This is a genomic window from Leptospira meyeri, assembly GCF_004368965.1.
Taxonomy (GTDB): Bacteria; Spirochaetota; Leptospiria; order Leptospirales; family Leptospiraceae; genus Leptospira_A; species Leptospira_A meyeri.
In genome coordinates this window covers 2,419,840-2,881,212 of sequence record NZ_SORO01000001.1, presented here as the reverse complement: position 1 = coordinate 2,881,212, position 461,373 = coordinate 2,419,840, and the positions used below count along the sequence as shown (strand labels likewise).

The following is a 461,373-nucleotide window of genomic DNA, read 5'->3' as shown; positions in this document are numbered from 1 at the left end:
AAGAAGAAGTTGAAATTCAACTTCCTGATAAGTACAAAAAATTTCATAAAACCGACGAACAAGAAGACTTCGAGATAGACCAAGAAGGGAATATCATCGAACAATACCAAGGTCCATCGATCGAAGAAATCGAAGCGGAACTCCAAAGGTATCGCCAAGAAACCGAAGAACAAGTTCGCCAATTATTAGAGGACGCAAAAAAACAAGCCAAGGCCATTGAAGAAGAAGGTAGAACCAAAGCCTTCCAAATGGTTCAGGACTCCAAAGAAAAAATCAAATTAGAAGAAGACTCCGGTCGTGCCAAGGCAGAACAAATCTTAGATCGTGCGAAGATGGAAGTCGAACGTATGATCAAAGAAGCCGAAATGAAGCAGGCGGAGATCGAACACGAAGCTTACCAAAAAGGTTATGATGCTGGACGAGAAGTTGGATTCAAAAAAGGCCAAGGAGAAGTTAGGCGACTCATTGACCGACTAGGAACTATCATTGGTAAGGCGATTGATATTCGTGAAGAAATGATTGCTGCGTCAGAAAAACAAATGGTGGAAATGATTCTTGTCATTGCACGAAAAGTAATCAAAGACGAAATCATTGAACGTAAAGAAATCGTACTCAACAATATCCGCGAAGCAATGAAACGAATCAAAGACCGCGACAGGATTGATATTCGTGTTAACTTTGCTGACTTGGAACTTACAACAGCACACAAAGACGAACTCATCAAACTTATGGAATCTCTTCGCAAAGTTAATATCTACGAGGATTCTCGAGTGGATCGTGGTGGTGTTATCATCGAAACAGATGTGGTAGCGATCGACGCAAGGATTTCTACTCAGCTCAAAGAAATCGAAGAGGCAATTCGAAACGTCGAACCGATATGATTTCGAAAACCCGTATCTACCAACTCGTATTCGGGTTCTCATTTGTTCTTTTTCCAACTATTTTTAGTTTGGCGGCAGAACCATGTGGAACCATGATCACTTCCTTCGAAAGACCAGTAGTTTTAAAAACTGACTGGTTATTTCGCAAAGGAGACAACCTAGATTGGCGAGATGAAACAGTTGAGGAATCTTTTTGGGTCAAACGATCTGTTCCCGATTATGGTATTTCAAAAACGGAAAACCTAACAGGATATCACTGGTATCGTTGTTCCTTTTACTTACCTGAGAATTATACAACACCCGTTGAACCCATCGCTATCCAACTTGGTCGCATTCGAGACATTGATGAGTTTTATTTGAACGGTACTCTGATCGATAAAACAGGAACTGTACTTCCTAAACTAGAAGTTGACTTCCAAAAAATTAGAATTTATTCCCTACCAACACATCTACTCAAACCGGGTCTCAACATTATGGCGATCCGGATCTATGCAGCAACAAACCTAAATGGACTCAAAGAGGCTCCGACAATTGCAAAAGAACGTCTGTTACGCGAAACAGTCTTTTCGAAAGAAGCATTTGCAATGGTTTGCGGTTATGTATTTATATTTATGGGAATTTACTTTTTAGTAGGTTCCATAGTTCGCGGACGAGCTGGCGAAAACTTTTTCTTTGCCCTATTTTCCATTTTCATGGGGATTTATGTTTTGATTCGAACTCAACATAGAGACATTTTATTTGAAAGTTTTACTTGGTCTTATGTGGCAGAATTATTAGTCCTCATTTGTTTGCCTGTATTTTTTATCAACTTCATGCACCAGTATTTAAAAATGAAACGTAACATAGTTTTATTGGTATACGAAGTATTCCTATTTGCCTTATTCGTAATTACGCTTTTTTTTAGAACACCAAAAACATGGATTTTGGTCATTGCACTCTTCAACTATGCATTGCCAGTGGCAATGGGTCTTGTAATTTATTTATTTGTAAAGAATGGAAAAGCAAACATTGCAAAAGTAAAATACATCCTCATTGGAATTGCTTGTATATTACCTACTATTCTGATCGATAGCCTCTCTGCATTAGAAATCATTTCGATGCCTGGAACTTTGTATTTAGGATTTTTAATCTTTTTAGTAATGATATCCATCCAACTTTCCAATGATATTGTTTTAGGTTTAGAGAACTTTATCGAACAAGAAAAAGAACTCATCCAAATGGAAAGAGTCAAAACTGGTTTTTTAATAAATTTATCTTCTGAATTCAAATCAGGAATGGAAAAAATTAAAAGAGCCATAGAAAATATCTCTGCAAGTCATGGCAAAATTACCACAAAAGAACCGAAAAAAGTATCGCAAAAACAAGCCGCAAAAAAGAAAACAAAGAACAAAACTGGACCAAAACAAGAACTAGATCCAATTAAACAAGCAGAAGATCATATTTCTTACATGAGTTATATGGTAGAAGAGGCAATGCTTCTACGAAAATTAGAGGAAAAAACATACATTCCTTTTTATGAAACTTTCTCAGTCGCAGAGTTAATTCGAAGCTGTGTCTCTAGTGTTGAGAACCATTTAGAACAATCCAGAAAAACAACTTCGATTGAAGTAAAACCCAATGATTTAGAAATATATTTTCCGAAGGAATTGTTATTCTGTATATTGAGAAATCTAGTAGAAAACGCATATCAATATACAGATCACAAAACGGACATTAGTATTGAATTTTTTAATCGCGATGGTTACCATCAACTAATCGTTATGGATGAAGGGATGGGCCTTAGCCAATTAGAAATGGAAACCATATTTCAAAAATTTGTTCGCGGTTACCGTGATAAAAAAAATGAAATCCCCGGCGCTGGGATTGGTTTAACTCTTGTAGAAGCCACAACAAAATTTCTAGGTGGAACCGTAAGTCTAAAGTCAAGCGAAGGAATGGGAGCCAAATTTACAATTCGGATTCCGGAGAAACCTAAAAAATGAAATCTTTAATTTTATATAGAATTCTAATTCTAAGTTTCTTATTATTTGTTTCGAACTGTGCACGTCCCACTGAAGAAAACACAGTTGTATTAAGATTGGACGGTGATGACTGGGGAATTTATTTTAACGAAAACCCAGATATTCTTAACAGTGAATTTAACGCCAACAATTTAGATATCACAACCGTTCCAAGCAATTTCCGTAACATAAACAAAAGTTACCGGGGTTCCATTTGGGTTAGAAAAAACTTTGAAATCACTACAGAACAACACCAAAAATCTTTAGCTTTACAACTTGGGAAGATTTATCAATCGGATGAAGTATTTATTAATGGAGTCCTTATTGGTAAAAATAATTCTGCATTCGGGAAGGATCCAGATGAGTTTGCTTTTGGCAGACCACGAATCTATCCGATTCCCCATGATTTATTGTTAGAAGGTGAAAATGTTCTCATTGTAAAAATTGATTCTTCTCTTTCAACATCAGCCGGTATCATCACAGGCCCAATTCGAATCGTAACTTATGAGGAAGCCTTAAATGGTAATCTTTATGATTCGCTAGTGGAATTGATCTTTGTTGGATTTTATCTTTTTATAGCATTATTTTTCTTTATTAACTTCTTTAATCTTCGAGACAAAAAAGAATACCTTAGTTTTAGTATTTTAGCGCTCATTTTTTCTGGTTATGAATTATCGAAAAACGAAGTTCGATTTTTCCTAATCAATCAGTTTGCTATTTTAAAATTTATTGAGTATTCTTTTCTTCTCATCCTTCCATATGGATTTATTAAATTCATTCAAGATTTCTTTGAACTTAAACCTTTTAAATACCAAAGATTATACCTCTTAGCGCAGTTTTTCTTTATCGCTGTTTTTGCAGTAATCCATAATCCAGTATTTTGGTATAACTTCATAGGATATTGGGATATTCACTTACTTGCTGTTATTGGGTATGCAATTTATGTAACTTTTTTAAAGTTTCGCGATCAAGCACGGGGATCAACTATTCACCTACTTGCCCTCATTTATTTATTATATTCAATTCTAAAAGAAATTCTAATTGAGAGAGGTTATCTAAATTCTCCTTCCTCACTTGAAACTAGTTTTTTAGTTTATCTTGTTCTGATGACGCTAGCTCTGCGATTTCAATTTTTAATGATGAAACGCAAATTACAGAACAGATATGAAAGATTAAAAGAAGCAGACTCTTTACGAGAAAAGATATTTTATTATATGGATGCTATGATTTCAGGTCCGCTGAAATCGATGAAAGAAAAACTTATTTCTTTTCGTGAATCTACTCAGAAAGCCAAGGATAAAAATCTAGTAAAAGAAGTAATAGATGTCCAAGCTTCTATAGATAATGTAATGGATGATATTATTGAACTTTCGCGTTTGGAAGTTTTAAAGGAAGTTCCTTTTAAGGAACAGGTCAATTTTATTTCCTTTATCAACGAAGTGATTCCAGAAGATGACATCACCTATTCAATTAAGGTAAACCCGGAAACAGAAATACATAACAGTTTGGATTTAATCAATTCCGTTGTAGTCAGATTGGTTGATTTTCCTCCTTTTAAAGAATTTAATCATAACGATTTAATCATCACTCAGGATTTAAAAGGAAATGTTCACTTTCGCTTTTTATTGTTTCATAGCAATCCGAAGGTTTCTCAGAGACTATTTAGTGATCTAGTAGAAAACTATAACACCCTCACTCCTGTAAAAGTCAAATGGGCCATTATTCTAGAGATTGTTCGTTTATTAGGTGCTAAGATTGATTTCAAAATCATCAAAAAGAAATATTTAAAAATCGATTTAGGTATTGCTGCGATTGTTCCTATCTCAGAACTACAACCAATCAAAGAATCAAAAACCTCTACTCCATCAGCTTCAACCAAAACAGAAAAAGAAGATTGGAAAGTGACTTTAAAAAGATTTTGGAAATTTTTAAAAGAAACCGAAATAAAGATTCCAAACTTTAAAAAGAAGAAGTAGAAGATACATTTCATGATAATAAAGTATCTAACACAACCAAATCCGGATTCATTAAGGAAAGCCTTTGAAGGTTGTCAGGAACTCACATTCTCAAAAGACGAATTTTTATTTCATGGTGGTGATCCAGTTGCTTACATGGATCTACTCGTTTCAGGTGATCTCCAAGTATTCAAATACGATGGAAACATGAATGAAGTAACCTTAACATTCTTTCGGCCAGTCAGTATCATTGCCGAGTGGGCAGTCATCCAAGGTATTCCTTATCCTGCATCTGGCAGATTCACGAAAAGTAGCACAATCTTGAGAATGCCGCTTTCGGAAGTACAAACACGCATTCACAAGAATATCGAATTAAATCATATTCTAATGCACTCATTGATGAATAAAATTGATACATTAAATTTAGCAATCAATCGTGGACTAACGATGGATGCAATGCAAAGGGTGGCGCATTTTTTATTTTATGGAACGCCAGATTCTCTGGCATTAAAACAAACACAAATGGCATCTCTTCTCTACTTAAGACCAGAAACATTTTCCAGAATTCTAAAACAATTAAAAGAACAAGGCCTTATCGATAACCAAAAAGGCGAAATTTCCATTTTGGACAAAGAAGGTTTACTTAAAATTTTGGCTTAGTTCTTGATTTGAATCAATGAAATGATTCTAATTTCCATTAGGATCGAATCATGAAGATTTCTTTTTTTCAGTGGAGTTTATGGAATACTGCCTTCCGACCTTTTTTTTGGTTCGGTTCGGTTTATGGTATTGTAGTGATCGCACTTTGGTTATTAATACTTTCAAATACGATAAACAATCCGATTCAAATTAACTCCATTCATTGGCATTCTTATGAAATGGTCTTTGGATTTTCCAAAGCAATTGTCCTTGGATTCCTTTTTACTGCAGTTCAAAATTGGACAAACTCTAGCATCTTAAAAGGAAAAAACCTATTTTACTTCCTTCTTTTTTGGACTTTAGGTAGATTTTCGATGTATCCTCTGGGTTTTGTATCCTATTTATCATTCGGTTTAGACATCAGTTCCGATTTGATGGTCATTCTTTTGCTCTATCCCAAATTAATCGTTCCAACCCAGAAACACAACCGTCCTATTTTATATCATTATGGACTATTCACCGTATTTCATTTGTTAGCAGGGTTTTCGGCAAGATCGGTGCTGGATTCAGAAAAAACTTTATTATACATTCATTTAAGTATTTTTGTGATCCTATTCCTAATCTTCATCATTGGAGGACGCGTAGTCCCCTTTTTCTCCGGAGTAGTCATTCCTGGATATTCGTTCAAAAGAATGCCTAAATTAGAAACGATTATCTTATACTTGCCATTTGTATTTTATGTTTCTCAAATGGCACAAGGTTATTTAGTAAATTTTGAATCATTTAACATTGATATTACGAAAATCAATTATGGTAGTGCGATACTTTTCTTCACTTTTTTAGTAAGTTTTTCTTTGTTTGTTACCAATCTGATCCGTTACCTTTCATGGAAACCTTGGAAATCCTATAAAAAACCCATCCTTTGGATTTTGTATACTGGTTACTTCTGGGTTTGTTTAGGATTTTTATTGTATAGCCTTGTTTCTTTGGGATACTTTCCTGTTTCTTCCGCAGTCCACAGTTTGACAGTTGGTGGGATAGGAGTTTTTATCTATGGAATGATCACACGTGTGAGTTTAGGCCATACAGGAAGAAGTATTGTGGCATCTCCACTCACCGTATTTGCATATCTCATCCTAAATTTTGCAGTAGTTGTTAGAGTATTTCTCCCTCTCATTGGAAAATACAATTTGGCTTACCACCTTTCCGGTATCGCTTGGATTTTTTCTTTTGTATTGTTTATCATCCAATACACAAAAATACTGTTTTGTCCAAGACCAGACGGAAAACCATCTTAAAGGTTTTGGTTATACTTTTATGGCTCTTCGAAAAAACTCTTGGAGAGAATCGAGGAGCCTTTCCGGGTGGAATAACATTTGGTAGCTGGCATTTCTCATCATCGCAGGAATCGTTGGCTTTTCTTCAGTTCCGATTGCTAATGTGTAGACCTGAACTCCATTTAACAAACATTCACCGACTGCTTTATTGACATCCTCAATGCCATATTTTCCTTCATATTGATCATAATCATTAGGCCGTGCGTCTGTGATGAGGATGATCCACTTCTGTTTATAAGAAGTATCCTTTAGAATAGAATTAACATGACGAAGAGAAGGACCTACTCGAGTGTACCCAATGGGAGAAAGAGGACCTAAACGATCGCGTGCACTTAGCCAAGGTTCGGAAAGTTGTTTCAAATGAATCAATTGATTAAAATTGCGAGTCCTAGAATAAAAACCAGCAATTCCAAATGGAATTTTTAAATCCTCTAAACATTCAGAAAACAGAAGTAAACTTTCTCTTTCTACATCTAATACACGTTTTTCTTGGATCCAAGAATCAGTGGATAAACTCAAATCAACTAAAAAATACAAAGCCAAATCAGATACATCCCGAATGGGATTCATATAAATAGATTCCGATGGGCTAATCTTAGCCTTGATATCCGCATAACGATCCACAAGTGCATCCAAATCAATATCTTCTCCCGAAACCAATCGTTTTTTGATTCTTGTTTGGTTTAGAAGTGCCATCATTTTCTTTTTAAGATGAATCAAAGTAGAATTTTGTTTTTCTAATACATGTTTTGTGTAGGAAACGTCTTTTTCATTTGGAAATTCTTCAATGACATTACAATAATTTGGTTTATAGTTTTTTAATTTATAATCCCATTCAGGATAGGAAAAACGGTTTCCCAGGTAAGTTTCATCTAAGATTTCAAGTGTCGTTCCGGCCCCAGATTCACTTCTTCGAGTGGTATGCACGGGGTCTTCTGTGCGAATGATATGTTTTAAGTTTAGCTCTTGTAAGGCTTCTTCTTCCTCCATATCTTCTTCCCCATCTATATCACGCCACTGCCCATCAAACTCTTCGACCGTTTCTATTTTTTCAAAATTATGACCTAATGTATATTCCTCGATTTTTTTCTCATCCACTTCCAAAACTTCGGCATCACTCGGATCCAATTTTTGTTTTGATTCTTTCGACTTAATTTTTTGTTTATCAGTTTGTGATATAAAATCTTTTCCTATTGGAAACTCATGTTTCAGATCGGAAACAGAGGAAGACGATTGAATTAAAAGTGAAGTGATTTTTTTGTATTGGATTGGATCTTTTTTTCGAATCTCAATTCTTTCCTTTTTAATTTCTTTCCAATCAGTTTGAATACCAGGAAATACTTTTAAGAACCTTCGAAACTGATAGAAAAAATTTTCTTCTGTTAGCGATATTTCCTCATTTATTTTTTGATGATTCTCTTTCTTTCTTTTTTTTACTTCTTTATCATTCGAAAGAAAAGAAAGATACGCTAAGTAGATACGAACAAATTTTTTAGAACTGGTTTCAGATAAGAACCAATATACTTCTTCAGGAAATTTTAAATAATTTTGGCCAAGAGAAATTGTTTCACCACCAAGAATCAAAGTGGTAGGTTCTTTTTTTAAGGTTTGCAAATAACGAAGGATTCGAATTTCCTCCAAACCCATTTGATACGCATAATACGGATTTGGTGGAGTTAGCTTATTACGAATTTTTTTCCAAAGTTTATGGCCTTGGTAGAATACAAATTGGTCCCATTCCAATGAATTGTCCTAAAAAATTAGATCAAAACTATCTTGTAAAGCTGCGACAGTATCCGAATCGTCCGAGAGTGGCAAAATAATTGCAGTTCTTCCTGCCAAACGCGCTGGCAGACCTTTTGCCATCAACTTAGCACAAGAAACAAGTAATCTTGTCGATACCGTTTCTGCCAAACCTAACTCCGATTTGTTTCTAACCAAACCTGCAAATTGGACTAGTTTTTTCGATATAGAATCACTAATTCCAGTTTCTCCCACGATGATTTTTTCTTCTACAGAAGCTTTCGGATAAGGAAAGTCCATTCCAAGAAACCGTTGTTTGGTGGAAGGTTTTAATTCTTTAAATCCTCTTTGGTATCCTGGATTATAGGAAGCTACAAGTAAAAAGTCAGGATGCGCTTGGATCTCTTCATTTTTCCTTTCTAAAAATAAAGTACGACGATGGTCTGTTAAGGAGTGAATGGTTACAAGAGTGTCTGGTCTTGCCTCTGCAACCTCATCTAAATAGACAATGGCTCCTTCTTTGACTCCTGTTGTCAAAGGCCCATCCACCCAAATGGTATCTGCCCCTTTCACTAAAAATCTTCCCACTAAATCAACAGAAGATGTTTCGTCGTTACAAAGAATGGTGATGAGTCTTCGGCCTAACGTATGAGCCATATACTCTAAAAATCGTGACTTACCAGATCCAGTAGGACCTTTCAATAAAAGCGGCAGAGAATTCTCTGCCGCCATTTGAAAGATTTCTATTTCCTTACCGATTGGTTCGTAATAGGGTGCTTTCTTCGTTAACATAAATTAATCGAGATCACCGACGTTTTTCCCAACAGCTTCGTCTGACGGAAGGCCATGTCGAATGAAATCCACGATAAAGTAAGTGATCCCAACTGTAAATAATGTGGCAGCAAGTAACATTCCAATAAAATGGAAAACAATTTCTTTCTGAACCACAAGAAAATCCATACCCAATTTACGCTCAAGATACACTTGTGTGATTCCGGCAACAGCGAGAGCTCCAGTCATTCCCAACATTCCTATGTTCGAAGCCCAAAATGCTAGATATCCAGACATTCCTGTAAACAATTTTCTTCCTGTCAGATTTGGCATTGCGTAGGATATTACGGCTAACACTAACATAGCGTAGGCTCCCCAGAAGGCAAGGTGTCCATGCATTGCAGTGATGAGTGTTCCGTGAGTCCATTGGTTGACGGCAGGCCATGTATGAGCAAAACCAAGGAATCCCGCACCGATAAAAGACATCATTGCACTCCCCAAAGTCCAATAGAGAGCAATTTTGTTAGGATGGTTTTTTCCTTTTTTACGATACATATTGAGGGCCCAAATCGCCATTCCAAGAAAAGCAAGTGGTTCCAAAGCAGAAAAAATTCCACCAACCATAAGCCAGTATTTAGGAGTTCCGATCCAGTAGTAGTGGTGTCCAGTCCCAAGAATTCCCGAAAGGAATGTTAAACCGACAACCACGTAGAGCCATTTTTCAATGACTTCCCTGTCCACTCCGGTAAGTTTGATGAGTAAAAAAGCAAGGATACCACCCATAATGAGTTCCCAAACTCCTTCCACCCAAAGATGCACTACCCACCAACGAAAGTAGGAATCGAGTGTTTGGTTGTCGAAGTAGATCATTCCTGGCAAATAAAGCAGAGCCGCACATAACAGACCAAAGAAAAGAACAAGTTGCGTTGTGCTTCTTTTTTTAGCCTCCCAGATGGTCATGGCGATGTTGAACAAAAATGTTAAAACATTCACAACAACCAAGTAATCAAGTGGCCTTGGAATTTCTAAGAACTTACGACCTTCCCACCAATTGAAGTGAAATCCAATGATGGCAATCACTCCAACAACAACCCAAGAAAGAAGTTGGATGTAAGCAAGTTTAACACTGTACAACTCTCTATCAGATTCTTCTGGAATGATATAGTAAGCAGCTCCCATAAAGCCAGTTAACAACCATACTACGAGCAAATTTGTATGTGTGGCACGAGCGGTATTAAATGGAATATAATCATGTAATCCATCAAAGCCAATACGAGCAAAACCCATAATAAAGCCATAAACGATTTGTAAAGATAAGAGTAACATACAAGTTGCAAAGAACCAATATGCGACCTTTTGTGATTGGAATCTCATTGTTTCTCCTTATTTCAACGCCGAAAGATAAGTAACGATGTCTTTTCTTTCTGGATCAGTTAACGGTAACTTCGGCATATTTGTTCCCGGTTTGATGGCTTGTGGATCTGATAACCAACGATTGAGATAATCAGAATCGAACTTAGAACCTACATGATCAAGTGCAGGTCCAACGTTTCCACCCTTCCCACCTACAGCGTGACAAGCGACACAAAGTTGAGAAAACTTTTCGGGTTGAGGCATAGCAACTGCATTCGATTTTGTCTGAGGGACTTGCGGCGTGGCAATGGAATCGATGGGAATATTTGGTTTTGGAGGCCATCCATTGGCATCAATTTTACCTACCCAATCAAGAAAGGCAATGACTTGCCCCTTTTCTTCCTTAGTGAAGTTGTATTTCACCATCTTACGTTCTCCAGGAAACATTGCTTGTGGATCGTCTAAAAACACATCGATCCAAGTGGCCCCTCTTCTTTCGACAACCTTTGTCAAATCAGGAGCGTAATAAGCACCTTCACCTAACAAAGTATGGCAACCCATACAATTGTTTTTTTCCCAAATTTCCTTCCCCTTCAAAACATCCGATGTCATGTTTTGTACATTGGTTCGGGAATCGTTTTGTCGCAAGGTATCCACAGTGAGAAACACAAAGATAGCACTGAACAAAAAGGTGCCTCCCAAAAAGAACGCCCTGGCTTGCGATTTAGATAGCATCCTTGCCTCCTAATTTCAATTTTTTGAATTGTAGGTGCAGATTTTAGTTTCCGCATTGATTTATATCAAGTACGAATTTGAATTTTTCTAATAACATAATGAATGTATATAAGAACAGCGGTTAATTGAAACCTGAAATCAATTGAAGCAATCAGGAACTATGTTCAAATACAATCGGCAGGTACAAATTGTTCACTTCCAAGGGAAAACCCTAAGATACTCTTAAAGCTAGAATAGAATACATAAAATTAAAGAAATTGAATATTCAATTATTTACAAATACAATTTAAAAAAGGAGATTTTGATGCACGAAAACAACATAAAAACAAACCAATCGTTATGGTATCCACCTGGTGGAATTTTAATTTGGATGATTGTCCTTGTTGAAGTTTTGACATTCTGTTTAGGAATCGGCTCTCTTGTATATGATAAGTCAAAGGATCTCACTGCTTTTACTTATATGCAGTCACATTTAAACAAATCTTTTGCTTTCTGGAATACTGTATTTTTACTCACCAGCGGGTTTTGTATCGCAACCGCAGTGTATTACAGAGAAAGGAACAATTTTAAGTTTTTTACACTTTTGTTATTTGTTTCTATCTTTTTTGGATTTGCCTTTCTTTTTCTTAAATTCTATGAGTTTCGTGAAAAGTGGTTACTCGGATTTGGTCTCGAATCAAGCCAGTTTTTTAGTTATTATTGGTTACTCACTGGATTTCATTATCTACATGTGGTAGTCGGGGTCATCATTCTATTTATAATCTATATTAGCCGAAAAACAATTTCATTCGAAAATTTAGAAGCCGGAGCCGTATTTTGGCATATGTGTGATTTGATTTGGTTATTATTATATCCGGCTTTGTATTTAATTCTTTAGGAGTTTGTTGATGAAATCAATTCTACTTACTTACGTTATTCTTTTGGGTATTGTTTATTATTCTTTTTATGGAATGGGTTCCCTGTTACCAACCACTTGGAATTTGATTCTAATGAGTGCGATCAAGTTTCTATTAATTTGTTTTGTATTTATGAATTTGAGAACGGCTCACCCGTTTTGGAAGGTGGCCTTTCCGGTTCTTATTGGAATTTATTCCATTAGTATTTGGTTTTTGACTTAAAGATGGTCCCAGATAGGAAAGGAATGTGGTTTTTGCGGTATATTTCCTGGCCGATTTAAAATCACCACATCCATTCCGATCGCATGCGCTGCTTCTGCTTCTTCTACAATATCAGTAAAAAAACGAATTTGGTTGGGAGAAGCCTTTAGTTCACGAGCGATATTTTCGTAACTTGTTTTTTCTCTTTTTCCACCAACAGCTGTATCAAAATAAGATACAAAATAGTTTCGAAGATCACCTAACTCCGAATATTGATAAATCAAAATTTGTGCTTCCACAGATCCCGATGAATAAACATGATTTTGGATTCCTGACTCTTGGGCTTTTTTTAAGAATTCAGGTACATCTGGATAAACCGTACTTTTGATTTCTCCTGATTCATATCCCTCTTTCCAAATTTTACCTTGGATTTCTTTCAATGGACCAAACTTCCGATCCTTCTCAATTAAATATTCGAAGTAAGAAGGAATAAGATCTGAGGAAAAAACAATCGGTTCCATTTTTGTCAGAGAATTTGGTTTGCAAAAACGAGATAAAAAACCTTCCTCTCGGAGATTCCTATCTTTTTCAAATTCCGATTGGATTTCCTTCCACCGGACTTCCGAAAATTGGAAGTCCTTTAGAAAACGTGTTATATGTTTTTTAGCATAAGGAAAAAGGATCTGATGGACAAAAGCAATTGGTGCTGTTGTCCCTTCAATATCGAGTAAGTTGTGTTTGATATTCATCTAAACTAAAAATGATAAAAATTTACGCATTTGAAACATTTTGTTTCATCAACTGGACCATTCTATCTTCATCTTTTTCATAATTAAATAAAATTAGTAACCATGCCAATGCACAAGGAATCCAAAAAAGAATCGAAATGGACAATGCAAGCCCGCGGTCAGGAGTTAATCCTAAAATCACTGCTGACATCACAGGACCAAGTCCTTTCCCTAAATCATCAGTTAAGTTGTAAATTGAGAAAATAGCACTTCGAGATTTTGGTTCGTTCACATTGAGTAACACCGCACGTACGTTAGGTCCTGTGATCGAAATCATAATACCTGTAAAAATATTCAATGCAATGAAAAGACCCATATAAGGAACGATATCGAATGAATAAAGAAGTAATATCGCAGGAAATACTCCAAAGAAAGTGGTTCCAATACAAAGTAATGGTTGGTATGTTTTTTTGATATTATACAAAATTTGTCCAAGCACTCCACCAAAAAAGGTACCAATAAAAATTCCTACGGCTGCAAAAGTAATCATACCTGCTGAAATTTCTTTGGAAAGATGGTATGTGTGTTCGTAATAATCTGCTAAATAAACAAAGAACACTCCCCAAGGAATACAACCTGGTAGGCCTTGTAAAAAGGCTCCTAAGTTGGTTTTACTTTCAAAAAGTAATTTAAAATCTTTTAAACTGATTTTATGTGATAACTCATCACCAACAATTCCTTCCGCACCACCACGTTTTGGTTCCTTACAAAAGAATAAATAAACTGCAGCGAATAGAAAAGAAGGAGCAGACATATAAATAAAGGAAGCACGCCATCCGTTGATGGGATCTGCACCACCTAAAATTCCACCGAGAAGTTGCCCAACCCCTACCCCAAGTCCCATCGCCAAAGACACGTAACCCGTTGCTATGGCTCTCGATTGGCTTGAAAAATAATCTCCGATCAAACTAAAGAGGAGTGGAAAAATTCCACCCAGACCAAAGCCACAAAGTGTTCTAAGAATCAAAAACTGATCATAAGTCTCTACATACGCCGTCAAAAAACATGGAATTTCACCAAGAAGGACAGTGGCGAGGAGTAAGTTCTTTCGAGAGAAAGTTTGTGAGAGGTATCCCATAGACAAGGACACAACCCCACCCAAAATAAAAAACAAAACGGGAATGATACCACCTAACTTCCAATCAACTTCATTTGGATCTGTGATCCCCAAAGAAGCACCGATATTTTTCATATTGGGAGCAATTAGGTTCTGGTCGCCAAACAAAAAGAAGGCCATTCCTAGGATGACCCAAAATGCTAAAATTCCTCTGGCGCCATGATCTGCAAGTTCGGCGAGGCCAAAAAATCGCAGATAGGTTGTTTCTCGTTTTGTTTGTTTTTGGTTCATGGATTGTTTTTCCTTTCTCTTTGTTTTCGATAGACAAAAATAAATGAGAGCGTAAATAAAAATCCAAGAAACCCAATCACTGCAAAAAGGGATAGGTCCCAACTGGTAAGGATCGAACCATTCCAGATTTCGGGATTTGAATTGTTAGAAATTGTGGGAAGTGGTTTTCCACCAGAGAAAGTAAACTCAACAGTGGTTCCAAAGTCCAAAGAACTCAAAACATAAGCACTAAGCCCTGGTGGAACATCTTTGTCTAGTTTGGTGACAGGAGTTTTTTCTCCCGTTTTAATTTCCATATCTTGTGGTTTAACAAAGATAGGAAATTTTCCATTCTCTGACTCAATTAACATACGTTCGCTGAAAGTTTCTTGGTTGTTTGGAATAAAATAAGAAATTTGCATTTCCGAAACACCCGGAAGAATGGCACGGTCTAGTAACCTTCCTCCATTTGGCCCTTCTGGGATTCCCAAAGGGATGGCCATCTTACTTCCTGGTTGCTGGATTTGAGCCAAAATTTCTGTCGCTCCCGTTGCTACAGAGTATTCCAAAGGAGATGACTTTGAATCATAAGATTTCGGAGGTTTACTTGAATTATCGATCAAAAATAATTTAAAAACACGGAGACCTTTTTTCTCTCGCATAACTTGCATTAAGCTTTTCACTGCAAGTTGATTCCGATTTGCCCCTGTGTCATAAACCAAAACATCTTGCGGAGATGTACGAAACTTGGTTGTTGGCGGAATCATTTTATTATAATTTACGCCTTGGTATTGGATTTGTAAAAGTATGGGTGCTCCTTCCGGTAAATCCGTTTCCGGAAAACGAAATTTACCAGACTGTGGACCAATGTCTGCCAAAGGAACCATAGCTCCTTGTAAAGCCAGCATTCGAATGGAATCAGCTTTGCCTGGTCCACCAGTGGTTCCATTTTGTATCGTTCCAAAAATGGAAAGTTTTTCCGCATAACTTGCGCTTGAGAGAAAAAAGAGAATCAGTACTAGAAAAAGATGGCTACGAAACATTTTGATACTTTTTCTCTTTCTTTCGATTCCAATCCAAGTGAAAAAACGGAAGTTTTTAAAAATTTAGAGGCGACAATAGAGGGTACTGGACATAATGTTTTAGATAGGAAAGGAAAGCCCGGCTACATGAAGCAATTGAGCGAAATCGTTCACAATTCCTCAAAAGATGAGAGGGATATACTACTAGAATACCAAAATATCGATGTTTCCAAGTTAGAAACTCTAAATGTTTTGGGAATTCCCATCGACAACGTCACGACCGACGAAGCCATTGCCAAACTCTTTCGCGTGCTTGAGAAAAAAGAAGGCATGCACCATGTTTTATTTTTAGATCCCATTAAACTCATGAGGATGCGCCCGAAAAAGTCCCTCCACCGCATTGCAGAAAAAGCAGGAACCATTCTCGTGGAAGGGGCAGGAATTGGTTGGATGACCTCGGGAAGACTTAAAGAGAGAGTCACTCCAATTGCAGTGATGATGGATCTCATTCGTTTGGCCGAACTCAAAGAATTCACAGCATTTATCTTTGGGGCCAAAGACGAAATTGTAGAACGAATTTATTTTAATCTCACTAGACATTTTCCAAAAGTTAGAATTGTCGGAAGGCATGCGGGACATCTCGATAGACAAAGAGAAATGCGAGTCAAAGAAGCCATTCGTAAAACAGGCCCGGATATCATTTTTCTTGCGATGGATTTTCCAGACCAAGAAATTTGGATCGAAAACAACACAGGTTATTTTGGCAAAGCAGTTGTGATAGGTGTAGGTGGCGCCTTAGATATGTTATCTGGTGCTGACAAAAAAGCACCTGAATGGTTTAAGGAAAGAGGACTCATTTGGCTTTGGAGGATCATCGCAAGACCATACCGAATCCAAAGGATGTGGGAAACATTTTACTTCTTTCTATTAGGAATCCGCGAACGTTTCCGAAAACATTAATTTAAGACGGGATCTGTAATAAAACAATTTTGGAGGATAGAAATCATCTGCCCTCCACGCCCGACTTTCTTTCCTAAACCTAAAGTCAACTTTACAAAATCTATTTTTTAATCTGATCCAATCGGTCAAGCGTTGGCGCCAACCAATCTTCAAGAAGTGGCTCTCGATCCAGTTTTGCTCTGGCAAACACCAAATCTTTGTTGGAGTTTGCAATTTCGCTCACAGACCCAATCTTTCTAGCGGTTTCCATTGCTTTCCAATAGTATTTGAGTGCATTGATGGTATCTTGTTTTTTCTCATACACAGCACCAATATTATTATAAAGGGCAGTGAGAGTTTCATACACTTCTCTATGATCTGAATTTTCTGTATCGATTCGACCCAAACTTTGTTCTTTCAGTTCAAAATCATCCTTTAACTTCAGATAGTTGCCAAGGGCTGCATTGTATTGTCTTGTATAATAGAACGCATTTCCTTTTCCAAAAAGTAAGGTTGCATTGTTATAGATATCTTCTTCTGGAAGTTCTGCCCAAAAATCCAAACTTTGTGCAAAGTCTCCATGGTTATAATCAATCCAACCCAAATAATAATAACATTCTCTGACGATTTTTGGATCTTTCGAAATATCACGATCGAGGGCCGCAAGAAAAGATTCACGAGCCATAAAGAGTCCGTTTCTTCTTTCTTTTTCTTCATAAGACAAAGTACCAATACTACGTTCTGGATAGATTTTTTTACCAGGAAATTCTCGTGTATTGTCTGTTACATTAATCCCGGCAGCTTCCAAAAATTGGATTTTACCTAAGTTAAACGAAATCCTTCCAGGGCTTCCTTCGAGTAAGGTTTCATCCTCATCTCTTTCCCCGAGTCGGTCTCTATAATTTTGGTAACGATCATCGGCTTCTCTAAGTAACTTTACGGCTTCATCATAATTTTCTGTTTGGATATAATATTCTGCCATCAAAAGAACTGCTAAGTAATGGCGAATGTCATACGTAGATGCAAGTTCCAATTGTTTGAGGCCCCGAGCTGCCTCTTCTTTTTTGAAATAGAACCTAGCACGTTGGTAATATCCTTCTGCAAATTTAGATCCACCTTCTTTGCCATAGGCAATGTTCAGAAGGTATTCCACATTATCATCAATTTCCATCCCTGTGACTTGGTCTTCTGGGTTGATATTGTATTTGATCCTAACTTCTTCAGAATCCAAATCGATATAGAAGGATGCAAGTTTCGCTAATACAAATAGAGATAATTCATCTTCAATGTTAAGAGCATTACGAACTTGTCTGTGGTGGTTGAGAACATATTGTGGATTTTTATCTCGTTTCCACATTTCGATATATGTTGATAGAATTCCACCATGCCCAATGGCATTTTTGGGATACTTTTCAATGATATCGTTATAATATTTAACAGCTGTTCCAAACTCTTGTTTGTTATAAAAAATCTTAGCAATCCCGGCAATGGCATCAACATTATCAGGATCTCCTCCATCAGTAAACACTCGTTTGAAGTATTCAATGGCAAGATGGTCGTTTTTATATTTTTTACGATTACTACCAGGTGGAACTTCGATAAAATCCTTTCTATGGAATGAGTGAAAAGTCCCGAGTGCAATGTAAGTATCAATATCATGAATATTGTATTTGAGACGAGAGGCAATGTATGCGCCCGCTTTTAAAACCTTTCTTGGAACTTTGTCTTGTGAAGTTAAGTAAAAAGCAAGTTCCGGTAATGGTCTACGTCCCGCCGTTTCAACACCTGCATCGTTCCATTCTGTTTTTTTCGCAAAACTAATGTTTGGTACTTCTTTTCTGTTTTCCCATGCTCTTTTATGTTCCTTATCTTCTGGTTCATAACCGAAATCAGGTTCTACTTTGCCAAAACATTTTTCAAAAGCCCTTTCATACTGCCCTGCTTTGGTGTAGGCAATACAGTATTTATTCAAAAACTCTAAGTTATGCGGGAAAATTTCTTCCCCTTTGATAAAATAATTTTCTGCATCAGCCAGAAGTTTTTTCTTTTCCAATGCATCCGTTTCATAACTGAATTCTTCAATTTTCTCGAGGCCGAGAGCGTACTGTGCTTTGGCACGATAAGGAACTATGACATATTTCCAAAGAGTGACAATCCCAAATACAAGGAAAACTGCGGCTGCAGAAGACAAAATGGTTCTACGAACTAACTCTCGTTTGCGGGCAGCACCTTCTTTGGTGTAAGCATCCCGACTGGCAATGATTGGAACACCATCGGCAGCAAACTTTCCAGTAGAGTCGCTAAGTTCAACTCGTTCTCCCAGAAGACCACTTAAATAACTGGCGATGTCTTCTGGTTTTTGTTGGGCCTTAATGAGTTCAATGATTTCTTTTTGATTACGAACCGGTATTCTTTGGTTCACAATCGTATCAATGATAGTTCGTCTGAGTTTCGGCGGATACCTGAGTAATTCGGCTTGGATGACTGCTAGTTCTTCATCGGTTAGGTTTGCCTCGAGCGACTCTTCTGGTTCTTCTTCTTTACCGAGAGACATGAGGTCTTCCTCAAATCCACCTGGCCCATCGGAACCAAAGTCATCCATCGTAGAGACAGGCATATCATCAATGGATGGTGCCAAATCATCAAAAGAAGGAGCCCCTAAGTCATCATCTAAACTTGGTGGTTCCATACCCACACCCAAGTCTCCAAATGGATCATCAAACCCACCACCCATGTCGGCCAGTTCGTTGTCTCTCGATGGAGTAGAAGGACTGTCTTCTCCACCTAAACTAGCAAAAGGATCATCTCCAAAACTTTCTGTGGCTTGGGGTGTGGAGCCCATATCCGCAAAGGGATCATCGCCGAAAGAAGTATCTCCACCACTTGGAGTAGAAAGATCACCAAACGGATCATCGGCGGAACCAACATCGGAAGCAGGAGTATCATCCCCACCTAAACTAGCAAAAGGATCATCTCCAAAACTTTCTGTGGCTTGGGGTGTGGAACCCATATCCGCAAATGGATCATCGCCGCCAGCGGATGGAGTGTCCGCTTCTGCCCCAAAATCAAAATCATCCCTCGAAGGAGTGGTTTCTTCTGATCCACTTTCAAATCCAGCAAACAGGTCTTCGTCGGTCGTTTGTGGACTGTCTTCTTCACCTAAATTGGCAAAAGGGTCATCACCGATGACAGGGGCTGGTTTGTCCTCAATGGGAGCTTCATCGATCGCATCTAAATTAGCAAAAGGGTCATCACCAAAACTTTCCGATTGGGCAGGGGTCGATCCCATATCGGCAAACGGATCTGCTTCTTCCGCTTGGCCCGCATCGGAAGCAAAAGGATCCGTATCGTCGGGAGATGACAAAGGGGCATCAAAGTCAAAATCGTCCGTAGCAGTTGGTGTTTCGGCAGGGGTGGGTTTTGGACCGTCCTCACCTAAAAGTTCATCTAAATCAATTCCATCGTCTTCTTCAGCTTCACGGTTTGGGAGTTTCGGAGGACCAAAGTCATCGTCCTCATCGAGACCAGAAAAAGGGTCTCCTGCTTCGGAATCGCTTGCCCCTTCATTATCAAAATCATCAAAGGCAGAACCTGATTCTTCTTCTGTATCGGTTTCTGGTTCTTGGGGCGCGATGGGATTTGTGTATCCTAGTTTCTCACGCAAAACCTTCGCCATCGGATTCAATTCTTCCGATGAAAGCGGATTTTTATTGAGAGCCGAAAACATCGTCTCGATTTGTTTGATTTCTTCCGGACTCAATTTGTCTATCGGCTCAGCCATTTGAAGGTCTATTCCTAATGAATTATCGGCCCCTTCTGAAAATGACAGAATATTTTTTTTATTATGTCAGATGGTTCCTTTGGAAAAAAACCTTTCACTCTCTTTTTTCATTTCTGCCGAAAATTATCTAAAAGGATCCCTTACGAACACGACCATGATGAAATTCAAATCCATCCGTATCGCCATCATTTTACTCTTTTTTACCGGAATCGGAATCTTCGCTGAGGATGGAATGGATTGGATTGGAAGTTTTTCCGCAGGGGAACTCGAGATGTCAGATGAAACAGAGGACCAAAATACAGTCTATTATCTCTGGCAACTGGAAAGTCTCAAAAAGAATATTGCTCCACGTTACATTCGTTATCTCGATGTGGAATCTTACGTATCCTCCGGAAAACTAATACACCGAGGGATTCTTTTTACATACAACGGTTTACGTGATGAATCTGTGGAAATCTGCGGAAGTTTTAACAATTGGGAATGTTCCGATATGAAGCGGAACCAATATGGAATTTATTATACGGTGATCGAACCCACACAAATCACTGATACCTATGAAGAAGACCCAGTTTACGAGTATAAGTTCCGCGTGAATGGTCTTCTCACTTACGATCCTGAAAATTTTGATAAATTGGAAGACGGGTCCGGTTCTTATTACTCACGATTTGTTTTAGAAGGAAAGGATACAGACCGCCAAACGAAAACGATCGTTTTAGAAGATTCCGCAAACGAAGAACGCGACTTACGAACCGTCAAGTTTCAAATTTACTTACCCGATGCGGAAGTAGTGAGAGTGGTTGGAAATTTTAATGATTGGAACCCCGAACATGATTTTTTGAAGAAAGACAGGAAAGGTGTATTTACTCTCGAAAAGAAATTGTTACCGGGAGAATACCACTACCAATTCATTGTGGACGGGGAGTATATGTTGGATACTTACAATCCCACAACGAACATCAAAGTGGATACCAATGAATCCGTTTCATCGTTGTTAGTTCCAGAACGAAATTATGCCTTAGAACGTAAGATGTAAATTATTTCTCAAGGGTCGCCGTCATAGAACCTTTGGATGTACCCATCCTAGGGTCGGGGCCATAATTCAAAATCCGTTCGTGAACAAACTCTGCATGTTCCAATTCACCAAAAAAGACAATGGTTTTTTTTCGGGTGTCCACTTCCACAGCATGTTGAAAGGCTTTTTCCCAAGGCATTTGGCAAACATCCATTAACATCTCAATGACATACTCATAAGTATGAAAGTCATCATCCCAAAGTACAACCTTCCAAGGCCCATCGCTAAGACGGGGCTTTCGTTCGGTTTCTTCTAAAATGGAAGGTTGGGATGCTCCAGAGCTGGTCATAACCCAACCATAACCTTATTTTTTCTTTTTGGAAATTGCGATTTCTGCGTGAGAAACTACGTCTTTTGCGCGGAGGCCGAAATAGTCGAGTAAACCACTCCAAGTTCCTGATTTTCCGAAAGTATCTTTCATTCCTACTTTGATCACAGGAACAGGATATTCTTCAGAAAGAAGTTCCGAAACAGCAGATCCGAGTCCACCCACCACATTGTGTTCTTCACAAGTGACAATGGCACCGCATTCTTTTGCTTTGGCGATGATGGCCTCTTTGTCCAAAGGTTTGATAGTAGCCATATTGAGAAGGCTTGCATGAATTCCTTTTTCTTTGAGTAGTCCCACAGCCGTCATGGCTTCGTTCACCATCACACCGTTTGCAATGATACAAACATCTTTTCCTTCAGAAATGAGTTCTGCTTTTCCAATTTGGAATTTATAGTTTTCTCTTTCGATGACAGGAATGGCTGGTCGTCCAACCCTAACGTAAACCGGGCCTTTATAATCAGCGATAGCATGGATGACTTGTTTTGTTTCGTTAAAATCAGAAGGACAAATCACAGTCATTTCAGGAATGACACGCATGATGGCAAAATCTTCGATACACTGATGAGAAGCTCCATCTTCCCCCACAGTGATTCCACCATGAGAAGCAACGAGTTTTACGTTTAACTTTGGGTAAACGACACTGTTCCGAACCACTTCCCAAGCTCTACCAGATAAAAACATAGCAAAACTAGAAGCAAAAGGCACAAACCCAGAAAGTGCAAGACCTGCAGCATGACCAACTAAGTTTTGTTCAGCGACTCCTACGTTAAAAAACCGTTCAGGAAATTTTTTCTTAAAATCTGCAGTTTTAGTGGAACCGGAAAGGTCCGCATCTAAAACTACAACATCTTGTCTAGATGCACCTAACTCAACTAAGGCTTCGCCGTAGGCATCTCTTGTTGCTTTTTTATCTGCTGTGGATTGGCTAGGTGCTCCCATACTTATCCCTTTTTTAAAGCTTCTGCTTTATCAGTTTTTTCCCAAGTAAATGTGTTACCTGTTCTACCAAAGTGACCATAAGCCGCAGTTTCTTGGTATTTTCTTCCTTTTCCAAGAAGATCAAGACCATCTACGATTCCTTTTGGAGTGAGTTTGAAATTTGCTAAAACTCGTTTTGCAATTTCTTCATCAGAGATAGTTCCTGTTCCAAAGGTATCCACAAGTACCGATACTGGTTCCGCAACACCAATTGCATAAGCAAGTTGTACTTCGCATTTATGAGCAAGACCAGCAGCCACTACGTTTTTCGCAATATAACGGCCGATATATGCTGCAGAACGATCTACTTTTGAAGGATCTTTTCCAGAGAACGCTCCACCACCATGACGACCCATTCCACCGTAAGTATCTACGATGATCTTACGTCCAGTAAGACCTGTATCACCATGTGGCCCACCAATTTCAAATTTACCAGTTGGATTAATGAAGTAGCGTGTATTCGTTAAAAGTTCTTTTGGAATGATTTTTTTGATACATTCTTCAATCACAGCTTCTTCGATTTGTTTATGAGTGACACCTGGTTTGTGTTGCGTGGAGATCACAACAGTATCCACTTTCTTTGGTTTTCCATCTTCATATTGAATGGTGACTTGTGATTTTGCATCAGGACGCAACCAGTCAATTTTTCCAGTGTGACGAAGATCAGACAAATGTTCTAAAAGTTTGTGTGAGTAGTATAGAGGAGCAGGCATAAGCTCTGGTGTTTCAGCAATCGCAAAACCAAACATAAGACCTTGGTCACCAGCACCTTGTTCCGTATGAAGTCCCTCTCCTTCGTTTACCCCTTGGGCAATGTCTGGAGACTGAGCATGTACATGGGAAGCAACAACTGCAAAGTCAGCATCAAAGTACATATTGATATCGTTATAACCGATTTTACGGATCACATCACGGGCCACTTCTTGAGTGTCCACTTTTCCTTTACTGGTGATCTCGCCGGCGATGACTACGAGATTTGTCGTCACAAGAGTTTCACAAGCAACACGGGATTTTGGATCTTGGGCTAAATACGCATCGAGAATGGCATCGGAAATTTGGTCGCAGACTTTGTCTGGGTGTCCTTCAGATACGGACTCGGAAGTGAAGATATAGTTTTTGAGAGATGACATTTTTTTACCTTACTTGGTTAAAATTTAGAGTTTAGGCGGTACGTCAATAGAATTGTATGGGAAGAGCCCTCGCACATAAGATTCCAGAGATTCCGCATTTTTTCCCATGGCAATTTCCAATTTTTTGGCATATTCATCCATTTGGCTCTCCGAAAGACCTTTGGGAACAAAGAAAGGTTCCCCGTATTGGATGAATAACCTCGCTCCGAATTTTGGAAAAAAATGCCTATCCCAACTTTTAAAAGTATAGGCTCTATCATAACAAGAATGCAAATACAAGATGGGAAACCCAGTCAGAGATGCCGTCACGATGACTCCAGGTTTTACCTCACGTCTTGGGCCTTTGGGACCATCGACAGTAAAAATGGGAACTGCACCTTGTTTCATCTCTTTTAAAATATTACGAAAGGCACCCGTTCCTCCTCTTGTGGATGATCCCCGAACTGAACGGAGTCCTGACCGAGCAAAGGTTTGGTGGATGATTTCTCCATCTTTGGATTGAGAAACAAGGGCGACCATATCTGCTTTTTTTTTGCGTTTCAAATATTGAGTCGCATGCCGGTAAAGAGACAATGTAGTTTCATGAAAAACTGCAATGATATAACCAGAGCCTTTTTCAATCACCTTGGCACTCTCATCTGGAATGATAAACTTTTGGTTTCGAACAAATAGATACCAAACTCTCACGATCAAGTGAACCACCCAACTAAGGATGATGTATTTGGTTTTAGAATAGGGTTTTTGTTTGTTATCTGGAATCAAAAAGAATGGTCCTTACCGATCTCCCAAAGGACATCGTTTTCATAAACTTTTACTTGTGGAGTTGATCCTTCTTCCGGTTTGTCATGTAACAAGGAATAAATCATAGATTTAGCAACATATTCGCCAGGAATTGGTTTGAATTTTTTGAGTCCGAGAAGACCAAAAGGAATGAGGTTTCCAAGAAACTCTCCGATTTTTTCCCCCACTCGGATTTCTTCTCTTTCTCCGATGAGAAGCGATGGTCTAAAAATCCCAAGGAAGGGAAATTGTAACTTACGGAGTTCTGTTTCTATCTCCCCCTTCACGCGGTTATAAAAAATAGTTGAGTTAGCATCTGATCCCATGGCGGTGATGATATAAAATCCGGGAACATGTTTTTCTTTGGCCTGTTTAGCCGCAAGGAGTGGGTATTCGTAATCAACTTCTTTGAACTTTTCTTGGCTACCTGCTTTCCCGATGGTTGTACCCAAACAACAAAATACTGCATCCAAACCATCTGGAAGCGAAACTTTTCCAGATCGAAAATCATCCCAACTAACTTTGACTACTTCGATAGGAACGTTGGGGTTTGATGCGGATTGCGAGTTTCTCGCCCAAACAATCACCTTTTTGATTTGTGGATAAAAGACAAGAGATATTAACACTTGTTTGCCGATTAGGCCAGTTCCACCAAGAAGTAAAATTTTCATTTGATCTCCAAACTACGTGCAAGCATGGAATCAGTAAGATTGAGCCTTTCCTGAAACTGGATTCCCGCAATATAATAAACGACATTTTTAATTTTGGAAGTTTGGGTCCACATCACTGTACCTTCAAAGAACATCCGTTTGGTGCCTTTTGCCCAAACTATACTTCCCAAAACTTGGGATTCGATTTCGTCACTGAGTAAGTCATCCTCACCCAAAAAACAAAGGCCCTCTTCCGAAATATTCCCTAACTTTCCGAAAAGTGTGATTCCTTCCAAATCCAATTGGACCTGAAACTCGGAAAAGTCTCCTGGAGATATTCTTGGAAGCCTTCGTTCACTTTCCATAGCAACAAGGTACAAGGATTCCCATTATTGGAAACGAAAAAAGCAAATTAGAACTGAAAGTAAATGAACGGAACGGAATTTTCTGGTGTAGCTAAATTTAAGACAAGGAAAAGAATTGGATACAGGGCAAACTCCAAACTGGCCGGGATTTGTTTGCCTTTTCCCCTTTCAAAGATAAAATACCCAATGATATGGCCCAAATACAAAAAGCCCATGATCCAAAGGAAATCCTTCCACATATAAGGACGAATTTGTCCGGCCTGGAATGTAAATATTCCCCGAATGTGAATCCAAGCATTTTCCCAAGTAAGAGAACGAAAGAAAACTGCCCCCAAAAAGAAAATGGAGCTATTGAGAATATTCTGAAAGAGCCAAATAGGAACATCATACCAATGTTTGGTCTCTGGATCGTTCTTTTTGTCCGGGAACCATTCCTTCCAAACCTCTTCCAAAACATAAAAAACACCGTTTAGTGAACCCCAAAATACAAAAGTCCATTGGGCTCCGTGCCAAACGCCACTCACAAACATTGTAAACCAAAGGTTGAATTTTCGTCTTACGGACGTTACTCTGCTACCGCCCATTGGAATATATATATAATCACGTAACCAGGAATTTAAGGTCATATGCCAACGGCGCCAAAATCCAGAGACAGATGTAGCGAGAAAAGGTAAATTGAAGTTTGTGGGAAGTTTGTAACCGAGTAACATGGCACTCCCAATCGCCATATCAGAATAACCACTAAAATCTAAATATACTTGGATTCCACCAAGAGCAGCGGCAATTAACAATGCATAGGCGTGGTGTCCGGCTGGGTCTGCATAAATGGCATCAATGGTTGGAGCTACCATATCGGAAAGAACAGCCTTTTTAAAATAACCCAACATAAAAAAACGAATCGCAACACGAAACTCGATATCTTCCAGTTTTTTGGGACTATATAATTGGGGCATAAAGGTTCTTGCTGTCACAATCGGGCCTGCGACCAACTGAGGGAAAAAACTCACAAACAAGGCAAAACGAATGAAATCCTTTTCGGCAGGAATTTCTTTTCTGTAAACATCAATGGTGTAAGACAAAGATTGGAACGTAAAAAAAGAAATCCCTGCAGGAAGGATAATTTTTAATACAGGCAGAACATCAGCACCAAACATGGGATTGGTGACAGAGTTAATAGAATTCACAACAAAATTATAGTATTTAAAAAATCCTAAAATAAAAACTAAGTTTGTAATCAAACTGAAAAGCAAAAGATAGTATCTTATTTTTTCTCTCGATTCGGATGCAAGCTTCAGACCTACATAATAATCAATAGCTGTGGAAAGCAAAATGAGAGCACCAAAACGATAGTCCCAAGACATGTAAAAGAAATAACTACTAATGAGTAGGAAAACATGTAAGATTCTTGTTTCTCTAGATTGATTCGAAAAAATAGCGGGGAATACGTACCAAACCGTAAAAAAAACGAAGAGAAAGAAGACAAAGTATTCAAAATCAGAAAAGATCAATGGGGTTTGCCTTCTATTCCGACCAGGCTCTTTGAAAAAATATGCCTGTCAATCATTTCGGCTTGCAGAGGATAAGAGAATCCCCTATGATATATCTCTAGTTTTTTCACAAAAACGAAGAGGTAAAAAATGAAAAAAATATTAAAAACGACTCTCGTTGGACTTTTGTCTTTCGGTTTGTTGTCGAATTGTTTTGGAAAATTTGGAGCAGTAAAAGCAGTTTATTCTTTTAATGGAAACATCCAAATTGGAACGGGGAAACTTGCTGGTTTCTTTCGATCCCTTTTAATGATTTTCCCACTTTATTTCGCTTATGGAATCGGAAGTTTTTTAGACATCGTAATCTTCAACTTGATTGAGTTTTGGACAGACAGAAATCCAATTGCAATGGCTGAATATGACTTCGACGGAAAACTTGTAAAAGAATACTCTCAAGATGGACAAACCATCACTCTTACATATACTGAATGGGGTAAAGTTTTGAAAATGGAAGCTCCTACTCAAAAAGGAACTGAAGCTGTGTATTTCCTAAAAGAAAAACCAGAAAAAGCATTCCGTTTGATCAATGGAAAGTATGTAGAAATCCTACAAACTAGCGGACCGATCCTCCCTCCTGCTGGCGTAAAACTCATCTAACTTCCGCATTGCCCCTAATTTTAGGGGCAATCTTTGTCCGATACTAACAGTATATGAACCGCTTGTTTTTCTTATCCTTTCTTCTACTCCTATTATTGGGATGCGAAACTCCGCAACAGGTCATTACCCCTACATTCCCCACACATTCGGAACAAATCAATTTAAACCGAATTAAGATGATTACCAAATCCGAAGCGGTACATTCAGAATCCAAAGAAGAAAAAAAACCTTTGGTCAAGGAACCCGGGGTCAGCGTGGAATATTCGGAAAACAAAATCCCCTTCATTCAATTGGATTTATTTTTTGAAGATGCTGGGATTAGCATCATAGAAGAAATCATTGCCGGTACCATCTTAGATCACCATATCATCGTATTGAACCAAAAAGGTGAAATCATCGCCAAACAACCAGTCAACTTTCAAGCCTACGAAATTCTTGAAACTAAAACTGAGGTGATGCGAAACAAGGTCATCGTTGGAGAATCAAAAAAACCCGTTAAAGTAAATAGCACAACTCCTGAAACAAAAATCTCACGTGAGGCAATCGAAAGACAGTACACTGATCGAGATACTGTTCCACAGGTTTTAGAAATTTTAGATGGTAAAGTACCGAACCCAGGCGAATACATTAGCATCTATTTAGAATTAACCTTTGTCAATCCTCACTTAGAACCGAACTGTGAATCCTATTTTGGAAATTGTTATGGTGCCAAACAAAAATTTTTTGAAGATGTAACTTTGCGAAATCGTAGAGAATTAGATATTCTACGAAATCGTTATGTCGAAGGAGAAGTGGCTCAATTTCCTAATCTTACCCCTGCAGAACAATCAGAGTTTAAAACAAACATCAAATCCAAAATCGAATCCACCAACGGAGTATTTGGTCCGAAACATGGATTTACGAAATTCTATTTTAGAGAATGGAATTTAGTTTCTTCGCCTAGATATTTTCGAATTTTATCCATAAATAAAAATGGGAAACAATTATCCTTAGAAGAACGAAATGAAGAAAAAAGACAAATAGATGAATCCAATGAAAATTCAAAATCAGAAAACGATTCTCATTCTATTTTTGATTCGCCAACCCATTCAAAACATAAAAAAAGATCCATCCCAACCCCCTAACAAGAAATAACGGGTGAAGGCAATCCTTTCACCCGCCATATCTTCCTTAAGCGACCTTCTCTTCTTTTTTTCTCATACTGTCAAAGCGGACAGTAGAAGCAATGACTCGAAACTTAGATTTGTTTTCTCCATCAGAAGTTTTCCAACGGTTTTGTTTCAAATTTCCCATCACAGTGACCTTACTTCCTTTCCTTAGGTATTCAACGCAGTTTTCCCCAAGTTTTTCCCAGGCTTCTACCTCAAAGAAAGAAACATCTTCCTTATCTTTTCCTTCTTGGTTATTAGAAGTGTGATTGACAGCAACTGTGAAATTGGCCAAAGACTTACCTCCTGCAATAGTTTTCTCCTCTGGATCAGCGGTGAGATTTCCGTCCAGAATGATGTACGATAGATTTTTCATTTGATTATCCTTAATTCAATTTTGATGGCCATCGGTAGGATGGGTTCTTTTTTGGTGAGATTGGTTTAAAAAAAAGGATCAAACGAAATTAATAAAATCCATTTGTCCGCCTACATTTCGGATGGACAATCAAAAGGAACCAGAAAAGAATTTGTTTGTGGGACTGCCCGATTCCGAAATACTCCACCTTTTAACGGCAATTAGCCGTGAATTGGTGTGTTTGCATGAGCCCGACGGAACATATATTTATGTAAGTCCCAATTCAGAAAAAATTATTGGATACAAATCAGAAGAACTTATCGGCAAAAATCCTTATGATTTTTTTCACCCCGATGAAAAAAGATTCATCCAAGAAAGGTTTCATCAACCCCTGCTCCGAGGCGAAGAAAACATCCACTCTACGTTTCGTTTTTTGCACAAAGATGGACGTTTTATTTGGCTACAATCTGACAATCGTTTAACGATCCATCCAACTACGGGAAACAAATACCTACATACATCCTCCAGAGATATTTCGGAAAAAATAGATACCGAAGCAAACCTAGCGCTTGCAGAAAGAAGATTCAAAACACTTTTTCATGATTCACCCATAGGTTTGGTCCTCACGGGTGGACATGGTTATATTGATGAAACAAACGAAGCCTTTGCGCGTTTTTTAGGTTACCAAAGTTATGAAGTGGTTGGGAAACATTTTACCGAAATTAGTTCGGATGACGGACTAGAAGAAAATTTAAAGTACAGAGATGAAGTCCAAAAAGGAATCATCGATAACTATTCCATCGAAAAACAATACATTCATAAATCGGGAAAAAAAGTTTGGGCCTATCTCACTGTCACAGTGCTACGTGACGATTCGGGACACCCGATTCATTTCCTGGCACAGATCATTGATATCAATGAAAGAAAAAAAAATGAAACTCTGCTCCGAGAAAACAATGATCGGTTACGAGCCATAACCAATTCCCTTCTAACACAAAATAAACAACTACAAGCATATAACCAAATCATTTCACATCATTTGCGTGCACCCGTCAGTAACTTAAGAAGCCTTCTTGATTTGATGAAAGAAACAGACCAACTAAAAGATGTTAAAGAAATCGAATCCCATTTAGAAAATGTAACTGGGACTTTAGAAACAGTCCTTTCCGAACTCATTACTACTTTAAAAATCCAAAATTCAGACCAGTTCAAACCAGAACCTGTTAACATTGACCAATCATTTACTAATGTGATCCGATTGATGAATGGGGAAATCAGTAGCAAACAAGCGGAAATTCAATCCAATTTTTCAGGTGGGAACACTGTATACTTTTCCAAAGAATTTTTAGAAACCATTTTCCTCCACCTCCTCAGTAACTCCCTCCGTTACGCCGACCCGAACCGAAGGCTGCGGATTTCAGTCGAATCCTTTCAAATTGGCTCCCAAACCACAATTTCTTTTTCGGACAATGGGATTGGGATCGATTTAGAGCGGTATGGAGATCAAATTTTTCAGCTTAGGAAGACTTTTCATCGTCATATCAGTGGGAAAGGGCTGGGGTTGTTTTTGATCAAATACAAAATGGAATCGGTCGGGGGAAGGATTGAGGTGCTTTCCAAACCTGGAGAAGGTGCTACCTTTCTTATGTACTTTCCAGAAAGGAGTGATGCAGAATGACTCCTAAAATTTGCGTGATTGATGATGATACGATTTATCAGTTCACAACAAAAAAGATCATTTCCAACGCCGGAATCAAAGAAGATGTTTTATTATTTTCAGATGCGGAAAACGCACTGGAGTTTTTCCATAAGGAATCGCAAAACAAGGACAAACTCCCTGACATCATTTTTCTCGATATCAATATGCCCTTTATGGATGGTTGGCAATTTTTAGATGCCTTTGGAAAGATTTCACCAACATTTCCCAAACCTATCACCATCTTTCTAGTTAGTTCCTCCGTTGATGAAGCCGACACAGATCGGGCTGCCAAAATTCCCATGATTTCTGGATATATCTTCAAACCATTTACAAAAGAAAAACTTTTAGATTCTTTGACCCACCTCCAATCTTAGCTTGTCATCTTTTTATTTTTGATATAGAAATGGACGCACCCCTTATGGATCAGATACTTACTTGGATTGAAACCCATCCCCTCTCCTCCACTCTGATTGGATTGTTCGTATTTCTAGTACTTGTCTTCCTCCGAGACATCACTCAAAAAACGCACACGATTCAGCGGAACTTTCCCATTGTTGGTCGTCTCCGATATTTTTTAGAAATGATCGGTCCAGAACTCAGACAGTACTGGGTGGCTCACGATAAAGAAGAAAGGCCCTTCGATCGTACAGAAAGAAGTTGGATATATGCCACAGCCAAAGGACAAAACAATAATTTCGGATTTGGAACAACAGAAATCCAATACGAACCGGGATACCCCATTATCAAACACAAAGCCTTCCCTTTTCCAGAAGCCAAGGCATATATCCACAACCAAGACCCAAGTTGTATTCCTTGTTTAAAGATCATTGGTCCTAAACGTAAATTTCCTTATAGACCATATTCGATTGTTAATATATCAGCAATGTCTTTTGGTTCTCTTGGTAAAAACGCAGTGATGGCACTGAACAGAGGAGCAAGAGATTCCGGCGCCTATCAGAACACAGGCGAAGGTGGTCTAAGCCAATACCATATGCAAGGTGCTGATATGGTTTGGCAAATTGGAACGGGATACTTTGGCGCAAGAGACCATTCTGGAAAATTTAGTTTGGATGTTTTGAAAGAAAAGGTCGGCAAAAATCCTTGTATTAAAATGATCGAAATCAAATTATCTCAAGGCGCCAAACCAGGGAAAGGTGGAATTCTACCAGCAAAAAAAGTAAACGCTGAAATTGCTGCGATTCGTCATGTGGAAGAAGGAAAAGATTGTATATCACCTAACTCACATAATGAATTTACAAATGTAAAAGAACTAGTCCAGTTTATCGAAAAAATCGCATCCGGTACGGGACTTCCTGTTGGAATCAAAAGTGCTGTCGGAGAAATTGAATTCTGGGAGGAACTTGCAAATGAAATGAAACAAAGTTCCCAAGGGCCCGACTTTATCACCATTGATGGCGGGGAAGGCGGAACAGGAGCCGCCCCCCTTACTTATGCCGATCACGTATCTCTACCTTTTAAAATTGGGTTCCAAAGAGTGTATACCCTCTTCCAAAAAGAGGGATTGTCCGAACAAATTGTTTGGATTGGATCGGGAAAACTCGGTTTCCCTGACCGAGCTGTGGTTGCGATTGCCATGGGTTGTGATCTCATCAATGTGGCAAGAGAAGCCATGTTATCCATTGGTTGCATCCAAGCACAAAAATGCCATACGGACCATTGTCCTGCCGGTGTCGCTACCCAAAACTGGTGGTTACAACGCGGAGTGGACCCAGAGATCAAAGGAAAACGTGCGGCCAAATACATCCAAGGATTTCGAAAAGAACTTCTAAGTTTGGCTCATTCTTGTGGGTACGAACACCCTGGACAATTTACAGGCCAAGACATAGAAATCAGTATGGGTATGAATCGATACCAAACCCTAGAAGGACTACTCGGTTACAAACGCGATGAAGTGAAGTTTACAAAACTTCAGGACTATACTGTATTTCCGAAACGACAAGCTTAAATGAAGAAACTCTTTCTTTTTCTTATTTTATTCCAACTCGGTTGTCTTTCAGAGGAAAGGAACGTAAAAGCAGAAGCAGAGAAAGGGTATTTAGACCTAAGCCAACATTCCTTTGTGAACGAACCCTTTGTTGTTTTAAATGGGGAATGGAAATTTTTTTGGAATACGGCCCCTTCACAAATAATAGAAACTGATTCCGATTTATTCCTGAGCCTTCCAAAACATTGGAACGGATACAAAATGAATTATGGTTCCCTTGGCGGATTTGGACATGCAAGTTTTAGGATCAAATTAAAACTCGCAGACAACCAACAAGAAACTATGGCCTTGACTGTCCCTGAACAGGACACTTCTTACGCTATTTATGCCAATGGAAAGTACCTAGGTGGATCTGGAAAACCTGGACCCAATCCGAACGAGTACATTCCACAAGTTAAATCGACTGTGGTTGTATTACCACAAAGTTCAGAAATCATCATCGATCTCTATATTGCAAATTATGTACATAGAAAAGGAGGGATTTGGAACGATATTGTCATTTCCACCTACAATAAAGCAGAAAGTCGTCTCACCAAACGAAAGATCAACGAAACCATGTTGTCATCAATTCTTGCATTTGTTGGTTTTTTCTTTTTAATCATGTATTTCTACAATCGTGATGGGAAACACACAATAGGTATCTTTTTGTTTTCCTTGGCAGTTTTACTAAGGACCATTTCGACTGGAGAACGAATTCTGTTAGAATTTATCGATGTTCCCTATTGGTTTTTATTGCGATTAGAATATCTTTCATGGTATTGGTCTGCGCCTCTTTTATTTCATTATTTTTATACAATTTTCCCGGAAGACTTTTCGAAACGAATGGGAGTTTTCTTTTATACCCTGTCCTCCATTTTAACCATTGGTCTTTTGTTACCGCCAGTGTATTTTACTGAAACTGCATCCATCTATCCCATAGCATTTGTTGCAAATGGAATTATTATATTTATTTATCTGTATCAAGCTTATATAAAAAAACGAATGGAATCCAAACCATTGTTATTCGGAATGCTTTTGGTTCTTGCTGCAGCTACAAATGATGTGCTACATGCCGAATCATATATCCATACGATGTATGTTGCCCCAGCAAGTGTTGTGATATTTGTCTTTTTGCAAGTCATTACGTTTGGACGGATTGTTCGACAAACCATGACAAAAACATTAGAATTTGCGCAAGAGCAGAAACAACTTAGCAATTCCTTCAGTCGTTTTGTCCCAACAGAATTTTTATATCATCTAGGCAAATCAGATATCCGGTATGTGGACTTAGGTGACCAGGTACAAAAACGAATGACCATTCTGTTTGCCGATATTAGGTCTTTTACAGAATTTTCAGAAACACTTACACCCAAAGAAAACTTTGACTTTTTAAATAGTTACCTACAAAGAGTTGGACCTATCATTCGACACAACAACGGTTTTATTGATAAATTTATTGGTGATGCAGTGATGGCACTTTTTCCGTATGACATAAATGATGCGGTAAAAGCGGCTGTCGAAATGCAAGATGCCATTCGTATTTATAACGGACATAGAGCCAATTGTGGATACATTCCCATCGAAGTAGGAATTGGAATCCACACAGGAAATCTCACCTTGGGAATATTAGGTGAACACAAAAGAATGGAAGGAACCGTTATCTCTGATGCTGTAAACCTTGCGTCACGGATTGAAGGAATTACAAAACTCTTTTCTTCTCGTATCGTGATCAGTGCTGATACATTTATCGAAGCATCGGAAAGACTTGGATACCATTACCGATTACTTGACAGAGTGGCAATCAAAGGAAAAACAGAATCCGTTTTCGTAGTAGAAGTTTTAGATGGATATGAACCAGAAAAAGCATCAAGACTCATGGCAATCAAAGATGAATACACCTTAGCCTTGGATGCTTTCCGCAGAGATGATTTTGAAGAAGCCATCGAAGGGTTTTCAAAACTATTAGATAAAAACCCCGATGATTCGGTATCGAGACTATTTTTAGAACGTTGTCACGATGCCAAAGAAAGAACAAAGATGGAATTTGGATCTTAGTTCCTTTTTTGTTTCCAGAAATACCCAAACCCTAACAAAAAGCCGAAAAAAATAACTCCGATCGCCAAATAAGGTTCTGCGAATGAAACAGATCCACAAGCCACAATTCCCAATATGAGTGCAACCCCAGGCAATACAGGATAAAACGGAGCTTTGTAAGGCCGTGGCATCAAAGGTTCTTTTTTTCTTAACACAAAATAGGAGATTAGGCTAAAAAGATACATCCCACAAGCACCTAATGCAGAAATGGTGATGAGTTCTGCCGTGTCTAAAAAACTCATACAAAAAATCCCAAGTACCCCGCCACTTAAAACAGCATTTTGTGGAACATGGGAACCTTTACTCAATTTTGAAAGATAATTGGGTAAATATCCTTCTTTGGCCATCGCATAAATCAATCGAGAGTTTCCAAGGATGATTCCAAATAAAGAAGCTACCAAACCAAACAATCCAATAAAGGTAAACACAAAAGGCCAAATTTGATTTTTTCCATATAACTTTTGTAATACATAAGACAAGGGATAATCTAATTCAGAGATTTCTTTTGTATCAACAACTGCCGCTGTAAATACGAAAATAAACCCCGCCAAACATAGTAGAGTGAAGATTCCAGCAGTATATCCAATGGGTATATCTCTAGCGGGATTTCGCACCTCTTCGGCCGCCAAAGCCACTCCTTCCACAGCCAGAAAAAACCAAATGGCAAATGGAATAGAAAGAAAAACCGAACTCCAAACAATAGAATGAACGTTTGGTAGATTGGGTAGTTTTTCAAATGATACATGTGGCGTTAAAAATACCAAATACAACAAAAGTCCGAATACTGCGACAAGAGTCACTAGAAGTTCAAATCGAGCTGTTTGTTTGATTCCAGTTAAATTGATTAATAACAACAAACAGAACATGACAATACCTGCACCAAACGCAGGTATAATGGGAAATAGAAAATGAATGTATCCCCCGAGAGCCGAAGCAATGGCAGGTGGTGCTAACAAAAATTCGACAAGAACTAAATAACCAGTGACCAGTCCAAATAAATCCCCTAATGCCCGTTTTGCATAAGCAGATGGGCCACCTGATTGTGGAATGCTTGCTGCAAGTTCGGTAAAACATAGTGCAAAGAGTACGTAAAAAGTAGCCACAAGTATAACAGCAAAACCGAATTCCCAGAAACTCGCTTTGGACCATCCAAAGTTCCAACCAAAATAATCACCAGATATGACAAGTCCTACAGCAATGCCCCATAAATGAACAGAATGTAGAACTTTATGCATTTTTTGATCTTCTTTCATCTCACCTGCTTGCTCCCAAGTCCTTCTTTAGTAAAAGGAAACATGATAGAGCCTAATTCACAATTAAACAAAGCAAGATACTATTTGATGAGCCGAACCTGAGGCAAGTTCTTTCAATCTCCGAATGGGGAATGTTTGGTGGCTTTTCAAATCCTGTCAAATCGCTCTGGATTTCTCGAAGTATTTCTGCTAAACGGGAAAATTCTGTATTGCAAATGATTCTAAATCCTAATAATATAGGGAAAATACTAGAACGGACCATCTCTATGCGAAACAAACATTTAGCTCTCATTGTACTTATTTTTTGTATCATTTCCCCATTGGCCGCTGTACAAACCATTCTGTTAAAACAAGGAAAGTCCATCAAAGGTGTGATCACCAATCAAAATGTGGATAGTGTGGAAGTAGATGCACAAAACGGAAAACACATGGTGATTTCCAAAAAAACCGTTTTAAAAATTATCTACAAAGACATTGCTGAATCTGAAGAAGAAATCATCCGTAGAGAAGAAGAAGAAAAAAGAAAATCCGAAAAAGAAAAGGCCATCGCTGCCAAACAAGAAGAGATTCGTAAACGCAGAGAAGAATTGATGCGACAAGAATCAGAAAGAAAAACCAACCAAGAAGGTGGTGAAGTGATCACTCATAGCCTACGTGATTCCTTTGTGCTTGGTTCTGTGGCCGATGGAAATATGATCACACTTGCACCCGATTCAGCAAAATGCCAAATTTTTCAATCTTATCCAGAATACTTTTGGTTGTTTGGTGCACTTCGTTTCAAAGAACCAAATTGGGATGTATTACTTCCAAAAGACAATCGTCCCGTTCGCATCAAACAAACATCCACTTGGGGGGATATGGCAATTACACTCCTTGGCGGATTTCTGATCACGATCACACGTAAAACCATTGTCGTTGATGTGTGCGAAGGGAACGGCTATCGTATGGTTTCTGATTCGGAAATCAAACGTATCAAAGATGAAGCTGTAGAACAAATCAGGACAGAACAAGAACTCAAAGAAGCAGAAGAAAAATATGAGCTGGAACAACTAGAAAAAGATTTAGAAACTCTGAAGAAGAGAAAATAATCGAATCGGTCGACTAAAAATGAAATCTATTTACCTTCGAGGAATACCGACGATGCAATTTAAAATGTCGATTGGATTATTACTTCTAATGTTTTCGTTCTTTCAGAATTGTTATTTCAATCCGGTTGTGAACGGAATATTAAATCCTGTAGAAAAGAAAGAGGATAGTTCATTTCTTAGTCTTCTTGGAATCGGGGCCGAAACATCAAACCTACTCATCACTGGCCAAATTAGGGATCAAAATGGTTCGGGATTGACAGGCCTTGTTTTTGTTCCTTCTCCACCATCGTTTCAATCTAAAGCGTCTTTGCCAACTTACACAACGGATTCAAGCGGAAGATTTTATTTACCGTTTCAAACTGGTTCAACGAGTTATGAAGTATTACAAAACGGCACTCCATTTTTTACTTTGATCTTAATTGTAGTAAGCCCAACAGAAATCGGTGTGGGAACAAACGGTGCTCCTTCAGGACTTGAAATTTCCGATTTGACTTCAATTAGTGCCAGTGAACCACCTAACTTTTTTGACTTGGTGCGAGTGTTCTATTTAGAAGGTGGTGTTACTGAAATTAACATACATAATGCGAACCTGGGAAAAACTCCAAACCCTTTGGTTTTAGAATTTAGCGAACCTCCTGCATCCGTTGACCCAGAAGATGTTAGTTGGATGCCAAATTCGATGATGATTATCCCTGCCCCAAGCGTAGGGTATCTGTCTCCCAGTGTTTCCGGCAATCAGCTCATATTTTCGGGAGCAGAAGGATTGATGCCTGACACTGAATATTTTATTGCATTTACATCTAATATCAAATCTGCAACGGGAAAATTGTTATCTCCACGTTTTGTTAGATTTTGTTATTCACCATCAGTTGCTTGTGTATTTTATTAAAAGTTTTAGAGTTGAGTCATAGGGAGTTTCGAACCATATCGGGACTAAACTTTATTAAGAAATATCTTGCCAAACATTCAGCATTTCTATAGAATCAATCTCTTGGGTTCTAAGGCCTAAAAGAAATTTCTTTTTCCGAAACAATCCTTTATTTTCTGGAGAAATGATATGAAACCACATCCTAGGTTATTAACTTTTTCGGTGATTTTAGGTCTATGGATGGTCATTGGAAATTGTTATTTCAATCCGGCCGTACAGATGGTTGTAAATCCAGAAATCTCGGAAGAGACCAACCCTGCAGCTATTCTAGGGGTAGCTTCCTTACTTGCTACACCGAGAACCGTTCAAATCACGGGCCAAATCGTTGATGCCAATGGTGTTGCCGTTGTCGGTGGAACTTTGACTGTCCTCAGCCGTACTAACCAATTAGAAGGTCTTACAAATTCAATTTTATTAAATGAAGGTGGAAGGTTCTATTTGATTGCAAGTACAGGAGAAACAACGATTCGAGTAGACCAATCAGGAAGTGAGTTGTTTACTTTTACCATTTCGATTCCATTTCCTGGAGCTTCGATGATCACAAATAAATCGTTAAGTGGCCCAGATGTATTAAATGTAGAATTTTATGAAACTGGGATCACACCAGCCTATTTGGATATGATCTATTCAACCCCATACGATAAAGCAATCTTTACCTCCTGGCCAACATTGGTAATTATCACTTTCTCTGAAAATTTGGAAATACCTTCTGATATGCAAACCTTTTTAAATTCGAATGTCATAACATACCCACCGATTTCTCTAGATGGATCTAGTTCCTTTGTATCGAATAATGTTCTCCAAATCTATAACTCTTCCAGTTTTTCCTTGGGAACCAATACATACACATTTGGACCTGGTATCAAATCTGCGACAGGGAAAAGCCTTTCTCCTAAAACGATTACATATATTTGTAACTTTCCTTGTACTGGTTCTTGAGCGAAAAAAATAATTGCGTTGCATACAATTCTATTCTAACACTCCTAACTCATACTTGACAACTCTTCAGGCTTCGTTTAATTTCTTTAGATCGTGAATTTTCCACTTCGATCAAAAACCAATTTCATTCCTAATTTCATTCTATCGTTACTCATTACTTTTCTTTTGCCAGTTCTTTGGCAATGTTCGCCAACAAATGAAGAACCCATCGACACTCTTGTTGCCAAGGTCCCAAACCCCAAGACACTAAGAAACAGCTGGGTGGAAGACAGTGCCGGAGTTTTGACAGACACGGCATCCATTGACCAAATGATCAATGCCGCAGAGGCAGAGTCAGGATTAGAAATTGTCGTAGTGACGTTGCCAACGATCGGAAGTTATGTCCCAAAAGACTTTGCCGTTGCTCTCTTCAACCATTGGAAGATTGGGAAAAAAGGCAAAGACAATGGAATTCTCATTTTACATGTGATCGATCAAAGAAGAGTGGAAATTGAAACTGGATACGGACTAGAAGGTGACCTTCCGGATGTCACTGTCAAACGAATCATTGATACATATACCATTCCTTCATTCAAAGAAGATAACTTTCAAAAGGGACATTCGGACACTGTGTCCGCCATCATTAATAAATTAAACCATCCTGAGATGGCTGTAGAAGATTTGGTTTCGAATACCACCGGCACCAACGATGCGACAGATGCAAGTGCCTATCCTTCAAATGGCGAAACATCAAATGAATCCAAAAGAACGGATGAATATGATTACCAAGGGAAATCTTATTCACAACTAACAGAGGAAGAAAAACGAATTTTAGAAGAAACCGTTGATCGATACAATACCACTGGAAATTATTTTCTAAATGATGAAGAATCTAGACTTTTAAATGAAAAATTTACGGAACTAGAAAGAATCGAAAAAGAAGAGTCTCTACGTAATAAAAAGTATTTTATATTTGGATATCTTGCTCTTTTTGTATTTTTAAATTTACTCCAAAGGATCGTTGTTTGGCTCACACCTTCCCCTACTGCCAAATACCATATTGTCCACAAAACCGATTTCATTTTGTTTTATGGTCTTTTCATTAGTCCTGTTGTGATCGCAATCACTCTCCTTTCTTTGGTTTTGGACGATGCATTGTTTCCTGTGTCAATATTTCTTATTATCGCAAGTATCATTATATTTTTTATTTTTTGGGGAGACTTACGAATGCGTAAGTTAATGGAACGTTTGCAAGCCATTCGGAATATTCCAAGAAAATGTAAAAAATGTGGGACTATGATGACGAAACTCTCCGAAGAGGGAGATAACAAACATTTGTCGGAAGGACAGGTATCAGAAGAAATCGTCAATTCAATTGATTATGATGTTTGGGTATGCCCAAGCTGCCATTCCAATTCAATTTTAAAATTTCCGAACATCAATCCGGAATACATATACAAAGGTACCTCTTTTCCAAAAATTAAATCTTGTCCAGAATGTAAGTTTGAAACTTTTGTTTGTAAATCCAGTCGTATCCTTTCGGAAGCAACCTATAGCAGCTCTGGAAAAGTTGAAGTTAGACGAACCTGTGCCCATTGCAAACACAGTGCCACAGAATACGAAACCATTCCCAAAAAACAAAAGAGTAGCTCCGGCGGCTCCTCTGGAGGGGGTGGTGGAGGCGGTGGAGGAAGTTTTGGTGGAGGTTCCTCTGGCGGAGGTGGTAGCGGGGGTAGCTACTAAAAAAACTGCCCTTTTCCGAAACCAAACATACATTCGCCTATTCTATTTTGATACCAATTTAGAAAATGGCGTTATGTATAATTTGTATGCCCGTAGAATCAAACAACCGTTTGCTTCTATAACACATAAATCTTTAGCTTTATTCTTATTTCTTTTGTTTTCTCCCTTCATCTGGGCCAATGAAAATGAGGTTACGTCCACCATTCACGATAAAAAAGGACGTTGGAATATCCAATGGGGTTATAACCGAGATTATTATACTCAAAGTGATATCAATTTTCGTGGCCCTGGTTACAACTATACATTGAAAGCAGTAGATGCCAGGGACAAACCGGAATCCTTTCGAGCAGATGTTTATCTAAATCCATCAAAATTTGAAATCCCCCAGTACAATCTAAAATTCAGTTATTTTTTTACGGACCGATTTTTCTTATCCTTTGGTGAGGACCATATGAAGTATGTAGTAACACCAGGACAACCAGTCAAATATTCCGGTTACATTGACCCAGGTGTGATTGCAAAAAACCAGATGGCCTTATCCACCGAAGCGGCTCTCTTTATCTACCTCTTTCCTGGGCACGTGCAGGAAATGGCCGGGTATCATGGTGGAGAACAAACCATTGCGTTAACACCCGATATTTTAAAGTACGAACATACCGATGGATTAAATTATCTATTTTTAGATTTTGGATGGATCACCCCCCTTTATACTTCTTCAGATGGACTCAGTGGACTTAGTTTGGTGTCCTCCATTGGTGGTGGCCCAGTGGTTTGTCGAAGCGACGTACGCGTGTTAGGTAAAGGACAAAACAATAACTTCCATGTTTCTGGGTATGGAGTTTCGGGCTACGTTGCCACTCGGTATGAATTTTCACGCACTTACTTTCTAGAATTTGGTGGCAAAGGCGGATACATTGACCTCACTGATGTATTGACTAGTGGTGGTTCCAACCGTGCTTCCCAAAATTTTGGATTTTTAGAACTCATTGTTTCAGGTGGAATTGCTATTTAGATCTGTGATTTAATGGATTGATTTTGTTTGTCCCTCAATTCGAGTAGAACTATGAATGAATCCATTTTTTATGAAATCTCCGTCCAATCTTTTAAAAAAGGACTAGGGAATTTAATCAAAATTTTAGAAAAGGCAGAAATCCATTCTGAAACCAAGAAGTTCCCTTTTGAGAATTTGTTGAACTCACGACTCTTTCCTGATCAATTCCAGTTAACCAAACAAATCCAAATCGCTTGCGACACTGCCAAACTTTGTGTCGCTCGTATCACAGGGAAAGAAGCTCCTGTTCATGAAGATTCAGAAAAAAACCTAAATGAACTCAAACTAAGAATCCAATCTGTGATCCAATACTTGGAAACTTATAGAGAAGAAGATTTTAAATCAGTAAAAGAAATAAAAGTTTCGCAACCAAGGTGGGAGGGAAAATATTTAACAGGGTTTGAATACCTCACGCAACATGCGATTCCTAATTTTTACTTTCATATAACAACTGCTTATGCAATTCTACGACACAACGGAATTGAAATTGGCAAAAAAGATTATTTGGGTGAAATGCCGTTTAAAAAGTAAATAATCCTCGTAGGACTAATTGATTCAATTGGAACCGGTTGTTTTATACTGACCGGATCCAAATACTTTTTCCAAGATTGGAAATTCGAACAGAAGCAGATCATAAAACAAAAAATTCAGATATTTCACTTTGAATCTGAATTATAACTTCATTTCTATAGCTTTTTTATAAACAAAATCGTATTCTAATTTTCTTTTTTCCCAACTCCAATCTAAGTTCATCATGTTTTTCACTAAGATTTCTCTATCGGAAGAAAGATAAAGGTCACTGGCTCTTTCTAAAGCATATCCCAACGAACTAGCGTCATTCGGTTCAAAGACAATCCCTGTTTTGTAAGGCAAAAAATTGGATTCGTCCACAGTATCCCGTAATCCACCGACTCTGGAAACAATCGGAATGGTTCCATAAACATGGCTGTACATTTGATTCAGACCACATGGTTCAAAAAGGGACGGCATTAGAAAAAAGTCACTAGCAGCCTCAATTTTGTGAGCCAAACTTTCATTATAACCTTTGTAAAAATAAAAAAAATCGGGCAATGTATCAGATAAATGAAAAAAAGCTTTTTCTGTATCTGGATCTCCCGAGCCAAGAACCACATAACGATGTGGAAGGTGACGCCTTTCTAAGAATGCTTGTAAAAAGCTAGGAAATCCTTTTTGATATGTAAGTCTTCCTATCAGTCCAATCAAAGGTACATCTGTTGGAAGAAAAGGCCTTCCTATTTCTTTATATAACCCTTCTTTGTTTTTTAATTTCCCGACTTTCCAATCTTTTAATGAATATGTTTTGAAAATTCTTTTGTCTTTATCTGGATTCCATTCATCCGAATCAATTCCATTCAAAATTCCTGTATAGTCGCTTGCTCTTTGTCTCAAACAATAACTGAGGCCAAATCCATTTGGTTCCGCCATTGTTTCTTCTCTATATCCAGGACTCACTGTAGTGATTTTTCCTGCGGATAAAATTCCGGCCTTCATATAATTACATTTATCATTGTGTTCAAAAGGACTTGTGATCAGACAAAATGGTTCCTCTTTTAAAAAACCCGTCATCCAATAGGGATGATCTCCTTGGTAAGCCAAGTTATGGATGGTAAAAACACTTGGAACTTGTTTTACGGAATCCTTTTGTAAGGCAAGTGAGAGTGCTGTATGCCAATCGTGGGCATGGAAAACATCCACATTTAGAATTTGACTTAAGGCATAACAAGCGTAAGAGAACATAGCAAATCGAAAGTGTTCTTCAGCATGACCATAAATGGAGTCTAACGGTTGGAATAATTCTGATTCAAAAAAATATAACTTCACTCCTCTTTCTTCTGCTTCTAAAAACCGAGAGGCTTTTAGAACCGAAACTACCAAGGAGTCTGTATGCCCATCCTTTGGAAGAAGGGCTGGGAACTCTTTTCCGGTAAATTGGGGTGGCTTTCCCAATTTGCCAATGAGAGGTAATGCGACATAAACTTCTTCCGACTTCGCCTGTTCTTTGGTGAGGGAAGCAAGCATGTCGGCAAGCCCACCCATCTTGATGTAAGGAAAATATTCTGCAGATGCGTGGAGAATCTTCATTTTCTGTTATTGACACCGACTCGCAAAATAAGAAGCTAGAAAAACACAAAGTGAAATCGAGGAGAAATCCATGTCAGTATCTACTAATCTGCGCGGCCTTGCTGAATTAGGCCTTAAACCATCCGAAGTCTTCCATAACTTATCTTACGAAGAAATTTACCAGCACGAATTGAACAACAAAGAAGGCGTAACTTCCGATAACGGAACAATGATGGTAGATACCGGAATTCTTACGGGTCGCTCTCCAAAGGACAAGTACTTTGTCGATGAACCTTCTTCTACCAACAACATTTGGTGGGGTCCGGTCAACACAAAGGTTTCTGAAGCCATTTTCAATGAACTTTACGCAGAAGTAACCAAATTCCTCGATAACAAAAAACTTTATGTTTTTGATGGCCATGCAGGAACCAACAACGACACACGTATCTCTCTCCGTGTGGTTACGGAAAGAGCTTGGCAACACCATTTTTGCACAAACATGTTCCTTCGCCCAACGAAAGAAGAACTCGAAAAACTAAATCCAGAATTTACCATCATCAACGCATCTGGTTACAAAAACACAAAATACAAAGAACACGGCCTTAACTCCGATGTATTTGTAATCTTCCACTTAGCAAAAAAAATCTGTATCATTGGTGGAACCGAATACGGTGGGGAAATGAAAAAAGGGATTTTCTCTGTCATGAACTACTACTTACCGCTTAAAAACGTGCTTACTATGCATTGTTCTGCTAACGTTGGTAAGGATGGAGACAGTGCTCTTTTCTTTGGTCTTTCTGGAACAGGAAAAACAACTCTTTCCACAGACCCACACCGCAAACTCATCGGTGATGACGAACACGGTTGGGATGACAATGGAATCTTCAACATTGAAGGTGGATGTTACGCAAAAACCATCAATCTAGATCCAAAAACAGAACCAGAAATTTATGCAGCCATTCGTCGTGATGCTCTCCTTGAAAACGTAGTTTTTGATGCGGGAACTAAAAAAGTAGATTACTCTTCTGCTGCGAAAACAGAAAACACACGAGTCTCTTACCCAATCTTCCACATCGATAACATCCAACCAGGATCCAAAGCAGGTCACCCAAACACTGTGATCTTCCTTACTTACGATGCTTACGGTGTTCTTCCTGCGGTTTCTAAACTTTCTATCGAACAAGCGATGTATCACTTCCTTTCTGGTTACACAGCTAAGGTTGCGGGAACTGAGCGCGGTGTGAAAGAACCACAAGCAACTTTCTCTGCTTGTTTTGGTCAGGCGTTTATGACTCTCCACCCAACATACTATGCAAAGTTACTTGGTGAAAAAATGAAAAAACACAAAGTAAATGCATACCTAATCAATACAGGTCTTGTTGGTGGAAAGTATGGAGTGGGAAAACGTATGAACCTTCCTGCAACTCGCCAAATCATCAATGAAATCCTTAACGGAAACATTGAAAAATCCGAGTTCGAAAAACACCCAGTATTCCAAGTATCTTTCCCAAAAACAATCGAAGGTGTGGATGCACATATCCTCAACCCACGTAACGCTTGGGAAAACAAAGAAGAATACGACAAAACAGCTACTGACCTTGCAAAACAATTCATTGAGAACTACAAGAAATACCTTACTGGTTCCAAAGAATTTGACTACAGCCAGTATGGCCCTGTAGCGTAAATTGTAGTTTAGTTTTCGTTCCGGTATTTGCTTTACCAACTTACAATAGTAAGCTGGTAAAGTTCAGAGGATCAAACAAAAAAAACCACTCTAACGAAAACGAAGAGTGGTTTTTTTATATTCTGAAGGTTTTCTCAGAAATTTTGAACCAAAATCATAGCAGCAACATTGATTCCCACAAGGTGATAAACACTCGAAATGACACCATATAGAATGGGCCTCGGAATGTTTGGATTGATCGCAATATTAAAGGTATTGGCAGATAGATATCCTATCCCAACAAAAGTTCCCCAAAGGAGCGCATCGGCCGTTTGGTTGATTTGCAAAACAGAAAACAAAATGGCTGTCGTGACTAAATTGAATAGAGTACAAATTGCTGGTCCAATGATAAATATTGGCGCAGGTGGGCCTTGTGTTTCGTTTTCTTTTCCGAGAGAAATTCTATATGGTTTTGTAAACAGTATTGTAAACCAAATATAACCTAGAAAAAAATAAATAAGGAATGCAAATCCTATCCCGATCCAATTCAAATTTAATAAAATTTGTAACATAAACAATCTTCCTGTGTTAAATTAGTAATGAATGTTTATAACGAATTTTTGTAAGGAAGGATTGTAAAAAATCAGGATGAAATTTTTTTTTAAGCCAAAAATTCTGTAGGTGTTTTGCCCGTGAAAGATTTGAATTCTCTTATGAAATGCGATTGGTCAAAATATCCAAAATCATAAGCAAGTCTTGTGAAAGAACGATACTTTGGAATTTCTCGAATTACCGAATTCATTCTTATGATCGATGAAACTTGTTTGGGAGTGCCTCCTGTAATTTCTCGAAATTTTTTTTCAAAGGTATCCATACTTAAATTTACAATAGAGGCAATCTCATTGATTTTGATTTTTCCCTGCGACAGGTTCATTTGCGAAATCGCTTCTAAAATACGTTTATCAATGGTTTGTTTTTGAATCGTTTTTAATAAAAATTTCTCAACATGATCTATCTTAGAATGATTGTCCTTTGTTTCCAACAATTGTGCATACATCTCATTCAATTCAGATTGATTCCATAAGTCATATCCAGAAATCCCAACCTCATTCAATTCCTTCATAGACATATTGAAAAATGAAAATGCTCCCCATGGTTGGAACTTAACAATCAAAATTTCCGTTCCTTTCGAAAGTGTATTTTGTTTCACCGTTTTGCGAAGTCCAGACAAAGAAATTGTAGGTAAACTCTTAGAATCCGAATGGATTTGGTAGCGATGATTTCCTTTGATTTTGATGGTCAAAACAAACGAATGGTGCGGAATGACAGACTTACTAAAACTTTCATCACATTGGATGAGGAGATAACTTTCCACAAAACGACTGAGTTCTAGTCTAGGTTTGTATTCAATTACAGTTGGCACCATAAGACGTGATTCCAATGAAATCTCATTTTAATTCATTGTAAAGGATTTTCCTGCTATTACTTGGGACAATGCTTAGGCTTTAAGAACTTTGAGCGCCTCGCATTGGTTAGATGATCTTTAAATAACCAATCAACGACCGGGCTCACTCCGGGGTGCGCTTTCGCTCCCGTCTCACCTATACTAGGTGAGACCAAGCCCTTCGGATCCCTGGCGCGGGAGACTTCACCAGATAAAAAGGGAGGGTTTACGCGAATTTGCACCATTTTGTGTAACCACAAATAATTTGCCGGTATATTGGTTGATCAAAACAACAGGAAAGGTTCCCGAATACATGCCTTGCCCTGCCGAAATATCTTTATAAGAACAATTTGTTCCTGCTAAATCACATCGAATCAATTTTGGCTTATACGAATTTTGTAAATCGTTTATCGCAACTAAGACTTTACCGTTATTCATATCTAAGGTAGAGCCAATATATCGGTAACTTTGGTTTAAATTCGGTGTGGCTGCAATGTCCGTGTTTGAGCAATTTGTACCGTCCAAATTGCAGCGAATCAAAGAAGGAGCGCCTCCAGTTGTAGATCCCCGCTGAGTCGCAACAATCAACTTCATATTCGTATAATCAATATTGGGACTTGGAAAATAACCTACATAGCCAGAAGAAATATCTATATGTATACAATTACTTCCATCAAGATTACACCTGTAAAGACTCGTTTTACCACCATTCGCTTCATTGGTAGTAAAGCTCAAAAGTTTTCTATTGGTTTGATCAATTAATAAATTTAGAAATTTTCCTGAATTTGCACCTTGACCGGCAGAAATATCTGTGTGAGAACAATTTGACCCATCAAATTCACATCTAAATAAACTTAGCTTTCCACTATTGGCATCATTTGCACTTACTACTAACAATTTTTGATTAAAATTATCGATTACAATTTTTGGACCAGTTGTATGTTGTATTGCCTCACCGGCTGAGTATGTACCTTGTCCTGCAGAAATATCCGAATGCGTACAGCTTGTCCCATCCAAGTTGCAACGAAATAAACTTGGTTTACTATTATTTGAAACATTTCTAGTTACCACTAGTAATTTTTGATTTGAGTAATCAATTACAGCATTTGGATATCTGCCTGAATTACTTCCCTGTCCAGCTGATAAATCAGTATGAGAACAATTCGAACCATCAAAATCACATCGAAACAATCCAGGTTTACCGTCGTTTGCATCATTCGTAGTAACTACCAAAATTTTCTGATTAATTGAATCAATATTGAATGATTGCACTGCACCTGAAATAGAACTATTTCCTGCTGCACTTAATCCTTGTCCCGCCGATATATCTACATGTGTCCCCGAGACATTTGTTCCAGGCGCAGTAACTGTTGTCAAAGCCATCGCTTCAAACAAAGAAACCGCACTACTGCCTAACGCATTGTTCACTACCACTCTAAAGTAATACAATGTCCCACTAGTAAGTCCCGTAATCGTAACATAAGGATCGGTCACTGGCCCAAAACTACTGGATGCTGTTGTTACCCCAGGACTTGTGCTATAGTACACTGTGTACGATGTGGCTCCAGTGACTGGCCACCATTGAACAATCGCACTTGATTCCCCAGCTTGCGCTTCCACAAAAGCAGGAGCATTCGGTGGACCTACATGGAAACTTTGGTTCCCAGCAGTGCTTAAGTTTCCTGCCAAATCTCGAGCCAAGTATTTGACTTGGTTGCTACCATTAGCAAGAGCTACCGGGGATGAATAAACAGTTCCATTGGTGACGGCACCACTTCCATCAAACGTAGGTTCTGTGCCATTCAAAGTATAAATCATTTTATCACAACCAGATCCGCCCGTATCGGAACAACTGAGTTGGAGTTGGGTTCCTGATACAAACGGGCCAGAGCCAGAAGGAGAGGCCATCGTTACCACAGGAGCCGTTGTGTCTTTATTCGAATTTCGGGTTGTAGATCCAAAACCACCAATTAAATTTGCGACACAAATGCGGATGGTATTATCTCCTTCAGTAAAATAGGAGTTGGCGATCGTGGAAGTGATGTCTGTTGTTGTAGCAGCATTTCCCGAAACATTGGCATTGTTGCCTGTATTGGTAAGAGCGGTTCCATTGGCACAACTAGATCCACCCAAACGGATTTGGTAGGAACCAGCCTTGCTACTTTGCCAACTAATGGATACGTTTGATGAACCATTTATTGCAGCTGTATGAGAATTCACCGTGATGGTGGCCACTTGAGTGTCCACAGTATAATTTGCCGTATTCACACCAGAAACATTGCCCGCTTTGTCACGAGCCACAAACTTCGTATAGGTGACGGCGCCATCAGTCATAGAAATGGCACTTGTGTATAAAGTCCCACTACTAACGGTTCCTGTCGTTCCCTGGATAGCAGGGTTTGAAGGTGCAGAACCAGCTTGTACCGCATAGGCGATCTGATCACAACCAGCACCACCGGTATCAGAACAAGAAAGAGAAACAGAGGTTGCTACACCATAGTTTCCTGCTCCAGGATCAGCGGTCACAACCGGTGCAGTATCATCTCTTTGCAAACTCACAGAAACAAATCCAATCAATCCATTGGATCCAGTTACGCAAATACGATATGTCTTTGTACCTTCCCCTGTAAAATGTGTATGAGAACGAACAAACCCTTGGTCTACGTTTGCCGTGACAGAACCTGTTGTGGCAATGGTACCTGAATCACAGGAACTACCTTCTCTCACTGTAAAAGATCCAGAGCGATCTGATCTCCAAGTGGCTGTGGAACTGCTAATGGCTCCTGCGGATGCACTGATGGCTGTTGCCGATTGACTGACAAGGGTCAGTGCCGGAATTTTAGTATCGATCGTATAAACGATGCTAATGGGTGTAGAAACATTTCCTGCTAAGTCACGACAGATAGCTTGAAGGGTATGGGTTCCTTCTGAAGATAAAGAAATAGCTTTTGAAGAAGAAACAATGATAGTCCCATGTTTTGGTGAAAAACTAGGAGTCGATGCATCTAAGGTATAAACAATCGACCCTGGTGCTTTGTTATCTGAACAAGTGAGAGTTGTCGTTTGTGTTGTGGAGAACGTTCCAGTTAACAAGGAACTGGTGATAGTCGGAGATGTTGTATCACCGAGGATAGTAACGATAGCGGTATCATTAGGAGTTCCATCCCCATCGGTATCAAAACCAATCGGATTTCCACTTCCATCCACAATGATGACAACAGGATTTCCTGTTCCTCCAGGGCCAGTGGTAAGAAAACCGGGAGGGTTTGGGCTAATATAATAATCTGGTAATCCATCCCCGTTGCTATCGACAGCATCGGGAATCCCATCTCCATTGGTATCGATGAGGATTAGGTTCGGAGTGGTTCCACCGGTTAGATTGATTCCATCGGATACACCATCTCCATCAGAATCCACTAAGGTTCCGTCTTTTTTTCCATCACCTGACAGATCAATTGTTGCACCTGGTGTTAAATTTTGGGAAGAAGTGGGAGATCCACCGACCAAGCCAAATAGAAAGGCAAATAAACTAAAGTCTGTTTGGTTATTTCCGTTGGGAAAAAAAAGAAGACAATTGTTAGTGAATAGAAAGAGAAAAGAAAGATGGTAAATTTGTTTTGGAATTCGCATTAAAAAATTAACCTAGAAGTTTAGAGATACATTAACAGATTTTAATGTATTAATTTTTTTATGTTCGCAGACAGCTAATTTTCATTAGCTTGTTCAAAAAGTTTAAAATTTACGTTAAAAACGGTCGAAAAAAGAGGTTTGCACCAGTTTTAGCGGTTTGGTAGGTTTCAATATTCAAGATACTGGTAACGGGAGAACAGTATCTGTAAAAAACTTCTGTCATTTTCCGGCAACAAATGGTGGTTTAGAATTCTCGACCAAACTTCCAACGAAAACAACCTGGATCCATGCGGCATTTCGCTACAGACAACAAGGACTAATACCAAAAGCTTTTCTCGAAAAAACTTCATATTCAATATATAAAAACAATAGAATATTCTAATTTTTGCAAATACATCCAATACCAAAAGAACAATTCAGGAAAACGTTTCCGAAAAGGATAGGTTTTTTTAGGGATTTCGACAAAGGGCTTGAGAAATTTGCGACTTCCTGTGAAATGACCAAAAAAACAGAAAACGTTCCCGACTGATGGGAAATTTAGTTTGGCAATGAAACAACTTAGAAATTTAAAATGGAAGTTCTTTATACTTCTGTCTTTTACCACTACCGTATTGCAGCTTAACAACTGCAAGTTGGACTTAAACAATCCCAAAGACCCAATGTCCAAAAGTTTTACGGAAACTTGGCTTTGGGAAGAATACCTACGCAGTTTATGTAATCCCAACGCAAAAGCGACTCTCCGATTAGGAACTGGAACTTACAAAACCTATCCTTACAAATTACTCAAACTCAAAAATGGAAACTTTTTAGTCACTGCAGGAGTTTTTGAAGAAGTAGTTTGGAATGGAAAAACCACTGGGAAAAATTTTTCTTTTACAGGTACACCTGGAACCGATCTGAATGTGATTGTATTTTTAGTCAATGGAAGGACATTCCAAATTGAATGGTTGGATTATATGGGCCAACTCGTTTCTTCTTCGGATAAAAAAGAATCAGCACCGATCACCGAATTATCTAATGGGGATGTGGTAGCCACTGCATATATCAAAAGTGCAGAACAAGGAAATCCTCTTTCCCCCAAATCTAATGCCAATTCATTGTTTCTTGTTCGTTACAATGCAAGTGGAAGTCGTGTATGGAGTACTTACTTAGATAAAACGGATAATTCGATCGTTGAAAATCGATTTGCACTGGTAACAGATGCAATGGACAACATACATTTATTTTTCAATGGACGTGGAATTTCTGCGACTCCCGATACTTTTGGATTTGGCGAGTTCCCAACGATGGAAGTAGCTTCCTATGCAAGTAATACTGGTGTAGAGGAAATCGGATGGGGAATGATTTCTTCTCAAGGACAACCCATCAGACAAAGATATTTACCATCTTATGGAAGGGTTTTTGTCTTAAATGCCGCCTACGGTCCAGACCACTCTATCCTTCTTTTTGGAGCTGCTGATGACAATTATGTTGGATCCACCGGGCATCCATTGCCTTCTTACTATTACCAAAGGCCAATGGTGACAAAACTTTCAATTGCAGATTTTTCTATAACGAATAAAACTTATCTCGGATCCATCGGTGCAAGTTTTACGATTGGTGTCATCTATGGAATTGCACCAGCACAAGATGGAGTATACACCACAGGGATCAATGCTGGAGACTTCGGAACCTCTTTTCATTCTTACCAACTATATCCTACATCAACTAATTTTCGAAATAATATTTTTTCTAAATTTGATTGGAACGGAAATTTGATTTGGAACCAATTTCTTGGTTCAACTACAATCGATACTTTAGAAATTCCAACTATCATTGGTTATGTTTCAGAAACAAATACAATAAAATCATTTGGTTTTTCGTTAGAAGATGGAAGCCATTATACTGGGTTTACTATTCCAACAACGGGAAATGGATCTAATCCGTACCAGCGAACAACTTTAAATATAGCTGGGGATACCGGACGATACCAATCCATTCATTATGAAACTAGCTTTTACAATTATCCCGCAACAACAGAACCCCTGCAATATACAATTGCAGCAACGGAAGCCTGTGGGGGAAGGATGGTTCGATTGAAAAATGTTTTAGACCTAAGTACCGAATTGGGAGTATTGGAATTGACGACAAGGCCCATGAATGAAGAACCATAAGTTTATCCCTTTTCCACTCCTTAGAATCTTAAGAACGATCTGAATTTCAATGGAAAAGGCAGACGGAGTCCCTTTATTGGATCACGTTTTTTTTATTTTTTTCTTCCCAATCTGTCACAAAAGGTAAGATCAATTGTCCCAATAGAAAAACTGTTCTTTAGGAGAATTCGATGAAACTCACTTCCTTCATTCTAACTGCATTTGTTGCAGTAGAACACGTGTTCATTTTGGTATTGGAAATGTTCCTTTGGAAAACCGATCTAGGGATGAAAATTTTTCAGTTAACACCGGAAACAGCAGAAATTACGGCAAAACTTGCAAAAAACCAAGGCCTCTATAATGGCTTTTTGGCGGCTGGACTTTTTTGGGCTTTATTCTTTATCAAAGACCAAAGCCAAAAATTCCAAACCATCTTGTTTTTTCTCATTTGTGTGGTTGTGGCTGGAATTTACGGTTCAGCAACTGCCAAATTTTCAATTTTGTTTTCGCAAGGGTTGCCTGCATTCCTCGCTCTCGTACTACATTACCTAACAAACAAAAATCAATGATAGACGATCCGCATCTTTTATTATTAGAAAGTTCACTTGCTGGAAAAACAAAAGCATTGGAAGAATTAATTCAAATCTTCCAACCAAAATTATTTTCCTTGGCGTTGAAGTTTTTATGGAATCCAGAAGATGCGGAAGACGCCACTCAAGAAATTTTGGTGAAAGTGATTACGAACTTAAGTAGTTTCCGGAAAGAAAGCAAACTTTCTACCTGGATCTATCAAATCGCTAGTAACCATTTGATCAATGTACAAAAATCAAAAATGGAACGAAGGAAAATTCACCTACGTGCCATCCGTGAAGAATTACACCGAACGCAAAAGTCTTACTACTCTCCATCAGAATTTCCAACCATTACACTAGAAGAAGAATCATCTCCCAATGTTTCTGAACTTGTTTTACATGTTCAGGTGGCTTGCACCTATTCTATGTTACAAGGTCTATCAAGGCCATATCGAATGGCTTATCTTTTAGGAGAAGTATTTCAAACTTCCAGTGAAGAAGGTGCTTCCGTTATGGGAATTCGTCCAGAAGCGTTCCGCCAAAAGTTATCCAGATCCAGAAAACAAATGGAAACATTTCTTGGGAAAGAATGTGGACTCACAAAAGCTGAGAACCCTTGCCATTGTCCCAATCGAATTGGGTATGCGACAAGAGCCGGAAGAATAAAATCCTATCTCAAACTATCGGAACAAATGAAACTAGATGGTAGATGGAAAGAAACAAAACCAATGATGGTAAATACTTCAAAAATCCGAAAAGCAGCAGAAGTGTTTCGCAATCATCCAGAATTTTTACCCAAAAAAAACCAATTAGAAAATATTAAATCGTTATTAAACAACTCGTTTCCACTCACGGCTCGGTGAATTTCCATAAATTCGTTTATAAGCTTTCGAAAAAGAAAAAGCGGATGCGTAACCAACATTTTGTGCAACTTCTTCCAATCCAATATTTCCTTTTTGGAATAATTCTTTTGCCTTTTCCATTCTAAGTTTTGTCAGATATTCCATTGGAGGAATACCTAAAACATCTCGAAATCGGTTTGCAAGATTTGCTCGAGAAACTCCAGTTTCCTTAGCTAAGGATTCAATCGTCCACTCTTTGCTATATCCATTATGCAATTTTTCCAATGCATACAAAACCAATGTGTCATGGAATGCCTTAATCCATCCGACCTGTGAATTAACATGATTGTTTAACCACATCCTTAACAAATAATATAATAAAATGTCTGTTAATCTTTGGACGATCAAATCAGTTCCTAAATTCAATTCTAATTCTCTGGAAAGGATTTGAATAATGTCTCCGAGTGCATGATGAGCTTGAATCGTTTCATAAGGAATATGTATATATTCAGGTAATTCCAAAAACAATGGGTGGACAGGTCCTGGTGGAACTTCGTATCTCACAGAAACAAAAGTCGTAACTGGTTTTTCATTTTTTATCTGTGTTTTCTTTTCACCTAAAAAACGTTCAATGGTGACTACTTTTGCTTTTGGATCGGACAATAATTCATGATTGGTTCCCCTGGTAATGAATATCAAATCCCCTTTATGCAAGGGAATCATCGTATTTCCCATTCTCGCATAACAACTACCTTGTGTTACAACATGGAACCCCCCACTCTTTTCACAGGGGAAATGAAATCCAAAACTTTGGTATATTTGGCCTTTGGAGAGCAGGTCATTTGTCCAACCGGCAGAGGAGAGAATATCCGATAGTAGATCCATACCCCCATTTTTCCAAATCCACCCAAAGGTCTACTATTTTATACGATTGGATATATTTTTAATATTTTATGACATAGACAGTATAGAAAATCTTCGGTATCATAGAGGAACAATAAAGGATTTAAATCCAAAATCAAGGATATCGTATGAAAGTATTTGTTTATGGTGGTTCAGGACTTGTTGGGGGCCATCTCGTTGCCGAATTACAAAAACAGGGGCATGAAGTCTGGGCAGGATCCAGAAAACCAGAAGCCCAAAAAAACAGCGCCAATTTGCATTGGGTATTTGCTGATTCATCCAACCTTACAAAAGGATTAGAAGTTTTGGAACAAGTGGACGCAGCTTATTTTTTAAGTCCTCCGGGCCAAACCAACCAATTTGAAATCCTTTCTCCATGGATTGAAAAAGCAAAACAAGTCCGTTTAAAAAAATTAGTTCTTATGACGGCAATGGGTGTGGACCATGCGCCACCAGAAGCGCCCTTTCGCAAAACAGAGATTTTGTTAGAAGGAGCAGGGATTCCATGGAATATCATTCGTCCTAACTGGTTTATGCAAAACTTCCATACCTTCTGGATTGCCGGTATCAAACAAGACCAAAAAATTTACTTTCCTGGTGGAAATGCAAAAACAAGTTTTATCGATGCAAGAGACATTGCCTCTGTTGCTGCAGTACTTCTTACAACGACAAAATACGACAACCAAGCCTTCACCTTGACTGGCCCAGAGTCCATCGATCATAATGAAGTTGCAAAACACTTAACAAGTGTAAGTGGAAAAAATATTGAATATGTTGATGTTGATCCAAAAGTCTTTGAATCCTCACTTGTTTCAGCAGGGCTATCGAAAGATTATGCTGCTTTTCTTGTGATGATTGCTGGTGCACTGAAAGAAGGATTTTCTGCTCCAATTCTTGACACTGTCAAAACCCTAACAGGAAAAAACCCGATTTCTTTCGCAGAATACGCAAAAGATTTTGCAAGTTCTTGGAAATAGATCCGAATCAGATTTTTGGAGAAACTTAGATGTGGTTGGCGGCACCGTCAGCCACATCTTCAAAATTATTGAACCCAAAATTTCTTACCATGATTGCAGCTAAGAGTTTTCTATTTTGTATGGCAGAATACACTACAAGATTGATTTTTTTTTACAGCCCTTGTTTACAATTTTTTTCCAAAAACCAAAACTATTTAAGAAATAATTGAAAAAGTAAATTCAATTACAAAAACAAATCGTCACCTAACCCCTAAAAAGATGATATGGTTATATCCTTTTCTGGATTATCTATATGTTGCGTATCATTTCTACTTTTGCCCTTTTAATCTTAGTATTCTCCTGTAAATTAAACCTGAACAACCCTAATGATCCTGCTACGAATGATTTTTGGTTACGAAACCTAATCCAATCATCCCTTTTGAACAACGGTTGTGCCAACTTTTCGCAGTGGAACAGACGTTATGGTTCCGGTACTTATTCTACTTATGGTACAGATTTTCAATTTTTGCCAAATGGAGATATCATTGTAGTCGGAATTACTGAAGATCCGATCGTATCTGGAATGCCGATGGGAGTGACTGGATCTTTTGAGGGAACACCCGGAGTGACTAAGAATTTTTTTATATTGCGCCTTTCAAGAAACAACGGTGACATACAATGGGTTGATTATTTAGGAGAGTCATATAGCTCCCTTACATTTAACCCAAAACTGCATTTATACTCTAATGGCGATTTAGCGGTCAGTTTTCTTGCAATGGGTATAGGACAATCCGTTCCATCCAATCTTTCACCAAAAGCAGATGAAGGAATGTCTGTTTACCTGGGAAGGCACAGAGGTGATGGAAGTCGTGTTTGGTATACTTATTTGGATACAGTGGCTTTAGGACTTTACTTGGTCACAACTGTCGACAATTTTGACAGATTCCATTTTTTTGCATCTAACGAAGGTTCTTCTGGACACACACCATTTTCGGAACTTCCGCCAGTTCAAAATGTATCTTTGGGTGGTGAAAGTGATACAGACATATTATATGGAAGTGTCGATCCTTACGGAAATGGACTGTTTCAAAAATACATTACAAGTTCAGGGAATGACTTTGGATTTAATGTATCTTACTCAAATGGATACATATATTTAGCAGGAACGACCGACGGAAGTGTGGAAGGAACCACTCACCCTAATCCTGGCACACAGCTACCGTATATAACGAAGTTTAACATCTTGAGTGGTACCCGAGATATGTTTGTATATAATGGTTACACAAGTGCAACTTACGGAGATAGTAGACAAATCGTAATCTCAGGAACATCAATTTTACAACTTTTAACAACGAATTTATCATGGAGTTCAGTGATAAAAGAACCAATCCAAAGTGACACCCAACATTATGCTTTTGCTCAGTACAATTTGAACGGTAGTTTAGAATGGATATCCTTTTTAGGCTCTTCTAGTGGTGACGTCCCTAACTTTGAGGAACCACCAACCTTACTAGATTCTACCGGGTTTTGGCGAAACAGATCTCGAGTCCCGAATACTATTGATCGTTATAGTTCTGGTGGCAGCGTCGCAACGGGAACAGGATCCGGTAATTATCAAATTGCCGATGTTTGGATACGTCCCGATGGCATCTTTGATAGAATTCGTTATTCTTCTAACTTAGGTGGAACAGAATCCAAACGTACAGACCAGATGAAAGAACTATGCACTGGGAAAATAGGATTTATGGACAAAGTGTTCACAACAGAAAGCGACTCACCGTCACAGTTAGGATTTCAAACTTCAGAAGAATAAACTGTGTAGTTTTATTCAAAATGGAAGAGATAAAAATCTCCATTTTATTATAAACAGGACTCAATTTTCTTTAATTCTGCAGATAACCAGTCTGCTGATTTGATTTCTTTTCCATCTGCAAATTTAATTTGGTAAGGAGTCCCCGAAAGAAACGATTTAGAAGCAATTTTTTCGATGAATAATTTGGCAGTCCATTCCTTTGGGTCAGGTGCAAAGAAAGAATTTTTCGCTTCTTTCAATTTGTATCTAAGGTGTTTCTCTGCTTCTTCTGCTGTATGTGATTCTCCATTTCGAATGAAACTCCCTTGGAGCACTCCGACTTTTTTTAATAGTTTTTCTATTTTTTCTTCCTCTGTAAGAGGTAAACAAACATTGGATTTTCCTGAAACATTCGAAACCTCGATCACAAATAACAAAACAAATGCAATAAAATAGCATATGAAACCACGAAGCGTCATAAACTCTCCCTCATCTCTATCACTTCAATCTTCTCGCTGACTTTAAGTCAAATATAAATGACTGATGGTTGTTTTGAATTGACCTCTAGTCAATAAGCCGTTTTTTTCTAGCATATTTTTTCGGATTCTTCTACTCTGGAGGTATGAGTCGCCTGTCGGTTGCGGAACGTTCGCCCAAAAAAAGAGCAGTATTGGAAAAAGATAAACTTTCCAAACGAACATCTATTCTTCAATCAGCAGCCTTCCTTTTGCAAAAAAAAGACTGGTCCGAACTTTCAATGGATGAAGTTGCGAAACGAGCCAAAATAGCAAAAGGAACATTGTATTTATACTTCCCTACCAAAGAAGATCTCTGTCTTCGCGTACACATAGCAGATTATGAAGCATGGTTCTTAGATATGGAATTGTTTCTTACTGAAACAAAGAACATAGACGCCGAAGGATTTTCAAAATGGTTTGTTGAATCTATGGATCGACATATTCGTTTTTTAAAACTCCTTCCCATTGTTCCAACGATATTAGAAAAAAATGCAAGTGTTGAAACCATTCGAGAATTCAAACTTAGTTTAAAAGTACAAATCTTTAAAATTCTTCCACTCCTTATCCAAACTTTTCCATTTCTAAATGAAAAATCAGGTTTTATATTTTTGATGCAATGTCATGCCTTGGCCGTTGGATCTTGGTCTCACGGTTTTCCCTCCAATCAATTTCGAGAAGCAGTAAAGGACGATGGATTAGATATGTTTGTCCTAGACTTCAAAAGTTTTATTAGCACCTCTATTTTGACACTTCTTAATGGAATTAAATCCTCTTAATACATGCCCGAATGGATTTGATTTTTTATTTTTTGTTTCAATCTTAAATCAGTGATAGGAACTCTCTGTTTTTCTGACCAGTCCATTTGAATTAATCGATCTCGATCACTATGATAAATATATTTTTTATCTTTAATGATCCAAGATTTTTGAATTTCCGAATTCCAAGTTTTCAAAAATAAATTCGGTTGGTAATTGGGATCAAAAAAATCTGTTTCTAAATTGTTTTTTGTTTTCCCATCATTTGTATTTAATAAGTGTAAAATGGTATCTTTAAAATTGACTGAAGTTCCAAGTTTTGGAAGGTAAATTTGGCCAGACTTTATAAAATACAACAAAAAAGGAACATCCGTTTCCTGATTGTACAACGAATAATTGTGGGCATGTGCTCCCTCTTCTCCAAAAGATTCACCATGGTCTGCCGATATGATCAAAACAGTGTCTCTAGGTGAATTATCCTTCCAATAGGAAATAATTGAATCAATTACAGTAAGCTCTTCTCTTAAAGAAGCTTCATAACGAATCAACGGCGAGTGCCATTGAGTCTGAGAATCTTCATTTGCAACAAAATAAGGACTATGCGTTTGACTGAGACCTATCAAAACAAATAAAGGTTTTTTATCTGATCCAAACACCTGTTTCATTGCAGAAAGAACCACTCGGTCATCCATTCCCCAACTAAACGAGGGATAGAGTTTTCCATACTTTTCTTCCAAATAAGATTTATCCCAAACAGTCTGAAAAATTTTTGGGAAAAAACGATCCATTCCTTCAAAGTAAATGGACTGAGTATAAATCAAGAAGGTTTGATAGCCGTATAAATTCTCTAATTGTTTGGGAAGATTCAAATGCAAAAGAGAATCATTAAATGACAAACGAGTAGAATTCAATTGTGAATCTCCCGTTAACCAAGTAAAAATACTTTTAGAAGTATGTGGCATAGGAATCCAAAAATGAGAATCTTTAAGAACTGAAAAATCAATATAATTTGATTTAGTCTTTACTAGGTGTTTTCTTCCGACTCCTTCTAACATAACCAAAACAAGATTTGGTCGCCCAGGGATTGACTCTAAAAAGTTTTTTCCTTTCAAATTTTTATGACTAGTATTTGGGTTGGAATGATTCAATATTTTTCTTCGTTCAGAATCAAAACGAAGGACTAATACAAAAAAAACACCAAATAACAATACATAGGTGATTATTTTTCGATTTCGGAATAGTAAAACATAAAATCCCATTCCGAATGTTATCCATTGCGCAACTTGCCATTGGTAGAAAAAGTAAATGACATCTGAATACAAATAATGGATATGATTCAAAAAATAGAAAACAATTTCAAATGTTAACGCAGTTTGGTAAACTTCTTGGTATCCGAGAACAACCAAAAATAGAAACCACAAAAACAACCTAGTCACAATTTTTAAACGGAACTTATCTTTTGGATGATGATTTAGATAAAAATCCAAACACAAAGTTACCCCTGCTAATAAAGTCACACATAGCCCATGAAAATAAATCCAAACACCAAAAGAAAATATAATAGGACCTTGAAAAAAATATAAGAGTAGGTATAAAAGGGTCATCGGTGAATTTTTACTTTGAAAGAACAATTTCCAATTTATTAATTTATAATTATCTAACTTCAAAATCAACAGATGCCTTTTTCTCTTCTCCATCATATAACACCAAAGATTGTTTTCCCCTTATGATAGGTAATCTTAAATCTCCATTTAAAGAAGGTTTAAATTCGGTTTTCCCATTCCAAATTAATTTTGGCTCTTTTAAAGTATTAATTTCGCGAACTTTTACTGGAATACTCTGTGTTTCTTTTTCATAAGATGGATGATATAAATATATCTGCCCCATAGAAGGATAAACAAATCCAACTCCGAGTACAGACACATTCGTTTCTTCCTTGTGTTTATCGCAAAATTCCGATGAACCTTTTTTATTCCTTACTTTTAACGCAATAGATGGACACTGAGCCAAAGCCAATTTACCTGTTAGGCGACAAAAGTTTTTTGTTTCCGTGAACTTTGCCGTATAATCCGTTTTTGGACGATCTTTCATTAAATTCCTAAATATATTTTGTACAATTCTTCCTGCACCGAAAGAACCTGATACGTCCATCGTTCGTTCTCCAGAAAAATTTCCAACCCAAGCACCGACCACATAATAGTCATTAAATGCGACAGTCCAAGAGTTTCTATAATCCTTTGAAGTTCCCGTTTTGACTGAGACGGGAAAAGGAAAATCTAAATAACTCCTACGACCAAAGGCCCTTTGTCTAAGTTTTGGATCTTTTAAAACAAACTTAATTTCTTCAGCAGTTTCTTCAGAAAATAAACGGGTCGACGAACCAAAGTAAAAAGGATTTTTATCAATTTTCCCTAATCGAATTTTAGGCAATCTACCTCCCAAAAGGAAAGTTCCATATACACGTGTTAGCTGGAGAAGACTAGTTCCTCCAGATCCGAGCGCAAGTCCTGGCCCATAAAACTGAGGAGATTGTTTTAGGTGGGTATAACCTGCTGATTGTAGAAACCGATAAAAAGTGGTTACACCCATTTGATTGATTGTAGTCACAGCAGGTATATTTCTTGAATTTCCAAGTGCTTCTGCCAGTGTTATATCCCCCCAATACCGAAGGTCAGCATTTCTAGGTAGATAATTTCCACCTTGTCCCAAAGAATATGAATATTTTTCATCGGAAAAAATAGAATTAACACTATAAAAACCTTTTTCGATAGCAATCGCATATAACAGCGGTTTTAATGTACTTCCAGCATCTCTGTATGCCAAAGTACCGTTTACCATACCATTCCCGTCTTCAAAGAAATTTTTAGAACCAATCATTGCTTTAAGTTCTAGTTCATCCTCCTTACCAGGAACTCTTTCCAAAACGATTGCTGATGCGTTTGATACATTCCATCTCTCTAATCCTTTTAATTCGGAATTAACGATAGAGTTTAATTCAAAATTCAACTCAGAGGATATGGAAGAAACAAACTCCTCCGAAGGAATCAAAATCAACATTCGAATCCAATTGAGAAAGTGTTGATTTTCCCCTTTCCATTGGTCTGCATAATCCAATTTAACCTTAGAATGATGGTGAATCGTAAGTTCATTTGGGTCTTTGAGTATCGGAATTTCATAGGGAATTTTTTTTCTCAAATTGAGATACCGTAATGATAATTCCTCAAATTTTGTTTGGTTTTTTCGGATTAAAACAGTTAAATACAATGTTTCTTCAATCGACAAAAAACGAACATGCTTTCCAAATAACTCTAGTGATGCGGAAGGAAATCCAACAATATTTGAGTGAATGGAAACTGAATTTAAATAAGCTTCTAAAATCTCTGATTTAGTAAGCCATAACTCATATCGAAATGCCTCGATCACTTCCAAGCCCTTTCGCAGTAAAAAAGAATAATTCCGAATTTCAGGATTTTGAATTCGTACCAGTTGCATCGTAAGAGTAGAAGCTCCTCCCCTTTTTCCCTTGGAAAAAAAATAGGAGTAAAGAGAATTGAATCCCGCCAAAATATCAACACCATGGTGGACATCAAAACGTTTATCTTCAGCAATCTTTAAAATCTCAGGTACGAAACTAGGATACTCTTCAACATTTTCCCAATCTTGTTTTGTTTGATTTTGATTCTTTCCTCTCCCAATCAAGGTACCTTCTTTAGATAGGATACGAATTGTTATTTGATTTCGTAATGAATCAAAAGATATAGGTCGTAGCAAAAAACCTGCTAGCAGAAATGTAGTTCCTCCTACTAACAGGGTATAAATAATGAACTTTTTTTTAGAGATCAATCCACTTTCACTCGAATCGTATTGGTATTTCCATAAAACTGTGGATGATACATCAAAAATGTTTTTGATGCAGGCATGATTGAATTCCCTTTGGCAACAGGTCTCAAAATATAATTAAACTCCGTTTCTCCTCTTTCAATTCGGTCTTCTGAAAAAATCACTCGGTCATCACGATATTCTTTATAACTACCATAATAATTATCTGTAACTTCGGTGTCTTCGGCATCGGAATTTTTTTCAGTCAGAAAGGAAGTATTTACAATTTCTGTGTTACTAGGGATTGGATCGATGATCATTCCAAAGGCTTGATCCGAGTTACTTAACACTTTTAATTTCACAAGATAGGTAGATCCTCTTTGCAAGTTTGTTACCTCTTTCAATATGGGATCACCATTCGAGTCTCTTCCATCAATTCGGAATATTGTTTTTCTAATTTCCAGACCATTAAACTTTTGTGTGGTGGTGTCTTTTACAGGAATGTACATCAATCTAGATTGAAAGTAGAGTCTTCCTTCTGTACTTGTACGTTTAAAAAGTAAAGGACGGCTGGTGGGATCTTTTCCTTCAAAGAGACGGTCGAAGGTGATTTCTTCCTTATAAATAGAATCTGATGAAGGAGAAAAGGATTCATCAATCAAAGTTTTTTCACCAAAGATAGCCTGTCCTTCTGTTTCAGACGATGTCGACTCAAATCGATTTCTATATTCAGAAAGTGCTAAAGCAATGGTTCCTACGCTATGACTGTCCCCCCAGAAATGATTTTGTCGATCCATCATAATCGATTTTACTAAATCGACAATTCTAGGATTTTTTGAATCAACTCTGAGCAACAATCTTAAATAGTTTCCGAGGACAGTTGGAGAACTATAGTAAGAATAATAATAATATTCATCATTTTTTTGTTTAATCGGTTTTAGAGTGAATAATTCTTTTTCATATGAAATGTACTTAGTATATTCTAGAAATAACTTTTTAAAAACAGGATCTGATTCATAAGATTCAAGTTTGTGGGTTTCTGCATAAGCTGTTAAAAAAATACCACGTGATTTTAAATTTAGTTCTTCGAAATTATCTACCAATGTTTTCTCTAAGGAGTGGACATCCTTCTTGTCTTTCGAAAGAACCGAGTAAATTAAACTAAGAGTTTGATAGGAATTTGTCGAAGTTTCTGTTGGATTTTTGAAATAGTTTTGTAAGTATTGAATCGCAGTTTGGTACGCTTGCTGATTAGATCTTTTTCCTTTTTCTTTTGCTATCTGCATTACCGAAACAATGTAAGCAGTTAAGTATGGGTAACCTGTTCTTCCATGTCCTTTCCATACTTTAAAACTTCCATCGGCAGCTTGAAATTCAGACATCTCATCCAAAAACAACTTTTCGATTTGGGTAAAATCATAAGAATCTTTTGACGGTGCTTTGTACTGAAATTCTTTTAGCAACTCACCAGCACTCAAAGAAAGTAAATAAGCGGACGTTCTTTGTTCCATACAAAAATAAGGGTTTGATTCATAAAAATCAAAGGCTGATTTTAAGGCAGTAAGAGCAGTTCCCGACAAACGGATGTCTAACGATCCCTTATTGAGTAAAATAGAATCTTTTTTTGGAAAAGCGATTAAAGTTTTATGTTCCGAATCAGTATAACCCGAAAATTGCACGGAAGTTACTGGATCAAATTCTTTGATAGGAATCGTAACTGCCAAAACATCAGAAAGATCCGATTTTTTCATATCAGCAAACTCGGTGCCATTTTCCGGTTCCACTGAAATTTGATAAGCTAATTGAATCTCATCTTTTGGATGGTCCAGTTTTAATTTGATATACTGTGCTTCCGAGATTTGAAATGTTTTTAGCACTTCTTTCGTTTGGCCGGCAGCGAGTTCGATGGAAGACCAACCTTTGTCCTGTGAAAGAAATTTTGAATCGATTTTATATTTAAATTTTCCTTTTTTCTTCGTATTGTTTGTGATACTTCCACCTAACTCTAAACTATCGCCTACGCGAATGAATCGCGCAACAGTCTTCTGTAAAACTAAATTCTTTTTGACAATGAATTCAGAATTGGATGCTCCATATTTTCCATTAGAAGAAGAAACAACCATAACTCGAAATGTTGTTAAATTATCTGGTAACGTAAAACTTAAATCGGCATTGCCACTACTATCGGCTGTGACAACCGGGTTCCAATAAGCAGTGTAACGAAAATCCTTTCTTGCACCTGATTCTGATTCAGCAGAAAATCCTCCTCCTGAATCTTCACCATAGTCCCCTCCAGGGCTATCTCCTTTATTTTCGTATATATAATGTTTGATGATCATGCTACGAAGTTCAAAGGTTTTTACGATACTATACCAATATTGATAGAACATTTGCACTGGACTTTGAAAAGAGTACCCAACCAAATCCAATACCCCTCGATCTGCTACCGATACAGTGAGTTCGGCCCCAGGATTGGTTTGGATCGAAAGTTTAACTTGTTCTCTCGGTTGGTATTCGGCTTTATCCGTTTTGATAACTACCGGTGCAGTTCGAGAAGCTAAATTGACTTTTAAGGTGACGGAGCCTGTTTTGGCTTTTGGAGCACCTAAATCTTGTTCATTGAACTCTTTAATATCATCTGCAGAAAGTCCGTCAGGAACAGGCAATCTCCCGGACAACATAACAACATTTACATCTACGTTAGGAAGATAAGATTCTTCAATTGGAATTTCAAGAGGAGAACTGTTTCCTTTCATTAAGAAAGATTTTTTAAAATAAACAGAATCCCTTTCCACTGTGACAATCACCCGAGCATTCTGCAGAGGAGATTTGATTAAGATTTTTGCCTTATCGCCAATTTTGTATTCATTTTTATCCGAACGTAACTCGATGGAATCGTCACCACGAAAGTCCCAAGTGTAGTAAGATTCTTTTTCATAAGCGTAAAAATCCACTCGAGAAAATACTTTGTCCCGGTTTAAAACGAGAACAGTATAACTTCCGGAATCCTTCGCCCTGTATTCAAAAGAATTTCCATCTGCTTTCGAAGTGAGGTTTTTCACCTCTACAATTTTTTTTGTTAGTTGGTTGCTACGAAAAAAGAACTTTCCTAGACCTTTGGAAAGAACTGAAGTCCAATCATTATAGATGATATACGCTTTTAAATCAGCACCTGCTACTGCTTTACCTTGTACATTGACAGCCATTGCGCTAAATTGGAACGGTTTATCCATTGATTGGTATCGATCATTACATTTTAAGCCAACATAGGTTTCAGATGGATTGTAAGGTAAACTGGAAGACTTAGTGACAGATTTTCCATCTACATCAAAAACAGAAGATTCCACAATCAAGTTATATGAATCTGCAATTTCGATATTTTCTCCATCAGTGACAAACTTACTTGTTAAATCGCTAATCGGAATGTCCAAATTAAAAATACCTTTATTATCCAATACACCTTCAGATCCAGTTACATAATCAGAATTACCACTCGAATATTCGTCCTCGTAATCATTCCAAGTATCTGAAAAATCATAATTAGGAAAAGTATCAAAAGATATATACCTTTTCCTTTTTAGAACCGAATAACTAATCTTAGCTCCTGCCATCGGAGCCCCAAACATATATTTTCCCTCTACCGATCCTTTTAAATTTTGATTTTTATTTACATTATTTGCCAAATTTACGTTCACCATAAAATTAACAGGGCGGAATTCTTCTACTTGGAAGGTATCGTAAGTAACCGAGTATTCTTTTCCTGAAACATAAACTGATACAGAATAATGCCCAAGAGGAGCATCAGAAGGAATCAAGTAACTTGTGAAAACACCACCTTGTGATGTAGAAGTTAAATTTACATTTGATATATCCTTTCCTCTCGAATCTCGAATTTGTATATTTACTACTTTCGAAGAATAAGGAACCAAAACACCGTTTTTTCTATCAGCAAGGACAGTTTTCACCTCAACTCGATCTCCAGGTCGATATAGTTTCCGATCAAAGTAAATTTTTCCTTTTACATGGTTTTCTGTGTAATAGTCACTATAACCTTCAATATGTGTTTCATTAAAATGTAAAAATGCTTTATCACCAGAAGGATCTTCCGCAATTAACACAGATTTGCCGAATGCTTTAGTATCACTTATAGAAGGCGTCGTACAATAACCATCTTTATCCGTTTTACAAGTTCCACGCAGACTACCTTTTTCATACAAACTAATATCCGTATTCGCAACTGGTTCTGCTTTAGATAAACTATGAACCCAAACATGGATTGTATTTGGGTCTAATTTTGTCGTGATTCCTAAATTGGTAGATTGTAAAAAAATAGATTCTTTTTTGTACTCTTCTTTATTATTATCACCAATGACATTGGCACCTAACTGAAATGCTATCCAGGACTTTGTGTTTGGTTTGGGTCCAAAATATTGGTCAATATCCATTCCTTGATTTCCAAAAGAATTCACCTTGATGCCAGATTTCCAAACCGTCTTTTTCCAATTTAGTTGGTTTTCAAATTCATAATATTTATCGCCCAATGTTGCCACTGCATTTACAAGAACAGGAACTGACAATTCAGCAGAACGAATTTGGAATTCAGGCACATTTGAAATTGAAATAGGAAGTACTTTGTTTAAATTGGATTCAAATATATTTTCCCTGGATAAATAGAAAGATGGTTTTCTTTGCATTACCGGGAGTTTAAAGCTAACAGGTGTTTCTAAAAAACAATCATTCTCTGCATAAAACTTTTCGATTATGATTTCATAAGCAACACCTGGATCAAAATTCCAAGTATCGAGAGAAAACTCTCGACTTACATAATCAGAAAATTCGAATTTAGGATTGGATGGTTTTGGAGAAATTTGAACAGCGGATGTGAACTCTAACAAATTGGTATCTTCTGTAACGGTAAATCGATAATCCCAAAGATCCTCTAAATATTTTAAATCTGTAGTGTCGAGCTTCACCTCGATACGACAACTACTTGGAAAAATAGTGCGTTTAATGGAACGAAAAAAACCCGAAATGGAATGGCAAGAACTAAGAAAAAACAACAAACCAAAAGTAAGGACTAACTTACGCATATGGACTCCGAAATTCGAATGTCCCCTGTTCTACGATTGGCATTTCCCGTTGCCAACTCTTTCCTGAATGAAATGGAATTTCTTTCTATATTTTTTTATTCAGATCGGATTTTTCGCTATGCTTTTGTCATTTTGGAATTTGTTTAATGACGATGTCCCTATCTCAATTCAAAAAACAGTTTTTGGAATTAAAAGCGCCGAACTCCTTTCCTATTGGAAATTACCAAGCCGATTGGCTAGGTCCCCGATGGTTCCAATCTGGTGCCCGTCTCAGTTTGAATTTTATGTCTTTTCGTCATTGGTGGGGCAAATCGTTCGATGGATCGGAGATTGCTTATAATCTCTTTTTACCACCCAAAGCAACAGAGTTTCAAATGCGCCATCCCATGAAGCTGTCAATTGGAAAGTCAAGGCTTGATGGAAACCCAAGTTTGATCCTTGAGTACACAAAAGAAGCACCTTTTCCTTGGCCCTATTTCGTAGATGAATTTCGGATTTTGAACGATCAGGAACTTTTGGGAATGAATTACAGTCGATTCACCCCTCAACTAGCCCTACCCTTTCTTATTAGAAAATCCTAATTTAGCATGTTAAAAATTTCGGAAAAATACGTCCAATCACTGGTATGGACTTGCCTCCGCCATCTCTGGAAAAACAAATTCTCTCCGCAATGGAGGAGGTTGTTTTTTCGGCAAATTTTCCAGAATTAGAAATTCTGTATATTAGCCCATCGGCAGAAACTCTCACCGAATACCCTAGAGAATATTTTACAGACGCGCACGATAATTGGAAAAATTTAATCCTCGAGGAAGATCGTGCTATTGTCGAGGCTGCGTTAACATCACTTAATGCTGGTGATAAAATTCAAGTTCGTTATCGAATTCAAACCAAAAGTAAAAAAATCAAGTTTGTACAATGCCAAGGAAGGCTGATTCGAAATGAAAATGGAGAAATCTTACGATTCGATGGAATTCTTGCCGATATCTCAGAATTACTTTCCCTCCAAGATATCATCAAAAACGAACCCAGCGAAATAAAACAGTTGTTACTCGAAAACAATATTTTGTTTAATGGAAGCCAAGATTCAATGTTTCTTGTGGAGGTAATGGATGATGGTAACTTTATCATCCGTCGCATCAATTTAGCTTATGAAAGATCAACAGGTATCACTCAATCTTTCATCCAAGGCAAAACACCGGTCGAGTTACTTGGTGAAGAGTTGGGACAACCAGTCATTAAAAATTACAAAAATGTTTTAAATGCAAAAACAACCATTTCATATGAAGAAAGTATTCCAATGCCTGCGGGAACAAAAATTTGGACAACTGCTCTCACTCCCATTGAAGTAGAAGGAAAATTTAAATTCATTGTCGGGGCAAGCAAAGATATTACAGAGCAAAAACGTGCAGAAACAGCATTAAGAGAATCTAACGAACGCTATGCTTTAATTTTGGAAGTTAGTTCGGATGGTTGGTTTGATTGGGATTTAGTAAACGACACAGTTATCTACTCTCGCAGGTGGTGGTTAGAATTTGGGAATGATGATAAGGCAGACAATGTCCCAATCGGTTATTGGAAAAGTTTGATTCATCCAGATGATTTAGATTGGGTTTCAGAATTTTTAGAAAACATCATGCTCTCACAGAGAGAAACTTTTGAATTCAGTTTTCAGATGAAAAAAAGAAAAGGTAATTATGCCCATGTTTTATCAAGATGTTATATCCAAAGAGATTCTTATGGAAACAAAATCAGAATGGTTGGTTCCAATACCGATCTAACAGAAACTAAAAAAATAGAATATACACTTCGAAAAGCTAAAGAAATGGCTGAAGCGGCAAATATGGCAAAAGGAAATTTTTTGGCCAATATGAGCCATGAAATTAGAACTCCACTCAATGGAATCATCGGATTCACAGAACTCTTGTTACACTCCTCACTTTCGGACGAACAAAAAGAGTATTTGAGAAGTATTTTCCTTTCTGGAAAGAGTTTATTATCTTTAGTAAACCAAATTCTTGATTTTTCAAAAATTGATTCAGGGAAGATGGATCTAGAATTTATTAGTACAGATTTAATAGATTTAGTTCAGTCAACTGTTGACCTTTTCCAAATTTCAGCTGCATCCAAAGCGATTCCTCTAAACCTACATTTGGATTCCCACTTACCAAAATTTGTTTCTTTAGATCCTTTACGACTCAGACAAGTGCTTTCCAATCTTATTGGAAATGCAATTAAATTCACTCACGAAGGAAAGGTTGATGTATCCGTTAAACCACTTAAACAAGTCGGAGATATCATTGATATCGAGTTTGCTGTTTCTGATACAGGAATAGGTATTGATCCAAATTCAAAACTAAAATTGTTTGATTCCTTTTCGCAAGCTGATACATCCATCACCCGTAAGTACGGTGGGACAGGACTTGGTCTTTCTATCACAAACCAACTCATACAAAAAATGAACTCACAACTAAAAATTGATAGTGAACTTGGAAATGGAAGTAGGTTTAGTTTTATTTTGTCCTTAGAGGTCAATGCAACAGGATCTGTCTCTTCTAATTTATTTGAAGAAAAACTAACGGCGCCTGAAGAAACCGTTATTGTTGAAAACAAACAAATTCGAAATGATATTTTGATAGTAGAAGACAATGATTTAAACAAAAAACTTTTATCAAAAATGTTACTAAAAAGATACCCTCATATACAACTAAGATTTGCAACCGACGGAGCCGACGCCGTTAAACAGTTCCAACAAAAAGCACCTGATTTAATTTTTATGGATCTACAGATGCCGGTGATGGATGGTTATACGGCTACAATCGAAATTAGAAAACTGGAAAAAGGATCAATCAATAGAACTCCCATCATTGCTTTAACTGCAGGAGCGTTTTTTTCTGTTAAAGATACGGCGATAGAGTCTGGGATGAATGATTTTCTCACCAAACCAATCTCCTCCGCCGATCTTTATTCTGCTCTTGAAAGATGGTTATTATCAAGCAGCGTGTAGAAGATACTCAAACGCACTAATTGCAGCTTTTGCTCCCTCCCCCATTGCAATGATGATCTGTTTGTAAGGTGTGTTCGTCACATCACCACAAGCAAAAATTCCTTCCACGCTTGTTTTACATTTCTCATCAACCAAAATTTCCCCAAATCGATTAGTTGCCACTAAATCCTTCACAAAACTGCTATTTGGTACAAGTCCTATCTGTACAAATACTCCATCCAAGGGAATGGTTTCCGACTCTTCTGAAGTTCTGTTCTTATAAGTAAGTCCAGTAACTTTTTCCGAATTAGTTTGGATTTCCATGGTTTGGGCTTTTACGAGGGTTTTAATATTGGGAGATAAAGCGACCTTATCTAACAACACTTTGTCTGCATTGAGTTTGTCACCAAACTCGATCAATGTGACTGATTTTACAATTCCACTTAAATCCAAAGCTGCTTCGACTCCAGAATTTCCTCCACCGACAACAGCAACATCTTTGTCTTTAAAAAATGGACCATCACAGTGAGGGCAATAAGCAACACCTTTTCCAACAAATTCTCTTTCACCAGGAACGTTGAGTTCACGCCATTTTGCGCCCGTTGAGAGTATCACAGTTTTAGTGAGAATTTGTTCACCCGTATTCAAATGAATGGTTTTTAAATTTCCAGATTCAATCTTTAACACACGGACATTTTCTTTCTTTTTAATTTGGTTTTTATCAAGTTGTTCAGATAATACATGAGTCAACTCAGGACCAGTTGTATAGGGTAAAGATATGATGTTCTCGATGCCTAAAGTATCTTTTACTTGTCCACCTAACCGATCTGCAATGACTAGGGTTTTTAATCCTTTTCTAGCAGAATACACCGCCGCTGTCACACCAGAAGGTCCTCCACCAATGACAGTGACATCATAAATTTCAGATGAATTAGAAAGTTCCGTAGATACTTCGTTCGACTCGGGAACCGAATATAATTCTAATAATTTATCAAAGATTACGGATGCTTCTGCCTTTCCAGAAAGAAAACGTTTGCCATTTAAAAAAACAGCAGGAACACCCTGGATATTTTTTTCCTTCACAAGATCTGGATACATAGCTCCATCAATCATATTATGAGATATGGATGGGTTGATTAGTGCAAAACTATTTAGAGTTTGTACCACTTCCGGACAGTTATGACAATCAAGTGAGATAAACGTTTCAAAATTCAAATTTTCTTTTAATTTTGAAACTGCAGAAAGAATTCCCTCTTCTAATTTGATTGGATTCCCACCGGATTGTAAAATCGCCAAAATAAAAGAAGTAAATTCATGACCCATTGGGATTCCAGAAAATTCAATTCCCGTATGTTTATTTTCTGAAAAAATCGCAAAACGAAGACCATCATTTTTTTCTTTAGAATGTTCCAATGAAATTTGAAAAGAAAGAGAAACAATATCATCTAAAAATGCAACTAACTCTTCTCTTTTTTCATGAACTCCTGAATACAATCTTATCTTTACAGGATTTTTGATTCTTCCAAAGTATTGTTTTACTTGTTCTTTTGTTGATTCATCTAACATAATAACCTCCCGATTTAGGCGGGCTTTGCCCGCCTAATTAAGTTTAAATTTTTCCGACCAAGTCAAGGCCTGGTTTCAATGTTGTGTTACCTGGTTTCCATTTTGCTGGACATACTTCGCCATCGTTGTTTGCAACATATTGCGCAGCTTGCACTTTGCGAACGAGTTCATCTGCAGAGCGACCAATTCCAAGATCATGGATCTCAGCAGTTTTAATCACACCTTCCGGATTCACTACAAATGTTCCTCTAAGTGCTTGACCATCATCTTCAATCATAATTCCAAATCCTCTAGTGATCTTTCCCGAAGCATCACCTAACATTGGGAATTTGATTTTTTTAATGGTATCACTTGCTTCATGCCAAGCTTTGTGAACAAAGTGAGTGTCAGTAGAAACAGAATAAACTTCGACTCCCATTTTTTGGAGTTCTTCATAATGATCTGCTACATCGCCTAGTTCGGTTGGACAAACAAATGTAAAATCCGCAGGATAAAAAACAAAAACGGACCATTTTCCAAGTACGTCTTTTTTGCTAATTTTTTTAAAAGCCCCATTATGGAAAGCTTCCGTAGTAAAGTCTGGAATTTGAGTGTTGATATTGGACATTGAATATCCTCCTTTGTAGTTAAGAAGAATATACCCGGAAATAGGTCATTTGTAAAATAAATACTATAAATGACAAGATTTATGAAAACTATTTCGCTGGTTTAGTCCTGGTTCAGAGACACCCCGATGATTTTAAATTTTTCTTTTGAATGGTATTCCTTTGGAATCACATCGAGAATCAAACTGGTAAGTTTTTTTAATATTTTAGTTTTATAAAAACCTTTTTTATAAACCAAACTAATTTCACGAGCAGGTTCGGGCGATTGAAACGGTACCACTCGTTCCGATGATTTTCCGACAGCTAATTTGGGCAATAAGGTCACTCCTATACCCATATCCACCATTCTTTTCAAAGTTTCCACACTTCCACTTTCAATTTTTGCAAGCGCATTTCGGTTGCATATTTTCAAAGACTGGTGCCTGAAGCAATGCTCTTCTCCAAGTACAAGCAAAGGATATTTCTCGATATGTTTCATTGAAACAGATGTAGATTTTTCTTTTGCATCTTTGGGATAATAAACAACGAACGGTTCATAATAAAGTGGATGTTCTACGATATTTGGAATCTTAAGCGGAGTGGCAAGAATCCCCAAATCGATTTCCTCTGATTCTAATTTTTCTAAAATAGTTAGGGTAGGAAGTTCTGAAATTCGGAAATTGACCTTGGAAAATTCTTTTTGCAAACTTAAATATATAGAAGGAATCAAATAATTACTTACAGTAGGAATGATTCCAATCGATATACTCCCGGCTGGTTCGTCCTTCCATTGACCCGCAATTTCAAAGAGTTTGTCCGCCTCTTTTAATGTATTTTTAGCTTGGTCAACCACAGCTTTGCCCAATTTGGTGGTAATGACTGGATTTTTTTTCCGATCAAATAATTCAAACCCAAGCTCTTGCTCAACTTTTTGGATTTGTAAACTCAAAGTTGGCTGAGCAACTAAACAATGTTCGGCGGCTTTTGCAAAACTCTTTAATTGATCCAAAGCAACGATATATCGAAGTTGAGTGATTGTCATTTAGATTTTCTCCAAAAAATAAACTAAACCAAACAAGAGATTGAAAATCAACTTGCTTTCTTGTTGTACACAACTAACTTTATCCGATAGTGATGAGAATCCTCTCATTTATTTTCCCCATTGTCCTTACTGCGGTCATTTCGCTTTCCTCGGAACCACTTAAAGTAAGTTCAAAGTACCTTACGAAGATTCCGGAAGGTTGGACCTTTACGTCCCAAGGAAAAACAATCCCCATCCAAGTGGGGAAAGGGCTTTCTTTACAAGGGTTGAACCCGCCTGTCCATGGAAGTTATAAAACTAGCTTCTACTACGAACCAGACAACAAACCCCTTGGTATCTATTTAGACAGGGTTCAAGAGGTGGACAAACTTTTTATCAACGGTGTATTGTTAGGAGAGACTGGCCAAATTTCAAAGGAAGGTTTGTATTTGCCAAACTGGTATTACAAACGTTTATATTTTATTCCAAGCTCAGTTCTCAAAGAAAATCAAATAAACCAATTAGAAATCGAAATCCATTTTCGTAACAAAACCTTTCAAGGAGGATTATTTAGAAAAATTCCAGTAATGGGAAATTACGAACAACTCCAAGAATTTATCATCAGAGAAGATGGACGTGATTTTTGTTTTATCATGTTGTTTTTTGGAATTGGTGCTTACCAAATTTTTTCAATAATCCTCAAAAGACAGGCAAAATCGAATTTTTACCTTCTCTTGTCTACGCTAATTTTTGTTATGTGGAGACTCCCTCTGCTAAACATTAGTTACACATATACAAACCTTTCTTTTTTCTTTTGGTTAAAAGTATTTTTTACAGCTCAAACTTTACTTCCAGTTTCTATCTTTTTATTTAGTTATTCTTTATTTCAAACCAAACTTAAACTCAATGAGCGATTGTTAATTTTTTTCCTTCTTTGCCTTGCTTTTTTGCAAACTTGGGAACTTGAAATTCCGACAAGAATTTTGTTACTACGGATCTGGGAGTTCTCATTAATCATAGTTGTGTTTTTCATTATAAGAGGAGTTATTCGAGCTGCCAAAGCAAAAAAAGCAGAAGCATATTTCCTTACCATCGGTTTCATCTGTATCTGCATTGGCACAACAATAGATATTATAATAGATGTGACTTCAGGAAAAAATATATACTTAACACAATACGGTTTTTTAATTCTTATGATTTTATCAGGTGTCGCAATATCTTATCGACATGCAAAAAATGAAAAGGAACTATCCATTCTCACAAAAGATTTAGAAATTCGTGTCCGTGAAAGAACCATCGAACTAAGAGAAAAAAACCAAGACCTCGAACAGGATTTATTTTTTGCATCCCAACTCCAAAGTTATCTTTTGCCAAAGGAACATCCAAACACTATCGGGATTAGAATTCATACAACTTACTTACCGATGAAACAAGTAGGTGGTGATTTATATGACTGGGTGGAATTAGATGAAAATCGTTTGCTTTTGTTAATTGCAGATGTTGCTGGACACGGTGTTCCTGCAGCTTTTGTATCTTCAATGGTAAAAGTTCAATTTAGAGAATCTACCAAAAACATCAACTCACCGAAAGATGTTTTAGAGCATATGAACCAAGCATTGACCTCACTTGTTAGCAGATATTTTATCACTGCTTGTTGCGCATTAATTGATTCAGACAAAAAAACCATTACCTTTTCTACAGCAGGTCATCCCAATCCACTCATATACAATCGATCCAATGGTAAATTCGAATTTATGAATATCAAAGGTCCCATCATTGGCTGGAGAGAGTCATTTACTTACGGAGAATGGACCCATCAAATGAAAACTGGTGATCGTTACTTTTTTTTCACCGATGGTGTCACGGAAGCGCGTGCTGAAAATAAATTATTTGGTGAAAGCAAAATACTTGATCTACTGGAAAGAGGAAAAGACAAGGATATAAAAACATTATCTCAAGAAATTATAGTGCAAATTTCCAAGTTTTCGGAAGAAGAACTAAAAGATGATGTTACCTTTTTCTTTATTGATGTAACTTAAAATCATGGAATCATCCACCTATTCAGTATTAATCATAGAAGATGAATATCCTGCCAGGATGCTCATGATGGATTATATTATGAACTGCTCGGAGTTAAAACTTTCCGGGATTGCAGAAAGTGGAGATAAGGCATTAAATCTACTACAAGAAAAACAGTTTGATTTGGTTTTTATGGATATCAACCTTCCAGCCGTCAATGGGATGGATATTTTACGAAAGGAACATAACAAAAGTACATTTTTCATCATTACCACTGCCTACAGTGAGCATGCAGTTGAGGCTTTTGATTTGGATGCTACAGATTATTTGTTAAAACCATTTTCATTCGAAAGATTTCGCAAATCAGTAGATAAAGCCTTACGTTTTTTACAAGAATCAAAACAAACTAAAATCCAACCTACAAACAATAACACAAATCTAAAAATCCAATCCGATTCTGCCGTATTTCTTTTACCGTTTCAAGACATTCAGTTTATTTCTGCAAATAACAAAAGTTGCGTGATACATACCTCGCAAAAGGATTACGAAACGGCAAAATTACTCAAAGAAATTGAGGAAAAATTGCCTTCAAAACACTTCATTCGCATACACAAAGGTTTTTTGGTTAATTTGGATTATGTGGCAAGCCTACGATATGACAAGGGTGGATCTTATACAATTCAACTAAAAAATGAGGATGAAACAACCTTGCCAGTCGGCCGTTCCTTTGCTCAAAATCTAAAAGAAGCACTCAAATTATAACAATTTTTTATTTCACTCCGAAATATGTAGCGTTCATTCCGAGTTAAGTAGTTAATCATCGTTAGTGTAAATATTCCGTTGACCAATCTCATAAAAATGGGATTTGGACAGAGACGGAGTCTTTTATGAAACATTTTATCACTATAACTAGTGTCTTATTTTTATCCCTTATTATCAATAATTGTGCGTCCTCATCAGTTGGAATAGCGACTAGCAACAAACCAATCCCTAACACTCCTTACGAAACTGTTAAAACTGTAGAGAAAACCTTTACGTGGTATGCATTGGATTTCATCATCTTCGGTTTACCGTTCACTGAACCTCCTGTCACCGATTTGTATGAAAAAGTTATGGAGGAAGATTCAGGTGATGCCCTCGTTAACATTCGTTACTGGAATGACAAATCAATTTTCGGACCTTTAACTCGTTACCGTTTTACCATCAAAGGTGATTTAGTGCGTTTTCCATCACAAACAACTACTAAAAACAAAAAATAATACCACAAATGAAAACTTCCATTTTCAATTTTTTTATCAGTTTCCTATCTGCGTCAATCATGGCTATGGGTTGCATTGGATCTCATGTTTCAAAAGATATTTATTTATTTGACTCAGCGACCGTTGTTCGTTCCACAGATTACAAGATCCTTGGCAAAGGAAAGGGACAAGATTCAGCTTTTTATCTATTAGGAATGTTTCCAGTAACAAAAGCACCTAATGTAGAGCTTGCGATGAGTCAAATTCTGGAGAAATATCCGACAGGAAAAACTCTTATCAATATCAAAATCCAAAGAGAAGATAAAGCATACTTTCCATTAGGTCTTGTAACAGTAGTCAACGTAACGGCAGATGTAGTTGGTCAACAAGAAGAAACTGAAAACCCAAATGCAAAAGGTAACAAATGAAAACGCTGATTGGTTTCTCAATTGTTATCGCAGCAATCATTGTAAACTGTGGACCTGGTGTCGATCGTGTAGATACCAATGATGCACAAAGCCAAGTATATGCCGCAGCAAAATTTGCTTCCGAAAAATGCGGGAATCCAATTCCCAATCCGCCACTGGTGATTGTAAATAAACCAATCCAAAGAAATTTGGATTTGTGTACAATTGCCATTACTCGTACGGAATGTCCGTTTCTTGGATATCCCCTACCCTGCACTCTCATTTACCTCGAAAAAGAAACGGGAGATATCCCTTGGTATTTAAACTTCAATGAACTCAGCAAAATTCAAATTAAATAAACCTTTTATATTTGGGATTTTCCTTTTTTGTTTCGGATCCCCGCTATTTGCGGTAAGCATTCGTGCGAAACTAATAAATCCTAAAAAGGAAATTGCAGAAAAGAATTTATCTGTTTTGATTTTCGAAACAAAAAAATTTGCACAAACAGATGCAGAAGGAAATGTCACTCTTGAATTTCCATCTCCCGGTGAATACACATTACGATTATTACGTGACACAGGAATCCAAGAAATTAAAATTTCAATTGGATCTGAAGATGAGTCGAGAACCATTTACACGGAAAAAAAAGCAAGTGCCCCAAAAACGGGTATCGTCGTGGAAGGAGAAAGAGAAAAAACTGTAGCTTCTCGAACTAAAGTTCGATACGAAGAGATCAAACGAATGCCTGGAACTTTTGGAGAAGCTCTTCGTGCTTTGGAAACCCTTCCCGGAGTCATTCCCAATATTGGATTTGGTGGTGGAGCCAACGGAATTATCGTACGCGGTGCCAACCCAAATGCGAATACCTATCTGTACGATGACCTTCCAATATTATATCCGTTCCACTTAGATGGATTAACATCTGTCATTCACAATGACTTAATTAAATCTATTGATTTATATTCAGGTGCTTATCCAGCAAACTTTAACAATGCGACTGGTGGTATAATTGAAATTGAAACTGTTGACTCTGTGCAAAAGACAAAAGGTGCTTTTCAAGTTTCCTTATGGAACACAACTGCTTATGCGGCAACACCCACTTCAGGTGGTAAAGGATATCTGGCGATTGCTGGTAAACTTGGATATTTGGATAAATCGTTAGGTGCCACTGGGTTATTGCCAGAAGGGATTCGTCTTCCGAGATATAACGACTCTCAAATCAAGTACGTCCATAATTTCACACCCGAACACCAAATATCTTTTTATAATTTAACGGCACAGGACAATTTTGCCATTAACGTTCCAAACAAACCCGCAAATGATCCAACAACTTCTGCATTTGCACTTCTTAGTGGTGCCAAAGCAAGTTTTGGACAAAGTTTTCGAACAACTGCACTTAGATATACCTGGATTCCTGGTGATAAATTTCAAAACCGAATAACTTTGATTAACTTTGACCCAATTGGAGAGTACAACGTTGGATTTGGAACCATCCAAGGAAAACAATACCAAAGAGGAAGTTATGTCGGTGTTCGTCAAGATGCTTACTGGACTGCAACCAAGTTTCTAAAAATTGATTTTGGAACAGAGGTCAGAAAGTTTTCTTTTAGAGATTATGGAACAGAAGTGGCTCTCCGTGATCCAACCAATCCATCACCTAACCCATACAATTCGGCAAATCCAGACTTTGTGGGTCGACCGATTAGCATTCAAGGAAATTCACCATATTATAATGCATACACGACTCTTCATTTTAAATTTGGAAATTTTCTATTTGAGCCAGGCGCACGTTACGACTATGTCCAAGTCACTGGTAATGGTGCATTAACGCCAAGGGCCACAGCTTCTTACACATTCCCGGATGTTGGGAAAGGAATGACTATTTATGGAAGTGGAGGTGATGTCTCTAGATTTCCATTAACCACAAACTTCAACTCTGAAACAGGAAACCCTGATTTACGTTTTGAAAGAGCACGTAAAGTAAGTGCAGGGATTGATCAAAAAATCGATCAAGTTTGGCAAGTAAAGATGGAAGTCTTTAAAAATCAATTTACTGATACGATCATCGACGATCCGTATGTATCCACTCCAGTCGGTTTAAATCCAGACAAAGGTCAATGGCTAACACAACCTATCGTCGCCAATCGCCCGTTAAATTATTCCAACAGAGCCTCTGGATGGTCCCATGGATACGAACTTTTAATCCGTAAAAATGCACGTCCTGGTACAAGAGATTGGTTTGGTTGGATTTCCTATACTTGGTCTCAATCATTCCAAAACACAAACTTATACCAAGTTTACGAAGGAGACAACACGCAAGTAGGTGGTATTGAAAGGAAAATTCTTGCTGCATACTTTCCAAACTCTGTCGAACAATTAGCACCTTGGGATAGAACGCATGTTGCTAATTTTATTTATGGTTGGAGAATGAATGAAAAATTCCAGATTGGGGGAAGATGGAGTTACTTAACTGCTATTCCGACTCGACCCGTTGTGGGAGATGATGGTGGTAAATTTTCGAATCCACTCAATGGACTAACCTATTGGAATCCGCAATATTCAAATAATCCATATTCATCGCAATATGGTTATGTTAAACGTGGAACCGACTTTCATAGATTCGATATTCGATTTGATATCTTTGAAAATTATTCATGGGGATATCTAAACTGGTATTTAGAAATCGTAAACGTTTATATGAGAAAGAATAAAAATGGATATGATTTCGACAACTCCCGACCATTTTCTGCAACAAACCCAAAAGAAAATGACACCTTTGGAACCTTAGAACTTCCAGGTGGAACAGTGATTCCATTCTTTAACGTTGGTATGGAGGTACATTTCTAATGAAATATTCTATTCTATTTTTTGGAATTGTGATGGTGTTCTCTTGTACTGAATCAAAAAAATTTGAAGATTCCTATAAAGAAACAGTTTTATTACAATACCTAGCTACACCAAACGCTCCGCAAGAAACATGTGAATCCATGATTACCAATAAAGATTTATGTTTCAAAGCGTATGCTACAGCGGTCGGTGGAAGTTTCACAGATACTCCATCCGCTACCAAAACAACAACATGCCAAGGACTGATTAGCTCAACATATAAAAATATGTCAGGGATAGCACAAACTTGTTCTTTCAATTGCCAAGTGACTGATTGGAAATCAAAAACATCCTCTGGATTTTGTGCACAGTCAACAATCCCAGCTTTGATTGAATCAAGTCTAACTTCAGGTTCAGTAATATCTTGTTTACGATCTTGTTTTGCATCAACAAACAATCAAATTAGTAACGATCAAATACCATTATATTTATTATTTAATAACATTCAAAACGGAGGATAATATGCAAGAGTATGTAGAATTAGGGGAAGAATTAGTCTTTATAGCAATGGCGGTGGCGAGTGTAATCGCTTTGGCAGTATTTGCTGAAAGGTTGATTTATTATAAAAAATCTCTGGGCAAAAAAAACGAAGACTACTTAACAGAAGTTAGAACTTCATTACAAGAAGAACCAGAAATTCATTGGAAAACTGATGCTGGTGAAGAGTCAATTTACACCCGATTCATTCAATTTGCTTTAAATCAATTGAAATTGGGCCGCAAAGGACTGGATGAAAGTTTAGATGGTCAAATATTATCTGAAAAATTAGAATTGGAGAAACGTTTACCAATCTTAAATACTTTGGGAAATAATGCTCCGTTTATTGGATTACTCGGAACCGTTCTTGGTGTTATCAAAGCATTTTATGGTTTGGGAACCTTGGGAAGTTCTGGTGCGGAAGTTGTGATGCGGTCTATTTCGACAGCCCTACTCGCAACGGCCGCCGGTCTTGCAGTAGCAATTCCTGTGGTAATGGCTAACAATTATTTTTCTAGAAAATCTAAAGTCATTTTACAGAATTTGGAAATTTTGAAAAAAGAACTACTCTCTTATCAAATGAATAAGACAAAGGTATAATTATGGCTGGTGCATCAGGTTCTCAAGACGAAGAAATCGGAAGTATTAACATCACACCCATGGTGGATGTGATTTTAGTACTTCTTGTTATTTTTATGGTAACAGCAAACTTTCTAAAAAAAGAAAGTTTGAATATCAATTTACCGAAAGTACAAGCGGCTGATCCAAACGTTGCGGAATCGGTCCAAGTAGCGCTAACGAAAACGGGCGCAATTCTTTTGGAAGGAAAAGACACAGACATTTCTGGTTTAGTAAGAAATCTTGAAAGAGAAGCAAAAATTAGACCTAATATGCGTTTAACTCTATCTGCAGATGAAAGCCTTCCTTATGGAAAAATTACGGAGCTGATGGGAATCATCCGAAAAGCGGGTGTGACTAAAATTGCCCTCAGTGTAAAAAAATGAATCGTTACGCGGAATTATTGGATTCATTCAAACAATCCATCAAACAAAATAAAGAACGTATATTCCACCTTTGTCTGATTGGAAGTTTGTTTCTCCATACCGCAACTTATGCTGGTTATAAGATTAGTCAATTACGTGGCGATGAAGTGGTTGAAGAGTCTAACTTTGAAGATGTTGATGTAAGTTTCGAAGAAATTCCACCTGAACTCATTGGTGGCACTTCCTCTCCAGCACCAATCGAAAAACAAGAATGGGTAGAAGGTAGTAACAAAGACAAAGCCGATGAACCAGATAATTCTGACATCAACCCAAACCAACTTTCTGGCAATGGAACAGATAAAGATGGATACTTGTTCTCCTTTAATGGAGACAAAATGCCGACTGCTATCATTGACTTTGATCTAAAGGAATACTTTCCACCACAAGCCAAAGCCGCAAATATTGTAGAGAAACAAGTTGTACTTCTTGTACAAGTAAATGAGGATGGCAGTCTTCAGTCAGCAAAAATTGTATCGGGTAGAGCTGGATACGGATTTGAAGAAGCCGCTATGAAACTCATCAAACGTGTGCGCTTTAGCCCTGGTTATGTGCAAGGGCAACCTAAAAAAATGGCACATAGACTTCCAATTTTGTTTTCATTAGAAGATTAACGCTAGTTATATGGAGAATTTTTGGGGCAGATTTTTAGAAAAACCAACTCTATCAATCTGCCTCCTAACTCTCGTCATCACCGTTAGCTTAACTTCTTTTGCTTATTCTTTATTAAAACCAACCGATAGTTCTTTAGCCGAATATTACCTAGCGGAAAATACGGAATACTTTGTCGGTGATATACCAGCTGATGACAATGGCACTATTGATTTTCAAAAAATGCACAAAGTGTATTGGGAATCGATCTTCGGTTGGATCAATGATTCTGAACTCCAACGAATTACAGACTCAGAATTTATTTGGTTACGCTCCAAAGCATTTCCAAATCACAGAGAGAAAGAAGAACTTTTTTTATTATTAGAACATGGTGGATTAAATATAGAGATTTTTAATGAATACGGAGATTCCATATTTAGATATGGAAATTTCTCTGAACAAGAAAGACTCCCCAATATTTTCCAATCAAAATTTGATTGGGTCAAGGTCCCAAATGATGATTCAAAATATTACTATTTAAGATTGTATCATAAAAAAGGGATTCTCTTTCTCATCTCTATCGTTGAAAACTTAGTAGGCAAACAAACTGCTCTCTACAGAGAAATTGCTTTAAAGAACTTAACACCGATTTTCTTTCATTCCTTTTTTTTGATGATTGGAATTATCTGCGCACTCGTCTATTTCATTGAATACAAAAAACAATACAACATACTCCTTGATTTTTCTGCATTTTCATTATGTTTTGGATTACTTGGACTCACATCCAATGTACTCATTCGATATCTCTTTACAAATTCAGAAACGTTATTCATTCTCACAACTATATCTTCCAATTTTGTTTTTATTCCAATGTTATCAGGAGTACGTCGTCTTTTCGGTAGCGGAAGTTTTCGCATTCTTGATATTTTAATTTATATAGATGTATTCATTTGTTCCTTAACCACTATATTAGTTTTCTCTCTCCCTTTCTTTGATTTATCACATACATTGCTTATTAGCAGCAGAACTTTTTTTATTTTATTCAATCTTTTGAATATTCTAGGACCAATTTTCATTACTTTTGAATCTTGGAAAAAAGGAAATCCAGAAGCCTTTGGACATTTTATCGGATTTAGCGTTACGCTTCTCCTTGTTATCTTAGAAATTTTCTTAGCTATCAAAGCGAATGATAACTCTACGAACAAAGTTGTTCTTTGGGGTGTTCTCTTTGGTGTAATCTCTCAAGGTTTTGCCTTAGAACGAACCATTTTTGCAAACAGACAAAAAGCTCAAACTTATAAAGAAGATCTGTTAAAAGCAGAAAAGTCACTAAAAGAAAGTCAACTGAAAACTCTACAAACAAAAATGAGTCCACATTATTTGTTCAATTCTTTGAATACAATCCATGCCCTTCATAAAATAAAACCAGAGTTAATTGGAGATGCAATTTTAAGTTTAGCAAATAATTATCGATTCATATCCGATCGAACGGATCGGGATTGGATTCCTTTTGAAGAAGAATGGAATTTTTTAGAAGACTACTTACACCTTCAAAAATTAAGATTTTATGATACCGTACAAATTGATTTCAAAAAATCCGGAGATTTTTCTGCTGTTGTCCTTCCCCCATTGTTACTCCAACCAATCATTGAAAATTCTTTCAAACATGGTTTCCGTGGATCAGCTGATGAACAATTTCAATTATTCATTCATGCAAAAATGATAAGAGATTCAGTTTTTAGTTTTGTGGTATATGACAATGGAATAGGAATTCGTGAGGACCTACTGACCGATAAAACAAAACTTTTAGCCAGGTCTCTTGGAAATATCAAGGAACGATTAAGAAATATTTATTCAGAATTTAATTTCGAAGTTACTAGAAATTTCCCGGAAGGTGCTCGAACAGAAATTGAAATTATCCTTAATTCTCGGGTCCAGCAAGTTCTCTAAGTTTTGTAGCAAGTGCATTTGCTGAAACTCCACCTGGAAAATTGGCAAGTGTGTTCAAATCCTCATCTAACACATAAATAAAATTGGAATGATCGATTCGGTAATTCTTTCCATCTCCGACTTTTTCACGAACAATTCCAAATAAATCTGTCAGTTTTGTTAACGATTCCGCATTAGGAGAAAGAGCTGTTAAATTTTTTCCAGGGAAATTTTGAATGTAATTTTTAAGAGTCGCAGGAGAATCTCTCTCGGGATCAAGAGTTACAAAAATAAAACGAAACCGATTGGATTTTTCACCTAATATGAGTGAAGCCCTTCCAAAGTTTGTCAGAGCGAGTGGACACATATCGGGGCAATGTGAAAACCCAAAATACAAAACCGATTTTTTTTCAGACCAAAATTTTGGCTCCAATAAACTTCCATCCGGTTTAACAAAAGATAGGTGTTTCCATTCTTCTTTGATGTGATCTTCTTTGGATTTGCAAAAAAAACTGAAGGTAAGAACTAATAAAATAAATACTGTTTTTATACGGCAACGATCCAACCCATTCCTCCATTCTCCGCCATATGTGTTTGGTGTGGATGAAACATATATCTACCTTTTTTATTAAGGACAAATTCGATTACCACTCTTTCTGTTTGACCAAGGGACACAACATCAGAATGACCATCTGGAACAGTTGAACCTAAACTACGAATGATATCAAAAGTTTGCGCATGTAAATGAAAGGTGATGATTGGTTCTCTCTCCATCATATTTTGAATGTAGAAGCGAACTCGTTCACCCACAGGAACTTTCATAGGATATCTATCATAAATACCTGAAATTCCATTCCATGTATAATAATCGTTCCGACCCTTACCTTTGGTATCCCAACCAGAAAATGTTAAAACAAATTCATGAGCTGGTTTCCGTTTGACCGGAGGATCCACAAGCAATGCACCATACAAACCTTTGGCGGTATGTAACATAAGTGGAGGTACATGACAATGATAAGGATGAAGGCCAACGGGTCCAGCTTCAATTTGATAAGTCCTTTCCCCGAAAGGAGCAATGGGTTCCCATCCATCTTCTAAGGGATCATGAGTTCCATGAAAATGTAAGGAATGAGGATCTGGACTTGAATTTTTGACGTGGATACGAAGGGTATCACCTAAATTTGCTCTAAGGACTGGACCTGGAACAAGTCCATCAAAAGTCCAAGCTGGATAATTAATATTATGAGCAATATTCATACTCAAAGGAAAAAGATTCAAACTAAAATCTTTTACCTTACTTTTCGTATTCGAATAGTTAGGTGGATAGTAGAAGCGCTCTGTATACTCTTCTTTGATAAAAAAAGGAGGATGAGCCATACTTCCATATGTATTCGTGGCTCTTAAACTTCCGCCTACCCCGATTGAGTTTTGGTAGTTATCACTTACGGTTGGTGTTGTGACAATTCCAAAGTTTGCGGCAGTGGAAGAACTATTTGGATCAGAAGGTCCACAGATTTCTTCAGAATTTCGAGCGTTATTTCTCATGGAACCAAACAAAGATCCCACAAAGCCCATCACCCCAAATCCCAGTGTCGTTAAAAAACTCTTCCGATCCATAAATAAACTCTCTTTTTCTTTTGTCTTAAATGTGAGAAATTAAACTCAAAACCCAAACAAGAACAAATACTCCAAACCCACCACCAACAGCGATTTGTTTGAATTTTTTTTCATATTCCTTGTCGACTAACAAAAGATATAGTGCAGGGCCAAGAACTGGTACAACCAAAATCACAAGTGACCAAATGATCTGTTTTGTTGTGTCCATATCTTTTTGTTTAGATAAACCAAACAATGCTAAAGGTGCCCATACCATCGTTAAAACGAAAGGAAGGTAATACGCATAGGATCCGATAAAATAAGTCCAAAAACCTGGGTTTGCAAAAGTAGTTTCCATAAATAATCTCCTAAATTATTATACAGACGGTTCCGTTACCGCTGTCATCGCATAACCGGCATAAGCCAGAATTGTAAAGAAAAGTAAAATACCACCGAAAACAACGGTATTTCGAACAACTCGTGAAACCTTAGATTCTTTTGAATACAAATAAACTAAAGAACCGATAAAAGGAACGAGTAAAATCAACCAGAAATAAAAATCTAGTTTTGCACCTTTCACAGAGAATCGATCCAAGATGGAGAGTCCAGTCCACGCCGCAAAAATGGCAAATGGCAATAAATAACCCATCAAATGGAAATACCAAGTTTTTAAAGTGCCAGGAAAATGAACTCTCCATCCGGAAGTATACATTTTGTTTGTGGCAACATCAAATTCCGCTTGGCTAAGTTTTGGTAACTCCGCTGTTTCAATCAAACCTTTGTTTGTTTCAAAAACGTCGTGCGCAGGAATCACATTCGCCAAACTTTCTTTAGGCATGTTCATTTGAGCCTCAGGGATTGGTTGGTTTTTATAAGAACCTAACACAAATTCACGTAGGTTTGCTTGAACAAATAAAGCAAGTAATCCTATACTCGAAGACATATCTCCCGTATGCGGGTATCGAAGTCCTGAACATGATTGAAGGGATTCTAAAAATGGTGGACTTGATACACCGTATGAGTTTCCTTCAAAACAATTTCCAACGTTGACCGGACCACTCAGAGCAATGTCCCCTCGACCGGAATGATACACTTTGTTGTTGCGAATGACGTTATTATTGGAGATCCAAATATTTTCGTCAATATTCATAGTCACTAAAATTCCATAGTTGTTATGGTTGAAAACTAAATTGTCTTCTACTAAGTTTTCGAGTGCACCAAGGAGTGCGATCCCATTTCCAATGGATGGATATTCCAACTTTTTGGAAGGAGCATTGGTATTGTTATTGTCATACACAATATTTTTTTTCACCACAATTTGTTTTTGTGGAGGAAGTAACTCACGATCCAATGTATTAGGCCCAATGCCCAATTGATTTTTTCTCCAAATGGAAGACAAAAGATATAAGTTACCACTCGAATTCGTTCCAGAATAACCAAGTGCATTATTTTCTGAAATTACGTCATTGATTATCGCATTACATGGATTACACTGTCCAATATAGAACCCAGAATCAGGAGATCCAGATGCATAGGAATGCTCCATAAGACCGTCTACCGAATCAAATGCATAAATTCCATAATCGCCGTTATTATATGCAGTTAAATAAGACCCGCGGTATCCTTTAACACCTGTCCAATACACACCATTAAGAGTTGCATTTCTCGTTGTTAGGTTTTCGACAGCCACACCATCAGCACCAACAACCATAATTCCGTTTCCACGTAAAAATTCTCCATCAATGATGGTTTCATTACGATCTTCACCGCGAATCACAATGGAAGGAGTGGTCACTGTCACTTCTTCTTTATAGATACCTTTTGCAACAAGAACTAAGTCTCCAGGTGAAGCAGCATCGACAGCGTTCTGAATAGTTTTATATTGGGAAGGGACTTTGCGAGTCACACCTGTCCATTTTTTCGAAATCTTCGACTTTGCAATGTTCGTCTGTGGATTGTAAGCGGCATCACCAATCACTGCAACTCCAGTCATTCCAATTTTACCATCAGGGGAAGCATGGAAGGAACAGAAATAAGGGAACACACCTTCTTCTGGGAAGAACACATCGGTATGCGCACCACGAAACATTGCCAAATTCCCAAATGTCTTCTCTGTGGACCAATCTTTGGTAATCGAGATGGCATTGTGAGGGTTGTTTCCTTCATTCACAAATCGAATTTTACCGCCTTTGAATGTCCGAATGACTGGCGGGTGGAAGGCATTGTCCATCATCGTAACATGGACGAAGGCCGAATTGGCGGGGTCTTCCGAACTACAATGATTCATACCGAACGTTATGAATACTGCAATGAAGATTCCCAATAAATATTTTTTGGTCTGTTTCATAGTTCTTTCCCAGAACATGAGGATTTCCTCACATTTTGAGAATTTTACAACTGTGTTAAAACTTTGTCAATGTTAAATCAAAGGAAGGAGGAAAAATATACAAATAAGAGATTTTGTAGTTCAGAGAGGACTGCCTTTTTTTCAGCCGGTTTTCCCTTTCTTTGCGCAATTTTAACTACAGAATCGACAGTTTCCACGATCATTAGAGAACTATAGTAAGCCCTTTTTTTATCCACCTTGGGAAACAAATAAAGAATTACTTTTTCCGCTAAGGATTTTGCAAAGCGTTCATTACTTTCAATGTCTAGTTTTAACAACGCTTGGTTTGTATAAAGAATTGAATTGATCAAACGATAACCTTTTACCTCATTTAACGTCCGTTCAAAGGAGTGTAGGGTAAAATCAATGAATTCAGGTGTGAATTTTTTTCTTTTTTTAAGTTCTTCATCAAGAAGTTTGAAAAAAAAGTCATGAAGCACCAAATAGCAAGATTCCGCATGGGAATAAATAATGGATTCTTTGTTTGGAAAAAATTGGTAAATAGAACCGACAGGTATCCCACTTCTTTCTGCAATTAAATCCGTTGTTAAATCATCATACCCAACCTCACCTAACAACTCTATCGTTGTATCAACAATTTTTTGGTACCTTTCCTTCGATCGTTTTTGTTGGGGAATTTTCCTTGGATTTAGTTTTATATTCATTCTGATCTTAGGGCCACAATCGGACTCAATTTTGCTGCGTATTCAGAAGGCCACCAGCCGAAAAGAATTCCAATCGATATAGAAAATATGAAAGCAAATCCAATAGAAGGAAAGGATAAAACAATACTCCAACCAAAGTATTCTTGCAAAAACAAAACAGAAAAAATTCCAAAAACAAGTCCAACAATTCCCCCTGTCAAACTTGTCAAAGTGGATTCAATTAAAAACTGCATACGAATATCAGACTCTCTTGCACCAAGAGCCTTCCGGAGACCAATTTCTTTTGTTCGTTCCTTCACAGAAACCAACATAATGTTCATAATTCCAATCCCACCGACAACAAGAGAAACGGTTGCCAATGCAATGAGTAAGGTTGTCATCGTTTGGTTTGTTTCTGAGACTGCTGTTTGGATATCGGCCATGTTCATCACTTGGTATATATTACCCATTGATTCGCTCGTTCCATGTCTTTCATGTAAAAAACGTTTTAAGGAAGATGTGAATTCTTCTGAAGATTCCGTTTTTTCTAATTCCATTTCTAAACTGTCGACAGCATCTTTGTTTAACAATCTTCGCATTGCTGTATTCAAGGGCATAAGAATTACATCGTCTTGGTCACGAAATCCAGCACTTCCTTTTTCAGGTAAAAGGCCAATCACACGAAATAGAATTCGATTTACTTTTAAATAAGTTCCTACAGGATTTTTTCCTTCATACAATTCTTTAACTACTGTATTTCCTACAAGACAAACTAAAGCTCTTTTTTGGTTTTCTTCTTCTGTGAAAAACCTTCCTTCCAATGGTTCTAAATTTCGAAGAGATTCATAATTGGGACTGGCACCAGTGATGTAACTATTCCAATTTCGATTACCAAAAACAAGTTGTCCTCTTCCGTTTACAACAGCGGAGATTTGTTTTACTTCAGGAAATTTTTTTGACACAGCTCCTACATCAAATACATCCAATCGATTGACAGTACCGGCTTCTAGAGAAACTCCTCCGCTACGCATTCCACCAGTTCTTACGATGACTAAATTAGCACCTAACGAAGAAAACTGTTCCTCTACTGATTTTTTTGCCCCTTCCCCAAGTGCCATCACCGAGATAACACAGACAACACCAAAAAGAATTCCAAGAGCCGACAAAAATGTCCGCAAACGATTCGAGGATAAGGAAAACAAAGATTGTAAAAAAATTCCTTGGAAAAGAGGCCACCCCGTTTTCCGTTTCAAATTTGTTTTGGGAAATGAAACTAAATCTTTTTTTCTCTTTTTCCCTTCATCCGATACAATCTTACCGTCACTGACATGAATGATACGATCGCAAAACTCCGCCATTTCTGGTTCATGTGTTACCATCACAATGGTTTTCCCTTCTTTATGAAGGCGTTGTAATTCCAACATGATTTCGATTTTGCTTTTTGAATCTAAGTTTCCAGTGGGTTCGTCGGCAAATATAATTGGTGGATCGACAAGAAGAGCTCGAGCGATGGCTACCCTTTGTTGTTGGCCACCAGAAAGTTCATTAGGAGTATGAAACATTCTACTTTCCAAACCTACTTTTCTCAGTTGTTCTTCGGCTTTTTTTTCTGTATGATCCACATTTGTATACAAAGAAGGGAGACTTACGTTTTGGGATGCATTTGATTTTGCTAACAAATGAAATTGTTGGAATACAAACCCAATCATACTTCCTCGAACATCGGACAATACATCAGAAGATTCTCCACTGACTTCTCGACCAAACAAACGATAGGTGCCCGAATCAACATGATCGAGTAATCCCATCACTTGTAAAAGTGTTGATTTTCCAGAACCCGAAGGACCCATGATCGCAACAAATTCACCTTGGGTAATTTCTAAATGAATACCGGAAAGTACCGGGAACTTTGAATTCCCAATCGTATATGATTTATTTAAATTCTGAATTTCAATTGCTAACAAAAGTTATCTCTTCGGCATTTTGGGTGAAGAAAATGGTCCGTTGCTGCCTGACTTTTTTTCTTCCTGAATTTTTTTCTTTCGATACACCACTTCGTTTTCTTCTAACCCTGAGAGAATAACAGTATTCTGATCATCACTCTTTCCGATGCTAACAGAAGTTTCGACTAACTCTCCCTCTAGTTTTTTTAAAACGATTCCTTTTTTAGAATTTCCTTTTACAAATTCATTTGCAAGAAGCAAAACATCTCTTTCTTCGGAAACTATAAAATCGATCGTTATTGACATTCCACTCCTTAGATATTCAGGAATGGTTTTTAATTCTAAATCAACGTTGTACATAGTCACATTATTCTCAGTGATGGCTTCATATCCAATATGAGTCACTTTCGCTTGGATGGCGGCATCCGAATAAGAATCCACAGTAATATTTGCAATTTGGCCTATCTTTATTTTTGAAAGATCTGTTTCGTCCACTTTTGCCTGGATCATCAAATTATCTGAAAGAACATAGAGAATATCTTGTTGGGTCACTGTTTGCCCAGGACTAATGTTGGATGCAATCACCAAACCTCGCAAAGGTGAAATCACAGGTGTTGGTTTGTAAAAATCTTCCCATTTTTTAAGTTCTTCTTCCCCTTTTGCCCTGGCAGCATCTAACAAAGCTGCCCTTTCTGTCGAACTCATCCAAGCAATGATTTTGCCTCGTGCTACTTGATTTCCTTCATTTACTAAAATGGATTCCACACGTCCTGCAATTGGAGGTTTGATCTCCAAACGGTTTTTAGGTATGGCTGTACCAGTGGCTCTTACGGTAACAACCAAATCCCCCCGAAACACTTTGGAAGATTCTAGTTTCGTATTTGGTTTTGATTTCCCAAATCCAAAAAAATATAGGGAGAGTGAAATGATCACTAATGTGGCCGCTACCAAAACAAATTTAATCTTCATCAAAACACTTTCCTAAATTTCTCAAATATGTAGCTTCCGCCAAACCCAAATCCCGTTTGCCTATTAATAGATTTTTTTCTCGATTGATCAAATCGTTTTCAATGATATCCCAATTTTCAAAACTAATCAGTCCATTCGAATATTGGGACCTGGCAATCATAGCACGAATCTCCGAAGCTTTATAAAATTCTGTCAATACTACCAATTGTTCTGAAGCATTTTTGAAATTAAGATGTGATTGTTCTAAAGAAAATGCTAGGGTATTTTTTTTTGAGTCTCTTGTATGAATTGATTTTTCATATTCGGTTTTCGCAATTTTTACATTATAATAATCTCTTCCACCATTGAACAATGGATAGGTTAAGTTCAAACCAAAACTATAATTTCTGGGTTTTGGTAACCATACATCATCTTGTCTGGTGACTGTTGCACTTAAATTCAAATCAGGATAAAATCCTGCCTCTGCCACACCAATATTTGCTTGAGCAGCACGTACTTTGGATTGTTCAGCCATAACAGAAGGATGTGACTCAAGCAAAGTCTCCTTTTCTTTTTCCGAAAACTTTTTTTCCAAAACAGGCTCATAAACAAATTCTGAATTGATATTTATATCCAAACGATTGGAAATCACTCGTTCCACTTCATTCACATTACTTTCAAATAATCGAAAAGCAGAAGATACTTCAAATTCGGATTGTTTTACAAAAGATTCACTGAGTAAAAAACTTCCTTTATGTTCCCGACCGACTTCATAACGTAGTTTTACCAAATCACGATTTTTTGTACGTCGTTCTTTAATTTTTTCTGAGAGTTGGTGTAATTCTTTGGCATACAACATTTGTGAATAACCAGACTTTAATTCAAAACAAACTTTTAATCTTGAATCATGTAATGTCTGTTTTGCTGCCTGCAACAAAGCTTCTGTTTTATCTATTCCACTTTTATCTTTAAACCCGGCAAAAAGATTTTGATTTGTGCTAAGTCCTACCGAGTAGCGATTGATTGCCGTTGGTCTTGATTCTCCAGAACTCGTTTGTTGGTTTGTATTAGATCCCGCTGTAGATCCGTTAATCAAAGGGTCATTCACAGTACCTGATCCACTAAAATTGGCAGAGGATTGCCTTGCGGAAGCCAAAACATTTACGGTGGGTAAATAGGATGCATAACTTTTTTCATTTTCAAAAAAGGCTTTGTCATAATCAGCCTTTGCCGATAAAAAATCGGGATTGGATTGTAAGGCTGTTTGCCAAAGTTCTTTTATAAGAATCGGTTTTGCCGAAAGGGTAACAACCGGCCCTGTTGTTACCAAAACAAACAATAGAATATTACAAAACTTCACTATATACGAAACCTAAGTTTTATTAAAAAAGTTCCCAAAAGTTTGAATTAAAAAAAATTACCAACTCCCTGAACTAACTCTACCAGTCAAAGTAGGAAAGTCTTTTGCTTGGATGAAAATAGGGAAGAGAAAAAGAAGAGATAAAACCAATACTCTCGGCATACAGGAATATTGGTTTTTAAACTAGAAGTTACAAGAATTTTTTGTTACTTACTTGTGGATTCGTGTGGCTCCATAATAAGCAGAGATTGGTTTTAAATCCTCAAAGCCGATTAGGTTTACTTGCCCACCTCTTAATTCATAATCTCGTTTGAAACTTTGCAAAAACTCAATGGCTGAAAATCCTATCATCTTTACGTTTTGATCAAACTTCAAATCCACTCTTTCACCGGGAGTCACTTTTCGAAGTAATAATTTCAATGAGATCATATTTGAAAATAATAATGCATGTTTTACATACAATTCATGAACTTTGTTTTCAGATTTTACAGTAATATCAGCGACAAATATATAACGAAGAGGAACTCCAAAATATACTTGGATTAGAATCGCAGTAACAATTCCACAAAAAACACCAACTAACAGATCTTCAACAATTGTTAGAACCACAGTGACTGTGAAAATAACGATTTGGTCCCATCCTTTCTCATAAGTTTCCTTAAAAACATGAGGAGAGGCCAATCGCACCCCCACCATAATCAAAATACCAGCTAAAGAAGCGAGAGGGATCCGGTGGATTAGCCCTGGCAAAAGTAAAATAAAAAACAACAAAAACAAACCATGGAAAAAATTGGACCAACGAGTTTTGGCACCATTTTCCATATTGGCCGAAGACCTGACCACTTCTGCGATGATCGGCAATCCACCAATCCAACCTAAAAAAAAGTTTCCTGCACCTTTTGCAACCAATTCACGATCCATATTCGATTTACGTCGATAAGGATCCGTATTGTCAACAGCAGTGGCAGTTAACAGGGATTCAATGCTTGCAATGAGTGCAATGGTAATCACCATTACCCAAAAAATTCCATCTTTCCATCTAGAAAAATCAGGAAAGGTAATTCCATCATAAATATGGTCTGGAAGATTTACTAATTTTTCCGGACCAATCTTATAAGTTTGGTCTAGTAATGTATATGAATGTTCATCTGCTAAATCAAAAACAATACCCAAAACAATTCCAACTAACACAGCCACTAGTGGTGCTGGTAATTTTTTAAATAAAGGATTTTTGATTTTTGCAAGGATAGCAATGATCAAAATAGCAGAGATCCCAATGATGGCCACTTCAGGATTTACAAATGAAAAACTAGAAGGTATTTCTAAAAGTAATCCACCGATTGTTTTTGCTTTTGGGGTAATCCCAAGGGCTACATAAAACTGTTTAGATATAATGATAATTCCAATGGCAGCCATCATTCCGTGAACTACGGAAATGGGAAAATAAACTGTTAAATTCCCTGCCTTCACAAGGCCAAGTATCACTTGAATGGCACCTGCAATTACAATGGCCGCAAGGGTCAGTTCAAATCCAAGTTTAGGATCCCCACCTCCAAGAACCATAATCGAATTCAAAACAACTGCAATGAGTCCAGCGGCAGGACCGTTGATTGTTAGGTGAGAACCACTCAACAAAGAAGCAATAAGTCCACCTACAATGCCTGAAAAAATTCCTGCCATTGGCGGTGCTCCCGATGCAAGTGAAATGCCCAAACACAGGGGCAGTGCAATCAGAAACACAATAAAGCCGGAGACAATATCTGATCTCCAGTTTTCCTTCAACCCGGGTAACCAATCTTTTGGTTTGTTTTCGTTGTTCATAGGGAACATCCTCTCTATTTAACTATCTTTATTTATATGGCCTTTTGTTTTTCGAAATTGATTTGGATTCACACCGGATTGTTTTTTAAATTCTAGATAAAAGGCAGACCTAGACCCAAACCCAGACAATCTGCCAACTTCAGCAATATTAAGTTCTGGTTTTTCATTCAGTAAAACCATAGCTTCTTTGATTCGATATTGATTTAATAAAGATGGAAAGTTGAAGTTGTATTCTGAATTGATGAGTTCACTAAGTTGGTGGTAAGAAAGGCCCATCTTGGATGCGATGAGTTCTTCATTACATGCTGGATCTAAATAAATTTTTTCTGCACCTAACAACGTCTCTAATTTATTACGAAACTCCGTTTTATCTAATTTTATAGTTAACGATCTGTATCTTGTTTTTGATTTATCCTTTTTTTCGTAATTCCGCAAAAACAAAAAGGATCCCGCAGTTAAGAACGGAAGATAAAACACAGATGCATAAATAAAAAACGGCTGGTATGGATAAAAATCGAAATGGAACAACGTCTTTAAGAAGACGGAAAAAAGAAAGAAGAACCAACCAAGAACATAAGATCTATTTTCGCTTTCTTGTTTTACTAACAAAGCTTCATGTGTTTTGTATAAATGATAAGCAGCAGTTCCAAAGATAGATAGAACTAGAAAAATTCTAAATTCATAAACACGAGAAAAGAGAGGAACAAGGATATATAAAAATCCTGCAAACCCTGAGACCCAAAACAAAATTGTTTTAGAAACTCGATTGCCGACAAACTGGTCAAAAGAAGCCAAATAAACAAAGAAGATGAAATGATTAATCGATAAAAAGATATAGTAGGAATGCCTAACTAAATTATTGGTATTCCCAAAAATTGATGCAAACTCCTTCCCATGCACTGAATACACAAGAAGAAAGAACATAAGAAAATGTATTAAAATGGATAGATAGACCTTTTCTTTTGATTTAAAATACTCTGATAAGGCCCAACCAAAAGAAACAATCCCCATCATTGAAAAAAACAAAAAGGTCAGAAACCGAAACAACACAACAGAACGGTAACCTGCCTGAGAAACGGTTCTAATCGGGAAGTTCAAATCTTCGTTGGAAACGAGATAGACATAAAAATAACGACTCTCTTTCGGCCGGAGTGTGACATTGAAATGGGGAAATGGGGAAAGCAAACCCATCCAATCTTCCCAAACATAACCACTATAGGAATCAATGACGGTGCCTTCTGGACCCTCCGAACAAAGTTCCACAAAGGGAATGTTAATCCATTGGATGAGCACACTGAATTGAGAGTTCATCTCCAGTTCGTTCAGTAACTGAAACCGAACCCATTGGCCACCCTCTTCCCGTTTGCCCCTCATGGCATCAGCACTTCGGTTCTCGATCCAAACCAAATTCCGCAAAGATTGGATGGATTCGTGACTACAGTTCTTCGGAATTTCTGTCTTTTGGGGTACCAAAAATTGGACATCACGGCTGATGTTCCGCCCGTAGAAACTTTCAGGCTTCCACAAACACCCAGCCAATCCGGCAAAGATTGCCAATAGGAGGGTCATTCGGGCCATTTGTTTCATCTGAATCACCAGTCTTCGTGTTACCAACGCGTGAGAAAGCGATTTCGATGTTTAATGATTTTTGAAATGAATTATTTTTTGTCCAATTTTATGATTTTGGACAAAATACATGTCTAAAATGATGACAAATAGAGGGAAGAAATTATGGATTTCCACGCAGCACTCAACAACATTTTAAACCCACCGGTACTCTTTTTCTTTTTAGGAATGGGTGTCGTATTTTTCAAATCAGATCTAAGGATTACGGAAGGAGTCTCCAAATTCCTATCTTTGTATCTTTTGTTTTCCATTGGCTTCAAAGGTGGTCATGAACTTTTCAAATCCCCTTTTGCTGAAGAACATTTGTTAACACTCATTGCCTGTATGTTCATGGCATGTTTTGTTCCCATTTATTCTTACTTTATCTTCAAAGCAAAATTGGATCACGCAAACTCTGCGGCCCTTGCCGGAAGTTTTGGTTCGATCAGTGCCGTTACCTTTGTGACAGCTGGTGCCTTCTTACACAGTTATGGATATGAATACCAAGGTTTTATCGTAGCTGGAATGGCCCTTATGGAATCCCCTGCGATTGTTCTTGCCGTGATTTTGGATCGCTTGGGTAAAAAGAAAAACCATGAAAATATAAATGAAAAAATTCATTGGAAACAATTACTCCATGAAGCTTTCTTTAGTTCTTCTGTTTATATTTTGATCGGAGCACTCATCGTAGGTTATTTGTCTGGTGAATCTGGCTGGAATACGACAAAACCATTCACTGAAGATATTTTTAAGGGACTTCTCACTTTCTTTCTTTTGGACAAAGGAATTGATGCAGCAAAACAAATGCGTGAACTAAAGAAAGTTGGATTCTTTTTGATTGGTTCTGCATTAGTCATTATGGTGATCAACGTAGTCATTGCAATTCTTCTCACAAAGATCATCCAAATGCCTATTGGTGATGCTCTGATGTTTGTAGTACTTTGTGCTTCTGCATCTTATATTGCAGTACCAGCAGCAATGAAAGAATCGATTCCTGAGGCAAACCCAAGCATTTACTTAACGGTAGCATTATCAATTGTGTTCCCGATTAATATTATAATTGGAATTCCCTTATACTTTTATATATTAAAAGTGATAAGCGGAGCCGCCTAATCCCGGAGAACATATCACTGAAGGAAAAGGAGATATCAAATGCATATACCAAAAGGTTATTTCTATTTTCTATTGTTAGCGGTTTTATTACCGCTAACAATGCCAAAAGCAGAGCCGACAGAAACACAAAATTCCGAAGGAACTGTTCAAACACCCAAACCTTATGTTTCGACAATGAAAGAAAAAGGGATCGATCCTGAATACAATCGGCATATGTTTGTTGAACCAGAATTGTCCAAACATTCTGCCAACTCGCAACAATTTTGGCTAAACGATGTATTACGATTTGGATTGTATTTAAGACCAAGACAAGAATCCAGATACAATTTGGATTTTAATGCCTCAGACAAAGGATATATTGACAGAACGCTACAGACATCCTCCCTCTACTTTATTTTTGATCCAAGTCCTTATGTGCAAGCAAAGGTAACACTCCAAGATGCTCGTGTTTGGGGAGGAGAATCTCCTGCTTCGACAGGCGATATCCGAGCTAATTTTTTTAACAACACAGCAGATCTCTATTCAAAAAATCAAACAAATGCAGTTTCCTTAAACCAAACGGGCGTTAGAGAAGCATTTGTTACACTTAACCAGCTCCCCTTACATTCCAAGTTACAAGTGGGAAGACAAATTTGGGCTTATGGCGACCAACGGATGATTGGCGGAGGAAACTGGACAGTAAACGGTCTCTCCTTCGATGGTGCGAGGCTCATGTTCAATTATGAAAATTTTAAAATCCACTTTTTAATGGCAAGGCCGTACTGGACACAAAGTGGAACAAACGGAGTTGTATCTGCAAACGATCCCAAACTAAACTCTGCTGCAACGGGAACTGATACAACACTTCTTGGAACTTATAATAGTTTTACCATACCTGATTGGGTGACTTTAGATCTTTATAGTTTGGGAGTGGTCCGCAAATGGAAAAAAAATCCAATCAATCCGGCGACTGGTCTTCCAGTTTCTTCGAGTGATGATCCTCTCGCCACAGACAGAAGCAGACAAAACCAAAACCTAATCACAACTGGATTTCGTCTGACCAATCGAACCAAAGGAAATTTTCTTCCAGAAGGAAAATCATGGGACTTCACTTGGGAATCTGCTTTCCAAACAGGAACCAGTGGCCGAAGAATCCAAGACCCATATTTAAAAGAATACTTACCCAATGAATATGACAATGTAAGAACCGAAAGAGAAAAATATACCGGGCAGATGCACGTATTTCAAACTGGGTATACTTTTTTCAAAAAACTACGGTTAGGTGGACAAGTTTTATACGCTTCTGGTGACAAAAATAGAGCCGATGCTTCTGTATCAACTTTCCAAACACTTGCCAACCCAAGATTTGGAGTGATTCCATATTTTAATAGTGTGGCAGGGATTTCTGAAAATATCAACGCACAAAATCTTTATTCAAAGTCAGTTAGTATCAGTTATAAAACCGATTCCTTCGGAGAATTCCAAGTTACCTACTTCCAGAATGATAAGGCAGAAAAACAAGATGCTTGGTATGCCATTAGTGGTGCGGCCAATTCCACAAGTTCACTGGGTGAAAAAAATCCTTATCCCGTTTCATCCGACAAAGGAAGTACGGAGAATTATTCTAATAATTCTTATTCTTCTCCTTATGCCCTGGGGAAACGAATTTATACGGAAGTGGATTTGACTTGGCACGGACAAATTAATGATTTTGTTTCCTTATGGATGGGATTTGGGTATTTGAATGCAGGTGATTCAGTTCGCAATTACCGAAATAGCAAAATTCAATACAATACAACCACACAATCCTTTGAATGGAACCAAAACTACTTACAAGGCAAAAACCAACTGGCACGCGACGCCTATATGGCTTACGCCCAAATCAACGCTGCTTTTTAAGAAAAACGTTCGATTTTTAGATGGATTTGAATATGATGGAGGTCAGATTGATTCAAGTCCATGTTGGAAGCTTCAAACAAACAAAGACGGATTCGCAATAGCCTCTCTCGCGAGGAAATTAGAAACGTTTCTCTCCTAATTTTAAAAGAAGAAGGATTGGAAGGTCTTTCTATGCGAAAGATCGCCAACCGATTGGGTTGTAGCGTAGCCAGTCCTTATTCCTATTATGAAAGCCAAATTGACCTTGTCCAAGACTTAATCAAATCAGGTGAGGATGAGCTCCTCTCAATGTTAAAAAAAGCCAGTGCAGAAGTAGAGATAAACTCAGCCTTCCAACAATTAGCTGCCATTGCCCGTGCATATTTTAATTTCGCAAGTAACAACCGAGAATTACACAAGGTAATGTTTGTTACCGACTACGGCGGAGTACATAGAAAAGCATTTCCTCAATTGCCAAAAAGTTATCGTTTCTTTTTAGAAACTGTTCGCATCGGATTTGAATCCGGCGAAATTCCTTACCCAAAAAATGAATACCCTGCCATTGCACGAATGATGTGGAGTTGGATGTATGGAGTAATTGTTTTGGATATGACTGGAATGCTTCGGAAAAGAAAAGGTTCAGGAAATCCCATTGAAGAAGGGATTTCCTATTTTCAAAAACTTTTGAGTAAAAAAGAAATCTAACCCACTGGAGATATTTCCAACCCATCGTTTTCATCATCTAACATTTCTTCGGTTGTTTCTGAAACTGAAACGGATGTTCCTTTATCTTTCAAACGAATGAGTTCACTTCGGATGTAGCTGATGGTTTCGGGTGCATCATTTACTTCCCAAATTGGATTTCCAACGGACAATCGAATGGGTTTATTTAAATTGTAAGCATCAAGATACAACGGAATGATTGGTAAATTGTATCGTTTACTTAAAACGACCATACCTGGATATAATTTTCGACTTTTTCGAAATCCACGGTACCAAGTGCCTTCGGGAAAAATACCAATCCCTAAATTGCCACGCCCTATCCTACGTTTAAAGTCTTTGATCGTTGTTGGATCAGACTCACTTCGGTTGAGTGGAATCAGATCAATTGACTTTACAATTCCTTTTACCATTTGTTCTTTTCTGTGTAACCATTTTCTTTTTTTTCCCTTGTTGGAAACTCCAGAATCATAACTAGTGAGTGCGGTAGTATAAATTCCATACCGTTTGAGAACCCCTCGAATCACAAAGGCATCATAAGGCATAGTAATCGCTTTTAAAAACTTATTTCTTGGTTTGATATGATTTGAAATCAAAATGGCAGATTTTCCATTTAACTTGCGTAAGATATGGTCGTTTTGAATTTCAACTTTTTTGTGTCCGTACTTCAAACGCATTGGTTTCACCACAATCTACATCAGCACAAATCCAATTGATCTTCCTACATAATAGAACATAACTTTTCCTCTTATATAGTCAGTGCCTAAAAATCCAAATTGGTTGCAAAAGTTTACTCAAGATTTTAGCTACAATTTCAAGTCATTTCTGTTTCAAATTAACCTTTCCCGCAGTATAATGTGGGCTTTAAAAATTTGACAATTCCCCCTTTCACAAAATTCTGGGAAATACCTTCAGGGAGGAAACAGGTGAGATTCCTGTGCTGACCCGCAACTGTAATCCAAATCAAAGTTTGGTGAGCCAGATCTTCCCCGTAAAGTTTACCTCGTGGCCAGGGGACTTTACACACTGATTCCAAATGTCTCCCATTTGGATAAGGGGCCCCGAAGGCATCGGGGCACCCGAAACAATCACAAACAATATTTGTATTTTAAGTTCCTATACTTAAAAGTTAACTACAGTTTGTTTATTTTTGGCCGGAGTTCCCCAAATTTTAAATCATTAGGAGACTTCTATGAAAAGAACTTTCAAAACCACAGCCCTATCCTTGATCCTTCTCGCACAACTAGTCGCATGCCAAACAGAAAAACAAGTTTCTGAATCAGATGCAAATAACAAACTTTTAGTTGGACTACTTGCAGGTAGCGCCGTCTCTACGTCTTTTTTATTGGAATACAACGGACAGTGGAACGCTGGTTATACGTATAATGCCAGCGGACAAATGACAGGAACTCCGAACGGACGACTCATCATCGCCACAAATCCGGATGGATCAGGAAGTATCATTTCTGGATTCAATTCCAATGCAAACTACTTTGGTGGTGGAGATACAACCTACCGAATCATTTCCTTTGATAAGGCAACTCGTAGACTTTATTACCAAAACACACCTGGTGGAAATAATTTTGCAAACTCAACTTTTGGAAGAATCGATTATACTCCAGTCACAACATCAGGTTGCGAACTTGGTGCCTCAAAATGTTTTTATTTTTGTGAAGCCGTTTCTGGAAAAGCAACACTTGCAGAAGTACAGGCAAGTACTGTCACAAGCAATTCTACCAATTATGCAACCAACGGATGTGGTGGATTTACTTTCAGTAGAGCTCTTTCACGAACTGAAAACTCAACTTGGACTGGACTTTAAAAAATAGTTTCTAAAACTGGGAGATGTGATGCAAAAAAATTTAAACACAAAAACGTTATGTCTAATGTTCTTTGTGATTTTTGTATCCATCTCCTTTTGCAAACCATCACCTTCGGCAACAGCGGAAGAGAACCTAGTAGCCTTATTGCCTTTGCTTAACGCAGCAAGCAGCGCGAGTTCTTGTCCAAAATCCCCTCTTCCCTCGGATATATATCTTGCTACAACGGTTGTCAGTGCAAGTGCCAATGTCTCTGGGTTTTCCGACTCAAACAAAGCAATCAATGGAGTCTGTGGTGCCGGCGAACTTGTGGGATCTCTGGATGTTTATGCATTAGACATCACAGGACCAGGTGCCTCCATCGTTCTTAGTTGGGGAGGAAAAACGGTAAAGAATGTATTTGGTGACGACTTTATTGTTTATGACAATAGCTTTCGTATTTCCGATGAAACCAATACCTATGCAATGGACCCATCTGTGATTCAGGTTTCGATTGATGGAGCGAATTACTGTGGATTTAACCCTAGTTATTCGGGAGCAAATGTCAACTTAATGGACAGTTGGACAAAATTCGGTGGACTCCGACCTGTTTACTTCAATATGACAACTAAACCATATTCCAATGAAGATTTATTCATTAATACAGGTGGATTGTTTTTGTTAGGTGGTGGAGACGGTTTCGATTTAGACCAACTTGACCCAGCAGATCCTAATGATATCAATTGTAATGCCGCACTCGTCACCAATATCCAAACGAATGGATTTAAATTTATTAAAATTACATCTGCAAGTTATGTGGATAATCCAGGAAATCCTGGAAACAAATTCCCTTGGCCTCCAGGTAGTTATAATGGAAGCGATATTGATGGTGTGGTGGCCCGAGATATTCAGTAATTCTATGGTCACTTGATTAGATCCATAACACCTTCGAAGTTCTCCTAAAAAAAACAGAAAAAAACGATACGTATTTCAGTTGACCGATCTTTAAAAAAAGGTTCTTTTTTTAAAACCACTTCGGGCGCGTATCTATTTTTAGCAAAAACCTATACGCACATGAGATGTCTCCATACGGCAAACGGACTCATCTCAAACGGGGCTAGAGGGTCTTGTACAATCGTGTGAAATTCGTGGCCAATTTAGAGACACATATCTACCAAAAATAAAGGGAGGCAAATTTGAATCAAAAGACACCCACCATTATCGGAGATTATCACACCATTCCAGAAAATTTGCCTGCCGATGGCCAACTTCGATTGATTTTCCAACCAATTGATATGACAACTTATTGGAGAAGGTGCGGACTCACCGCAAACTTTGTAGCAGGATTTTATTCCTATTGTTACGAAGCAAGTGAAACCAAGGCAAACTCTCTTTCTACGATCATAAACGAACTTTTGGAGAATGCCTCTAAATTCTCAAAAGCGAGGGATGGTGAAATCAATGTCGAATTGAAACAATATGGAAATCTTTTAAGGATTGATGTTTTAAATGTAGCGTCAAAAACCTTACGAGATAGTTTTGAGCTTTTTGTGACCAAACTCTTGTCAGAAAACGTGGAGGAGATGTATTTTTCTACACTCGAAACCAAAGAAGATGGTGATACCAATTCAGGCCTAGGACTTCTCATGATGTTAAAAGACTACAGCGTCCGATTTGGTTATAGTTTCACTGAGATCGATGCCGATACTCATGAAATCATAGTAAGAGCAATTATAAACGTAGAAGAGATATAATAGGCGAAGCTTCATGGAAATCAAAGACTTAGATTACAATATACAATACGACGAAGCCACTAAGACTGTCAAATTCAGAGGTTCCATCCGCTTGCAGAACTTACCGGCTTATGAGCCCTTAAAAAATTTTTTAAGAGACGCAGCCAAACTTTGCCAAGGATCATTGTTAACCTTAGACTTTCGAGATTTACAATTTGTTAATAGCTCGGGGATCACGACTTTATCCATGTTCATTATCGATTCAAGAAAAAGTGCAGCCTGCCAAATCAAAATCCAAGGTTCTCTTAACGTTTCTTGGCAGTCAAAATCGCTATCCAATTTCAAAAAACTTTGGGACCAAGTGGTTTTGGAAATTTCCTAAACCACAAATTCTAACCCATCACTACTCCCCATTTCTCTCGGACTATTTTCTTAATTCGAGATTATGGCGAGACATTTCATACAATCTCATAGGTAAGCTCACTCATTATTAGTATCACTTTAATTGGATTGTAAAACAAACCCCATCTTTATCATCAATTTCATTAATAGCAAAGGTTACTTCTTGGTACCTTCTCTTTAAAATATAAAAAATCATTTGCAATTTTGACAAAATATATAAAGTTAATAATGATTCTCTTCATTCTCCCAAACGAAATATAAAGAAAGAAACTTTTACTCTATGCAGCAATCTCCTTCCAACGAAAATCGATTCGTCCTTTCTAACTTTTACAAAAAACAACTAAATGAGATTGCTTACCAAGGCGAATTTCGCGCAGAAATTTTCGCAACGAAGTTCCGGTTCTTCTTCCTCGGAATGATCTTTATTTTTTCCACTTTAGGACTAATTTCTGGCCGCCCTGTCGTTGAATTCTATTACCAAATTTCCTCCATCTTAATTCTTCTTTGTTATAACTTTATTGTTCTTTATTCGTTAAATAAATCCGGTAAATATCTTAATATCTTCAAATTTTTATCTTCTTTTTTAGAAATATCCCTACTAACTTTCGTTATAGGTTATACCGCACAGGCCCAAAAGAACCCAAGCCTTGTTTATGCGGCCCCAATGGTCTATGTATTCTTTATTCTTATAGCTCTCGCTTCGATACGCAATAATACGAAGGCGATCATCTCAGCAGTGATTGTCCTGATTGTAGAGTATGCATTCTTAACCATTTACTTCTATCCAGATATGTCTGATTTGAATTCAAAACTCATCGAGTTGTCTTCTTATCTCAAACCAAACTTCTTGGAAGAGAATAGCACATTCTTTTTAGTCAGTGGCGTACCAATGGGAATCTTTCTCATCCTTCTTTATATGATCGTTACTGGTGGATTGATACTATATGCAATCCAAAATACTTCTCGTACTACTCATGAACAAGCAGACTTAATTTTTAATGCGGAAAGACAAGCCATCCTAGAAGAGAATATGCATCTAGGTATGGAATTGGAAGTAGCAAGGCAGATCCAAGCAATGGTACTCCCGCGCAATGAGGAATTAAAAGAGATTCAAGAATTAGAAATCTCTGCAAGAATGGATGCCGCAAAGGAAGTAGGGGGAGACTATTATGATGTAGTCCACCATGAAGATGGGACAGTGTATATCGGGATCGGAGATGTTACAGGCCATGGTCTTGCTTCTGGCGTTGTGATGCTCATGACTCAATCTGCATTCATTACCACGTTACGTTCTAAAATCATCTCTTTAAGAGAATCTCTTCGTTCAATTAATTCCATTTTGTTTTCTAATATCCATGTAAGGATGAAAGATGTTCGTAACCTAACACTCTCTCTCTTTTCTTATAAAAATGGAGTGTTTACAACGGCAGGACAACACGAAACCATTTTGGTCTATCGTTATGCTTCGAAAAAAACAGAAATCATCGATACTGCAGACAATGGTATGTTAGTTGGTCTTACAGAATCTATTGATGAATTTGTTCACGAAAAACAAATCCCACTCCACCCAAAAGATATCATTCTTTTGTATACTGACGGTGCAACAGAAGCAGAAAATCCCCAAAGGGAACAATTTGGCTCCAATCGATTGATCCAGTCTCTAGAAAAACATGCAGAACTTGGAACAACTGATGGAATTTTAGATGCTATATTTAATGACATTTATGTCTTCATTGATGGAATGGATGTTTACGATGACATTACCATCATGGTCATGCGTAAACGAGGATAAGAACGGACAATACGACCGGTGGTATATTTTACTCCTCAGCGGAAAGTTCCCACTGGCGCTTGAGGAAAACCTCATTTCTGACGCAACCAAATCCCTGATAGACGAGCTCATTGAAACCTTGGTAATTTGACAAATTAAGCACAAACCCCGAAGAACGGCGATTAATGCAACAACGTTCAGAAAAAGCGCTTGCGGCTTTTAAATAAATAGGCTAAATTCCATAGTTGAACTAAGACTATGCGAAAATACGGCAATTTTAAGTTTGCAAATCAAATCAACAGCCAAGAGCACAATTCCAAATTTCAAATCCATTTAAAACCTTTGGATTTAATGCGCTATTGGCGACGTATTGGAATCCTTTCTGATTTTATTGGATATTTTTACGGATTCTCCTTTTTACCCAATGTTCCTAGCGAATCCATAGATATGAAAAATTCAGAGGTCGTTAATTCTATCTCTACAGTATTCAATGAACTATTAGAAAATGCTGCAAAATATTCTTACGACAAAAAAGCCGATATTGAAATTTCCCTTTTCCATAGAGGTAAAACTTTTGAAATGTATGTTCGTAACAAAACCAACGAATCAAATGTTTTAGCTTATGAAGCAAGTTTAGAAGAAATTTTTTCTGCAAAAGACTTAGAACGTTTGTATATTGAAAAATTAGAAACAAATGAAAAAGATCGCCAACGTTCTGGTATTGGTCTAATTTTGGTCTTAAAAGATTATCCAGTTGAGATGGAAGTTAGTTTCGAATCAGAAGGTAAAGAAGCAATCATCACAAGTCGGGTCATCTACTTTACAGACGGGTTCCCTCAATCATAATCTCTAAAATTTGATTCACTTCTTTGCGAAAAGATTCCTCTTCCTCTTTGGATTTGATTTGTTTCCACTTACGTTCATTCAACACGGCAAATCCATGAACCCCACTCCAAAAACTCATCATCAAAGTATCCGTAGGTACAGAATTTTTTAATTTCAAAGACTTTTGGCCATACTCCACAATTTTGAACATTCCCAAATAAGCAAGTTTCCCATATTCTCTCAAATCATCCGAAAGGGGATCTCCTGAAACATAAATCTCACCACCAAACATAAGTTCTGTCCTTCTTGGATTTTTAAGCAGAAGAGAAATATATTCCACTCCGGCCATTTTGACTTTTTCCAACGGATCTTCTGAATGGTTCCAAGCTCTTTCCATTGCTTCGGTTAATTCCCGAAAACCTTCTGTGACAAGTGCCTGAAGGAGATCCATTTTTTTGGGAAAATGGCGGTAGGGGGCTGTATGACTGACTCCTAGATCATTCGCAATATCTCTCAAACTCAAAGAAGAGACTCCAGTGTTCTCTAATACCTTTTTGGAATGTTCCAATACCATTTCTCTGAGATTTCCATGGTGGTACCCACTCGATTTGGCGGAACTGGAGGGATTTTGCTTCTGGAGGATTTGTTTTTTTTTGGCACGTTTCATATAAAAATGTTTACAGTGTATACTTTTAATGTTGACAGAGTCTACATGGATATATACACTGTAAACATTATGAAATTCGATGACTACAGAAAACAACCACTTTTTTGGAATGGAATCGCTATGGCAGTACTCACTGTTGCCATCCTTCCCCTCTTATTTTTGGACACAAGAACCCTTTTGGGTGCGAATGTCTGGATCAAACCACTAAAATTTTCTCTCTCGCTGGGATTGTATTCTTTTACCACGATTTGGGTTTTAGTTAGATTTCTAAAAGATTGGAAATACAACGGCAAGATTCAAATTGTTTTAACCATCACAGCTCTGATCGAAATTGTTCTAATCACCTTACAAGCATCACGTGGAGAGATGAGTCATTTCAATGTTACAAATACCTGGAACCAAGTTGTTTATTCTGTTATGGGTACTAGTATATCCATCTTTTGGGTTTTTCATCTTTGGATTTGTTACCAAATTTTTCGAAAACAATCTATACCTAAGGCTGTGAAAGAAAGTTTAGTTTGGGGACTAACCATTGCCGGGTTTGGAATGATCATTGGATTTTTTATGACTTCACCTCGCCCCGATCAACTTGAAGCGATGAAACAAGGAATTTTTCAAACAAGTGGTTCTCATAACTTCGGCACAGGTATTACAGGTGGTTCATTATTTTTCCTTGGTTGGGATAAAAAACTGGGGGATATGAGAGTTCCACATTTTTTTGGATTGCACGTGATGCAAATCTTCGTATTTCTCTCTGCGTATTTACTTGGAAAAACAAATTCTAATCAAGACCAAGTATTCGTCCGGCTCACAGGCGTTTCATTCTTAGTCATGAATGTAGTAATGGTCATCCAAACATTAAACGGAGAATCAGTCTTTTATTTAAATCCTTTGTATACGAGTATTTACGGATTTTGTATTTTGATGATTTCCGTTTGTTGTTTCAAATTGTGTTCCCAGTCCAATGAATTTCACAAGGAAGTAATTGTATGAACCCTTCCATCATTTTTAAAATTGCAAATGGAATCACACTTCTTTCATGGCTTGTATTAATCCTTTCACCAAATCAAACAAAGGTGATTCGCCCTTTACGAGTTTTTGTTTCTGGACTTGTTTTGGGTGGGGTTTATATATTTTCAATCCTAATTGGTAGTGGAGAAGCGGAAGGGAATTTTTCTAATTTGGAATCGGTCCGATCCTTATTTGCCAATGACTACTTTTTACTGGCAGGTTGGATCCACTACCTTGCCTTTGATCTGTTTTTAGGAACCTGGGAAGTGGAGGACGGATTACAAGTTGGAATCAACCGATGGATTCTTGTTCCCATTTTGGCTCTAACTTTTTACTTCGGGCCGGCTGGATTTGTTTCGTATTTGATTCTACGCGCAGTCAATAGTTTGTTCATTAGAAACAAAAAGACAACCTAACCACCGTAAACATCTAAGAGAGAAAGAACTCTTTGGCATCTGTTCTTTTTCTCTTCATCACCTTCCAATTCAGCAATTTCCAAATTTTCAAAAGCAAGATCCCTTCCTGTTTTTTCATCCAAAGTTTTTGCATTGGATTTGGCTCCAGATTCCAATAACAATGCAAGAACAGCAGAATTCCCAAATTTGCAAGCTTCGTGAAGGGCCGTACTACCGCTGTTATCTGCAGTATGAATATCTATACCGGCATTGATTAATCTTTTAGCCAAACTTGGTTCTCCAAAAACAGAACACCAATGCAAAGGAGTCATCCCATTGACAGATTGAAGATTTACTTTTGCTCCCCTTCGAATCAGTTCATCCATTAGAGCAGTTTTTTCTTGCAATCGGAGTGTACTATCTTGGCACAATTTAAAAATTGCAGTTTCTCCATTGGCATCCAATTGATTTGGGTCTGCACCTCTCTCCAAAAGTCGCATACAGGATTTGTATTTAGCTCGGACAAAAGACTCTTGTAAAAGAGAAAAACCCAAAGGATTTCGAATCGGATCATTTATGACATAGTCAAGAGAACCTACTGTCCGAACAAATGAATCCAAAAGATAAATATCATCTGAATCTAACCAATCCAAAGTTTTATCATCATTTTTTGATTCTAAACTAGAACCCAAATTAATTTCATAACCGTCCGGAAACTTATGTTTGAGAAGCGGTATAAATAATGGTTCTCCTTCAGAATGACAGACAACATCATGAATGAGCCGCCAATGTTTTGGCGTTGGTACAACTTGGTTGGAAAGAAGAAAAATCAATGTTTCATTTAGTTTTTTCTGTGTTAGCTGAAATACAACCTGTAAGTTCCCTTCTTTAAAATGAACTTCCGAAATTGTAGATTGGCTTTCTGGCCAATGGTACATAACCAAAGTTAAAAGTTCATCCTTATCTTGTTGTTCCAAAAGAAAAAAAGATTCTTGAAGTAACAAAATATTGCCTGACAATGCATAGATTTTTGTAGCAAGTTCATTAGAAATAAAATCTGGGAGTTTTTTATCCGAATCTCCGTGTTCATCAAATTGAATTTTGTAGATATGAGTTGCGGTAAAACTTCCATGTAACAAGGTATTCCACTCATCTGCAATGGCTAAATACAATTTTCCAGAGACAGAATGGTCATTTAAAATATCCACTGTGATTGAAAGTCTTACTGGTGAAACATTAACATTCTGATTGATAATTACGTTTAATGCTTTAGATGGAGAATCTGTTGTTATATCGAAAATAAAATTCTTTAATCGGATGATTTCAGGTAATCCCGAAATAGAAATACGCAAATCGTTTTCATTTCCATCCTCATCTTTTAGAAAAACAAGTTCTTCGTTTGACCAGTCCGAAATAAAATCAGTGGTGTATCTACCAAAAATTTGGCCTTGGAGTTTATGATCCGGGATAAAATCCTTAAAATTCAAATCATATAACACGAGTGAGTCGGAAGATTGCAAAGGAACGTCCTTGCGGTAATCAAAATGATTCCAGGCAGAACATTTTTTACAGCGATATTTTCCTTTTTTACCTTCCAATTTGGAAGTTGAAACAGAATGACCGCTAAAACAATTAGAACAGGATAAAATCGTTTTCATATTTCGCTTGTTCCGATTAATAAAACAGGAGAGTTTTGACGGATCAATCGAAAATTCAAATCTTCTAACCATTCAGGCAGGAATTCATGAGGCAAAATCAATATTTAGTCATTGGAGGTTCCGGAGAGGCGGGCCAAAGTGCCATCACTTGCCTAAAAGAAAAGGATCCATCTTCCTATATCGTAACATCGACTACAACAAATGAACCTGTGTCGAATGCCGATCTTACTTTATTCGGTAAATCAGCTACGCCAGGACTTTCCAAAAAAATCCAAGAGGATCTTCAAAATCATAACATTCCGCCCAATTTTAAAGCCATCATTTATACACCAGCTCTCGGTGAGGTAGGGTTTCCCATCATTGAAAGTACACCCAATCAAATAGAAGATACTTTAGGAATCAGCTTTTATCCCCTTGTGGAGTTGGAACAAACTTTCAATCCAGACCTTACAGTTGCTTATTCCGCATTTTATTGGTTGAGTCATACGTTGTCTTTTTATGGTTCAATGGGAATTGCCAAATACAAGGGAGACCTTTGGGCATTAGAAAATCCCCAAAAAAGAAAAATAGTAAGAGCAGGAACCTTTTTCTCAAAAAGTGTTCGAGGGATCTCGATTGTCCTCCAACGTACAATGAAAAAAACCAATAATCCCGACCTTCTAACATTAAAAAGTCGATATGAAAACTCAGATCAAAAGTTTATGGACTTTTTTCTTTCTTATGCTTGGGAACATGAAAAGGAAGCCTTTCAAAAACAATTCGAAACACCATATCGCCCAACAGAACGGGAAGATTTGGGGCGCGGTTTAGCCTTGGCCTTGGATTCTACAGAACCAATTGTTACTGTTCTCGGAGATTGGACTTGGAAAGAAACTGAACTGCCCCAGGTTCCCAGTTGGCTCAAACAATTCTAGTTGTAACTTTTGATCCATGTTCTTTAAGTAGACCAATTGGTATACGAGGGGTGTTTTATGCGTCGATTGATGTTTCGTAAAAAAGGTATCTTAGAATGGGAAGAGACCCAACCACCCGTAATCACAAGTGAAAACCAAGTCATTTTGGAACCCATTGCCATTGCCCGTTGTGATTTGGATTTACCCATCCTTCGGGGAGAAACTTTATTTCGTGCACCGTTTCCTGTGGGACATGAGTTTATTGGCAAAATCAAATCGGTCTCAGAAGACCTAACCAATTTATATTCAGAGGGTATGATTGTAGCAAGTACCTTTCAAATTTCTTGTGGAACCTGCCCCGCTTGTCTGATTCATCATTCCAATTCCTGCGAATCTGTACCTTACACTTCTGGGTATGGAATGCCACCGGGTGCTCATTCCTTTGGTGGAGCCATTGCAGATGAAATCAAAATTCCTTTCGCCAAACAAATGCTACTTGAGATTGATAAAAAAATCAATCCCGTAGGAATTGCAAGCCTTAGTGATAATATTGCCGAAGTTTGGAAACTTGCAGGAAGGTTTTTAAACCAAAAAAAAAATCCAAAAGTTTTGGTAGTAGGAGGTCACGCAGGAAGTATTGGACTTTACACAGCCTTATTTCTCCACCAAACAAAGAAAGCTGAAGTGATCTATGTTGATACAAATCCAACACGAGTTCAATTAGCGGAATCTTTAGGAATTCCTGTAGAACATTTTGTCCAATTTCCAAAACCAACTAAAAAGTATGATTTGGTCTGTGACGCATCAGCAAATAAACTTGGTTGGGATTTTGCCGTTCGTTCCCTAGGACGAAATGCCATCTTTAGCTCTGCTTCTATCTTTTGGACCAACCAATGGGAAATTCCTTATTTAGAAATGTACAACCAAGGTGTAGAAATTCATTTGGGAAGAGTCGAATCTAAAGATTCCATGGAGGCGTTGTATCCGTTCATACTTTCTGGTGAATTTACTCCAGAAAAAATTGTTACAAACCAAGTTTCCTTTCATGATGCCAAGGATGCTTGGTTAGAAGAGTCTATCAAACTTGTGATTACAAAATGAAATAAGCCTAATCAATATGAAAACATACATTTCTTTTTTTATCAAAAATCAAATTCCAAATCGTAGATTTTCGGTTTGGGTTGTTTTTATCATTATCTTTGTTGTGGTCCCAAATTTATTTGCTGATTCCATTCAAGAACGTTTTCCGGCTCCAAAGGAATTCCAAAGAGTCAATTATCCTAAAGATAGTTTTGCACATTTTTTACAAAGTTATCCTTTAAAACCGAAAGGAAGTCCAGTTCATCTCTTTGATGGAAGAACTAAGACTAACGAGGTCCATGTTGCAGTTTTAGATTTTCCACTTCTCAAAGTCGACTTAATCCAATGTGCAGATGCAGTGATGAAATTACGAGCCGAGTATTTTTATGCCTTCAAACAGTATGAAAAAATCCATTTTAAAATCAGCAATGGGATGAATGTTGATTTTTTAAAATTTGCCAAAGGAGAAAGAGTGCAAGTCAATGGGAACAAAACCCAATGGAAAAAAGGAAAATTCAAAAGAGGCACAGGTCGTGATGTTTTTGAAGAGTATTTACGATTTATTTATACTTATGCCGGAACCATTTCCTTAAAATCAGAATTAAAGAAAAAACAAATTGCTGATTTAAAACCAGGAGACGTTTGGATTGAAGCCGGTTCCCCTGGTCATGTGATTTTAATCGTTGACCAAGTAACAGGAAAAGGTGGACAAACTTTATTTCTTCTGGCACAAAGTTATATGCCTTCCCAAGAGATGCATATTCTAAAGTCAGAAGGTAAATTTTCACCTTGGTTTGAAATTCCTCAAAACCAAACCTTCCCTACTCCAGAATGGGAATTCCCAACAAAAGAAATTTATGGATTTGTAAAATGAAAAATTGGTTTATTAGTCTTATATTTTTAACAAGCACAAGCCTCTTTCCTGAGAGTTATGAGGAAGACGTTATTCATTCTATTGAGTCAATTCGTACAATCAGAACATCCGAAGACAAAACTGAAATTGAAAATTTTAATTCGCTAATGGATTCCAACTGGAAAAAATTTTCTGAAAAAAAATCCACCTCACTACCGATTATCCGAACAAAACTAAAAAATGAATTATCTTCTAAATCACCAAACCAAATGATCTTGCTCGATTTAAGTTGGTATTTAGCACTATCAAATCCAGAAAAGGAAGAAATTGATCTCATAGAAAAGGCATATGAAACAATAGATTTTCAAAGTCCAATTATCATACAAAACACACAACAGTACTTTCGTTTGGCATTATTCTTAAGCGAAAAAAAAATTCCAAATTTTTTATACTCAATTGATAAAAGATTTTTACAAAATGAAACTAAATCTTTTTTTATTCCGCAACATGTGACCATGGTGGATGCACACGCACAAAGAACGCATCTTTATGGAGTTTATGGTGACCAGAGTGTTCCGCATTTACTGAAAATGCTCAAAACGGAGACGGACGCAAAACTTAGACAATCGATAACAAGCATCTTAAGAAGGATTTGTACACCAGATTGCGCTAACGATATCTATACAATGTTAGAAACGGAGAATGACCATCTCACCTTTGTGAACGAAACTTACATTTTGCTTGATAATGTTGGTCCCATTGGAAAAGAACTGTATCTAAAGCTAAAGCCGAAGTCTCTTTCCAAAGAAACTGAGAATTATTTTTTTAGTGAACAAAATTATGTAAAAAACCAAAGTTATGATTTTTTTATTGGAAAATTAAAAAAGAAATATGGTGAAAGTTCCAATGATTTTTCTGATTCCAAACTGATGACTGAAATAGAAAAAATGATACAAAATAAAGGTGAGTCTCACACAATTCATCCGTTGGATTTTTTTTCAAATTCGATTGATAAACAAATTTTGATTAATAAACTTATCGAAGCTCGTCGAAAGTGTTTTTTAAGAATCAACCATCACGGAATGCAAGACATTGATATTAACAATTTTATCCTAAATACACTTTACTATAAAGAACAAATACCCAATGAATCAAATTAAAAACATTGCCGTATACTGCGGTTCTGCACCCGGGTTTGATCCAAACTTTATGACCGCCGCATATGAATTAGGTGAATACCTAGCAAATCAACAAATTGGTCTGGTCTATGGCGGAGCCAGTGTCGGTCTGATGGGGGCTGTGGCCAATGGCTGTTTATCAAAAAACGGATCGGTTACCGGAATACTTCCCAAATTTTTAAAAAAGAAAGAAATTGAGCATAGTGGATTAGGCAATCTAATTCTTGTAGACAGTATGCACGAAAGAAAACGCAAAATGTTTGATTTGTCGGACGCCTTTGTTGTGTTACCGGGCGGATTCGGAACCATGGAGGAGTTTTTTGAAGTGATCACATGGTCTCAATTAGGTTTACATTACAAACCCGTTGTTTTATTGAATTGGAATGGGTTTTATAACCCTCTGGTCCAAATGTTCCAATCCATGGTGGAAGCCGGTTTTTTAAAAAAAGAAAACATGAATCTCGTGCTCATCCTAAGTGAAACGAAAGACATACTCTCTCACTTACAAAACTATTCCCCGTCTACTACAGAGAAATGGTTGTCGGAAGATGCCATCTAATAGAGATTCACTGGCAAGGGTCACAGAAGTCAATGCTCTCTAGGTTGCATACAAATCAGTTTCTAAAATTACTTTCAGTCATTATCATTTTTTCCTTCTCTATTGGATTATCCCCATCCCTTGTCGCCAATCCCGACCAATTTGACGGAGATATCTATTATATCGACACACTCAGTCAAAACCGAAATAGACTACCGCAAAGACCAAATCCAGACCTCCACGTTCCTTCCGTTCCCGCCAAACAAGATATAACGGTATTCTCCAATGCACCCACAGACAAAACTGCTTATCCATATATCCAAACAACGATAAACTTTGTCGAAGGCCATTTGTCCTTAAAGGCTTTTTTATCTGATGGCACGGAAGTCGCATATTCCACAAGAGGTGAACATGTTCGTTACTCAAAATGTTTTGGTGATTTATGTATAATTGTCTCCCAAAAAAATCTGTTAGGTGTGAGTAATACAAGCACAGAATGGGAAAAAGGTCATATCTTTGGGGAAGAACGATACGAAGTGGCAATGGGTCACAAAGCCGCTCTTGTGGCAAGCGATCGCAAACTCTATTTATACAACAGTTATACGAACCGTTGGGAGACCATTAGCCTCGAACAGGAAACCCTTCGGGCATTTGCCAACCTCTATGACAAAGTAACCATCATCACCTCACGCCGTATCCTTGTGATTGATCTTCCCACAGAAATGCAATTCGAACAAAACTTGTTGCTACGACGTATCTCCCAATTCGAATTACGAGATGGATTCATCAATTTTTATGCTGGTGATAAACTTTGGATGTTTCGCCACCAAACGGAAATTTTCGAGGAAGTTGATTTGACAGATTAAGTGACGAGCATAGTTGCCTTAATTCGATACAATCGTAAACTTATAAAATAACACATGAGACTCACCCTACCAATAATAATTGTTGCACAATTTTTATGTACGTCGCTTTGGTTTGCTGGAAACTCGATTATATCCGACTTGGCAAAAGATTTACATCTTGAACAAAACTTTTTAGCTAACCTAACAAGTTCAATACAATTTGGATTCATCATAGGTACTTTAGTATTCGCAATTTTCAATATTTCAGATCGTATTTCTCCATCATTAGTATTTTTTATTTGTTCACTTTTGGCTGGACTTTTTAATCTCGGAATCACAATAAAAACAATCCAACCAATAGAAATTTTTTCCTTCAGGCTGTTGACCGGTTTCTTTCTTGCTGGAATTTATCCTGTAGGAATGAAAATAGCATCCGACTATTTTCAAGCAGACCTTGGAAAATCATTAGGTTTATTAGTTGGTGCATTAGTATTCGGAACTGCCTTTCCTCATTTATTAAAAGCACTATCAATAGGATTTCCCTGGAAGTATGTTTTATATACTACTTCAACTTTATCGTTAGGTGGAGGTCTTATAATTTTGTTTTTCGTTCCTGATGGTCCATATCGTAAAATTGGTCAAAAACTAAAATTTGGAGCTTTTATAAAGAGCTTTAAGAATAAAAATTTCCGCACTGCCTCTTTTGGATATTTCGGGCATATGTGGGAGTTATATGCTTTATGGACATCCATTCCAGTAATCCTCCTATCTTACACAAAACAGTATCAAAATATAAATTTAAACATTCCCTTATTATCGTTTCTTATCATTGGATCGGGTACAATCTCCTGTGTCATTAGCGGAATCATTTCCCACCGTTATGGTGCAAAAAAAATTGCAACCATTTCACTTTTTCTTTCTTGTTTATGTTGTTTGTTATCGCCATTTTTTTTATTATCTGATTCTTTTCTTTTATTTATCTTATTTTTATTCTTTTGGGGACTGGTAGTGATTGCCGATTCTCCTTTGTTTTCCACATTAGTTGCACAAAGTGCACCCGAAGATTCAAAAGGTTCTGCATTGACAATAGTAAATTGTATTGGTTTTTCGATCACAATTGTTAGCATTCAACTCATAAGTTCCTTTTCAGACAAAATAAACTTTCAATATCTTTACTTGCTACTTGCAATAGGCCCAATTCTTGGCCTTTTCGCTTTATTAGGTCGGAACAATGAGGGCGCCTCACTTTGATTTGGCGTTTAAAAAATCCATCGACGCCATGACCGCGCTTTCCGCTCCAATCTTTCCGATTCGATTTGATTACAAAAGTCTTTTCGTTCAGGAAAGGATTTCCGCTCCAATCGCTGGCGCGGGGATTTTAAACAGTAAAGAACACTAGTTACCTAAACAAAGATATTGATTTTTAATCCAAATTCTATACCTATTTAAATCCATTAATGTCATTTAGAACTTCTAAAATATCGACCTTACCTTCTTTGGATTCAATTACAAAAGAGGAAATAAAATTTCTAGATTCTGTTTTTTGAATTTTGACTTTAATTTGATTGGAATCTGAGACGTTAGTATCCTCCTCCTCATTGAAACCTAATTTCAAAAAACCATTCTGCGTTTCCACAGGCTTGACTGTTTCTAAAATAAATGCATCGATTTCCCACGGAGAAATTATAGATTGTTCTTCAAATTTTTTACTTAAAAAATCGCTTTTATATTCAATAAAGAATGTTTGAAAATCGCCCAAAAAATGATCCAACATTAGAATTTCCGATATGACCACTTCTTTATTTTTTGCGTCGAAAATCTTTTGTTCTATTATTTCAGAAGAAACTAATTTTAATTTTTCCAACTCTCTTTTGGTATTTCTTATATTCAAATCAGACGATAGAGCAAATCCAACAAATTCATTTTTAGAAAGGCTATTTTGTTCTTCCTTCGTTTTGTTTTCGTACCAAAGGATTTCCAAGATACCGTTTTTAAAGGCAAACATCCCACTCTGAAAGTATCCATAATTCGTTAGAGGTGTAAGTGTTATTAGTGAAAAATTGTTTTTTAGAAATTGGAATGTCTTTTCGATTTCATTAGAATAGAGAAGGAAATGGTCAAAACTTGATATCATTTTAGGTCTTTTTTAATTTTATCTCAAAGATTGTATCAGATCTAATTTTGATTCCATGCAACCACTTTTACCCCTGGAGAATAATGAAATAAGGAAGGTTGATTGAAATCTATATAGTGATTAAACTTGTTATAGCCTATCTCTATTTTTTTTAAATCGATAACAAACAATTCCCAAGGTTTATGATGAATCTCTAATGGGTTTTGATTTTTTGGGTCATCTTTAAAAAGACAATACCTTTCTGTTAACCATAAATCTATACTTTTAGGACTTTCATTTTTCTTTGTTATTCGAAAGTCAATCTCTAACTTGCTTCGATCTCCAGACAATAAATATAAATTAGGAGTTCTTTTTATCTTGGAATGTTCATAAGGCAAACCAGATAAAATTTTTGCCATAACAGTCGGAATCAACTTTTCCGCTTCAATACTTAAGAAGTATACACCTGGTTTATCTTTATTTCTTACATAGGTCCTTAAATTCACTTCATGAAAATTGGAAAAGTATTGCAAAGGAATTGAGTTTCTCATTTGAACTTGATTCATTGTAAAAGCCACAACTGAAACCCAATAAGTTCCTTCAAAAGAATCCAATTCTAAAAAATCGGGAACAAATCTCCTAAGTATTTCCTCTTCAATCTTATAATGTAAAAAAATAACATCATTCCATTCCTGGTACCAAAACCATTTTTTGTTTGGCATCGCCCAAGGCCTGTGGTCATTGTATGATAGTATATCTTCTATTTCTTTTTTCATTTGATTTATCCGAGAAGTTCGATTGAGACTTCGAATTCAAAAGTTTATTAAACTATAACTTACATATTGTGATTTCCGGTACATATATTATTTCTTTGGATATAACAGCTTCCTTTTAATGAGCTACAAGAAATAATTTTTTCGTTAACATTTTGACATTGAGATTCACATATAAAGAAAGTTAATACAGGATCACAATCCCTTTCTTTTTTTTTAGTTTCTTTTGATTTTCCGAATATCAGTTCCTTTTCATTCTGGCAATTAGAGAATAGAAAGAAAATAATCGCTAGCATCGTTATCAGACTTTCATATTTCATTGTAGTTCCTTAAGTTATTTAATTCGTTTTTCTGTTCTTGCATGAAAATTGATTTTGAAAACAATGTTGAACTTTGATCTCTTGTAAACTTATGAAATAAGTGAGTTCAAAAGAAAACAGGTCGAAAATAATCCTTCAGTGTTTTCAGCTTCCTCCATCTAACATTAAGTTACCTTATCACTTTCCAAAAGATAAAGCACAAAAACGCGCTCCCTTCCGTCTAATCTCTAATGTTTCCAGAAAGACCTGTTTGGATTTGGAAGGGTGATCCGGAATTTGCCATATTACAACTTGTCCTTCTCGTTCTTTTCTTTTATCTTTCCTTTCGTACCAGTGCCTACCTCACACATAGAATGGAACTGATCCGAATGCATGGCAGACGCTTGGACCGGTTGGCATTTCGGGCAGGCTGCAATCGAGAAGAACGAAATCTCCTCCAAGCCTTCTACTCCCAACTGGACAGACGCCACCGCATGTTACTTGCGCACAACCACGCAAAAGAATACCTCCGTCAACATTTGCTTCAGTATGTATCTTCTTTGGATGCAAAAGATTTTCCCGGTTTCCTTTCTTTGGTCGCAAAATTCCTAGGAACGGCAAATGACCCAAGGCCACTATTTGGTCTGCGCGAATTTGCCATTGTCCAATTGGGGACAAAAACTTATTTCGCACAAGTGGTTGATCCAGGCCCCGGAGAAGTCCGACTGAAACTGGGAGTCCAAGGGGTAGCTATACCAAAGATGCCAAACCTGAAGGTCACCGTTTTTCGAAACCCAAAAGGACTCCAAACCATTTGGGGAGAAGCCAGATGGGAGGCCCCGGCCTCACTTTATTTCTTTCCGACCCTCTTGCATTGAAAAATTGACCAAATTCGATTCGCGCTTGAAAGATTCTTTCGAATAAAATTAATGTGACATAAGTCCATGAAGTGGAATCGTATCAATCAAAATGACGAATTGTTTTCCCTACTCTTCGTATTCCTGTTTTCCTTTACTTCCCTAATTTGGAACGGCAACTTCATGGTAAGAGGGATTGCCAGCTTTCAGGGTGTAGGCGACTTTTTTTCTGGGTCTTTTGATTCCTTTGGATCATTGATCAAAAGCAGTTATAACAAACTAGAGTCTTTTGAAAGGGTCAGAGAAGAGCGCGATTCTTGTTTGAACGTCATGGAAGAATACCGTCAACTTTCCAAAGATGTAGAAAGATTGAAGGCTGAAAATGCCATCCTCAGACAAGAGTTAAACTTTCCTCTTCATTTAGATTATCCTACCGTAAGAGCAGAAGTACTGAGTGTTCGTTTGAATGCTATTTACAGAACAATCATCATCAACAAAGGTTCTGAAGAAGGAATCAAACCATATATGCCGGTTGTGGCAAGATCCCTCGATGAAAAAGGCAAATTCACAGAAGCTCTTGTTGGTAAAATCATCGCTGTTTCAAAAGGATCTGCCGTTATCCAACCCATCATCAATTCCAATTTTTCTATGGGAGTTTCCATTCCAGGAACAAACCTATGGGCATCGCTTAACGGAAACAGTGGTCGCGGAACCGATGTTTTGTTAGACTATATTGATTCAGGAATTGTAATCGATCCAAAAGCTATCGGAAATTTTCCGATGGGTCCCAATCCTCCTCCTAATTCAGCAGGCACAATGTTTACCGAAGGATTTAGTAAAATTGGTAAGGCTGTGTTTAGTTCTGGAGGATCAGGAGTTTTTCCACCTGGGATTCCGGTAGGTACCATCATTGAAGAAGGTCCAAGAAACGGGTCATTTAAAACTGCCATCTTACGTCCGTTTGTTGAATTTGATAAACTCTTACATGTTATCGTGTTAAAGAAACAACCAGAAAAATGGCGAGAAGAATGGCCGGCTGAAAAAACAATCCAAATTGACGGCCCATATTTTGGTGAGATTGATTTTCCAAAAGAAAAAGACTATAATAAAAAAGGAAAAGAACCTGAAAAAAGACAGGGAAACTTCCCTTCTACTTTCGGAACGCCTCAATACACAAAACCATCTGTGAATACAAATGTACCTGATTCCACACCAACTGTTCCATCTTCTCCTTCTACACAAGAAGGCCCTAAGGAGGTAACACCATGATTTTAGATAAACTGTTTATCATTATAGGGCTGTTACTTTCCCACTTCTTAAATGGATCCAATTTATTCGAATTAGGAAATGCCATTCGACCAGACTTTATGGTCATCTTTGTTGTCTTTTTTGCTTTAAGGAAAGGTCCGCTCTATGGACTATGGCTTGGATTTTTTGGCGGGCTCCTCACTGACACTTCGTTAGGTGGCGAGATAGGCGGAGACAATATTGTTTATTACAAAATTGGACTCCATTCCTTTTCTTATGCCATCATCGGATACATTGTTGGAAAAGTAATGAGAAGTTCTTATACAGAGAACTATATTTCGATTACGATTTATATTCTAGGATTTACCTTTCTTTCGAGACTCATTACATATCTTTTATTTTTGATGTTCTTTCACTCGAACCAAAGTTATTCCTTTTTGTATGTTTCATTGTACAATGCATTCATTGGACCAGCGTTATTCTTTTTATTCTCTTGGGCATTTCGATTGGATGCAGATGAGGTTAGGCAATGAGCCAGTCGGCGTCTGAGTTTCGATTAGAAGCAAGTTTCCGTAAACGGCTGTATTTTTTTACGGGGATGGTTGTGTTCACTCTCACGGCTTACATCCTTCAATTGTTTAATTTACAAATAGTCCAAGGAAGTGAGAACTCATTAAAGGCAGAGCGTTTTGTCCGAAGGAGTGAATCCATTCCCGCAGACCGAGGGAATATTTTTGATCGTAACTTTCTTACTCCCGAAACAAGCCAACCATTAGTTTCCAACTCCGCTTCTCTAGATGTTATCCTTAACACAAGTTTACTCAAAAACGATCCAAGAAAGGTAAAGGATTTTATATATAAATTCTGTGAAGCCCTTTCGATCCCCATTGTTTATTACGAAAAAGAACTCCAAGACTCACGGATGATCAAAAAAATTCGTTCACGCGAACCCTTTGTTTTATTGGAAGGAATCTCTCGCGAACAACAAGAGAGAATCCTTGTCTTGGATAATATCAATAAATATGTGTATTTGGTTTCTTCACCAGCAAGAGTCTATCATATGGGCCCGGCACTTTCGCATGTCACAGGTTATGTGGGAAAGCCAACAACCAGCGATTTACAAGAAAAAGAAATCAAAACCTACCAACTCATTGGAAAAGGTGGGATCGAATCTCTTTATGACACAACCTTACGTGGCCAAGATGGATTTCGAATCCAAAAAAGAAACACGGAAGGGAATATCGAAGAAGAACGTGTCATCGAACATTCTGTTCCTGGTAACAATTTAATTTTAACCATTGATCGTGATATGCAGATTGCCGCTTATCGTGCATTAAAAGGTGTTCGAGGAACAGTTCTAGCCATCAAAGCAACAACGGGCGAAGTTTTGGCAATGGCATCCAATCCATCTTATGATCCGAATATTCTTTCTGGAAAAAATAAATTAGATCGTTCCAACCACTTCACTCGTGTGACAAACAACGGCGGTTTTTTAAATTTGGCCATACAGTCCAGGTTCCCACCTGCATCCACTTTCAAAACACTAGTGGGTCTTGCCGCGATGGAAAGTGAACATAAAATCAATTATGATCCAAAACAAACATTTTCCTGCCCTGCAAGTTTCACTCTCAAGTCAACTTTCAAAGGTGTTCCTGACCAAGTTTTTTATAACTGGGACAAAAAGAATCACGGAGAACTAAATTTAGCACAAGCATTAGAAAAATCCAACTCTGTATACTTTTATCAGTTGGGTTACAAATTAGGTGCAGAGCCGATTCTCGCCTACTCAAGGTTATTTGGTTTGGATAAAAAAACAGGAATTGACCTTCCTGGAGAGGCAACCGGGTTCATTCCAAGTTCTGATTGGAAAAAAAGAACTTATGGAAACAAGTGGTTTGATGGGGATACGGTCAACCTGTCTATCGGACAGGGATTTATTTCTGTGACTCCGATTGAGATGGCACTTTTTTATATGGCTGTCGTTAATAATGGAAAAATTTATAAACCTTATGTTGTTTCTGAGATCAGAAGCCCTCTCGATAATTCTCTTATCCAAAAGACAGAACCAACAATACTCCGAGATATCCCTCTAAAGAAGTCCACAGTCGAAGCACTGAAAGAAGGATTGTATTTGGTGGGTTACTCTGGAACTGCATCAGGTGTTCTCAACTCACCGACACTTCCAGAAATTGCAGGGAAAACGGGAACTGCCCAAACTAGACGAAGGGGGGCTTCCTCATCTAACCATGCTTGGTTCATCGGATATGCTCCAGTGAATGCTCCTCCCGAAAAACAAATATTAGTTGCTGCGTTCGTAGAATATGGCGTGGGTGGTGCTGCTTCTGCGGCTCCGGCGGCTCGCGAAGTATTCAAGGCAGCTTTCCCACCAGGTTCTTTCCCCAGAACAGATAGGTCCCGGGCCAAAACAATGGAAGAAGAAGCGCCGGTAGAACAAGAGGCATTTTAATGGCAGATCGTAATACAGAAAAACTAGATTTTTTTCTTATCTTCTCTGTTGTCCTTGTGGCAATGGCAGGAGTTCTTACCTTATACACACAAGAAGCAAACACTGCGGATGGACTCGGACGTTGGTACAAACAGTTTACTTTTGTGTTTGTAGGACTTATCTCCATGTGGTTTATGTCAAGGATCAACTACCAATTGATTGGTTCTTATGCTCTCTTTATCTATATCTTCTCAATTGTTTTGCTTGTACTGACTTTAATTCCGGGAATTGGATATCTTCCTTCCGGTCGTGGAGCGCGTTCTTGGCTGAAATTAGGACCCATCACTCTGCAAGCATCCGAGTTTTCTAAATTAGCAACTGTAATCCTTCTCGGTCAATATTTGGTTTTGAAAGAAAAAGAAATGCACAAAATCACTGTGCTTATCATACCATTTATCATTTGTTTGGTGCCAATGCTTTTTATCATTTTACAACCGGACTTTGGAACAGCAGTATCTTTTTTACCAATGTTATTCACCATGTTGTACCTGGGTGGCGCAGATATTTTACATGTTGGATCTTTACTTACCTTCGGTGGAATTTCACTGATGGTTCCCATGTATCTTGCATATTCACAACTAACACTCATCCAACCACTTATTGATTTACTTCGTAAAGATAACAAAGTGGAACTAGTCTCCATCGTAAACCAACTCCAAGGTAAAATTTGGTTAATTTTAGATGGGAAAAAAGTATCTGGACTCACCTTACCTGGAATTGAGAACCCGAAAAACTTACAGATGATCCGAGAAGCCGCCGAAATCGTCAAAGATGAATATGCGAGTGTCGGATATAAAATTTTATCAAACGAAGCTTTTATGTTTGGTCTTGGTGGAACCCTTGCTCTTATCAGTTTGGTGATGATTTTTATTCGCATTGCCCGTGGTTCTAAAAATTTAAGAAATTATTACATCACCATTGGAATTTTAGGACTCTCGATTCTATCTGCGATAGCGGTTCACAAATCCATTCCGTTTCGCGAAAACCAAGTCATTCGTCTCACTGCTTTTTTAAATCCTGACCAATTCAAACAAGGTGCAGGTTACCAACTCCGGGCATCCAAACCCGCTGTAGGTTCAGGAAAGGTTTTTGGGAAAGGGTTATTTCATGGAGAGATGACGGAAGGACGTGTTCCCCATGTTCCAGAATCGGGAACAGATTTTATTTTTGCTTCTTGGGCAGAACAAACAGGATTTTTCGGAAGTGTTCTTCTTTTATTTTTCCTCATGTCGATCCCACTCAGAGGATTACAAATTAGTTTTGAAAGTAAGGACAGGTTTGGATCACTTCTTGCTGCCGGGATTGTGGCCATGATCTTTTTTCATATTGCCATCAACGTGGGGATTGTGATTGGTCTTCTTCCTGTAACAGGTGTTCCGCTCACATTTATGAGTTATGGTGGGTCACATTTGGTGATGGCAATGACGGCCGTTGGAATCATATTATCCATTAAAAAACGTAAGTTTGCAAACTAAGATCCATTATGAAACCAACCAGAAAGGTACTAGGGGCAGAAGAGTTCTTTCGAACCAAAATCAAATTAGAAAATGAATTGATTCGTTTGGAAGAACTTGACAGAGAATCAAAAACTCACATTACTTCCATGATTGAGTTGTCGGAACAACTGATCCAACTTTCAGAATCCAACGAATCCCCTTATTTTTTACAAAGAAGCAAACGTCTAAACACTGAAATTCATAAGTTCAAAATTAAAAATGAATACAAACAAAAGGAATTTGATTCACTTTTTCATATTTTAGACAAAATCAAATCGGAAGATAAAATTGAATTTTTGGATTCTGCATTAAAAAATCGAATCAATCGAATTGCAACAAACCTTACGGAAAAAAAACAGAATCCACCTTCAGAACAAAAACTCAGCGGGAAATTAGTTTTTATTTGTTATGTGTTAGAAGGTGTAAATTTTTTAATTCCTAAAAAAACTTACCGAATCCTTCGTGATATTCCTGCATTCAAAAAACAATTACGCATCAGAGAAAAATTGATTCCGCTGTTTCCTGGACCTGGATTTGTTCTGATGGAAGAAGGTGAAAAAAAACAAAAGAATGTACTTTTGATTAAGGACTCATCAAAAAAAGAACACGGGTTTTATTTTGACGAACTAAAAGAAGATTGGGCTGTATCAAAAATTTCTTTGGAAGGATTGTTGGAGAAAGACTCTACCAACGGGCAAATTTTAGGAAAAATCAAACGAAAAGGAAAGTTATACCACTTAGTTAAAATCTAAGATCCGAATGCTCTCTTCTTTATCTTTTGTTAGTTGGCTTTTTAATTCTTCCAGACCACTAAATTTTTTTTCATCTCTAATTTTGTGAACAATTTCTAATTCAACTTCCTTTCCGTATAAATCACCATCAAAATCGAAAACATTCACTTCAACATGAAGGCCTAACCCGTCAAAGGTAGGATTGTGGCCAATATTGACCATACCTTTGTGGTCCTGACCTCCAAACTTTGCAAAACAAGCATACACGCCGATGGTGGGTAACAACTTATCTTCTGGAACCTTGATATTGGCCGTGGGAAATCCAATCGTCCTTCCGCGTTTGGCGCCTTGGAACACGACACCTTTTATATGATAATTTCTTCCCAAAAGAATTTTTGCCTCTTCCATTTCCCCTTTTTCCAAAAACCCTCGGATCAGTGAAGATGAAATTTTGCTTTCCTTTTTTAGAACCGCTTCTTTTAATTCGACCGCATAACCATATTTAGTTTTGTTTGAGTCGAGTAGTGTAAAATCTCCACGGCGTTCAGCTCCGAAAAAATGATTATAACCAATCACAATGTGTTTTGCATTCAATGTTTGGATCATAATCTTTTCCAAAAAAACCTCAGCAGACATTTTTGAAAGTTCCAAAGTGAAATCTAAAACAACCAAATAGTCGATGCCAAACCCTCGAATGAGTTCTTCTTTTTCTGATTCAGAAGAGAGGTATTTGAAATTTGGTTTTTTCCCAAGAACTACAGAAGGATTGGGAAAGTAAGTAACAACCACAGAAGGCAGACCTAAATCCTTAGCTTTCTCCACAGTCCGAAAGAGTAAAGTCTGATGGCCAACATGGATTCCGTCAAAGTTGCCGAGTGTCAAGGAAGAGCCATTTTGAAACTCGTTTTGGATCGATTCTAAAGAGCGAATAATTTTCAAGGGGGGACTTGTCTCGTAATCCGATACTTGTACTAGGTGCTTCCATTGAAACTACGAATCCTTCTCTTTACGGCAATCTTTTTATCAACCTTAGTTTCGTTGTTCGCAAAAGACTTCCAAATTCCCAAACAGGAATTCGGATTGGAAGAGGGTCTACTCCCTGAAGATATTTCCACCTACCCCGAACTAAAAACATGGGCCATTTACCAATCCTATGAATTGGAACCAGATGCACCCCACTTAGGACTCCAAGATTATATCTGCAGGATGGTGCCAGAAACAGGCCTTCAGTTCCTACTCGAAAAAACGATTCTATCCAAATCAACAGTCTATCTCTATCTGGACATAACTCGCTACAAACCCTTAAAAGGTTCCAAATTCAAACCGAAAAAACTGAACATTTTTGTGAATGGAAGGCCCAAACTTTCTATCTATGCCGACAAAAACCAAAGTTTTTCGAACCCAGTCGAAATCCCCCTCGAACCTTCTGAATACCCTGAGGGAAAAATTTACGTCGGTCTAGTGCCCAGTAACAATTCTCTGGGACGGTTTTGGGGAGTTTGGGATGCGTTTGTTTTAGAAAATCGTTTAGATGCGAAAGACTAAAGTGACTGCCTAAACGGCGTATTTTTCGCGGTATTCGTCTTCACCAATGGTTTGGAAGTAACTGGTAAGGCCAGCCACTTTAAAAACCTTCTCAATGGCCGGTTTCATATTGGCAATGGAGAACTTTCCCTTGAGTTCTTGGACATAATTCAGCTGTTTGATGAGCATTCCAATTCCAGAAGAATCAATGTAATTGAGTTTTTCTAAATTGATGATTACGTGCAGATTTTCAGTGGGTTGGCTAGGAACATTGGTTTCCAGGAAGTTTTTAAAATCCAGGGAAGTGTAAATGTCCAAACTTCCAGAAATGCTGATCACATAAGCGTCGGCATTTTTTTTTAGATTTATTTCCATGGGAGACCTACCGCAAGACTCGGGTTTTTGCGTTTTTTATCAACCTTATTTTTAACAAATTAATGATTTCATTTCAAAAGTCGAAAATATATATAGAGTCTACTATCTGGGAGTTCGTATGCGTATCTCGTTTGTCCTAATTTTATCCTTCCTACTCACCGTTGGCCTTTTAGCTGCGGATGAAAAAAATGAACCTGCTAGCCAAGCAGATTCCCAAAAGTTAAATCCGGATGGTAGTATTGCTCTCATTCCTTATAATGCGAAGCAACAACAGAAGATTGAACGAATTGGTAAAGAAGTGGATGATTACCATGCCATAATCAATGAAAAGGTAAAGTTCCTCAGTTTCGAAAAGAAAATCAAAGACAGTCGTTATGGTCAAGTGACGAATGCAAGGGAAATCCACCTTCCATTTGAACCTCGTTATGTTATGCATAGCCGTTTTGTCATGAAATTGAAAGGTGGTGGTGGAGCCGAAGGCGGTGGGTTCTCTTTAGATGAATTGTCCTTTTGGTCAAGAAAATCACTCACTGAAAAAGGGAAAGACCCAGTCACAACCTATCGTGAATTAAAAAACAGCACCGCAGGTGGAGTGAAAGGATTAACACTTTCTGTTCGTACCGTAACAAACGCAGATGACAATACTCTTAACTTTGAGTTAGAAAAAATCCAAAGCCCTTGGGAAAGATTGCGTTTAGCAACAGCTTATCGTGATAGACTCCGCGAAGTTGCAAGAACCATTGACAGATACATCCAAGCCAAAGGAAAACTGGAAACCCGAATGGTTTCTGAATCTGTAATGGAAGTTTCTGTCAGCGGGGATTTCCAAGAGCCATAGTCCAATGAGGGTGGAATGAGTTTTTCCATACCACCACAAACTTCAAACCTTTACGAAGTCCTAGAGATTCCTTTTGGAGCCACGACGGAAGAGATTAAAACCTCTTTCCGTCATCTAGTAAAACAATTTCATCCAGACAATCCCTTCACAGGCTCCTATTCTAAATTCCAAAGTATCTATTTTGCATACCAAACACTAACAGGTGATGGGCGAAAACGTTATGACGAAGAGTTTAAAAAAAACTACGCTCGCGAATTCTTAAAACGCAAGTTAGAAGAACATCCCGTTGTACTTCCAGTCTCTCGTGTTCGGTTCACAACAGGAATCCTAGAACTCGCCAAACGCGGGCTTATGAGAAAAGGATTTCGGAACAAAGACCGACGTAAGGTTACTGGAATTGATTATGATTTGATTATTGATTTAAAAGAATCGGAAATCATTCGTCCTGTGATCGCAGTGATCCCACTTACTGTCAGAATTGTTTGTAGAGATTGTATGGGCGGTGACCCGCATTGCCCTGCATGTAATGGACGAGGAAGTTATAAAGGTTACAGAAATCTAAAGGTAGAATTTCCCAAGTCAGCTCTTGTGAATGGAAAAGTTTTTGAATTTGACCTTTCCAAATTCCGACCAGATTCCTTTACCCATTTTAAGAAAAAATTCCTACGCGTGAAACTCTTAGTACATAAAAATATCCCTTTACGAGCAAAGAGTACTGTCTAAAAAGGAAATCGATGGAAAAGATTCCCAAAGTTCTATTTGTAACCCCCCTATATAAAGAAAAAATCTGGGGAGGGCGAAAACTCGAAACATCTCTCGGCCGTAAAATTCCAGAAGGGTCCATTGGGGAATCATGGGAAGTTTCTGTTTACGGATCAGATGTTTCCCCTATCAAAAATTTAGAATTTCAAAATCTTCCACTAACAGACCTTATTCGAAAAGCACCCGAATCTGTCCTTGGAAAACCATTTACAAAATTAGGATTACCTCTACTTGTAAAAGTCATTGATGCCAAAGAAAAACTTTCTGTCCAAGTACATCCCGATGACGATTACGCACTCAAATACGATCCAAAATCCAATGGGAAAAAAGAATGTTGGTATGTTTTATCTGCTGAACCTGGAGCTGAACTTGTTGTCGGTTTTGATACCAACACAAACCGAGAAGAGTATGAAACTCTAGTCAAAAAGAATTTAGGTGAAAACGTTCTCAGAAAATGGAAAGTAAAACCAGGTGATGTCTTTCTTTTAAACCCAGGAACTATCCATGCTATTGGTGGCGGAGTTTTACTATTAGAAGTGCAACAATCTTCTGATTCCACATACAGAGTCTACGATTATGGACGATTGGGTGATGATGGAAATCCAAGAGAACTTCATTTAGAAAAAGCACTCGCTGTCCTTAATTTTCAAAAATCAGATGGTTCTGAAAAACAAACAAAACAACTCATCAAATACCATCCTTTCCCAAGATATCTTTTTACTTCAAATGACAAATTTAGACTAGAATCTTGGGAGTTCAATCAAGCGCAAAATTTCACCTTTTCGAAATTAGGTGACCCAGTAACATTCGGAATTTTTTATACTGTCTCTGGATCTATTTATTTTCCTGAATTCCAAAAACTAGTTGGACCGAACGAAACGTTCATTGTCACGGCCTTTGGGTTTTCAGAAACCATCTCTGCCTTTGCAGAAACTGGTACGAAGGTAGCCTTTATGTCTGCTGGTTCTGATTCTGTAAAATATCAATAGTCTGCCCTATTGACATTTTAATAGAATCGGTATAATGGATGTCAGAGAGGTATCTATGAAAAAAATTATTTCCCTATTACTAGTATTAGCATCTACATCCGTGTTTGCTTTGTCTGACTTGGAAAACTTGATGATTAAAGAGGCAAATTCTCCAGAAAGTAAACAGGCTGCACGTTCTTATCTCAGTGCGATGGCAAAAGAGAAGGAAGCAAGTGCCAAAAGACACGAAAAAATGGCGGGCAACAAAGGTGGAAAGGCAATCAGTGAAGCAAAGTTTAAAGAACATTGCCTAAGTCTTGCAAAAGAATTTCGTGCAGAAGCAGAAGAATATAAAAAAGCTGCGGATGATTTGAAATAAATTTCTAACTTTTACTTTAAGTGGGCAAAGGAATTCGATCTGTTTCTTTAGGAACTTTCGGAAATTCATCTTTTGCCCATCTTTCCTTTGCTCTTTCAATCGTTTCTTGATTAGTGGAAACAAAATTCCAAAATAGATGTCTTTTTTCCGTAAGTGGTTCCCCACCAAGCAATATCAAACGGCTATTTTGTTTTGCCTTAAATGAAACAGAAGTTCCCTTTTCAAACAAAACCATAGATCCTACTGCATAAGACTCCCCATTGGATTCGATAGCACCACGAGACACGTAAAGTCCCGCTTCTTCTTTATCAGAAAGAACCCAATGGACTGCATCTGCACTTTGTTTGATTTCAATATCAGCATAAATCAAAGGCGAATGGACAGTGGCAGGTGACTGTAATCCTAAAAAACTACCACCTAACAATCTGAAAACTAATCCTTCTTTGGTAAGAACAGGAATTTCTTCCTCGGAAAAATGTTCAAAACTAGGATCGATTTCTTCTTTATCTTTCGGTAAAGCAATCCATGTTTGGATGCCTTCTAAAATTTCATATTTAGGATCAAATTTAGAGCGTTCACTGTGAACGATTCCAGATCCTGCTAACATCCAATTGGTTTCATGCGGACGAATGTCCATTTCCACTTTTAAACTATCACGATGAGTGATGACCCCATCATATAAAAAAGTAATGGTAGCAAGACCAATGTGTGGATGTGCTCGAACCACAAGCTCTTCTCCGGTAACCACCGGTACAGGACCAAAGTGATCAAAAAAAACAAAGGGACCTACCGAACGTTTTTCCATCGCAGGAAGAACACGACGAATCACAAAGTTGTCCCCTAAATCTTTTGAATGTCCAACTAGAGATTTTGTCATTTGCGTTTAGACTTCTTAACCTTCGGTTTTGGTTGGGATATTTTCTTTTTTATAGTTTGTTTTGGTTTTTTGATTTGTTTGGTGGATTTAGTTCCAGAAGTTTTAGATTCTTCAACCTTACCCACAAAAAGACCAATGGCTTCCTTACCTTGGCTCCAATGTGCTTTGTTCCTGGCATTAAAATAGAGGATAAAGATTTTTTCTTTTTCCGAATATTTCACATCACAAGCATATACATGGCTCGCCTTCCAACCTCTTCCCGTGGGGCCAAGGATGGGAGTATGGTTGATGCGTTCAAAATTAATTCCATCTTCACTTTGTAAAAAGAGAATGGCCGAACAAGATTCCTTCCTTACAGGATTCCAAAAAATCCCATTTTGAAATCCTAAGTAACGACCTTTCCATTCAATCACTTTGATCGAACCCGCACCCAAGTTACAAAACGGATCCATTTCATTTGGGGAAAGAATAGGATCAGAAAAATAGGAAAACGGTCCCAGTGGGGAGCTTGCTTCGGCAACGGTAATATGTTTTGGTTCGCAAAATCCACAGTCAGGGATAAAAACGAGAGAAGAAGAAAAGTACATTCTGTATTTCTCCCCAAACTTCACCAAACAGGGATTACTAACTGATTCTCCATATTTAGAATCTTTATGAAAAGGGAATTTAGGTGTAATGACAGTTTTTGGTGAAGACCAAGATTTTAAATCTTTGCTTGTACGAACTTCAATATGAGACTTCCACTTACGATAAGGAAACCATGACATAAGGACATGAAGGAATTTGTACTTTTCGTAGTATAAATAATAAGTTCCTTCTTCCAAAAAAATAAAAGGACGCATGGCATTCCAAACCACGGTTTTTCTTTTTTTCCAATGGATTCCGTCTTCAGAAAGGAATTCCTGGACTCCAAAAATATTGTGAGCAAAGAGATGCCAATGTCCATCAGGGCAATTTTCGGGGAATAAAAAACTCGGATCCGCCAAAACGGGGGATGGGAATCCGGGCTTTAGAATCGGATCATCTTGGTAAAGTTGCCAATAGATATTTTGTTTGTTCAATCGAAATGATTTTCCTTACTTTTCTAAAACAACTTTCAAGTTAGATAGTCCCTCTTCAAAGTCTTTTCCGATCAATTCTTCAAAATTCATAAAAAGGCAAATCAAATTAGAAGGGTAAGGCATCGAACCATCAAACCCCCAAATGACTTTGGATTTTTTTTGATCCAAAGAAGAAACCTTCATATAACTACGCTCTGTTCCTTCAAAAGGTTCAATAAATCTCAATTCAGTTTGCATCTCCAATGCATCCGCATTGATCATTTTAATTTCTTGTTCTCCATTACCGACTTCTTTGTCTAAACTTTCCCAACGAGAAATAAAACCAACGGCCCCATCTTGACCCGTATAAATTTTCTTCATACTGGGATCTTTTTTCGCCCATACACTGTAATTGTCTTGGTTTTTCAACATTCGTATGTATGCAAATACATCTGATGCTGGTTTGTTAATGTCAATGGAACGTTCTACCTGGTAACCAGTAGGTAAGAAAAGAGCCACAATTAACGGGATCGCTATGATACCAATGATTCCTATGGAAATTTTTCTGCCGAGTGTCATAAGTTAAGTATCCTATCTGTTTGATTCATTTAGTCAATTTATTTACCCACGCGGACGTAAATTCCAACTGAAAACAAGGAGGAAGATGGCAATCAAAGTAGAAACAAGGATCGCATATAGGGCCACATCCCAAGAGTAGTTTGTGGCAAGGATAGCCAGACCTTTGCCTTGTGCCGTCCTTCCTAAAGAACCAAAAAGCCCGATAAAACCAGCGGCTGTACCCACTGCCTTTTTCGATGTAAAATCCATACCTGCCACACCTAACAACATCACAGGTGGATAAATAAAGAGTCCAATCAATCCAAAAAGTAAATAATCAATCCAGATAGACCCGGGAGGATTAAACAAAATGCCTAAAAAGGCAAAGAAAATAGGGATAATACAAAGTAAACTGACCATTCCCCTTCTACCATCAAACCGATCCGATACCCAACCCATGAGAATGGTCGAACCTATCCCGCCAAATTCCAAAATAAGTGTGGAGTATCCTCCTCCCAGTAGATCTGCTCCCTTAGTTTCTTTTAAATATGTAGGGCCCCAATCAATCAAACTGTAACGAATGATATAGACAAAAAAATTAATGATTGCAAACAACCAAATGTATTTGTTCATTAAAACTTGTTCAACAATCAATTGTTTGGTGGTAAGTTCCTTTTCGTGGTCTTCTTTTTCTTCGGGTGGATAGTCATTTCGATAGACTTCAATAGGCGGAAGCCCTTCGGACTGAGGAGTGTCTACAAGTCGTAGATATAAATATATAGATCCAACAATTGCGATGACTCCTGGTACAAAGAAGGCATATTGCCAACCAAACTTGGCCGCCGAATGGGAAGCAACCACCCCAACAATGCCGCCTCCAATATTATGTGCAATATTCCAAAATGCAAACGTAGTACCTCGTTCTCCAACCGAATACCAATGTCCCAAAGAACGCCCGCATGGTGGCCAACCCATTCCTTGCACAAGACCGTTAGCACCCCATAAAAAAAGATGAATCCAATAATGATTCGCAAATCCAAATGAAAAATTCAAAATGGCAGTAAGAAACAAACCAACAGCCATAAACTTTCTTGGATTGGAACGATCGGAGAGTGCTCCCATTAAAAATTTTCCAATCCCATAAGTGATGGCAGTGACTGCGAGGATGTCACCTATATCAGCTTTCGAATAAGACAAAGCTTCCCCAATTTCTTTGGAAACTGGTGAGAAGTTATTTCGAGTTAAGTAATAGGTCGTATAACCAAGAAAAGTCGATTCCAAAACGCGAAACCGAAATTTCGGATAAAGGGTTTGGATTTCTTTTTCAGATTTTTTTGGTATGGACGGAGCGGGAGCGAACCATAGGCGAATGGTTTGTAACATAGACTAGGAAGATGAAAGCCTAAAGAGAAGGAGTCAAGTCGATTCTCATGAAAACAAATATTCGCAACGGTTTTATTGATACTGTGGGAAACACCCCGCTCATCCGCATTCATTCTTTAAGCGAAGAAACAGGATGTGAAATTTTAGGCAAGGCTGAGTTTTTAAATCCTGGTGGGTCTGTCAAAGATAGAGCCGCCTTATACATCATCGAAGATGCTGAAAAAAAAGGACTCTTAAAACCCGGTGGAACTGTCGTGGAAGGGACTGCGGGAAATACAGGAATCGGCCTCACCCACATTTGTAATGCAAAAGGTTACAAATCAGTGATTGTCATTCCGGAAACACAATCCAAAGAAAAAATAGAAATGCTACGCACGTTAGGTGCAGAAGTGACACTCGTCCCTGCTGTTCCTTATTCTGATCCAGGAAATTATGTACGAGTATCGGAACGAATGGCTCGTGAGACTCCCAATTCCGTTTGGGCAAACCAGTTTGATAATTTAGCAAACAGGAATGCCCATTTCGAAACCACTGGCCCCGAAATTTGGGAACAGACAAAAGGGAAAATTGATGTTTGGACCACATCTTTAGGAACTGGTGGGACCTATGCAGGGACAGGGCTATTTTTTAAATCAAAAAATCCAAATATCAAATGCATTGTGGCCGACCCTTACGGATCTGGAATTTATTCTTTTGTCAAAACAGGACAAATCACGATCGAAGGATCTTCCATTACCGAAGGGATTGGCCAAGGCAGGATTACCAAAAATATGGAAGGAATGCCAGCTGATGATGCCATCCGAATCCATGACAAAGAAGCCCTACGAATTTTGAATTTAGTTTTGAAAAAAGATGGTTTGTTTATGGGGGGAAGTGTGGGGATCAACCTAGCTGCAGCCTATCAAATTGCCAAAGACCTAGGTCCGGGACACACCATAGTCACCGTGTTATGTGACAGTGGAGCCAAATACCAATCAAAAATTTATAATCCAGAGTTTTTAACTTCCAAAGGACTCAATTAAACCAAACAGAAGTTCGCTTTTAGAACCGATTTAAATGAAACTCCTTCTCAAGGGGTTTCGGTCCGGAGGATTTTTGTAAGATTTATTCTAACGATATCTCCTAGGAAAGAAATTATCTGGACTTTATAGATTCCAACATTTAACTTTTCGATAATAGAAAGAGTCGTTAAGGAAATGCGGAACCTATTTCAGATCGGTGTTATTTTATGAATTTTCTCCAAAAAATCTTTGTCTACACAGTCGCATTGCCTCTGTTTGCTTGTCAATTCCCAAGCATCAACCGATCATTTTTAGAGACATTTACTACATTTCGTTTTTTACAGGCGAACACTTTGACCTACTCCGTTTCTATTCGAGTCACTGGACTTTTGGGCTCAGGACTACAGGTTGAAAACAACGGAGATATACTGAATGTATCCGCAAACGACACTTATACCTTCTCAAAAAAGATTTCGTCTGGTTCCCTCTACAACGTAACTGTTAAAACCCAACCTACTTCCCCGATCCAGAAATGCATCGTATCTTCCGGTTCGGGAACTGTCCTTAATGGCAATATCGAAGGCATTCAAATTGTTTGCGGAGATGCACTCTATCTGATCAACGGAACAGTAACAGGACTTTTAGGAAATGGATTACAACTCCAAAATATAACAGGCGCAGGAACTGATACAATCAATGTCAATTCTGCAAACTTTTCTTTTCCGCCACTTCCTGCTGGAGAGACTTACGATTTTAGCATTGTCAGCCAACCCACTAGTCCAAGCCAAACTTGTTCGATCACAACACCGGCAATGACCACAGGTACCATGACAGCCGCACATATTGCATCCACCATCAACTGTACAACCAATTCCTTTGCAGTGAATGCACAAGTCACGGGAATCTTGGGCAGTCTCGGTGTAGGGAGCGAACTCAAACTAACATTAGATGGCACAAATACAATTAACGTAACTTCAGATGGAACCTTTTCTTTTCCTGGCACCTATCTGAGTGGCGGAACCTTCTCTATCACCATTGATAATCCTGGAGGAATCATCCCTACAGGAGTCTGTTCATTGAGCTCTGGAACCATCACGGTTGCCAACGGGATTTATACCATTCCAGTCAATTGTAGTAATGCATTTCTCATCAGTGGAACCGTCTCTAGCCCTGGGGGAACTACAACAAGTATCCTCAGCGGTTCAGTTACATTGGATTTGGTCAATACGGGAGGTACAGCATTTGTAACCCAACAAGTCACGGTTGCTTCTGGAGTGACAAATTTTACTTTTCCATCAACCATTCCTGGTGGTTCCGATTATCAAATCGTTGTCTCCTTACCATCACCTAACCAAGTTTGCACGATGATAGCGGGGGCAACTCATACAGGAACCAATTCTGACCAAGGAACCGCTGTAGTAAATTGTAGTTTACCTACACCTACTTTTTCTCCTGTGAGTGGATCTATTTTTAACGATGATGGAACTGTCACACTATCCACTCTGATTCCTGGATCAGAATACCGTTATACGTTAGGAAATGGAGGCCAAGTTGACCCAACTTGTTCCACAGGTACAATGACAACAACTAACGTATCCATCACTGATACAAACCAAGCTGTTATCAAAGCCATCCATTGCAAAACAGGATGGGTAGAGTCTACTGTCCTAACCTCAACTTACACTTTGAAGGTAGCCACACCAACACCAAGTTTGGCGACTGGTTCATTACTGAATTCCGGAGATACGATTAGTTTTTCTACTGCTACAACGGGAAGTACCTGGGTTTGTAAAGATAGTGCTGCGGGAACCCCTACCGATCCAGTTTGCGGTGCGACAGCAAACACTTGTTCTTCGGGAACAGCTGGCAATTATACCTTCCCCACACCCGGTTCTTCACAAAATGTAAAAGTTCGGATGTGTAAAGTAAACTATGTAGGAAGTGACATTCTTAGTTTAAATTACCAACCAAATGTATACACCGTGGGAGGGACAATTAGTTCACTCACCACGCCATTTGGAGTAAATACCTTTGTTTTACAAAACAACGCAGGGGATGATTTGATCGTTTCAGGAAATGGAACTTTTACCTTCAATACTGCCATTCCAACTGGTTCCAATTATGCGGTCACAGTTTTTTCCAGCCCACAAAATCCTTGGCAAACTTGCAGTATCAGCAATGGAACAGGCACTGTCGCTGCGTCAGCAATTACAAATATAACAATTAGTTGTTCGGTAAATACCTATTCCATGAGTGGAAACATCACAAGTACAGTGCCCTTACCTTCTGGGCTCACCGTAACGAATGGAATTGACACCATTAATGTTCCAGGTGGTGCAACAACCACTCCCATTTCCTTTACAACACCCATTGCAAGTGGCACTGGCTATGATATCTCCATCACGGCAGAACCACCAGGATATGTCTGTGCCATCCAATCAAATTATTCCGGAACAGTTCTTGGAACAAACATTACGAATGTGACTGTGAACTGTGTTGTTGGCTATCGGTATGGGAATACCATTACTGCTAAAAAACCTGCTCCTTTACAAATTCATTATTACCGGGGCCAGGTGAGTACCGCAGCAGGTCAAGTTGCCAGTGGATCTACGGATGCAATAGGAACCTCGGCGACGTTTGCAACGATCGGTGGCGTTACTTTTGATGGGACCAACGGATTTATCGTTGATTCAGGTAATCATAAAATTCGTGTGTTTCATCCAGCAACCGGTGCAGTCACTTCACTTGTCGGAAATGGAATCCCTGGGAATGCAGCTGGATCAGGTGCAATCAGTGCATTGAACGATCCAAGAGCAATCACAACAGATGGAACTTATCTCTATGTAACAGAGTTTGCAGGAAATCGAATCAAACGTATCCTCATTAGCTCAGGTTATGCGGAAACATTTGCAGGTGACGATTCAACTTTATCACCTAGCAATGCAAATGTGGATTCGACAGATCCCTTACTAGCAAGATTTGCCACACCAGCAGGGATTGTGTTCGATGATGATAAATTATACATTGCCGATAGAAACAATTCTGCAATCCGAGTCATCAAACTTAGAACAAGGGAAGTTTCAACACTAACAAGCGGAGGGGATATCAATCAACCAGAAGGGATCACTCTTTCTGGTGATTATATTTATACTACAAACTTAGGTACTTATAATATTTGCAAAACTCATAAAGTCACAGGAGTTACAACAGTTCTGGCAGGAAGTTCTACTGGTGGATTTGTTGAAGGAGTTGGCACGAGTGCTAGTTTCTTCATGCCACATGGAATTACTCATGATGGTATTTTTTTATATGTCGCCGATTACGGAAATCATAGAATCCGACGAGTCCATATGACAAGCGGTGAAGTCATTACCATTGCAGGCTCTGGTGGTACTGGTCTTATCAATGGGGAAGGAGTGAACGCTTCCCTCAATGCACCAATGTACATTTCCAATATTGGAAATGTTTTGGTATTCGGAACGGCACATGCGCTTCGTTCCCTCAATCCTTCGGGACTTCTAGCATACTATCCTCTAAACGGATCCGTTCAAAACTATTTGAATAACCAAACAATTACGGCAGTGGGAAGTCCAGGGTTTGGACTCGGCCGATGGGGAGAAACTTCCGGGGCCGCGGTTACATCTGCAGGCAATGCAGGAATTGCACCTTCACCTTCGGGATCAACAAACAACATCACTATGTCCGCTTGGTTTAACTGGGATGGAACCATTCCTCTCACTGCCAAAGTCATCGTCTACAATGGAACAGCAAGTTCTGATGGACACGGAATTTTTATTTCCTCTCAAAGCCAACTTGGAATTTTGCGAGGAGGATTCCCACCAGACGCAATACCGATAAATGTAATTCCTGGTCAATGGACACATGTAACAATGTCAGTCGATACCAATAATGTGTATCGAATTTATTTGAATGGAAGTTTTGTTTTCCAGAAACAATTCACAACAAACCCACCTACAGGAGATTTTTCAGTTGGAGTTGCTTCTATGGCCAATTACTTCCCAGGAAGGATCGCCGATGTTCGGTATTATGCAAAAGTGCTGAATGAAGCGGAAATCAATGACCTCGCTCGTAATGCGGACCCAGGCCTTGTTGGAAATTCTTATTCCTCCCGTCCAATAGAACTCCTCATGCAATATGAAATGAATGGGAATTTAAACCCAACTGGTCCAGTTGGTAATTCTTTGTCACAATATGGAAGTCTGACAAATTTTGCGCCGGGAAGAGATAGAAGCACAAATTCTAGTATAAGATTTTTTGCAGATAATTCAGGTTATGCGAATGGTTCAGAAACAGGTTTACCAATGGGACAGCACCCACGTAGCGTTTGTGTCTGGGTACATCCGGAAAGATATCCCGTTAATGGAAATGAAAACTCACCTATTTTTTCCTATGGTTCTGCCGGCGGAAGTACAGAATTTATTCTTTCTCTGTATAAAAATGCTGGTGGATCCAATCTCATTCGATTTGGAGGATTGGGAGGTGGTGAAGTATTCACAACGTATTCAATCCCTCTCAACCAATGGTCGCATATCTGCGGCACCTTTGATGGATCAGTGGGAATCATTTATAACAATGGAACAGTGATCGCTGGCCCATCCGTTATCGGAGGTTCCGTTACGACAACTCCAGGAACTGGGATCTATTTGGGAAAAATCATGACTTTCCCTACGCAGCATTTTGCCGGTAAAATGGCAGATTTACGAATTTATTCCAAAGCTTTAGACCCCAAAGAGGTTAGGTTAATTTCTGCACAAATCCCAGTAGGCCTTGTCGCTCGTTTTGATTTTAATAATAGCATCCAAGATGTAAGTGGGATGGGAAACCAAACAAGTAATATGGGCGTTGGTTTTTCAACAGATCGATTTGGAAATGCCGCAGGTGCAATTAGTACCAACGGTACAAATTATCTCTCTGTGTCTACAGCCAATACACAACTTCCCAAAGCAAACCAACCGCGAACCATTTGTGCACATTACAAGTCCCAACTGACCGATCCAGGAACAATTGTTAGTTATGGAATGGCCAGTGTTGATCGATTGATTTCTCTTGGGTCTGGGACTTCTGGAAGTAAGTATTTGTTTTCTGGATTTGGAAACGATGTAGAAGGTTTATACTACAACCATGAAAACGTCTGGCACCAACTTTGTGGAGTTTTCCATGGACCACCTAATGGAAATCTTGCAATGTTATATGATAACGGAGTCTTACTCCAAACAAGTGTCAAAAATACCTGGGACACTCTTCCACTTGCTTTCACCATAGGGACAAGAACCGATCTTGCTACCAGTTTCACAGGTTCGATTGACGAGGTCATCATTTATAATAGAGCATTGAGTACAAATGAAATCCAAGCACTTTCTGGATATGATCCTAGACAGGTTGTTTCTTGGTCTCCTACATTAGGAATTAGTAGCTTGGTTCTTCACCTAAGTGCCGATAGTTTATCAAACCAAGGAAATGGGACAAATGTTACGACTTGGCATGATCAAAGTGGGAACGCTGCCTCTTTTTTTAATGGTGCCGCTGCACCGACTTATAACAACGTTGGATTCAATGGAAAACCTTCTGTCAATTTTAATGCAGCTAGTTCACAATACCTTTTTAGAGGTTCTGCATCGGACATTCCATCCAACAACTCTACCTTCTTTTTGGCCTTTAGTCGTACCAATACTTCCGACGGCACATTATTAGAATCAGCGACAGGGGGAGTTTCTTACAATATTCAAAGCAATAGAATCCATATGACAAAACCAAGCAATGGAGATGTAGGATATACAAATCCCGTTTTTAGTGGAATTCTAACACCTTACTTGGTTAGTTTCGAACATGTAGGTGCAACATTCTTCGGATTTTACTCTAACATTCTCACGGGTGGAATCACAATCAATACCGCACAAATTTTTTCACAAAATAATATTTATATGGGAACTAACGAATCTACTTCTAATTTTTTCTCTGGCCATATCAGTGAAGTTCTTTATTACAAAGCAAGTTTGGCTGCGACGGGAAGAGCCACTGTGTTTTGTTACTTATCACAAAAATATAATATTGATTTGGTGAACATGGGCACTTATTGTGATTGATTTAAGTAACTCTCTCTTCTTTTTAGTTTTAAAACAAATAAAAATAAAGAGAAATACGTCATTTATACTTTTAATCTTGGTATCATTTCTTCAAAATTGTTCTAAGGAAAATGAGATTCCAGAAAAAGAACCTCCTCTTCCCAAAGCAGTAACTGTTCCTTTTCCTGAATCCATGTATGTTCAAAATGGATGTGCGTCTTGTCATGGCATCGAAGGGAATGGACGAGGAACAAGAACGAACCTGATGTCAAACTCTCGAATTCCAAATTTTCAAGATAAATCTACTTATGTATATGGATCAAACAAAGAAGCGATTGCAAAAACAATCAAAAATGGAATCCCTGGAACTTATATGAAATCTTATTCCCATATGCAAAAAATGGAAATTGAGGCTGTGGCCGAATACATTCAAAAAATGCAAAAGTAACCTTATCCTTGTTATCTTCCTAAATTCATAAACAAGGTAAACATTTCGCAAGCAGACGCTGAACCTAACTCACAAGAATCATCCAATTCTTCTAAAGCCGTTGCAATTTCTTCAGATTTTTTAGTTTTTAATCGATCGAGAGCACTAAGCTCCAATTCTTTTGCCTTAGAAATTTGTTCTTCAGGTAGTTGCAACTTCCAAGGTATAGATCTTGTGTTCCAAGACAAACTGTCCAAGAATTGATTGATATCCCTTTCTATTTGCGGATAAACGGACTCATAACAAGTAATTAAAATAGTAAATCCGAATTTATCTTCGGTTGCTGTAATATAGTGTTGCACTACAGTATCTTCTTTATCTTTAAAACTACCGTAGATACCTAAAAATTTATAACCATTTTCAGTATTCGGAATTTTCTGTAAGGTGAAGTTTTTACGAATATTAGTAATCATACTAAACCGTCTAGACTCTGCATGAAAGAGAATCGGATGAAGTGGTATTTTATTCTCTGATTCTTTAAAAAGTATCACAAGTGCTGGAATGATTTCTCGGCCAGAATCTTCTTTTAATGGCAAAGTTTTGAAATGATCAAACTTTGTTGTGATTCCATTGGATCTACGTTCCGTAAGAAACCACTTCGAAGGAAGATCAAAAGAAATACAATTGGTTTGAAAACAGGTTCGCCAACGAGTCGAATTGGATTCTGCAAAAAGATTAGTTGTCATTAAAAAACCAATCACAGCTAATCCAAAAATCTCAAGACTTGAATTCATACGCTCAACTCCTTTCTGTCTTTAAAAAAGTCCAATGAATTTGGATTAGCAAGGGCGTTTTTGTTTTTCACCTCAAGTCCAGCTACAGTTTGTTTTACGGCAATTTCTACTTTTTTCCCATTCACAGTATAAGGAATTTCCGGAACAGAAAGAACCATCGAGGGAACATGCCTTGGTGAAGTTTCCAGTTTGATACGATCTTTAATTTTTTTGATCAAATTTTCATCCAAAAGAATACCATCAGCCATAACGACAAAAAGTATCACACGTACATCATCTTTATAATCCTGTCCAATGATAACGCTATCTTTTACTTCAGGAATAGCAGAAACTACAGAGTAAATATCAGCAGTCCCAATCCGCACACCACCTGGGTTCAAAGTTGCATCTGACCTACCATAAATCACCAAACCATTCGAAGGTGTAATAGATGCAAAGTCTCCATGACACCAAATATTATCATATGTTTCAAAATAAGCCGATTTATACTTTGTTCCTGATTCATCATTCCAAAAGAAAAGAGGCATAGAGGGAAATGGAGTAGGACATACTAATTCGCCTTTTTGATTCGAAACGGATTTACCCATGTCATCAAACACCTGTACATCCATCCCCAAACCTTTACACTGAATTTCTCCATCAAACACAGGTAAGCTGGGATTCCCCAATGCAAAACAGCCATTTAGGTCTGTCCCACCAGAAATAGAAGACAATTGTACATCTGTTTTGATATTCTGATACACATAACGAAATCCAGAACTTGGAAGCGGTGAACCAGTCGATAAAATTACTTTTAATTCAGGCAAATGATATTTGGATTTTACATTTATATTTTCTTCTTCCAATACAGAGAGATACTTGGCACTTGTTCCAAATACTTTAATTGATTCTTTTTCAGCCATTGACCATAAAGATTCCCAGGAAGGATAAAATGGATTTCCATCAAACTGATACAAAGTAGCACCTAACGCCAATACCGACTGAGACCAATTCCACATCATCCAACCACAAGTTGTATAATAAAAAAAACGATCATGTTTGGATACATTACAATGTAGCGAAAGTTCTTTAGTATGGTTGAGTAAAACACCTCCACCTTGAACAATACATTTAGTAAGACCAGTTGTCCCAGAGGAAAACATAATGTATACGGGATCTGAAAATGAAATCGATGTATAAGACAATTGATCAGAAGGATTTGGTGGAATGATTTCATTGTATCGAAATGGATTTTGTATTTTACCGAAATCTTTGATTGGCTCTACAAAATCATAAACTAAAGTTTGTTTGAATTCAGAGTTTTTTGAATTTGCCAATTGGATGGATACTTCTTCAAGTTTATCCGCAATTGAAATCTTTTTCCCCTTAAATAAATAGGATTCCACAGAAATCAGAACCTTAGGATTGATTTGTTCGAAGCGGTCAAGAATTCCTCGCACACCAAAATCTGGAGAAGCACTAGACCATATAGCACCTAACGAAGTGGTTGCCAACATTCCAATGGTTGCAATGGGTGCATTTGGTACAAGACCAACAACTCTGTCGCCTTTTTTAACTCCAAGGCCAATCAAATGTTTTTGCAGTTTTAGAACTTCTTGTTTCAGTTCCGAATATTTTAATTTTTGGATTTGCCCATCTTCCGAATAAAAAACTACTGCAAAGGATTCAGGATCCCCCACTTCAAGTAAATTTTCCGCAAAATTATAGAGTGCGCCTGGAAACCAAACTGAGTTTGCAAAATGTATACCTCTTTCGATCGTTTTTTGGGGTTCTTTATGTAACTTAAATCCAGAATAAGACAACCACTCCTTCCAAAATAACTCAAATTCATTCACCGAAAATTTATGAAAGGAAACATAATTTGAAAATGAATTTGCAAACTTGGTTTCTAAATGCCCTTGGAAACGGGATAAATTGGTTTCTTTTGAACTAGGTGTCCAAAGTATATTTTGAGTCGCCATGAAGACTGATCTTCTTGGATTTGATTTTTGACGCAAGTATGATTGTGTAAAATGACTGGCAGAAAAAAATATCGCGGAAATTCTAGGGAAAATGCTGTTCAATTCCATTGATTATTTTTTCTTTTTTATCGCCTGTTATATTATCTATTGGATTTTACCTACTCGTTTTCGAAAATACGTCCTTATCATTTTTTCACTTATATTTTACGGATATTGGAGTGGTTCATTTTTAATACATTTCGTAGCTTTCATCATTCTCACTCATCTCTGTGTTCTTGGTATCCTTAAAACCAAAAGCAGGATTTTTCTAATTTTGGGTGTAGGAATCAATTTAATCAACTTATGTTTTTTCAAATATTTCCTAACTTATATCAAATATTTAATGTTAGAAGGTGAGTTAACCATCCCCTTTTTTCAATCTTTATCAGAAATTATCTTACCTTTAGCGATAAGTTTTTATACCTTTCAGATGATAGCATACTTAGTGGATGCTTGGAGAGGAAAATTTACAGATTCTCCATTCGTTAACTTTTTATTATTCATTTTATTTTTCCCACAACTCATTGCTGGCCCCATCATGAGACATGATGATTTTTATGATCAAATCGATCATTCTAAACTTACTTTGGATTTTGTACAAAGAGGAATTCTACATATCATTTCTGGTCTTGTAAAAAAAGTACTCATCGCCGACCAACTCGCCAAAATTATCAATCCCGTTTATTTGAGTCCGGGCGAGTATGATGGAATTTCGATATTACTAACTACCATTGCATTCTCTTTTCAAGTCTACGGAGACTTTTCTGGATATACAGATCTAGCAAGAGGTTCTGCATTTTTACTTGGATATGAAATACCTGAAAACTTTCGTTCCCCATTTTTATCTGTTAGTTTCACTGAACTTTGGAGCCGATGGCACTACACACTTTCTACTTGGATCCGAGATTATTTGTACATTCCATTAGGTGGGAACCGAGTGTCGGAGCTGAGGTATAATATCAATACCATCATCGTCATGTCTTTATCTGGACTTTGGCACGGAAACACTTATACATTTTTTCTTTGGGGATTTTTCCATGGAATATTTCTTTCCATCGAACGATTTGCATTTGGAAAACCAGATCGAAAATCAATGTCAATCACAAAACAGGTATTTGCTTCTATATGGATATTTGCAATTTTTTGTATTTTGGCTACTTTCTTTCGAATTGATACAATAAAGAAAATTGGAACATTTTGGTCTGCAAGTATCAACCTCACAGGAAAAATCATTTATCGTCCAGACTTTTGGGGACTCATTCTTGCAAGTTACGCAATTCAAATTCTAGAATTTAAAAATTATTTTTCTGATCGTCTCAAACCATATACCAATTGGATTATTTTTTTTCTGAGCTTTTTTGTATATTTGGCACTTATCAGAATCGAATCGCCCGTAGAAACATTTATATACTTTCAATTTTAATGGAAACTTATGAAATTTAACCGAATCTATTTTTTACCTTTTTTTATTCTATTTAGCATCATAATAGTGGATAAACTCATTTGTATCTCTGATGTTCGAGAAAGTGGCCGAAGGAATTACAAAGCTGGTCAAAATATTTTACTCGGGATGCCTGTAATTTGGGAAGAAAATAAAAAAATCCAAAGCAGCGGGAAAAAGGTAGTAGTTGTTACAGGAACTTCGCGTTCAGAACCTTTTCACGAATGGGCAGAAATTCCGGTAAATAAATCCACATCAAACGAACCAGTTTATTTCGAGACACGCACTGCAGTAAAAGCTTCTGAGTTTTTATTATACTACTTATTGATCAAATCGATGACTGATGCAGGTTTTAAACCGGATGTATTGTTTTTAGAATTTTCTGATGAAATGTTAAACGAAAACAATATATATACATACAAAACAAAATGGGCCGAGTTGATGTTACACGAAAATGAATTAATGGATATTTATGATTCAATGAATTCGGAAATGCAAAGAGATATCATCGCCCGACTTTTATTTTTAGGTTACAATTATCACTTCAAACCAATAGTCGCCGCTAAAAATCTTATTACTGGCAATCGAATTACAAACGATACATACTTTATCGGGATTTCGTCTTATATGAATGTGAAAAGACCATTCACCCCAGATAAAGCAGGTTATGAGATCAATCAATTTCCACCTAAAGAATTCCAAGAAAGAATCATTGATTATGCGCAGTCGCGGAAGGAACATTTTTTAAGCCGGTTCCAAATTTCGGAAACAGAAACAAAGTTTTTCAAAAAAATCGTCGATCACGCAGAAAAACACAATATCCCAATGGTCATCTGGGAGCCACAAATTCACCCATATTACCAAGAGATTCGTCACCAAATCACTCAGGGCGGCATTTTTCGGCAGTACATCCGTCAATTTGTCGATCCGAATTCAAAAAATATTCGTTATGTCAGTTTAAATGAAGGAAATACAAATTGTAAAACGTATGTAGATTGTAGTCATGTTTCTCCTGTCTGTGTTCCCGAAATTGCAGATAAGTTATTGCAAACAGCAAAGGAGATTCCAAACTTTAAGTAACCGTATGAAGTCAAATTTGAAAAATCTCAGTTTCTGGAGAAAATTTTTCCTATTTAGCTTTTTATTGTTATTTTCAACCAATTTTATGTACCAACGCATCGTTGATAATGAGGTCAACTGTGGTCTGATTGGATCCCCCGAAAGTGGTTGTCCATATGCTTTTTTGGACCATGCGTTAGGTGTTAATCCGGGACATGATTTAAACGAAGAAGGTGAACATACAGACCATGTTTGTTTTTCTTGTCCATGTAACTTCATTGTCTCTTGTTCTTGGGATTTGTATTTATCTCATATACTCATTCAACTACATAAAGTTTATATCCACCAACCCGAACTTCAGATTCCTAACCTCGTAACAGTAAACAGTTTCTTTCGCCCGCCCAAACAAAACCTAACTTAGTTAATTCGCAATTTTTTTGCGTGAACACTTGGGAGGTTCCATGATTTTTTATTTTTTTCCCAAACTTCTTAGAATCCATCTTCGTTGTTTGGTTTTTATCTGTTTATTCAATTTACCAATAAATCCAGAATCAAATGATTCCAATGGATATAATTGTGATAAATACAATTCTATATATGAACTAAGTCAATGCATCGTAAAAAAACATCCTGATTATCGCATTGAAGAAATTAAACTAAAGGAAATTTCAGGAAGAAAAAAAATAGCGTCCTATTACTTTCCATCGAATCCCGTTTTTACTAGTTATTTGGCTACAAGAAAAGGTGAATCTACTGGCCCTACACTTTTGTCAGGACCAAATTCAGCAAATAACTTTCAGGTCATGGTAAACCAAGAGATCTTTACAAACGGCAAACGAGAAATAGCGGTTCAAATTGCTGATGAAGAATTTAAGGCTCAGGTCTTTCGCTTAGAATCTGTAAAAAGAATTCTAGAATTTGATGCTCTAAAAAAAATGACTCGATTCCGATACCTACATTTAGAGGAAGAAAATAGTTTAAATAATCTAAATCTTGTTAAAGAATTAAAAAAAATATCGAAAGCAAGAATAAATGAAGGATTATCTCCTGGGATTGACGAATCATTATCAGAGTCAGAAGAGATTCGAATATTCAAAATTTGGAACCAAACACATAGACTTTCAGAAAACTCCAAATCCGAATTAGAAGTTTTACTTGGAATGCCAGTCGAATTTGATTCGATCAAAATGCAATACTGGACAATGCCGAGTGATTTGCCAAAAGAAAAAGCAGATTTAATTCAAATGGCTATGCAGATGCGCCCCGAACTTTCTCTTTCCGAAAAAGAAATTGAACTTTCTGTTCTTAGACAAAATGAAGTTAGACGGCAGAAAATTCCGAATGTATCACTTGGTGCTTTTGCCCAAAATGATGGATTTAACGAAAGAGTGGTTGGAGGAATGTTAACGTTTCCTTTAATCATTTGGAGAGATTATGAAGGTGAAAAAATCATAGCTTCTTCGAAAATTGATAACTCCAAAGAACTAAAAGAATCAGTTTCTCGAAATATAAAACAAGAAGTTATGTTTGCATTAACAAACTACATAAACCTTTCAGAGGAAATCAAACTTTACGATGAATCAAAAATGGAACGCGCCGATTCAGATTTAAAAAATCTTCAAGAAGCCATCCGATTTGGAAAAATTAAAATCATCGATGCTATCAACCAACAACGTATTCTCTTACAAACAAAACTAAACTACCTAAATACAAAATCAGAATTTGAATTATCTCAAATTGAACTGGTTCGTGTTTTAGGTTTGCCTATCCATTCATTAGGGATGAATCCATGAAAAAACAAAAAATACTACTCCTTATTTCATTTCTCTTCATTGCAATTTCTATAACAATTTGGAAGTTAAGAGATTCAAAAACTACTTCGGAAACAGAAGATAATCCCAAAAACATTGTTAAGTTATTGGAAGAAAATCGAAAAAATCTTTCCATTGAAACAGAAGTTCTAAGTAACCAACCAATTCAAACTAAAATTGAACTGATTGGTGAAACAGAAGCTGTTCCTGATGCCATCATTGACGTTCCCGCACGGATTTCAGGACGAATTACTTCTGTTTACTTTGTAGAAGGAGATTCTATCAAAAAAGGACAAAAGTTAGCAACTATCGATTCACCGGAACTTGCAAAACTTAGGTCCGCTTATTTGGTAGCAAAATCAAAATTTACCGCAGCAGAACAAAACCTAAACAGAATCAACTCATTGGTAAAAATGAATTTAGCCGCAAAACAAGAGTTTATTGATGCAGAGGCTAGCTTAAAGGTCATTGAATCAGAAAAAATTGCAGCAGAAGAAAATCTACGTGCCAATGGACTAGCTATTGATAATGCAGCTTCCGGAGTTTATACTGTGTTTGCACCAAGGTCAGGCCTTGCTCTTTCAAGAAATGCTATACCAGGTTCTATCGTACTGGGAAATCAAATTTTGACTACAATTGCAGAACTTTCTCAATTATGGTTTCAAGCAAAGATATTTGAAAACGATTTAAAATACCTTTCGGAAGGGATTGCAGGTAAAATTATCTTAAATGCATATCCTGATTTCGAATTTGATGGAGTTTTAGAACATATCGGAGAAAAAGTAGATCCAGAATCAAGGACTGTCCATGCCCGACTAGTTTTTAAAAATAAAAATCGAAAAGCTAAGATAGGATTGTTTGGAAAAGCAGTTTTAAATGTAAACGGTAGATCTGGAATTCAGGTTGTGGATGAGGCAATCCAGTCCTACCAAAATCGAAAATTTGTATTCATAGAGTCACAAACGAATCTCTTCCAGTGGGTGGAAATAGAAACAGGAAGTACAAATGATGGAAAAACAGAAATTCTTTCTGGAGTTGCTGAAGGAGATAGCATTGTAATCAAAGGTGCTTTTGAGTTAAAAGCAATCCTCTTCAAATCAACGTTTGGCGGGGAATAAATATGGAATTTTTAACTAAAATTGTACAAGTTTCTTTACAAAACAGATTATTAGTCATTATTCTGACAGCTTTACTTGTGTTTGGTGGAGTTTATTCACTAAAACATTTAAAAGTGGATGCGGTTCCCGACATTACCAATGTTCAAGTGCAAGTGATCACCACATCACCGGCTCTCTCTACCCTAGAAATTGAACAGTACATCACTTTGCCAGTTGAACGAGCCATCACTGGGATACCGAACCTAATTGAAGTAAGGTCTGTTTCTCGATATGGATTTTCATTAGTAACAGCTGTTTTTGCAGATGGTACTGATCTATGGAAAAGTAGACAATTGGTCAGCGAAAAATTAACAGAAGCATCTGAAAACATTCCAGCGATTTTCGGAAAACCAGTCATCGGGCCAATCACCACAGGACTCGGCGAAGTATTCCAGTTTACGTTAGAAAGTGAATTTCATAGCCAAATGGAACTCACCACCTATTTGAATTGGTATATTAATCCCACACTCAAAACAGTCCCTGGAATTGTAGAAGTTAATAGTTTTGGAGGGAAAACCAAACAATACCAAGTCATTGTAGATCCTTTCAAAGCAGCCTCTCTTGGTGTATCACTAAACCAAATTGTTAATGCAGTACAAAGTAATAATCTCTCCACAGGTAGCGGATATATTGAAAGGTCCGGCGAACAGTTAATTGTCGGTAGCGATGGTTTATTAAAAACTACCACTGATTTTGAAAAAATTCAAGTGGGGAAAATGGGGGATGGATTTCCAATTTATTTGGATAGCATTGCGAAGATAGTTGAAGGTCCCAGACTTCGAAAAGGTGCTGCCACAGCTACCGGGAAATCAGAAGTAGTTGGTGCAGTGACTCTCATGTTACTTGGAGAAAACTCGCTAGAGGTCACAACTGCAGTAAAAGATAAAATCACTCAAATCGAAAAAACATTACCAACTGGTATGCAGATCAAACCATATTACGACCGTTCTATTATGGTAAAAAATACTTTAAATACTATCGTTTGGAATTTAACAGAAGGTGCGATCTTAGTCATCATCATTCTATTTTTGATGATTGGTGATTTCAGATCAGGACTAGTCATAGCATCGATGATTCCACTTGCGATGTTATTTGCCATCTGCCTCATGTTCTTACGTGATTTACCTGCAAACTTAATGTCGATGGGTGCCATCGACTTTGGTTTGATCGTGGATGGAGCTGTAATCCTTATTGAAAATTCTCATCGGCGATTGGGTTTAAAACGAAAAGAACTCAAAAGAGATCTGACCGACACGGAACAAAAAGAAACTATTTTAAATGCAACCATCGAAGTTAGAAAAGCCACCATTTATGGCGAAATTATCATTGGAGTTGTTTATATTCCCATCCTTACACTCAGTGGAACAGAAGGAAAAATGTTTATCCCCATGGCAACAACCGTCTTATTTGCGTTACTTGGTGCATTTTTTTTGACACTTACCATCATTCCTGTTTTAGCTTCTTATTTTTTGAAGGGGGGGCATATAGCAGAAGAAGAAACTCCTTTTTTCCAAAAAATTCATCAATGGTATACACCTAAGTTAGATTATTGTTTAAAAGAATCCAAAAAAGTCACTTATTCGACAATTGGAATCTTAATTCTTTCTATCTTTTTGTTTTTTCAATTGGGTGGAGAATTTTTACCAAAACTGGATGAGGGTAATTTGCTAATTGAAGTGAGCCGATATCCTTCAACCACTTTAACAGAATCTTTACAATCTTCAATGAAGATCGAAAAAACGATTTTAAAGGAAATTCCTGAAATCACAGAAATAGTTTCAAGATCCGGCTCGCCTGAACTTGCCATTGAACCTATGGGTGTGGAAAAAACAGACATGTATTTGGATATGAAACCAAGGTCAGAATGGAATATTACCAAAAATGAAATCGAATTAAAGTTACAAGAAATCATTGAGAGGGTCGCACCGCAAGTGGCTTATGGGTTGTCTCAACCGATTGAAATGCGTAACAATGAAATTATGGCGGGAATCCGGGCTGATGTCGGAATCAAAGTATTTGGTGATGATCTAATCCAACTAAAAACAATCGCAGAAGAAATCTCTGCTAAAATCAAACACATCCCTGGCGTTGTAGACCTTAGAATCGAACAATTGTATGGACTCGAATATTTAAGAATCAAACCTAACAGAGAAAAATTAGCAAGATATGACCAATCAATATTAGATGTGAATCGTGTTACAGAATCTATTTCTTCTGGAGTTCCTGCGGGGATCGTTTATGAAGGAATGAAACGATTTGAAATTGTAGTCAAAACAGATGTTGGTCAGAATCCAGAACAAATAAAAAACATTCCCGTTAAGGTTGGAAAAAATACCTTCGCTCCCTTACACGAACTATCGGAGATTCAGATTGAAGATGGTCCCGTTCAGATTTACCATCAAAATCAAAATCGTTATGCGCTAGTTCAGTTTAACATTCGTGGAAGTGATATGGTAAGCACTGTCAATGCCGTTCAAACTGTGTTGCAAAAAGAAATAAAGTTTCCCCCTGGTTATCATTATACAACAGGAGGTGAATTCGAAAAGTTTGAATCTGCGACAAAAACACTATTTGTCGTTGTTCCAATTACATTGATTATTATTTTTTTGATTCTCTATTTTGCATTTAACGAAGTATCGGCGGCAACGATCATTTTTTTAAATGTACCTTTTGCTATCACAGGCGGGATTTTTGCTCTTTATCTCAGAAATTTACCATTTAGTATTTCTGCAGGAGTGGGATTTATTGCTTTATTTGGAATTGCAGTTCTCAATGGACTGGTATTGATTAGTTTCATTCGTAGTTTAGAACAATCAGGTAAAAAGAAAGAAGAGGCAGTCAAAGAAGCTGCTATTTCAAGACTTCGACCGGTCCTTACCACTGCCCTACTTGCGTCCATTGGATTTATACCAATGGCAATCAGCACATCACCAGGTGCTGAAGTCCAAAGACCTCTGGCAACCGTAGTGATTGGAGGGTTAGTCACAGCAAGTATACTGACCCTCTTTGTACTTCCTTTAGTTTATTTGAAGTTTGTTGCAAAAAAAGATTTCATACTATCAAAAGACGCATAATCAGCTTTTTGGTTGTATGCAAGACCAGGTAACCCTTGTTTTTCGGATCCTGGTCGAGTAAATCCATGAACGGCTCCCGGATGCGATATAAAAGTAACAGGGGCCTTTGCCTCAGTTACGGTTTTCACAAAGGTTTCCACGGAAGATTTAGGTACAAATGGATCGTCTGCGCCATGATGTACTAAAACTTTACTCTTTATCTTTTTGGCACCTGTTGCCAAATTTTTGCTACCAAAAAAACCATGAAAGGAAACAACGCCTCCTTTTAAATCTGCACCATCTAATGCTAGTTCTATGACTCCTCCGCCACCGAAACAATATCCGATGGCACCGATTTTACTAACATCAACATTGGGATTTGATTTTAGAATATCGAGCGCTTTGTAGATTTTTTTTAGGATCACTTTCGGATCCCCATTAGCACCTGAAAGTTTTCCTGCTTCCACATGGTCTTTAGCAATGATACCTTTTCCATAAACATCCATTACAAAAGCAACATATCCCAAATCGGCCAGCTGTTTGGCACGTTGTTTTGGATAATCGTTTAATCCCCACCATTCATGGATCACAAGAATTCCAGGTCGTTTGCCTGTAAGGGAAGAATCAACGGCGAGGTAACCCTCATATGTTTTCCCGTCCAATTTATATTCCACCGGACTGCCTGTGACTGTTTCTTTAACGGGTAGTTGTGAAGTTGGCACGCTTGCACATTGAATGGCAAAAACGAGTGTAAGAATGGAAATGAGTTTTTTCATACTTCTCCTGGTCCGCCAAAAGGAAGGACAATCCAGTCCTAAGGCAGAGATAGATTTAGAATTCTAATTTGAAACCGTAAAAAAGAAACCTTAATTTCGGCTTAATTCTCTCAGATTTTCGAATTTAAGGGAATCAAATTACTATGTTCTTTTTTGTATCCAGAATTAAGAAACTCAAACAATGAACCGATCGGTTCACAAAATACAACCATTCAATTTTTTTTGTTATACGGATATTTTTTAATCGCCTCACATTCATAAATTTTATCTTCTAATCCAAAAGGAATTTATATGATCCAAAGTAACTATTTTCAAACCAACGAAGACTTAAAGGAACATTTTGAAGATTTAATTGATTGGAGTGAAATTGTACCAATCTACGAAAATCAATTTTCAGATTCCAAGTTATATTTAGAAAACAATAACCCTAAACTAGAATATGCACCATCTAATGTTGATGAGGCGATATCTTTTTATGAAGAAATCCTTAAATCCTGCGGAGAGATTAGTGGAATGTATGTTTCACAAGTTGCTTCTATTGTAGATTCTAAAGGGCTTAAATTTGAGAATGGAAACGTAATCCACCCTCAAGAAATGGTGGATGTAGTTCAAATGTATCACGATGCAGGACTTGGTCCGGCAGCATTCAAAAGAAAATATGGCGGACTTGGAACACCGAGTATCATCAAAGCGATGATTGCAGAGTTAATGTATAGATCAGATAGTTCCATCACAATTGCAGTGGGGAGTATGGGTCTTGCTGCTATCTTAGAAGTTTGTGCAACTGAAGAAATGAAAGATGAATGGATCCCTAAATTGATTTCAGGAAACTATACAGTCACCATGGGACTTTCAGAACCCGACTTCGGATCTGACTTACCAAATATTACAACAAAGGCAATAAAAAAAGATGACAAGTGGTTTCTAAATGGAACCAAAAGATTCCAAACAGTTGCTTGTGGTATCAATGGAAGCCCCGGCATCACACTTACCCTTGCTAGAACAGGAACGCAAGAAAGCGGAGCACGAGGACTATCTTTCTTCATCGTTGAAAACAAAAACTACGCCGTTCAAGGAATTGAAAAAAAATTAGGAATCAAAGCATCAGCTACATGCGAAACAGTATTTGAAAACAGTGAAGGCCATTTGGTTGGGAAAGAAGGATTTGGGCTTGTGAAGTATGTTATGGGAATGCTCAACGGTGCTCGTCTCAGTGTATCATCCCAAGGTACGGGAATCGTCACAGCAGCTTACGAAGAAGCACTTAAATATGCGAAAGAGAGAGTTCAATTCGGAAAACCTATTTATGAAATTCCAGCAGTACGTCGCATGTTAGACCGAATGGAAAGGGAACTGGCAGGAATGCGTTGCCTCATGGTAGAGGCAGCATATTCCGTTGATAAATACTATTGGTATGAAGATGGAAGAACACCTACCCCAGAAGAATTAAAAACAGGAAAATTTTGGGAAAAAGTAGCGAATACACTCACACCTATTTCCAAATACTATAACTCGGAAATGTGCAATGATTTAGTATATGACGGATTACAAGTATTAGGTGGTGCAGGTTATACAGAAGATTATGATCTTTCTAGACTATATAGAGATGCTAGGATTACCAATATCTACGATGGAACCACACAAATCCAAGTCAACGCAGCCATTGGAGGAATCACTTCAGGGATGAGTGCAACAGGTACTTTTCGTACCTACTTAGATCATCTCGCAAAAGGTTCAGAATCAAATCCAAAACTCAAAGAAATACGAACTCTTTTTGAATCAATCGTAGAAACATTCAAATCAATTGAAAACCAAGAAACCAAGGAAACTTTTAGTTTTGAAGTCGTCGAATCAGCTGCAAGAGTGGTGGTTGGATACTTAATGGAAAGAGCGAAAAACAAATCTTTGAAACGAAAAGATTTACGCACAACCTGGTGCAAAGCGTTCCATGTTGATAGTTTGGCAATTCTTTCAGCAAACAAAATCAAACTTACTGAAAGATAAAAAAAAGGGTCCTCGATTTTGAGGACCCGAAAGAAAGGAAAGGGATGGACTCCCCACAATGCGCCAGTGGGAAATCCAAAATTGTTCAGGTTAAGTGAGAGTAACGGATTTCTCTTCTGTAGGAAGGGATATCTGGAAACTGGGTTGTGACACCATACCTTTTGGTTCCAAATATACTTTTCGATTTCCCATTAATTTTCCGGCAATGGAATCTGGAAAAGAGTAAGCAATGATCCGTTTCCAAACAGAAGCAAACTGCTTTAGAAAACTTCCCGTATTGTAGTGTTGACCATACTTAGCACAAATTTCTTTCAAACGAGGTGCTACTTCACGATACCGTATCGCAGGCATACCAGGAAACATATGGTGTTCTATTTGATGACTTAAGTGACCAGTCATTGTATAAAACAACTTACTTCCATCCAGGTTTGACGAACCTTTGAGTTGTCTTAAATACCATTGTGCTTTTGTTTCACCGGCAATTTCATCAGTTGAAAAGGATTCTGCATTTTCAGTAAAGTGACCACAAAAGATCACAGCATATGTCCAGAGATTTCTGATCAGATTTGCAATCATATTCCCTAAAATGATTTTTGGGAAATTTAAACCAGCGAGCAACGGAAACAAAATATAATCTTTTACGACCTGTAGTTCAATTTTTTTGAAGAATACTGCCTTAAAATCTTTTAAAGATCTTTTATTTCTCTGTTTTTTTGGAATTTCCAAATGTTCTACACGATAACCATGTGCGCCAATGCCCCATTGAAAGTTCATGGCAAGAAACAGATTAGTAAAAGGTTGTGTTAAGTGGACAGGTTTCCATTTTTGTGCTTCAGTCAAACGTGTAAAATTATAACCATAATCATGGTCTTTGTTCAAAACATTCGTAAAGGTGTGGTGCATATAATTATGATAAAACTTCCACTGGTGAGCATCGCACACAATATCCCACTCGAAAGTCCTTGAGTTAAAACGAGGATCGTTCATCCAATCATATTGTCCATGAAGCACATTATGACCAAGTTCCATATTGTTGATAATTTTGGATGTAGCGAGTAACAAAGTTCCAGCAACAAAAGATATAGGTTCAAAACTAAAATGGATGAGTCCCCTGCCTAAAACTTCTGTATAACGATATACCTTATAAATGAATCTGATATGATCTGCATCTTCCTTTCCAACTTTTGACATTACTTCTTCTCGGAGTGAATCTACTTCTTTACCAAACGCTTCGACTTCATCTTTGTTTAATTTTTTACTAATCGTTCTCATGTTTTTTTCCTATGATTATTTCGTTTATTTCAATCTTTATTTTACTGAGTTCTCAGTTCTAAAGTTCTAATTCCAAATTTGATTCAGCACGAGAGATACAAATCTGAATATTCTCTTCACCTAACGCAGAAACTTCGTTTTTTGCTAAATCGGTAACAGAACCAGCTGCTTTTTTACAAACGCAGGTATGGCAAATCCCCATTCGGCATCCACTTTGAGGATATATTCCTTGGTCTTCTAATTCTTCTAAAAGAGAACGTTCTCCTTTTACTTGAATGGTTTTGTGGCTTAACGATAAAAAGACATCGACTGTTCCCGTTTTTTTAACTTTCAACTGCGATTGACCTGGCAACAGAAAAAGTTCAGATTTTACTTCATTCCCTTCCAAAAGAGAAAGTGCTTTGGTTTGCATAGGAGCAGGACCACAAACATAAACAGAATAAGATTTTAAATCATCAGTATACTTCTGTAAAATTTCTTTTGTTAAAAATCCCGAATCATATCCTTCCTTAGAAACATCTGAAAAAATATAACGGATTTCTAACCAACCAGCTGCTTTACTAATTTCTTCTAAGGAAGAACGCAAAATTATATCTTCATAAGATCTAACAAAATATAATAGAGTTGCTTTTCCTTTGAATTGGTTTGCTTGTAATTGTTTGAGAATGGAATGGATTGGAGTGATTCCACTACCGCCTGCTAAAAATAAAAATTTAGAAGGCAGAACTTTTGGAAGAACAAATTCACCGGAAGGTTCTCCCAACTCCAACAAATCACCTTTTTTGATATTCTGATTGATAAAGTTAGAAACAAGTCCACCTGATTGACGTTTGACGGTGATGCTTAAATACTTTTCTCCAGGAAATGACGACAAAGAATAAAACCGAGTGACTCGTCTTCCGGCAATTTCAACTGTCACTGGAACATGTTGTCCTGATACAAATCCCTTCCAAAGCCAATTTGGTTTTAATACCAAAGTCTTAGCATCTGCCGTTTCTTCTCGGATGGCAACGACTTTCGCTTTGACCGCAGTTACCGAAAACCTGGGGTTAATCTCCCCCAATAGAAAATCAGCCCAATCTTGGGGTTGGAGGAATTTTAAAAATTCCTTGGGTTGGTTGTAGATAAAAGGAAAGGTTTTCATTTTCGCCTCGTATTTCGCATTTAAGTGAACACTTGTTCACAGAGATATCTAATAGTGTTAATTTACGTCGTTAGCTATGTCAATCCCTAATTCTGCATTTTGTCCTTGCTTTTTAAAAAAAAGTGAACGATCGTTTACTGAATTCATCCAATGAAACTCAATAAACGCTACGCCCAAAAGCTTCGCACCCATGATAATTTGCTCGAAGGTGCCTTGCGGCTGATGGGAGAGGAAAAAGGTTTGGGAGATCTCAGCCTTCGCGAAGTGGCAGGAGAGGCAGGGATCGTCCCTGCAGCCTTCTATCGGCATTTCAAAAACATGGAAGAACTGGGCTTATCTCTTGTGGATGACTGCGGTGGCCGAATCCAAACCATTGTGGGGGATGCTCGTACCAAGGGAGCTTACAAGTCCGCTTTGCAACTGACGATTGGATTTTTCTTTGACTACGTTGCCAATAATCGCTCACTCTTTCGATTCATTGCAAGGGAAAGAACCGGCGGGAACCAAAAAATTCGAGAAAAAATTCGCGAGTCGATGAAAACAATCGCCAGGGAACTAGCAAAAGATATGCGAATGCCCAAAATGATTCCTGTAGAAGACATACAGTTTGCCTCTGAGTTGATTGTGAGTATTTGTTTTCTAATGGCTTCTGATTTTTTAGATCTTGCAACGGATGCACACACTGAAATGAGAAAATTAAAATTACAAACGATCAAACAAGTTCGTTTGGTGTTTATTGGAACCATCCGAGGAAGAAAACGAAAGGATAATTCAAATTGAATTTAAATCGGTTGATTTAGTTTTTATCTGATTGTTGCAAAGGGAAAGAGATCATGATGTTAAGGCCTTCCCCTTTTTTGGATACAGAAGAAAGCACACCTTTTAATTGTGAAGTAAGACTCCGAATTAATTCATAACCAAAATGATTTCCTTTTTCAATGTTCACCGAATCAGGTAAACCCTCTCCATCATCACCAACAGACAAAATAATATTTTCATTAGAACGTGATAAGTGGATACGAACATCTCCACCTTTTTCATTTGGATATGCATACTTTAATGCATTAGTCAAAAGTTCGTTTAGGATCAAACCAAGTGGCAAAGTTCGTTTTAAGTCTAAACGAATTTCTTCTAACTTAACATCAAATCGAATTTTTGTAGGATTCAGAACAAAAATATCATGAAGGCTAAACACTAAATCTTCAATGTACTTTCGCAAATCAACTGATTCCAAATCTTCCGATTGGTATAAATTTTCGTACACCTTAGACATGGACATGATTCTTGATTGTGCATTTAAAAACGATTGTTTGGCGATATCGTTTTCAACTTTGAAAGACTCTAAATTCAAAAGTCCGGAAATAATGGCGAGGGTATTTTTAACCCTATGTTGTAGTTCCTTTAATAAAACATCTTTTTCTTCCAAAGATTTTGCGAGTCGGTCTTCGATATCCAAAATTTTTGTGACATCCAAATTGATCCAGAGAATGAACCTTTCACCAGCAATTTCAAAGGCTTGACTGAATACCATAACATCAAATTTATTGCCGCCCGAATGAGTGACTGACATTCTTTCACCATTCATCCTTCCTTTTTCTTGGTAAATTTGGTTGAGGCGTGCAAGTTGTTCAGGATTACTCCAAGCTTTAAACTCTGTTGTTTTTTTGCCAATGACCTTTGATTTTTCTAATTGGAAGATTGTTTCCATAGAGGAATTTATATCCAAATAAGTTCCATCTTTGACTGTAGAAATTGCCATGGCAATAGGACTGAGTTGAAATACTTTTGCGTAGAGGCTTTCCCCGTCTTTTGGAGGAACCATAACAGGTGCATTTGGTGTCTCTCTAAATACAATCACCACTCCGCTTAAATTCTTTTCAGAATCTAAAATAGGTGAAATTGTCTCTGTAACATGTGTTTCGCGACCGCTACGAGAAACAATAATAAGATCATTTCTCCTTTCCGTTTTTTCGAGTCCACTGAAAGCATTTAGAAAGGGATAGGAAACCCGAGTTCGAGCTTCTGCTTGAATTAAATATAAAAATGAAGAAAGGTCTTTTTCTAAAACTTCTGATTTGCGATGTCCCAACATATCCAGAGCTTTATGATTGATTTCACGAATCAACCCTTCAGGTGTAAGAACGATTACACCATCTCCCATAGCTTCAAAGGTAATTCGTAGTTCTTTTTCTCGAAATGCTAAGGACTGTTCGGCTTGGTAAAGTTTCAGTGCAGATCGAATCATACATTCGATGATATCGGGACTGGAAATTTTTGGAATGAAACCGTAGTGTTTTATTTTGCAAACACGATCTAGAATTTTATTATCTGAATAACCGCTAACAAATAGAATGGGAATCTCACGATAAGAAAGAATTTTTTCAGCAAGTTGGATTCCATCCATTCCATCGGAAAGATTTATATCCATAAGAATCAAATCTACTTTTTCACCTGAAGTGATGAAGTTGTATGCATCGTTTGTATTTGATACATACTGCACGGAATACCCTTTGTTTTTAAGGAATTCTGATTGTGAAATAGCCAATATGGCTTCATCTTCCACAAGCAAAATATGACCTAAACTATGTTTGATTTCCGTAAATGGCATAGAGTGTTCTATCGATTTTCATAATGAGCCTGTAGAAAAGCAATCGATTAAGATGATAAATTTTTATGAAAAAAAATGAAAACGTCTGCAATAAAAACTAACGACGAATGTTGAACGTTAGAGCATTCCAATTGCATGTAAACCAAATGATGGAAGGATTATGTCGAATCTGAATCACAAACGAATGTTTGTTGACATAAATTTTACGTAGGAAACCGAGCTACGGAGTTTTTTTCTATCAAACGTTCTTTTTTCATATTTGTTTTATGGAAACGAAAAGTAGGTAGAGAAAAACTAAGGAATAGTACCTAACTATTGTTAAAAATTAGGTCATACTTGCGTTTTCATCTGGTTCAAAGAATGCAAGATTTTCAGGTCCTTCATGGATCACAATCCGGCGGATTTTGCCATCTGAAGATTTGACATCGGACTTGAGACCTGCATAAAACCAACGAGCTACATTCTCCGAAGTGGGATTAACCCCCTTAAAATCGGGATGGTCGTTGATCAAGATATGATCAATGGAATGGACTAACTCGGAAAGTCGGGTTCTTGCTGTTAAAAAATCGTAAGAAATGCCATCTGGACGAATGTTTGTATTTCCCTCCAGAAACACCTCCACCTTCCAGGAATGCCCATGGATAGGCTCATCCGAGCCATCGGCAAAGTACTGGTAGAGGAAATGGGCGGATTCAAACCTTCCCTCGATTCTGACATAAAATTTCCCGTTTTCTTGGGTAAACATTCCATTGACGAATAGAGCATAGTCCAATATTTGTATAGTAATTTCCTTCCTGAGGGTTCTTAAGATGACTGAAACAACAAAACCGCGCTTTTTTAAAGAAATGACTGTGGGCGAAGCAATTGCGATCCATCCAGAAGCAGGTCTAGTTTTCTCCAGCTACCATTTAGGTGGATGTTCACACTGCTCCATTAACGAAGTTGAGACGATAGAACAAGTTTGTATGGGTTATGGTGTAGAAGTAGACACTCTCATCGATTCACTCAACAATCTTTTCTCTGAAGAATAGACCAAATTCTCACTACCACATTGTAAGGGCCTTCGTTTGGCCCAGGTGTTTTTTATCCCTCCCCAAAACATAGTTTCATAGGTCAACGATGGCAAAATATTTTGTACGTTTTCAATATAAAAATAAAATTGATTGGGGAATGGTTGCCGACGAAAAAGTCCTTCCTTTACGAATTGGTGATCTCTCCACCAAGGACTTGCTAGTTGGTATTGAAAAAAAAAGAATCAAAACTCCTACAAACATTCAATCAGAGAAAACGATTCCCAAAAACAAAATTACTATTTTGTCACCAATCACAGCACCATGCCAAGTGATTTGTCAAGGGGCAAATTATAAAAAACATTCGTTGGAAGCTGGACTCAATCCTAAATCAAAAAAGTATAATTTATTTTTTACTAAGTCCGATGTGTCGATCACAACTGCAGTCGGCGATGTGATCCGACCAAAACATGTAGAACTTTTAGATTATGAAATCGAATTGGGAATTGTATTTGGAAAAGAAATCAACGAAGATCTTGATTTTCATTCTTACAATCCAAGTGAGTATATAGCTGCTCTTTTCATTGCCAATGATATTTCGGCAAGGGACATCCAACTTCCCCAATTGCAATGGTATAAAGGGAAATCTTATAGAACTTTTTTTCCTGCGGGACCCTTTCTTGCTGTATTAGACCCAAATGATTTTGATCAAATTGATCTGCTAAAACTAAACCTAACAGTCAATGGACAATTAAGACAATCCGCAGAAGCAAACCAAATGGTATATTCGCCAAAAGAATCGATTGCCGAACTTTCTAGGTTCGCCCATATTCAAGTAGGAGATGTTTTGTTAACGGGAACACCGTCTGGTTGTGCACTCCAAGCTCCGGGAAAACTAAAACAAATATTTGCTAGTTTTCTACCTGAACACAAAAAATGGGATGTTTTTATAAAGACACAAAAAAAACGAAAAGAGTATTTACAACCTGGAGATGTGATCAAAGCCACCATTCGTACTCCTGATGGAAAAATCAATTTGGGAGAACAAATCCTACAAGTAAAACAAGGCTCAATAGATTGGACAACCTAATCTATAGTATACCGGGACTCCTATTCCCGGCAATCTCTTTGTTGATGCTCGCCTATACCAATCGTTTCTTTGGATTGGCTAAACTTTCGAGGCAACTTTTATCAGAATACGAATCCTCAAAATCAGAGATTTTAGAAAAACAAATTCATAACTTACGTTTTCGCATTTCTCTGATTTTATATGCTCAAAGTGCGGGGATCTTTAGTTTGATCTTATGCGCCTGCTCAATGGGTATGATTCCTTTTTATAATATTGTGGCTTGGGTTTTATTCGCTTTATCTCTTTTGTTTATGATAATTTCGCTTGTCCTAGCTCTAATAGAAATCCATTTATCTGTGATTGCCTTAGACATTGAAAGAAATTCTGTATTGAAGTCGGTAACCAAATGAGAAAGTTTATATACCTCTTTCTATTTTTTTTTCTTTTATGTAAAGAAACGAACCAAAATACAAAACCTGATCTTCAAACAACCAATCAAAGCACATTCATTGATAAAATTTGTATTGTTGCTAAAGAAGGATTGAATATTTATTCTCAACCTTCATCTCAATCTGAAATCATTAGCACTGTACCTTATTTTACTAAATTAGGTGTCTTAGAGTATTTTGATTACGAAACGATAGGAATTAATTCCGGTAAATGGGCAAAAGTATCTTTTCAGAATAAAATTGGATACTTATTTGAACAGTTTACTATTTGAGATTGTTCCTTATATGATCCAGAACTAATAGAACCTGATCAAATCAACGACCAGTCCATCTTAGGTTATTGGGGTAAAGAAAATTATAGTCCTTATTACATTCACTTCACGAAAGATTATACCTTCGATGCTCATATTTGGAATGGCTGCGATGAGGATGGTTGTATATCTTATAATGTGGAAGGTGAATGGAAAATCGTTGGTGATGTTATTTATATGAGGACGAAACGAAATTCAAACAATGAAAATCGGTTTTATCTTTATGTGGTTAGAGAAAAGGAACTATCATATGAGGATCCTAAATATTCATTTTTACAAAACTACGACAACGAACCGGTTTCTCGACTTAAAAAAATCAAAAAATAAGGTTTACCTTATATGCGGATCACAATTTTTCCAAAATGAGATCCCGATCGTAAGTACCGTATTGCCTCTGCGGATTCTTCTAAAGAAAACACTTTATCTACTACAGGGCACAACCCGGAAACTTCAATGGCCCCGTTCATTTCGATAAAAGCTTTTCTTCCTCCGACAACCAATCCTTGGATTTTTAAATTATTCATCACTGCTGGAAGTAAATTGAGTTCTCCAGATTTACCAGCAAGTATCCCAATCAAATGGATCACACCAAATGGACGACAAGCGGCAATGGATTGTTCTAGAGTTCCGGCCCCACCCACTTCAATGATATGATCGGCACCTACTTTTTCTGTGATCCTACGAACTTCTTTACCCCACTCGGGAGTTTCTTTGTAATTGATGAGATAATCAGCACCTAACTCTTTTCCCCGTTCTAACTTTTCACCACTGGATGAAGTGAGAATGACTTTGGCACCGACTAGTTTAGCAAACTGCAATGCGAAGATAGATACGCCACCTGTTCCTTGTACAACGACAAATTCTCCAGGTTTTAATTGGCTAAACTGAAACAATCCAGACCAAGCAGTTAGAGCCGCACAAGGCAGGGTGGCTGCTTCTTCATACGACAAATGGGAAGGAATTCGAACAAGTCCCGTTTCAGGAACTAAAGCAAACTCGCGTAAGGTGCCAGGGAGTGGACCTCCAATGGTATGACGCATTTCGGCATGGGTTGCTTCTTTTGATATCCACTTAGGTGCAAAAGTGAGAAGAACACGATCCCCTACTTCCCAATCGGTTACAGTAGAACCGATTGCCACCACTTCACCGGCACCATCGCTACAAGGAACCAAAGGCAGTGGAAATTTAGGATTGTATTTACCTTCAACTACCAAAGAATCACGGTAATTTAAAGAAGCAGCACGCATTCGAACCAAAACTTCTGTTGGTCCTGGATTTGTTGGTTCCGAGACCTCGACAATTTTTAAATAATCCAAACCAAATTGACTCACCTGCGCTTGTTTCATAGTTTTCCTTAAAAACCCTTCAAATTAAAAATATAACAAAGAAAATACGAATTATTTACTTAGAACAATTTCGCCTTTTTCATTTAATGGGAAAAATGGATTGTATGCTACTTCAAAAATATGACCATCAAAGTCCCTAAAATATCCGCTATAACCTCCCCAAAAAACTTTTTGTGGTTCTTTAAGAATCGTAGCACCTAACGAGCGCACTTTGTTCATGACTGCATCAACTTCAGCTTCGCTAGTTTGATTTTGAGCAAGGGTGATTCCCGAAAAGTCTTGGCGTTTTTGAAAAGGAATCCCAATATCCTCTGCTAAATCTTTTTCGCCAAATAATGCAAATACGACTGCTCCTATTTGAAAAAAAGCAACACTGTCATTGCTTTCTTCTGAGCGTTTCCACCCGAGTCCCTTTTCATAAAAATCGATTGAACGTTGTAAATCGGAAACACCTAGGGTGATTAAATTGATTCGCGGATGCATAAACGAACTCCTTTTGTAAAAATACGAACTTTTGAGAAATAAAAATAATGATTGTGGAAATTGGATTCACAAAACGAAAGTTTCATGGTAAATGGAGCCATTGGGTGGCGGGTGGATAACCCCACCCAGTCTCGATAGGGCGGGGACATGTACTCTAAATACACACCTGGAAAGAATTACTTCTTTCCAAGTCCTGTAGTTTTTGCACCAACGAGGATTGACATGTTTCCTGATGGGTGCTTGTTCTCGCGCATCAATTGGTGACACTCACCAGTTTGTTCAAAACTATAAGTTTCAGCCAAAACTGGATCTACTTTTTTATCAATCACCAATTGGTTGAGGTCACGACAGTTGTCGTCGTTTGCGAAGTGAGAACCTTGCAGACGTTTTTGTCTCATCCACAAATAACGAAGGTCAGCTGTTGCATTAAAGCCAGTCGTTCCAGCACAGATGACAACCATACCGCCTGTTTCACAAACAAATACGGAAGTAGGAAGTGTAGTTTCACCTGGATGTTCAAATACGATTTGTGGGTTTTTACCTTTACCAGCAATGTCCCAAATCGCTTTTCCAAATTCACGTGCTTGTTTAGTCCACTCAACAAAAGCTTCTGGTTTGTTGATATCAGAAGTGAGTCCACCCCAGTGTTTAAACTTGTTACGGTTGATCACACCAGCAGCGCCTAAATTTTTGCAAAAATCAATTTTGTCATCGGAGGAAACAACAGCAATTGGAATTCCACCAGCAGCTTTTACAATTTGAATCGCCATAGCACCAAGTCCACCGGCTCCACCCCAAATGAGCACAACATCACCAGGTTTTACGTCGTTTGGTTTCCAGTGGTGTAACATTCTATAAGCGGTTGCTGCAACTAACATATAGGCTGCGGAAGCTTCCCATGTTAGGTGTTGCGGACGAGGAAGGCACTGATGGTCTTGCACTTTGCAAAACTGCGCAAAGGAACCCCAGTTAGATTCATATCCCCAGATGATTTGAGAAGGTGCATACATTGGGTCTTTTCCAGAAAGAACCCATGGATCTTTTGGATCCCACATGGCACAATGGACAACTACTTCATCACCCACTTTTACATTTTTAACTTCAGAACCAACTTTATAGACAATCCCAGAAGCATCAGATCCACCAATATGGAATTTTTCTGGTTCGCCTTTTTTATTACGAGCTGCGATCACATCGACGGGATACCCTAAAGCTGCCCAAACATTATTATAGTTTACACCGGCAGCCATGGTGGCTACGAGAACTTCGTTCGGACCGATCTCCGGAACATCAATGACTTCTGATTGAAAAGAAGTTTTCGGTTCGCCGTAACGTTCCGGGCGAATGACCTGCGCGTGCATTTTTTTGGGCACAACTCCAATAGGAGGGAGTTCCCCTACTGGTACGATTTCTACGTTGCTCATAGATTACCTTTTACGAATAAAATTTATAGAGTTTCTTAGAACGTTTTAAAAAAGGCATCTGATGTCAATCGCTTCCCCACTCCATGGAGAAGGCAAAAGTCCATGCAGATTGATAGAGTCTGTACTCACGATCCCTTTGCAACGGGTACCGATAGGCTAAACTCATGTTGTATTTCTCTGAAAAATTCCAAGAAAACCCAGCGCTCGCCTCTGTAAAATACGCCGGGTTTGCTTTATCTTTTTCTTTGGAATAGTCCACGCCATTATAGGGATTACGATACAAGAGACCAGTAAAGAGAGAAATCTCAGGCATCAAATAATACGTCACATATCCAGAAATGAGAGCGGTTTTTTTGAACTCATACTCGGGTTCAGGAGGAGAGGCAGATGGTTTTCTATAATAATAGGGAACACCATCATTATCTTGCAGGTTATTTGGTTGGGGACGAGAGAGAGGATTTAATCCCCCGATCTTTGTTACAAAGGACCACTTCTCATACAGATATCCCAGTTTGATAAATCCAGAACCTGTATAATAATTTCCACCGGTAAACCGGTCTGTGTCAGGACCACTCGGAAAACCAACCGAACCTTCGATCACAAAAAAGTAAGGTTTATCCAAATCAAAGAAAGGTTGGTATTTAAAACCAAGATAAGTTTTTCCAATTCGTGCCGCATCTTCTCTTCCTCTTTGTTGGTAGTAGTTCCATGGAACAGAAGCATTGAGTGCAAACCTTCCATCAAAAAAATTCATCTCTGCAAATGCTGTGGTTGTGAATAGATGGCTATTTTCACGTGTGGATTGGTAATAATCTTGAGTCATTACCAAATAGTTGGTTGGCTTTTCTCGTTTTCCTGTAAATGGATCCACAAATCTCGCTGTTGCATTGGGACTATCCGACGAACCAGTGTGATGCGAATTAATCGAATGAAAGGAAATTAAAAAAAGAATGAAGACTAATAAATTTTGTTTCATCGTTCCACTCCAGGGAAACAACCAGGAAAACTAAAAACGATATCTTCTGCTTGGAGATTTTGTTGAAGGATATTGTATAAAGGCACATTCGAAACTTTTGAAATAACAATAGGTCCAGGAAACAATAATGCAAGTTGCTGTAAAAAACGAACGGGTGTTCCCGAAACAGAGCGATCTTGAAACATTGACGCAAGAGACATTAGAATTTCGATATTGTTTGTCCGCCCTTGTTTGATTGGGATTTTACATTTAGGGGTAATTGATTTATTCCCTTGCGGAAGAAGAATGGTGATGTCGTTTCCATTCACTGTCATCCGAATGTAAATTTCTTCCCAACTCACATTTGCAATCGCAACCACTCCCAGTGGCATATTCGAAATTCTCGTATTTGGATAAAGAAAACTTGCTCCTGTTTCCATTGTATTATTGTACTGTGTGATGTTGGATACAGTAGAGGCAGATAAAAACGGATAGAGTTTTCCATACAAATCATCCGCTGGCAAATCGAGAGGTACTGTATACGGGGTATGTGTTTTGGCAGTTGCATTAGAACTTTTTTCCGAACTCGTAGTTGACACACCTAATACCTGGTTTGGTGGATTAATTCGATAACTACCCGTTTCCCAATTGATATAGGTGGTACTTTGAATCGAAATATTGTAAACTACAGCATTGCTTGTTAAACTAAACAAATTTAGAGTATCATCTGCTTGGTCATCATAACTGCGTAGATTCGTACCGACTGTCACAGTTTGATTGTTGTTAAAAAAAATTAAGTTCTGGAGGATTTCCATTTTTTCTTTATTACTGTCACCCACCGAACCAAAGGTACAGTGAGTGATGAATAGGAAAATAATGGGAAAGAAACTTAGCCGATAGATTCCCTCTTTCATCAAAAGGGACTCGCAAACTTAGGGTTGGTTAAAAACTCATCATCGGTAAGTGCTAATAGAAAGTTTACCATATCATCCCTTTGTGAATTGGTAATAGTAAATGCCCGAATGAGCGTAACATCTTTGGCAGAATGGTTTTGACCACCTGAACGGTAATGATCCACTACTTGCGTCAATGCATCCCTAGCACAATCTACCTTTGTTTTTCCAGCACCCGCTGGTTTGTCAGGGTTATTCGAATCAGCACACATAAAAATCCCATCATGCATATAGGGATAAGTGACCCCAATGTTACGTAAAGATGGAGCACGAAATTTTCCAGTATCAGAGGCGACACCTGTCAAATCAAATAACCCTCGTTTGTTGCTTGGAACACCTGCATAGTAGGTATCATCATGGATCCCATTGCTATGGTAAAAAAATTCCTCTTTCGCCCCTCCATGAAAGGAAGTATCCGTAAAATTAAATCCCCCATGACAATGAAAGCATTCCGCAACTTCACCGTTAAATAAATTAAGTCCTCTTATCTCAGAGGCAGTTAATGCCGATTTGTTATTTCTAAATGTGTATTGGTCGTATCTAGAATTTCCAGAAATCATTGACCTTTGGAAACTGGCGAGTGCATATCGTACATTTTGTTCGTTAATACCGGAACCACCAAAAGCACGTTCGAACATTGGTGGGTAAATTGCATTGGACGATAGTTCATTCAAAAAATTATTATTCTGTAAACCCAATTCAATGGGAGTTTCTCCAAACATAGGAGCACGAGCTTGGATCTCCAAACTTGTCATTTTTGGATTACTCCAAGTGAGTCTTGGCATGTAAGCAACATTGGAAAGATGTTGTGCATTTCTTGGATGGGATTGGTTCGTGATCCCGCTCGGAAAATCTTTTCCGTCTGCAAATGCCAAAGATTGAAAATGACAACTGCTACAAGCCATGGTTCCATTTCCAGACAGTTTCTTTTCATAAAACAAATGCCTGCCGAGTTCTACTTTCGCCTTCGACATAGGATTGTCAGAAGGAACAAGTGGCTGTGGGAAACCAGGTGGTAAATCCCAAACCCAGTCGGAAGCAGTTGCCAAAATTCCAAGAGCGGCAAGTAACATATCATTGTTGGTTTCTTTTTTCTGAAACGGAAGTACGTTACAACTAAAAAGAAAACTAAAAAAAAGAAACATGGATGAAAGGTGAATTTTCATAATCTATATCCTTAACGGTGGAACGGGTTAATATCTATCGATACTAACCCAAACTATTTTACTTTAAACTAAAGATCCTTTGAGAGTATGTCCCATCGGCAGCACCATTCGATTCATTTAATCCAAATGCCCGAATCAAAGGTAAACAAGCTGCGGATCCATCACCAGGCATACACATACCCATTGCACCGAAAGTATGGCCGTTTATTAACTTATCTACATCGAGAGAAATCTTTTGGTTCGCAGAATTAAATTGACCAGTTAGCTGAATAGATGCTCGAAATTTTTTAGAACAGTTACCGTAGTTTGGTGCTCCACTACAAGTAGTTGATCCAATATGTAAACTTGTCCAATCAGTTCCGTTGTTATATGAGAACTCAATTTTTGAATGTTTGTATCCACCGGTCCAAGACCAATACATTGCTCCATTATTTAATGGTGCAGCTTGATTCGTCCTATCCAAATGATTCAATGCTTCTGGTACTCCTACAGTAAACTGTACACCAGTATAACTGCCTGCAGGAGCAGTTCCTGAGACCTTTGTATTTGTATCAACTGTCTGAGTTGTTTCTAAATCCACAAGGGCAACTCCATTGGATTGCCAAACATTATCAGTAGACAAGGTGACATCAACTGTTGATCCATCAGCTTTTACAAGTTTCACTTCTGAAATATACATTCGAAAGTCACGAAATTGAACGGTTCGGATATCAGCGGTGATATTTGAACCCGTTACCAAAGGTTGGCCATTGGCAAGAGCTTCAAAATTCAAATTCACAGTTTGTGGCATAGCCAAAGCCAAAAGTGCTAATGTTTCGTTGTCATCTGATTTTGAATTCGGATTGCAGGATATAATTCCCATTACCGAGACAAAAATAAAAAAAGTTTTAAATATGTTCATAAATACCTAATATTCTAAAATACTACATTTGTTTTTAATTAAAAGAATGATAAATCATCCTTCGATCAATTTGCTCTAATTGTAATTTGTAAGAATCTTAGATACGAGGTGGTCTTAGTAAATTGGGGAGATCTCCGTCCGCCAATGTGAATGGGGACTCGTTAATTGTATAAATGATCACCGAAGATTTAACCAATCCAAATGTTAAACTTGGTCTATCCATGGTTTGGTGGTGGGTCCGCAAAGAGAGTGCATCTTTTTTCTGTTTTTTACAAGAACAAAGATGGGCCTCACCAGATTTAGCATCATGACAACTTGGTTTGAGAGCCACTTCTGAGGTGTTTTCTGATTCGTGTGAATGAGTTAAAGTAACAGAAGTTTCCCGATCTTCGGAAAAAAGTTGGTCTTCTGCATTCCCATGTTTTTCCTTTTTGGATCCATGGTTGCATTGGCAAATTTTGGAATTAGACTCCAGACAATACCCAAGCAACCCACTTCCTAAAAAAAGAAATTGGGTACAGAGGAATATGGCCAAACTTCCAGCAATCCACCGTTTCAGGAGCATCCTCCCCATCTTTGACCACCCAACCCAAAAATCGAGCCAATTTTTGGACAAATTTGGTGTCGCCTCTCCTGCCTTTTGAAAACATGGTCTTGGAACCAACGCAAACGAGCTAGAGGCCATCAGATGAAACGCACGGAACTAGAACGCAGGGAAAGAGAACTGCGAAAGGCTGAAAAGAAAAAGATCCTACCTGGTCAAAAAGAGGCCATGAGCGTAGGTGATTACATTGACGCCCTTTTTGGAATGTTTCGTTACGATTCGGATGAGATTTTTAATGCATCCGATGACGAAAACATTTTAGAACTTCTGGAAAACATGAAAATGGAACACCCGGAAAAACAATGGGATGTGATCATCCGCAAGGCTGTGAACAAAACAAAAGTAGAACAAAAAGAAAAGGCTTACGACTCCCTTCGCATCCTAGCAGGAATTCCTGCGGTCACTGCTTAATTCTTTTTTTCGAAAACAAACAGATTTACAAAGGAAGGTCTTCGTCTTATACTTGTGACCTTCCTGTATGAAACAGACATTCACCTTCATTCTGTTATGTCTCTTTTATACAAACCTCTCTGCTGACCCAAAGTCCTGTCCCAACACAACCCCCGTTACGCTCTCTTCTTTCCTTGGTGAAACGTTTGATCTTTCCGGCCACCTTGTATATTTTTCTAAAAACCCATCCATCCACTCCATTGCAGAAGTCTCAAATCACTTTCAAACTTTCCCCACGGAAAAATCGGAAGGGGTCATTCCAAATTTTGGAAACACTGATAAACAGTATTGGTTTTGTTTTGTCATTCATAATGATGAACCAAATAACAGAAGGCTCATTACCTATATCAAATATCCACTATTAGATGACGTTAAATTCTTCACCTTGCGCGAGTCAGGTGAAATTTTAGAAAACCAGCAGGGTAGACTTTTCCCTTTTGAAAATAGAGAGAGGGAGTATAGAGGATTTAGTTACGCCTCTGATCTTTTGCCTAACGAAACTGTTATTTATTATGTAGGTGTCAAAACGGATAGTTCCATGTCCGTTCCGCTCATGGTTGCAGAGGAAAAAAACTTTGATAGTTTTGCTTCTTTGGATACCTTACTTCAAGGATTTTATTTTGGGATTGTTGGAGTCATGACTCTTTATAATCTTTTTGTATACGTCATGGTTCGAGACAAAGCATATATTTTTTACGTTTTGTATTTATTCGTATCAGCCATTTTGTTTCAACTTTCATTACAAGGATTGTTACCAGTCTATTTTTTCCAAAACTCTCCTGAACTTGTCTATAATACCCACAACCTACTTTACTTTCTTTTTTTGCTCACATGTTTTCCAATGAGTATTACCTTTATGAACTTAAAGGAAAATGCGCCCCACATATACAAATGGTTTTTGGGATTAATGATTATTCCTATCGTTAGCCTTTGTTTGCTTCCATTTTTACCTTATCGATTAATGAACAGAGCGGGTGATATATTTTCGTTTTTACTAGCTTTTTTTGCTTTGTTTGTTTCTTATTATATTGCCTATATCAAAAAATTTCCACCTGCAAGATTTTACTTTTACGGTTATTTTATGGTGATCATTGGAGGACTTGCTACAGTCCTTAAATACATGGGTTTTTTTCCAGTGAATGCCTTCACCGAAAATTCATTTCAAGTGGGTATGGCGATTGAAGTATTACTAATGGCCTTTGGACTTGGCGATCGCATTTCTGTAGTTCGCAAAGAAAAGGACAAAATACAACTCAAAGCAGAAATCGACAAACAAAAGTTAATTGCCTATGGAAAAGAACTTAAGTTAGCTCAAAAACTCCAAGAATCCACACTCCCCCAAGTCCTGCCCAAATTTCCTGGACTTATCATCAAAACAGGATATTTCCCAGCTTCACTTGTGGGCGGGGATTTTTATGATTTGACCGTTTATGGAAAACATCAAATTTGCGGAATCATTGCAGATGTAACAGGACATGGTGTACCGGCTGCGATAGAAGCGGCTATGTTAAAAATTGCATATATGCAAACCTTAGCCTTTGCCAATAAACCGGGAAAAGTATTGGAGAGTATTAATGTTTCACTAGTTGGAAACTATAAAAACCAATTATTAACTGCTAGTGCAATCTTTATCGATTTGGAACAAAAACAATTAAAAGTAGCAAATGCAGGTCACCCCGCCTTATACAAGTTTAATGAAGAATCCACATCCATCGAAGTCATTCGGCCCAAAGGTAAACTCATTGGATATTCCAAGGATGTCCATTACATGGAAGAAGTTTACCAACTCTCGGCAGGAGATAAGATTTTACTTTTTACCGATGGAATTTGGGATTTATGGGAGAATGGTGATTCGGGAGAAGAAGAACTACTCCAGTGGTTACTCACTAGAAAAAGTGAATCAGCGGAATCTTTGTACGGAGGGATCGATGAACACATTCGCCTACGGAACAAAGAAGGTCCCGCAGACGATGATATAACATTTATTCTTTTTGAAATAACTTAAACAAAATAGGCGGACTAAACGTCCGCATAAATTGCCGCATTCAATAGTCTGGAAATATTGTCCAAATTACGGGAAATATCACGATAAAGAAGAGCTGGCATCAAATTATCTTTTTTCTGATACTTTTTCTTCTTCACTTTAGAATCGTTCTTTTTAATGGAACGAATCATTTGAAAACGATATTCGCGACTTTGGTTACGAATCTGCGGATTACCAAGGATATCAAATGTTTCACTTTGGTCCAAGTTCACAAGCAAAATGTCGTAGTGGTGTTTGAGTAAATCCATTTGGTCTTTTACAGAATTACCGAACGTTTTGTCCAATGACACTTTTTGGCGGTGAGATTTTCTTATTTTCCTTGCAATGGATGCAAAGTTATCGCCCATCTCTTCCACAGCCTTCACTCTTTCCATAATACCTAAAACATCTTTCGCATAGTTACCAGTGACACCGGTTTCTTGGATTTGATTTAGGTAGGTCAAAACTTCTGTGCGAACTTGGTCTAGTTCTTCTTCTTTTTTCAATACTTGGCCAATTCTTGTGGCATCGTATGGCTGAAGTAAAATTTGTTCTGTCAAACGAAGGAAATCATACGTATCTCGAATGATTTTTTTAGTGAACTCAACCAGCTCCACCATTGCAAGTTCAGTTGTTTTTACGCTACCTGCTTGTAATAATCGAATGGAATCTTTATCTTTTCCAGTTTTAGAAGCAAGACCGTCAACAATGGCACTTACCACTTTGGAAATTGTATTCACAAACCAAATGAGGATCAGGGTGTTTGTTATGTTAAACATTGTGTGAAACAATGAAATATGGAATCTTGTTGATTCTTTATCAGTGAGTGGATCTCCAGGAATCAAATCATCCACAATACCAGTGAACATTTTGAAAAAGAGAAGTGCCCATAGCACACCGAACACATTGAACAAGGTGTGAGCCAGAGCTGCCTTTTTGGCATTTCGATTTCCCGGAATTGCCGCAAGGTTTGCAGTGATGGTGGTTCCAATGTTCTCACCTAGGATCATACCATAAGCGGCATCAATTGGGATATAACCAGAGAACGCCAAAGTGATGGTAATGGTTGTGGATGCAGAGGAAGATTGAATCACGATTGTGAGCAAAGCTCCAATGAGAACAAACAACAGTATGGAGTTGAATCCCATATTTGTGTATTGTTGTAAAAAAAGAAAACTCTCTGGATCCTTTGCACTATCAGGAACGGATGTTTTTAAATAATCCAATCCTAAAAACAAAAATCCAAACCCAATGAGGAAACTTCCCCAACCGGATCTACTTTCTTTTCGTGAAAAATTTAAGATCACCCCTGCGGCTACTGCTGGCAATGCGAATGATGCAATATTAAACTTAAATCCTAAAAAGGAGACAATCCACGCAGTGATGGTGGTTCCAATATTGGCCCCCATGATGACACCGATGGCTTGAGCGAGAGAAATTAAACCGGCATTCACAAATCCAACCACAAGAACGGTGGTTGCCGAGCTGGATTGTATTGTAGATGTAATAAATAATCCGCTGAACACAGCAGAAACTCTGTTTCTCGTCATAGACGAAAGAAAGGTGCGAAGCCGATCTCCCGCCACACGTTGTAAGGACTCACTTAGTAATTTCATCCCGTAGATGAAAATCCCGAGTCCACCTAAAACTTGAATAAGTAGTGACCAATTCATAGATGTAATATTTCCAAGGTTCAATTTCTTTGATTACAATTTGGTACCAACCTTTTATTCGGTTGCAGTATTTTTTTCCATTGGTAGAATGTAATGAATATGTCAAAAACCATCAGCAAAGGAATGGTTGTAGGATTTTCCTATCACCTAAAGAACGCCCAGGGAGAAACTCTGGACCAATCAGACGAACCACTATTATACCTCCACGGCTGGCAAAACATCATTCCCGGTTTGGAAAAAGAATTAGAAGGATTAGTAAACGGAGATTCTAAAAATGTAACTGTACCACCTGAAGATGGTTATGGGACATATAACGAAGCTCTCATCTTTCAAGTTCCTAAAACAGAACTCCCACCGGAAGCAGAGTTGGAAGTGGGAATGGAATTTCAAACAGACACTCCTGAAGGTAGAATGGTTCTATACTTACAAGAAGTTCGTGACGCAGATGTCATTCTGAACGGCAATCACCCGTTAGCTGGAGAAACCCTCCACTTTGCAGTCACAATTAAATCCATTCGCGAGGCAACGGAAGAAGAATTGCAACACGGTCACGTGCACGGTCCAGGCGGACACCACCACCACTAGAATTCTCTTTTTTCGTAATTTTCTCCCTGAGTCTTCTTTCAGATTGCTTTTTTTAGAAAGGGTAATTACACTGACAGAAGATTCAGAGTATTGTTGATTTTCACCGCCGAAGTAGTCCTTTCAAGCTTGCACGCTGGTAGCTTTCCCAAGTTTTTCCCTGCATTTTTCTGGAGTTCTTACCCAAAATCCCGCATAGGGTCCCGACGATTGTAAATCTAGAATTCCCGAGTCAACTTTAACAAACAGGACAAAAACTATGTCAGTAAACATTTACGTTGGCAACCTCTCTTACGATATGACTGAAGGTAAACTCAGTGAGCTTTTCGGAGCACACGGAGCAGTAACTTCTGCAAAAATCATCACTGACCAGTATTCTGGCCGCTCTAAAGGTTTCGGATTCATCGAAATGAAAGATGGAAAAGAAGCTGATAACGCAATTAAAGAACTTAACGGAAAGAACATTCTTAACCGTGAGATGAAAGTAAACATCGCAAAACCTAAAACTAACAACTGGAGATAATCTAGTTTGTTAAAAATCCGTCGCTTAACTTAAGGTTAGCGGCGGTTTTTTTTGAAAAGGGAATTCATTTCTCACCCATCCTTCAATCAACTCACCATAATCGATTTTTTTCATTTTCCCGAAAGTCTAAAGCCAACGAAAAATTTCTTTTAAATATAAAAAGAAGTCTTTCTACAATAAACCACCCTATAAAACCACTCGATACTTCGCCTTCATCTTCTCTATTTGTTCTTCGGGAATTTGATGTACATTTTTTCCCCCGTGTCTGTTCTCCACAGTCACAACATGAAGTTTATATTCAAATTCATTCGCTAAACGTATATAAGGTTCCAATTCCCACTCCAAAGTAAATGTATTGTCTACGATGATAAAAGGGAGATTCCGTTCGAGAGCATGTTTAGTTTTGGCTTCACAGTCTTTATAAGCTAAATGGTTTTTTTGATAATCAAAATGATATTCACCAACTTCGTTTTCAAAATAGGAATCAATCGAATAGATCGGTGCTCCATTGGTTAGGGAAATGGCATTTGCTAAACTCGTTTTCCCAGAACCTGGAATTCCTCGTAATACAAGTAGAGTTTTGTTTGTCTCACTTGAGGTGGGATTTGTTTCAGAGTTAGACAAATTTTTTGGTTCCATTCACCAAAACCTAGTTCTTTTTCCTATAAAGAAAAGAGAAAAATCTAGCAAGGAATGGTTCTGTTTGAAAGAATAGAGCAGAAACAAGGAGACTTTTGTGTCATACGAAGCGTATAAACTTATCCATATTTTCGGAATGTTCCTTTTATTTTTATCCCTCGGAGGAATCACTCTTTACACCATCAATGGGGGAAAAAAATCGGAAAACAAATTCAAAGCTGTTGCAGCCATCTTTCACGGTGTAGGACTTTTACTCTTACTCGTTGCTGGATTTGGACTCATGAAGTTTCGTGGAATTTCCCATTCGGCACTTCCAGTTTGGGTGATTTTAAAAATTGTCATCTGGCTTGCGTTTGGTGGTCTTTTAGCAATGGCTTCCAAAAAAGAGAAATTTGCTAAAATCCTATGGTTTGTTTTTCCAGTTCTGGGTCTGTTTGCTGCTTATCTTGCCTTCTACCAACCATTTTAATTTTTGATGATAAATCCCTCCCGTAATCTCTAACACGGGAGAGTTTCAATTTTTCATTCCCAGTTTTTTCTTTTTCGATTCTCAAATCTAACTCTGTCTACATAAAGAGAACAATTTATTTAAATTAAATCTAGAGGGAATATGAAAACAAGAATTGAATCCGACTCTATGGGCGAAATTGAAGTGGAAAACTCTCGTTATTGGGGTGCCCAAACCGAACGTTCCCTCCACCACTTCCACATAGGTAATGACAGATTTCCCAGAGAAATGATTCGAGCTCTTGGGATTTTAAAAAAATCCGCAGCACTGACAAACAGAGATTTGGGAATATTATCCTTAGAAAAAACAGATCTCATCGTGAAGGCGGCTGAAGAAGTCATCAATGGAACTTTAGATGAACATTTCCCTCTTGTGATTTGGCAAACAGGATCGGGAACCCAAACCAATATGAATGTGAATGAAGTCATCTCCAACAGAGCCATTGAAATGGCCGGCGGAGTTATGGGTTCCAAAAAACCAATCCATCCCAATGATGATGTCAACAATGCCCAAAGTTCAAACGATACCTTTCCGACAGCCATGCACATTGCCTGTGCAGAACAATTGGTTCACAAATTAATTCCCGCCTTACAAACGCTTCATGATACTTTGGAAAATAAAACAAAAGAGTTTGCGGATATCATTAAAATTGGCAGAACCCATTTACAAGATGCTACCCCTCTCACTCTCGGTCAGGAATTTTCAGGTTATGTACAACAGTTATCCTATTCCATTGATAGAACCAAACGGGTATTACCATCTGTTTATCGATTGGCACTTGGAGGTACTGCCGTGGGAACAGGGCTCAATACACATCCGGATTTCGCAATGAAAGCCGCTGCTGCCATTGCGAAAGAAACAGGACTTCCCTTTGTCACTGCAGAAAACAAATTTGAGGCTTTGGCTACCCATGATTCCCTTGTGGAAGTGAGTGGAGTTTTGAAAACGATTGCCTGTTCCCTGATGAAGATAGCAAACGATATACGCTGGTTAGCCTCTGGCCCACGATCGGGAATCGGTGAAATTTCCATTCCTGAAAATGAGCCAGGTTCATCCATTATGCCAGGCAAAGTCAATCCCACTCAATCCGAAGCCATGACCATGGTGGCCGCACAAGTCATCGGAAATGATGTAGCAGTAAATGTCGGTGGGGCTTCGGGAAATTTTGAATTGAATGTATATAAACCGCTGATCATTTTTAATGTACTCAATTCCATACGATTGTTAGCTGATGCGACCCTGTCTTTCGAAGAACATTGTGCAAGGGGAATTGTGGCCAATAAAGAAACCATAAACCAAAACTTAAATAGGTCCCTTATGCTTGTTACGGCTCTCAATCCCCACATTGGATATGACAATGCAGCCAAAATTGCCAAAACAGCTCATAAAGATAATTCTACTTTAAAAGAAGCGGGAGTTAAGTTAGGATTACTAACAGCAGAAGAATTTGATCTTTGGGTGGATCCTAAAAAAATGATCGGAAAATAGAATCACGGCAATTTTAGTTAACTAATGTTAACAATACTATCCAGTTTTGATTGATAGTTTAATCTTTTCCCAAAAGTTTTGCCGCCAATTTTCTTCAACGTCATCGATGAGTTCTTTTGGTACACCTCTATGAGTTAAAACCAAGTTGGTTCCTCCATCTGCAGTTTCCTTTAATGTAACTGTCACCATAGAAAATATTCCTTCTGGAAAATCTTCTCTTCTCCATGCCTGCACAATGCGTTCTGATGGTTTTAAATCGACGATAATCCCGGAAACCTTTCCAGACATTAACGAAAAATTACCGCCAATGTTTTTACTAATGTTTGCAGGTTTGCCAGTCAGTGCCGAAATTTTTTTGGTATCAGCCAGCAATTGGTAAATGGCAAATGGATTTGCTTTGAATTTCACTTTCTGTTTGATCGTTTTACACATGAAAATTCACTCTCCCCCAAATAATCATTTTACTTATGTTAGCTGAATACCTTAAATCATCAAAAAATAGAAATTCAAACACCTTGAACATTAAATCAAAGTGTTTGAACATTTTTTTACCCATTTTTTCTTTCTATGATCAAATGCATAGCTTTAGGCGATGTTTTGTAGGTTGTCAATTCGTATCCTAGAGAAATAAGATCGATTCCCGATAACAAAGACTCACCCCTACCCAACAGAACGGGAGAAACCACAAGGTGTAATTCATCAATTAGTTTTTCTTGTAAATATTGACGGATTGTAGAAACTCCTCCACCCAATCGCACATCTTTGTTTCCAGCAGATTTTTGAGCTAATTCGAGCGCTTTGTGAATTCCTTCTGTAACAAAATGAAACGTTGTGCCACCTTCCATTGAAATGGGTTCCCGCGGATGATTTGTCAAAACATAAACTGGACAATGATACGGTGGATTTGTTCCCCACCATCCCTTCCATTCTTCATTCGGCCACTCTCCGCGAATCGGACCAAACATATTGCGGCCTAAAATCCAAGCTCCGATGTTTAAAAATCCTGCTTCTGCAAAATCATTGTCGATTCCCAATTCTCCGCCACTCCCACTTCCATGCATTTTCTGGAAGGATTTTGTAGAAAATACCCATTCATGAACTTTCATTGCACCTTCACCCAGAGGATTTTCTAAACTTTGATTCGGACCCGCGCCAAAACCATCCATCGATATCGAAAAACTTTTCACCTTCAATTGACCCATCAATTTTCTCCTTGGATTTAACATGACAATCGTTCCTGGCTAGTTTGCCCCTGCCTAAGGATAGGGTCAATTTACACTAGCATGAAGTGAGCCATTACTTAACCATTCGGTTAAATAATGTATATCGTTTTCTGTCTACTAAGAAATCCATTCGATTTCTTTGTAACTCACCTTATAAAGATTTTAATTCGCTTTTAAAAATGTGGATTTTTTTTTTACTGTGAACTCAATTTACAAGACAAACTTATGATACTCATTCCAATTCCTGAAAATGATTTTGATCCAAGTGAAGTTAGTATTCCTTGGAGAATCCTTACCGCAAAAAGACATAAAGTTGTGTTTGCAACTCCTTCGGGGAAAAAAGGCAACGCTGATAAACGTATGTTGTTAGGTGATGGTTTAGGTATCTTAAAAACAATTTTAAGAGCGAGTGGAGATGCCCGTGCTGATTACGATCTCCTAGAAAAAGATCAAAATTTTCTAAAACCCATTTCATATGAACAAATTGAACCCAATGCATACAATGGAATTCTATTGCCCGGTGGACATGCAAAAGGAATGATTCCTTATTTGGAATCAAAAATACTGCAATCAATCATTGTAAACTTTTTCGATCAAAAAAAACCAGTTGGTGCTATTTGCCATGGGGTATTACTTGTTGCAAGAAGCATCGATCCAAATACGAATAAATCAGTTTTATATAATCTGAACACAACGTCTCTTCTCAAAAAACAAGAATTACTAGCTTATAACTTAACAAAACTCTGGCTTGGTGATTATTATCTCACATACAATATAACTGTCGAAGACGAAGTGAAGTCTTTTTTGAAACATTCTTCCCAATTCCAAAGTGGTAACAGCGGTATTTTTCGAGACAAAACGAACAATACATCTGCCGGCTTTACAGTGAGAGATCAAAATTTTATCTCTGCACGATGGCCAGGAGATGCTCATAAGTTTGGGTATGAATTCGCCCAAATGGTTGAAAAGATTCCACTTAACGACTAACTTAGGTTTTTAAACTAATCAATTCAGCATTTGGAAAAAATCATTTCCTTTATCATCTACTACGATAAATGCAGGAAAGTTTTCCACATCAATCGACCAAACGGCTTCCATACCTAATTCTGGAAAATCGAGGACTTCTACCTTTTTGATATTTTCTTTTGCAAGAAGAGCGGCCGGACCACCGATGGATCCGAGATAAAACCCACCATTTTTTTTGCAACTATCGGTGACTACTTTGGAACGATTTCCTTTCGCAAGAGAAATCATAGAATAACCTTTCTCTTGAAAAAGAGGAACGTAACTATCCATACGACCAGCAGTGGTTGGACCAAATGAACCAGATGGCATTCCTTCTGGAGTTTTGGCAGGACCCGCATAATACACCGGATGGTTTTTGAAATAATCCGGGAGAGGTTCCCCCTTATCTAATTTCTCCTTTAACTTTGCATGAGCGATATCACGAGCTACGACGAGTCGACCAGACAACATAACACGTGTTTTTACCGGATACTTAGTGAGGACTTTTAAAATTTCAGGCATTGGTTGGTTGAGATTGATATGAACCGATTCAGTATTGGAATCCACTTCATCAATCGTTGGTAAAAACTTAGAAGGGTCATACTCTAGTTTTTCTAAATAGATTCCGTCTTTTGTAATTTTTGCTTTGATGTTACGATCCGCACTACAACTCACACCAAGTCCCACGGGGCAAGATGCACCATGGCGCGGAAGTCGAATGACTTTAAAATCATGAGCCAAATACTTCCCACCAAACTGAGCACCGATCCCTGATTTTTGAGCGGCAACTAACATCTTTTCTTCCAGTTCCACATCACGGAAAGCAGAACCAAATTTGTCTCCTTTGGTTGGCAAATGATCCAGATACCCAGCTGACGCAAGTTTTACTGTTTTCAGATTTGCTTCTGCAGAGGTTCCCCCAATCACAACAGCAATGTGGTAAGGAGGACAAGCCGCTGTTCCTAAGTTGGATACTTTGTCGGTTATGAATTTTTCAAGAGAAGCAGGATTGAGTAAGGCTTTTGTTTCTTGAAACAGATATGTTTTGTTAGCGGACCCGCCTCCTTTTGCCATAAAAAGAAAACTATACTTGTCACCAGGGGTGGAGTAAATATCAATCTGTGCTGGCAAATTGGAACCGGAATTGACTTCGTCATACATAGTGAGAGGAACCACTTGTGAATAACGTAAGTTTCTGTTTACATAGGTATTATAAATTCCTTTGGAAAGCGCTTCCGCATCATCGCCACCGGTGATGACATATTCCCCTTTTTTTGCCATCACAATTCCCGTTCCAGTATCTTGGCAGGAAGGCAGTTGTTTGTCTGCGGCAATTACGGCATTTTTGAGGAGAGCCATTGCAACAAAACGATCGTTTGGTGTTGCTTCTGGATCATCTAAAATTTTACGGACTTTTTCTAAATGGGCTGTCCGAAGATAAAAGGAAACATCCTCCATTGCTTTTTCAGCAAGAAAGGTAAGGCCTTCCGGTTCTACTTTCAGAATTTCTTTATCACCAAATGGAACGGTACTCACAAAATCTTTTGTTAATAATTTGTATTCGGTAGTGTCCCCGTTTAAAGGAAAAGGATCGGCGTAAAAAAACTCTGGCATGGTAACCTCTATTTATAACTTCTAATTTCGAGAGATTCCTCCTTTCGTAAATGAATTTTTGCGGGGACTGTTGGAAACACTTAGAAGATTATAATAATCCAAAGGGGAAAAAATCGTTTCCATTTTCCAAAATCAGTCTATAACAAGGGAAAATGAAACAGAACCTAATCTATATATTCCTTGTTTCTGTCTCTTCTATGATTTTTGCTGAGGGTGATGGTCGGGAAACAGAAAGGCCCGTACCAGAAGGAAACAGTAAAAATTCAGAATGGAGTTTGCTCTTAAAAAGACAAACCTACCACTACCTTCCTTATGAATACAGTTCTCTCACTGATAAAAACGAATCCATTCTCCCCACTCGTTCCAGTTCTGCTTTAAAAGAAAATGGCAAGGTTCTCATTCCCTTTGTGTTCAGTTACGAAAACTTAGAGAAAGGATTCAAAGTCGATCTCTCTTATTTTGAAATTGAAATCGTAAACGCAAACACCTTACTCTACCAACAATCGACACAAGGAGGAAACCTTTCTCGATTTTATCTGTCTCCGACGGCTCGTTCTGAGTTTGAACTCAATTTTTATAAAACCTTCACACCTACGAAGGATTGGAAACTGAATCTGGGAGGTGGGGTTCGTAATATCAATCGTTATCTCTATGGAAATTATTTAGGCCAAGGAACCTTCAAAGAATACTTTTTTACTTACGGCCCACAAGTCTCTGTCCAAACCATTTACCAACTGAACCAATATTTCGCATTCCACCTAACGATGGATTTATTCTATACACAAGGCACTCGGTTTTTCAAACAACCAAACCTAATGGAAGACAGATTCCAATACTCATTGTCCACAGCTGGTACAGAAGGAATCTTTCGTGGTTATGAATTGGATGGTTCCCTCTCCTATTCCTTTCATCCCAATATGAAATTCTTTGTTGGTTACAATCTGGTCGTTTCTAAGTTCTCTTATTTACACTACAACGATATCCAACTAAAGCAGGGTACAGAAAATTTAGGATCTCAAAATCCGTCTCTTGCTGGTGTCTGGGAAATGAATCTCCCACAAAAATCAGAAAACTTTGATGTCCTGCGAGGAATTTATTTGGGTATGAGAGTGAGTTTTTAAGTATAGAATCGGGATTCAAGATAGGTTTCCATTTTACCTATAGTAGAGCGGAATTTTGATTCCCTACTTGACAAATTAACAAATAACAAGCGATATGTGATTAAAATCAAACAAAAAAGACGGATAAAGAGTTATACGTTATTTTATTGAATCAAATTCAATTTATGAAAAAAATAATCATTGTCATTTTAATCACCGTCATTTCAACAAGCTGTAATATTGATATTAGACAATTGCCTAGCCCTCAAAAATCAAACGAAAACCCAGACATAGTTAATAAGAAAACAATAAACATCCGAAAATTTGAAATCATCAATGATGATCTAGTTGAAATTGAAAGCGCTTGGAAATACATCTTTATATCATTCTTAAAGAATGATATTCCTTTACAAAATAAATATATTGTGAACGAAACGAGTCTTCAAAACAAAGATGATTTTATTTTAGATATCAAAATTCAACCTTACCTTGCTGAAAAAAGAAACTATTGGTGGAGTTTACCTATCATATATCCTGTTTCATTTATTTGGCCAATACATTTCAGAGAAATTGATTATACAGTTAATGTTGAATACACAATTTATCAAAATGAAAACATTATAGTTCATGACAAATTTATGTTAAATGACAAACTAAAAATATACTTCTATGGATTAACAAGGACTTCCATTTTCGAAGAATTTATTGAAATTAAAAATTTAAAGGTCTTAGAAAAATGTATTTCAGAAATTTCATTACATCTTTATCAATTTTAATTTTATATTCCTGTGTTACGATTCCCGAATTGCCTAAAAATGAATCTCCAGAATGTTTAGCTTATTTTTTCGAAACTAGATCTAAAATGAAAAATTATCGCCAAAGCCAATGGGGATTTTCAGCAGGAATCTCTTACGTTTCCCTTTCACTCGCATGGGCAGCCGGAATTGACGGATTATTTCCGTTAATCATATTACCCTATTTTCTATATATAGAGAATCGAGAGGCAAATACAATTTACGAAACCTACCAACAAACACATTGTAACAAAAAAAATAATACATAACAGCGTTCCTCGTTCGCTTGGTGGCTTCGTCCTTCGAAAGTAAATATTTATGTTCTCCATCCTAGTCTAACACACACACCCATATGGAACCAAATGTTTTTGACCAACTAGCAAGCCAATACGACACAACGGAACGAAAAGAATTAGCAAAGGACATAGCAAGTGCAGTCCAGGTAGAATGTAAAGAAAGCCAATCAAAAACTTTATTTGATTATGGATGTGGGACAGGACTTGTAGGCCTCACCTTAACTTCCTTAGTGGAACGAGTACTGTTTATTGATTCATCGGAACCAATGCTCGGTATTGTCAGAGAAAAAATCAAAAGGTTGAATGTGCACAATGCAGAAGTAATCCATTCGAATTTTCTTCAATATTCCAAAACAAAAAAAGCGGATATCTTGCTAGTTTCTTTGGTTCTATTGCATATTCCTGATACAAAAAAGATTCTTGAATTTTTTTACGAAATTTTGAATCCCCAAGGAAAACTCATCATTGTAGATTTTGATCAGAATGAAAAAGTTTCCCATCCCAAAGTCCATAGTGGATTCGATCAAAATGCATTGATGGTTTTATTAAAAAAAACTGGATTTCAGTCAGTATCATCTTCTATCATTTTAGAAAAGAAAAAAGTATTTTTGAATGAAGATGCCTCAATTTTTCTTATGGTTGCGAAAAAATAAAATCAATGTTATGCGAATTTATTTACTCTTAAACCCAGACAATCCTTTGGCATCAACGTCAGCATTCCATAGTAGAGGTTTTAAATCATCCGGGATGGGCATGGGTGCAAAAATGGGAACAGAAGCACTTCCTGTATTTCCCACGGGGATTCGATTGAACATACTTCCAATCCATCCAAAACTCATTCGAACAAATTGTCCAAGAATTTCATTTAAGTCAAATTTTCGTATTCCAAAAACAAACATTCGAAAATGAACCCCTGTATGAGACATAGGATGGTATTGACCAATAATATGAGCTCTTTCCAAATGATGCCAAGCAAGTGAATCATTGTTTTGTGCCAAACTATCTTTGTATTTTTGTAACTCAATTTTATAAGCAACTTTGAAATCATTGGGCATTTTTAAATTAATTGTCATAAAATGGTCCTTTCCCGATAGAGAGTTATAAAATTCGAATGTTAGACCTATCTTTCTCCAATAAAAAAGAAGTTCTATCAAAATTAAATAAATTTAAAAACTACCTTATATCAATCAAATAAATGAATTCCAAATCGACTTAAGATGAGTTGGAAAAAATAAAACATAAAAAATGTTAAAATCATACTAACAATAAGAGCCATCCAAAATCCAAACATTTGGTAAAGTTTCGGAAATGCTAAAAACATCGGTAAGGTGGGTAAAACAAACCAAAACGTATAATATGCATGATTAGATATTTTCTCCGTGGATACTTTTTCTATTTTTAACCAAACTAGTGTTAGGATCGTGACCAAGGGAAGAGAGGCAATGAAACTTCCAAGCCTGTCATTTCGTTTTGCCACTTCGGAGATAAAGACAACGAGGGCCGCTGTCAGTAAATATTTGAGAAATATATAGAACACGTATCAGTACTCCCTATAGGTGATCATACTCTTTCATTCTTTTTTTTCAAACTTCCTTTTTTTAGGAGCTGCCTTTCTTTGTATCTTCGTTGGTTTTGTCTTCATATTTTTTTGGATCCTTCTTGAACTGGTTAAGTTGATTTCATAAAGATTGATCCAATCCTTAGGCCCCATCTTAGAAACAAGTTCTCCAATGAGTTTCCAAGGTATATCATCTAAGTTTTTAAAACGAATACAACTTTTCCCCATATCCAATTTGGTTTTAGAATGTTTAGGATATTCCGTTTGGAACCAATTGAGTAATTTGAGATCGGCATAAATTCCCATATGATAGAGGGCAAGTCCATTCTTTTGAGATGCAATATGGATAAAGGGAAGTGCCAGTTCCGGTGTTACATGATAGCCAGCTGGATATGTTTTTTTGGGAACCACATAACCAATCATTTTGTATTGGATGGTTTCTTCAAAACCTTTTGGGAGATTTTTTTTAACGATGTCTCGCAGTTTGGAAAATGGTATCCTTCGGTCTTCTGGTAAGGATTGGATGTATTCTAGGACAGAGTTTGGCATGGTAGATCCTTAAATTCCGTTACAGAGTTTTTTAAGGTCAAGAATTTGTTTCATTCAAAATATTTTGAACATAAATCATTTTAGATTTCAGCTCCCAATCCTGCGCCAGCGATTGCAGTGGAAATCTTTCGTAAATTTATATGGATCCATTTTCAGTTAGAAACTAACGAAAGATTGGAACGAAAAGCGCGGTCGTTATAGAAAAAACTTTGATTCGCATAACGAATCCGAGGCGCCCAAACGCAAACACCAACAATCGACCGTATTTACAAAATAATGAGTGGGCATAAAAAAAACCCACCAAATGGTGGGTTTGATTTAGAGAAAGATCGCTAAATAAGAATGGTTACTTTCTTATTTAGAAACGACTTGGAAAGTCACACGACGATTGATCGCGTCTTTTTCATCAAAACCAGAAATTGGCTTAGAAGAACCGGAAGCTTTTGTTACGATTCTGTCAGCAGGGATTCCTTGTTTTACCAGAGCGTCTTTCACTGCATCAGAACGAATTTGTGAATAGTATCCGTTTCCTTTTTTTGCACCTTCTGCTTCTTCTGGACCAGAAGCATCTGCGTGACCAGTTACTTCAAGAGCGTATCCTTCTGGAAGTTTAGCAAGAGCATCTTTGATGTAAGAAACGTTGTCTTTTGCCCAAGTTTTAAAATCTTCTGCTTGGATGTCCGCTTGTTTGTAGCTAAAACCTCTGCGACGAACACCATCTGGATAGCGGTAGTCTTTGAGTGCTACATTGATTTCGTCCAAAAGAGCTGCATTGAGATCTCTGGAAGATACAGTGGATGTTGTTCCCGTAGTGGAAGTTGTGTCTTTCGGAGTTTCTTTTTCTTCAGAAGACGAACAATTCGTTAATGAAAGCGAAAGACCTGCGAGGAGGATGAGGCTTAAAAAAAATCCTTTTTTCATCAGTTGACCTACCTTAATGTTTCCATAGTTTAGTTCTTTTCATTAGATAACAACCGAAAATGCAAATATTTGTAACCGTTTCCGAAGATTATGACCAAAGTCGCCTGGATGTCTTTCTAAAAGACAACGCTGGAGACGATCTCAGCCGTTCTACTGTTCAAAAGTGGATCGATTCTGGATTTGTGACAAACAAAACCAAAGAACAATTGGCCACTAAAAACGGCTATAAGGTAACTCTTGGAGAAGAGTATATCGTCGATGTGATTGCAAGACCACCATCTAGGCTCGAACCCATCCCGATGGACATTCCTGTTCTTTATGATGAGGACGAATTTATGGTTATCCATAAGAAAGCAGGGATTGCCTGCCACAGTGGACCGGGCGATGACCAACCTTCTCTCGTCAATGGACTGTTACACCAGTTCAAAAACCTATCAGCCACAGGTGGTGAACGTCGTCCAGGAATTGTGCACCGGCTGGACAAACCAACAGAAGGGGTTCTCATCATTGCCAAAACAGATCGGGCCCATGCTGCTCTTTCCAAAATGTTCCAAGACCGGCTTGTGGATAAAACCTATTACGCTTGGGTGTTACAAGCACCAGTGGAATCAGAAGGTACAGTGAACTTACCGATTGGTCGCCATCCCGTAGAACGAGTGAAGATGTGTGTGCGTGAAGATGGGCGAATGGCCATCACCCATTATAAAACGGAAAAAATTGTCCAAACACAAACAGGTCGTAAATTTAGTTTGATGAAACTGGGTTTGGAAACAGGTCGTACCCACCAAATTCGTGTTCATATGGCAAAGATGGGTTGTCCTGTTGTGGGAGATACTTTGTATTCTCGTTCGGCAAAAGACTATACTCAGTATGGACTTTTACTTTTTGCAAAACGATTGGAATTTCCTCATCCCTTCATTCCCGACAAACGTATCTTAGTGGAGTTAGATTTTCCAGAAAGGTTCAAAACGTTTGAAAGGAAATGTCCAAGTTACTAATTGAATTTTCCGTATCTATGTTTGTTTGTTTTGAACATAAAGATTACGATTAGTATTTGGATTTGGATTTGGATTTTTTGATGAAGATACGAAATTTAAAACCAGTAATAGTTCTTCTTCTTTTATTTGGCACCTTTCATTTGTTTTACGATGCTATTTATGAAAACCATTTAGGAGAAGTTACAGATAGTGATATTTTATATCCCTATCTTTTTGCTCGTGATTTTTGGATAGGGGGATGGGACGGGGTTCGCGGATGGAATCTCCCACCTTGTTCCAGTTTATTTCCAGAAATTCTCCTTTCTATTTTTATCTATCCGTTCGTAAATTCAGTGTATTGGTTTCATTGGGTTTTTGGATTTTTTTATTTTGTGATGCCCTATTTTTTAGCCAAAACCTTAGGAGTTTCTAACAAAATCTCCTATTTGTTTTCTTTAGGATTTTTAACGATCGCCGGTGTTTTGCCAAATAACCTCGGACAGTTTTATTTTCCAGGGTTCCATGCCGTAATATTTATTTTTGCAGCCTACACAATCTATGAAATCCAAAATTGGGATTCTAAAAATCGAATCCAAAGTATTCGATTTCTATTGGTTTTGTCTCTCATTTGGATTTCGGAGTATTGGTTTTTTATCCACATTGCCCCATTTTTATTGGTGTATACAATCGTTCGTTTACAAAAAAAATCTATTTTTCCCATAGGACTGACTCTTCTTGGATTTGGATTTGGGAAAGTTTGGCAACAAGGGTTACGTTTCAGTGGGATTGGAATTGTTACCTCCAAGGAACTTCCGACAATGAACAGAATCCAATCAGCCAAGGATTTAATTTTAAAAGATCCTAGTTCTTGGGTTTCGTCTTTGATGGAAACTATCACCAAACATCCGCTATTTTCTGATTGGTTTAAGTGGTATACATTCTTATGTTTGGCCTACATTATCTTTTCTTTATTTCGTTCCAAAGGAAAAGATTTTTATTTGGAATTGGTTTTATTACTTTCTCCATATTTAACAATCGTTGCCTTATATATTTTTCGAATCGAACCCAACTTTCGTTATCTTTACTTTTTAGTATTTTGTATTTTTTTCCTTTTGTACCGACTTATTAGTTTTTTGCCAATCCTTCGAACCGTAGCGGGGTTTGTTGTATTTTTAGGAATTGTTTTCTTTTACAATGATCGGTATCCAAGATTAACTCAAAATGTGAAAGAAGGAGAAGCCAAACGTTTGCACAGAATGGACTGCCTTTCCCAGTTTGACCATTTAGTTCCTGGAGCTTCCACCTACTGGCCCATAAAGTATTCTTATGCTTTTTCAAACAAAAATTGGACTTTAGTTCCATTCACAAAAGAAGGGATCTACTATCCTTGGGTTTCCAATCGGACTTGGGACAAGGGACTAGAACAAAAGTCTTTCGCTGAATTTTTTTGGGGAGTCACAGAAACCAAAGACAATTTAGATTTATGGAAAGGCGTTCGTTTGGTAAAAGAATGTGAAGGTTGGTATTTTTATCGTCGTTAGTCCCGCTTTGTGAACCAAAGTTTAGGATTTGGATTGATTCCATTTTTCTTTTTATCACTTTTGGACAGGTTATGATAGAAATTCTCTCTGATCCCTCGGTATGGCTTGCGCTCTTAACACTAACTGCTTTGGAAATTGTCCTAGGCATTGACAATATTATCTTTATCTCCATCCTTTCCTCACGACTGCCAAAAACCAAACAAAAGTCAGCAAGACAAATTGGTTTGTTACTTGCTATGTTCACTCGTATTCTTTTGTTATTTTCTCTTTCACTCATAATGCAACTCAAAGCTCCTCTTTTTACGGTTCTGAACCATTCTATTAGTGGCCGGGATCTCATTTTAATTTTGGGAGGACTCTTTCTCATTGCCAAGTCTACCACTGAAATTCATCATAAATTAGAAGGTGAATCAGAGTTAAATGAAGAATCGACCAAACGAGTATCCTTTACAAAAGTCATCATTCAAATTATGATCCTTGACATCGTGTTTTCTTTGGATTCGGTAATTACCGCAGTAGGAATGACAGACCAACTTGGAGTGATGATAACTGCTGTTATATTATCGGTCGGATTTATGTTATTATCGAGTGGAAGTATTTCCGATTTCGTCGATAGACACCCAACCATCAAAATTTTAGCTTTGAGTTTTTTGATTTTGATTGGGGTGGCCCTACTTGGAGAAGGATTTGAATTACACATTCCGAAAGGATACATTTACTTTGCGATGTGTTTTTCAGTGATTGTTGAATTCTTAAATATGAAACTCCGTTCCAAACCGGAAAAACCAGTCGTATTAAAAGGAAAATTCTAATGAAACGAAAAGAGTTTATCAAACGATCTGCCTTATTGTATACGGCTCTCCAATTCCCTATACAAAGTGAATCCAAACAGGATGAAGACAAATCCACACCAACAAAAGAATCTCCTTGGTTAGAAGCGGATGACCTTGCAGACCTTCGAGTTTTACTTGTCGGATTACAATCTGATCCGAAAGGGATTCAAATTGTTGGTAACTGGAGTCCTGGAAAAGTGTTTGCCCATTGTGCCCAAAGCATTGAGTTTTCGCTCAATGGTTATCCTGAAATGAAATCTTCCCTCTTCCGCGGTTCTATCGGAAAAATTGCATTTTCTGTATTTGCTTTTAAAAATAAAATGAGCCATGGATTAGAAGAACCCATTCCCGGTGCGGAGGAAATTTCCAATGCCACTGAACTAAAAGCAGGGATTACAAGGCTCATCAAAGCTATTGATGATTTTTTCAAAACGAAAGAGTCTTCTTTAAGACCTCATTTTGCTTATGGTGAACTCACAAAAGAAGAATACGATGTAGCACACTGCCTCCATATCAAAAATCACATGGAACGAGTGTTACTCTAAAATCGACTCAATCTGTTGGCAGAGGTCCTCTGCCTTATACATTTTGGAATAATAAGCAGAAACAATCGTTTCTAGTCCCTCTTCTTCCAAAAACTTATCACCTCCAGAAAGAGGAGCATCCGAACTGACTAAGATAATGGGGATTTTTTGGTTTTGGTGACGACGCCCTTCCCACTCATGAATTAATGAAATTCCATTCATCCCCGGCATATGTAGATCGGTAATGATGAGGCTTGGAGTGATCCTTGATAAATGAGACAAAGCCTCTTCCCCATTTCCTGCTTCAATCACGATCCACTGATTTCTTCGCATAACCTCCGCTAGATCTGATCTAAAATTACCGGAATCATCCACAAGTAACACGGATTTTGTGCTTTTGGATAAAGAAATCTCAAAGGCCGAACCAACACCCAAAACTGATTTGATTCGAAGTTTTCCAAAATGTGCTTCCAAAATATTTGTGCATAATTGCAGACCAAGCCCTGTACCACGTTCTCCCGCAGTTCCCGGCATACTTTTGATCGTTTCTTCGCCGGTAAGTCTGTGAATTTGTTCTTCACTCATACCTAAACCCCGGTCCCTAATTTCCGCAGAAAGCCATTTCCCTTTGTAAGAAAGACCAACCCAAACTTCCGAATTCAGATAAGAATATTTAATAGAATTGGTAAGGATATTTTTAAATACTTCGCCAATCAAAGTGCGGTCTGCGATGATTTCTGCTTGGATGGGAGTGTCTTTTTGAATTCGAATCCCTTTGAGTGTGGCCAATGGTTCTACCGATTCAATAATTTCGTTTAGTAGTTCGTTCACACAAAAACGAGTTTGGATGAGTTTCGTTCCAAAAGCATCAAATCGGCTTACATCCAATAATTGTTCCAACATACGAAGAGATTGAGTGACACCAGTTTTACAAATTTCTAAAAATTTCTTTTTTTCTTCTGCTGTTGTTTCGCTAAAACTAAAATCGATTACATCCAAAATTTGATTCACACTATTTAGAGGCGAACGTAAGTCATGCGAAATGAGTGACACGAAGTTTGCTTTCCAACGATTTGCCTTTTCTAATTCTAAAGTACGCGCTTTTACTTTTTTTTCGAGGGCTTCTTTTCGTTTGTATAATTCTTTTGATAAAGTTTCTGATCTTTTATAAACACGAACAAGCCCTAAAGTCACTCCCAATGTTTGGGGAAAAATAAACAAATATAAAGAGACAAGTCCCAATGGCCTATATCCAAAATTTGGATTTGTTATTAAAAATATATCGATAAGGCCACCTATGATGGCCAATAACAAACTAAAGAAATATAATCTGCTTTCCTTTCTTTGGAAATAAAGAGCAAGAGAGACAGAAAACAAACCCAAAAATACAAACACAACAGAGGTAAACTCAAAATAAAAGGAAAGTTTCGAAAGGTAAGAAACCGGAGTCAATAGGACTACAGCTAAAAAACTCAATGCATATAGTTTTAGCAAAAACAAGATTCGTTTAAAAAAACGCATCTGTGCCAAATTAAGAACGACATAACCACCGAAGTATAAAACCAAAACAAATCCAATTCGGGAAAAACGAAACAATGCCATACAATAATCATCAGAAAGAAGATTAAACAATACTCTTGTTTCTATCAATGTTGAAGACAGTATCAGAATCCCTAAATAAACAAATGCCATTCGAAGTGCATTTCTTTCTGATCGATTGATAAAATAAACTAATGCATGATATATGGAAAGAAATAACATAAAAATCATGATGATCCAAGAAACGGTAAAATTTACATTCCATATGTTTATGATGTTTTGAAGTTTTCCTAATCGAATGGTTCCATGAATTCCAGCATACTTATGTGAGAAGTTAGAAATATGAATGACCAAATTAATTTTTTTGGTGACTCCACTAAGAGGGATAATTTTGGAATGAAAGGAAGGTCTGTGTTGTTCTGCGGATTTTCCTACGGTTCCGTTTTCACCAACCAACTTCCCGTTCACATAAATCTGATAAGCACTATGCAATACGGGAACTGAAATGGCAAAAGGTTCATTTTCGGAAGTATCGTTTGGCAAAAGTACCGTTAGGCGATAGGTGGCATAGCCAAAACTTGGATACAATTCTCCATCTTCATTCTCTTGGGAAAACCAAGGAACACCCGCTTTTAGAAAGGATTTGTGAATCGGGATCTCCGTTGCAGGGTCCAAAAACTCATTCCAATAAAATTCCCAATTCCCGGTCAGGTTTATCGTTTCCCCTGAAAAGTCTACAGACTGTGCATCCAAAACACCATCTTTTGCAAGTAAGGTTGGGTAGGCGTCAAACCGGCAGGAGGCGGTGCCTATCAAGACAAAGGAGAAAATTAAGGGATATCTACAAAAAATAAGTAAGTCCCAGAAAGATTTTTGGATGGATGCGAAGAATACTCTGAGAATCATAAGGCTGTGGAATCCATAAAAATTGCCATCTTAGAAGACCATTCCGTTGTCACTGAAGGAATCATATCTATCCTGAAATCCAATCCTTTCTTTTCTCTTGCCGGAGAATTTCGAACGGCAGCAGATTTGTTTCATTTTTTAGAATCGAATCCCATTGATATTTTGGTTTTAGACATCGATTTGCCTGACCGAAATGGTATCGACGTATTGCGTGAGATTAAAGAAAAACACCAACCAACAAAAGTCATTATCTTTTCTTTACATGGAAGCCGTGTCTATGTAGAAGATGCCATCAAAGCCAAGGCCGATGGATATATGTTAAAGTCTGACCCTATCTCCAAACTGCCCGAAGTCATTGAACTTGTGATGAAAGGTGGTTCCTTTATCTCCGAGGGAGTGAGCAAAGTACAACTTCCCTTCTCTGCTTTCCAAATGGAAATTTTGAACTTACTTGTACAAGGTTTATCTCAAAATGAAGTGGCAGATCGAATCCAAAAGTCCAGAAAAACTGTGGAATACCATCTCAACCAAATGCGGACAAAATTTTCTTGTAAAAATAATAACGAGCTCATTTCCAAATACGAAAAAGAAATACAAAAATAGTCATTTCGTGATTTCTCAGTCATTTGTTTCGATTAGTATATTGGTATGAAACAAATCTATTTACTTCGCCATGCCAAATCAGAATGGGATGAACCTTATGATTCTGATTTGGATCGCAGCCTTTCCCGGCGAGGGAAAGAACAAACCAAAGCTCTAAGAGAATATTTAAAAGAAAGTCGATTTGAATTTGATCAATGTTTTGTCTCACCGGCAGAACGAACCCAAAAAACCTATACTTCCCTTCGTAAAGAAATACTACGATTCCCCAAACCGGAACTACGCGAATCCATCTACGATGCGGAGAAAGAAGATTTACTTTTTTTGCTGCAAGGACTTACCCCGGCCGTACGTTCTGTCTGCCTGGTTGGACACAATCCTGGGTTAGAAGAGTTAGGAAGTTCCCTCCTGTTTGGGGATTCAGAGGTTTCTCACTTTCAGAAATTTCCGACAGCCGCATTTCTCGGCTTGAGTTTTTCCAAAGATTCATGGAAAGATCTTAGCTGGGGCAGTTGCCAATTGTCGGTATTCTGGATCCCTGGGCAAATAGGTAAAGAATGAAACCTTTATATTCAGAAGAGAGAATCCACCATCGTGTTGAGGAATTGGCTCGAGAGATTTCACGAGATTTCTTAAGCAAAGAATTAGTTGTTGTTGGAATCTTAAATGGTGGTTTCATCTTCACTGCAGATCTATGCCGGAGTATTGCCATTCCACACGAGGTAGACTTTATGGCTGCCTCTTCTTATGGAGATGGAACCACATCTGGAAATTTAAAAATCACCAAAGAGTTAAAAAAGTCAGTTCAAAATAAATCGGTCCTTCTTGTGGAAGATATTGTAGATACGGGCCAAACCTTAGAGTACCTTTTGGAAGAAGTGGGAAAACAAAGTCCCAAAGACTTACGAGTGGCCGCTTTGTTTTGGAAAAAATCGAAAGCCAATCCTCATATTCCTGTTCATTATCCAGGTTTTATCATCGAAGATGAGTTTCTTGTTGGTTATGGTTTGGACTACAAAGGTCGGTATCGTAACCTGCCTTATGTGGCGAAGTTAGAAGGGACGGATTCTACTCTTTAGGAGATTTTATTTTTTTCTAAAACGGCTTAAGATAATAAGGGAATACTGTGAATTTCACTAAAAAGACTTTGGGATTCAATGATTTTTGTAGTGAAATTTATTTCCAACGACACATTAATAAAAAATAAATTGCCAGGAACCTTCCTCTTCTATCCATTTCTCATATAGATGAAGTATATTCGGCTAAATTTCCTTTCTTTGATTTTATTTTTTTACGGAAACTGCCAAATGGCTTCTTTATCCAATCCCTGCGATAGCGAATCCAAAGACTTCTTCCCACAACTTCTGATTTCAGCCAGCATCGAAGGTGGATTTTGCCAGTTACAAGTTGTTAACACTGGAGATCTATACCGATTCACTGATTTTACTTTTTATAAATCGATTCCCATCTCCGTATTACCAAGATTAGGTTCTAAAACGAATGTGAGTGTTCGCCCCAATCTTCCTGAAGGATTGTATGTGGATCCAAATACGGGTGCGCTGTCAGGCAATCCTACCACTCCTGTAGAAAGACAAACTTATACTGTCTATCGTAAAGGTGTGGTGCAAAGCCAAGTTACAATAGAAGTGCGGGATTTAGTAGCCACCAAAGTGTATGGACAGCTAGGGAATTTGAACTGCGCTGATCCTTATGTAAATGGAAGTTGCGGTAGTGGAGGGCCTGCCACTGCTTATAACTTATCGGGACCAAATGCTGTGATCACCGACAATTCTGGCGGTGTTTATATTGCAAGTGGCAATCGAGTTTTGTATTATCCTCCTGACCAAACAACCGCTACACGAGTATATGGACAACATGGGCAATTCACTTGCGATGTCGCAAATGCAAATCCAAATCTAAGTTGTATGGCATTTATCATTGCTGCAACTACATTGGTTGACCCACGAGCACTCTTTTTAGATGCATCGAACAATCTTTTTGTGACCGACACAGGAACCAACCATCGAATATTAGCTTATCAAAATGGGAATACCATTCCCTTTCGTGCCATTGGCGTACCGAATTTTATTACATCTGGAGGTGCAGCAGTGTCTGCTACCTCATTAAATATCCCCACCCATATGAGTCAAGATTCCAGTGGTGGATTCTATGTTTCAGACACTGGTTACAACCGAGTTCTTTACTTTCCTAAGGACGCAAGTATTCCTTCTGAAGTTTATGGACAAACGAATTTTGCAAGTTCAGTTAACACACCAATTTCTGCGAGTAGTCTTTCTAACAACCAAGGAGTAGTTGTCGACTCTGCGGGAGGGATCTACATTGCAGACACAATCAATAACCGGGTTGTGTATTATCCTAAAGGATCTACAACTGCGATAAGAGTTTATGGCCAATCTAACTTTACCACAGGCGTAAGTAGCACATCGAGCAATGGTTTAAACCAACCTTTTGGAATTGCTTTAGACCAAAGTGAAAATTTATTTGTGGCAGATCTAAATAACAATCGTGTTCTTGTCTACCCACAAACCAGTCTTGCGACTGGAATGACGGCAATTGCAGTCGTTGGTCAATTTGGAAGCTTCGGCTGCGGTAATGAAAATAATAATGGAAGTTGCGGTCTTGGCTCAGTTAATGCTCAAAACTTAAATAGTCCCGTTGCCGTTCATTTTGACAAACAAGGAAGGATGTACATAGCAGATTCTGGAAACAATCGGGTTTTGGTGTATTAGTTTGTAAAGAAAAATCGGAGCCGATTCATGTTTGGTTACGATTCTTGCCTCATCGCTAGAAAGGAACACAATTGCAAATTCGCATAACTAACGATTGGCGTTAAAATAAATAGATAGTTCTGTTGTGTTATCTTGTGAGAAAGAATCAAAATCCCAATGTTATAATATTCTTTTCATACTTTTCGGGCGCCTAGAATTGGTTAGGTGATTGTAGTTTGATCCAAACCCAACCGGGCTCCGACAGGATGCGCTAACGCTCACGTCTCACCCAAAGTGGGTGAGACCGTGGCCCTTCGGATCCCTGGCGTGGGATTGGTTACCAGATGAAAAGGGAAGGTTTTGCGGAGTTGGCGTCATTTCGTGTTACTACAATGACTTTTCCATTGATGGAATCCAAGACTGCCCTGGGAAAAAGACCCGTCCATTGCCCTTGTCCAGCCCAAATGTCAGCATACGTACAACTTGTTCCATCTAAATTGCATCGAAATAAAGCGAGCCTTTCGCCAGTAGTATTATTTTTTGTGATTACCAACAACTTCCCATTGACTTGATCTAAACGAACATTGGGATATAATCCAATAGAACCGGTTTTTCCGGCGGAAATATCCGTATGAGTGCAACCGGTTCCATCTAGATTACACTTAAAAAGAGAAGGGGAACCATTATTGGCACCATTTGCTGTTACAACCAACAGCTTACCGTTCACGTAATCTATAACTGCGCTGGGCTGACCACCTGAACCAATGCCCTGCCCAACTGAAATATCTATATGCGTACAATTTGTTCCATCTAGATTACATCTGAATAGACTGGGTTTAGAGCTATTAGCTACATTATAAGTAACTACTAGCATCCTTCCGTTGACTTGATCTATAACTAAACTGGGATTACGACCAGAATTAATTCCTTGTTCTACAGATATATCAGTATGCGTACAATTTGTTCCATCCAGGTTGCATCTAAAAAGACTTGGCTTGCCGGCATTAGCCTCGTTGTTAGTGACAACCAACAACTTCCCATTGACTTGATCGACTGCTAAACTTGGAAATTGACCTGAACCAAATCCTTGTCCCGCCGATATATCAGTATGCGTACAGCTTGTTCCATCCAGATTGCATCTAAAAAGACTTGGTTTGCCAATGGTTCCGTTACCGGCGTTAAGAGAGCCATTATTAGTTACAACCAACAGCTTACCGTTCACGTAATCTATAACTGCGCTGGGTTGACCACCTGAACTAATGCCCTGCCCAACTGAAATATCAGTATGCGTACAATTTGTTCCATCTAGATTACATCTGAATAGACTGGGTTTAGAGCTATTAGCGAAATTAAAAGTGACAACTAGCAACTTTCCGTTAACTTGGTCTATTACTAAACCGGAATAATTATAATTGGAATTATTCCCTTGCCCCGCAGATATATCAATATGTATACCTGGCGAACTTGTTCCCGGTGCTGTTGCCGTAGTTAAAGCCCTTGCTTCCAATATAGAAACCACACTACTTCCTCCACTATTGTTTGCCACCACCCTAAAATAATATAATGTCCCGCTTATTAACCCAGTAATGGTCGCATAAGTGTTGGACACTGGCCCAAAACTGGTCGAAGCCGTTGTCACTCCAGGACTTGTGCTATAGTAAACTGTGTACGAAGTGGCACCTGTCACTGGCGACCACTGCACATACGCACTGGTTCCGCCCGCCTGGGCTTCTACATAAGCGGGAGGATCAATCAGAACTAAATTGGCTTGCAGAGTGACCAAAGAAACGGAAGTTCGATTCCCTCCCGCACAACTACCTGCGTTGTCTTTAAATGAAAATTCAAAGACATACTCGCCATTCTTATCAGGTAAAACTTTTGCAAGCTTAGTCGTTCTGTTTTGGATATCTCCAGTGGCTAAATTGGAGAGCGGAGGTTTAGAAACCACTCGCCAGTTATACTCGTATTGATTTGTTTGAGCCCCGCAAAATGAAGCATCAGGATCAGATGATTGTGATGCATCTAGTGTGGCTTCAGTGCCTAAATCAATGATAAGATTAGAAGTAAACTGAATCACAGGGAATTGGTTGGCGAAAGGTGTGGTTGCTTGGAGAACTCCACTCCATAGACTTCGATTCCCTCCATGGTCAAAAGCACGAATACAAAAATAATGCACGGTTCCCGAAGATAGTCCACTAACTGTGAATTCTAAAGGAGTGCCCGCAGTGGATGCGACTACACTATTTGGAACAAAAATTCCCGCAGAACAGTCGTCATCTGTGACGATAGGAGTGGAACGTCTTCTGATCTCATAGGAGGATGCCGATCCTGTGTTTCCATTGTCACCAACCGCAACCCAGCCGAGTTTGATTTGATGGTAGGACTCGACAGTGGCGGAAGCTGTGGTGATGTCTGCCGGAGGAACTAAATCTGTAGGAGCATAGGTAGTGGCCGATACAGTTCCGCTCCAAGAATTGCGAAGCCCAGAAGAATCAATGGCACGAACACAGAAGTAGTAAGTTGATTGCGGAAGATGTCCATCAATCTCTTTGATTTCTAATAAACCAGAACTTTTGGGGATCATAGTGTGAGCAACCCCAGTTGCCGCATCACACTGAAGGTTATTGGTGATGGGTGAACTGGATTTTCTTATTTCGTAGGCAGACGCTTGTCCGAATACTCCGACACTTCCGGGTGCTGTCCATCTCAGTTGAATTCTAGATGCGGAGAGAGGTGTTGCGACTAAATCAGTTATATTCGAAGGAGCAATGGTATCGGCAACATGAACAGATGCTGATGCTTCTAAGCTTTGATAGGTGGCAAAGACTCCTGCCACACCAGGCGTTGTCGCTGTAAACGTAGATGAGTTTAAATTGCCAATGGGAGAACCATTAAGTCCTACGCCTGTTGCGTGGAAATTAACTGTGACAAATTTTTGAACTCCTGCGAGAAACCCACGAGCTGAAAAGGTAATGGGTTCATTAATTTGGACCCAAGATTGTGTAGGTAAGATTTCTAAGTTATCCACCACAACAGGATTACCCGGTGGGTAAGCTGTTCCGCCTGGTGGACTGCTCGCATTGTTTGGATTGAATCCGTTATCAAGCTCCCAAACATCATTGTATCCATCCTCATCACGATCCGGATTGTATTGGCTTATGTATGTAGGATTCCCAGAATCACTGGGATATAAGAAAGTTCCGGTTGATGGTCTTGAAGTTTTCTGTCCATGGATATCCACTGCAATGATTTGAATTAAAATTCCACCTGGTTTCATCGCTTCGTATGGGATTTTGGATTGGTACCAATCAGAAGTTCCCTCTCTTGCCATAGAATAAAAATTAGTAGGGCCATCAGCAGGTCCAACGACCAAATAGACATTCATTTGGTCACCATCTGGCTCCACCACATCGGCTCTGAGTTGATAAGGCATATGTAATGTTCCCGGTTTTAAATAATAATAAGCACCATTGATGACAGGTGGTAAATTCCCAGGGGGAGGCGTTCCTCCACCAAACATAGAAAAACTCTTTGTATGAAAGACGATGCTTTCAGATTCAAGAGTTGTATTCACCCCTGCCCAACCAGGCATTCTGAGTCCATCTGGTTCTGTATTCATGTTCGATGCATGAAACCCACGACTTTTCCCAAAGTTTAAATTCATCGATTGTGCTTTGGCACGATCGAGAGTGATGGTCACAACCACTTCCTTTTTGAATTGAAATGATGGTGTGACTTCATAAATTGAACTTGTAGGCACAAAACCTGAAGGAAGTGGCACCTGAGTAGAATTATATTTTGTAATTTTAAAATCGACTGTTTCGTCCATCGCTCCTTCTGGAATTAAGATGGTAAAAAGTTCATCACTGGATTGGATACGAGTTCCCGATGGATCTGCGGTTCCCCCACCAGCAGGAACACCTGCATAATTGGAACCTAAAAGTACAATTAAAGAATCATTAGAAAATTCATTTTTGCTTCGATTGAAATCTAAAAAAGCAATACAGTTCCAAAAGTAGAATGTTGTAAATAAAATCCATATAATCTTTTTCATATAAAATTTTCCTATTTTAACTTAACTGAATGCTCTAAATTGATATTTTTTGAGGCAATGATATCCTCGAATATTTTAATCTGTACGGGTTGTAAATTTCGAAAGGCAACACCAAGTCCCTTTGGGTCAATGCGTACAATTCCTGCCTCAATTGTAGTTCCAGAAATGTCTACTTGAATTGTGTCGCCAGGCTCGCCAAGAAATTCAGACCAAACTACATAGAATCCCTTTCTACTAAAATCAATCGTTGTACACTCGATTCCGTTAAGAAGAATTGGTATCTGGATGGGATTTCTTTTCTCATATCGCCAGCCTCTTGGATAAAGCTTGAGATAAGGCGTAGAAATATTCTCCCGAGTTAAATAAAACACTGCTCCGAACCCTAGTATGGTTTGACCAAAAGCAAACAAGTTGAAAGCGATCGGTTTTTGAACAAGAGCGACAATATCAAACAGTATGAATAGAGATGCATAAACCAAAAACAAATACCACCCCCATTTTTTTACGAGTAACAAACCGATGCCAACGGGAATTGCAAGGATTAGGAGTATTAACTCTAAAGGATGTAACCAATCGAAGATTAGCCTTGGATAGGTCCAACGAATATTATGTGCATAGGCGAAAGAAAAATAATTAAAAATAGGAAGAAGTAGAAAATAAAGTCCAAATACCAAAATTGGTAGAGGCCTTTGCAAACGTTTTCGTCTGTCGTTCATCATGAACGCCTAATTCCAATCAGATTGTGATTTTAAGCAAGGAAATTTCATTGATTTTTGACTGAGAAAGAAATTCCTTAAATCCGCCTGTTTCTCTGAAAACCCATCAGATTCCAAAAAAGTCTCAACTATTGTCTGTTACCTTTCTAAATTACCAAGAACCCTCGTTTTAACCAAATCTTACCCATTTTCAGTTGATAAATTATTTTTAAATTTCTATATAGCCAGACACTCGTGATCCAATAAACTCTAGTTATTCGATCCAAGGGGTGTTCCCGGTTGGTGTATCGTTCCATCACACAACCGGGGATATCAATGGAACAGCGACTGCAATCACCAAACTTTGCAACTGGAACTATCTGCGCCACTAGTGCCTCAAAACTATCAGAGCCGAGCCAATCCTTTAGAAATTTCCTTTAACCAACTGGGCCAACTTCATATTGCTTTTCAACAAAGAATCTGATTTTAGTTTTTTTGAAATAAGTTGCAAAACATTCTATAAAAACCAATGATTCAATTCCCATTTTATTTTTCATTAGGTCACTGTTGAATTGAATATTAATAGAGAATCTAAAATTTTATTTGCTAGAGAAAAAAGCGTAACATAATATTTTTTATTAGGGTGGTAGTAAAGTAAAACGGTACCACTGCGAAACAATTTTATTTTAATGAGATTTAATAAGATATGCTGCCTTATGACTTTAAATAAAGGCAAACCACTACCGGCAATCAGGGGATTAACACATAATTGATATTCTTCGATTAAATTAACTTTCGTCAAAGAAACAAATAGACTCGGGCTACAAACAAAAATATCCTTCCCTGGTTGGTTTTTTAACACTAATACTTCTTTTTCAAGATCTTGATTTGCTAATAACTTAGCAGATTTCAAATCCAGGGCTTTCAATGTTCGAGAAAAAACAATCTTCTGAACTTTATCAATGGCAACGGCAAAATTATCTTTCGTTTGATCATCTTAAGAAATAGCCCAAACGGTCTACATATCCATAAAACGATTCACCTGTTTTATTAGAGTAGTCATCGAACAGGTTAGACTAACCTAACTTTATATTTTTTAAGGATTACCCGAATCAAAAGCTTATTGAGTAGTTATCTATTTTGTATCAGATCACAAATATCATTACAATTTAGATTTTTTTTAGTATAAAGTCAGTCGAAAATTTATTTCGTAAAATTTATATGAAAAATTGTTTTTTAATTTAGCGTTAGTTAAACTTTATATTATAAAATATCATTACGATCTGTATCAACTTTGTATGAAACGAATTTCATCGAAATCCCTAAACAAATTTAGCTATATTATTTTGCTCTTAAACTTTTCAATTTCAATGTTTTGCCAATCAAACTCACTCAACCACCCTTGTGATCCAAAGTCTGATTCATTTCTAACTTCACTATTTTTCCAATCGGTTAGTTCGGATAATTCCAATTATTGTGGGCTTGAATTAGTCAACGTGCCTCCTCTAGAATATAATTCATCGAATTATAGAGTGTTTATCAATTTTCCAGTTTCCATCACCCCTAAATATAAAACAAAATCGAATTATTCATTACTAGGAGTTTTGCCAGATGGTTTAACTTTTGATCCGAACCTAGGTGAAATCAAAGGTACTAGTAAAACTGTAACTAGTCCGACTTCCATTTCGATCATTCGAAATAGCCCAGGTTTTGCGATTAAGACTATATCTCTCCAAGTTGTTGACACAAGTCCAATTTTCGTTTATGGCCAATACGGATCATACACCTGTAGTGCCGCATATAACTTTGGGTCTTGTGGAACAGGTACTCCAAATAACCAAAATTTCAGTTCTCCTTATGGTGTTATTACTGATACTTTAGGTGGAGTTTATATTTCAGGAATCCATCGCATACAATATTTCCCACCTAACTCAATGATAGCGACAAGAGTGTATGGACAATCTGGGTTTTTTACTTGTGACATTGTAAATGCGGTTACAAATGGATCCTGTTTAGGCAATTCGATCAGTGCCAATTCATTAAACAATATTCGTGGAATTGGAATCAGTCAATCCGGGGAATTGTATGCGGTCGATATGGGAAATAATCGTGTATTATTTTTTCCAAACCAATCGATCGTTCCGACTTTAGTTTATGGACAATCAGGATTTTCCACTTCAGCAGCAGGAGCCGCGAGTGCGACTTCTTTAAATACACCGCTTGCAGTAGCAATCGATCCAGACGGTGGAGTCTATATTTCCGAATCTGCTTATCACCGTATCTTATACTTCCCACCAGGTTCTACATCGGCGAGTCGGGTGTATGGGCAAACCAGTTTTTCTGGAAGTACCAGTGGAATCTCCAATGAAAAATTAAGTAGCCCCAACCAAATGTTATTGGATCAAGAAGGTGGATTGTATGTTGCAGATAATGGCAATAGTCGAGTCGTATATTTTCCAAAAGGATCTACAACAGCAATTCGCGTATATGGACAACCTGATTTAAATACTTCGGGAGGAGGAAGTGGTCCACTTGGACTTTCTGGGCCAACCGGGATAGCACTTGACCAAAATGAAAATCTTTTTGTATCCGATACAGGAAACAACCGTGTGGTGATGTATCCAAAAACTTCTCAACCTAATGGAATTGCTGCTGTAGCTGTCATTGGTCAGTTTGATGATCTAAACTGTTCTTTGAATAATAATAATGGAAGTTGTTCAGGATCGGCTCTTGGACCGAAAAGTCTCTATTCGCCTACAGGAATTTTTTTCAATCAAACCGGCCAACTTTATATTGCTGACCGAACTAATAATAGAGTGTTAGTTTATTAACTTTATTTACTTCACCGGCTCTGCCGAAACTTCTACTTCTGGAAGAGAGGCTCTTAAATACCCTGATTGTAAAACAGCCACTTGGCCTTGTTCACTAGTTAGGAAAGTAACAAAGGCATCAATTTTATCACCTTGATCTGTTTTATAAATTATAAATAACTCACGAGCTAATTTATATTTTCTGTCATATACGTTTCTCACTGAAGGAGAAACATAAGGATCTTTTTTAGTTCTCGCATAATCCAATGCTTTTAACTTGTCTTTGTTCTCGACAATTGCTGTTCCCATTCCCATATAACCAATGCTATTTGAATTTTCTTGAATGAATTTTGACATTTCAGAATTGTCTTTTACGATTTTTGCATCTTTTGAAAAAACATTAGCTTTGTATTCGTTAAACTCATTTAAACCCAAATCCTTTCTCCTGAGGATATGATTTTGGAAATAATCTTGGGTTCCCGATTTATCATTACGAATCACAATCGAAATGGGAGCATCGGCACCACCTACTTCTTTCCAATTTTTAATTTTTCCAGAAAAGATATCGGAAGTTTGGATCAAGTCAAGTTTTGAAACTGAATTTTTTGGATTCACAACGAGAGCAACACCATCGTAAGCCAATCTTACTTTTTCTAAGTTTCCAGTTTTGCGAAGGTCATCAAATTCGGCTTGGTTTAAATCGCGAGAAGAAACAGCCATATCAATTTCACCTTTTCGTAATCTGTCAATTCCTGATTCGGAACCACCACCTTCGACTGTTACACGAACATTAGAATTCACCTTTTCATATTCAGCTCCTAAATAACGCATCATACTATTCATGGTTTCGGAACCCGCAACTTTTAAGGTTTGTTTGTCCTTACAAGCGACAAAGTTGATTGTAATCAAAATGTAAAAAAGCAGAGAAAGGTTTTTCATGGTAATTCAGGTAAAGCCCAAAATCCATCCTTCGTCAATCGCAAAAACCGCTAGTTTTTTCCATTTCCCCTATTAGTTTTTCCAAAAATTCCCCGATCTTTGTTTCGTGATGACCTTCCACCGATTGGTTTTTTATAGTTTTGTAACAATTCTTCCGTGGGCTACGGCCTCAGCCGACCCAATAGCCAAAACCTCTTTTCAGTGGAAATGGAAGGAAAACCAGGTATTGGAACTAAACGAATACCATGACGTATTTTTCCGCGTCGGCACAAAAACTGTGGAAAGAGAAGATAAAAACAGAGTGGTTTTGAAACCTAAAAAATGTTCAACTGACTCTTGTTTGGTGAATGCATGGTTTGATACCTATCTTCGTTATGGAAAAACATCAGGACCTTTCTGGAAGGACAAAGAATTTTTATCCGATTTCACTCTCTTTCGTAATGGCAGATACGAAGTTCCAAATGAATTTACAATGCCAAACCTCCGCAGTTTTCCGAGTTTCCCCGATGCACCAGTTTCCGTTTCCGATGTCTGGAAATTACCAGCAGAAGAATCGTTTGATTTTAATTCCGAACGCATCCGAGTCAAAGTGATTCCGGAATATACGTTCCAAGGAATCTTTCCTTGGTCAGAAGGAAATTATAAGGGAAATTGTGAGAAGATCACTTATACCTATCCGATTTTTTATAACAAACCAGATGGGGAAAAGATGGTACCAAATGTTCCGTATAAAATTTTTGGATTTGCATCAGGAACTATTTTTTTCAATGCAACACGTGGTGTTCCCGAGTTTAAAGAAGTAAAATTATCATATACCTTCATTTATCCGAATGGAACCGTACAGGAAGCAAACTTCCATATCAAAGGGGTATATTTTCTTCGTAATCAAATTAATGCCAAAGATAAAGAATCCATCCGAGAGGATATCCTGGAAGATTTAATTGTGGGGTATACGGGAAATCCAAATACAAATCAAAATGGTGAATGGGCAAACGGAAAACCAAAAGATCCAAAATCCACTGGAACAATCGCTGATCAAAACAAAAATCTTGTTGGCGAAAACTTAGGACGAATCACAGACACAGGAGAAATTCCCGCTCCAGAAAAAAATTCAGATCCAGAAAAACTTCCCATCACGGTACGAACTTCCGATGACGGAATTGTTTTCTCTTTGGATTCCATTCTTTTTGATTTTAACGATAGCAAACTAAAACCCGAAGCCGAAACTGCTGTTGCAAAAATCGCAGAAATTCTAAAAAAATATCCTGACAGAGAAATTCGAGTTTCCGGTCATACAGACAATATCGGAAAAAAAGAATACAACCAAAAACTATCTGAAAACAGAGCAAAGTCCGTACTTCATTCGTTAGTTGATCAGCACAAAATGGACGAAAAACATATTTCCTTCAAAGGATATGCTGACGAAGTGCCTATTGTTCCCAATGATTCCGAAGAAAACCGACATAAAAATCGCAGAGTAGAAATTACTTTAGTTTTGGACTAACCAATTTCCAAATCAAGTCCAACCGAATACGGGGGAACCATGGGTTCACTCTCTTTTTTTCCTCGTTCCATTAGTATTTCCATTTGTTTGCGAATTTCTGCGAGTAAACTTTGAATGGCGTCTTTTTTTTGGGACTTATACGTTTGAAAGTATGGTGCAAGAGAAAATGCAGGACCAACTACCACATGAGCCTTTCGTGGTCTCATTTCTGTTTTTCCAAAAATATGTTTTTCAAAACTGCAGATCCATTCCATCAAACGCTCTGCAGATGGCCATTGGATTAAATTTTTTGGTTTGGTAATGATAAATGCATAGGCAGTATCCACCAATTGTTTGGCACGACGGATGTTTTGGTCTGTCAGGTGTTTTGGTGTTGTAGAAAGAGGAACACCTGCTTCTAAACGATCCAAAGCAGTGAATAACAATCGAATTTTTTGAATGGCATTGTCTGACTCTTGAAACTTCACATTTAAAATGGAAGCAGCCAAATTCAAAGCCGTGTGTCTTGCCCTTCCCAAACGATAATCAAAATCTTTCCCTTCTGTTTCGGCTCTTGGAATTCCCAGTTCAAATTCAGTTTCTTCCAACATCACTCGGCCCACTGTTAAAAATCTGCGAAGTAATGTCCTTCCACCAGGGTAAAGTTTTAGTTTGCGTTCGATTCTTGAAAGAGAAGTTTCAATGTCAGCAAGGATCGAATCCCTTGAGCCAGAAATTTTATATTTAACAAAGGTTGGTTGTATCCATAATTCGGCATTTGGATCTTTTTCTAAAGCAGCTTCTAATCCCCAAAAAGAAACCTGAGCTACACCAGGCAAAAATGATACCAAATTATCATTTTCACCAGACACCATTCCTTCAGGGTACATAACAAGTTTTCCATCTTTTTCGGATAATATCCGTTTGGTGGTTTTAATTGCATCACGATTGAATGATCCTGAAATTACAGAAAATGCCCCAACACGTTTGATGAGTTCCCCCACCAAACCAAAACCCCAATTAAAAATGCTACGTGATGCCATAAAATGAAACCGTGTTCCAATTTTACTGGCAACATAATAAGCAATGATGGGTTCCAAATCACTTGGTTGATTGGAAAGATACATAACCCTTTTGTTTTTGATTTCTTTTAGGCGAAGTTCATCTTCTTTTTCTATTACAACCCCATCAATGTTGAAGAGAAGTTTAGAAAGAATGGGAAAACCTAAATCCAATCCCAATGCAATTGGGATTTCAAAATGCGGAGGAATAAACAGGTCTTTCATACAATTGTCTTGATAAGTAAGCCAAACCCCTTTGCCAATACGAGCAATTATTCGTGGATGTATCCCCAGGTTTCTAATATTTTTTTCACCTCTTTGCCCATCTCTCGTTGTACTTCCGATTCTCTCGTTCCACTAAAAGCACCGTCGTTATAGACCCAAGGCAAAGAAGAAGTAGGAAACCCTTCTGGTTGCCTTTCTGATACAATTAAGTCTTCTATGTTAGTGATGGATCTTTGGTATTCCAATCCATACCTACCAAAACGAACAGGAATCGTTTTTCCATTCCGTGAAAAACTAAAAAAAGCACCGAGTTCTGGATTCACTGTTTTGAAGACCACCTCTTCACCTTGCGTCACCTTAGAAGGTTTTGATTCTTTTTGTAAGGAAATTGTTTTTGCGGAACCGGAACCCAGTTGGATCGCAGGAGAAATCTCCCAATCATAAATGGATCCTTGGACATTCAAAGATAGGAAGTCACGACAAAGTGCTTCCGAACAAGGGGGAATTATAATTCGTAAATTGTTTCTTTTTAAAAAATTTTCCCGACGAAAATCGGACCTTGCCGTTTGCAAAAGAGTTTCTCCTTCCGGCAAAGGACTAAGATTGTATTTTTCCTCTGGATCTTTTTTTAAATCGTACAACTCTTCGGCCATCGTATGAGGTTCACCTGCCGATGTTCGCCTAACTGTCGTAAACCCGGGATACCTACGAATGTATTTATAATTTTCTGTTCGAACTGATTCCGACATTCTTCCTTCAGTATAAATAAAATTCTCTTTTGGACAAACGCTTGTCATGCGAATGCAAGTGGAATAATCGCTACCTTGGTAAGTTGAATTTTTTGGTATCAAATCAAGAAAACCCAAAATAGTAGGTGCCAAAGACAACAAAGAGGATTGGCCTGAAATTCGAATTTGTCCTCCGTTTGCCTTTTTAGCAAGATCAGACTCTAAATTTTCTTTTAAGGACTTAGGAAGTTTGATAAAATATGGAACGTTTATTTCCTCATCATAATGTGTTTCCCCATGACCAAACCGAGTTTGCATAATGAAATGATAACTATAATCGTGATGAGGACTAAAAAGTTCGCCGTGATCACCGGTCACAATGATCATAGTTTCTTCATATACCCCTTCTTTCTTTAACGCATCCACCAACCGACCAATTTCTCGATCCGTGTAATGCATTTCGCCTAAATAACGTTGCACGGGAGATTCATATTTATAAAATACATTTGGTGGAACGATAGAACGAACTGTGGCCATATCCTGAAGTGGCGGTGAATAAGAGGCGTGAGGAGTATTTAAATTAAAATGTAAAAAATACGGTTTGTCTTTGTATTCTGAAACAAACTCGATTGCTTTGTTTGTGAGAACTTCCGTATCCACGATATCCATTCCCACTTGAAAGGAGTTATGAAATCCTAAATCCAAACCAACCGTTGTGTAATCTAAAAAGAAAACATTATTCATGATTGTTTGAGTAAAGTATCCTGCTTCTCGAAATGTTTTTGCTAAGTTATCTCTTCTTTTCCCATAATAAACTTTTCTTTGATAAGGTTTGGTCGAAAACCAAGAATTCCCCAAACCAAGGTTAGACGAATATTCCGAATGAAAAAATGACATCATCGAAGGTTTAGTCCAATTGCCATTGGCAAAAGGATTCTCAAAAAAAACAGACTCCTTTGCCATCTGATCCATCACTGGAGTGACAGAATGACGGTACCCGTATGATCCAAAAAAATCTTTCCTTGCTGAATCAATCACAATGAGAATCACCGATTTAGGTTTTCCCGGTCCGTGATTTCCGGAAAACTCTTCTCCTTTTGGATATAACAAAGGTTCACCGATAAAAAGAAAACTATCCCGACTCTCCCAAACCAATCGTAATAATTTTTGTTCCCTAATTTCCAAAATTTCTTTTTTAGAAAACCAACGTTCCTTAGATAATCCAGTAAGATCCCATTCTTTTAAAAGAGATTCCCCTGAATAAATTTTGAACTTTCCAGAAACTTGGGTTTGAAATTCTGTTCCACCTAACAAACCTACGAAGGAAGAAAATTCATATTCTCCTTTAGCAACGTTAAATTCATATTCTTGACCGGGTGGAAAAAAAAGAGAATCTAAGGAATGGTTTAAAAAAATCCCTTTGTCTGTATTGAATGTAACTTGTGTATTTTCCCATTTGCGTGAGAGAGGAAGTCCACTTTGACGACCTGGATTTTTTTTCCAATGGTAGGGTAATAAATCATGCGAGACGGCGATTTTTGCTTTTGCATTTCGCAACTCCAAAACCAAATCCACAGGGAAACGTCTTTCCGATTTGTTCAAACAGCTGAAGAGACAAAAACAGATTGTCAGGGCGAAGGGAAGAGTCGCTCGCATATGGAACCAGTTTGGAAAACAGGTTTCCCAAGAATAGGAAAAGTTCTTTCTTTTTAGGTTTCCATCATCCATTCTTGACATCTATGAGTAATTGGGAACAAGCCTACTCCCGTGAGGAGTCTACCTTTCAAAACAAAGACGGCGGAAAAATTTACTATCAAATTTACCGACCTAAATCGGGAGTCAAACGTGTCCTTGTGGTCCACCATGGGATTGGGGAACACGGTGGCCGTTACAATTTTTTATTAGAGGCAATGGCAGAACGCAATTACGCAATTTACCTCATCGATGCCAGAGGTCATGGTAAATCTGATGGCCGTCGTGGTGTCATCACACATTTTTCTGATTTTTTTGCTGACCTCAAAGAGCTAATCGATATCGCCAAACGAAATGAAGGTGTTAGTAAAGTTACCTTACTTGGTCATTCTATGGGTGCAGCTATAACCTTTCTTTACACTGCAACAGACAACTACCAAAATGATTTAGACGCTTACATCTGTAGTGCCCTCCCCATCAAAGTCAAAACTGACCTAGTGATGGATATCAAAAAAGGAGCTGGTGGATTTTTAGCAAAACTTGCACCCACTCTTACAGTTCCCACAGGTCTCGATGTAAATATGATTTCGCATGACAAATCAGTTGTGGAAGCTTATGTAAAAGATCCTTTGGTTCACGGAAATGTCGGAGCGTATTTGGGTGACTATTTACTTAACTGCTACACTCTTGCATTAGAATCGGCTACAAAAATCAATGTACCAATTTATATGTTCCATGGAAAAGAAGATCAAATCGCTCTTGTCCAAGGAACTTTGGATGCCTTTGAAAAGGTAAACTCCAAAGACAAAACAATGAAAATTTTTGACGGATTGTACCACGAAACCATGAACGAACTTCCCAAAGACAGAACCATCGTCTTTAAAGAGTTAGTTTCTTGGATCGATAAACACTAAGGAGATAAATGCCAATGGCAATAACCAAAGATATAGTTGGAAAAAAACTAGATCGTTTTGATTTCACAGTGGAACGAGGAAAGATCAAAGAATTCTGCCTCGCCATCAACGAAAAAAACCCAATCTATTTTGACGTAGAAGAAGCTAAAAAAGCCGGATACTCTGATGTTCCTGCCCCACCAACTTTCCCTACAGTCATTATGTTTTGGGGATACCCAAAGATTTGGAACGATATGGCAGAACTCGGTATCGACCTTTCCAAAATCCTTCACTTAAAAGAAGAGTATACGTATCACAAAATTCTGTATCCGGGCAAAGTGTACGCACAGTCCGAAATTTCTGACGTAAAAGTCGGAAGAGCAGAAATCGTAACTTTCAAAACAACTATCTATGATGAAAAAAATGATCCCATCCTTTCTGCAGAGATGGCTATTTTCATTCGTAAGGATTAATACAGGAGGCTAACAATGGCAAAAATCGAATTTGATAAAGTAGAAGTTGGTCAGACTCTTCCTCCACTCGACATCCCAGTCATCGAACATGCAAATTTAGTTCGTTATGCGGGAGCATCTGGAGATTTTAACCCCATCCACAACGATCCAGACTTCGCAAGAAAAGCAGGCCTTGACGGAACCATTTCTCATGGTATGTATGTTATGGCACAAGTAGGAAGACTTTGCACTTCTTGGGCAGAACAAAAAGACATCGCTTACTTTGGTGTGACTTTCAAAGCCATGACCAAACTAGGTGAAAAACTCACAATCGTCGGAACCATCAAAAAGAAATTTGAAAAAGATGGTAAAAAAACGGTAACTGTACTTGTAGAAGCTAAAAACGAAGCAGGCGAAGTCAAAGCCGGCGGAGATTTAGTCGTCAACGCAGTATAAAAACAAAGTTTAAGTTCTTTTTTGAGATTCTAAAGTCTCTAATTAAAAGAGCAAAATTTGGAAAAGGCATCTTTCGAAAGTTAGGTGCCTTTTCTATTTGGGCGCACGAGCGTGCTCTTCGGGGTGCGCGTTCGCTCCCGTCCTCGTTGGCATACGCCATCTCGGACCAAGCCCTTCGATCCCTTGCGCAATGATTTCCACACCAATCGCTGGTGGAGGAAATTCAAGACTAGCGACGTAGGGATTTGTAAAGTTCAATTCAAACTTGCTATAGAAATTCAAAATCCAACAAACAACATAGAGTAAGAAAAGAGAAACTAAGAAATTATTTATTTACAATCAACAATATATCCATTCTCATTTTTCCTACGAGTAAAAATAGTATGCAAACAATGAACCAAATCAAAACGCAACTTCAAGGCCTACTGACTAATCAACCAAATATCAACATAGATGTACTGCTTGCTTACAATCAAGGGCTTACTTGTCTTCCTGAAATTTTAGAAGATGAAGAATTGATTCAAGGTTATTGTATGGGACTTTTGGAATACAAATCTAAAAAACTCGGTGGAGGCAAATGGCATGTTGTATTAACAAACAAACGGTTTTACTTCATCCGAAAATTGATGTTTCGATCAAATTTTGAGTCCATTCCTATAGAGCTGAAGGATATTTTAAAATTAACAACAAAGATGGGTTGGTTTTTCGGACAAATCCAATGGGAAACAAAAGATGATACGATCAAAATGTTACAGATTGGAAAAAAGGATTTTGAATTTTTTCTGCCTTGTTTGGAAAAAATTTTATAAAACGAAAAGAATATTATGTTTTCACATAACAATGATTATTTGAAGAAATTTACTCACTAAAGTTATATATATTTTTGAAACAAATCGTTTTGTTTGATAGATTTTGAATGAAATTGCAGCACTAAGTCCTAAAACCGACGTTATCTGGGTGATTTAACCCCTACTCCAATTCTTCAAAAGGGATGTCCAACACTTCAAAGCCAGTGCATTCCAAAAAGTCATAATGCCACCATTCGGTTTTGTTCACACGAAACCTATACTTACCGAGTGTGCTGATCAAAAGCATACGGTTTTTCAAAATTTCAGGATCAGAAACTGGTGCTTCTGCCCAAGCCTCCTTTCGGAAGGAATCATATTCTGTTGGCATAGGAAGTTCTTTTTTGGATTTTACATCCACTAAGCTCAAATCAATCGCGCAACCTTTGTTATGCCTGGAACCGGTTTTGGGTGAAGCTACATACCTTGTGTCCCCAATGATTTCAAAAAATTTGACGGTGGCGGCATAAGGTCTGTAAGCATCAAAAATCTTAATTGAATAACCAAGTTTCAAAAACTCTGTTTGCGCCTCTCCTAATGCTTCCGCTACCGGTTTTCTTGCAAAAGCCTTGGCTTCTTTATAGATGGTTTGTTTGGTAAAGTTATTCGGTGTTGCATATTTAATATCCAAAAAGATTCCAGGAATTTTCTTTTCTAAGTTGATAAGTTCTTTGTTTGGAGTTTTTTGAATCGAAAGTTCATAAGCCTTGCGATCCAAAACATTGAGTTTATTTTCGCTTGATTGGGAAACCAAAGATAAAAAAGGAAATCCTAAACAAAAAGCTATTATGATTAATTTCATTTATTTTCCCTCATTTCAGTTTCTAACTTTTGTATAACGAATCAGAATTTTAAAAATTACATTGGCAATCTTGCATTATTTAATTAAAAATATGTTATTCCAGAACATTTAGCGCCCCTTTCAAAAACACAGTTGTTCCGTTGTGTGTCACAATTCATATAAGTTATATTATTGTTAATGCAGGACTGATAAACTAAAACGTCGCAAACCATTATAGTGATACCAGGGTTACAAAAATTTTCTCTCTCTTTCGTTTCTTTGGATTTTCCAAAAATTTCCTCTTTTTCACTTTGGCAATTTAGAAAAGGAAAAATCGTTATTAATATTAAATGCCTTAGGTTTCTTTTCATTTAGAACTTGTTCTCTCTCGATTCCAGAAGTGGCTCGTACATCATCCAAGCGATATTTTCGGTTACCAACTCATCTTCTAAAATTTCTTTTGTATATTTAAAAATTTTTTTCCTGCGAATGGTATTCCTTCTTGTATAACCTCCCCAAGGTTCTGCATGAAAACCATGATAGGATTCATAAACTTGGTAAACAAATGGAATTTCCACATCGGAAAGCCATTCCCCCTTTAATAAATCATCCTCAATCCAGAGATGTAATACAAACGGCTGTTTGGTTGTATTTTTAATTTGTAAGTCGATATAATTGTAAGATAGAGTGGCACCCGATCCAAAAGGAAGAGTTCTTTCAGAATCAGGAAAAATATCAAAACTATGCCGCCACCGTTCCCTCACAACTAATGGACTATGCAAAGTCATCCAATAGATAAGATTGGCCATTTGGCAGAGGCCACCGCCAGTTCGTTCGATAAAACTACCATTGCGTAATTGCATTCCAGGCAAATAACCTTTCTTCTTTGTTGGCTTGCCCACTAAATACCAAAACGAAAATACTTGGTTTGGTTGGAGAACAACTCCATCTAACCTAGAAATGGCGATATTTAGATTTACCCTTTTATTCTCTTGGAGATACATAGGTACATCCTTGAGTTTGCGATAGATGGGAGAACTATGTTTAAAAATAGATACGGGATAACGTTGCAGCTTTTCCTGAAGTGAAATTCTTGTCGTAGCAAAGGACTTTCGTTCCCAAATCCAAACCCAATAGCGTTTCCACTGGAAGTAAACTTTTCCAAAAAACAAACGTAAGTTTCCGCGATGTACTTTCTTGTTCATCCCAAAGATCTTTTTTTTTCTGATTCTAAAGGTCATTGGAATGTTTTCTCTTAATAAAATTGGGACGTTCTTTGTAAGGATTTTTCCAAGACTTGGCAATAAGAACAAGTTTCGAATTTCTTTTTTCCAACCATGAACGATAACGTTTCCAGTCCTTTTCTAAAACGAGTTGATATTCGCCTAAAGGTTGGATGGATGAAAAAAAAGGATTTTTGTTTTCGTCTTTACTAGCTAGTAAATTTTCATATCGAATCCCATAGACGGCACGATAAATTTCTGTATCTTTTGGCAATTCAGAAATTGCTTTTGTATCCGGCTCGAAAGAAAGGCAATCTTTACGAAATTGAAAATGATAGTATTCACAAAAACCGTGGTGTGCGACAAGTAAACCATTGTTTGGTACAGAAGCTATTGATTCTCCAGGAATCCACATCTTTTCATAGGAATAACGAAATAAATATGGATTAGTAAACATAGTAAAAATCCAAAGCCCGGTACTGATCAGCCAAACCAAAATCTGGAATGAATTCCACTTACTAAAAATTTGAACCAAAAGAATCAAACTCAAAAGAATTCGGTACTGTATATCAGCAAAGTGAAAAACAGGTAATAATAGTAAAAACCCAAAGAAGGCAAAGGTTTTTCGCATTTTTTTAAATTTGGGTTCCGATGTTCCAAATACTAAAAATGTCCAGTCCCAAAGAATTCCAAGACCAGCTAACGAAAAAGCTGCGGACAGAGGAAATATTTCTTTATCACTATAAAACCTTCCACTTGGGTCTTCTGGAAGGAAAAATGGAAGTAGGAAAACAAAAGAGAAACACACTGGATAGAATTTTTCCGGAATCTGATGCAGAATAAGAATACCCAAACCAAGTAGAGCGACCATAGGGTGAAACCAAAGAGCAAATAAAAAGAAGACTCCAGAGGCAATCCATCGCAATCGGATTCGTAACAAAAAGGTAGAAGATAATGATAGTGATGATGGTGATGATGCTGAGAATAAAAATGATTTTGTTGGGATTGGAGAATAAAATCCAAGACTAAGGATCAAAAATCCTAAAGCCCAACTTTGTTTGGGATATAAAAATGCCAAAACAAAGACCAATACACTCGGTAGAAAAAAGAGATGGGGTAACTTTTTCTTTTGTAGATCTTGGGAAAAATTTATATCGGCCTTTGAATCTGGATCGGTCGCATTGATTGCACTTAATGGAAATCGGAAAAAAGAACTCCGAGCAAGGAAGAGGGAAACTGTTAGCCAAACGGATGTTAGAATTTGGAATAAGAATAGAGTCTCATCACTGACCCCAAAAATCCGAAACAAAAAGGCTACGATATGAAATACAGGAGAATTGTCTGGTGAATGCAATTTCCCCGATTCTAAAAGGGAAATTGCTTGGACTCCATACCAATAAATATCCTTGCCGAACAATGGGATTTAATCTGTGATCTGAACTTTTTTGCCAATCATTTGTAATCCTTTGGCTGACTTTTTTACCATGAGTGTATCACCAAAGATAACGGTTGATTTTTCTTCCGTCGTTTCTGCATAAGGACTATTGGAATCTAAACTTTGTGTGACTACTTTATGGTCTCTTCCAAAAATTTTGATTTTAGCTTCAGTAGGAGATGCATCAAGTATTACCCAATTTCCATCTAATACTCGTTTTTCGGACACATCATCTTTCCAAATGACAAAGGAACCATTTGAACGAAATACATAATCCAAACGACCCTCCGATACATCCGCAAATACTGCTTTATTTACAAGTCCCGAGAGGATGGTATTTTTTGCTTTTGAAAGAACGGACTTTTTAAATTCATCAGCATTTTTATCAACTACTGTGAATCGTTTTCCTTTTTCACCGAGTAAGATAATTTCGGCAATGACAGTGTCTTTCCAAGTTTTTCCAGGACGAACTTTTTGGATTTCAAACTTAAACTTTTTCCCTGAAAGTGGCTTTGGAAAAAATATCCTTTGGCCCCCTTGTTTGTCTGCTACTTTGATCACAAACGAATCATTGTCATTTGAAACTAATAATTCAGTCACGGAACCATTTTTGTAAAATAGGGCATCCAATCGTTGGTAACCGTTAAAAATTTCAATCCCTGATAAATCGACTTCATCCTCTAATTCAATTTGAAAAGACTCGCCTGCACCATCACTAGGAACTCCTTCTACCCAAGCAAAATCTATACTACCATCAAACAAACTATAGGCGGGATAATTTGGAAGTGTGCTACTTGCAGTAACTTGACCCGTGATCGGTTCAGGATACAATACATCTAGTTTTTTTCCATTTTGGAAAAAGGAAACAGTTTTGATTCCATTTCCAGAGTCTGGCAATAAGTAAATGACATGTACACCGTTAGATCTTATTTTTTGCGGAGTTTCTTTGGCACAGTCAAAATTTGTTGCATAACTGCCGTCCTTATAAAATGCAACATATCCTTTTTTTTCTTGGCATTCAATAGAAATTTCATTAAAGAAAGCACGACCATCTGTTTTTCCAGATTGGTTCCATTTTGCACCATTGGAGAAAAAAATTGTGATTCCATCGAGACTGGATTCTGGTTTCCAGTGTTTGCCAGAGATAAATACATTTATGGGGCTTGTGCCATCAGCAGAGGATGCAGCTTGAATTCGTTCGATGACAATAGAATTTTCAATTGGACTATTTTTACAAAATAGAACAAGGAAAACCAAAAGTGTTAGGATTATTTTTTTCAAAGGTTGTACCTCGGCAGATACAAATAATCCAAAACTCTTTCGGCTTAGACAAGTAAAAAATTGAGCTGATCTTAGATCATTCCACCAAATACTTTTTTGATTTCTTCGCTTCGCATAGCACCCGAAATACGATGAATTTCCTTACCTTCCTTAAACAAAATCATTGTAGGGATTCCTGTGATACCATATCTTCCCGCAATATCTTGTTTTGCATCCGTGTTGATTTTGATCACCGAAACTTTCCCCTTCCAGTCTTTTGCCAATTTTTCCAATTCTGGAGCCACCATTTGACAAGGACCACACCAAGGAGCCCAGAAATCCACAAGGATCGGTTTATCATGCGTTTGGACCAACTCTTCAAAACTTTTTGGTAAATTTTCCGACATAAACTTCACTCCTATGATTTAGACCTGTATACCCGTATGGGTATATAGGAATTATCGATTTTTTTATCGAACCCTTACTATTTTTACGATTGGATCAAACGAATTTTGCGCACTATTTTTGTATTCTCACAAAAACCCCAAACGTGAAGAATCAGTAGACGTATCCGCAAAAACTAAGATTCTTGAGACTTAGATCAAATGAAAGTTTTGTTACCAAAAGTTTTTGGTTCTGAAGAAATCCATCAGTTTTTTAAAACTTACGGCAAAACCATCAAATTAAAGAAAAAGGAATATTTTGCCAAAAAGGGAATTCCTTTGTTTAGCGTTGGTTTGGTTGTCGGCGGTGGATTCAAACTCATTTATAAACATGGGAAAAAGGAATGGATCAAATCCTTTATCTTCGAAAATGGACTTCTGGGAAGTTTGCCAAGTATTTTTGAAAACCAACCCATTCCCTATTCTATCATTGCGATTGAACCTAGCGAAGTGATTGTGTTAACCGCAAACGAATTCAAATCCAAAATGGAAAAAGAAAACGGTTATCAAAATTTTCTCGTTCATTTTCTTTCGAAATTGTATCTAAAAAAAGAAGAACGAGTCGCAGATTTTTTACTCCTGGAACCAGAAAAAAGATACAAAAAGTTCATTCAGGAATATTCTCATGTTCTAGATCGAATTTCTCAAATAGACCAAGCTGCCTATTTGGGAATCACAAACGTGGCACTCAGCCGAATCAAAAAGAGGATTTTTTTAAAGAATCCTTAAGTGCACCTAAATATAGTTTGGTGAAATCTTCCCCTGAGAATGGATTTTGTGAAGTGACTAAGTTCCTATCCCTTGTTGCAAATCCACTTGCTGGGAAAAAAGAAGATTCATACAACATTCCACGTTCTTTTAATAACTCAGAAATTTTTCTAACTTTGGGTTTACCTTTCATCACAAATGTTTCGATAAACCATTCTTCCATTTTGGTAACAGAGTTCACACGATAACCCTGAAACAAAAATCCATCCCCATCAGGGCCTTCGGTAAGTGTGATTAGCAAAGCCGGGGCATGGCAGACCAAACCGATTGTTTTTTCCTGTTTTTGAAATGTTCTAAGTAAAATGGGAAGATTTGTATCATACAACAAGTCACTCATGAGTCCCTGTCCACCAGGAATGAGTAAACCTATATAACTTTGATTCTTTTGGATGGCAAGTTCGAGTGAGATTGGTTTTTGAAAGGAATTGAGTGAATTTAAAAAACGAATGGCTTCTGCTTTTTCTTCTTTCGAATTCCAGTATTTATCTTTTAAACTTTCTGGATCGAGTGTAACCTTTTTGCCATTGGGTGTAGCAAACTCTAAATCAAAACCTGATTGGTTCAAACGAATGGCAGGGAGGGCAAGTTCATTTAGGAAAACTCCTGTTGGATGATAAAAACTTTCATCTAACAATAGATGACTCGCAGCACTCATCACAATTAAAACTTTTGGTTTTGGTTCTTGTTTTGCAAAGAGAGACGATTGGGATACTACCATAGAAATGACCCATACCATTGGTAGTCGGATCATTTTAAAAAAGGTAAAACGATCGGGTAGGTATTGTTTTAGAATGTTGTAAGGGAAAAGAAAAAAATGGTTTTTGTTCCAAATTGGATTTTGCATGGCAATGACTCTCAAAGATTAGATTAAATGAGTCCTCTACCAAATAGGGACTCTTCTAATAGAGGTCATGGATGGTTCACTTATTTTTAACTTAAGTTAAAAAATTCGCCAAAGAAGAACCTCTCTTCCAGCTACTAAAAAAGCGCGATTCAGGAGATTCAAACTAGTTTCCAATATTTTTTCTAAAACAAATCGATAGTTTCAAAACCTTGTAGTAACTTTACCTCTATTTTTTCTTTTTCCGTTCTGTTCAAAATATATTTCATATTTCCATCAAAATCGTCTCCGAGTTTTAGATTGGGTTCCAATGGTTCCGAGAGTGGTTTGAAAAAATTATCCCAATGAATGGGAATGAGTAGCTTGGGTTTTAAAGTCTGCACTGTTTGTTTGTAATACTCATCTTGAAAGGACACGGGTTGTAGGGAAAGTTGAGCTACTCCCAAAAACAAAACATCGGCCTGTAGTTTGTCCAGTGCTCCTTCAACAAAGTTTGTACTACTTTTAATCAAAATTTTATTTTTTCCATGTTGGATGAAAAAATCAAAAGTACCTCCTTCGATAAAATCCAAAGCCTTTACGGGTTGGACGAGAGGAGTTTCAATGGTTGGGTGGTTGGGATCCGTTGCATTTGTTTTGCCTAGGATACGAAAAGGAGGAGTGTGTTTGGATTCCAAAACTGTGATGATAAACTTTCCGATGGCGATCGGTTTTCCTGGTACAAACTTTTGCATTTGATCACTGGTAAGCCCTGCTCCCGTTCCTACATTGAGAGTGGAGGAAGAACCGAACAACTTCGCCTTTGTTTGTTTGGCGACAAGTGGTGCATCCATTACATGGTCATAATGAGAATGGCAAACAAAAATAGCTTCTAGTCGGTTGATGTTTGCTCTTTCGATGACAGACGAAACGATGATAGGATTAGATTCTACTTTGGAAAATGCAGTTTTCCAAATTGATGGCCTTGAAAAAAAACCATCTGTTAAAATTTGTGTTACGCCATCATCTAACAATATAGATGAGGTTCCAAGGAAAGTAACTCGAACTTTCCCTTTTGGTATGAGATTTGATTTACTTTCATGCGGAAAATAAGTATCGTAATGGTTTAGGTTTCCAGAAGAACGAAGGGCACAATGGGAAAAAAAGAAAATGAAGGAAACATAGAGAAGGACTAATGAAAGATTTTGTTTTTTAAGAAATTTGATTTTCTCTGCCATAACCACCAAAACTAATCCAAAGAAACACTGAAGGCAAACCATTTATAGTTTTATAAAAGATTGGATTTGAGCGAAAGGGATTTGTAGGACTTGGTCTCTGGGTGTGCACATGTGCGCCCCCAGAGACGGGAGCGAACGCGGACTCCGGAAAAGCCCGGGCCCGTAGGGCTTCGCCCAAAAAAGAACAGAAATAGAACAATAGATTCAGGAGGATTTAATTTTTGTTTTTGTAGGAATGGTTGGAGATTTGATTTCTGTTTTGAGAGATTCTTTGGGAATTGTTTGCAACATAGGTTGGAACTTAGTCTAAAACTCAATATGAAATCTATCAATTCAGAATTACCCGTTGTTGTTACTGGAGGTTCAGGATACATTGCTTCTTGGATCGTTAAATATTTGTTAGAAGATGGAAAGAAAGTGAGAGCGACGGTTCGCAGTCTCAAAGATATTTCCAAAATTGGCCATTTGTTAGAGTTAAAAGAAAAGTATAAGGATCATTTAACTTTGTTCGAAGCAGACCTTTTGTTGGATAGAAGTTTTGACAAAACCATTGAAGGTGTCGAACTTGTGATCCACACGGCTTCCCCATTTTTTGTTGCAGGTGTCAAAGATGCACAAAAACAATTGATTGATCCTGCTTTAAAAGGAACCAGGAATGTTCTTGAATCCTGCAATCGCATATCTTCAGTTAAGCGAGTTGTTTTAACTTCGAGTGTGGCAGCGATTCATGGGGACAATATTGATTCATTACAAGTTCCTAGCCAAACGTTTACGGAAGATCATTGGAACATTACAAGTAATCTAAACCACCAACCATATGCTTATTCCAAAACTTTAGCTGAAAAAGAAGCTTGGGATATTCAACAAAAGCAAACACGTTGGGATTTAGTTGTGATCAACCCATCTTTTGTGATGGGACCGTCTCTTTCCAAACGTATGGATGGAACGAGTGTTGAATTTATGAAAAATATATTGAAGGGAGTTTTCCGCACTGGTGTCCCTGATACGAAAATGGGATTTGTAGATGTTAGAGATGTTGCAAAGGCACATATCTTAGCAGGATTTACTCCAAGTGCAAAGGGAAGGCATATCACTTCTGCAGAAGTAATGCCGATGTTAGGTGTTGCGAAGATCATTAAAGAAAATTTTGGAAATAAGTATTCTGTTCCTATAGGGACTCTTCCAAAGGCACTTGTATACGTGATTGGTCCTTTTTTTGGATTATCTTGGGGTTATACAAAAAATAATATTGGCCAACCATTAAACTTAAATAATGAGTATAGCAAAAAAGATCTAGGACTCACTTATCGCCCGTTAAATGATACATTTGTGGATCATGTAAAACAAATGGAAAGTTCGGGATTGTTATAAGTTTTTTATATAACGTTTTTAGAATTTGTTGAAACTACGAAGTTTTCTTAAAATTTTTTGGTGAGATTGAATTCCCAAGAGACTAGAGTTCGATTTTATGGTAGGAGTTGGGCCGTGAATGAACTCCCACAAGCCCACCTCCACCACCCATTCAGGGTGGGGGCCGAGACCAAGCGCACGAGACATAATATGCAATCTCTCCAAACCAATTTGTTTCTTAGTACAGACTACCTACAGTTCGGTACTCCCAAACAGCAGGAATTGGCAATTGATTTAGAAAATTGGAAAATTCTAAAATCTTTACATGGTTTCAAGCCAACTTTGGCAGGTACCATTCCCTTGGATATCGATACAGATTCGAGCGATGTGGATATCTTAGTAAAATTCAATATCCCTGCTCATTTACAAAAGATTTGTTATGCTAAGTTTCGCAATTTGCCAAATTATAGTTTTTCTGAAAAAACAATTGCACTTCGAGTCACATTGATTTGTCGCTTTGAAACTAAAAAATTTCAATATGAAATCTTTGGTCAATCAGTGGAGCCAACAGAACAGTATGCTTGGATCCATATGATGGTGGAAAATCGATTTTTAATTTTGGCCGATTCTTCCTTTCGAGATGAAATTCGGAATCTAAAAAAACAAGGAATCAAAACAGAAGCGGCGTTTTGTAAAGTATTGGATTTAAAAGGAGATCCCTATAAAACATTAGTCCAATGGAATCAAAAATCAAATGAACAGTTTCGTGAATTACTTTTGCAAAGAGGGTATCAAATCAATCCGAATTGACGAAAGGTTAAATTGATTCTTGGTCGTTTGACTTTCATCGCTTTTGGGAGGGAATGTAACCAGTGCCTTTGGATGACATCTTTCATTAAAAGCAAACTTCCGTGTTCTAACTGCAACTCTACTTTCTCTTCTGTTTTTTTATGTTTGTAACGAAAGATCCGTTCGGCACCAAAACTTACGGATGCAATGGTTGAATTGGGAAGTAAAGATGTTTCATCATCGCTATGCCAAGCCATCCCTTCACTTCCGTCATGGTATAAATTCAGTAAACAAGAATTGAATTTTTCTTTAGAGGCCAACTCCACTTTGGTTTTTAATTCTAATAGGAGTGGAGACCAAGGAAGTGCCGTTTTTGTGGTTCCCGAATATCGGTAAGAAAAACCTTTTTCAGCATACCAAGCCACGCTTCGTTTGGTGGTAATGTGTTTTCCATACAAGATGGCCTCATCTTTTTTCCATTCGATCCCGTCCAGAAGAGAGAGAAACAACTGATCTGCTTCCACCCTGGGAATAAAATCTGGGATGTACAACAAAACCCCATCGTAAGGTAAAAGATTTTCGGATTCAGTTCTATGGAATAAGTGCATGGATTTCGAAATCGATCGCCTGAAAAAAGTAAGTCACTGTAATTTTTCACCCACTTACTAAAGAAATCCAATGAAATTTGACACCGAGTGTCGAGACAGTCTAAAATTTTAGTTGGTTTCCCTTGGAGACCAAAGAATCTATACTCGTATGACCCCAACTCGCACGATTCAATCTTTCATCGACGCTAAAAAGGAAAACCAATCTCCTTCGGAAGAAGTCTGGAACTCACTGAAAGGATACCGAAAGTGGAATGAACCCGAACTCATCGGTCTAAGAAATGCATCTGGTTATTATCCAGATATTTATTTTGAAGAAGGAATGGATGAAACCATTTCTAAACTATTAGCAAAATTCAAAGAGAGAGTTGTTCCGCATAAATTTTAATGAATCCCAGTACCCCGAAAGTTTTATACCAAGAAGCAAATCCTTACGGTTCTTTTACCGCTTTTTTAGAAGATGATGGAAGAACCATTTACCTTTACTTACAATCACATAACAACCCGGAGTGGCCGATGAAAACTCTTTGGGTTCGGAATTTAATTCATGCCCCGGATGCTCGTGTGGATGAAGATTTTGATGCGGGTCTTGCACCCGTACTGACCAAATCTGAAATCACAGATCCAAAAGCGCAAAGTTCACTCACAGAAGACCAAATTCATTTCATTTGGTCAGAAGAAGGTGATGGAGTTGCTTTGTTTGTGGAAGAAGAACTACAAGCTTACCTTCCTTCTTGGTCAGGGATCAAAGGAATTCATGGATACGCAAAGTTTGCAAAAGAAGAAGCACCTACTGCTTCTCCCCTTGGTGATCCAGAGAATGGAGTGATTGCCGAACGAGTGAAGGCCAATCGAAAATTTTGGGAATCGGTTGCGGAAAAAGATCATTGGAAGAAAGCACAAAAACTTCGATTGGATTTTTTAGAATCAAAACTTGGGAAACATGAAAAATATTGGTCTGCTGATGGCGGGAAGTATCCTTCTCTTGGAATCGCATCTTTTTTACCAAAAGAATTTCCTGGGATTAAAATCTTCTCTACCATTGGGATGAGTGTTCAAAACCAACCTTCGATCGAACTCTATCACAAAGAATATGAAAACTTTTCTCGGATCGAACTTGTATTTGCGATTCAACTTTTAAAAGATACAGAAGATAAATCAGAAACATGGATCCAACATGTACTCGGAGAGATGGTAAAGTTTCCTTGGAACACAGGAATTTGGTTTGGACATTCTCATACAATTCAAAATCCAAGAAAAGATCCCGATCAACTCTACCTAGACTTCAATTGGTTCGTTCTACGTAACGTCACAGAGGAAATAGAGCAAGGTTCCAAGGAATTACTGCCAAATCTTCATGGACTACTCACAGAGAATGGCAAACGCGCGAATTTTCTCTTATTAACTCCTATCGCAACCGAAGAACGAATTTGTTTTATGCGAGAAGGTTCTGCCAAATTTTGGGAAACATGGAAGAAGGAAGGGTATAGTTTCTTTCACGACAGCGAACGCAGGATGTTAGAATTCTAATTTTGTAGATTTTAATTGTAAAAAAATCCGATTCAAACTCTAAAATCTGTCCGTTACTCTAAGTGATATGGCAGAGACGTATACAAAGTACTTCAATTTAGAGTTTGAACCCTTTTCTTTAGAACGAATCCTCGAAGAAAAACAAGATTCTTCCGGATTTTTCCTCTCTACCGTATTTCAAAAACGGTTTTCGGAAGAAGTGAACCTCAAACGCCACGAAGATCAGAAACTATGGATCCAAACCAAGAATCTTCGATATGTTGTTTTGGATGGAATTCAGAAAATTTCTGATGAAAACGGAAGATTGGAACCAACCAACATCCTCTACTTACTGGTATTTTTTGATTTTAATTCCATCACTGAGTATGGTTTCGAAGATGTCTGCAATGTGCTGATGAAACGATATGATCTCCCTTCTCTCATCCTCAAAATGCCTGACACAGACCATTTAGAGATCTGGGGGAAGGACCATTCACGTAAAAGTTATAAAAACGTAGTGCATCCTAACATCGAATCGCTGATGAAAGCTCTCTTTGATTCGATCAATAAGAAGGATCATTTTCAATTCATAGGTATGGAAAGATCCAATTCGGATAAAAAATCGGGATTTTTGATGAGCAGAAGGGGTTTTACAAGAGCAATTGCCTAATTTTTCTCTGAACTTACCTCTATAAATGAAAAAACCCGCAGGTTTTGCGGGTTCACACAATCTTACTTCGAAAGTTTCGAAGGAAGAATCGAATCTAAGTTATTTCTTAGATTTTTTCTTTGCAGCTTTTTTCTTCGCTGCTTTCTTTTTTGCGGCTTTCTTTTTAGCAACCATTGTGATCGTCCTTATCTTTTGATTTCAAAACACGGCTGTCCTTGGCAAACAGAGAGTGAATTGATACGACATAATTAAATCATATCATTTTAAATGTAAAGAAATTTTATTTTTTGCATGAATTTTTATTCAAAATAAAAAAACAGACTAATACACATTCTACGGAACTTTGATAACGATCTTACCGATTGTTTGTCCTGATTGAAATGTACGGAGTGCATCATGTATCGAATCAAAGGTAAACTCATGCCCAATGGTTTGTTTTGGTAGTGATAAGATCATTAAATCGGAAAAATGTTTTCGAAGTTCATCAATTTCATTCCACAACCATATTAAATTGAATCCCATCACCGATTTATTGTCTGAAATCATGGATAATGGATCAATTTTTGGTCTTCTGAGGTAAGAATAGACGATTGATAACCAATTTCGGTATGAATGTGATGGTGTGAAGTTCGCACTCCCATAGGTAACAAGCCTTCCCATTGGAGCTAAGAGATCATAACTGTCCTGAAAATATCTACCACCTAAACATTCTAAAACAATTTTTAACGGATGATCTGATAAAATTTTCTGCATCTCTTGTTTAAAACTAGGAGACCTAATGAGAAAATAATCATAACCAACCTCTTTTAAGATCGAAAACTTAACGGAATCACCTACAAGACCAATGGTGATTGCTTTTTTTTTCTTCGCAATGTGACCTGCCATGATCCCAACTCCACCGGCAGCACTATGAATGAGAACATGATCACCTTCTTTCACTTGTCCTAGTGGAATCAGTGCGTAGTATGCAGTGAGTGCTTGTACTGCAAAGGCTGCACCATCTTGCATTGACCAATCTTTTGGAAGTGCAAAAACAGTTTTTTCAGAGATGTTAAGATGAGTTGTGTATGCACCAAACCGAGTCACACCAAACACGGAGTCACCGACTTCAAAATTCTTAACTTTTTCGCCTATTTTCACGATTTTTCCAGAAAATTCTAAGCCAGGGATGAAACTTCCTTTGGGTGTTGCTGAATACAAACCATAAATCGAAAATACATCAGCGAAGTTAAGTCCAATGGCTTTCACTTCAATTGTCACTTCATCACCTTCGGGTGGCCTTAATGGTTCATTTTTACGATGAAGGTTGTCGATAGATCCGGTTTTTTCGATGCGATAGACTTCTCTTAACATAATATCTTAAAAAAAATTCAATTCCATAACTATGAAACCATTTTTCAATGGTTTTAGAGTCTGATCGAGAGAAAGCCGTGGAACTAAAACAAACACCTTTACATACAATTCATAAAGAAATGGGAGCCAAGATGGTTCCTTTTGGCGGATGGGACATGCCTGTCCAATATACAGGAATCATCCAAGAACATTTGGCCACAAGATCAGCTGCAGGACTCTTTGACGTATCCCATATGGGTGAAATTTTTGTCACCGGAAATGAAACAGATGTTCTTTCTTTTTTAGAATCAGTTACTTGCAACACCATCACTGGGATGAAAGTAGGCCAAGTGCAATATAATGCAGTGGTAAATGAATCTGGTGGTCTTGTGGATGATATCACTGTTTATAAATTCAGTGATTCAAAGTATATGATTTGTTCTAATGCTTCTAATTATCCTGCTGTAACAAAACACTTAGAAACATATAAAAAAGGGGACGTAACTGTTGTTGATGATAGTAAAAACTGGCATCAAATTGCATTACAAGGCCCAAAAGCAGATGAAATTTTTTCCAAGTATCTTGGTAAAGACTTAAGTTCTATCCTTTATTATCATTTTGAAGAAATGAATTGGAAAGGAGAAACCATCATCGTATCTCGCACTGGTTATACGGGAGAAGATGGATTTGAAATTTACACATCGAATGCACTCGGTGTCACTCTCTGGAAAGAATTATTAGAAATGGGAAAAAACTACGGTCTTGTACCCGTTGGACTGGGTGCACGTGATACACTAAGACTTGAAGCCAAATACCCACTCTATGGTCATGAATTGAATTCTGAATGGACACCTGTGGAATCGGGAATCAACTTTATAGTCAAAGAAAAACCATCCCCATACTTGGGATACACACGGATCATTGCAGACAAAAAGAACGGCCCGAAACGAAAAGTTGTGGGAATTCGCCTGATGGAACCTGGGGTTTTGCGCGAAAATTTCCCAATTTTCTCAGGTGATGGGAAAGAAATCGGCAAATCTACCTCTGGAACTCATTCTCCTAGCCGGAAAGAGTCCCTCGGACTTGCGATTCTCGACACCGAATTCGCCAAAAACCAAATGGAAGTATTTGTGGAGATTCGTGGGCAGAAGAAATTGGCTAAAGTAGAGACTGGCGCCTTTATCCAAGGCAGTGTTCGAAACAATCGTTAAACGAGGGCGTAGATAAGAAGAGGAAAATCATGGCAGATACACAAGCAAGAGACGGATATTATTATACAGAAAAACATGAATGGGTCAAAGTAGAGGGTGATGTGGCACTCATCGGAATCACTGACTTTGCACAAAATGCGCTAGGTGATATCGTGTTTATTGACCTTCCAAAACCTGGAAAACAAATCAAAGCTAAAGACAGCCTTGGAACCATTGAATCAGTAAAAGCTGCAGAAGATTTGTATTCACCAATTTCTGGAGAAGTGGTAGAAACCAACGCAAACCTAGGTTCTAATCCAGCGGCAGTGAATGCAGAGCCATTTGATACTTGGATGGTAAAATTAAAAAATATCCAAACATCCGAACTTGGCAGTCTTTTAACATCTGCGCAGTACAAAGAATACGTATCTAAATTAGATTAATAGGAGTTTTTCTAAAGTGAGTTCCACAAAACCTACATCACCTCTCCAATCCCCTTACGAAGAAACATTAGAACCAAGTGATACCTTCCTCCGTCGCCATGTCGGTGTGACAGAAGAAACAGTTTCTTCAATGCTGAATACAATTGGTTATAAGGCTTTGGACGATCTGATTAATGATGCGGTTCCGGAAAACATTCGTTTACGAAAGGAACTCAACTTACCAAATCCGATTGGTGAATATGCTCTCCAAAGAGAACTAAAGAAAATTGTTTCTAAAAACAAAATCTATCGGTCTTATTTGGGTCTTGGTTACTATTCTTGTATTACACCTGCCGTGATCCAAAGGAATATTTTAGAAAATCCAGGTTGGTATACGGCGTATACTCCGTACCAAGCAGAAATCGCTCAAGGGCGTATGGAAGCTCTCATCAATTTCCAAACGATGATCACCGACTTAACAGGAATGGAAATTGCAAACGCATCACTTCTGGATGAAGGGACAGCAGCGGCAGAAGCCATGAATATGCTTTTCTCTTTAAAAGATGATACACAAGGAAAATCATTCTTTGTTTCACAATCGGTTCATCCACAAACGTTAGATGTAATCCGCACCCGTGCGATTCCACTTGGAATCAATATTGTTGTTGGATCTTTTAAGAAGATGGTTCCTTCCAGTGATTTTTTTGGAGCAATCGTCCAATACCCATCTACTGATGGAACCATTTATGATTTTAGTGAATTTATAGAAAGCCTTCACAAGGTGGGTGCAAAAACAGTAGTAGCTGCTGATCTTTTAGCACTTACTATTTTAAAAGCACCGGGTGAAATGAATGCGGATGTTGTTGTGGGAACTACACAACGATTTGGATTGCCACTAGGATTTGGTGGGCCACATGCAGGATACTTTGCCACCAAAGAAGAATACAAACGAAACATGCCGGGTCGTCTCATTGGAGTTTCTAAAGACTCTCAAGGAAAACCTGGTTACCGCCTAAGCCTCCAAACACGAGAACAACACATTCGTCGCGACAAAGCAACATCTAACATTTGTACAGCGCAAGTTTTACTCGCAGTATTATCTTCTATGTATGCCGTTTACCACGGGCCTAAAGGTTTAAAACAAATTGCATCACGAGTTCATCGTATGACAACGATCCTTGCCACTGGTCTTGAAAAACTTGGATACAAAATCATTTCCAATCCGTACTTTGATACCATCCGAGTAGAATTATCAAAAATTTCTTCCGCAGAGATCATCCACTATGCAGAAGAAAGAGAAATCAATATCAGACAGGTTTCTGGTCATGTGATCAGCATCTCTTTAGATGAAACTACGAATCTAAAAGATATCAAAGACCTTTTGGAGATATTTAACGAAAACAAATCCCTCCATTTTGCTCTAGAAGATCTAACGACCAAAGAAGAATGGAAAATCCCAGAACTTTTGGAACGTAAGTCATCGTATCTAACACATCCTGTGTTTAACAGTTTTCATACAGAAACAGAGATGCTTCGTTACATCCGTAGATTGGAATCCAAAGATTTGTCACTGACCACATCTATGATTGCGCTTGGTTCCTGTACTATGAAACTCAATGCGTCTACAGAAATGTATCCTATAACTTGGCCAGAACTTTCCAATGTCCATCCTTTTGTTCCTGAAAACCAAACCGAAGGGTATAGGACTCTTTTTAGCCAATTAGAAAAATGGCTTTGTGAAATCACTGGGTTTGCGGAAGTATCTCTCCAGCCTAACGCTGGTTCGCAAGGAGAGTATGCAGGTTTACTTGCGATTCGTAATTACCACCAAAGTCGTAACGATATGCATAGAGACATTTGTCTTATTCCTATTTCTGCACACGGAACCAATCCTGCATCCGCAGTGATGGCTGGATTCAAAGTGGTTCCTGTGAATTGTGATACGAACGGTAACATTGATGTAGAGGATCTTAAGAAAAAAGCAATCGAATACAAAAGTAGTTTAGGTGCTCTTATGGTAACCTATCCTTCCACCCATGGTGTGTTCGAAGCATCCATCAAAGAAATTTGTCAAACCATTCATGATAATGGTGGGCAAGTGTATATGGATGGAGCCAATATGAATGCACAGGTCGGACTCACAAGGCCTGGTGATATTGGTGCTGATGTTTGCCATTTAAATCTTCATAAAACTTTTTGTATCCCTCATGGTGGTGGTGGACCTGGTGTTGGGCCAATCGGAGTTGCCGAACACTTAGCACCTTTCCTACCAGGACATAGCCTTGTGGAAAATGGATCGAATAACAGCCAATGGGCGGTATCTGCTGCTCCTTGGGGATCTGCATCTATCATTGTGATTTCTTGGGCTTACATTGCCATGCTTGGATTTGAAGGATTACAATTTGCAACAAAAATCGCGATCCTCAATGCAAACTATATCGCTAAAAAATTGGAATCTTCTTTTCCGGTTTTATATCGCGGGAACAAAGGTCTTGTGGCTCACGAGTGTATTTTAGATATGCGTGGATTCAAAAAAACAAGCGCTGTCGAAGTAGAAGATATCGCCAAACGCCTCATCGACTATGGATTCCATTCACCCACTATGTCTTTTCCTGTTCCTGGAACTCTTATGGTCGAACCAACAGAATCGGAATCAAAGGAAGAACTCGACAGATTCATTGATTCTATGTTAGCCATTGCAGCCGAAATCAAAGATATCGAGTCGGGAGTTTTATCGAAAGAAGACAACCCACTTAAAAATTCTCCTCACACAGCAGACATGGTCATCAGTGATTCTTGGAACCATTCGTATCCAAGAGAACGAGCGGCTTACCCTCTTCCATGGTTACGCACACGTAAGTTCTGGCCGAGTGTAGGCCGTGTGGACAATGTGTACGGAGATCGAAACTTAGTTTGTTCTTGTATTCCTATGGAAGACTACGCCGTTTAGGAAAAATAAGGATAAGAAAACCAATGTTTTACGAAAAACATGTTTTTGTCTGTGAAAATCAAAGGGCACCTGGCGAACGGGTGTCTTGCGGAAACCAAGGTTCCATCGAACTCCTAAAACTCCTCAAACAAAAAGCAGCCAAAGCTGGTATCGAATACAAATTTCGAGTCCAAAAATCTGGTTGTTTGGACCGTTGTGAACTTGGTCCCATCCAAGTATCTTACCCCGAAGGGAAATGGTTTGCGATGAAAACTGAAGCAGATGTGGAAACCATTTTAGAATTTTATCTGAAAACCAATCAACCGGAAAAATACAATCACCTAATCGTCGCAGATGATGCAGTGGCAGAATCAGAATAAAGAAATAGATACCGTTTCAAATCAAAGGAATCACTATCATTCCGCAAAATTCCTTTTGTTTAGGAAATTTAAAATACCTCCATTTAATACTGTCCAATTAAACATTCCAATACCGATAAATATTTCCTTTGACTGACATATTGATATTCCAACTATTCCTTTTAATCATTTAGAAAGGATAGTCAGTTAAGAACTTAAGTAAACTACCTAATACTGATTGCCAAGCATTGAAGTTTCATCATTTGCAAAACCATGAACTTCCCTCGAAATTTTTTTATCAAAAAGAAGATACGCTCGCTGGAATTAAAGCTTTGTGATAAAAGGAATGCATTGGGTGGCGGGTCTAGTTCCCCACCCTAAATCGGGCGGGGATACACATATCCAATCTGTACCCACCCCCTAAAACCCTCCTATTTCCCCTTGACCAAAAACATCTCGCCTAGTCTCTTTGCTCCACCTATGAAAAAAATATCCCGTATCCTCACGATCACCTTTCTATCCTTAGTGGGCATTCTTGTAGCGTTAGCCATGACTATTTATGTATTGAGTTCGATACGTATGAACAAAACGTACGCAGTGAATTCTATTCCCATTCCTAAATTTTCTAAAACTGCGGACATTCTGGAAGGAAAACGTCTCTACCAATCCAGAGGTTGCAGCGATTGCCATGACGTTGATGGAAGCGGTAAAACTTTTATTGAGGATCCTGCGATAGGGACACTATCTGGATCAAACCTAACAGCAGGTAAAGGAGGAATTTTATCTGAAAGAACTGATGAAGAACTAGCTATTGCAATTCGCCACGGTGTTGGAAAAAATGGCAGGGCTTTGATATTTATGCCGTCTACAGACTTTCAAGGTATGACCAATGAAGATGTTGGAAAGCTAATCTCCTACTTAAGATCCACTCCCGCTGTTGACAAGCCACAAGGTGAAGTCAAACCAGGACCGTTGGGCAGATTTCTATTCTTAATTGGAGAAATTCCTGTTTTCGTATCTGCTGAAATCATCAATCACAATTCAGTTCACTTAACCAATATTACACCTTCTATTTCTATAGAATATGGAAAATATGTTGCATCAACTTGTACAGGCTGCCATGGATTCGATTTAAAAGGTGGGCCTATTCAAGGTGCGCCACCAGAATGGCCCCCTGCGCAAAATATTAGTAAAACTGGACTCAACCATTATACTGAAGCAAACTTTATTCAAACCATCAGAACCGGGAAACGTCCCGATGGTTCAGAAATGAAATTCCCAATGCCTTGGAAAAGTTTAGGCCAACTAACAGACACGGAACTAAAAGCTCTCTGGAGGTATTTACAAACGATTGATTAATTTATCAAACTAATTAATCGTATCACTTCTCTTTAGCAAAACTCAGTTCCACTCCGTTCTCAAATTCTTTAACCGAATGGAACTGAGCCAAAGAATTTCCTTCCAAAGATTTTGAAATTTCAAACAAAAATCCATTTGCCTTTAGAGTTTGACTTCCTGGAATCCAGGTTCCATTGAATTGACGAATCTCATTATCATTTAATTTTAATTTTGCGGAAAAGTCTTGTCCATTCCCAGTAATTTCGATTCCAACCACTTGGGGACCAGATTTTGGATTCCAATACATTGAAGACCATTTACCAACGAATGATGAGGGTAATTCTTCTAAAGAAATAACTCTTTTTTTCACTTGGGCTTTCGGCTCATTCCAAAACACTGAAACAAAATTAGTATCTTTTGATTCAGATCCAAATTCCGATTTTGAGCGTACTGAGTATAAAAATAAATCACCAGAGTTTCCTGGAAAAGTTTCGCTATAAGAATTCTTTTTACCTTCTACTGAAGATATAAACTCAAGTTTTCCAGTTTTTCCTGTTCCCTTTAAATGTTTACGATAAATATAATATTCAAAACTATCTTTTACAGAATCCCACTTTAATGTTACAAGTTTGTCTTTACCAATCAAATTAGATGTTAATTGTTTTGGAGGATTGAGAGTCGCTCCACCTGCTCTTTTCGTTAGGCTTGGATCTGCTTTTCCAATGACAACTTCACTTGGCTCTGCATAACCAAAATCATTTGCAGAAATGATAGTATATAAATATTGGTCTCCATTTTGAATGGATTGGTCAGTATCAGTATATGTTGTTCCAGAGATTTCAAACTGCCCAGAAGGTTCCGCTCTTTCATCAAATCGATATAAATAATAAATTTTGGCTCCTGGGGCAGCATTCCAAGTCAAAATAATTTTATTTGAAAAATCACCATTAGTTGCTGTTAAATGAATCACTTGATTTGGCAATGAATTTTGATCTGCAACATCAACCAGTGCTGTCTCACTCCATTCACCTGATGTTTTCGATTGAGTTAGCGCACTCACACGATAAAAATTTGATTCACCGATTTTGGGTGAAGAATCGATAAAATTGGAAGTTTTGCTTGTCCCAATATTTTTCCATTTTAATGATGAGTCTGCACGTGCAATTGTATAACCACTTGCCCCATCCAATTCAGACCAAGTTAATTCTACATTCGGCAATGTTCCACTTACATAAACCAGGCCGGAAAGGCCAACAACTTGCCCTAAACTCCCATTGGAATTTGTTTCTGCTGCAGTAAAACCTTCCACTACCGAGGAAACTTCAGAAACTTCTTCCGCACCAATTGAAACGATTCTATACAAATAACTAGAATTAGGTGAAACGGATAAATCAGTAAAACTCGGTTTATCAGAATAAGCAAGATCGTAGAATTCAGATTCATCTTTCCTTTGAATCAAATAAGTTACTGCTAAATCTTGATTTTTCCAAGTTAAAATGATTTTCGAATCAAATTCCCCTTTTGAAACTTTGATTTCGTTTGGTGGAAGAATGGGTTTCTTTACCGGAATTGTATTTAGGTTCGGCGTACTTTGCGTTGCCTGTTCATCAATGATCGCATAAGTTTCTTGTCCTACTTTTGCAAGCATTGAATAAGAAACCCAACCAAATCCTTTATCACCCCAATTGGTCCCCCAAGAATTTTGTAATTTAAAAGCTCCTTTTTTACCTGACTTAGATTTTTTATTATCATCATACCCAACTATCGTCATGGCATGACCGCCATAACTTTGCCCGCCATTTTCGTCATAAATAGTGGAGCCTTTTAATTTATAAAAAGCATCATCGATGATCATTCCGACCATAACTACGTTCTTTCCTGCTAACACCCGCTTAATTTCATCTGGGTTTTTAAAGTTAAGTCTAGAGAAGGATTTAATTTTGTATTTAAGTGCTTCTTTTTTAGAACTTTGGGAAGGTTGTGTAAGATAATCTTTATCTGAATAAGGCATACTGCTCCATGGAGCGGCACCATTCGACTTTAAAAATTCCATTGTTTTATAATAATATAAACCTTTGTCTTCTCCACCATTCTGTTGGTTGTAAATAAAAGCAGGTGAAAAAACAAAGTTTCCCTTTCCGCCAGCAAAAGGAGGATCATATTCCGAAATCTGTCCTTTGTTTTTTAATAAATAAGATTTGATTGCATAACCGGTCGCCCATGCAACACAACTGTTTTGTCTCCCTTGATTTCCAACAGGAGGCATTAGTGAAGACAAGTCGATGGATTTTGGTAATTCTTCAAACGAATTAAAATCTCTTTTGAGAGGAATACTATCTTGTATTTCCTTAGAACTAGGAATATATCCGCAAGAAAAAGTTCCCGGTTTGCATCCAGGAGAACGAACACTACTCGGATCAAACTCCTCAGCAAAGATTGCCGTTGTGATTACAAAGCAAATCCCTATCGTTTTCCAATTTTTTTTACGGCTCATGGTTTCATCCCCTCTATGATTTGTATGATATTATTTTTTTGTTTCCATTCTGGATTGTTACGATCTTCCAATTGATAATAAAACTTTGAATTGATGGAGTTAAAAATAAATGAAACATAGTTATAGCTGACACCTGTCATTTGTTCCTTGGGAATGTTTTCTATTGGGAGTTGGAAAATTTTGTATTGAAAAAGTGATTCCATCCATTTCTGATAATTTTGCGGGGAAATTTCTTTTGATTCATTTAAAATCAATTTCCCTTTCTCTATCACCCGACGTGTTAAAATGATTTTTTTTTCTTTTGCTACTAATTGAAATTGTTTTGCAAATCGATACTCCGGTGAGACAGCACCAGAACTTTCTTCCCAAATTAGTTCCATAGGTTTCCAAAATCCCTTTTGGTTTTTTAGATGCAACGATCCAGTTTGGTTTTTTTTTGAATTTAACTTAGATTTAATTTTATCGTTACGGTGCGAATCAGGAACTGAGGATTGATTTCTAACTGGCTTTGGATTTGGTTCCGCAATCATTTTGCCTCCCACCAAAACAAGTGAAACTATCATAAGCAATATATTTACAAATGAAATCAAAGTGGATTGATCACATCTTGTTTTCGCAGGAAAACAAGACTTTTTTCACTACAAAACAGTGTTCGAAAGTTTCAAAGAAACGATTCTTTAGAAGAATCAATGATTAACTACTTCCAATTTCTGCTTTCAGCCATTTTTTCTCACCAATCGATTTCTTCATATTTTCGATGAGTGCGACAGTAATATTGGTATTGAGTTTCACCATATCTGGATCTTGTGCGATAACAATCATTTCATCAATTAGGTAATCAATTAAATTCTCAATCGACTTCCTTCCTGAAGGATCTGTTGCCATTGCAACTGTTGCTTGAGAAATCGCAGAATAAATTGTTAAACTAATTTGTTTCGTGAGATTGGCCTGCATCTCTTTTGGAAGTAAAGATATAGGTTTCATATTTGCAGAAACACGTTCTGAAACTTCTGTTACCAAATTTTGAATTAATGATTGTAAGTTTGGGTTTTGTGCTGACTTTGCTATATTTTTGATAGCAACTTTTTTTAATTCATCTCGATTTTGGTCAATGGCATTCACGAGTTGATCAAGTGAATTTCCAGATTTTACTTCATTCTGAGTTTCTGTAAGAATCTGAATGGTGACAATATCAGAGATTTCTTCTTTGATGATATTAGAATAATACCGCAAAGTTTTACTAATCAAATCATTCCCTAAAATACGAGTGAACTGATTGGTTTGTAACATCAGATAAATTTTATAGACCCGAACCAAACGGAAAAAACGGAATGTAGCAATTGGAATGAGACCTAATACATCATACCAATGATAAATAGGATATAAAAACCAAGCAATATAAGTTTTGTTTCGAATGGCAATCAACCAACTGATGATAAATTCTGCCAAAAAGAAAAACAAAAAAGGAGCGTCTAACAACAAGTAGTTGTTAACTGGGCTACCATCAGAAGAAATTGCCCGGTAATAATTCAGAGCAAAATATTCTCTAAATTGTTGGTTAAAAAATTCAATTTTTTGTTCTAATGACCTGTTTTGGTCCCGCCAAAACCAAGCAAACGCAACAACGGTAGATGGAATTCGATCTCGATTCAAAACTGGATCCAGTTCTTGTCTTAATTTAATATCCCTTGCTTTTGTTTTATGTTTTTGGTATTCATTTTTGATTGCTGTTTGGATCTCCGATAAAAATTTTGTTTGTCCAGACATAGCGAAAGGATTTGTTTCCACTATCTCCAACATCCGTTTGTCCATCTTTTGAAAAATAGATATGATTTCTTTGGATTCGTTTGCCTCAATACTCAAACGGTTGATAAAAGCATATTTTTCAGAAAGTTCCCCGAGGGTTGTAATTTCATCAGTTTCTTCCATAACACTGAAAAAATCATTGAGTTGGACCAACGTTTCTTCGACTTTTTTTCTACGAAGTTGGACATCTCCTATTTGTATCGCCGATTCAAAGTTAGCGTATAAAAATTCAAACCTTTCATTGGAAACTTGTGATTTTAAAGAAGTGAGAGTCTTATAAATTTCTTCGCTCGTGATTTTTCTTTGGTTCTCTCGAAAACTATCATCTCGTAATTGCGTTAAATATTTTAAATCATCCACCAAATCAGTATAAGCAGATGTAGTTCGATGGGTTTCAATTCCTAAAATTGGTTTGTCGTATAGTTTAAGTAATTCTGGAAACTTATGAAAATAAAACGGCCGCAAACTCAAATAACTCAAATCAAAAATGATAAGCGCTAAGTTCCCAAGGACAACAAAGACCATGGTAATGTCCCAAAGTAGAGGAATTCCAAGTTTGTGTTTTTTGATCAAATCCCAAGAAATCATAAAGTCACCAAGGGCAGAATCTCTACCCTTTCCTTTGTTTACATGTTACGGCGGTATTGACCTCCCACTTCGTACAAAGCATGGGAGATTTGCCCTAAGGACGCCACTTTCACTGTTTCGAGTAACTCTTGAAAGATATTTTCTTTCGCACGAGCCACTTGTTTTAATTTTGTAATGGCAATGTCTGTTTTGCCTTCATTTCGTTTTTGAAACGCCTTCAAATTTCCAATTTGTTGCTGTTTCTCCTCATCCGTCGAACGAATGACTTCCCCTGGAATCACCGTTGGCGATCCGTTTCGATTGAGAAATGTATTCACACCAATGATCGGGTATTCACCAGTATGTTTTAAGGTTTCATAATGTAGGGATTCTTCTTGGATTTTATTCCTTTGGTACATCCGCTCCATCGCACCAAGCACCCCACCCCTTTCGGTCAGTCGGTTGAATTCAGCTAAGATGGCTTCCTCCACTAAATTGGTAAGTTCTTCAATGATAAAGGCACCTTGTAATGGATTTTCATTTTTGGCAAGACCAAGCTCCCTGTTGATGATGAGTTGGATGGCAACAGCCCGGCGAACCGATTCTTCTGTAGGTGTTGTGATGGCTTCATCATAAGCATTTGTATGAAGGGAATTACAATTGTCATAAATTGCATATAACGCTTGCAATGTGGTTCTAATATCATTGAAATCAATTTCTTGTGAATGTAAAGACCGACCCGATGTTTGGATATGGTACTTTAACATTTGTGAACGTTCATTGGCTCGATACTTGAACTTCATCGCTTTGGCCCAAATCCTACGAGCCACACGTCCAATCACAGAATACTCTGGATCAATCCCATTCGAAAAAAAGAAAGATAGGTTTGGAGCAAACTCATTGATGTCCATCCCACGACTTAAATAATATTCTACATAAGTAAATCCATTGGCTAAGGTAAACGCAACTTGGGTAATAGGATTGGCACCTGCTTCTGCTATATGATATCCACTGATTGAAACAGAATAAAAATTCCGAACAGCATTTTGGATGAAGTGGTGTTGGATGTCTCCCATCATTTTTAAGGCAAATTCAGTAGAGAAAATACAAGTGTTTTGCGCTTGGTCTTCTTTTAGAATGTCCGCCTGCACAGTGCCACGCACTTGCGAAAGGGCTTCTTTTTTTAGTTTTGTATACACTTCGATTGGTAATACTTCATCACCCGTCACACCAAGAAGCATCAGTCCTAAACCATCGTTAGTTTCAGGAAGTACCCCATCAAAACTTGGAACCTCTTGTCCTTTGGCTGCATAGATTTTCTGAATTTGGGAATTCACTTCTTCTGTTTTCCCTTCTGCACGAATGTATTTTTCACAGGCTTGGTCAATGGCAGCATTTAGGAAAAAAGCCAGCACCATTGGCGCAGGGCCATTGATGGTCATGGAAACGGATGTGGAAGGATCACAAAGATCAAAACCAGAATAAAGTTTTTTGGCATCATCGAGTGTGGCAACATTCACACCGGAGTTTCCGATTTTTCCATAAATATCAGGACGGATATCTGGATCTTCCCCATACAAAGTCACAGAGTCAAAAGCAGTTGACAGTCGTTTGGCGGGCATTCCCGAACTCAAATAATGGAAACGACGATTGGTTCGTTCTGGCCCACCTTCTCCGGCAAACATACGTGTTGGATCTTCTCCACTTCGTTTGTATGGATACACTCCTGCTGTATAAGGAAAAAAACCTGGGAAGTTTTCTTGATAAGACCAATGTAAAATATCACCCCAATCCACAAAACGCGGAGTGGCAATTTTTGGAATTTTCAAATGGCTGAGAGAAATCGTATAATTATCGACTTTGATTTCTTTGCCACGAACAAAGTAGGAATACTGTTCCTTTCGAAAGGATTCAATTTTTTCAGACCAAGTTTCCAAAATGTTTTTGGATTCAACAGATAAAGAACCCCATAACAATTGGTACTCGGATTCCAAGTCTTTAGTTGGTTTTCCTTTTTTGGCTAATACGGAAATGGCACCTTTCAGTTGGTAGGCTGATCTTGCGATTTCTGCTTCTTTGGAAATCCACTCGGCATTTCGATCAATTTCTTCTTTGATTTCTGTTAAATACCGAACACGATCAGGAGGGAGGACAACAGATGCTTCTCTTCCTTCTTGGTTTTTAGAGGAACTGGTTTTCCAATCTAATTTATTTTTTTCGATCACAACTCCAATCAGATGAGCATAGAGTTCATCCGTTCCCGCATCCTGGAACTGCGAAGCAATCGTTCCATATACCGGCATTACATCAATTGGATCATTGAATAAATTACGAGCTCTTTGGTATTGTTTTTTCACATCCCTAAGAGCATCAAGGGCTCCTCGTTTATCAAACTTATTGATGGAAATCACATCCGCATAATCGATCATATCAATTTTTTCTAACTGAGTGGCCGCACCATATTCTGGTGTCATCACGTATAACGAAACATCGGCGACTTCCGTAATTTCGGAATCACTTTGTCCAATCCCAGCAGTTTCAACAATGATCAGATCATAACCTGCAGATTTTAAAATCTGAATGGCACCTTTCACACTTCTGTTGAGAGCAATGTTTGCTTCCCTTGTCGCAAACGACCTCATATACACTCTCTCATTTAAAATGGAATTCATACGAATCCTATCTCCCAGAAGTGCCCCACCTGTTTTTCGTTTTGATGGATCCACAGACAAAATGGCAATGGTTTGGTTTGGAAAATCGTGTAAGTACCGACGAACCAGTTCATCCGTTAAGGAAGACTTACCAGCACCACCTGTTCCGGTAATTCCAAGAACGGGAATATTTTTCTTTGGAGGTGGAAATTCTAAATTGATAGAGTAGTTTGTTTTTTCCTGCAAAAGGGAAAACTCCATCTGTGTGATGGCTTGCCCAAGTGCTAAAAAATTTTTCTTTTGGATTTGTGACGCCAAATCTCCGTTAAACGAAAGTGGAGTAGGAAAATCAGATTGTTTGACAACATCGTTGATCATCCCTTGCAAACCAAGGGTCCTTCCTTCATCAGGGGAATAAATATGAGCCACACCGTATTTATGTAGAACTTCAATCTCAGAAGGGAGAATGGTTCCACCACCACCACCAAACACCCGTATATGACCTGCCCCTTCTTTTTTTAATAGATCAATCATGTATTGAAAATATTCCACATGACCACCTTGGTAGCTGGTGATGGCAATCCCTTGTACATCTTCTTGGATCGCACATTGGACAATCTCTTGCACACTCCTGTTGTGTCCCAAGTGGATCACTTCTACCCCACTCTGTTGCAAAATCCTCCGCATGATATTGATGGAGGCATCGTGGCCATCAAAGAGGGAGGCCGCCGTCACAAAGCGAATTTTGTTTTTGGGGGTGTAAGTTAAGATTTCGGTGGTCATAGAGAACAACGTTCTAAAAAGATTGCTACGGATTCAATAGCAAAATGCGACAGGAATGACATAGCTTTGGAAACTATGTCATAATTTTCCCGAAAGGTCGAGACTAAAGTATGGACTGGGCTTGCTTCATGAGCTCCCGCACTCGATTTTCCAGAATTTCTGTCAGTTCTTTGGCAGCTTTTTTCTCCGGACCAGTTGGGAACTCAGAAGGAAGGATGGGTTTTCCAATTTGGTAACGAATTTTCGTTTTGAAAGCATCTCCTGTTAAGAAAGCCTTGGGTTTTGACATATTTGTCGCACCAACGATTCCAGACGGAATGATGGGAACCCCCGCACGAATGGCAAGTTTTGCCGCCATGGCACGAAAGGACTGCAATTCCCCCGTTTCCGAACGAGAACCCTCTGGATAAATCGAAAGTAGTTCCCCTTCTTTCATGAGATCCACCATATAAGTCTCTAGTTTTTCGTAGTAATCCATGGCAGCTCGTTTGTCCATTTCCGAATCTTTGGCAGCATTGCGGATGATGGGCATACTCCCCCAATTGATTAGGTTTTTTTTCACTACACTGCCTAGAGAATTCAACAAAACTTCAATGACCGGCTTAGTTAAACTTAACGGTGGGTATTGAAAAGGAGAGTTTTTATGATTGAGGATGGCCATGATCTCTTCTTGGGGATGGAAAAGTTCATATTTGCCCAAATATACGATCTTTCGGTCAGCAAAAGCCCCCTGTACCGGAATGTCCAAATAATCGGTATGATTGGAGATGATAAGTGCCCCACCAGATTCGGGAATGTTTTCAGATCCGGCCACTTTGACGTCATAAATGAGCTCAAGGAGATTACGGAGGATGGTTTTGGGAACTTCCCTGGGAATGACAAAGAGACTTTCTAAAATATCAGCGGGGTTTTGGTTAGAATCCATAGAAACATCACATATTTCAAAATAAAACTTTATGAAATCAAGTTGGATTTTCATCTTAGATGGAAATTCCTATGAAAGAACTCATCCTAACACAGAGCTCCCTTTGGTTTTCCTCCGTTCCCCTGGATTCTCTCCATGTTTGGGACCAAAACCTCGGCGGAATCTTCCTTCTGATTTCTACCATCTGCCATTTTTTGGGAGGGAGTAGTTTTTTCCTCGGCCTTATCTCCTTTGTTTACATCTACTACCGACCAAAACTAGCTTTCGAACTTTCTCTGGGGCTCCTTACATCTGCAGTGATGGTTTCAATTTTAAAATTTTACCTAGAAAGTCCAAGGCCCTTTCCCTATCCAGAAGCATTTGATGAAAAAGCATTTGGTTTGCCATCTGGCCATGCCTATTCCGCAGTTGTCGTCTGGGGTCTGTTAGCTTACCGTATTCCCAAACTTTGGTTTCGAGTTCTTTCTGTTCTCATCATTCTGTTTATGCCATTTTCTAGAATGTATCTCAAAGTACATTATCTAGGAGATGTGAGTTTAGGTTTCGGATTAGGTGTTATCCATTTACTCATCATTTTATTTTTACTCGATCGATTTTATAAAAAAAATTCAGTTCCGGCCTTCCTACATACAAAGAATTATCGTACACTCAGTCTATTAGGGATCGTCATCACTTTATCACCAATCTCTTTGGACTCTCCGTTTCTTTCTGTAGAACATCACCATAGTTTGTCGGGAGTGTTAACGGCCAGCGGTGCCCTTGCGGGTTTTTGGCTTGGAATTCTGTTTTATCCAAGATTGAGCAAACCAGAGTTTTTGGATTGGTCCCTTCCCAAATGGAATTTCTCATTTGGAACAAATCAATTTAACAATTTCTGGATTACGGTTTTTGTTCGATTGTTAGTTTTAGCCATTGTGATCTTATTGCTCTACGTAATCCCAGGGATTTTAATCAAAAAAACCATTTGGAAGGATGATTTGTTTTTAAGATACATCCGTTATTTAGTTGTTGGATTTGCTTTGGTGTTTCTTGTTCCCTTGGTTCTGCAAAAAATCCAAAAAGGAAAGTTTTTGCAAAACTAGTACATGCAAAAATTAAAAAAAATATTTCAACTTTTAAAAGTAGAGTTATTAAAAGAAGGAGTTCTCAAAAACTCTTTCTTTGTTAGTAGTTCAAAAGCGTTATCTGCCATCACCAACTTGGTGTTTATGATTTATTCCGTAAATTTGTTAAGCAAAGCAGAAAACGGAAAACTTCAATACTTTTTAGGTTTTTTACCAGTGGTTCTGGCAGTTGCTGAATTTGGACTTCCCAATGCACTAATTAAATACATCTCGCCAATGGCGGAAAAAAAAGAAAATCCAGGTGCCATACTCAATGCATCATTAAGAATCAAATTCTATTCTTTTTTATTTTTATCTATCGTTTGTTTGGTGGCTTACTTAACAAGTGACGAAAATTTCTTTGTCTTATTACTTCTGTTATTTGGTGGGATCATAATTTCTTTTATCTCTTACTTCGAAAGTTTATTTGTATCCTATAGGAAGTACAAATCACTTTCTCTTTGGAATCCTCTTCCAAACGTAGTTCGACTTCTATTACTAATCTATTTATCTGAATCTAGTATCCATCCTCTCACATATATGGATATTCTTGCTATTTTTTGTATTGCTCCTATTTTTGTTTTATTTATGTTCTTCTTCTTTTTTGGCAAAGAAGAGATCTCTTTTACTGCAGAAGCCTCTGAAGTCAGAACCAATGAAAAAAAACTTTTACTATTTAATCTTTGGGCTTTTGCTGCCTCAATTTTTGCTATCCTATCGGATCGCCTGGAAATTTTCTTTTTAAACCAATTTCACCCACCAGAGATTGTGGCGGACTACGGAACCGCCTTACAATTATTTAGCGGATTTATCATCATCCTCGCTACTTTCAATTCAATCATTTATCCAAAGTTAGCAAGATTAGCAGAAACAGAAGAATTTCCCAATGTTCTAAAAAAATCAGTTTTTTTGGGTGGGATGATCGCAATCGCCTTATCGCCAGGAATTTTACTTGCAGAACCCATCTTAACATTGTTATTCGGCACAAAATACACAAACTCAATTTCTGTATTTAAAATTTTATACCCAAACTTTTTACTACAATTGGTGTTTGCTCCTTTGGGAACGGCACTATTTGCATTGGGATTGCCAAGACTTCTTGCTGGACTTGCATTACTCCGATTGTTATTCGGAGCTATTTTTGATTATTGGATCATTCCTGACTGGGGTGCCAATGGTGCTGCCATATCACTTTTTCTTGGTCAAATTGTATCTTGGTTATTATTAACCGGTTATTTTATGGCTTATTTTCGGAAGTAACAAACTCATACATTTTTTTATAATTAGTTTCTAACAATTCCCATTCATTTGGAGAAGTATTTCCATCATATATTTTTAAATATGCTTCTTTAACTGATTTTCCTGCAGCCAAAGACTCTTTTAATTTTAAAATTACCATCTTCAATTGGATCGAATCGTTTTGGATGTCGAAATCTCGATTAATTTTCGTTCCAGAAGACATTTCAAATTCTCGAACAAACATTTCAGATAAACTCAAAATCCCATATCCATGCAAAGGATTTGTTCGAAACTCCGATCTCGTTTTAGCCCACGCCAATAAAAACAAAGAAGAATTTGGTTGGTATCCACCTAACAATGTTCCATCGGGGAATTGTAATTTTTGTGAAAATCGAACGATTGCCCGTGAAAGTTCTTTTCTTCTGCGAACTGAAAAATTGGTTTTTTCAGCTTCTGTCAAATAAACATAAATGACTGCTTCTTCTTTGCTATGGTCTGTCTTCTCGAAAAACCGGCTCAAATCATGAGAAAAACGAGTGTCAGCTTCTCTATAAGAAAAAATAACCAACAGAAGAGGGAAAATGAGAAGAAATCCATGTCTGTATTTCAAAAGTATTTTCTTCATCCCTACAAGTATCGGGATAGTTTCCCTTCTCTTTCTTTCTTTTTTTTCCAGTCTTTCTGCCGAGTCTTACTCTGATTCCGTAATGGATGACGACCGTGCCAATCGTAATTTCGGGCGAGTGGTTGTCAAAGAAAGATCCAAAACGATTCCACTGAGAGATACGAAGGGATTCGGTTTCCAAACAGAACTCATTACTGGTGGTAAATTCCAATCTCAAAAAGGGGGACTTGATTCAGAAAAAGCAAATCGTTATTACTCGCAAGGAATCCTCACTACTCCCAGTTTGTTTTATTTTGTTAACCAGGGTTGGAATTTGGCGGTCCTGATTGCACCCAGGGTCGGCTTTTCTGAGGGAAGGATTGTCGATAAAGAAGTAAGAACGATTTATGACTCCGAATTCACAGCCCTCGTCTCCAAAGAAATTTCAGGAATTCAGTTGGGTCTGGAAGTTGGCCGTGGGTTCAATCGATTGGACCGGTTTGGATTCTTTTTTGTGGGAATGGCAAATTATGGTTCTGTTTCCCTCTCTCATTCCTCTGGTCTTCGCATAACAGGAATTCGCCTAAACGCTAAACCTGAATGGGAAAACTGGTTTGGGCCTCCTTGGACTGGGTACCGAAGGGAGATTTATGGTGGCCTTCTCAGTTCTGAGAAAACTTTGTTTTGGGAAGAGTTTCGTTTTTTTCATTATGTTCATTCCGATCCCAACCATAATACCAATGGACAAATTCTATCTGGACAAAGAGTTTCTGGTCGTTACTCCTATAGTGGAATGGAGTTCCAATCCAAAAAATTTTTCGAAAATTGGGCTTTGGATTTGGTGGGCATTCGGCTTCTTGGTGAGTCAAAATCTTCCTCTGCTCCCTGGTCTGAAAAACAAATCGCAACGAATTCTTATTTAGGATATTTATCCCTTCACTCCCAAGGTGAAAAATTTAGTTTTGCTTTAGCTGGCCTTGTGACTAAAAAAGATAATAAGGAACGATTAGATTCAAATAGCGATGGTTATGCGTCAAATTTTGCCGAACCAAGGGTACTCGGAGGATACTCTTCATTTTTATTATACCAATCTTTGGACTTAAGTGTCCCACCACAGTTTCGAGATACTCCTACAAGAGAGAACTCCAACTATGAAAACAAAGGAAATCGAATTTATGGAATCCAAATGGGTATGGATTGGAATTCTTTTTTCCGCACCGATTTATTTTTGAATCGATCAGACTCTTCCTTAGGCAAAGGAAATGAAGTCATAGGGAAAATTAGTTTTTTATCAAATGAACATGGAAAATTATTTGCTCAAGTCAGTGCTTCTTATACGATGATGGATCCTCGGCAAACTCGTATCCTCATTACTGAACCATTCACTGAAGAAATGCCTAAAAAAGAATACCTACGGTTTTATGTTTCTTTGGGAGTCCAATTTTAATTAGATTGTGTCAGTTTATACCAAGTTTTGAAAAATCGAACTTCGTTTCCCTTTTCATTATAAACAATAGAGTCAATATTCATCTTCGCTAAGAAAATTCCCCTTCCACTGACTAAGTTTGCAGCCGGGTTAACAACTGGATTAGGAATTTGACTAACAGCAAATCCATTTCCTTCGTCTCGAATGACAATGGTGATTCCAACATCATCCATAGATATTTCAACGAAGACAAACGAATTGTTCTCTGCACAACGAGAATCCACTAACTTAAAGTAATCCTCATTGGCCTCTAAACATTCTTGTTTTTCTGCATAAGTTACGCCAGCCACGCCATGTTCAATGGCATTTGCCAAGAGTTCATACAAAACAATTTTAATGGATATCAAATCTTCTTGAGTGGCTAAAGGTGAATTCAAAATCTGTTTAACGATGAAAGCAATATAAGAATTTAGTTTTTTAATTTGTGGGCGAAGTTTGATTTTACAGTCATCACTAAACTGAATGATTTCACCACTATTAAAGAGAAGGTTTAAATCAATGTCAGCATTTTCAAATTTTTTGATTCGAGAACGGAGTGCTTCCATTCGGAAAGGTTTCAGAAAAAAATCAACCGCTCCCATTCTAAATACATCAATGGCAATCTGAATGTCACTATCGCCAGTAATCACCAAAAATGGAGTTTGGTTTCCGTCTGCCCTCAGTTTTTGAATGAATTGGATTCCATTTAATTTCGGTAAGCTGATATCAGAAATAATTAGATCAAATGTATTCTGATTAGAGATCGCAAGAGCTTCCTGTCCATCGGCAGCAAGAGTGACATTAAATTCATCTTTGAAGTATTCCCAGAACAATTCGCGGATTGTCTCTTCGTCATCAACAAAAAGGATTTTCATAGAATGGAGTCTTAGGGTAAAGAGAACTCCAATCTATAACAATTGTAAATCTATTTTTAAGTTTTAATCTTCTAAGTTGTAGGCACGGCCCAATTTATAAGTCAGTTGTAACTCTTGTTGGAGATCCAAAATTTCCCTACGTGTAAAAAATGCGATTTTTCCACCGGAAAGCTCAAACGCATAGTAGGTGGTCTCTTCCGATTGGAGAAGCGTTTTTAATTGACTGAGAGACGTGACCCGTGTTCCGTTTACCTTCTCTAATACCAAATCCTGAAATTCTTGGTATCCTAGGTTCCCTTCTAGGGGAAAAACACGACTTAAAATCACGATCTTTTCACGAACAGGGTGCACTTTTTTTTGGTAATAGTCAGAAAGATAAACTAGTTTTTTTTCTGACTTAACTCGGTATTCAGAGCCAAACTCCTTCAAATATGCATTCGTAAGTTCCGTAAAGAAAAATCCGCCTACAATCAAATACAGGGGTTTTCGTTTTTTGGCTTCTTCCGGAATTAAAAAATCATTTGAGTCGTATGCTCGCAAATCATAACTTACATTCTGATTTTGAAAATTTCTATGAAGTTTTAATTGTATCGATTCACCTAATTCTCGCAATGTGCCATTTGGTTTTCGCAATATCAAATCATAAACTTTGTCCGTACGATCCCAATCATCAATTTTAGCAAGAGGACTTGCGTTGATTTCTGTAATTAAATCACCAGGAAACAGGTTATATGCAGGCCCGACACCTGGGATCACTTCCGTTACTAAAAGTGGATTGGTATTATTTTTAGAATAATACTCACGTTCCGACGGAGTCAAATTGACATCAAATACCAAACCTGGATGAGGAAATGGTTTTCCTTCAGTCCTATAAAAAGTTTCTACATATTCGGTGGGTATCAAATATTCTGCTACGGTTACACCACATAACACTTGATTCTTGAAGAAAAAATCAGAATCTTCCGATGTTTTTTTCTCAAGCAATAATACTTTGATCGGTGTTTTTGAGAACGGAAGAAATACATAACGAGACTTACCTGTTGGGCAATGTTTGTTTGCCGACTTGGAATCCAAAACCACAGATTTAGGGAGTTTGGGAATCTCTTTTGTTTCCAAAAGAATAAAACCTGTTTCTTCATCATAAGACTTGATCCCTAATTTTGGAACTGAATAATCAAAAGACTCAAATTCAGCAAATACCGGATTTTGTTTGGGTAAAGTGACTCCAAAAAAAAGTCCTTTTCCGATATAAATCAAATTTAACTTTCTAGAATAAGGTTCTCCTACAAGCCAAGGATTTTGGTGGCTTGTTTTTTGGAATGTGATCTTTGATTCGATTACACGTTTATCTTCAAACTCTTCGGCACCAATAGGAAGTAAGGTGGCAAAAATAGAAATAATTAGAAAAATATATTTAAAACTCTTCATAATTGGCACCATATCTTTTTTTCACACGTTGGTTCATTTGGTAAATAGACTCTGGCCTAAGCACAATGGGCAAATCCATCCCTCGAAACCGAAGGACAATAAAACCTTTTTTTTCATTTTTCCAGATAGTTTTAAATTCATTTAAATCTTTCGGTATTCTTCCGTTAATCGACTCAACCACTTTATATTTATACTTTTTATACTTTGAAGTTTCAGGATCATTGAATGTATAACTCAAAACAATATCTCGAGTTGTATACCTGTATAATAAATCTTGAATGAAATAACTATAATGATATTTTAAAGAACTATCCAAGTCTCCATCTTCTGAATGGAAAAAGGACCTAGTGATGGGCTGGAAAACAAATCCTGCCTGTAAAAAATAATCTTCCGTAGAATCACGATACAAATCTAATGCATAGTTTTTTTGAAGATTCACTTCTGCATCATATCGTTTTCCTGCTCTATAATAGCTGACTGCCACTTTGGAATTTAGCTGTTTGTTTTCGACCCAATCAATGATGAATTCTTTTTTATTGGACTCGGAAATTTCCCCATCATTGGAAAGAGGCAAATTATCCACTGCGAATACAAAATCCTTTTCTTTTAAGACTTTCGAAAACGTTGAAGAAGGATATATTCGGTTCACAAAAATGCCTGATTGATTGGCCGGAACCTTCATTGCTTGTTTTAAACTTTTTGGATTTCCATTTTGAAAAGTGAATCCAATGTTAGGAAACCCATCATACTTCCCATCTGCGATATCTTCTAAAAAATGACGAATGATATCATTTGATATTAAATAAGCAATCCCTTGTTCCAATGTGCTAATTTGAAAAACCAAACCCACTACCTTTCCATTTTGAACAGCTGGCCCACCTGAATTTCCTGGTTGGATATTCGCATTGATTTTTAATACGTTACGATAGTCTAACCCGGAGTAAGTGTATCGATTTTTTTCAAATCGAAGAATCGATCCTTTTTCCACTGACAAACTATCATTTCCATTCGGGAAACCTAAAAGTAATACATCTGATCCTAAGTTTGGGATACCTTCTAAAAAAGAGAGAGTTGTGGTTTGTTCTGAAAAATCAGGATCATTGACCTGTAATAAAGCCAAATCACAATCATAACCGATATATTTAACATCTGCTAAATATTCTTTTTTAGTAAAACTACTTTTTACAAGAATTCGTTTGGCATCACGAACCACATGAGCATTTGTCAAAATGGTTTGATTTGGCAAAACGAGGCCTGATCCAAATCCAGTGTACAAATTCTTTTTCATCCATGGTTGTGTTTTGTTTTCTGTATTAAACCCCTCATTGCGAATGAGAACCACAGATCGGAATATAGAATCTACTGCTGGCTCTGGATCTGCTTGAGCAAACAACGAGTGGTTCAAAAGAAAAAATAGAATAGAGAGTTTAAAAAATTTATTCATAATACAAAACAATTTTCTCCCAAAAGGTTTGAGTTTCTGTGATCTTTTTTAAGACGGCAGTTCCTAACACACGGTCACCAGGTTTCGGATCTTTCCAAATTGTATTTGAGGCAACTAAATCACCAGATGCAGTCGATGGTACACGGATCAAACTATAGGCTGAATCGCGAATGCATGTGATACGAAAAACAAAGGAAACTGTTTGGTCCCAGTAGAAACTTTGATCCTTTTCGATAAACTCCAATGGACAAGAAGTATCAAAAAACACTTCAATATCTGAGGGGACTTCCTTTCTTCTTTTTGGATTTTGGGATACGGACTTAAAATAAAATAAATTAGGATTTTGAATGGGTTTATTTGAGTTGATGGTTGGTTTATTTTCCAAGACACTGGAAACTTGTTTTTTCGAAGGATAATCCAATTCAGTATCATCAACATTCAATCTAGATTGTGTTTTTGTTTCGCTCAAAACAAGTCCGGTTTCAATTTCTAAATATTGTTTTTTTCCTATATGATGGATTGCTCTCAATTGAAACTTACCCTTACCAACTTCAATTTTCCTTTTTTGATTGGAACGGAATTGGATGAGAAGAGGTTCCGATCCAGTTTGACAACTAAATCGAAAGTAAGTGACGGATGAAATGTGCGATGCAGGTTCTATATGGCAAGTTTCATCCTCCATCAGAAAATTTTGATGAGTACGAATCTGTTTTTTGATTTGTGCGGATGGTTTTTTTTCCTTCCATGATTCCACTTCATTCTTTAGCGAATGCAACGATGGGTAAATCTTTGTGCGGTCCGCAAAAACAACGCCCGTTGCCAAAAGAAACAAAATCAATCCAAAGTATATGTGCATCTGCCTAATCATGAAATACCGATTGTACAAATTATCGGCTGGTTCCCCTAGCAGAATCAACTGGCATCCAATTGATTTCTTTTCTCATTATGTCTCAAACCAGAGATGAACTTTTTTTTTGGTTTTCAGACTTTCAAAAATTCGAGGGGTGGAAAAGTAATGTAAGAAATAGGAGAATACTTTTTTGAACTGGAACTTTCTAAAAACCGAAATAGAACCTGGTGACTTCCTCATCGATTGTCGTTCCCAATCAGCATATGAAGAAGAAACTTTGGAAGGTGCTTACTACTATCCATTTATCAAAAAAGCATTCGGATCTGATCCAGAATCCCAAAAGAAATTGTACGGACCGATGGTGGCAGTCGTACAAGAATTTCAAAAATCAAAAAAAAACCGAATCATTGTTTTCGATGAAGGAATGGGAATGTTTTCCACTCGGATGGTGTATTTACTCCGTGGAATGGGAATTAAGGATGCTTATGTTCTTGGCCAAAAATGGCCTGTAACAGGCAATAAAGCAAAAGGCGATCTCAAAATTGAGCCTCCAATCGCTGACAAAGTAAAACCAATTGAAGGTGTCGTGGACAAAGCCTTTATGGAACGAAATCTTACCAAACTCCAAATCTTTGATGCAAGGACAATGGAAGAATACGAAGGGCGATTGCCAAGGCTTACGGCTCCAGAAGAAGGAACTCTTTGTGGACGTTTGCCTGGTGCTTTTTTATGGGATTGGAGAAATTTATATGATGGGGAAGCAAACCTCATCGAACGTTCTCTTTTCAAAAAACGCCTGAATGGATTTCCTTTTATGCCAGAACGACCCACTGTGATTTATGATTACAATGGTGCTCGCTCATGTTTACTCGCACTCATGCTTCGCGAAGCGGGTTATATTGATGTCACTACCTACCAAGGTTCTTGGTTTGAATGGAGAAAATCAAGTCTACCGAAACAAGCGGTGGCAGTGTTTGGTGTCAAACAAGGGGCAGCCGCAGCACCTCGTGTGGGCGGATTGGATCGCAAGAAAGTTTAAAAAAGAATTTACGAAACGATAAACCATCGATCCACTAATCTCTGCTCCTGGAGGGGTCGATGGTATTTCGTTTTATATCCTTATCTCTATCACTGTTCTTTTTGGAATGCGCTTCCCGCATCGTTTCAAATCTTCCGGTTTCGGAAGAATCATACTCCCTCACTCAAAAAGTACAATGGATTCAATCCAAAAATGAATTCACGTTAAGAAACCATTCCCTGGGAAAAGACTTTATCAAACTTTCTCTCGAAGAGCCATTTCTTTTGTCCTTCACCAAAGAAACAATATCCAAATACAGAATGGCTTCGTTTCAATTCAAAGAGAACCTACAAAAATCTTGCAACAATCAATCCATAGACGAAGTCATAAAGGAACCAGGAAAGATTTCCATCAAAGGGAAGTTAACCGGAAAAGATTGTTTCACCGATTATCAACTTCATTTCCAAACCAAATCAGATATGGAGGTTGAATTCAAAATCGCTATTTCTGATCCTTCCTTAAATAGAATCCACCTGCATTATGTTTCTTCTCCAGAAGAAAAGATTTTTGGGTTAGGGGAACAGTTTACCTATGATGAACTCAAAGGAAAAACTCCCTTTTTATTTACGGAGGAACAAGGGGTGGGACGTGGTGACCAACCCATCACTACAGGAGCAAATCTTTTGGCAGGGGCTGGTGGAAACGCATATACAACATACGCACCCATCCCCCATTACATCACTTCCGAAAACCGTTCTGTTTTTTTCGAAAACAGCGGTTATGCAAATTTTGATTTTAGTGATTCCAAAAAAACCAAAGTAGAATTTTGGGATTTTCAATCAGAGAAATCTCTCTCCGGAACCATTTGGATTGGATCGTCTTCCAAATCACTCATCGAAGCTTATACCAAAAAAACAGGCAGATTCCCAAAACTTCCGGATTGGGCTTACGGCACATGGCTTGGCGTCCAAGGCGGATCAGAAAAAGTTTCTGCCATCGTTAAACAAGCAAAAGATGCTGGAAATCCTGTGACAGCCCTTTGGATCCAAGATTGGTGTGGGCGACGTGTCACTAATTTTGGAGACCAACTCAAATGGCGTTGGTATGCGGATGATACTTTGTATCCTGAATTTAAAAAATTTGTGAAATCAATGAATGATCAAAATGTACATGTGTTAGGTTACATTAACTCCTTCCTTGCAGATACAGATCCTAAAAAACCAAATGATGATTTTACAAACCCACTCTTAACGGAAGCGAAAGCAAAAGGATATCTAGTAAAAAATCAAAGCGGAGAAGACTATCTTATCCAAACCGTTGGGTTCCCTGCCTACCTGATTGACCTAACAAACCCGGCAGCGGTTCGTTGGACCAAAGAACTAATCAAAAAAAATATGATTGGAATGGGTCTTTCTGGTTGGATGGCTGATTTTGGAGAATGGTTGCCTTATGATGCAAAATTATATTCGGGAATCGATGCCAAAATCTATCACAACCGGTATCCCGTCGATTGGGCAAGAATCAATCGGGAAGCCATTAAAGAAGCTGGGATGGAAGGAAAAATCGTTTTTTTCACCCGTGCGGGATACAGTTATTCCAATGCATATTCTACTCTCTTTTGGGAAGGAGACCAGATGGTAAGTTTCGGAACCAATGACGGACTTCCATCTTCCATCATTGGACTCACAAGCTCAGGTATCAGTGGTTATGCGCTCAACCATAGTGATATCGGTGGATACACAACCATTACAAACCCACTCCGTAATTATCATAGATCCAAAGAACTTCTTTTGCGATGGGCCGAAGCTTCAGCCTTTACACCGGTTTTTAGAACCCACGAAGGAAATAAACCGCTCAAAAACTGGCAGGTATATACCTATACCAAACCAGATGGAACCAAGTCCCTCGGAGATGAAGATACCGTGACTCTTTTTGCAAAAATTGCAAGAATTCATTTTGCTCTTAAACCATATATTCAAAGTTTGGTGGAAGAAGCATCGGTAACGGGAATCCCTGTTGTCCGACACAATTACTTGGTAGAGCCTGAAGATAAAAATTTATTAAAATACAAATACCAGTTTTTTTTAGGAGATGACCTTCTTGTGGCCCCTGTTGTGAAAAGTGATGAGATCGTACAGGATGTTTATCTTCCGCGTGGTAGATGGCAACATATTTGGACAGGAACCACTTACGATGGATATAGAAAAATCCAAGTCCCAGCCCCCATCGGTAAACCTCCTGCATTCATTCGAGTGGGCGGCAAATCGGAAGGACTCATTCGTTCTTCCATAAGTTCTATTCGCAATAAAGATTAATTAATAAAAGAGATACCAAAATGAAATTTGCATTGATCGGTGACATCCACGGATATTGGAACCAGAAAGATATCGAATACTTCAATGCTTCGGATTATGATTGTTTGTTCTTTACAGGGGATCTACGTGGGAACCCAAAACTAGGAAAACTATCGTTCCAAGGTCTCACCAAACGTGCGTATATGATTCCTGGGAATTGGGATGGGATGAGTTTAACGTCCATCATTGGAGAAGTGATCCAATCAAAAGTCCTCATTCACTCTGGTCAAATTGGCCAAAACAGGAGGATGCGAAATCTTTCGGAACTTGTAAAACCCATCTCACTACTGGGTTATAGTTCTTTAGTTTTATCACAAGAAAATGATTTAAGCCTCATCGTGGGTCGTCCTCATGCGATGGGCGGAGGTCTTAGTTTTAAACCCTATCTAACAAAATCTTATATGGTTTCAAATATGGAAACTTCGATCGAAAAATACAAACGACTGATCGACGGAACCAAAGAAAAAAATTTATTCTTTCTTTCGCATAACGGACCTTTTGGGTTAGGTGCTGCCAAAAATTCGATCTATGGAGCCGAGTTTAAAAAAGAAGGTGGAGACTGGGGAGATTTGGACCTTACGGAAGCCATTCGTTATGCCAAATCCATTGGGAAAAAAGTCCCTCTGGTTCTTTCCGGTCATATGCACCATTCGATTAGCAAAAAGAAAGAAAGAGAAACGCACGAATACACAGGCGGAACCTTCTATGTGAACGGTGCCAAAGTCCCAAGGATTCGTGAAGGAAAACATTTCCACACAAAAATCGAATGGGATGGTGGTTCCGCTACGGTGATTCCTTTGTGGGTTTAGTGGTCATTCACTAACCCAAGTTCGTTTCGATTTCAATTTTTCCAGACAAAAGTTTGTGAACTGGACAAGCATTGGCAACGGAAAGTAATCTTTCCCGTTGTTCTTTACTTAGGTTTCCAGAAAGAACAACAACTCTTGTAAATTTATGATCCTCTGGAGATCGTTTATCAATTGTTACATGAACTTCTACGGAATCTAAGGGATATTCTTTTCGGTCGGCATACATCCTGATTGTAATGGAAGTGCAGGCACCCAAAGAGGAGGCAAGTAATTCCATAGGCATAGGCCCAAGATCCGTTCCTTCTTTATCTTTTGGTTCATCAGCTACCCATGTATGTTTTCCTGCAGAGATTTTTGTTTCATACTTTGTTTTGGCAGTAGAAACCACCACCTTGTCTTCAAACACTGCTGTCATTGGGATTCTCCTTTATGAATTCGTTCTGCTTCTCTTATAGCAAGATTTCGATTATTCAACATTGCTTCTTCTACTTTTAGACGGATCGCTTCAAACTCTTCTTCATTTAAATCACGAGGAACTGAAATAGGTTCTCCATAAGAAACAACAAAAGTTGTAAAAGGTTTTGGAACTCTATGTTTGTCCCAGGCTCTTTCTAAAATCCATTGCCTACTGCATTCATAATGAAAGGGAACGATAGGAACTTGTGTGACTTGTGCTGCGGCAATGATTCCTGGTTGGACAATGAAGGCTGGACCACGTGGGCCATCGGGTGTAAAAGCAGCCGGCAATCCTTTCTTTAAATGTTGGATCACAGCCTTTAATGCTTTCGACCCACCTTTCGAACTACTACCCCGAACACTTGTATTTCCAAACCGATGAACGACTTGGTTAATATAATCCCCATCTTTCGATTCGGAAATTAACACTGCTACGTTTTTTCCCCTGTGCAAAAAAGGAGAGTACAAAACGTTCGTATGCCAAATTGAATAGATAAAAGGTTTTTTATTTTTGAATAATTCTTCGTAATGTTCGTTTGTCAAAAAACGAAATCTGGAAGTAAAGCCAATCAAACGTTGGAACCAGACTACGATCAGTGGTAAAAACCAGACTAAAAATCTACGTTTCAATTCTAAAATATCTCCCTGGAGTTTGGCTCCAGAGAAACGCTAATCGAAGGAAAGATCAAGTTAAGTTTTCTTTTTGAACAAATCACCGAGTTTGCCCAAATCTTCTGGTTTGATATTGGTCCCGGCAGCTTTTTTGTTTTCTTCCTGAATTTCTTTATATACTTCTGCACGATGTACAGAAACATTTTTTGGAGCTTTGACACCAATCTTTACTTGGTCACCTTTGATATCGACAATGACTATTTCGATATCATCACCGATCATAATGGATTGGTTGCTCCTCCTTGCAAGAACTAACACGGATTATACCTTTTCGGAAGACATCTCTTCCATAGATTCAATGATATTTTTACGAATGGGATGATTTTCATCTCGAGAAATACATTGTTTTCCCTTTCCCTCTTTTCCGTTTAGAATGATGGGGCCTTGTAAGTTTGCAGTCATTCCTTTTGGATTGTCATGAGGAATAGTGACAATCAGAAAGATCAATCCTTCCTTCCAACTAGTAAGCCCGATATCATGAAGTTCTTCATCAGAAATAGCAGGTTTATAATCATTCATAAACAGTTCTGGTTGGATGACAATAAATGCAAGCCCCGATTCTTTTGTGGATTGCAACCATTTGAATGGACTCTCAGGACTTTCTTCGATGAGGGCATATTCATCAAATTCTTCAAACCCGAGTAACCCTTGTGGGAATTTCAGGATTTGTTTTGAGTCCACTTGGATGGTTCCGAAAGGTTTTGTATGAATCGTTACCGACATTCTAGTTCCTGTACTTTCTTTTCTTTCTAATATAACCGTCATTTAGTTTCCGTTACCGAAGGAAATCCATAAGAGTTGGTTTGATAATTTTAGAACCGACATTGAGCGCATAACTATGAATTGTTTCTAACCACTTCATATTCATAATTGTTTCCGGAAAATCGATCCCTTCATTTTTCGCTAGTAGTTCGGTCATATACATTTTGTCGTAAGAGACTCGTTCTTCATGTTGTTCCAAACGATTCATACGGGCACCAATGGTCGACCGGTGGCGAAGAATGTTTTCCAAAGCCAAATCCAAATCGCCCAAATCCCTACCACCAATTCGTTCTTGGTCTTTTTGGATGAGGTCATTTCGAAGTTGAATCAAAACATCAAATACAGAAAGTCCAGTGACAGTTGCCGACTTAGAAAAGTTATTCGGTGGTTCACTTGCACTTGGTTCAATGAGTCCAATATCGCGAAGGACTGTTCCTCCATCCACATCCTCTAACCAAATTTGGTGAGGAGCCGTAGAAGAAATAGAAATGTTATCTTGGGCAAGTTTACTTGCTTTCACTTCCAGTGGTGAGTTGTTGATTTTATCAATCACATCATCAATGGTATCACCCACAGAGATATGAATTTCAACTCCATCAATTTTAAACTTTTGGTCAGACGTGGCTTGGTAAGCAGAGTTATCCACTTTGGAAGTGACACTCACGTTCGTTCCCCAAAACACTTTATTACCAGGAATGGTAATGGGAATATATTCACCTTTTTCGATTTCACGGAGTTGTTCTCCGATATCGCCACGATACTCGACACCTACATATTGGTTTTTGAGTTCAAGACCTTGCAAACCTTTAATTTTTGATTCAATTGGTTCAAAAGGTGGTCTTTCAATCACATGACCACCAAACAAAGGTTGTCCGGTAGCATCTCGTGCATTGGCAAGATCCACAATCGCACGTAAATGTTGGTCGATCTCTTTACCAATCGCCACTTCCAATTCAAATCCCTTGTCCCCTTGGTAAATTCCGTTTCCGGCTTGCACCGTAAGTACACGTGCTCTTTGGAAAATTTCTCCCATCTTGTCTAGGACACCATCAATCTGTTGTAACCTTTGGTATCCGTCCCCAATGTTTTCTTCGTATTGGGAGAGTTCGTTCAGACGGGATCGAAAATACATTTGGTTTGTGGCCGCACCTGGATCATCAGATGGTTTACGGATTTTTAATCCCGTACCCAATTGCGTTTGAGTTTCGTCCATTGCCACTTGGTGACGGTTTAAGTTCCGGACCAAGGAATTGTTTTGCATCATGTTAGTGATTCTGATCATGATTATACACCTAACCTATTGATGATGGTATCTAACATTTCATTGAGTGTAGAGATCATTCTTGCGGATGCATTATAGGACTGTTGGAACTGAACCATATTGGCCATTTCCTCATCTAAATTCACACCCATCACAGACTGACGCATGTTCTCAAGTTCCACCATAAGTTCATTCTGAGTGGTATACTCTTGTTTTGCTTCTCTTGCTTCTGTTCCTAATCTAGAAATCAGTGAGTTATAAAAATCATCCGTTGTTTTGGAATAATCAAACATCACCGGTTTTTCACGGAGGGCTGCTGCGATGAGAAGTGCATTTGATCCATCTTTTTGACCGTTCGGTGAGTTATAATCACCGGATCCATTCACATCTTTTCCACGAGCTGCTGCAATGTTTGCAGGATTGTTTCTGACATCTTCTGACATTTTAAAGAAAGAAGAAGGATGATACATCGGTGTGAGTGTGATGTCCTGGGCATTGGCTTGGAATTTATTGATCTCACCTATTTTTCGATAATCAAAAGATCCAGCAACACCTGTTGCTGTTAAGATTCCAGTAAGACCCACAAGAAGTTCCCCAGAATCTTCTAAGTGGCGGATCATAAAATTTTCTTTTTTATCCAAAGGGTTTGTCGTGGCTTTTAGCGCCAACTGGTTGTCATGCGACATGTAAGCCACAACACCAGTTTCCGAACGATTGATTCGTTTGATAACAGCATTCAAAGTATCATCTTTGGAATAAGGAACTAAAATTTCAGTTTCCCCACCAGGACTTGCTTTCAAAAAACGCATGGTTCCTGAAATTCCAATCGGACGATCGGCATCAATGGATGTACGACCTGTCACACGGAACACGGCAGTTTTATCGTTGAGTCCATCTCCATCGGTATCAATTTCACCGAAGGTATTTGTGGCAAGAGCCCTGCTTTCAAAAAAGTTTAAATTGGTTTTTCCATTCAAACCAAATCCATCTTTATGAATTTCATTGATGACATCCATCGCATTGATGGCGAGAGCATCGACAGCATTGATTTTTTCGACGAGAATTCGGTCTCTGATTTCATAAAGAGCTTGGATGCTCCCCTTTCGAAGTAAAACTGTATCTCCAGTCTCTGACCATTTTAAATCCAAAAGTCCATCGTTATTGGGATTTCCTACCAAATCGATTTTATGAACTTTTTGTCCTTGGACAAGGATCTGTTGGCCAATAAAAACCATCAGTTCGTCTTCGTCACTGCGACCGATGGTAATGTCCGCCATCCCCGCAAGTTCTTGTAAAAGTTCGTCCCTTCTATCTAAAAGGTCATTCGGATTATCACCTAATGCTTGTGATTTTGTGATTTTTTCATTCAGAGATTTGATATTCTCTGCAACAGTATTTAAATGGTTTACTTTTGATTCGATTTCGCGATTGGATTGGTCTCTGAGTAAAGAAAGTTTTCTGTATACATCTTCCATTCGAGAACCAAGAGCTTCTGCTTTTTCTTGGACTACTGCTCTATGTGCGGTTTCTTCTGGGTAGTTAGAAAGATCTTCCCAAGAAGACCAAAACTGATCCATCATGGAACGAAGTGTGGTTCCTGTTGGTTCGTTAAAAACAGTTTCTACTTGGTATAGGTAGTCGTTTTTTTTCCCCCAATATTCTTTGAGAGAAGAAGAATCGATGATACGATCATCGATGAAATTATCACGAACTCTTTCGATTTCGGAAATTTTCACCCCTTGTCCAATTTGTCCCGGCACTTCTGCACGGTTGAATGCTGGCTCATAAAGAGGATCCATACTATTCATGACCACTCTTTGACGAGCATAATGTTTGTTATCCGCATTGGATATGTTATGACCTGTGGTTTGGATCGCTTGTTGGTGGACCGAAAGTCCTCGTTTTCCTATTTCAATTCCTTGGAATGTTGATCCCATACGATACTCCTAGGCAGTCGCGTTCAAAATGATCGCGCCTTTTTGGCCCTGCCCACGCCTTGTCGGTTGTTTGTGTGAGGTATAAACTTTTTCTCTGGATAACTCTTGCAAAGAGTCAACAGTTGTTTGCAAAAACTCTTTTCTTGTTTTTAAGAGTTTGTCGTTTGTGATGATGGCATCTTTTAAATCCGCCACGACCTTCTTTAATTCTAATGCAAAGGTTTTTAACTTAAAATTGGAGTCGCGATCCATTTGATTTAGAAAATTGGTGAGTGTGATAGAAGATTCATCTTTTGTGAATTTTTCTTTTTCGTAGACGTCTTCGATGGCCTTCATTCGAATTCGCTCCAATTCAGAGGCTTCTACCATAATATGATAACTTTCTTTGACATGGGATTCCAAAGACTTTCCGTCCGCAGAATGGATGGCCGCTCTTTTTTTGCCTTCCAATTCCAGAAGGCGCTTGTAACAGTCTATTTCATTAGTAAATAAACTTCTAAGTGATTCTACCCAATCCAACATGCGAATTCCTTTTCCCTTATGGGAAGGATCGACGGATTCCCAAACTAGCTTAGGAAAATTTATAAAAATTTACTATTTTAAGGCCTATGTCACTAAAATCACCTTGTACCAAAGTCTGTATGATTGACCCAGATTCAGGGCTCTGTGCAGGCTGTTTTCGAACCATTGAGGAAATTGGGAGTTGGTCAGTGATGACCGAGGAAGAGAGAGAAAAAGTTTGGAGTGAGCTCCCGCAAAGAAAAGCGGGAAACTCTCTCAAATGAATTGGTTATTTAGAACCTTTATCAATCTTATTACGGTGTTCTTCACACAATCTATAGAGCTGGTCTGTAGATGGATTTTTCTTTGTGACTTTTTTTCCGCATACAATACACATTCCTTGGGCTCTTCTTCGTTTGTATAACAACTGAACTCGTTCGGCACCGGAAAGATTGTATTTACTAATTTGAAGGCGAACCCCTTTTACCAAATAACTACCGATGGCAGATTCATCACCTTTTTTCAGTTCGGCAAAAATCTTACTCAGCTCATCCGGTTTAATCGATTTTGGTTTCATACATTCTCCTGCTTTCTTTGTAAAATTAACTCTCTGTTAGATTCTAATTGTTAATGCACATTAGGCAGTACCCACTAACGTGCAACACAATTTTAAAATCATATCCGAATTATCGAATATAACCGAAAAAACTAGGGATAAACTCTAAGATTAGAATCATTTTTGTCTTGGCAAAGATCAATTCTTGATTATGATCAAGTGCAAGGAGTCATGTATGGAAAAGAAATACAAAACACTCAAAGATTTTTTCCCTTTTTATTTAGAGGAACATAGCCATCCCTTCAATCGAGCACTTCATTTTGTTGGATCAAGTCTAGCATTAGGATGTATCCTTGGATTTTTATCTACTGGTAAATTCTATATCTTAGCCTTTGCTCTTGTTAGTGGGTATTTCTTTGCATGGATAGGGCATTTTTTTGTGGAAAAGAACCGACCAGCAACTTTTACCTATCCATTTTATTCTTTTATCTCTGATTGGATCATGTATTTCAAAATGCTAACGGGTCGCATCGATGCGGAATTTGCCAAAATTAAGTCAAATAAAGGCTAAGATGAAACTTGTTCTCAACTTGCTTGTAACTGTTGTTTTGTTTATTGGTTGCCAACCGAAAGATATTTCCAAACAGGAGATCACTTCTCTTCGGGATGGGAACCATGAGAGCCTTTCTGTTTTTTCAAATTTAGTTTTACCAAAAATTTTAGGACAAGAATTCAAACGATTCGAGACAGAAACAGGCAAAGACCAGAAACATGAAGTACAAATCGTCTATGGAAGTAATTCAGCACTCACTTTCAATGATACATCTGATTACCGAAAGACAAATACAGAATACCATAGTTTGGTTCTCCTTCGCATTGGTTATGCCCTGGCCCTCCATCAGTTCCATAGACTCTCTTTAAGTCTTTCCAAACCATTTTTTATTCAGGGAGAAAACAATCCTGATGCCGAAATCCAAGAAGCGGAAATTTTTAGAACAACCATTTCCAAGGCCGATTTGGATCTTTTTTGGGAAAACCATCCAAATTTTGATCCCTATCGTGCGCCCAAGTTAGGTGAAAAAGAATGGGAAAGTGTAACTGGAGAAATTCAAAAACTTTGGAAAGTTGAATTGGATGAATTTAACCGGGTGAAGTTGGAATGATCCAAGGATGAGCGTCACCTAATGCACGCTCCAAACGATCTAAATATGATAGTTTGGGGATTTCATAGGCACCCAATTGCCAAGTCACGTGATTGAGTTGTTGGGTGTCAAAAAGTTCAAATTGGGACTGGTTTAATTTTTCGAACAAATGAAAGAGTCCCACCTTTCCTGCATCGGACTCAAAAGAAAACATACTTTCACCGGCAAAAAACTTTCCGATCGCAACTCCATAAACCCCACCGACCAATACATTTTCTGCATTCCAAACTTCTACCGAATGAGCCCAACCTAACCTATGTAATTCCGCATAACCTTCAATAAATCCTGGAGTGATCCAGGTATTATCTTTTTCTCTGTAAGAACATCCTTGCATTACAATCGAAAAGGCTTCGTTAAAACTGATACGAAACTTTTTTTGTTTTACCTTTCTCTGAACGGTTTTAGAAAAATGAACTCGTTTTAAATCAAAAATGGCACGAGGGTCTAAACAATACCAACGAACTGGATCTTCAGACCATGGAAATATTCCATGTTGATAGGCGTATAACAAACGTTCTACCGAAAAATCTCCACCTACGGCGACAAGGTCTTCTTTCCATGTCCTGGGGTTTTTAAAGAATTGGTCAAAACTCCTTTGTGTCAAGGCGTAAGTACTTCCTTGGGATAATCATAAACGATTTTTACTTTCAAACTTTTCCCGTTTTCATCATTGATATTGGAAAGTCCTTCAAATTGTAAAATCCTTCTAGTTTGAACATCATAAACCAAAAGAAATGGTTTCACAACCTGTTTCAAAATAAAATTATCAATTTCCAAACGAAGGTAGAGAGCAGGTCTACCTTTCCACTCCCCATCTCGAATTTTTTCAACGGCAAATTTATAATCATCCAACTGGATGGGTGCAAGGAAATGAAAGGACATCCTTTCCCCTTTTGATAGGGGTTCCCAATTGTTTCTGACAAAATAATCAAAACCGCCATCCATCACGGCAGGGGACTTGGGTGTATAGGTTCTTTCGGAAAGCGGATCTTCCTTTTTTCGTTTGGAAAATAAACGAACAGACTTTCCTTTTACATCTGCTCCTTCAATATAACCATCGCGAAAGTCTTCTGTTTTAAACGTAGGAACTTCTGAATTTTTATCAAATTCAATGTGTTTGGTGCCAAAAACTTTTCCTTCAGCATCTTTATATTGGATGTCTGAATAGAAGTGCTTTCCATTATTATAATATTCTTTATGATTGTCTGAGTAAATATACTTCCCAGTACCCAGATCGTATGCTTTCCCGTAGTATTGGTATTTTGGTTTTTCCGCCCATAAAGGTAAAAAAGATGGAAAAACTATGGCAAAAATTAGGATTTTACGTATCATACAGTTTAGACCATGAAAAAATACAGACTGACTGACCAAAGGACAGTTTTGGGAATCGTTTCCAAACTAACGACAACGGTTCTCCAAGACAAGGATACCAAACAAAAGTTCACTCTTCAAAATCCAATGGCTGTCAATGATATTCTAAAATCGGTTCATATAACTATATCTACCACGGAACCAATCCTTGTGAAACCAAAGTCGTTAGTATGTGTTCTCAAAGAAAATCGAGTCGAACTCCGGGTCAAACCAGTCAATCCCTACCAAGATGATTTGGTCCAAGTCTATGAAATCCTCATTGAACCTCTAGAACGATCTGCCAAACGAGCGGCCATCGAAGACATTTCAGCCTATGAATTGAAAATGGCACAAACTGCTGATTTGGGAACAGTGATTTCTATATATGGAAAAACTTCGATCATTAACCAAACATTGAATCAATGGCAAATTCATTTGGAACAAATCCTAACAAACAATGGTTACTTTATTAAAAAAATTCAAATTGGTTTTTATTATGCAGCGGACACCCAACTGATGGAAGCTCTTGCCAATTCAAAAGCACCATATTACGTACGTGATGCGAATAGAAGAATCTTTTATACGGAAAGAGGTTTTTTTAGCCCTAAAAAACTCAGTGAAATTTATATACGATCCTATTTGGATTCTCTTTTATTAAACAATATCAAATCCACTTTGATTTTTCCGTTTTTTTCTAATGGAAAAGTACTATTGGGATATTTTGAAATCATCAGCAACCTACCAGACTTGGGAAATGCCGCACTCCAATCAAATCTGGAAGGCCCAGAGGGCATCGGTCCTTTGCTTAGTTTTTTAGACCAAAAAGCAGAAGAATTTGTTTTTCAATTGGAATTCGCATATGCAAAAGATTGGGAAACCATTATTCGCACAACACCCGTTAGAGATATTAGCCAAGACGGCCGCGGAATCGGTTTGACCTTACCGACAGGAACCAACCTCGAAAACAGAACATTAGGCTCACCCGTGTCGTTTCAGATGGTCATCAATTCTTCACCGTATACTTTTTTTGGAAGCCTTAGAAGTCTAAAAAAGGGAGAGTCTGATACAACAAATATTGGGTTACAGATTTTCCAATGTGACAAACCAGAAGGGATGTCTTTACTCAGTACTTACGCATCGAATTTAATTGGAAAAGCTGTGTATGACACCAGATCAATATGAAACAATTGTAAGTTTATTAACAGAAATCCAGAGAACGGGAGGATCTGATCCTTACCGGTTGGTTTTGTATTTAGTACCCAATGTAGGAATCATCTTTGGGACCACACTTTTGTTTTTTTTGTTTCAGTGGTGGCATAAACAAAAGATGGCACTCATCCAATCTGGTCAGTACAAACCTTGGAGTTTTGACATCAGATTGTATTCCTTTTTCCTTGGTCTTTTGTTGACATTCACCGGATTTGCCTTATCGTTTGTATTTATACTCGTCTTAGGTCGTTCTATGGCGATGTTAGGAGGGTTAATCCCATTCGCAATTGGACTCGGTCTCTTGACCTTCTACAAAATGTACCGATAGAGTCAGTACAAAGAATCTGCAACGAGGAAGATTGGAATTCAATCCAATCGGTTCTAAGAGGAGATGTGTCTCAATTCGAAGTGCTTATGAAGCGCTACCAAGGAATGGTGTATTCCCAAGCTAAAAAAGCCTTCTTCACCGACGAAGAAGCCGAAGATTTTACCCAAGAAGTTTTTTTACAAACTTATGAGTCACTTAGTAAATTCCGCGGTGAATCACAATTTTCCACATGGTTATTTCAAATCGCTAGATTTCGCCTAACAAAAGTTTATAAAAAGAAAAAACTACCTCTTGCAGACTGGCAAGAAGACATCACTTTCGTTGCTGATAAAAAGGGAACATCGGTTGTTGACATCTTAGATAAAGAAGAAACAAGTCATACACTTCGATCGCTAATTTCCAAATTGCCAAAATCATATCAAATGCCGATTCTATTACATTACTTTGAAAACAAACCTCTCAAAGAAATTGCTTCTGATCTCAATATAAAACTTGGTACGATCAAAAGCCATATCTCAAGGGGAAAGGACCTTTTAAGGAAATGGTGGTCACATGAAAACAAAGGTTAACACACAATCGAAAAACACGGTCAAAGTATTTCGGCACCCTGACCCACTCTTAAAACATTCGGAAGCGCCACCTGCGATCCGATTGCGAGTGTTAGGGCAAATATTACCTCTCAAGTTTTTATTTTCTTCTGTAGGACTTTCCTTCTTGTTATTTATGATTCCAATTGGTACCATGTTTCTTTCTGTTTTTCACCAGGAAGACTCTGGTTTGCTTTTACCCATTTTGATTAGTTCCAGTTTGTTTTTCTGCTTTTACTCTCTTGTTCTTGGCTTTTTACTCCTCAACACAAGAATTCCTTTTCTGAATGAATGGAAAGAGAAACTTGGATTTGAAGAGGTCTAGAATATTCGTGAAAGGTCTATTTGTTCTCCCAATTTTCTGTTTTGCCATGTCCCTTTCTGCCGAGGTTTTGCCTTCTGCGGAAGAATTTTTGAAAATGGATTTAGATAAGGCACTCCCTCTCATCGAATCCCTTTCGAAAGAAGATTCCAAAGTCCTTGTATCGGACCTCCGAACAGAAATCAAAAAGTCCTATCCTAAGGCTGACCATTTTTATTTTCTTATCTCTCACTTGGAAGAAATCCAAGCCATCGAAAAAGAACAGGCTCGTCTTCGTTCCCTCCTTTGGGTCTATGGGCTTGCCTTCTTTTTATTTTTTGGGTTCCTCGGGTTTTTGTTACTCAGACAACGCCAGGCCATCAGAGACATCAACCAGATGCTCGGCAAATAGCTAGATATCGTTTCTTTGTAATCATTTTGTATTCTTTTTGTAATGAATCCCTGTTACTTTTGGATTAATTCATGAAAATACTAATTGTAGATGACGAAGAAGACATTGCAGGGCTCATCCAATTCCATTTAGAGGAAGAAGGATTCCAGACCGAAGTTTGTCACAATGGGATGGAAGTCCTCCCACGTTTAGAAAAAAACCTCCCGGATGGAATCATCTTAGATTTGATGTTACCGGGAATCGGTGGGATGGATCTTTGCAAACGCATCAAAGAAAAGTACCCTCATATTCCTATTTTAATGGTAACAGCAAAAACAGGGGAAACAGATGTAGTTCTTGGTCTTGAATTGGGTGCTGACGATTACATTCGTAAACCATTTAACATCCGGGAACTTGTTGCTCGAGTAAGAACCGTTACACGAAGAACTACTGACCCAAACCAAGAAGTCCAAGGAACTATTTCCACTGGAAAAATCCAAATCAATCCAACCGCACACAAAGTGTTTGTAGAAGGTACTGAGATAGATCTTACTTTAATCGAATTCAAACTATTACAACTGTTTGCTGGAAATCCTGGTGTTGCTTTTTCTCGGGACAAACTACTGGATCGAATTTGGGGAAAAGATGTTTTTGTTACTGATAGAACTGTTGATGTAAACATCAAACGCCTCCGTGACAAATTACTTTCCGAAAAAGAAAGACTAGAAACCATTCGCGGGGTCGGTTACCGATTCCGAGATGCGTAGTTTTTTTTCTACATTACTTTTACTCAACTGGGGTCTTTTACTTGTTTTACTGACCCTGGCCCTGGGTGTATTTTATATTTACGATCTAGTTGTACCCGCAGTACGACCACTGATTCTCTTTGGTTTTGTTTTAATTTCTATTTTCGGTACGTTTTATATTTCCACGAACATTGCGATGCGAATTACAGATCCGCTAGCAACGGTAGAGAAAAAAACCAAAGAAATCAATGCTGGAGATTTTGGTGTTGAACTATCTTCACCTGACATCAGAGAACTCGCAACACTGACTTCTTCCATCAATGAAATGGCAAAACGACTCAAAGTCCAATTTTTGGATCTGACAGTTGAAAAAGAAAAGTTTAATTATTTATTACAAAATTTAAAGGAAGGTGTGTTCGCAATTGATCGAAATGAAAAATTTTTATTTTTAAATCGTAATATTTCTGATACTTTAATTCAGAAAAATTCTCAATTTAAAGATTACGTTCCTTCCATTAAAAATAAGGAACTTCTTAGTTTCATTAAAGATAAAATTCATCATGGTGTAGAAGGAAAAACCGAGTTCCAGGATGGTTTGCATTTTTACACGGCGCGCATTTATCCAATCAAATCTGATTCCATGATTCAACTTTATATTGGTGTGCTTTCAGACATCACGGAAGATAGACAAAACCAACTCATCCGAGAACAGTTTTTTCAAAATGCTTCCCATGAATTAAAAACTCCCATAACATCGATTAAAGGTTATGCAGAAACTCTGGAATATAAATTAAAACTTCCACAGGATTCAAATGAAAGAAAATTTTTAGATGCCATTCTCCGAAATACAGATCGACTCATTCGGATTGTGGAAGATATGTTAACTGTTTCCAGGTTGGAAAATCATAAAACAGTTTTGAACCTAACTGAGTTTTCTCTGTATGATTTGGTAAAAAATGTATCCGAATCCTTAGGAGTGATCTACTCTCAGAAAAAACAGAATTTAGTTTTAAACATCCCCCCTGATTTTCGTGTGAAAGCGGACAGGCTCCTTCTCGAAGACTTATTGGTGAATCTAATTTCCAATGCTTCTGCTTATAGCCCAGAAGGTTCCAGTGTCATTGTCAGGACATCCTCTACAGTTGATAAAAACCAAATCCAAGTGGTGGACCAGGGAATCGGCATTTCCGCAGAAGATGCAGAACGAATCTTTGAGCGTTTTTTCCGTGTGGATACCAACCGCTCCAGAAAAGAAGGTGGGACAGGACTTGGACTGTCCATAGTCAAACATATTGCAAGGCTCCATTCGGGCGAAGTTTCCGTATCTCCCAACCCCCAAGGTGGCTCCATTTTCACCTTTGAATTCCCCAAAAAATAGATTCTCGTAAGAGAAATCACCGGATAAAATATTGGTATCCGGTAGGTTATTTATGAAGTTTCCATTGGGATTTTATTCCTTCGGCAAAAACATAGGGATCAAAGACACAAGTTTAGATTTTGCAGTTATTTATTCAGAAAATCGATGTAAGGCGGCAGCCGTTTTCACAAGGAATAATTTTCCTGGAGCACCCATTTATGTGGGCCGTGACCATATCAAAGATGGGTATTTACAAGCCATCGTCATCAACTCAAAAAACTCCAATGTCGCAACCGGAGAACAGGGAATCCAAAATTCTTACCAAATTTGTACAGAACTTGGTAAAGCTTTAGGAATACCTGCAAAAGACATCCTCCCTTCGTCCACAGGTGTGATCGGGGTTCCACTCCCAATTGAAAAAATTCTTAACGCCTGTTCTACGGCAAAGGCATATCTGAAACCAGGAAATTTAGATGAAGTGGCAGAAGCAATCATGACAACTGACACTCGTAAAAAAATCTCTTATCGTACGATCACAAACCAAGCAGGTGAAGGAGTTATGTTTGGAATTGCCAAAGGGGCAGGAATGATTGAGCCAAACATGGCGACCATGTTGTCTTATATTCTTTGTGATTACCTTCCCGAATCTGGAGATCTTCAAACAATCTTAAAAAGAGTGGTAGATGTTACTTATAATTGTGTCACAATTGATTCTGATACTTCCACGAGTGATACAGTAGTACTTATGTGTTCAGGACTTCTTGGATCCATTCCTGATGATGTTTTCGAATCTCATTTAAAAGAAATTGCCACCGACCTTTCCAAAATGATTGCCCGCGATGGAGAAGGAGCCTCCAAACTCATTGAACTCACTGTTTCCCATGGTAGAGACGATTCTCAAGTGACAAAAATTGGAAAATCCATTCTCAATTCTCCGCTTGTGAAAACAGCCATTTACGGCGGAGATCCCAATTGGGGAAGGTTCATAATGGCAATTGGAAAAGTTTTTGATGAACCAATTCCTTACGATTCTTTAGAAATTCAATTAGGAGGAATCGCAGTTAAGGGTGCAGACAATGACACCAAAACAAAGTTAGCCGAATATCTAAAATCAAATGAAGAAATTCATATTTCCGTTGTATTAAATACAGGATCTTTCCAAAAAACTTTTTGGAGTTGTGATTTTACAGAAGGATATATCCAGGAAAACGCATACTACACAACATGAACTCCAATAAATTCAAAAGTGCTTTAAAATATTTTTTACCTTCGAGTTATCAATTAAAACTATCTGTAACCAATATCTTTACCCGTACTTTATTTATTTTTTTAGTTTATGTTTCTTATTTCCTAATTTTATCACAAATTCCAGAACAGATGTCCTATCATTTGGAACTTGCGCTTTTATTAACAAGTGCCTTTGCCCTGATTTTATATTTGCCCATCATCGAAAGGCTCACACGTTACATTCGGACTCGTTTTTTATCAGAGTATCTGACAGAAGATGCAGAATCATATAGGCAGGCCATCAAACGATTCAACTTTGATGCCCTCATCAAAAACGTTTTTCCCGATATGGTAAAAATCACAGGAAGTCATTCTGGAACGATGGCAGTTCTCACACAAAATGGAACTTTTGCTTTTCACTCTTACTTCCGAGGACGCCAAAAAAAATTAAGTCCGACAAAAGACATCACAGTCAAAACAAGTTTTCAATCTTTTTTACTAAGCAAACGAAATGGAGCTTCTGTAGCAGAAACCTATTCGCATGAAAACATAAACAATGACTTTATGGAACTTCATGCAAACTACATTTATCCATTTATTTTCCGCGAAAAATTATTTGGATTTATTGCGGTTTCTAACATCCCAAATACGGATGCAGCCCATAGTTTGTCACTTCTCGCTGGACAATCTGCTTTAACCATTCACAACCATATCCTTTCTTATCATATTTCGGAAAACAAAAAATACCAAAAGGAAGCAGCTTATGCTGTACGTGTACAGAACCTTTTGGAAACGGGAACAATTCCCCAACTACTCGGTTGGAAAATTACAGCTTTTAAAAGAACAAATAGAAACTTAATCGAGTTTTTCCAAGTAGAAGACGGAAGTTGGTTTTTTGTCATTCTAAACGCAGGGAAATCTTACCAACATATAGGCATCATACTTTCTTATATCTTAGGTGTAGTTTATTCCCAATCAAGACTTCGTATCTTAAAAGGATTTTCTGATATAAAATCTTTAATTCAATCCACCTTTCAAAAGTTAGACTGGAAAGAAAACTACGAAATGATTATTGGTAAGATTGGATATTCTGAACTTTATATAGTTCAAGAAGGGAAACAATTCCGCATTACAAGAAATTCCGAAGAAGTTGTAGCGAGTATGGGTTGGAAAAATATGATCAATATGGATAAAGGACCTATCGTCATCCAACAACGAGGTGAACCTGTACTGAAATTTAGTTTTGAAGAGCCAGAAATCAAATGAGAGAACTTGCCATTACCATACTGTCTTCTCTTTTGTTTTTTTTGATTCTCCTTTTTTCATTTATTGGGTTTCAAAACAATTCAAAACGATTGCCTTTTTACCATTATCCATCTGGCCTAATCGTAAATATTGGGGATGGGAACCGTGCCCACTGGGGAAACTCTGTGGTACAGGATGATTTAGAAAAATTTGAATCGATTACCGATTTTTCAAATATTAACTCTTTTCCATTGCATATCAAAGACCACAACGGAGAAATTTATGAAGAGAATTTCAAACTAACCACGATTCGCAAAACAGACGTTCTTGGAGTATTTTTTTCTGATCTATTTTTAGCCTTTTTTAGTTTAGCCATCGCAGTTTATTTTTATTATTCCACAAGAGATGCTTTGATCTTTGGTTTTTTCTTTAATTTTGGACTCATCATTCTTTCCAATGTCTTTGTATTAACCTTTAATAATTCGATTTTCCTATTTGTGTTAACTTTATACTTAGGAAGTTTTTTGCAGTACCATTTGATTTATAGACTTCGTGGAAAAGAAATTAATTCAAAATGGCTTTTACCTCAAGTGCTAATCTCTTTTATTATGGCAATGATCGCATCACAAGAAAAATACGATATGTTGCTTATCGAAAGAGTAGTTTTAGTTGCACATGCTATCACCGTTTTATTCGGTTCAATCAATATTTTTGCTAATGTGTACGATATTATTAAATCAAAACCACAAGAAGAAGCGCTGATCAAAAGAATTGTTTTGGTTTTTTCTATTTTTCTTTATGTAGCTCTTCCAATTAGTATTCTCTTTTTTGATGGATACCCTTGGTTTTTTGTACATAGAACTCTTTTTATCTTAACATATCTTTTATTTATTCTTTCTTTTTTTTACGGGACATATCGCTATACGTTTGTCCCTTCTTTGGTTATTTTTACTCCCAGCATTGTCACTTTAATCCTTGTTTCTATCATTTTAGGAACGTATATCGGCTCTATATTTATTTTGGATTATATTCTTCCGATTCGATATCTAAAAGATCGTTGGGTATTTAATCTCATTTACCTTTTTTTAGTTACTGCCTATTTGATTCCACTGAAACTCAAAGTGAAAGAATTATTTGATTATTGGTTTTTTGAACAAAATCCAAAACTTAGTGAAGGGATAAATAAAATCACCGCACTTTTATCTTCTCCACTTTCCATGAGAAAAACAATTCTCACCATCAATCGAACGGTAAAAGAAACTGTAAATGTTTCTAATATCATCATCTTGATTCCAGGAGATCAATTTGCAAGTACCGATTTGAAGAATATAAATTTTGTACGAATCTCTCCTCAATCGGAAATATGGAATTATTTCAAAAGTACAGATCGAGTGACTGTTACTTCACATCTCGAATATGGGATTGGATTACGTGAAACCTTATATAATTTTTTAAAAGGGCTCAATGTCCAATTAGCATTCCCTGCTTACGATTCTTCCTCTAACAAAAAGAATATCCAAGCAATGATTCTGATTGGAGAAAAGTTAGATAAAAAATATTTTTCTATCGGAGAATTAAAATTTATCAATGAAGTTGTTAAAATTTCTGGAATGTTACTCGAAAACTACAGTTTATTAGAAGATGAAATTCAAAAGCGAAAAATTGTAAGGGACATTCAAACTGCATCCATCGTTGACAATACACTTAGGCTCATTTTACCGAGCGAAGTCAAAGGGATTGATTATGGTTATATTTCCAAACCAGCCGTGGGAATTTCAGGAGATTATTTAGACATCATTCCAGTATCTCAAACAAAAATGATCGTTTTGTTAGGTGACGTAGCTGGACACGGACTTGGAACTGGTTTTTTAGTTAGTGCCATCAAAGGAATTGTAAGGGAACAACTCAGAAATGGAACTTCCCTAGAAGGATTGTTTCGAGAAATCAATTCGTTTTTCCGTGCGCGATACAAAGGAAATGAATTTATGACTCTCCTCGGTGGAATTTTTGATTCTAAGGAAAATATTTTTAAGTATGTAAACGCTGGCCATTTATCTCTCATCGAAATGCGGGCCGATGGACAAATCAAATTACACTCCAAAACGCAAAGAGTTTTAGGAATTTTAGAAACTGATTACCATGCCCAAGAATTAAAATTACTTCCGGGAACAAAACTTTTCCTTTATTCGGATGGGATCACCGAAGCCTTTAGTGAACGAGATGAAATTTTTGGTGAAGAAACTCTCATTGAATTTTTACACTTTAATGCACAAAAAACTGTAAAAGAAATTCCAACATTATTGGACGCCAAGATGACAAATTTTCGCGGGAACCGCGAACAATCGGATGATATTACATTTATTGGTCTCTCTTTTACACCCAACTAGCCGATATTTAAATCGATGATGGCAGAAAAACCGGTTAAGTTTGTCATTTTTCTCTCTTTGATTTTGAGTTTAGTCGCGTTTTGGGATCACCAATTCACATCTTACCTCAAAGAATTTGTCGTACTCATTCATGAAATTTGTCATGCCACGGCAGCTTTATTTAGTGGTGGCGTTGTCAAAGGAATCGCCCTCCACGGTAATGAAGGTGGAGAGACGATTGCAGTGCCTGCTTCCTTTCGCGGTTCTTTTATCCTCGTTGTTTCTGCCGGATATATTGGTTCCTCACTAGTCGGTGCCTTTTTGCTACGCTTAGGTTTTCAAGGACGTCATGCTCGCCAAACAATGATTTTGTTGGGTTTGTTTTTGATTTCTGTAAGCGTATTATATTCAAAATTAGGGGAACTCGCTTACCTAACCGGAATCTTTTGGGGAGTGGGAATTCTTGTCACCGGGATGTTAGGTGAAACAATTTCGATCCTTTCCTTAGTTTTTTTAGGCACCAGTATCTCCCTCTATTCATTGTATGATCTCTCTGACTTTGCAGAAAGACTGACAGAAACAGATGCAGGGATCCTTGCCTTCTGGATGGCCGGTCTTGGTCCAGAAGATCTACAAAATCAGGAAGTGCCAACGGTTGTTGTAGTGCTCGGATATATGATTGCCACCCTTTGGTCACTCCTTAGTATCGGGATTATATTTATGTCCCTCAGAAGTTCTCTCAGCCATGAAGAATTACATGATTTTCCACCGATGGAAGAAAGATTTGAGAGGTTCCCAGGAGAACTTTCCCCAGAAGCAAAGCTCTGGTTGGAAAAACGAGGTGTTGATCCCGAAAGTGGAATCGTTTTGCCCCCCAATATGTTCCAAGACATCCCTCCCAAAGACAACAGTCCCTAGGCCTTCACGCAAATTTTCATTTGCCGAGGACACAGACTTCATAAATATAGAATCTCAATGGCAAAAAGAATCCTTATCACAGGTGGAGCCGGATTCATCGGTTCCCACCTTGCAGAAACGCTTCTGAATGAGGGAAACCAAATCATCGTGTTGGACAATTTCCATACCGGACGAAAGGAAAATCTAACACACCTTTTGGCTAATCCGAATTTTGAGCTGATCCGCCATGATATCACGGACCCCATCAAGTTGGAAGTAGACGAGATCTACAATATGGCTTGTCCTGCTTCTCCCGTGCATTACCAAAGTAATCCCATCAAAACCATCAAAACAAATGTTTTAGGAATGATGAATATGCTTGGTCTAGCCAAACGAGTGAAAGCTAGGATTTTACAGGCTAGTACGTCCGAAGTATATGGAAATCCACTCGAACACCCTCAAACAGAATCCTATTGGGGAAATGTAAATACCATTGGAATCCGAAGTTGTTATGATGAAGGAAAACGTGTGGCCGAAACTTTATGCTTCGATTACCACCGCCAACATGGAGTAGACATTCGGGTGATCCGGATTTTTAATACCTATGGCCCAAGAATGATCCCTGATGATGGTCGTGTTGTAAGCAATTTCATTGTACAAGCGTTACGTGGCGAAAATATCACCATTTACGGTGATGGAAGCCAAACTCGTTCGTTTTGTTACGTAGATGATTTAGTTCGCGGAATCATAAGAATGATGAACACGGAAAATTTCATTGGACCAGTTAACTTAGGAAACGAAGGTGAATTCACTGTAAAGGAACTAGCAGAGCTAGTCATCAAAGAGACAGGAAGTAAATCAAAAATCATTTATCTTCCACTCCCACAAGATGATCCGACCAGAAGAAAACCAAACTTAAGTTTAGCGAAAGAAAAATTGAATTATTCAACAACCGTCCCGCTCGCGGAAGGCGTAAAAAAAACCATCGAATATTTTAGCAAAAGAGTATAAAATGAAAATAGGCGTAATCAAAGAACCATCTTATGAAAACAGAGTGGCAATCACTCCGGATGTAGTTGACCCACTTAAAAAATTAGGTTTCAGCGTTTCAATTGAAACAACTGCAGGAGACAATGCGTTTTTCTCCGACCAAGATTATAAAGATGTTGGAGCGACAGTTGAATCAAGAGATGCAATCCTATCTGGATCAGACATTGTTGTTTCTATCCATACATTGGATGAGGCCAGTGCAAAAAAGATTGGCAAAGATAAAATCTATATTGCAACACTCTCTCCACTTGCTTTCCCGAAAAAAGTTAAAGAAATCGCAAACGCTTCTTTCAAAATTTTCTCTATGGACACAATCCCACGAATCACTCGTGCGCAGTCTATGGATGTTCTCAGTAGCCAAGCAACTGTTTCAGGATACAAAGCAGTTTTACTTGCAGCTTCTAACTATAGCCGTTTTTTCCCAATGTTAACTACGGCTGCAGGAACCATCACTCCAGCAAGAGTGCTGATTCTTGGAGCAGGTGTTGCAGGTCTCCAAGCCATTGCAACTTCTCGCCGACTAGGAGCAGTGGTAGATGTGTTTGATACAAGACCAGAAGTGAAAGAACAATGTATGTCACTTGGGGCAAAATTTGTAGAAGTAGAGGGTGCAGCAGATGCATCAAATACTGGTGGTTATGCGGTAGAACAATCAGAGGATTACCAACGTCGCCAAAAAGAAGCAATTGCAAAGTATGCTGAAAAAGCAGATATTATTATCACAACAGCTCTCATTCCAGGAAGAAAAGCTCCGCTGCTCATCACAAAAGAGATGGTCGATAAAATGAGACAAGGTTCTGTGATTGTGGATCTCGCTGCAATCAACGGTGGTAACTGTGAGGTGACTGAAAACGACAAAACCATTGTTTACAAAGGTATTACGGTCATTGGAAATTCTAATCTTCAAAGTACCCAACCAATGGATGCAAGTAAAATGTATGCGAAGAACATTGTGAACTTCTTAAAACTTTTTGTGAATAAAGAAAAACAATTCAACATCAACTTAGAAGATGAAATCATCAATGCATGTATGATTGCTGAAAACGGAGTCATTCGTCACAAACCGACACTCGCACTTCTTGGAGAATAACTCCAAGGATTGAAATTGGCATAAAAGATTAGACTTTTACTTTTAGATTTCTAATCTTTCTACCTCTAATTGTTTCCGGTGACTTGCGGTTGAGTTCTCCAACGACGGTGGACCCAAAAGTACTGCTCCGGAAACAACTTCACTTCCTCTTCCAAAGTTTTTGTCCAAAGTTCTGTATAATGCCGAATCACATCGTCCTTGGAAGGGTAAAGTTTTTTATCAACAAAACCTAAATCCTTAACGCGAACAATCACCTTCCCATCTGGGCCAGCTAACACAGAATAATATAACATTTTAGCACCAGTTAAGTATGCCATAAGGGCCGGGCCGACAAAAGTTGATGCTAACCTATTCATAAAAGGAACAAAGATCCCCGCCTTACCAGCATTTTGGTCAGCACCAAATCCAATCCAATATCCTTGTTTGAGAAGTTTGATAACTTGTGTAGACTCTTGTACGGGAACAAGGACAACACCATTTTTGGATCGCATCCTACGGAGTAACTGATCTACAAAAGGATTTCTTACTTTTTTGTAGATTCCCCCACCCTTCATGCGAATTCCTAAAAATTGAACTAAAATTTCCCAAGTACCAAAGTGACCAGAAATCAAAATCACTCCGACTCCTTGTTTTTTAGTTTCTTCTTCAATTTGTAAACTTTCAGAATCAACAACTAAGTTTTTGTCTAACCACTCCCTTGTCATTCGTGGTGCCCAAAGTGTATGAGCGAGCAGGATTCCCAAATGACGATAGTGAGCCTTCACCAAGTTAAAAATTTGTTCTTCAGTATAACTCGGAAATGCAAAACGAATGTTATCAGCAGCAACCTTTCTATGTTTTTTATCAAAAGGGTAAATTAGTTTAGTTAAAAAGATCCCATAGGACAAACACCATTGATAAGGAAGAATCTTAAATGGAAAATAAAACAAGTATACGATTAAAAACGAAATAAAGTATCCTATCTGTTTCATAATGTTACACAATAAGGCCAAAAGTAATAATGAACTAGAACCGCTATGAGTCCAATTCCAAAACCAATGATCCATCCTCCCAGAATATCACTCACAAAATGATGTAAGGTTAAAAGTCTACCCACACCTGCAAACAAACTGAAGAAAAAGAAATATGGAGTTTCATGAAAGGCAAAAACTAAAATTGTCGATACAACAATCGAATTTGCGCTGTGCGCCGAAGGAAAGGAGTGTTTCATATCCGGATTGGAATCAACTTTTCCCATAACACTGACTAGGGGACGTTTTCTAGCGAAGTATTTTTTTAGAACCAAAACCAAACGATCAGTTAAATAAGTAAATACCAAAACAAAGGGCAAACTAATATAAACAGGTTTGTAAAGTTCACTTAAAAACATAAGTGGTAACAAAACAAGAGCAAACATTTCCCCTCGATTGATGCGAGACAATACCCAACTCATACGTGGATGGTGGAGATTTTTTTGGATCCAAGTTGAAAACTTTAAATCAATCGTAGAGATTAAATTCATTTAGAAAGCTCTTCTTTTATCTTTTGAAGCGCTTCAGAAAAAGAGGAAGTCCATTGGTTCCTTGTTGCCATATCTTTTAAAGTTACAGTATCTGCTTTGATTTCGTCTTCGCCTCGAAGTAAAATCCAACGGTATCCTTTTTTTTCTGCATAGGAAAGTTGTTTTCCCATTTTTTGAGAAAGTAAAGAAACTTCGACAGCAATCTTTTCTTTTCGAAGTTCACGTGCAAAGTTATGATTTTCTGCAAAAGAAGATTCGTCCAAAAGAGGAATGTAAACAGTAGAATCATTCGCAAAAATTGGTAACAAATCATGAGCAGTTAAAAAATTCTGTAGAGTTACATCACCCAAACCAAAACCAATTCCCGACAGTTCTTCATTAGAGAATAAACCAATCAAATTATCATACCTTCCCCCACCATATAGTGAACGTTTGTTTTGTGGAGAGGTATCAAAAATTTCAAAAATAAAACCTGTGTAATAATCAAATCCTCGCACCACCGAAGGATCGAAATATACAATATCATCTAATCCAATAGTTTTTAAATCTACAAATAAAGTTTGAATCGTGTTTCTTGTTTCTTCCTTGATTCCGGGAATTTGGCCCAGCGTTTCGGTAGTGGCAGCAAGAAACAGGTTTATCTTTGAAACAGCTGTTGGATCATTCGGAATGGTTTTCGAAACAAGAGCAATGTATTCTGCTTCTGTAATTTTATTTTTTTTATCTAAAATTTTCGAAACTTCATGAGCTTGGTTTGGACTTACCTTCAAACCATCTAACAAAAATTCGTCGAGGAGCGATCTATGAGAAATTGTAACCTTAAAACTATTTCTTTTGGCACCAAACGCAAAAAGTATATCACATGCTAGGGATAAAATTTCCAATTCGGCTCTTTGACTTGTCACACCAAACATATCAACATTCAATTGCCAATGTTCTCGGAGACGACCGTGGCCTGGTTGTTCGTATCGCCAAAGGTTAGGAATGGAAAACCAACGAATAGGACGAGGGAGGTCCCTGAGCTTTTTTGCCACCATCCTGGCGACAGTTGGTGTCATTTCAGGACGGATCGCAACCTCACGATCTCCTTTATCGATAAAATTATAAATTTGTTTTCCGACGATTTCTTCCCCGGTTTTGGCTCTATACAAATCCAAGGATTCCACCATGGGGCCATCATATTCTTCATAACCGTAGGATCTGGCGACATCTTTCATCACCGAAAATAGATAGTTTCGAAGGCGCATATCTTCTGGATAAAAATCCCGAGTGCCTTTATAGTTTTCTGTTGTTAGTTTTTGTTCTTTCAATTTTGGCCCCTATTGAACCTGCGAAGTTTAGCCAAAAAAATCAATGAGACTATGGTAAATCTCTTTGGCTTTTTTATCTCCGCTGACACCTGTGATCCTTCCACCCAATCGATAAAAATCATTCACCTCTTCTAAATGGCGTAACTCTAATGCCATTCGAATGGGTGCCTGCAATTTGAAATTGATATCCAGGGTAAATGTTGGTTTCACTTTCAGTGCTTTGATAATTTCCATATCATTAACTTCCAGGGCAACTCCACCTCTGGAAACGTTGAGTACGTTTTGTTTGACATCAAGAATATGGGTATTTGAGTCCATGATTCTTTCTTGAAACGTACGTTCAACCTCTTTAAACAAATCCAAAACTTCACCAGGAATTCCTGGTCTTTCTGTTTCAAGGGAAAGATATGCGAAAAAATGCATATCTTTCATTTGTATAAATAGAGGATAATAGATAAAAGATCCAATTTTTTTCTTTTTGTATTCTTGGACTTTGTCATCCAACAAAAACTCATCTTCAAATGTTTTTTTAGGATCAAATACATCTGGAGATGGATATGATTCGAACGTTTCCGTATCCAAAATAAAAATTGGCTTTTTATGTTCCTTCATCAAATCAATTTCATCACTGTGAATTGATACAGAAAGAAAGACAACTTTTGACTGTGGATAATTCTTTAGAACCGTTCGTTGGATATCCGAAAGAATCACCTGAGAACTAACTCCAGTTAGTTTCGAAAAATCGATATTTGTTTTTGCAACTAAAAAGTTTGATGCAACAACATTTCCTCGAACCTTTTCATTTCTAGGATCTTGTCTTGTTGCATAAGTTTGTCTACGATCGATTATTTTTCCAAGAAGGAGATTATCCTTTTGGTTGATCAGTTCGTAATCTACTTCAACATGAAAACTCGGTGTTGCTTGTACGGTAAAAATCGTTTCAATTAGTTCTGGGATTGTCTCCAATTCCCAAATATGCGCCCCATCAGGACGTTCTCCTTTGAACCGGACTCGGATGGGAGTATCGTATCCTTTTAGAAACAATCCATTTCCACCCATCATTTGTTTGAAAAATTCAGGTAAAGTTTGCACCGCCTCTAACGGGAGGTATTCTCTATCTTGGTCGAAATGAATTTTTATACGGTTGATCATAACTAGTCTATTTTTTTGAAATTCACACGCCTATTTCGTGAACGTCCTTCTTCCGTTTCGTTTTCTGAGATTGGCTGTGAATAATGGTATGCTTGGACCTTCATTCGCTCCTTCGGAACACCTTTCAATCTCAAATACTGATATACAGAAAGAGCTCTATCTTCACTCAAACTGATATTGTATTCCTTATTCCCAATATTATCAGTATGTCCACCAATTTCAACTTTTTCATTCTTATGTTGGATGAGGAAGTCAGCAAAAAGATCCAATTTTTTCTTATCTTCATCACTCAATGTTCGTTCGTTGAACGGGAAATAAATAATTGTATTGTACAAACTGTCAAAGTCATTTAAATTTCTAAGGTAAAGGACCGTTTCTTTCCCTTCCATAGATAGAATTTTATCTTTCGCAAATAAAAAAGTTTCTTCTTTAAATCCTTTTGCTCTCACCAAAATCTCAAAATCCATAGTAGGAGATTTCTCTAATTCAAAACGGCTATCTTTTGATTCTAAAGATTTTCCTTTTCGAGTGAGGTCATCGAAGTAATAACAAATCGAATTGGGAATGACCAAGTCAGTTCTTTTGTCTTTTACCACAAATCGAATTCCTTGGATGGTTTTATCTGGTCGTTCGTCTTTCGTAGGGCGTATGGGTTGTAAAATGATCTGAGAATATTGTTCTTTGTCCTTTCCTACATTTCCCCTTAAATCCAACAGCAGTTCTGTCGGATGGAATCCAGGAGAAGAAACTTCCACTCGATAGAGTTTCCCAGTTTTGATTGTCGTTCTAAAATTTTCTGCATCAGCAAGTGAAAGATCTCCCCCAATTCGTTTGGAAGTAATCACTTGAATGGGTCTTGTATCATCATAGATTTTCAATGTGGAATCTAGTCCGATCATAATCGCTTCAGAACCATCCAAAACAAGACCACGAAATAAAAATTCATAAGTGCGACGTAGGTCTTCAGGAACCATTGTTCGATAGATGTCAAATTGGCCTTCTCCGCCTGGACGGTTCGAAGAAAAATAAAACCATAAATCATCAAAAGTAACTGAAATTCCTTCGTTATCACTTTCTTCCCAAAGACTGTAGGTGGAATAATCAGCAGGTGTATCAAATGGAAATCCTGTGGATTCACCTGACAACTGTCCTTTGGTGTTAAACGGAGATCCTAATAAAATCGGAGATTCAAAACTATTTTGAGATTCATTGTATTCACTATAATAAAAACTAAACTTACGATTTTTATCATCTCGATTAGAACTAAAATACAACCTCAAGCCATCCCAATGAAAGTTGGGACTAATTTCATCATCCTTTGTATTGATCGACCTACCGATAGAAATTGGTTTTTGCCAAACTCCATCTCTACATTTGATTTTTGGTTTATCTGGATTAATATCCTTTGTTTGAGTGGTGGCTTCTCGTTTGGAAATCCAAAGGTCAAAACCTCCTATCCCTCCAGGTCGATTGGAAGAAAAGACCATAGAACAACCATCAGGTGAAATAGCAGGCATCTTATCTTCAAAATGAGAATTGATTTCGCTGACATGAATCGGAATCGACCAGAGACCAGTCCTTGGATTAATTTTAGTATAATAAATATTTAAACCATCATACCCTTCCCGATTTTTTTTTGGATCTACCTGAGTTTTATCCCGAACAGAGGTAAAATAAAGTTCGTAAGGTTTTTCTTCTTCATCGAAAAGGATCGAAAACATCCCTTCAAAATTCGTTGTGTTGAGTTCGCGAAAATTTTTGGGAGGAGACCAAACCGGTAATTTCATCCGATCCGGAAAACTTAAATTCTCCGAAATCCAAATGTCCATCCCTCCCTCACCACCGGGGCGGTTGGATTGGAAAACAAGGTACCTTCCGGTAGGAGAAATGATCGGGTTGTACTCTACATTCTGGGTATTGAGTGGCTGATAAAACCTTACGTCCTTCACTTTCGGTAAAGGTTGGGCCAGGATTGGGAGTGCCGAAATGATTAAAGAAATAAGGAATTTTTTCATCTGCCGTCTCTCCTATGTATCGACCAAATGGAAATTTCTGCCAAGGGAAAAATAAGGCTTTTAGGGGTGAGTTTACCGATAATCCTTTTCATTCATGGCCGAAATCTTCGGAATCTTAAACATTACAACAGACTCATTCAGCGACGGGGGTAAATTTCTAAACCCTGATGATGCAATCAACCAAGGAACTAAACTCCTACAAGAAGGGGCAGATTGGCTGGATGTATCAGGTCAATCATCTAACATCAATGCGAATTTAGTCTCTGAAGATGAAGAGTGGAAACGAGTGGAACCTGTCATCCGACATTTTGTTCCTAAAGGTGTTCGAATCAGTCTAGACAGTTTTCGTCCAGAAGTGCAAAGGAAGGGAATTGAAGCCGGAGTACGTTGTCTTAATGATATCACTGGATTTACCTACGACGGTGATCGTAGTTTTCTCAATTCATATATCCAAAAATACCCAAAACTCATATTCATCATCATGCATTCGCATAACAAAAATATTGCGAAATTTAAATCAGATTTAAACCCAGAAATTGTAATTAAGAAGATCCAAGTTTTTTTTAGGGATCGTCGTTCTGAACTTCTCGCAATGGGAATTCCAGATTCAGCTCTACTTTACGATCCTGGGATGGGGTTTTTTCTTAGTGAAGATCCATTGGTTTCTTTTCGAGTTTTACAAGAATTGGAAATTCTAAAATTGGAATTCCCCCAACTCATGTTAGGTGTATCAAGAAAATCATTTTTAGGTAACGTACTTGGAAATTTACCGACAACAGAAAGAGAATTTGCAACTTTAGCCTGCGAACTTCACTTGTTAAAAAATAAAATCCCTTTCATTCGAACGCATAACGTACTCAAGTTGAGACAAGCAGAAAAAATTTGGAATTTATGCCAAGGAAAGGAGTAAATTCTCTACGATCCAAGATTGGTATGATTTTTAACTTCTACCTGAACGAACGGCCTTTCTGATATCTTTCCCCTCTTTAGAAAGAGTTGGGAAAAAAACTGGTTCAGGAACGGAATATCCCTTTTCAACTGCCTTACGATAGTAAGGTAAGAGGTTGTCCCATTTGGGATTGTCTTTTAATACGGACAAGGTATCACGCCAAACTTCTAAAAAACTTATTTGAGTTTTTTCACTAGTTGATGCTGATTCCGCCCATTTCAGTGCCTCATCATATCGCCCTAATTCGTAATTGGCCTTTACAAAATAAAAATGAAATTCTTTGTTTTTTTTGGCAGCAACTTCCAATGACTTTGCATAATCGAGCAGACTATACCAGTTATTTTTCTGTACTTGAATGTCAGCCATTCCATACAAGGCGTTCTCATGAAATGGAACTACTTCCAAAATTTGATTAAAATACCCTTCCGCATAAGAATAGTTACCCGTTTGCAAATAGTAATTTGCTAACTCTTCATAGGAATACAATTCCCAACCTTTCACTCGAGAAAGTGCATCCAATAAAACCACTCGTTCATCTGTTCGTAAACGAAGGTCCAATTCTTTTAAAATATTAGTATACGTTACTGACGAGCGTGATGGGGCTTCTTTAGCAATTTTTTGTTTCAGAGTTTCATATTCATCCAACAAAAAATAAAAGCGAAGTCGATTCAAATGTACAACAACTTCATTCGGGTTGGTTTGGATGCATTTGTCCCAGACAACTTCCGCTTGGTCCAACTGAATGGTTTTTGACAATTGGATTCCTTCTGCATTGCAATCCGTGGCAAGAGAACCTGGAACCTCCAAAAACAAAGTATCAGATTCTAATTCATCTTGTTTTGCTATGGGATAACGACAACTCAATAAAATCAAAGTAAGGCAAAGGAGTAGAATGTTAAAAATGCGGAATCTCAATCTAAGGTAACCTATCTGGTTCTGTCTTTTCCTTCATCTTTTGTGCAAATACTAAATATTGCATCGCTTTTTCAGGGTTTCCATTGAAAAGATACAATAAACTCAAATCCAATGCTTCCTGTGCATCAGGAGGAGAGAACTCTTCTGGGTTCTCTTTAGAAAGTTCCAGTTTTGTTTGAAATTCCTTTAACTTCAGCTTTGCTTTGGATTGGATTCGAACCAAACTTTCGTGGACCACTTCATCTTCTTCTTTCCAGGCAGCTTGTAAACTTTCATTAAAATTTGTAAATCCCACATCCTCTTTCACCATTGCGGAAAGCAAAGTGGCAGATGCTTTATAATTTCCCTGTTTCGCGAGAATTTCTGATTGGATGATTTTTAATTGAGCATTTCCCGGATACAAAATCAAATAACGTTCGATCATCTTTAAACTTTCCGGAAAACGATTCCTTTCGTAATAAAACATCGCAAGCCCTCCTAAAGCTGATTTATGGTTTGGTTCGATTTTAATTACATTATTTAGATATACTTCGGTTTTCTCATCATTACCTAATTTCTGATAGGCCTGAGCGAGTAATAGATGCGCAGAAATAAATTTTTTTTCAAAGGTTAAAGTTTGTTTGAGAAAACTTATCGCCTTTTCTGTTTCTTCATGTTTATAAAGTGAAACTGCCAAGTTATAACAGTTTTTAACATTTGCATGGAGTTTATAAGCTCTAGAAAACAAAGGGATGGCATCTGCATGTTTTCCTTGTTTTGCATAAACCACTCCCAAATTCTGCAATGCCAAATGATAATTAGGATCTTTTTCGAGAAGAAGTTTGTATTGTGATTCGGCACGGTCCCATTCCCCGTTTCGTTCCAAACGGACCGCCTCATTGAATAAAGCTTGGATTTCTTGTGCCATACAGACCGATTATCGTTTCAGAAACGAATCTCCCCTGAGAAATTTTATCATGGGAATGGAAAAACCTTCCGAAAGGTACACACAAGAGTCCAGAGGAAGGGGAAAGTTATGCAAAGACTCATACTTTTATCCATAGTATTGTGGCTAGTATCCTGCAGTTCAGCAGATGCCACCCGTAGAGATTATAGTGCTTCCGGCGATCCGGAGGATATTTTTTTTGAACGTTCTGGGAAGTCAAAACCAGCAAGTAACACCAAGTCAGATGACCCAGTGGCTCGTTCTATCATTGACGATTTAGATTCCAATGCAAAAACTACAACACCAACTGTTGTAGCGGCCATCCCAACAAAAAAACCAACAACACAATTTGATGAAGTGGGTTTATCTTCTTGGTATGGACAAAAATTCCAAGGTCGCCCTACTGCAAGCGGTGAACCTTTTGACCGCATGAAAATGACAGGCGCGCATAGAACACTTCCCATTGGGAGTGTGGTCAAAATCCAAAACTTAGAAAACAACAAAGAAGCTGTCGTACGGATCAATGACCGCGGTCCATTTGTTGATGAACGAATTGTGGATGTATCGGAAAAAACAGCAGAGATCCTCGAATTTAAGGACAAAGGGGTTACCAAAGTTGGGATCAAAGTTCTTAAAAAAGGGGAAGATGATCTCGCCGATGATTTAGATGATGCTGACCTTCTTGACGATGCTCCTGCAAAACCAGAAAAACTGACTCCGGTAAAACCTGGTGCAGTGAAACCAGTTGCGGCTGGCAAAGGATTTACTGTGCAAGTAGGGGTGTTTCAAGAAAAAGAAAGAGCCCTGAAATACCAAGAAAACATGAAATCTGAATACAACCAATCTGTGTTCGTCACTCCCCGAGATGGAAAGTTTGTCGTTCAAGTTGGTGATTTTGCTGACCGCGCGAAAGCAGAATCTCTCAAATCAAAATTAAAATACGATGGGATTGATTGTTTTATCGCCAATCGTTAGTTTTGACCCTTCCCTCCGAGCAAATGGCTGGATGGCTGATTTGCTCGGGACGGTAGGAAAATGAATTGATTTCGCATTTCTGCCTGTTACGATTTCGTATTAAATTAGCAACTAGAAGACCCTATGAGTGAAAGCATATTATCCGTTGACCACATACTAACAAATTATTACACATTCGGTAGTTTAATTGTCACTGTCCTCCTTGCGGTCTTGACTACATTCTTTTTCTCCTTAAAAGACAGAACGGTTGCGACCAAACATATGGGGCTCGCTTGTTTGTTTTTATGCCTGTTCCAATTCGGATACTTATTAGGGGCTTTTTACTACCATCCTATTGCTTCCTACCACCGTTGGATCACCGGAGGATTCATTATCTTTGGAATCATTCATTTTGGTCAGTTCTTCTTCCGTTTTCCAGACAATGAAGATAAAAAAGTAGCTACCATCATTCAGTTCGTTCTGTATGCGATTGCTATCGTTGTCGTTTTGTGGTTTCTTGTTACCGTTTCTCAAGGAGAAAGAAAATACCACTTCACTGCTCACCACTGGGATTTTAACTCCGAAGGGCCAAGTAGGATTTTAAGTTTATTCATCGCTGCTTATTCATTTATCAACTTCTTAATTTTACCGGGATATCGATTGTTCCATGTGAAAAAGGAAAAACGGGGAACCCTTTTCATTATGTTGATTGCCGCACTCATAGCAGCAGTCGTACCAAACATAACAAATGTTATGAGCCGGGATGGTGCAATGGAACGATCCACTTATCTCACAGCTCTCGTATTACTTTTTACTTTCACATTTTTTATCATTACAATTTCCTTTATCAACAACAGTAGCGAAAGAACAACCTTTATGGTTAAAATTGTAGGAATTTCATTTGTGACAATCCTACTCATCATGCAGGCTTTCAGTTACTTAGTTGACCAGGAAAAAGAAACCTCTTTTGATAATACAGCAATCCAAAAGGCCCTCCGTGTAGCGGAAGGAGGAGAACGTTCCAAAGATATATTATTTGTCATTGAATCTGATTCTTCAGGCCAAAGTTTAAAAAAAGCTTACTTACCTTCATCTGTTAATTTAGATTTGCCATTAGTACAGGCAGATCTTTACAATACGGCGTTGTATGATGAAGTAGTCAATATCAGTGAAGTTGATTACAGAAAAACTCTCAAAGCCAGTTTAACAAAAACTCCTTATTACTTTGAGGGTTATAAAAATGCAATTGTCCAATTTTTAGAAGAGAATCCTGATACTGAAGGCGCCGAATTAAAAGCTGAAGTTTCCAAATTAATTGAAAAACTCAATCGTAGAACCTTCATCAACACGAATAAACTCGCAGACATTTTACCTGATCAGTTTTGTGAAGAAGGCGTCAAATACGTTGAAAAAGTAAAAAACGTAGACACTTTCCGTGATGCCATTCTCAAACATGTAAGCGATTGTAAATGGGACGGTAAAGAAATATCAGGGGCGGACCTCCGAGTGGAAATGTTGAAGTTCTTCCGATATTTCAAACCGGATTTAACCAGACACTATAGAAAAGATTTGGACGGTGTTTCGCATTACATCGCTTACATGACTTATGATGCGAAAAATAAAATCAACAGAGAAGTTGGTTTTAACTACCGTGACTATCGTGCCTACATGCACAAATCAGCAAAACTCGAACTAGTGATCCTTGCAATTGTGATGTTCGTTTTATTAGTCGTATTCCCGTTATTCTTTCGATCAGCACTTGTCAACCCCCTTTATGCCCTACTCGCTGGGGTTGAAAAAGTAAACCAAGGAAATTTAGAAGTAGAAGTTCCGATCAAGGTAAATGATGAGATTGGTTATTTAGCTGAATCATTCAATGGGATGGTGTCTTCCATTCGAGATGCAAGACGGGAACTGCAAGACTACGCAGAGAATCTAGAAGAAAAAGTAAAAGAAAGAACAAAAGAACTTCAAGAAAAAATGGATGAGATCCATCGATTGAAAGTGCAACAAGATGGTGACTACTTCCTTACTTCTCTACTGGCAAAACCATTATTTTTTAATGCAAATAAATCAGACAACATCCGTTGTGACTTCTTTGTTCACCAAAAGAAAACTTTCGAATTCCGCAATAAAACCGGCGATCTCGGTGGCGATATTTGTATCACAGGAAACTTAAAATTAGGAAAACCTGATGATTTCCATCGTTATACGATGGTGATGAACGGTGATGCAATGGGAAAATCGATGCAAGGTGCCGGTGGTTCCTTGGTAATGGGTGTGGTTATGAATTCCATCATGGCTCGGTCCGCAGGTAACAAACGAATCCTCAATCGAACACCCGAAGAATGGCTTACCGACGTATATGAAGAGGTAAATGCTGTATTCAAATCCTTTAGTGGAACGATGGTAATCTCTGCAACTGTCATGTTGATTGATGATGAATCAGGAAAAATCTGGTATTTTAACGCAGAACACCCTTACAGCATTCTTTATCGAGATGGAAAAGCAAGTTTCATAGAGGAAGAATTGAAACTTCGTAAACTTGGATTGGATTCTGAATATCCGTTCGAAGTACAAACATTCCAACTTTTACCTGGTGACCAATTAATCCTTGGTTCAGATGGACGTGATGATATTGACTTAACTCCGGATGAAGACGTAAGGACAATCAACGAAGATGAAACGATGGTTCTGCGATTTGTGGAACAGGCAGATGGTGATATCTATGAAGTTGAAAAATTAGTCAAAAAAGCAGGGGATGTAACAGATGATATCTCCATGCTCAGCGTTGTTTTCAAAAGTGAAAAGACTCCTGTTCTTCATACTCCAGAAAAAGATGATCTTTCCCACCAGCCGGTTGATGACTTTTTTGACACGCCAGGTGATGATTGGGACGAGGCACTCACAACTTCGGGTGCATTTGAAGAAGGAAAAATTCTCTACCAAAACGGTGAGATTGAAAGAGCCATTACCGTTATGAAAAAAGCCTTCCTTGGTGATCCAAGCAACCAAAAACTAAATAAATTTTTAGGTCTCGTAAGTTACAAAGGAAAGGAATACGATATTGCAGCAAAAGTTCTTACAGAATTCCTAAAAGAAAATGAAGGTTCTGGTGAGTATTGGTACTACTTAGCAATGTCCGAGAAAAAACTCGGAAATTACGAAAGTGCACTAAAAGCTGCACAAGAAGCATTAAAATACGATCCGGAAAATTTCCAAAACCTTATTAACCTTGCTGACGTTAGTCGATTGCTTGGGAATGTTGATCGAGCCGTTACTTATGTCACTCGGGCTCAATCTATTGACCCAACAAATAAAAACGTCCTCAAACTTTCAAAGTTGTTGGAAAAAGCGACTAGCCTCAATTAATTGAGGTTAGTCCCTGATCCTCCATCGTTTTGATTTCTAAATACTGAATATAGGAATCGAATATTTTGCTGAGTTCTATAAAGTTTTCTTGTAATTTGGATCTCTCTTGTTTAACCTTCGCCGCATCGTTTTGAACAATAGCTTCTTTGATATGGATAGCACAAGAATGCAACTCACGATGGGGTATTTCCAACTGATCATGTATTGCTTTTTGTTTTGCATCCAATACTGAGCTTTGGTAGTACCACAAACCCATTTTACAGAGGGTATGGTTTAACTGCGGGAATAAATTTACATTTCCAGTTGCAATTGCTTGGTCAACTGCTTGCACCCAATGGATATGATCTAATCTTCTTTGAAAAATGAATTCCAATAACCAAACCGAATTTTGATTCGTAATCAGTTTTACAGTATTTTCAATTTTAGTAAAAATTGCGTCAAAGTCCGTTTTTGTTCGAACACTATGATCTGAAAGTACGTGAACCTGGTTGGATATACTTGTAGAATCATTGGCAATGTTCAGAGAAGCAACCCCTACTTCGCGAAGTTTGAATTCCAAATCATGGAATTGAGTAATCAAAATCTGAATTTCACTTAAATTTGTTTTTGATTCTTTTCTATTAGAGAGAACGGAAGATTCAATGGCTTGGATTTTTTCGATGATTTCGATGAGAACAGAAGTTCTAGTTTTTGAATTTTCTTGAAATTCCAAAAATCGAGACCGAATATGTTGAGCAGATTCTTGGATTGTTTTGACTGCTACTTTTGTATTTTCGGCCAACTTCGAAACCCCATCCGCTACCACAGAAAAACCTCTCCCTTCTTCACCAGCCCGAGCCGCTTCAATGGATGCATTGAGTGCCAGAAGATTTGTACGATCCGAAATATCTTTAACCAATTGGATATTTTCGTTAATCTTCTGAAGATCGTTATATAAAAGTTGAATTTCTACTTCATTTTTTTGGTTTTCAACTTTTACCCATAATGATTGTTTAGCGATCGTTTCAATCTCTTTTGTTGTCTTTTCTAAACTGTTAACTAACTCAATATTTCTTTGTCCCGTGGCATCAAAAGTTTTTAACGTTTCTGAAATTTGAAATGAAACAGAATGAATCACCGCATCTAATTCTTCCGCACTACTTGCTAGATTGGCAGAAATATCACTAAAATGCGAAAGCCCTGTTACAAATTGTGACTGTAGGTGCTCAATATTCTTAAGGTTGGTTGAGGTTCCGAGGATAGAAACAGCAATTTCATCAGCAGAGGAAGTAATTAAACCTCGTAATTTTCGTTGTAATTCTAAAAGATCTACAATCTCAGAATCATTCGATTCCTCTATGGAAGTGTTACGAATGATATGTTCACGGATCGATTTACGATTCCGTATTAAAAACTCTCTTGTAGAGTCGTTTGATCTAAAATGAAACATAATACTTTTATCTTTTTATCGGTATCGTTTCCATATACTATTTTCCTGAATTGTCATAGAGTTTTTATAAAAACCAGCTTGCCAGAGATAAAATTTCTGTCAGAATAAGCGAATCCAATTTTATAGAATAAGGATCTTTATGAATCAAAAACTTGTTTTAAGTGTATGGACGGCAATTCTCTTCGCCGGAAGTTCTCTACTAGCCCAAGAAGCAGACGTAGCCGTAGGCCGGTATTTACCCCCTGAAAAAGACTCAGTCATTGAAATTTTCAAATGTGGTGATAAATACTGTGGTAAAACGGTTTGTATCAAAGACAACGCCTACCCTGAAAAAGAAAAAGATAAAGGTGTTCCAGGTACTCCCTACCTCGATCACAATAATGAAGATCCAAAACTTAGAAACCGTCCCAACTTAGGTATGGTATTTATTACTGGATTTGACTACGTCGGTGAAGGTGTTTATAAAAACGGAAAGATTTATAACCCTCGTGACGGAAAAACCTACTGTGGAAAATTCACTTCTCTCGAAGGTGGAAATCGACTGGATCTAAAGGGAACACTTTGTTCCATTACCTTTATCGGAAAAACAAACAACTGGGTAAAACTTGGTGGTGTGAATCTCGACGACCCTAAATGGGACTGTACGTTTAAAGCTAAAAAATAATTGTAATCATGAAGCACCTGCCCTCCGTTTTGGAGGCAGGTTCTCATTATAATATTTCTAAAAATATTAAATCTTATTTCTTTTCAAAGTCTTTATACAATAAGGAAGGTTGGATGCCTTGGTTGGCTTGGTATTTTCCTGATTTGTATTCGCTGATTTCCCCTTCCACAGTATGATAAAAGATCTGACAGATTTGAACACCTGCATACACACGCAGTGGATGAGTCACTTGGATTTCTAAAGTCCAAAATCCCTTAAACCCAACATCCCCAAATCCAGCAGTGATATGGACAAACATTCCAAGTCTCCCAATGGAAGAACGACCTTCTAACATCGGCACGAGATTGTGTGTCTCAGTAAATTCGATGGTCCTACCTAAATACAACTTTCCAGGTTCTAATAGTAATCCATCATCTGGTATTTTTAAATTTTGAACTGGATTTGGTTTTTTCATATCCAAAGGAAATTCAGAATATACCAAAAGATCTTCATGCAATCGTAAATTATATGAATTTGGATTCAATAGGTTAGAATCATAAGGTTCGATTTTTATATCGTTACCTAGTCGTTTTAAAATTTCTTTTCCGGTTAAAATCACGGATCATTCTCCCTTAAAATTAGGTTTTCTTTTTTCAGCAAACGCCTGTAAGGCTTCTAATCGATCTTTTGTTCCAATCGTTTCAAAATAACATAATCTTTCCCACTCTAGAGCAGATTTCATCGGTAAATCCACCCCACCGCGTAGGGCTTTTTTGGCAGCAGAAACGGCGATAGGTGCAGATTCCGATATCTCCCTTGCTAGAGCAAGAGAAGATTCCCGTAAATGATCAGGTTCAAAAATTTGAGAAACCAAACCTCGTTCCTTAGCCTCTTTTCCAGATAGTTTTTTACCGGAAAAAATCCACTCCATCGCAATTGATTCTCCGACAATCCGAGAAAGTCTTTGTGTTCCCCCTGCCCCGGGAATGATTCCTAGTTTTGTTTCTGTAAGTCCCATTTGCGCCGACTCGCTCGCATAACGAATATCACATGATAATGCCAATTCTAATCCGCCACCAAAAGCAAATCCATTGATTGCTGCAATGGTTGGTATGGAAAGGTTTGATAATTCAGAAAAACATAGATTGATGTCCGTCAAAAATTGTTTTACCTGCAATTCTGACATGGACTTACGTTCTTTCAAATCTGCACCAGAACAGAACGAATCTCCATTTCCGATGATGACGAGAGCACGTGCCCGACCCAACTTAACCTCTTGGATTTTTTCTCTCAGTTCTGCAAGAAGCTGTAAGGAAATGGCATTTTTTGCCTCTGGGCGGCTGAGTTCTATCAATGCTACATAAGTATGGTGGGTTTGGAGTGTGACAGTGTTCATAGAATTTCCTCCGAATGAAAAAATAGAAATGAAATCGGTTTTGTTTTTCCGATAATGGAAGCAACAGTCATGAGAAGGATTTTATACACAATCGGATTCTCACTAGTACTTGGAAACAGTTTTTCATGTAAAACCTCTTCCAATGAAGATCCTCTTGCATCCCTTTTAACCTCTCCACCAGTTGTATCTTCTGTAACTCCACAAATTGGGACGCCAGCCCAAAACAATCTCAATGCCACCTATGCTGCCACTGAAGTTGTGATCAAAGGCGAAAACTTTGGAATCGATCCAGTGATCCGATTTAACGATGTTGTTGCTACGATTAGTCTCAATACAGGAACAGAATTATACACCCGAGTACCAGATGGAGCTTTTTCTGGTTTTATCACTGTATCTAAATCAGGTGGATCTTGTTTACCTAATTCAAAAACGGGTGTTAATTGTGCGGGAATGGAATACTTTATCGACTGTTATACGGTCGCAAATAAACAATATGGTTCCGAAATAGAACTAAAACAAGGTAATAGTTTGTCTATTGAATTTGATGGGCAAGAGACCAAAGCCTTTCATACCGACACCCTGTTATCTTCTAGAAATCTAACCATTGGATGCGAAAGTACAGTCACCGTTAGAGTTTTTGATCGGTCCTGCCGTGCAACAGATTACGTTTTACAAAACGATCCGGTCATCCCATTTCCAGCAGGTGTAGCTACCCAATTCTATCTTACTGCTCAATCAGCAACCTGTAGTTTGGCCCTTTAAACAAAGGGACAAGTCGGTTGAAGTATTAAAAACCGACGAGAAACAAACATAGATTTTTTGAAATTGGTGTGTAGATTTTATTGGATTCCCACCCTCTTGGTTCGTTATCGACCAAGAGAATTACAGGTAGGAATGTGATCAAATTTGGAATTAGTTGGAGTAAAAGATTTCGATTAAATTTTGGCTTGGATCTGCAAAAGTTAAACTCTCTCCAGAGTCCGTACCTTCTGGCCCTTTAATGATCTTAACATTCTTTTCCTCAAGTTCGCTGATGGCTTCTGTGAAATCGTCCACATCCATCACAAAACTGAGGAGAGGAAGAGACCTGTCGGAAACTTCGGCCTTCACCAAACGAATCCGAAACGAATCCAGAGAAAGAATTGCCTCAGTAGCCTTCTTTGTCTCCACTTCGAAGTCAAAAATGTCCCTGTAAAAATCGATAGAGGTGTCGAGCTGGGAGACGGGGATACTGACGTGGCCAATGCCTTCTACAATGATCATAATGGAATTACACCTTCGTGAACTTTTCTGTCATCATGCTTGAAAAACCGGCTTTGTCGAGAAAAAAGCACTCTCTTCAAACAAACTCGAAACTAAAATTTGAATTCCAATTCCAACTTAGGAAAAAAGAATCAAAATATGAATGTATTTCGGATTTCAATCATCGTTTTAGCCATTTTTGCCCTTTCTTGCAAGGAAGAGGTCACTCCTTTTACATCTGCCCACCAAAACCTAGCAGCAAAACTCCTTGCAGAGAACCAAATCCTTCTTGAAGAGTATCTAAAAGACAATCCCAAGCCAGATTGGAAAATATTTTCTGAAGCCCTGGATGCAATGGTTGCCAGTGGACATCCAAAATTAAAGTCTTGGGGAGAAAATCTACGCCCACACCTACCAGCACCAGGTGCAGATTTAGATTCTAGTTACGAAAAAATTTCTAAAATTCAAGAAATATTGATCCAAATCAAAACAGAAGTTCCAAATCAATCTCAGTACAATCGATTTTACTGTCCTATGGTGGATAAATCTTGGTTAATGACGGGAAGAGAAGTTAAAAATCCCTATGCTCCCGAAATGAGAGACTGTGGAGAATTATTGCAGTAGATTATGCCAAAATGTTTTCTAGGTACATCTTTATATGAAGCCTGCCCACCGAGTTGCAGGCATTCATTCGCTAAACAAGACATAGATGAAGATTGTATTGCCAAAAACAAGTTAGAAGCATTTTTACAAGATAGAGTCACTTTTAAAATTGGATTTTCTGCTTTTTCACAAATTCCTGCCAAAACCTTAGAAAAATTCATTTGGACTTCAAAAGACAATCTAGAATTAATTTCATATTTTCTCTATATAGGTGAGCCAACACTTGTCCGTGAAATCATCGAATCTTTTTCTAATCACACATTAAGTTATCTTTTTAAATGTGATTTTGAAAATTACATGAACATTCGAGAATCCATTAAAAGAGAAAAATCCGTTAAACATATGTTTGATATTCGAAGTTTCAAATATTGGACATTTGTTAGTTACTTAAGAATCTGTGATTTAATTCAATATTTTGTTCGTTATCTAAAGGAACCAGAGTATGCTTGTCAATTCATCGTTATTTTACCTTCTGAAATAGTTTCCAATCTAAACAAATACACTGGTTTGGATTTTGAAGAAGAAAAAACATTATACAATGCATTGGGAGATTCCATTTACGAATTGCCATTACAATCGCCTAAAATCTATAACCACATGATGCAATTGTTTGCAGATGATCCAGAAGTTTCGATTATTCTTTCCACCATGGAGGGGCTCATTGAAAGACAACAATTGATTTTGGAAACTACTGAAAAGCTAATCAATTTTATCGGGGAACATCGAATTGATAAAAATTTTCAGTTTATATTTTCTGAAATGGCTGGAATGGAAATTGGTACCGCTTCCGAAATTTTAAATCAATTGTTAGAACGAAAAATGATTACTCCATCCCAAAAACAAATGATTATAGACTTTCTTAACACTGGAAAATTAGAATTATAGAATAAACTAACCTTCGCTAGTTTATTCTATTTATAAAAGTAATCAACCTGCAATTTTTATCTTTTTTGCTAAATAAACGCTAAATAACAAACTGAATACAGAAATCATTCCCACCAGCTCATAATTCACAAGTTGGTTGTCTGCTGATTGCACTAAAATGAGTCCAGCAATATAGGAAGCCGCTCCTGAAGAAATCTGTTGGATGGCAGAGTTCACAGACATAAAACTTCCACGAATTCTTGGTTCGACCGCAGAAGTGATCATTGCAAATGCAGGAACCATCCTTCCAGAAACCAAAATCATAAATAAAGTTGTCAAGGTGAGTACGATAGGCAAAGAAGTTTTTGTCAAAGTGACAACTGCCACAATCGGAATGACTGCGATGATGGAGATAATTTGGTAAACCTTCAGTTTTCCATATCGGTCAGATAATTTCCCGATTAACCGGCTGGTAAAAAAGGTAAAGAGTCCACCAAAAAAGTAAATGTAAGGAAGATCACTCACCGCTAAACCAACGTTAGACACAAGAAAAGGACTGAGGAAGGGAATGACCGTAAATCCGCCAAACATCAAAAAGATCATAAAAATAAATGGAGCCAAGTGATCTTTTTTCGTGATGACTTGTTTTAAAGACTTGAGTTGCGATTGTTTGGGATGGACATCTGAATCCAAATGGTAACGAATCGAAGGTAACACTTTGTAACAAACAGGTAAAATTAAAAAGCCAGCAATTGCTAAGGAAAGGAAAGGGAAATGCCATCCATACTTATTGGCCAAAGACAAACCAATCGGAATTCCAATCACAGAAGCAACAGAAAACGAACTCATCACAACACCAGTGGCAGTACCTCTTCTGAATACAGGAATGATATCTCCAATGATGGAAAGAACAGTGGCTCCAATCATCCCCCCAAATCCACCGGCTACGACTCTGGCAAAAAGTAAAAAACCATAATTAGGAGCAAACGCACAAAGTAAGGTTCCAAAGGAAAACCCAAAAAACAAAACAAGAAGGCTCAATTTACGATCATAAGAATCTAAAAATAAGGCACCTATTAGTCCAAACACTCCTGCGCTGATGGAATAAGAAGAAACAAGCAAACCGAAGGCAGCCGAATCAATTTTGAAACTCTCCATAAAAACGGGTCCGAGTGGCATCATGATGACAAAATCCAGGATGTGTAAAAATTGGAGAGCAGCTAAGATAAAGATGATGGCTCTTTCTTTTTGGATGGTATGAAGCGGATGGGTAAGAGGTTGGCTCATAAAACTAATATTGACCACCCGTTCAAAATTTCCAAAACTATTTAGTTTCGAATTGCCAACTTTTGCATTCAGTCATAAAATTCCCTCTATGAAATACGCGTTAATTACAGGTGCTTCCACTGGACTGGGAAAAGATTTTGCTTTGGCTTTAGCGGAAAAGGGTTACACTCCCGTTTTAGTTGCGAGGAGTGCTGATCGATTGAAGGCATTAGCTGCAGAAATCAAAACAAAATTCGGATTACAAAGTGTCGTCATAACCCAAGATTTGGCCAAACCCAAATCAGCAGAGGTTTTATACAAAGCTGTTAAAAAACTAAAGTTGTCGATTCATTGTTTGGTGAACAACGCAGGCTTTGGTCTCAACGGAGAATTCCATAAAAATTCTTTTGAAAATGAATCCCAATTGATCCAATTAAATGTCACAACTCTCGCAGAACTTTGCCATTTGTTTTTGCAAGATATGGTAGCAGCAAAAGACGGATACATTTTGAATGTTGCCTCCACTGCGGCTTACCAACCAGGTCCATTAATGTCAAATTACTATGCATCAAAAGCGTATGTTCTTTCACTTAGCGAAGGTCTTGCCGAAGAAGTAAGGGATTATGGTGTTACAGTCACTTGTTTTTGTCCAGGACCAACACAAACCGAGTTTTTTGAAAGAGCGAATATGACCAAAATCAATTTAGTAAAGTCTTCCTTTCTCATTATGAAATCTAGAGAAGTGGTTGATATTGGACTTGATGCTTTATTCAGTAAAAAAGTGATCAAAATTCCAGGTTTCGCTAATTTTCTATTGGCGCAGTCGGTTAGGTTCTCGCCAAGATTTCTCGTTCGTAAAATTGCAAAATTTTTGCACCAAGCAGGGTAAATTTGACCGAATTTTCATTTTCAAACAGATTTCATTTGTTAGGCGACTTGGATACAGAAAACCAAATCTATCAAATTAAACAAATTCTCGAAAGTTCTGGAAATGAAATCGTGGATCTAACCAATTCCAATCCTACCAAACTAGGATTGGAATTTCCTCCTTCCGCTTTATCTCATATATTCTCTAATTTGGATATCAGCCAATATGAACCCATAGCGGAGGGAATGGAATCAACAAGACAAACGATTGTTTCCGAATATGAAAAACGTGGAATCCCAATTCGACCCTCGGATCTAATTCTGACAGCAAGCACTTCGGAAGCGTATTCGTATTGTTTCAAACTTTTCACAAATCCAGGAGATGAAATCCTCACACCAAACCCTGGTTACCCACTATTTAGTTTTTTAATTGGTCTTGAAAATCTAAAGGAAGTACACTATCCTCTCAAAGAAGAAAAGGAAACAGGAACCTGGACTTATTCTGCAGAAAGTATTGCCAATTGCATCAGCACAAAAACAAAACTCATTGTCCTGGTGAGTCCAGCAAACCCCACAGGATCTCGAACGACTGCAAAATTCTGGAAAGAATGGGAAGAATTAGGAATTCAAATTCCAATCTTAGTTGATGAAGTTTTTGTCGGTTATGAATTTTCCGGGGAACCACACCAAATTCCTTTGGTCCCAAAATTTCCACTTTTGGTATGCAACGGCCTATCCAAAATGTTAGCCCTCCCAGGGCTCAAACTCGGATGGATCTTAATCAAAAGCCCAGAACCCTTTCGTTCTCAATTTTATAAAAATTTAGGATTTATCGCTGATACTTATCTTTCCGTTAATGCCCCTGTCCAACTAGCAACACCAGAACTCATTCCTTGGAAAACAATGGTACAAAATCGTATCCGAACAAGAATTATGCGAAATTTGAATAGCTGTATCTCTTTTGCCGAAGGATGCCCAAAAATAATAAATACACCGAGTTTTGAAGCTGGTTGGTATTTTTTATTTGAATTTGATATAGAAAAAAAAGATGAAGATTTTGTTTCAGAAATTTTGTCCCAAACAAAAGTTTTTTTCCACCCCGGATCTTGGTATGGACTTTCGCATAACCGCTGCTTTCTTATATTAAGTTTAATTTCTGATGAAATTTCTTTACAACGTGGGTTAGAAGCTCTTCAGGTTTATCTCAAATAATCAATGATGGCAGCTTTTTGAGCCAGGGCATCTGCCTTCCCCAATTCGAAAGTTTCTCTAACACCTTTTGGGTTGGTATAATCAAAAGAAGTAATTGGTAAAGGTTTTGATGGGGTAATCAAATAAGATTTTGCCAATAAGTCTGGGTCTTTTCCTACAATCGTATTCTGTTCATAGTGAATGCCTATGATTTTTGCGTTAGGCGAAAAAGTTTCAATGACCATATTATTTGTTAGTCCTCCATCCAAATAATATTCATCATCTACCGATTGAAAGTCGACGATCGGAGGAATGGAAGAAGAGTTCATAATGAATTGTTCTATCGTTTCGGGATTTACAAAGTCTTTTTCAGTGAAATCAACATCTTCCATATTCCATTTTTTTATCATCTCGGCCGTTCGATTTGCGGGGATACCTTCTGACCGGTCTCGATCATCTAAAATAAAGGCTCGGCCGGTTTCCGAAATCAGACGAGCCAACCGAAACTTATTTTTTAAAGAATCTTCTTTTGGATGTGCTTTTACCGAATGGATCCAAACTTTTGCACCTGATTCTAAAACTTTATCAAACTTCATTCCAAACCGAATGGTTCGACGATACATATCCTCATGAGGGAAAGTGGATTCTCCTCGTAAAAGATTTGAAAAGTGAAAATTCCTTGAGTTTCGTTTTGTGATTTCCTCAAAGTATTCAACCGATTCTTCTTCTGTTTGGGAAAGAATACACAATGCCATTGCAGCACCGGCAGATACACCGGATACTTCGGTGAATCGCACTCCCCATTCACGAAGTGTTTTCCCAACCCCCAATGCGTAGAATGCCTTACAACCACCACCTGCGATGGCGAGTGAGGCATCATAAGATGGAAAAATTTTAACTAGTGTTTGTAATACTTGTTCTCTGACGCCCATACGATCGACAAATTCTAATCCCCTTCCCAACGAAAGCATAGAGTATTATTCTCTCCTAAAAATCTGTCAAAGTATAAACTTGCACGACAATCATCTTCTGTTGCAAGAAAGAAATCGTAACCACCGGCAGGGTATTTGATTTTACAACATCCCTTTTTGTCTTTTCGATCAGGTGGCTGACGAACAGATTTATCTTGGCCTTTCAAATCTCCAAAAGTTGGCGGTAATTCCTGTCTTGATTCAGCAAAACTTTCTGATACGATCAGAAGACCGAAAAGGATAAAAATCAGAAAAATTCGCATTCCGTAAAAATAGACTTGGTTAATGATACACAAGTTCGGCGATTCCTAAAAAAGTCATGAATTAGGTTCAATCGTACGAATTGTATTTCTTATGGATAGGAAATATTTTTCTTTACCCATTTGTTTACTCTTTTTATACTCTCCCCACTAAACATCCTTTGGGGACACCAATGAATAACACAAGACTACAATACCACGCTACGGGAGGGCAACTCTTCGTAATTTTACTGAAGAATATGTTTCTGACCGTTGTAACTTTGGGGATCTATAGCTTTTGGGCAAGAACCAATATACAAAAATTCATGGCAGAAAATTTAGAATGGGCAGGAGAACGTTTTTCCTTCCATGGAACAGGAAAGGAAAGGTTCATCGGTTTTCTCAAGGCATTAGGAATTTTCATCGTCCTGTACATTGGGATTTATATCATTCAGACTATCCTTAATTACATTCCCATCCCTTACTTCGGAATGATTGTAGGTTTTCTTCTGACACTTGGAGTTTTTCTTGCCCTTGTTCCGATCATTGTAGTGGGTGGAAGAAGATATTTAACTTCTCGTACAGGTTACCGTAATCTTCGATTTGGTTTCGATGGGAAAATTTTGGAAGTTGCAAAAATCTACGGAAAAGGGATTCTTTTAACAATTGTTACGTTAGGGATTTACTACCCATGGTTCTTTGCAGAAAAAGAAGCTTACGTCCAAAGCAAAACAAGGTACGGAAATACAAACTTCGGATTTTCAGCTGAAGGTAAGGAAATCTTTTTCCTATATTTAAAGGGTTTCCTTTTGAGCATTGTGACTTTCGGAATTTACTACTCATGGTTTTTAGCCGACATCCAAAACTATATTTGGAACAGAACCAGTTTTCAGGGAAAAAAATTCCAATCGGACATCACTGGTGGAAAAATTTTCGTAAATTTTATCATCGCCTATTTAATCATCCTATTTACCTTAGGGATTGGATTTGCATGGGCTGTGGTTCGTTTGACCAAACTCTTCCTTGAGTCGATTAGTTTGGAAGCAGAGGTTGATTTCTCTACAATCTCCGCTAAAACGGATACAACAGCCAATGCTACAGCGGAGGGATTGGAAGCACTGGCAGAAGCTCTTGAAGGCTTCCTTTCATAAATATTGTTTCAAAATCAAACCTTTACATCCCGATTTTTTAACGGAGTATCAGCAGTCCCTGAGGAAGGGACTGTTCTGATTCACGGTCAAACCATTGATTTTTCTTCTGCAGATACAGCTCATAAACTTAACGTATCTCAATTTACTGAATTTGCACTGACACATAAAGGCTGTAAGTTGGTGTTACGTCCGGATGAAATCCGAGAAAGTCCTGTTTTAGAAATCATTTGCCCAAAAGAAGATGCAAAAAAACTAGAATCACTTTGGATCCAATCAAAAAAAAATCAAAGTCATGCTCATGCTTTTTTTTATTCCATTAGAGAAATGAACCCTCTCGTACTTGGGATTCTCTCGATTTCTATCGTTGCCTTGATTGGTTTTTTTTATTTTAAAGGTCTGGAACTGGTGATCAACCTGATTCCGATTTCTATGGACAAGTCACTGGGGGAATCGGTTCAATTAAAGATGGATGCCCAGTTTCAAGAATGTAATACAAAAGCAACTGACAAATTTTTTGCAGAAGCATTAAAAAGAATCGTTCCCAAAAATAGTCCGCACCAATTCAAGGTCTCAGTGATTGGATCAACCATTCCTAATGCCTTTGCACTTTCCAATGGAAGAATTTATTTTTTTTCTGGATTGTTAAACGAAGCTAAATCACAAGAAGAAGTCATTGGAGTCCTCGCACATGAAGTGGCCCATGTGGAAAAGAGACACCATATGCGAAATCTTGTAAAGGCGGGGGGAACTTCTCTCGCAATCTCATTAGTTGTTGGACCTGGTTTAGGAAATATGGAATTTCTTGAAACATTTACAGAACTTGGCTCAACAATTCTTGTCCTAAAGTTTTCAAGAGATTTTGAAACAGAAGCAGACATTACATCAATTGAATACCTAAAAAACCAGAATCTTTCCCCATCCGGTCTCCTAACATTCTTTAAGCGAATGTCCGAACTTGAAAAAGAAATCACAAAGTCAGATAAAAATCCACCCGAAACAAATGCCAAGGATGACCAAGTAGTTACATCTTCCATTACGGATTTTTTAAGTACCCATCCGGCGACAGATGAAAGGATGAAAACATTGGAGAGATTAATTCAATCAGGAAAAAAAGGTTCGGTCAAAAAAATAGTTTCAGACCAAACCTGGAAAGAAGTTCAATCGGTTTGTTTGGATTTTAAAAATTCCGATTCTAAATAATTGTAGATCTGGCGAAGAGTTTCGCTTAAGCTATGTTTGTTTTTCCAGCCAAGCGATTTTAATTTAGAATTATCTCCATAAACTTTGGATGTTTCGGATGCTCTCACACGTCCGGCATCCACTTCAAACTTGATATCATGACCTGAAATTTTTACTAACTCTTCTACCATATAACGTATACTTCGTTCTTCGCCAGAGCATATATTGTAAATTTCACCTGATTCTCCTTTTTCTATTAAAGTCAGGTAGCCACTGATGATATCTTCGACATGAGAAAAGTCACGAGTTGGAGCTAAATCGCCAACAGAGATCGATGTTTTTCCTAGATGTTTGGCTTCAATGATTTGGGAACAAAAATTAGGTATTACAAACTCCTTACGTTGACCGATTCCAATGTGATTAAAAGGACGAGCGATGACAATGGAAACAAAGGGGCTATAGGCAGAATACTGACGACAATAGGATTCGGCTGCTAATTTACTTCCTGCATAAGGATTCACCGGATTAGGCAATAGAGATTCTTTTAACGGAAGAAGAGAGAGATTTTGTTTTCCGTAAACATCTGCTGAAGAAACATACAACATTTTGCATGGTCTTTGCATCCGATGTAAAAATTCGATTAAATTCAGAGTACCGCCCACGTTAATTTCTTCGGTCTCCCAAGGATTTTCGATGGCAATCGGAACAAAGGCTTGGGCTGCCAAATGGATGAGGATATCTGGTTGAACCTCTTTTAAATTTTTTGCAACAACCTCTCGGTCGCGAATGTCACCTTGAAAACAATGAATTTGGTATTCACCATGCGATTCCAGAGCAGGAAGGAGATAACTGCCGACAAATCCACTGGCTCCGGTGACTAAAGTTTGTTTTTTTTTCATAGAAAAGGGAAATTTCCGATTCGGCTCTAAGATTTAGTTGCCATTCTTCCAATTTTTCAAATCCTCTCAACAAAAGAAAGAAAACTGTGGAAGACAAAAAGAAATTCAATCCATCCCCTTTTCTCGAAGTCCGAGACCCACAGTTGAATGTATCGGAGTTGGTCCAGAAGATCGAATCCAAAATCCCATTGGATCCAGGACAAACTCCCAATTGGAAAGAACTCACGAAGATCAGTTACAAACCGGAATCCCCACAAGGGTTTCGCAAATTTGATCCGGCGGGAACAGCCCATTTATTCGAAAAAGGGATCTCCAGCCCCAAATTTTCCAATCCCAAATTTTGGTTCATCAAAGGACCTATCAAATACATTGTAAATCGCCTAATCTCTGTTTACGGACTCATCGACAAAAAACTATCTGAAAATAGAATTCGTGCCTTTTTTTCAGTTCTCCATGAATTGGTTCGATTAGGAAGACGAATCGAACAAATTGAAAATCGATTTGATGGATTTTACCGCGATCATCTTTTACGTGATTCTTCAGATGAGTTGCCTAACTTTGGTTGGGCGGTCAATTCTTACTTTATAGATGCCGGTTCCAACCCAACATGGAAAGTTGCTTTGGAAGACATTACAAAAACAAAGGGAATTGTCGTTTTGTTTCCCGAATGGGGCGATATTTTAAAACAACTTTCCATTTTGAAAGTACCTTTTCAATGTTTTACATCTAATGAAAGTGAATTTCAATTCATCCAAAGTAAAGTTACTGCAACAGTCCAGTTAGAAAAAAAACTATTTCCCCTTAACCAAATTCTGAGAAAACCAACGGATGTTTTAGTTTACTTACCTCTCAATCGATTTCCGTCCTTTTGGATTGAAAAGATCTTTGCAGAAATTTCGAATTCTTTATCCAGCGGAAGCCATTTGTATTTTTCCGTTTCAACAAAACCAAGTGAAACCAATCGCCCATTCCGAGATCTTCAAGTTTCAGAAATTGACTTTGAGCGTTTGCCGAGTTATTTAGAAACACTCGGTTTTAATCAAGTTCGAGATCTTTCTACAACGGAAGATACAAAAGTATACAAGTATACAAAATTTGATAAATGAATGTTTTTCAACATTTAGATGAGCTGAAGGATTCAGATGGAGTTGGAAATGACGCAATTGGGCTTGCAGAAGTGTTTGTCTCACTTGGATACAAATCGCATTTCATTACAAGATTACCAAGAAAAGGAAAATCATTAAATAGCCAATTTCATCTTGTAAACTCTTTTGATTTTCCAACTAGCAACGATGATATTCATATTTTACATTATGGCGGGGCAGGGTATCCATATTTTCTTTTTCAAAATTTACCGGGTCGGAAAATATTAAGATTTCACAACATAACGCCAGCTAGTTTTTACAAAAGCACAACAACTCCTGAGATTTATTCCTCAATGGAAAAATTTGAATCACTTTCATATTTAGAGATCGCAAGTTTGTCGATATTTTGTGATTCTATTTGGTGTGATTCCGAATTTAATTTCCAAACAATTTCTGGTTACCAATTCAAAAATCCTTATGTCATCCCTATTTGCAAATTATATGAAACAAATTCTAATTTTGATAAAGAGATAAAAAATCACTCTTTGGTTTTTGTAGGACGTTATTCACCGCAAAAAAAATGGGAAGACCTGATCGAATTTTTTTCATACTGGGTCAGGGACTTTCCGGATGCTCAGTGTTTGTGTTTGGGTTCGGTGATTGGTGCTTTTGATGGATATTTTGATAAGTTAACAGATATTGTGCGAAGGAAAAAATTAGAGGGGAAAGTTCTTTTTTTAACTGGCAAAACTGACTTAGAAGTAATTTCAATTCTCCAGGAATCATCTGCCTTTGTTTCAATGAGTGAACATGAAGGTTTTTGTTTGCCGATCTTAGAGGCTTTTGGTTGCGGAATTCCTGTTTTTGCTTATTCTGCTGGTGCTATCCCAGGGACAATGAAAGGTGCTGGTTTTCTCTTTCAAACTAAAGACCACCCTTCTCTTGTGGAAAAACTAAAAGAGTACTTGGCGCAAAGAGATAAATTAAATTCTTTGATTGAAAACCAATACCAAACATTAAAATTTTATAATCAATTTCCATTCCAAGAAGTTATTGCGAACATTCTTAAATTAGGTATCCAATGAATATACATCAATTTTCCGCAGGATTCCAGTTAGGTGATGCGATTTCTCAGGAAATGCTGGAGATAAAACGATTACTTTCTAAGGAAGGATACAATGGTAAAATATTTGCCGAAAATGTATTTTCACATGATCGTAAATATGCAGAAAAACTAACCAAAGCAAATATCAAGCAGGAAGATGTTCTCGTGTACCACCATTCCATTCATAGTGAAGCTTTAGATTTTATTTTAAAATTCCCAAACCGAAAAATTTTAATTTATCACAATGTAACTCCCGAAGATTTTTTTACAGGTTATGATCTCAAATTTTCTTATTTGCTACGCAAAGGTAGAGAAGATTTGGAAATGATTCGTGATATCTTCCATCATTCATTTGCCGTATCAAATTTTAACTTGTTAGAACTCCAAGAACTTGGATTTAAAAATGCAAGATTACTTCCTTTACACTTGAATTTTCAAAAATGGAAAGATGTTCCGCGAGATCTCAAATTAAAAACATTTGTTAATCCTTCCTTTTTATTTGTAGGTCGCATTGCTCCTAACAAACGCCAAGATGATTTGATTCGATTTGCTAGAACGTGGAAATCAAAAATGGGGAATCAATTTTCTATGCGAATGTTAGGATTTTGTAACCCAAACCAACAATCTTATTTAGATGAATTGAATTTTATGATTCATCACTTGGATCTTTCTGAAGAAGTAAAAATTATTTCTTATGTTGATGAAACAATGTTAAAGCAGATCTATTCGGAAAGTAACATGTTTTTGTCGATGAGCGAACACGAAGGTTTTTGTGTCCCGTTAATGGAAGCAATGTATTTCCATTTGCCAGTTGTTGCGTTTGCAGCGGGAGCAATTCCGGAAACATTAAATCATTCAGGAATTCTTTTCGATTCTAAAGATTTTGATTCCCTTGTTCCTTTAGTAGATTCAGTTTTCAAAAATTCGGAATTCCGGACCTCAATCATTGGTGCACAAAATATTAGATTGGATGATTATTTGCTATCTACAAGTATTCTACCTATTCTCGAAGTTGTGAGAATCTAATAGTGGCAAAAATATTAATCATTACTGCAAGATTTTTGGAACATGCTTCGGGGGGAGCTGAAAAATTAGCTTACGATTATGCATCAATTCTATCTGAACTTAACGAAGTAACGGTTTGTACATCTGCAGCTAAAGATTACGTAAGCTGGAAAAACGAATTTCACAAGGATCGAATTGAAAATTCGATCCTTGTGAAACGTTTTCCTGTCACGCAGACAAGAAACATAAAAAAAATGAACCAACTATTGAACCAATGTTTGGAAAAAGGTGATACTGTTTCGGAAAAAGAACAATGGGAATTTCTAAAAGAACAAGGACCTTATTGCCCTGACTTAGTTAAATTTGTGACGAAAGAGCAAAAATCATATGACTTAGCTATTTTGATAGGATACCTTTATTATCCGGTTGTAGCAAGTATTCCTAATTTAGAAATACCTTTTGTCATCGTGCCAACCTTCCATGACGAGCCTCCATTTCGCCTTCCTATCTATCGAAAAACATATTCGAATCATTATTTGTATAGTTTCAATGCACCAGAAGAATTGTCTGTTTATGAAAGTTATACAAAACAAAAAGTTAGTTCTTATTTTTTGATCGGAACGTACCTTGCTGATCGTTTTGTAAGACAAGAATCAAAAAATTCTAATTCTAATCAATTGATCACTATAGGTCGTATTGAACCAGCAAAAGGATACCCTGACCTTTTTCATTATTTTGAAAATTGGAAACTTTATTCTAACAGAACAGATATTAGTATCAAATGTTTAGGTTCTATTTCCTCTTTGGAAATTCCAAAAGACCCTTTAATCACTTTTACAGGATTCGTAAGTGAAGAGGAAAAAATTTCAGAAATTCAAAAATCTTTTCTTTTATTAAACCCATCTGCTTTTGAAAGTTTTTCAATTTCCATTATGGAAGCTTGGATTCAGGAAAAACCAGTTTTAGTCAATGCCAATTCATCTGTAATGCGAGGACATTGCTTAAGAAGTCAAGGTGGGTTGTATTATTCTGATTCTCTTTCATTCCAAAGAACTTTGGATTTCCTTTTGGAAAACCGCAGTTTAGCCATCCGGTTAGGCAAGAATGGAAGAGAATATGTTTTGAAGAATTTTACCAAAGAAGTGATTCGTAAAAAACTAAACCAGATGATTAGTATACTACTCGGTTGATCTGTCCTTCAAATTCAGCTAACAAATAATCATGAACGAGACCATTCGAAGCAAGTAAACTTGGAATTAAAATTGAAAAATCATTTCCATCCATTGAAGTAATTTTTCCTTTTGCTTCTAAGACAATTAATCCCGCAGCTGCCATGTCCCAAGGTTTTAATCCAAGTTCATAATATCCTTCGAATTTCCCTTCAGCTAACCAGCATAAATCGAGAGTTGCTGCTCCTGTTCTACGAATTCCACGAGATTTTTGCAAAATGGATTTATAATATTGCATGAGTGTATCTAAAGACAAGTTTCTATCGTAAGGAAATCCTGTTACAAAAAGAGAATCTTTTAAGGAACTTGTTCTGGAAACTTGGATTGGAGTTTTTTCTCTGAAAGCTCCTTGTCCTTTGATTGCATGGTAATACGTATTTAGTTCGGGAAAAAAGACCATTCCTATGACAGGAGTCATTGATTCTGTTTCCACAACTCCAACAGAAATTCCGTACAATGGCAAACCATGAGTGTAATTTGTGGTCCCATCCAACGGATCTACAACCCATGTATAATTTGATTTACCATCAATCTTTCCACGTTCTTCCGATAAAATTCCATCCAGAGGAAAGTTTTTTTGTATTTCATCCAGAATCATAGATTCGGCTTTTAAATCTGCCTCTGTGACGAGATTGTACAGTCCCTTTTCATCGACCTTAAGTCCTGACTCTTTGTGTTTTTGAACCAAAAAATCGGCAACTTCTGGAAGGAAATTTAAAAAATGGTAAGACCTATCAAGTAATTCAGAATGCATCAATATCCACCAAATTCGATGTTTTTCTTCATTGCGGTGATCTCAACATCTAAATTTAGGGTTTCATCAGCCATGAGTTTATTTCTTACTTGCTCAGTTGTTTTAATGACTTCGCTCAGTAGTGAGCTTAATTCGGTTTTTCGTTTCTCAGATTCTGGTGAATTAACTTCTGAACTCAACTGATTGTATTGATTTAAAATTTTGGAAACGGTTTCTGGAAAGTAATTCAAAAATTGTTTGGCTTTTCGATAAGAGAGTGGATCTTCCGCAAGTTTTACGCGCAAATCAGAAAGAGAATGTAAGTATTCATTACATAGTCCTTGTAGATTGAGATCTTTAAGTGATTTGGACTCGTTTTCCGTTGTGATTCGAAATCCATCCAACTTTTCCATTTGCGATTTGTAATCACTAAACTCTACTTTATCTTCAAATTTTTTCTTAAGTTCATTCCAATTTTCCTTTGTCTGGTTAGATGAAAAAAGAAATGGAAAAAAACTAAATGGATAATGATGCGCTTTCCCAATAGTGGTTCGATAAATGGCGATACCTAAAAAGACAACATGAAGAAAAGCCATCAAAACGTATGAAAACACAAGCAAAACTCGGTCATTACCAAACTTAGTTCCAAAACCGAAAAAACCAAGAGACAACAATGCTTGCAAATAAATTGCTTCTAATGATTGTTTAGCGGAATAAGAAGACTTATTTCTAGAAAGCCACAGAACAAAAGGATAAATCATTGCACCAAGAGATGAGATAAAAAAAGGAAAAGGCAATAACGCCATAGGATAAGTTAAAATTGTTGAAAGGTGGGCGCGTCTGGCCCATTTCCTTTCTTCTTGATTTTGTTCCACTTGCACTTCTGACATTCTATTTTGATTCCAACAGTTTTTGTTTGATTTCGGACTCAATTTTAATCATTTCTTGTTCTACAGATTTTCGCTTTTGGCGTCCATCTTCTTGAATTTTTAAAGTTTCCGTAATGGTTTCGATTAACTTTTGATTCACAGATTTTAATGTATCAATTTCAATGATTCCTTTTTCTGATTCTCTTGCAATTTCTACCGTTCCCGACTTCAACATTTCAGCATTTTTTTGAATTAAATCGTTTGTTGTTTTGGAAACTTCTTTTTGTGCTTCCAAAGCTTTTCTTTGGCGTAACAAACCTAATGCGATTATGATTTGATTTTTCCAAAGAGGGATAGTATTTAAAATTGAACTTTGAATTTTTTCAACAAGGACTTGATTCCCGTTCTGGATGAGTCGAATTTGAGGTCCAGTTTGTAAAGAAAGGATTCGAGTGAGTTTCAAATCATGGATTTTTTTCTCAAATCGGTCCACCATTTGCACCATATCTTGGTACTGTTGTGAAGCCAACGTGTCCCCTTGGGCTTTTGCTTTTTCCAACATTTCGGGTAAGATTTTGTCTCTTAATTCTTTTACCTTTTGGTCACCGGCAGCAATATACACTTGGATTTCTTTAAAATATTCCAAATTTTTCTCGTATAAAGCCTGCAATAATGTTATGTCCTTTGTTAGGTTCGTGCGTGCAGTATGTAACTCATCCACTATTTTTTCAATTTGGGACTGTAGATCTTCAAATTTAGCCAGAAACTTTCTGGAAGCGTCAAAAAGACCACCGATGAGTGGGATCTTCGATAAAGTTCCACCCTCTCCCGCAAAACTATCCAAATTCAAATCTTTGATTTTGAACAATAGGTTATTTAATAGTTCACCAGCATAACCCGAATCCTTGGTCTTAATTTCAGATAAAACTTTATCGGCAAATTCAGAAACCTTGGACTGTGCAGAGGCCCCATAGGAGACTACATCGTTCGGACTATTAAGTTTGATTTGTCCGGTCAGTTCCTCCACCTTCTGTAAATCTTCCTTTGTCAGTTGGAGTTCAGGGTCATTCGTTTTTAGTTCCAAAGAGTCCATTGAGTTTCTGTCCTTTATCGTTCTCCTAGAGATGGGATCGTTTTTTGAATATGAATCAAGCAGAAAACACTGAGGTGCGAAAACATGAACTAGTAAATTTATTTCTCTGAAAATTTGATCCAAAACTGAGGTTTGGTGACAATTTGATTGCATGGATTGTTATAACTGTTACATTCCTGCGAGAAAAAAACATGCTAAATAAAGATTTGAAATTACCTGCCCTCCTCCCACAAGTTCTGACTGTTGATGTGACAACACTTGACAACCGTTTGATTGACCAATCAGAAATACGGACTCTGCTGTTACGCCTTCGTTATCGAAATTACCACCATTACTTAATCATTAAGTTTTTGGTATGTACTGGCCTTTCACTCCCCGAACTCATCCATCTCAAAATATCTGACTTCAACGCCGAACGAACTATCTTTAAATTAAAGAACGGTGGTCGTTTGCAAAGAAGGAAGATCTTCCTTGAGCCTAACCTGGCTTTGGAGCTTTATCGTTACTCATCAGAATTTTCTCCGACAGATTATCTATTTCCTGGTCGTTATGGAAAGTTACGTACGAGAACAGTTCAGAAAATTCTTAAGAATGCAAGTAACCTCATTTCACGAGAAATTCACATTCCCTTCCTTCGCGATGTGATCGCATTAGATCTTTTCAAAAAAGGTTTTCCTGTTTGGGAAATCCAAGAGTTTTTGGGACATAGAACCACTCGTTCCACCAAGCAAAGAATATTATTGCACATTCCGGTCGAAGAACGAACAGATCCGCGACTTTTTAACCGAAACAAAAACCAAGCAGCGTAAAAATTTCTTGAACCTTTGGTGTTTTCAGAGATTCTAGTCACCAAGTAGGCTCGCCTTGGAAATAAAGACCAAAAAAATCGGAAAGCACACACTCGTTCACCTTAACGGTCGTTTGGACATTACCCATTCGGATGAAGTGGAGGCCAAATTAGCCGACGACGTGCAAAACGGTGAGGGAGATATCATCATCAACCTAGAGCTTATCTCCTATATCTCTTCTTCTGGAATTCGTATCTTCGTTGGAATGGTTCGGGAATTGGACAAACAAGGTAGAAAGTTAAAACTCTGTTGCATCACACCTCCTGTCAAAAAGGTATTCGATGTAGTAGAGCTTCTGGACTTGTTCGAAGTATTTGAAACGGAACAAGAAGCCGTTAATTCCCTTTCTAAATAAAACCCACGTGGCTTATGCCTCGTTTTTCATTATCTCTGCACTTTTTTTCTTCCAGGTTTGGATCAACCTGGATATTTTCCCCGTTGTTTGGCCTGACGAGGTTTTGTTTTTTTCTCCTTCCCTCTCATTCGCAACCGAAGGTCATCTCAAAACCAATGTTTTAAATGGGCTTATCCCAGGTATGGAATCCAAAACCTTATGGATGCCTCCCGTATATTTTCTTTTCTCTGGATTCACTCTCTCCGTTTTTCCTGACTCACTAACAACAATTCGCATTGCTAATGCCTTTATTGTATATCTTACTGGTTTAGGTTTTTATATACTTTTACGAAGACAATCCATCTCGAAGTTTGCAAGCCATATTGCTTTGGCAAGTTTATTATGGGAACCGTTGCTTTTCCGTTTTGGAACAGCAGCAAGAATGGAAGGTCTTACTGCATTTTTCTTTATCCTAAGTCTACTTTTTGCAACTAACAAAAAAACTACGAATTTCTGGTCTCCTCTGTTAGCTGGAGTTTCTCTCTCCTTATCTTCTTTATCTCATCCAATCGGTGCATCCTTTGGCTTGGTAACTTTATTTCTGGTTTGGAGAAACTTTGGAATTAAATCTTTTCCTTGGTTCATTCTTGGTGGAATATTACCTATCTTATGTTGGTTGTATTACATTCATCCAAATTGGGATTGGTTTGAAATCCAATTTGGAGCGCAACTCACTCGCAAAAGAAACTTACTTCAAACGTTCACTCTGATGGATAAACTAAAAGTTTTTTCTTTTGGATTTGGGTTTTCCAAATTACGTTTGGTGGTGATTGCAATTGAAATTGCCACTTTAATCTTTTTGACCTTACAATCGTTCAAAAAATTTAAGACACTGAATCAAAAGTGGATTGTATTTTGGGTTTGGATTCTTTCCGTTATGCTTTCTTTATATACTTCATCCGAAGGGTGGTATGTTTTTCACATTTTATTTCCTTTGGCATTCGGGATGGCATTGTTATACGAAACGAAGAACTATTATACAAAGTTAGCATATTTCGGAATTTTGTTATCTCTTTCCAGTTTACTTTATACCAATCAAATCCACTGGTTTCAAACTGATTCCGAAAAGATTCTTGAATCCCATTTCCAACATTTGGAGATGAGTTTAAAAAATTCAAAATTTCTTTATTTGCAAGCACTTCCAGATCCGTATTTTGACCTACGAAAAAAAAGACCTGATTTGAATATTTTAGAATTCATCCCCGGGGAATTAGATATTCCTTCTGATGCTTACGTCAAAACGATTCAATCTCGAGATAGTTTTGTATTTTATGATGACCAACTCATCAATCATGTGATCAAAGATATTATAAAAAATTCCTCTTGGAATCGTGAGGAATGGGAAATTCCCGTTCCAGGCAATCACTGGTTGCATTATAAAACAATTGTATACACAAAAAAATGAATGATTGGTATTCTTACAGAACTGTTTTGGTTCCAATCTTGTGTTTTCTTTTTTGTATAGGTTGCTATCATTCAAATAATCCAACCAATCATTATTTATCTCTTTTGGGAGGACTATCTATGGAACAACACATCACAATTGTTGGGGACTCTCTAGGGCAATGGTCTGAAGGTTTTGGATTAAAAACAAAACTTCCACAAGAGTTCAAAGTTACAGATATTTCAGTTGCCGGTTATACGACGGAGGACTGGTTACAGAATCGAAGCCGAATGGATGAAATCCCAACTGATCTTTGGATCATAGAATTAGGAACCAACGATGCCATGGTCTACGGAACTATTGGTTTTGAATCCAGAACCTTAGAATTGATTTCCATTTTGCAATCCTCACCGATTACGAAGATTCTACTCACAACCATTCCATTGACTAATATGTCTTCCATTCGAGAAATCATTCGTTCAAACAACCAAATCCTTAGACAACTGAAAGGAAAAAAAAACAATGTCGATTTTGTAGATATCGAACTGTTATTTGAATCAAATCCAGGAACAATCCCCTTGTATCCAATTTCAGATCCCATTCACCCCAATCAATTGGGGTATGAACTTATGGGAGAGGCTTATCGTAAAAAAATATTAGGAATTTAAATCTGCGAGGATTTTGAGTCCCTTCAAAGTCATCATAGGATCAATTTCATCAAACACTTGGTTATGCGAAGCATGAATCGTAGTGACAAGACCACCCGTTCCCACTACCACATAATCACCAGGATGTTCTTCTTTAATTGCTCTTACAATTTCTTTCAATAACCCAATCCAACCAAAGAAAAACCCAGCCTGGATCGATTCTACCGTAGATTCACCTAACACGCGCTTTGGAGATCCAAAAACAATGGGAGGAAGTTGGGCCGTGTTGCGAGTTAATGCATCCATAGAAATCTTTAAACCTGGAGCTATGACACCACCCACATATTCCGGTTTTTCGCTAATTACACAGAAGGTAGTAGCAGTTCCCAAATCAACAAGGATTGCTTTTTTTCCTGGATAGGTTTTTGCACAATAGGCTGCGTTCACCAATCGGTCAGCTCCAATCTCAAATGGTCGTGGGTAACTGATACCAAAATTTAGTTTCATCTGGTAATGAACTCGTAATGGATTTACATTAAACCAATCCTCTAACATTCGCTCTACGATTGGATTCAAAGAGGGAACTACACTAGAATAAATTGCCATTTTCACTCGATCTGCTTTTACATTCTCTTGTGTTAAAAATCCCTTCAGAAAAAGACCAAGTTCATCCGAAGTTCGATCCCTTCTTGTTACTGTTCTTTTATGAAAATCAGGCGTGTCCTCACCTTCACGGAAAACACCAAATACAGTGTTTGTATTTCCTACATCGATTACTAATAATAATGGTGATTCTGACATTTATATAATCCGAAATTTTGGTGATGTGTCCATAAGTTCAATCTTTTCACCAGTTTCCGTCATAATGAGAAGGAATCCTAATTCATCAATTCCCAAAACACGGCCCCGTACCATTCTGGATTGCCATTCTGTTTCAATCACTTTGTGTTTGAGTAAGGAATGATCTTCGATCCAAACTAAATCCTTCAAAATTTGTCCTTGGTCGAGTAACGAAATCACCGCTTGGTTGATGTCTACAATCAAGTGATTGACAAATCTTTCTAAAATACCCTCTCCCAATGGTTCATCACATAAAAAAGTAGCCTTCTCTTTCAAAGTTTCAGGAATACTCTTTCCAAAAAAATTGAGTCCTATCCCAATCACCACTTCAAAAATTCCATTTGTGAATTCGGATTGAACCAAAATTCCTGCTACTTTTTTATCTTCACGGTATATATCGTTTGGCCACTTGACGGTGGTATCTTTTTCTCGTTCTGGAAAGAATTGAAAGGTGGTTTTTAAAACAGCAGATGATACAAATATGGATAATAAAGGAAGAGAAATTTCGGCAGCAGAAATTCTAATTTTTCCGGAAAATATCAAAGGGTCTTCACCTAACGATTGCCAAACATTCTGTCCACGACCTTTCCCGGCAGTTTGTTCCTCAGCTATTACCCAGGAACCAAAAGGAATTTTTTCATCACGAATCCATTCGTTGGTTGAAGCGACAGTAGAAAGCCTATGACCCAATTCTGATTTTAACAATCTATATTCCATGCGTCTATTTCCTTTGCGATTCGGATTGACGAAAGTAAAAAATCGATTAGATTGAAAGTATGAAACTATCTGGAAATACAGTACTTGTCACTGGTTGTGGTATGGGAATCGGAACCTTAACAGCAGAACGATTGGCAAAAGAAGGAAATGATATTATTGGTGTAGATATTAAAATGCCAATCCTAAAAGAAATCCAAACCAAAGTGGAGTCACTTGGTAGAAAATTTTATGGTTTTGCATGTGATCTTTCTAAAGAATCAGAGATAGAATCTCTAATCAAACAAATCCAAAAGAAAAAACTGACCTTCCAAATCCTAGTCAATAATGCCGGAATTGCTCCCAGCGGATATTACGAAGGAAAGGATTTTTCCGTTTGGAGCAAAGCCATCCAAATCAATGTGGCAGGACCCATGAAGTTGGTTTATCTTTCACTTCCTATCTTGCGGGAACAAAAGGAAGCGGCAATCATCAATTTAGCAAGTATAGCAGGAAAATTTGGTACAGAAGGAACTGTAACTTATTCAGCAACGAAACATGCTATGGTTGGGTTTTCCCAAGCTTTAAAAATGGAACTTTATGATACTCAAATCGGCGTTAGTTGGATTTGTCCAACGATGGTAAATACCAGAATGATAGATGGTGTCAAACCTTCTCTTTTCACCCCTGTGATCGAACCTTCTCAGGTAGCAGATGCCATTGTCAAAGCGATCCAAAAGAATCCAGGAGAAGTTTTGGTCCCGTCATATTTGAGAGCCTCCATTGTAATCCTTCCTGCCTTGTTCCCCAAATTTTCGCTCTGGTTGGCGGTCAAAACAAAAGCATCAAAAGGTTGGCTATTGGCTAACAAGGGACTTGAGAAAAATATTCCTGTTTAGAGGATAGGTCTTATGCATATTTCTCAGATCCTCGGTAAAAAACAAACAACCATCAGCTTCGAATTTTTTCCCCCAAAGAATGCAGAAGCTTCCGAGGATTTGTTCCGAAACATCCAAGAATTGTCTCAAATGAACCCCGCTTATGTAAGTGTCACTTATGGAGCGGGCGGATCCACAAGAGATCTCACTCATGACCTAGTAGTCAAACTACAAGAAGGAACCGGGTTAACGATCGTTAGCCATCTCACTTGTGTCGGTTCAACAAAAGATGAAATTCGAGAAATTTTGAAACGATACCAAAAAAGTGGAATCCATAATATTATGGCATTGCGGGGGGATCCACCCAAAGGCCAGGCGGAATTTCACAAAACAGAAAATGGATTTGAATTTGCTGGCGAATTAGTTGGGTTTATCAAAAAAGAATTTCCAGAGATGGGAATTGGAGTTGCCGGTTTTCCAGAAGGCCATCCTTCGACACCAAATCGTTTAAAAGAAATTGAATATTTGAAATGGAAAGTTGACCAAGGTGTAGATTATATTTGTACCCAACTATTTTTTAATAATAACGTTTTTTATGATTTTGTAGAACGCTGCGAAATTGCAGGGATCAAAGTTCCTATCATCGCAGGGATTATGCCTATCACTTCTCGAAAAGGTATGGCCAGAATGGCTGAATTGTCGCTTGGAACCAACTTTCCTGCTAAACTATTAAAATCTCTATCCCGTGCAGAAGACGATGTTTATGCAGAAAACGTTGGTATTCATTGGGCGACAGAACAAGTAAGAGATTTATTGGATCACAAAGTTGCTGGCATCCATATGTACACGCTTAACAAATCTAAAGCGACAAGAAGAATTTACGAATCACTCGGGATTAGAAATTTCGACAGCATTGGTTGAAGATGTAGGAGTCGGTGCGATACTTATCCACCGACTATCTTTCCAAATCCCTTCCAGTACCAAACTCCCTTTTGCATTGATGATCCTTGATTGACCTTGTAGTTCGTTGTTCTCCCAATTTCCTTCTAGTAACAATCCATCAGAAAAAATATATTTCCCCATTCCATGTCGTTTGCCTTTTTTATAGGCACCGATAAATTTGTCACCATTCGCATAACGATAAATACCTTTTCCTTCTTTATAGCCAAATTGGTATTCACCTTCAAAAATATCTCCATTAGAATATTGATAAATTCCAGAACCATGTTTGACATCTTCTAAAAATTCACCTTCAAAACGATCACCGTTTTCATATTGAACCAGAAATTTTCCATTCCTGCAATTTTCCCCTTCGCAGATTTTTTGGTTCGACTTGCAGAGGCAGAAAAGGGATAAAAAAAATAATATTAAATATTTGGGACGCATGAATGGCAGGGAGATGGATTTTTTTTCCGTCAATTAGTAAGTATAAGTCTCAAATAAAAACTAGTTCGGAATTAAGGCAATACATATGTCACAAAAAAAAGCACTGATCGTAGACGATAGTACAGTTACCCGTTTAATGATCCGAAAAATTATTTTAGACAAATACCCAGAATGGGAGATTTTGGAGGCAAGTTCCGCAGACGACGCCAATATTCTGTTGTCCGAAAATCAAGATGTCGATTTCTTCACGTTGGATCAAAATATGCCAGGAACTTTGTCCGGTTTGGACTTAGCAGAAGAACTCAAAAAGAATTATAAAGATACAAAAATCATTCTAATCACCGCAAACATTCAAGATGCGATCAGGAATAGAGCAAAAACAATTGGAATTGAATTTGTAGAAAAGCCTGTCACTGCTGAAAAAATTATCCCACATCTGGATTAAATATGAATTTTCTAACAGAAATAGAACGAGATTCCTTATGTGAATTATTTAACATAAGTTTGGGTGGTGCCGCAAAATTAATGAGTGAAATGATTTCGGACGAAATTTTACTAACCGTCCCAAGTTTAAAACTCGTGAGCACTGAAGAAGCAAAAAATATTGAATACCTAGCAGACCAAGAAGTTTGTACCATAGAACAAAAGTTTGTTGGTGGAATAGGAGACGGATCGGCATTTCTTTTATTTCATAAAAGTGCAAGTTTGGAAATTGTCAAAATGATGATGAAAGACTATGTTGCACTCAATGAAGTTTCTCAGTTTGAAAAAGATGCACTAAGTGAAATAGGTAATATTATCTTAAATGCTATCTTATCAAATTTGGCAAAAATGTCCGATTATAAAATTGAAACTCATATACCTGAATTCTTTTCCGGGAAGTATGAAGATCTTCTTTTAAGAAGAAATCCAAAAAAAGACAACTCAATCCTTTTAGTTTTTATCGATTATAAACTAAGTGGTAAGGATATTAAAGGATATATATTTTTTATTCTTAATTTCGAAAGTATCAAAAACCTTTCTAGAGTGCTCATAGAAAAATTGAAACAGTGAATACTCTAAGTGAAAAACATTTATTAACAATTATTAAAAAGTCCGGAATTGGAATCCTCATTCTGGATCAAAACCTCAATATCGTTTTAGTCAACAGTTGGTTCCTTAAAAACTCTGGATTCAAAGAAGCAGATTTAGAAAACTCTCCTTTTTTAAAAATTTTTCCTGAACTCAAAAATACACGAACATATAAATCTATTGAACTTTGTTTGGAATATTCCCAATACTCCATATTAACACATACGCTAAATCCATTTCCGTTTCCTCTTTATGATAATGAAAAAAAGAGAGAATCGGAAGAACGAATATATCAATATTTGCACATCATTCCTATTTCTATTGAAGATGAAATGGATCATTTTTGTATGATCCAAATTTCAGACGTTTCTCAACAAGTAGTCCGTGAAAAACTTTTACGAGAACAAATGAACTTGGCAAACCTCAGGGAAATAGAAGCGCAAAAAGCATCACAAGCAAAAACAGATTTTTTAGCCTCAATGAGTCATGAAATTCGAACTCCACTCAATGCCATCCTTGGTATGACAGATACCTTAAACGAAACAGAGCTAACGGAGGAACAGCAAGAATATCTGACAGTACTTCGAAACTCAGGAAAGGCTCTTTTTAATATTATCAATGACATTTTAGATTTATCGCGAATCGAATCGGGAAAATTGGAGATGGAACATATCCATTTTTCAATACGAGACCTAATGAGTGAAACAGTCTCATTATTCTATATGAAAGCAAAAGCAAAGGGTATCGAAATTTCATTTCATGTAGAAGATGAAATTTCAGAGAGCATTGCAGGAGATTCAACGCGATTACAACAGGTGCTAATCAATTTGTTAGGCAATGCAATGAAATTTACGGAAAAAGGAAAGATTACCGTAGAATGTTTGTTAAGTGAAAATAAGAAGAATTTAAAAATTTCCGTAGAAGATACAGGAATTGGCATTCCCACTGAAAAATTGACATCCATTTTCGAAAGTTTCACTCAAGTAGACAGTTCAACGACTAGGAAATATGGGGGAACCGGTCTTGGCTTAACAATAACAAAAAAGTTAATTCAGCTCATGGGTGGGGATATTTATGTTATCAGTAAAGTTTCTGTAGGATCAAAATTCGTTTTCGAGATACCGTATGAAGGATTTATCAAACGTATCTCGGGAATCCACCAACATTGGCTCAATTTAGAACTTCCTGAACCTGAAAACTTTCCTATATGTAAAATTCTTTTAGCAGAAGATTCAGAAGAAAATGTTTTTATCATCAAAACTTTTTTCCGCAAATATCCGATCGAAATTATTACTGCGTACAATGGGAAAGTAGCACTAGAAAAATTTAAATCAGAAAAGTTTGATATCGTTTTAATGGACATGCAGATGCCGGAAATGGATGGATTGGAAGCTACAAGGGAAATTAGAAAAATAGAACTCGCCAATCAAGTTAAAGCAAGTGATTCAGTACCAATTATTGCTATTTCTGCAAATGTTCAAAAAGATGATATTAGCAAAAGTTTTTTAGCAGGAGTCACTTCCTACTTATCCAAACCTGTGAGAAAACAAGAGATATTGAAACTAATGTATTTTTACCTAGCAATGTAACCAATTCACATTTGTTATGTGAACGTTACTTTAAACTTTTCTCAACCGCGGTATCAGGATAAGCTTCCAATACATTTGGCTCCGAAAGAATCCCATTTGCCTTTTCTAAAGACACAAATCCTGGTTCCGTTTGAAAACTAACCAAACGAAGAGAAAACTTATTTTGAATTTGAACTCCATGTTTTTTCGCAATTCTTTCCAAAGTTTCATGTGATTGGTCACTTGAAAATGTTACAATTAAAATTCCAGGCAACACAATATGTGGTCCCATACCTACTGCTGTTGAATACACTTCTGTAACTTTTGTTGCTGTTGTTGACTTAGATGATTTAGCAAATAACTCTTTTCCAGTTGGTCTCACATTCCAACCTGTTTTGATCCCTTTTTTTCCCTGTAGGTTTTGTTGGTTGTCTTGTGCTTGTTTTTGGTCAACGAACTCAGCTACAACATTTGGATTTCTATAAAATGTTTTTGTAACTCCACCTTCCACAAAGGTAATCGAATTGGGAGGATCTTTTGGATCAGCTTCCAATGGAACCGAAAAGACTCCTGAACCTAAGATTGATAAATAAATAAGGACAATACTTTTGAATTTCTGACTCATCGGTTACCTGCCATAAATGCGTAGTTGCACGGAATTGATAGATCCAGTATCTGTAGCACTTGCATCAAAAACTCTAATGGTCCAAGTTCCATTTGGATTTTCGCCTAAAGTGCGTGCCAATCCAAATCGATAAGTTGAAGAACCTGTCATAGAAGCAATGGAAGTATTACCAGTTGAGCACAAACTACCACTATAAGGGTTTGCACATGCGTGGGCTTCTGTTAAGAAACTTGATGTTCCACCTGGCGATGTAATGCGAATATATAATTCAGGAAAATAAGTGTGGTTAGACGTAAATTCTACATCTACATATTCAATATAAGTAATACCCGAAGTTACGTTATAATTAACTGTAGCACCTGTTACTAAATCATTATCAGGAATTGGAGTATTAGGGGATAACAACGGCAAGGTATCAATCATTTGTGGTGTAGTAATGGGAATCCATGTCCCTGCACTAGTGAGTAAGTTAGCTGCGTCCACTGCACCAAACCCATATTTATGATTGATATTCAAGCCAGCAGCATTCATTGTCCAATCTGTATCCCCAGGATCATTGGTTCGAGCAGAATAAGCAACTAACTCTCTTACATCACGCCAGGACAAGTCTGGGCGTTGACTTAACAATAAGGAAATCACACCTGCCGCTAAAGGTGTGGCCGAAGAGGTTCCGTTGAACTTTTTTGTATAATTTGCAAATGAATAATCTCCTGATGTTCCACCAGAATTGATCCCAGAAGTTCCAGTTGCATCTGTTGTGGAAATAGCCGTTGTATATGCAGTTGCACTATTTCCCTGTGTGTGCGCAACAACCCAAAGATTCGCACCTGATTCGGAATAGTTTGCTTTTACTCCGTTTTGTCCGATTCCACCGATCGCCATCACTCCATAAAAATTTGCCTGTCCATCATAGTTGGCATTATCGACAAGGATTGGCGCTGTAATGCTACCACCATTGGCTCCATTCCCCGCTGCCCAAACGTAAACAGTACCCTTTCCAGATTTTCCAGTTCTGATACCTTCATTGATTCCTTGTTGCCATAGAGAACTAGAAGGCCAAAGCCATCCATACCCATCGGGAGACCCCCAACTATTGTTTGAAATGGAAACACGAGAGGCTTCATTTACCATGGCTCGGTATTCATCAGAAGTATAAATTGTAGATTTTTCTAGGATATTTACCCCAACTAACTTAGAACAGGGGGCTGCGCCACGAACGCCTATGCCATTCCCACCGCGAGCTGCAATCACACCACCAACGGCGGTGCCATGGAAGCTATTGGAATAAGTATGGTTTGGAAAAATGGTACTGTTTAAAAGATTTAGTCCTCTGGCTGTGACCGATATATTTGCGGAAAGATCCTCATGTCTTGTGTCAAGGCCATCATCCACAACACTTACAATCACTTTGTTTCCAGAAATGTCCTGGTTCCAAACCGGATTTACATTTGCGTCTTCACCTACCGTTCCTCCCGATTGGCCAATATTGCGTAAATGCCATTGGTCATTAAAAAGTGAATCCGCATTGACGGGAGAAAAACTACAGTTTTCTTCTTGGGCATTACCGATCGCTTGAAATAGGAAAGCATAAAACAGAGCATCACTGAAAGGATCATTTTTATTAACTGGATTACAATTCCCTAAAAAAGCACTTACCAAAGTTAGAACGGAAACTGTAGTTTTCAATTGATTCATCTGAAGAAAATTCCTGACCTACTTTTTATAACAGTCGAACAGCCAGAATCAATCGAATTCCAAAGATATTTGGATTCTTTTTTATGCCTTCGCTTCTGCCAAACGCTTCGACCGGTCCTCTTGAACCAAAGCATCTATCAATTCATCCAAATCGCCTTCCATAATTGCCGGCAAATTATGACTCGTAAAACCAATTCTATGGTCTGTACATCGACCTTGAGGGAAATTATAGGTTCGAATTCGTTCCGATCTATCTCCAGAACCCACTTGCGCTTTTTTGAGAGCATCAGCACTTTGTTTTGCGGCGTCAGCCATCTGATCGATAATCCGTGCTCGTAATACGCGCATTGCTTTATCACGGTTTTTGATTTGCGAACGTTCTTCCTGGGAAGCGACAACGATCCCCGTGGGAATGTGGGTTATCCTTACTGCGGAGTCTGTTGTATTGACGTGCTGACCACCAGCACCTGACGAACGATAGACGTCTATCCGAAGATCACTTTCCCGAATTTCTACTTCTTTTTCTTCTGCTTCTGGAAGTATAGCAACAGTTACAGCAGAGGTGTGAATCCTACCGCCAGATTCTGTTTCTGGAATTCGCTGTACACGGTGAGTACCTGATTCAAATTTAAACAAGTCATAAGCCCTGTCATCATCGAGTGAAAAAACAATCTCTTTAAATCCACCGATACCCGTTGGACTTGCATCAATGACTTCTGCTCGAATGCCCTGTTTGTCCGCATACTTGTTGTACATACGAAATAAATCCGCACAAAACAATCCTGATTCTTCCCCACCCGTTCCAGCACGTATCTCAACTAAAATGCTTTTACCGGAATTTGGATCCGGAGGTAATAACATAATTTCGAGTTCTTTCGCCAACTCTTCTAATTTTTTTTCGCCTTCTTCCACTTCAGATTTTAACATGGCATGCATGTCTGGATCACTTTCAGATTCGAGAAGTAGTTTTGCGTCTTGGCAGTCTTTTGTAATTTTTAAATATTCATCTGCCTTTGTATATACGGGAGTTAGGCGAGATCTTTCTTTCGATAGATTCTTCAAAGTATCTGATGCGGTGGCTTTGGCGAGCTCGTCCTCGATACGCAGGTATTTTTCTTGAATTTTTTTCAATCTATCTATCATGTCTATGGAAAGGATATAGAATGCCTGTTTTTGATAAACTAAAATCTAAAGAGGAATTCAGAAACCCGTGAACGAAACGCCATCTCAGGCCCAATCGGAAGGATTTTTAGACGGTCTAATCGAGTTATTTGCTGGCTTAGAGGATTACCGAAGTCCTTATGCGCCGACAATCCAACCTCCAGACGATCTCATACGGGAATTGGTCCAAAATGCTTCTTTTAAATCAGGTCTAATTAGTGCAACCTGCTCTCTTCCACCGGGTCCTCTGGGGATTCTCAGCATCCTACCTGAATTACTTTTTGTGTATCGAATCCAAGGCCATCTGATTTTGGACATTGCAGCTCTTTACGGAAAAGAAGTCCAAGTCACAAAAGAACTACTACTATATTGTCTCTTCAAACATGGCGGTGCTCATGTATTTCGTAAAATTATAGAAGAATCTTCTTTAAAAATTTTAATTCGCCCAACGACCGTTAGAGTATTCCAGACTTTGTTGGAAAAGTTAGGATTACTTATTTCAAAATCCATTATCCGCAAACAGTTTGCGCGTTGGATTCCTATCGGTGGTGCTGTAGTCACAGGAACCTTTGCCTATTATGATACAAAACGTGTTGGCCAAACTGCAATGGATCTTTTTTCCAAAGAAATCCATGCAGAGGAAATCAGAGAGTTATTGGAGTCTCAGTGAAATTATTTTCTATTTTAATCCCAATCGTCCTTATTCTTTTCTCTTGCCAATCAAAACATGAATCCCTAGTTTCAGAAATAGAAGATTTAATCTCAAAAGAAAAATACGAAAAAGCGCTGGCCTTATTACAAGATAGGCTTTCTGCCAATCGATCAACATCAGAAATCCTTTCCAAAAATAAACCAAACCAACCTAGACTATTTGCTCTTTCAGAAGATAGAACCAAAATCGTTTGGACAGAAAACAAAACTTTATTCTTCAAAGATTTAGTTAATGATAACAGAAATTCAATTGAACTGAAACTTAGGCCAGATTCTATCCAAGTATCAGCTAATGGAAATTATGTGGCAGTCCAGTATCCACTGAAACAGTATGGCGGTTGTGCGCTGTTTGGATATTCCACCTCAGATTCTTCACTCGAACATGAATCCATCGTACATATTCCTTGTAAAACAGGAATGACAATAACCAATTCCGGTGATTTGTTGTTATATTTTTTTGAGAATCAACTCTTCGTTGAAAAAACTGGAAATGACTCCAAACCAGAAAAATTCATTTCAGGAGAACTGTTTCCCACTCCATACCCAAAATTAAAAACACACTACCATATCACATCTATTGGAAATGAATTTCTTATTTGGTCAGGAATCGGAGGTTCATATAATTTATTTTTCCTAAATATGGAATCGAAAAGAGTTACTCTCCTTTCGAAAGACATCGTATTACCAAGGTTTTATTATAATAATGGCAATTCAGGATATGTTGTTGGTGGAAAAATTGGTGATCTTTATCTCAAAGAAGTTGTATACCACCAAGGGAAAACGCCTTCTATCAATCGAGGGATTCCCATCGTTACTCGCGAAGCGTTTTCCTGGCGTCTTACCGGGAAAGATGAATTTATTGCAACCAATCAAAATGATCCCAATCAACCAATGAAATGGAAGGTTTCTGGCAAAAAGGAACATTTTCCATTTTTTATCGAGAGATTGTGGGGTGTGGCGGGGGACAAAATTATCTACGAAAGCAAACGAGGGGAACTTGTGTTGGATGATCTTAATTTTTCAGCAGAAGATTGGATGATTTATGATTATTTTAAAAAAGTGAGAAAAATGAATGATGGCTAAGCCGCCTGTTCTTTTTCCTTTTTAGCAGAAAAAATATCACAAGTTTTGTAAGTATCTGTGATGCAATGGGCAGTGAGTCTTTCCAAATCCTCTGTTTGTAAACGATCTTTGGCACTAGGACAAATCGAGAGTCCTTTCGTATACAAAGGGCATTTTACATAAAACTCATTTTTAGGAAGGGACTTCTGTGCCATAACTCTGAAAATTTTTTGGGGAAAGGAATCCCCTGTCAAATCGATTTTATAGCCGATCCCAAAATTAAAGGTTCAAAAAGTGAGTGTATCACCCAAAAATTAAAAGTACAAATTTAAGATCGTTGGCGTTTCTACCGACCCTACCTGATCTTCATTGGAAAAGTCACGAAGGTTAAACGTTTTCCCTTTCCAATTTTTACCATATAACTGCCCAGCAAGAAACACCTGTACAAGGTCTTGTGCCTTAGTTGATTTTATATATTTTGCTAAACCTTCCTGTCTCCAAACATTAGAATCTTCTAAATTATAGGATTGCCACTTCATATCGGGATAAGAGGCGGAAGGTGAAATCAACCCATCAATGGGTTTTCCAACTAGACGGTTATAAATGTTTGCATCAAACACTTCTTGTCCAATGAATATTGCGACCTTCCAACCAGGAACAACCCAAATACGATCCTGTGTGATCTCCCCAGGAGAAAGAATTTTTAATTCTTCTTCAGTTAATAATGTTTTTTTAACAAGAGGATCCATTAATTTTCCATCAGCAGAAAAAGGAATGGCTACATTATAAAGTGGCCCTTTGGAATCGAGAACAAGACTACCCTTTACAATTTTTGGGTTTGGTAAAATAATTGTACCGGCTAAGATAGGAACATTATATTGTTTCGCTAATTCAGAAAAAGTTCGAACATAAACTTCTGCCATTTTTTCGGCCTTCAGATAAAAAAAATCAGAACTTGTAAAATTTTCCCCTTTTGTTTTTAAAGCTAAATCAAAAGAGTCTGCATTTAAAAATTTGGATTTTTCATCTAAAAACACTAATCCTGTGCCAGTATGTTCAGGAAGTATGACGATAGTTTTACGGTCAAAGATCCCAGAAGATTTACCTTTGTTCAATGTTTCGTCAATCCGCTCCCGCCACCATTCTTCTTTTACAAAGTCTTCTGGTTTTAGAACGAGTTGAATTCCAACTAAGTTTCCATATTTTCTATCAACCCCATTGGTCTGAAGATTAATATCAGTCCAGGATTTGGCAGGTTTTAAAATCTCTTCATCTACCTCAGGTTTACTAAAATTAAAATCGAATTTAAAATCAAAACTTATGTCTGGAGTTGGTATATCAAATTTCGGTAAGGCGGTTTGATCATCTTTTAGAATTGATGCAGAAAAAAAACCAAAGCCAAATAAAACTACGAAAGTTAGAATTTTGTATGGAGGAACATATAAATTATGCATATTTTTTTAAATAGAGTTGGACAGCATCCAACATATACTCCGAAAAAAGATTGGATGGATTAAACTTTGTTATATCAACCCAGTCCATATAGTCATGTTCATCAGATAACTGAATTTTTCCGTCCAATAATATGGCAGAATAGGCAATGATGACACAAGGAAAATTCCCTTCATTTACCCTATGTTTATGTATAAAAATTGGTTCAGGATTTACATCAATTTTAATTTGATCGCCTAATTCTTCATTAATTTCCCGAAAAATACTATCGGTCCAATCCGAAAAAAATTCGCCTTCGTTCATACGGCCACCAGGAAGATCTCCATGGCCAGACTTTCTATCTCGCAGAACTAATAATTGGTTCCCATTCCGAAGGAATAACTTTTGAGTAATTTGAAAAAAACCATGGTTGCTCACAAAAACATTCCCCAAACATTAATTTGGTGATCAACTGCATATAAATCTGGATTTGGAAGATTTTTAGATTTATAATAATTAACCATCCCTAAAGAAACACTAGCAAGTTGCGAAATGATAGGATCCATTGATTCTGTCGGGACACCAAAAAACAAAAAATTCACAGGACTCCCATCACTGATAAGAAAAACTTCTTTCTCAATTTGTTTCTTATCAATTCTAAAAATAATTTTAGATCCTAAATCCATCTGTGTTTGTGGATCCAATATTCTATCAAAAGAAATAACAAGATCTTCCCCACCTAACTTTGGAGTATCTGCTAAATTCAACTCATTGATCCATTTAATAAAATCTGCAAACTCTACTGTTTTTGTGGAACCTGAGGCAATGAACAATTGTTTGTGTTTGCTTTTTAAAATCCAAGATTCCCAAGTTTTTGGCAAAATAATGGATTCACCCGTGACACCAATGATCAAGTCAATTTCAGCAAATTCAGAATCAGATACATTAGCAAAATTTGTTTTACTGAATCTGGATTCAGAGTCAAACTTTCGATCCACCTCTAAAATGTCCAAATTGGTTTCATGTAAAAATCCACCGATTAAGTACTGTTTTAAAAATCCGCCAATGTTTCCTTTGGATCCAAGTAAAAGAACCTTCCTTTTGGAAAGGACCTTACCTATTCCATGTAAAGTATTATCCAATGCGTTTAAAATGGAACGAGCAACTTCTTTGGATTCTTCTTTAGTTTTTTCATTAGAAATTGCAATGGAAAAAGAAGGTAAAAACAAGTTTGTTTTCTCTGCCTTCACTTTTACCAAACGATCATAACCGTTCCGTGTATGTTCAACAGTTCCGATAACTGAAGTTTTTAAAATTTCAGCAAATGACTTTTCTCTAATTGATCGGTCTTTGGTTTCCACCCAAAATTCATCAAGTACATCTCCAAGTGAGAGCCCATCTAATGCACGCTCATTCAACACCGGTGCAACATACCCACCATCTTCAATTAAAATTATCTTTTCATTTTTCTCAATTAGGGCCAAAAGTTTGTTTAAAAAAAGAAAAACTGCTAACTGCCTCATCGCATCAAAAAAACCAAGTTTTGCTTCTTCTAGTTTATGACGAAATGTTGAATGTGTTTCAAAGTCACTATATAATGGAGAGACACCATAATATGGAGTATTGTTTTTTGTGAGTTTGAATTCTAAACCTGCCATAAAGAACATTTCAGTTGGAATATCCAATAGAATATCTAAATATACAGGAGGAATATTTCCACCATACTTTACAAAGGCGACATCTAGCGAACTAACTTTTAATCTTCTGAAAGTCTCAATCAATGAAATAATTTCTGATGTTATGTGATGAATTAAAAAAACATGAACACCTTCAAAATTAAATGAATGTCCATTAGAATTTGCAATTTGTTCCAACATGGGCATCCGTTTCAAATAGAACGAAGAGTCGAGTAAGGTTCGTTTTTGATTAATGCTAAAATTTAAAACTCGATCCAACCGGGAAAGATCAACATAAACGGAAACCTTTCCGATGATGGCTCGAATAGTATTGCCTTCTTTAATTTTTTTAGATGCAGAAGAATCTTCTAATAAAAGAAAAAGTTTTTTAAGAATTGTTAAAGAAAAACTGGGGTCAGAACTTAAAATCAAATTTCGATACTGCTCTTCCCAATAAAAATTAATATTTGTTAGTTTCCCAAGAGGAGTCTTTTCTATTTGAGAAAATACCTTACTAAAATGACTATTTTCTTCTTCGTAAAAAGTTTCCCCTTTTTGCGCAGCGTTGATCATTCCATTGCTTAATGATTCACTGATTTTCGAAGCTCCTGCAATATAAGTTCTTGTATGTGCATCACTAATAATTTCATGTTTGATATTTGAAAGATTTAAACATCCATCCTCTTGTGTATCAATTGTTATGCGAAGAAAAAAATCGCCAATCCGATATTGACTGGATACTCTTTCCATTAGTATATAATAACCAGAGGGGTGAACAAATTCAGCTTCAAAAGGAAATAAGAGTGCGACCGAGGAATTTCGATTCGGATCTTCTCCGTAAAACTCTGGATGGATTTTTTTAGCTACTGATTGTTGTTGAAAAGAACCAAAAACAAAACGTAAATTCTCTTCAAATTGTTCGCGAAATAATACCCAATCTTTTAAAATTCCAGCTCTGGCAAAAACTTGCACATGTTGGATATGCATATCCACCAATTCATGATTGATGTTTGGATTTATTTTATACGTAAAAGACAAATCGCCTGGTAAAGAATGTAATTGGTTACCGATCTCTTCTCCAATGGTACGAGAAAGGATCGAAAGTCCAAAAAAAATCCGTAGGTGAGTAAGATCTATCTCCCAAAGGCCATCTTCTACAGGAACAAGAACAGGACCTAGGGAAGTATGTATCTGTTTATTTTCTGTCATAAAGCTATTTAAAATCTACAACTACCTTAACACTTGATGGATCTTTGGCGGTTGCATATGCTTCTTCCAATTGGTCTGATGAAAAACGGTGGGAGATTAAATTTGTTTCTAATGCATGAGTGATCTCTGGATTATCACGAAGAAGTGAAATCGCCATATGAAAATCTCCACAACGAGAACTATGAATTTCCTTTTGATTTGCAAAAAACTTAGCCACCAAACGAGCATCATCTGACCACTTGCCTGTATTTGTCGTGTCGACAAGAATCGCTCCACGTGGACGAACCAAAGAATTTTCATGTTTAGGATTAGGACGGATTGCTAAACTTAATTCCTCTGGATTAGAAACCACTACCAAATCGAATCGAGGCAATCGATTCGAAAAGGAATCTGAATTTAAAATACTCTCTGCTTCTGAAGAAGTTCCCTCAAAAACTGTAAATTGTTTTTTTAAATTATCTTTTATCGTTTTGGAAACTCCAGCAAAAACAAAGATGTTTTGGTTTTTACGATTTTCTTTTTTCCAATGAAACAAAACATTCTCCTCCGAATATGGAAGAATCGAAAGTTCATCGACTACAAGTTCGGTTAAATGAGCAATTCCAGCCATCACTTGACCATTAGTCGTTTTGAGATGAACTTCTCGTTTAGCAATTTCTAAAGCAGATTCAAATCCTGAAGTTGTGGAAGTTGTATCATAAACAATATCGAATTGATTTTTAATTTTACTAACATCTGTTTTGCGAAGATCAATCACCTCATCTGCGCCCATAACTTTAGATAAAGTAACCAAATGATCATGACGAGTGATTGCTGTTATGCGAAAATTTAAATGATTCGATTTTCGGTAAGAGGCCAGTGCTGCCAAAATCAAACTTCCTAAACGACGAGGTCCAAGGACAGCCACATGGTCTCCCGATTTGGGAGGAGAAGCAAGGATGGCCTGAAGTGCAGCCGCAAAAGGTTCCATAAGAACTGCGGCTTTTGGAGAAACTCCTTCCAAAGAAATAGCAGCATGAACCGGAGCTAAAATATAAGGACCAAATCCACCTGGAAGACGGTCGATCCCGAGGACTCGCCTTTCGGGTGAGTGAGTTGGAATTCCTTCTTTACAAAAAAGATCCAAGTCCTTGTCTCCTCGAGCTTCATAGGTATCATTAATTTCTACGACAAATTGTTTCCCTTGGTTGTCACCAAGTCCTTCGGCTAGAACTTCATGCCCAATGACTTGGGGGAGCGGAAAAGGTAAAAATCGTCTGTCTATGTCCGTGGAACAAACTCCACAAGAGATCGTTTTAAGAGGAATATAACCAGGTCCTAAATGAAGGTAAGGTTGACCATTCCGTTTGATTTCCCAACCTTCCGCTTCATTGCCAAAATACTCGTATTCTGCTGATTCAAACGAGTCATCGGATGTGTAATCCTTCGCTCGAAATTTTAAGTTCATTACCTATTGTTGATAAAAAAAAGAAGAATGATAGTCAATGTAAAAAAGGTAAAGTTCAAGAGAAAGCCTTGTCTAATTTCTCGTCTTTCTTTGTCGCCCAGTAAGTAACTCGTTACAAAAACTGAAAAAAAACCGCCAAGATGAGCCCAGTGAGCTACTTGATCGCGAGCAAATAAATTGGTTATATCCGAATAAACCATCATCCAACCAAAGAGAAAAACGGGGAATGGTATGGATTTTTTTTTGGATATAGGAAAACGAAAAGGAGATAATAAAGTGGCAGCAGAAGCCAGACCAGAAATCGCTCCACTTGCTCCTACAATGGGAGTCCGGTCTCCTAAAATTAAGCCCCTTACTGTCGCATCACCTAACACAGAAAGTAATCCTGCCATAAAATAAAATAACAGCCATCTTGCTTTTCCTACTCGATTTTCTACAACTCGACCAAGTAATAAAAGAAAAAATAAATTCGAAAGCAAATGTGCACCGGATCCGTGGAAGAATGTAGATAAAACCCAATTAATTGGTTCGAATTCACCAGGTGTTGCGATAAAATAAATAGAAATCAAATCAGGAAAAAAAATAGAAACCGTTGGGTATAACAAAAAAAGAAATAATGAAAATCCTGCTGTGAGGGGAAATTCCCAAATAAATGATCGCATAACTATTTAAACGTTGGTGGTTTGGCTTCTTCAGGGTTTCTAACATAGGCTGGATCAAATCCAGGGATACCTGTAGCCAATTCATGCAGATCCGGTTGTTTCCAGATCAGTTCATAATAATCTAAAGATCCGTAGGAATCAAAGTGACTATCAAACAACAATCGTAAGTATTTTTCGCGATCATTAAAAATGATTCGATTGACTTCATGAACCATATCAGCAAAAGTTCTGGTCTCTTTATCAAATTCATCAATCGAATCATGCAATAAACCAAGAAGGACAATGTACTTTTCTGCTTGTTTAAGAGATTTTAGTGAGTATGCCAATTCTTGGAGTTTCATCAAATACAGGTAAGGTCGAATGTTTTTTCCTACCAGTAATTTTTGTTTCGCAACAGCGATTTCACGATATCCCAACCTTAGGTATAATTTAGTTTCCGTTTTTTCTTTTCCGTTGGCAAGTCTTGCAAGCCTACCTAATTCAACTTCTAATTCTTCGATTTCATCTTCTAAAACATAAATATACAATTGGATGAGTAAACCTTGTGTTCTCCGGAGTTCAGAATAAGAACGACCCAAATCCATTTGCAGATGCAGAATTTCCGATTCAATATGGTGTTGTACGCAACGTTTGAAGTATTTTTTTTGGTCTTCCGTTCCGCGGTTGCTGATTGTGGAATTTAGAATGCGTAGAAACTCGTAGTTATCCTTAAGTCCGTAGCTAACACGAATTAACTGAGTAGCCTTAGAACTGGACTGATCCGGTGTCATCTCTCCAATCACTGTCAGAAAGAGCATTACTATGACCGAAAAACGTTTCATCTATGCAAATAGTTTCGGTCGTACGCAGAAAACATTAGCATGATAAAAAAGAAAAGACATATACGTCTCATATTCTAGAATTATGTCGGAGAAGAATCTGTGCAAAAGTTAGGATCACTACCAACTTCCCCTCTGGAAGCCATCGACCTCCTGAAATCTGAAATGGACCAACCGGTCTGGGAATCACGTCTTTTGGATTTGATGAAATTGGCCGCAGACGGAGATAAAAACATCTGGGCACTGATCTACCAAATCATTCGAGAAGCCGACTCTGGTCGACTGAGCTGGGGTTACCATAAGTCCTTACTCTCTGGTATGGTTTATCTTCTCTCTTATGTGGGTGATTCAAAAAGTTATCGAGTACTCCTGAATTATGTCAAATCACTCGATCGTGCCATTCCCATTGGTGCGATGGAACTTATCTCTGATTTACTTCCCACTTTTGCCGAACTTGATGTTCGAGAGTTATTTACCATTGCTTCCAACTCTGATGAATTAAAATCAGCTTTTGGCGTTCTTGCTCTATGCAAACTCAATTTGGAAAACAGACTTTCCGATGATGAAAAAGAAAAACTAAAAGAGTTTTTATCTACATACAAAAATTATAAATACTACCTCACTGATACAATCGAACTAACGTTAGAACAATTAAATGAAACGGATGCGAGCGACATGTTGACGGAGTTAGATGGAATCTTTCAATGAAAGCAGCAGTACTCCCACAAGGTTCAAGAACACTTGAAATCCAAGATTTGGATCTCCCTTCCCTTCTCCCTAACCAAGTAAAAATCAAAGTCAAAGCCTGCGGAATTTGTGGCTCGGATATTCATTTGGTCCTCCACGGAAAAATGAAGGCTACTTATACACCTTGTGTTCCTGGACATGAAACGTCCGGTGTTGTAGAAGAGGTAGGAGAACAAGTCACCCGATTCAAAAAAGGTGATCGGGTTGTTGTCAGCGCTGGCACTTCTTGCGGAAAATGTAAACACTGTTTGGCGGGTAGAGAGAATCTTTGCGAAGAAATTGGAGTTCTTGGTTTTAACCAACGCGGTGGATTTGCTGAGTATTTACAAATTGAAGAACGTTATCTCCACAACTTACCAGACGAAATTCCATTTACGGAAGGTGCCATCCTTGCCGATGCTGTTTCCACTCCGTATCATGCAGTCAAATACCAGGGTGAAATCAAACCAGGTGATACAGTTGCCATCATTGGATGTGGAGGACTGGGAATTCACGCTGTGGCCATTGCTAAAGCATTGGGTGCTGGCCGAATTTTTGCTGTTGATATCGATAGTGGTTCTCTGGAAAATGCAAAAGCATACGGGGCCGATGAACTTATATTAGTTGAAAAGAATATGCAAGTTGGCAAAGTTTTAAAAGAAAAATCAGGTGGCATAGATTTGTTATGCGACTTCTCTGGTTTCATGCCAAACATTGAAAATTCGGTTCGAGCCATGAACCGAGGAGGAAGAATCGTTCTTGTCGGAATTGGTAGAAATAAATTAGAAATACCGATGCCTTTTTTCCTGATTGAAAGGCAAATCCGTATTACGGGCTCTTATGGTTCCGATAGAAGGGCCATTCCCGAACTCATCCAACTTTATAAAGATAAAAAACTTAGTCTGACAAAATCGATTAGTGGAGTTCATAAGTTAGAAGAAACAAATGAATTTTTACATGCACTTGAAGAAAAAAAAGGAAATCCAATTCGGTTTATCATCAACCCAGAATTATAATATTGGGATCAAAGTTAAAGTAACGATAGTTTTCATTTTTTAGTTTTAAGTCTGAATATTTTTTATTTAATTTCGACTAATAAAAAACTTAAATCGTCCATTTGGTATTTCCAACCTGATGAAAACCGAAAGAGCGAATCCTGAACAATCGTTGCCAATTCCTGAAATTTTTGGTAACGATTGTCCCATAACAGCGATTTGAGTCTGTCTTCGCCGAAGCTGTCACCAACTTCATTCAACAGGTCAAAAATTCCGTCGGTGTATAAAAAAATTTTATCTCCGGGTAATAATTTCACTGTATCTTCTGCATAAGGGATGTGAGAAAACAAACCCAGAGGTTTTCCTTTCACGTTTAAATGAATAACTTCTGGTTCAGAATTTCGAATGAGGAAAAATCCAGGATGGCCTGCATTGCTGAATGTAGCCGTATACGATTCGGTATCAATAAATACATAGGAGGCAGTAATAAATAGATTTTTTGTTTTCCCAACCAAATGCCTGTTCATTGAATGAAAAACCCTGGATGGAAATTGTAAATATGCACCTGCCCCTACAAAAGCCATTTTAGACATGGCGGCTACCATCGCAGAAGAGATCCCATGCCCCGACACATCTGCCATAAGAATTGCCCAATTTCCCATACTATCTTTTGTATGATCAAAGTAATCTCCTCCTACAGATTCTAAATTCTGCGAAAAACCGATGATTCTAATCCGATCATCTTCATTGTATTTAGATGATAATAAAGATTTTTGGAGAGCATGAGCCAAAGCCAAATCCTTATCAATTTGAATTAACCTCTGTAGTTCTTTGTTTTTGCTACGTAACTCCGCATTCATCCTGTTAATCGAATGTAAAAGTTGCCAATAATGTTTGAATACATAAAAACCAAACAAAACCAACATCATAAAAAATCCAAAATGTATGATCCTCTGATTATGTGAGAGTAGTTCTAGATCAACTAAAATATCATGTAGACCTGCAAATACGATAAAGAGTAAACCCAAGGTAATCGTTTGCAAATTTTTATTGCCCTTAACCAAAACATAGACTGAAGAAAAAATTGTGATCACAGCTTCCAATACAATTACCCAATTGTAATCGTCTTCACTGTTTAGAAACGAAACTCCATTTTCATAATTACTTACAATCGATATGATAAAAACTATGATATGAATACCTGCGAGAATCTTAAATAAATTGCGAAAGAAAGGAGGAAAGATTCCAATCAAAAAAAGCAAAAGTGCAAATGGGAAAAATCCAAAATTAATATATGTTAAGGGAGTGACTATATAAGAGAACTGACTTAGTGAAAAACCAACGAATCCATTTAAACCTTCTATAAGTGAGGCGGAAAATAGAAGAATTGAAAAATTCAGGAATATCATCTCTCTTTTTCTGAGAAAATAGAATCCAAGAAAAATAATGGAAAGGACAAGTAAAATCGGCGCAAAAAAGGTTTCAGCAAAATTGTCTAAAAACAAATCCACTAGTGCCATGGAATGATCTTTGAAAAATACCTTTCTATCCATTCCAATAAAACCACGATATCTCGATTGAAACTGAATGATAATCGATCCAGATGGGTTTTGATTTAACGGAATGATATAAGGAAAAAAATGATCTTGGAATCTGGATTCAAAAACAAATTCTTTTCCTTGAAAAAGTTTAAATTGTTCCAAAGCTATTTCAACGTAAAGCACAGGGCTTTTGAGTTGTCTAACAAACTGATCGCTAAATTTAACATAAAGATATTGGCCTTTCAAAGTTTCAAATCCAAGGCGGTCAGGATCCATTTTTTGCCAAACATTGTTTGGAATGACGCTTGGGTCTTTTACTTCCTCGGAAGACCAATAATAATACCTGTCCAAAAGATAAATCGACTGTTGAAACTGTCGATCAGGGGTGACTTCCGATTGCAAATCCAAACATCCGAATAGCTGGATCGAAAACCCGAAATAAAGAACAAACTGTAAGAAAGTGTGAATCGATTTATATGATTTGACTTCTTTCAAAATTTAATTCCTATAGGATCAAGCAGGATACGTTCAATGAATCGCAATCGATTCCTATCATTTTTTTATCTACTCTCCTTCCTCTTATTGTCTCTTTCCACTCTGGTGGCCCAAGAAGAGAAAACTGCCCAAGAACTATTCGTGGAAGACAAAATGGAATGTTATTCCATAGCAATGGAAATCGACGGACAAGAGTATCAAAAATCCCTAAAGTGTATTTCGAAGGATTCCCTCTGTTACATTATCCAAGGTTTTGCCATGAGTTGTATTCCTCGTACAGGAAGATATCCTGTCGAATTACCCAATCTAATTCCAAAACCTACCCAACCATAATCGTATAACAGGAGATTTATGAAAATCAAAACAAAAATCAGTGAAATGTTAAAAATTGATCTACCGATCATTGCAGCTCCAATGTTCCTTGTCTCTTATCCGGAGTTAGTAGTAGCAGTTTCAGAGGCTGGTGGGATCGGATGTTTTCCCTCATTAAACTATAGAACCCCTGAACAGCTCCGCGAAGGTATATTAGAAATTCGGTCCAAAACTAAAAAACCAATCGGTGTCAATTTGATCCTTCACAAAGAACATAATCCAAATTGGGCAAAACAATTTGAAGTCGTTATGGATTTAAAAGTGGAACTTATCATTACAAGTTTAGGAACTCCTCGAACCATTGCAAAAGAGATTAAAGCGAATGGATCTACATTGTTTTGCGACGTGACCACACTCAAACACGCAAATATTGTTGCAAAGTCAGGAGCTGATGCTCTCATTGCCGTCTCCCAAGGAGCTGGCGGGCATGCAGGCGCCATCACTCCTTTTGCATTAATTCCTTACTTAAAAAAAGAAGTTGGACTTCCAGTCATTGCAGCAGGAGCCATTTCCACTGGATCACAAATGGCGGCGGCCTTGTCTTTAGGAGCAGATGCTGTGTACATTGGAACTCGTTTTATTGCAACTCCAGAGTCCAGGGCACAAAATGAATACAAACAAATGTTAATTGATTCAAGCCCTGATGAAATTATTTATACTGAAAAAATTTCAGGAATACCTGCCAATTGGTTATCAAAATCGGTAGAACGTTCTCCTGATATTTTAGAGGATGGTCCGAAAAAAATTGCGGCCGGTCATGCTGGTGGAGAAAAAGCAATTGAACAAGAATACAAACGTTGGAGAGATATTTGGTCTGCCGGACAAGGAGTAGCTCAAATCCACGAAGTGAAACCTGCTGGCGAAATTGTAAAAGAAATTGCAAGCGAATACTTGTCGACGTTAAACAGCCTTCCTCGCTAAACAGTAGATATGCGAATCGGTCAGATAGACCGGTTCGTTTTAAAAATTAAAATTTTCGAACTGCTTCGATCATACCTTTGGTATCTAAATAATCATTCGATTTGTAGATCATCTTTCCGTCCGCATCTAAGATGAGAAAAAATGGTAAACCAATTTTTAGTTCTGGATAATTAGGATTGTTTGCAAACTCTTCGAAAATGGAATCGGTATCATAGACTTTCCAAAGGATGGCCTTATTTTTAAAAGTTTCATTCCATTCCTTATGCGAAAGCGTAAGTTTTTGGAACTCTTTGCAGTTTGTACACCAATCAGCAAAAAAGTCGATAAATATTGGCTTTTTTGTTTCCTTAGCGATCCGATACACTGCTTCCGCCGAACGTTGCCATTCCAAATTTCCATGAACTTCTGTTGGACTTGAGTTTGTTTTTAGATAAGATGATTCGGTTTGAAATCTTCCTGCCCCGGATTGCAAAAGCATAAGGAGAACGACAAGGGAAGTAAAAGCGCACATTTGTAAAAGTGCCTGTTTCATTTTTTCGTGAGGCAGACCTTCTTTCTTTTGCAAATAGAAAAAGACCAAAGCCAAGGACCAAAGGAAAAATACTTTTAAAGAAAGAATTGGATCAAAACCCCAAAGTACGAAAGCTTTTTCTAAGTAAGTAAAAGAAAAATACAAAATCATCAAGGCAAGAATCCACTGAACGGACTTCATCCACTTTCCCGATTTCGGAAGGGCGAAACCAAAAACTCCAATCAGTAAAAAAGGAATCCCAAGACCTAAACCAAACACAAACATTTTTAATGAAGTAAAAAGAATGGGAACTAAACTAATCCCTTCTGTTTGGTAAGCAATGAGTTGGACAAGAATCGATACCACAACAGGACCCACACAAGGAGAGGAAAGAAGGCCCGCACCGGCTCCCAAAAAGAAAGTATTCGCATAACTTACATTTGCTGAATTTCTTAAGTCACCTGAAAAAAAAGGAAAATATAAAAATTCAGCAACACTGAGGCCCAAAACAAATAACAAAATAGAAAGGAAAACTTGTGTTTCAGGATATCGTAGGAATGAATTGAATGCTCCTCCACTGAAGCCCGCAATAAGGCCAAAAAGTGCGTACATACTAGCCAGACCCACATAATAAACGAAAGGATGTGACCATTTATGATTCGTAACTCGGGATTTTAGAATTCCTGCCGTGATGGGATATAAAGGATACACACAGGGCAGGAGACCAGCTAGTAATCCACCTAAGGCCAAAAAGAAAAAACTATAAATGGAAAAGGAACCAGAAGACAATTGGGATTCTATAAAGGTTTGGATTTCAGATACCATACTCGCTTTCTTAGAACGTGGCTGTGGCTTTCAAAACAATACTTCGATCCAATCTTCCGTATTCAGAAATCGGATGTGTCGCTGGTTTTGAAAACTGTTCTATATATTCGACACGATTTGATGCTTCCCCGGTACTGTCTACATACCATTTATTTGGTTCACCTTTAGAATCATACGAATGCACCTCCGTATATCCTATTGCCAACCTGGCCGAAGGAGTCATAAACCATTCTCCAAAGATTTGCCTTGTAATGTAATAAGACTGATCGGAGTAAAGAGGCTCCGTGGTTCCCGGTTTGAATCTCAACCAAGGCTCTCGTTCCACTGTCTCAGTGGCACGTAAACCTGGTGATGGTCCGCCTGTTGCAATTTCTCCTCGCATGACAAGCCGGAGGGTTCCATTGCCGAGCCCTGCCCAAAGGTATGCGCCCCTTCCCGTAGATTCTGCGACTTTGGTCGCTGGCTGGTATGGAGCCAACTTATCGATGATTTCCCCACCCAATTGTTTTTTGGCCATTCCCCCCAATCCTAAATTGAGAGTGTCTTTCCATACCAAATGAGATTCAACAGCAATCACTTGCTCTTGGTTTAGTGAAACACTTCCCTGCTTTCTAGTTGCAGGATTGCCATCATTAACGAGGCAGCGCGTTTTTCCTTCTCGACATTCATCACTCGCATAACCAAAAGCATTCGATGCTCTTCCTAAGATATGAAGACCTGTTTTAAAATTTTCTGTCCAGGATGGTTCCCATCCTAACTTTCCAATTACATCATAACCGGTATTCGTCGTATTTTGAGTATTACGATATCCTTCTCCATTCACGACTGCAGTTTGCACAGAAAATGTTTTCCAGCGAAGGATGTAATTGACTCCAAGATCTACTGGGTCTTTTGCAAAACCCATAGATTCTAATGGTGATTTATCAAAATAACGCCAATCATAGTTCCCTGACCAAACAGAAAACATATGCGGAAGTTCAAACATTCCAAATTGAATTTGGTGTTTTGTATTTCCTAATTCGAAAGTTTTTGCCAGATTTGCTCGCCTAACCAAAAATACGTAAGGGTTAGATTTATTTCCGGTATCAGCTAACGTATCGTTCGTTAATGCATCGTTACGGAGGATTTCTCCCCAAAATTCGGCCTTGATTCCTGTATCTTCCCATTCTTTCGATATGGTCACCATAGTCCAAGGAAGAGAAAATCCGGCTTTGTCAGAGGGGGATAAGTCTGTAGTTCCCGAAGCTTTGTCTCTAATGCGATAAGAAAGTGTAGGAGTTAAGATGGCTCCAAGTTTTAATCCATAGTAGCCATCCGGTTCGTCTTTTTTAGTTGTGACTACTTCCTCACCAAAAACTGGATAGGTGAAGAAGTAGATAAATACAAAAAATTTTAAATAAAATTTCACTTTTTACCGTAAGTTTCGTCCGGTGTAAAACTATTGTCTTCCCAACCTACTGGTTTATGGCAAGGCAGGCATCTGGACAACATAGGGTTGTCTTTTCGTTTTTCTTTGAACTTAATGGTAGCACCGTCTTTTGTGATTAGTTCTTTGTAATCATTTTTTTCCAACTCAGTGGCACCTAATTTGACAGCACCGCCTGTTCCTTTAGAAAATTCAGATCCATTGATGTTTACAAGTCCTTCACAAACACAAGTGTATCCTTTTTTTTCTTTTTCTTCGTAAAACACACCAAATGCGGTTCCACGAACACCAGCAGTGGTAGTAGGTGTTGAAACTTCAAAATTTCCTTTTTTAAAATTACTAACTCGAAACCAAGCTGCGCCTTTTTCTACATAGGCTTTTGCAATTTTATTTTCCGTATTCCATTCTTTCAGCGTAAAATCAGTGTTTGGCTGGATTCGAATTTCAGTTTCCTTAAATAAAAAATCGACTTTGGATCCATTGCCTGTTTTGATTCGGTCCCCTGGCTTGAGGATGTCATTGACTTTGAGAGTTTTCCAAAGTTTCGAGGAGTCAGAGGAAGAGAGAAAACTCACCTTACCACGGGTAAACGTTGCAACTGCAAATTCTTCCGCAGAAAGGGAAATGCTGGTTAGGAGGATGGAAAAAAGGGTTAGAAGGATTCTGAGGCTCATAATCCTTCTAACAACCATATTGATAGAATTTATCAATCAATTTTATCAATAAATTTACAACGATAAAGTTTTACCAAGGAATAGCAAAACCCATATCTTTTAATTTGTACTCCAATTCCTCACGTTCACGGCTCTTTTTAGCGGTGGAACCTTGTTCATCTAACAACCCTAGTTCGATTGCCTTTTGTTTGGCCCCTTCTTTACCAGAGGCATTCAACGCTTGGATGATTTGTGTATCGTATTTGGTTAGGTTCAACGCACTTAGACGGTAGTCGACAAATGCTTCCCAAGCATTTGGAACCCATTTTTTCACAATCTGTTCACCAATGGTTTTTGCAAAGAGACGAATTTCTAGCTGCGCATGATCGTCCATCCGGAGAGCCAAAAAATGAAGTAAATTGTGAAGGTCTATTTTCCAATATGCCTCTGTATAAGTTGCAAGAGGAAGATCCTTTCTTGCCTGTTCACGAGCAACTCCCATTTCTAATCTTTCATTATATATATCAGTAGCGAACTTTTGGAATTCCGTTTCTCTTTTTGTTAGGTGGTCGCCCTTGGATGATTCTAAATATCCATCACTACCTTGTTTGTTTCCAATGGATTGGACTCTCCATTCTCCAGGCAAAGTTGTTTGAGCCGAGTCAATGGCTACGGAGTAACGCGTAGAGTATTCATTGACATTTGCCATACGGTGGCGAATCCATTGCCGCCAAGTGTCCATTGGAACTCGAACATGTAGCTTTAGTTCGCACATTTCGAATGGAGTGCTGTGACGATGGCGCATCAAATACCGAATGAGTCCACGGTCTTCATTTACTTTTTTTGTTCCTTTTCCGTACGAAACGCGTGCTGCCTGAACGATCGATTCATCTGAGCCCATGTAATCAACAAGCCGAACAAAGCCATCGTCCAGAATCGGGAATGGTTTACCTAGAATGGTGTCTAATTCGGGAACGGAAACTCTTGAAATGGATTCGAAATCAGATTGTTGCATATTAGCTTTATTTTTTAGTTCACAGGCATATGAAAAGTCGAAAATAGAGTTATAGCGCACCCGTATTGCCTGATAAATAGAAAGGATGCTAAATGGCACTTGAAGAAAATTCGTTGGAAGATCGTTTGATCAAAATTTCCACCAGAGACAGCAATAAAAGTCTTATGGTAAACCCGGACAAAATTTACATTTTTCCGGTGCCCAAAACTACTTTCCAATTTTTGGAAAATATTTGGCAATCCTTCGCAAATAAAATGGTTTCCTTAGTTGACTTCAACGATGATCCCATTTTTAACTTTTCCATTTTTGAAGTCATTGACCAAGATGAAATGAAAATTGTGGCCACCGCCACACACTTCAAACTCAAAGAAATTGCTGAGCGCAGAAAAATTCCCGGAATTGAAGAATACATCAAAAAATCCAGACCCATCCATTTGGCTGACCCTCGCAATGAATCTGCAGGCTTTATACGAAAGTCCATTATTGATTTTAACAAGGGTTTAAGGCCTGAAGTTACTTTTATCAATCTCAAAGAAGAAGAAATTCACCCTGAGAAAAAAGTATTACTTTCTGAAACGATGAACCATGCCATCGGAATTCCTCTCTTTGTGAACGAAAATCCGATCGGTATCCTCTGGGGGATAACGAAAGATCCTATTCCTGAAGATAAAATTCGTCCACTCACACTCCAACTTTATTCCTTGTTTGATGTAATTGAGTTTGTTGTCGCAAAGGAAATGGAATCAGGAAATGACCATTACATTGCCCAAAAAAATATTGAAAAAGCTGATACAGTTTCAAACTCAAGAAACTTGTTTTACACAACGACAAAAGACCAAAAAGAGCCGGTCACTTCAATTATTTTCAAATCGCATCAGTATAACATTGAATATAGGATGGACGCATCCTTTATCATTCCGACTACTGATGGTTATGCGGTATCTTTAAAAAGTTTTACACCAGAAAAACTAAACAATACGGGAAAAAATATTTTGCTCATTCCTGGTTTTTTTTGCAGACGTTCCGTTATGGATAAACTGGCAAAAGAACTTGCCCTCAAATATGGATATCGTGTTTTTCTAATGGATATGAGGGGTAGATCCAGACAAACCATGCCTAAACATGGAAAAAAAGAAGGCTGGACTGTTGATAATTATATCCAGGATGACTTTCCGGAAATCTTACGTTGGATTCGTTGGCATTACCCAAGTGAAAGGACAGTGGTTCTTGGTCACAGTATGGGGGGAATGATTCCTCGGTTTTATGTATCTTCTTACGAAAAAATTAAAGAACTGAAAGAAGAATTCAATTTGCCAAAACCGGAAGAATACATTGCTGGGATTGTGTCCATCACTTCGCCGAACTATATTAGTTTAAAATCCAATTTCATTGGACTTGATACATTGAAACGTGGCTTTAGTATGCTCCCGCATAAAATGATTTCCGATATGATTTTGAGTATGGCTAGTTTTTCAATGCAAGCCACAATCCAGACCATTGACTTAAAAAAATTCTTTAAACTCATTTTGAACCTACATTCCAGTTTAAGAAGTTTTAGTTATAACATTGGAACCAAAGTTTTGACGATCAAAGACTTTGTGGGCTATAAAGAAATCACTCCACCAGAATGGTATTTCCTCATGGAAGATGTGTTTTGCGAAGAATCCGTTTCTGTGATTATGCAGTTTTTCCAAAGCCAAATCTCCAACGAAAGAAGTTTCTGGTCAAACGATGGCCGTATCAATTATACAGAGAACTTTCTAAATAATTTTAATATGCCAATTTACAGTGTGGTAGGTACGGTTGATAAAATTGTTCCTGAAGAAACATTAACTGAATTAAAAGATCTCAAATCAGAAAACAAGGTGATCACTTATTATGAACAAGGTCACCTTGGAATTATCTTTCATGGAGAAACGGTTAGAAAAATTTGTAAAGGGATCGATGAATGGATTCAGGGATTAAAATAATCCCGTATATCCCCTAACGCCCGCTAAACCGGTTGCGAATGAGTTCCATCTCTTTTTGGAGAGTAGCATCCCTTCCGGCAAGGAAATATGCCCCTCTCACAGGAACACTTGTGATTTCAGAGTCTTCAGAAATTGTCACAACTGTTCCTGGGATTTTTCTTTCTAAAGAGTAAGTCCAAGACCCACGCATTTTAAAACTAGCGTCCGTCAGTTCAATTTTCCAAAGTTTATTGGGAATGGATTCGCGAAGTTCAAAAATCATATATCCACCCATATCCGGTGTTTCTTCCCATTTTTGGATCATACCATTGGGCCTGGTTTCTAAAATTTTGATTGCGACCACTTCCTTTCTGCGATTGGGAAGATCATTTACATCCGTAATGTAAGCCCAAATGTCTTCTGGCTCAGCTTTCAACCATTCGCTTGTTTCTGCATGGAATTTAGGATCTTGGAAGTAACCGACTGCTAAAAAAAGAACTACGAGTCCAATGAGTAAAAAACTGGTTCCGAAAGCAAAGAGAACAATTCGTTTCATAACTTTTTTTCTTGCTAAGTCTTGGATTGATCAATCATAATCTTTTCCACAATGCATGCAAATGAAGAGTTAATTCAAAAGTTTTACACAGCTTTCCAAAACAAAGACGGCCAAACTATGGTTTCCCTTTACCATCCCGAAATTGAATTCCAAGATCCTGCCTTTGGTCATTTAAAAGGGAAAGAAGCAGGTGCCATGTGGCTGATGTTACTGGAAAGAAGTCAAAACTTAACGATTCGATTTTCGAATATTAAAGCGGACGAGGCCAAAGGTTCTGCAAACTGGGAAGCTGACTATAGTTTTAGCAAAACAGGTAGATTGGTTCAAAACAAAATCCATGCAAACTTTACGTTTAAAGATGGAAAGATATTCACTCACAAGGATCATTTTTCGATGTGGAAATGGCTCGGGATGGCAATGGGTCCTGTTGGATATTTCCTCGGTTGGTGGCCTGCACTTGGAAACAAGGTACGCAAAGAAGCAGTCACTGGATTACAATTGTATATGAAACGAAAACGTATGTAGTTTGTTAGTTGCCAATAGGGAATACAATTTTGTTTTTTTATAAATCCAAATTGTTTCCCTATATTTTTTGCTCTTACGGATTGGGCATATTAGAAAGTCCACCAGCGTTCGTTACGTCAGAGTATCCGATTGATTCCAAAAAGGATTTGGCACTCCCGCTCCTACCACCTGATGCGCAATATACAATGATGGATCTCTTTTTATCACCGAATTCATCCAATCGTTTCGAGACCTGGTCTACAGGAATATTGATCGCACCAGGAAAATGACCAGATTGAAACTCAGCAACTGTTCTCACATCAACAACCAAAGCTCCAGCATCAATTTTTTCTTTCAACTGAGACTGATCCACTCCTAATGTGGATCTTAATTTATAAACGATAAAAACAAGACAAACAAGAACTAATACAATTAAGGCAATACGATTCAAAATCATTCTCCGACTTTATTAGAATAGACGAACGAAACAGAATCATTCGGGCCAAGCTCTCGAAAAAAACAAGAATAATATCCTGTATGACATGCAGCACCAATTTGGCTAGTTACGTACTGTACAAAAAAAGGGTTAGAATGTACATAAATTGAGAAAAGGTTCTGAAGATGTCCCGACTCTTCCCCTTTCACCCACTTTCCTTTTCTAGAGCGACTATAATAAGTTCCAAGTCCTGTTGTTACGGCAGACAAAAGGCTTTCTTTTTTTCCCCAAGCCAACATCAAATCCTTACCTGATTTGTCTTGTGCAAGAAATGGAGATATAGCAGGAATCGTATTTTGAAACGTAGCCCACTCTTCTTCCGTTAATTTTAAACTTCCCGATTCCCATAATAGACGTTTGCTGAAATTTTGAAGACTAGAATCAATCTCTAATAATGCATCTTCATCACAATCGATAAACAATTGTTTACTATCAAAATCAAAATGATTCACAAAATCTTGTGCAAGATCGGAGTTCATCACTTGTAAACTCACCTCATTGGAATCAAAGGAAGGTTTCGATATGATGGTAATCTCTTTTTCTTTTGGAAGTTGGATCATCAATTTGCCTCCACAGATAAAATTTCCGTCGTTTTTGTTTTTCCACGAAGAGATAATGCACCCATCGATTTGATTTTTAAATTTTGTCGAAATTCTAAAGAAACTTGATCATACAATTCTTTCGAGATTAGAAAGTTTCGTTTTAACTCTTTTCCTAGGGATTCCAATCGGCTGGCAGCATTAACCGTATCCCCAATGACAGTGTATTCTAGGCGTTTCTCCACACCTACATTTCCAACAATGACTGGACCATAATGAATCCCAATACGAATGGCTATCGGCTTTTCTCCTTTTGATTCTCTTTTTTGATTCCAAAGGGAAAGAGCATGTAACATAGTTACACCGGCTCGGACAGCATGAGTGGCATCGTCCTTCCCTGGAAGAGGAGTTCCAAAAGTCACCATCATGCCATCTCCGATAAATTTATCGAGAGTACCATTATGTTCAAAAACGATATCTAACATAAAACTATGGTATTCAGACAGGAGTGACATGGTTTTTTCAGGTCCCAGGGATTCTGAGATTTGAGTGAAATTGGCAATATCACAAAATAAAACAGCAACCGTTGACTCCTTTCCGCCTGGCTTAAAGAATTCATCACCTGCCTCTCCCATTTCGTTGACAACATTTGGAGAGAAATAACGAGAAAGCTGGGACATCTTGATTTCGTTTGTAACTGCTGCCAACACTGTTCGCCTAACACGGTAGGTAAGATATGCCAAAAAAAATCCAAGGACTCCGATGATTCCCATAGACATGATATAATTATTTACATGAGCCGCTGGACCAAGAAAGGCTTCTTTGAAACTTTCAGTACTAACAAATCGCGGATCTTGTTGCGCATAGATCAAAATACCAGCTTGGCTAACCACAACACCCAAAGCATAAATCATTGGATATATGGGTTGGATGCTAAATGCGTTCATGACTAATGTTGCTGCAATAATAAAGTGTAAATAAGTTTTGATTAAGTAAGTTCTTGGGACTTGCGACTCACCGCCAACCGCATTGTACCAAATAAATGGAAGAATGGTGATGATGAATAAATCTATTAAAACACAAAATAATCCAACAAAGGAAACAAACTTTCCCTTTTTCAAAAACTTAGACAAAATATATAAAACTAAATTTAAACCTAACGAAATAGAGGCTATCGTTAGTAATTCAAATAAAGTTTGAGCAACAAAGAAAGTAGCTATTGTCAAAAGGGAAAAGATTAAGATTTTTCCGTAGAGACTAAACTTAATCCCTTCAATCTCCTTTTCCCTTAAGATTTGTTCTGACTTTGTTGCCATAAACCTATTTTAAAAGATCTCCTGGATTTGCGTCACGATCAGGCACAAATAAAGATAAAGTTTTTTCTTTTCCTGATGCCAGTAACATTGCTTCCGATAATCCAAATTTCATTTGTCTTGGCTTTAGATTAGCGACCACAACGACTTTTTTCCCAACTAATTCCTCTGCCGTATAACTTGCTTTGATGCCAGCAAAAACATTTTTGATTCCTTTTTCTCCAAGGTTAACTTTAACAAACAAAAGTTTGTCGGCGCCTTCGACAGGGTTTGCTTCCATAATTTGCCCAACCCGAAGTTCCACCTTTGAAAGTTCTTCTATGGTGATGAACCCTTCTGCTGAAACCGTAGAAACACTCGCCTCCGGAGTTGTGGATTTAGTTGGTTCCGATTTAGATTTCTCTGGATTTGCTTTTTGAAATGCTTCTTTGGTTTCCTCTATCATAAGTGAAATATTTTTTTCCTCTACACGTTTTGATAACATTTGGTATGGCCCAAGAACTTGGTTCTCAAGTGTTTCTTTCAAATTTAAAAAACTTAAACTCTCTACTTGGAAAAGCTGGGCAACCGAATTAACAATTTTGGGAGTAACCGGCCCCAAATAAGTAAATAGAATCTTTGCACAATTGAGCGAAGTTGTCACAACCTCTCTTGCTTTTTCTATGTCTGTTTTAATTAAGTTCCAAGGAGCATAATCATTTACGTATTTGTTAACTTTATCACCAAGACCAGTAATTTCTCTCATCACCTTAGAATAGTTACGCGATTCATAAGCTTCTCGAATTTCTGATTCTTTGGATAGAAGTTCCGAAACCAGTGAATTTCCCTCTATAGAAAGACTTCCTAACTTGCGGTCCATTTTATCTAAGATGGAGGTAGACACCCGGGATACTAAGTTCACAAGATTTCCAATGAGATCGGAATTAACTCGTGAGACAAAATCATCAAATGAAATATCCACATCTTCCATTCCCGAACCCAAACGGCAGGCCAAATAAAATCTAAAGTGTTCGACATCTAAATATTTTGCGAATGTAGAAGCGTTGATAAATGTCCCTCTGGATTTGGACATCTTCTCACCGTTGACAGTTAAAAATCCATGAACATTGAGTTGAGAGGGAGTTTGGTAATCGGCTCCCATTAACATTGCTGGCCAAAAGAGTCCATGAAAGTATAAAATGTCTTTCCCGATAAAATGAACAATTTCACCTTTACCTTCTTTCCAAATTTCGTTGAACTTCTTTTCATCCTTTAGAAAGTTCATGGCTGAAGCCATATATCCGATTGGTGCATCTAACCAAACATAAAAGTATTTATTCTCTTCTTCAGGAATTGCAAAACCAAAGTAAGGGCCGTCACGACTGATATCCCATTCTTGCAATCCAGAGGTAAACCATTCCTTTAATTTTTTCTGTGCTCCTTCGTTCAATCGACTTTCGCCTTCGATCCAGGTTTGCAGTTGGGTTTGAAAGTCTTGGAGTTTAAAAAATAAATGTTTGGATTCTTTGAGAACTGGCTTTGTTCCACAGATAGAACAATAGGAATCTTTTAAATCCTTGGGAGAATAACTCGTTCCGCATACTTCGCAAGAATCGCCATATTGGTCTTTTGCTCCACACTTAGGACAAGTTCCTTTGATGAACCTGTCAGGAAGAAACATTTTGTCGTGTTCGCAATATGATTGTTCAATGTTTCTCGCAACTATATGACCCTTTTTCTTTAAGGTGAGGTAAATGGATTCAGAAAATTTTTTGTTTTCATCCGAATTTGTCGTATAATAGTTGTCATACGAAACTCCAAAAGAAGTTAGATCTTTGTAATGCTCTTTCTGCACTTCTTCGATCATGGTCTCAGGAGTTTTGCCTGCTTTTTTGGCGGCAATCATGATGGGAGTCCCGTGCGTGTCATCCGCACAAAAGAAATAACAATTGTTCCCAACTAACTTTTGGAAACGTACCCAGATATCTGTTTGGACTGCTTCTAATACATGTCCCAAATGGATGGAACCGTTGGCGTAGGGAAGCGCGCTTGTAACGAGAATATTTTTCGACATAGATTAATTCCAGTTTCCTGATTCGAAGTTCCAATTCAGCCCATTTTTGGGAAAAATCAAGAAAAGAGTAAAAAAATGAAGTTGAACGGAGAATCCGAAGCAATAAAATTCCTGATTGTTATGGCAAAGAAAATCGTTCAAAATTTGAAACAAGTCAAAGGGAACAAAAAGAAACATCCGGATTCCATCCAATCGACTCTAGACATCGAAAGTGACCTTCATATTGAATATGCCAAAGTCCTTCTTAGTTTATGGTCCTATGCCTGTCATGCCGATGGGCAATTCAAAAAAAAAGAAGGCGAAATCGTGGGGGAACTTGTGAACGTACTATTTGAACCCGATTGCCTCTTAAGTGGGTTCCAAACCCAAAAAAAACAAGTTTTGGACATCCTATCAAAAACCTTTGAAAATCCACTGCCTATGAAAACCATAACCAAAGTCGTTTCAGACAATGATGAGTATGCTTTGAATTTTTTTGAGGATGCAGTCTGTATTGTTGCTTCCGACGGTTCTCTCAACAAAGATGAAATTCGTTTTTTGGAAGATTTAGCCTCTGAACTAAAGATTAGTCATATGGATAAAGTGAGAGTCGAAAAAAAATATCTAAGCTAATACAATTCTTAGTGCAGACTAAGGAATCGAATCGATATTCCTATCAATACAAATTGATCTTTCACAAACGAGTACCAAGGTATTTTAAAATCATTAAAGCCTTGGTTTAGAATAACAAATCCAGTGCCGGTCTGTGATCGGTTCTAAATTTAATCTTCCATCTAGTCTGACAATCTCCAACATTTCTTTTACTTCTTCGATTCGATAAGCAGCAAGCAAACTATTGTAAAAGTCTGTTTTTAAGACATCAGGTTCATTATTCGCATAACGCTCTATTAGTTGATATGCAGCGTTTAATGAATCTGGTCGCATCAAATCAGATATAAAAATAAAACTATCTGAATGAATGGATCTTTGTACTGCTCCCCAAAATTCAAATGGATCATGTAAATGGTGTAATAAGGAATTAGAAAATACTAAATCATAAGGCGATTCAGGAACAAATTCCTGAATGAGTTCTTTTTTAAATTCCATTTTTTTGTTTCTTTTTTTTGGAACCAGTGACTCCATACGCTTCTTACAATGATCTAACATGAACTCAGAACCATCCAGAAATGTAAAATTCGAATTCGGAAATTGTGAATATAGTCGAGATGACATATCACCTGGGCCACATCCTAAATCCAAAATGGATTCCGGATTAAACCTGGAAGGAAGTCTATCTTGAAATTTACGAATCAAAAAGGAATGGGCTGTTTCGAAGTCAGCTTGTGCATAGGATGCTACTTGTGTAGCATCTTCCATAAGTTCTGGCTCTGGAATTCGAACCATGTGGTGAAAGGAAAAGTTTACAGATCGTTTCATTCTCTATTAAGGATAAAAATTTCATGAGACAAATTATTCTATCCATTCTTTTCTTTGTGTTTCTCACAAATTGTATGCTGACAGAAACAATTGGAATCCCCACCTATGGTGCAGTGAAAGGTTCCGAGGCAAAAAAACGGATTTCTGAAGCAATTTTTGAGGCCGAATCTACTGCCTCTTCCTTTTGGTTGGCACAATCTGGAATGAAAGGAGGACAGGGTCCAATCTCCCCTCTTCTTCTGATCAATGGTTTTCTCGCAAAAATCCTATATTCATACCTAACGAAGATCGAAGATGAAGAATACTTTATGGAATCATCTGTTTTGCAGTGTGAATCAGATATTCGGACAAAAGGTGCATTGGCTCTGGGTGTTATTTACGATGGTTTAACAACTGTTGGGGGAGCATCTCGTGATGCACTTTTACTACCGGAATTTGCATCCTGCGACCTGGATCGCACAGGAAAAATTATCACCTTAGAACCGATTCGCTTTTAAATGAGGGTCATTATGAAATCAATTCAATCTATCATATTCATATCACTTATTTCTTCTTTTATTATGAACTGCCAAAAGCCTGTTGCAACCGATAAGGATACACAATCTTTACTTGTCGCAGGGATATTTGGCTCCTGCTTCAGTCTCGACACTTGTTTTGATCAATATGCAAAAACTACCGATGAAGGAGCCAGTTTCCAAGTTTTTGATGGGTCAGGTAACAGAATTTATGCGAGACAATCCATTTTGGATTATAATACCTACCGACCGATCGCTTCGGGATCCAAATGGGTGACTGCCATCACCGCTATGCGAGCCATTGATTGTAATTCCAATAGTGGAACATATGCAAACTGTGGGACAGTTACTACGGGAACCTGTGCCACAGGTGGTAGCTTATCTTTGAGTAGAACCACTGGAGATATTCTCGGATGGACTGGAACCAAGGGAACCATTACCCTCCGTCAATTATTGTCCTTTACCTCAGGTTTGAACGCCGGAGGAGGAAATGGTTCAGGTCAGGCCACCTGTATCTCCACATTACCAGTCGGTGCATCTGGTGCACAAAAAGATACTTGTGTAAATGATATTAGAGATCAGTCCACCGGAACACCAGGAGCATTATTCCAGTACAATTCCAATCATATGGCCGTCGCACAACGTATGTTAGAGGTATCCTGTGGAAAAACCTGGAATACCATTTTCACCCAGCTCATTGTCACTCCTTTGGGTTGGGATGCAAACCAAGCTGTTTGGAAAGGAAACTACCGAACTGCAGAAGATACAGATGGAAGTTTGTCTGGCGCCTTTGGTCTCTCTATATCTCCAGAACATTATGCAAGAATGATTAACGCACTCCTTATGAATGGAACTGCTAAAAATGCAGCAGGAGGAAATATCGCCAATTTTCTATCCACAACTTCAGTGACAGAAATTTTAGCAGACCAATACCAAGGGGCGAAGATTGGTTACTCCCAATTTTCAGCTTTCGGGTATCGTTGGCAATACGGCCTCGGAAACTGGAGATTTTGCACCACTACGGATATACCCGCAGAATGTGATCGTGACCTCATTTCGCACAGCATTGGTATCAATGGATATTATCCATGGATTGATAAAAACCGAAATTATATGGCAATCCTCGCTGTAAATAATGTGGGAAGAAAAAATGGATTGAGTTTGTTACCAGCATCTTCAACCTCATTATTCTTTGCAGAAACGGTGAGACCACTCATCCATCTACAAATAGGTAAGTAACCATGACAAAAAAACAAATCCTAACTATGACATTGATAGGAATTTCCTTTCTATCAAATGTTTCTTCCCTCCTTGCCCAATCATCTGAATGGTCGGAGTCCAAACGGAAAAAAGGAATCCAAGTATTGACTCGTCCTTTTGTGGGTTCCAACCTAGATGAATTTTTAGGCAGAACTGAAATTGAAGCCTCTATTTCTCAAGTCATTGCTTTATTAACCGACCCGGCTTCTTGTAAAAATCTTTATCACCAGTGTAAAGAACTCACCGTGCTTTCGGGTACCGAAAAAAAATCAGTAGTTTATCTCCGTAACGGTGCACCTTGGCCAGTCAATGATCGTGATTTGATTATGGACAGAAGTTTTGAACAAAATGAAAAAACTTTAGCAACTGTGATGAAAATCAAACGTCTCGATTCCAATGCACGGCCAACTCCTTCTGGAGTTACTCGTATGGAAAACTTTGAGGGTGTTTGGCGTATCATTCCACAAACAAATGGAAAACTAAAAATCGAATACCAAGCTCACTTTGAACCTGGTGGATCAGTTCCCCAATCAGTCATCAACCTAGTTTTAACTGACACTCCTTACGAATCACTTTTAAATTTAAAAACATTAGTAGAAGAAGGAAAACATAAAGATACAAAATTCGATTGGATCAAAGAACCCACAAAAAATTAACTAAAATCGTTGGTTTAAATAATTAACGAAGATCACCAAATTTTGACATCACTCAGGGCTTTATTTAAATTCCCTGTGATGTCAAAATGAAGTTCTAAATCCATAACTGACAAAATTGGAACCGCAATTGGGATCAGGTGGACAATATAAACCAAATACCCCCGACCTATGATGCACTCTGATAAATAATTCTGTTTTTCGTTCAAACGGTAAATAGGAACTAAATTCTACCATCATATAATTCAGTAATGCTCTAGATTCAATGGCATCTTTTTGCAATCCATCCAAAGAGTAGCCCTTTGCTTTATTTTCCAATTTTGGATTTTCTGAAGCAAGGGACAATCCTTCACCTAATGATAAACTAAAAGGAGATCCATACATTCGATCGATTTTGACAATGTAAAATCCGTTTACTTCCCAATGGTGCATTTCTCCAAAATGTTTGGTGACATTCCCTTCCCATAAAAAATCAAACCAACGAATTCGGTAATCGAAAGGTCTAGAAATTCCTAAACTGCTTATATAAGATTCTTTGTAATCGGTTTTTTGGCGAAATACAATGGGGATGAGGTCGGTTGTAGTAAAGATTCCTCCATATAGAACCAAACTCCAATTTTCTTTTGGTATGGAAACGGAATGTAGATCCCGTAAAGGGAATAGCGCAGAAATAAAAATGCAAGATAGAAGTAAAGGGAGTTTATAAAAAAACATTCGAATGAATTTATTTTTTTGAATTTGAATCAAATGAAAAATTACCTTAGTTACGGTTGGAACCAATCCCCGTTTCTTTTTTCCCATTCCTTCAATTGCGAATGGATATTGTCATAATTCTGAAGAAACAACCTTCTTAAAAAAGTTTCATATTCTTTGCAGTTTTCTGTTTGAGATTGTTCCAGTGATTCTCTTAGTTTACTTGGTGTTTCTTGTATGCAATATTTTTGTAATTTCGATGGGTAACGGTTCGAATTAAAAGCAGGTGCAAGGATACTCGAACCAGTACCAATATAAAATGGCATCGGAGCCCAAATCGTTTCATGAGTGGATAAAAAGGAAATTCTGTGCAAATTAGTTTCTTCAGATGTCCAAACAAGTTCAGCTTCTGTTTCCATTGTTCCATAATACAACATTGTTAATGCAAGTAAACTCAGCCCAACACTGTAAAATGGTCTCTGGCTTTCTTTTCGGATAACGACCGTAAGATTATCAATATTAGATAATTCAAATCCACGCTCCCACCTTGGAAGTTCATTTGGATTCACAGGTTTTTCTTGTTTTGGTTTTGGTGCCAATTTTGGATCGGGCTCCGCCATTGGAACTCTTGTCAAATCTGCTATGTTTACATTTTCGTTTAACAAAATGGGAGGTGGTACAGGGAAAATTTCATTAAAAACTTTTGCAAGAATAGGATCTGTTGTAGTCCAACGAATCGAGATCATTTTTCCTTTAGAAAGTTTTGCCTCTGAACTCAACTCAGGCATTGGAGTTTTGCAAGAGAAAGAAAAAGCCAAAAAGATCCACAGAATGGTGAGGAAAAAAAATATTCGAATTATTTTCACTGAATCTTGAAACTCCTTATTTAGTAAAATATCGAAAATTTATCGTAAAACACAAGTCATCTGCTAAAAATAAGTGACAGAAAAACTAAATTAGTTTCTAATGTTTGCTTGGTTTTGCACATGAAATTTATTAAATATTATATTCTTGCATTTCTTATATTATCAAATTGCAAAAGCGAAATTGCAAATTTAACAGGTAAATGTGAAAAAGAAAAGAAAAAATCCAAACAATGTTTACTTTCCACTGTTCTAACTTGCGAAAATAGTCCTGAAGCAGAACGTTATCGAAAATTAGGAATTAATATCTGTACTAATGTAGATGGATACTTTTTTTTTGATTCATACATTTTGTGACAAACCTGTGGAATGCTAAACGGCGACAAATTCGAATCATTGAAATTGTTCAGCTTCTGCTACCATTGATTCACAAAAGATTCTAAGTTTCACTCAATAGTCTTTTGCATTTGGCGGATACATTAACCAATCAGACAGAGAAACATTACGAACATAAAAAAAGCCCGATTTCTCGGGCTTTTCCTTTTTTTGCCGAGTTGGATTACCCATTCGGCAAAAAGTTTGGCTTAGTTTCTTAATTAAGAAGCAAGAGCTTGGTCGAGTAGATCCTTCGCAACTACACGAAGAGCCATTACTTCTTCCGCACCTTCAAAGATAGAGAATACACGAGCATCCACAAAATAACGTGATACTGGGTATTCTTCTGCATAACCCATACCACCGTGAATTTGCATTGCTTCTCTTGTCACCCACTCAGCAATTTTAGATGCATACAATTTTACAAGTGTTGCTTCCATTTGGCCTTTGTGGTTATCGAGTAGAGTTGCTACATAGTTTGTGTATTGGCGAGTTGCTTGCACAATCATTGCCATCTTCGCAATTTTGAACTTAGTTAAAGTATAATCGTAAATTGGTTTTGCGAATACTTTACGTTCTTGCGAGTAACGAAGAGCAGCTTCGAGAGCGGCTTGCATCACACCGTTGGCACGAGCTGCTGTTTGGATACGTCCACCAGCAAATCCTTCCATTTGGAAATAGAATCCTTTTCCGCGTCCTGCATCTCCACCAAGTAGGTTTTCTTTCGGAACAAAATAATCTTCGAAAGATACTTCGTAAGAATGCATTCCTCGGTAACCAATGGTTCCGATTGCTTTTCCTTGTATGGTTCCGCCACCGTCTTGTTTGTAACTGAATTCATGGCCATCAAAGGATGGTTTTTCCGCAAGTAGGATGGAAAGACCTCTATGTTTGAGACTTGGATCGGACTCTGTACGACAAAGGATGAGAAGAAGATTCGCATAACCTGCGAATGTGCACCAAGTTTTTACACCGTTGATGACAAATCCACCATCTACTTCTTTTGCTGTTACGGAAACTCCAGCAACATCCGAACCGTAGTTAGGTTCTGTTACCATAATTCCTGCAAATTTTTCACCAGATGCAAGGAGTGGTAACCATTTGTTTTTTTGTTCTTCGGTTCCCCCTTTGAGGAGGGCCTTCGACATAATTTCAGGTCTTGTGATAAGTGATCCTGCAGCACCGAGTGATCCACGGGAAAGTTCTTCCGTTACCACTAACATGGAAATGTTATCTGGACGATCATCTGGTTGGATTCCACCAAATTGTTCTGGAATACAAAGTCCAAAACAGCCCATGTCTTTTAAACCATTGATGATTTCTTGTGGGATGAGGTCATCATGTCTGTGGACATGTTCTGCATGTGGAACTACTACGTTTTCAGCAAAATCTTTAAAGATTCCACGGAAGTTTTCATGGTCTTCGGAAAGGCCGTAAGCGCCGAAATGCCCTAGATCAACGATCTTATCTACGATGGCTTCGTAGTTTTCCATTTTTGATGCTGCTTCTACATAAGCGTTGATCTCTTCAGAAAAAAGTTTGGAAAATAGTTCTTGGTAAGTCAGTTCATACTCGGCAGGGCGAGCTGCGAGTTCAGAACGAATATTGGATACAGTTTCAGCCACAAAAGTAAGAGCCATCTTCTGTTCCATTTCGCCAGTTCCCTTGGAAGCATCCCAAGCATAAACGATAAAGTTCTCAGCAACACGTTGTTGAGCTGTCATCCAAGCCAATTGGTAAAACACATGTTGCGTTTTGTCCATTTTGCTTACGGATACTTTGCCGTTATCGGAATTTTTCTGAGCGAGTCGTTTGGTTACATCATTGAGGAGGGCGGCTTGAGCACTAAGAGCCTTCTCCGCCTGGGATTTTTCGAGTTTCACTGCCGTTGCGGTCATGTGTTTAACGTTCCTGCGGTGGTTTTCTTCCACTATACGGAAGGAAAGTACCTTGTCATTTTCATTTTTAGACTAGGTTTTGGGTCGGGGCGGGCCAAACTGGGCAAAAGTTGGGGCTAAGGAAAGAAATTATTGAAAATCATCGGCATTGACCCTGGATCCCACCGCGTGGGGTATGCGATTCTTTCCTTTCCTGAAGGATTACGCCGCAACCCCGAACTTTTAACTTACGGAACCATTGAAGTGGCTCCAAAGACTCCTTCTCCCGACAATTTGATCCAGATCCGAAAGGAACTGATGGGCATTCTCACTGAATTCCAACCGGAAGCTGCTGCTGTAGAAGAACTGTTCTTTGTTCAGAACACAACCACCGGTATGAAGGTTTCGGAATCTCGCGGAGTCATTTTACTTTCGCTCGGTGAAAAACAAATTCCTGTTGTCTCCCTCACCGCGACTCAAATCAAAAAAGGAATCTCTGCCAAAGGGAACGCCACCAAAAAAGAAGTTCGGGCAGCGATCCAAATGATTTTGGGATTTAAAGATCTAAAAGGCCATGATGACTCCTGGGACGCCATCGCTTGTGCCTTTGTAGGCCGCTCTTTAGTTTGATGCACTCCTTGCCATGTTCATAGACAAAAAGATTTCATTCTTTTGTTCCCGACTCGCATTGGCAGAGACTGTAGAAAAACCTGTGGTGATTTCTAATTCTCCATTTTTTAGCCCGGCTATGACACCATCAGCATATTCATCTAAATTGAGTCCCGCCGTATGCGTGTTAGGAATTCCTAAATCAGTATCTACCATCGGTGGAGAAACTTCAATTACCTCAATCGGTTGGTTACGAAATTGGAATCGTAATGTCAAAGTGAAAGAATGTAGAGCTGCTTTGGTTGCACTATACACAGGTGCATAAGCCAAAGGGATATGTGACAATCCAGAAGTTGTATTCAAAATTGCTGCATTTTTCTTCGCAAACAGATGTTTAGCGAATAACATAGAAAGATGGATCGGAGCAGCCAAATTTACGTCGATCTCCTTTTCTAAATCAGACCAAGGTTCCACTTCGTCAAGTTTGGGATACCTTTGTATACCTGCGTTGTTGAATAATACATTCAGTTCTGGAAAATCTTTTGTGGTTTTTTCAAACAACTTTTCTCTTTCTTCAGGTCGAGAGATATCAAATAGATAAGTCCCCCAACTAGGATAAGATTTAGAAATTTCTTCCATCTTTTTTACATTCGTTCCGCAAACCAAAATTTGATTTCCGAGATTGGATAGTCGTTTTGCTAGTGCAAGACCAATTCCACTTGTTCCCCCGGTGATGAGGATTGTATTTCCATTCAATATCATAAATTTTTACCTTTCCTTTACTTACATTTACGTTATTTTGTAAGTTACAAAAAGTCAAGTCCGTAAGTTTCAAAACTAACATTTTTTCCATTTTGTAATTCGAGATTGACCCCCCTGCTCCGAATTCAATCCTTTCCTTATGCCAAGAACTGGTCTTACCGCTACGGAAATCCAAGACAAAGCAGTAGAAATCGCCATTGACCAGATGCGAGCCAAGGGTTTTGAAAAGGTTCGGTTGGTGGACGTGGCTAAAGAAATGGGAATTAGCCATGCGGCCCTCTATTCTCACTTTCAAGACAAAACAGCCCTTCTCGATGCAGTTTCCGAACGTTGGCTTGTAAAGTTGGATGAGAAACAAGATTTGCTCGTAAAAGAAAAACGAGACCCCATCCAAAAAATTCTCATCTGGTTTCAAAACCTCCACCGGATGAAATTGGAAAAAGTAAAACTAGATCCAGAATTGTATAAAGCATTCGATATGGCCGCAGAAGAGTCCAAACCCTTCATCCAAACTCATTTATCCAATATGCACAGCCAAATGTCGAGTTTGGTTACTGAGGCTATGAGCCAAAAGAAAATCAAAAAACGCGATGTGAACCAAATCACAGAAATTTTGATCTCAGCGGGAACTGCTTTCACACACCCGAAACTTGTGGCCCAACATTCGGATGAGAATAGAGAACCGTTGTTAGTGGATACGATAGAAGCTGTGTTGAAAGGATTGGCTTAAGATGGTGATTAACTTAAAAACGTAACTTTCTAGTTTTCACTAAACAAGGTATTTTTAATTTTTCCAAACTTTGGATTGTATAACAAAAGAGTTCTTCTTGATTCGTACATACACTGGAAGTAAATGATTTTGATTTGTTTTTACTCTTTTTCTCCAGCCAAAAACCTTGCTGTGTTTACATTTCGTATCGTCATCGCCTTGTACAATTTATGACTGATGAGTTTTGCCAGTTGGCTTTTATTCAAATTTTCTCTTTTGATGTTCCAAATGAGAGCACCTTTTTGATAACGAATCTCTAAAAATTCTTTTTTGAGGGGAAGTTCCTCAATGATTTTTTTGGAATCGGCTTCTGGAAACAAATAGGCAACATCCGTTCTTTGAGTGGCGTCATTTTGCCATTCTGTTGGGATCGCATTTGCAATTTTTTTCATTTCTTTTTCTGTCTTTACAATGGTGGGAATTTCAAATTTGAAAACTTTTTCAAAACTCTTTTCTATTTTGAATCGAACTGTTTTTGTGTCATCTTCTGATTCAAAAATGATATTTCCTGAGTTGATATAAGTAGAAACTTCAGTGTATCCTAAGGATTCCATAAGGCTTCGTAGTTTTTTCATTTCTACCTTTCTATTGCCTCCTACATTGATTCCTCTAAGTAATGCGATGTATTTCATGTTGTTGTAATTGTAAATTTAAGGGACTGCTGACTAATTTAGTGTAATTTTTGTTGATTCTTCATCATTTCCAAAATTACCTTCATTCGTTTTTCTCTTGTTTCAGGAGTCTTCGCTGTTTGTAATCGCCAGGAAATTGCATACAAATTTGTTTTATTCAGTGTTTTAAAGAATTCATGTGCTTTCTGGTCTTTTACTAATTTTGCTAAAAAATCAGAAGGTATTTCCATCTGGCTGGGAGACTCATAAGCCTTGTCCCATCTCCCGTCTTTTTGTGCGGCTTTAATTTCTAAAAGTCCACTTGGTTGCATTCGCTTCTCTTTAATTAGCAAAGTGACTTTCTCCCTATTTCGTTTTGACCAAATACTTTTTGACCTACGCGGAGTAAATTTTTGAAGCCAAGATTTTTCGTCATACTTTTTTTTCTGGCTATCGATCCAGCCAAAACAAAGAGCTTCATCTAATGCTTCTTCATAGGTGATCGTTTTGATTCCGGTGTCTTTTTTGTAAATTTGAAGCCAAATTCCATGCGGGTATGTTGCAAAATTTAACATAAGCCATTCTTTCCATTTCTTAGAGGAAGAAAAAGATTTAATGGTAATATCATTATTTTCACTCATCTGTCAGTTTTCCTTAAATTTAACCCGCATTGAATGTTCTTTATATTTTAATTCTTCAATTAATTTAAACCTTTTCAATCAAATCATAGATTTAATTATTTTTTATGATTCGGTTGTGTCGAGATTATATCACCTAACAAAGCATATCTGAATAAAAATTAATCAATAAATTCCATTTAACCCAAATACGACAGCCTACCCAAGACCATCGTATCAATATCTATAAAATCTTCCTTTATGGCCTTGGACAAACCAAAAGAAAATCTTCAAACACTTGTGAAATCAAAAGTTTGTTTTTGAAAACAAGTCCTGTACTACCTGCAGAAATTTCAGAGCCCTCGTTGGCATACACTTCAGTAACTTCTTTGTTTTCTGGATTGATTTTAAAAATACGAGTGGGTGAAAGATTAGTTCGGTTCATGACATGGCGAATGAACTTATACGTAGAATCATGGGCAGCAAGCCAAAGCATTCCATTTTCATCTTCTAAAATATTGTCAGGGCCTGCACCAATGGCAATGGATTCCAAATACTTTAAGTTCACCTTTCCGGAACTGCGGTCCACTTGGTAGACTCGAATGGCTTTTTCAGCAAATACTGACCGGTACAACAACTCATCATTTCCTGTTTTTCGAATGTAAATTCCGTTCCCTAACATCACGGGAACATTTAATGCCTGGAATGATTTTCCATCATAATAAGATATATCGGCTCGACCACTACGAATGATCATATCCCAATATTTACGAAAGGCATTGCTTGTTCCATTGTCATTGGAAGAAAAAATTTCTCCAGCTTCGTTCATAAAAATATCATTCGGACTTGTGAGAGTGGGATCGCTCAAAGTTTTTGTGTGAGTCCATTTACCTAATTTAGATCTTTCAAAAATTTCAATGGTATGCGGATTTTCATCAACTAAAGTATGAGAAATGACTGCTAAGGTATCCACACCTTTCACTTTCGCATAACTAATCCCATGTGGACGAAAGTTTTCAGGATAATTGGTTTCAATTTTTTTAGCTTCTAATTTTCCATTCGGATTAGCGAATGAAACTTCAAACAGAGCTCCAATATCCTTTAGTCCGTTGCGGCGTTCATGGGAAGAAACAATGACTGTGGATGTATCTCGGATGAGATCCAAATCTTCTGGCCCCGGAGTTCCAGAAATTCGTTCGCAACCCGCAATTGGTTTTTCTTGGATGGGACCACTGCAGTTTGCAGAGAAAAAAACGAGGGTGGAAAAGGAAAAAAAAGTCCAAAGGGTTTTTACGCGCATCCGACCATTTTAGCTGAAGAATTCAGAATCCTCCAGAAAAATCTTTCTGGACATTATTGTGCACTGCAAAATAATGGAAAGAGAAGGAGTAACATCCGATGAGCAATGTGGAAAACAAGCTGCAAGATATCGTAAATGCTGGGATTGGCGCCGTAAAAACTTCCAAAGAAGTCTGGGAGAAACTGGTCGTTGACTTAAACGAGAAAAAAAGCAAATTTGAAACAAACTTTCAAAAGTTGAAGGAACAAGGCGAAAGCGATACCAGTGACAATGCCCTAAAAGTAAAAATGGGTGTGGCTTGGGGGATCGTTCGTTTTGATGAAATCAAAGACAACGTAGTTAAATATTTAGATAAAGTGAAAGAAGGAAATCAAAACAAACCTTCTTAAGATTTAGTTTTTTTGTATCTCACCATCCTGAATTTTCTTCCGGCAGGTTTTGTTCGCAGGGCCTGCTGGGTTTTTTAAATTTGAACTTCGGAGTGACCGGATTTGAACCGGCGACCCCTTGCCCCCCAGACAAGTGCGCTACCGCTGCGCTACACCCCGTGTTCTGGAATCCAAAAACCTTACGATCAACGCTCGGTCAAGTCTTACTGGCAATTTAGATATTCAAAGGCCTAGATTGTCCGGCGAAATTGCCCAAATAATTTGACCGTGTGCAAATTTCTCCCGAGCTACATTGATCGCAATCGTAGAACCAGGTTGGAAAATTAGATTTTCAGCTGCACTGGAATTTCCCAAAAGTTTTGCAGCGAAATACGTGATGTCTGGATTATGACCAACTAACAAAACCGTGTCGGAATTTGTAAAATTGACTAAACAAGAGATAATATCGGTGCAGCCCTTACCTGCTAATAAATCATCTGAAGGTAACATTTCACAACTATACTTTAACTCTTCAGATAAAATCTCAGCAGTGTGTTTGGTTCTTGTATAAGGGCTATAATACACTTGTTTGACCGCTAAAGATGAGTTTTTTATAAACCTTCCGATTTTATGAATATCACTGACACCTTTGTCTGTTAGATCCCGCTGTGAATCGGAAATGGCTGGACTTGCATTTTCAGCCTCACCGTGACGAACCAAAATGATCTTCATAGTACTTCCTAAGTCCAAGATTGGAACCACGGACTGGCGGAGAAACAAAAAATTAAGGAATTTCTTGCGAAATTGGATGATAGAGCCATTCTAAGAAATATGACAGACAAACCCTACCGCAAAAATGTAGGCATGGTGGTTTTTAATTCTTTAGGCAAAGTAATTGTAGGGGAACGAGTACAATTCCCTGGTTCTTGGCAGTTTCCTCAAGGTGGAATTGATGAAGATGAGGATTATTTAGATGCCGCTAAACGAGAATTATATGAAGAGCTTGGCGTCAAAAAAGCAACTTATGTAACGGAATATCCCGATTGGATCCCCTACGACTTTCCAAATTCTTTGGGTCTCAATTCTCACTTACAAAAATTTCGTGGGCAATTACAAAGATGGATTTTATTTTATTGGGATGGAAGAATAGAGGACTGTGATTTGGTCCACCATGAACAAGAATTTTTAACTGTCAAATTTATGGAAATTGAAGATACGATTGGGTCCGTTGTCGAGTTCAAACGAGCCGTCTATGAGAAGTTTGTTCCTCTTTTTAAATCTGCCATTCAAAATTACATTGCAGAGAATTCAAAACCCAAGTAAGTTCTAGAAAGGAGACTATCTTTGGGAAAATCAGAAGAAGCAAGAGCGCGAATTTTAATACGGGGAATTGTACAAGGGGTAGGATTTCGTTACTACGTACTCCAAAAAGCCCAAGAAATGAGACTCAAAGGTTATACTCAAAACTTACCCAATGGTGAGGTGGAAGCAGTAGTAGAAGGTGACAAACTTTTTATCGAAGATTTGTATAGAGCCATGCAACGAGGCCCTACTAAGGCTAAAGTGAAGGATCATGTCATTGAGTGGAGTGATCCAAAAAATCAATTCAGAACTTTTTTAATTAAAAAATAACATGAAAAAACGAAGACTCGGCAAAACAGGGATGGTGGTTTCCGAAATTTGTATGGGAACCATGACTTTTGGCTCTTCATGTAACGAAGATGAGGCGTTTCGAATTCTGGATCGTGCTTACGATGCCGGAATTGATTTTTATGATACCGCTGAAATTTATCCTGTCCCTCCACAAAAATCTTGGGTGCATCGAACTGAAGAAATTTTCGGAAAGTGGCTCAAAACAAAACCTCGTGATGGTATCATTCTCGCAACAAAAGTTGCCGGACCTGGTCACGGTTGGTTTAGTCCCCCACTCCGCGAAGGAAAAACGGCATTAGACAAATACCATATCCGTCGTGCAATCGAAGGTTCCTTACAACGATTAGGCGTAGAAACCATTGATTTATACCAAACACATTGGCCAGACCATGACGTATCTTATGACGAAACTATGGAAGCTTTAACAGAACTGAAAGAAGAAGGAAAAATTCGATATGCAGGTTGTTCCAACGAAACTTCTTTTGGACTGATGAAAAGCCTTTGGACTTCGGACAAACACAATCTAATTCGGTATGATTCCATTCAAAATAACTTTTCTATTTTGAACCGTCGCTTTGAAGATGAATTAGCACAAGTTTGTCGAAAGGAAGGGGTGTCTTTGTTACCTTATTCTCCGCTCGCTGGTGGAGTCCTTACAGGGAAATATAACGGATCTGTTCCTCCTGAAGGGGCTCGATTTGTTCGTTATATGGCTGAGGGCGAGAGACAAAGGCGAATGTCGAATCGTTTCTTAAATGAAAACACTTTGGCTTCCACTGCAGAACTGTTAAAAATTGCCGAAAAATATGGAATGAGTGCCACTGTCCTTTCTGTTGCTTGGAGTAAACAACATGACTATGTTGCTTCTACCATCATTGGAGCCAATACGGTAGCGCAATTGGATGAGTCTTTAAAAGCAACCGATGTCATTTTATCTGATGAAATTCTATCGGAGATTAATCTTGTTTCTAAGAAGATCCAATACCCGATGGGTTAAGGTAAATAACAGCAATGAGTTTAAATTCTTACGATGATCATTTAGGAAAAAAACCCGATGGAGAACCAGTTCCATCGGAGAAAAAAATCTCCAAGTTTGAAAAAATCACTTCGGGAATTTTTCGAAAATTTTTGATTTTATTTTTGATTACCTATTTATTTCCAGAATGTTCCAGTTTTGGACCTAAAAATGCGCAGAGTAGTCTTATCATTGTTCATATGACAATTGTGAAAGATGAAATGATATTGGATGAACTGATTGATCCAAGATTTCAAAAGGTTACACTTAAAAAAGGGGATAAAACTTTTGAATACAATGAAAGTTCGGAGCACTACTATTACTTTCAAAATTTAAAAGAAGGGCAATATGAAATTCATGATGCGGTCCATCTTTTGAATCGTGGTGCTTCCGACTTTGCTTTTGGAAGTACCAAACAACCCACAAAAATTGACATTGATTTTGACCGAACAGATATCGAAAAATCGAGAGTAGATTTGCAACCGGGAACAGTTGTGTTTTTGGGAAGTTTTCATGTCACCGTTGATTTTAAATTCCAAGAAGAACCAAAAATAACGATTCGTTACAGTAAATCCAATGAAGAAGAATTAGCCGCTATGGAACATTTGCACAAAAATTTTCCAAGAACTGGTTGGGGACAAAAAGCAAAAAATAGAGTTAAACTTCTATCTTCGTTTGCACAATAGTTATACCAAGGTAACCAAATCGGGATTTTGTAAGTGAGGGGTGTTATTCCAACTCACTGGCTCCCAATGACCATTTTCTCTTCTAAAAATACTAAGAGAAGAATTAGTGATCGATTTCATAAATACTGGAAATTCAACAGGTTGCATTTTACAGGATAGACCCATCATAATTGCGATGGGAGTACTAGACGAAACGACTAATGTACTCTTTACATCATTTGGAATCTCTTTTGGACCAAAAGATACCTTTTCTACATATTCTTTGAATGTATAGGGTTCCACAGGATCCCAAACTCCATGAACCCAATCATTTAAAACAATCTGAATGAGTTCTTGGAAATAGTCTCTTGTTTCCTCTTTTCCTTCTTCCCAAGCTTTTTTATAAGATTCGTATAATTTGGCAAAGTTATCATTCGCATGACGAATCTTAGCTGCAAGCCCTAACCACATTTTGGAATCAAATTCGTCCCATGCAGAATTTTCAACTGGTTCAGGAATACAAAATATATCTTTTGAAAAACTTTCGATGATTCCTTGGGCCGTTTGTTTTTGGCGATTGAGTGTACCAGTATATACAGAATCAAATTCAATTCTTTGGCTTTTGAAGTATTCACCTAATAATTTTGCTTGTTTCCAACCATGTTCTGTTAGTTGGTCATAATTTTTTCCAAGACGGTCTGCCTGTCCATGGCGAACCAAATACAATAATGACATTTATGTTTGGAACCTCGGATTTGAGATGGCCAAGTTTTCTTTGAGTTGTTTTTTTGCAAAATTCCAAATTTTACCACCTGGTTTTAAATCAGCGTTTACTTTATCTTTTGATAGGTTTCGAATTGTATTGGCAAATTCTTTGTTCCAACCTAGAAGCTGATTGTATTTTTCTTTTCTGGGTAAATTTGCAAATTCTTCAGATTTAAATTTTGTTTCTAAGTCAGAAATTTTTAAATCTAAGTTTTGGATACGGCGAAGGTCCGATTCAAACTCAGAAGATTCCATTTCTCTGGCAATCACTCCCAACATATTCCAAGAAACCAATGTTTTATAGGATAACAAATCATCCCCTTCCAATTTAGGAAGAAGTTCCTTCATTAAAAAATCCTGAATGGAGGAAATGAGTTCCTTTGTTTCTGGTCTATATTGCATTACTTACCTCTTCGATGAGTCGCATAGCTTCCCATTCCATTTCTGCGGTTCGCCGACCAATGGCCGCTAGTTCAATCCCTTTGTCTTTACCCGATAAATGTCTTTCTGTTTGTTGTGCACTGCCAATGGCCCAACGAACATTTCCCATAATTTCCCAAAAAGTTACCTTAAACGGTTCCACAGGGATTCCCGAAGTATTTTGGTATGCTTGGTAAAAATCTTTACGATCACCAAATCCACCCACTTCTTTATTAAGCCTTCCAAATCGCCAGTCGCGCATACACAACCAAGCAATGTCTTCGTGCCGATCACCAAAGTGTGCGAATTCATAATCTAAAATTCCTTGGAGTCCTTCAGAGTTCATCATAAAGTTTCCGGTACGAAAATCCCCATGGACCAGAACAATATCATCAATCGAAGGGGCATTGGATTCTAACCAAATCAAACACAATTCAATGGCCGGGTGTGCTTCAGGAAGTTCGTCTAACGATTGTCTTAGATCTGAGATAGCTATAGAAACATAATTTTCTTTTGTAACAATTTTTAGTTTTTGTTTGAGTTCTTCATCTGAAACGGAACTTGGTTTTACCGTATGGAGTTTTGCTAAATTTGCAGCTAGATCCGATACCATCTGAGATTTACGATAGGCATCTAGTTCCTTGTCCTTTGTGATGTAACGTCCAGTTGCCTTACCTGCAATTTTTTCCATTAGAAAAAAAGGAGAACCTATGACATTGGAAGTTTCTTCCAAAAAAACTGGAGTCGGAGTTTTGACACCTGCTTTGTAAACAAGTTCCGCAACTTTGAACTCATCTCGTTTTGACAAAGAAGAAAGTAAACTCGCTCCTTTATCTGTACGTAAAACTAATGACTGTTTTCCGGATTTGGAAATCAAGTCCAAGGCATAATTGTCTTGGCAAGCTCCTCCGCTTAAATGCTGCATTTGGGAGACTTTAACATTGTCTTTCCAAACGGAAGATAAGTGGAGTTCTACTTTTTCTTGTAATTCCTTAATTTCCATACCCCTAAAAATCCCATTTTTCTGAAATGTAATTTCGACCAATGACCATCTTATGCACTTCGGACGGCCCATCGGCAATCCTTGCAGCTCTTGCATCCCTGTAAAACAATTCTAAAGGCAGGTCTCTCGAATAACCTTTGCCTCCACAGATTTGGATTCCCATATCAATGGTATTACATAAGGACTCGCTTACTTTCCATTTTGCCATAGAAGTTTCTTGGCGTGCATCTTTCCCTTTTTGTAATAACCAAGCCGCTTTCAAAGTCAAAAGGAAGGCCATTTCAATTTCGGTAGCACGTTCGGCAAACATCCATTGTATACCTTGGTGGTCAGCAATTCGGGAATTAAATACTTCTCGTTCTTTCGCATAACTTCGAGCAATTGCTAAGGAACGTCTTGCCATTCCAGTCCATCGCATACAGTGAGTTAAGCGAGCTGGACCTAATCTTTCTTGAGAAAGTCGAAATCCTTCCCCCACCCGACCAAGAATCATATCTTCAGGAACTTCTACATTTTCAAAATTTAATTCGCAGTGTCCACCAGGTCCATGTGAACCCATAAGTTCAATTTCTCGAACCATTGTGTATCCTTTTGCATCTGTTGGTACCAGGAACATGGTCGTTTTTCGGAAACTTCCGTTTACCTTCGCCATCACAATTAGATATTTTGCACCGTTAGCCCCAGTACAATACCACTTACGGCCATTGATAATATATTTGTCCCCTTGTTTTTCCGCATTGGTCTGTAAGGTAGTTGGATCCGAACCTGCACCTGGTCCTGGTTCTGTCATTGCAAAACCGGTTCGTAAATCACCTTTGATCAGTGGGTGTAGGATCAGCTCTTTTTGTTTTTCTGAAGCAGCAATCGAAAGTAAATGCATATTCCCTTCATCGGGTGCATCACAATTAAATATATAAGGAGCAATAGGTGAACGACCCAGTTCACTGAAAATAATACAAGTCCCAACCAAATCTAAACCCAACCCACCTTCTGATTTAGGAAGGTGTGGAGTCCAAAAACCAGCAGCTTTTACTTTAGCGCGCGCTTGTTGGTTGATATCTTCTGGCATTCGACCTTTTTCATAATCATAATGTTTTTCCAGAGGGATGATTTCATTTGTAATGAAGTCGCGAATATTTTTACGAAGTGTTTCCACTTCTTGGGGAATTTCAAAGTCCATTGATTCCCAGAATTACAAGAATCAATGACTAAGGTAAAATCTTTTTTTAATGAGATCGAAAAATAGGTCTTTCTCGTTTTGAATTTCTTCTAATTTCAAAATGCAAATGTGGACCGGTCGCTCTACCTGTTTGTCCAACTTCCCCAATTTTTTGGCCCTTTTTTACTCTCTGACCTATGTTTATATTAAAATCATAAAGATGTCCATAACGAGTTTCATATCCTAAACTATGTTTTAAGATGATTAAATTTCCGTAACCACCTTGTTTGCCTTTGAATATTACTTCTCCATCCATAGATGCAAATACATCTGATCCTTGTTCGGCGGCCAGATCAATCCCACCATGAAATGTATCTTTTTTAGTAAATGGATCTATTCGTTTACCAAAACCAGAGGAGATCCTTGCTTCCGTTAAAGGAAATTGAAATCCAAATCCATAGAAAAAAGATTTTTCGGATTTTCCCATTGTGATTCCCGGTAAAAACCATTTTTCTCGTTCTGAATCATATTGTAATTTGTTGGAATCAAGATTGTATTTTTCGGCTAATGCTAATTTGGTTTTTTCATCACCTGCAGTTTCTTCTGGATGAAAGGTTCCGCGCATATTGGGAATTTCTAAAACCATCCCCGGTGATAAATCATGTGGCGAACTGAGCTCATTCACAGAGGAAAGAGTTTCCAAGTCCATACCTGTTCGTGCCATAATTTTAAAAAAATTATCTTCCTTGCGAACTTTGTATTCATAATATTTAAGAGGAATGAGTTCTTCTCTCCTAGCACCTGACTTAGAGATCCTTAAATTTTCTTTGATTTCAGAACGTAGATTTTTTAAAGAAGGATTGGTATATTCCAAATTTGCCAGAGTGAGCGGGCTGGAAACGAGAGAGGAAAATGCACTGAGAATGACCAGAATTAGGGCGCATTTCGGAAAATTGACTGTTTTAGACATAATCTTCTAATTTGAATATCGACCATTTCCCAAAAAAACGATGACGATTCTTGCTGAAATTGAGGAACTGTAAGGCAGATGCAGAATCGTTTTTTTGAGATCTTCCGGCTCACAGCTTATTCTTTGGGTCTCGTTTATGTATGTTCTTTCTTCTATTCCGTCATATTTTTAGCCTTTGTGAACAATACAGTGCTTGGCGATCGGATTCCAGAAGACCAAATACTCCCTCTTTATGAAGAATATTGGGAAGGGAAAATGGATTTTTCTACAATGCTTTCTGAATATGAAAAGATTGTGACTCCTATCAAAGACAAGTTTCAGAAAGAAATCACTGAGAACCCAAGTTTACTTTTGTCTCAGTTTTATGATAAGGTGTTTTCTGAAAAACCACACTACCTTTTGGGTCATTCGATACCATGGTTTTTATGTTATGTGGGATTAGGATATTTACTCTATAAAAAAGTTTTACAAATTCCTGTTACCAATCTTCAGGATGAATTATCTATTCCTATATTACTTCGAGGGATAGCCAATGGATTTATTTGTTTTATCGTTGTTGTTATCTTTGGATTGATATTAGAAAGATTATCAGTACCTGTTGAATCAGGGGTTTTTGCAAAAAAACTTTATGAAGCAATTCATGGAAACACCTACTTATTAGCTTGGGGAATTTATGTTGTTGGAATCATTACAGGAATCCTCGAAGAAATCTTTTTTAGAGGATTTTTACTAAAAGCCTTTATTGATAAAAATCTAGCACAAGAAGGTTTATTCATAGTTTCTTTGCTTTTTGGTTGGCTTCATTATGGAGAAGGAACGTCAATTGCCATTCCATTTATTATATGCGGAGTGGGCATGTTCTTTGGATACATTTACATTAAAACGGGAAATATTTGGATCGCAATGGCTTGTCATGCCACATATAATTCGTTAGGTTTAATTAATGCTTACCTTCAACTTCCCGGAGTCCAGTCATGAATTTCATTTTTAAAGGATTTGTGTCCTTTGTTATCTATTTTTCTTTTCTCTTATTATTGCCAACTATCGGAATCAGTTCTTTGATCGCTGGAGAAACAGTAGAGATTTTAGGTGGACCAGAAGATGTTAATCTTCGTTTGGTGGCACTCCTTAACAAACTAGATCCGGATTTTTATGCGGATGAAAAAACACAAGGGTTTGTCTACAGATATAGAAACCGTTGGAAAAACCCGTATGATTTTAATATCTATGTGGGAAAAGTTGGAAAAACCTCTCCTGATTCAATCATTCGCATTGAATCTCCCAGACGTGGTCAGGAAAGGATGTGGAAAGAAATTTTAGAACAAGAATTGTTACAAAAAGCTCCGCATGAATCAGCAGTTCCTTTATCAGAAAAATACCATGTTGTTTCCCAAGGTTTAAACTTAATCTCTCCAATGGCTTCCGTTGGATACAATTCGTGGAATTCTCCTCTCTTTTCGAATCGAGATACATTTGTCAGTATGAGTATTTATTTATTATGTGATTTGATTTTGGCAGGTGGTGCTTACCTCTATGCCCAAGAGAATTTACCTAAAAAAAACATTTGGGATAATATGGCCAATGTCAAAGGTGCTGGGAATGTTTGGGATTCGCCGAATGCAGTGGGCGTATTTGCTGCACTTGCTGTCTCAAGAGCGGTTCGAGCCTTTGATGCTTGGGAAGATACATCAGCACACAATAAAACAGCACAATTTGGCTGGTCGTTTAAATTTTAATCAAACAAATCAAACGACCAAACTTTCCATTTTGTTTATGATTTGAATAGGTCCCTTGCTGCGTCTGCCGCACTTGACCTTTCGAAATCCTCTCTCTCAATTAACGTTAAATCTAAACCTTCTTTGTCAATTCGACTTAGAATCTTTCCAACATCTGCCACCTTACTTAATTTAGTTGCTAAATATTTAAATGTTATCCCGCAATCAGGGCATTTTTTATCTTTTAAATAGTTTAGACCCAACTTTTTACAATTTCCACATGTGCCATAGAGATCATCAATATAGAGTAGTTGTTTTTTTACATCCTCTACATTGAGTTGTCGCCAAACTCTAACAAATTTAGTATTCTTTCCAGATGCATCTGAAGTCATAGGCAATAGGAAGTATCGTTAATGAATCTTGTCAAGAAGCAATCCTCTGCGGTTTTAATCCTACTCATATGCCTTTCCGGTTTTTTAGCTGTGGCAATTGGTGCTTTTGGTGCCCACGGACTCAAAAAGATCGTAACCCCCGATTTGATGGTAATTTATGAAACGGGAAACCGATATCATTTTTATCACACTCTGGCATCACTTGTCGCATTTCTTTTGTTACAACATTCATTGGTATCTGAATCTTCGAACAAAAGTAAAACGTATTTGAAATTAGCAACCTGGATGTTTCTTTTGGGGGTTTTGATTTTTTCTTTTAGTTTGTATACCCTCGCCGTCACAGGGATTCGAGTTTTGGGTGCCATCACTCCCATAGGAGGAGTGAGTTTTTTAGTAGCCTGGATTAGTTTAGGAGTTGGGTCTTATTATCTCTTTGTACCAAAAAAATAATTTCCTTGTTTACTGATTAAATTTCTAGAAATTAAGCCGTCTGCAATGAGTAACAAACCTTCGGCGGCGGCTTTTCTTGCGTCTTCTGGACTATCCTTTTGTAAAGACATAAGTTCATGTACATACTTTCTTTTTTGTACATCCAAAACTCCGAGCATAGAACCTGCTATTTTTTCATCCATTTGCATGAATGCTAAAGCAAGTGTTTGTGGTGGAGTTTCAATACATAAATAGTACAATGCAAGGTTGTCGAAATATGATAATTGGCTAAGTTTTTCTAATACTTGTTCTGATCCTGACATATAGTTCCTTTGGTTTTAAATTCCGATTCTAATTATTTCGTTACTTCTTTAATTTTCCCATTCAAATAAGAAATTAAGTATTTTGAATTTGCAGATTCACCTGTTGTCTGTTTCATCAACGTATCAACATCAAATATTTTCCCCTTTGAATGAATATTTTTCCTGAGCCAACTCAGTAGATCAGAAAAATCACCTTTCGTAGAAAATTTGTTATGCGAATTAGGAAATTCTTCTGTAAATTTTTTGAAAAACTGTGAACTAAAAATATTTCCAAGTGTATATGTTGGGAAATACCCAAAAGCACCCATCGACCAATGAATATCCTGCAAAACACCCTCGGCATCATTTTCTATCGATAAACCAAAGCTTTCTTTCATCTTGGTATTCCAAATTTCAGGTAAATCTTTTACTTGGATTTTTCCATTGATCAGATCTCTTTCGATTTCAAAGCGTAAAATGATATGTAGGTTATAAGTTACCTGGTCAGCTTCCACTCTTACTTTCGTTTTTTCTGTGCTATTGATGAATTGGTATAACTCTTTAAAAGGAAGTTCTTTATCTGTGAGGCTAAAATCAGATAACAAAATAGGATAAACAAACTCCCAAAAAGGTAAGGAACGTCCCACTTGGTTTTCCCACAATCGACTTTGTGATTCATGGATACCTAAACTTAGGAATTCTGTAATTGGCGTCGGCCAATCTGGCATTGCTGACAACCCAGATTCATATAATGAATGACCTGTTTCATGTAACACACCAAAGATGGAGGATAATGGATCAGTTTCAGAATACCTAGTTGTGATTCGTTTGTCACCTTTTCCTAAACTTGTAGAAAACGGATGGTTACTAGTATCCAATCTAGATTCTTTTGTTGTTAAACCTAGAAGTGAAGGCAGACGATTACAAAACTTAGTTTGTTTCTCTATAGAGATTGGTCCAGGGAAAGGGTTTTTGAATTTAGGAGCAGTAGCAACAATAGGAACAAGTGAGTCTTTCAAATCAGAAAACAAAATTTGAATTTGTTTTGCTTTGGCACCTTTTTCGTAACTGTCGAGCAATGCATCATAAGGCTCTGTCGTATAACCGAAGTAATCTGCTTGTTTTTTGGATAATTGAACTAATTCCTCTAATCGTTTTGAAAATGATTGGAAGTTCTTTTCTTTTTTTGCCATTGCCCATTCGGCATGTGCTAAATTAGTGACTCGTGCGAATTCGGAAACAAACTCAGAAGGCAGTTTATCTGCCTTATCTTTCTCTTCCATGAGGACTTCCAACTCACGATTCCAAACTGATCGCTCAAATTCAGGAAGCTCATTGATCGATTCTTTTGCGGATTGGATTTGGTTTAAGAAAGATTTGTCTGTCATCCAATCATGAGTGAGTTCTGCGACAGCGGCGATTTGGGAGGACCGGTATTCCCGACCTTCTTCAGGCATCATCACCTCCGAGTCCCAATGCAAAACTGAGGCTACATCTTGGAATAATTTGATTTTACGATATTGTTTTCGGTAATTTTCGAGTGCTTGGGGCAGGGCCATAGTCTCATTTTCTCCCTCCCACACTTTCTGGAACCAAAAATCATTGACCCTTTACCCCCAACCAAAACTATGTATTTACTGTCGCGGGTGTGGTGTAACGGTAGCACAGCAGCCTTCCAAGCTTCTGGCGAGGGTTCGAGCCCCTTCGCCCGCATGACAAACTTTCCAATTACCTAATCCCATTTATCAAATCAATCAACCCAAACAGTGATGAGACCTCCTGCAGGCTCTCTGCATGGGGAACGACCGTTGCAGTAAGAAAGTCTCAAGAAGGGGAATCAAGAGCTGCAACGACGCCGTGCCTCGAAGCGTTGTGCATAGGAGTATGGTTGTTAGGTACAGAATGGATATCTTTATCCCCACCCGATTAGGGAGGGGAACTAGACCCGCCACCCAATGCTTTCCTTTTACCATAACACCGATGAATAAGAAAGTCCGTTCAAAACTCTAAAGATTTTTTTTTCTTTAAAGTTCACATTTTTCCACAACGAGTTCACCTATTCTCTATTGTGAATTAGTCCCTGCGCCACCGATCGCAGTGGAAATCCTTTCCCGAAGGGAAAGATTGGAACGGAGAGCGGGATCGCTTAATCTATATTAGTTGAAATATCTTATTTTTGCGAGGCGCCCAATATTGCCATCTAAAGATTGTTAGGATATGGCATGGTGACAAATCCTCTAAAACCTTCTTGATAGACAGCTAGATATAGTTTAGCTTTTCCTGGGACAACGACTATGATATGAGAAAATAAACTTCCATTATGCATAGAAAAATAGACAGGCTTACTTCCATTAGGTGTTAATGCAAGAATTCCTGTTTTTTTAGAAACAGGCAAAAGACTTTCTGGTATGTATAAAACAAGACGTTTCAAAAATGGATGTTTATGTAACCACGTGATCAATTTAGATCGTTCAACAGGAATTGCGATCCAAATTCTGCCATCTGGATCTCTATCCATTCCGTCTGGAAATCCAGGAAGGCCTTCAATTACGATCTCATCCTTTCCTTTATTGATCCCCGTTAGGTGAAGCCGAATGAGCCTTGATTTCGAAAGTTCATTCAAAAGAATTGATGATTCTGTTTCAGTATTTGAATATTCTAACAAAATTCCATCTAGATATGTATATTGATGTGCGATCAAACTTGCAGTGTTATCTTTTAAATCATATTTCCATAGATGTCCGTTTCTTCCCAATGTTAGGACTTCATGCTTTGATTGCGAACTTACTCCAAGAATGGAATTCGGGTGATCGTATGGTTCAGTAAAATAAATGCGTTCTCCATCTTTGCTAATTGTAAGATCATCTGCTTTTTCTATATTACGGCTATTTGTTTCATTTAAGTTAGAAATTGGAATTTTTCTTTCTTCGTTTAAAGGAAAAAACTTTCCGATTTGTCCTTCGGAAGGCTCTACCGTTTTGTCAACAATCGGCACTCGTGTTCCAATTTTACGTATTTGTTTGGTAGATATTGTTAACTCGTAAATACCAGGTCCATCTACCAATTGATCTTGGTGTTCTTTACCACGTGACAAACACATGTATATGATGTCTTGGTTCTTCGGATGAAAAACCATTCCTCCTGGAAGGAGCGGAGTTTTCACAAAAGGTTCTGAAGTATTTTTTGCTAAATCAACTTTCCAAATCCAACCATCAATGGATGCGACAAAAGCTCGATTCAAATCTTCTTGTAGAAGAATTTCATCTTGAGCTGGTAAAGTATTTCCGTTGATGGTAACATTTTTTTTAATCGGGTCTCCCTCTGAGCGAATGGACTCAACGATAGGATTGTAAGATAGTTCGACAGGACCTTTGATTTGATTTTTAAAATATTCCTCCGGTGTTTTGCAGGAAAAGAAAACAAAACATAAGTTGAATACTAAGAAAGAATAAAAGGCTTTTTGTAGGCTAGATGGCTTTCTTTTAATTCTAAACACAATTACTCACCTAATAAAAGTTTGTTTGTGGAAATTGAATACAACCCAAAGGAAGCGGTATCAAACGAAGGGAAATATACTGAATCTTCATTAGGCACGGCGACAGATATGTCCTTGATTTTTGTGCCATCATGCATTGCATAATAGAGCGCTTTTTTTCCTGTTGGATCCAATACCATAATTCCTGTTTTCTTTGCAATGGGTAAAATTCGTTGGGGTAGAGATAGCAAAAATGATTTTATCCAGGGATTGTTATGGATAAAATTCACAAGACCGGATCTTGGTTTAATGATACCAACCCAAATTCTTCCTTTAGAATCTCGCTCTAATCCATCTGCAAGACCAGGTAAGTTATCAAAAAGTACCTCGAATGTACCTTCTTTTTTACCACCTATGTTGGCTTTTATAATTCGAAATTTTGTAGTTTCTGTTATAATTACAGACTCCTCCTTTGTAACGGAATGCTCTGCAATGATGATTCCATCAACAAACGTAAAACCATTCATCACTAAAGAAATAGTTTTTTGTTTTCTATCATACATCCATAGTTTACCATGAGGAAAAAGGCCGATTGCTTCAGGTACAGCTCCACTTCCCATGGCTGCGTTCACTCTTTCAAATGGCTCTGAAATATAAATTCGATTCCCATCATTTGAAACAGCTAGATCGTTACATAAAGAAAAAGGTCTCGAATTGTATTCGTTTAACGAATGTAACGAAAAAGTCGGGCGTTTCGACTCGGAATAAACAATTTCAAAATCAGAATTTTCTATTTTTGGTAGAGAAAGAAGAATAGAAGTCATTAACTTTGTTTTAATATTTACTTCATACAATCCAACTTTTTGTGAATCGTCGTAGGTAACTCCTCCGAGTTTTGAAGCACAAAACAAAATAGACTCTTTCTTTTTGTCTGAAAATTGTAATCCGGCAGGATTAACAGGCGGTTTTACCCACGCGGTTGCAAGGTTTGATTGAAAGTCTAATTTCCAGATCCAACCATCCATTCCAGATGCATAAGCTACTTGATCTTGATTGTTAAAGATAAGATCATCATGACCAGGTAACAGCGGCATGGTGACATTCAAATTTTGTAAAAATGGATCGGGTTTAGTTACGTCCTGAATAGTATTTGGTACTGGTCCTAATTTGTATGCTTTTCCAATTTTAATATTATCTGTATTACAACCAATAGCGAATATAATTAGAAAAAAATAGTATTTTTGAGTTTTCATTTTAGTTCTTTCCGTTCAATATTTGGTATTTTTTTACATGTGGGACTTCATCGTCTAACCAATAGGCATTGTTTTCTTCTACGACTAAAATCTCTTCAAATTTAAATCCCGTTTTACCTTTCCCTAAATGTGGCTCCACTGCCCATAAACCCACTTTGTTACCCTGATGGTCTGGAGTTAATAATTCTGGTAAAACTTTGTGAGATAAAAATTTAATAGACCCTTGCAAGCTAAACCAACTTGCAAAACTCACTGGCAACAAAGGAAAAGAAACATTAGGAAGATTTACTTTATATACTCTATGTCCAAGAACAGCAAAAGGATATAACGAGTGTACATTATCGAAACCAGATTGTTTTGCATCGGAATCAATTTTCCACCAAATCTCTGATGGAGTCATTGTAGAACTGAAATATTTTGGGATCTCTTCACGAAGTTGCAATAGGTATTTCATCCCGGAGTCAAGTTCAGAATTTTTGATTAAAGAAGAAGAATAACCTATATCGCCGATATATCCATCGACCACCGGTGATACATCCAAAATAAAAGATTCTTCCTCAACCAATCGCTTTTTACCTGGATGAAATTGAGTGAATCGTTTGTATCCGTCAAACCTTGCGTGTTCACCAAACCAAGCAAATGGTCGATGTAAAAATGTTTTTACTCCGTGATCTAGCAGAAACTCATCCATTCTTTTTGCTGTTTGTTTTTCTGTCCAACCTGGTAACATTTCCTTCTCAACGGTAGTAACACAGTCATAAGCAAGTTTTTGAGCTTTTAAAAATCCGTTTTTTTCTTCTAGAGTAGGAATTCGAATCGATTCAGAGCTAAGTTTTGAAAGTTTTGATGATAATTTTGATAATAAGCCTTTTTCTTGCAGTAATGGCATGGGTCTTTTTTTCCTTAGTAGAAAAAAAGAATAACAAAATATAAAAAACTCTGCTTGAACGATTCCGGTATTTTTAAAATTTAATGAAAACTTTCATCGGATTCACAAAATCGAACGTCGGCAGTTTTGAGGTGACCAAAAAAAAGAGAGGGTATAAATCCAAAATTTTCTTTGAAGGTTCTTGAGAAATGGGCCGAATCAGAAAATCCTGCTGCATGGGCTGCATCGGTAAGATTGTTACCTGCCTTTATTTCTTTCACTGCACGCAAGATACGAACCCATAACAGGTACCTTCGCAGAGGGATTCCTAAATTTTCTTTAAACAAGCGAATCAATCTATCTTCTGAAATAGAAAAATCTTTTCCTATTTCCTTCATTCGAATTCGATTTGGAACTTCCAACCGAATTTTTTTAGCAATTTTTAGAATTCTTGGATCGATTGAAGTCTTTAATTCTTCAAATGGATAGACCGTTCGAAGTAAATTAATCTGGAGCTGTGTTGCTTCGTAATTATTTAAATCGCCATAATACAATGACCATAACGATTCGATTAATGGCAAAAATTTTTTAATTTCCAATCGTTTGACTTCACCAGAAGAAATAGATTCAGAAATAGATCCAAATTCATACGTTTCTGGATCTATCAACAATGCGACCATTTCTACTCCAGGCGACACAGTTCGATGATACGTATTTGGGCCAACTAAAGCCACTCGATATTCTTCTTTTCCTAATTCAGTTTCGATTGTTATATTTTTTTCTAAAGAGATAGCTAATGTTGCTGCATAATGTGAATGAAAATCAGTTTGCATATTGTTGGTTGCAAACATAACACGACTATTCCATAAATAAAGTATGCTTTTGTTTTCAAACTCCATTTATGGTCCTCATTCACAAAAACAGATGGATTAACTTTTATGATAAATCTTCTCTTGTAAATCGAAATATATCTTAACGATGCTCTTATGGAAAGATTACTTTTATTAAAATAAAAAGTAATAACATCGAAGAAACAACAAATCAGTATTTACAATGTTTTCGAGATTGGTTTTTTTAAGTTTGTAGTCTTTTTTTTTTGATTTTTTTTCTTATATTTTTCTAAGTTTTCGTTAACTCTAAATTTAACAATTTTTTTGATCAAATCATAGGGAATCGGCTCTTTTAATGGAAATTGAATTGAGCCTTTCCCATTTTTATATTTAGAAATTTCTTTTTGAAAAGCAAGATTTCCAGAAGGAAGCGCATAAAAACCAATATGATTTGCGTAAGCTGCGAAATGCACCAAGTTTCCATTTAGTTCGAATGTTGGCATCGCATAACTAATTTTCTCTGATGCATTCGGCGCTTCTTTTTGGATCGTACTTCGAACCTTTTGAAGAATTTCTTGCACATCTTTTGGAAATCTTCCTATGTATTCATCAATTGATTTTGTTACCTCTGATTTCATAACTTTATTCTCTCTATACTTTTGTTTGTTTCCAATTTCCTTTCGTGAATAACCAAAGAGTAAACACTCCTACAGAAGATTCTGAAATCATAATAGACCAAAATACACCTGTGGAGCCAAAATCGAAATGTTTTCCTAATAGATAGGCTAAAGGTATTTGAATGACCCAAAAGAAAACGATATTAATTTTTGTAGGAGTGATTGTATCTCCCGCACCATTGAAAGCTTGTCCTGCAGCCATCCACCATGCATAAATAAAATATGAGTATGATACAATTTGTAACCATTTACCACCAATTGCGATGACTTCCTCGTCATTTGAGAAAATGGAAATTAAGTTTTCACTCCAAAAAAAGTAAAAAATGGATACAAGAATTAAATACCCCATATTACAAAAACCAGTAAACCAAACGGATTGTTCCGCACGATCCGGTTTACCTGCTCCTAAGTTTTGACCAACTAACGTAGCAACTGCGTTAGACATCCCCCAAGAAGGCATCATGGTAAACATCATCGTCCTTAATGCTATGGTTGCTCCGGCAACCGTTTGACTCCCGAACTCCGATAGTATTCTCATAATAAAGATCCAAGATGTCATCCCAACAATCATTTGTCCAATCCCACCAAGTGAGGTTTTTAAGATTCCCTGTATGGTTTCCCATTCTAATTTTAGATGTGATTTCAAGATTTTGATATGTTTTCCACCTTGAAATAACAGCCATAATTGGAAAAGAACTCCTACCCCACGACCTAGGTTAGTGGCAATTGCAGCACCTGTTATTCCGTAAGCTGGTATTGGTCCCCAACCAAAAATAAAAATAGGATCTAAAACAATATTGAGACCGTTAGATACCCATAACACTCTCATTGAAATAGCGGCATCCCCTGCTCCACGAAAAACCGCATTGATAAGAAAGAGAAGTACGATGACAATATTTCCACCTAACATCCATTGCATATAATGGTATCCTTCTGTCAAAACCCACTCGTCTCCACCCATTAGTTTGAGAAGTTCTTTTGAAAAAAATATTCCAGCAATTGCAAAAGGAACGGAAGCAAGGATGGCTATCCAGATGGATTGAATTGCCGCTATACCTGCTTTGTCTTTTTCTTTTTCTCCAATTCTCCTTGCAATGATAGCAGTAACTGAAAAAGACAAACCCATTGCAACGGAATACAATAGAAATAAATAAGTTTCAGTAAGACCAACAGTTGCGATTGCCGATGCTCCCAAAGCTCCAACAAAATAAATATCAACAACGGCAAACACTGATTCTAATACAAGCTCCAAAACCATTGGAACTGAGAGTAGAAACACAGCTTTTCGAATGCTAACTTCTGTATAATCTTCTTCAGAACCAGCGAGAGCCTTTTTTAGATCTTGCCATAAACTAGCACTTGTCATTTAGATTTTTCCTGTAATACATAAAGTTTACCACCTATATAAGCAATGAGAGGAGTGAGAACCACGAGCGACCATGCATACCACCAAGGTCCAAGATGACCAGCAAATACGACACCTGCAATTCCGAACAATAAACCAATACCACCTAAGATAAATGCATGTTTCATTGGGTTTTGTGGAGCTAATTTAGCAGTCAAATAACATCCAAAAATGCTGAATATGATTCGATACCCTAATACAAACAAAACCAAAGGAGTTGATACAAACATATGATCATAAGGAAGTAAATTTAGTACCTTAAGGATTGTATCACAAAGTACTGAAAGAATTACGTTGGATAATAATCCAACAACTATTGCAATGAAACTCTTTAACATTTATACTTTTCCTATTTTAGATTTAAGAACTGATCAAGTTTTGAAAGTGTCTGTTGTCCACTTTCTATTGCACCAAATGCAACAACCGCATTTCGAACGTTTGTATCAGGAAAAGCCAGTTGCATTTTTACAATTGTTTCGTTCTCACCGAGAGCAATTAGAAATATTTTGGCCAAAAAATCATCCTTTTTATTTACATCACCTGAACCATGTATGTATTCCATGTAGTCGAATTTCCTAATTTCCTTATATTCAATTACATTTGGATAAATTGTCCCATCGGGTCCTACCATGGTAAAAATCCATTTCCCCCCAATTCGAAAATCCATTGATTCAGTTGTTGTTTTGAATCCACTTGGACCCCACCACTGATCTATCGTCAATGGATTAGAAAGTGTATTGAAAATCAATTCTTGAGAGTGATTCAATTTTTTCTCCATACAGATTTCATTGGGTTTTGGTAAGGCATTTATTTCTAATTTTTCAAAACTCTCGGACCATCCTTCCTTCATACCAGATTGAGCAAATCCATCTCGAATTTGGTTATTTGCAAATTCAGTGAGGAGAACAACTTTTGTTTTACCATCAATTTCTTCAAACAACACTCTTAACTTTGAATTGAGTATTTCACGATCTCCTGTAACTCCTGCCATCTTTTGAACTTCGGCTACCCATTCATCAGGATGTTCGTCTACTAAATCGCTAATGACAAAACTTTGGAATGGAGTGATTTCTAAAAATTTTCCAAAAATTGGATAATCGACTCCTTCAGGAGATCGCATAACAATTCGATACGATCCACCTACTTTAAAATCAAATTCCACTGATGGATTTGTAAAACTCTTTGGTCCCCACCATTTTTGGATGTGCAATGGATTTGTCCAAACCTCCCAAACAAGCTTTAATGGAGCATCAAACAATCGTTCAATGCGGACCGTTTTCTCTTCTAGTGTCAAATTTGTTTCTGATTTAAACATTTTAATAATTTCCTTTCGATTTTTGTAATTCGGTTAAATATGCATCCAAACGATCCAATCGCTCTTCCCATAATTTTTTATATTGTTCTAGCCATTGATTGGCTTCCTGAAGCGCTTCCACTTTTAAACGACAAGGTCGAAACTGTGCGGCCTTCCCTTTTTCAATAAGTCCGGCTTTTTCCAAAACCTTTAGATGTTTGGAAATCCCAGGGAGACTCATTTGAAATGGTTCGGCCAATTCGAGAACTGTTGCTTCACCAGATACAAGTTGCATCAGTATCTTTCTACGAGTTGGATCTGCTAATGCTTGGAACGTTGCATTGAGAGTTTCTTCCGAATCTTGCAATTTAACCATTTAGATAATTAACCATTTGGTTAAATTAATAAGACCACAAACTTCTGTCAATTGAGATTTGCTATAAGTTCGGGGAATTTCGCAGGTACAGATTGGATATCGGTATCCCCGCCCGATTAGGGAGGGGAACTAGACCCGCCACCCATTGACGTCCATCTACCACAATAACCCTGAGAAGAAAATACAATTCTCAAGAATCAAAAATATATTCTAGAGAAGTTCATGTTTCGAAATTTTCTTATGTTGTTTTCAAAAATATTTTTGAATATAGGGAGGGTCCCAACGAATCCTTGTTCGCTGGGATTAAAAGGAGATTCTTTTTTGAATCAACGGTTGGTTCGTTTGGATTTACGATGCTCTTCCAATCTTCGAAGCTTCTTTCACTTCGACTAACTTTCCTGTTTTAACATCGTAATAATATCCATAAACCGGAATGTCTTTGGGAATCAAAGGATGGTTTCGAATTCGTTTGACATCATCAATGACACTTTGTTCCAAATTTTCAAATGTCAAAAAAGGAATGAATTTCGCTTCTTCAGAGCCACCAGATTCTTCTAAATTGCGCCATCCATTCGAATCAATGGTCGCTGTTTTCAAACTTTTAGAAAGGAGGTTCCGTATGATGGGATCTGTAAAAAGTTGCATTCCGCAATCTGAGTGGTGGATGACAAAGAATTCTTTGGTCCCTAACAATTTATAGGAAATGACCAGAGATCGAATGGCATCATCACTTGCACGTCCGCCAGCATTTCGGATCACATGGGCATCCCCTTCGGCTAGTCCTGCATATTTAGCTGGATCCAGTCTTGCATCCATACAGGTGAGGATGGTAAAACTTCTTGCAGGAGGAAGGGCCAATTCTCCCTTTTTCCCAAATTCAGATGCGTATTTTTCATTCGCACCGAGGACTTCTTTATGGACTTTGCTTGTTTCTTGTTGGATGAGTATGTTCGACATAATGGAAATAAAATTCACTATAACGAAGTAGACAAGAAAAGGAATCTTGGATTCCGGATTTCCGTTTCAGATTTGTACAGTGGATTTAGCAAACGGCCAAAGGACTGGAGATGAATTCTTTAAGATTAGATTTCTGTGCCAGGGATACGAAGGGCTTGGTCACCTGCCAACGTTAGATGGTAGGTGACGGGAGCGAAAGCGGACCCCGTAGTAGCCCGGTCAGCCACCATAAGAGTCCGCTATTGTTTTCATTTGAGGCACCATAAAAAGAAACACAATCGTTACTGTTTTACGGTGAATGGTAGTTAGCTTGCTATTGGATAGTCGATATAACCTTTTTCATCAGCTGTATACAAAGTGGTTTGATCAAAAGAAACCAAAGGAATGTTTTTTTGGAACCGGGTGACTAAATCAGGATTAGCTAAGAATGGTTTTCCAAACGCAACTAAGTCCGCAAGACCAGAAGATAAATCTTTTTCTGCTCGTTCTGCATCATAACCACCGCTAAGGATGAGTGTTCCTTTGAATGCTTTTCTTATGTTCTGAACTGTTTCTGGCTCTACCTTGGGAGCACCCATAGAAGAATGATCCACTAAATGGATATATACAATTCCAATTTCATTTAACTTTTCAGCTAACAATGAATATTCGTCATGAGTTTCAGGAAATGGGAAAAGATCGTTAAAGGCACCATATGGAGATAAACGAATGGCCGTTTTCTCTTTGCCGATAGTGGTACTAACTGCCTTTGCCACCTCTAAAATAAATCGAATTCGGTTTTCAATGGAACCACCATATTCGTCTGTGCGTTTGTTTGAAGATGGGTGCAAAAATTGTTCTAATAAGTAGCCATTAGCTGCATGTAATTCAACTCCATCAAAGCCGGCTTTGATTGCATTTTGAGATGCAAAAACAAATTCTTCGATAGTTTCTTTTAATTCAGCTTTTGACATTTCTTTCGGCACCGCATTTTCTTTCATTCCTTCTACATCAGTCCACATTTGTCCTTTAGCAGGGATTGCCGATGGCCCCAAAACTTTAGCACCTTTCGGTAAATTCAATTCATGTCCAATACGACCTGTATGCATAAGTTGAACAAAAATTTTACTTCCTTTTGCATGCACTTTGTCTGTGACTTTTTTCCAGGCTTTGGTTTGTTCTTCTGAAAAAATTCCAGGAATTCTCGCATAACCAAGACCATTCGGAGAGGGAGAAGTTCCTTCTGTCACGATGAGTCCAGCTTCAGCTCTTTGTTCATAATAAGTTGCGACGATTTCTCCTGGCACGTTTCCGATGGAACGGGAACGGGTCATGGGGGCCATCACTACTTTATTCTTTAAGGTAAGGTTTCCTAACTTCGCTTCTGAAAATAATGATTTCACAAGGTTCTCCAATATTGATTTACTATTTAGGAAATAGACTATGATATGAAGTGATTTGATATTGTATTTATTTAATATTAAACTAATTTTCCCAAAAAAATTATAAATCCAGTCCGAGGATGGTCAAGTCGTCCTGACGATCCTGACCGTTTAGGAAATTTTGTAGTGTTTTTAGGAGATGGACGACCACCTCATCCAGACTTTGCATACGAGTGGATTGAAAGAGGTGGTAAAGAGATTCTTCGCCAAATTCTTCTTCTTTTGCGTTGAAAGCCTCAAAAACTCCATCGGTAAAGACAAAAAGTCGATCTCCCTTCTCAAAAGTAATTTCGGATTGTTCGTATCTGGTTTGTTTTTTAAGCCCTATCATCCTACCCGTTTTCGAAAGAAGTTCGATTTTTTCTTTCTTTAGCAACACTGCCGAAGGATGTCCTGCAGAGGCGTATTGGATTTTTTTTTCTATTAAATCGATATCGAGGATCATTGCCGTCAAAAGGCTATTCAAAGAAACAAAGTTATCCATAAACTCTTCATTAAAAATCTCCAAAATTTTAGCAGGTGGTAATTCAAAGTTTTTGATAGGGTCATACAATCCTTTGATTGCCATTGTGATCATTGCTGCATGAACCCCATGCCCCGTGGCGTCAGAGATTAATATTCTATACTTTGATTCTTTTAGTAGGCTTAAGTCAAAAAAATCACCACCCACTTCCGATACAGGAAGATAACGATACACTAAATTTAATTGTTTGATAAGATTGGAATCAATAGCCAAAGAATTCTCTTGGATTTTTTTAGCAACGAATAGGTCTCGTTTCATTGCATTGAGAGTACGATTTAAAGTGAAGGTCCTTTCTTTCACCTTTTCTTCTAAGTCAAAATTTGATTTTTCTAAATTAAGTTTAACTTGTTCTTCCGCAGTTTCTTTTTCTCTGATGATGGTATGGTAACGATCCGCCAACGCAAATGCAAGCAACATCATTTCAGCAGCCGATCCAAATTGTGGGCCGTCAATGGTAAAGGAATTGGTAGGAAGATAACCCAACGCACGCAAAGTAGAAAGAATCAAAGCAAAAAACAAAAATGCAAAGGCTAGGAGAAAAAAATAGGCAATTCTCTGTCTTTGGAACGAACATAAAATACCAATGATTAAAATCCAAAAAGATGTAATTGTATGACTAAACACTAGAGTTTTAATCCAGGACTCGAAGGAATAAATGTATAAAATAGGTAATACGATTTGTATCAGAATAAAAACAAAACTCCATCGATCTAGTTTAGGAATGATCTGCTTGGTATTTAACAAATTTCGCATAAAAATTAAAAAAAAGATTAAGACGACGGAAATAAAAAGATTCACCGAATATTGGTCCATCCACGGAGAATATTTCCATAAATATTCAGAAGCAATTCCGTTATGCGAAGCAATCGTTACTGCGGTACTCGTAACCACAAGAACATATAAAAAATAGTTTTTATCATTGAGTATAAAAAACAAAAACAAATTAAACAGAGCCATTGCAAATGCAATTCCAAAATAAATGGCTTGAATAACATGATCATTAATTTCATGCCTCTCATATAGATCTTTATTCCATAATTGAATGGGGAGATTGATAGAGTTTGGTGATTTTACTTTGAAATAAACAGTCGCATGAGAATTTTCAGGAAAAGAAATTGGAAATACAAAAAATCGACTTTGATAAGGACGATTCACCATCGGAACCGAATAACCCGAAGAAATCTTTTTAATTTTTTTTGGGTTACGGAAATAAAAATCCAAAGTTTCTAATCTTGGATACGAAACAACAAAGGTAACCTCTTTAGAAGAGAAACTTTGATTCTCTAACGAAACCTTCAGCCAATAGGTAGAGTTTGAATAAGAAAAATTAAATGCCTCCTTTGAAGACTTTACTTTTAAAAATTGTGATTCATATTTTGGCGATATAATATCTTCGAAATTTAATCGATTTGTTGGATCTTCCAAAACTAATATCGAATTTGCTAAATAGATTGGTGAAACGTCACAATCCTTGATGTCGATGATAGATTCCTCGCTCTCAATTTGAGAAGTTCCTAAAAACAAAACCAATACAAAGAGAAATCTTTTTTTCTGAAAAAAAATCATTTGGATTCTTCTGTCTCAAATAAATCAATGGAGAACAATTGATTGTTTTTTGTAAAAATACAAATGCCATCAAAACTCACCGACAACCCTTTCGGACCAGGTAGAATTTTCTGTTTCAGCTCTTTTCCATTGGGAGAGAGTAAAGTGAGTTCAATTTGTTCTTCTTCGCAATATTCATCAAAGATACTCAAAATCAAAATTGTATGTTTTCCATCAAAGGTAAAAAGGGAAATCACTTCACTTTGGATTTGTTTTTCAAAAACAACATTTCCCAAAAAATCAATCATACGAACTCCAGAATAATCGGCTGTGATGATAATCCGATCTTCCGTTACTATCACTGGTGATTTGGCGCTACCAAAAGAATGTGGTCCAAGAGTATCTGTTGTGCTGAAGGAAAGTTCTTTGATGGTATTTAGCTGAGAATCTAAAAGAAGCGAACCATCTAAAACAAATGGCAAATAAATCCCACCAGGAAATTCTACAGGTGGAGATGCCAACTCGCGAACCAAAGAAATTCCCGAGCTATGGGTTTGTTCAAATAATTTTTTCTCTCCAGTATTGGCCGATTCAACAATCGCATAATAAAAATAAAATTGAAATTGTGAATCGATAAACACTGGATGGAAAGGAGAAAAATATTGAAAAACCTCTTCGCCGGTAGGACTGATTCCAAAAATACCTTTCAAGGTATGAAACAAAAGATTTCCAGACTCTGTTTCAAAAACTCTACCAGAAAAAATTTCAAATTTTGGCAATGCGATTGTTTTCTTTAATTTTCCAGAATTCAAATCGTAAACTAGGATTTGTGATTGATAAGGAAGATACAAAGTATCAGAAAGAATCGTAAAATTAAAGTTATGTACAATTCTATTTTCTGAGACATCACGCTCTTCAGTCGAGAGGATTTCATAACAATGAAAAGCCAGTTTGATTGATAGAATGATTTTTCCAGAAAGATCATAAATACAAAGAGTGTCCGGTCGATTTAGTTTTGAATAATATTCCGAGCCTTTTTGGAATCCTTGGTAAGAACAAAGATAACCGGATTGATAGAAAAGGATTGGAATGTCTATCCCCTCGACAAAAGGTTTTTGGATTTTTTCCTTCCAAAGAATTTCTTTTTTATTGAGGTCAAATGATTGTATAAAATAATCTTTTTCACTAAATGTAATGCATACAAATTGATCCCTTTCGATAAATTCCGAAACTAATACTGTTTCATTTTCTTCCAAACGAAATAGTAAATGCGAAGACTTAGGGAACCCTTTTTTTTGAATCCCTTGGAACTCTAATGGATATTCCCTTTGAAACCATTGGCGTAACCAGCGTTTCACGGTAGAAGGTAAATTAGGATCTCGGTTGAGAAATAAAACTTTTAGTTTTTCGGTTTCAGTTTTAGATAAAATCTCCAAAACTTCATCAAAAAATGAGTAAGGAAACAAAGTTTCCTTTGCAGCGATCAGACGAGAAACAGTAGGATTACGAATTAATTCTGAACGCTGGTCGTCAATTCGTTCTGCTGTTTGCTCATAAAACTCTGGATAGGTGGATCTTGGATCTCCAGTCCCTCTGGTTTTGATCCACCAAAGGCTATGACAATCCTTACATTCATAAATTTCCTTGAATTGATTCAGGGAATTTCCTACGATATCATCCGTTGGAAATTGGAATGTCACCCGTTCATCACGAACTGGTTCCATGCGAGAGAATTGAGTGGATCCTTTCTGACAAAATAAACAAGACATATCGTTTCAGGGAGTATAGATCTATCTAGGAATACTACGTAAGTCAAGCCAGATTCATACCCAACGAAATAAAGAAATCCAACACTTAGTTCTTGGCAATTTTTTTCATAATTTGGATCCTACCAATCATCCATGTCGATTCTCCCTAAGACATATGAAACTTTGTTTGCTGACCTGAAACGTTTGGAATCAGAAAACCAAGTCTTAAAACAATCTTTGGAAAACAAAGATGCCAACCAAACAAACCTAATTCATGCTCTGCAATTCACACAGTTTTCGATTGATACCATTTCAGAATCCATTCTTTGGTTAGATTCTCAAGGTAATATTGTTTTCGTAAATGATGCAGCCTGCCAAAACTATGGTTATACGAAGGAAGAATTACTCTCCATGCAAATGTTTCAAGTTGATCCTTTGTTTAATCACGAAACTTGGAATGCTCATTGGCAGGAAATTTTAGATCGTAAAACATTTTCAATCGAAACAATCAACCAAAGGAAAGATGGCACCTCTTTTCCTATCGAAGTGACAGTGAATTTGGTCGAGTATGCTGGAAAACAATACAATTGTGCTATTGTTCGTAATATCACAGAACGAAAATTAGCGGAAACGAATTTACGGGAATCTGCAATTCGTTTGGCAGAACTCAACTCATCAAAAGATAAATTTTTTTCAATCATAGCTCATGACTTGCGTGGACCACTTGGCACCCAGAGGGAATTTACCAAAATTTTAAGCGAAAAAGATTCTAAATTTTCTGAAATCGAAAGAACAACTTACCTGAAAATGTTGGAAGAATCTTCTGATTTAGTTTATTCATTATTAGAAAATTTATTAGATTGGGCAAGGTCTCAAAGTGGAAATATAAACTACCAACCTATATTTATTCAATTTTTTGATCTAGTCGAAAGGGTGATTGGCCTTTTAACACTATCAGCTAACAAAAAAAATGTGACTATTACAAATCAAATTCCAAAAAACCAAGTAATTTATGCTGATTTATTTATGATTGAAACTGTAATCCGCAATTTAATTTCCAATGCCATCAAATACAGTAATGCTAATACTGAAGTAACGGTAGGAGTTTTACATCAAAACAAAAAAATACATTCTAAATCAAAATTGGAAACTGAAAAACTCACAACAGAATCTCAAACAGATGAAATCATTTTCTTTGTAAAAGATAGGGGAGTGGGAATGAAGCAGGAACAAATTGAAAATCTTTTTCGATTGGACCATAAATCTTCAACAAAAGGTACGGCGCAAGAACCGGGAACAGGACTTGGACTGATTCTCTGCAAAGAATTTTTAGAAAAACAAGGAGGTAAGATTTGGGTAGAAAGTGAACCAGGAGTGGGTTCTACTTTTTTGATACAATTAGTACAACACACAAAAACAAACTAACATCATTCTAAATTTCCAAAGCGAATTATCTTTATACTTTTCTTTTTTTCTCGATTCTATTTTTCAAAAATTTATTTTTTACAAATGATGAATGGAATATGCAAAAAGTTTTTCCTAGTATTTGCTTTACTAGTCACACCTCTCCTGGCTCAAAATCAATCCAATCCCCCAGAACCTAATTCGGATTCAAAACCTAAATCTTCATCCTTACTCGGATCAGGATTAAAAGTGATCGAACTTGCAGGAGAATTTGCACAAACACCATCGGAAGGTGGTCCACAATCGGTATCGAGCATTCTTAATTCTTCTCGTGTTGCATCAAGTTTTGTCAATTCTGGCACGGCGAACAACTTGAACCCTCCTGGGATTATTACGGAAAGTGCAGAATCAAGACCAACTTCTACAGTATCACCTCGAATCAAATATTCTCACCAAATCTCTGAAGATTTTTTTATTGGACTCGTTTATGCAAAAGGAGAACATTACAATGATACAAGAACCAGTTTTAGTACAAACGGATTGTATTTGAACGATCGAGTTCGATCAGGGATCAATGAAGTAGGATTTAAAATTGGAGTTGGTCCGTTAAATTTTCTTACACCAACAAGTTCGCATGAATTTAGTTTTTCTTATTCTGAATTATCTTCCAAAGGACCGTTTCAATCCTTTCAAATAAAATTTCCTTTTTTAAGAACTGGCGAACAATCTGTAACAGAAGGTTATGCTTTATCAACAGGAACTGTTGAATTTCGAACTAAAAATTATGGAATGAACTACGGTTTTGTGACTTCTATTACCGATTGGTTGAATTTTTATATGATGGGTGATCTTATTGTATTTGCAGGACAATTAAAACTGGCATCTTACGGGATTGAAAACTCATCAACTGGAACTCTCAATTCAAGTAATCAAGTTGTATTTAGTACTCCCGTCACCAAAACAGATTTAACCATTTTTCAATCCAAAGAGGGTTTGGCTCGTGGACTTGGAGGGGCTTCGGTTTCATTCGAGATGGGACTTGTTTGGAAATTCTTTGATACCTTTGGTTTAAAATACGGTGGTTTTTATCAAATATCTTCTTTTAGTGTTTCTGAAGTGTCCGGTTATAATTTAGGACCTGGGAAAACTCCAGTGGAACTCAGCACAGTTCCCAATCTCAACTCCTCTCAAAGTGCCAAAGAATATGGCTCTTTTGGAGTGAATGTTTCTATTGTGAAAAACTTTTGATTCTTAACTACTGTCTTATTAATAGCGATACCGTTCGCGAAAATAGGATTCACTCATGAAACACAAATCGATAGAATATGCCCAAAAACTAGACTTCCAATGGCCCACTTCAGATCCATTTTTGTTTTGTGTACACCATGAAGATTTTTATCCGAAAGGCAATGGAAAGTTTGGTCCAGATGCCTCTTTACAAGGAAGACAAATTGGCCAAGACTTTGCTGGCAAAGATGGATGGAGGATGTACCACGGAGAAACCATTCCCGGTTTTCCTGGCCACCCACACCGCGGCTTTGAAACGGTAACGGTTGTCCAAAGAGGTCTTATCGACCATGCCGATTCACAAGGTGCTGCCGGAAGGTATGGAGATGGGGATGTCCAGTGGATGACAGCTGGAGCTGGGATCCAACATTCAGAAATGTTTCCTCTCGTGAATGAATCTGGTGATAATACTTTGGAACTTTTTCAGATTTGGTTGAACCTGCCTGCAAAAAATAAATTTGTAGAACCTCACTTCAAAATGTTTTGGAACGAAGACATTCCCGTCAAAGTGGCTACTGATACTTCCGGCAAAAAAATAAAAATTAAAACGGTCGCAGGATCTTTGTTTGGTGAAAAACCACTTGATCCACCTCCAGATTCCTGGGCAGGTGATCCTAAAAACGAAGTGGGGATTTATATTTTAGATTTAGATCCGGAAGCTAACTTTGTAATTCCAGGAAGTTCTGTTGGAAACAATAGAAACCTTTATTATTTCCGCGGTGAAGGACTCGTTATAGATGATGTTGTGGTTCCAGGAAAACATATGTACAATCTAAAATCTGACATTGATGTGGATCTAAAAAACGGATCCGAATCCGCTCGTATCTTAATTTTAGAAGGAAAACCCATTGCCGAACCAGTAGTTCAGTATGGACCTTTTGTGATGAACAAACAAGAGGAAATCCAACAAGCCTTTGATGATTACCGCAAAACACAGTTTGGAGGTTGGCCGTGGGATTCTTATGATCCCGTTCACGTGGGCAAAGGAAGATTTGCCAAACACGCAAACGGAAAAGAAGAAGCTCCCAGGGAAACCAGCGGTAACTTCAATTGAGAAATTAACGATCGGTTAGGCAACCCGTACTAGCATCCTTTACCATCTGGATGTATTTCCAAAGATATCCAGATGTAATTCGGTACGGGGGTTTTTTCCAACTTGTCCTTCTTTTTTCTAATTCATCTGGAGATACAATTAACTCAAGTTTGTTGGTGCGAGCATCAATTAAAATTTTGTCACCATCTTGGACAAGGGCCAATTCTCCCCCTTCCATTGCCTCTGGTGTGATATGACCCACAACAAATCCATGGCTACCCCCAGAAAATCTTCCGTCTGTAATGAGGGCTACGTTATCCCCAAGACCGGCTCCGATGATGGCAGAAGTTGGTTTTAACATCTCTGGCATTCCCGGTCCGCCTTTTGGTCCTACATAACGAATCACAACCACATGGCCAGGTTTGACTTTTCCGTCGCGAATCCCAAGATTTGCTTCCACTTCAGAATCAAAACAAATGGCCTTCCCTTCAAACATTTCCCCTTCATGGCCTGTGATTTTTGCCACAGCACCTTTTTTGGCAATGTTACCATAAAGAACTTGGATATGGCCTTCTTTTTTGATGGGGTTACTGACGGGTCTAAGTAAGTCTTGGTCACTCGGAAGGTCAGGAAGTCCTTCCAAGTTTTCTGCGATTGTTTTTCCAGTGACAGTCAAACAAGATCCGTCAATCAATCCTTCGCGTAACATGAATTTCATGATAGCAGGGGTTCCCCCGATGGCATGAAGGTCTTCCATAAGATACTTTCCGCTTGGTTTCATATCAGCTAACAGTGGAGTTGTGTCAGTTACTTTTTGAATTTGTTCCAAATCGAGAGGAATGCCCATGGTTCTTGCAATGGCAATCATATGTAAGGCCGCATTTGTAGAACCACCAAGAATGGTAACCACACGAAGTGCATTTAGAATGGATTTGGGAGTGATGATATCGGAGGGTTTGATATCCTTTTCTAAAAGATTGTACATATACTTTCCAATATTCATACATTCTTTCTTTTTTTCTTCACTACGAGCAGGAGAAGAAGAACTATAAGGCAAACTCATTCCCATGACTTCAATTGCTGTTGCCATAGTGTTGGCCGTGTACATTCCACCGCATGCTCCAGGTCCAGGGCAGGAATTTTTAATTACTTCCTTAAAATCATCTTCCGTGATTTTGCCGTTTATTTTTTTCCCATAAGCTTCGAAGGCAGATACAATATTTAATTTTTCACCTTTGTAATGACCACCATTGATAGTTCCACCGTACACCATGATGGATGGTCGATTGAGTCTTGCCATTGCCATAATGGCCCCTGGCATATTTTTATCACATCCAGCAGTGAATAGAATTCCATCATAATAATGAGCACCTGCAATGGTTTCAATGGAATCGGCAATGATCTCTCTAGATGGCAAGGAATAACGCATCCCGTCATTTCCATTGGTAATCCCATCACTCACACCTATCGTATTAAATAATAAACCCACCATTTGTTTTGTATCTAGGATACTTTTCTTTTGTAAGGCCGAAAGAGTGGTTAAGTGCATATTACATGGGTTTCCATCAAACCCAGTGCTTCCAATTCCAATGAAAGGTTTATTTAAATCTTCATAAGGAACCCCAGATCCAATGATCATTGCTTGGGAGGCAGGAAGGGATTCATCTTGGGTAAGAATGCGGCTGTATCGATTCAAAGTCATAAAATTCAATTTCCTTCGGATTAAAGACAAAATGTAAGATGCCAAGGTTAAGGAAAGCGGATTTTGATTTTATGGATGTACGATTTCGACCAGGATTTTATTGTCATTGTTTCCTTGGGCAAGGTCTCTTTCCCAATCTCTAAATTCGAGATTCAAACAACTGTTAGCACGATCGCGATTGGCTTGGGGCAAAAAAGTATTAGCAGAAATGGTTTTTGCAGCTTTTGCAATTTTACCACGAACCGAATCTAACCAAAGAATCTCGGTAAAATTAGCAAACCTTGTCCCAGCACTTACTTGGAATCCTTCTAATTCGCAGGATTCTGCAACACGAAATGTATATTGGGATTTAAAGGTATCAATATTCGTCGTAGTTGTGGCTTTCAAACTCAAAACTCCTGACTGCAAAATTGATTCTTGGCAATCCGTTGTTCTTGACTGAATGATGCGAGCATCATTGATGATGACATTCACTTCGCTTTGAGTAAGAATGAGTTGATTGACATTGCAGACACCAAGAGGCCTTCGGCTACAAAATTGGTTATTCGAAGACAAGGAAGTATTGGTTTTGATACAGTTCCCAGATTCGCGAATTAAGAATAGAGTTGTTAAATTAAAAGTTTGTTGGTTCTCTTCTTCTTTTTGTTTTTCTTCCCCACCTTCAAAACAAGAGGCAAAAAACAAAGTCATACAAAATAAAATAAGTATATTTTTCAAAATCGTACCTCCATACCAATATTGATGAGAGGAATAAAAGCTAATTTTCCATTTGGGGTTTGCGAAATTATGTATGGAGAATTCACAGTATCGTAGGTTGGTGCGGGGTTTTGATTCCTTTGGTAATTTTTTGTATTATCAAATTCAAAACCTGCTTGGTTCCTACGGCCATAAAAATTTACAAATTCAATATAAGTATTAATATAACCCCAAGAATAGTTTTCGATGCGATCGATCCTTAGGTCAAATTGGTGAAATGGTAAAAATCGGTCACTGTTATAGTTTCCAGAATAATTGGGGAAATATAAATTCAATCCAAAAGTCGCAGCTTGATTTGCTCGTGTAGCACTTGTAATGGGAGTATAAGGTGTGCCTGAAAAGTAACGAAACCTTCCACCCACCATCCATTCTGGATTAAATTTATAACCAAATACAATATTTAAAATGTGAGTTCTATCTAAATCATAAAGTTGTTCTTTATCATTATTATAAATGACTTCAAATTGATTATCATCATAATAATTTATATAATTAGTTCCAATTTTGGATTGGGCAAGAAGTGTTCTTGAATTGTTCAGTAAAGTTCTGTTTCTAGTTTCATCACTGTTTAATCTGGCTTGGTTATTGATTCGTTTAGTGATAGAATTTGTGTAGGAAATCCAACCAAATAGCCCCGATTGTTCTCTTGGATCTTTTGTTTTTTTAATAAAAATTTCAACTCCTTCCGAATGTCCATAACCAGCATTCGAATAATTTAAATTTTTAGGTGTAATCGGATTTGCGAGAACTTTGGCGGTTTCATTTACAAAAACACGAGTGTCATTGTTCAAAGCGTACGGATCGACAATATAAGCATCAGGAACGATGATATTCTGAAAGATATTCCGAAACCCTTCAATTTTAATTTGCCAATTGTTGGAAAACTCTTGGCTCACCCCTACCGAATTATGTTCGGAACGTTCCATATAAAGATTAGGATTTCCTGACTTAGCAGACAAGGCCTCAATCGAAACAGGCGCATTGTAATGAATTCCGTGCCCAACCATAAACCCTGTTTTTGTGGATTCAAAAAGATACCCACCTGTAATCCTGGGAGCCAAATTGGTTTCATTGCTACCTGAATAGTTATCTACCCTTGCACCTGGTGTTAGGCGAAAACCACCATATTTAAACGGAAGTTCCGCATAAGCAGACTTTTCACGATATCGGATTCGATCTCCATCAATGACGGAACGAAAAGCCGCATTGGAATTTAATAAATCATTAAATATATTATAAAATAATCGATTATAAGAAGAGATATTCTCACCTTTTAATGTGGTCTCGCGGAACCGACCCTGAACTCCTGCTTCTAATTTGAGATGTTCCTCCCAAATTTCCCATTCAAATGCATTATGAACATAAGTGGTTGTATCAGCAGTTCGATTTTGTAATCCGAAAATATTCTCTGCTGTGAGCGGATTTGTAAATCTCAATTCAAAAAATTCATTAAACGAGGTGCGTGAGTATGATAAAGTATTTCGAAATGTTTTTCCTTTCCAAACATAACGGATGGCATCAGTGCGAAACATTCGATCTAAACCCGTCGGAGGACGTGGGTCTTCCCCTCCTCTTTCTAAATCTGCTTGGGCTTTAGTGTATGCTTGTCTATCTCTTGTTCCAAAGGTTTGGATCGAAAGACGATGTTCAGAACTAATATCCCAAATTAGTTTCCATTGGTAATCTTGATACTCTGCATACTTTGCATCTTCCGGAATTCCTTGTGGATAGGTTTGTAATAAAACTAAGTTAGGGTAGTTTTTTCTTCCTGAACTGATCATCGCCAGTCCTGGCAAAACTTTGGCTTGGTTGTAAATATCTGATAAAAACAAATTGATATTGATGACCGTTTTATTTTCATCAACACGATCTGTTCCTTCAATGGCAATAATTCCGCCAGTCGCATAACCATATTTAGCTGGAAATGCACCAGTAAACACGTCAAAGGATTTAATTAAATTGTTATTTAGTACGGAAGATTGATTTCCTAAATGAAAAGGATAAGAGAGTGGGAATCCATCAAAATAATATTGGTTTTGTCTCGTCCCACCACCACGTAATGATAAATCTCCCCTTTCACTATTGGAATAGGGATTTCCTGTTAACAAATTGGTTCCAATATTAGTGAAGACTGACGGTAAAATTCCTACGGGCGCACCAATCACAACACCCGGAATGGTTTGGAGAGCTTTTAAGGAATCACCGGAAACACCAGGGAGTCGTTTGATTTCATCTTGCACGAGCCCATATCGAGATAGAGGTGTTTTGTCCCTTTCTCCACTGACTAAAATTCCCGATAGATTTGCCTCTGAGATGGAGACAAGAATCACCTGTCCTTTGAATCGAACTTCGCGAAACACAGTTTCGATTCTGTCGGCCGTAGAAATTTTAATTTCATAATATCCGGGTTCGGGAAATCGAAGTTTGGCGATCCCCTCTTCATTGGAAACTCCGCTGGCTTTACCTTTTTTAGAAATAACAACAGCATTTGTGACGGGTTTGCCAGAATTGGATTTAACAATTTGGAACACAACTTCTAGGTTTCCTTCTGCATACAGAGGCAAAAACCATCCCAAACAAAAAATATAAATGATCGATTTAGTGTATTTCATTTAGAAGTTGGGATCAAACTTTCGGCAATTCGGTAAAGTTCATCCAATGACCTTTTGTCATCAAGCAAACGATAACCTTGCAAAACCCCTTCGTAGACAAAAAATAATTGTTTAGCGAGTAACCGACAATCTACTTTAGAAATTATATGACCATTTTCTAGAGACTCCTCTAAATACTCTGCCAAACAATCGATGGTTTTGTGGGCAATTTCTTCAATTTCTTTCAAAATTTCCAATTCGTTTGGTGCAATCTGGGCTCGGAAATTGGCCATCCCACATCCGAAAAGTTGAGATTCTCTCGCTTCCCTAGAAAGAATCCGAACCCAAGCTTTCACAAAATCAAGAGGCTTTGGATTTCGTTTCATTAGAGATTTGAGAAGAGTTAAATTTTCATCCGAATAAATTCGAAGCACTTCCTTACCCAACATCTCTTTTGAGGAAAAATGTTGATACAAACTCGCTTTGACGGTCTCTGCTTCATCGACGATTTGGTTGAGGCCTGTTTCCGAATACCCTTGTTTTAAAAAGAGATCCTTACTTACTTGCAAGAGACGTACACGAGTTGGTTCTTTTTTCATATCCCTTACAAATTTCAAAATTACAAAAACTAAGCAAACATTATACCAACTGGTCTGTATGAAAAGTTCTTGCATATACAGACCGGTCGGTATGTATATTGACCAGGAGCATCCATATGAATTCTGAAATGATATCCATCCATGAGTCTGCCAAAACGACAACAGAGGCCCTAGAAACTAGACATAGCATCCGAGAATATTTACCAGAACCTGTCCCAGAAGAAATCCTACAAAGAATCTTCAGAAAAGCCTTACGTTCCCCTAGTTGGAAAAACTCCCAACCTTGGAAAGCGCATATCCTGAGTGGCAAAAAACGCGAGGAGATGGCCTTGGAACTCACAAAGGCAGCGAGGGAGTCTTCCCCCCAGCCAGAAACTAATTGGCCAGAATCCTATCCAAGTGATGCCAAAAAACGAATGTTTGATTTAGGGATGAAAATTTACGGAGTGGCTGGAATTGATCGTAAAGACAAAGAAGCAAGGGATCAATTTATGCTTCGAAATTTTGAATTCTTTGGAGCTCCCACTGCGGTTTTTATCACCTCCAAATTTGATCTCAATTTGTATGTAGGTATTGATTTGGGTTGTTTTCTCCAATCAATTCTCCTCCTGGCAAGAGAGGAAGGTTTAGGAACTTGTCCACAAGCTGCTTTGGGTGCATTTCCTGATGTAGTTCGTAATTGTTTGGGCTTGCCTAAGGAAGAAAAAGTAATCCTCGGACTGAGCATTGGATATCCAAAACCGGATTCAGAACTCAATCGTTTTCACACACCAAGGGAATCTGCCGAAGATTTACTTCGGTTTTATTGAAAAAGTAGTTCTGATTCAGAAAGTTTAGTATATGATGATGCGACCAAAAGATAAAACAGCAGGGAAACCACCATGTATTCTAAAACTTTCTGGAATGAACGTTATGCGAATGAAGACTATGTTTACGGAAAAGACCCAAACGATTTTTTAAGAACTCGTTTGCCTAATTTGAAAAAAGGAAGAATTCTTTTTCCATGCGAAGGAGAAGGACGAAATGCGGTTTTTGCAGCAGGACTCGGCTGGGATGTGTTTGCCTTTGACCAATCAGAAACCGGAAAACAAAAAGCAACCGCTCTTGCTAACGAAAAAAAAGTTTCCATTCATTATGAGATTTCTGATGTTTTAACTTACCCTTACGCACCAGAACAAATGGATATGGTTGCTTTGATCTATTGTCACTTTCATAAATCGATCCGCACAACGGCACATCGAAATTGTGTTCGAACATTAAAATCCGGTGGGATTTTATTATTAGAAGCATTTTCGCCAGACCAGTTGCAATACACATCAGGTGGTCCAAAAGATCCCGATATGTTGTATCAGTTAAAAGATTTGCGTATGGATTTTTCCGAAATGAGCGTTGAATACGAAGAAGCATTAGAAATTGAACTCAATGAAAGTCCGTTCCATAGAGGAAAGGCAGCCATCGTTCGGTTGGTTTTACGAAAAATATAGGTTAGTTTTTTCTTTTAACTTTTAAAATCCGTGATTTTCTTTTTCCGAAAGAAAGGGAGATTCATTTCTATGAAGTTTTTAGTTTCGGTTTTTATTCTCGCGGTCTTAAATTTGCAATGTTCCTTCGGTCAAAAGGTAAAGTATGCGGAGCTAAAACAGTCTTATCCTAAAGTCAATTGGGAAGCCCGTAGGTCTGAAGCGGTAAAACTTTTATCGGATTTATTAAAAATACCATCTGTTCGTGGAAACGAAATTCAGGTGGCAAAATACATCCAAGCGGTTCTCGCCAAAGAGGGAATCCCTTCTCATTTTGTTTTTGATCCCAAATATCCAACAAGACCCAATTTAATTGCTGAATTACCAGCGACTGTTCCAAATCCAGAGCCAGGTATCATTCTCGCAAACCATTTGGACACAGTTGAATTTGATACCAAAGAATGGAAGGTAGCTCCACTTTCCGGTACGGTAAGTGAGGGTCGTGTTTGGGGGCGTGGCGCCATTGATATGAAAGGAATGGCCGTAATGGAATTACTTGCCTTTCTTGAAATCAAACGATCTGGAATTCCGAGAACGAGAAAAATTATGTATTTGGCTTTGGCCGATGAGGAATCAGGTTCCGAGTTAGGCGGTAAATATATGACTTCCAAACAAAAACAAGTTTTTGAAGGATACGAATACGCACTCAATGAAGGTGGGGTGGCCACAAGAGACATTGTGATCCAAGGTTCCACTATCTTTAACATTCAATATGCGGAAAAAGGAAACATTTGGTTACGAGCCAAAATCAAAGGAACCAGTGGGCACGGATCTTCTCCTCCAAGTCAATACCCTGCCTTGTCCTTAATCCAATTTTTTAATGAAGTCAGAGAACTGGAATCTGAGATTCGTATCACCTCAGAAACAGATGCTTTTTTCTACCAACTCGGAACCATTAGTTCGTTTCCAAATTCATTTTTTTTGAAAAATGCTAGAAACCCTTTGATCAAACCTTTATTACACGGAACCATCCGAAGCAATCGCCACCTTACTGCAATGACCACAAACACCAAATCCATCACTGGATTTAGAACCACAGAAGGCGAAGGGGGAGAAAACGTAATTGCAGGGGAAGCATCAGGAAGACTCGATATCCGAACTTTACCAGGTGTTGATATTATGGAATTTTCCAATAAAGTAAAATCAATTGCCGCTAAATACAATGCTGAAATTACTTTTACCGATATCAATCCAACGGATGTATCTCCCATCAACACTAGGCTTTTCAGCACTTTGGCAGCAGTGTCTGTCAATAAGTTTCCCAATAGTACGGTGACTCCGTTTCTTTCTCCTGGAAAAACGGACAATTCGTATCTCAGACGATTGGGAATTAAATCGTATGGTTTGATTCCAGCAGTTCTGAAATCAGAAGACATTGACGGGATGCACGGAAAGAATGAAAATATGACCATTGATAACTTAGAACTAGGAACAAAAATTCTTTTTGAAACTTTGGTAGAGATGAACCAGTAGAGGAAATGTCATTGTGAATCATCGTATATAGTTCAGAAGAAAGAAAAGGATCCATATCCGATGGAAAAATAAATAAGTGGAAGAAGTAGACGGTATGCCTAGTTCAACGCTCTTCCAAAGAGATTTCATTTAGATTATTTTCTATATCTCTTTCAAATATTTGTAATTTTCCATTTTTTCTTACAAATTTATAGCGATTGCCATAAAGTGTTCCAGTATATAGAGGTACTAAAGATTGACTGTTTGAAATTTGAAGAATAGCTAAAGATTCAGTATCACAACACCCACCATGAAGAAGAATAAATTTTCCCTTCTTATATTTTAATTCTTCAATCGATATTTTTTGTCCTGGGAAAGGAAGACTTTCGCTTTTATGCTCAAACAAAATCCAGCCTTCGTTCTTTTTAATCCATAAATGATCTACTTTCGTAATCTCTCCCTCAGAACCAAAGTCGATAGTTTTGATGATAGCCAAAAATTCATTAAGATTCTTGATTTTTAATCTTTTACTTGTATTTTTAATAAAATCTATCAATAATTCTTTTTCAGATTTTGTATATAAATCTTCCGGTTCTACTACGCCAGCAAGTGTTTCTCTTTGATAATAATATGAAGCTTTCTTGATGAGATTTTTTGAATTATCTTTAAGTAATTCACTTTCCTTTATATATTTTCTAATCCAAGTAGTTCTTTCTTTTAGATCTACTTTCTGAGTATCCTTATCATCGCAACTAAAAGTGAAAAACATGAATGCGATTAGAATAGTCGAAATACTTTTTATCATTTTGAATTCCTTTTGGAGTAAAAATTATTTAATAACGTATAACCAACCAGGCTTACCGAAATTGTCCGACCGTGAATCTCAATATGATTTTTTTAGATTTTACTGTTTCTATTCATTTATTATGTTATCTATTGTCGGTTTATAATAAAGGATGATTGCTCCATTCGAAAAGATTTTAGTTTTTATAAACTTAAGATTTGTCTTGGTATTTAGGTTTTCAAATAGTTGGATACCGTTCTCGGCAATCACCGGATGGATGCAAAGTTGAAGCTCGTCAATTAGATTATGTTTAATTAACTGTATAATTAAACTTCGACTACCGACAAAAATATCCTTGTTCGTTATTTTTTTTAGTTCCAAGATTTTTTCTTCAATAGGCTTATCGGAGAGTATTGCGCTATCCCATCCCGTTTCTTTCAGAGAATGCGAAAAGACGATTTTTTTTATTTTGTCTATAGAGGCAGCAAAATCATTCATTGAATTTTGACTCGAAGGAGTTTCTAGGAACGACTGCCAAAATTGCATAAGCTGATATGTAATTCTTCCATATAATATGTAATCTGCGGTATCAAGAAGATCTGCATAATGAATATGTATTTCTTCATCCGGGATTCCTGCATTGTGGTCACAATTGCCATTCAGGGTCATATTGAAAGCTGCAATAATTTTTGACATTTTTCCTCTTTATGCGAATAGATAAGAAATTCTTTGATTCTATAAATTTACAATGAAGATTTACTTCTATATTATGATAATCTATCACAATTACGCATAATGAGATGTTTCTATACCCTGTGTCCCGAACGGGACGTTAGGGACTGGCATAGAGTTTGCGGAAGCAAACGAGTTACAGAAAGGAATTTGGCAAAACGTAGGCGAAGTCCCGCAAGCAGTAGTTCGTGTTATGCGAAATAAGGCATTTGATTAATTGAATTTATTTTGAATTTTTAGTAGTGCTTTATATTTATTTGAGGTAAAAATTAAAACGTCTTCATTTGAAAAGGATTCAAGAATTTTTTTATCAGAGTATGGGATCGTTTCGAGAAAAGAAAGAAATTTAGTATTACAAATATTAGAATCGACCCAAAATTTACCTTCTGAAGCTAAACAATCTTGTCTCTCTTTGCAAGCTAGATCAAGTGAGTCATCGTCGATAGGACATTTGACATATAAATTTGAATTTATTTCATTTCTACAATAGCATCCATAATTAATATTCTTAAATGTATTTTTCCATTCATCTTCAAATATTTTCCTGCGAACGGCATCCTTTATTTCATCTTGAATTTTTTATTCTTCTCGAAATTCGGGGTTCACCAAGTAAATGAGCCAATAGAAAAATTGGCCAATTGTCTCTATTAGACTCAATGGATTCATAAATTTTAAATAGATTTTGTTTTTTCCCGCATAACAGAACTATATTTGCCGCTAACCTTCTGGTCTTACTATTTAAGAGAACTTAAATACTTTAAGATCCCCTCTTCGCCTCGTTCTTCGGCAAGTTCCGCAATACTAATCCCACCCACAGTTTTGACTTTGGTTTCGGCACCGGCTTTAACCAGAAGTTTGACCATTTCCAAATTTCCTCGGTATACGGCTCGGTAAAGTGCTGTTTCACCGGTGGTATTACGGAGGTTGACATTGGCACCTTTTTCAATTAAGAACTTTGCCATCTCTAGTTCTTCATCATCTGCTGCTTTGATTAAAGAGGAATTTCCTAAGGAGTCCTTTGCATTGACGGACACACCTTCCGCTAAAATTGTTTTTACTAATTCTAAGTTTCCTTTTTCGACTGCCTGGAACAGACGGTGCTCCCGACTCATAGGAGCTTTGACTACAGTTTCATCTTCCATACAGGAAAAGCTGGATCCGATCATTATTAAAAAAATGACACTGGATAACCTTAAGAATAAAAATCGACTAGATAGAAATTCTAACATCGGTTTTAGTCTAATGGTTTAACCATGAAACGTCGATCCATTTTTCCAACCAGCTTCCAGTTCCTTTCCATTTTGGGTGTGAGTCTTTTTTTTACATCGTGCCTCTCCATCATTAGTCCGGGAGAGGTAGGTCTGATGTGGCGACCGTATAGCACGGGACTCAGCCAAAAACCGCTAGAATCTCGAGTGCAAACCTATATGCCTTGGAACAGTGTTTATGTCTACTCTGTTCAATGGAGTAGTTACCAAGAAAAAGTAGAAGTACTCACGAGAGATGATTTAACGATCACTGTGACGGCTGCCATCATCATTCGGCCAGTTCAAAATGAAATTTATGAGTTAGAAATGGAAATTGGTCGAGGTTATTATGAGAAGGTAGTGAAACCTCAATTTCGAACTGCGATTCGAAATATTCTATCTGCTTATAATATGGTTTCCATTTCGAAAGAGACACCTAACGTTTCTGCGCAGATTAAAAAATCCCTGAGCGAAAAGTTGAAGGACAAACATGTTGAAATTGATGATGTGATCATTGATGATGTAGAATACAGTCCATCCATTCTAAAAGCAATCGAAAGCAAACTGACCAAACAACAAGAACAAGAGCAGATGAAGTTCGAAATCAATATCGCTAAACGTGATGCCGAGATCCAACAAATCTCTGCTGATGGTAGAGCAAAGGCCGTACTCATTGAAGCTGAGGCACAAGCAAAAGCCCAACGGATGATTTCTGAATCATTAACTCCGAAATACATTCAATTGAAAGCAATGGAGAATCCAAATAATAAATTGATTTTTGTTCCAAATGGAAAAGATGGATTGCCGATTATAGTGAATCCGGAAGGTAAATAAAATATTCTATCTTAACCATTCTGATTTGTATTGGATTTGGGACATCAATTCATTGGTGTTCCTAAATTCTTTAGATTTTGATTTATATCTACATTAGATGGTTCGATTTCCGACCGTAGGTTTCTCTCTTTTATCATCGATGATATCGGACTTTTTGGATTAGGAGATTTTGATAACGATCTAGAAATTGATTTTGTTAATGGTTGCAGTAAAGTTACAATTTGAGTATGCCCCCTAACTTCGGATAACCGTAGAGCGTTCCATCCATCCACTGAAAAATCTGTATTTACTTGGTGAGATATCAGTGCTTTTACAGATTCGGTACGACCAAAGTAAGCTGCATACAATAAAGCAGACCAACCTTCATAGATCGTATTGGGATCAGCTCCTTGGTTCAAAAGCGAAATTGCTTCTTCTTCTCTTCCTTCATAGATAGCAGCTACCATTGGTTTGCCTAGACTGGGATCAATTTTTACTTTTGTTGGTTGTGGTGTTGGATTCTCATTTGAAGAAACAACAATCGTTTCTTTTGGGAAAGGTGAGACTAAAACAATTTCCAATTGGTCTGCCAAACCAGTTAAATCGTTCACCCAACCAAATCTACCATCTGGCAAATGAAAAAAACGAGCTGCTGCTCGAAAAGATAAACCTTTACCAGAACCAAAACTTTGAGGTTTGGAAATGATGGTTCCATCTTTTTGAATCAAACAAGCTTCCAAATTCATCTTTGTAATTTTAGGAAACCATTTGTCTTTTTCAGTATCTTCATCTGTCATCCACATCAGAAACAAATGTTCATCTCCAAAAGGGACAATTCTCGGAATCCTTTCTCTTTGTTTAATAGAATTTGTTAAATATATTGGTTTGGAAAGGCCATCATTGCTTTTGATGATAAGGCCAATATCATAAGAAGATCGATTTAGATTGGAATCAAATGTGATCCAAGTCGTACCATCTTTTGAGTATAAATCACCAGTAGAAATCGGAACGTATTGGTAGGTTTCATTTGGTCCAGCTTTAGGGACAACAATTGGTAACTCACGTTTTCGAGAAGGAAAACTATCTACAACCAATCCTCTTGGGTAAGCATCACCGACAGTGGCCATCACCAATTGTTTTCCATCATTGATAAACCTGGGTCGAAAACTATGACTCACATTCCACGTAAATCCTTCAGGTGTTTTTCCATCAGATTTTAAAATTCGTTTGCCGGCATTGTCAAAAAATGCCAAATATTCACTCTGGTGTGTGACTCCGTCATCCCATTTGCGATAAGTAGAAAAATAAGTCGCATAATGATTATCAGCTGTTTTGGTGAGTGTTAAAGTTCCAAATGTAGTATCGATCCCTTGATCACCTACATTTTTGTATTCTTTCGTGCCTACAATCTTCGTACTAAAATTTAATTTTCCAGAAGTTGTGTATTGATTGATATAGGCAGTATGAAAATTTTTAGATTCATAGTTTCCTTTTTTTTCAATCTCAAAAGCAGATAATAAAACAGTCAGCCCATTAGAATCGGCGATGGTATCTTCAATACGAAAGTTTTTTATACTTACAAGATCTTTTATCATTTTGAAATTAGAATCTAAACTTACAATTCTGCCATTGGAATTACCATCATTGTATGACAGAAAGTATTCTCCTGATTGGAAATATACCAACTTTGGCGCTGGAGATCCATCAGACATCGCATTTGTATAGGAAACGGATGTAGTCGTTAGATAATAATGATCCGTTGGTATTTTGACTGAAATCCGTTCTATGGATTCGGCAATTCGATTAATAGTAAAAATGAGTTCAGAGTCGGCAGAAAGAAAGGAAAATGGATAAAGCAAAAGATATCCTGAGATGAATAAAATATTTTTTATAACTTTGATGCTTTTAGGAGTGCAACTTGCGTTCATTCTTTTTTTCATTTTAAAATATTGTATGATTGGAATTAGAAAAACAAGAAAGAAATACTTGGAGAGTGGATTTAGCTTTGTTTAGTGAATGTTGTTCAAGGGATATCAAAAAGGGGAAAGAACAATCTAGAACATTCTTTTCTAGATATGTAATTGACCTGATCACAAACCCTGTTTTTGGGAGCGAGGATTTCACAGTTGAAATTTATAAACAGCGTAGATGATATATTGCTTCAAAATATAATCATGTTAAATGATTGCATTTTAATTTTTATTCAAAGATAAATTCCTGAATCCTAGAACGAATGGTAACCAACCATCTACAACAGATGGTTCATTCTACAATAATTCTTTCTGATTAATAGATTTCTTAGATAGAGAACTCATAGTCAATAGTTACGTACAGATGATAACTTCTTTACAATTGCATTTCATTTACCGAATTTTTTTCAAAAAAATGAATCGCAAATGTACCGCCTAGCACCCGAATGTGGTCGTTGCGAATAAATGACTATATAACGTTTGTTCGCAGATCAAAATCAAAGATTTTCGATTACTAAAATAGTAAATTAGTAATTCATTATCTATTTTTTTTGAAAATCCAATTAAAAGGTAAAACATATGACAATTAAGTTAGTCGAAACTAAAATCCGAAGTAGGGTAATAATTACAATTCTACTATTGACAATGGCCTTCCTACAGTTTTGTATAGGAACCGAATCCACAAAGTCCAAAGAGAAGGATAACCTTTCTTTGTTAGGACTTTTTATTGGTAAAAACGATCAAAACTCATCGATACTTGTAAGTGATGGAACCACCGTTACTTCGATGATTAAATCCATTGAAGGCGGAACCATCCAACTTGGAAAAGAACTTAGCTTTGTAATTCCTCCAAATTCCTTAGATAAGGATACGGAAATTACGATAGAAAAAACTGGAAAAGCAGATTCCAATAGCCAATTTAAATTCTTTGGGCAGGGTTATAAATTTTCTCCACCTGGAACTCAGTTTGCTATGGATAAACCAGCTTCCTTAGTCGTAACCTATGATTCATCCAAGATTTCCGAACAAAATTTAAATTTAAGATCACAACAAATGTTCTACTTCGATGAGGCAAGTAAGTCTTATATTGGCGTCCCAACATCGATTGACTATGCAAAAGGTAGCTTAGTAGCGCAAGTGGAACATTTTACAAGTTATGCTCTATTTGCAGTTCCCTCTGCAACTGGAAATAATTCCCCCCTAATTTCTATTCAAAGTCCGGTTCCAACCCAAATACATGCAGATGCACCGATTTATATTCGAGCCGATGTTAGAGACATTGATTTAGATGGATCGATTATAGCGGTCAAACTTTCCTATAAAAAGTCAACTTCTGCGACCTATACGAATGAGGTAGCAATGCAACCAGAAAACAATGTCTCGATATCACCTACGAGTAGATATGTCTATTTGATCCCTTCTACATTTTATACAAATGCAGACAAACTTGCTGGCACCACTCTTGATATTAAGATAGAGGCTTGGGACAATAAATCACTTAAGTCAAGCTCACCAATAGTTACTAACTACACCGTGAATCGTAATTGTTTACCTAACACCTTACGAACCAACTTAACGGGAATACAGAATATCAATGCCGGTTTTCAGAGAAATATGCTTCTCTCTTGCAGAAATGAAGATACTAATTCCTATCTTACTGGACAGTATATTGTTCCAGAAGTGGTTCATGCGATTAATAATGTAGGGAAGTTGGACAAACCAGGTAGTGCAGGAACTCTCTTTACTGCTACTAAAAGTGACTATGTAAGTTCAGGAAAAGTAGAATTAAGGCTGTTATCTTCAGTTACAAATTCGGTCACACAGGACTTTACCATTCTTCCAGGAAATGTTCAGACTCTATCTATTTATGAAACAGATTCTTTTGGAAACAAAACTGCATTACTCTCTAAAACGGACGAACCACAAACCATTTCTATGAAAGAAGGAAATGTGAAATATTTCGCTCTTGAAGGACATGACGGTTATGGAAATATTGTAACCTACTTTCCTTGGTTGAATGCAGATTGGAATGTTCCTACCAATGGCGATCTGGGAACTTTAGATCGAGATACACCAATAAGTCTTGTTGTAAATCTATATACACTCGATGCAAAAGTTGGCTTTTCCAATCTGGTAGCAAGTATTGCGGAAGGAGCCATCCAATTAACTCAGACGATTCAAATCCTTTCTAGGCAACTAATCGATATAAGATCCAATTTCAATGATGCAACTTATCCAGGGGCGGAAACATTTTTTTCATCTGCAGCTAGTATAACATCAGATGGTGATACAGCTTATTTTGTTTTCAATCATTTTCAAAGTGCTGCTAATGCATTTAATAATAAAGAACAATTAAGCACATATAAATTTAACCGATCCTCAGGCCTTTCAACATTGCCTCCAATTGTATCTTTTACTGGTCAATGGCAACTACAAGCTGTATTGAATCTTTCGATGGCTATGGCTGGCCCGATTCCGTATGTTCTGTATAGTACAGCGCCAACATACAGCGGTGATGTTTCATATTCCAATGGAAATATTAAGCTCTATGCCAAAAAATATGATTCGAGTTCTAATACCTGGTTGCCTGTAGGATCGATCATAAATTCTGAATTGAATGGATTAAATTATAGCTATTCGATTGCTACGAATGGAACAGATCCTTGGGTCGCTTATACAGCATTTCAAGCTACCGAGTCGGAACCCTATAGTTCAAATTACGCAGTATTAGTCAAAAGATTTAATGGGGCAAATTGGATACCTGTTGGTTCCACTTTAACAAATAATTTTCCAACGAAGGTAATCATTCAATTTGACGGATCAACACCTTACGTGGCCTATAATGAATTAGATACTTTAGGCAAAACTAAACTTTATGTAAAAAAATGGAATGGAGTTTCATGGAATACAGTTGGCGGAGAATTAAATTTAGCTCCAACAACGCATGCTTCCCTTCATGATTTTAAGATCTTTAGTGGAAAGTTATATTTGTCATTTGATTCCAGTGGTAAATTAAATGTGAAGACTTTTGATGGAACAAATTGGTTATCTGTTGGAAGTTCAAATCTAAATTTTACCTCGAGTGCAAACGTTTACACATCCAATCTTGAAATCAATCCCAAAGGGACAATTTACTTAGGTTGGTCTGAAACTCCAACAGGTTCCAGTTCTCCCATTAAGTATTTAGGTCATTTTGTAGGTCCAAATTTAAAATTAGATTTTTCGGATAACTCATTAAATGGTTATGTATTTGATTTCTCATTCATAGGAGCTAATCCTTATATTGCCCAAACTAATAGTGGAAGAAGTTGGATACGAAAATACGAATAAGGTTAAGTAGATTCATAAAAGTTGATTGTTGCATCTCGATAAACAGATACAATCGATAGGAAAAACTAAAATGGAAGGCTATGATTAAAAACTAGCCATCCATTTTTTGTCTACTGAATCAACATTCCCGCCTTTTCTATAAGGGGTAGTTGGTATCAGTTCTAAAACTTATACCCCATTGACATCGAAAAAGAAACCCCTTCCCTATATGATCGGAAAAGTTTTTCTTCATTGAATAATTCTTCCTTAACATAAATTTAAAATCCAGTTTATCGTCCATTTTATGAGAGAAAACAATGTCAGTTAAACCAACACCGCGTTCATAAGCATCGGGAGTTCCGTTTGCACCAACTACAAAGATTCGATCACCGAAGTAGTTATAATATAAACCAATTGTGGTTGTTTTTAGTTTATTCAAATATACATCAAACTTCAAGTTTGCTACGAAATCAGATTGCCCTTGCAATGGTCTTCGAATGTTTGTGGGATCGTAAGAAAAACTTCTATCAATTGGGTCTAACAATCCAGCCTTAGAAATTGTAACATCGGTTGTAGTCTAATGGTTTAACTATGAAACGTCGATCCATTTTTCCAAACAGTTTCCAGTTCCTTACTATTTTGGGTGTGAGCCTCTCCTCTTTTGTATCTTGCCTCTCCATCATTAGTCCTGGAGAAGAGGGACTTATGTGGCGGCCTCAGCCAAAAACCGCTAGAATCTAGGGTCCAAACCTATAATGCCTTGGAATAGTGTTTATGTTTACTCGGTTCAATGGAGTAGCTACCAAGAGAAGGTTGAGGTCCTGACTCGCGATGATTTAACAATCACTGTGAGTGCGACGATCATTATCCGACCGATCCAAAATGAAATCTATGATCTGGAAATGGAAATAGGACGGGAAGTAGGGATTGGGTGTAATCCCCGCTTACGCGGGGATTGGTGGAAGTTGAATAAATGAATCTCTAATCTCATTTATAAAAGATTAGGGGAAGATACGTTTTAGAAGAATTTATACGTTGCCATAACCGAAAAAGTCACGCCCATTCTATAAGCATAGAATAGTTCATCTTCTCCTGTGACTTGATTTGTTTGATAAACTCTAAACCTCGTATCCATAATATTCTTTGCCGCTGCTTTAAAGTCTAACCTATCATCACTCTTAAAAGTATAAACAATATCGGTTATACCAACGCCTTTTTCGATTGCATCAGGTGTTCCGTTAGCTCCTACCGCATAAATACGATCACCGAAGAAGTTATAATATAATCCAATGATTTGATTTCTGTTTTTAGTAATGAAATAGTCAAACTTTAGATTATAAACGTATTCTGACTGACCTTGGAGTGGACGAGAAATATTCGTTGGATCGTAACTTGCACTTCTATTTAGAGAGTCAACGAGTCCAGACTTTATTAATACCAAATCTGCCCAAGGTATAACTTGAACTTGGGATTTGATAAAAAATAAATTTGTTTCAAATCTAATTTTATCAAAGAACTCTTTTCTAAAATCAAATTCAACACCTCTTATTTGTGCATCTTTTGCATTCGTATAAGTAAAGTTTGCTGAAATACTCCCTGCAACCGGCTGACCAATCATCTCAATTGGATTTGACATTTCTTTAAAGAAACCACCCACTCCAACAAAATCAGTATTATTGATATAATATTCATATCTCACATCATAATTATGAATATAAGTTCTTCTTAAATTTGGATTTCCGAATATCCTATCTGCCCCAAAATATGGAGTAAATCCGAATGGAGATAATTCTCTAAGATCAGGTCGAGTTACAGTTTGTGTATAACCCATTCTTAAATTCATATCTTTATGAAAATCCCAAACAAAGTTCATGGAAGGTAATGTATCCCTCTTTCTGAGTTCTCCAATACCATTGTTAGTTTGAGTACAAATATTTGATCTTACTAATGCAACTCGAACATCTTCATTATCGACAGTACAACCGTAGTCAAGGTTTGACAAAGAACTACTATCACGTGTTCTAAATGTCCTTACTTTCTGATAAGAATCTTCTATTCTTACACCACCAACAAATCGAAATTTATTGAATAGTGGCATATCAAATTGCGTAAATGAAGCTTGTAACTTTTGCATTGCATCAAAAGCATTTGGTTCAATTTGACGTTCTGAAAAAGTTTTATTGGCTAATGGATTGGCAGTTGAAGAAATATAGTCTGTCGGAATGAAAGTGATTTCACCTGGAACCGGCCAAAAATCATTCGGATACCGAATACCCACATTACTTTTACTTCCATACTCTTTAAAGGTAAAATCTTTGTGTCTTTCGAGAGCCATACCACCGAATTTAAAATCTGACTTCAGTCCATTCCACTGCTCAAAAGGAATCGTATACTTCAAGTTAGCTTGTCTCACGATATCGCGAGATTCAGAATAAAATCTAGTTCCATCTGGATTGTTTAGTAATCGAAAATACCCATCTGTTAGGTTAGAGCCTTGTGATCTTCTCCAAACTTGTTGGGTTAAATTCGGTTCCTCTCGATTTGCTTGAGCATAAGCTAAGTTCCATTCGAGTTTATGTGGTCTTGCCATCGATCCAAATTGTAAGGCATGATCACCACCAAGTACCGTGTTGAAAAGTGCTCTCGAAGTAAAGGTATTCGTATTGGAAATAAACTCAAAGTTGTCGATATTGTTAAGACCTTTTGCTTCACGTACGTTTGTATCGGAAACGACTGTATATAATGTCTTAAGGTAAATTTGTTGCCCTTTGGTAAATTCGTAAGCTAAATTTAGATTTGTTCCAAAGTTTGTTTCCTTGTTATAAATTTTTGTTTCTTGTTGCTGAATTGGATTGAGGAAGGTTGTTTCTCGAGTTCTGATTCCACCAGCAAAACTTGGAACATACCGTGTGGACTTTTCTTCTCTGTATCTATATTCTTCGCTCTTAGTAACACCAAAGAAAATTCCTAACCTTTGTCCAGATTCGGTTGTCTGAATTGTATTCCCAACTGAAAAATTGAAGTTTTTATCGTAAGGACCTTTTTTCTCTTCTGGAGTCCATTGCTGATTAAATGATGCAGCAGTGATATTTACTAAATTTTGAGGAAGTCCACCAAATCGGTTACCTGGTTCAAATACAAATTCGTTGGGGAGTTTTTCGACTAAGTCTGGACGTTTTGTAGAACTATTTGGCCGACCAAAAAAATCACCTGCATCAAAAGTTTTGAATTGATAACCTGTGGTATTCATATTCCTAGCTACACCAAGTCCTAACGACATTGTTAGTTTGTCTGGATACTCTTGTGTCTCTATTTTAACCAAACCACCTGAAAACTCTGCTGGATCTTCGGGAGCAAAAGTTTTCATGACGCGTATATTTTTGATCATATTTGCAGGAAATAAATCCAATGGTACGACACGTTTATCTGGCTCAGTTGAAGGAATTAATACTTCGTTTAAAAGTGTATTGGAATATCTTTCACCTAATCCTCGAACGAAAACGTATTTTCCTCCAATTAATGTAATTCCTGTTACACGTTTAACTACGTCACCAGCACTTGCATCTGGACTCTTTTTAATGGCTTCTTGCGAGATTCCGTCTGATACGGTACCTGTTTTTCTTTGTAGTGCTAACAAAGCAGACTCTGTGTTATTTTGAGCCCTATCCTTTACTTCAATCGTTTCAAGTACTTGTGCACCAAATGTAACGTTTACATTTTGAGATTTTCCAGATGCAATGGTAATGGTTCTTTTTTGAGGTCCGTATCCATACATTTGGTATTCGACATCATAAGTGCCAGGTGGCAAATCCAATGAGTATCTACCATCAAAATCGGTTTTTGCGAATTTCTTTTCAGACCTAACAACAATAGTGGCTCCAAAAACCGCCTCACCATTTTCGGAATCAATGATGGTTCCTTTCACAGATCCAACTGCTTGGGCTGTAATGGAGTTTGTAATAAACATTGCAACAATGATGATAAATTGCGCTAATTTCTTCATAAAAGTATCTCTGGTGCCAGCTTTCATATGAACTGGTAGCCGTAAATTACATCGAAATAGATCGCGTTACATTCAATTTAAATTTATGTTACAACTTTGTCATAATTAGGGAGCAACTACTGCGACTTTAAATTTTCCATTTTGCTCAATTAAAGACTTTATTTGATTAATTTCTATCTTAGAACCTTTTTTTATGACTTCAATTCTACCAATTTTGTGGATGAGAAAATTACCATATGGCTTAGAACTTTTCCATACTATATTGATGTTTTTTAGATTTGATGAATCTAGTTTATATTCCTTGATCCTCTGGATTCCGAGTGCTTCCAAACGATCAAAAGTTAATCTGTAATCTTCCAAAGGAGTTACATCTAAAGACGTATTCTCTCCATAGATATTTGGAAAAAATACAAATTCTTTTTCAAAATCATTTAATAAAGAATTATACTTATCTTTACTTTGTTTTGAATTCACCAATTCTTTTAAAAATTCAGACACCGATTCTTCTTTTGATTTAAACCCAGAAATAGAATGGTTTTGAAGTTTCCTTTTCGTTAATTCTTCGTGCGATTTTTTTAATTTTGCCTGAATTTCAGGCGATGATTCGATTTTGGTTGAAGATTTATCCTTACAACTAATGGTGATAAGAGATAGAATGACAATGAGTAAGTTAATATATTTCATAAAAAAAGCCCCAGTATTACTACTGGAGCCTACATTTAGTGACAGATTCAAGCAAAAATTATCTTGCTCGGTATACTGACCAACCATCCCACCATTTTCCTTGAGCAACTGGACCACCACCTAATGTTGCATAGGCTGCAGTCGATGTAAAATCAGGTTTTGTTCCACCAATTCCGCAATCAGCAATATTTCCAGCATCTACGATTGGAATTGAACTTAATTCTGCAGAAGTTGTTAATGATACGCATTGAGTACCTATAGTATCAGTTTTTCCAGTTTGTACTTTTATATTTGCACTCGAACCTGTTGGATTTGTATTTCCGGCAGTTCCTGCATTATTGATACAATTGATATTTTTTGCCAAATATCCGTAAACTAATCCATTTGAAAAAGTCCCTCTCATACCTTCTCTAAATCGCATCCCTTCTCCAGCTGTGATGGATTGACCTAAAGTTGTAAAATTAGAAACATTTGGGTTAGATAAGCCAGTTCCACCAGAGCCGTTTGTGTCACTTCCATCCATTTCAAATCCATGTGGGTCTGTGGAAACTGTTCCACCGCAAGAATTTGGGTATTTTACGCCAATGATGTAGGAAAGGTTTCCACTAAATCCTTCGTCCATATCAAAATCATCATCCATACCACCAGTAACAAGTAAGTATTGACCACCGACGTTTCCTCCCCACCACTCAAATCCATCATCAAGTCCTCTATGGATTTGGACATGGTCATATGAGCTTGTAGATGATTTTACCGCATAACTTGAAACACCGTTAAGTTCATTTCCAGGTGCAACCTCGTTTCCAACAAATTCAACCACCACATAGGATAGATTTATAATTCCATCTAAAGTTCCTGGATAATCTTTAGGAGTTGTTCCTTCTGATTGAGATGATCTAGTCGCTGTTCCATTTCCTACTACGACAATCCCACCCCAATCTCCAGGAGCTCTCAGACCGACAGAATTTGCAGAAGTAAAACAAATTGGTTGTGCAGCTGTTCCTTGCGCATTAAGTCTACCGTTTTCATAGATGAAAAGGGAAGATCCTCTTTCCGCAAAGATTACTGATTTTGGTAAAATTGTAATGGAACCACCGCCAGTCACGTTTACAGTTCCACGAAGGAGTGCAGAACCACTTACCGTTACAGCACCATTAATATTACCTTCTAAAACTTGAGTAGGAGTTGGCACTCCAACGCCATCACATAAATCAGAACCTGCAACACTAGCCGAATTAGCAATAGCAAGTAAACCTAATAAAGTAGATGAGTCATCACTTTTCTTTCCCGGACAGTTAACCATAGTGAATCCCAACATCGCGATGGAAAGAAGCACCAGGCTTTTTTTGAATGAATTTTTCATTTTAAATCCTCTTTCGAAAAAATCGAATTTGTTTGGCTAGCGGGTCTTCCCGAAAGGGATTCGCAAAAATTCTCCCTCTAGCTATAGAAAACTATGTTCTTTATATGTTACAAGGGAATGACAAGCCGGTGAAGGTTTTATGAAGGATTGGTTAAAGAGGCTAATTCTGAATTCGCTGCAGAATTTTTGTAAGATTACTTTTGATGCGACGAATTTGGTCAGCAGTTAGTTGGAGTTCACCTTTTTCTGTCTTTTCTATGACAAGTTCCGCTTTGGCCACAAAAGTGATGGCTTCTTCGTCTATAGCTTCTTTTGATTTTTGTTTATCTCGGTAGGCATCTAAAGCTTTTTGTACATCCAAAAGTTCTTTCGAAATCCCACCGATGGCGATATTTAGTTCAACTATGTTTTCATCCATGGAAGATTGATTTTAGATAAGATATATTATCTAAATTTGGTTTCTCTCTTTGTTATTGGTATAAAACATCGATAAATTTCTTTTTAGCTTCTAAATGTTCTTTGAAAGTTGCTGAAAAATAATGTGAACCATCTGGTTTTAATAAAAAGAACAATTTGTCGGACTTCATTGGTTTGAAAGACGCCTCTAACGCTGGTAATCCGGGATTCGAAATAGGGCCTGGAGGCCAACCACCATTAATGTATGTATTGTAGGGTGAAACAATCTTTAGATCAGATTCAAAAAGTCTTTTTTTAGGTTTATCAAACAAATATTGAATGGTAGCACAAGATTCTAAATTGATATTTTTTTCAATACGAGTGAGGAAAACACCTGCCATCATTGGTCGTTCTTCTTTTCTAACCGCTTCTCTTTCCACAATTGATGCTAACACAACTCGGAAATGAAGGTCCGCTGGTTTGATATCCTTTGCCTCTGGGATCGATTCTAGTTTTTTATAGAATCGTTTGATCATCATTTCCGTAATCCTTTCTAAAGGGTAATTCAAAGGAACAGAATATGTTTCAGGGAATAAATAACCTTCTAAAGTTTTTGCTGGGATATTATACTTTGTAAGAAGTGCCGGACTCTGAGCAACTTTTAGAAACTCTTCGCGAGAAATAGCAAGCTTTTTTGACACTAATAAGTCGCCTATCTGACGATTGTTATATCCTTCCGGAACAGTGAAGTTAACTAGTTTAACTTTTCCAGAAATAATAACATCCAAAATCTTACGGGAACTCATCCCATCATTAATATCATAAACACCTTGTTTGATTTTGTTTCCTGCTCTTGTGAATTTCATCAAATAATTAAAATACACAGAGGATTTGATCATTCCCGCAGCAGCTAACTCTCGAACTACGCTTGAGGATGGTTCTCCTGAATCAATGATGAGTTCATATTTATTTTGACCATCACCGACTGCCCCACCTTTGATTTCATCCACGACAAAAAAACCAATCAAAGCTAAAATTAACAGTAAGGAAACACCAAGCCCTGAAAGAATCAGGTATTTTTTAAATTTCGAATTCATTCCATCCCCACTCTCTTTGTTATATCGACAATTACCAAATCTTTTTTATGGCCTTACAACCGGTTCCATTTCCAATCGAACAAAAAATGTTTCAAATACACGTTGTCTCACCGATTCCGCCATTTCCAAAAGAGCGGTTGTAGTTCCCGCTATATTGATTAGACCTAAACAATGGTTCTCAGAGATACCCACACCTCCGGGATATTTTGACCCTTTTTGGATTCCAGAGTTTTCAATCAGCCAGGCGGCGGAGAGTTTTTTAAAGCCGGCTCTTTCTGGATAGATCGGAGGATTGCCAAACCCGCTTTTTCTGGCATTTTCTAAAAATGAAACAACTTCTTTTTCACTTAAAATTGGATTCATAAAAAAAGATCCCACGGAACGGGTGTTTGGATCATTTTCATCCAACACCATTGATTTTTTTCTTCTTAAGTCAATGACCAAATTTCTAACGGCCTCTAATTGAAAAATTCGTTGGTCCATACTTGTTTTTTTATCATTATTTGAAAAAGACTTTTCCAAATCAATTTTCTCCCATGCTTTTTGAACTTCCGGATAACGAAAACATGGTGGAGACAACTTAGATAATTGAAAGGTAACGGAAACGACAATATGTTCTTTATAAATTCCAGATTTAAACTCACTATTTCGATATCGAAACTTACAATCTTCATTTGAGATCGTAACTAGTTCTCCAAATTGGTTCATACATTCAACATTTACAATTGAATCTTTTACTTCTTGGCCATAGGCTCCAATATTTTGGATCGGAGAAGCACCTACCGATCCCGGGATACCCGAAAGGCACTCAATTCCAGCTAATCCCTGTTTCACTGTATACTCAACGAATTGATCCCATGGAACACCTGCTCCTACTTGATAGAAAGTATAATCATCGTTTGTATCTAAACAACGAATTCCGGGAATTTGCATTTGAAACACAACGCCTGGAAATCCAGAGTCCCGGAATATAGTATTGGAGCCGCCACCTAAAATATAAAAAGTTTGGTTTTGGGTTTTAGAAAACTCCAATGCTTTCAGTAGATCTTCTTTTGTTTTGATCGATATAAAATAATCTGCCTCGCCACCCAAACCCAACGTTGTGAACGGAGCTAAAGGAATATTGTTCTGAACCAACATAGTTCCAATAAAAAGTTTCCGCAAAAATCGTAAGTAATAAAATCAGTCTTATGAGTCGTTCCAATCCCAAAGTTTACGAATATTCTGGATGTAGTACCTGTCGAAATGCTCTGAAATATCTGAAATCAAAAAAAGTGGATTTCCAACAAATCCCAATTCGAGAAACAGCTCCGACTGTGGCTGAATTAAAAAAAGCAAAACAATACTTAGGTGATATCAAAAAACTCTTTAATACCTCTGGAAAAGATTACCGAGAAGGAAATTGGAAGGAGAAATTGGGAAACCTGTCTGAGGAACAAGTTTACAAAGAACTTTCGGCAAATGGAAATTTGGTGAAAAGGCCTTTTGTTGTGGGTGAAGGTTGGTTTTTGGTTGGTTTTAAGGAAGAGGAGTGGAAAGAGAAGTTGGGGTAAGTGTACAGATGGGATTTGGATATCCCCGCCCTGACTAGGGAGGGGAACTAGACCCGCCACCCAATGCCTTCCTTCTATCACATCTTATTGGATATCCCAAGCGCAATTCACACTTTCCGAAAAATACTCCGAGAAAGTTCATATTTGTTCACGAATCACATCCACTTCGACTTTTAATTTATGTTTTCCACCACCAAACAAAATTCCCTTTAGGGGAGAAACGTCCGCATAATCTCTTCCAATCGCTGTAATGATATATTCTTCGGTGATAATTTTTCCATTGGTTGGATCAAAATCCATCCATCCAAACGTCGGACAATACACAGAAACCCATGCATGTGTCGCATCACTTCCTTGTAATTTTTGGGTTCCAGGAGGAGGTAAAGTTTCTAAATAGCCACTCACATAACGAGTTGGAATCTTTAACGAACGTAAAGCGGCAATCATAAGATGCGAAAAATCCTGACACACACCTTTTCTTTCATTTAATATCTGATCAATTGGCGTATTGATACTTGTCGCTTTTGGATCATATTGAAACGTTTGATAGATATAAGTAGTCATCTCCAATGCGGCGGCGTAAACCGGTTTCCCTTCCGTAAAAAACATTCGAGCAAATTCCGAATAATTTTGTTTTGCTGCTATAAATGAAGAAGGTTGAATGTACTCAATGGATAAAATATCAGCATCTAATGTTGATTCATGAATAAGCGAATAAATACTTTCCCAAGGAGTCGATTTGTATAAATCAATTCCAAGTGATTGGTGAGTTCGAACCGTTGACTCTACTACTACCTCTAAAAAACGATGAGGATCTTCTACAGAAAAAAGAAACACCTGGTTTCCATAATAATCTCTACGGAATGATGAAACCACTGGTTTGGGATTCACAGTCACATGAGTTCTAAAACAATCTTGGTGCGGCGAAGTCAAAGGATACATATGTGCCATGTTATGGCAATAAGCAACTGTATCGTCATAACTGTATTTAGTTTTATGAATTACTTTAAAATCAGCCATTACCATCACCGATCCTTGTTTGTTCTTCGGTATAGTTAAAGTATCTTGATGCCAATGCATCAGATAAATTTTTCAAATGGTTGTGTAATTCTTCTAACCAAATCGAAACAGATTCCAATGGGTTTTCCGACTCAAAGAATATGGATATATCTTTCATTTTAAAGTGGGTATAAAGTTGTAAAGCGGCTCGGTCTTCTGAATACACAACCTTTTCATTTTTTCCTGGCAAAAACTTAATGTCTGAATTGATTTGTTCTAGTTGGTAAGCGAATGATCTAGGATTTGTGGTATCAAATAATAAAATATCCAACACGGATTCTTGGTCAATTTTCCCACTATACCGTCTATTATACGTTAAACGAATATCATTAATACGTAAAAAAGTTTCAAAGGAAGCTTTATCTCTAAAACTATCCCAACGAATCATACCTTGTAACATCAATACCATATTGATTGATCTTTCAATTCGACGACCGAGGTTGAGAAAATACCATCCTGCTTCCCGACTCATGTTTTCAAAAGATAAACCTGTTAGAGATGATAAGTTCAGTACAATCTTTTGTAAAAAATCAATAATTTGATCATACGAATCGATTTCATGTTGAGACTGGTCTTCTAAATGAAGCAGAATTTTTTTCATATCATCGGAAAGGCGATCTCGAACCGATTTCGAAGCAATCACCAAACTTCGTAAATGAAATGCTAAACTTCCAACAACTCCGCGATCCGATGTCAATCGTTGTAATTCAGAAAATGGATTTAAAAATAACTCGCTTGCATCATCGCCAAGAAAACCTGGATAACTATTTGTCACATGTGTTACTAGTTTTAATGAATTTTCTAATGATTCTCTTTCGTAACCATCTTCTACTTGTAAAATTTTATAAACAGCTTCCCGTATAACTCTTGTTTGATTTTCGGATCGTTCCAAATATCTTGCTAACCAAAATAAATTATCAGCCACACGACTAGGGACTCCAGAACTTTTTCTGGAAATCATCACTTGGTCCGATTTTGCCACAAGTAAGGATTCTTCTTTTTGTGTTTCGGTTGCAAGAACCCAAAGGTCTTTACTCCAAGCTCCTCTTTGGCTCGTAATGAAAAAATCATCTAAAGAAGGAGAGACTCTCACCAAACCACCAGCCATTGTTTGATAACCGGAGCCGGAAGAAGATACAAAAGTTCTCATGATCGCTCTACCTGGTCGAAAACCATTTTCACCTAATACTGGTACGGTGGCAGATGCGATCATTTCTTGCGCAATGAAACGATTGGGAGAAGATTTTAATTTTTGTAAAAACGAATCCTTTCTATCTCCACTCAACTCGATAAAGGTTACAGGTTTTTCTTCATCAGTGCGTGATACGGTTTTAAAAACAAATTTTTCAGGATTTTGTAATACCAATTGAAAATGTTCTTTTGTTCCCATCCAATAGGTTGGTGCCATATGAAGGATTAAATCCTCTCCTAAATAAAAACGGCATAAATCAGAATAAAACGGTAATAGAGCTCGGTTTTCTAAAAATCCGGTTCCAATGGGATTGGCAATTTTTACATGACCCGAACGAACCGATTCTAAAAGTCCAGGAACCCCTAAAAGAGAATCCCCTCTTAGTTCCAATGGATCCATAAAATCATCATCGACCCTTCTTAGAATCAAATCGATTTGCTGTAAACCTTCCACGGTTTTCATATAAACTTTATTTTTTCTAACAGTTAAATCTTCACCTTGGACAAGCGTATAACCCAAATAACCAGCAAGGTAAGCATGCTCAAAATACGTTTCATTGGATGGGCCCGGTGTTAATAAAACAATCACTGGTTCACGCCCAGTAATACCTGCAAGTTGAGTTAATGATTTACGAAGGGAACGAAAATAAACTGCTACTCGGTGAACCATCGCATCGCGGTACATACTTGGAAAAATTCGAGAAAGTACAATTCGATTTTCTAATGAATAACCAGAACCGGAAGGTGCTTGGACTCGATCATTTAAAACATAGAAGTTACCATCAGCAGCCCGAATCAAATCACAAACGAAAAATAATAGAGCTGGATTTTTAGTAAGGAAGTGATTGGAATCATACATTCCATCACAAGCGCGCAAAAAAGAAGATTCGTTAAATAGAATTTCCGGAGGAATTTTTTTTTCGTATAACAGACGTCTTTTGGAGTAAACATCTCTGACAAGGGCATCGAGTAAATCGGCTCGCTGGTTTAGTCCTCTTTCTAAAACACGCCACTCTTCACTTTCCATAACCAAAGGAAACAAATCAAGATCCCAAGGTCTTTCCTTAGCTTCCGGTGAGTCCGATTGGTATAAATTGTAAGTAACACCATTTTCTCTAAGAATTCGGTCCGTATCACGTCTACGATTGATAAGTTCTGCAGGCCCTAATTCTTGAAAAGATTTGACTAAGAACTTATATTTGTTTCGTATTTGACCTTCAGCATCATAGAGCTCGTCATAAACTCCAGGAATCGTTTTATAATTTCCGATTAAATGATAAGGATCTTGTGTCATCATCTACTTGAATGTTACCATCCTAAGATCCAATGTTGATGGGAAGGCTTTATTTTCCAATCGAATTGGTGGAAGGCTTTTTCCAATCTTATGTCCATGAGTCCAAAAACGAGAAATCCTTCTGGATTCTGCTTCATACCCATTGATAGGAATGGTTTGATATGACAACCCTCCAGGATGGGATACGTGATACGTACATCCTCCAAGTGCTCTATGATTCCAAGTATCATAAACATCAAACACTAAAGATTGTTGTGCAGGGATTTGTGGATGTAAAGTAAAAACAGGAGACCAAGCCTTAAACCTGACACCTGCAACAAATTCATTTTGAATAGATGTAGGTTGTAGTGGAACTTCGTACCCATTACAACTCAAACGATATCTTTCAGGATGAAAGCCTTTAACTTTGACTTGAACTCGTTCTGTAGCAGAGTCCACCCCTCTCGAAGTACCTTGTGCCGTATTTTCTTCACCAAGTACATTCCAAGGTTCCAAAGCCATCCGTAATTCGATTTCCATTCCATCCAAATAACAAATTCCATACTGAGGAAATCGAAATTCAAAAAACGGATCAAAGTCTTTTGATAAAAATCCAAATCCACTATTCTGCAAATCTTGGATCACTTCTTTAAAGTCACGGTATACAAAGTAAGGCAACATAAAACGATCATGTAACTCTGTATTCCAATTGATTGGACTTCCATAGTATGGATCTTCCCAAAACCGACAAATGATTGCCATCATAAATGCTTGTTGGATGACACTCATCTGGTAATGAGGTGGCATTTCAAATGCACGCATTTCAATTAGCCCCAAACGTCCTGTAGGCGAACCTGGATCAAAAAGTTTATCAATGGAAATTTCTGTTCGGTGAGTATTTCCCGTAATATCAATTAAGATATTTCTTAACACTCGATCCAACATCCATGGCGGTGTGTGCCGACTAGAATCAATTTGTTGGAATGCAATTTTTAATTCGTGTAATGAATCATTTCTAGCCTCATCTATCCTTGGCGACTGAGAAGTCGGACCAATAAACATTCCAGAGAACAAATAGGAAAGTCCTGGATGGTTTTGCCAATACGCCACCAAACTTCGTAAAAGCGAAGGTTTTCTTAAAAATGGACTATCACTTACAGTGGCTCCACCAAGAGTGATATGATTTCCACCACCAGTTCCCGAGTGACGACCATCAATCAAAAATTTTTCTGCAGTCAATCTTAGTTGTGTGGCTTCTTCATATAGAACTTGCGTTTTTTCAACAATTTCTCCGAAAGAAGAAGATGGATGAAAATTGACCTCAATCACTCCCGGATCCGGTGTGATTTTAAAACGATTCAATCTTGGATCATTTGGTGCTTCATACCCTTCTAATACAATCGGGATATCTGTTTCTAAAGCTGTTTGTTCGATTGCATAAATGAGCCGGAGCCAACCTTCCAATGATTGGATTGGTGGTAAAAAAACTCGAATGTTTCCATTTCTAGGTTCCACACAAAGAGCTGTCCTTGTATGAATTCCACCAATAGAATAACTAATATTTGTTGATGAAAAAGGAGACTGACCTAGTTCCTTTGCTTTCGGTAAGGAAGGTTTGGGAGTCGAGGGATCTTCTGGATAAGGATAATATGGTTTTCCACCAAGTGAGTGTAAGGGAAGCCTAAGCCCAATGGGCGAATCACCAGGAATTAAAAACATTTTTCCTCGGCGAAAACTCCATTCATCGGATATCCATGATGACTTAAAAACATCATAATCCAGTGGGATTGTATAACCGACTTCTCGATGGATTCCAGAATCAATCACTCTTAAAATACGTTCCCGTTCCATTTTATCGTAAGTATTTAATCCATCTAACATCAATTCGGTTTCTTTTGGTAGATTTGCTTCTTGCCAAAGATAATACAAATTATCTTCATAAGCAGTATGAATTGATTTAGAAGGTATGTTTAAACGGTTCCCAAGAACACTAATGAATCTTCTTGCATCTTCTGTTGTGGCTGAACCTGTATAACGATCATCTGCAAGTAAATAAGGATGGTTCCAAATGGGTTCACCGTCTTTACGCCAATATGAAATCATCGCCCAACGAGGGATAGGTTCACCTGGATACCATTTCCCTTGTCCATATTGCAAAAGTCCACCTGGAGCAAAATGTTTTCCGAGTCTTTTGATGAGTTGTTCTGATTTAGAGTATTTTTCAAAACCTAAAGCATCAAAATTCCATTCTGGTGCTTCCCGATTCTCTGTAGAAACAAAAGTTGGTTCTCCACCAATCGTAAGTCTTATATCATTTTTTCGTATTCGTTTATCAATGGAATCACCCAAACGAATGATTCGTTCCCAATCTTCGCCTTTGTAAGGTAAGGTGACTCTCGGAGTTTCTAAAACACGTTCCACTCCCATATGAAAGGAAAACTCTGCTTTTGCTTTTTCTGCAAAACCATAGATCGGACCAGCTGATTCCGGTTCCGGTGTTGCCGCTAACGGAATATGCCCTTCTCCTGTAAAAAGACCAGAGGTAGGATCAAGTCCCACCCAACCAGCGCCAGGGATATAAACTTCCGCCCAAGCATGTAAGTCAGTGAAATCAGATTCCGCACCGGATGGTCCATCGAGTGACTTTACATCGGCTTTTAATTGGATCAAATAACCAGATACAAATCTAGCAGCAAGACCCATATTTCTCAAAATCTGTACGAGTAAATAAGCAGAATCGCGACAGGATCCCATTCTTGAAGAAAGAGTGAATTCTGGAGTTTGGATACCTGGTTCCATCCGGATCACATAACCAATGTCAGAGTATATTTTTGCATTCAAAGCAACTAAAAATTCAACCGTTCTTCTCGGAGTTTTATCGATTGTTTTTAGGTAAGGAGTCAGTAACTTTCCAGGTTTTTTAACTTTTAAATAAGGAGTTAATTCCTTTTTTAATACCTTATCATATGTAAAAGGAAAGTTCTCTGCATACTCCTCTACAAAAAAATCAAAAGGATTGATTACCTTTAAATCCGTAACTAAATCAACAGCTACTTGTAAGATATTGGTTTTTTCTGGAAATACCAATCGAGCCAAATAATTTCCAAATGGATCTTGTTGCCAGTTGAGAAATTTTTGTTCCGGTAGAATATTTAGAGAATAAGAAACAATATGATTTTTGGTATGTGGAGCTGGCCTAAGCCGGATCACATGCGGTGATAATTTTATCGACTTATCATATTGGTAGGTTGTAATATGGGACAGTGCAACTCGTATACTCATAGTTAGTTTGTAAAAAATCGTTCCACAATTTTGGAACCTATATGATTGAGTTCTATCTGAATATCATCTAAGTATTCATGTAGACCTTTATCAAAAATGGATTTGATATTTTCTGATCGCAACCGATTTAAATAAACTGTAGTTGCATCTTGCGCTAAGTTCCTTGGCAAACCTTCCTTAATTCCAGAAATTTTTTCCAAAGCCTCTTGCATCTCTTGGATACAAAAGAAAATGGACCGAGGAAAGGTTTCATTCAAAATCAAAAATTCAGCAATATCAGTGGGATCAACACGTTTGTACTTTTGGTTGTACATCTCATGCGCAGATGCTGATTTCAATAGGGATAACCACTGTAATAAATCTAAAGTAGAACCCACATCATGAACAGAAGGAAGCAGGATAAAGTACTTCATATCGAGAATTCTTGTGGTTTTGTCTGCTCGTTCTAAAAATCTTCCAAGTAAAGAAAAGTTCCAAACCTCATCATGAGAGATGGTAGCATCGGAACATCCATAAAAACTTTGGCAGCTTTTTCGAACTGTACTGAGAAAGTCTGAGAGCCCCATCGAAAGAGTATCTCCGTGTATTTCAGAACTTTCTAAGTAAACTTTACGATAGTCTTTCACGAAGAGATAAAACTCGTTTAACACTTCCCACATAGAAGTAGAAATGTTTTCACGAATGGTTCGGGCATTCTCACGGGCTCTTGAAAGACATTGAAAAATGGAATTCGGATTCTCTTCATCAAAAGTCATAAACCTTATGACATTGACCGGACTTGGACTAGAATACCTTTTTTCAAATAATTCTACATCACCTGTTGTATGCACAAGAGGCAACCACTGGTTAGGTACCTCATCGTGCAAATCTAAAGATAGCTGGTGATTGACATCAATAAATCTTGAGTAATTTTCTGCTCTCTCGATGTATCGATTCATCCAAAAAACTGATTCGGCAACTCGGCTTAACATATAACACCTTTATCCTAATACCCAGGTGTCTTTTGAACCGCCTCCCTGGGATGAATTGACCACAAGTGATCCTTTACGAAGCGCTACACGAGTTAAACCACCCGGCATTACGTAAATATCTTTACCGTACAATATGAACGGCCTTAAATCAACATGCCTTGACTCGATTTTATCTGCAATGAGTGTAGGAACTGTCGAAAGATTTAAAACCGGTTGAGCAATATAATTTCTTGGATCTGATTTGATCAGTTCCTTAAAATCTTCTTGTTCTTGTTTACTTGCTTTCGGACCAATGATCATTCCGTAACCACCAGCACCATTTGCAGCCTTTACAACTAGGTTATGAATGTTATCCAAAACAAATTTTAAATCGGCTTCTTCGGAACAAAGGTAAGTAGGAACATTCGGAATGATGGGTTCTTCACCTAAGTAGTATTTAATGATCTTAGGAACATAAGAATAAATTACTTTATCATCTGCAACACCAGTTCCCGGAGCATTGGCAAGTGCTACGTTCCCTCTTTTGAATGCTTCAAAAATTCCTTTCACACCAAGTAAAGAGTCCGGTCTAAAACTTGACTGATCCATAAAGGTATCATCGATTCTTCGATAAATCACATCGACTTTACGAAGTCCTTTGGTCGTTTTCATATAAACTTTATGATTTTCAACGATGAGATCGGATCCTTCAACAAGATACACTCCCATCTTTTGCGCCAAAAAACTATGTTCGTAATAAGCAGAGTTAAAAACACCAGGAGTCCAAACAGCAATTACTGGATCAACTACGTCGGTTAGATTCTCCAACATTGATCTTAAGTGATAAGGATAATCATAAACCTGGCGGATGTTTAACTTTTCAAAAAGTTCAGGAAAGGTTCGTTTCATCACTTCACGATTTTCCAATACATAAGATACACCAGATGGACAACGTAAGTTATCTTCCAATACATGGAAGGCACCAGCTCCATCCCGCACCAAATCCGTACCAGTAATATGAATCCAAATATCTTTGGGAGGTTTTAAACCAATACACTGTTTGAGGTATCCAGAGCTCGACTCAATCAATTCGCGAGGAATGATTTTATCTTTTAGAATTTTTCCTTCTCCATAAATATCTGTTAAAAATAAATTGAGTGCTTGGATTCTTTGTTTGAGTCCTTTTTCCATACTGATCCATTCTTCACTTGGAACAATACGAGGAATGACATCAAAAGGCATGATCCTTTCTTGTTCTCCGCCATCACCATACAAAGTAAAGGTGATCCCAAGTGACATGAGGGCCCTTTCTGCCGAAGTACTACGTTTTACGAGTTCGATCCCACCCAAACTCTCCATTTTTGTTTTTACGAAGTCGTAACTTTTGCGAGGAAAACCTTCGCTGGAAAACATCTCATCATATATATTTTTGGCACTATAGTCTGCGATAAACATAGGGGTACCCTCTGCTTACTTAGTTAGCAATATTTGTACCAAATGGAAGAAATGACCAAAACCATGGATTAGAACTCCATCCGACATAAGTAGACAGAGAGGTGGCATTTTTCTGTTTATAAATTAAGCATCAAAAAAAATGGAAGGGTGGGAGTGTTTACAAAGAGTACTGAATGATTAATTTTCAGTAGTCTGTGAGAGATCGTTCGAAGAAATTTTTCTCTTTTTCTCTTGTTTTAAGCGAAAAGCATAGGCCAAGGTTCGGAAAAAACTCAAAAAAGGCAAAAATTTTAACAAAACCCGATTTCCCAATTGGTAAAAATGTTCGTACCGGCGTTTTTTTGGTCTGATTACTGATTTCAAAACTCGCTTTGCCAGTCGGTTTGGCAGAGAAAGTTTCGGTTCCAAAGCAATGACTCGAGAGAATCGAAACTCTCTTCCTATTTGTCCACGAAAGGAATCCCAAAAATAATCCAAAGCAGATTTAGAAGATCCATACAATCCAAATCCTGGAGTTGGAGTTTTACTTAAATCGGAACTAACTACGACTATATGAAGCCCAACAGAAATTAAATTCGTTAATCGTTGTATGGTGTGAATGGGCGCTAAAGTGTTTGCATTGAATAAAACTTTTAATCTGTTCCAATCTTCTTTTTCATCCTCCGCATAAGTGATTTGCTCAGAATTTAAAATAAAGACATCAATTTTATCTAAAGTTTCAATGGCCGATTCAATCAAACGTTCCATCTGTTCTGGTTTGGTCGTATCGATTTTATACTTTTGAAGATTGGGATGATTGGGAATTTCTTCAGGATTTGAGTCACCTACGACAACAAGTGCTCCTTCTGTTAATAGGAGTGGTAAAAGTTCTTTTCCTAAAGGAGAGGAACCCGAACTGAGCACAATCTTTTTGGATGATAGTTTCATATCGGTGACTAATTCAGTGAATCAATTGAGAGATGGATCTTTTGTATGGTCAACAAAGTATTTGTAGATTCCACCTTTGTTACGAAGAGCTTCTCGCCACACAACCTCAGACTCATCTTCGCTAAAAACGATTGATTCATCAACTAAATCTGAAACAACCCAAGACAATCTTTCAAACTCGCTTTCCAATTGGCCAGAAGACCAACCTGCGTATCCCTGTAGAACACGAAACTGAATTTGGTCAGAGGAAAGAACTTCGATCATTGTATCAAAACTTCTCGCCATATAGATACCAGGAACAATTTCAACACCAGGATCTTCTGTTTGTTTTCCATTATGAAGAATGGATACGAACATATTGTCCACTGGACCACCAGAAAACACTTGTTTGCTTGCATATGCAGTATCAGGGAGATTTTTGATTAAGGATTCCATGGTTTGGTCAGTAGGTTTGTTTAAAACCAGACCAAAAGCCCCGTCGTCGTCATGGTCTACCATAAGGACAACGGATTTGTGAAAAAAATCCTGAATCACACTGGAATTGGAAATGAGTAACTTTCCGCGAGTTGAATCAGGAATATTCGTCATTATTTTTTTCCGTGAATTTCTTCCAGGATCTTATAAGCCACTTCTAATGTTTTGATATCAGAATCACCTTTCACCATTGGCTCGGATTCTCCTTTAATACATTTTACAAAGTGTTCATGTTCCTGTTTGAGTGGGTTATCTTTGTGAACAAAGATTTTTTCTACGATGGATTCTTGTCTGTATTTGATTTCTCCAGTACCAAGTTGAGTGGTAGAACTTGCTTGTCTATGTAACTCAATTTCTTGGTTTGTAAAATCTAGAAATACATAAGAATCTTTTTGAGAGATATTGAGTGTTCTAATTTTTGCTTGGGAAGCACGTGAAGCATTGAGTGATGCAACACATCCATTTGCAAAAGTAAGAACCACGCTTGCAACATCTTCATGATTGGATACAATTGATGATCCAACTGCTTTGACATTCGTCACTTCTGATTTCACCAAGTTTAAAACGATGTCAATGTCATGGATCATCATATCCAAAACAACACCAACATCAGTGATTCGGCTATTATAAGGTGCAATCCTTCTGGATTCAATGAGAAGTGGATGTTCGGCAATTTTTCCAAGTTCCAAAACGGCTCCATTAAACCTTTCCACGTGTCCAACTTGCAAAATTAAGTTGTTCTGTTTTGCTAAAGCCACAAGTTCTTTTGCTTCTTCCACTGTTTGTGAAATTGGTTTTTCAACCAAAACATGTTTCTTTTCAGTTAATGCTTGTTTTGCGATTTTATGATGAAGGAAAGTAGGAGCGGCAATTACAATAGCATCCGTTTCCTTTAACAATTCTTCCACAGTAGGAAACGCTTTTGTTTTATGTTTTTCAGCAATTTGATTGGCGCGTTCCAAGTTGGCATCAAATATTCCGATGAGTTCAGCATCAGAAAGCTGTTTAGCAACGTTTACGTGGTATTGGCCCATGTGGCCAGTACCAATGACTCCGAGTCGGACTTTTTTATCCATAGATGCTCTCAATACTCCAAAAGTTCAGCGGAAAAACAACTTAGATTTTCCACCACTGCCGACCTTTTCGCCGGACTCACGGGCAAATTCTTCCATAAGTTCTCTCTGTTTTTTAGAAAGTTTCTTAGGAATTTCCACTTTAATGATCACGTGTTGGTCTCCTTTGCCATAAGAACCAAGGTATGGGATTCCATGTCCTTTTAAGCGGAAGATTTGTCCACTTTCCGTTCCTTCTGGAATTTTTAAGTTGATGGTCTTTCCATCAATCGAAGGCACTTCGATCTCACCACCTAGGCAAGCCATAGACAAAGAAATTGTTTTTTGAACAATTAAATCGTTTCCTTGGCGTTCAAAGGTTGGGTGTTTTTTGATATGTGTTACTACATACAAATCACCACTTGGACCACCGTTCGGGCCAGACTCACCTTCACCAGAAACTTTGAGTCGGCTACCAGATTCAACACCTGCAGGAATTTTAATATGAATTGTTCGTCTTTTCTCTGTTAGTCCCTCACCCTTGCAAGTTTTACAAGGATTGGAAATGACTTTTCCTTTTCCTTTACAACGTGGACAAGTGGTGGTCACACTAAAAAAACCTTGGGTTCTTCGCACTTGGCCTGTTCCCGAACAATCAGGACAAACTGTAGGTGAAGATCCTTTTGCTGCTCCCGATCCAGAACAATCCACACAAGTTTCAAGTCGCGGGATTTCTATTTTATATTCTTTTCCGAGAGCTGCATCTTCTAAACTAACTTCTAAATTATAACGTAAATCCGATCCTCTTTGAGGACCGGACCTTCTTCCACCACCGCGGCTACCGCCACCACCTCCGCCTCCGAAAAACTCACTGAAGATGTCGCCAAAGTCACCGAAGATATCGGAGAAGTCTGTATAAGCACCTGCTCCGTATCCTCCGCCGGCTCCCGCATTCACGCCTGCCTTGCCGTATTGATCGTACGCCGCACGTTTTTGTGCATCACGTAACACTTCATAGGCTTCGGTTGCCTCTTTGAATTTTTCTTCCGCTTCTTTATCACCCTTATTTTTATCAGGGTGATATTTAATGGCTAACTTACGATAGGCGCTCTTGATCTCATCATCAGAGGCACCTTTCGAAACGCCTAATACTTCGTAGTAACCACGGTCGCTCATAGTTTTACTTCTTTTTCTCTATTTATTTTTTATCTTCATCAACTACGGTGTAATCCGCATCAACGACCTTTTCGCCACCGGCAGAAGATTCACTTGCACCTTGACCAGCAGCACCTGCTTGCTCTGCTCCCGGAGCTCCTGCTTCAGGACCTGCTTGTGAATAAATCTTTTGTCCAATTTGCATTGCAACTTGTTGGATAGAATCACGAGAAGCCTTCATTCTTTCTACGTCACCAGATTCCATAGCTTCACGGCCGCGTTTGATTTCGTCCTGTGCTCTTTGTTTTTCTGATTCGTCGAGTTTGTCAGCAGATTCACCGATGGTTTTTTCTAATTGGTAAACAATCGCTTCCAATTCGTTTTTAGTATCAGCAGCTTCGCGAAGTTTTTTATCTTCTTCTGCATGAGCTTCTGCATCTTTTACCATCTTTTTGATTTCTTCTTCAGAGAGTCCCGAAGAAGATTCAATACGAATCTTTTGTTCTTTTCCTGTTCCTAAATCTTTCGCAGATACATGGACAATACCGTTTGCGTCGATATCAAATGTTACTTCGATTTGAGGTACTCCTCTTGGTGCTGATGGAATTCCCACTAAGTCAAATCGACCGAGGGTTCTATTGGCACTAGCCATCTCACGTTCCCCTTGTAATACATGAACCGAAACTGTTGTTTGGCTATCTGCAGCAGTAGAGAACACTTGCGATTTTCTTGTAGGGATGGTTGTGTTTCTTTCGATGAGTTTTGTCATCACACCACCGAGAGTTTCAATCCCAAGTGAAAGTGGAGTTACATCGAGTAACAATACATCTGTTACATCACCAGCAAGAACTCCCCCTTGGATCGCAGCACCAACGGCTACTACTTCATCAGGGTTTACAGATTTGTTAGGTTCTTTTCCAAAAATTTCTTTTACAAGAGCTTGCACCGCAGGGATACGAATCGATCCACCCACAAGGATGACTTCATCGATTTCACTCGCAGAAAGACCTGCATCTTTTAATGCATTTAAACATGGAATTCGAGTTCTTTCTACAAGAGATCTCGTAATCTCATCAAACTTTGCTTTGGTGAGTGTCATATCCAAATGTTTTGGACCAGAAGCATCTGCTGTGATAAATGGAAGGTTGATCTGAGTGGAAGATGTTCCAGACAACTCGATTTTAGCTTTTTCAGCAGCTTCTTTCAAACGTTGTACTGTGTTTTTATCTCCAGAAATATCAATTCCAGTTTGTTTTTTGAATTCATCAATCATCCACTGCATAACAACGTTATCAAAGTCGTCACCACCAAGATGAGTGTCCCCATTTGTGGATTTTACTTCAAAAACTCCATCACCAAGCTCAAGGATAGAAACGTCAAAAGTTCCACCACCTAAGTCATATACGGCGATCTTAGCACTGGTTTTTTTCTTATCAAAACCGTAAGCAAGAGCTGCCGCAGTTGGTTCGTTGATGATACGTTCTACTTCTAAACCAGCAATTCGACCTGCGTCTTTTGTTGCTTGTCTTTGTTCGTCATTGAAGTAAGCAGGAACAGTCACAACTGCTTTTTTTACTTCATGGCCAAGAAAGTCTTCCGCAGTTTTCTTCATTTTTTGAAGAACACGAGCTGCAATTTCTTGTGGAGTGAATTCACCAGAAACGGTTTCAAATTTTACACCGTCATTTCCAGCACGGATCACTTTGTAAGATACCATCTTTGCTTCGTCACCAGCCTCGTTAAATCGACGACCGATAAAACGTTTCGCAGAACGGATTGTATTTACTGCATTCGTAATTGCCTGGTTCTTTGCGAACTGACCTACAATGGTTTCACCCTTTGCAGTAAAGGCAACAATCGAAGGAGTGGTTCTTGCCCCTTCTGAGTTTTGAATGACAACTGGGTCTCCACCTTCCATAACCGCCACACAAGAGTTAGTGGTTCCTAAATCGATACCTATGATTTTTTCCTTAGACATAGTCTTCTCCTTCTTTCTAATATTAACTTTGTGGTTTTCCCACTTTCACGCGTGCAGGTCGAATGGATTGTTTGTTTTCACCTTCTTCATGGTAATAACCAGCTTGGTAAGTTTCCACAACCGTCTCTTCCACAAACTCTGCACTTTCCTCAGAAGCAATTGCTTCCATTAACATTGGATCAAACGGCATACCTTTCGGATCTAAACGTTTGATTCCTTCTTTTTCCAATACGGAATAAAATTCCTTTTGAACCATCTTGATCCCTTCAACAAAGGCGACCACTTCCGGAGTTTGGTTCGGAACATTAGAAACTCGTTCTAAGTTGTCCAAAGCACCAGTCAGTCCTTCCGCAAACTTTTTGATGGATTCTTTTCTTGCATTTAACAAGTCGTTTGCGGTTCTACGTTTGTAGTTTTGAAACTCCGCACGTTCCCTTAACCAAGAATCTTTTAAAGTTTCGATTTCCTTTTTGGCGTTATCGAGTTCTTTCTCAGTACCTTCTACCGCTTGTTCAATGGCTTCATCCGTAATGGTCTGCCCTTCTTCGACTGACACGTTTTGTTCACCCACGGACTGATTTGTTTCTTCTGCCATTTTTCCTCCTACTATCTACTCAATTTCGTAATCATTTCAGAAACCAACTGCGAAGTGAATTCTATCAAAGGTAATGCTTTGTTGTAATTCATCCTCTGAGGACCAATGATTCCCATGGAACCAATCCTCTTTTCTCCCATACGGTAATTTGTGGTAATGATGGTAACACCACCTAACTTCTCATTGCCGTCTTTTCCGATAATGGTATAAACACCATCCATCGGAACATAATCGCTAAAAAACTCTTTGAGGAACTGTTTTTCATCAAATAGATGCAGGATGTTTTCTAATTGTTCCTCTTCATCCTTAAAGTTTTCATATAAGTTTTTTAACCCATCGATATACAAGTTATCAACGGACAAACTGTCTGATCCCATGGCTCTTGCAATGGATGGTGCAAATAAAGAAAATCCTTCTGGACCTTCCTTTTTCATCATCATCTGCGGAATCAGATTACTTTGAATTTCATGAACGTCAAAACCTTTGACGTTATCATTCAAATACCTTGAAATTTGATACAAGGTCTCTTGTGAGATATGGTAATCGAAAAAAATATTTCGATTGAGCACTGTACCTGACCGCATCACAAGAATCATAAGAACTTCTCCACCATTTACATGGATGAGTTCAATATGTTTGAGTGTATCCAGTGACCCTTCAGGTCCGAGAACCACACTGGCCGATTGCGAAAGGGAAGCCAAAACTTTCGATGTCGCGATGAGAACTTGGTCCAATCGAAATTGCATCCGAAGATACTCTTCCTGGATCCTTTGTTTCTCGCGCATGGTTAACTCAAACAAAGTCACCAAGCTGTCCACATACAACCGGTAACCGCGTTCTGTAGGAACCCGTCCACCGGAAGTATGCCTTGCCACGATGAAACCCATCTCTTCCAGTTCCGCCAAACAAGAGCGGATGGTGGCAGGGGAAACACCGATATCGTATTTTTCAGAAAGGGTTTTGGATCCGACCGGTTTGTTGTCCGATACAAATTCCTCAACCAAGGCTTTCAAAATAGATCGATGTCTAGGGGATAGATCCATATCCTTTTGGCACTTCCTTTAGCACTCTGATGATTAGAGTGCTAATCTATGCTTAAAGTTTACGGATTTGGGTTTTTTTCGTCAAGCAGGAAGAAGGTTGGAGTCTGGAATTTTAGCAGAGTTTATCAGAATCTGCTAAAATTATGTCACACGGGGTAAACTTGGATCTGGTTACGTCCGTGGTTCTTCGCTTGGTAGAGAGCAATGTCCGCCAATTTCAAAATCTCCTCTGGCTTTTGGATGGGGTGAACCTTGGTATACCCAATGCTTAAGGTGATATTGAGGTAATAGTTATCGAAGATGAAAAAACGATGGTTTTCGACCGATTCACGTAATCGGTCAAGGACGATGGTTGCGCCTTCTGTGGTTGTGTCGGGGAGGATACAACCAAACTCTTCTCCCCCAATCCTGCCCACTGTGTCTTCTTCTCTGAGGCAATCCACAAAGATATTGGCCATTTTTTTCAAAACCAAATCCCCAATGTCGTGCCCATAGGTATCGTTGATGACTTTGAAATGATCGATGTCGAGAACTGCTAACACGGATTCCCGGTTGCGACGTTTGACCGTGGCGACAGTTTTTTGCAAACTTTCCGAAAAGGAACGACGGTTTGGCAACATTGTCAATTCATCCATATAAGCCAATCGTCTCAAACTATTGATGAGAACATTTTTTTGTTCTTCGAGACGCCTACGTTCCCTGACATCACGAATGATGGCCGCATAAAACATTTCATGATCATTATGAATGGTGAAAGCTCGGATCTCAACAGGGATGGTCCCTTTGGGTTTGGTGACAAGCTCTAGTTCCTTTAAAAATCCAGCAATATAATGCGAATCTTTGGAACTAACAAATGTTTCAATTGAGTTTTGTTCGCCTTTTTCATTCGGAGGAAAGAGGAATGAAAAAGTTTTTTGTTCTAATTCTTCTTTCGAGTAACCAGTTAACGATTGTAATGCTAAATTGCTAAATAGTATTTTGTTATTCGTATCTAAAACGACAATTGCATCAATTGATTGAGAAACAATTTCTCTAACAAACACATCCGTATTAATCTCATTCATTGCCCCAAATTTCCCCATAACCTTTTTCGCTTCGGAATGAATCCCGCCACTTGTGGATATGACGAAAATTAATTTCCGGTTTGTTGGTACGGAATTCTTTTTTCGGCAAAACCTTCAATGGTTTTGGATTCAGACCTTGATACCAATAGGCAACAGCGATCAAATCTAAGGTCAAGGAATTTGCATGTCCATGCTCGAATAAGAATAGGAAATTTTTTTCAAAACGAATGGGGGATTCCACCCAAAAGCGATACAAATGAGTTCTACCAAGCCAACCAACAGAATCAGAGACTCGTGGATATCCGAAATAAGGATGCATAAAGATTTCTTTTGGTGACCAAGCTGTGTTAAAAACATCTTCCGTTCCTGTTCCCTTTAGATTGGCTTCTGTTTGATTCCCATCAATGAAAATCAAATCATCACCTTCGCCATACCAAAGCGGAGTGGGAGAATCTACATACAAATTGAGGCCTACAAACTGGCCTTTACCTTCTGTTTCGAGAACGTTAAAGTAATTTTCTTTTTTGAAAACTGTTTTTTCAGTTTCACCAAGAAGTCCCCATTCGTTTTCTTTCCCATTGGCTGTGTTAGGTTTTGTAGAATTTCGATTCCACTGCGCATGGAAACGTAAATTAGAATTTAACGGTTCTTTCCATTCTTCATAATCAATGTAAAAGTAAAAATTACTGATGTCTTCGTCCGATTCATTTTCAATTTCGATCTTCGCACCTGATTCGAAGGGCATCGGAAAGTAAGAATTCATAGACTTTCCTTTTTTGGGAGCAGCCACAAGTGGGGCAGAATTCATAATGTATTCTTCTCCCCAACCTTGTCCAAAGAATTCACCTAACGGAACTTCTACAGATGGATGAGGATGATTGTCCCAATACATTCGAATCACGACATTTTTTCTGGCCATTGGATCTTTACTGGCAAGGGTCATCCAAATGTGTTTGATCACTCCTCTTGTTTTGATCTCTGCTATAGTAACAGTTTTTTTCTTTGGAATTTTGATAAAATCATCATTACCGTTTGTAGGATCTGCACTGGATACCCTTTGGTTGCGGTATGTTTTATCTTTCCACAGGGAAGACTCCCATCCATCAGCAAACAAAGTACTGGCGGAAAAGTAAATCATTCCAATAAGGAGAATCAAAATTCGTTTATTGTGGAAACAAAGTAATTTCGTACCAAAAGTATTTAAAAATGGAAGTTGGTGAATGTGCATAGAATAAGATCTCAGTTTCATTTATGATTTTTATAATTTAAAGTTTCAAAATATCATTTTATTTTTTATGTTGATGAGACTTTAGCCATTCTATGTGGTTGGTTTCCTGCGGTTCACTAATGTAAGAAAAATCCCAGCGTGCACAATTGATTGCAAAAAGATTTCAAAGACTACATAGAGATGGATGGATATCGATACTTCTGGAATCAAAAATACCATTCCTTCCAAACTACCGACAGCAGGAGAGATTGTAGCTAGACCTCCAAGGATTGTTCTCATCCAAATCAATACAAACATCTGTTTGCCGAAACTTTGAATTCGAAACCAATCCCAAATGACAATCACAAAACTAACCATAAGAATGGCTTGTGAAATGAGTGCCGGAAACAACCAGAACATCGCTCTTGACCAAGCCGCACCATCATTTGCCGTAATGAGGAACAATGGGAATACGGCGTTTTCACCCTCATAATATTCTTTCATAACAAACTGGAAATATGGGACGGATACCAGTAGATAAGCTGAAAGATGGCTGAAAATAAACTGAATTGTGATTTTAATCTTCGGATTCATGTTAAAGTTGTCCAATAAGGTAGGAAACCCATCTTAACATGATGAAATCAGAACTCAAGGCAAAACTGCAACGGACATTTCCAAAAGCCAAAACAGTTGCTTCCGGTCGATTGTTCACGCGCCAGTTGAGTAATCTTGTCGACGAGTCGATTCGAACTCTTTTCAACGAGGTGTCGGCTGGAATCCCAATAAAAGACCATCTTTGTTTAATTGCGGTGGGTGGATATGGTCGCAGGGAACTTGCTCCCTACTCTGACATAGACATCCTATATCTGCATGATGGAAAATTATCAGAAAAAATCCTCGGTGAGATCATTTCAAAAATTAACACATTCTTATACAACAATGAAAAGGAAGTCGGACATTCTTGTCGCACGATCAAAGAATCATTTCAATATTTAGACCAAATCGAAACCTTTCATGCAGTTCTTGATTCACGTTTTCTTGTAGGTTCAGAAATTCTATTTCAAAAATACAAATCAGAATTTTTAGCAAAAATTCCAGAGAAAACCATCAAAGTTTTTAATGAATGGAAACTTTCTTACCTTCGAGAACGAATCATTAATTCTTATAATCCCATTTTACTTTCCGAACCAAATATCAAAACAGATCCCTTGGGCCTTCGTGATATCCAACATATGTATTGGATTGAAAAAACCAATCCTCTGGCTGATTCTGCTGATGGTGGAATTTTTGATTTTTATCTGATTGGGGATAGTTTAACACTTCTATCAGCTTATGATTTTTTACTCTTAACAAGATCCGCACTTCATATCATCAGTGGAAGAAAAAATGATCGATTGGATTTAGGACTCCAACCCGAAGTTGCTGAGTTTTTAGGATTTGGTCCCAAAAACGAAATCAAAACTCTCGAGGCTTTTATGAGCCAATTTTATAAAGCTCAAAAAGACGTGTATTTTTACATCGGAACTTATTTGGATGAAAAAACAAATTTCAACAAAAAACGAATTCAAAAAGAACTTTCAAATCCCGACAGTTTGTACGATGACATCATTCAATTTTTTGCTGAATCGCAAAGTAACCAAGAAGAACCTTCTCGTATCGATTTAAACCAAATTAGATTCGCATCTCACTTTTTAGATGATGATTTTAAAAATCAAAAATCTGTTTTAGATACCTTTCTTGAAATGTTACGCAAAAAAAATCGAATCGGTCATACACTCACACTGATGCATGAATGTAACATACTCGGAAAACTCATTCCTGAATTTGGAGCTTGTACAAACTTTCCTCTTTTTAGTTACCACCACCAATACACAGTTGATGAACACACACTTTTGATTTTAAGAGAATTGGATGTTTTGATTGCTGATTTATGGGAAGATAGACAAGTCCAAGATGTATTCAATGTTTGCGAAAAAATTGAAATTTTAGCACTCGCAATTCTCATTCATGATGCGGGAAAAGTAAAAGAAGGTGACCATAGCCAATACGGTGCAGAGCTTGCCCTCATCATTGCCGAACGTTTCCGATTGTCAGAAGAAGACACAGAACTTTTACGATTTCTTGTCGCCGAACATATTGTGATGTCAGAGTTATCATCCAAACGAGACATATATGATCCCAAACTCATTTCGTCTTTTGCAAAACAATTTTCTAACGAAAACACTCTTAGACTTTTATATGTTCTTACCATCATTGATACAAAATCAGTCGGCCAAGGGATCTTAACTAATTGGAAAAAAGAAATCTTACATTTTCTCTTTAGTTCCACTCTCACCTACTTACAAAAAAAAGGAAATCTTACTGATACTCAAGACCGAATCGAATCTACTTTAGAAACGTACTTAATTGAAAAAGAAGGTCTCACCGCAGAACAATCCGAACACATTGTAGAGTTTGGAATGAAAATCAAACCTTCTTCTTACTTAAACTACAATACACCTAGACGTGTTTTCCAGCACTTCAGTTTACTTTATGAGTGGCAAAGTTCTGGATTACCTTTTCGAATGATTACCGAAAGAGAACCTGCTTTTGTCACCTTATCCATCTTTGCAAAACCAGACAAACAAATGTTACTGTATCTTTCAGGAACCATATCATCGTTAGGACTTAGTTTGGTGGGGTTACGGCTCTTCCGAACAGAAGAAAACCAACTCATTTTACAAGCACAAATCACGGATGAATATGGTAGTGGAGAAATTGCAGAACAACAAATTACCGATATTGAATCGACCTTAACAGAATGTATTGAAGGAAAAACCAATATCGAAGACCTAGCTTCCACAACAAATATTTGGAAAACATTACCACAAATTCCGGATGGAATGGTAGAAGAATTAGTGAAATTCGCTAATGATATTTCTGAGTCTTATTCTGTTTTAGAAGTCAGAGTTCCCGATTCTATTGGACTTGTGTATCGAATTCTAAAAACATTACTTGATTTTGAATTAGAAGTCATTTTTGTCAGGATCTCTACCAGTGCAGATTTTGCTTACGACTCTTTTCATATTCAAACTAAAAATGGTAGAAAAATTGAGGATACAGGGTTACTCTTAGCAATCAAAGAAAGAATCCTCTCGGTTGCAAGAGTAAAAGAAAACCAAGGTATCATGGAGATTAATTTTTAATATGGCATGGTGGAAAGAAGCAGTCATCTATCAAATTTATCCACGTAGTTTCCAAGATTCCAATGGAGATGGAATTGGAGACTTAGAAGGAATCATACAACGTTTGGATTATCTTGCAGGATCCAAGGATTCTCTTGGAATTGATGCCATTTGGTTATCTCCGGTATACCCATCTCCTATGTTTGATTTTGGTTATGATATTTCTGATTATGAAGAAATTGATCCGGTTTATGGAGACATCCAAACCTTCAAACGTTTATTAAAGGAAGCACACAAACGTGGAATTCGAATCATCATGGATCTTGTTGTCAATCATACTTCTCATTTACATCCTTGGTTTATTGAATCTAGATCTTCTGTCAATAGTCCGAAAAGGGATTGGTACATTTGGAAAGAACCAAAACACAACGGTCCACCAAATAATTGGTTAGGTGCATTTGGTGGATCAGGTTGGGAATATGACAAACGAACTGGCGAATACTATTTCCATTCATTTCTCAAAGAACAACCTGATTTAAATTGGCGTAATCCCGATGTAGAAGATGCCATATTTAAAATGATGAAGTATTGGTTGGATATGGGAGTCGATGGATTTCGGTTGGATGTAGTCAACTTATATGTAAAAGATGAATTCCTCCGAAACAATGCCTCTTATTTTATGAAAGGGCCAAGACCATACGACAAACAAGTCCATGCTTATGATCGTGATCGTCCCGAAATGCATGGAATCCTTCGCCGGATGCGTAAACTTTTGGATTCTTATTCCGAAAGACGCATGTTTGTTGGCGAGATTATGCAAGATTTTCCCGGAAATGTTCTCTTACCCGCAACATACTGTGGACGTAACGATGAATTACACCTTGCTTTTAATTTTATGTTCCTCTTCTCTCCTTGGAAAGCGGAACGATTCTTTCAAATTGTAAAAGATTTTGAATCCGCTCTTGGAGAAGACAATTGGCCAAACTACACCCTCTCCAACCATGATTTTCCACGACATATCACAAGATATGAAAAAGGAAGCGACACGATCGCAAGAGCAAAGTTGGCCGCCTGCATGATGTTAACGCTTCGTGGAACACCTTTTCTTTATTATGGTGAAGAAATAGGAATGAAACGTCAAAAGGTTCCTTACAATAAAATCCAAGACCCCGTTGGAAAACGATATTGGCCTTTCCATCCTGGTCGCGATCCAGAACGAATACCAATGCCTTGGGACGGAACCAACACAACTGGTTTTACGACAGGGAAACCATGGTTGCCATTGTATGAGGATGCACAAACACTTAACGTGGAATCTCAGAAAGACGATCCCAATTCTCTATTTTACACTTATAAAAAACTGATCCAACTAAGAAAAGATAGAAAGTCTTTAAGAAAGGGCAAATTAAAAATTCTTTTGAGTCCAGACAAACAAGTGCTATACTATAGGAGAAGAGAAGGAAAAGAAGAGACATATATATTTTTAAACTTTTCTTCAAAACCAGAGAAAGTTTTTTATCCTCGAAAATGGATTCTAGGTGAAATTCTTTTTAGTTCTGCAAATCGATCATCCTCTTTTGAGTTAGAAAAAGAGTTGGACCTTGGAGGTTTGCTTCTTTTCCCAAATGAAGCTGTTATTTTTGCAAAATAAAAAAAATTTCGGTAACAAAACGAACCAATTTACTTCTAATATTTGTATAAGATTTAGAATTGTTTTAAACTGTTGACAATTCTTCTTTCGAGAATTCGCTGGCAGTAGATGGTTATGGTAATGAAAAAGACTATTGTGAGTAGACTCGCTATCGTACTATTCTCACTAATATTCGTCAGTACTAACACTGAAGGATATCCAACTAGTTTTACCTCTCATCTCGAAACAAAATCATATAATCCATTCAGTTTATTCGACTTTAACAATTTTCATGGCAGTATTTCCGAACCAAATGAAGAAGAAGCCAGGTTAGATTCTTTTCATCAAAGTCAAATTTATTCTTCCTTATCTTTTTACATCCCACTACCAATTGAATATTTTTCTGAATCTCTTACTAAGCTTTCTGTAAGTCCCGTTTCCACAGATAGCCTAGAAAAACCGAAAAACCGAGCACCTCCTACCTATTATTCCATCTAACATCTTTTCCTTCGATGGCTGCATATCTTTGCAGTCTGATGATCTTAGATCGAATTCTTTTGTCGCAACATAACGTTTCGCAAAGTGAGGACACCATGAAATTTCTTTTAGAGCGTAAAAGCTCACACTTCCACAGAATTTCTATATTTTTCATTAGTATATTCTTATTAAATTTTATTCTAGTAAACTGTCATTCAGACAACCATGAAGAAAAAAATTCACTTATGGCGGCTTACCCTTGGAAACAAGATGTAACGATTGAAAAAAGTTATGTGGCACAAGTAAAAGCCATTCAACGCATAGAAATAAGAGCATTTGAAAAAGGATACTTAACCAATATCTATATGGATGAAGGAAAAGTTGTAAAAAAAGGCCAAAAACTTTTTCAAGTAATGCCTATGCTTGTGAATGCTCAATACGAAAAAGCAAAAGCCGAATATGAATCCACTTCAATCGAATTTGAAAACACGGAAAAACTTTTTAAAGAGAATGTGGTATCTCAAACTGAGTTGTCATTAATCAAAGCTAGGTTGAAAAAAAATAAAGCAGCAATGGACTTGGCACAAATCCATCTCAACTTAGCAACAGTAACGGCACCGTTTACTGGAATTACCGATCGATTCCAAGTTCGTTTGGGAAGTTTGGTAGAAGAAGGAACACTATTAACAACCATCTCTGATATCTCCAAACTCTGGGTTTACTTTAATGTATCCGAAAAAGATTACTTGAATTTTACAAGTGATAGGAAATCTAGCGACAAACCATTAAAAGTAAAATTCTTAATGGCAAATAATCAATTTTTTAAGTATGAAGGAATCGCTGATACAATCGAAGGTGAATTCGATAGCGAAACCGGAACCATTCCGTTTCGAGCCACATTTTCCAATCCAGAACGACTTTTACGCCATGGAGAAACAGGCAACGTTGTCGTTCATGAAAAACTGAAAGATGCATTGATCATTCCTCAGAAAGCAACTTTCGAAGTTTTAGATAAACATTATGTTTATATAGTCAATCTGAAAGGTAAAATCAAAGCCACTGAGATCAAAATCGCAAATGAAATTCCTCACCTATTTGTTGTAGAGTCTGGGATTTCCGAAAACGATATCATTCTTTTAGAAGGGCTTGGTAAAGTTCACGATGACGATGTAATCAAATACAAAGTGGAATCTCGTGAAAATATACTTAAAAGTTTCAACTTAGCAGCTCATTAGGAGATCAATTTATGTTTACTAAATTTCTCCAAAGACCCGTCCTTGCTATCGTTTTATCCGTGTTAATTGTTTTTGTTGGTTTGATTTCGATCAAAAATATTCCAGTATCACAATTTCCCGAAATTGCACCTCCAAGGGTGACCATTACTTTATCCTTTCCCGGTGCAAGTGCACAAGTATTAGTGCAATCAACTATCACAACTCTCGAACAAGCAATCAATGGAGTTGCTGGAATGCGATATATGATTTCATCATCCACAAGTTCTGGTGATGCGATCATTCAAGTATTATTTGAACCAGGAACCAATCCAAATGATGCCTTAGTACAGGTAAAAACTAGGGTGGATCAGATGATGTATCGAGTTCCAGCACTTGTGCGTTTGGAAGGAATTTTTGTACAGCCTGTACAACCAAGTATGTTGTTGTATGTAAACTTATTCAGCAAAGATCCTAATGCGAGTGAGAAGTTTCTTTATAATTATGCAACAGTCTTCCTACTTCCCGAATTAAAACGAATCCATGGAATCGGACAAGCAAAGATCTTAGGAACAAGACAGTACGCCATGCGTGTTTGGTTGAATCCAGATCGAATGAGAGCCTACAATGTAACGACTTCCGAAGTGATGAAGGCCATTGAAAACCAAAGTATCATTGCAAGACCTGGCCGGCTTGGACAAAGTTCTGGGAAAGAAGCTCAATCATTAGAATATACACTTACCTATGAAGGTTGGTACAACGAACCACAACAGTATGAAAATATCATCATCCGGGCCAAAACCGGCGGAGAAGTTTTATACTTAAAAGATATTTCAAAAGTCGAACTTGATAGTGAGTTTTATAATATTTACTCCGATGTGGATGGGCATCCGGCCGCAGCCATCATGTTCAAACAAACGGAAGGAAGTAATGCAAAAGAAGTCATCGAGGATATCAAATCAAAGTTAGAAGAACTGAAAAAAACATTTCCTCCGCAGATGGATTACAAACTCAGTTATGATGTTTCAAACTTTATCGATGCTGCTATCGAAAAAGTAATTCATACACTGGTAGAAGCCTTTGTCCTCGTTGCCATCGTCGTGTTTATCTTTCTTGGAGATTGGCGCTCCACACTCATTCCCATCATAGCAGTTCCCGTATCCTTAATTGGTGCATTTTCTTTTATGTTGGCTCTCGGCCTTACCATCAACTTGATTACACTATTTGCGATGGTTCTCGCCATTGGAATTGTTGTGGATGATGCGATTGTTGTTGTGGAAGCAGTGCATGCAAAAATGTCAGAAGAACATTTAAGTGTATATGCATCTGTAAAAAGTGTTTTAGGAGAAATCAGCGGTGCCGTCATTGCCATCACACTCCTTATGACAGCGGTTTTTGTTCCTGTGACTTTTTTGCCTGGACCTGTAGGAGTTTTCTACCGGCAGTTTGCGATCACAATGGCAACGTCCATCGTGTTATCAGGATTTGTAGCCTTAACACTCACTCCCGTGTTAACAGCTATGATTCTAAAACCACATTCACACGATAAAAAAACTCACAATCCCATCGATATCTTCTTAACCAAATTCAATTTCTATTTTGATCAAGTAACAGAAAAATATGTAAACTTAATGCATCGTTTTTCTGGATCGAAAGTGTTTATTGTTTCCATCCTTCTTAGTTTTACAGTTGGATTTCTGGTACTAACACAAATTGTTCCCGCTGGATTTGTTCCAGGAGAAGATCAAGGTATGATTTACGCCGTCATACAAACTCCTCCCGGATCAACGATTGAAAAAACAAACGATGTCGCACGCAAACTCCAAGAGATTGCATTAAAAATTGAAGGTGTGGACTCAGTTGCTTCCCTTGCCGGTTATGAAATTTTAACAGAAGGGGAAGGTTCCAACGCAGGAACTTGTCTCATCAGTTTAAAAGATTGGTCGGATAGGAAAAATTCCGTTCACGATGTGATGGAAGAACTCGAACGAAATACAAAAAACTTCGGCGCCATCATTGAATTTTTTGAACCTCCTGCCGTTCCCGGATTTGGTGCGGCCGGTGGTGTTATGTTTCGATTGTTGGACAAAACAAATAGCGGTGATTATACGGCCTTTGATAAAGTCCATGAAGAATTTATGACTGAACTTAGAAAGAGAGAAGAGTTAACAGGGCTATTTTCTTTTTATTCAGCAAAGTTTCCACAACTCGAAGTGAAATTGGATCGAAAACTGGCGATGCAAAAAGGTGTCAACATAGGCGAAGCTATGGACAATTTGGACATCCTCGTTGGTAGTACGTATGAACAAGGGTTCATCCGTTTTAACCAATTCTTTAAAGTTTATGTCCAATCACTTCCTGAATTTCGCAGGTTACCATCTGATATTTTGAAATTATTCACACCAAACGACAAAGGTGAAATGGTTCCATATTCAGCGTTTTTGTCTCTCGAACAAAAACAAGGTGCTAACGAAATCACAAGATACAATGCTTATACTTCATCGGTAATAAACGTTTTACCAAACAAAGGTTATACAACAGGTGATGCCATCCAAGCAATTCGCAAAGCTTCTCAAAATTTACCTGCAGGATTTGAAGTGGGTTGGGAAGGACTTTCCTATGATGAAGCTGCCAGAGGGAATGAAGCCATCTTTATCTTCCTCGCAGTAATTGTATTCGTTTACCTTGTTCTTTCTGCCCAATATGAAAGTTTCATCATTCCTTTTTCGGTGATCCTATCACTCCCACCAGGAATTTTCGGAACCTTCTTTCTTTTGAAATTGTTAGGTCTTGCCAACGATATCTATGCACAAATTGGGATGATCATGTTAATCGGTCTTCTTGGAAAAAACGCTGTGCTAATTGTAGAATTTGCAAGGCAAAGACAAGAAGCAGGTTTAACAGTATTTGAAGCAGCACTCGAAGGGGCAAAAGCAAGATTTCGTCCCATCCTTATGACCTCGTTTGCCTTTGTTGCCGGTTTATTACCACTGGTTTTTGCAACGGGCCCTGGAGCCATCGCCAATCATACAATCGGCGCTTGCGCGTTAGGTGGTATGGTATTCGGAACTATCTTTGGTGTTGTCATCGTTCCAGGATTATATATTATCTTTGCAAACATAGCAAAGGGTAAAACTTTAATCTACAAAGAAGATCTTATGCCACTCACAGAATCTCCTGAAAGTTACATAACTTCAGAAATAGAAAGAAAAAAATTAAAAAGGGGAAAGAAGTAAAATGAAACGAATTATCATTTCCTCAATATTTTTATTCACATTCTCTTGTATTCCCGCTCTTTTAGAAAGAGACAAAGAAGATTTAAAACTTCCTGATGAGTTTTTAAATTGGGAAAGTTCCGAAAAATCGGTGAAGTTAGCAAATCAAATTTGGAAGGAATTTTTCAAAGAATCACAGTTAGTCGAACTCATTGACGTTGCTATTGAAAACAACCAGGAACTTGCAATTTTAGAACAAGAAATTAATATTTCTAACAATGAAGTGTTTGCAAGACAAGGGGAATATCTTCCGAAATTATCCCTTCAAGCTGATGGTGGAAGTGAACAAAAAGAACGGTTTAGTACACCAAATGCAAATTCCCCTACTCTTTTTGCCCATGGTGGGCTAGTGATGAGTTGGGAAATCGATATTTGGAAAAAATTAAGAAACGCAACTAAGTCAGCTTATCTTCGTTATCTGGCTGGAATTGAAGGAAAACGATATGTTGTCACTAATTTGGTAGCCGAAATTACCGATACATATTTTGAACTGATCGCCCTCGACAACCAACTCACTTTGGTGGAGAACTACATTGAAGTACTAACCAAGGTCAAAGAAATTGTTGTTCTACAAAGAGAAGCGGGGAGGACAACCTCACTCGCCGTAAAACGTTTTGAAGCAGAAGTATCTAAAAACTTAGCAAGAAAGTATGATATCGTCCAACGAATCGCCATCACAGAAAACCGTTTGAACTTTTTACTAGGAAGGTTCCCAGAAAAAATCACAAGAAAGTCTGGAGATTTTTTAGACATCACACTTCCTGAAATTCAAAAATCTGTCCCCATTGATCTTTTGGAAAATCGACCAGACATCAAACAAGCAACGTTGATTTTGGAATCGAGAAAACTAGATGTTGAAGTTGCCAGAGCCAAATTTTATCCATCACTTATGATTGATGGAAACATTGGATATGAAGCTTTTAATTCTAAACATTTTAAAGGAACACCTGTATCGTTAGCTTATGGTTTAGGTGGAGGAATCATAGCCCCACTTATTAACAGAAAAGCCATTGAAGCAAACTACTCAACGGCAAACAATCTTCAAATCCAAGCTTTATACAATTATGAAGTTTCTCTACTAAAAGCTTTTACAGAAGTCACCAACCAAATTGTAAAAATAAACAATTTAAAACAAAAGTTTGAAGCAAAAACTAAACAAGTATTAAACTTAAAAGAATCTGTAGAAATTTCTAACATACTTTTCAAAGCCGGCCGTATCGATTACATTGATGTTTTATTTACCCAACGTGACTTCTTAGAAGCTCAGATCGAAGTGTATGAATTAAAATACAGCTTATTAGAATCTAACGTCGGTTTGTATAAAGCACTTGGCGGCGGTTGGCGAGGTCAAAAAGAACCAGAAGGCGAAAGAAAGACAAGTAACTTCTAAATTATGTCGAATCTACACACAAAGTCGATTAAAACAACGAAATTAGATAAGTATTTCTTATAGACAAACATTGATTAATAAAAAATTTAATGTAAATTGTGGTTTCAAAAAATCGAAAGACAAAACTGATATTTCTTTTTTTTATAACACAATTTTTTCTTTGTCAGTGCAATCTGTTCATTTTCCATTCAAATTTGCCAGAAGCAAAAAATGGTTTTTTAGATTTATCAAATTTGATTCATCAAGACATCCAAAAGGACTTCGTAATTCTTAATGGCGAATGGAAGTTTTTTTGGAATGAATCTAAAAATGAGAAACTTCCTCTAACTAATAATCTAGAATCAGAAACAATTATTGTTCCAAGTTCATGGAACCAAAAACTAATTAATGATAAAAAAATTGGAAGTTTCGGCTACGCTACCTATTTCCTTCAAGTCAAGATACCAGAAAACTGGAAAAATAAAATCCTATTATTAAGAGCCGATTACCATGCAGGTGCGTATGAAATATTTGTAAACGCTGCTCTTTCCCAATCAGTAGGAAAGTTTGGAACAACGAAAGAAACTTCAAAAAATGTTCATTCCCCTTCTCTTGGATATATATATGCAAATTCTGACATTCTAAACATTCTAATCCACGAATCAAACTTTGAACATCGAGTAGGTGGAATTGGAAGACCATTATATTTAGGACTGCCTAATGCAATAAATACAATTTCTAATCAAAGAAGAAATTCCGACTTATTTTCAATAAGCGTTTTATTTATAATTGGTCTTTATTATATTTTTTATTTTCTGATAAGGAAATCCGATAAATCGAATTTAATTTTTGCCCTTCTCTGTTTTTTTCTGCTGATTAGAGCTTTTGTTCAAAACGAGCAAATACTGAGAGAGTTTTATCCAAATGGAAATTATAAGCTATTTCTCCTAATTGAATATAGTGCAATGTATTTCTCTCCAAGCATTGCACTTCATTTTTTTTCGCTTCCTATTGAATATCCTTATAAAAATAAATATTTAATCATCAGTTATAGCATTTCTTTTCTATATTTTTTTTATGCTATATTTTTAGATACCTATTCAATTTCTTTAACCGTTTTACAATTTCAATACATAGTATTATTAATCGCAGTATTTACCGTTTTATTAAACATCCTTGCGATTTATAAAAGAGTCAAATACTCATGGATTTCGTTATGCAGCATGTTTGTTGCCTTGATCACAATCATTATTGATATGATGATTATTCAGGAAAAAATTCAATTTCCATTCACTGCTTCATATGGATTAATTTTTATGATTTTCACCCAAGGTATTATTCTAGCAGTCCGACATTCAGAAGCCTATAGGACAAATGAAAAACTAACAAATGAATTAACCCTATTCAATGAAAATTTAGAGAACAAAGTAAAGGAAAGAACCTTAGAATTAAACTTAGCAATTGAAAGAATGGAAAAGTCAGTTAAAGCCAGAAATGAATTTTTGGCAAACATGAGCCATGAAATTAGAACACCAATGAATATCATTTCAGGTATGGCTCAACTATTAGATGAGTCTGATTTGAAGCCAGAGCAAAAAGAATATGTATCCCTTTTCAACATAGCCAACAAAACTTTGTTAAATGTTCTGAATGACGTTTTAGATTTATCGAAACTAGAGCAAGGGTTTTTAACCATTGATAGTCATGATTTTAAAATTGATGAATTATTTAGCGATCTAAATAAGATTTTTCAATTCAAAACTAAGGGAACTTTGGTTACTTTCGAAATACTTATAGACCAAAATGTACCTTTATTTGTTAAAGGTGATTCAAACAGAATTTCACAGATTTTGTTTAATTTACTTAGCAATGCGTTTAAGTTTACCAATGTAGGTAAAGTGGTTCTGTCACTTAGCATTGAAGACAATGGTTTTTTTGTTTTTAAAGTTAGGGATACAGGCATTGGTATGACAGAAGAAAAGATCAGTAAATTATTTATAAGGTTTTACCAAGCTCATGATTCAAATCAAATCTTTCAAAGAGGAACTGGTTTAGGATTGGCGATTTCAAAGAAATTAGTTGAACTGATGAAAGGAACAATCTCTGTTAAAAGTAGTTTAGGTGAAGGGTCAGAATTTAAATTCAAAATTCCTTTAGATATTGCAACGCCCAAGAATTTTGAAAATTCCCAATTCCAACAAACTAATAAACAATTTGAAAATTTGAAAGTTTTCGTAATCGATGATGTTCAAGAAAATTTACTTATTGTTAAGAAATTCTTAGAAAAAAAAGTTTCTGTTATTTATTTATCTACAGGTGGTATAGAGGCTGTTAGCATTTATGAAGAAAATCTATTTGATATAGTATTAATGGATATCCAAATGCCTAATTTAAATGGATTTGATATGCTAAAAATTTTCCGAAAGATAGATTCAGATCGATTTCATTTTTGTCCAATAGTTGCATTTACTGCGAATGTTACTTTGGAAGAACAACGTGAAATATTAGAAGCAGGCTTTAGTGGTTTTCTATCTAAACCAGTGTCAAAAAAAGATGTTTTTGATAAATTTATAGAAATTTTAAAATAATTTACGAAAATATAATTGCTATTATTTCCTGAATCATTTTTTCACTTTTCTTCTGTGATACAACAATGCCTTCTTTAAACAAACAATGAGTTTGGTTTTAGAAAGTTTTTGATTCGTTTTAAAATATAACGCTCTTCTTCCATCACAATTCAATTCAGGAAATTCAATTGCAATTTCTTTGGCAATGGTAGTTTTACAATTGAAATAAAGGGCAAATTCCGAATCGTCTACCTTTCCGATTCGAATGGTAGAACCCGATTTTGTTTTAGGTGTTAAAAAACTTGGCTCCGCCCATTTTACACATTCTTCAATTTCACCAATACGTTCATCTGATTCATACAATTCATAAATCCAAGTTCGGATTTCCATAAACTTATCAAACATTACAGGTGTTAAATTAAAATAATAAGATGATACTTCTTCAGAGGGAATTGGATATTTTTGTTTGGATTTATTTTTTTGTTTTGGAGAAGTCGATTTCATGTTCACTCTATCCATAGTTTTCAAAGCAAACTAGTTTTAAATTTTTAATAATTTATTATAGAAGTTTTAAACTAAAGAAAAAAAGAATTAGAAAACTCTAATATTGAAATATAGGGCCAATCTTTTCGTCCATAGCTTTGAATCGAACTTTGTCTCCAATTTTTACAACGCTAAAATCAGAAACACCCTCAACCACAGTCGTTAGTTTTACATTTTCTTCTGTTTGTACAATCGCCAAAACATAAGGGGCACGAGTTGCCATATGACCAAATCCAACATACACAACCGTAAACGAATGGATGATCCCATTAGGATTCAGATTTACAGGCTCTATAGATTCGCTTCCGCATGAGGGGCAACCGGAAGTTTGTTCCGCCACTTTAAAATCACATTGTTTGCAATGGATTCCCGGAAAGGTTTCAACTACGTTCATAGTACATTACTCAGTTTTTCTTGAAATAAACGCAATACGTTTAAATCCTTATTTGAGTTAAAATTTCTATTTATCGATTCATTCTAAATTACTACTGACAGTCTTAGAGCTGCCCTGGATAACCGTAATGCGATTAAATCCATATCGAAACCGAATTTCAGTTAATCTATCTACTTATCGAATGGAATTTACAAAAAATTCTTAGTCGGAAGCATTTTATACGCAATGCGCATAAATCTCCCCACAGTTCACAGGTTATCCCAACTTACCCCTAACGACAAGCTTGTTATACGCATTGCATATAAATCCCTGCAGGCTATTGGTTATTAATTTCTTAGGCCAGAAGAGGCTAATGGTGAGTTATAAACGAAACACGTTTAAATCCCGTTGTCACTATTACAGCCTCAACAGGATTTAAACGTGTTATGTAAATACTTAAAGTCTTATCCTACTTCAATCTTTCGATGATGGTTGCGATACCCATACCGCCACCGATACAAAGAGTAATCAGTCCGTAACGAAGGTCTCTTCTTTCCAATTCGTCAAGAACAGTTCCAGTAAGAATCGCACCAGTTGCTCCGAGTGGATGTCCAAGAGCAATCGCCCCGCCATTGACATTGATTTTGGATTCATCAATTCCGAGTGTTTTCTTTACATATAACACAACAGAGGCGAAAGCTTCGTTGATTTCCCAAAGGTCAATGTCTTTAACGCTAAGACCGGCTTGTTTCAAAGCTTTTTGAGAAGCAGAAACAGGACCAGTTAACATGATGGTTGGATCTTCACCAGTTGCCACTGTTGCAAGAATTCTTGCACGTGGTTTCAAACCGTATTTTTTCAATCCATCATCATTGGTAACTAAAATCGCAGCAGCACCATCAACAATACCAGAAGAGTTTCCAAGAGTATGGATGTGATTAATTTTTGTTACTTCTGGGTAAGAACGTAACGCAATCGCATCCAATTCTTTTTCACCGATGGTTTTGAATACAGGTCCAAGACTTGAAAGGAATGCGTAATCAGATTCCAATCGTGGGTTTTCTTCTTCCGTCACAACGGTTCCATCATCCAAAGTAATTGGGATCACAGATTTTTTAAAGTATCCGTTTTGAATGGCAGCATGTGCTTTTTGTTGTGAAGATTCTGCAAAACGATCTGCTTCTTCACGAGAAATATCATACTTAGTTGCGATTAAGTCAGCAGAGATCCCTTGTGGAACTAGATTGTAATGTGCAGCAATTTTATCGTTACCAACGTTAAAATCACGACCTATCATATCATCACCCATTTTCACACGGCTCATGGATTCAACTCCACCACCAACTCCAAGTTCCATTGCTCCGGAAGCAACATGGTTTGCTACGTTGTTGAGTGCCTGTAATCCAGATCCACAAAACCGGTTCACAGTATAACCTGGAACATCTTTTGGCCAATGAGCCGCCATAACCGCATAACGAGCGATACATGCAGCTTGGTCAGCAACCTGGGATACACAACCCATTACAACTTCTTCAACCGTTTTTGGATCGATTCCGGTACGTGATTGGATGGCTTTTAATGTGGCAGCAGCTAATTCTTGTGGGTGGACGGATGCAAGTGTCCCGCGTTTTTTGCCCTTTCCTCTCGGAGTTCGGACAGCATCAATAATATAGGAATTCCCCATGGGTTTACCTCTCTCTGGGTGTTTCTAGGAAAAACGTACAGAGTTCGCCTCACAAGAAAAGTAAAAAAATCATCATTTCGTCATAGTTTTCATGAATTTGTGACGGTAGTAGAGTAATTTTGCTCGAATTTGGCAGCCGTAACCCGAAAACATAGCGTCGAGTCGGTCTGCTTTGCTTTCATTTCGTTCTTCGGCAATCCGAACGTAGCGAAAATTGGGTTCAATCGCCTCCGAAAATTCCCTTTTGTTCCAATCCACATAACGCCAAGCGCTGAAACTATGGTTCACGCCGACCTTTTCATCGATGGTTCCAATGAGTTGGAACTTGGATTCACAGGGAGTTCGAAAAAATATGTAACGATTGAAAAAATATAAAATGGTGCGATGAGGGTTGGCATCCAAAACCGATCGAAAATGTTCCCTCATCTCTTCTACAGTATAAAACAAATCAGGACCGGAATTGGTACTGCGAAAGATTACTGGTGAAAATTCATTTGGCGTATATAATTTTGTTAAAATTCGAATGTAGGAAGGGTCATCCAATCGATAAGGAATCTCGTTAAAAGCAAAAGGAAACGGTTCTCTTTCTGTGAGATGAATTTCTATATACCGTGTGTGATCGTATTCCGGATCATTAATATCAGTTGCCACAATTTTTTTTATGTAACGTGAAAGGAACTGATCTTCGTATAAGTCCCGAACCGTGACCGCACCTTCTTCATAAAGAATGGCACTTCCAAAATCGATAAAACTAGCGCCATCTAACAAACGCCCAATGGACCCATACTCATGGTGTAAAATACGATTTCGAAAGATCGAACGTAAAATCAAATTATGATCATACAATCGTTTTCGTCCAGATCGTTGTTCTACAACTGTGTTTTTAGTTTTTTTAACTTTATAATAGTGAATATGATTAGCGAGGCCAAATCGTAACTTTTCAAAAGCATGATTCTCCAAAACTCTCCTTTCATCTTCTTCGTTTTCAATAATGGTAGTTTCAGCAAAAAGTGTAGAATGAAACCCAAATACGAGAATCCAAACAAAAATACTAAAAAGAATTCTCAAACTTTTGATTACCATCAATCTGTTTGCAAACTTTATATAGAAAAAAATGTTTTTCGATTTTTGAATCAAAGAAAGTGAATTCACGAAGGTTATAATAACGTTGGTTTTAAAAATAATACCCGGTAGTTTAAATTAAAAAACAAAAACCGGGCAATTGAATTAAAAAGAAAAAATAAACTTAATTCCTTTGGCCGAGAATTGGACCGCCAGTTTTTTCCATCATTCTTTCTTTGGTTAAAAATAGATCTTCACGATTGTCAGCTGCCATTTCACCAGTTCCATCTAGATAAATTGCGCCTTTAGGACAAGCTTCTTCACATAGACCACAGAAGATACATCGCAGTAAGTTGATTTCAAACTTCTTAGCAAACTTATCCTCCGGATGAAGATGTTGGCGATCTGAAGGAACTTCGGCGGCTTCGATATGAATAGCATTCGCAGGACAAATCCACATACAACAAAAACAAGCAGTGCATCGTTCCCGACCCTTTTCATCTCGTTTCATCGAGTGCATACCGCGGAACCGAGTGGAATACTGGCGTTTTTTATCAGGGTATTCGATGGTCACCTGTTTATTGAACAAAGCTACCTTAACAAAATGTTTCAAAGTGATCCAAAGACCTTTGCCTATGGACCAAAAATAGAACTTTTCATACCAAGAAAACTGATGTTTTTTGGCTACGTTGATGACATTAACGGTTCCCAACAGATGCCTCCACTTTTTCAGTTAGTTTTTGGAAGATCAAATCCACAACACCAGCTACAGTTAACAATCCTTTGATCGGATTCATCGACTGCTCAAAGTTTTGTCTGAGGCCGTTTTTATTGGTAAAACTACCCGCAGATTCTGCAAAAATTTGAATCGGTGCCGCCAAACTAGCGTTCCTTGCTGCATCAGTTAAGTTAGTGTCAAAGGAAATTACCTTTGCTGGATCAATTCCTTCCGGGATTGACTCTTTCAATACAAACACCAAATCAATGGCACCAGACTTAACGGCATTGACGATCCCAGAAATTCCTGAAGTTGTAGTGATTCCCAAATCAACAGCTCCCTTTGTGTTCGGGTGGTTGTCTTTTGTGAGCAAAAAATCCACTTGTTCCGTTTCTTTGTTTTGTGCATCTGTTACACGAGATTCCCATTGGATGGATTTACCACCTAACTCACGCGCAACCAACTCAAATCCTTTTTTAAGTGATTCCAGAGTTTCATTGGATTCATGAGCTCCACCAAGAACAGCAATCGACTTCGCTTCTCTCATACGATCTGCGATTTTTGAAATGACTTCTTTGGATGTTGACGGATTTCCCGCTTCTAAGTAACTGTGAAGACGATTTTGATTCATCCAATCCAAATCAAATCTTCCCTTGTCACAAAGGAAAAACATGCCTTGGTCATAGTTCTCACGAACCATATAACGATACATTTTATTGTCTCGAACATTTGTTGTTACATTACAACCTGTAGAACAACCATGACAAACCGATTTATGTGATTTATACCACCAAACGCGCGACTTAAATAATGTTTTATTATTTAGTAGTGCTCCGACAGGACAAATATCTGCTAAAGCACCTTGGTAGTTGTGATCGATTGGTTCTGATTTAGCAAGTCCAATGATGGAATGATTTCCTCGCTCAAAAAGACCAAGATTGGACTCACCCACCTTTTCTTCTTCAAAACGAACACAACGATAACAAACTATACAACGATTATGATTGATGATGAGATTGGTTCCAATCTCTTCTTGAGGTATATTTCTTTTATCAAATTCAAACCTTGAATGTCCGGAACCAGAACCAAATGCATTGTCTTGCAAACGACATTCTCCAGCTTTATCACAAACAGGACAGTCTAACGGATGATTTGCGAGTAAAAATTCCATTGTACCAGCACGAGCTTCTTTCACTCGGTCTGACTTAGTAATGATACCCATTCCTTCTTTTACAGGAGTATTACAAGCTGCTTGTAAACGAGGAACACCTTCAATTTCAATGAGACACATGCGGCACATACCGACAATGCTGAGTGCTGGGTGGTAACAAAAGTAAGGGATTTCGACTCCTACTTCTTTTGTGGCGTCGATGAGGTTTTTCTTTTCGTCGACTTCGTATTCGACTCCGTCTATCTTTATCTTAACCAAAGAACAGGCCCCCTAGGTTTGATTAGACCTAGG

424 protein-coding genes, 2 tRNA genes and 1 riboswitch (1 of these 427 only partly in view) are annotated in these 461,373 nt (G+C 37.7%); of the genes, 208 read left to right on the top strand and 218 right to left on the bottom strand.

What is annotated here, in order from left to right:
• The 5 genes in view from fliH to CLV96_RS13520 are tightly spaced (at most 50 nt apart) and all read left to right on the top strand, a layout consistent with a single transcriptional unit that may run on beyond the window.
• Positions 1-881, top strand: the 3' portion of a protein-coding gene (gene fliH / locus CLV96_RS13540) for a flagellar assembly protein FliH (RefSeq protein ID WP_134151983.1). The gene continues 43 nt to the left of window position 1, outside the view; 881 of the gene's 924 nt are visible here — the last part of the coding sequence; its start codon lies off the left edge, out of view; its stop codon occupies positions 879-881.
• Positions 878-2,863 (top strand): sensor histidine kinase, encoded by a 1,986-nt coding sequence (locus CLV96_RS13535; protein ID WP_004787561.1) that lies wholly within the window; start codon positions 878-880, stop codon positions 2,861-2,863. Before fliH ends, CLV96_RS13535 begins: the two co-directional genes overlap by 4 nt.
• Positions 2,860-4,857, top strand: coding sequence for a 7TM-DISM domain-containing protein (locus CLV96_RS13530; protein ID WP_004785039.1), 1,998 nt, complete (start codon positions 2,860-2,862; stop codon positions 4,855-4,857). Before CLV96_RS13535 ends, CLV96_RS13530 begins: the two co-directional genes overlap by 4 nt.
• A 12-nt stretch (positions 4,858-4,869) precedes the next feature.
• Entirely contained in the window at positions 4,870-5,496 is a 627-nt protein-coding gene (locus CLV96_RS13525) for a Crp/Fnr family transcriptional regulator (RefSeq protein ID WP_004785578.1), read from the top strand.
• 50 nt (positions 5,497-5,546) lie between these two features.
• A complete protein-coding gene (locus CLV96_RS13520; RefSeq protein WP_004786684.1) occupies positions 5,547-6,773 on the top strand; it encodes an NnrS family protein in 1,227 nt (408 codons plus the stop codon).
• Between the two features lie 9 nt (positions 6,774-6,782).
• Here CLV96_RS13520 and CLV96_RS13515 read toward each other — a convergent pair whose 3' ends face one another.
• The 4 genes from CLV96_RS13515 to CLV96_RS13500 are packed head-to-tail and all read right to left on the bottom strand — an operon-like array spanning position 6,783 to position 11,414.
• Positions 6,783-8,555 (bottom strand): nitric oxide reductase activation protein NorD, encoded by a 1,773-nt coding sequence (locus tag CLV96_RS13515; protein WP_004786463.1) that lies wholly within the window; start codon positions 8,553-8,555, stop codon positions 6,783-6,785.
• 9 nt (positions 8,556-8,564) lie between these two features.
• Complete coding sequence (locus CLV96_RS13510; RefSeq protein ID WP_004787436.1) at positions 8,565-9,347, bottom strand: CbbQ/NirQ/NorQ/GpvN family protein; 783 nt, start codon at positions 9,345-9,347, stop codon at positions 8,565-8,567.
• Positions 9,348-9,350: 3 nt separating this feature from the next.
• Positions 9,351-10,700 carry a cbb3-type cytochrome c oxidase subunit I gene (locus tag CLV96_RS13505; protein WP_004784090.1) on the bottom strand — a complete coding sequence of 450 codons (1,350 nt, stop codon included), beginning with the start codon at positions 10,698-10,700 and terminating at the stop codon, positions 9,351-9,353.
• A 9-nt stretch (positions 10,701-10,709) separates the two neighbouring features.
• Positions 10,710-11,414, bottom strand: a complete 705-nt coding sequence (locus CLV96_RS13500) for a c-type cytochrome (protein ID WP_004785339.1) — start codon at positions 11,412-11,414, stop codon at positions 10,710-10,712.
• 304 nt (positions 11,415-11,718) lie between these two features.
• On the opposite strand from CLV96_RS13500, the gene CLV96_RS13495 reads away from it, so the two are divergent.
• Positions 11,719-12,291 (top strand): cytochrome c oxidase subunit 3, encoded by a 573-nt coding sequence (locus CLV96_RS13495; protein WP_004786566.1) that lies wholly within the window; start codon positions 11,719-11,721, stop codon positions 12,289-12,291.
• 10 nt (positions 12,292-12,301) lie between these two features.
• Positions 12,302-12,532 (top strand): hypothetical protein, encoded by a 231-nt coding sequence (locus tag CLV96_RS13490; RefSeq protein ID WP_004786559.1) that lies wholly within the window; start codon positions 12,302-12,304, stop codon positions 12,530-12,532.
• Here CLV96_RS13490 and mtnC read toward each other — a convergent pair.
• The 3 genes from mtnC to CLV96_RS13475 are packed head-to-tail and all read right to left on the bottom strand — an operon-like array spanning position 12,529 to position 15,669.
• Positions 12,529-13,260: an acireductone synthase gene (gene mtnC, locus CLV96_RS13485; RefSeq protein ID WP_004787550.1), complete on the bottom strand. Its 732-nt coding sequence runs from the start codon at positions 13,258-13,260 to the stop codon at positions 12,529-12,531. The genes CLV96_RS13490 and mtnC overlap by 4 nt on opposite strands.
• Before the next feature lie 22 nt (positions 13,261-13,282).
• Positions 13,283-14,647 (bottom strand): MFS transporter, encoded by a 1,365-nt coding sequence (locus CLV96_RS13480; protein WP_004787417.1) that lies wholly within the window; start codon positions 14,645-14,647, stop codon positions 13,283-13,285.
• Positions 14,644-15,669 (bottom strand): hypothetical protein, encoded by a 1,026-nt coding sequence (locus tag CLV96_RS13475; protein WP_004784176.1) that lies wholly within the window; start codon positions 15,667-15,669, stop codon positions 14,644-14,646. The genes CLV96_RS13480 and CLV96_RS13475 overlap by 4 nt, the downstream gene beginning before the upstream one ends.
• Positions 15,670-15,795: 126 nt before the next feature.
• Between CLV96_RS13475 and CLV96_RS13470 the strand changes: the two genes are divergently transcribed.
• Entirely contained in the window at positions 15,796-16,608 is an 813-nt protein-coding gene (locus CLV96_RS13470) for a WecB/TagA/CpsF family glycosyltransferase (protein ID WP_035983331.1), read from the top strand.
• Positions 16,609-16,708: 100 nt separating this feature from the next.
• On the opposite strand, the gene CLV96_RS13465 is transcribed toward CLV96_RS13470, so the two are convergent.
• Positions 16,709-20,368 (bottom strand): hypothetical protein, encoded by a 3,660-nt coding sequence (locus tag CLV96_RS13465; RefSeq protein ID WP_004786783.1) that lies wholly within the window; start codon positions 20,366-20,368, stop codon positions 16,709-16,711.
• A 157-nt stretch (positions 20,369-20,525) separates the two neighbouring features.
• Here CLV96_RS13465 and CLV96_RS13460 point away from each other — a divergent pair, with 157 nt between their 5' ends.
• Positions 20,526-21,401, top strand: coding sequence for a glycogen-binding domain-containing protein (locus CLV96_RS13460; protein ID WP_081581559.1), 876 nt, complete (start codon positions 20,526-20,528; stop codon positions 21,399-21,401).
• A 1-nt stretch (position 21,402) separates the two neighbouring features.
• Here the strand turns inward: CLV96_RS13460 and CLV96_RS13455 are convergent, their stop codons facing one another.
• The 7 genes from CLV96_RS13455 to CLV96_RS13425 are packed head-to-tail and all read right to left on the bottom strand — an operon-like array spanning position 21,403 to position 27,182.
• Positions 21,403-21,729, bottom strand: a complete 327-nt coding sequence (locus tag CLV96_RS13455; protein WP_004786062.1) for an ATP-dependent Clp protease adaptor ClpS — start codon at positions 21,727-21,729, stop codon at positions 21,403-21,405.
• A gap of 15 nt (positions 21,730-21,744) precedes the next feature.
• Positions 21,745-22,710: a transketolase family protein gene (locus CLV96_RS13450; protein ID WP_004785161.1), complete on the bottom strand. Its 966-nt coding sequence runs from the start codon at positions 22,708-22,710 to the stop codon at positions 21,745-21,747.
• 2 nt (positions 22,711-22,712) lie between these two features.
• Entirely contained in the window at positions 22,713-23,879 is a 1,167-nt protein-coding gene (metK, locus tag CLV96_RS13445; protein ID WP_004787395.1) for a methionine adenosyltransferase, read from the bottom strand.
• Between the two features lie 24 nt (positions 23,880-23,903).
• Positions 23,904-24,641: a lysophospholipid acyltransferase family protein gene (locus tag CLV96_RS13440; RefSeq protein ID WP_004786775.1), complete on the bottom strand. Its 738-nt coding sequence runs from the start codon at positions 24,639-24,641 to the stop codon at positions 23,904-23,906.
• Positions 24,638-25,330, bottom strand: coding sequence for a Rossmann-fold NAD(P)-binding domain-containing protein (locus tag CLV96_RS13435; RefSeq protein WP_004784870.1), 693 nt, complete (start codon positions 25,328-25,330; stop codon positions 24,638-24,640). Before CLV96_RS13435 ends, CLV96_RS13440 begins: the two co-directional genes overlap by 4 nt.
• Positions 25,327-25,674, bottom strand: a complete 348-nt coding sequence (locus CLV96_RS13430) for a PilZ domain-containing protein (protein WP_243836484.1) — start codon at positions 25,672-25,674, stop codon at positions 25,327-25,329. Before CLV96_RS13430 ends, CLV96_RS13435 begins: the two co-directional genes overlap by 4 nt.
• A gap of 47 nt (positions 25,675-25,721) precedes the next feature.
• Positions 25,722-27,182 carry an MBOAT family O-acyltransferase gene (locus CLV96_RS13425; protein ID WP_004786586.1) on the bottom strand — a complete coding sequence of 487 codons (1,461 nt, stop codon included), beginning with the start codon at positions 27,180-27,182 and terminating at the stop codon, positions 25,722-25,724.
• 129 nt (positions 27,183-27,311) lie between these two features.
• On the opposite strand from CLV96_RS13425, the gene CLV96_RS13420 reads away from it, so the two are divergent.
• Positions 27,312-27,818: a DUF3332 family protein gene (locus CLV96_RS13420; RefSeq protein WP_004787683.1), complete on the top strand. Its 507-nt coding sequence runs from the start codon at positions 27,312-27,314 to the stop codon at positions 27,816-27,818.
• Between the two features lie 53 nt (positions 27,819-27,871).
• On the top strand, positions 27,872-28,942 hold the full coding sequence (locus CLV96_RS13415) for a hypothetical protein (RefSeq protein ID WP_004785271.1): 1,071 nt from the start codon (positions 27,872-27,874) through the stop codon (positions 28,940-28,942).
• Positions 28,943-28,988: 46 nt separating this feature from the next.
• On the opposite strand, the gene CLV96_RS13410 is transcribed toward CLV96_RS13415, so the two are convergent.
• On the bottom strand, positions 28,989-29,342 hold the full coding sequence (locus CLV96_RS13410; protein WP_004785713.1) for a single-stranded DNA-binding protein: 354 nt from the start codon (positions 29,340-29,342) through the stop codon (positions 28,989-28,991).
• A gap of 121 nt (positions 29,343-29,463) precedes the next feature.
• Between CLV96_RS13410 and CLV96_RS13405 the strand changes: the two genes are divergently transcribed.
• The 4 genes from CLV96_RS13405 to CLV96_RS13390 are packed head-to-tail and all read left to right on the top strand — an operon-like array spanning position 29,464 to position 35,059.
• The gene (locus CLV96_RS13405; RefSeq protein WP_004786944.1) at positions 29,464-30,999 is read left to right on the top strand and encodes a sensor histidine kinase; all 1,536 of its coding nucleotides are present in this window, start codon (positions 29,464-29,466) and stop codon (positions 30,997-30,999) included.
• On the top strand, positions 30,996-31,394 hold the full coding sequence (locus CLV96_RS13400) for a response regulator (protein ID WP_004787207.1): 399 nt from the start codon (positions 30,996-30,998) through the stop codon (positions 31,392-31,394). The genes CLV96_RS13405 and CLV96_RS13400 overlap by 4 nt, the downstream gene beginning before the upstream one ends.
• 29 nt (positions 31,395-31,423) lie before the next feature.
• The gene (locus CLV96_RS13395) at positions 31,424-32,986 is read left to right on the top strand and encodes an FMN-binding glutamate synthase family protein (protein WP_040917138.1); all 1,563 of its coding nucleotides are present in this window, start codon (positions 31,424-31,426) and stop codon (positions 32,984-32,986) included.
• Entirely contained in the window at positions 32,987-35,059 is a 2,073-nt protein-coding gene (locus tag CLV96_RS13390; protein WP_004784380.1) for an adenylate/guanylate cyclase domain-containing protein, read from the top strand. It begins immediately after the preceding gene.
• On the opposite strand, the gene eat is transcribed toward CLV96_RS13390, so the two are convergent.
• Complete coding sequence (gene eat, locus CLV96_RS13385; RefSeq protein WP_040917139.1) at positions 35,056-36,351, bottom strand: ethanolamine permease; 1,296 nt, start codon at positions 36,349-36,351, stop codon at positions 35,056-35,058. The genes CLV96_RS13390 and eat overlap by 4 nt on opposite strands.
• A gap of 215 nt (positions 36,352-36,566) precedes the next feature.
• Between eat and CLV96_RS13380 the strand changes: the two genes are divergently transcribed.
• The 6 genes from CLV96_RS13380 (at position 36,567) to CLV96_RS13355 (ending at position 42,610) form a co-directional block, all read left to right on the top strand.
• Positions 36,567-37,439: an LA_0442/LA_0875 N-terminal domain-containing protein gene (locus CLV96_RS13380; RefSeq protein WP_243836483.1), complete on the top strand. Its 873-nt coding sequence runs from the start codon at positions 36,567-36,569 to the stop codon at positions 37,437-37,439.
• Between the two features lie 52 nt (positions 37,440-37,491).
• Positions 37,492-38,328, top strand: a complete 837-nt coding sequence (locus CLV96_RS13375; RefSeq protein ID WP_004786279.1) for a hypothetical protein — start codon at positions 37,492-37,494, stop codon at positions 38,326-38,328.
• 168 nt (positions 38,329-38,496) lie between these two features.
• Positions 38,497-39,306, top strand: coding sequence for a carboxypeptidase-like regulatory domain-containing protein (locus CLV96_RS13370; protein WP_004784402.1), 810 nt, complete (start codon positions 38,497-38,499; stop codon positions 39,304-39,306).
• Between the two features lie 126 nt (positions 39,307-39,432).
• Positions 39,433-41,028: a TPM domain-containing protein gene (locus CLV96_RS13365; RefSeq protein WP_420813700.1), complete on the top strand. Its 1,596-nt coding sequence runs from the start codon at positions 39,433-39,435 to the stop codon at positions 41,026-41,028.
• A complete protein-coding gene (locus CLV96_RS13360) occupies positions 40,985-42,040 on the top strand; it encodes a hypothetical protein (protein ID WP_004787445.1) in 1,056 nt (351 codons plus the stop codon). The genes CLV96_RS13365 and CLV96_RS13360 overlap by 44 nt, the downstream gene beginning before the upstream one ends.
• Before the next feature lie 51 nt (positions 42,041-42,091).
• Complete coding sequence (locus tag CLV96_RS13355) at positions 42,092-42,610, top strand: DUF1993 domain-containing protein (protein ID WP_004784485.1); 519 nt, start codon at positions 42,092-42,094, stop codon at positions 42,608-42,610.
• A 141-nt stretch (positions 42,611-42,751) separates the two neighbouring features.
• Here the strand turns inward: CLV96_RS13355 and CLV96_RS13350 are convergent, their stop codons facing one another.
• Complete coding sequence (locus CLV96_RS13350; protein ID WP_004785852.1) at positions 42,752-44,182, bottom strand: glycogen/starch synthase; 1,431 nt, start codon at positions 44,180-44,182, stop codon at positions 42,752-42,754.
• A 70-nt stretch (positions 44,183-44,252) separates the two neighbouring features.
• Between CLV96_RS13350 and pckA the strand changes: the two genes are divergently transcribed.
• Entirely contained in the window at positions 44,253-45,845 is a 1,593-nt protein-coding gene (gene pckA, locus CLV96_RS13345; RefSeq protein WP_004786476.1) for a phosphoenolpyruvate carboxykinase (ATP), read from the top strand.
• A gap of 134 nt (positions 45,846-45,979) precedes the next feature.
• Here the strand turns inward: pckA and CLV96_RS13340 are convergent, their stop codons facing one another.
• The 3 genes from CLV96_RS13340 to CLV96_RS13330 all read right to left on the bottom strand — a co-directional run bounded on the left by CLV96_RS13340 (position 45,980) and on the right by CLV96_RS13330 (position 50,898).
• Positions 45,980-46,396 (bottom strand): DUF1761 domain-containing protein, encoded by a 417-nt coding sequence (locus CLV96_RS13340; RefSeq protein ID WP_004787409.1) that lies wholly within the window; start codon positions 46,394-46,396, stop codon positions 45,980-45,982.
• An 89-nt stretch (positions 46,397-46,485) separates the two neighbouring features.
• Positions 46,486-47,250 (bottom strand): helix-turn-helix transcriptional regulator, encoded by a 765-nt coding sequence (locus tag CLV96_RS13335; RefSeq protein ID WP_004784329.1) that lies wholly within the window; start codon positions 47,248-47,250, stop codon positions 46,486-46,488.
• 222 nt (positions 47,251-47,472) lie between these two features.
• Positions 47,473-50,898, bottom strand: coding sequence for a chitobiase/beta-hexosaminidase C-terminal domain-containing protein (locus CLV96_RS13330; protein ID WP_004785080.1), 3,426 nt, complete (start codon positions 50,896-50,898; stop codon positions 47,473-47,475).
• A 548-nt stretch (positions 50,899-51,446) separates the two neighbouring features.
• Between CLV96_RS13330 and CLV96_RS13325 the strand changes: the two genes are divergently transcribed.
• The 3 genes from CLV96_RS13325 (at position 51,447) to CLV96_RS13315 (ending at position 54,465) form a co-directional block, all read left to right on the top strand.
• Positions 51,447-53,051: a hypothetical protein gene (locus tag CLV96_RS13325; protein WP_243836481.1), complete on the top strand. Its 1,605-nt coding sequence runs from the start codon at positions 51,447-51,449 to the stop codon at positions 53,049-53,051.
• Between the two features lie 170 nt (positions 53,052-53,221).
• Entirely contained in the window at positions 53,222-53,599 is a 378-nt protein-coding gene (locus CLV96_RS13320; protein ID WP_004786378.1) for a DUF1304 domain-containing protein, read from the top strand.
• Positions 53,596-54,465 (top strand): RNA polymerase sigma factor, encoded by an 870-nt coding sequence (locus tag CLV96_RS13315; protein ID WP_004787273.1) that lies wholly within the window; start codon positions 53,596-53,598, stop codon positions 54,463-54,465. The genes CLV96_RS13320 and CLV96_RS13315 overlap by 4 nt, the downstream gene beginning before the upstream one ends.
• On the opposite strand, the gene CLV96_RS13310 is transcribed toward CLV96_RS13315, so the two are convergent.
• The gene (locus CLV96_RS13310; protein WP_004787107.1) at positions 54,433-55,329 is read right to left on the bottom strand and encodes an AraC family transcriptional regulator; all 897 of its coding nucleotides are present in this window, start codon (positions 55,327-55,329) and stop codon (positions 54,433-54,435) included. The two genes, CLV96_RS13315 and CLV96_RS13310, sit on opposite strands and share 33 nt — an antisense overlap.
• A 146-nt stretch (positions 55,330-55,475) precedes the next feature.
• Here CLV96_RS13310 and CLV96_RS13305 point away from each other — a divergent pair, with 146 nt between their 5' ends.
• Together CLV96_RS13305 and CLV96_RS13300 are read left to right on the top strand one after the other, a co-directional pair.
• Positions 55,476-56,324, top strand: coding sequence for an NAD(P)H-binding protein (locus CLV96_RS13305; RefSeq protein ID WP_004784780.1), 849 nt, complete (start codon positions 55,476-55,478; stop codon positions 56,322-56,324).
• Positions 56,325-56,616: 292 nt separating this feature from the next.
• On the top strand, positions 56,617-58,116 hold the full coding sequence (locus CLV96_RS13300; protein ID WP_004786804.1) for a hypothetical protein: 1,500 nt from the start codon (positions 56,617-56,619) through the stop codon (positions 58,114-58,116).
• 47 nt (positions 58,117-58,163) lie between these two features.
• On the opposite strand, the gene CLV96_RS13295 is transcribed toward CLV96_RS13300, so the two are convergent.
• Entirely contained in the window at positions 58,164-58,574 is a 411-nt protein-coding gene (locus CLV96_RS13295) for a DUF5329 family protein (protein WP_004786417.1), read from the bottom strand.
• A 143-nt stretch (positions 58,575-58,717) separates the two neighbouring features.
• On the opposite strand from CLV96_RS13295, the gene CLV96_RS13290 reads away from it, so the two are divergent.
• Entirely contained in the window at positions 58,718-59,389 is a 672-nt protein-coding gene (locus tag CLV96_RS13290; protein ID WP_004784116.1) for a TetR/AcrR family transcriptional regulator, read from the top strand.
• On the opposite strand, the gene CLV96_RS13285 is transcribed toward CLV96_RS13290, so the two are convergent.
• From CLV96_RS13285 to CLV96_RS13275, 3 genes are read right to left on the bottom strand one after another with little or no spacing between them, the layout of a single operon-like run.
• A complete protein-coding gene (locus tag CLV96_RS13285) occupies positions 59,386-60,972 on the bottom strand; it encodes a sulfatase-like hydrolase/transferase (protein WP_004787082.1) in 1,587 nt (528 codons plus the stop codon). The two genes, CLV96_RS13290 and CLV96_RS13285, sit on opposite strands and share 4 nt — an antisense overlap.
• A gap of 49 nt (positions 60,973-61,021) precedes the next feature.
• Positions 61,022-63,211, bottom strand: a complete 2,190-nt coding sequence (locus CLV96_RS13280) for a transglycosylase domain-containing protein (protein WP_208325397.1) — start codon at positions 63,209-63,211, stop codon at positions 61,022-61,024.
• Positions 63,208-68,277 (bottom strand): alpha-2-macroglobulin family protein, encoded by a 5,070-nt coding sequence (locus CLV96_RS13275; RefSeq protein WP_004784061.1) that lies wholly within the window; start codon positions 68,275-68,277, stop codon positions 63,208-63,210. Before CLV96_RS13275 ends, CLV96_RS13280 begins: the two co-directional genes overlap by 4 nt.
• A gap of 146 nt (positions 68,278-68,423) precedes the next feature.
• Here CLV96_RS13275 and CLV96_RS13270 point away from each other — a divergent pair, with 146 nt between their 5' ends.
• Both CLV96_RS13270 and CLV96_RS13265 read left to right on the top strand, forming a co-directional pair.
• Positions 68,424-68,858 (top strand): hypothetical protein, encoded by a 435-nt coding sequence (locus CLV96_RS13270; RefSeq protein WP_004785384.1) that lies wholly within the window; start codon positions 68,424-68,426, stop codon positions 68,856-68,858.
• Between the two features lie 44 nt (positions 68,859-68,902).
• Positions 68,903-71,281, top strand: coding sequence for an ATP-binding protein (locus CLV96_RS13265; protein WP_208325396.1), 2,379 nt, complete (start codon positions 68,903-68,905; stop codon positions 71,279-71,281).
• On the opposite strand, the gene ahpF is transcribed toward CLV96_RS13265, so the two are convergent.
• The 3 genes from ahpF to CLV96_RS13250 form a co-directional block, all read right to left on the bottom strand.
• Positions 71,267-72,826 carry an alkyl hydroperoxide reductase subunit F gene (ahpF, locus tag CLV96_RS13260; protein ID WP_004786508.1) on the bottom strand — a complete coding sequence of 520 codons (1,560 nt, stop codon included), beginning with the start codon at positions 72,824-72,826 and terminating at the stop codon, positions 71,267-71,269. The genes CLV96_RS13265 and ahpF overlap by 15 nt on opposite strands.
• Before the next feature lie 43 nt (positions 72,827-72,869).
• Complete coding sequence (gene ahpC, locus CLV96_RS13255) at positions 72,870-73,433, bottom strand: alkyl hydroperoxide reductase subunit C (RefSeq protein ID WP_004785201.1); 564 nt, start codon at positions 73,431-73,433, stop codon at positions 72,870-72,872.
• 101 nt (positions 73,434-73,534) lie between these two features.
• Positions 73,535-74,452 carry a hydrogen peroxide-inducible genes activator gene (locus CLV96_RS13250; RefSeq protein WP_004784149.1) on the bottom strand — a complete coding sequence of 306 codons (918 nt, stop codon included), beginning with the start codon at positions 74,450-74,452 and terminating at the stop codon, positions 73,535-73,537.
• 92 nt (positions 74,453-74,544) lie between these two features.
• Here CLV96_RS13250 and CLV96_RS13245 point away from each other — a divergent pair, with 92 nt between their 5' ends.
• The 11 genes from CLV96_RS13245 to CLV96_RS13195 all read left to right on the top strand — a co-directional run bounded on the left by CLV96_RS13245 (position 74,545) and on the right by CLV96_RS13195 (position 85,039).
• Positions 74,545-76,470, top strand: coding sequence for a PP2C family protein-serine/threonine phosphatase (locus CLV96_RS13245; RefSeq protein ID WP_004786725.1), 1,926 nt, complete (start codon positions 74,545-74,547; stop codon positions 76,468-76,470).
• Between the two features lie 4 nt (positions 76,471-76,474).
• Positions 76,475-77,212 (top strand): LytR/AlgR family response regulator transcription factor, encoded by a 738-nt coding sequence (locus tag CLV96_RS13240; protein ID WP_081581540.1) that lies wholly within the window; start codon positions 76,475-76,477, stop codon positions 77,210-77,212.
• Positions 77,213-77,337: 125 nt separating this feature from the next.
• Positions 77,338-77,709 (top strand): LIC20211 family lipoprotein, encoded by a 372-nt coding sequence (locus tag CLV96_RS13235; protein WP_040917143.1) that lies wholly within the window; start codon positions 77,338-77,340, stop codon positions 77,707-77,709.
• An 8-nt stretch (positions 77,710-77,717) separates the two neighbouring features.
• The gene (locus CLV96_RS13230) at positions 77,718-78,116 is read left to right on the top strand and encodes a hypothetical protein (protein WP_100735001.1); all 399 of its coding nucleotides are present in this window, start codon (positions 77,718-77,720) and stop codon (positions 78,114-78,116) included.
• Positions 78,113-78,454: a hypothetical protein gene (locus tag CLV96_RS13225; RefSeq protein WP_004786344.1), complete on the top strand. Its 342-nt coding sequence runs from the start codon at positions 78,113-78,115 to the stop codon at positions 78,452-78,454. The genes CLV96_RS13230 and CLV96_RS13225 overlap by 4 nt, the downstream gene beginning before the upstream one ends.
• A complete protein-coding gene (locus CLV96_RS13220; protein ID WP_004787217.1) occupies positions 78,426-80,942 on the top strand; it encodes a TonB-dependent receptor plug domain-containing protein in 2,517 nt (838 codons plus the stop codon). Before CLV96_RS13225 ends, CLV96_RS13220 begins: the two co-directional genes overlap by 29 nt.
• Positions 80,942-81,442: a hypothetical protein gene (locus CLV96_RS13215; protein WP_004785467.1), complete on the top strand. Its 501-nt coding sequence runs from the start codon at positions 80,942-80,944 to the stop codon at positions 81,440-81,442. Before CLV96_RS13220 ends, CLV96_RS13215 begins: the two co-directional genes overlap by 1 nt.
• Position 81,443: 1 nt before the next feature.
• On the top strand, positions 81,444-82,058 hold the full coding sequence (locus CLV96_RS13210; protein ID WP_004784616.1) for a MotA/TolQ/ExbB proton channel family protein: 615 nt from the start codon (positions 81,444-81,446) through the stop codon (positions 82,056-82,058).
• 2 nt (positions 82,059-82,060) lie between these two features.
• Positions 82,061-82,462 (top strand): ExbD/TolR family protein, encoded by a 402-nt coding sequence (locus CLV96_RS13205; protein ID WP_002973390.1) that lies wholly within the window; start codon positions 82,061-82,063, stop codon positions 82,460-82,462.
• Entirely contained in the window at positions 82,459-83,112 is a 654-nt protein-coding gene (locus tag CLV96_RS13200; RefSeq protein ID WP_004787689.1) for an energy transducer TonB, read from the top strand. Before CLV96_RS13205 ends, CLV96_RS13200 begins: the two co-directional genes overlap by 4 nt.
• A gap of 10 nt (positions 83,113-83,122) precedes the next feature.
• A complete protein-coding gene (locus CLV96_RS13195; RefSeq protein WP_004785331.1) occupies positions 83,123-85,039 on the top strand; it encodes a sensor histidine kinase in 1,917 nt (638 codons plus the stop codon).
• On the opposite strand, the gene CLV96_RS13190 is transcribed toward CLV96_RS13195, so the two are convergent.
• The 10 genes from CLV96_RS13190 to CLV96_RS13145 all read right to left on the bottom strand — a co-directional run bounded on the left by CLV96_RS13190 (position 85,011) and on the right by CLV96_RS13145 (position 97,303).
• Positions 85,011-85,583 carry an SCO family protein gene (locus CLV96_RS13190; RefSeq protein WP_004786962.1) on the bottom strand — a complete coding sequence of 191 codons (573 nt, stop codon included), beginning with the start codon at positions 85,581-85,583 and terminating at the stop codon, positions 85,011-85,013. The two genes, CLV96_RS13195 and CLV96_RS13190, sit on opposite strands and share 29 nt — an antisense overlap.
• Positions 85,565-86,635, bottom strand: coding sequence for a multicopper oxidase domain-containing protein (locus CLV96_RS13185; protein WP_004787393.1), 1,071 nt, complete (start codon positions 86,633-86,635; stop codon positions 85,565-85,567). The genes CLV96_RS13190 and CLV96_RS13185 overlap by 19 nt, the downstream gene beginning before the upstream one ends.
• A gap of 25 nt (positions 86,636-86,660) precedes the next feature.
• Positions 86,661-86,972: a PLDc N-terminal domain-containing protein gene (locus CLV96_RS13180; RefSeq protein ID WP_004785744.1), complete on the bottom strand. Its 312-nt coding sequence runs from the start codon at positions 86,970-86,972 to the stop codon at positions 86,661-86,663.
• A gap of 18 nt (positions 86,973-86,990) precedes the next feature.
• Positions 86,991-88,961: a right-handed parallel beta-helix repeat-containing protein gene (locus CLV96_RS13175; protein WP_035983149.1), complete on the bottom strand. Its 1,971-nt coding sequence runs from the start codon at positions 88,959-88,961 to the stop codon at positions 86,991-86,993.
• A 77-nt stretch (positions 88,962-89,038) separates the two neighbouring features.
• A complete protein-coding gene (locus tag CLV96_RS13170; RefSeq protein ID WP_004787507.1) occupies positions 89,039-89,665 on the bottom strand; it encodes a TetR/AcrR family transcriptional regulator in 627 nt (208 codons plus the stop codon).
• Complete coding sequence (locus CLV96_RS13165; protein WP_004784095.1) at positions 89,662-91,608, bottom strand: MacB family efflux pump subunit; 1,947 nt, start codon at positions 91,606-91,608, stop codon at positions 89,662-89,664. Before CLV96_RS13165 ends, CLV96_RS13170 begins: the two co-directional genes overlap by 4 nt.
• 3 nt (positions 91,609-91,611) lie before the next feature.
• The gene (locus CLV96_RS13160; RefSeq protein ID WP_004785351.1) at positions 91,612-92,556 is read right to left on the bottom strand and encodes an efflux RND transporter periplasmic adaptor subunit; all 945 of its coding nucleotides are present in this window, start codon (positions 92,554-92,556) and stop codon (positions 91,612-91,614) included.
• Positions 92,546-93,895: a TolC family protein gene (locus tag CLV96_RS13155; RefSeq protein ID WP_004787202.1), complete on the bottom strand. Its 1,350-nt coding sequence runs from the start codon at positions 93,893-93,895 to the stop codon at positions 92,546-92,548. The genes CLV96_RS13160 and CLV96_RS13155 overlap by 11 nt, the downstream gene beginning before the upstream one ends.
• 210 nt (positions 93,896-94,105) lie before the next feature.
• Positions 94,106-95,716 carry a SulP family inorganic anion transporter gene (locus CLV96_RS13150; RefSeq protein ID WP_004784375.1) on the bottom strand — a complete coding sequence of 537 codons (1,611 nt, stop codon included), beginning with the start codon at positions 95,714-95,716 and terminating at the stop codon, positions 94,106-94,108.
• Positions 95,717-95,734: 18 nt separating this feature from the next.
• Complete coding sequence (locus CLV96_RS13145) at positions 95,735-97,303, bottom strand: AraC family transcriptional regulator (RefSeq protein WP_004785623.1); 1,569 nt, start codon at positions 97,301-97,303, stop codon at positions 95,735-95,737.
• A 144-nt stretch (positions 97,304-97,447) separates the two neighbouring features.
• Here CLV96_RS13145 and CLV96_RS13140 point away from each other — a divergent pair, with 144 nt between their 5' ends.
• Genes CLV96_RS13140 through CLV96_RS13130 form a run of 3 tightly spaced genes read left to right on the top strand, consistent with a single transcriptional unit; the run spans position 97,448 to position 100,996 of the window.
• A complete protein-coding gene (locus CLV96_RS13140) occupies positions 97,448-98,434 on the top strand; it encodes a sodium-dependent bicarbonate transport family permease (protein WP_004785765.1) in 987 nt (328 codons plus the stop codon).
• A 39-nt stretch (positions 98,435-98,473) separates the two neighbouring features.
• A complete protein-coding gene (locus CLV96_RS13135; protein WP_004785616.1) occupies positions 98,474-100,312 on the top strand; it encodes an alginate export family protein in 1,839 nt (612 codons plus the stop codon).
• 60 nt (positions 100,313-100,372) lie between these two features.
• Positions 100,373-100,996 carry a TetR/AcrR family transcriptional regulator gene (locus tag CLV96_RS13130; RefSeq protein ID WP_004786603.1) on the top strand — a complete coding sequence of 208 codons (624 nt, stop codon included), beginning with the start codon at positions 100,373-100,375 and terminating at the stop codon, positions 100,994-100,996.
• On the opposite strand, the gene CLV96_RS13125 is transcribed toward CLV96_RS13130, so the two are convergent.
• On the bottom strand, positions 100,993-101,688 hold the full coding sequence (locus CLV96_RS13125; RefSeq protein WP_004784453.1) for a lysophospholipid acyltransferase family protein: 696 nt from the start codon (positions 101,686-101,688) through the stop codon (positions 100,993-100,995). The two genes, CLV96_RS13130 and CLV96_RS13125, sit on opposite strands and share 4 nt — an antisense overlap.
• A 205-nt stretch (positions 101,689-101,893) precedes the next feature.
• Positions 101,894-102,019, top strand: a riboswitch (cobalamin riboswitch).
• A gap of 184 nt (positions 102,020-102,203) precedes the next feature.
• Between CLV96_RS13125 and CLV96_RS13120 the strand changes: the two genes are divergently transcribed.
• From CLV96_RS13120 to CLV96_RS13095, 6 genes are all read left to right on the top strand, one after another.
• The gene (locus tag CLV96_RS13120) at positions 102,204-102,833 is read left to right on the top strand and encodes a hypothetical protein (protein WP_004786777.1); all 630 of its coding nucleotides are present in this window, start codon (positions 102,204-102,206) and stop codon (positions 102,831-102,833) included.
• Positions 102,834-102,861: 28 nt separating this feature from the next.
• The gene (locus CLV96_RS13115; protein WP_004787736.1) at positions 102,862-103,725 is read left to right on the top strand and encodes an LIC_13355 family lipoprotein; all 864 of its coding nucleotides are present in this window, start codon (positions 102,862-102,864) and stop codon (positions 103,723-103,725) included.
• Between the two features lie 281 nt (positions 103,726-104,006).
• Positions 104,007-104,564: a slr1658 superfamily regulator gene (locus tag CLV96_RS13110; RefSeq protein WP_004784772.1), complete on the top strand. Its 558-nt coding sequence runs from the start codon at positions 104,007-104,009 to the stop codon at positions 104,562-104,564.
• A gap of 13 nt (positions 104,565-104,577) precedes the next feature.
• Positions 104,578-104,925, top strand: coding sequence for a slr1659 superfamily regulator (locus tag CLV96_RS13105; protein WP_004787302.1), 348 nt, complete (start codon positions 104,578-104,580; stop codon positions 104,923-104,925).
• 300 nt (positions 104,926-105,225) lie between these two features.
• A complete protein-coding gene (locus CLV96_RS13100; protein ID WP_004784682.1) occupies positions 105,226-106,737 on the top strand; it encodes a PP2C family protein-serine/threonine phosphatase in 1,512 nt (503 codons plus the stop codon).
• 237 nt (positions 106,738-106,974) lie between these two features.
• A complete protein-coding gene (locus CLV96_RS13095) occupies positions 106,975-107,562 on the top strand; it encodes a DUF6272 family protein (RefSeq protein WP_004786409.1) in 588 nt (195 codons plus the stop codon).
• Here the strand turns inward: CLV96_RS13095 and CLV96_RS13090 are convergent.
• Positions 107,537-108,208 (bottom strand): TetR/AcrR family transcriptional regulator, encoded by a 672-nt coding sequence (locus CLV96_RS13090; RefSeq protein WP_004786057.1) that lies wholly within the window; start codon positions 108,206-108,208, stop codon positions 107,537-107,539. The genes CLV96_RS13095 and CLV96_RS13090 overlap by 26 nt on opposite strands.
• Before the next feature lie 69 nt (positions 108,209-108,277).
• Between CLV96_RS13090 and CLV96_RS13085 the strand changes: the two genes are divergently transcribed.
• Positions 108,278-109,201 (top strand): hypothetical protein, encoded by a 924-nt coding sequence (locus CLV96_RS13085; RefSeq protein ID WP_040917147.1) that lies wholly within the window; start codon positions 108,278-108,280, stop codon positions 109,199-109,201.
• Positions 109,198-109,635: an ABA4-like family protein gene (locus tag CLV96_RS13080; protein WP_004787719.1), complete on the top strand. Its 438-nt coding sequence runs from the start codon at positions 109,198-109,200 to the stop codon at positions 109,633-109,635. Before CLV96_RS13085 ends, CLV96_RS13080 begins: the two co-directional genes overlap by 4 nt.
• Here the strand turns inward: CLV96_RS13080 and CLV96_RS13075 are convergent.
• A complete protein-coding gene (locus CLV96_RS13075; protein WP_004787010.1) occupies positions 109,632-111,272 on the bottom strand; it encodes an ankyrin repeat domain-containing protein in 1,641 nt (546 codons plus the stop codon). The genes CLV96_RS13080 and CLV96_RS13075 overlap by 4 nt on opposite strands.
• Positions 111,273-111,358: 86 nt before the next feature.
• On the opposite strand from CLV96_RS13075, the gene CLV96_RS13070 reads away from it, so the two are divergent.
• The 7 genes from CLV96_RS13070 to CLV96_RS13040 are packed head-to-tail and all read left to right on the top strand — an operon-like array spanning position 111,359 to position 117,910.
• Positions 111,359-112,186, top strand: coding sequence for a hypothetical protein (locus CLV96_RS13070; RefSeq protein WP_004786800.1), 828 nt, complete (start codon positions 111,359-111,361; stop codon positions 112,184-112,186).
• Between the two features lie 57 nt (positions 112,187-112,243).
• Complete coding sequence (locus CLV96_RS13065) at positions 112,244-113,266, top strand: zinc-dependent alcohol dehydrogenase (protein WP_004785934.1); 1,023 nt, start codon at positions 112,244-112,246, stop codon at positions 113,264-113,266.
• A 16-nt stretch (positions 113,267-113,282) separates the two neighbouring features.
• A complete protein-coding gene (locus tag CLV96_RS13060) occupies positions 113,283-114,119 on the top strand; it encodes a DUF4846 domain-containing protein (RefSeq protein WP_004784436.1) in 837 nt (278 codons plus the stop codon).
• Positions 114,116-115,258, top strand: a complete 1,143-nt coding sequence (locus CLV96_RS13055; RefSeq protein ID WP_004787500.1) for a hypothetical protein — start codon at positions 114,116-114,118, stop codon at positions 115,256-115,258. Before CLV96_RS13060 ends, CLV96_RS13055 begins: the two co-directional genes overlap by 4 nt.
• Positions 115,245-115,835 carry an LOG family protein gene (locus CLV96_RS13050; protein ID WP_004786359.1) on the top strand — a complete coding sequence of 197 codons (591 nt, stop codon included), beginning with the start codon at positions 115,245-115,247 and terminating at the stop codon, positions 115,833-115,835. Before CLV96_RS13055 ends, CLV96_RS13050 begins: the two co-directional genes overlap by 14 nt.
• A 32-nt stretch (positions 115,836-115,867) precedes the next feature.
• Positions 115,868-116,680, top strand: coding sequence for a hypothetical protein (locus CLV96_RS13045; RefSeq protein WP_004785335.1), 813 nt, complete (start codon positions 115,868-115,870; stop codon positions 116,678-116,680).
• Positions 116,681-116,734: 54 nt separating this feature from the next.
• A complete protein-coding gene (locus CLV96_RS13040; RefSeq protein WP_040917150.1) occupies positions 116,735-117,910 on the top strand; it encodes an MFS transporter in 1,176 nt (391 codons plus the stop codon).
• A 190-nt stretch (positions 117,911-118,100) separates the two neighbouring features.
• Here the strand turns inward: CLV96_RS13040 and CLV96_RS13035 are convergent, their stop codons facing one another.
• Together CLV96_RS13035 and CLV96_RS13030 are read right to left on the bottom strand one after the other, a co-directional pair.
• The gene (locus CLV96_RS13035; RefSeq protein WP_134151981.1) at positions 118,101-118,793 is read right to left on the bottom strand and encodes a hypothetical protein; all 693 of its coding nucleotides are present in this window, start codon (positions 118,791-118,793) and stop codon (positions 118,101-118,103) included.
• A 41-nt stretch (positions 118,794-118,834) separates the two neighbouring features.
• Entirely contained in the window at positions 118,835-119,548 is a 714-nt protein-coding gene (locus CLV96_RS13030) for a YqjF family protein (RefSeq protein ID WP_004786419.1), read from the bottom strand.
• A gap of 547 nt (positions 119,549-120,095) precedes the next feature.
• Between CLV96_RS13030 and CLV96_RS13025 the strand changes: the two genes are divergently transcribed.
• From CLV96_RS13025 to CLV96_RS13000, 6 genes are all read left to right on the top strand, one after another.
• Positions 120,096-120,722 (top strand): hypothetical protein, encoded by a 627-nt coding sequence (locus tag CLV96_RS13025; RefSeq protein ID WP_004785359.1) that lies wholly within the window; start codon positions 120,096-120,098, stop codon positions 120,720-120,722.
• Between the two features lie 66 nt (positions 120,723-120,788).
• Complete coding sequence (mreC, locus tag CLV96_RS13020) at positions 120,789-121,970, top strand: rod shape-determining protein MreC (protein WP_040917152.1); 1,182 nt, start codon at positions 120,789-120,791, stop codon at positions 121,968-121,970.
• A complete protein-coding gene (gene mreD, locus CLV96_RS13015) occupies positions 121,967-122,482 on the top strand; it encodes a rod shape-determining protein MreD (protein ID WP_004785386.1) in 516 nt (171 codons plus the stop codon). Before mreC ends, mreD begins: the two co-directional genes overlap by 4 nt.
• On the top strand, positions 122,479-124,416 hold the full coding sequence (gene mrdA, locus CLV96_RS13010) for a penicillin-binding protein 2 (RefSeq protein WP_004784163.1): 1,938 nt from the start codon (positions 122,479-122,481) through the stop codon (positions 124,414-124,416). The genes mreD and mrdA overlap by 4 nt, the downstream gene beginning before the upstream one ends.
• A complete protein-coding gene (rodA, locus tag CLV96_RS13005; RefSeq protein ID WP_004787696.1) occupies positions 124,416-125,930 on the top strand; it encodes a rod shape-determining protein RodA in 1,515 nt (504 codons plus the stop codon). The genes mrdA and rodA overlap by 1 nt, the downstream gene beginning before the upstream one ends.
• An 8-nt stretch (positions 125,931-125,938) precedes the next feature.
• Positions 125,939-126,703, top strand: coding sequence for a hypothetical protein (locus CLV96_RS13000; RefSeq protein WP_004785880.1), 765 nt, complete (start codon positions 125,939-125,941; stop codon positions 126,701-126,703).
• Here the strand turns inward: CLV96_RS13000 and CLV96_RS12995 are convergent.
• Positions 126,689-127,621: a bifunctional riboflavin kinase/FAD synthetase gene (locus CLV96_RS12995; protein ID WP_004786743.1), complete on the bottom strand. Its 933-nt coding sequence runs from the start codon at positions 127,619-127,621 to the stop codon at positions 126,689-126,691. The two genes, CLV96_RS13000 and CLV96_RS12995, sit on opposite strands and share 15 nt — an antisense overlap.
• Before the next feature lie 45 nt (positions 127,622-127,666).
• On the opposite strand from CLV96_RS12995, the gene CLV96_RS12990 reads away from it, so the two are divergent.
• A complete protein-coding gene (locus tag CLV96_RS12990; protein WP_004784678.1) occupies positions 127,667-128,227 on the top strand; it encodes an LIC10729 family protein in 561 nt (186 codons plus the stop codon).
• Positions 128,228-128,236: 9 nt separating this feature from the next.
• Here CLV96_RS12990 and CLV96_RS12985 read toward each other — a convergent pair whose 3' ends face one another.
• The gene (locus CLV96_RS12985) at positions 128,237-128,581 is read right to left on the bottom strand and encodes an STAS domain-containing protein (RefSeq protein ID WP_002973307.1); all 345 of its coding nucleotides are present in this window, start codon (positions 128,579-128,581) and stop codon (positions 128,237-128,239) included.
• A 118-nt stretch (positions 128,582-128,699) separates the two neighbouring features.
• Between CLV96_RS12985 and CLV96_RS12980 the strand changes: the two genes are divergently transcribed.
• Genes CLV96_RS12980 through CLV96_RS12965 form a run of 4 tightly spaced genes read left to right on the top strand, consistent with a single transcriptional unit; the run spans position 128,700 to position 131,528 of the window.
• The gene (locus tag CLV96_RS12980) at positions 128,700-129,419 is read left to right on the top strand and encodes an LIC_12936 family protein (RefSeq protein WP_004785674.1); all 720 of its coding nucleotides are present in this window, start codon (positions 128,700-128,702) and stop codon (positions 129,417-129,419) included.
• 15 nt (positions 129,420-129,434) lie between these two features.
• Positions 129,435-130,142 carry a DnaJ domain-containing protein gene (locus tag CLV96_RS12975; RefSeq protein WP_004784926.1) on the top strand — a complete coding sequence of 236 codons (708 nt, stop codon included), beginning with the start codon at positions 129,435-129,437 and terminating at the stop codon, positions 130,140-130,142.
• Between the two features lie 11 nt (positions 130,143-130,153).
• Positions 130,154-131,170, top strand: a complete 1,017-nt coding sequence (locus CLV96_RS12970; RefSeq protein ID WP_004785767.1) for a type I phosphomannose isomerase catalytic subunit — start codon at positions 130,154-130,156, stop codon at positions 131,168-131,170.
• A 55-nt stretch (positions 131,171-131,225) separates the two neighbouring features.
• Positions 131,226-131,528: an LIC_10421 family protein gene (locus tag CLV96_RS12965; protein WP_035983324.1), complete on the top strand. Its 303-nt coding sequence runs from the start codon at positions 131,226-131,228 to the stop codon at positions 131,526-131,528.
• Between the two features lie 16 nt (positions 131,529-131,544).
• Here CLV96_RS12965 and CLV96_RS12960 read toward each other — a convergent pair whose 3' ends face one another.
• The 4 genes from CLV96_RS12960 to CLV96_RS12945 are packed head-to-tail and all read right to left on the bottom strand — an operon-like array spanning position 131,545 to position 135,386.
• Entirely contained in the window at positions 131,545-132,405 is an 861-nt protein-coding gene (locus CLV96_RS12960) for a pirin family protein (protein WP_004787674.1), read from the bottom strand.
• Positions 132,402-133,466, bottom strand: coding sequence for a glycoside hydrolase family protein (locus CLV96_RS12955; RefSeq protein WP_004784288.1), 1,065 nt, complete (start codon positions 133,464-133,466; stop codon positions 132,402-132,404). Before CLV96_RS12955 ends, CLV96_RS12960 begins: the two co-directional genes overlap by 4 nt.
• Positions 133,467-133,481: 15 nt before the next feature.
• Positions 133,482-134,024, bottom strand: coding sequence for an SRPBCC family protein (locus CLV96_RS12950; RefSeq protein WP_004785309.1), 543 nt, complete (start codon positions 134,022-134,024; stop codon positions 133,482-133,484).
• 42 nt (positions 134,025-134,066) lie between these two features.
• Positions 134,067-135,386, bottom strand: a complete 1,320-nt coding sequence (locus CLV96_RS12945) for an MFS transporter (RefSeq protein WP_004786557.1) — start codon at positions 135,384-135,386, stop codon at positions 134,067-134,069.
• 47 nt (positions 135,387-135,433) lie between these two features.
• On the opposite strand from CLV96_RS12945, the gene CLV96_RS12940 reads away from it, so the two are divergent.
• From CLV96_RS12940 to CLV96_RS12930, 3 genes are all read left to right on the top strand, one after another.
• On the top strand, positions 135,434-136,408 hold the full coding sequence (locus CLV96_RS12940; protein WP_004784889.1) for a cysteine synthase A: 975 nt from the start codon (positions 135,434-135,436) through the stop codon (positions 136,406-136,408).
• Between the two features lie 206 nt (positions 136,409-136,614).
• Positions 136,615-142,491, top strand: a complete 5,877-nt coding sequence (locus CLV96_RS12935) for a LamG-like jellyroll fold domain-containing protein (RefSeq protein WP_004787178.1) — start codon at positions 136,615-136,617, stop codon at positions 142,489-142,491.
• 76 nt (positions 142,492-142,567) lie between these two features.
• Positions 142,568-142,918: a c-type cytochrome gene (locus tag CLV96_RS12930; protein ID WP_004786368.1), complete on the top strand. Its 351-nt coding sequence runs from the start codon at positions 142,568-142,570 to the stop codon at positions 142,916-142,918.
• An 11-nt stretch (positions 142,919-142,929) separates the two neighbouring features.
• Here CLV96_RS12930 and CLV96_RS12925 read toward each other — a convergent pair whose 3' ends face one another.
• Positions 142,930-143,691, bottom strand: a complete 762-nt coding sequence (locus CLV96_RS12925; RefSeq protein WP_004785418.1) for a hypothetical protein — start codon at positions 143,689-143,691, stop codon at positions 142,930-142,932.
• The gene (locus CLV96_RS12920) at positions 143,688-145,652 is read right to left on the bottom strand and encodes an acetoacetate--CoA ligase (RefSeq protein WP_004784818.1); all 1,965 of its coding nucleotides are present in this window, start codon (positions 145,650-145,652) and stop codon (positions 143,688-143,690) included. The genes CLV96_RS12925 and CLV96_RS12920 overlap by 4 nt, the downstream gene beginning before the upstream one ends.
• Positions 145,653-145,743: 91 nt before the next feature.
• On the opposite strand from CLV96_RS12920, the gene CLV96_RS12915 reads away from it, so the two are divergent.
• The 6 genes from CLV96_RS12915 to CLV96_RS12890 all read left to right on the top strand — a co-directional run bounded on the left by CLV96_RS12915 (position 145,744) and on the right by CLV96_RS12890 (position 154,233).
• Positions 145,744-147,114, top strand: coding sequence for an MBOAT family O-acyltransferase (locus tag CLV96_RS12915; RefSeq protein WP_004786789.1), 1,371 nt, complete (start codon positions 145,744-145,746; stop codon positions 147,112-147,114).
• Positions 147,115-147,123: 9 nt separating this feature from the next.
• On the top strand, positions 147,124-148,212 hold the full coding sequence (locus CLV96_RS12910; protein WP_004786157.1) for a DUF1574 family protein: 1,089 nt from the start codon (positions 147,124-147,126) through the stop codon (positions 148,210-148,212).
• Positions 148,213-148,297: 85 nt separating this feature from the next.
• Positions 148,298-148,612, top strand: coding sequence for a hypothetical protein (locus tag CLV96_RS12905; protein ID WP_196795749.1), 315 nt, complete (start codon positions 148,298-148,300; stop codon positions 148,610-148,612).
• Positions 148,613-148,652: 40 nt separating this feature from the next.
• The gene (locus tag CLV96_RS12900) at positions 148,653-149,984 is read left to right on the top strand and encodes a TolC family protein (RefSeq protein ID WP_004786384.1); all 1,332 of its coding nucleotides are present in this window, start codon (positions 148,653-148,655) and stop codon (positions 149,982-149,984) included.
• Positions 149,981-151,120, top strand: coding sequence for an efflux RND transporter periplasmic adaptor subunit (locus tag CLV96_RS12895; RefSeq protein WP_004786430.1), 1,140 nt, complete (start codon positions 149,981-149,983; stop codon positions 151,118-151,120). The genes CLV96_RS12900 and CLV96_RS12895 overlap by 4 nt, the downstream gene beginning before the upstream one ends.
• A gap of 2 nt (positions 151,121-151,122) precedes the next feature.
• Positions 151,123-154,233: an efflux RND transporter permease subunit gene (locus CLV96_RS12890; RefSeq protein ID WP_004785472.1), complete on the top strand. Its 3,111-nt coding sequence runs from the start codon at positions 151,123-151,125 to the stop codon at positions 154,231-154,233.
• Here CLV96_RS12890 and CLV96_RS12885 read toward each other — a convergent pair.
• On the bottom strand, positions 154,182-154,988 hold the full coding sequence (locus CLV96_RS12885; protein WP_040917154.1) for a dienelactone hydrolase family protein: 807 nt from the start codon (positions 154,986-154,988) through the stop codon (positions 154,182-154,184). The genes CLV96_RS12890 and CLV96_RS12885 overlap by 52 nt on opposite strands.
• Before the next feature lie 291 nt (positions 154,989-155,279).
• Here CLV96_RS12885 and CLV96_RS12880 point away from each other — a divergent pair, with 291 nt between their 5' ends.
• The gene (locus tag CLV96_RS12880; RefSeq protein WP_004784631.1) at positions 155,280-156,992 is read left to right on the top strand and encodes an acyl-CoA dehydrogenase family protein; all 1,713 of its coding nucleotides are present in this window, start codon (positions 155,280-155,282) and stop codon (positions 156,990-156,992) included.
• 90 nt (positions 156,993-157,082) lie between these two features.
• On the opposite strand, the gene CLV96_RS12875 is transcribed toward CLV96_RS12880, so the two are convergent.
• Together CLV96_RS12875 and CLV96_RS12870 are read right to left on the bottom strand one after the other, a co-directional pair.
• Complete coding sequence (locus tag CLV96_RS12875) at positions 157,083-158,264, bottom strand: fatty acid desaturase family protein (RefSeq protein ID WP_004787516.1); 1,182 nt, start codon at positions 158,262-158,264, stop codon at positions 157,083-157,085.
• 58 nt (positions 158,265-158,322) lie between these two features.
• Positions 158,323-159,408: a ferredoxin reductase gene (locus CLV96_RS12870; RefSeq protein WP_004785659.1), complete on the bottom strand. Its 1,086-nt coding sequence runs from the start codon at positions 159,406-159,408 to the stop codon at positions 158,323-158,325.
• A gap of 150 nt (positions 159,409-159,558) precedes the next feature.
• On the opposite strand from CLV96_RS12870, the gene CLV96_RS12865 reads away from it, so the two are divergent.
• A complete protein-coding gene (locus tag CLV96_RS12865) occupies positions 159,559-160,188 on the top strand; it encodes a TetR family transcriptional regulator (RefSeq protein ID WP_081581541.1) in 630 nt (209 codons plus the stop codon).
• A 16-nt stretch (positions 160,189-160,204) separates the two neighbouring features.
• Here CLV96_RS12865 and CLV96_RS12860 read toward each other — a convergent pair whose 3' ends face one another.
• Positions 160,205-162,016, bottom strand: coding sequence for a histidine kinase dimerization/phosphoacceptor domain -containing protein (locus tag CLV96_RS12860; RefSeq protein ID WP_004787083.1), 1,812 nt, complete (start codon positions 162,014-162,016; stop codon positions 160,205-160,207).
• A 325-nt stretch (positions 162,017-162,341) separates the two neighbouring features.
• A complete protein-coding gene (locus CLV96_RS12855) occupies positions 162,342-162,761 on the bottom strand; it encodes a 6-carboxytetrahydropterin synthase (RefSeq protein ID WP_035983320.1) in 420 nt (139 codons plus the stop codon).
• A gap of 64 nt (positions 162,762-162,825) precedes the next feature.
• Between CLV96_RS12855 and CLV96_RS12850 the strand changes: the two genes are divergently transcribed.
• From CLV96_RS12850 to CLV96_RS12835, 4 genes are all read left to right on the top strand, one after another.
• Positions 162,826-163,047, top strand: coding sequence for a DUF1858 domain-containing protein (locus tag CLV96_RS12850; protein ID WP_002973441.1), 222 nt, complete (start codon positions 162,826-162,828; stop codon positions 163,045-163,047).
• An 88-nt stretch (positions 163,048-163,135) separates the two neighbouring features.
• Positions 163,136-164,116: a fumarylacetoacetate hydrolase family protein gene (locus CLV96_RS12845; protein ID WP_004786655.1), complete on the top strand. Its 981-nt coding sequence runs from the start codon at positions 163,136-163,138 to the stop codon at positions 164,114-164,116.
• On the top strand, positions 164,104-164,505 hold the full coding sequence (locus CLV96_RS12840) for a DUF2721 domain-containing protein (RefSeq protein WP_081581542.1): 402 nt from the start codon (positions 164,104-164,106) through the stop codon (positions 164,503-164,505). Before CLV96_RS12845 ends, CLV96_RS12840 begins: the two co-directional genes overlap by 13 nt.
• Positions 164,502-164,816: an SH3 domain-containing protein gene (locus tag CLV96_RS12835; RefSeq protein ID WP_004785274.1), complete on the top strand. Its 315-nt coding sequence runs from the start codon at positions 164,502-164,504 to the stop codon at positions 164,814-164,816. Before CLV96_RS12840 ends, CLV96_RS12835 begins: the two co-directional genes overlap by 4 nt.
• 374 nt (positions 164,817-165,190) lie before the next feature.
• Here the strand turns inward: CLV96_RS12835 and CLV96_RS12830 are convergent, their stop codons facing one another.
• From CLV96_RS12830 to CLV96_RS12795, 8 genes are all read right to left on the bottom strand, one after another.
• Entirely contained in the window at positions 165,191-166,201 is a 1,011-nt protein-coding gene (locus tag CLV96_RS12830; RefSeq protein ID WP_004787639.1) for a zinc-dependent alcohol dehydrogenase family protein, read from the bottom strand.
• 51 nt (positions 166,202-166,252) lie between these two features.
• On the bottom strand, positions 166,253-166,684 hold the full coding sequence (locus CLV96_RS12825; protein ID WP_004786483.1) for a VOC family protein: 432 nt from the start codon (positions 166,682-166,684) through the stop codon (positions 166,253-166,255).
• Between the two features lie 176 nt (positions 166,685-166,860).
• Entirely contained in the window at positions 166,861-168,108 is a 1,248-nt protein-coding gene (gene ccrA / locus CLV96_RS12820) for a crotonyl-CoA carboxylase/reductase (protein WP_004784265.1), read from the bottom strand.
• A gap of 64 nt (positions 168,109-168,172) precedes the next feature.
• Positions 168,173-169,084, bottom strand: a complete 912-nt coding sequence (locus CLV96_RS12815) for an LIC11086 family outer membrane transporter (protein WP_004785242.1) — start codon at positions 169,082-169,084, stop codon at positions 168,173-168,175.
• Positions 169,081-169,977 (bottom strand): hypothetical protein, encoded by an 897-nt coding sequence (locus CLV96_RS12810; RefSeq protein ID WP_004787709.1) that lies wholly within the window; start codon positions 169,975-169,977, stop codon positions 169,081-169,083. Before CLV96_RS12810 ends, CLV96_RS12815 begins: the two co-directional genes overlap by 4 nt.
• Positions 169,977-171,182: an MbnH family di-heme enzyme gene (locus CLV96_RS12805; RefSeq protein WP_004784993.1), complete on the bottom strand. Its 1,206-nt coding sequence runs from the start codon at positions 171,180-171,182 to the stop codon at positions 169,977-169,979. Before CLV96_RS12805 ends, CLV96_RS12810 begins: the two co-directional genes overlap by 1 nt.
• A gap of 58 nt (positions 171,183-171,240) precedes the next feature.
• Positions 171,241-172,083 (bottom strand): MbnP family copper-binding protein, encoded by an 843-nt coding sequence (locus CLV96_RS12800; RefSeq protein ID WP_004785293.1) that lies wholly within the window; start codon positions 172,081-172,083, stop codon positions 171,241-171,243.
• A gap of 97 nt (positions 172,084-172,180) precedes the next feature.
• Complete coding sequence (locus tag CLV96_RS12795) at positions 172,181-172,648, bottom strand: LIC_11090 family protein (protein ID WP_040917321.1); 468 nt, start codon at positions 172,646-172,648, stop codon at positions 172,181-172,183.
• A 123-nt stretch (positions 172,649-172,771) separates the two neighbouring features.
• Here CLV96_RS12795 and CLV96_RS12785 point away from each other — a divergent pair, with 123 nt between their 5' ends.
• The gene (locus tag CLV96_RS12785; protein ID WP_004784080.1) at positions 172,772-173,098 is read left to right on the top strand and encodes an LB_289 family protein; all 327 of its coding nucleotides are present in this window, start codon (positions 172,772-172,774) and stop codon (positions 173,096-173,098) included.
• A gap of 67 nt (positions 173,099-173,165) precedes the next feature.
• On the top strand, positions 173,166-175,142 hold the full coding sequence (locus CLV96_RS12780) for a 7TM diverse intracellular signaling domain-containing protein (RefSeq protein ID WP_004787535.1): 1,977 nt from the start codon (positions 173,166-173,168) through the stop codon (positions 175,140-175,142).
• 14 nt (positions 175,143-175,156) lie between these two features.
• On the opposite strand, the gene CLV96_RS12775 is transcribed toward CLV96_RS12780, so the two are convergent.
• The gene (locus CLV96_RS12775; RefSeq protein WP_004786793.1) at positions 175,157-176,833 is read right to left on the bottom strand and encodes a Na/Pi cotransporter family protein; all 1,677 of its coding nucleotides are present in this window, start codon (positions 176,831-176,833) and stop codon (positions 175,157-175,159) included.
• Between the two features lie 93 nt (positions 176,834-176,926).
• Between CLV96_RS12775 and CLV96_RS12770 the strand changes: the two genes are divergently transcribed.
• Together CLV96_RS12770 and CLV96_RS12765 are read left to right on the top strand one after the other, a co-directional pair.
• Positions 176,927-177,418, top strand: a complete 492-nt coding sequence (locus CLV96_RS12770) for an FKBP-type peptidyl-prolyl cis-trans isomerase (protein WP_004785810.1) — start codon at positions 176,927-176,929, stop codon at positions 177,416-177,418.
• Positions 177,419-177,674: 256 nt separating this feature from the next.
• A complete protein-coding gene (locus CLV96_RS12765; protein WP_035983131.1) occupies positions 177,675-177,938 on the top strand; it encodes an RNA recognition motif domain-containing protein in 264 nt (87 codons plus the stop codon).
• Positions 177,939-178,124: 186 nt separating this feature from the next.
• On the opposite strand, the gene CLV96_RS12760 is transcribed toward CLV96_RS12765, so the two are convergent.
• Entirely contained in the window at positions 178,125-178,577 is a 453-nt protein-coding gene (locus CLV96_RS12760) for an AAA family ATPase (RefSeq protein ID WP_208325395.1), read from the bottom strand.
• Positions 178,578-178,713: 136 nt separating this feature from the next.
• Between CLV96_RS12760 and CLV96_RS12755 the strand changes: the two genes are divergently transcribed.
• The gene (locus CLV96_RS12755; protein WP_051012774.1) at positions 178,714-179,046 is read left to right on the top strand and encodes a hypothetical protein; all 333 of its coding nucleotides are present in this window, start codon (positions 178,714-178,716) and stop codon (positions 179,044-179,046) included.
• A gap of 141 nt (positions 179,047-179,187) precedes the next feature.
• A complete protein-coding gene (gene fumC, locus CLV96_RS12750; RefSeq protein WP_020776296.1) occupies positions 179,188-180,573 on the top strand; it encodes a class II fumarate hydratase in 1,386 nt (461 codons plus the stop codon).
• A 36-nt stretch (positions 180,574-180,609) separates the two neighbouring features.
• On the opposite strand, the gene CLV96_RS12745 is transcribed toward fumC, so the two are convergent.
• A complete protein-coding gene (locus tag CLV96_RS12745; RefSeq protein ID WP_004784320.1) occupies positions 180,610-181,005 on the bottom strand; it encodes an SRPBCC domain-containing protein in 396 nt (131 codons plus the stop codon).
• Positions 181,006-181,121: 116 nt separating this feature from the next.
• The gene (locus CLV96_RS12740) at positions 181,122-181,775 is read right to left on the bottom strand and encodes a dihydrofolate reductase family protein (protein ID WP_004784199.1); all 654 of its coding nucleotides are present in this window, start codon (positions 181,773-181,775) and stop codon (positions 181,122-181,124) included.
• Positions 181,776-182,021: 246 nt separating this feature from the next.
• On the opposite strand from CLV96_RS12740, the gene CLV96_RS12735 reads away from it, so the two are divergent.
• On the top strand, positions 182,022-182,783 hold the full coding sequence (locus CLV96_RS12735; RefSeq protein ID WP_004785366.1) for a type 1 glutamine amidotransferase domain-containing protein: 762 nt from the start codon (positions 182,022-182,024) through the stop codon (positions 182,781-182,783).
• An 18-nt stretch (positions 182,784-182,801) separates the two neighbouring features.
• Here CLV96_RS12735 and CLV96_RS12730 read toward each other — a convergent pair whose 3' ends face one another.
• Complete coding sequence (locus CLV96_RS12730) at positions 182,802-184,415, bottom strand: fumarate hydratase (protein ID WP_004786492.1); 1,614 nt, start codon at positions 184,413-184,415, stop codon at positions 182,802-182,804.
• Between the two features lie 152 nt (positions 184,416-184,567).
• On the opposite strand from CLV96_RS12730, the gene CLV96_RS12725 reads away from it, so the two are divergent.
• The 4 genes from CLV96_RS12725 to CLV96_RS12710 all read left to right on the top strand — a co-directional run bounded on the left by CLV96_RS12725 (position 184,568) and on the right by CLV96_RS12710 (position 187,258).
• Positions 184,568-185,536 (top strand): LA_2444/LA_4059 family outer membrane protein, encoded by a 969-nt coding sequence (locus tag CLV96_RS12725; protein ID WP_004787434.1) that lies wholly within the window; start codon positions 184,568-184,570, stop codon positions 185,534-185,536.
• A gap of 164 nt (positions 185,537-185,700) precedes the next feature.
• Positions 185,701-186,291 carry an LBF_2127 family putative lipoprotein gene (locus tag CLV96_RS12720; protein ID WP_004784661.1) on the top strand — a complete coding sequence of 197 codons (591 nt, stop codon included), beginning with the start codon at positions 185,701-185,703 and terminating at the stop codon, positions 186,289-186,291.
• Between the two features lie 86 nt (positions 186,292-186,377).
• On the top strand, positions 186,378-186,578 hold the full coding sequence (locus CLV96_RS12715; RefSeq protein ID WP_051012793.1) for a hypothetical protein: 201 nt from the start codon (positions 186,378-186,380) through the stop codon (positions 186,576-186,578).
• An 83-nt stretch (positions 186,579-186,661) separates the two neighbouring features.
• Entirely contained in the window at positions 186,662-187,258 is a 597-nt protein-coding gene (locus CLV96_RS12710) for a class I SAM-dependent DNA methyltransferase (RefSeq protein WP_004786651.1), read from the top strand.
• Between the two features lie 18 nt (positions 187,259-187,276).
• On the opposite strand, the gene CLV96_RS12705 is transcribed toward CLV96_RS12710, so the two are convergent.
• The 4 genes from CLV96_RS12705 to loa22 form a co-directional block, all read right to left on the bottom strand.
• Positions 187,277-187,678 (bottom strand): DUF3703 domain-containing protein, encoded by a 402-nt coding sequence (locus tag CLV96_RS12705; protein ID WP_004787477.1) that lies wholly within the window; start codon positions 187,676-187,678, stop codon positions 187,277-187,279.
• Between the two features lie 110 nt (positions 187,679-187,788).
• Complete coding sequence (locus tag CLV96_RS12700) at positions 187,789-188,142, bottom strand: DUF3147 family protein (RefSeq protein ID WP_004786697.1); 354 nt, start codon at positions 188,140-188,142, stop codon at positions 187,789-187,791.
• 33 nt (positions 188,143-188,175) lie between these two features.
• On the bottom strand, positions 188,176-188,712 hold the full coding sequence (locus CLV96_RS12695; protein WP_004787708.1) for a DUF1801 domain-containing protein: 537 nt from the start codon (positions 188,710-188,712) through the stop codon (positions 188,176-188,178).
• Between the two features lie 354 nt (positions 188,713-189,066).
• The gene (gene loa22, locus CLV96_RS12690; protein ID WP_196795748.1) at positions 189,067-189,636 is read right to left on the bottom strand and encodes an OmpA family outer membrane lipoprotein Loa22; all 570 of its coding nucleotides are present in this window, start codon (positions 189,634-189,636) and stop codon (positions 189,067-189,069) included.
• Between the two features lie 56 nt (positions 189,637-189,692).
• Here loa22 and CLV96_RS12685 point away from each other — a divergent pair, with 56 nt between their 5' ends.
• From CLV96_RS12685 to CLV96_RS12670, 4 genes are all read left to right on the top strand, one after another.
• Positions 189,693-190,631 carry an RluA family pseudouridine synthase gene (locus CLV96_RS12685; RefSeq protein ID WP_004785329.1) on the top strand — a complete coding sequence of 313 codons (939 nt, stop codon included), beginning with the start codon at positions 189,693-189,695 and terminating at the stop codon, positions 190,629-190,631.
• An 80-nt stretch (positions 190,632-190,711) separates the two neighbouring features.
• Positions 190,712-192,151, top strand: a complete 1,440-nt coding sequence (locus tag CLV96_RS12680; protein WP_040917322.1) for a hypothetical protein — start codon at positions 190,712-190,714, stop codon at positions 192,149-192,151.
• 74 nt (positions 192,152-192,225) lie between these two features.
• Positions 192,226-192,963 (top strand): TerC family protein, encoded by a 738-nt coding sequence (locus CLV96_RS12675; RefSeq protein WP_196795747.1) that lies wholly within the window; start codon positions 192,226-192,228, stop codon positions 192,961-192,963.
• Entirely contained in the window at positions 192,963-193,529 is a 567-nt protein-coding gene (locus tag CLV96_RS12670) for a DUF1569 domain-containing protein (RefSeq protein ID WP_004786719.1), read from the top strand. The genes CLV96_RS12675 and CLV96_RS12670 overlap by 1 nt, the downstream gene beginning before the upstream one ends.
• On the opposite strand, the gene CLV96_RS12665 is transcribed toward CLV96_RS12670, so the two are convergent.
• Positions 193,521-195,863, bottom strand: coding sequence for a hybrid sensor histidine kinase/response regulator (locus tag CLV96_RS12665; protein ID WP_004784462.1), 2,343 nt, complete (start codon positions 195,861-195,863; stop codon positions 193,521-193,523). The two genes, CLV96_RS12670 and CLV96_RS12665, sit on opposite strands and share 9 nt — an antisense overlap.
• A gap of 57 nt (positions 195,864-195,920) precedes the next feature.
• On the opposite strand from CLV96_RS12665, the gene CLV96_RS12660 reads away from it, so the two are divergent.
• The 4 genes from CLV96_RS12660 (at position 195,921) to CLV96_RS12645 (ending at position 199,303) form a co-directional block, all read left to right on the top strand.
• The gene (locus tag CLV96_RS12660; protein WP_020776149.1) at positions 195,921-196,556 is read left to right on the top strand and encodes a response regulator transcription factor; all 636 of its coding nucleotides are present in this window, start codon (positions 195,921-195,923) and stop codon (positions 196,554-196,556) included.
• A 45-nt stretch (positions 196,557-196,601) separates the two neighbouring features.
• Positions 196,602-197,114 (top strand): SixA phosphatase family protein, encoded by a 513-nt coding sequence (locus CLV96_RS12655; RefSeq protein WP_004786681.1) that lies wholly within the window; start codon positions 196,602-196,604, stop codon positions 197,112-197,114.
• Positions 197,111-197,632, top strand: a complete 522-nt coding sequence (gene hpt, locus CLV96_RS12650; protein WP_004787481.1) for a hypoxanthine phosphoribosyltransferase — start codon at positions 197,111-197,113, stop codon at positions 197,630-197,632. The genes CLV96_RS12655 and hpt overlap by 4 nt, the downstream gene beginning before the upstream one ends.
• A 228-nt stretch (positions 197,633-197,860) precedes the next feature.
• Positions 197,861-199,303 (top strand): NHL repeat-containing protein, encoded by a 1,443-nt coding sequence (locus CLV96_RS12645; protein WP_004786675.1) that lies wholly within the window; start codon positions 197,861-197,863, stop codon positions 199,301-199,303.
• A gap of 316 nt (positions 199,304-199,619) precedes the next feature.
• On the opposite strand, the gene CLV96_RS12640 is transcribed toward CLV96_RS12645, so the two are convergent.
• From CLV96_RS12640 to CLV96_RS12630, 3 genes are all read right to left on the bottom strand, one after another.
• The gene (locus tag CLV96_RS12640; RefSeq protein WP_134151977.1) at positions 199,620-203,336 is read right to left on the bottom strand and encodes a fibronectin type III domain-containing protein; all 3,717 of its coding nucleotides are present in this window, start codon (positions 203,334-203,336) and stop codon (positions 199,620-199,622) included.
• Positions 203,337-203,347: 11 nt separating this feature from the next.
• Complete coding sequence (locus CLV96_RS12635; protein ID WP_004785556.1) at positions 203,348-204,055, bottom strand: PilZ domain-containing protein; 708 nt, start codon at positions 204,053-204,055, stop codon at positions 203,348-203,350.
• 532 nt (positions 204,056-204,587) lie between these two features.
• Positions 204,588-204,977 (bottom strand): dihydrofolate reductase family protein, encoded by a 390-nt coding sequence (locus tag CLV96_RS12630; protein ID WP_338092318.1) that lies wholly within the window; start codon positions 204,975-204,977, stop codon positions 204,588-204,590.
• 424 nt (positions 204,978-205,401) lie between these two features.
• On the opposite strand from CLV96_RS12630, the gene CLV96_RS12625 reads away from it, so the two are divergent.
• On the top strand, positions 205,402-206,862 hold the full coding sequence (locus CLV96_RS12625; protein ID WP_040917325.1) for an NHL repeat-containing protein: 1,461 nt from the start codon (positions 205,402-205,404) through the stop codon (positions 206,860-206,862).
• A gap of 6 nt (positions 206,863-206,868) precedes the next feature.
• Here the strand turns inward: CLV96_RS12625 and CLV96_RS12620 are convergent, their stop codons facing one another.
• Positions 206,869-207,780 (bottom strand): phosphate ABC transporter substrate-binding protein, encoded by a 912-nt coding sequence (locus tag CLV96_RS12620; protein WP_004785921.1) that lies wholly within the window; start codon positions 207,778-207,780, stop codon positions 206,869-206,871.
• Between the two features lie 109 nt (positions 207,781-207,889).
• Here CLV96_RS12620 and CLV96_RS12615 point away from each other — a divergent pair, with 109 nt between their 5' ends.
• Positions 207,890-209,284, top strand: a complete 1,395-nt coding sequence (locus CLV96_RS12615) for an OmpA family protein (protein WP_004785422.1) — start codon at positions 207,890-207,892, stop codon at positions 209,282-209,284.
• Here CLV96_RS12615 and CLV96_RS12610 read toward each other — a convergent pair.
• Positions 209,281-210,549, bottom strand: a complete 1,269-nt coding sequence (locus tag CLV96_RS12610) for a 1-acyl-sn-glycerol-3-phosphate acyltransferase (RefSeq protein ID WP_004784541.1) — start codon at positions 210,547-210,549, stop codon at positions 209,281-209,283. The genes CLV96_RS12615 and CLV96_RS12610 overlap by 4 nt on opposite strands.
• Positions 210,550-210,596: 47 nt before the next feature.
• On the bottom strand, positions 210,597-213,005 hold the full coding sequence (locus CLV96_RS12605) for a sulfatase (protein WP_004784612.1): 2,409 nt from the start codon (positions 213,003-213,005) through the stop codon (positions 210,597-210,599).
• 11 nt (positions 213,006-213,016) lie between these two features.
• Here CLV96_RS12605 and CLV96_RS12600 point away from each other — a divergent pair, with 11 nt between their 5' ends.
• From CLV96_RS12600 to CLV96_RS12585, 4 genes are all read left to right on the top strand, one after another.
• Positions 213,017-213,883, top strand: coding sequence for an alpha/beta hydrolase (locus tag CLV96_RS12600; protein WP_004787510.1), 867 nt, complete (start codon positions 213,017-213,019; stop codon positions 213,881-213,883).
• Positions 213,884-213,897: 14 nt separating this feature from the next.
• On the top strand, positions 213,898-214,335 hold the full coding sequence (locus tag CLV96_RS12595; protein WP_020776763.1) for an FAS1-like dehydratase domain-containing protein: 438 nt from the start codon (positions 213,898-213,900) through the stop codon (positions 214,333-214,335).
• Between the two features lie 15 nt (positions 214,336-214,350).
• A complete protein-coding gene (locus CLV96_RS12590; RefSeq protein WP_004786111.1) occupies positions 214,351-214,770 on the top strand; it encodes a MaoC/PaaZ C-terminal domain-containing protein in 420 nt (139 codons plus the stop codon).
• A 392-nt stretch (positions 214,771-215,162) separates the two neighbouring features.
• Positions 215,163-215,579 (top strand): PH domain-containing protein, encoded by a 417-nt coding sequence (locus tag CLV96_RS12585; RefSeq protein WP_420813687.1) that lies wholly within the window; start codon positions 215,163-215,165, stop codon positions 215,577-215,579.
• 160 nt (positions 215,580-215,739) lie between these two features.
• Here the strand turns inward: CLV96_RS12585 and CLV96_RS12580 are convergent, their stop codons facing one another.
• From CLV96_RS12580 to trxA, 5 genes are all read right to left on the bottom strand, one after another.
• Positions 215,740-216,417 carry a M15 family metallopeptidase gene (locus CLV96_RS12580; RefSeq protein WP_004787278.1) on the bottom strand — a complete coding sequence of 226 codons (678 nt, stop codon included), beginning with the start codon at positions 216,415-216,417 and terminating at the stop codon, positions 215,740-215,742.
• A gap of 350 nt (positions 216,418-216,767) precedes the next feature.
• Positions 216,768-217,637: a VanW family protein gene (locus tag CLV96_RS12575; protein WP_040917163.1), complete on the bottom strand. Its 870-nt coding sequence runs from the start codon at positions 217,635-217,637 to the stop codon at positions 216,768-216,770.
• Positions 217,627-219,036 carry a hypothetical protein gene (locus CLV96_RS12570; RefSeq protein ID WP_004784226.1) on the bottom strand — a complete coding sequence of 470 codons (1,410 nt, stop codon included), beginning with the start codon at positions 219,034-219,036 and terminating at the stop codon, positions 217,627-217,629. The genes CLV96_RS12575 and CLV96_RS12570 overlap by 11 nt, the downstream gene beginning before the upstream one ends.
• Before the next feature lie 6 nt (positions 219,037-219,042).
• Positions 219,043-220,335: a discoidin domain-containing protein gene (locus CLV96_RS12565; RefSeq protein WP_004784959.1), complete on the bottom strand. Its 1,293-nt coding sequence runs from the start codon at positions 220,333-220,335 to the stop codon at positions 219,043-219,045.
• Positions 220,336-220,406: 71 nt separating this feature from the next.
• Positions 220,407-220,721, bottom strand: coding sequence for a thioredoxin (gene trxA, locus CLV96_RS12560; protein WP_004785626.1), 315 nt, complete (start codon positions 220,719-220,721; stop codon positions 220,407-220,409).
• Between the two features lie 198 nt (positions 220,722-220,919).
• Here trxA and CLV96_RS12555 point away from each other — a divergent pair, with 198 nt between their 5' ends.
• Positions 220,920-221,486, top strand: coding sequence for a Crp/Fnr family transcriptional regulator (locus CLV96_RS12555; RefSeq protein ID WP_004787574.1), 567 nt, complete (start codon positions 220,920-220,922; stop codon positions 221,484-221,486).
• On the opposite strand, the gene CLV96_RS12550 is transcribed toward CLV96_RS12555, so the two are convergent.
• Positions 221,455-222,369 (bottom strand): DJ-1/PfpI family protein, encoded by a 915-nt coding sequence (locus CLV96_RS12550; RefSeq protein WP_004784179.1) that lies wholly within the window; start codon positions 222,367-222,369, stop codon positions 221,455-221,457. The genes CLV96_RS12555 and CLV96_RS12550 overlap by 32 nt on opposite strands.
• A 182-nt stretch (positions 222,370-222,551) precedes the next feature.
• Positions 222,552-223,583, bottom strand: coding sequence for an MBL fold metallo-hydrolase (locus tag CLV96_RS12545; protein WP_051012775.1), 1,032 nt, complete (start codon positions 223,581-223,583; stop codon positions 222,552-222,554).
• A 318-nt stretch (positions 223,584-223,901) separates the two neighbouring features.
• Here CLV96_RS12545 and CLV96_RS12540 point away from each other — a divergent pair, with 318 nt between their 5' ends.
• Together CLV96_RS12540 and CLV96_RS12535 are read left to right on the top strand one after the other, a co-directional pair.
• Positions 223,902-224,954, top strand: a complete 1,053-nt coding sequence (locus CLV96_RS12540; RefSeq protein ID WP_040917166.1) for an SDR family oxidoreductase — start codon at positions 223,902-223,904, stop codon at positions 224,952-224,954.
• Positions 224,955-225,143: 189 nt separating this feature from the next.
• The gene (locus tag CLV96_RS12535; RefSeq protein ID WP_004786509.1) at positions 225,144-225,743 is read left to right on the top strand and encodes a DUF4269 domain-containing protein; all 600 of its coding nucleotides are present in this window, start codon (positions 225,144-225,146) and stop codon (positions 225,741-225,743) included.
• On the opposite strand, the gene CLV96_RS12530 is transcribed toward CLV96_RS12535, so the two are convergent.
• Entirely contained in the window at positions 225,725-226,330 is a 606-nt protein-coding gene (locus CLV96_RS12530; RefSeq protein WP_004787028.1) for an alpha-ketoglutarate-dependent dioxygenase AlkB family protein, read from the bottom strand. The two genes, CLV96_RS12535 and CLV96_RS12530, sit on opposite strands and share 19 nt — an antisense overlap.
• 148 nt (positions 226,331-226,478) lie before the next feature.
• On the opposite strand from CLV96_RS12530, the gene CLV96_RS12525 reads away from it, so the two are divergent.
• From CLV96_RS12525 to CLV96_RS19830, 4 genes are all read left to right on the top strand, one after another.
• Entirely contained in the window at positions 226,479-226,715 is a 237-nt protein-coding gene (locus CLV96_RS12525; protein ID WP_004787298.1) for a hypothetical protein, read from the top strand.
• Positions 226,715-227,857, top strand: a complete 1,143-nt coding sequence (locus tag CLV96_RS12520; RefSeq protein WP_004786470.1) for a suppressor of fused domain protein — start codon at positions 226,715-226,717, stop codon at positions 227,855-227,857. The genes CLV96_RS12525 and CLV96_RS12520 overlap by 1 nt, the downstream gene beginning before the upstream one ends.
• A gap of 67 nt (positions 227,858-227,924) precedes the next feature.
• The gene (locus tag CLV96_RS12515) at positions 227,925-228,506 is read left to right on the top strand and encodes a hypothetical protein (protein WP_004786087.1); all 582 of its coding nucleotides are present in this window, start codon (positions 227,925-227,927) and stop codon (positions 228,504-228,506) included.
• A 25-nt stretch (positions 228,507-228,531) separates the two neighbouring features.
• Complete coding sequence (locus tag CLV96_RS19830) at positions 228,532-228,702, top strand: hypothetical protein (RefSeq protein ID WP_004784339.1); 171 nt, start codon at positions 228,532-228,534, stop codon at positions 228,700-228,702.
• A 137-nt stretch (positions 228,703-228,839) separates the two neighbouring features.
• Here CLV96_RS19830 and CLV96_RS12510 read toward each other — a convergent pair whose 3' ends face one another.
• On the bottom strand, positions 228,840-229,859 hold the full coding sequence (locus CLV96_RS12510; protein ID WP_004787568.1) for a synaptic vesicle VAT-1 family membrane protein: 1,020 nt from the start codon (positions 229,857-229,859) through the stop codon (positions 228,840-228,842).
• Positions 229,860-229,906: 47 nt separating this feature from the next.
• Here CLV96_RS12510 and gcvT point away from each other — a divergent pair, with 47 nt between their 5' ends.
• The 5 genes from gcvT (at position 229,907) to CLV96_RS12485 (ending at position 236,097) form a co-directional block, all read left to right on the top strand.
• A complete protein-coding gene (gene gcvT / locus CLV96_RS12505) occupies positions 229,907-231,049 on the top strand; it encodes a glycine cleavage system aminomethyltransferase GcvT (protein WP_004786770.1) in 1,143 nt (380 codons plus the stop codon).
• Between the two features lie 29 nt (positions 231,050-231,078).
• The gene (gcvH, locus tag CLV96_RS12500; RefSeq protein WP_004786569.1) at positions 231,079-231,471 is read left to right on the top strand and encodes a glycine cleavage system protein GcvH; all 393 of its coding nucleotides are present in this window, start codon (positions 231,079-231,081) and stop codon (positions 231,469-231,471) included.
• 16 nt (positions 231,472-231,487) lie between these two features.
• Entirely contained in the window at positions 231,488-234,400 is a 2,913-nt protein-coding gene (gcvP, locus tag CLV96_RS12495; protein ID WP_004784745.1) for an aminomethyl-transferring glycine dehydrogenase, read from the top strand.
• 23 nt (positions 234,401-234,423) lie between these two features.
• Positions 234,424-234,759: a (2Fe-2S) ferredoxin domain-containing protein gene (locus CLV96_RS12490; RefSeq protein WP_004786850.1), complete on the top strand. Its 336-nt coding sequence runs from the start codon at positions 234,424-234,426 to the stop codon at positions 234,757-234,759.
• A 558-nt stretch (positions 234,760-235,317) separates the two neighbouring features.
• The gene (locus CLV96_RS12485; RefSeq protein WP_004787716.1) at positions 235,318-236,097 is read left to right on the top strand and encodes a c-type cytochrome; all 780 of its coding nucleotides are present in this window, start codon (positions 235,318-235,320) and stop codon (positions 236,095-236,097) included.
• Between the two features lie 22 nt (positions 236,098-236,119).
• Here the strand turns inward: CLV96_RS12485 and CLV96_RS12480 are convergent, their stop codons facing one another.
• From CLV96_RS12480 to CLV96_RS12460, 5 genes are all read right to left on the bottom strand, one after another.
• Positions 236,120-238,570 (bottom strand): C1 family peptidase, encoded by a 2,451-nt coding sequence (locus tag CLV96_RS12480; RefSeq protein ID WP_004786361.1) that lies wholly within the window; start codon positions 238,568-238,570, stop codon positions 236,120-236,122.
• Positions 238,567-239,133: a permease gene (locus tag CLV96_RS12475; protein WP_243836478.1), complete on the bottom strand. Its 567-nt coding sequence runs from the start codon at positions 239,131-239,133 to the stop codon at positions 238,567-238,569. Before CLV96_RS12475 ends, CLV96_RS12480 begins: the two co-directional genes overlap by 4 nt.
• A gap of 130 nt (positions 239,134-239,263) precedes the next feature.
• Positions 239,264-240,964 (bottom strand): hypothetical protein, encoded by a 1,701-nt coding sequence (locus CLV96_RS12470; protein ID WP_004785262.1) that lies wholly within the window; start codon positions 240,962-240,964, stop codon positions 239,264-239,266.
• 38 nt (positions 240,965-241,002) lie between these two features.
• Positions 241,003-244,377: a methylmalonyl-CoA mutase family protein gene (locus tag CLV96_RS12465; protein WP_004784511.1), complete on the bottom strand. Its 3,375-nt coding sequence runs from the start codon at positions 244,375-244,377 to the stop codon at positions 241,003-241,005.
• Between the two features lie 103 nt (positions 244,378-244,480).
• A complete protein-coding gene (locus tag CLV96_RS12460) occupies positions 244,481-245,302 on the bottom strand; it encodes a lysophospholipid acyltransferase family protein (protein WP_051012794.1) in 822 nt (273 codons plus the stop codon).
• A 71-nt stretch (positions 245,303-245,373) separates the two neighbouring features.
• On the opposite strand from CLV96_RS12460, the gene CLV96_RS12455 reads away from it, so the two are divergent.
• Together CLV96_RS12455 and CLV96_RS12450 are read left to right on the top strand one after the other, a co-directional pair.
• Positions 245,374-246,384 (top strand): phosphatase PAP2 family protein, encoded by a 1,011-nt coding sequence (locus CLV96_RS12455; RefSeq protein WP_231292503.1) that lies wholly within the window; start codon positions 245,374-245,376, stop codon positions 246,382-246,384.
• Positions 246,385-246,387: 3 nt separating this feature from the next.
• Complete coding sequence (locus CLV96_RS12450; protein WP_004784749.1) at positions 246,388-247,665, top strand: oligosaccharide flippase family protein; 1,278 nt, start codon at positions 246,388-246,390, stop codon at positions 247,663-247,665.
• On the opposite strand, the gene CLV96_RS12445 is transcribed toward CLV96_RS12450, so the two are convergent.
• Complete coding sequence (locus CLV96_RS12445; protein ID WP_004785888.1) at positions 247,643-248,269, bottom strand: hypothetical protein; 627 nt, start codon at positions 248,267-248,269, stop codon at positions 247,643-247,645. The genes CLV96_RS12450 and CLV96_RS12445 overlap by 23 nt on opposite strands.
• Positions 248,270-248,351: 82 nt before the next feature.
• Between CLV96_RS12445 and CLV96_RS12440 the strand changes: the two genes are divergently transcribed.
• Positions 248,352-249,695, top strand: coding sequence for a hypothetical protein (locus CLV96_RS12440; RefSeq protein WP_004785129.1), 1,344 nt, complete (start codon positions 248,352-248,354; stop codon positions 249,693-249,695).
• Here the strand turns inward: CLV96_RS12440 and CLV96_RS12435 are convergent.
• From CLV96_RS12435 to CLV96_RS12420, 4 genes are all read right to left on the bottom strand, one after another.
• A complete protein-coding gene (locus CLV96_RS12435) occupies positions 249,692-250,588 on the bottom strand; it encodes an ATP-binding response regulator (RefSeq protein WP_004787662.1) in 897 nt (298 codons plus the stop codon). The two genes, CLV96_RS12440 and CLV96_RS12435, sit on opposite strands and share 4 nt — an antisense overlap.
• Before the next feature lie 63 nt (positions 250,589-250,651).
• On the bottom strand, positions 250,652-252,016 hold the full coding sequence (locus CLV96_RS12430; protein WP_004786397.1) for a PDZ domain-containing protein: 1,365 nt from the start codon (positions 252,014-252,016) through the stop codon (positions 250,652-250,654).
• Positions 252,003-253,460 carry a S1C family serine protease gene (locus tag CLV96_RS12425; protein WP_004785603.1) on the bottom strand — a complete coding sequence of 486 codons (1,458 nt, stop codon included), beginning with the start codon at positions 253,458-253,460 and terminating at the stop codon, positions 252,003-252,005. The genes CLV96_RS12430 and CLV96_RS12425 overlap by 14 nt, the downstream gene beginning before the upstream one ends.
• The gene (locus CLV96_RS12420; RefSeq protein WP_243836476.1) at positions 253,453-254,316 is read right to left on the bottom strand and encodes an LIC11113 family protein; all 864 of its coding nucleotides are present in this window, start codon (positions 254,314-254,316) and stop codon (positions 253,453-253,455) included. The genes CLV96_RS12425 and CLV96_RS12420 overlap by 8 nt, the downstream gene beginning before the upstream one ends.
• A gap of 184 nt (positions 254,317-254,500) precedes the next feature.
• Between CLV96_RS12420 and CLV96_RS12415 the strand changes: the two genes are divergently transcribed.
• The 3 genes from CLV96_RS12415 to CLV96_RS12405 are packed head-to-tail and all read left to right on the top strand — an operon-like array spanning position 254,501 to position 258,491.
• A complete protein-coding gene (locus tag CLV96_RS12415; RefSeq protein ID WP_004786698.1) occupies positions 254,501-255,349 on the top strand; it encodes a sulfurtransferase in 849 nt (282 codons plus the stop codon).
• Positions 255,350-255,408: 59 nt separating this feature from the next.
• Positions 255,409-257,643, top strand: coding sequence for an alpha-glucosidase (locus CLV96_RS12410; protein ID WP_004786693.1), 2,235 nt, complete (start codon positions 255,409-255,411; stop codon positions 257,641-257,643).
• 20 nt (positions 257,644-257,663) lie between these two features.
• Positions 257,664-258,491 (top strand): metallophosphoesterase, encoded by an 828-nt coding sequence (locus CLV96_RS12405; RefSeq protein WP_004785924.1) that lies wholly within the window; start codon positions 257,664-257,666, stop codon positions 258,489-258,491.
• A gap of 10 nt (positions 258,492-258,501) precedes the next feature.
• Here the strand turns inward: CLV96_RS12405 and CLV96_RS12400 are convergent, their stop codons facing one another.
• The 7 genes from CLV96_RS12400 to flgN are packed head-to-tail and all read right to left on the bottom strand — an operon-like array spanning position 258,502 to position 264,101.
• On the bottom strand, positions 258,502-258,906 hold the full coding sequence (locus CLV96_RS12400) for an OsmC family protein (RefSeq protein WP_004785100.1): 405 nt from the start codon (positions 258,904-258,906) through the stop codon (positions 258,502-258,504).
• Positions 258,903-259,577, bottom strand: a complete 675-nt coding sequence (locus CLV96_RS12395) for a lysophospholipid acyltransferase family protein (protein WP_004787261.1) — start codon at positions 259,575-259,577, stop codon at positions 258,903-258,905. The genes CLV96_RS12400 and CLV96_RS12395 overlap by 4 nt, the downstream gene beginning before the upstream one ends.
• A 60-nt stretch (positions 259,578-259,637) precedes the next feature.
• On the bottom strand, positions 259,638-259,877 hold the full coding sequence (gene csrA, locus CLV96_RS12390) for a carbon storage regulator CsrA (protein ID WP_012390131.1): 240 nt from the start codon (positions 259,875-259,877) through the stop codon (positions 259,638-259,640).
• 3 nt (positions 259,878-259,880) lie between these two features.
• The gene (gene fliW / locus CLV96_RS12385; RefSeq protein WP_040917327.1) at positions 259,881-260,342 is read right to left on the bottom strand and encodes a flagellar assembly protein FliW; all 462 of its coding nucleotides are present in this window, start codon (positions 260,340-260,342) and stop codon (positions 259,881-259,883) included.
• Positions 260,343-260,394: 52 nt separating this feature from the next.
• The gene (locus CLV96_RS12380; protein WP_231292547.1) at positions 260,395-261,660 is read right to left on the bottom strand and encodes a flagellar hook-associated protein 3; all 1,266 of its coding nucleotides are present in this window, start codon (positions 261,658-261,660) and stop codon (positions 260,395-260,397) included.
• Between the two features lie 5 nt (positions 261,661-261,665).
• Complete coding sequence (gene flgK, locus CLV96_RS12375; protein WP_004784658.1) at positions 261,666-263,579, bottom strand: flagellar hook-associated protein FlgK; 1,914 nt, start codon at positions 263,577-263,579, stop codon at positions 261,666-261,668.
• A gap of 9 nt (positions 263,580-263,588) precedes the next feature.
• Positions 263,589-264,101, bottom strand: coding sequence for a flagellar export chaperone FlgN (flgN, locus tag CLV96_RS12370; protein WP_004785326.1), 513 nt, complete (start codon positions 264,099-264,101; stop codon positions 263,589-263,591).
• A gap of 86 nt (positions 264,102-264,187) precedes the next feature.
• On the opposite strand from flgN, the gene CLV96_RS12365 reads away from it, so the two are divergent.
• On the top strand, positions 264,188-264,364 hold the full coding sequence (locus CLV96_RS12365) for a DUF1289 domain-containing protein (RefSeq protein ID WP_051012777.1): 177 nt from the start codon (positions 264,188-264,190) through the stop codon (positions 264,362-264,364).
• A gap of 5 nt (positions 264,365-264,369) precedes the next feature.
• On the opposite strand, the gene CLV96_RS12360 is transcribed toward CLV96_RS12365, so the two are convergent.
• Positions 264,370-264,657, bottom strand: a complete 288-nt coding sequence (locus CLV96_RS12360) for an LIC10235 family protein (RefSeq protein WP_004784148.1) — start codon at positions 264,655-264,657, stop codon at positions 264,370-264,372.
• 214 nt (positions 264,658-264,871) lie between these two features.
• Here CLV96_RS12360 and CLV96_RS12355 point away from each other — a divergent pair, with 214 nt between their 5' ends.
• Complete coding sequence (locus CLV96_RS12355; RefSeq protein ID WP_004784726.1) at positions 264,872-265,207, top strand: Mpo1-like protein; 336 nt, start codon at positions 264,872-264,874, stop codon at positions 265,205-265,207.
• Position 265,208: 1 nt separating this feature from the next.
• Positions 265,209-265,799: a hypothetical protein gene (locus CLV96_RS12350; protein WP_004786926.1), complete on the top strand. Its 591-nt coding sequence runs from the start codon at positions 265,209-265,211 to the stop codon at positions 265,797-265,799.
• Here the strand turns inward: CLV96_RS12350 and aat are convergent.
• Positions 265,777-266,442, bottom strand: coding sequence for a leucyl/phenylalanyl-tRNA--protein transferase (gene aat, locus CLV96_RS12345; protein WP_004785821.1), 666 nt, complete (start codon positions 266,440-266,442; stop codon positions 265,777-265,779). The genes CLV96_RS12350 and aat overlap by 23 nt on opposite strands.
• Entirely contained in the window at positions 266,439-267,170 is a 732-nt protein-coding gene (locus CLV96_RS12340; protein WP_004785409.1) for a hypothetical protein, read from the bottom strand. Before CLV96_RS12340 ends, aat begins: the two co-directional genes overlap by 4 nt.
• A gap of 12 nt (positions 267,171-267,182) precedes the next feature.
• Here CLV96_RS12340 and CLV96_RS12335 point away from each other — a divergent pair, with 12 nt between their 5' ends.
• The 13 genes from CLV96_RS12335 to CLV96_RS12275 all read left to right on the top strand — a co-directional run bounded on the left by CLV96_RS12335 (position 267,183) and on the right by CLV96_RS12275 (position 279,982).
• A complete protein-coding gene (locus CLV96_RS12335) occupies positions 267,183-268,370 on the top strand; it encodes a hypothetical protein (protein WP_004785192.1) in 1,188 nt (395 codons plus the stop codon).
• Positions 268,351-268,725: a hypothetical protein gene (locus CLV96_RS12330; RefSeq protein ID WP_004787726.1), complete on the top strand. Its 375-nt coding sequence runs from the start codon at positions 268,351-268,353 to the stop codon at positions 268,723-268,725. The genes CLV96_RS12335 and CLV96_RS12330 overlap by 20 nt, the downstream gene beginning before the upstream one ends.
• A gap of 80 nt (positions 268,726-268,805) precedes the next feature.
• A complete protein-coding gene (locus CLV96_RS12325) occupies positions 268,806-269,294 on the top strand; it encodes an RNA polymerase sigma factor (protein ID WP_420813698.1) in 489 nt (162 codons plus the stop codon).
• Entirely contained in the window at positions 269,278-269,637 is a 360-nt protein-coding gene (locus tag CLV96_RS12320) for a hypothetical protein (RefSeq protein ID WP_004785969.1), read from the top strand. Before CLV96_RS12325 ends, CLV96_RS12320 begins: the two co-directional genes overlap by 17 nt.
• A gap of 7 nt (positions 269,638-269,644) precedes the next feature.
• Positions 269,645-270,025 carry a hypothetical protein gene (locus tag CLV96_RS12315; RefSeq protein ID WP_004786570.1) on the top strand — a complete coding sequence of 127 codons (381 nt, stop codon included), beginning with the start codon at positions 269,645-269,647 and terminating at the stop codon, positions 270,023-270,025.
• A gap of 71 nt (positions 270,026-270,096) precedes the next feature.
• Positions 270,097-270,771, top strand: a complete 675-nt coding sequence (locus tag CLV96_RS12310; RefSeq protein ID WP_004787594.1) for a response regulator — start codon at positions 270,097-270,099, stop codon at positions 270,769-270,771.
• A complete protein-coding gene (locus CLV96_RS12305) occupies positions 270,764-272,128 on the top strand; it encodes a HAMP domain-containing sensor histidine kinase (protein WP_004784377.1) in 1,365 nt (454 codons plus the stop codon). Before CLV96_RS12310 ends, CLV96_RS12305 begins: the two co-directional genes overlap by 8 nt.
• 52 nt (positions 272,129-272,180) lie before the next feature.
• Complete coding sequence (gene argJ / locus CLV96_RS12300) at positions 272,181-273,335, top strand: bifunctional glutamate N-acetyltransferase/amino-acid acetyltransferase ArgJ (protein ID WP_004785508.1); 1,155 nt, start codon at positions 272,181-272,183, stop codon at positions 273,333-273,335.
• A complete protein-coding gene (locus tag CLV96_RS12295) occupies positions 273,332-274,600 on the top strand; it encodes a hypothetical protein (protein WP_004785758.1) in 1,269 nt (422 codons plus the stop codon). The genes argJ and CLV96_RS12295 overlap by 4 nt, the downstream gene beginning before the upstream one ends.
• Positions 274,597-276,966: a PP2C family protein-serine/threonine phosphatase gene (locus CLV96_RS12290; protein WP_004784698.1), complete on the top strand. Its 2,370-nt coding sequence runs from the start codon at positions 274,597-274,599 to the stop codon at positions 276,964-276,966. Before CLV96_RS12295 ends, CLV96_RS12290 begins: the two co-directional genes overlap by 4 nt.
• Before the next feature lie 18 nt (positions 276,967-276,984).
• Entirely contained in the window at positions 276,985-277,863 is an 879-nt protein-coding gene (locus CLV96_RS12285; protein WP_040917168.1) for a M50 family metallopeptidase, read from the top strand.
• A 57-nt stretch (positions 277,864-277,920) separates the two neighbouring features.
• The gene (locus CLV96_RS12280) at positions 277,921-278,853 is read left to right on the top strand and encodes a UDP-glucuronic acid decarboxylase family protein (RefSeq protein ID WP_004786772.1); all 933 of its coding nucleotides are present in this window, start codon (positions 277,921-277,923) and stop codon (positions 278,851-278,853) included.
• Position 278,854: 1 nt separating this feature from the next.
• Positions 278,855-279,982 carry a Re/Si-specific NAD(P)(+) transhydrogenase subunit alpha gene (locus tag CLV96_RS12275; RefSeq protein WP_004787650.1) on the top strand — a complete coding sequence of 376 codons (1,128 nt, stop codon included), beginning with the start codon at positions 278,855-278,857 and terminating at the stop codon, positions 279,980-279,982.
• A gap of 65 nt (positions 279,983-280,047) precedes the next feature.
• On the opposite strand, the gene CLV96_RS12270 is transcribed toward CLV96_RS12275, so the two are convergent.
• From CLV96_RS12270 to CLV96_RS12250, 5 genes are read right to left on the bottom strand one after another with little or no spacing between them, the layout of a single operon-like run.
• Positions 280,048-280,953 carry a lysophospholipid acyltransferase family protein gene (locus CLV96_RS12270; protein ID WP_004784362.1) on the bottom strand — a complete coding sequence of 302 codons (906 nt, stop codon included), beginning with the start codon at positions 280,951-280,953 and terminating at the stop codon, positions 280,048-280,050.
• Positions 280,950-281,483, bottom strand: a complete 534-nt coding sequence (locus CLV96_RS12265; RefSeq protein ID WP_004785601.1) for a phosphatase PAP2 family protein — start codon at positions 281,481-281,483, stop codon at positions 280,950-280,952. The genes CLV96_RS12270 and CLV96_RS12265 overlap by 4 nt, the downstream gene beginning before the upstream one ends.
• Positions 281,480-282,793: a histidine--tRNA ligase gene (gene hisS, locus CLV96_RS12260; protein WP_004786304.1), complete on the bottom strand. Its 1,314-nt coding sequence runs from the start codon at positions 282,791-282,793 to the stop codon at positions 281,480-281,482. Before hisS ends, CLV96_RS12265 begins: the two co-directional genes overlap by 4 nt.
• 27 nt (positions 282,794-282,820) lie before the next feature.
• On the bottom strand, positions 282,821-283,945 hold the full coding sequence (locus CLV96_RS12255; RefSeq protein WP_004786612.1) for a DUF1577 domain-containing protein: 1,125 nt from the start codon (positions 283,943-283,945) through the stop codon (positions 282,821-282,823).
• Positions 283,946-283,947: 2 nt separating this feature from the next.
• Positions 283,948-285,960: an OmpA family protein gene (locus CLV96_RS12250; protein ID WP_004784459.1), complete on the bottom strand. Its 2,013-nt coding sequence runs from the start codon at positions 285,958-285,960 to the stop codon at positions 283,948-283,950.
• Positions 285,961-286,054: 94 nt separating this feature from the next.
• Between CLV96_RS12250 and folP the strand changes: the two genes are divergently transcribed.
• Positions 286,055-286,870: a dihydropteroate synthase gene (folP, locus tag CLV96_RS12245; protein WP_004785204.1), complete on the top strand. Its 816-nt coding sequence runs from the start codon at positions 286,055-286,057 to the stop codon at positions 286,868-286,870.
• Positions 286,871-286,900: 30 nt separating this feature from the next.
• Here folP and CLV96_RS12240 read toward each other — a convergent pair whose 3' ends face one another.
• Positions 286,901-287,824, bottom strand: coding sequence for a tetratricopeptide repeat protein (locus CLV96_RS12240; RefSeq protein WP_004786194.1), 924 nt, complete (start codon positions 287,822-287,824; stop codon positions 286,901-286,903).
• Between the two features lies 1 nt (position 287,825).
• Entirely contained in the window at positions 287,826-288,731 is a 906-nt protein-coding gene (locus tag CLV96_RS12235; RefSeq protein ID WP_004785054.1) for a tetratricopeptide repeat protein, read from the bottom strand.
• A gap of 108 nt (positions 288,732-288,839) precedes the next feature.
• Between CLV96_RS12235 and mpl36 the strand changes: the two genes are divergently transcribed.
• Entirely contained in the window at positions 288,840-289,724 is an 885-nt protein-coding gene (gene mpl36, locus CLV96_RS12230; RefSeq protein WP_004787585.1) for an RlpA family plasminogen-binding lipoprotein MPL36, read from the top strand.
• Positions 289,725-289,847: 123 nt separating this feature from the next.
• Positions 289,848-293,075 (top strand): SpoIIE family protein phosphatase, encoded by a 3,228-nt coding sequence (locus CLV96_RS12225; RefSeq protein WP_134151975.1) that lies wholly within the window; start codon positions 289,848-289,850, stop codon positions 293,073-293,075.
• Here CLV96_RS12225 and CLV96_RS12220 read toward each other — a convergent pair.
• A complete protein-coding gene (locus CLV96_RS12220) occupies positions 293,068-294,504 on the bottom strand; it encodes a methyl-accepting chemotaxis protein (protein ID WP_004787438.1) in 1,437 nt (478 codons plus the stop codon). The genes CLV96_RS12225 and CLV96_RS12220 overlap by 8 nt on opposite strands.
• 139 nt (positions 294,505-294,643) lie before the next feature.
• Here CLV96_RS12220 and CLV96_RS12215 point away from each other — a divergent pair, with 139 nt between their 5' ends.
• A complete protein-coding gene (locus CLV96_RS12215) occupies positions 294,644-295,168 on the top strand; it encodes a DUF2147 domain-containing protein (RefSeq protein WP_004785397.1) in 525 nt (174 codons plus the stop codon).
• A 73-nt stretch (positions 295,169-295,241) separates the two neighbouring features.
• Here the strand turns inward: CLV96_RS12215 and dcd are convergent, their stop codons facing one another.
• Positions 295,242-295,766 (bottom strand): dCTP deaminase, encoded by a 525-nt coding sequence (gene dcd / locus CLV96_RS12210; RefSeq protein WP_004784529.1) that lies wholly within the window; start codon positions 295,764-295,766, stop codon positions 295,242-295,244.
• Positions 295,767-295,769: 3 nt separating this feature from the next.
• Positions 295,770-296,543, bottom strand: a complete 774-nt coding sequence (locus CLV96_RS12205; protein ID WP_004787482.1) for an enoyl-CoA hydratase-related protein — start codon at positions 296,541-296,543, stop codon at positions 295,770-295,772.
• Between the two features lie 69 nt (positions 296,544-296,612).
• Between CLV96_RS12205 and CLV96_RS12200 the strand changes: the two genes are divergently transcribed.
• Positions 296,613-297,305 (top strand): LIC10067 family putative lipoprotein, encoded by a 693-nt coding sequence (locus CLV96_RS12200; RefSeq protein WP_004786656.1) that lies wholly within the window; start codon positions 296,613-296,615, stop codon positions 297,303-297,305.
• A gap of 150 nt (positions 297,306-297,455) precedes the next feature.
• Here the strand turns inward: CLV96_RS12200 and CLV96_RS12195 are convergent, their stop codons facing one another.
• Positions 297,456-297,806, bottom strand: coding sequence for a VOC family protein (locus CLV96_RS12195; protein WP_004784589.1), 351 nt, complete (start codon positions 297,804-297,806; stop codon positions 297,456-297,458).
• Between the two features lie 99 nt (positions 297,807-297,905).
• Between CLV96_RS12195 and CLV96_RS12190 the strand changes: the two genes are divergently transcribed.
• Positions 297,906-298,409 (top strand): DUF3347 domain-containing protein, encoded by a 504-nt coding sequence (locus CLV96_RS12190; protein WP_004786387.1) that lies wholly within the window; start codon positions 297,906-297,908, stop codon positions 298,407-298,409.
• Between the two features lie 3 nt (positions 298,410-298,412).
• Positions 298,413-299,333, top strand: coding sequence for a cyclic nucleotide-binding domain-containing protein (locus tag CLV96_RS12185; RefSeq protein ID WP_004785449.1), 921 nt, complete (start codon positions 298,413-298,415; stop codon positions 299,331-299,333).
• Between the two features lie 42 nt (positions 299,334-299,375).
• Here the strand turns inward: CLV96_RS12185 and CLV96_RS12180 are convergent, their stop codons facing one another.
• Entirely contained in the window at positions 299,376-300,599 is a 1,224-nt protein-coding gene (locus tag CLV96_RS12180) for an MFS transporter (RefSeq protein WP_040917172.1), read from the bottom strand.
• An 88-nt stretch (positions 300,600-300,687) separates the two neighbouring features.
• Here CLV96_RS12180 and CLV96_RS12175 point away from each other — a divergent pair, with 88 nt between their 5' ends.
• Both CLV96_RS12175 and CLV96_RS12170 read left to right on the top strand, forming a co-directional pair.
• Positions 300,688-301,467 (top strand): SDR family NAD(P)-dependent oxidoreductase, encoded by a 780-nt coding sequence (locus tag CLV96_RS12175; RefSeq protein ID WP_004785501.1) that lies wholly within the window; start codon positions 300,688-300,690, stop codon positions 301,465-301,467.
• 2 nt (positions 301,468-301,469) lie between these two features.
• The gene (locus CLV96_RS12170) at positions 301,470-302,657 is read left to right on the top strand and encodes a pyridoxal phosphate-dependent aminotransferase (RefSeq protein ID WP_004787677.1); all 1,188 of its coding nucleotides are present in this window, start codon (positions 301,470-301,472) and stop codon (positions 302,655-302,657) included.
• On the opposite strand, the gene CLV96_RS12165 is transcribed toward CLV96_RS12170, so the two are convergent.
• Together CLV96_RS12165 and CLV96_RS12160 are read right to left on the bottom strand one after the other, a co-directional pair.
• Complete coding sequence (locus CLV96_RS12165; protein WP_004784405.1) at positions 302,645-303,607, bottom strand: patatin-like phospholipase family protein; 963 nt, start codon at positions 303,605-303,607, stop codon at positions 302,645-302,647. The genes CLV96_RS12170 and CLV96_RS12165 overlap by 13 nt on opposite strands.
• Positions 303,583-303,903, bottom strand: a complete 321-nt coding sequence (locus CLV96_RS12160; RefSeq protein ID WP_004786613.1) for an LIC_11321 family protein — start codon at positions 303,901-303,903, stop codon at positions 303,583-303,585. Before CLV96_RS12160 ends, CLV96_RS12165 begins: the two co-directional genes overlap by 25 nt.
• A 137-nt stretch (positions 303,904-304,040) precedes the next feature.
• On the opposite strand from CLV96_RS12160, the gene CLV96_RS12155 reads away from it, so the two are divergent.
• Together CLV96_RS12155 and CLV96_RS12150 are read left to right on the top strand one after the other, a co-directional pair.
• Complete coding sequence (locus CLV96_RS12155) at positions 304,041-304,997, top strand: YjgN family protein (RefSeq protein ID WP_081581560.1); 957 nt, start codon at positions 304,041-304,043, stop codon at positions 304,995-304,997.
• Positions 304,998-305,000: 3 nt separating this feature from the next.
• Positions 305,001-306,197: a M48 family metallopeptidase gene (locus CLV96_RS12150; protein ID WP_004786528.1), complete on the top strand. Its 1,197-nt coding sequence runs from the start codon at positions 305,001-305,003 to the stop codon at positions 306,195-306,197.
• Here the strand turns inward: CLV96_RS12150 and CLV96_RS12145 are convergent.
• A complete protein-coding gene (locus CLV96_RS12145) occupies positions 306,155-307,075 on the bottom strand; it encodes a GDP-mannose 4,6-dehydratase (protein ID WP_004785219.1) in 921 nt (306 codons plus the stop codon). The two genes, CLV96_RS12150 and CLV96_RS12145, sit on opposite strands and share 43 nt — an antisense overlap.
• Positions 307,076-307,161: 86 nt before the next feature.
• Between CLV96_RS12145 and CLV96_RS12140 the strand changes: the two genes are divergently transcribed.
• The 4 genes from CLV96_RS12140 to CLV96_RS12125 are packed head-to-tail and all read left to right on the top strand — an operon-like array spanning position 307,162 to position 311,460.
• Positions 307,162-308,181, top strand: a complete 1,020-nt coding sequence (locus CLV96_RS12140) for an LIC_10202 family protein (protein ID WP_004787448.1) — start codon at positions 307,162-307,164, stop codon at positions 308,179-308,181.
• The gene (locus CLV96_RS12135) at positions 308,178-309,245 is read left to right on the top strand and encodes a glycosyltransferase family 4 protein (protein ID WP_004787742.1); all 1,068 of its coding nucleotides are present in this window, start codon (positions 308,178-308,180) and stop codon (positions 309,243-309,245) included. Before CLV96_RS12140 ends, CLV96_RS12135 begins: the two co-directional genes overlap by 4 nt.
• Positions 309,242-310,291 (top strand): glycosyltransferase, encoded by a 1,050-nt coding sequence (locus CLV96_RS12130; protein WP_004785009.1) that lies wholly within the window; start codon positions 309,242-309,244, stop codon positions 310,289-310,291. Before CLV96_RS12135 ends, CLV96_RS12130 begins: the two co-directional genes overlap by 4 nt.
• A 2-nt stretch (positions 310,292-310,293) precedes the next feature.
• Complete coding sequence (locus CLV96_RS12125; RefSeq protein ID WP_004785847.1) at positions 310,294-311,460, top strand: glycosyltransferase family 4 protein; 1,167 nt, start codon at positions 310,294-310,296, stop codon at positions 311,458-311,460.
• Here the strand turns inward: CLV96_RS12125 and CLV96_RS12120 are convergent.
• The 3 genes from CLV96_RS12120 to CLV96_RS12110 are packed head-to-tail and all read right to left on the bottom strand — an operon-like array spanning position 311,441 to position 314,194.
• Positions 311,441-312,253, bottom strand: coding sequence for an inositol monophosphatase family protein (locus tag CLV96_RS12120; RefSeq protein ID WP_004784549.1), 813 nt, complete (start codon positions 312,251-312,253; stop codon positions 311,441-311,443). The two genes, CLV96_RS12125 and CLV96_RS12120, sit on opposite strands and share 20 nt — an antisense overlap.
• A complete protein-coding gene (locus CLV96_RS12115; RefSeq protein WP_004786432.1) occupies positions 312,253-313,122 on the bottom strand; it encodes a magnetosome magnetite crystal formation protein family in 870 nt (289 codons plus the stop codon). Before CLV96_RS12115 ends, CLV96_RS12120 begins: the two co-directional genes overlap by 1 nt.
• A 1-nt stretch (position 313,123) precedes the next feature.
• Positions 313,124-314,194 (bottom strand): toxic anion resistance protein, encoded by a 1,071-nt coding sequence (locus CLV96_RS12110; RefSeq protein ID WP_004786986.1) that lies wholly within the window; start codon positions 314,192-314,194, stop codon positions 313,124-313,126.
• A 191-nt stretch (positions 314,195-314,385) separates the two neighbouring features.
• Between CLV96_RS12110 and CLV96_RS12105 the strand changes: the two genes are divergently transcribed.
• The 4 genes from CLV96_RS12105 (at position 314,386) to CLV96_RS12090 (ending at position 317,488) form a co-directional block, all read left to right on the top strand.
• Entirely contained in the window at positions 314,386-315,003 is a 618-nt protein-coding gene (locus CLV96_RS12105; RefSeq protein WP_004785027.1) for a site-specific integrase, read from the top strand.
• A gap of 55 nt (positions 315,004-315,058) precedes the next feature.
• Entirely contained in the window at positions 315,059-315,397 is a 339-nt protein-coding gene (locus tag CLV96_RS12100) for an STAS domain-containing protein (RefSeq protein ID WP_002975971.1), read from the top strand.
• Positions 315,398-315,404: 7 nt separating this feature from the next.
• Positions 315,405-316,841 carry a glycosyltransferase family 39 protein gene (locus tag CLV96_RS12095; protein WP_004786658.1) on the top strand — a complete coding sequence of 479 codons (1,437 nt, stop codon included), beginning with the start codon at positions 315,405-315,407 and terminating at the stop codon, positions 316,839-316,841.
• 119 nt (positions 316,842-316,960) lie between these two features.
• Positions 316,961-317,488, top strand: coding sequence for an SGNH/GDSL hydrolase family protein (locus CLV96_RS12090; RefSeq protein WP_004785898.1), 528 nt, complete (start codon positions 316,961-316,963; stop codon positions 317,486-317,488).
• Here CLV96_RS12090 and CLV96_RS12085 read toward each other — a convergent pair.
• On the bottom strand, positions 317,477-318,268 hold the full coding sequence (locus tag CLV96_RS12085; RefSeq protein WP_004784778.1) for a type III pantothenate kinase: 792 nt from the start codon (positions 318,266-318,268) through the stop codon (positions 317,477-317,479). The two genes, CLV96_RS12090 and CLV96_RS12085, sit on opposite strands and share 12 nt — an antisense overlap.
• A complete protein-coding gene (locus CLV96_RS12080; protein ID WP_004786878.1) occupies positions 318,269-319,024 on the bottom strand; it encodes a biotin--[acetyl-CoA-carboxylase] ligase in 756 nt (251 codons plus the stop codon).
• Positions 319,025-319,083: 59 nt separating this feature from the next.
• On the opposite strand from CLV96_RS12080, the gene CLV96_RS12075 reads away from it, so the two are divergent.
• Entirely contained in the window at positions 319,084-319,899 is an 816-nt protein-coding gene (locus tag CLV96_RS12075; RefSeq protein WP_004786791.1) for an SDR family NAD(P)-dependent oxidoreductase, read from the top strand.
• 12 nt (positions 319,900-319,911) lie between these two features.
• Positions 319,912-320,799 (top strand): methylenetetrahydrofolate reductase [NAD(P)H], encoded by an 888-nt coding sequence (metF, locus tag CLV96_RS12070; protein WP_004784069.1) that lies wholly within the window; start codon positions 319,912-319,914, stop codon positions 320,797-320,799.
• On the opposite strand, the gene CLV96_RS12065 is transcribed toward metF, so the two are convergent.
• Positions 320,764-321,264: an MORN repeat-containing protein gene (locus CLV96_RS12065; protein ID WP_004787695.1), complete on the bottom strand. Its 501-nt coding sequence runs from the start codon at positions 321,262-321,264 to the stop codon at positions 320,764-320,766. The genes metF and CLV96_RS12065 overlap by 36 nt on opposite strands.
• Positions 321,265-321,349: 85 nt before the next feature.
• On the opposite strand from CLV96_RS12065, the gene CLV96_RS12060 reads away from it, so the two are divergent.
• From CLV96_RS12060 to CLV96_RS12050, 3 genes are read left to right on the top strand one after another with little or no spacing between them, the layout of a single operon-like run.
• Positions 321,350-321,709 carry a response regulator transcription factor gene (locus tag CLV96_RS12060; protein WP_020776543.1) on the top strand — a complete coding sequence of 120 codons (360 nt, stop codon included), beginning with the start codon at positions 321,350-321,352 and terminating at the stop codon, positions 321,707-321,709.
• Positions 321,710-321,711: 2 nt separating this feature from the next.
• On the top strand, positions 321,712-322,317 hold the full coding sequence (locus tag CLV96_RS12055) for a chemotaxis protein CheX (RefSeq protein WP_004784842.1): 606 nt from the start codon (positions 321,712-321,714) through the stop codon (positions 322,315-322,317).
• Positions 322,314-323,924 (top strand): ATP-binding protein, encoded by a 1,611-nt coding sequence (locus CLV96_RS12050; protein ID WP_004785719.1) that lies wholly within the window; start codon positions 322,314-322,316, stop codon positions 323,922-323,924. The genes CLV96_RS12055 and CLV96_RS12050 overlap by 4 nt, the downstream gene beginning before the upstream one ends.
• A gap of 25 nt (positions 323,925-323,949) precedes the next feature.
• On the opposite strand, the gene CLV96_RS12045 is transcribed toward CLV96_RS12050, so the two are convergent.
• The 3 genes from CLV96_RS12045 to prfA form a co-directional block, all read right to left on the bottom strand.
• Positions 323,950-324,528 (bottom strand): hypothetical protein, encoded by a 579-nt coding sequence (locus tag CLV96_RS12045; protein ID WP_004786956.1) that lies wholly within the window; start codon positions 324,526-324,528, stop codon positions 323,950-323,952.
• Positions 324,529-324,531: 3 nt separating this feature from the next.
• Positions 324,532-326,223 (bottom strand): S8 family serine peptidase, encoded by a 1,692-nt coding sequence (locus CLV96_RS12040; protein ID WP_004786767.1) that lies wholly within the window; start codon positions 326,221-326,223, stop codon positions 324,532-324,534.
• Positions 326,224-326,304: 81 nt separating this feature from the next.
• A complete protein-coding gene (gene prfA, locus CLV96_RS12035) occupies positions 326,305-327,366 on the bottom strand; it encodes a peptide chain release factor 1 (protein WP_040917175.1) in 1,062 nt (353 codons plus the stop codon).
• Between the two features lie 67 nt (positions 327,367-327,433).
• Between prfA and CLV96_RS12030 the strand changes: the two genes are divergently transcribed.
• Together CLV96_RS12030 and CLV96_RS12025 are read left to right on the top strand one after the other, a co-directional pair.
• Entirely contained in the window at positions 327,434-328,054 is a 621-nt protein-coding gene (locus tag CLV96_RS12030) for a hypothetical protein (RefSeq protein ID WP_004784855.1), read from the top strand.
• The gene (locus CLV96_RS12025) at positions 328,051-329,178 is read left to right on the top strand and encodes a hypothetical protein (RefSeq protein ID WP_004785599.1); all 1,128 of its coding nucleotides are present in this window, start codon (positions 328,051-328,053) and stop codon (positions 329,176-329,178) included. The genes CLV96_RS12030 and CLV96_RS12025 overlap by 4 nt, the downstream gene beginning before the upstream one ends.
• On the opposite strand, the gene CLV96_RS12020 is transcribed toward CLV96_RS12025, so the two are convergent.
• From CLV96_RS12020 to CLV96_RS11990, 7 genes are all read right to left on the bottom strand, one after another.
• A complete protein-coding gene (locus CLV96_RS12020) occupies positions 329,175-329,372 on the bottom strand; it encodes a hypothetical protein (RefSeq protein ID WP_004786610.1) in 198 nt (65 codons plus the stop codon). The genes CLV96_RS12025 and CLV96_RS12020 overlap by 4 nt on opposite strands.
• A 99-nt stretch (positions 329,373-329,471) precedes the next feature.
• The gene (locus CLV96_RS12015; RefSeq protein ID WP_004784451.1) at positions 329,472-330,611 is read right to left on the bottom strand and encodes a carbon-nitrogen hydrolase family protein; all 1,140 of its coding nucleotides are present in this window, start codon (positions 330,609-330,611) and stop codon (positions 329,472-329,474) included.
• On the bottom strand, positions 330,604-331,026 hold the full coding sequence (locus CLV96_RS12010) for an NUDIX domain-containing protein (protein WP_004787197.1): 423 nt from the start codon (positions 331,024-331,026) through the stop codon (positions 330,604-330,606). Before CLV96_RS12010 ends, CLV96_RS12015 begins: the two co-directional genes overlap by 8 nt.
• A complete protein-coding gene (locus CLV96_RS12005) occupies positions 331,023-333,473 on the bottom strand; it encodes a hypothetical protein (protein ID WP_004785281.1) in 2,451 nt (816 codons plus the stop codon). Before CLV96_RS12005 ends, CLV96_RS12010 begins: the two co-directional genes overlap by 4 nt.
• 4 nt (positions 333,474-333,477) lie before the next feature.
• Positions 333,478-334,920: an MDR/zinc-dependent alcohol dehydrogenase-like family protein gene (locus tag CLV96_RS12000; RefSeq protein WP_004784207.1), complete on the bottom strand. Its 1,443-nt coding sequence runs from the start codon at positions 334,918-334,920 to the stop codon at positions 333,478-333,480.
• A complete protein-coding gene (locus CLV96_RS11995; RefSeq protein ID WP_004784997.1) occupies positions 334,920-335,582 on the bottom strand; it encodes a rhomboid family intramembrane serine protease in 663 nt (220 codons plus the stop codon). The genes CLV96_RS12000 and CLV96_RS11995 overlap by 1 nt, the downstream gene beginning before the upstream one ends.
• Before the next feature lie 2 nt (positions 335,583-335,584).
• Positions 335,585-336,403: an adhesin OmpL37 family surface protein gene (locus tag CLV96_RS11990; RefSeq protein ID WP_035983108.1), complete on the bottom strand. Its 819-nt coding sequence runs from the start codon at positions 336,401-336,403 to the stop codon at positions 335,585-335,587.
• A 99-nt stretch (positions 336,404-336,502) separates the two neighbouring features.
• Between CLV96_RS11990 and CLV96_RS11985 the strand changes: the two genes are divergently transcribed.
• Together CLV96_RS11985 and CLV96_RS11980 are read left to right on the top strand one after the other, a co-directional pair.
• On the top strand, positions 336,503-337,108 hold the full coding sequence (locus CLV96_RS11985) for a hypothetical protein (protein WP_004786446.1): 606 nt from the start codon (positions 336,503-336,505) through the stop codon (positions 337,106-337,108).
• On the top strand, positions 337,105-338,142 hold the full coding sequence (locus CLV96_RS11980; protein WP_004785804.1) for a zinc-binding dehydrogenase: 1,038 nt from the start codon (positions 337,105-337,107) through the stop codon (positions 338,140-338,142). The genes CLV96_RS11985 and CLV96_RS11980 overlap by 4 nt, the downstream gene beginning before the upstream one ends.
• Before the next feature lie 62 nt (positions 338,143-338,204).
• On the opposite strand, the gene CLV96_RS11975 is transcribed toward CLV96_RS11980, so the two are convergent.
• The gene (locus CLV96_RS11975; protein ID WP_004787043.1) at positions 338,205-340,157 is read right to left on the bottom strand and encodes a PP2C family protein-serine/threonine phosphatase; all 1,953 of its coding nucleotides are present in this window, start codon (positions 340,155-340,157) and stop codon (positions 338,205-338,207) included.
• Between the two features lie 36 nt (positions 340,158-340,193).
• On the opposite strand from CLV96_RS11975, the gene CLV96_RS11970 reads away from it, so the two are divergent.
• Positions 340,194-340,490: a hypothetical protein gene (locus tag CLV96_RS11970; protein WP_004786471.1), complete on the top strand. Its 297-nt coding sequence runs from the start codon at positions 340,194-340,196 to the stop codon at positions 340,488-340,490.
• Positions 340,491-340,508: 18 nt separating this feature from the next.
• Positions 340,509-341,450, top strand: a complete 942-nt coding sequence (locus tag CLV96_RS11965; protein WP_004786765.1) for an NAD(P)H-dependent flavin oxidoreductase — start codon at positions 340,509-340,511, stop codon at positions 341,448-341,450.
• 46 nt (positions 341,451-341,496) lie between these two features.
• Here the strand turns inward: CLV96_RS11965 and CLV96_RS11960 are convergent, their stop codons facing one another.
• From CLV96_RS11960 to thyX, 4 genes are read right to left on the bottom strand one after another with little or no spacing between them, the layout of a single operon-like run.
• The gene (locus CLV96_RS11960; RefSeq protein WP_004784114.1) at positions 341,497-342,786 is read right to left on the bottom strand and encodes a protein-disulfide reductase DsbD family protein; all 1,290 of its coding nucleotides are present in this window, start codon (positions 342,784-342,786) and stop codon (positions 341,497-341,499) included.
• 10 nt (positions 342,787-342,796) lie between these two features.
• On the bottom strand, positions 342,797-344,194 hold the full coding sequence (locus CLV96_RS11955) for a hypothetical protein (RefSeq protein WP_004787744.1): 1,398 nt from the start codon (positions 344,192-344,194) through the stop codon (positions 342,797-342,799).
• On the bottom strand, positions 344,191-344,904 hold the full coding sequence (locus CLV96_RS11950) for a FecR family protein (RefSeq protein WP_004786787.1): 714 nt from the start codon (positions 344,902-344,904) through the stop codon (positions 344,191-344,193). Before CLV96_RS11950 ends, CLV96_RS11955 begins: the two co-directional genes overlap by 4 nt.
• A 52-nt stretch (positions 344,905-344,956) precedes the next feature.
• Positions 344,957-345,880 (bottom strand): FAD-dependent thymidylate synthase, encoded by a 924-nt coding sequence (gene thyX / locus CLV96_RS11945; RefSeq protein WP_004785915.1) that lies wholly within the window; start codon positions 345,878-345,880, stop codon positions 344,957-344,959.
• A 92-nt stretch (positions 345,881-345,972) separates the two neighbouring features.
• Here thyX and CLV96_RS11940 point away from each other — a divergent pair, with 92 nt between their 5' ends.
• Positions 345,973-347,850, top strand: a complete 1,878-nt coding sequence (locus CLV96_RS11940) for an alpha/beta fold hydrolase (RefSeq protein ID WP_004786758.1) — start codon at positions 345,973-345,975, stop codon at positions 347,848-347,850.
• A gap of 13 nt (positions 347,851-347,863) precedes the next feature.
• Here the strand turns inward: CLV96_RS11940 and CLV96_RS11935 are convergent, their stop codons facing one another.
• Positions 347,864-348,385 carry an SRPBCC family protein gene (locus tag CLV96_RS11935; protein ID WP_004786558.1) on the bottom strand — a complete coding sequence of 174 codons (522 nt, stop codon included), beginning with the start codon at positions 348,383-348,385 and terminating at the stop codon, positions 347,864-347,866.
• Between the two features lie 51 nt (positions 348,386-348,436).
• Here CLV96_RS11935 and CLV96_RS11930 point away from each other — a divergent pair, with 51 nt between their 5' ends.
• A complete protein-coding gene (locus CLV96_RS11930; RefSeq protein ID WP_004784696.1) occupies positions 348,437-348,910 on the top strand; it encodes a nuclear transport factor 2 family protein in 474 nt (157 codons plus the stop codon).
• Between the two features lie 73 nt (positions 348,911-348,983).
• Here CLV96_RS11930 and CLV96_RS11925 read toward each other — a convergent pair whose 3' ends face one another.
• The 4 genes from CLV96_RS11925 to metG are packed head-to-tail and all read right to left on the bottom strand — an operon-like array spanning position 348,984 to position 353,290.
• Complete coding sequence (locus CLV96_RS11925) at positions 348,984-349,340, bottom strand: rhodanese-like domain-containing protein (RefSeq protein WP_004784278.1); 357 nt, start codon at positions 349,338-349,340, stop codon at positions 348,984-348,986.
• A gap of 2 nt (positions 349,341-349,342) precedes the next feature.
• Positions 349,343-349,945 (bottom strand): phosphoribosyl-AMP cyclohydrolase, encoded by a 603-nt coding sequence (locus CLV96_RS11920; protein WP_004787320.1) that lies wholly within the window; start codon positions 349,943-349,945, stop codon positions 349,343-349,345.
• Complete coding sequence (locus tag CLV96_RS11915) at positions 349,945-351,240, bottom strand: adenylate/guanylate cyclase domain-containing protein (RefSeq protein ID WP_004786746.1); 1,296 nt, start codon at positions 351,238-351,240, stop codon at positions 349,945-349,947. The genes CLV96_RS11920 and CLV96_RS11915 overlap by 1 nt, the downstream gene beginning before the upstream one ends.
• Positions 351,241-351,244: 4 nt before the next feature.
• The gene (gene metG / locus CLV96_RS11910; protein ID WP_004786131.1) at positions 351,245-353,290 is read right to left on the bottom strand and encodes a methionine--tRNA ligase; all 2,046 of its coding nucleotides are present in this window, start codon (positions 353,288-353,290) and stop codon (positions 351,245-351,247) included.
• Between the two features lie 120 nt (positions 353,291-353,410).
• On the opposite strand from metG, the gene CLV96_RS11905 reads away from it, so the two are divergent.
• On the top strand, positions 353,411-353,902 hold the full coding sequence (locus tag CLV96_RS11905; protein WP_420813697.1) for a tellurite resistance TerB family protein: 492 nt from the start codon (positions 353,411-353,413) through the stop codon (positions 353,900-353,902).
• 93 nt (positions 353,903-353,995) lie between these two features.
• On the opposite strand, the gene CLV96_RS11900 is transcribed toward CLV96_RS11905, so the two are convergent.
• The gene (locus CLV96_RS11900; protein ID WP_051012778.1) at positions 353,996-354,706 is read right to left on the bottom strand and encodes a class I SAM-dependent methyltransferase; all 711 of its coding nucleotides are present in this window, start codon (positions 354,704-354,706) and stop codon (positions 353,996-353,998) included.
• 23 nt (positions 354,707-354,729) lie between these two features.
• Here CLV96_RS11900 and CLV96_RS11895 point away from each other — a divergent pair, with 23 nt between their 5' ends.
• Genes CLV96_RS11895 through CLV96_RS11885 form a run of 3 tightly spaced genes read left to right on the top strand, consistent with a single transcriptional unit; the run spans position 354,730 to position 357,137 of the window.
• On the top strand, positions 354,730-355,203 hold the full coding sequence (locus CLV96_RS11895; protein WP_004786630.1) for a TIGR04452 family lipoprotein: 474 nt from the start codon (positions 354,730-354,732) through the stop codon (positions 355,201-355,203).
• A 12-nt stretch (positions 355,204-355,215) separates the two neighbouring features.
• Complete coding sequence (locus tag CLV96_RS11890; RefSeq protein WP_040917328.1) at positions 355,216-356,460, top strand: serine hydrolase domain-containing protein; 1,245 nt, start codon at positions 355,216-355,218, stop codon at positions 356,458-356,460.
• 2 nt (positions 356,461-356,462) lie between these two features.
• The gene (locus tag CLV96_RS11885) at positions 356,463-357,137 is read left to right on the top strand and encodes an START domain-containing protein (protein ID WP_004784887.1); all 675 of its coding nucleotides are present in this window, start codon (positions 356,463-356,465) and stop codon (positions 357,135-357,137) included.
• 81 nt (positions 357,138-357,218) lie between these two features.
• Here CLV96_RS11885 and CLV96_RS11880 read toward each other — a convergent pair whose 3' ends face one another.
• From CLV96_RS11880 to CLV96_RS11870, 3 genes are all read right to left on the bottom strand, one after another.
• A complete protein-coding gene (locus CLV96_RS11880) occupies positions 357,219-357,881 on the bottom strand; it encodes a hypothetical protein (protein WP_004786120.1) in 663 nt (220 codons plus the stop codon).
• A gap of 17 nt (positions 357,882-357,898) precedes the next feature.
• Positions 357,899-358,693: a hypothetical protein gene (locus tag CLV96_RS11875; protein WP_040917179.1), complete on the bottom strand. Its 795-nt coding sequence runs from the start codon at positions 358,691-358,693 to the stop codon at positions 357,899-357,901.
• Positions 358,694-359,286: 593 nt separating this feature from the next.
• Entirely contained in the window at positions 359,287-360,963 is a 1,677-nt protein-coding gene (locus CLV96_RS11870) for an acyl-CoA dehydrogenase family protein (RefSeq protein WP_004785863.1), read from the bottom strand.
• A gap of 132 nt (positions 360,964-361,095) precedes the next feature.
• Between CLV96_RS11870 and CLV96_RS11865 the strand changes: the two genes are divergently transcribed.
• Positions 361,096-361,572, top strand: coding sequence for a crossover junction endodeoxyribonuclease RuvC (locus CLV96_RS11865; protein WP_004786210.1), 477 nt, complete (start codon positions 361,096-361,098; stop codon positions 361,570-361,572).
• Here CLV96_RS11865 and CLV96_RS11860 read toward each other — a convergent pair.
• Complete coding sequence (locus tag CLV96_RS11860) at positions 361,564-362,313, bottom strand: SDR family oxidoreductase (protein WP_004785517.1); 750 nt, start codon at positions 362,311-362,313, stop codon at positions 361,564-361,566. The two genes, CLV96_RS11865 and CLV96_RS11860, sit on opposite strands and share 9 nt — an antisense overlap.
• Before the next feature lie 139 nt (positions 362,314-362,452).
• Here CLV96_RS11860 and CLV96_RS11855 point away from each other — a divergent pair, with 139 nt between their 5' ends.
• Positions 362,453-363,043, top strand: coding sequence for a TetR/AcrR family transcriptional regulator (locus CLV96_RS11855; RefSeq protein WP_004784694.1), 591 nt, complete (start codon positions 362,453-362,455; stop codon positions 363,041-363,043).
• A 140-nt stretch (positions 363,044-363,183) separates the two neighbouring features.
• Here the strand turns inward: CLV96_RS11855 and CLV96_RS11850 are convergent, their stop codons facing one another.
• The 3 genes from CLV96_RS11850 to CLV96_RS11840 all read right to left on the bottom strand — a co-directional run bounded on the left by CLV96_RS11850 (position 363,184) and on the right by CLV96_RS11840 (position 365,610).
• The gene (locus CLV96_RS11850) at positions 363,184-363,714 is read right to left on the bottom strand and encodes a DUF1697 domain-containing protein (protein ID WP_004786491.1); all 531 of its coding nucleotides are present in this window, start codon (positions 363,712-363,714) and stop codon (positions 363,184-363,186) included.
• Between the two features lie 38 nt (positions 363,715-363,752).
• Positions 363,753-364,334 carry a YdeI/OmpD-associated family protein gene (locus CLV96_RS11845; RefSeq protein WP_004787419.1) on the bottom strand — a complete coding sequence of 194 codons (582 nt, stop codon included), beginning with the start codon at positions 364,332-364,334 and terminating at the stop codon, positions 363,753-363,755.
• Positions 364,335-364,569: 235 nt separating this feature from the next.
• Entirely contained in the window at positions 364,570-365,610 is a 1,041-nt protein-coding gene (locus tag CLV96_RS11840) for a hypothetical protein (protein ID WP_004784203.1), read from the bottom strand.
• A 98-nt stretch (positions 365,611-365,708) separates the two neighbouring features.
• Between CLV96_RS11840 and CLV96_RS11835 the strand changes: the two genes are divergently transcribed.
• Entirely contained in the window at positions 365,709-365,999 is a 291-nt protein-coding gene (locus tag CLV96_RS11835) for an LIMLP_16025 family protein (protein WP_004785337.1), read from the top strand.
• A gap of 87 nt (positions 366,000-366,086) precedes the next feature.
• On the opposite strand, the gene CLV96_RS11830 is transcribed toward CLV96_RS11835, so the two are convergent.
• Positions 366,087-366,158 (bottom strand) — tRNA-Pro (locus CLV96_RS11830).
• Positions 366,159-366,221: 63 nt separating this feature from the next.
• A complete protein-coding gene (gene sixA, locus CLV96_RS11825; protein ID WP_004786761.1) occupies positions 366,222-366,710 on the bottom strand; it encodes a phosphohistidine phosphatase SixA in 489 nt (162 codons plus the stop codon).
• Between the two features lie 99 nt (positions 366,711-366,809).
• On the opposite strand from sixA, the gene CLV96_RS11820 reads away from it, so the two are divergent.
• The 4 genes from CLV96_RS11820 to CLV96_RS11805 are packed head-to-tail and all read left to right on the top strand — an operon-like array spanning position 366,810 to position 369,332.
• Entirely contained in the window at positions 366,810-367,301 is a 492-nt protein-coding gene (locus CLV96_RS11820; RefSeq protein WP_035983100.1) for an RNA pyrophosphohydrolase, read from the top strand.
• 21 nt (positions 367,302-367,322) lie between these two features.
• Positions 367,323-367,610 (top strand): acylphosphatase, encoded by a 288-nt coding sequence (locus tag CLV96_RS11815; RefSeq protein ID WP_004785122.1) that lies wholly within the window; start codon positions 367,323-367,325, stop codon positions 367,608-367,610.
• 1 nt (position 367,611) lies between these two features.
• A complete protein-coding gene (locus CLV96_RS11810; RefSeq protein ID WP_004786452.1) occupies positions 367,612-368,628 on the top strand; it encodes an aldo/keto reductase in 1,017 nt (338 codons plus the stop codon).
• Positions 368,629-368,642: 14 nt separating this feature from the next.
• Positions 368,643-369,332 (top strand): hypothetical protein, encoded by a 690-nt coding sequence (locus tag CLV96_RS11805; RefSeq protein ID WP_004786663.1) that lies wholly within the window; start codon positions 368,643-368,645, stop codon positions 369,330-369,332.
• Here CLV96_RS11805 and CLV96_RS11800 read toward each other — a convergent pair whose 3' ends face one another.
• The 5 genes from CLV96_RS11800 to CLV96_RS11780 are packed head-to-tail and all read right to left on the bottom strand — an operon-like array spanning position 369,333 to position 373,628.
• Entirely contained in the window at positions 369,333-370,046 is a 714-nt protein-coding gene (locus CLV96_RS11800) for a histidine phosphatase family protein (RefSeq protein WP_004785953.1), read from the bottom strand.
• Positions 370,047-370,478: a hypothetical protein gene (locus CLV96_RS11795; protein ID WP_004786688.1), complete on the bottom strand. Its 432-nt coding sequence runs from the start codon at positions 370,476-370,478 to the stop codon at positions 370,047-370,049.
• A complete protein-coding gene (locus tag CLV96_RS11790) occupies positions 370,468-371,499 on the bottom strand; it encodes a phosphotransferase family protein (protein ID WP_004784093.1) in 1,032 nt (343 codons plus the stop codon). The genes CLV96_RS11795 and CLV96_RS11790 overlap by 11 nt, the downstream gene beginning before the upstream one ends.
• 4 nt (positions 371,500-371,503) lie before the next feature.
• The gene (locus CLV96_RS11785) at positions 371,504-372,679 is read right to left on the bottom strand and encodes an acyl-CoA dehydrogenase family protein (RefSeq protein ID WP_004785113.1); all 1,176 of its coding nucleotides are present in this window, start codon (positions 372,677-372,679) and stop codon (positions 371,504-371,506) included.
• Positions 372,680-372,725: 46 nt separating this feature from the next.
• Positions 372,726-373,628, bottom strand: a complete 903-nt coding sequence (locus CLV96_RS11780; protein WP_004786583.1) for a LysM peptidoglycan-binding domain-containing M23 family metallopeptidase — start codon at positions 373,626-373,628, stop codon at positions 372,726-372,728.
• Between the two features lie 78 nt (positions 373,629-373,706).
• Here CLV96_RS11780 and CLV96_RS11775 point away from each other — a divergent pair, with 78 nt between their 5' ends.
• Together CLV96_RS11775 and CLV96_RS11770 are read left to right on the top strand one after the other, a co-directional pair.
• On the top strand, positions 373,707-374,606 hold the full coding sequence (locus tag CLV96_RS11775; protein ID WP_004787385.1) for a CPBP family intramembrane glutamic endopeptidase: 900 nt from the start codon (positions 373,707-373,709) through the stop codon (positions 374,604-374,606).
• Positions 374,603-375,364 (top strand): hypothetical protein, encoded by a 762-nt coding sequence (locus CLV96_RS11770; protein ID WP_004784886.1) that lies wholly within the window; start codon positions 374,603-374,605, stop codon positions 375,362-375,364. Before CLV96_RS11775 ends, CLV96_RS11770 begins: the two co-directional genes overlap by 4 nt.
• A 35-nt stretch (positions 375,365-375,399) precedes the next feature.
• Here the strand turns inward: CLV96_RS11770 and CLV96_RS11765 are convergent, their stop codons facing one another.
• Positions 375,400-375,735 carry a hypothetical protein gene (locus CLV96_RS11765; RefSeq protein WP_004785982.1) on the bottom strand — a complete coding sequence of 112 codons (336 nt, stop codon included), beginning with the start codon at positions 375,733-375,735 and terminating at the stop codon, positions 375,400-375,402.
• A 21-nt stretch (positions 375,736-375,756) separates the two neighbouring features.
• Between CLV96_RS11765 and CLV96_RS11760 the strand changes: the two genes are divergently transcribed.
• Complete coding sequence (locus CLV96_RS11760; protein WP_004787488.1) at positions 375,757-376,185, top strand: DUF423 domain-containing protein; 429 nt, start codon at positions 375,757-375,759, stop codon at positions 376,183-376,185.
• On the opposite strand, the gene CLV96_RS11755 is transcribed toward CLV96_RS11760, so the two are convergent.
• On the bottom strand, positions 376,161-376,487 hold the full coding sequence (locus CLV96_RS11755) for a hypothetical protein (protein WP_004786524.1): 327 nt from the start codon (positions 376,485-376,487) through the stop codon (positions 376,161-376,163). The genes CLV96_RS11760 and CLV96_RS11755 overlap by 25 nt on opposite strands.
• A gap of 32 nt (positions 376,488-376,519) precedes the next feature.
• Positions 376,520-378,025, bottom strand: coding sequence for a carboxypeptidase M32 (locus CLV96_RS11750; RefSeq protein WP_004786410.1), 1,506 nt, complete (start codon positions 378,023-378,025; stop codon positions 376,520-376,522).
• A gap of 83 nt (positions 378,026-378,108) precedes the next feature.
• On the opposite strand from CLV96_RS11750, the gene CLV96_RS11745 reads away from it, so the two are divergent.
• Positions 378,109-378,179, top strand: a tRNA-Gly gene (locus CLV96_RS11745).
• 487 nt (positions 378,180-378,666) lie between these two features.
• Here CLV96_RS11745 and CLV96_RS11740 read toward each other — a convergent pair.
• From CLV96_RS11740 to CLV96_RS11680, 13 genes are all read right to left on the bottom strand, one after another.
• On the bottom strand, positions 378,667-379,962 hold the full coding sequence (locus CLV96_RS11740) for an SMP-30/gluconolactonase/LRE family protein (protein ID WP_004787351.1): 1,296 nt from the start codon (positions 379,960-379,962) through the stop codon (positions 378,667-378,669).
• A 2-nt stretch (positions 379,963-379,964) separates the two neighbouring features.
• Complete coding sequence (locus tag CLV96_RS11735; RefSeq protein ID WP_004787074.1) at positions 379,965-381,194, bottom strand: SMP-30/gluconolactonase/LRE family protein; 1,230 nt, start codon at positions 381,192-381,194, stop codon at positions 379,965-379,967.
• Between the two features lies 1 nt (position 381,195).
• Positions 381,196-382,083, bottom strand: a complete 888-nt coding sequence (locus CLV96_RS11730) for a M24 family metallopeptidase (RefSeq protein ID WP_004784323.1) — start codon at positions 382,081-382,083, stop codon at positions 381,196-381,198.
• 80 nt (positions 382,084-382,163) lie between these two features.
• Positions 382,164-382,913: a helix-turn-helix transcriptional regulator gene (locus tag CLV96_RS11725; protein WP_004786025.1), complete on the bottom strand. Its 750-nt coding sequence runs from the start codon at positions 382,911-382,913 to the stop codon at positions 382,164-382,166.
• Between the two features lie 197 nt (positions 382,914-383,110).
• Positions 383,111-383,530, bottom strand: coding sequence for an iron chaperone (locus CLV96_RS11720; RefSeq protein WP_004786713.1), 420 nt, complete (start codon positions 383,528-383,530; stop codon positions 383,111-383,113).
• A gap of 13 nt (positions 383,531-383,543) precedes the next feature.
• A complete protein-coding gene (locus CLV96_RS11715; protein WP_004786622.1) occupies positions 383,544-384,935 on the bottom strand; it encodes an MATE family efflux transporter in 1,392 nt (463 codons plus the stop codon).
• Positions 384,932-385,312, bottom strand: a complete 381-nt coding sequence (locus tag CLV96_RS11710; protein ID WP_004784598.1) for a hypothetical protein — start codon at positions 385,310-385,312, stop codon at positions 384,932-384,934. Before CLV96_RS11710 ends, CLV96_RS11715 begins: the two co-directional genes overlap by 4 nt.
• Before the next feature lie 11 nt (positions 385,313-385,323).
• Positions 385,324-386,289: an SRPBCC domain-containing protein gene (locus CLV96_RS11705; RefSeq protein ID WP_004785425.1), complete on the bottom strand. Its 966-nt coding sequence runs from the start codon at positions 386,287-386,289 to the stop codon at positions 385,324-385,326.
• 1 nt (position 386,290) lies between these two features.
• On the bottom strand, positions 386,291-386,644 hold the full coding sequence (locus CLV96_RS11700; protein WP_004786391.1) for an ArsR/SmtB family transcription factor: 354 nt from the start codon (positions 386,642-386,644) through the stop codon (positions 386,291-386,293).
• A 348-nt stretch (positions 386,645-386,992) separates the two neighbouring features.
• Positions 386,993-387,601, bottom strand: coding sequence for a beta-class carbonic anhydrase (locus tag CLV96_RS11695; RefSeq protein WP_004786984.1), 609 nt, complete (start codon positions 387,599-387,601; stop codon positions 386,993-386,995).
• Between the two features lie 305 nt (positions 387,602-387,906).
• Positions 387,907-388,983 carry an alkene reductase gene (locus CLV96_RS11690; protein ID WP_004784111.1) on the bottom strand — a complete coding sequence of 359 codons (1,077 nt, stop codon included), beginning with the start codon at positions 388,981-388,983 and terminating at the stop codon, positions 387,907-387,909.
• Between the two features lie 100 nt (positions 388,984-389,083).
• Positions 389,084-391,111, bottom strand: a complete 2,028-nt coding sequence (locus CLV96_RS11685) for a 7TM diverse intracellular signaling domain-containing protein (protein WP_134151972.1) — start codon at positions 391,109-391,111, stop codon at positions 389,084-389,086.
• A complete protein-coding gene (locus tag CLV96_RS11680) occupies positions 391,108-392,814 on the bottom strand; it encodes a hypothetical protein (RefSeq protein WP_004786500.1) in 1,707 nt (568 codons plus the stop codon). Before CLV96_RS11680 ends, CLV96_RS11685 begins: the two co-directional genes overlap by 4 nt.
• Before the next feature lie 177 nt (positions 392,815-392,991).
• On the opposite strand from CLV96_RS11680, the gene CLV96_RS11675 reads away from it, so the two are divergent.
• The 3 genes from CLV96_RS11675 to CLV96_RS11665 all read left to right on the top strand — a co-directional run bounded on the left by CLV96_RS11675 (position 392,992) and on the right by CLV96_RS11665 (position 396,583).
• Complete coding sequence (locus tag CLV96_RS11675; RefSeq protein ID WP_004785819.1) at positions 392,992-394,263, top strand: PAS domain-containing sensor histidine kinase; 1,272 nt, start codon at positions 392,992-392,994, stop codon at positions 394,261-394,263.
• An 84-nt stretch (positions 394,264-394,347) separates the two neighbouring features.
• A complete protein-coding gene (locus CLV96_RS11670; RefSeq protein WP_243836473.1) occupies positions 394,348-395,490 on the top strand; it encodes a hypothetical protein in 1,143 nt (380 codons plus the stop codon).
• Positions 395,491-395,545: 55 nt separating this feature from the next.
• Positions 395,546-396,583 carry a pirin family protein gene (locus tag CLV96_RS11665; protein ID WP_004787667.1) on the top strand — a complete coding sequence of 346 codons (1,038 nt, stop codon included), beginning with the start codon at positions 395,546-395,548 and terminating at the stop codon, positions 396,581-396,583.
• Between the two features lie 4 nt (positions 396,584-396,587).
• Here the strand turns inward: CLV96_RS11665 and ilvD are convergent, their stop codons facing one another.
• From ilvD to CLV96_RS11645, 4 genes are all read right to left on the bottom strand, one after another.
• Positions 396,588-398,264 (bottom strand): dihydroxy-acid dehydratase, encoded by a 1,677-nt coding sequence (gene ilvD / locus CLV96_RS11660; RefSeq protein ID WP_004785330.1) that lies wholly within the window; start codon positions 398,262-398,264, stop codon positions 396,588-396,590.
• Between the two features lie 69 nt (positions 398,265-398,333).
• Positions 398,334-398,981: a hypothetical protein gene (locus tag CLV96_RS11655; RefSeq protein ID WP_004784166.1), complete on the bottom strand. Its 648-nt coding sequence runs from the start codon at positions 398,979-398,981 to the stop codon at positions 398,334-398,336.
• Entirely contained in the window at positions 398,978-401,632 is a 2,655-nt protein-coding gene (locus tag CLV96_RS11650; protein ID WP_004785407.1) for a TonB-dependent receptor plug domain-containing protein, read from the bottom strand. The genes CLV96_RS11655 and CLV96_RS11650 overlap by 4 nt, the downstream gene beginning before the upstream one ends.
• Positions 401,629-402,210, bottom strand: coding sequence for a TetR/AcrR family transcriptional regulator (locus CLV96_RS11645; RefSeq protein WP_004784569.1), 582 nt, complete (start codon positions 402,208-402,210; stop codon positions 401,629-401,631). The genes CLV96_RS11650 and CLV96_RS11645 overlap by 4 nt, the downstream gene beginning before the upstream one ends.
• Positions 402,211-402,326: 116 nt before the next feature.
• Between CLV96_RS11645 and CLV96_RS11640 the strand changes: the two genes are divergently transcribed.
• The 3 genes from CLV96_RS11640 to CLV96_RS11630 all read left to right on the top strand — a co-directional run bounded on the left by CLV96_RS11640 (position 402,327) and on the right by CLV96_RS11630 (position 405,203).
• Positions 402,327-403,019 (top strand): nitroreductase, encoded by a 693-nt coding sequence (locus tag CLV96_RS11640; protein WP_004787270.1) that lies wholly within the window; start codon positions 402,327-402,329, stop codon positions 403,017-403,019.
• A gap of 72 nt (positions 403,020-403,091) precedes the next feature.
• On the top strand, positions 403,092-403,694 hold the full coding sequence (locus tag CLV96_RS11635) for a class I SAM-dependent methyltransferase (RefSeq protein WP_004786449.1): 603 nt from the start codon (positions 403,092-403,094) through the stop codon (positions 403,692-403,694).
• Between the two features lie 69 nt (positions 403,695-403,763).
• Positions 403,764-405,203, top strand: coding sequence for a M20/M25/M40 family metallo-hydrolase (locus CLV96_RS11630; RefSeq protein WP_004785332.1), 1,440 nt, complete (start codon positions 403,764-403,766; stop codon positions 405,201-405,203).
• 103 nt (positions 405,204-405,306) lie between these two features.
• On the opposite strand, the gene CLV96_RS11625 is transcribed toward CLV96_RS11630, so the two are convergent.
• The 3 genes from CLV96_RS11625 to CLV96_RS11610 all read right to left on the bottom strand — a co-directional run bounded on the left by CLV96_RS11625 (position 405,307) and on the right by CLV96_RS11610 (position 407,927).
• Positions 405,307-405,987 carry a hypothetical protein gene (locus CLV96_RS11625; protein ID WP_004785225.1) on the bottom strand — a complete coding sequence of 227 codons (681 nt, stop codon included), beginning with the start codon at positions 405,985-405,987 and terminating at the stop codon, positions 405,307-405,309.
• A gap of 108 nt (positions 405,988-406,095) precedes the next feature.
• Positions 406,096-406,662 carry a dihydrofolate reductase family protein gene (locus tag CLV96_RS11620; protein ID WP_004787148.1) on the bottom strand — a complete coding sequence of 189 codons (567 nt, stop codon included), beginning with the start codon at positions 406,660-406,662 and terminating at the stop codon, positions 406,096-406,098.
• 770 nt (positions 406,663-407,432) lie between these two features.
• Complete coding sequence (locus CLV96_RS11610) at positions 407,433-407,927, bottom strand: ankyrin repeat domain-containing protein (protein WP_243836472.1); 495 nt, start codon at positions 407,925-407,927, stop codon at positions 407,433-407,435.
• 24 nt (positions 407,928-407,951) lie between these two features.
• Here CLV96_RS11610 and CLV96_RS11605 point away from each other — a divergent pair, with 24 nt between their 5' ends.
• Positions 407,952-408,779, top strand: coding sequence for a prohibitin family protein (locus CLV96_RS11605; protein ID WP_035983095.1), 828 nt, complete (start codon positions 407,952-407,954; stop codon positions 408,777-408,779).
• Positions 408,780-408,823: 44 nt separating this feature from the next.
• On the opposite strand, the gene CLV96_RS11600 is transcribed toward CLV96_RS11605, so the two are convergent.
• Positions 408,824-410,686, bottom strand: coding sequence for an ankyrin repeat domain-containing protein (locus CLV96_RS11600; RefSeq protein ID WP_243836471.1), 1,863 nt, complete (start codon positions 410,684-410,686; stop codon positions 408,824-408,826).
• A gap of 621 nt (positions 410,687-411,307) precedes the next feature.
• On the opposite strand from CLV96_RS11600, the gene CLV96_RS11595 reads away from it, so the two are divergent.
• Positions 411,308-414,058 (top strand): hypothetical protein, encoded by a 2,751-nt coding sequence (locus CLV96_RS11595; RefSeq protein WP_134151970.1) that lies wholly within the window; start codon positions 411,308-411,310, stop codon positions 414,056-414,058.
• A 136-nt stretch (positions 414,059-414,194) separates the two neighbouring features.
• On the opposite strand, the gene CLV96_RS11590 is transcribed toward CLV96_RS11595, so the two are convergent.
• Complete coding sequence (locus tag CLV96_RS11590) at positions 414,195-414,581, bottom strand: hypothetical protein (protein WP_004787057.1); 387 nt, start codon at positions 414,579-414,581, stop codon at positions 414,195-414,197.
• Positions 414,582-414,792: 211 nt separating this feature from the next.
• On the opposite strand from CLV96_RS11590, the gene CLV96_RS20150 reads away from it, so the two are divergent.
• The gene (locus CLV96_RS20150; RefSeq protein WP_004786032.1) at positions 414,793-415,014 is read left to right on the top strand and encodes an SPFH domain-containing protein; all 222 of its coding nucleotides are present in this window, start codon (positions 414,793-414,795) and stop codon (positions 415,012-415,014) included.
• 41 nt (positions 415,015-415,055) lie between these two features.
• On the opposite strand, the gene CLV96_RS11580 is transcribed toward CLV96_RS20150, so the two are convergent.
• The 6 genes from CLV96_RS11580 to CLV96_RS11555 form a co-directional block, all read right to left on the bottom strand.
• Positions 415,056-418,040, bottom strand: a complete 2,985-nt coding sequence (locus tag CLV96_RS11580) for a TonB-dependent receptor (RefSeq protein WP_004785178.1) — start codon at positions 418,038-418,040, stop codon at positions 415,056-415,058.
• A gap of 105 nt (positions 418,041-418,145) precedes the next feature.
• Entirely contained in the window at positions 418,146-418,724 is a 579-nt protein-coding gene (locus CLV96_RS11575) for a hypothetical protein (RefSeq protein ID WP_004784478.1), read from the bottom strand.
• Positions 418,725-418,782: 58 nt separating this feature from the next.
• Positions 418,783-420,087 (bottom strand): hypothetical protein, encoded by a 1,305-nt coding sequence (locus CLV96_RS11570; protein ID WP_004787226.1) that lies wholly within the window; start codon positions 420,085-420,087, stop codon positions 418,783-418,785.
• Between the two features lie 160 nt (positions 420,088-420,247).
• Positions 420,248-420,505, bottom strand: coding sequence for a hypothetical protein (locus CLV96_RS11565; protein ID WP_004786714.1), 258 nt, complete (start codon positions 420,503-420,505; stop codon positions 420,248-420,250).
• A 52-nt stretch (positions 420,506-420,557) separates the two neighbouring features.
• On the bottom strand, positions 420,558-421,580 hold the full coding sequence (gene mltG / locus CLV96_RS11560) for an endolytic transglycosylase MltG (RefSeq protein WP_004785428.1): 1,023 nt from the start codon (positions 421,578-421,580) through the stop codon (positions 420,558-420,560).
• Positions 421,581-421,625: 45 nt separating this feature from the next.
• Positions 421,626-422,720 carry a UDP-N-acetylmuramate dehydrogenase gene (locus CLV96_RS11555; protein WP_004786510.1) on the bottom strand — a complete coding sequence of 365 codons (1,095 nt, stop codon included), beginning with the start codon at positions 422,718-422,720 and terminating at the stop codon, positions 421,626-421,628.
• A gap of 50 nt (positions 422,721-422,770) precedes the next feature.
• Between CLV96_RS11555 and CLV96_RS11550 the strand changes: the two genes are divergently transcribed.
• Complete coding sequence (locus tag CLV96_RS11550; protein WP_004786730.1) at positions 422,771-423,133, top strand: Spx/MgsR family RNA polymerase-binding regulatory protein; 363 nt, start codon at positions 422,771-422,773, stop codon at positions 423,131-423,133.
• Between the two features lie 138 nt (positions 423,134-423,271).
• On the opposite strand, the gene CLV96_RS11545 is transcribed toward CLV96_RS11550, so the two are convergent.
• The 15 genes from CLV96_RS11545 to CLV96_RS11475 form a co-directional block, all read right to left on the bottom strand.
• Positions 423,272-424,153: a transglutaminase family protein gene (locus CLV96_RS11545; protein ID WP_020776546.1), complete on the bottom strand. Its 882-nt coding sequence runs from the start codon at positions 424,151-424,153 to the stop codon at positions 423,272-423,274.
• On the bottom strand, positions 424,146-426,680 hold the full coding sequence (locus CLV96_RS11540) for a circularly permuted type 2 ATP-grasp protein (protein WP_004787567.1): 2,535 nt from the start codon (positions 426,678-426,680) through the stop codon (positions 424,146-424,148). Before CLV96_RS11540 ends, CLV96_RS11545 begins: the two co-directional genes overlap by 8 nt.
• The gene (locus CLV96_RS11535) at positions 426,681-429,938 is read right to left on the bottom strand and encodes a transglutaminase family protein (protein WP_040917187.1); all 3,258 of its coding nucleotides are present in this window, start codon (positions 429,936-429,938) and stop codon (positions 426,681-426,683) included.
• A gap of 2 nt (positions 429,939-429,940) precedes the next feature.
• Positions 429,941-430,909 (bottom strand): alpha-E domain-containing protein, encoded by a 969-nt coding sequence (locus tag CLV96_RS11530; RefSeq protein ID WP_004785928.1) that lies wholly within the window; start codon positions 430,907-430,909, stop codon positions 429,941-429,943.
• A gap of 9 nt (positions 430,910-430,918) precedes the next feature.
• The gene (locus CLV96_RS11525) at positions 430,919-432,343 is read right to left on the bottom strand and encodes a circularly permuted type 2 ATP-grasp protein (protein ID WP_004786138.1); all 1,425 of its coding nucleotides are present in this window, start codon (positions 432,341-432,343) and stop codon (positions 430,919-430,921) included.
• A 177-nt stretch (positions 432,344-432,520) separates the two neighbouring features.
• Positions 432,521-433,270, bottom strand: a complete 750-nt coding sequence (locus CLV96_RS11520; protein ID WP_004786321.1) for an SDR family NAD(P)-dependent oxidoreductase — start codon at positions 433,268-433,270, stop codon at positions 432,521-432,523.
• A gap of 21 nt (positions 433,271-433,291) precedes the next feature.
• Positions 433,292-433,849, bottom strand: a complete 558-nt coding sequence (locus CLV96_RS11515; RefSeq protein ID WP_196795744.1) for a YqgE/AlgH family protein — start codon at positions 433,847-433,849, stop codon at positions 433,292-433,294.
• Positions 433,850-433,857: 8 nt separating this feature from the next.
• Entirely contained in the window at positions 433,858-434,820 is a 963-nt protein-coding gene (locus CLV96_RS11510) for a Gfo/Idh/MocA family protein (protein ID WP_004784272.1), read from the bottom strand.
• A gap of 24 nt (positions 434,821-434,844) precedes the next feature.
• Positions 434,845-435,972, bottom strand: a complete 1,128-nt coding sequence (gene dnaJ / locus CLV96_RS11505; protein WP_004786635.1) for a molecular chaperone DnaJ — start codon at positions 435,970-435,972, stop codon at positions 434,845-434,847.
• A 22-nt stretch (positions 435,973-435,994) separates the two neighbouring features.
• A complete protein-coding gene (dnaK, locus tag CLV96_RS11500) occupies positions 435,995-437,929 on the bottom strand; it encodes a molecular chaperone DnaK (protein WP_004786162.1) in 1,935 nt (644 codons plus the stop codon).
• Positions 437,930-437,951: 22 nt separating this feature from the next.
• The gene (grpE, locus tag CLV96_RS11495) at positions 437,952-438,524 is read right to left on the bottom strand and encodes a nucleotide exchange factor GrpE (protein ID WP_004784875.1); all 573 of its coding nucleotides are present in this window, start codon (positions 438,522-438,524) and stop codon (positions 437,952-437,954) included.
• Between the two features lie 11 nt (positions 438,525-438,535).
• Positions 438,536-439,567, bottom strand: a complete 1,032-nt coding sequence (gene hrcA / locus CLV96_RS11490; protein WP_004787354.1) for a heat-inducible transcriptional repressor HrcA — start codon at positions 439,565-439,567, stop codon at positions 438,536-438,538.
• Positions 439,568-439,713: 146 nt separating this feature from the next.
• Positions 439,714-440,631: a sensor domain-containing diguanylate cyclase gene (locus CLV96_RS11485; protein ID WP_004785458.1), complete on the bottom strand. Its 918-nt coding sequence runs from the start codon at positions 440,629-440,631 to the stop codon at positions 439,714-439,716.
• Positions 440,624-441,769, bottom strand: a complete 1,146-nt coding sequence (locus tag CLV96_RS11480) for a glycoside hydrolase family 172 protein (RefSeq protein WP_051012795.1) — start codon at positions 441,767-441,769, stop codon at positions 440,624-440,626. Before CLV96_RS11480 ends, CLV96_RS11485 begins: the two co-directional genes overlap by 8 nt.
• Positions 441,770-441,949: 180 nt before the next feature.
• Positions 441,950-442,432 (bottom strand): hypothetical protein, encoded by a 483-nt coding sequence (locus tag CLV96_RS11475; RefSeq protein WP_004787624.1) that lies wholly within the window; start codon positions 442,430-442,432, stop codon positions 441,950-441,952.
• A 38-nt stretch (positions 442,433-442,470) separates the two neighbouring features.
• Between CLV96_RS11475 and CLV96_RS11470 the strand changes: the two genes are divergently transcribed.
• The 7 genes from CLV96_RS11470 (at position 442,471) to CLV96_RS11440 (ending at position 455,552) form a co-directional block, all read left to right on the top strand.
• Positions 442,471-445,023: a [protein-PII] uridylyltransferase family protein gene (locus CLV96_RS11470; protein ID WP_004786868.1), complete on the top strand. Its 2,553-nt coding sequence runs from the start codon at positions 442,471-442,473 to the stop codon at positions 445,021-445,023.
• Between the two features lies 1 nt (position 445,024).
• Positions 445,025-446,653, top strand: coding sequence for an alpha-glucosidase (locus CLV96_RS11465; RefSeq protein WP_004785085.1), 1,629 nt, complete (start codon positions 445,025-445,027; stop codon positions 446,651-446,653).
• 120 nt (positions 446,654-446,773) lie between these two features.
• Positions 446,774-447,130, top strand: a complete 357-nt coding sequence (locus CLV96_RS11460; RefSeq protein ID WP_134151968.1) for a hypothetical protein — start codon at positions 446,774-446,776, stop codon at positions 447,128-447,130.
• A 224-nt stretch (positions 447,131-447,354) separates the two neighbouring features.
• Positions 447,355-448,344 carry an efflux RND transporter periplasmic adaptor subunit gene (locus CLV96_RS11455; protein ID WP_004787480.1) on the top strand — a complete coding sequence of 330 codons (990 nt, stop codon included), beginning with the start codon at positions 447,355-447,357 and terminating at the stop codon, positions 448,342-448,344.
• An 11-nt stretch (positions 448,345-448,355) separates the two neighbouring features.
• Positions 448,356-451,556 (top strand): efflux RND transporter permease subunit, encoded by a 3,201-nt coding sequence (locus CLV96_RS11450; protein ID WP_004785941.1) that lies wholly within the window; start codon positions 448,356-448,358, stop codon positions 451,554-451,556.
• A 1-nt stretch (position 451,557) separates the two neighbouring features.
• A complete protein-coding gene (locus CLV96_RS11445; RefSeq protein WP_134151966.1) occupies positions 451,558-452,985 on the top strand; it encodes a TolC family protein in 1,428 nt (475 codons plus the stop codon).
• 194 nt (positions 452,986-453,179) lie between these two features.
• Entirely contained in the window at positions 453,180-455,552 is a 2,373-nt protein-coding gene (locus CLV96_RS11440) for an ATP-binding protein (protein WP_004786582.1), read from the top strand.
• Between the two features lie 33 nt (positions 455,553-455,585).
• Here the strand turns inward: CLV96_RS11440 and CLV96_RS11435 are convergent, their stop codons facing one another.
• The 6 genes from CLV96_RS11435 to CLV96_RS11410 all read right to left on the bottom strand — a co-directional run bounded on the left by CLV96_RS11435 (position 455,586) and on the right by CLV96_RS11410 (position 461,340).
• Positions 455,586-456,035 carry a hypothetical protein gene (locus CLV96_RS11435; RefSeq protein WP_004785300.1) on the bottom strand — a complete coding sequence of 150 codons (450 nt, stop codon included), beginning with the start codon at positions 456,033-456,035 and terminating at the stop codon, positions 455,586-455,588.
• 97 nt (positions 456,036-456,132) lie between these two features.
• Positions 456,133-456,468, bottom strand: coding sequence for a Zn-ribbon domain-containing OB-fold protein (locus CLV96_RS11430; RefSeq protein WP_004787466.1), 336 nt, complete (start codon positions 456,466-456,468; stop codon positions 456,133-456,135).
• Between the two features lie 448 nt (positions 456,469-456,916).
• Entirely contained in the window at positions 456,917-458,131 is a 1,215-nt protein-coding gene (locus CLV96_RS11425; protein WP_004786662.1) for an acetyl-CoA C-acetyltransferase, read from the bottom strand.
• Between the two features lie 72 nt (positions 458,132-458,203).
• Positions 458,204-459,214 carry a hypothetical protein gene (locus CLV96_RS11420; protein ID WP_004786904.1) on the bottom strand — a complete coding sequence of 337 codons (1,011 nt, stop codon included), beginning with the start codon at positions 459,212-459,214 and terminating at the stop codon, positions 458,204-458,206.
• A gap of 163 nt (positions 459,215-459,377) precedes the next feature.
• On the bottom strand, positions 459,378-459,905 hold the full coding sequence (locus CLV96_RS11415; protein WP_004786192.1) for a NuoI/complex I 23 kDa subunit family protein: 528 nt from the start codon (positions 459,903-459,905) through the stop codon (positions 459,378-459,380).
• On the bottom strand, positions 459,892-461,340 hold the full coding sequence (locus CLV96_RS11410) for an NADH-quinone oxidoreductase subunit G (RefSeq protein ID WP_040917194.1): 1,449 nt from the start codon (positions 461,338-461,340) through the stop codon (positions 459,892-459,894). Before CLV96_RS11410 ends, CLV96_RS11415 begins: the two co-directional genes overlap by 14 nt.
• Between the last annotated feature and the right edge of the window lie 33 nt (positions 461,341-461,373).

What these genes read in the sequence shown, in the direction of transcription:
- CLV96_RS13535 (WP_004787561.1), top strand. Translation starts at nt 878, where the DNA reads ATGATTTCGAAAACCCGTATCTACCAACTCGTATTCGGGTTCTCATTT.
- CLV96_RS13530 (WP_004785039.1), top strand. Translation starts at nt 2,860, where the DNA reads ATGAAATCTTTAATTTTATATAGAATTCTAATTCTAAGTTTCTTATTA.
- CLV96_RS13525 (WP_004785578.1), top strand. Translation starts at nt 4,870, where the DNA reads ATGATAATAAAGTATCTAACACAACCAAATCCGGATTCATTAAGGAAA.
- CLV96_RS13520 (WP_004786684.1), top strand. Translation starts at nt 5,547, where the DNA reads ATGAAGATTTCTTTTTTTCAGTGGAGTTTATGGAATACTGCCTTCCGA.
- CLV96_RS13510 (WP_004787436.1), bottom strand. Translation starts at nt 9,347, where the DNA reads ATGTTAACGAAGAAAGCACCCTATTACGAACCAATCGGTAAGGAAATA.
- CLV96_RS13505 (WP_004784090.1), bottom strand. Translation starts at nt 10,700, where the DNA reads ATGAGATTCCAATCACAAAAGGTCGCATATTGGTTCTTTGCAACTTGT.
- CLV96_RS13500 (WP_004785339.1), bottom strand. Translation starts at nt 11,414, where the DNA reads ATGCTATCTAAATCGCAAGCCAGGGCGTTCTTTTTGGGAGGCACCTTT.
- CLV96_RS13495 (WP_004786566.1), top strand. Translation starts at nt 11,719, where the DNA reads ATGCACGAAAACAACATAAAAACAAACCAATCGTTATGGTATCCACCT.
- CLV96_RS13490 (WP_004786559.1), top strand. Translation starts at nt 12,302, where the DNA reads ATGAAATCAATTCTACTTACTTACGTTATTCTTTTGGGTATTGTTTAT.
- mtnC (WP_004787550.1), bottom strand. Translation starts at nt 13,260, where the DNA reads ATGAATATCAAACACAACTTACTCGATATTGAAGGGACAACAGCACCA.
- CLV96_RS13480 (WP_004787417.1), bottom strand. Translation starts at nt 14,647, where the DNA reads ATGAACCAAAAACAAACAAAACGAGAAACAACCTATCTGCGATTTTTT.
- CLV96_RS13475 (WP_004784176.1), bottom strand. Translation starts at nt 15,669, where the DNA reads ATGTTTCGTAGCCATCTTTTTCTAGTACTGATTCTCTTTTTTCTCTCA.
- CLV96_RS13470 (WP_035983331.1), top strand. Translation starts at nt 15,796, where the DNA reads ATGAAGCAATTGAGCGAAATCGTTCACAATTCCTCAAAAGATGAGAGG.
- CLV96_RS13465 (WP_004786783.1), bottom strand. Translation starts at nt 20,368, where the DNA reads ATGGCTGAGCCGATAGACAAATTGAGTCCGGAAGAAATCAAACAAATC.
- CLV96_RS13460 (WP_081581559.1), top strand. Translation starts at nt 20,526, where the DNA reads ATGAAATTCAAATCCATCCGTATCGCCATCATTTTACTCTTTTTTACC.
- CLV96_RS13455 (WP_004786062.1), bottom strand. Translation starts at nt 21,729, where the DNA reads ATGACCAGCTCTGGAGCATCCCAACCTTCCATTTTAGAAGAAACCGAA.
- CLV96_RS13450 (WP_004785161.1), bottom strand. Translation starts at nt 22,710, where the DNA reads ATGGGAGCACCTAGCCAATCCACAGCAGATAAAAAAGCAACAAGAGAT.
- metK (WP_004787395.1), bottom strand. Translation starts at nt 23,879, where the DNA reads ATGTCATCTCTCAAAAACTATATCTTCACTTCCGAGTCCGTATCTGAA.
- CLV96_RS13435 (WP_004784870.1), bottom strand. Translation starts at nt 25,330, where the DNA reads ATGAAAATTTTACTTCTTGGTGGAACTGGCCTAATCGGCAAACAAGTG.
- CLV96_RS13430 (WP_243836484.1), bottom strand. Translation starts at nt 25,674, where the DNA reads ATGGAAAGTGAACGAAGGCTTCCAAGAATATCTCCAGGAGACTTTTCC.
- CLV96_RS13420 (WP_004787683.1), top strand. Translation starts at nt 27,312, where the DNA reads ATGAAAAAAATATTAAAAACGACTCTCGTTGGACTTTTGTCTTTCGGT.
- CLV96_RS13415 (WP_004785271.1), top strand. Translation starts at nt 27,872, where the DNA reads ATGAACCGCTTGTTTTTCTTATCCTTTCTTCTACTCCTATTATTGGGA.
- CLV96_RS13410 (WP_004785713.1), bottom strand. Translation starts at nt 29,342, where the DNA reads ATGAAAAATCTATCGTACATCATTCTGGACGGAAATCTCACCGCTGAT.
- CLV96_RS13405 (WP_004786944.1), top strand. Translation starts at nt 29,464, where the DNA reads ATGGACAATCAAAAGGAACCAGAAAAGAATTTGTTTGTGGGACTGCCC.
- CLV96_RS13400 (WP_004787207.1), top strand. Translation starts at nt 30,996, where the DNA reads ATGACTCCTAAAATTTGCGTGATTGATGATGATACGATTTATCAGTTC.
- CLV96_RS13395 (WP_040917138.1), top strand. Translation starts at nt 31,424, where the DNA reads ATGGACGCACCCCTTATGGATCAGATACTTACTTGGATTGAAACCCAT.
- CLV96_RS13390 (WP_004784380.1), top strand. Translation starts at nt 32,987, where the DNA reads ATGAAGAAACTCTTTCTTTTTCTTATTTTATTCCAACTCGGTTGTCTT.
- eat (WP_040917139.1), bottom strand. Translation starts at nt 36,351, where the DNA reads ATGAAAGAAGATCAAAAAATGCATAAAGTTCTACATTCTGTTCATTTA.
- CLV96_RS13380 (WP_243836483.1), top strand. Translation starts at nt 36,567, where the DNA reads ATGATTCTAAATCCTAATAATATAGGGAAAATACTAGAACGGACCATC.
- CLV96_RS13375 (WP_004786279.1), top strand. Translation starts at nt 37,492, where the DNA reads ATGCAATTTAAAATGTCGATTGGATTATTACTTCTAATGTTTTCGTTC.
- CLV96_RS13370 (WP_004784402.1), top strand. Translation starts at nt 38,497, where the DNA reads ATGAAACCACATCCTAGGTTATTAACTTTTTCGGTGATTTTAGGTCTA.
- CLV96_RS13355 (WP_004784485.1), top strand. Translation starts at nt 42,092, where the DNA reads ATGAATGAATCCATTTTTTATGAAATCTCCGTCCAATCTTTTAAAAAA.
- CLV96_RS13350 (WP_004785852.1), bottom strand. Translation starts at nt 44,182, where the DNA reads ATGAAGATTCTCCACGCATCTGCAGAATATTTTCCTTACATCAAGATG.
- pckA (WP_004786476.1), top strand. Translation starts at nt 44,253, where the DNA reads ATGTCAGTATCTACTAATCTGCGCGGCCTTGCTGAATTAGGCCTTAAA.
- CLV96_RS13340 (WP_004787409.1), bottom strand. Translation starts at nt 46,396, where the DNA reads ATGTTACAAATTTTATTAAATTTGAATTGGATCGGGATAGGATTTGCA.
- CLV96_RS13335 (WP_004784329.1), bottom strand. Translation starts at nt 47,250, where the DNA reads ATGGTGCCAACTGTAATTGAATACAAACCTAGACTAGAACTCAGTCGT.
- CLV96_RS13330 (WP_004785080.1), bottom strand. Translation starts at nt 50,898, where the DNA reads ATGCGAATTCCAAAACAAATTTACCATCTTTCTTTTCTCTTTCTATTC.
- CLV96_RS13325 (WP_243836481.1), top strand. Translation starts at nt 51,447, where the DNA reads ATGAAACAACTTAGAAATTTAAAATGGAAGTTCTTTATACTTCTGTCT.
- CLV96_RS13320 (WP_004786378.1), top strand. Translation starts at nt 53,222, where the DNA reads ATGAAACTCACTTCCTTCATTCTAACTGCATTTGTTGCAGTAGAACAC.
- CLV96_RS13315 (WP_004787273.1), top strand. Translation starts at nt 53,596, where the DNA reads ATGATAGACGATCCGCATCTTTTATTATTAGAAAGTTCACTTGCTGGA.
- CLV96_RS13310 (WP_004787107.1), bottom strand. Translation starts at nt 55,329, where the DNA reads ATGGATCTACTATCGGATATTCTCTCCTCTGCCGGTTGGACAAATGAC.
- CLV96_RS13305 (WP_004784780.1), top strand. Translation starts at nt 55,476, where the DNA reads ATGAAAGTATTTGTTTATGGTGGTTCAGGACTTGTTGGGGGCCATCTC.
- CLV96_RS13300 (WP_004786804.1), top strand. Translation starts at nt 56,617, where the DNA reads ATGTTGCGTATCATTTCTACTTTTGCCCTTTTAATCTTAGTATTCTCC.
- CLV96_RS13295 (WP_004786417.1), bottom strand. Translation starts at nt 58,574, where the DNA reads ATGACGCTTCGTGGTTTCATATGCTATTTTATTGCATTTGTTTTGTTA.
- CLV96_RS13290 (WP_004784116.1), top strand. Translation starts at nt 58,718, where the DNA reads ATGAGTCGCCTGTCGGTTGCGGAACGTTCGCCCAAAAAAAGAGCAGTA.
- CLV96_RS13285 (WP_004787082.1), bottom strand. Translation starts at nt 60,972, where the DNA reads ATGACCCTTTTATACCTACTCTTATATTTTTTTCAAGGTCCTATTATA.
- CLV96_RS13275 (WP_004784061.1), bottom strand. Translation starts at nt 68,277, where the DNA reads ATGCGTAAGTTAGTCCTTACTTTTGGTTTGTTGTTTTTTCTTAGTTCT.
- CLV96_RS13270 (WP_004785384.1), top strand. Translation starts at nt 68,424, where the DNA reads ATGACGATGTCCCTATCTCAATTCAAAAAACAGTTTTTGGAATTAAAA.
- CLV96_RS13265 (WP_208325396.1), top strand. Translation starts at nt 68,903, where the DNA reads ATGGACTTGCCTCCGCCATCTCTGGAAAAACAAATTCTCTCCGCAATG.
- ahpF (WP_004786508.1), bottom strand. Translation starts at nt 72,826, where the DNA reads ATGTTAGATGAATCAACAAAAGAACAAGTAAAACAATACTTTGGAAGA.
- ahpC (WP_004785201.1), bottom strand. Translation starts at nt 73,433, where the DNA reads ATGTCCAATATCAACACTCAAATTCCAGACTTTACTACGGAAGCTTTC.
- CLV96_RS13250 (WP_004784149.1), bottom strand. Translation starts at nt 74,452, where the DNA reads ATGACAATCACTCAACTTCGATATATCGTTGCTTTGGATCAATTAAAG.
- CLV96_RS13245 (WP_004786725.1), top strand. Translation starts at nt 74,545, where the DNA reads ATGAGAATCCTCTCATTTATTTTCCCCATTGTCCTTACTGCGGTCATT.
- CLV96_RS13240 (WP_081581540.1), top strand. Translation starts at nt 76,475, where the DNA reads ATGGAATCATCCACCTATTCAGTATTAATCATAGAAGATGAATATCCT.
- CLV96_RS13235 (WP_040917143.1), top strand. Translation starts at nt 77,338, where the DNA reads ATGAAACATTTTATCACTATAACTAGTGTCTTATTTTTATCCCTTATT.
- CLV96_RS13230 (WP_100735001.1), top strand. Translation starts at nt 77,718, where the DNA reads ATGAAAACTTCCATTTTCAATTTTTTTATCAGTTTCCTATCTGCGTCA.
- CLV96_RS13225 (WP_004786344.1), top strand. Translation starts at nt 78,113, where the DNA reads ATGAAAACGCTGATTGGTTTCTCAATTGTTATCGCAGCAATCATTGTA.
- CLV96_RS13220 (WP_004787217.1), top strand. Translation starts at nt 78,426, where the DNA reads ATGAACTCAGCAAAATTCAAATTAAATAAACCTTTTATATTTGGGATT.
- CLV96_RS13215 (WP_004785467.1), top strand. Translation starts at nt 80,942, where the DNA reads ATGAAATATTCTATTCTATTTTTTGGAATTGTGATGGTGTTCTCTTGT.
- CLV96_RS13210 (WP_004784616.1), top strand. Translation starts at nt 81,444, where the DNA reads ATGCAAGAGTATGTAGAATTAGGGGAAGAATTAGTCTTTATAGCAATG.
- CLV96_RS13205 (WP_002973390.1), top strand. Translation starts at nt 82,061, where the DNA reads ATGGCTGGTGCATCAGGTTCTCAAGACGAAGAAATCGGAAGTATTAAC.
- CLV96_RS13200 (WP_004787689.1), top strand. Translation starts at nt 82,459, where the DNA reads ATGAATCGTTACGCGGAATTATTGGATTCATTCAAACAATCCATCAAA.
- CLV96_RS13195 (WP_004785331.1), top strand. Translation starts at nt 83,123, where the DNA reads ATGGAGAATTTTTGGGGCAGATTTTTAGAAAAACCAACTCTATCAATC.
- CLV96_RS13185 (WP_004787393.1), bottom strand. Translation starts at nt 86,635, where the DNA reads ATGGATCGGAAGAGTTTTTTAACGACACTGGGATTTGGGGTGATGGGC.
- CLV96_RS13180 (WP_004785744.1), bottom strand. Translation starts at nt 86,972, where the DNA reads ATGGAAACTACTTTTGCAAACCCAGGTTTTTGGACTTATTTTATCGGA.
- CLV96_RS13175 (WP_035983149.1), bottom strand. Translation starts at nt 88,961, where the DNA reads ATGAAACAGACCAAAAAATATTTATTGGGAATCTTCATTGCAGTATTC.
- CLV96_RS13170 (WP_004787507.1), bottom strand. Translation starts at nt 89,665, where the DNA reads ATGAATATAAAACTAAATCCAAGGAAAATTCCCCAACAAAAACGATCG.
- CLV96_RS13160 (WP_004785351.1), bottom strand. Translation starts at nt 92,556, where the DNA reads ATGAAGATTAAATTTGTTTTGGTAGCGGCCACATTAGTGATCATTTCA.
- CLV96_RS13150 (WP_004784375.1), bottom strand. Translation starts at nt 95,716, where the DNA reads ATGAACAACGAAAACAAACCAAAAGATTGGTTACCCGGGTTGAAGGAA.
- CLV96_RS13145 (WP_004785623.1), bottom strand. Translation starts at nt 97,303, where the DNA reads ATGAAACAAATGGCCCGAATGACCCTCCTATTGGCAATCTTTGCCGGA.
- CLV96_RS13140 (WP_004785765.1), top strand. Translation starts at nt 97,448, where the DNA reads ATGGATTTCCACGCAGCACTCAACAACATTTTAAACCCACCGGTACTC.
- CLV96_RS13135 (WP_004785616.1), top strand. Translation starts at nt 98,474, where the DNA reads ATGCATATACCAAAAGGTTATTTCTATTTTCTATTGTTAGCGGTTTTA.
- CLV96_RS13130 (WP_004786603.1), top strand. Translation starts at nt 100,373, where the DNA reads ATGTTGGAAGCTTCAAACAAACAAAGACGGATTCGCAATAGCCTCTCT.
- CLV96_RS13125 (WP_004784453.1), bottom strand. Translation starts at nt 101,688, where the DNA reads ATGCGTTTGAAGTACGGACACAAAAAAGTTGAAATTCAAAACGACCAT.
- CLV96_RS13120 (WP_004786777.1), top strand. Translation starts at nt 102,204, where the DNA reads ATGAAAAGAACTTTCAAAACCACAGCCCTATCCTTGATCCTTCTCGCA.
- CLV96_RS13115 (WP_004787736.1), top strand. Translation starts at nt 102,862, where the DNA reads ATGCAAAAAAATTTAAACACAAAAACGTTATGTCTAATGTTCTTTGTG.
- CLV96_RS13105 (WP_004787302.1), top strand. Translation starts at nt 104,578, where the DNA reads ATGGAAATCAAAGACTTAGATTACAATATACAATACGACGAAGCCACT.
- CLV96_RS13100 (WP_004784682.1), top strand. Translation starts at nt 105,226, where the DNA reads ATGCAGCAATCTCCTTCCAACGAAAATCGATTCGTCCTTTCTAACTTT.
- CLV96_RS13095 (WP_004786409.1), top strand. Translation starts at nt 106,975, where the DNA reads ATGCGAAAATACGGCAATTTTAAGTTTGCAAATCAAATCAACAGCCAA.
- CLV96_RS13090 (WP_004786057.1), bottom strand. Translation starts at nt 108,208, where the DNA reads ATGAAACGTGCCAAAAAAAAACAAATCCTCCAGAAGCAAAATCCCTCC.
- CLV96_RS13085 (WP_040917147.1), top strand. Translation starts at nt 108,278, where the DNA reads ATGAAATTCGATGACTACAGAAAACAACCACTTTTTTGGAATGGAATC.
- CLV96_RS13080 (WP_004787719.1), top strand. Translation starts at nt 109,198, where the DNA reads ATGAACCCTTCCATCATTTTTAAAATTGCAAATGGAATCACACTTCTT.
- CLV96_RS13075 (WP_004787010.1), bottom strand. Translation starts at nt 111,272, where the DNA reads ATGAAAACGATTTTATCCTGTTCTAATTGTTTTAGCGGTCATTCTGTT.
- CLV96_RS13070 (WP_004786800.1), top strand. Translation starts at nt 111,359, where the DNA reads ATGAGGCAAAATCAATATTTAGTCATTGGAGGTTCCGGAGAGGCGGGC.
- CLV96_RS13065 (WP_004785934.1), top strand. Translation starts at nt 112,244, where the DNA reads ATGCGTCGATTGATGTTTCGTAAAAAAGGTATCTTAGAATGGGAAGAG.
- CLV96_RS13060 (WP_004784436.1), top strand. Translation starts at nt 113,283, where the DNA reads ATGAAAACATACATTTCTTTTTTTATCAAAAATCAAATTCCAAATCGT.
- CLV96_RS13055 (WP_004787500.1), top strand. Translation starts at nt 114,116, where the DNA reads ATGAAAAATTGGTTTATTAGTCTTATATTTTTAACAAGCACAAGCCTC.
- CLV96_RS13050 (WP_004786359.1), top strand. Translation starts at nt 115,245, where the DNA reads ATGAATCAAATTAAAAACATTGCCGTATACTGCGGTTCTGCACCCGGG.
- CLV96_RS13045 (WP_004785335.1), top strand. Translation starts at nt 115,868, where the DNA reads ATGCTCTCTAGGTTGCATACAAATCAGTTTCTAAAATTACTTTCAGTC.
- CLV96_RS13040 (WP_040917150.1), top strand. Translation starts at nt 116,735, where the DNA reads ATGAGACTCACCCTACCAATAATAATTGTTGCACAATTTTTATGTACG.
- CLV96_RS13035 (WP_134151981.1), bottom strand. Translation starts at nt 118,793, where the DNA reads ATGATATCAAGTTTTGACCATTTCCTTCTCTATTCTAATGAAATCGAA.
- CLV96_RS13030 (WP_004786419.1), bottom strand. Translation starts at nt 119,548, where the DNA reads ATGAAAAAAGAAATAGAAGATATACTATCATACAATGACCACAGGCCT.
- CLV96_RS13025 (WP_004785359.1), top strand. Translation starts at nt 120,096, where the DNA reads ATGTTTCCAGAAAGACCTGTTTGGATTTGGAAGGGTGATCCGGAATTT.
- mreC (WP_040917152.1), top strand. Translation starts at nt 120,789, where the DNA reads ATGAAGTGGAATCGTATCAATCAAAATGACGAATTGTTTTCCCTACTC.
- mreD (WP_004785386.1), top strand. Translation starts at nt 121,967, where the DNA reads ATGATTTTAGATAAACTGTTTATCATTATAGGGCTGTTACTTTCCCAC.
- mrdA (WP_004784163.1), top strand. Translation starts at nt 122,479, where the DNA reads ATGAGCCAGTCGGCGTCTGAGTTTCGATTAGAAGCAAGTTTCCGTAAA.
- rodA (WP_004787696.1), top strand. Translation starts at nt 124,416, where the DNA reads ATGGCAGATCGTAATACAGAAAAACTAGATTTTTTTCTTATCTTCTCT.
- CLV96_RS13000 (WP_004785880.1), top strand. Translation starts at nt 125,939, where the DNA reads ATGAAACCAACCAGAAAGGTACTAGGGGCAGAAGAGTTCTTTCGAACC.
- CLV96_RS12985 (WP_002973307.1), bottom strand. Translation starts at nt 128,581, where the DNA reads ATGGAAATAAATCTAAAAAAAAATGCCGACGCTTATGTGATCAGCATT.
- CLV96_RS12980 (WP_004785674.1), top strand. Translation starts at nt 128,700, where the DNA reads ATGCGTATCTCGTTTGTCCTAATTTTATCCTTCCTACTCACCGTTGGC.
- CLV96_RS12975 (WP_004784926.1), top strand. Translation starts at nt 129,435, where the DNA reads ATGAGTTTTTCCATACCACCACAAACTTCAAACCTTTACGAAGTCCTA.
- CLV96_RS12970 (WP_004785767.1), top strand. Translation starts at nt 130,154, where the DNA reads ATGGAAAAGATTCCCAAAGTTCTATTTGTAACCCCCCTATATAAAGAA.
- CLV96_RS12965 (WP_035983324.1), top strand. Translation starts at nt 131,226, where the DNA reads ATGAAAAAAATTATTTCCCTATTACTAGTATTAGCATCTACATCCGTG.
- CLV96_RS12960 (WP_004787674.1), bottom strand. Translation starts at nt 132,405, where the DNA reads ATGACAAAATCTCTAGTTGGACATTCAAAAGATTTAGGGGACAACTTT.
- CLV96_RS12950 (WP_004785309.1), bottom strand. Translation starts at nt 134,024, where the DNA reads ATGACACTCGGCAGAAAAATTTCCATAGGAATCATTGGTATCATAGCG.
- CLV96_RS12945 (WP_004786557.1), bottom strand. Translation starts at nt 135,386, where the DNA reads ATGTTACAAACCATTCGCCTATGGTTCGCTCCCGCTCCGTCCATACCA.
- CLV96_RS12940 (WP_004784889.1), top strand. Translation starts at nt 135,434, where the DNA reads ATGAAAACAAATATTCGCAACGGTTTTATTGATACTGTGGGAAACACC.
- CLV96_RS12935 (WP_004787178.1), top strand. Translation starts at nt 136,615, where the DNA reads ATGAATTTTCTCCAAAAAATCTTTGTCTACACAGTCGCATTGCCTCTG.
- CLV96_RS12925 (WP_004785418.1), bottom strand. Translation starts at nt 143,691, where the DNA reads ATGAATTCAAGTCTTGAGATTTTTGGATTAGCTGTGATTGGTTTTTTA.
- CLV96_RS12920 (WP_004784818.1), bottom strand. Translation starts at nt 145,652, where the DNA reads ATGGCGACTCAAAATATACTTTGGACACCTAGTTCAAAAGAAACCAAT.
- CLV96_RS12915 (WP_004786789.1), top strand. Translation starts at nt 145,744, where the DNA reads ATGCTGTTCAATTCCATTGATTATTTTTTCTTTTTTATCGCCTGTTAT.
- CLV96_RS12910 (WP_004786157.1), top strand. Translation starts at nt 147,124, where the DNA reads ATGAAATTTAACCGAATCTATTTTTTACCTTTTTTTATTCTATTTAGC.
- CLV96_RS12905 (WP_196795749.1), top strand. Translation starts at nt 148,298, where the DNA reads ATGTACCAACGCATCGTTGATAATGAGGTCAACTGTGGTCTGATTGGA.
- CLV96_RS12900 (WP_004786384.1), top strand. Translation starts at nt 148,653, where the DNA reads ATGATTTTTTATTTTTTTCCCAAACTTCTTAGAATCCATCTTCGTTGT.
- CLV96_RS12895 (WP_004786430.1), top strand. Translation starts at nt 149,981, where the DNA reads ATGAAAAAACAAAAAATACTACTCCTTATTTCATTTCTCTTCATTGCA.
- CLV96_RS12890 (WP_004785472.1), top strand. Translation starts at nt 151,123, where the DNA reads ATGGAATTTTTAACTAAAATTGTACAAGTTTCTTTACAAAACAGATTA.
- CLV96_RS12885 (WP_040917154.1), bottom strand. Translation starts at nt 154,988, where the DNA reads ATGAAAAAACTCATTTCCATTCTTACACTCGTTTTTGCCATTCAATGT.
- CLV96_RS12880 (WP_004784631.1), top strand. Translation starts at nt 155,280, where the DNA reads ATGATCCAAAGTAACTATTTTCAAACCAACGAAGACTTAAAGGAACAT.
- CLV96_RS12875 (WP_004787516.1), bottom strand. Translation starts at nt 158,264, where the DNA reads ATGAGAACGATTAGTAAAAAATTAAACAAAGATGAAGTCGAAGCGTTT.
- CLV96_RS12870 (WP_004785659.1), bottom strand. Translation starts at nt 159,408, where the DNA reads ATGAAAACCTTTCCTTTTATCTACAACCAACCCAAGGAATTTTTAAAA.
- CLV96_RS12865 (WP_081581541.1), top strand. Translation starts at nt 159,559, where the DNA reads ATGAAACTCAATAAACGCTACGCCCAAAAGCTTCGCACCCATGATAAT.
- CLV96_RS12860 (WP_004787083.1), bottom strand. Translation starts at nt 162,016, where the DNA reads ATGCCATTTACGGAAATCAAACATAGTTTAGGTCATATTTTGCTTGTG.
- CLV96_RS12855 (WP_035983320.1), bottom strand. Translation starts at nt 162,761, where the DNA reads ATGTTTACCCAAGAAAACGGGAAATTTTATGTCAGAATCGAGGGAAGG.
- CLV96_RS12850 (WP_002973441.1), top strand. Translation starts at nt 162,826, where the DNA reads ATGACTGAAACAACAAAACCGCGCTTTTTTAAAGAAATGACTGTGGGC.
- CLV96_RS12845 (WP_004786655.1), top strand. Translation starts at nt 163,136, where the DNA reads ATGGCAAAATATTTTGTACGTTTTCAATATAAAAATAAAATTGATTGG.
- CLV96_RS12835 (WP_004785274.1), top strand. Translation starts at nt 164,502, where the DNA reads ATGAGAAAGTTTATATACCTCTTTCTATTTTTTTTTCTTTTATGTAAA.
- CLV96_RS12830 (WP_004787639.1), bottom strand. Translation starts at nt 166,201, where the DNA reads ATGAAACAAGCGCAGGTGAGTCAATTTGGTTTGGATTATTTAAAAATT.
- CLV96_RS12825 (WP_004786483.1), bottom strand. Translation starts at nt 166,684, where the DNA reads ATGCATCCGCGAATCAATTTAATCACCCTAGGTGTTTCCGATTTACAA.
- ccrA (WP_004784265.1), bottom strand. Translation starts at nt 168,108, where the DNA reads ATGAGCAACGTAGAAATCGTACCAGTAGGGGAACTCCCTCCTATTGGA.
- CLV96_RS12815 (WP_004785242.1), bottom strand. Translation starts at nt 169,084, where the DNA reads ATGAAACAAAATTTATTAGTCTTCATTCTTTTTTTAATTTCCTTTCAT.
- CLV96_RS12810 (WP_004787709.1), bottom strand. Translation starts at nt 169,977, where the DNA reads ATGAAAGAGGGAATCTATCGGCTAAGTTTCTTTCCCATTATTTTCCTA.
- CLV96_RS12805 (WP_004784993.1), bottom strand. Translation starts at nt 171,182, where the DNA reads ATGAAAATTCACCTTTCATCCATGTTTCTTTTTTTTAGTTTTCTTTTT.
- CLV96_RS12800 (WP_004785293.1), bottom strand. Translation starts at nt 172,083, where the DNA reads ATGAACATATTTAAAACTTTTTTTATTTTTGTCTCGGTAATGGGAATT.
- CLV96_RS12795 (WP_040917321.1), bottom strand. Translation starts at nt 172,648, where the DNA reads ATGCTCCTGAAACGGTGGATTGCTGGAAGTTTGGCCATATTCCTCTGT.
- CLV96_RS12785 (WP_004784080.1), top strand. Translation starts at nt 172,772, where the DNA reads ATGAAACGCACGGAACTAGAACGCAGGGAAAGAGAACTGCGAAAGGCT.
- CLV96_RS12780 (WP_004787535.1), top strand. Translation starts at nt 173,166, where the DNA reads ATGAAACAGACATTCACCTTCATTCTGTTATGTCTCTTTTATACAAAC.
- CLV96_RS12775 (WP_004786793.1), bottom strand. Translation starts at nt 176,833, where the DNA reads ATGAATTGGTCACTACTTATTCAAGTTTTAGGTGGACTCGGGATTTTC.
- CLV96_RS12770 (WP_004785810.1), top strand. Translation starts at nt 176,927, where the DNA reads ATGAATATGTCAAAAACCATCAGCAAAGGAATGGTTGTAGGATTTTCC.
- CLV96_RS12765 (WP_035983131.1), top strand. Translation starts at nt 177,675, where the DNA reads ATGTCAGTAAACATTTACGTTGGCAACCTCTCTTACGATATGACTGAA.
- CLV96_RS12760 (WP_208325395.1), bottom strand. Translation starts at nt 178,577, where the DNA reads ATGGAACCAAAAAATTTGTCTAACTCTGAAACAAATCCCACCTCAAGT.
- CLV96_RS12755 (WP_051012774.1), top strand. Translation starts at nt 178,714, where the DNA reads ATGTTCCTTTTATTTTTATCCCTCGGAGGAATCACTCTTTACACCATC.
- fumC (WP_020776296.1), top strand. Translation starts at nt 179,188, where the DNA reads ATGAAAACAAGAATTGAATCCGACTCTATGGGCGAAATTGAAGTGGAA.
- CLV96_RS12745 (WP_004784320.1), bottom strand. Translation starts at nt 181,005, where the DNA reads ATGTGTAAAACGATCAAACAGAAAGTGAAATTCAAAGCAAATCCATTT.
- CLV96_RS12740 (WP_004784199.1), bottom strand. Translation starts at nt 181,775, where the DNA reads ATGGGTCAATTGAAGGTGAAAAGTTTTTCGATATCGATGGATGGTTTT.
- CLV96_RS12735 (WP_004785366.1), top strand. Translation starts at nt 182,022, where the DNA reads ATGATACTCATTCCAATTCCTGAAAATGATTTTGATCCAAGTGAAGTT.
- CLV96_RS12730 (WP_004786492.1), bottom strand. Translation starts at nt 184,415, where the DNA reads ATGCCAGAGTTTTTTTACGCCGATCCTTTTCCTTTAAACGGGGACACT.
- CLV96_RS12725 (WP_004787434.1), top strand. Translation starts at nt 184,568, where the DNA reads ATGAAACAGAACCTAATCTATATATTCCTTGTTTCTGTCTCTTCTATG.
- CLV96_RS12720 (WP_004784661.1), top strand. Translation starts at nt 185,701, where the DNA reads ATGAAAAAAATAATCATTGTCATTTTAATCACCGTCATTTCAACAAGC.
- CLV96_RS12715 (WP_051012793.1), top strand. Translation starts at nt 186,378, where the DNA reads ATGAAAAATTATCGCCAAAGCCAATGGGGATTTTCAGCAGGAATCTCT.
- CLV96_RS12710 (WP_004786651.1), top strand. Translation starts at nt 186,662, where the DNA reads ATGGAACCAAATGTTTTTGACCAACTAGCAAGCCAATACGACACAACG.
- CLV96_RS12705 (WP_004787477.1), bottom strand. Translation starts at nt 187,678, where the DNA reads ATGACAATTAATTTAAAAATGCCCAATGATTTCAAAGTTGCTTATAAA.
- CLV96_RS12695 (WP_004787708.1), bottom strand. Translation starts at nt 188,712, where the DNA reads ATGCCAAACTCTGTCCTAGAATACATCCAATCCTTACCAGAAGACCGA.
- CLV96_RS12685 (WP_004785329.1), top strand. Translation starts at nt 189,693, where the DNA reads ATGCAAATATTTGTAACCGTTTCCGAAGATTATGACCAAAGTCGCCTG.
- CLV96_RS12680 (WP_040917322.1), top strand. Translation starts at nt 190,712, where the DNA reads ATGAAGATACGAAATTTAAAACCAGTAATAGTTCTTCTTCTTTTATTT.
- CLV96_RS12670 (WP_004786719.1), top strand. Translation starts at nt 192,963, where the DNA reads ATGAAACGAAAAGAGTTTATCAAACGATCTGCCTTATTGTATACGGCT.
- CLV96_RS12655 (WP_004786681.1), top strand. Translation starts at nt 196,602, where the DNA reads ATGAAACAAATCTATTTACTTCGCCATGCCAAATCAGAATGGGATGAA.
- hpt (WP_004787481.1), top strand. Translation starts at nt 197,111, where the DNA reads ATGAAACCTTTATATTCAGAAGAGAGAATCCACCATCGTGTTGAGGAA.
- CLV96_RS12645 (WP_004786675.1), top strand. Translation starts at nt 197,861, where the DNA reads ATGGCTTCTTTATCCAATCCCTGCGATAGCGAATCCAAAGACTTCTTC.
- CLV96_RS12640 (WP_134151977.1), bottom strand. Translation starts at nt 203,336, where the DNA reads ATGAAAAAGATTATATGGATTTTATTTACAACATTCTACTTTTGGAAC.
- CLV96_RS12635 (WP_004785556.1), bottom strand. Translation starts at nt 204,055, where the DNA reads ATGATGAACGACAGACGAAAACGTTTGCAAAGGCCTCTACCAATTTTG.
- CLV96_RS12625 (WP_040917325.1), top strand. Translation starts at nt 205,402, where the DNA reads ATGTTTTGCCAATCAAACTCACTCAACCACCCTTGTGATCCAAAGTCT.
- CLV96_RS12620 (WP_004785921.1), bottom strand. Translation starts at nt 207,780, where the DNA reads ATGAAAAACCTTTCTCTGCTTTTTTACATTTTGATTACAATCAACTTT.
- CLV96_RS12615 (WP_004785422.1), top strand. Translation starts at nt 207,890, where the DNA reads ATGACCTTCCACCGATTGGTTTTTTATAGTTTTGTAACAATTCTTCCG.
- CLV96_RS12610 (WP_004784541.1), bottom strand. Translation starts at nt 210,549, where the DNA reads ATGAAAGACCTGTTTATTCCTCCGCATTTTGAAATCCCAATTGCATTG.
- CLV96_RS12605 (WP_004784612.1), bottom strand. Translation starts at nt 213,005, where the DNA reads ATGGATGATGGAAACCTAAAAAGAAAGAACTTTTCCTATTCTTGGGAA.
- CLV96_RS12600 (WP_004787510.1), top strand. Translation starts at nt 213,017, where the DNA reads ATGAGTAATTGGGAACAAGCCTACTCCCGTGAGGAGTCTACCTTTCAA.
- CLV96_RS12595 (WP_020776763.1), top strand. Translation starts at nt 213,898, where the DNA reads ATGGCAATAACCAAAGATATAGTTGGAAAAAAACTAGATCGTTTTGAT.
- CLV96_RS12590 (WP_004786111.1), top strand. Translation starts at nt 214,351, where the DNA reads ATGGCAAAAATCGAATTTGATAAAGTAGAAGTTGGTCAGACTCTTCCT.
- CLV96_RS12585 (WP_420813687.1), top strand. Translation starts at nt 215,163, where the DNA reads ATGAACCAAATCAAAACGCAACTTCAAGGCCTACTGACTAATCAACCA.
- CLV96_RS12580 (WP_004787278.1), bottom strand. Translation starts at nt 216,417, where the DNA reads ATGAAATTAATCATAATAGCTTTTTGTTTAGGATTTCCTTTTTTATCT.
- CLV96_RS12575 (WP_040917163.1), bottom strand. Translation starts at nt 217,637, where the DNA reads ATGACCTTTAGAATCAGAAAAAAAAAGATCTTTGGGATGAACAAGAAA.
- trxA (WP_004785626.1), bottom strand. Translation starts at nt 220,721, where the DNA reads ATGTCGGAAAATTTACCAAAAAGTTTTGAAGAGTTGGTCCAAACGCAT.
- CLV96_RS12555 (WP_004787574.1), top strand. Translation starts at nt 220,920, where the DNA reads ATGAAAGTTTTGTTACCAAAAGTTTTTGGTTCTGAAGAAATCCATCAG.
- CLV96_RS12550 (WP_004784179.1), bottom strand. Translation starts at nt 222,369, where the DNA reads ATGCAAAATCCAATTTGGAACAAAAACCATTTTTTTCTTTTCCCTTAC.
- CLV96_RS12545 (WP_051012775.1), bottom strand. Translation starts at nt 223,583, where the DNA reads ATGGCAGAGAAAATCAAATTTCTTAAAAAACAAAATCTTTCATTAGTC.
- CLV96_RS12540 (WP_040917166.1), top strand. Translation starts at nt 223,902, where the DNA reads ATGAAATCTATCAATTCAGAATTACCCGTTGTTGTTACTGGAGGTTCA.
- CLV96_RS12535 (WP_004786509.1), top strand. Translation starts at nt 225,144, where the DNA reads ATGCAATCTCTCCAAACCAATTTGTTTCTTAGTACAGACTACCTACAG.
- CLV96_RS12530 (WP_004787028.1), bottom strand. Translation starts at nt 226,330, where the DNA reads ATGCACTTATTCCATAGAACTGAATCCGAAAATCTTTTACCTTACGAT.
- CLV96_RS12525 (WP_004787298.1), top strand. Translation starts at nt 226,479, where the DNA reads ATGACCCCAACTCGCACGATTCAATCTTTCATCGACGCTAAAAAGGAA.
- CLV96_RS12520 (WP_004786470.1), top strand. Translation starts at nt 226,715, where the DNA reads ATGAATCCCAGTACCCCGAAAGTTTTATACCAAGAAGCAAATCCTTAC.
- CLV96_RS12515 (WP_004786087.1), top strand. Translation starts at nt 227,925, where the DNA reads ATGGCAGAGACGTATACAAAGTACTTCAATTTAGAGTTTGAACCCTTT.
- CLV96_RS19830 (WP_004784339.1), top strand. Translation starts at nt 228,532, where the DNA reads ATGAAAAAACCCGCAGGTTTTGCGGGTTCACACAATCTTACTTCGAAA.
- CLV96_RS12510 (WP_004787568.1), bottom strand. Translation starts at nt 229,859, where the DNA reads ATGTTAAGAGAAGTCTATCGCATCGAAAAAACCGGATCTATCGACAAC.
- gcvT (WP_004786770.1), top strand. Translation starts at nt 229,907, where the DNA reads ATGGTTTTAGAGTCTGATCGAGAGAAAGCCGTGGAACTAAAACAAACA.
- gcvH (WP_004786569.1), top strand. Translation starts at nt 231,079, where the DNA reads ATGGCAGATACACAAGCAAGAGACGGATATTATTATACAGAAAAACAT.
- CLV96_RS12490 (WP_004786850.1), top strand. Translation starts at nt 234,424, where the DNA reads ATGTTTTACGAAAAACATGTTTTTGTCTGTGAAAATCAAAGGGCACCT.
- CLV96_RS12485 (WP_004787716.1), top strand. Translation starts at nt 235,318, where the DNA reads ATGAACAAAACGTACGCAGTGAATTCTATTCCCATTCCTAAATTTTCT.
- CLV96_RS12480 (WP_004786361.1), bottom strand. Translation starts at nt 238,570, where the DNA reads ATGAGCCGTAAAAAAAATTGGAAAACGATAGGGATTTGCTTTGTAATC.
- CLV96_RS12475 (WP_243836478.1), bottom strand. Translation starts at nt 239,133, where the DNA reads ATGATAGTTTCACTTGTTTTGGTGGGAGGCAAAATGATTGCGGAACCA.
- CLV96_RS12470 (WP_004785262.1), bottom strand. Translation starts at nt 240,964, where the DNA reads ATGATTTCTTGGGATTTGATCAAAAAACACAAACTTGGAATTCCTCTA.
- CLV96_RS12465 (WP_004784511.1), bottom strand. Translation starts at nt 244,377, where the DNA reads ATGACCACCGAAATCTTAACTTACACCCCCAAAAACAAAATTCGCTTT.
- CLV96_RS12460 (WP_051012794.1), bottom strand. Translation starts at nt 245,302, where the DNA reads ATGGATTCTAACCAAAACCCCGCTGATATTTTAGAAAGTCTCTTTGTC.
- CLV96_RS12455 (WP_231292503.1), top strand. Translation starts at nt 245,374, where the DNA reads ATGAAAGAACTCATCCTAACACAGAGCTCCCTTTGGTTTTCCTCCGTT.
- CLV96_RS12450 (WP_004784749.1), top strand. Translation starts at nt 246,388, where the DNA reads ATGCAAAAATTAAAAAAAATATTTCAACTTTTAAAAGTAGAGTTATTA.
- CLV96_RS12445 (WP_004785888.1), bottom strand. Translation starts at nt 248,269, where the DNA reads ATGAAGAAAATACTTTTGAAATACAGACATGGATTTCTTCTCATTTTC.
- CLV96_RS12440 (WP_004785129.1), top strand. Translation starts at nt 248,352, where the DNA reads ATGGATGACGACCGTGCCAATCGTAATTTCGGGCGAGTGGTTGTCAAA.
- CLV96_RS12435 (WP_004787662.1), bottom strand. Translation starts at nt 250,588, where the DNA reads ATGAAAATCCTTTTTGTTGATGACGAAGAGACAATCCGCGAATTGTTC.
- CLV96_RS12430 (WP_004786397.1), bottom strand. Translation starts at nt 252,016, where the DNA reads ATGAAGAGTTTTAAATATATTTTTCTAATTATTTCTATTTTTGCCACC.
- CLV96_RS12425 (WP_004785603.1), bottom strand. Translation starts at nt 253,460, where the DNA reads ATGAATAAATTTTTTAAACTCTCTATTCTATTTTTTCTTTTGAACCAC.
- CLV96_RS12420 (WP_243836476.1), bottom strand. Translation starts at nt 254,316, where the DNA reads ATGCACATATACTTTGGATTGATTTTGTTTCTTTTGGCAACGGGCGTT.
- CLV96_RS12410 (WP_004786693.1), top strand. Translation starts at nt 255,409, where the DNA reads ATGGTATTTCGTTTTATATCCTTATCTCTATCACTGTTCTTTTTGGAA.
- CLV96_RS12405 (WP_004785924.1), top strand. Translation starts at nt 257,664, where the DNA reads ATGAAATTTGCATTGATCGGTGACATCCACGGATATTGGAACCAGAAA.
- CLV96_RS12400 (WP_004785100.1), bottom strand. Translation starts at nt 258,906, where the DNA reads ATGACAGCAGTGTTTGAAGACAAGGTGGTGGTTTCTACTGCCAAAACA.
- fliW (WP_040917327.1), bottom strand. Translation starts at nt 260,342, where the DNA reads ATGTCGGTAACGATTCATACAAAACCTTTCGGAACCATCCAAGTGGAC.
- flgK (WP_004784658.1), bottom strand. Translation starts at nt 263,579, where the DNA reads ATGGGATCAACATTCCAAGGAATTGAAATAGGAAAACGAGGACTTTCG.
- flgN (WP_004785326.1), bottom strand. Translation starts at nt 264,101, where the DNA reads ATGTTGGATTGGGTAGAATCACTTAGAAGTTTATTTACTAATGAAATA.
- CLV96_RS12365 (WP_051012777.1), top strand. Translation starts at nt 264,188, where the DNA reads ATGTCACTAAAATCACCTTGTACCAAAGTCTGTATGATTGACCCAGAT.
- CLV96_RS12360 (WP_004784148.1), bottom strand. Translation starts at nt 264,657, where the DNA reads ATGAAACCAAAATCGATTAAACCGGATGAGCTGAGTAAGATTTTTGCC.
- CLV96_RS12355 (WP_004784726.1), top strand. Translation starts at nt 264,872, where the DNA reads ATGGAAAAGAAATACAAAACACTCAAAGATTTTTTCCCTTTTTATTTA.
- CLV96_RS12350 (WP_004786926.1), top strand. Translation starts at nt 265,209, where the DNA reads ATGAAACTTGTTCTCAACTTGCTTGTAACTGTTGTTTTGTTTATTGGT.
- CLV96_RS12340 (WP_004785409.1), bottom strand. Translation starts at nt 267,170, where the DNA reads ATGATACGTAAAATCCTAATTTTTGCCATAGTTTTTCCATCTTTTTTA.
- CLV96_RS12335 (WP_004785192.1), top strand. Translation starts at nt 267,183, where the DNA reads ATGAAAAAATACAGACTGACTGACCAAAGGACAGTTTTGGGAATCGTT.
- CLV96_RS12330 (WP_004787726.1), top strand. Translation starts at nt 268,351, where the DNA reads ATGACACCAGATCAATATGAAACAATTGTAAGTTTATTAACAGAAATC.
- CLV96_RS12320 (WP_004785969.1), top strand. Translation starts at nt 269,278, where the DNA reads ATGAAAACAAAGGTTAACACACAATCGAAAAACACGGTCAAAGTATTT.
- CLV96_RS12310 (WP_004787594.1), top strand. Translation starts at nt 270,097, where the DNA reads ATGAAAATACTAATTGTAGATGACGAAGAAGACATTGCAGGGCTCATC.
- CLV96_RS12305 (WP_004784377.1), top strand. Translation starts at nt 270,764, where the DNA reads ATGCGTAGTTTTTTTTCTACATTACTTTTACTCAACTGGGGTCTTTTA.
- argJ (WP_004785508.1), top strand. Translation starts at nt 272,181, where the DNA reads ATGAAGTTTCCATTGGGATTTTATTCCTTCGGCAAAAACATAGGGATC.
- CLV96_RS12295 (WP_004785758.1), top strand. Translation starts at nt 273,332, where the DNA reads ATGAACTCCAATAAATTCAAAAGTGCTTTAAAATATTTTTTACCTTCG.
- CLV96_RS12290 (WP_004784698.1), top strand. Translation starts at nt 274,597, where the DNA reads ATGAGAGAACTTGCCATTACCATACTGTCTTCTCTTTTGTTTTTTTTG.
- CLV96_RS12285 (WP_040917168.1), top strand. Translation starts at nt 276,985, where the DNA reads ATGGCAGAAAAACCGGTTAAGTTTGTCATTTTTCTCTCTTTGATTTTG.
- CLV96_RS12280 (WP_004786772.1), top strand. Translation starts at nt 277,921, where the DNA reads ATGGCAAAAAGAATCCTTATCACAGGTGGAGCCGGATTCATCGGTTCC.
- CLV96_RS12275 (WP_004787650.1), top strand. Translation starts at nt 278,855, where the DNA reads ATGAAAATAGGCGTAATCAAAGAACCATCTTATGAAAACAGAGTGGCA.
- CLV96_RS12270 (WP_004784362.1), bottom strand. Translation starts at nt 280,953, where the DNA reads ATGAAACAGATAGGATACTTTATTTCGTTTTTAATCGTATACTTGTTT.
- CLV96_RS12265 (WP_004785601.1), bottom strand. Translation starts at nt 281,483, where the DNA reads ATGAATTTAATCTCTACGATTGATTTAAAGTTTTCAACTTGGATCCAA.
- CLV96_RS12255 (WP_004786612.1), bottom strand. Translation starts at nt 283,945, where the DNA reads ATGATCAACCGTATAAAAATTCATTTCGACCAAGATAGAGAATACCTC.
- CLV96_RS12250 (WP_004784459.1), bottom strand. Translation starts at nt 285,960, where the DNA reads ATGAAAAAATTCCTTATTTCTTTAATCATTTCGGCACTCCCAATCCTG.
- folP (WP_004785204.1), top strand. Translation starts at nt 286,055, where the DNA reads ATGGCCGAAATCTTCGGAATCTTAAACATTACAACAGACTCATTCAGC.
- CLV96_RS12235 (WP_004785054.1), bottom strand. Translation starts at nt 288,731, where the DNA reads ATGGCACAAGAAATCCAAGCTTTATTCAATGAGGCGGTCCGTTTGGAA.
- mpl36 (WP_004787585.1), top strand. Translation starts at nt 288,840, where the DNA reads ATGCAAAGACTCATACTTTTATCCATAGTATTGTGGCTAGTATCCTGC.
- CLV96_RS12225 (WP_134151975.1), top strand. Translation starts at nt 289,848, where the DNA reads ATGAGTGAAAGCATATTATCCGTTGACCACATACTAACAAATTATTAC.
- CLV96_RS12220 (WP_004787438.1), bottom strand. Translation starts at nt 294,504, where the DNA reads ATGTTTCATTTTAGATCAAACGACTCTACAAGAGAGTTTTTAATACGG.
- CLV96_RS12215 (WP_004785397.1), top strand. Translation starts at nt 294,644, where the DNA reads ATGAATCAAAAACTTGTTTTAAGTGTATGGACGGCAATTCTCTTCGCC.
- CLV96_RS12205 (WP_004787482.1), bottom strand. Translation starts at nt 296,543, where the DNA reads ATGAACACTGTCACACTCCAAACCCACCATACTTATGTAGCATTGATA.
- CLV96_RS12200 (WP_004786656.1), top strand. Translation starts at nt 296,613, where the DNA reads ATGAGAAGGATTTTATACACAATCGGATTCTCACTAGTACTTGGAAAC.
- CLV96_RS12195 (WP_004784589.1), bottom strand. Translation starts at nt 297,806, where the DNA reads ATGATCATTGTAGAAGGCATTGGCCACGTCAGTATCCCCGTCTCCCAG.
- CLV96_RS12185 (WP_004785449.1), top strand. Translation starts at nt 298,413, where the DNA reads ATGCCAAAATGTTTTCTAGGTACATCTTTATATGAAGCCTGCCCACCG.
- CLV96_RS12180 (WP_040917172.1), bottom strand. Translation starts at nt 300,599, where the DNA reads ATGAGCCAACCTCTTACCCATCCGCTTCATACCATCCAAAAAGAAAGA.
- CLV96_RS12175 (WP_004785501.1), top strand. Translation starts at nt 300,688, where the DNA reads ATGAAATACGCGTTAATTACAGGTGCTTCCACTGGACTGGGAAAAGAT.
- CLV96_RS12165 (WP_004784405.1), bottom strand. Translation starts at nt 303,607, where the DNA reads ATGCTTTCGTTGGGAAGGGGATTAGAATTTGTCGATCGTATGGGCGTC.
- CLV96_RS12155 (WP_081581560.1), top strand. Translation starts at nt 304,041, where the DNA reads ATGAATAACACAAGACTACAATACCACGCTACGGGAGGGCAACTCTTC.
- CLV96_RS12145 (WP_004785219.1), bottom strand. Translation starts at nt 307,075, where the DNA reads ATGAAAAAAAAACAAACTTTAGTCACCGGAGCCAGTGGATTTGTCGGC.
- CLV96_RS12135 (WP_004787742.1), top strand. Translation starts at nt 308,178, where the DNA reads ATGAATGTTTTTCAACATTTAGATGAGCTGAAGGATTCAGATGGAGTT.
- CLV96_RS12130 (WP_004785009.1), top strand. Translation starts at nt 309,242, where the DNA reads ATGAATATACATCAATTTTCCGCAGGATTCCAGTTAGGTGATGCGATT.
- CLV96_RS12120 (WP_004784549.1), bottom strand. Translation starts at nt 312,253, where the DNA reads ATGCATTCTGAATTACTTGATAGGTCTTACCATTTTTTAAATTTCCTT.
- CLV96_RS12115 (WP_004786432.1), bottom strand. Translation starts at nt 313,122, where the DNA reads ATGTCAGAAGTGCAAGTGGAACAAAATCAAGAAGAAAGGAAATGGGCC.
- CLV96_RS12110 (WP_004786986.1), bottom strand. Translation starts at nt 314,194, where the DNA reads ATGGACTCTTTGGAACTAAAAACGAATGACCCTGAACTCCAACTGACA.
- CLV96_RS12105 (WP_004785027.1), top strand. Translation starts at nt 314,386, where the DNA reads ATGCTAAATAAAGATTTGAAATTACCTGCCCTCCTCCCACAAGTTCTG.
- CLV96_RS12090 (WP_004785898.1), top strand. Translation starts at nt 316,961, where the DNA reads ATGGAACAACACATCACAATTGTTGGGGACTCTCTAGGGCAATGGTCT.
- CLV96_RS12085 (WP_004784778.1), bottom strand. Translation starts at nt 318,268, where the DNA reads ATGTCAGAATCACCATTATTATTAGTAATCGATGTAGGAAATACAAAC.
- CLV96_RS12080 (WP_004786878.1), bottom strand. Translation starts at nt 319,024, where the DNA reads ATGGAATATAGATTGTTAAAATCAGAATTGGGTCATAGGCTTTCTACT.
- CLV96_RS12075 (WP_004786791.1), top strand. Translation starts at nt 319,084, where the DNA reads ATGAAACTATCTGGAAATACAGTACTTGTCACTGGTTGTGGTATGGGA.
- metF (WP_004784069.1), top strand. Translation starts at nt 319,912, where the DNA reads ATGCATATTTCTCAGATCCTCGGTAAAAAACAAACAACCATCAGCTTC.
- CLV96_RS12065 (WP_004787695.1), bottom strand. Translation starts at nt 321,264, where the DNA reads ATGCGTCCCAAATATTTAATATTATTTTTTTTATCCCTTTTCTGCCTC.
- CLV96_RS12060 (WP_020776543.1), top strand. Translation starts at nt 321,350, where the DNA reads ATGTCACAAAAAAAAGCACTGATCGTAGACGATAGTACAGTTACCCGT.
- CLV96_RS12055 (WP_004784842.1), top strand. Translation starts at nt 321,712, where the DNA reads ATGAATTTTCTAACAGAAATAGAACGAGATTCCTTATGTGAATTATTT.
- CLV96_RS12045 (WP_004786956.1), bottom strand. Translation starts at nt 324,528, where the DNA reads ATGAGTCAGAAATTCAAAAGTATTGTCCTTATTTATTTATCAATCTTA.
- CLV96_RS12040 (WP_004786767.1), bottom strand. Translation starts at nt 326,223, where the DNA reads ATGAATCAATTGAAAACTACAGTTTCCGTTCTAACTTTGGTAAGTGCT.
- prfA (WP_040917175.1), bottom strand. Translation starts at nt 327,366, where the DNA reads ATGATAGATAGATTGAAAAAAATTCAAGAAAAATACCTGCGTATCGAG.
- CLV96_RS12020 (WP_004786610.1), bottom strand. Translation starts at nt 329,372, where the DNA reads ATGGCACAGAAGTCCCTTCCTAAAAATGAGTTTTATGTAAAATGCCCT.
- CLV96_RS12015 (WP_004784451.1), bottom strand. Translation starts at nt 330,611, where the DNA reads ATGCATAATTTATATGTTCCTCCATACAAAATTCTAACTTTCGTAGTT.
- CLV96_RS12005 (WP_004785281.1), bottom strand. Translation starts at nt 333,473, where the DNA reads ATGACAGAAAATAAACAGATACATACTTCCCTAGGTCCTGTTCTTGTT.
- CLV96_RS12000 (WP_004784207.1), bottom strand. Translation starts at nt 334,920, where the DNA reads ATGAACTTAAAATTTCGAGCGAAGGATTACACATCCGATGACTCGTTT.
- CLV96_RS11995 (WP_004784997.1), bottom strand. Translation starts at nt 335,582, where the DNA reads ATGCGATCATTTATTTGGGAATTTCCCCTCACAGCAGGATTTTCATTA.
- CLV96_RS11990 (WP_035983108.1), bottom strand. Translation starts at nt 336,403, where the DNA reads ATGAAACGTTTTTCGGTCATAGTAATGCTCTTTCTGACAGTGATTGGA.
- CLV96_RS11980 (WP_004785804.1), top strand. Translation starts at nt 337,105, where the DNA reads ATGAAAGCAGCAGTACTCCCACAAGGTTCAAGAACACTTGAAATCCAA.
- CLV96_RS11970 (WP_004786471.1), top strand. Translation starts at nt 340,194, where the DNA reads ATGAATCGCAATCGATTCCTATCATTTTTTTATCTACTCTCCTTCCTC.
- CLV96_RS11965 (WP_004786765.1), top strand. Translation starts at nt 340,509, where the DNA reads ATGAAAATCAAAACAAAAATCAGTGAAATGTTAAAAATTGATCTACCG.
- CLV96_RS11960 (WP_004784114.1), bottom strand. Translation starts at nt 342,786, where the DNA reads ATGGTATCTGAAATCCAAACCTTTATAGAATCCCAATTGTCTTCTGGT.
- CLV96_RS11950 (WP_004786787.1), bottom strand. Translation starts at nt 344,904, where the DNA reads ATGGTTGTTAGAAGGATTATGAGCCTCAGAATCCTTCTAACCCTTTTT.
- thyX (WP_004785915.1), bottom strand. Translation starts at nt 345,880, where the DNA reads ATGCAACAATCTGATTTCGAATCCATTTCAAGAGTTTCCGTTCCCGAA.
- CLV96_RS11940 (WP_004786758.1), top strand. Translation starts at nt 345,973, where the DNA reads ATGGCACTTGAAGAAAATTCGTTGGAAGATCGTTTGATCAAAATTTCC.
- CLV96_RS11935 (WP_004786558.1), bottom strand. Translation starts at nt 348,385, where the DNA reads ATGAAACGAATTGTTCTCTTTGCTTTCGGAACCAGTTTTTTACTCATT.
- CLV96_RS11930 (WP_004784696.1), top strand. Translation starts at nt 348,437, where the DNA reads ATGCATGCAAATGAAGAGTTAATTCAAAAGTTTTACACAGCTTTCCAA.
- CLV96_RS11920 (WP_004787320.1), bottom strand. Translation starts at nt 349,945, where the DNA reads ATGATCCAACTTCCAAAAGAAAAAGAGATTACCATCATATCGAAACCT.
- CLV96_RS11915 (WP_004786746.1), bottom strand. Translation starts at nt 351,240, where the DNA reads ATGGCAACAAAGTCAGAACAAATCTTAAGGGAAAAGGAGATTGAAGGG.
- metG (WP_004786131.1), bottom strand. Translation starts at nt 353,290, where the DNA reads ATGTCGAAAAATATTCTCGTTACAAGCGCGCTTCCCTACGCCAACGGT.
- CLV96_RS11905 (WP_420813697.1), top strand. Translation starts at nt 353,411, where the DNA reads ATGGCAAAGAAAATCGTTCAAAATTTGAAACAAGTCAAAGGGAACAAA.
- CLV96_RS11900 (WP_051012778.1), bottom strand. Translation starts at nt 354,706, where the DNA reads ATGAAACGATCTGTAAACTTTTCCTTTCACCACATGGTTCGAATTCCA.
- CLV96_RS11895 (WP_004786630.1), top strand. Translation starts at nt 354,730, where the DNA reads ATGAGACAAATTATTCTATCCATTCTTTTCTTTGTGTTTCTCACAAAT.
- CLV96_RS11890 (WP_040917328.1), top strand. Translation starts at nt 355,216, where the DNA reads ATGAAATCAATTCAATCTATCATATTCATATCACTTATTTCTTCTTTT.
- CLV96_RS11885 (WP_004784887.1), top strand. Translation starts at nt 356,463, where the DNA reads ATGACAAAAAAACAAATCCTAACTATGACATTGATAGGAATTTCCTTT.
- CLV96_RS11870 (WP_004785863.1), bottom strand. Translation starts at nt 360,963, where the DNA reads ATGACCGCAACGGCAGTGAAACTCGAAAAATCCCAGGCGGAGAAGGCT.
- CLV96_RS11860 (WP_004785517.1), bottom strand. Translation starts at nt 362,313, where the DNA reads ATGATATTGAATGGAAATACAATCCTCATCACCGGGGGAACAAGTGGA.
- CLV96_RS11855 (WP_004784694.1), top strand. Translation starts at nt 362,453, where the DNA reads ATGCCAAGAACTGGTCTTACCGCTACGGAAATCCAAGACAAAGCAGTA.
- CLV96_RS11850 (WP_004786491.1), bottom strand. Translation starts at nt 363,714, where the DNA reads ATGAAATACATCGCATTACTTAGAGGAATCAATGTAGGAGGCAATAGA.
- CLV96_RS11845 (WP_004787419.1), bottom strand. Translation starts at nt 364,334, where the DNA reads ATGAGTGAAAATAATGATATTACCATTAAATCTTTTTCTTCCTCTAAG.
- CLV96_RS11840 (WP_004784203.1), bottom strand. Translation starts at nt 365,610, where the DNA reads ATGCGCGTAAAAACCCTTTGGACTTTTTTTTCCTTTTCCACCCTCGTT.
- CLV96_RS11835 (WP_004785337.1), top strand. Translation starts at nt 365,709, where the DNA reads ATGAGCAATGTGGAAAACAAGCTGCAAGATATCGTAAATGCTGGGATT.
- sixA (WP_004786761.1), bottom strand. Translation starts at nt 366,710, where the DNA reads ATGAAGATCATTTTGGTTCGTCACGGTGAGGCTGAAAATGCAAGTCCA.
- CLV96_RS11820 (WP_035983100.1), top strand. Translation starts at nt 366,810, where the DNA reads ATGACAGACAAACCCTACCGCAAAAATGTAGGCATGGTGGTTTTTAAT.
- CLV96_RS11810 (WP_004786452.1), top strand. Translation starts at nt 367,612, where the DNA reads ATGAAAAAACGAAGACTCGGCAAAACAGGGATGGTGGTTTCCGAAATT.
- CLV96_RS11805 (WP_004786663.1), top strand. Translation starts at nt 368,643, where the DNA reads ATGAGTTTAAATTCTTACGATGATCATTTAGGAAAAAAACCCGATGGA.
- CLV96_RS11800 (WP_004785953.1), bottom strand. Translation starts at nt 370,046, where the DNA reads ATGTCATTATTGTATTTGGTTCGCCATGGACAGGCAGACCGTCTTGGA.
- CLV96_RS11795 (WP_004786688.1), bottom strand. Translation starts at nt 370,478, where the DNA reads ATGCAATATAGACCAGAAACAAAGGAACTCATTTCCTCCATTCAGGAT.
- CLV96_RS11790 (WP_004784093.1), bottom strand. Translation starts at nt 371,499, where the DNA reads ATGGAAATTAAGGAATTACAAGAAAAAGTAGAACTCCACTTATCTTCC.
- CLV96_RS11785 (WP_004785113.1), bottom strand. Translation starts at nt 372,679, where the DNA reads ATGGACTTTGAAATTCCCCAAGAAGTGGAAACACTTCGTAAAAATATT.
- CLV96_RS11780 (WP_004786583.1), bottom strand. Translation starts at nt 373,628, where the DNA reads ATGTCTAAAACAGTCAATTTTCCGAAATGCGCCCTAATTCTGGTCATT.
- CLV96_RS11775 (WP_004787385.1), top strand. Translation starts at nt 373,707, where the DNA reads ATGCAGAATCGTTTTTTTGAGATCTTCCGGCTCACAGCTTATTCTTTG.
- CLV96_RS11770 (WP_004784886.1), top strand. Translation starts at nt 374,603, where the DNA reads ATGAATTTCATTTTTAAAGGATTTGTGTCCTTTGTTATCTATTTTTCT.
- CLV96_RS11765 (WP_004785982.1), bottom strand. Translation starts at nt 375,735, where the DNA reads ATGACTTCAGATGCATCTGGAAAGAATACTAAATTTGTTAGAGTTTGG.
- CLV96_RS11760 (WP_004787488.1), top strand. Translation starts at nt 375,757, where the DNA reads ATGAATCTTGTCAAGAAGCAATCCTCTGCGGTTTTAATCCTACTCATA.
- CLV96_RS11755 (WP_004786524.1), bottom strand. Translation starts at nt 376,487, where the DNA reads ATGTCAGGATCAGAACAAGTATTAGAAAAACTTAGCCAATTATCATAT.
- CLV96_RS11750 (WP_004786410.1), bottom strand. Translation starts at nt 378,025, where the DNA reads ATGGCCCTGCCCCAAGCACTCGAAAATTACCGAAAACAATATCGTAAA.
- CLV96_RS11735 (WP_004787074.1), bottom strand. Translation starts at nt 381,194, where the DNA reads ATGAAAACTCAAAAATACTATTTTTTTCTAATTATATTCGCTATTGGT.
- CLV96_RS11730 (WP_004784323.1), bottom strand. Translation starts at nt 382,083, where the DNA reads ATGCCATTACTGCAAGAAAAAGGCTTATTATCAAAATTATCATCAAAA.
- CLV96_RS11725 (WP_004786025.1), bottom strand. Translation starts at nt 382,913, where the DNA reads ATGTTTGCAACCAACAATATGCAAACTGATTTTCATTCACATTATGCA.
- CLV96_RS11720 (WP_004786713.1), bottom strand. Translation starts at nt 383,530, where the DNA reads ATGAAATCAGAGGTAACAAAATCAATTGATGAATACATAGGAAGATTT.
- CLV96_RS11715 (WP_004786622.1), bottom strand. Translation starts at nt 384,935, where the DNA reads ATGACAAGTGCTAGTTTATGGCAAGATCTAAAAAAGGCTCTCGCTGGT.
- CLV96_RS11710 (WP_004784598.1), bottom strand. Translation starts at nt 385,312, where the DNA reads ATGTTAAAGAGTTTCATTGCAATAGTTGTTGGATTATTATCCAACGTA.
- CLV96_RS11705 (WP_004785425.1), bottom strand. Translation starts at nt 386,289, where the DNA reads ATGTTTAAATCAGAAACAAATTTGACACTAGAAGAGAAAACGGTCCGC.
- CLV96_RS11700 (WP_004786391.1), bottom strand. Translation starts at nt 386,644, where the DNA reads ATGGTTAAATTGCAAGATTCGGAAGAAACTCTCAATGCAACGTTCCAA.
- CLV96_RS11695 (WP_004786984.1), bottom strand. Translation starts at nt 387,601, where the DNA reads ATGTCGAACATACTCATCCAACAAGAAACAAGCAAAGTCCATAAAGAA.
- CLV96_RS11685 (WP_134151972.1), bottom strand. Translation starts at nt 391,111, where the DNA reads ATGATTTTTTTTCAGAAAAAAAGATTTCTCTTTGTATTGGTTTTGTTT.
- CLV96_RS11680 (WP_004786500.1), bottom strand. Translation starts at nt 392,814, where the DNA reads ATGGAACCAGTTCGTGATGAACGGGTGACATTCCAATTTCCAACGGAT.
- CLV96_RS11675 (WP_004785819.1), top strand. Translation starts at nt 392,992, where the DNA reads ATGTCGATTCTCCCTAAGACATATGAAACTTTGTTTGCTGACCTGAAA.
- CLV96_RS11670 (WP_243836473.1), top strand. Translation starts at nt 394,348, where the DNA reads ATGATGAATGGAATATGCAAAAAGTTTTTCCTAGTATTTGCTTTACTA.
- CLV96_RS11665 (WP_004787667.1), top strand. Translation starts at nt 395,546, where the DNA reads ATGAAACACAAATCGATAGAATATGCCCAAAAACTAGACTTCCAATGG.
- ilvD (WP_004785330.1), bottom strand. Translation starts at nt 398,264, where the DNA reads ATGACTTTGAATCGATACAGCCGCATTCTTACCCAAGATGAATCCCTT.
- CLV96_RS11650 (WP_004785407.1), bottom strand. Translation starts at nt 401,632, where the DNA reads ATGAAATACACTAAATCGATCATTTATATTTTTTGTTTGGGATGGTTT.
- CLV96_RS11645 (WP_004784569.1), bottom strand. Translation starts at nt 402,210, where the DNA reads ATGAAAAAAGAACCAACTCGTGTACGTCTCTTGCAAGTAAGTAAGGAT.
- CLV96_RS11640 (WP_004787270.1), top strand. Translation starts at nt 402,327, where the DNA reads ATGAATTCTGAAATGATATCCATCCATGAGTCTGCCAAAACGACAACA.
- CLV96_RS11635 (WP_004786449.1), top strand. Translation starts at nt 403,092, where the DNA reads ATGTATTCTAAAACTTTCTGGAATGAACGTTATGCGAATGAAGACTAT.
- CLV96_RS11630 (WP_004785332.1), top strand. Translation starts at nt 403,764, where the DNA reads ATGAAGTTTTTAGTTTCGGTTTTTATTCTCGCGGTCTTAAATTTGCAA.
- CLV96_RS11625 (WP_004785225.1), bottom strand. Translation starts at nt 405,987, where the DNA reads ATGATAAAAAGTATTTCGACTATTCTAATCGCATTCATGTTTTTCACT.
- CLV96_RS11620 (WP_004787148.1), bottom strand. Translation starts at nt 406,662, where the DNA reads ATGTCAAAAATTATTGCAGCTTTCAATATGACCCTGAATGGCAATTGT.
- CLV96_RS11610 (WP_243836472.1), bottom strand. Translation starts at nt 407,927, where the DNA reads ATGTTAGAATTTCTATCTAGTCGATTTTTATTCTTAAGGTTATCCAGT.
- CLV96_RS11605 (WP_035983095.1), top strand. Translation starts at nt 407,952, where the DNA reads ATGAAACGTCGATCCATTTTTCCAACCAGCTTCCAGTTCCTTTCCATT.
- CLV96_RS11600 (WP_243836471.1), bottom strand. Translation starts at nt 410,686, where the DNA reads ATGAACGCAAGTTGCACTCCTAAAAGCATCAAAGTTATAAAAAATATT.
- CLV96_RS11595 (WP_134151970.1), top strand. Translation starts at nt 411,308, where the DNA reads ATGACAATTAAGTTAGTCGAAACTAAAATCCGAAGTAGGGTAATAATT.
- CLV96_RS20150 (WP_004786032.1), top strand. Translation starts at nt 414,793, where the DNA reads ATGCCTTGGAATAGTGTTTATGTTTACTCGGTTCAATGGAGTAGCTAC.
- CLV96_RS11580 (WP_004785178.1), bottom strand. Translation starts at nt 418,040, where the DNA reads ATGAAGAAATTAGCGCAATTTATCATCATTGTTGCAATGTTTATTACA.
- CLV96_RS11575 (WP_004784478.1), bottom strand. Translation starts at nt 418,724, where the DNA reads ATGAAATATATTAACTTACTCATTGTCATTCTATCTCTTATCACCATT.
- CLV96_RS11570 (WP_004787226.1), bottom strand. Translation starts at nt 420,087, where the DNA reads ATGAAAAATTCATTCAAAAAAAGCCTGGTGCTTCTTTCCATCGCGATG.
- CLV96_RS11565 (WP_004786714.1), bottom strand. Translation starts at nt 420,505, where the DNA reads ATGGATGAAAACATAGTTGAACTAAATATCGCCATCGGTGGGATTTCG.
- mltG (WP_004785428.1), bottom strand. Translation starts at nt 421,580, where the DNA reads ATGAATTCGAAATTTAAAAAATACCTGATTCTTTCAGGGCTTGGTGTT.
- CLV96_RS11555 (WP_004786510.1), bottom strand. Translation starts at nt 422,720, where the DNA reads ATGTTGGTTCAGAACAATATTCCTTTAGCTCCGTTCACAACGTTGGGT.
- CLV96_RS11550 (WP_004786730.1), top strand. Translation starts at nt 422,771, where the DNA reads ATGAGTCGTTCCAATCCCAAAGTTTACGAATATTCTGGATGTAGTACC.
- CLV96_RS11545 (WP_020776546.1), bottom strand. Translation starts at nt 424,153, where the DNA reads ATGGCTGATTTTAAAGTAATTCATAAAACTAAATACAGTTATGACGAT.
- CLV96_RS11540 (WP_004787567.1), bottom strand. Translation starts at nt 426,680, where the DNA reads ATGATGACACAAGATCCTTATCATTTAATCGGAAATTATAAAACGATT.
- CLV96_RS11535 (WP_040917187.1), bottom strand. Translation starts at nt 429,938, where the DNA reads ATGAGTATACGAGTTGCACTGTCCCATATTACAACCTACCAATATGAT.
- CLV96_RS11530 (WP_004785928.1), bottom strand. Translation starts at nt 430,909, where the DNA reads ATGTTAAGCCGAGTTGCCGAATCAGTTTTTTGGATGAATCGATACATC.
- CLV96_RS11525 (WP_004786138.1), bottom strand. Translation starts at nt 432,343, where the DNA reads ATGTTTATCGCAGACTATAGTGCCAAAAATATATATGATGAGATGTTT.
- CLV96_RS11520 (WP_004786321.1), bottom strand. Translation starts at nt 433,270, where the DNA reads ATGAAACTATCATCCAAAAAGATTGTGCTCAGTTCGGGTTCCTCTCCT.
- CLV96_RS11510 (WP_004784272.1), bottom strand. Translation starts at nt 434,820, where the DNA reads ATGGATAAAAAAGTCCGACTCGGAGTCATTGGTACTGGCCACATGGGC.
- dnaJ (WP_004786635.1), bottom strand. Translation starts at nt 435,972, where the DNA reads ATGAGCGACCGTGGTTACTACGAAGTATTAGGCGTTTCGAAAGGTGCC.
- dnaK (WP_004786162.1), bottom strand. Translation starts at nt 437,929, where the DNA reads ATGTCTAAGGAAAAAATCATAGGTATCGATTTAGGAACCACTAACTCT.
- grpE (WP_004784875.1), bottom strand. Translation starts at nt 438,524, where the DNA reads ATGGCAGAAGAAACAAATCAGTCCGTGGGTGAACAAAACGTGTCAGTC.
- hrcA (WP_004787354.1), bottom strand. Translation starts at nt 439,567, where the DNA reads ATGGATCTATCCCCTAGACATCGATCTATTTTGAAAGCCTTGGTTGAG.
- CLV96_RS11485 (WP_004785458.1), bottom strand. Translation starts at nt 440,631, where the DNA reads ATGAATGAGATTAATACGGATGTGTTTGTTAGAGAAATTGTTTCTCAA.
- CLV96_RS11480 (WP_051012795.1), bottom strand. Translation starts at nt 441,769, where the DNA reads ATGATTTACTTTTCCGCCAGTACTTTGTTTGCTGATGGATGGGAGTCT.
- CLV96_RS11475 (WP_004787624.1), bottom strand. Translation starts at nt 442,432, where the DNA reads ATGAATCCGAAGATTAAAATCACAATTCAGTTTATTTTCAGCCATCTT.
- CLV96_RS11470 (WP_004786868.1), top strand. Translation starts at nt 442,471, where the DNA reads ATGATGAAATCAGAACTCAAGGCAAAACTGCAACGGACATTTCCAAAA.
- CLV96_RS11465 (WP_004785085.1), top strand. Translation starts at nt 445,025, where the DNA reads ATGGCATGGTGGAAAGAAGCAGTCATCTATCAAATTTATCCACGTAGT.
- CLV96_RS11460 (WP_134151968.1), top strand. Translation starts at nt 446,774, where the DNA reads ATGAAAAAGACTATTGTGAGTAGACTCGCTATCGTACTATTCTCACTA.
- CLV96_RS11455 (WP_004787480.1), top strand. Translation starts at nt 447,355, where the DNA reads ATGGCGGCTTACCCTTGGAAACAAGATGTAACGATTGAAAAAAGTTAT.
- CLV96_RS11450 (WP_004785941.1), top strand. Translation starts at nt 448,356, where the DNA reads ATGTTTACTAAATTTCTCCAAAGACCCGTCCTTGCTATCGTTTTATCC.
- CLV96_RS11445 (WP_134151966.1), top strand. Translation starts at nt 451,558, where the DNA reads ATGAAACGAATTATCATTTCCTCAATATTTTTATTCACATTCTCTTGT.
- CLV96_RS11435 (WP_004785300.1), bottom strand. Translation starts at nt 456,035, where the DNA reads ATGAAATCGACTTCTCCAAAACAAAAAAATAAATCCAAACAAAAATAT.
- CLV96_RS11430 (WP_004787466.1), bottom strand. Translation starts at nt 456,468, where the DNA reads ATGAACGTAGTTGAAACCTTTCCGGGAATCCATTGCAAACAATGTGAT.
- CLV96_RS11425 (WP_004786662.1), bottom strand. Translation starts at nt 458,131, where the DNA reads ATGGGGAATTCCTATATTATTGATGCTGTCCGAACTCCGAGAGGAAAG.
- CLV96_RS11420 (WP_004786904.1), bottom strand. Translation starts at nt 459,214, where the DNA reads ATGGTAATCAAAAGTTTGAGAATTCTTTTTAGTATTTTTGTTTGGATT.